A 458,959-nucleotide genomic window follows, 5' to 3' on the forward strand; every position below is an offset into this window, starting at 1 on the left:
ATGAGCAACCTACAGAATCCTATTACTTTGAACTCACTTAGCCCTTTGGGGTTTTGGGATGGTGCGCTTGGCGCGCTTGCTCGCGAGCTTTCCCCCCAACAATTTAAAACCTGGATCCAGCCCTTGAGCTTGGTTTCTTTTGATGAAAGTGAGCAATCACTCATATTGGGAGCCCCAAACAGATTTAAGCTTGATTGGATTAAAAAAACTTTCTCTGACCGCCTTCAAGAGTTAGCTGATCAATATTTTGGTCGTCCAATCAACCTCAGTTTTGTGCTTAGTGTTGAAGGATCTGGCGCACAGACGGCGGGGATTACTCCAATCCAGAGGCCGCCCGAGCAGCAAGAGTTAGTTGTAGCTACAGACAGTAACTCGACAGAGGAACAAGCTTTTGAGATTGAAGACCACTCCAAGCTAAACCCCAATCTGACCTTTGATACTTTTGTAACTGGTAAAGCAAACCAGTTAGCTAGGGCTGCATCAATTCAGGTTGCTCATAATCCTGGCACCTCATACAACCCCATGTTTTTATATGGCGGCGTGGGCTTGGGTAAAACCCACCTGATTCATGCAATTGGAAATCATCTTTTAAAAGAAAAACCTAATGCTCGAATTCGGTACATTCACGCTGAACAATACGTTTCTGATGTGGTGCGAGCCTATCAACAAAAAGCATTTGATCGCTTTAAGCGCTACTACCACTCACTTGACCTGCTGTTAATTGACGATATTCAATTTTTTAGCGGTAAATCTAGAACCCAGGAAGAGTTTTTTTACGCCTTTGAGGCACTCTTAAGCAACAGGGCCCAGGTCATTATTACAAGCGATACTTACCCCAAAGAAATGGCTGGAATTGATGACCGCCTTATTTCTCGCTTTGATTCTGGCTTAACCGTAGCCATAGAGCCGCCAGAGCTAGAGATGCGCGTTGCCATTTTGATGAAAAAAGCTTTGAGTGAGGGCATCCCCATGAGTGAGGATGTGGCTTTTTTTGTAGCCAAACACCTTAGGTCTAATGTGCGAGAGTTAGAAGGGGCTTTAAGAAAAATTTTGGCATTTGTTCGCTTCCACGGTAAAGAAGTCACGATTGAGGTAGCCCGCGTGGCCCTAAAGGATCTCTTGTCCATACAAAACAGACAAATTTCAGTCGACAATATACAAAAGGCCGTGGCTGATTTTTATAGCATCAAGGTTGCTGATATGTACTCCAAAAAGCGCCCTGCAAACATTGCCCGCCCACGACAAATTGCCATGTTTATGGCAAAAGAGTTAACTCAGAAAAGCCTTCCGGAGATAGGTGAATTGTTTGGGGGGCGGGACCATACAACGGTTTTACATGCTGTGCGGAAGATTGGTGAAGAACGCTCGCATGATGGGCAACTTAATCACGAAATCCACGTTATTGAGCAAACCCTAAAATCTTAGTTTTTTACCTGTGGATAAGGTTGTGGATAGCTCAATGAATAAGTTTGGGGATTGCGTGTGGATAAATTGTGGAAAGATAGCGCTTCATGCAAAAATAGGGTGTTAATAAAAAGTTATCCAAGATTTATGCACGGTTTATACAAAAGTTTTCCACAGGTTTTTTTAGTTTCAATGGGTTGTTTTATATATAGTTTTTGACTTATCCACCGAAATAACAAGCCTTATTACTACTACTAATAAGATATATACAAGGATTTAAAAGCAATGCAACTCGTAAACACTTCAAGGGATAGTTTATTAAAACCACTTCAGGTTGTTAGTGGCATTGTTGAACGTCGACACACCCTGCCGATATTGGCAAACCTGCTTTTTAAGAAACAAGGCGACAAAGTCTCTTTTATATCAACGGATATAGAAATCCAAATCACCACGAATGCAAACTTTGGTGTAGGTGCTGAGGACGTTACTACGACTGTCGCGGCTAGGAAATTACTTGATATTTTGCGCGCTCTCCCAGACGGGCCAGTTGCTTTAAACCTTAAAGACAATAAGATGGTTGTACAAAGCGGTAAAAGCCGCTTTTCCTTACAAACCCTTTCTGCAACAGAGTTTCCCGTGATGCAAAGTGTTGGTGAAGTAACGGCTAGCTGGAAAATGACTCAAAAGAGTTTTCGCCAACTGGTTAGTCAAGTTCACTTCGCTATGGCGCAGCAGGATATTCGGTATTACCTTAATGGAATGCTATTGGTTGTTGAGGGTAAGCAAGTGATTGCTGTGGCAACCGATGGTCATCGTTTGGCCTATTCTCAAGTTGAATTAGCTGAGGCTCCAGTGGGTTCTGGACAAAGGCATGAAATCATCATTCCTCGTAAAACTATTCTTGAGTGTCAGCATCTACTAGAAGATTCTGAAGAGATGTTGGAGATGAGTCTCACATCTAACCAAGTGAAATTTACTTTTGGTGATATCGAGTTAATTTCAAAATTAGTTGAGGGTAAGTTCCCTGATTTTCAGCGAGTGATTCCTAAGGGCCATAAAAACTCGTTAGTTGTTGGGCGCGACGTTCTGCAATCTGCACTTCAACGTGCTGCAATTTTAACAACTGATAAATTTAAGGGTGTACGCTTTTCGTTGTCACCAAATCGAATCACCGTCCAATCAACTAATGCTGAGCAAGAAGAAGCTCAAGAAGAAATTGAAACTGAATACAGTGGTGATGTTGTTGAGATTGGCTTCAATGTAAGTTATTTATTAGATGTTTTATCAAACTTGAAAAATGAAAAGATGCAAATTAGTTTAGGTGATGCCAACAGTAGTGCGGTGATTACCTTGCCTGGTTCTGAAGACTTCAAGTATGTTGTGATGCCAATGCGTATTTAATTTAGAAAAAAATGACTGAAGAAAAAAAAGTAGTAGAGCAGTACGGTGCATCATCAATTCAAATCTTAGAGGGTCTTGAAGCTGTTCGTAAGCGTCCAGGAATGTACATCGGAGACACTTCTGATGGAACAGGTTTACATCATTTAGTCTTTGAGGTTCTAGATAATTCGATTGATGAAGCGCTTGCAGGTTATTGTTCTGAAATTACTGTTGTTATTCAAACCGACAATTCTATCTCTATAGTTGATAACGGACGCGGTGTTCCAACTGGAATTAAATACGATGACAAGCATGAGCCAAAAAGGAGTGCGGCCGAGATTGTAATGACGGAGTTGCATGCTGGTGGTAAGTTTGATCAAAATAGTTATAAGGTTTCTGGTGGTTTACATGGTGTTGGTGTTAGTTGTGTAAACGCGCTATCTAAATGGCTGAAACTCACCATTCGCCGCGATGGCAAAGCGCATTACATGGAGTTCGCGCGCGGTGTGATTCAGAATCGCAATGTTCAAGAGGAAAATGGCGTTGCTATATCGCCAATCACAATTACCGGCGACACAACCCTGTCTGGTACAGAGGTTCACTTTTTAGCGGATGAAACTATTTTCGGAAACGTCGAGTTTCATTATGAAATATTGGTTAAACGCATTCGTGAACTTTCGTTTTTAAATAACGGTGTTCACATTAAATTAATTGACCAACGTTCTGGTCAAGAAGAAGATTTTACTTTCTCTGGTGGCGTAAAAGGTTTTGTTGAGTACATCAATCAAACAAAAAATGTTTTACATCCCAACATTTTCTACGCCGAAGGTATTCGTCCTTCAGACTTAGGTGGCAACATTACCGCTGAAGTGTCAATGCAGTGGAATGATAGTTTCAGTGAGCAGGTTTTATGTTTCACCAACAACATTCCCCAGCGCGACGGTGGTACCCACTTAACAGGCTTGCGCGCGGCTATGACGCGCGTGATCAACAAATATATCGACGAGCATGAAGTTGCCAAAAAAGCTAAGGTAGAAATTTCTGGCGACGATATGCGCGAAGGCCTTGCCTGCGTGTTGTCTGTAAAAGTTCCAGAACCAAAGTTTTCAAGTCAAACAAAAGATAAGTTGGTTTCAAGTGAGGTACGTGGCCCAGTTGAAGAGATTGTTGCTGAAGCTTTGAGCGCTTATTTGCAGGAACGCCCGGCTGACGCCAAAATTTTGTGCGGAAAAATAGTAGATGCCGCGCGTGCCCGTGAAGCAGCCCGTAAGGCTCGCGATATGACGCGTCGCAAGGGTGTTTTAGATGGCTTAGGACTCCCAGGAAAATTAGCGGACTGCCAAGAAAAGGACCCCACTAAATCTGAGTTGTTTATTGTCGAGGGAGATTCCGCGGGCGGTTCTGCAAAGCAGGGTCGAGATCGTCGTTTCCAGGCAATTCTTCCGCTTAAGGGAAAAATTCTTAATGTGGAGAAGGCGCGCTTTGATAAGATGTTGGCAAGCCAAGAGGTGGTTACTCTCATCACCGTACTTGGAACCGGCATCGGCGCAGAAGAATATAAAGCAGACAAACTTCGTTACCACCGCATCATTATTATGACCGACGCGGATGTGGATGGAAGTCATATACGCACACTTTTACTCACCTTCTTCTATAGACAAATGCCCGAGTTAATTGAGCGTGGCCACATCTATATTGCTCAACCACCTTTATATAAAGTGAAGTTCGGCAAAAACGAGCAATACATTAAAGATGATGCCGAACTCAATCAATTACTCCTAAAGATTGCTCTTGAATCAGCATCACTTCAAACCCCCACAGGTGAAATCATTGAGGGCGCTGCATTAGGTGAGCTGGCTAAACACTACCAAGTGATTCAGTCTATTGTTGACCGCTTATCGCGCACTATTGATGAAGATGCTTTGCGCGCTATTGCTTCCGGCACTCAATTGAACCTGGATACAGAAAAGTCAGCCCAAGAATCTGCTGATCGTTTGCGTGTTGCGCTTGCTGAGTCATTAAATCCATTGGCGCTTCCACCCGAAATCATTGTCCAAAAAGAAGAGCGCACAGATCGCTACAAGCTGCTGTTATCTCGACGTATCCATGGCAACTTAAGGTTGTCGGCAATCAATTCTGATTTTGTTCATGGCGATGACTATCAAAGCCTATCCAATGCGGCGGCGGTTTTATCTGGCAAAGTGTTGCCCGGCTCGAAAGTGCGCCGCGGGGATCTAGAAAAAAATCAAAAGGAGCAGGCAATCCAAAACTTTAGAGCTGCCTTTGCATGGTTGCTTTCTGAGGCTGAGCGCGTTCTCAGTCGTCAACGCTATAAGGGTCTTGGTGAAATGAATCCTTCTCAGTTGTGGGAAACCACAATGGATGCCGGAGCACGCACCTTGCTTCAAGTCAAAATTGAAGATGCAATCGCTGCTGACCAGGTTTTTACCACCCTAATGGGTGATGAGGTGGAGCCACGCCGCGCCTTTATTGAGAAAAATGCCTTAATTGCGCGCAACCTGGATGTTTGATTTTAATGAGCAAAAAGAAATTAACCCCTCCAAAAATTGACCGTTCCCGAATTGTTGTTAAGTCCTCGCCGATTCATGGAAAGGGTGTTTTTGTTGCAAAGCCAATTAAAAAGGGTGATGCCATTATTGAATACAAAGGGGAGCGAATTAGTTGGAAGCTGGCAGAGAAGCGCCATCCACATGACCCCAAGGATCCGAACCACACTTTTTATTTTTCACTAGAAGATGGTCGTTGTATTGATGCGAAGTATGGTGGAAATGCTGCCCGCTGGATCAACCACTCTTGCAAGCCAATTTGTGAAACCCAAGAAGATAGCTTTGATGGTGAGCCTCGTGTATTTATCTATGCCAAAAGGGATCTTAAGGTGGGCGAGGAGCTTTTCTACGATTACTCCCTTGGGGTTGAGGGCCGCATTACCAAACAAATGAAAAAGGATTATGAGTGCCGTTGTGGCGCTAAAAAATGTCGAGGCACCATGCTGTCTCTTGATAAGAAGTAAGTTCTTTTCTCGACATGTTGTTTATTACTATTCAGGATTTAGAGGCTGCCATTAATTATTGGCGCAGCCAATCACCCGCAGTGGGGGAGGAGCTTCATTTATGCCCAGAAGCTGCCGCCCTTGCAAAACCATATGCCTTGATGATTGTTCAGGGCGCCCAAAGGATTCCTATCGAAGTTTTGGATGAGACGGCAAGGTTAGCAATCCAAAATTTTCTAAGTAACACCCGAGCGAATTAATCATTACACCCTCTACGTTTTTAGGGTTATTGCTGTATTGGTAAATCTTCTCTTAGGGTATTCTCAAACTCTTGCCTATAGATGGGTATAAGGATTTAGGTTTGCAAGAAACAATATTAAAAACAATTGGGCTTGGAAAGACGTTTAAAGGTTTTTCTGCGGTAAGTGATGTCAATTTAGATGTTGCTCGGGGAACTATTCACGCCCTTATTGGCCCCAATGGCGCCGGCAAAACAACCTGCTTTAACCTTCTCACAAAATTTTTGGAGCCCTCCAGTGGCCAGATTTTGTTTAATGGTCTCGACATCACGAAAGAGCGACCAGCTCAAATAGCACGCCGTGGCATTGTCCGCTCATTTCAGATTTCAGCTGTTTTTCCACACCTAACTGTTTTGGAGAATGTTCGTGTTGCACTGCAGCGAGGATTAGGCACCGAATTTCATTTTTGGAAGTCTGGAAGTTCGCTGAGCGTGCTTAATGAGCGCGCCGAACAGCTTTTGTGTGAGGTGGGTTTGGCGGACTTTGCTCACGAGGAAACCCTAAATTTGGCCTATGGTCGTAAAAGGGCTTTGGAAATTGCGACCACCATGGCAATGGAGCCTGAATTAATGTTGTTGGATGAGCCGACACAGGGTATGGGACACGAGGACGTAGAGCGCGTTACTGAGTTAATTGATCGGGTTGCCAAAGGCCGCACCATTTTGATGGTTGAGCACAATATGAAGGTGGTTTCCTCTATAGCAGATCGTATTACTGTGTTGCAGCGAGGTTCGGTGCTGGCTGAAGGCTCTTACCAAGAGGTTTCCAACAACCCTTTAGTGGTTGAGGCCTACATGGGAACCCATGGGGGTGATGGCGCATGAGCACGATGGCGCTGGAGGTTAAAAACCTTGAGTCTTGGTATGGTGAGTCCCATATTCTTCATGGTGTGAATTTTGCTGTTCGTGATGGTGAGGTGGTCACGCTTCTGGGCCGTAATGGCGCTGGTCGTAGCACCATCTTGAAAACCATTTTGGGTTTGACTAGCAAAAGAACAGGCTCGGTAGAAATTTATGGCAAGCAAACCATTGCGATGCCAACCTACAAAATTGCTCGTCTGGGTGTCGGTTTTTGTCCGGAAGAGCGCGGTATTTTTGCCAGCTTAAGTGCCGAGGAAAATTTGCTGCTCTTACCAGAGATTGCGTCTGGTGGCATGGGTTTGGACGAGATTTATGAAATGTTCCCCAATTTGTACGAGCGGCGCAATAGCCCTGGCACAAGACTGTCGGGTGGCGAGCAGCAAATGCTCGCAATGGCACGCATTCTGAGAACGGGCGCAAAACTATTATTGTTGGATGAAATCACCGAAGGCTTGGCGCCGGTGATTGTTCAAAAATTGGGTGAGGTAGTCACCAGCTTACGCAATAAAGGCTTCACTATTGTGTTGGTGGAGCAAAATTTCCGCTTTGCTGCCCCCTTGGCTGATCGGCATTATGTGGTGGAGCATGGCAACGTAGTTGAGGTTGTCAATCAAAATGAGCTTACGGAAAAAGCAAGTTTATTAAATGAGTATCTTGGTGTTTAGTAGTTATTTATAGGAGATATAAATGAAGTTAAAGCAAATTACGGCGTGTCTAGTGGCGGCAACCTTTTTTGGTTCAAACCCAGCATTCGCGCAAACATCTAAAGTGAGTGGCGATGTAATTAAGATTGGTGTGTTGACCGATCTCTCTTCAATCTATTCTGATTTGGCCGGTCCTGGCGCGGTGATTGCTGCAAAAATGGCGATCGCTGATTTTTCAAAGGATGGCACAGTCATTGGTAAGAAGATTGAATTACTTAGTGCTGACCATCAAAACAAAGCAGATATTGCTGCAAACAAAGCACGTGAGTGGTATGACAAAGATGGCGTGGACGTGATTGTTGAGTTGGTGTCTACCAACGTTGCCCTAGCGGTAATGGAAGTGGCGGAACAAAAGAACAAGATCACCTTGGTATCTGGCGCAGCTTCTTTGCCAATTACCAATGAAAAATGTACTGCTAATAACGTGCATTGGACCTATGACACTTACGCACTTTCAAACGGAACTGCCAAGGCTGTTGTAAAGCAGGGTAAAAAGAATTGGTATTTCCTTTCTGCTGACTATGCTTTCGGTGCTGCTTTGGAGAGAGACTCAACTAACGTTGTTGTTGCTAACGGCGGTAAGGTCTTGGGAACCAGTAAGCATCCATTCCCTAATAGCGACTTCTCTTCATACCTCTTAAAAGCTCAAGCCAGCGGCGCTGATGTAGTTGCTTTGGCAAATGCGGGTCAAGACACAATTAACTCTGTTAAGCAGGCCTCAGAGTTTGGCATCAATAAAAAGCAAACAGTTGTTCCTTTGTTAATGTTCATCTCCGACGTTCACTCTTTAGGTTTGAATGCCGCTCAAGGTATGTATTTAACCGAAGGCTTCTACTGGGATAAAGATGACAAGACACGTGCGTTTGCTAAGCGTTTTATTTTGCAACACAAGCGCATGCCGACTAGCGTTCAAGCCGGCGTCTACTCTTCAGTCCTTGCTTATTTAGCCGCAGTTCAAAAAGCGGGCACTGACGATACTCAAGCAGTAATGAAGGCTTTGAGATCTACCAATATTGATGATGGTTTGTTCAAAGGAAAAATCCGCGCTGATGGTAAGTTCGAGCATGATATGTACTTGCTAGAAGTCAAGAAGCCATCTGAATCCACTAGCCCTTGGGACTATTACAACGTTAAGGCTGTGATTCCAGCTGCCGAAGCAACACAACCACTTTCATTGTCACGATGCAAGTTGGTTACTAACAAGTAATTGGTTTTTTAACTAGCATGTTTGAACTTCTTGGAATCACCCCACAAGGGCTGGCTGCTCAGCTCTTAGTGGGGCTTATTAATGGCTCCTTCTATGCCATTTTGAGTTTGGGCCTAGCCATTATTTTTGGCTTACTCAACATCATCAATTTTTCGCATGGTGCTCAGTACACCATGGGGGCTTTTATTGCTTGGATTGGCTTGACTCAGGTTGGCCAATGGTTTGGATTTCCTGACTTCTCAATTAATTATTGGTTTGCATTAATTTTGGTGCCTTTGGTAATGGCAGGCTTTGGTTTAATTCTTGAGCGCACAATGCTCAAGCGCCTATATCACCTTGATCACCTTTATGGCCTGCTATTAACTTTTGGATTTGCTTTGATTATTGAGGGCATGTTCCGCCATTGGTATGGAATTTCTGGCGAGAGTTATCCGGCCCCCGAACTATTACAAGGCGTTATTCCATTAGAGTCGATTGGCATTATTTTGCCCAAATATCGTTTGTGGGTAGTAGTTGCCTCTTTAGTGGTTTGTTTCTCCACTTGGTATGTAATTGAGAGAACGAAGTTAGGCTCTTATCTCCGAGCTGGAACTGAAAACCCAAAACTACTTCAGGCGTTCGGCATCAACGTCCCTTTGATGATTTCTTTGGCTTATGCCTATGGCGTTGGTTTGGCTGGTTTTGCCGGTGTTTTGGCCGCACCTATTTTTCAAGTCAACCCACTGATGGGTTCGAATCTAATCATTGTGGTTTTTGCAGTTGTTGTGATTGGTGGCATGGGCTCCATCATGGGCTCTATCTTGACCGGCCTTGCTTTAGGTTTGATTGAGGGTTTAACCAAAGTGTTTTATCCAGAAGCATCTGGTGTGGTTATTTTTGTGATCATGGCAATTGTGTTGCTCATTCGTCCTGCTGGACTTTTCGGCCGGGAGAAATAAGTGAGCTCAAAAATAAAATTGCTTTATGGCATTTTGGTTTTAATTGCCCTGCTGTTGCCTTTTCAGGACTTTATCTATTTAGTGTTTGCAATGAAGGTGTTGTGCTTCGCCCTTTTTGCCTGCGCCTTTAATTTGTTACTGGGCTTTACTGGACTTCTTTCTTTTGGGCACGCGGCATTTTTTGGAACCTCCGCCTATATCACTGCCTATCTTTGCAAAGAGGCTGGCTTGTCTCCTGAGTTCGGAATTGTCTTGGGTGTCTTGGGCTCTGGCTTTTTAGGATTTTTGATTGGCTCTTTGGCAATTCGTCGGCAAGGCATTTATTTTGCGATGGTGACATTGGCGCTTTCCCAAATGGTTTACTTTTTGGCGGTACAACTTCCATTCACTGGCGGCGAGGACGGCATTCAAGGGGTACCACGCGGCATGTTGTTTGGTTTGATTGATTTAAAAGATGACGTCAGCATGTATTACTTTGTGCTGGCTATTTTCTTGCTTGGATTTGCGCTGATCGTTCGCACCGTGCACTCCCCTTTTGGCCAGGTTTTAAAAGCCATTCGCGAAAATGAACCTCGTGCAGTTTCTTTGGGTTATGACGTTGATCGCTTCAAACTGATCTCTTTTGTAATTTCCGCTGCACTCGCAGGTCTTGCAGGTTCTTTGAAAACTTTAGTCTTTCAGTTGGCAACATTGACTGACGTACATTGGCATATGTCAGGCGAAGTTGTTTTAATGACCCTGTTGGGTGGCATGGGAACCATTCTTGGTCCAGTGGTCGGCGCTGGCATTGTGGTCGGCTTGCAAAATTATTTAGCCAATATTGGATCTTGGAGCACCATTGCAACTGGATTTATTTTTGTTGTTTGTGTTTTGGCTTTTCGTCGAGGCGTTGTTGGTGAAATTACTCACTTTTTTAAGAACAAGAATTAAATTCTTTTCTATTAATTAGGTTTTAGTACGGCGCTTTGGCGCCGTACTCATTTAAGATCCCCCGCTTTCTGCTTAAAGTAAGACGCCAGCAAGAGTGTTTAGTGTTTTGTTTCAGCCTGTAAAAATATTCAATTAAATCAATCGCTTACAAAATACTGATTATGTGCTTAATACCTTAGGCATAGATTTGTTTCACGTGAAACCAACAAAATGCTATGATCATCGCCCTATCTGAGGCAAATTATGCGTTATTCAAAGAACTTCGATGTCATTGTGGTTGGCGGCGGTCATGCCGGTACAGAGGCTGCCCTTGCGTCTGCACGCATGGGATGCGACACCCTACTTGTAACGCATAGTATTGAGAGTTTGGGCGCCATGAGCTGCAACCCATCAATCGGTGGAATTGGTAAAGGTCATTTAGTCAAAGAGATTGATGCAATGGGTGGTGCTATGGCAGCAGCTACCGATGAGGCTGGCATTCAGTTTCGGATATTAAACTCAAGTAAAGGCCCTGCCGTTCGTGCAACTCGTGCACAGGGTGACCGGGTCTTATATAAAGCGGCGATTCGTCGCCGTCTTGAGAACCAAGAAAACCTGACCCTTTTCCAAGCCGCTGTAGATGATTTACTGGTCCAGGGTGATGAGGTTCAAGGTGTAGTTACGCAAATGGGGTTGAAGTTTATGGCCAAGAAGGTGGTGCTAACTGCCGGCACATTCTTGGACGGGAAAATCCACGTAGGCTTAAATAACTATGCTGGTGGACGGGCCGGCGATCCGGCGGCGACATCCTTGTCTTCCAGGCTGAAAGAATTGAAGCTCCCTCAGGGCCGCTTAAAAACCGGTACCCCACCGAGGATTGATGGACGCACTATTGATTTCTCGGTAATGTTGGAGCAGCCCGGAGATTTGGATCCAGTCCCCGTTTTCTCCTACTTGGGTCGACCTGAGCAGCACCCCAAGCAGGTCCCCTGCTGGATTTCTCATACAAATGAACAAACGCACGACATTATTCGGGGTGGTTTAGATCGTTCCCCGATGTATACCGGTGTTATTGAGGGGGTTGGACCACGCTATTGCCCCTCTATTGAGGATAAGATCCATCGTTTTGCTTCCAGAAATAGCCACCAAATCTTTTTAGAGCCTGAGGGTCTAACAACAAATGAGTTTTACCCCAATGGCATTTCTACTAGCTTGCCGTTTGATGTTCAGTGGGATTTGGTGCGCAGTATTCGTGGCCTAGAGTCTGCAGTAATTGTGCGCCCTGGATATGCTATTGAGTACGACTTCTTTGACCCACGCCATTTACGCCACAGCCTAGAGACTAAAGCAATTGCAGGCCTATACTTTGCCGGCCAGATCAATGGCACAACAGGCTATGAGGAGGCTGCTGCCCAAGGCATGCTTGCGGGTATCAACGCCGGTCTAGCGGCGCAGGGTAAAGAGCCTTGGTTGCCCAAGCGCAGCGAGTCTTACATCGGTGTTTTGGTCGATGACCTCATTACCTTGGGTGTCCAAGAGCCGTACCGCATGTTTACTAGCCGAGCGGAATATCGTCTGAGTTTGCGCGAGGATAATGCGGATCTCCGACTTACTACTATTGGTCGTGAACTAGGTTTAGTGGATGATTACCGCTGGAATACGTTTTGCAGGAAACAAGAAGCTGTTTCACGTGAAACATCTCGTTTGCGGGAAATTTGGATTGGCCCAAAACATGGATCAGCAAATGCTGTTTCTGAACTTTTAGGCCAAGATTTGTCGCACGAGTGTAGCTTGGCCGACCTTCTAAGGCGCCCAGGCATTACATATGAGGCAGTTATGGGCTTGGCCGAAGGCCTTTGGTCGCCAGGAACCCTGGATGACGATTTAGGTCTGGCACAGCAAATCAGCGACCAGGTTGAAATTTCTATTAAATATCAGGGTTATATCGAGAGACAGGCTGTGGAGATTGCTCGGCAAGAGCATAACGAGACTTTTCCGCTGCCTGAGGCTTTGGATTACACCCAAGTGCTTGGCTTATCCAAAGAGGTGCAGCAAAAACTCAATCTGCATAAGCCAGGCACCCTGGGTCAGGCCGGTAGAATATCTGGCGTCACACCTGCGGCCCTCTCTTTATTGTTAGTACACCTTAAAAAGGGCTTAGGCCGCATCCAAGAAGAAGCCCATGAGTAATGATTTGGTTTCTTTGGGGATTGAGAGTTTAGGCCTCAATCTCACCTCTACCAACATTGCTGACTTAGAGCTTTTCTTGCAAGAAATGGGTCGCTGGAACCAAGTGCATAACTTGACTGCTATTGAGGGTGATAAGAACTCGGTCCGACTGCATCTTATTGATTCTATTACAGTTTTACCAGTAATGCGCCGATTTCTGGGGTTGCCAAATCCCAAAATTGCTGACCTTGGGTCGGGCGGTGGCTTGCCTGCAATCCCGATTGCCATCTTGCAGTCTGAGTGGCATTTGACCTTGATTGAGGCTATTCGTAAAAAGACTGCATTTTTGCAGCATGTGCGTGGAAAGTTAGGATTAAAGAACATCCAAGTCTTAAGCGAGCGCGTTGAAGCTGTTGCCAAAGCTCAGCCGGGTCAGTTTGATGCGGTCATTTCTAGGGCATTTACCAATCTCGCCCATTTTTTAGAGTTGTCTTTGCCCCTGCTCAATCCAAATGGCCTCGTATTTGCCATGAAGGCTAAGCGAGCGGATCAAGAGTTGCAGGAGGTTTGTATGAATGATTGGCGCTTAATAGCCGATGAGCCCCTAGAGATCCCAAATTTAGCGGTGGAGCGCCGACTTTTGGTCCTATCACCCGTGAGAAAATTACCCCTTTAAAGCATCACATTTTTAAGAAAAATTATGGCCAAAATATTCTGTATTGCAAATCAAAAAGGTGGGGTCGGCAAAACCACTACCGCTGTTAATTTGGCCGCCGGTTTAGCTGGACATAAGCAACGTGTTTTATTGGTGGATTTAGATCCACAAGGCAATGCGACGATGGGTTCAGGAGTTGAAAAAGCAGACCTCAGTAGCACTGTGTATCAAGTATTGATTGGTCTCTCGACGGTGAAGGAATCTGCAGTACGTTGCGAGAGCTCGGGGTACGATGTGTTGCCAGCAAATCGTGATTTGGCCGGCGCAGAAATTGAGTTGGTAGATTTAGATTCGCGCGAACAAAGATTGAAAGATGCGCTTGCTCTTGTTGCGAATGACTATGACTTTATTTTGATTGACTGCCCCCCTGCACTATCTTTGTTAACGCTCAATGGATTGTGTGCAGCGAATGGTGTGATCGTACCAATGCAGTGTGAATACTTTGCATTGGAAGGCTTGTCAGATTTAGTAAACACAATCAAGCAAGTTCATGCAAACTTAAATCCTGATTTGGTGATCATCGGCTTATTGCGTGTGATGTTTGATCCGCGCATGACTTTGCAACAACAGGTTTCCGACCAACTGCTTGAGCACTTTGGCGATAAAGTATTTAAGAGCATTATTCCCCGCAACGTCCGCCTAGCTGAAGCCCCATCCTACGGGCTTCCTGGGGTGGCGTTTGATAGATCATCGCGTGGCGCAAAAGCTTATTTGGAGTTCGGCGCCGAGATGATTGAGCGCATTAAGCAAATGTAAATCCTAGGAACAATAAAAATATCATGGTTGCAATTAAGAAAAAAGGTTTGGGTCGTGGCTTAGAGGCGCTCCTCGGTGATAAAGCACAAAAAGAAACCACGGCTGAAATTAATCGTTTGCCATTAAGTGCATTACAGGCCGGTAAATATCAGCCGCGGCAAAAAATGGAAGCGGGTGCATTACAAGAATTGGCCGAAAGTATTCGTGAGCAGGGTGTGATGCAACCGTTATTAGTGCGTTTGGTTGCGCCTGGTAAATACGAAATTATTGCTGGTGAACGTCGCTTTCGTGCGGCAACTTTGGCTGGCTTAAAAGAGGTGCCTGTATTAGTTTCTGGGGCAAATGATCAAGCTGCTGCTGCAATGGCTTTAGTTGAGAATATGCAGCGTGAAGATCTCAATCCGCTAGAAGAGTCTCAGGGCCTGGCCAGGCTGATTGAAGAGTTTGGTTTTACGCATGAGCAAGCGGCAAAAGCAGTGGGTAAGTCACGAAGCGCCGTGAGCAATTTATTGCGTTTGAATCAATTGGCAAAACCAGTACAAGCCATGCTTTTGGCGGGCGATATTGACATGGGTCACGCCCGCGCTTTATTACCTTTACCAGGCGCAAGCCAAGTTGCTTTGGCGCAAAGAATTGCCGCCCAGGGACTCTCCGTTCGTGAGGCTGAAAGAATGGCTACCGCCCTAGCGCTTGCTGGGGGTCAAATTGGCGACAAAAAAGCCAAAACCAAAGCGGAGGGCGGTACACCAAGCCGTGATCCAGATATGCGTCGCTTAACTCAAGAAATCGCTGATTTAATAGGCTTAAATGCAGAATTTAAGTTTAAGGGCAAAGGTGGTGAGCTCAGAATCCGCTTTAGCCAATTTGATGAGCTGGATTCTTTGTTAAAAAAGCTGGGCGTCGAGGCTTAAAAGTCTTCAAAAATGACCCCAAAACATTTGACCTATTGCAGTGCACACATTAAACTCACGGGGCTAAATTGATTCCTCAAAAAAATCGATTTTCCGAGGCGGATGACTGGGATGAGCCCGAAGAAGAAGCATATCGGGTTTTAAGTAAAGAGGAGATGAGAGCGCTGCAAGCAAGCAATGCTCTTAAAAACCCCCCTCTGTCGCCATGGAAGATTTTGGCTGCGCAAGTAGTGCTTACTGCGTTTAGCATGGTGTTTTGGTCTTTTTTTGGAGACCCGATTGGGATAAACCTTTATACTCAATCGGCATTTTTAGGTGGTTTAACAAGCGTCTTGCCCTCAACCCTGTTTTTAATCAGGCTGGAATTGGCAAAAAAAACGCAAGTGTTAAATCCAGGGAATTATTTGGCAGCATTGGTGTCGGGCGAATTTATCAAAATCGTCGTTACTTTGATGCTGTTTTTAGGGATTGCATATTGGGTCTCGGGCGTATTTTGGGTCCCCTTATTGGTGACTTATGTGCTTGCCCTTAAGTGTGTTTGGCTAGCGTGGTTGTGGCGCTAATAGTAATAAACGAGATTGAACCAAAGGACTAGTTAAGAGATGTCTAGCGAAGTAAACAAAGCCCAAGCGGCAGCCGAGCAAATGACGCCAACAGCGTACATCTCCGAGCATTTACAAAACCTTAACAATATTGGGTCTGCCCAGACCTCGATCATTGACTTCAGTGTTATCAATTTAGATACTGTTTTTTGGGCTTCCTTGATGGGCTTGCTTACAGTATTTATTTTGTTGATCGCGGCGCGCCGTGCAACCCCAGGTGTACCCGGTCGCTTCCAATGTTTTATTGAAATGATTGTGGAGATGGCTGAGACGCAATCTAAAAGCATTGTTCATGGCGATCGCTCTTACATTGCGCCCCTTGCCTTATTTGTATTTTTTTGGATCATCCTCTTAAACACGCTCGATTTGATTCCAGTAGATTGGGTGTTGGGCGTCAATCATTTCATCGAAAGTTTTGGTGTCCATGTTCCGCACCACAAGGTTGTTCCTACAACTGACCTCAATGCGACCATGGGCATGTCAATGTCCGTCTTGCTTTTGGTTTTCTTCTATAGCTTCAAAGTAAAAGGTTTTGGCGGCTTCTTGCATGAGCTCATTTCTGCTCCGTTTGGTGCGAAGTGGTACTTGGCCCCTTTTAACCTCGCTTTGAACATCATTGAATATCTTGCTAAAGGTGTTTCATTAGGAATGCGACTGTTCGGCAACATGTATGCCGGCGAACTAGTTTTCTTATTAATCGCATTGCTAGGCAGCGTGTGGACATTTAATTTAGATTTATCCCTGTTCGGATTGGTGGGCCATGTTATTGCTGGATCAGCTTGGGCCATCTTCCACATTTTAGTTATTTTGTTGCAAGCCTTTATTTTCATGATGTTGACTTTGGTCTACATCGGGCAAGCGCATAGCCACCATTAAGATTTTTATTTTTAACTTATCTCTTTAACTTCAGGAGTCAGCAACATGCAACAATTTCTCGCAAATATTCAAGGTTTCACAGCAATCGCTATCGGCATCATCATCGGCCTCGGCGCGATCGGTGCTTGTTTAGGTATTGCATTGATGGGTGGTAAGTACATCGAAGCATGTGCACGTCAACCAGAATTGATGGAGCCACTCCAAACTAAGATGTTCCTATTAGCTGGTTTGATCGACGCTGCGTTTTTGATCGGCGTTGGTGTTGCAATGTTGTTTGCTTTCGCAAACCCACTGCTCGCAGTTATTAAGTAATTGTTTTGGCGTGGATGACCACCGGGTCATCCAACCGTTCTCAACAATACTGAAAGGAATATCGTGAATCTGAACGCGACCCTATTCGCGCAAATGATCGTTTTCTTCGTCTTATGGTGGGTTGTTGCACGCTTTGTGTGGCCACCGCTAGTTAAGGCGTTAGATGAGCGTTCAAGCAAAATTGCTGACGGCTTAGCTGCTGCCGAGCGCGGTAAAGAAGCACTCGCATTAGCAAGCAATGAAGCAGAGCAAGAACTAAATAAAGCACGCCAAGAAGGTGTACAGCGTGTTGCAGAAGCAGAAAAACGTGCGCAAATGTCCGCTGAAGAAATTCGCGCAAATGCACAAGCTGAAGCAGCTCGCATTATTTCTCAAGCTAAGCAAGATGCAGATCAACAAGTAACTCGTGCTCGTGAAGTATTGCGCGCTGAAGTGGCGGTGTTGGCTGTTAAAGGTGCAGAGCAAATTTTGCGTCGTGAAGTAGACGCAAAAGCCCACAGCACATTGCTTGATCAACTAAAGGCAGAACTTTGATATGGCTGAACTAGCCACGATTGCACGCCCTTATGCTGAAGCACTTTTTCAGAGTGCCAAGCCTGCTGAGTTTGCTACCTGTTTGGAGCAGTTGAATGAATTGGCGCAGCTTGCTGCATTGCCAGAAGTTGCTGCTTTATCAAACAATCCAAAAGTATCTGCAGATGATTTAAGCAAATTGCTTTCTGGCATGGTGAAGACTAAGCTAGATGGCAAGATTTCTAGCTTTTTGAGTTTGTTAAATCAAAACCATCGCTTGTCTGCCATTCCTGAAATTGCTAGTCAATTTGAAGCAATGAAGAATCAGAGCGAAGGTGCAGCAGAAGTAATGATTACTAGCGCGTTCCCATTGGAGGGTTCTGCGTTAAATGATTTGTTGTCAAGTTTAAAGAAGCGCTTTGGGGGCAAAGAATTGCGCCCAACTATCCAAGTAGATCCAGAATTGATTGGCGGAGTTCGCATTCAAGTTGGAGATGAGGTAATGGATAGTTCAGTTAAGGCACGGCTAGCTCAAATGCAAGCAAGTCTTGGCGCATAAGTTATCCCTATTAAGAACATACGAAATAAGACCCAGGAGTAAGTAATGCAACTCAACCCTTCCGAGATCAGCGAACTGATCAAAAGCCGAATTAGCGAAATGGGTGTTGATTCCCAACTTCGCAACGAAGGCACTGTAATTTCAGTGACCGACGGTATTTGCCGCGTACATGGCTTGTCTGGTGTTATGCAGGGCGAGATGTTGGAGTTCCCAAACAATACTATCGGCCTCGCCTTGAACCTTGAGCGTGATTCAGTTGGTGCTGTGGTGCTGGGTGAATACACCCACATTAAAGAAGGCGACCCAGTCAAATGTACTGGTCGTATTTTGGAAGTTCCAGTTGGACCAGAGTTGCTCGGCCGCGTTGTAAACGCACTCGGTCAGCCGATTGATGGCAAAGGCCCAATCAATACTAAGCTAACGGACTTTATCGAAAAAGTTGCACCTGGCGTTATTGCTCGCCAATCCGTTAGCCAGCCAGTTCAAACTGGCTTGAAGGCGATTGATGCAATGGTTCCAATTGGCCGCGGTCAGCGCGAGTTGATCATTGGTGACCGTCAAACAGGTAAGACAGCAGTTGCAGTTGACGCAATCATTAACCAAAAAGGTAAAGGCGTTTATTGCGTTTACGTGGCGATTGGTCAAAAAGCTTCTACGATTGCTAACGTGGTTCGCAAGCTCACGGAGCTAGGCGCAATGGAATACACAGTAGTTGTCGCAGCAAGTGCTTCTGAGTCTGCAGCGATGCAGTATCTGTCAGCGTATGCTGGTTGCACAATGGGCGAATACTTCCGCGACCGTGGCGAAGATGCATTGATCGTTTATGACGATTTAACAAAACAAGCGGTTGCATACCGTCAGATTTCCTTGCTTTTGCGTCGCCCACCAGGCCGCGAAGCTTACCCTGGCGATGTGTTCTATCTCCACTCACGTTTGCTTGAGCGCGCTGCTCGTGTAAACGCTGAATACGTTGAGAAATTTACAAATGGTTCGGTAAAAGGTAAGACAGGCTCTTTGACTGCATTGCCAATTATTGAAACTCAAGCTGGTGACGTTTCTGCATTCGTTCCAACCAACGTGATTTCGATTACTGACGGCCAGATCTTCTTGGAAACGGACTTGTTTAACGCTGGTGTACGTCCTGCGATTAACGCCGGTATTTCTGTGTCACGTGTTGGTGGTGCAGCGCAAACTAAAGTGATTAAGAAATTGTCTGGCGGTATTCGTACCGACTTAGCGCAGTATCGTGAATTAGCAGCATTTGCGCAGTTTGCTTCTGATCTTGATGATGCAACACGTAAGCAACTCGAGCGCGGTAAGCGCGTGACCGAGCTGTGTAAACAGGCGCAGTACAAGCCTTTGCAGGTTTGGGAAATGGCCGCCTCACTTTATGCCATGAATAACGGTTACTTCGATGATCTTGAAGTAAAGCATGTATTGGCATTTGAAAAAGGCTTACAAGATCATTTGAAATCAAAATACGCTGATTTAGTTGGTCGTATTGAAGAGACCAAAGACTTAAGCAAAGATGATGAAGCTGCTTTGCGTGCCGCAATTGAGGATTACAAGCGTTCAGCCTCTTTCTAAGGGGGACCCGCATAAATCATGGCAAGCACAAAAGAGATACGATCTAAGATCAAGAGCGTGCAAAACACGCGCAAGATCACGAAGGCAATGGAAATGGTCGCCGCATCCAAGATGCGTCGTGCCCAAGAGCGCATGCGTAATGCGCGCCCATATGCCGAAAAAATTCGTGAAATCGTTGCCAATCTTTCTAAAGCAAATCCAGAGTTCCGCCCTGCTTATATGGCGACTCGAGAAGTGAAGAAAATTGGCACGATCTTGGTTACAACAGACAAAGGTTTATGTGGCGGTTTAAATACCAACGTATTGCGTCTGATTGCAAACCAAGTGCGCGATATGGAAGGCAGCAGTATTGGTATTGAATACACTGCCATTGGCTCTAAAGGCCTCCAGTTTTTAAATCGCTCAAAAGCAAAATTGATTTCTCAAACAATTCAGATTGGCGATACGCCACATATGGATGTGTTGATTGGCGCAATTACTGCCCAATTAGAGGCGTTTGAGCGTGGCGAAATTGATGCTGTTTATTTGGCATATACCCGTTTTGTTAACGCAATGAAACAAGAGCCTGTTTTAGAAAAACTCTTACCTTTGGAATCGACTGCATTAACTCCAGAAGAGAAGACAGGAAATTCTTGGGATTACATCTATGAGCCTGACGCAGAGTCTGTGTTGAATGGCTTGCTCAAGCGTTATGTAGAGGCAATGATTTATCAAGCTGTTGCTGAAAACATGGCTTCGGAACAGTCTGCACGCATGGTCTCAATGAAGGCTGCTTCAGATAATGCGAAGAATGTAATCGGTGAATTGCAATTGGAATACAACAAAACACGACAAGCTGCTATTACCAAAGAGCTGTCAGAGATTGTTGGTGGAGCGGCTGCGGTTTAAGCAGTTAGCGTTTAGGAATACGAAAGAATTCAGGAATTAAAAGCGGAGAAATGCGATGAGTAACGGAAATATCGTGCAGTGTATCGGTCCAGTGGTGGACATTCAGTTCCCACGTGACAACATGCCAAACATTTATGATGCCTTGACATTGGTTGAGAGCGGAGAAAAATCATTTGCTGAAAAAGGTTTGACCTTTGAAGTTCAGCAACAAATTGGTGATGGCGTTGTACGCGCAATTGCCATGGGTGCTAGCGATGGATTGCGTCGCGGCATGGAAGTGAAATCGACTGGTGCGCCAATTTCTGTTCCTGTTGGTCCAGCCACACTGGGCCGCATTATGGATGTTTTAGGCCGCCCAATTGACGATGCAGGCCCTATTGCTACTCAAGAGCGTCGCGCTATTCACCAGCCAGCACCAAAGTTTGATGAGCTCTCACCTTCCGTTGACTTGTTAGAAACTGGCATTAAGGTTATTGACTTAGTTTGCCCATTTGCTAAGGGCGGTAAGGTTGGCTTGTTCGGTGGTGCAGGTGTTGGTAAGACCGTAAACATGATGGAATTGATTAACAACATCGCTAAGCAACATTCAGGCTTATCTGTGTTTGCTGGCGTTGGTGAGCGTACTCGTGAAGGTAATGACTTTTATCACGAGATGAAAGAATCTAACGTTGTAGATAAAGTGGCAATGGTGTTTGGTCAGATGAACGAGCCTCCTGGCAACCGTTTGCGCGTTGCGTTGACTGGTTTGACAATGGCTGAAGCATTCCGTGATGAAGGCCGTGATATTTTGTTCTTCGTTGACAATATTTACCGTTACACACTCGCCGGTACTGAAGTATCTGCGTTGCTCGGTCGTATGCCATCCGCTGTGGGTTATCAGCCAACATTGGCTGAAGAGATGGGTAAGTTGCAAGAGCGTATTACTTCAACAAAGACTGGTTCCGTTACATCTATTCAGGCCGTTTACGTTCCTGCGGATGACTTGACCGATCCATCACCAGCGACAACCTTCTTACACTTAGACTCCACAGTGGTGTTGTCACGTGATATTGCTGCTTTGGGTATTTACCCAGCGGTTGATCCATTGGATTCAACTAGCCGTCAGCTTGACCCACAAGTAGTTGGTCAAGAGCACTATGACGTAGCCCGTGAAGTTCAGATGACATTGCAGCGTTATAAAGAGTTGCGCGACATTATTGCTATTTTGGGTATGGATGAGTTATCACCAGAAGACAAATTAGCCGTATCTCGTGCCCGTAAGATTCAACGTTTCTTGTCCCAGCCTTTCCACGTTGCAGAAGTATTTACTGGTTCACCAGGCAAATACGTTCCATTGAAAGAAACTATCCGTGGTTTCAAAATGATTTGCAGTGGAGAATTGGATCACTTGCCAGAGCAAGCGTTCTATATGGTGGGTTCAATTGATGAAGCCATCGAGAAAGCTAAGAAGCTTTAATCGAACTCATCTAGGGAAATTATGTCAACCATACGTGTCGATGTAGTAAGTGCAGAGCAATCCATTTTTAGCGGAGAGGCGAAGTTTGTTGCGCTTCCCGGTGAAAATGGTGAGCTTGGTATTTTGCGCGGCCACACTCCTTTGATTACACGCATTCGTCCAGGCTCAGTTCGTATCGAAAAAGCTGATGGTGATGAAGAGTTTGTATTCGTTGCAGGTGGCTATTTAGAAGTGCAGCCGGATCATGTCACAGTACTGGCCGATACCGCCATTCGCGGACATGACCTTGATGAAGCTAAAGCTAACGAAGCAAAGAAGCGCGCTGAAGAGGCTATGCAAAATCGTGGCACGGACTTTGATTTAGCTTTGGCTCAATCAGAATTTGCGATGGCAGCTGCACAGCTGGCAGCGATTGCCCGTTTCCGTCGTAAAAAATAAGATTCGGACATTTCTTTGTTGTTAAATGATCGATTTTTAAAGGCTTGCCTAGGCGAAGCGGTTGATCAAACGCCGCTGTGGCTCATGCGCCAAGCTGGTCGCTATCTGCCAGAGTACAACGCCACGCGCGCAAGAGCTGGAAGCTTTCTTGGTTTAGCTAAAAATCCAGCATATGCAACAGAGGTAACGCTCCAGCCGTTAGATCGCTACCCATTAGATGCAGCGATTTTGTTCTCGGATATTTTGACCATTCCTGATGCAATGGGCCTGGGTCTCAAATTTACAGCAGGTGAGGGACCAAGTTTTGATCATCCCCTGCGTACGGAAGAAGCGGTAAAAAAATTACGAGTTGCAGACATGGATCAGCTCAAATATGTTTTTGATGCTGTATCAGAAATTCGCAAGGCATTGATTCAGGATGGTAAGCAGCGCGTGCCACTCATTGGTTTTTCTGGAAGCCCATGGACACTGGCCTGCTACATGATTGATGGTTCTGGTTCAGACGATTTTCGCCATGCCAAGACTATGATGTTTAGTCGCCCAGATTTGCTTGAGCATATTCTGGAGATTAATGTACAGTCAGTGGCTGCTTACTTAATTGAGCAGGTAAAGGCCGGGGCGCAAGCGCTCATGATTTTTGATACTTGGGGTGGTTTACTTCCTGACGGCTGGTATCAGAGAATGTCTTTGGCTGCCATGCAAAAAGTAATTGCACTATTACCTCGTGAACATGAAGGGCGCAAAATCCCAATCATTATGTTCACAAAAGGCGGTGGTATTTGGTTAAACGATATGGCGCAAATTGGGGCAGATGTCATAGCGATTGACTGGACTATGCGCTTAAGTCGCGCTCGTCAGCAGCTTTTAGATATCAACAAGCCGCTGGCTTTGCAAGGCAACTTAGATCCGCTCATTTTGTTCTCAGAACCGAAGCAAATTGCAGTTGCTGCCGAAAGTCTCTTGAATGACTTAGCGCAGGCTCCTGCATTAAAGCCAGGTCTGCATTCTCTCGATGGCCATATTTTTAATCTAGGGCACGGCATCAACCAATTTACCCCGCCCGAAAATGTGACAGCGCTCTCTGAAACTGTAATCACTAAGTCAAAATCCTTGCGCACAAAGCAATAACAATAAGTAATTGCTAACTTAGTTTGGTATTTTGGTAAAAGTTATGCACAGAAATGTGCAAAATAAAAAATACAGTGAGATTCGTAGGAATTATCAAATTTTACCTTTACAAACCATTCTAAGTCTCTGATTTGTATAGATAATCAATAAAATGCTGATTTTCTATCCAAGATAGCATTCCAATAAAATAACTACAGTTATACAAAGTGACGAATGATATCCACAGACTTATCCACAGGGTGAAATAACAAATTTTAGTAAATGCCCCTCAGCCTATCGTAGTGCAGGTGGTAGTAGATAAGCCTTTAGTTCAGGGCTTTGACTACCTATGGGATATTGAAAAATTAGGCAGATTCCCTGAAATTGGCAATGTAGTTGAAGTACCCTTTGCAAGATCAAAAGAAATTGGGCTGGTAGTAAAAGTAAGCAATCACTCCGATTATGAGATCGGAAAGTTGAAATATGTGGATCGCCTTGCGCCATTTCCAGTTTTCGACCCCGCCCTATTGAGATTAATGAGCTTTACCAGCCATTACTACATCCATGCTTTAGGAGAAACTGCTTTGCCAGTCATCCCGCAAATGTGGAAAAAAGCAGATGCCTGGGAAAAGATAACGGAAAAACTGAAATCAGCTGAAAAGCAAAGTAAAAAGAAGCTAGCTGATGTCACAGAAGGATTGATCACACTAGATCAATTAAATTCCGAACAGAAGATCGCCCTAGATCAATTACTGTCAGATGGTGAAAAAGAAAATCAATTTAGGGCAATTCTGCTACAGGGTCAAACAGGAAGTGGCAAGACAGCAGTTTTTCTGAATTGGCTGGCAAGCACCCTTAAAGAAGATGATGCACAAGTACTGTTACTAGTACCAGAGATTAACTTAACGCCGCAATTGGAAAGAAGAGTGAGAGCCTACTTCCCTGATAAAAAAATGGTAGTGTTGCATAGCGGTATCAGTGAAAAGAAAAGAGGTGTCGCCTGGTATGAGGCGATGACTGGTAAAGCACAAATTATTTTGGGAACTAGGTTGGCGGCATTAACGCCAATTCCAAATTTACGCGTCATAGTGGTAGATGAAGAGCACGACCCATCTTATAAACAACAAGATAGTACCCGCTACTCAGCAAGAGATTTGGCAATTTGGCGAGCCCATGATCAAAAAATACCCATCCTCTTATCTTCTGCAACACCGTCACTAGAAACCTGGTTAGCAGCTCAAGCTGGTCGCTACGAAAATATTCGACTTGATCAGCGTGCACAGGGCGCAAGTCTGCCCAGCGTGCATTTAATTAATACACGTGATCCACAAAATCAATTTAGCCCAGGCGATGTAGGCGCAACCAAACAAAAAAGTCTGATTACAAAAACATTGGCAAACGCCATTACAAAAACGCTTGCAGAAAAAAAACAAAGTTTGATTTTGATTAATAGGCGCGGCTATGCTCCGGTACTCAGTTGCTCAGCATGTAATTGGTTATCAAAATGTACTCAATGCTCTACCTATACCGTCATGCATAAGGCCGGAGCATTAAGCAAAAGATCGGTATTGAATTGTCACCATTGTGGTTTGGTAAAGCCCATTCCACAATTTTGCCCTGATTGCGGAAATGCAGATCTGAAAACGCTTGGGCATGGAACTCAAAAATTAGAAGATGCGATTGAAGAAATGTGGCCACAAGCCAGAGTGCTGCGGGTCGACACGGACTCAAGCAGAAAGAGTAAAGGAGCAGAAGCGCTCTTTACGGAAATACACGATGGCAATGTTGATATTGTCGTTGGCACTCAAATGATTGCCAAAGGTCATGACTATCAAAACATTGGACTAGTTGCCGTATTAGACGCTGATAGTCGACTGTATTCAGCAGACTTTAGGGCTGCCGAAAGATTATTTGCGCAGTTAGTTCAGGTGGCTGGACGTGCGGGTAGGTCGGGCACTCAAGGTGAAGCTGGGGGTGATATTTATATCGAGACACAATACCCAGAGTCACCGGTATTTCAGTATTTGTTAAGACATGATGTCGATGGATTTTTAGCATTTACTGCTAAAGAGCGAGAAGAGGCAAAATTACCACCCTACTCATATCAAGCGCTCATACATGCAGAAGGTAAAAGCTTGGATCAGGCGATTCAGTTCTTGAATGAACTAAAGACGCGTATAAAAATAAAGGGTCTGATTACAAAAGAGCTAAAAGTGTACGACCCAGTACCTAAGCCGGTCATGCGGGTGGCGGGTGCAGAGCGTGCTCAATTATTAATTGAGTCAGGCAATCGTAAACTGCTACAAGAAACACTTGAAATAATTGATCAAGTGTTACGCCAAGATTCCACAGGAAGAATCAGCAAAACATCACGCATTCGATGGCTGGTAGAGCGCGATCCGATTGCTATCTAAGCGCCTGCACACGATTCGTATTGTGTGAGCGACATCAAGTCGTTAAGATTGGCACCCAGCATCTCTGGGGATGTTGGTTTAATTTTAAATAACCAAACTGTATACGGTTGAGTATTTACTACCTCAGGGTTAGCATCCATCTCTTCATTGAGGGCAACAATCTCGCCGCTAATGGGCGCATGAATATCGCTTGCCGCTTTAACTGACTCTATTGCGGCAATGGCTTCGCCCTGCTTCACTTGCTGACCAATTTTTGGCGCTTGGAAAAACATGACATCACCTAAAGCCTCTTGCGCATGATTGCTAATACCCACCCATGCCAGTCCATCATCTTCGATACTGGCCCACTCATGTGTTTCTGCAAACCTAAATGTGTCTTGAGTTTTCATTATGTATCCTGTTGACTATGTCGGTGACGACATGGAGTTTGTTCCGCGTTATGGATTTCTATCGACGTTTAGTGAAGAGCGTCAAAACAATCCCTTTTTTGGGGATTGATCAATGCTACGCTGGTAAAGCTAAATAAAAAATTTAGGTTTTTGCTGAGCCCGTACGATGTGTACGGTTGTATAAACAGCTTGCACAAATCCAGCGCTGCTTGCGATTGCTGGTCGGAATCCAGGTGCCACCTTCCAGCCGCTTTTCGCGACTGCATGAGGAGCAAAACTTAAGGCTCTGTGAGGTTTCTTGGGTAGCAGCTGGAGTCGAGGTAGTCATGGGCAATCCGGGTAATCCAAATCTTGTACAGAAACTCTATTTTACCCGTTTTGTCCCGCTGGGGCTGGGCTTAGAACGACTCTGACTGAATCAGCCGTTTTATTGCCATCAAAATCAAGCCAAGCCTTATTTTCGAAGTCATAGAGCTTGCACTTACGAGCGGTCTCAAAGTACCAGGCCCAAGAGAACTTTTGGATAAAAATACGCTCTGGAAGGATGGTTTCCAGAGTATTTTGAGCCTCCTGGAGGCGATAAAGGGGGACGCTCATATCCACGTGGTGGGCGGTATGCTCCATGATATGGTGCATTAAAGAGCCCCAAATCCAATTAAAGGTCAAATGGACCGTGGTTGATACAAAAGGCTGGGCACGCAACCACTCAGATTTCTTGTCGTACCAAGAGACTGAGGTGTGGGTATGGTGAACATAGACCACAAAACCAATCATTCCGTTCCAGAAGAGGAAGGGAATAGCAAAGCCAGTGATAAGACCAAGCCAAACAGATTGACCAGTCGCAAGGGCGCCAGCGATAAGACAGGCAATCCAGATGATGGCAAAGCCAGTTACCAATAAATTATCTTTTAAGAAAATTGGACGATCGCCAGGCTTGTTTTTGGCATTCGGGAAGTACTCGCGTCTCCACCAGATCTCAGTGAGATAGTAGAAAACAGGGCCCCAACCACTACGGTAAAGACGCTCCAAAGCCTTGCGCCATGCAGGAAGAGCATCAAATTCTGCTTTTGATAATGGAGCCCAGACAAAGTCAAAACCCTTCAGGTTGGTCTGACCGTGGTGCACAACGTTGTGGCCCACATCCCATAAGCTATAAGGGGTTAGAGATGGCAAGAACGCAATGCGACCTAACACTTTGTTTAGTTCGCGGTGCGGAGTGTAGCTTTGATGGCAGGCATCATGACCTAAGATGAAGATACGACCAGTAACAAAACCAGCAACTAAGCCCAAAACGATTTTGATCAGCACGCTTTCAATAAAAATAGTTCCAGCGATACAGCCAAGCCATAAAACAGCATCCATCACTAGCAAAGCAATTGCTTTTGCCGTTTCTCCTTGAGCCATGGGGATCAGCCAGCTGCGAATAATTTTTCGGTGTGGCAACGGAAGATCTGGAGCCAAAGGATTGGCCATAGAAGGTTCGGATAGGGCAGAATTTAGATGATTTGACATGATAAGAATCAATAAGTTAGGGAGAAATGATAGCCTTTTTCACGAATTTGCGCATGATGTAGGTCAAAACCCCCCTGATTTGGTGCGCCCGGCAGGAATCGAACCTGCGACCCTTGGCTTCGGAGGCCAATACTCTATCCACTGAGCTACGGGCGCCAGTAGGAAATTCGCTAACTAGGCTATTGTAAGTGCCTATATCTTTACGGTCTCGTTATAATTGTGAAGTTACTCTAAAACCAGTCAAACTATAAAAGTCCTATGAGCGAAGCGCACGGCAGCATTATTAAAACCCCCAAACAACTGATCATCACGGTATTTGCTACCTTTTTTGTGCCTTTGATCATTATCTTGTTGCTGTTGGTTTATGTTAACAACGGTAAGCGTACTGATGCCGCTGCCTCTGCTGAGCAGCTGATTAAGCCTGTTGCGCAGTTAAATTACCAAGATGCTAGCCCTCCAGCGGCGTCCAAAGAGGCCGCCCCAGCCGCTAAATAGTCTTTCAGCACAACAATAAAGCTGGCATCTGGCCAGCTTTATTACTTTTGGCCATTTTGATCTTTGGCATCTAGTGCCACTTGGTAAGCCTCTTTTTTGCTTAGACCAAGTGTTTTAGCTAGTACGGCGGCGATTTCTTTGCTGCCCAAGTAGGGACTCAAAGCATTTGCCCATAGCAAGAGCGCAGAATGTTCAGGTGTCTGATCTGTATTGGCTTGGCGGCCAGCTACTAAGACAATAAATTCACCTCTTAGGCTTTCGGCACTATCAAGCCACTCTGGAATCTTGATTGCGTCGAGCGTAACTAGTTGCTCAAACTTTTTGGTGAGCTCCCTGCCGATGAGTACCTGGCGCTCTGGCTCCAGTTCTTTACTTAGCGTAATCAGGGTGTCGCGTATTTGATGTGGCGATTCAAAAAAGATGCTCGTTTTTAAATTGTTACGAATATCTTGAATGAGTATGCCCCGCTCTTTAGCTTTGTTAGGCCAGAACCCAAGAAACTGAAAGCGCCCTTCCGATGGCAACATGACTGAGCCACTGGCAGAAATGGCGGTAGATACCGCACTAGCCCCGGGGATAGGAATAACTCGAAAGCCTGCTTTTTGAACGGCGCTTACTAGTCTTGCACCCGGATCAGAAACGCCCGGAGTGCCCGCGTCCGAAATGTAGGCCCAGCGTTCATTTTTAGCGAGGTGCTCAATAATCGATTGCGAGCCAGTAATTTCATTGTGCTCATGCAGAGCGACACATTTCTTATGAATGCCAAAGTGTTGTAGCAGGGGCGCGCTATGTCTGGTGTCTTCACAGGCAATTCCATCTACCGAATTAAGTACATGTAGTGCGCGCAAAGTAATATCACCCAAATTACCGATGGGAGTTGCAACCATATATAGGGCCCCAGCTGGCAGATCCTGTTGTTTTAAAAAGTCAAAGGAGCTTAATTCCATGTAGGCAATCTTTTGCAAAAAAGTATCAATAAACAAGAGAATACGTTGCTTTTGAAATCATAGCTAACGTAAGCAGCTTGCCTGAACTATGGCGCATAATAATGCGATGGATAAAGACACTCTCGAACGTTTGCGCGCTCGCGCATCCCAACATTTTTTAGACAGTATTGCTGTAAAGCAAGAGGCTGAAAAAATACTTCCTGAACAGGTTGCTCGTGGCATAGTCGCCATGACAGACTGTTTGCGTGCTGGCGGAAAAGTAATGGCTTGCGGCAATGGTGGATCTGCTGCTGATGCGCAACACTTTGCCGCTGAGCTAATTGGTCGCTTCGAGAGAGAGCGACAAGAGTTGGCCGCGATTGCGCTGACTACAGACACATCTATTTTGACCGCTGTAGGTAATGACTATAGCTATGACGAAATCTTTTCCAAGCAAGTTCGTGGCCTTGGAAAAAAAAGTGACATCTTGATTGGCATCTCCACCTCAGGCAATTCAAAAAACGTAGTGAGAGCAATTGAGGCTGCAAAAAAGATGGGGATTCTGATTATTGCTTTAACTGGTAACGGCGGCGGAAAAATTGCCAGCTTATTAGGTGCAGATGACATTCATCTATGCGCGCCCTCCACTCGCACTGCTCGCATTCAAGAAACACATTTAGTTTTGCTTCATGCTTTGTGTGATGGCGTAGATCATTTATTGCTCGATTAATAGTTTCATTAATTAGAAGGTACGCATATGCGAAATACTCTCATCATCAAATTATTTGCTGCGATTTTGATTTCCTCATTCTTATCTGGTTGTGGCGTGCTGGCTGTTGGTGGCGTGGTGGCAGGCGCAAGTGTGATGGCGGATCGCCGTTCGCCAGCTGTACAAGCAATCGATAAAGGCATTGAGTTGGAGGCTAGCAATGCTTTAGCTAAGCGCTATGGCGATGATGCGCATATCAACGTGACATCATTCAATCAAAAGGTATTGTTGACTGGTGAAATAAAAAATGCCGACATTAAGAGTCAGGCTGGCGCCTTTGTAAAGGCAATGAAAAATGCTCGCTCTGTCTTTAATGAATTGGTCATTGGACCAAACAGCAGCTTTACTGCTCGCGCTAATGATTCCTACCTTGAATCTAAAATTAAAACCCAAATGATTTTTACAGACAAGCTGCCATCTAATTCGATGGCGATTATTGCTGAAGGTAGCAGTGTTTATTTGATGGGCATTCTGACGCAAAATGAGGCAGCAATTGCTAAAAAAGTCACCAGCAATATTGACGGTGTTAAAGATGTGTACGTCTACTTCGATATCATTTCTGAAGCGGAAAAAACGCGTCTAGAGAAACAAGGTAAGGCAGACGAAGCGCAACCAAACTCAATGCCAAAACAGTAAAGCTGTTTGATGAAAGACGAGCAAAGAATTTATCTATGCAACATCTGAAATGTTTTTTACTTGCCAGCATCTTCTTGCTATGTTCGCTGAGTGTGAAGGCATCTAGTGATGATGCAAAGGCAGCATTACTTGCGAAACAAAATGCTTGCCTGGGATGCCATGCACTTGATAAAAAAATTGTGGGCCCAAGCTTTCAAGCCGTTGCAAAAAAATATGCGAACGATCCTAGCCCAATGGCTTTTTTAAAAAACAAAATTATTAAAGGTGGCTCTGGATCTTGGGGCGTTGTACCCATGCCAGCAAATGCAAAGCTAAGCGATGCTGATGTATCTTTATTGGCTGCCTGGATTTTGCGCGGTGCGCCTAGCGCAAATTAAGTTGGACGAACGACTGGCTTTTCAAGAAACCAGGACCACGCATCATTTGAACGTTTAAAGTTTTCTTTAAGTGCGTAGTCAAAATCAGCCCACTGCTCATTGGCAGCTTCTTCAACAATCGTGCTTGAATTTGCAGGCGGTAACTTCAAGTAAGCATCTGCATCGCCATAGGCGTACTCAACGAGCATTCCTGCCTTTTGTGCCAGATGCATCATCGCCCGGTTATTTGCCAAGCAATGGACAAATAAGGTTTCGATGCGAGTATTGCGTGAGTGCACCGAAGCCCGTGCTAATAAGGCTGTACCTATGCCCTGCCCTCTGCCGCTAGGCAGCACTGATACGCCAAACTCTGCAGCTAATGGCTGACCTTTAGTTTTCGGTAAATACGCTAAATGAGCCATACCAATCAGCTTTAGTTGGGTATCAAAGCTGCCAAAGATGGTATCCCTATTGAAATCAAGGTTCTCTACATAGCGATGAATAACCTCATCAGGCGTTTGAGTACCAAAGCGAAGACGACGGTCCTCTTCATTCAGCAGCAAAAGATGTTGAAGAATTTGCTCTCTATGGCCAGCATGTAATTCTCGAACGGGTACTGCTAAGCCAGCTGTATAGGGCTTGCTGGGTAAGTGACTATTCGCTAATTTATTGTGCATAGCAACATACTATCAGAAACTAGATCAAATTTCAGGGTTTTCCCTAATATTAGAAATGCAAACAAAAAAAGACGATAAATAGGGCAAAAAAATTGAGTGCTTTCCCAAAATTTACTGTCATATTCATAAAAACCCGCATATTTTTTAAAAAATTGAAAAATATTTTTCGATCTCCATCCCCTTGTTTTAAATAGGTTTATTTGAAAAGTAGGAAAAAACATCGCTTTTTTCCAGAAAAAGACTACGAAAGGTGTTGACGGACCCTTAAAAGGGGTATAAAGTCTCATCTCTCTGCTGCAATGTTTTATGAAATACAAAAACGCGCAGCCCTCTTTAAAAATTAGTCAACCGATAATTGTGGGTACTAAGTGAAAGCATCAAGTCCTTCGGGACAGATGTAAATAAATAGTACTCATAGACAGTAAAAAGATTTGGTTTTATTACCAAGTCAATTTCTTTTGAATGAGTGCGACGATCCGCAAGGATCACAGGAATTAAACTGAAGAGTTTGATCCTGGCTCAGATTGAACGCTGGCGGCATGCCTTACACATGCAAGTCGAACGGCAGCACGGGTACTTGTACCTGGTGGCGAGTGGCGAACGGGTGAGTAATACATCGGAACGTACCTTATCGTGGGGGATAACGCAGCGAAAGCTGTGCTAATACCGCATACGCCCTGAGGGGGAAAGCGGGGGATCGTAAGACCTCGCGCGATTAGAGCGGCCGATGCCTGATTAGCTTGTTGGTGGGGTAAAAGCCCACCAAGGCGACGATCAGTAGCTGGTCTGAGAGGACGATCAGCCACACTGGGACTGAGACACGGCCCAGACTCCTACGGGAGGCAGCAGTGGGGAATTTTGGACAATGGGGGAAACCCTGATCCAGCAATGCCGCGTGAGTGAAGAAGGCCTTCGGGTTGTAAAGCTCTTTTGTCAGGGAAGAAACACCGGCTCTAACACAGTCCGGGAATGACGGTACCTGAAGAATAAGCACCGGCTAACTACGTGCCAGCAGCCGCGGTAATACGTAGGGTGCAAGCGTTAATCGGAATTACTGGGCGTAAAGCGTGCGCAGGCGGTTATACAAGACAGGCGTGAAATCCCCGGGCTTAACCTGGGAATGGCGCCTGTGACTGTATAGCTAGAGTGTGTCAGAGGGGGGTAGAATTCCACGTGTAGCAGTGAAATGCGTAGATATGTGGAGGAATACCAATGGCGAAGGCAGCCCCCTGGGATAACACTGACGCTCATGCACGAAAGCGTGGGGAGCAAACAGGATTAGATACCCTGGTAGTCCACGCCCTAAACGATGCTGACTAGTTGTTCGGGATTTACATCCTGAGTAACGTAGCTAACGCGTGAAGTCAGCCGCCTGGGGAGTACGGTCGCAAGATTAAAACTCAAAGGAATTGACGGGGACCCGCACAAGCGGTGGATGATGTGGATTAATTCGATGCAACGCGAAAAACCTTACCTACCCTTGACATGTCACTAACGAAGTAGAGATACATTAGGTGCCCGTAAGGGAAAGTGAACACAGGTGCTGCATGGCTGTCGTCAGCTCGTGTCGTGAGATGTTGGGTTAAGTCCCGCAACGAGCGCAACCCTTGTCTTTAGTTGCTACGCAAGAGCACTCTAAAGAGACTGCCGGTGACAAACCGGAGGAAGGTGGGGATGACGTCAAGTCCTCATGGCCCTTATGGGTAGGGCTTCACACGTCATACAATGGTGCATACAGAGGGTTGCCAACCCGCGAGGGGGAGCTAATCTCAGAAAATGCATCGTAGTCCGGATCGTAGTCTGCAACTCGACTACGTGAAGCTGGAATCGCTAGTAATCGCGGATCAGAATGTCGCGGTGAATACGTTCCCGGGTCTTGTACACACCGCCCGTCATACCATGGGAGTGGGTTTTGCCAGAAGCCGTTAGCCTAACCGCAAGGAGGGCGACTGCCACGGCAGGGTTCATGACTGGGGTAAAGTCGTAACAAGGTAGCCGTATCGGAAGGTGCGGCTGGATCACCTCCTTTCTAGAGAAAGATGCTGGAGCTCTAGTGCCCACACTTATCGGTTGACAATAAAAGCCACGGGTCTGTAGCTCAGCTGGTTAGAGCACTGTGTTGATAACGCAGGGGTCGTAGGTTCAAGTCCTACCAGACCCACCACCAGCCAGAAACAAGACTTAGTGGGACGTTGGGGGATTAGCTCAGCTGGGAGAGCACCTGCTTTGCAAGCAGGGGGTCGTCGGTTCGATCCCGTCATCCTCCACCATCATCTAAATGTCAAAACTAAGCGAAGACTTAATCGTTTAGTTTTGCCATTTATGGCTGTTCTTTAAAAATTTGAGTAAGCAAAGTGTCAAATGTTTCTTTGAGAGGACATTTGACAATGTAATAAGGGTAAAGATTGAATCATCAATCAGTAATACAAACGAGTTTTACCAAGTTCTTTAACAAGTACTTACAGTTTGGATTACGGCAAACATGTCAGAAGTAGAAATAAACCTGTAACAGGTACTAGCAATGGTGCTCGTTATAGGATCAAGTGAATAAGTGCACATGATGGATGCCTTGGCGATTACAGGCGACGAAAGACGTTATAACCTGCGATAAGCCCCGGGGAGCTGGTAAATAAGCTTTGATCCGGGGATTTCTGAATGGGGAAACCCACCACTTTTGTGGTATCCATACCTGAATACATAGGGTATGAGAAGCGAACCTTGTGAACTGAAACATCTAAGTAGCAAGAGGAAAAGACATCAACCGAGATTCCCAGAGTAGTGGCGAGCGAAATGGGAACAGCCTTCTAGTGATATCTCAGTAATTAACAGAACGGAATGGAAAGTCCGACAATAAAGGGTGATAGTCCCGTATGTGAAAATTATTGGGTGGTACTAGGCTAGAGACAAGTAGGGCGGGACACGTGAAATCCTGTCTGAATATGGGGGGACCATCCTCCAAGGCTAAATACTCGTAATCGACCGATAGTGAACAAGTACCGTGAGGGAAAGGCGAAAAGAACCCCGGGAGGGGAGTGAAATAGATCCTGAAATTGTGTGCATACAAACAGTAGGAGCCTCGTAAGGGGTGACTGCGTACCTTTTGTATAATGGGTCAGCGACTTACATTCAGTAGCAAGCTTAACCGAATAGGGAAGGCGTAGCGAAAGCGAGTCCGAATAGGGCGCTAGTTGCTGGGTGTAGACCCGAAACCAGTTGATCTATCCATGGCCAGGTTGAAGGTGCGGTAACACGTACTGGAGGACCGAACCCACTAACGTTGAAAAGTTAGGGGATGAGCTGTGGATAGGGGTGAAAGGCTAAACAAAACTGGAAATAGCTGGTTCTCTCCGAAAACTATTTAGGTAGTGCCTCGTGTATCACTGTAGGGGGTAGAGCACTGTCATGGTAGTGGGGTCCATTGCGGATTACTGCGCCATAGCAAACTCCGAATACCTACAAGTGCAATCACGGGAGACAGACATCGGGTGCTAACGTCCGGTGTCAAGAGGGAAACAACCCAGACCGCCAGCTAAGGTCCCTAATATATGCTAAGTGGGAAACGAAGTGGGAAGGCTAAAACAGTCAGGAGGTTGGCTTAGAAGCAGCCATCCTTTAAAGAAAGCGTAATAGCTCACTGATCGAGTCGTCCTGCGCGGAAGATGTAACGGGGCTAAGCATATAACCGAAGCTGCGGATCACAGCAATGTGATGGTAGGAGAGCGTTCTGTAAGCCTGTGAAGGTGTCTTGTAAAGGATGCTGGAGGTATCAGAAGTGCGAATGCTGACATGAGTAGCGATAAAGGGGGTGAAAAGCCCCCTCGCCGTAAGCCCAAGGTTTCCTGTTCAACGTTCATCGGAACAGGGTGAGTCGGCCCCTAAGGCGAGGCAGAGATGCGTAGCTGATGGGAACAAGGTTAATATTCCTTGACCATTGTTAGATGCGATGGGGGGACGGATCGCGGAAAGTTGTCCGGGTGTTGGAAGTCCCGGTTCTTGCGTTGGAGATGGCTATTAGGTAAATCCGGTAGCGTAATTCAAGGGCGTGAGACGAGCGAATTTATTCGCGAAGCAATTGGAAGTGGTTCCAAGAAAAGCCTCTAAGCTTCAGTCTAACAAGACCGTACCGCAAACCGACACAGGTGGGCGAGATGAGTATTCTAAGGCGCTTGAGAGAACTCAGGAGAAGGAACTCGGCAAATTTGCACCGTAACTTCGGGATAAGGTGCGCCCTGGTAGTTTGACCCTGTACAAGGGGAGGACGAAAGGGTTGCAATAAAAAGGTGGCTGCGACTGTTTAATAAAAACACAGCACTCTGCAAACACGAAAGTGGACGTATAGGGTGTGACGCCTGCCCGGTGCTGGAAGATTAAATGATGGGGTGCAAGCTCTTGATTGAAGTCCCAGTAAACGGCGGCCGTAACTATAACGGTCCTAAGGTAGCGAAATTCCTTGTCGGGTAAGTTCCGACCTGCACGAATGGCGTAACGATGGCCACACTGTCTCCTCCTGAGACTCAGCGAAGTTGAAATGTTTGTGATGATGCAATCTACCCGTGGCTAGACGGAAAGACCCCATGAACCTTTACTGTAGCTTTGCATTGGACTTTGAACCGGTCTGTGTAGGATAGGTGGGAGGCGTTGAAAGCGGGATGCTAGTTCCGCTGGAGCCAACCTTGAAATACCACCCTGGTTTGTTTGAGGTTCTAACCTTGGCCCATTATCTGGGTCGGGAACAGTGCATGGTAGGCAGTTTGACTGGGGCGGTCTCCTCCCAAAGTGTAACGGAGGAGTACGAAGGTACGCTTGGTACGGTCGGACATCGTACCTAAAGTGCAATGGCAAAAGCGTGCTTAACTGCGAGACCGACAAGTCGAGCAGGTGCGAAAGCAGGTCATAGTGATCCGGTGGTTCTGTATGGAAGGGCCATCGCTCAACGGATAAAAGGTACTCTGGGGATAACAGGCTGATACCGCCCAAGAGTTCATATCGACGGCGGTGTTTGGCACCTCGATGTCGGCTCATCTCATCCTGGGGCTGTAGCCGGTCCCAAGGGTATGGCTGTTCGCCATTTAAAGAGGTACGTGAGCTGGGTTTAAAACGTCGTGAGACAGTTTGGTCCCTATCTGCCATGGGCGTTGGAGATTTGACGGGGGCTGCTCCTAGTACGAGAGGACCGGAGTGGACGTACCGCTGGTGTACCTGTTGTTTCGCCAGAAGCATCGCAGGGTAGCTATGTACGGAAGAGATAACCGCTGAAAGCATCTAAGCGGGAAACTTGCCTGAAGATGAGATCTCCCGTAGGTTTAACCTACATAAAGGGTCGTTGAAGACCACAACGTTGATAGGTCAGGTGTGGAAGCGCAGTAATGCGTTAAGCTAACTGATACTAATTGCCCGTTAGGCTTGATCCTATAACCAGCACTATTGTGTTGGATGTTTGCCAGATTTAATCTGCATCCTTAATTACATGCTTACTCAAATAAGAGTTGTTGATTTATCAACAACTCGACCCTCTACGCCCGGTGACCATAGCAAGTTGGAACCACTCCTTCCCATCCCGAACAGGACAGTGAAACGACTTTACGCCGATGATAGTGCGGATTACCCGTGTGAAAGTAGGTAACTGCCGGGCACCAATGCGACGCCCAGACCCTCTTAGGTCTGGGCGTTTTTACTTGTGCGAAGCGTATTGAGGTTTAAGAGATTGACAATAACTCCATTAGGAGTCAGAATATTGGGTTCGCGGAGGGGTGTCCGAGCGGCTAAAGGAGGCAGACTGTAAATCTGTTGGCTATGCCTACGTAGGTTCGAATCCTACCCCCTCCACCAGAGATGTGCGGGATTAGTTTAATGGTAAAACAGCAGATTTCCAATCTTCGGTCAAGAGTTCGATTCTCTTATCCCGCTCCAGTTTTAATAGTATTTGTATTTGCCCATGTGGCTCAGTGGTAGAGCACTCCCTTGGTAAGGGAGAGGTCGGCAGTTCGATCCTGCCCATGGGCACCATGGCTTATGTAGTAAATAAATTTAATTTCGTGTGTTGGTTTAAGAGTTAACTAAAGGCAGACAAAAAAATGGCAAAAGAAAAGTTTGAGCGGACAAAACCGCACGTAAACGTTGGCACTATTGGTCACGTTGACCACGGTAAAACCACATTGACAGCAGCAATTGCAACCGTGCTTTCAAAAGCATTCGGTGGCGAAGCAAAAGCATACGATCAGATCGATGCTGCTCCAGAAGAAAAAGCACGTGGTATTACGATTAATACAGCGCACGTGGAGTACGAGACTGCAAATCGTCACTATGCACACGTCGATTGCCCAGGACATGCTGACTACGTTAAGAACATGATTACTGGTGCCGCTCAGATGGACGGCGCTATTTTGGTTTGCTCTGCAGCTGACGGCCCAATGCCACAAACTCGTGAGCACATCCTCTTGGCACGCCAAGTTGGCGTTCCCTACATCATCGTATTTTTGAATAAGTGCGATATGGTGGATGATGCTGAGTTGTTAGAGTTAGTTGAGATGGAAGTTCGTGAGCTTTTGTCTAAGTATGACTTCCCAGGCGATGACACACCAATCGTGCAAGGTTCTGCTAAGTTAGCTTTAGAAGGCGACGAAGGCCCATTAGGTAAAGAAGCCATCATGAAGTTGGCTGATGCATTAGATACTTATATCCCAACTCCAGAGCGCGCTGTTGACGGTGCGTTCTTGATGCCAGTAGAGGACGTGTTCTCTATCTCCGGTCGCGGTACTGTTGTTACAGGCCGTATCGAGCGCGGTATCGTTAAGGTTGGTGAAGAGATTGAAATCATTGGTATCAAGCCAACCCTCAAGACAACTTGTACTGGTGTTGAAATGTTCCGCAAATTACTCGACCAAGGTCAAGCAGGCGATAACGTTGGTATCTTGTTACGCGGTACAAAACGTGAAGAAGTTGAGCGCGGCCAAGTATTGGCTAAGCCAGGTTCAATCACCCCACATACTCACTTTACAGCCGAGGTTTATATCTTGGGTAAAGACGAAGGTGGCCGTCATACACCATTCTTTAACAACTATCGTCCACAGTTTTACTTCCGTACTACGGACGTAACTGGTTCAATCGAGTTGCCAAAAGACAAAGAAATGGTCATGCCTGGTGATAACGTCACGATTACCGTCAAGCTCATCGCGCCAATCGCGATGGAAGAAGGTTTACGTTTTGCGATCCGTGAAGGTGGCCGTACTGTTGGCGCCGGTGTGGTTGCGAAGATTTTGGCTTAATAGTTTTAATAAAGGGGTGTAGCTCAATTGGCAGAGCGTTGGTCTCCAAAACCAAAGGTTGGGGGTTCGATGCCCTCCGCCCCTGCCACGATTTGAACTGAAAGTAATATGTCTCAACATACAGCAGGTAATACCGAAGAAAAAAGCAGCTGGGTCTCTGGACTCGCTGCTTTAATCGTCGTTGCAGCGTTAGTTCTTTACTACACGTTGGCGGACCAATCCTTATTGATCCGATTGGCTGTTTTGTTTGGCGGCATAGCAGCTGCAGTTTTAATTGTGGCCATGTCAGCAGATGGGCGTCGTTTTATCGCTTACGCTAAAGATTCTTGGTATGAAGTAAAAAAGGTTGTTTGGCCGACTCGCAAAGAGACGACCCAAATGACTCTAGTCGTATTTGGCTTTGTCGTGATCATGTCCTTATTTTTGTGGCTTGCAGACAAATTAATTGAATGGCTAGTTTTTTCAGTCTTTTTGGGCTGGAAGTGAGTAAATAATGATTGATGCTGAATTAGTCTCAAACCCACAAGCTACTGGCAATATGCGCTGGTATGTTATTCATGCTTATTCTGGCATGGAAAAAAGCGTTAAAAGAGGCCTGGAAGAGCGTATTGCTCGCTCTGGTATGCCAGAAAAATTTGGCCGTATTTTGGTTCCATCCGAAGAGGTTGTAGAAATCAAGTCGGGAGCAAAATCTGTATCTGAACGTCGTTTCTTCCCAGGATATGTCCTGATTGAGATGGAAATGACCGATGAGAGCTGGCATTTGGTGAAAAATACGCCAAAAGTGACTGGTTTCGTAGGTGGGGTACGTAACCGACCAAGTCCTATTTCTACAGCAGAAGTAGCCAAGATCATGGATCAAATGCAGGCCGGTGTAGATAAGCCGAAGCCTAAAACGCTATTTGAAGTTGGTGAGATTGTGCGCGTTAAAGAAGGCCCATTTGTTGACTTCAACGGAAATATTGAAGAAGTAAACTATGAAAAGTCAAGATTACGCGTTTCTGTTACAATTTTTGGCCGCGGTACCCCAGTTGAGCTGGAGTTCGGCCAGGTAGAAAAGATGTAAAAAAATACCCAATTTAAGGGTATTTGTATCAAAAAGTAGTGGTGTTAAGTGGTTAGTAATAACCGAGGAGCGGATCTAGAAAGCCAAAAACTAGTGAAGCGTTTACTCAACAGCGGTCTTACCTAATGAGGTTAGGCGCGCTTTTAGGAGCAATCAATGGCAAAGAAGATCATTGGCTTTATCAAGCTGCAGATCCCTGCAGGTAAAGCAAATCCATCACCTCCCGTAGGTCCAGCATTGGGTCAACGAGGCCTCAATATTATGGAATTCTGTAAGGCGTTTAATGCTCAAACTCAGAGCATGGAACCTGGCCTTCCAATTCCAGTCGTGATTACAGCATTTGCTGATAAGAGCTTCACTTTCATTATGAAGACTCCGCCAGCAACCATCATGATTAAGAAGGCTGCAAAGATCGAAAAAGGATCACCACGTCCGCATACGGATAAGGTAGGAAAAATTACACGTGCTCAAGCAGAAGAAATTGCTAAAGCAAAAATGCCAGATTTGACAGCTGCTGATATGGATGCTGCTGTAAGAACAATCGCTGGTAGCGCCCGTTCAATGGGCATCACAGTGGAAGGTCTCTAATCATGACTAAGTTATCTAAGCGTTTAAAAGCAATCGAATCTAAAGTTGATCGCAATAAGTTTTATGCATTAGAAGATGCATTGAACCTCGTTAAAGAGTGTGCAACTGCTAAGTTTGATGAGTCTATCGATGTTGCAGTTCAGTTGGGAATCGATGCTAAGAAATCGGACCAAGTTGTGCGTGGCGCGGTTGTGCTACCAGCCGGTACTGGCAAGCATGTTCGTGTAGCGGTGTTTGCACAAGGCGAAAAAGCTGAACAAGCTAAAGCTGCTGGTGCTGAGATCGTTGGCATGGAAGAGCTGGCTGATCAAATTAAAGGCGGCAAAATCGATTTCGATATTTTGATCGCATCCCCAGACACAATGAAGATTGTTGGTACTTTAGGTCAAGTATTGGGCCCACGTGGTTTGATGCCAAATCCAAAAGTAGGAACTGTTACCCCTGACGTTGCTACTGCAGTGAAGAATGCAAAAGCTGGTCAAGTGCAATTCCGTGTAGACAAAGCCGGTATCGTGCACGCCAGCATTGGACGTCGTTCGTTCGAGCCAGCTGCATTGAAATCCAACTTGCTCGCATTGCTTGAGGCTTTGAACAAAGCTAAGCCACCTGCATCTAAGGGCATTTATTTAAAGAAGGTTGCCGTAAGCAGCACCATGGGTGCAGGCGTACGTGTAGACCAAGCATCGATACAAGCGGCGCAGTAATCCGTTTGTAACAAAAGAACTTTGGGTCGACTCCCGCTCTTTGAGTGAGAGTCGAACATCAAAGACCGTTGGTGAATTATTGGCTTGCCTAGAAATAATTCTTAATCGTTACGAAAGTAATAGCCAGCGCAGATGGCGACCCTGAAAAGATTTCACAAGATTTTCTTGTGACAAATGATCAGACGCTGGTGTGTAACCCCAACTGGAAACAGTTGGTTTTTTAGGAGTTAAACCGTGCCTTTGAATGTACAAGACAAAAAAGCGATTGTTGCTGATGTCGGCGCTCAATTGGCTGGAGCTCAAACAGTCGTGCTTGCTGAATACCGTGGTATTCCAGTTGAGCAGTTAACAAAGCTGCGTGCTAGCGCACGTGACCAAGGTGTATATCTTCGCGTTTTGAAGAACACATTGGCACGCCGTGCTGCACAAGGTACACAGTTTGAGCCTCTTGCTGATTCGATGGTTGGCCCCTTGATCTATGGCATCTCTGCTGATCCGATTGCTTCGGCAAAAGTATTGCAGAACTTTGCTAAGACTCAAGACAAGCTAGTCATTACTGCTGGCTTATATAACGGCAAGTTGTTGGACGTTGCGGGCGTTAAATCCCTTGCGTCTATTCCAAGCCGCGAAGAGTTGTTATCTCAGTTGTTGGGCGTCATGTTGGCCCCAGTTTCTGCAATGGCTCGCGTATTGGGCGCAGTAGCAGCACAAAAAGCAGAAGGAGCACCTGCTCCAGTTGCAGCACCTGTTATTGAAGCAGAAGCCCCAGCAGTAGTTGCTGAAGCCGCTGCTCCAGAAGCAAGTGCAGAGCCTGCAGCCGCAGCCCCAGAAGCTGGAACAGAAACAAAAGAAACCCCTGCCGCTGAATAAGCGACAGATTAACTATTTAAGTATTAGGAGCTAAAAATGGCGATTACTAAAGAAGAAATCATTGATGCAGTAGGTAGCATGTCCGTAATGGATTTGAACGACTTAGTTAAAGCGTTCGAAGAAAAGTTTGGTGTTTCAGCTGCAGCAATGGCTGTTGCTGGTCCTGCTGGCGCTGCCGGTGGCGCTGCTGCTGAAGAGCAAACAGAATTTACTGTGAACTTGCTCGAAGCTGGTGCAAATAAAGTTTCAGTAATTAAGGCTGTTCGCGAAATCACTGGTCTTGGCTTGAAAGAAGCTAAAGACTTAGTTGATGGCGCACCAAAGCCAATCAAAGAAGCTGTTGATAAGAAGACGGCTGAAGAAGCTAAGAAGAAGCTTGAAGAAGCTGGCGCTAAAGCAGAACTCAAGTAATACAAGCAAAGTTAGTGCCCCTCAAAAAGGGGTGCTAGCCCTGTTGGGTTTGACCATTAGTGGTCAAACCCGATTTCATTTCTGATTGAAATCGGGTTTGCCTTCTGATACGACTGCAGAATGCAAGTTTGGTCGGACACTGAATCTTTCGATTTAGTGTTGTCCGCCAGTGATTGGTAGTGGCCAATCGCCAAATCTTTGTACAGTCGCTGAATTCGGAGATGAAATGAACTACAGCTTCACCGAACGCAAGCGAGTCCGTAAAAGCTTTGCTAAGCGAGTAAATAATCACCAGGTTCCATACCTGATCGCAACGCAGCTGGAATCCTACGCTAAATTTTTACAGGCTGAAAAGCCAGCAATGTCCCGTTTAACAGAGGGACTTCAAGCTGCCTTTACATCAGCATTCCCAATTGTGTCCAACAATGGCTACGCACGTATGGAATACGTGTCATACCAGTTGTCACAACCACCGTTTGACGTTAAAGAATGTCAGCAGCGTGGTTACACATATCACTCAGCCTTACGTGCAAAAGTTCGCTTGATTATTTATGATCGCGAAGCACCTACTAAGGTTAAAGAGGTAAAAGAGAGTGAAGTCTACATGGGTGAAATTCCGCTCATGACAGATAATGGCTCTTTCGTGATCAACGGTACTGAGCGCGTGATTGTTTCTCAGTTACACCGTTCCCCAGGCGTGTTCTTCGAACACGATAAGGGCAAGACACATAGCTCAGGTAAGTTGCTGTTCTCAGCACGCATCATTCCTTACCGTGGTTCATGGCTCGATTTCGAGTTTGATCCAAAAGATATTCTGTACTTCCGCGTTGACCGTCGTCGTAAGATGCCTGTCACCATTTTGCTAAAAGCAATTGGTTTAAACAACGAGCAGATCCTTGCGAACTTCTTTAACTTTGATCATTTTGCATTGAGCGCAAACGGCGCCTCAATGGAATTTGTACCAGAGCGTTTGCGTGGCCAAATGGCTAACTTTGACGTGCTTGATAAGAATGGAGTAATAGTCATTCAAAAAGACAAGCGCATTAATGCAAAACATATTCGTGAACTCGAAGCTGCTAAGACTAAAAACATCGTTGTTCCAGATGACTACTTAGTTGGTCGCGTAGTTGCGCGCAATATCATTGACCCAGACTCTGGTGAAATCTTGGCTTACGCTAATGATGAAATCACTGAAGAGTTGTTGGCTACATTGCGCGATGCAGGCATCAAGCAATTAGAAACCATCTATACCAATGATTTAGATTCTGGTGCGTACATTTCACAGACATTGCGTACTGATGAAACTGCAGATCAAATGGCTGCTCGTATTGCCATCTATCGCATGATGCGTCCTGGCGAGCCTCCAACAGAAGATGCGGTTGAAGCTTTGTTCCAGCGCTTGTTCTATAACGAAGATAGCTACGATTTATCCCGCGTTGGTCGTATGAAAGTTAACAGCCGTCTTGGTCGTTCTGAGATGGAAGGCAAAATGGTTTTGTCGGATGAAGATATCCTCGATACCATCAAGTCTTTGGTTGACTTACGAAACGGCAAAGGCGAAGTTGACGATATTGATCACTTAGGTAATCGTCGTGTACGTTGCGTTGGTGAGTTGGCAGAGAATCAATTCCGTGCAGGTTTGTCACGTGTTGAGCGTGCGGTTAAAGAACGTCTCGGTCAAGCCGAAACAGAAAACCTCATGCCGCATGATTTGATTAACAGCAAGCCAATTTCTTCAGCCATTCGTGAGTTCTTCGGTTCTTCACAGTTGTCCCAGTTTATGGACCAAACAAACCCATTGTCAGAGATCACGCATAAGCGCCGTATTTCTGCATTGGGACCTGGTGGTTTGACACGCGAGCGCGCGGGCTTCGAAGTGCGCGACGTACATCCAACTCACTACGGACGTGTTTGCCCAATTGAAACTCCAGAAGGACCAAACATTGGTCTGATCAACTCACTCGCGTTGTTTGCGCGTTTGAATGAGCATGGTTTCTTGGAAACGCCATATCGTAAAGTTGCCAATAGCAAAGTAAGCGATGAAGTTGTTTACCTCTCTGCGATTGAAGAAGCGAAATATGTCATTGCCCAGGCAAATGCAACGATCGACAAGAGTGGCAAGTTAGCCGATGAATTGGTTTCAGCGCGTCAAGCTGGTGAGACCATGATGGTTAGCCCAGAGCGCATCGATTTCATCGACGTTGCTCCTAGTCAGATCGTTTCTGCTGCTGCTTCATTGGTTCCATTCTTGGAGCATGATGATGCGAACCGTGCGTTGATGGGTGCGAATATGCAACGTCAAGCAGTTCCTTGCTTGCGTCCAGATAAGCCATTGGTCGGTACCGGCTTAGAGCGTATTGTTGCGGTTGACTCAGGTACAGTTATTTTGGCTTCACGTGGCGGTATCGTTGACTATGTTGACGCAAACCGTGTCGTGATTCGTGTAAACGATGACGAGACAGCGGCTGGTGAAGTTGGTGTGGATATTTATAACCTCATCAAGTACACCCGTTCAAACCAAAACACGAACATCAACCAACGTCCAATCGTTCAGGCTGGTGATCGTGTAGCCCGTGGTGACGTAGTTGCTGATGGCGCATCTACTGATTTGGGTGAATTGGCTTTGGGTCAAAACATGACTGTGGCATTTATGCCATGGAACGGTTACAACTTCGAAGATTCAATCTTGATCTCTGAGAAAGTCGTTGCTGATGACCGTTACACCTCTATTCATATTGAAGAGTTGTCGGTTGTTGCTCGTGATACCAAGTTGGGTTCAGAAGAAATTACACGCGATATCTCCAACTTGGCTGAGTCACAACTCTCCCGCTTGGACGAGAGCGGTATTGTTTACATCGGTGCTGAAGTTGAAGCTGGCGACGTATTGGTTGGTAAGGTCACTCCAAAGGGCGAGACTACTCTCACTCCGGAAGAGAAGTTACTGCGTGCGATCTTCGGTGAAAAAGCATCTGACGTTAAAGATACTTCTTTGCGCGTTCCATCTGGAATGATCGGTACGGTTATTGATGTTCAAGTCTTCACCCGTGAAGGTATTGAGCGCGATGCACGTGCACAGGCCATCATTCAAGAAGAATTACAACGCTATCGTTTGGACTTAAATGACCAGCTGCGTATTGTTGAAGGCGATGCCTTCATGCGTTTAGAAAAGCTGTTGATTGGCAAAGTTGCTAACGGAGGCCCTAAGAAATTAGCTAAAGGCACTAAGATCGACAAGGAATACCTTGCTGACTTAGATAAATACCATTGGTTTGATGTTCGTCCAGCGGATGATGAAGTTGCCTCACAAGTTGAAGCAATCAAATCTTCCATCGAAGCGAAGCGTAAGCAGTTTGATGAGGCCTTCGAAGAGAAGCGCACTAAGCTTACCCAGGGCGATGATTTGCAGCCTGGCGTAACGAAGATGGTTAAGGTGTACTTGGCTGTTAAGCGTCGCTTACAGCCTGGTGACAAGATGGCTGGTCGTCACGGTAACAAAGGTGTGGTTTCTAAAATCGCTCCAGCAGAAGATATGCCATTTATGGCTGACGGACGCCCTGTTGACATCGTCTTGAACCCATTAGGTGTTCCTTCCCGTATGAACGTAGGTCAGATCTTGGAAACCCACTTAGGTTGGGCAGCTCAAGGTATTGGTAAGCGTATTGATGAGATGGTTCGTCAACAGGCTAAACAAGCTGAACTCCGTAAGTTCATGAAGCAGCTTTACAACGAAACCGGTCGTATCGAAGATATCGATAACTTCACTGATGAGCAGATCAATGTTTTGGCTGAGAATTTACGCCAAGGCTTGCCATTCGCTACTCCAGTGTTTGACGGTGCAACTGAAGCAGAGATCGGACGCATGCTCGAGTTGGCTTATCCAGAAGAAGTTGCTACTTCTTTGAAGATGACGCCTTCACGTCAGCAAATGATTTTGTGCGACGGCCGTACTGGCGATCAGTTTGAGCGTCCTGTAACTGTTGGTGTAATGCACGTCTTGAAACTCCACCATTTGGTCGATGACAAGATGCATGCACGTTCAACTGGACCTTACTCGTTAGTAACGCAACAGCCACTGGGCGGTAAAGCTCAGTTTGGTGGTCAGCGCTTTGGTGAGATGGAAGTTTGGGCCCTCGAAGCATACGGTGCTTCATATGTCTTGCAGGAAATGCTGACAGTGAAGTCCGATGACGTCGCAGGCCGTACCAAGGTTTACGAAAACATCGTCAAGGGCGAGCACACAATTGATGCTGGCATGCCCGAATCCTTCAACGTGTTGGTAAAAGAAATCCGCTCGTTGGGTATTGACATTGACATGGAGCGCAACTGATATGAAAGCATTGCTCGATTTATTTAAGCAAACGCAGGGTGATGAGCAGTTTGATGTCATCAAGATTGGTCTTGCATCCCCTGAGAAAATTCGCTCATGGTCTTTTGGTGAAGTACGCAAACCAGAAACCATCAACTACCGGACTTTTAAGCCCGAGCGTGATGGTTTGTTCTGCGCTAAGATTTTTGGACCAACCAAAGACTACGAGTGCTTATGCGGTAAGTACAAGCGTTTAAAGTTCCGTGGCGTTATCTGCGAGAAATGTGGCGTTGAAGTTACGCTCGCTAAGGTACGTCGTGAGCGCATGGGCCACATTGAGTTGGCAGCCCCTGTAGCGCACATTTGGTTCTTGAAGTCCTTGCCATCCCGTTTGGGTATGGTTCTCGATATGACGTTGCGTGATATCGAACGCGTTCTTTACTTCGAAGCATATGTAGTTGTTGATCCTGGCATGACACCTGAAGGCGCGATGAAACGCGGTCAGATCATGTCTGAGGACGAGTACATTACCAAGACTGAAGAGTATGGTGACGGTGCGTTTACCGCCATCATGGGCGCTGAAGGCATTCGTGATCTCTTGCGTTCGATTGATATCGATCGTGAAGTTGAGACCATTCGTGCTGACTTGAAAGCTACTGGTAGCGATGCCAAGATCAAGAAATACGCTAAGCGCTTAAAAGTGCTCGAGGCGTTCCAGACTTCAGGTATCAAGCCTGACTGGATGATCATGGAAGTATTGCCAGTATTGCCACCTGAGTTGCGTCCATTGGTGCCTTTGGATGGTGGTCGCTTTGCTACTTCTGACTTGAACGACCTCTATCGTCGCGTGATTAACCGTAACAATCGTCTCAAGCGTTTGTTAGAGTTGCGCGCACCAGAGATCATCGTTCGCAACGAAAAACGCATGTTGCAAGAAGCGGTTGACTCATTACTCGATAACGGTCGTCGCGGTAAAGCTATGACTGGCGCTAATAAGCGTCCTCTCAAGTCCTTGGCTGAGATGATTAAAGGTAAGAGCGGTCGTTTCCGTCAAAACTTGTTAGGTAAACGTGTTGACTACTCAGGTCGTTCAGTCATCGTGGTTGGCCCTACATTGAAATTGCATCAGTGCGGCTTACCAAAATTAATGGCCTTGGAATTGTTCAAGCCATTTATTTTTAACAAGCTTGAGACTTTAGGAATTGCAACCACGATTAAGGCTGCGAAGAAAGAAGTTGAAAGTCAGACTCCAATCGTTTGGGACATTCTCGAAGAAGTGATTCGTGAGCATCCAATCATGTTGAACCGTGCGCCTACATTGCATCGTCTTGGTATTCAGGCTTTCGAGCCAATGCTAATTGAAGGTAAGGCGATCCAATTGCACCCATTAGTCTGCGCAGCGTTTAACGCCGACTTTGACGGTGACCAAATGGCGGTTCACGTTCCTTTGTCGCTCGAAGCGCAAATGGAAGCACGTACATTGATGTTGGCTTCGAACAACGTATTGTTCCCAGCTAACGGCGAGCCATCGATCGTTCCTTCCCAGGACGTGGTGTTGGGTCTGTACTACGCTACACGTGACAAGATCAACGGTAAAGGCGAAGGCATGGTCTTCGCAAACATTGCTGAAGTGGTTCGTGCTTATGATGCTGGTCAGGTTGAATTAGCCTCCCGCGTTGCTGTGCGTATTACTGAGTTTGAGATTGTGGACAAGAAGGCAGAGGGCGATGCCCGTTTTGCTGAAAAGACCAAGATCTATCAAACCTCGGTTGGCCGTGCAATCTTGTCAGAAATCTTGCCTAAAGGTATGTCTTTCGAGGAAATCAATAAGCCTCTGAAGAAAAAAGAAATCTCACGCTTGATCAACACTTCATTCCGTAAGTGCGGTCTTCGTGAAACAGTGATTTTTGCTGACCGCCTCTTGCAGTCTGGTTTCCGCTTAGCTACTAACGCCGGTATCTCGGTTGCGATCGACGATATGCTGATTCCAAGCTCTAAAGAGCGCATCATCACTGAAGCTTCTACCAAGGTTAAGGAGTATGACAAGCAGTTCATGTCTGGTCTCGTAACCAATCAAGAGCGTTATAACAACGTGGTTGATATTTGGGGTGCTGCTGGTGACCAAGTTGGTAAGGCGATGATGGATGAGTTGTCACACGTTGACGTGCTCGACCGTAATGGTAAAACTGTGCGTCAAGAATCCTTTAACTCCATCTACATGATGGCGGATTCCGGTGCGCGTGGATCTGCAGCGCAGATTCGTCAGTTGGCTGGTATGCGTGGTTTGATGGCCAAGCCGGATGGCTCGATTATTGAAACCCCAATTACTGCGAACTTCCGCGAAGGTTTGAACGTGTTGCAGTACTTCATATCAACACACGGTGCCCGTAAAGGTCTGGCTGATACGGCATTGAAGACAGCGAACTCAGGTTACTTGACACGTCGTTTGTGCGACGTAACTCAAGACCTCGTGGTAATCGAAGATGATTGCGGTGCAACTTCCGGCGTAACAATGAAGGCGCTTGTTGAGGGCGGCGAAATTATCGAAGCATTGCGCGATCGTATTTTGGGTCGTGTATGTATCGGTGACATCGTTCATCCGGACACACAAGAAGTTATCGTTTCCAATGACACATTGCTCGATGAAGATCACGTAGACCAAATCGTTGCCTTAGGCATTGATGAAGTTAAAGTTCGTACAGTGTTGTCATGCTTAACTCGCTTTGGCTTATGTGCTAAGTGCTATGGCCGTGATCTAGGTCGCGGTGGTTTGGTGAACGTTGGTGAGGCAGTTGGCGTTATTGCTGCTCAGTCCATCGGTGAACCAGGCACACAGTTGACTATGCGTACATTCCACATTGGTGGCGCAGCGTCACGTGCATTGGTTGCAAGCAATATTGAAGCCAAGTCTAATGGCGCCTTGAAGTTCTCCGGCACGATGCGTGTTGTGAAGAATGCGAAGGGCGAGCAGATCGTGATTTCACGTTCAGGCGAAGCCGTGATCGTTGATGAGAATGGTCGTGAGCGCGAGCGTCATAAGGTGCCTTACGGTGCAACTCTCTTGTTTAAAGAAGATGCTGCAATTAAGGCTGGTGCAAGCTTAGCCACATGGGATCCGTTAACACGTCCAATTATTTCTGAGTACGCTGGTATTGCTCGCTTTGACAACGTTGAAGAAGGCGTTACCGTAGCTAAGCAGGTTGACGAAGTTACTGGCCTCTCCACTTTGGTGGTGATTGACGGTAAGCGTCGTAGTGCTGCTAGCAAAGGCGTTCGTCCAATGATCAACTTAGTTGATGACAAGGGCGGCGAAGTGATGATTGCGGGTACAGATCACCCAGTAAACATTGGTTTGCAAGTTGGCGCTTTGATCACGGTTAAAGATGGTCAGAAAGTCGAAGTTGGTGAAGTATTGGCGCGTATTCCGATCGAATCACAGAAGACTCGTGATATCACCGGTGGTTTGCCACGCGTTGCTGAATTGTTCGAAGCTCGTTCACCAAAAGATGCAGCTGTCTTGGCGAAAGTCACTGGAACTGTTTCCTTCGGTAAAGAAACCAAAGGTAAGCAACGTTTAGTGATTACCGATATGGATGGTGAAGCTAACGAATTCTTGATTCCTAAAGAGAAGCAAGTTCTCGTTCATGACGGTCAAGTTGTGAACAAGGGCGAGATGATTGTGGAAGGCCCTGCCGATCCACACGATATCTTGACTCTCAGAGGTATTGAAGAGTTGGCGATCTACATCGTGGATGAAGTGCAAGACGTTTACCGTTTGCAAGGCGTAAAGATTAATGACAAGCACATTGAAGTGATTGTGCGTCAAATGTTGCGTCGTGTGCAAATTACTGATGGCGGCGATACTGCCTACATCACTGGTGAGCAAGTTGAGCGCTCTAAGTTGTATGACGCAAACGATGCCGTGATTGCACAAGGTAAGCGCCCAGCTCAGTTCGAGAATGTGTTGCTTGGTATTACTAAGGCATCCTTGTCGACAGACAGCTTCATTTCAGCGGCTTCTTTCCAAGAAACCACCCGTGTATTGACCGAAGCTGCAATTATGGGCAAGACCGATACACTCCGTGGCCTCAAGGAAAACGTCATTATTGGTCGCCTGATCCCTGCTGGTACTGGCTTGTCTTACCGCCGTGCACGCAAGGTCAGAGAGCAATTCGAGCGTGATCGCGCTCAAATGATTGCCGCCGAAGAGGAAGCAATGGCTGATATGCCTGTAGAAATAGAGGCTGAAGTGATTGCTCCTGCTGGAGAGGCTGATCCAAGCTAATTTGGTATTCCTGGCCAGAAATGGCCAGTTCTTTCCCTCGAGGTTGACGGAATGGGCTGGCCAGGCTAGAATGCTGAGTTCTACTGATTCAGAAGAGGGTCGTTTTGACCTAGAATTTATCTAAGTCATTGATTTTCTTGAAGAAAGCAACAAAGAAGTACTAACCGAGCTATTTTATGCCAACAATTAATCAATTATTACGTAAGCCAAGAACACGGCTGACCGTTAAAAGTAAGAGCCCTGCGCTGCAAAACAGCCCGCAGCGCCGTGGTGTATGTACACGTGTGTACACAACCACTCCTAAAAAGCCTAACTCTGCGCTACGTAAAGTAGCTAAAGTTCGCTTAACCAATGGTTTTGAAGTCATTTCATACATTGGTGGTGAAGGCCATAACCTCCAGGAACACTCAGTAGTGTTGATCCGCGGTGGTCGTGTAAAGGATTTGCCAGGTGTTCGTTACCACATCGTTCGTGGCTCGCTTGACTTGCAAGGTGTTAAAGACCGTAAGCAATCACGTTCCAAGTACGGTGCTAAGCGCGCTAAGAAAGCTGCTTAATAGCAACTTGAAGTATTTGCAGTAAGTCTTCGTTTGTCAGACTTTAAAGACAAGTAAGTGGCCGTTCCGTCTAGAGATTTCTCCAGATAGTAGGACGGCCGGAGTGGGTGATCCATGTAGGCCACCCCTAACTGAACTGAAGGAGTTGTTATGCCACGTCGTCGTGAAGTTCCCAAACGGGAAATCTTGCCTGATCCAAAATTCGGCAATGTAGAAGTAGCAAAATTCATGAACGTCCTCATGTTGGACGGCAAGAAATCGGTTGCAGAGCGTATCGTTTACGGTGCCTTTGATCACATCGAGAAAAAAGCAAATAAAGAGCCACTCGAAATTTTCTCAACAGCTATGGGCAACGTTAAGCCAATGGTTGAGGTGAAGAGCCGTCGTGTTGGTGGCGCTAACTACCAGGTTCCTGTTGAAGTTCGCCCATCACGCCGTTCAGCTTTGGCAATGCGCTGGGTGCGCGAAGCCGCTAAAAAGCGCGGTGAAAAATCCATGGCTCAACGTTTGGCCAACGAATTATTAGAAGCTGCAGAAGGTCGCGGCGGAGCAATGAAGAAGCGTGAAGAAGTTCACCGTATGGCAGAAGCTAATAAAGCTTTCTCACATTTCCGCTTCTAATCGCACAGTAAAGAAAAGGTACCAACAGTGGCACGTAAAACCCCTATCGAAAGATACCGCAACATCGGTATTTCTGCGCATATTGACGCAGGTAAGACAACAACAACAGAACGCGTTTTGTTCTACACCGGTGTTAATCACAAAATTGGTGAAGTACATGATGGCGCTGCAACCATGGACTGGATGGAGCAAGAGCAAGAGCGTGGTATCACGATTACTTCTGCTGCTACTACAACGTTCTGGAAGGGCATGGCTGGTAATTTCCCAGAGCACCGCATCAATATTATTGATACCCCAGGACACGTAGACTTCACGATTGAAGTTGAGCGCTCAATGCGCGTTTTGGATGGCGCTTGCATGGTTTATTGTGCGGTAGGTGGTGTACAGCCACAATCTGAAACTGTTTGGCGTCAAGCTAACAAGTATCAGGTTCCACGTTTAGCGTTCGTAAACAAGATGGACCGTACTGGTGCAAATTTCTTTAAGGTCTATGACCAGATGAAATTGCGCTTGAAGGCCAACCCTATCTTGATCCAGATTCCGATTGGCGCTGAAGAAAACTTCAAAGGCGTTGTGGACTTGGTCAAAATGAAGGCCATCTATTGGGATGAGGAATCACAAGGTACTAAATTTACCTACGAAGAAATTCCTGCTGAGTTGCAAGCCTCCGCCGAAGAGTGGCGTGAGAAATTGCTGGAAGCCGCTGCTGAAAGCTCAGAAGAGTTGATGGAAAAGTATCTCGGTGGTGAAGCATTAACCGAAGACGAAATCAAAAAAGCATTGCGTCAACGCACTATTGCAAATGAAATCATTCCAATGATGTGTGGAACCGCTTTCAAAAATAAGGGTGTTCAGGCGATGTTGGATGCAGTGGTTGAATTACTGCCATCACCATTAGACGTTCCACCAGTTCCTTGTGAATTGGAAGACGGCACACCTACGACACGTAGAGCTGCTGATGATGAGAAATTCTCAGCATTGGCATTTAAGATCATGACTGACCCATTTGTTGGCCAGCTCATCTTCTTCCGTGTGTACTCAGGCGTAATGAAATCTGGCGATACGATCTACAACCCAATTAAGGGTAAGAAAGAGCGTGTTGGTCGTTTGTTGCAGATGCACGCAAACGAACGTGAAGAAATTAAAGAAGTGTTTGCGGGCGATATCGCTGCTGCAGTTGGTCTGAAGGACGCAACTACTGGCGAAACATTGTGTGATCCAGATGGTATCGTGATCTTGGAGCGTATGGTATTCCCAGAGCCAGTGATCTCTCAAGCTGTTGAGCCAAAGACAAAGCCTGACCAAGAAAAAATGGGTCTTGCCTTGAATCGTTTGGCACAAGAAGATCCATCATTCCGCGTGAAGACTGATGAAGAATCAGGCCAAACAATTATTTCCGGAATGGGCGAGCTCCATTTAGAAATTTTGGTTGACCGTATGCGCCGTGAGTTCGGTGTTGAGGCAACTGTTGGTAAGCCACAAGTTGCTTATCGTGAAACGATTCGCAAGGTTTGCGAAGAAGTTGAAGGTAAATTTGTTAAGCAGTCTGGTGGTCGTGGTCAATACGGACACGTTGTGCTCAAGCTTGAGCCACAAGAGCCAGGCAAAGGTTTCCAATTCGTTGACGCTATTAAAGGCGGTGTAGTTCCTCGTGAATACATCCCTGCAGTAGAAAAAGGAATTATCGAAACATTGAATTCCGGTATTTTGGCTGGCTATCCAGTGGTAGATATCAAAGCAACATTATTCTTCGGTTCATACCATGACGTTGACTCCAACGAAAACGCATTTAAGATGGCGGGCTCGATGGCATTCAAAGACGGTATGCGCAAAGCATCACCAGTGTTGCTTGAACCAATGATGGCTGTTGAAGTTGAAACACCAGAAGATTTCATGGGTAACGTAATGGGTGACCTCTCATCACGTCGCGGTATTTTGCAAGGTATGGATGACATTCCAGGGGGCGGCAAGATCGTTCGCGCTGAAGTGCCATTGGCAGAGATGTTTGGTTACTCAACTGGCTTGCGCTCGTTGACCCAAGGTCGCGCTACCTACACCATGGAATTTAAGCATTATTCCGAAGCACCTAAGAACGTTGCTGAAGCAGTGATGGCTGCTAAAGCGAAGTAATTTATCCACATTATTTTGAATATTGACTAGCTAAGAAGGCAGACAAAAAAATGGCAAAAGAAAAGTTTGAGCGGACAAAACCGCACGTAAACGTTGGCACTATTGGTCACGTTGACCACGGTAAAACCACATTGACAGCAGCAATTGCAACCGTGCTTTCAAAAGCATTCGGTGGCGAAGCAAAAGCATACGATCAGATCGATGCTGCTCCAGAAGAAAAAGCACGTGGTATTACGATTAATACAGCGCACGTGGAGTACGAGACTGCAAATCGTCACTATGCACACGTCGATTGCCCAGGACATGCTGACTACGTTAAGAACATGATTACTGGTGCCGCTCAGATGGACGGCGCTATTTTGGTTTGCTCTGCAGCTGACGGCCCAATGCCACAAACTCGTGAGCACATCCTCTTGGCACGCCAAGTTGGCGTTCCCTACATCATCGTATTTTTGAATAAGTGCGATATGGTGGATGATGCTGAGTTGTTAGAGTTAGTTGAGATGGAAGTTCGTGAGCTTTTGTCTAAGTATGACTTCCCAGGCGATGACACACCAATCGTGCAAGGTTCTGCTAAGTTAGCTTTAGAAGGCGACGAAGGCCCATTAGGTAAAGAAGCCATCATGAAGTTGGCTGATGCATTAGATACTTATATCCCAACTCCAGAGCGCGCTGTTGACGGTGCGTTCTTGATGCCAGTAGAGGACGTGTTCTCTATCTCCGGTCGCGGTACTGTTGTTACAGGCCGTATCGAGCGCGGTATCGTTAAGGTTGGTGAAGAGATTGAAATCATTGGTATCAAGCCAACCCTCAAGACAACTTGTACTGGTGTTGAAATGTTCCGCAAATTACTCGACCAAGGTCAAGCAGGCGATAACGTTGGTATCTTGTTACGCGGTACAAAACGTGAAGAAGTTGAGCGCGGCCAAGTATTGGCTAAGCCAGGTTCAATCACCCCACATACTCACTTTACAGCCGAGGTTTATATCTTGGGTAAAGACGAAGGTGGCCGTCATACACCATTCTTTAACAACTATCGTCCACAGTTTTACTTCCGTACTACGGACGTAACTGGTTCAATCGAGTTGCCAAAAGACAAAGAAATGGTCATGCCTGGTGATAACGTCACGATTACCGTCAAGCTCATCGCGCCAATCGCGATGGAAGAAGGTTTACGTTTTGCGATCCGTGAAGGTGGCCGTACTGTTGGCGCCGGTGTGGTTGCGAAGATTTTGGCTTAATAGTTTTAATTAGTAAAAATATTTAGCGGTTTGCTAACCGGTGACGTCCGTGCTGCGGATGTCACCGAGCTCTTTAGAAATATAACGTGGCAGCACCACACCGCTCTTTGGAATTAATATGCAAAACCAAAAAATTCGTATTCGTCTTAAAGCATTTGATTACCGCTTGATCGACCAGTCAGCAGCTGAAATCGTTGATACAGCTAAGCGTACTGGTGCAGTTGTTAAGGGTCCAGTACCTTTGCCAACACGTATCGAGCGCTTTGACATTCTGCGTTCACCGCACGTAAATAAGACTTCGCGTGACCAGTTAGAGATTCGTACTCATCTGCGTTTGATGGATATTGTTGATCCTACAGAGAAAACGGTAGACGCTTTGATGAAATTAGACCTTCCAGCAGGTGTGGATGTTGAAATTAAGTTGCAGTAATTTAGTATTTCCAGTTTTTTGGCTTGCCAAGACTGGACTTTCGGGATAGAATCAAAAGCTTCGCTCATTTATTTGAGCGAAGATTTAAGTTTTATTAGCATTAAAAACGTTGTAAGTTATTGATTTAGAAGTACTTTTACTTGTAAATCACTTAAATTAATTTTGCCGACCAATCGAAGTCGGCGTGGAGCATGAATATGAGCTTAGGCTTAATCGGTCGCAAGATCGGCATGACCCGTCTATTTACGGACGAAGGGGAAGCAATTCCTGTCACCGTAATTGACGTGAGCGACAACAGAATCGCTCAAATCAAGACCCAGGCAACTGATGGCTATGATGCTATCCAGTTAGCACATGGCACACGTAGAGCTACTCGCGTTACCAAAGCAATGGCTGGTCACTTCGCCAAAGCGGGTGTGATGGCTGGTAACGGTCTCAACGAATTTCATTTAGATGCAGCAAAAATCGCAGAAATGACACCAGGACAAGTAATTCCTGCTGATACTGCATTTGCTGCTGGCCAAAAAGTGGACGTACAAGGCGTAACAATTGGTAAAGGCTATGCCGGTACCATCAAGCGCCATCACTTCGCTTCAGGTCGCGCGTCCCACGGTAACTCACGTTCACATAACGTGCCAGGTTCTATCGGTATGGCGCAAGATCCAGGTCGTGTTTTCCCAGGTAAGCGCATGACAGGCCACCTTGGTGACGAAACACGCACTGTACAAAATTTAGTCATCGCACGCATTGATGCAGAACGCAATCTCATCATGGTTAAAGGCGCTATTCCAGGTGCCCCAGGCGGTAAAGTGATTGTTACTCCAGCGGTGAAGACACCGTTGAAGAAGAAATAAGGAGAGCGAATATGGAACTTAAGCTTCTCCAAGATAACGGAACTTTAGGCGCTGGCATTCAAGCCTCACCAGAAGTATTCGAACGCGAATATAACGAAGCATTGGTACACCAAGTTGTTGTGGCTTACCAAGCAAATGCACGTAGCGGTAACCGTGCACAAAAAGACCGTGAGCAAGTTAAGCACACAACCAAAAAACCTTGGCGTCAAAAAGGTACTGGTCGTGCACGTGCTGGTATGAGCTCTTCCCCGCTGTGGCGTGGAGGTGGTCGTATATTCCCGAATTCACCTGAAGAAAATTTCAGCCAAAAAGTAAACAAGAAAATGTACCGCGCTGGTATGAGATCGATTTTGTCTCAGTTAGCTCGCGAAGGTCGTTTGAACGTCGTTGACCAATTTACTCTTGATGCTCCAAAGACCAAAGTTTTAGCTGACAAAGTTAAAGCAATGGGTTTGGATTCAGTCTTGATCATCGTTGATCAGGTTAGCGAGAATTTGTACTTGGCATCACGCAACTTGCATAAGGTTGCTGTATGTGAGCCACAGCACGCTGATCCATTAGCTTTAGTTCAATACAAAAAAGTATTGGTAAGCAAAGCAGCGATCGCAAAAATTGAGGAGTTGCTGAAATGAGCCAAGTCCGTAAAAACGATCACAGCTTGATGAAGGTTCTACTTGGACCAGTTATCTCTGAAAAAGCCACTATGGTTGCAGAGAAAAACGAACAAGTGGTATTTCAAGTTACACGCGACGCTAATAAGAGCGATGTGAAACAAGCGGTTGAGTTGCTCTTTAAAGTGCAAGTTGACTCAGTTCAAATCGTGAATCAAAAAGGTAAGCCAAAGCGCTATGGCCGTTTTGAAGGTCGTCGTGACCACACTAAGAAGGCCTACGTTAGCTTGAAGCCGGGTCAAGAAATTAACTTTGAAGCGGAGGCGAATTAATCATGCCTTTGATGAAGACAAAACCGACCTCACCAGGTCGTCGCTCAATGGTCAAGGTGGTCAATCCTGACCTGCATAAAGGTAAACCTTTTGCAGCGTTAGTAGAGCCACAGTTCCAAAAAGCAGGTCGTAATAATAATGGTCACATCACTACCCGTCACAAGGGTGGTGGTCATAAGCATCACTATCGTGTTGTTGATTTCAAACGCAACGACAAAGATGGTATTCCAGCAAAAGTTGAACGCTTGGAATACGATCCAAACCGCAGTGCAAATATTGCATTGATCGTGTTTGCTGATGGTGAGCGTCGTTATATTCTTGCTGCAAAAGGTATGACAGTTGGTCAGGCATTGATGAGTGGTTCAGAAGCCCCAATCAAGTCTGGTAACAACTTGCCAATTCGCAACATTCCAGTTGGTAGCACGATTCACTGTGTAGAAATGTTGCCAGGTAAAGGTGCTCAAATCGCACGTTCCGCTGGTGGCTCTGCAGTCTTATTGGCTCGTGAAGGTGTATACGCTCAGGTGCGCTTGCGCTCTGGTGAAGTACGTCGCATTTTGATCGATTGCCGTGCCACTATTGGTGAAGTTGGTAATGAAGAGCACAGCTTGCGCGTTATCGGTAAAGCTGGTGCTAATCGCTGGCGTGGTATTCGCCCAACCGTTCGCGGTGTGGCAATGAACCCAGTAGATCACCCACACGGTGGTGGTGAAGGTAGAACTGGCGAAGGCCGTGTACCTGTCTCCCCATGGGGCACACCAACCAAAGGTTATCGTACACGTCGCAATAAGCGTACAACTTCGATGATCGTTCAACGTCGTCAAAAACGTTAAGCGATAAGGATAAATAGATATGACACGTTCAGCTAAAAAAGGCCCATTTTGCGAAGCCAGCTTAGTAAATAAAGTTGAAGTCGCACAAGCCAACAAAGACAAAAAGCCGATCAAGACTTGGTCACGCCGTTCAACAATCCTCCCAGACTTTATTGGTCTGACGATTGCTGTACATAACGGTCGTCAGCACGTTCCGGTATATGTATCAGAAAACATGGTGGGTCATAAGTTAGGCGAATTTGCCTTGACCCGTACTTTCAAAGGTCACGCTGCTGACAAGAAAGTAACGAAGAAGTAAGGGGATGATGATGGAAGTTAAAGCTATTCACAAAGGCGCCCGCATTTCTGCGCAAAAGACACGTTTGGTTGCTGACCAGATCCGTGGTTTGCCAATTGCACGCGCATTGAACATTTTGAATTTCAGCCCCAAGAAAGCTGCCTTCATTGTGAAGAAAGTTGTTGAGTCCGCAATGGCCAACGCTGAACACAATAAGGGTGCTGATATTGATGAGCTCAAGGTTTCAACAATTATTGTTGATAAGGGTACTTCCTTGAAGCGCTTCACAGCACGCGCTAAGGGTCGTGGTAATCAAATCGAAAAACAAACATGTCACATCACCGTGACCTTGAGTAACTAAGGGAAGATATGGGACAAAAGATAAACCCAACCGGATTCCGACTCTCGGTAACGAAGAACTGGACATCAAAGTGGTATGCAAACAATACTGACTTTGCAAAGATGCTTAAAGAGGACGTAGATGTCCGCATCTATTTGAAAAAGAAATTAAAGAATGCATCTGTTAGTAAGGTAATCATCGAGCGTCCTGCGAAGAACGCACGTATTACTATTTATAGCTCACGTCCAGGTGTTGTAATCGGTAAAAAAGGCGAAGATATTGAAGTTCTCCGCCGCGAACTTCAGAAGCGTATGGGCGTTCCAGTCCATGTGAATATCGAAGAAATTCGTAAGCCTGAAGTGGATGCTCAACTGATTGCTGACTCTATTACTCAGCAGCTTGAGAAGCGCATCATGTTCCGTCGTGCAATGAAGCGTGCAATGCAAAATGCAATGCGCCTTGGTGCACAAGGAATCAAGATCATGTCCTCTGGTCGTTTGAACGGTGCTGAAATTGCACGTCGCGAATGGTACCGTGAAGGCCGCGTTCCACTTCATACATTGAAGGCCGATATTGACTACGCTACATCAGAAGCGGAAACAACATACGGCATCATCGGTGTAAAAGTTTGGGTATACAAAGGCGATACATTAGGTCGCGGTGCTGATGCTCCAGCTGTAACAGCAGAGCCAGCGGCTGACGATAAAAAACCACGTCGCGCACCAGCTAAAACAACCACACGTAAACCAGCAGCTGACAGCAAGCCATTGGTTGCTGCCAAGCCAACTGTAAAGCGTGTACCGAAAGCCGTTGAAGCCGCAAGTGCTGAAGCGCAGAAGTCAGGAGAGTAAGCATGCTACAACCAAAGCGTCGTAAGTATCGCAAAGAACAAAAGGGACGTAACACTGGCGTGGCAACACGCGGTAGTTCAGTAGCCTTTGGAGACTTTGGATTGAAAGCTATTGGCCGTGGTCGTTTGACTGCACGTCAGATTGAATCTGCACGTCGCGCAATGACACGTCATATTAAGCGTGGTGGTCGTATCTGGATCCGTATTTTCCCAGACAAGCCAATTTCACAAAAGCCAGCTGAAGTACGTATGGGTAACGGTAAAGGTAATCCAGAGTACTACGTAGCAGAAATTCAACCAGGCAAGATTTTGTACGAGATGGATGGCGTGGATGAAGGTTTGGCGCGCGAGGCTTTCAAGCTTGCTGCTGCTAAGTTGCCATTGCAAACCACTTTCGTGATTCGCCACTTAGGTTGATCGGGACAGAGATTATGAAAAAGACAGAATTAGCATCTAAAGATCTGGTTGCCTTGAACGCAGAATTAACAGAGCTCTTGAAGACAAGCTTCAAGCTCCGTATGCAAAAAGGTACTCAGCAACTCACAAATACCAGCCAATTGGGTAAGACTAAGCGTGAAATTGCTCGCGTGAAGACTTTTATTACCCAAAAAACTGCACAGAAATAAGGAAAAAGGGATATGACAGAATTATCTAAACCCTTGCGCCGCACCCTAGTGGGTCGCGTTGTTAGCGATAAAATGCAAAAAACTGTGACTGTGCTAGTTGAGCGCCAAGTAAAACATGCGCTTTATGGCAAATATGTTGGACAGTCCAAAAAATACCACGCTCATGACGAAGCTGGTCAATACAAGATGGGTGATACCGTTGAAATTGCTGAATCTAGGCCGATTTCACGTACTAAGTCTTGGGTTGTAACCCGTTTAGTTCAGGAATCAAAGGGTATTTAAAGAAATATTGGGGATTTTGGCGAAAAACGTTGCCATATCCCTGTTTTACGTAGTATGATAATCAGCTTCTCTGGTTTTATTGAGAGAAGCAGTGTTTTTTCATTAATTCCGGGTTTTAACTTTCGTTAAAGCCCATAGACGGAACCAAGACTGTTTGCCTTTGGCTAACAAGTTGGGGATTAAAAAATGATTCAGACCGAAAGTAGATTACAGGTCGCCGATAACACAGGCGCCAGTGAAGTTTTGTGCATCAAGGTATTGGGCGGCTCCAAGCGTCGTTACGCCAGTATCGGTGATGTCATTAAAGTGACTGTAAAGTCCGCTGCTCCACGTGGCCGTGTAAAAAAAGGTGATATTTATAACGCCGTAGTAGTGAGAACTGCTAAAGGTGTACGCCGTCCAGATGGTTCATTGATTAAGTTCGATGGCAACGCTGCGGTATTGCTCAACGCTAAGTTAGAGCCAATTGGCACACGTATCTTTGGACCAGTAACGCGTGAGTTGCGTACTGAGAAGTTCATGAAGATCGTTTCTCTCGCCCCCGAAGTTATTTAAGAGGCTGATATGAAAAAGATTCGTAAAGGTGATTCAGTAGTTCTGTTGACTGGCCGCGATAAGGGCAAGAAAGGAACTGTTACTGCCGTTCTCGAGAACAAGTTAGTGATCGAAGGCGTCAATATGTACAAAAAGAGCGTTAAGCCAAATCCAGCGGCCGGTGTTACTGGCGGCATGATTGACAAGACGATGCCTGTTCACATTTCTAATGTGGCTTTGGTTGACGGTAACGGCAAACCATCACGTGTTGGTATCAAACTCGTGGATGGTAAAAAGCAGCGTTTCCTCAAAACCACTGGCGCAACTTTAAGCGCATAAGGGGCACGGAGAAATTATGAGCACACGTTTTCAAGAACACTATCAAGCTAAAGTAGTTGCTGATTTAATTGCCAAATTTGGTTACAAGTCAGTAATGGAAGTTCCACGTATCACCAAGGTAACCCTAAATATGGGCTTGGGCGATGCTGTGAACGACAAGAAAATTATCGAAAATGCAGTTGGTGATTTGACTAAAGTAGCAGGTCAAAAGCCAGTTGTAACAAAAGCGAAAAAAGCGATTGCTGGATTCAAAATTCGCCAAGGCTACCCAATCGGTGCCATGGTGACATTGCGTGGTGCACGCATGTACGAATTTTTGGATCGTTTCGTAACTGTTGCTTTGCCACGCGTACGTGACTTCCGCGGAATTTCCGGTAAGGCATTTGACGGTCGTGGTAACTACAACATCGGCGTTAAAGAGCAAATCATTTTCCCAGAAATCGAATACGACAAGATTGATGCCCTCCGTGGTCTCAATATCAGTATTACGACGACCGCTAAGACTGACGAAGAAGCAAAAGCTTTGTTAGCAGCGTTCAAATTCCCTTTCCGCAATTAAGAGGCTAACGTGGCAAAACTATCCCTAATTGAGCGCGAGAATAAGCGCACAAAAACTGTAGAGAAGTACGCTGTAAAGCGTGCTGAACTCAAGGCAATCATTGCTGATCAATCACGCAGCGATGAAGAGCGCTATGAGGCTCGCTTGAAGCTACAGGCACTTCCACGTAACGCAAGCCCGATTCGTCAAAGAAATCGTTGTTCATTAACCGGTCGTCCGCGCGGTGTATTCAGCAAGTTTGGTTTAGCGCGTAGCAAAATTCGTGAAATCGCCTTTCGTGGCGAAATCCCCGGTTTAACCAAGGCCAGCTGGTAAGCGGCGAAAGAATTAGGAGAACTCATGAGTATCAGCGATCCAATCGCCGACATGTTGACAAGGATCCGCAATGCGCAAGCAGTGCAGAAACCCGTAGTCTTGATGCCGTCGTCAAAAGTTAAAGTAGCTATTGCAAAAGTCTTGCAGGAGGAAGGTTATATCGATAGTTTTGAAATCAAAGGTGAAGCAGCTAAGCCAGTGCTACACATTGAACTCAAGTACTACGCAGGCCGCCCTGTTATTGAGCGTATTGACCGTGTTTCTACACCAAGTCTACGTATCTACAAAGGACGCCACGACATTCCTGAAGTAATGAATGGCTTAGGCATTGCAATTATTTCAACCCCACAAGGCGTAATGACAGACCGCAAAGCACGTGCAAACGGCGTTGGTGGCGAAGTTATTTGCTACGTCGCGTAAGGAGAGAAATATGTCCCGCGTTGGTAAATCACCTATTTCAGTTCCTAAGGGCGCTGAAATCAGCATCAATGGTGCAAACATTACTGTTAAAGGCCCATTGGGTACCTTGACACATAACTTGCATCCTTCTGTTGGTTTAAAGCAAGAAGATGGCGTATTGACAGTTGTTTTAAATAACGACACACCAGAAGCTGGTGCACAGTCAGGTACAGCCCGTGCTTTGGTAAACAACATGGTTGTTGGCGTAACTGCTGGCTTTGAGCGCAAGCTCAGCTTAGTAGGCGTTGGTTACCGTGCTGCTGCCCAGGGCGATTCATTAAAGTTGCAGCTCGGTTTCTCACACGACATTATTTACAACCTGCCAAAGGGCGTAAAAGCTGAGACTCCAACTCAAACTGAAATCATTATCAAAGGTTCCAACAAGCAGCAAGTTGGCCAGGTTGCCGCTGAAGTTCGCGCATATCGTTCACCAGAGCCATACAAAGGTAAAGGCGTTCGCTACGTGGATGAGGTTGTACGCCTGAAAGAAACTAAGAAGAAGTAAGCGAGATTAAAAAATGAATAAAGACGAATCCAGACAAAGACGCGCTAGGCAGACTCGTATTCGCATTGCCGAAGCATTGGCAAATCGCTTAACAGTTATCCGTAGCAATACACATATTTCTGCGCAGGTTTATAGCCCGTGCGGAACCAAAGTTGTAGCAGCTGCTTCAACAATGGAAAAAGATTTACGCCAAGCGATCAAAAACGGCGGTAACGCCGAAGCGGCTAAACAAATCGGCAAATTAGTTGCTGAGCGTGCTGTTAAGGCAGGCATTGTTGATGTTGCTTTTGATCGTTCCGGTCATCGTTACCACGGCCGTATTAAGGCCTTAGCTGAAGCTGCGCGTGAAGCCGGCCTGAAGTTCTAAAAAGGTTTAGGAAAAGATATGGCAAAAATGCAAACCAAGATGCAAAACGAAGAGCGTGATGATGGTCTTCGCGAGAAGATGATTGCTGTTAATCGCGTAACTAAAGTAGTTAAGGGCGGTCGTATTCTCGGCTTCGCTGCACTTACTGTAGTTGGCGATGGCGATGGTCGTATCGGCATGGGCAAAGGCAAATCAAAAGAAGTTCCAGTTGCTGTTCAAAAGGCAATGGACGAAGCACGTCGCAAGATGATCAAAGTTTCCTTACGTAAAGGTACTTTGCAACACACTGTGATTGGTAAGCATGGCGCATCACGCGTGATGATTTCTCCAGCTAAAGACGGTACTGGCGTTATCGCCGGTGGCCCAATGCGCGCAATTTTCGATGTAATGGGTGTAACTAACGTTGTTGCTAAGTCACTTGGCTCAACAAACCCTTACAACATGGTTCGTGCAACGATTGATGGCTTGAGCAAGATGAGCACTCCTTCTGAAATTGCTGCTAAGCGCGGTAAATCAGTTGAAGAGATTCTCGGCTAAGACCAAAAGATTAGGAAGCTATAAATGACAACAACTAACTCTAAAGTCAAACTGCAATTAGTACGCAGCTTGATCGGCACACGCGAAAGCCACCGTGCAACCGTTCGCGGCTTAGGCCTGCGTCGCATCAATTCTGTTTCAGAATTGGAAGACACACCAGCTGTTCGCGGAATGATTAATAAAGTTTCTTATCTAGTTAAAGTCGTTGGCTAATAACTAGCAAGTAAATAGGCGAAGAATATGCAACTCAATACACTCAAACCCGCACCGGGCTCCAATAAAAATCGTCGTCGCGTAGGTCGCGGTATCGGTTCTGGTCTTGGAAAAACAGCCGGTCGTGGTCACAAAGGTCAGAAGTCACGTTCAGGCGGATTCCACAAAGTTGGATTCGAGGGCGGTCAGATGCCAATGTATCGTCGTTTACCTAAACGTGGTTTCGTGTCATTGACACGTCGTCACGTTGGTCAGATCACTCTGAGCGACTTAGCAAAAATTAACTTGCCAGAAGTAGACTTGTTAGTTTTGCGAGCTCATGGTTTTGCTGGTGAGCAGATTAATTCTGTAAAAGTTATCAAAACTGGTGAACTGTCTATTGCGGTAACCCTCAAGGGTATTACAGCAACTGCAGGTGCAAAAGCTGCTATTGAAGCAGCTGGCGGCAAACTGGTTGACTTGGTTTAATTAGTTTTTAGTAAACGATGGCACTCGCACCTACTAACGCAGCAAATATTGCTCAATCAGGAAGCAAGTTTGGCGAATTACGCCAACGCTTGATATTCCTGGTTTTGGCATTGCTCGTGTTCCGTCTGGGTGCGCATATTCCCGTGCCAGGTATTGATCCAGACCAATTAGCACAACTGTTTGCAGGTCAAAAAGATGGCATCTTGGGTATGTTTAACCTGTTCTCAGGTGGTGCTCTATCCCGGTTTACAGTTTTTGCTCTAGGAATCATGCCGTACATCTCTGCGTCAATCATTATGCAGTTGATGACGATTGTTGTGCCTACATTGGAGTCTTTGAAAAAAGAAGGCCAAGCAGGACAGCGCAAGATTACTCAATACACACGTTACGGCACTGTGCTCTTGGCAACATTCCAGGCCCTAGGTATCTCAGTTGCTTTGCAGGCTCAACCAGGTTTAGTTATTAATCCAGGTTTAATGTTTGAACTCAACACGGTAGTCACTTTGGTTACTGGCACGATGTTCTTGATGTGGCTTGGTGAGCAGATTACTGAGCGTGGTCTTGGTAATGGTATTTCCATCATTATTTTCGGCGGTATTGTTTCTGGATTGCCTTCAGCAATTGGTAGCTTGCTAGAACTCGTACGTACCGGCTCTATGAATATTTTGTCTGCATTGCTGATCGTGGTGATTTGCGTTGCAGTGACTTATTTTGTTGTGTTTGTAGAGCGTGGTCAGCGCCGTATTTTGGTGAACTATGCAAAGCGTCAAGTGGGCAACAAAATATACGGCGGACAGTCTTCATACTTTCCATTGAAGTTAAACATGGCTGGTGTCATCCCTCCAATTTTTGCTTCATCTATCATTTTGTTCCCTGCAACTATTGCTGGCTGGTTTACATCCGGCGAGCCAACAAATATGTTCAGCAGAGTTATTAAAGATTTGGCGGCAACATTAGCTCCAGGTCAGCCTGTCTACACAATTTTGTATGCTGCAGCGATTATCTTCTTCTGCTTTTTCTATACAGCTTTGGTTTTCAATAGCCGCGATACTGCAGATAACTTGAAGAAGAGCGGTGCCTTTGTACCAGGTATTCGTCCTGGTGATCAAACTGGTCGTTACATCGACAAGATCTTGGTTCGTTTGACATTGGCTGGTGCGATTTATATGGTTTTGGTTTGCTTGTTACCAGAATTTCTAGTCTTGAAGTACAACGTGCCATTCTATTTCGGCGGTACTTCATTGTTGATTATTGTCGTTGTTGCAATGGATTTTATGGCTCAAGTTCAGTCATTCGCAATGCAGCAACAGTATGGTTCTTTAATGAAAAAAGCTAACTTTAAGATGGGCGCTTAACTGAATGTCTAAAGACGATGTAATTCAGATGGCGGGAGAAATTATTGAGAATTTGCCGAACGCAATGTTTCGCGTGAAGCTAGAGAACGGACATGTGGTTTTAGGGCACATTTCTGGAAAGATGAGGATGCATTACATCCGCATCTTGCCAGGAGATAAGGTAACAGTGGAGATGACTCCTTACGACCTTACACGAGCCAGAATCATTTTCCGAGCGAAGTAAAGATTAAGTAGTACATATTTTTTTAGAGGTGAGTTATGAAAGTTTTAGCATCCGTTAAGTGTATTTGCAGAAATTGCAAGATCATTAAGCGCAAACGCGTTGTTCGCGTGATCTGTTCTTCAGACGCACGTCATAAGCAGCGTCAAGGCTGATCTGGTTAATTAAGAGGAAATCTCATGGCACGTATCGCTGGGGTAAATATCCCAAATCATCAACATACTGTTATCGGTTTAACAGCAATTTTTGGCATTGGCACAACGCGTGCACGCAAAATTTGTGAAACCACAGGTGTTGCTATCGACAAAAAAGTTAAAGATCTTACTGACGGTGACTTGGAAAAGTTACGCGACGAGGTAGGTAAGTTCATCACTGAAGGTGACCTTCGTCGTGAAGTAACGATGAGCATCAAGCGTTTGATGGACTTAGGCTGCTATCGCGGCGTTCGTCATCGTAAGGGCTTGCCTGTACGTGGTCAACGTACTAAGACTAACGCGCGTACCCGTAAGGGCCCACGTAAGTCTGGCGTGCAACTCAAGAAATAATCAAGAAAGTTTATTGACATGGCAAAACAACAATCCGCTTCTGCAGCTTCACAGCGCGCACGTAAGAAGGTTAAAAAGAACGTTGCTGACGGTATTGCACACGTTCACGCTTCTTTTAACAACACCATCATTACGATCACTGATCGTCAAGGTAATGCGCTTTCATGGGCAACATCTGGTGGTCAGGGCTTCAAAGGTTCACGTAAATCAACCCCTTTTGCTGCTCAGGTAGCGGCAGAAGTAGCAGGTAAAGCTGCTGTTGAGTGTGGTATTAAGAATTTAGAAGTTCAGATCAAGGGTCCAGGCCCAGGTCGTGAATCAGCAGTTCGTGCATTGAATTCTTTGGGAATCAAGATCACCGAGATTCAAGACGTAACTCCAGTTCCACACAATGGTTGCCGTCCTCCTAAGCGTCGTCGTATCTAAGCTAGGAAGTTGGCAATACAAGTTTTAGTAGTTTTTTATTAAAGCCCACTGTTCATCTGAATTAAAGGGTGAACTCACCGTTAGTCGTAAGACTGCGGCAAAGAAAGGAAAGCATCGTGGCACGTTACTTAGGGCCTAAGGCCAAATTAGCTCGTCGGGAAGGTACCGACTTATTTTTAAAGAGCGCACGTCGCGCCCTGTCAGACAAGTGCAAGTTAGATACTAAGCCTGGTCAACATGGCCGTACATCTGGCTCAAGAACTTCTGATTACGGTAATCAATTGCGTGAAAAGCAAAAGGTTAAGCGTATGTACGGAATTCTAGAGCGTCAATTCCGTCGTTATTTCGCAGAAGCTGAGCGTCGTAAGGGTAATACTGGCTCAACATTACTTCAGTTGTTGGAATCACGCCTTGATAACGTTGTTTATCGTATGGGCTTTGGTTCTACTCGTGCTGAAGCGCGTCAATTGGTTTCCCATTGCGCAATTTTGCTCAATGGTAGCCCAGTAAATATTCCATCTATTCAGGTCAAACCTGGTGATGTAGTTGCTATTCGTGAAAAAGCGAAGAAGCAAGCACGTATTACAGAATCACTCAATTTGGTTCAGCAGATGGCGGCAGTTGGCTGGGTATCAGTCGACGCAGCGAAGCTGGAGGGAACATTTAAGCAGGTGCCTGACCGTGAAGACATTAGCGGCGAAATTAATGAAAGTTTGATCGTCGAATTGTATTCACGCTAATTAGGCACTCTCAAGGAAAAAATATGCAAACAAATTTGCTCAAGCCAAAAATTATTTCTGTTGAAGCGCTTACTGCCAACCAAGCTAAGGTTGTTATGGAGCCATTCGAGCGTGGTTATGGCCACACACTCGGTAATGCATTACGTCGTGTTTTGTTGTCCTCAATGGTTGGTTATGCACCAACTGAAGTAGCAATCGCTGGTGTTGTTCATGAATACTCCACATTAGATGGCGTTCAAGAGGATGTAGTTAACCTTTTGTTGAACCTCAAAGGTATCGTATTTAAGTTGCAGTCACGTGATGAAGTGACCATCAATTTGCGTAAAGAAGGCCCAGGCGTCGTTACAGCAAAAGATATCGACTTGCCACACGATGTAGAAATCATTAATCCTGATCACGTTATCGCTCACTTGTCAGCTGGTGGCAAGTTGGATATGCAGATCAAGGTTGAAAAAGGCCGTGGCTATGTACCAGGCAATATGCGTCAATACCATGACGAAACTACCAAGATTATTGGTCGTATCGTATTGGATGCCTCATTTAGCCCAGTAAGCCGTGTTAGCTATGCAGTTGAATCTGCTCGTGTTGAACAACGTACTGACCTCGATCGTCTCGTAATGACAATCGAAACAAACGGTGTATTGTCTCCTGAAGAAGCAATTCGTCAAGCCGCTACCATTTTGGTTGATCAGTTAGTTGTATTCGCAGCCCTCGAAAGCAGTGAAGTTTCTGGTGATCTTGCACCAAGCCGCTCTTCAATGGTTGATCCAATGTTGATGCGTCCGGTTGATGATCTCGAACTCACAGTGCGCTCTGCAAACTGCTTGAAGGCTGAGAACATTTACTACATCGGTGACTTGATTCAACGTACAGAAAATGAATTGTTGAAGACGCCTAATTTAGGTCGTAAGTCTTTGAACGAAATCAAAGATGTATTGGCGGCTCGTGGCTTAAGTCTTGGCATGAAACTCGAAAGCTGGCCTCCAGCTAACCTCGAGAAATAATTAGAAAGGAAGCATCATGCGTCACGGAAACGGCTTACGCAAACTAAACAGAACATCATCACATCGCTTGGCGATGCTGCGCAACATGTCCAATTCTCTTTTGGAGCACGAAGTGATTAAAACCACTTTGCCAAAAGCTAAAGAATTGCGCATGGTTGTTGAGCCTTTGATTACCTTGGGTAAAAAAGATAACTTAGCAAACCGTCGCTTAGCATTCAATCGCACGCGCGATCGCGATATCGTGACCAAACTCTTCACAGAGCTCGGCCCACGTTACGCAACTCGTCCAGGTGGTTACCTTCGTATTTTGAAGTTTGGCTTCCGCCATGGTGATAATGCACCTATGGCTTTGGTTGAGTTGGTGGATCGTCCGGAAGTTGAAGAAACAGCAGTAGCTGAAGAGGCTTAAGCCCTAAAGCAAGATTAAAAGCCAGGCTTCGGTCTGGCTTTTTTCATTTATACGGTTATAAATATGTCATGACCCCTGATAAATCTACTGAGTTATTAATTGTTGCCACCACTTTTGCATCACTAGAGGATGCAAAGAAAATGGCGCTTCAACTGATTGAGGGTCGATTAGCTGCCTGCGTACAAATTCAAGAGGGTATGCATTCAATCTATCGATGGGAAGGCAAGGTATGCGAAGGAAACGAAGTTCTGCTTTCAGCAAAGACAGTTGCAGATAAATGGATAGATATTTCTAATTTCATAAAAGGTCATCACCCCTATGATTTGCCTGAGGTGATTGCATATGCTCCTGAAAATTACGACGCGCATTATGGCAAATGGGTAGAGTCCGAGGTAAAGTAGTTCAATGAGATTCCTTAGTAAATTTACTCCTCTAGCAGCTGTATTACTTATGGTGATCAGCAATGCATTTGCTGCGCCAGAATTTCTTCCTCCTGAGAAAGCATTTCAGGCTGAAGCAACGTGGGCGGTCAATACGAATGATGTTGAGTTAGAAATTTTTCCAGCTAAGGGTTATTACATCTATCAAGAGTCTCTGCATTTTAAGATGGGCTCTGAGCCCAATAAATTAGAGTTTGTAAAGGTTTCGCTCCCTGCTGGGATTGAAAAGTTTGATGAGACTTTTCAAAAGAAAATGCAGGTTTACAAGCAGGCATTTCTATTAACTCTAGATAAAAAGGCTGAAATTGGTAAGCCACTCTATCTTGAGATGGAGTTACAGGGCTGTGCTGAGGCGGGAATCTGTTATCCACCTATGACCCTGAAGTTTTTACTTGCGGGGCCAGGTGTAAAGGCCGGCCCCATACCGGAAATATTGGATGAGTTAGGAGCAAGCAAAACCACCAAAAAAGAATTTAGCTTGATGGATGTTTGGCGTGAGCGTGATGACGTCAATGCCATTAGCCGCTTCTTAGACACTACGCCAACGGGATATCTTTTCATAGCCTTCTTCATTCTGGGCTTGGCTTTGGCATTTACTCCCTGTGTTCTCCCGATGCTGCCTATCCTATCGAGCATCGTGTTTGGAACGCAAGGTAAGCAGTCCATTAGTAAGGGTCGTGCAAGCCTCTTGGCGGCGGCCTATGTACTTGGAATGGCTTGTGTCTATGCACTAGCGGGGGTCTTGATGGCTGCCCTTGGCGGGAGCGTTCAAAGAGCTCTACAAAGCCCCATAGCGCTGATTGGGTTTGCATTGCTGCTACTGGCCCTGTCAGGAAGTCTATTCGGTCTATACGAGCTCAGGATGCCCCACTCATGGCAGCAAAAGGTGGATCAATTGGCAGGACGTCATCAAGGTGGCAGCTTTGCGGGTGCTTTTTCCTTGGGTGGAATTTCCACATTAGTTGCTAGTCCTTGTATTACAGCTCCCTTAGCTGGGGTGCTCACTTTTATTGCTCAAACAGGCTCAATGAGCCTGGGTGCAGGGCTCCTTTTTGTGATGGCTTTAGGCATGGGATTGCCACTCCTGTTTATTGCCATTGAGGCTCGCATCTTAATTCCATCCACTGGTATTTGGATGGTCTGGCTACAAAGAACATTAGGCGTTTTATTGGTAGCAACTGCAGCCTGGATTGCATCTCCCTTGTTACAAAATGGCAGTGATGAGGTAGGCAAGACAACGGCTAATGGACAGCGCCAGCATCAGATTGGAAAAGCTAGTTTCGCTGTGATTGATTCCAGTGCGCAGTTGGATCAATTCTTAGCCCAAGCAAAAGAACAAAAGAAACTAGTGCTCTTAGATTTTTATGCAGACTGGTGCATCTCTTGCAAGGAGATGGAGATAAATACATTTGCTAATCCCGAAGTAAATCAAGAGTTGCAGAAATTTATTTTGATACAAGCAGATGTGACAAAAAACAATGCTGATCATCAGGCTTTATTGAAACGCTTTGGATTATTTGGTCCGCCTGGAATTTTGATCTTTGACATCAATGCAGAAGAGTTAAAAGATCAACGCGTGATTGGCTATATGCCACCACAACGTTTTATTGAACGCTTGAAAAGAGCCTTGGGAAATTAAGAGGCTGAGAAGTTAAATGGGTACAACCCATTTAACTTTTTAAACTACTAATTACTTAGATGCTTTTAAAAGACGTGCAGCTTCAAGAGCAAAGTAGGTCAAGATACCATCAGCACCAGCACGCTTAAATGCAAGCAATGATTCCATCATCACAGCATCATGATCAAGCCAGCCATTTTGTGCGGCAGCTTTGAGCATGGCGTACTCACCACTCACTTGATAGGCATAAGTTGGGTAATGAAATTCATCACGCACTCTACGAACGATATCTAGGTAGGGCATGCCAGGTTTAACCATCACCATATCAGCACCTTCGTTAATATCAAGAGCAACCTCCCGCAAAGCCTCGTCAGTATTAGCGCAATCCATTTGGTAGGTTTTTTTATCAGCTTTGCCTAGATTTTTTGCTGAACCTACTGCATCACGAAACGGGCCATAAAAAGCGGATGCATATTTAGCTGAATAAGCCATGATGCGGGTATGAATCAGATTTTCTTGCTCTAGGGCTTCGCGAATTTTTCCAATACGACCATCCATCATGTCCGATGGCGCAACAATATCAACACCAGCCTCTGCCTGAGTAACAGCTTGCTGCACCAAGATAGCTGTTGTCTCATCATTCAGGATGCGACCTTGATCATCTAAAACACCATCTTGACCATGGCTTGTGTAAGGGTCAAGGGCTACATCGGTCATGATGCCTAAATTAGGGAAGCGTTTCTTGAGCTCGCGCACTGCATTTGGAACTAAGCCGTTCGGATTAAACGCTTCTTTACCGTCAGGTGTTTTGAGAGTTGCATCAATCACTGGAAAGAGTGCTAGGACGGGAATACCTAGGGAGACACACTCTTGCGCAATGTTAAAAAGTAAATCGAGTGAAACGCGATTAACCCCAGGCATGGAACTAACGGCTTGAGATTGATTGGTGCCCTCAAGTAAAAATACTGGGTAGATTAGATCGCTTGTACTGAGTTGATTTTCTTGTATCAGGCGACGCGACCAATCATCGCGCCGCATACGACGAGGACGATGAGCCGGAAAGCTCAATATAGAGTTAGCTTGTGATTTCATCTTCTTGAGTCTCCGCTGCAAATAACCATTTAATAACAATATTGTCGGCCTCTTCAAGACCAATGCGCTTGGTGCTGGAGAATAATTGTGCCGTAAGTTTCTTGGAATCACCATGGCCATCAGGTAGCGCTGGATCGTATTGTTGTAACTGTTTGCGTACGGCTTCTAAGGCATGCTTACATTCACTCTTATTGAGCTTGTCGCACTTGCTGAGCAAAATATGGATGGGTTTGCCGGTTGGGACAAACCACTGAATCATTTGCTCGTCCAGTTCGGTAATGCCGCGTCTGGAGTCCACAATCAGCACCATGCCGACCAGTTGCTCCCGTTCCTGCAAATAATCGCTGAGAAGGGCATTCCAGTGGTACTTGGTCTCATGATTGACGGCGGCATAGCCATATCCAGGTAAATCCACCAAATAGGCTAAGAGATCATCTTTTGCAAAAAGGCCAAAATAGTTAATGTGCTGGGTGCGCCCAGGCGTTTTACTAGCAAAAGCAAGACGTTTTTGGTTGCAAAGCACATTAATTGCGCTGGATTTACCCGCATTTGAGCGCCCAGCAAAGGCCACCTCTCGGAGTGGAGTGGCAGGCAGGCAATGGGTGTCATTGACTGTGGTTGCAAATCGGGCTTGAAAGAGTTTAGACATGTCCAGAAGCTATTGTAAAATCACGCAAAATCAATAAATATCTCATAATGTTGGGTGAAAGTTGTAGAAGTAAGGGCCCAAACATTTTTAAGAATTTTTGCCAAGGTAAACATAATGCGTCAAACCCCTCAAATCTCCAAATTAACTAGCTTACGTGCTGGCTTTGCAGTTCTATCTATTTTTGCTCTAAGCGGCCTTGCGGCACAAGCTTATGCCGCTGATCCAGCACCCATGGCCCCAGCTGCAGAGGCAAAGGCTGCTGCTCCAGCTAAGCCAAAAGTTGATGTCGCTGCTGGTGAGACACTCTATAACTCTGGAGATGCCACTCGCGGTGTTGTAGCCTGTATTACATGCCATGGCCCTAAGGGCCAGAGTGCTGTAGCAACTTGGCCCAAGTTATCTGCTCAGCATGCTGCATACACAGCAAAACAGTTGAAGAATTTCAAGGAAGGCACTAGAGCGAATGCCATCATGATGGGCATGTCTATGCCTTTAACTGAGCAAGATATGATCAATATTGGTACTTTCCTATCTCAGCAGGCTCCATCCCAAGGCGTGGCTCAAACCAAAGAAGCTCTTGATTTGGGTAAGAGTATTTATGGTGGCGGTATTGCATCGAAGGGCGTTCCAGCCTGCGCTGGTTGCCACAGCCCTAATGGTGCAGGCATTCCTGCGCAATACCCACGTCAAGGTGGACAGTGGGCCGAGTATTCCTACAATCAGTTAGTGGGTTTCCGTGAAGGCACTCGTAAAAATAGTACTCAGATGACAACGATTGCTACGAAGCTTTCTGATCAAGAGATGAAGGCAGTTTCTGATTACATGGCAGGCTTGCATTAATCGTTACCTAAGTACAAAACAAAAACCCCGCTGATGTAGCGGGGTTTTTTATTACCTGGAATTTACCAAGCGAAGTTAATTTAATCTGGCAAGGTGGTTTCACTAGTAAAGAGATCAGCAATATTTTCACGAGCACGAATGACGTATGCATTCTTGCCATCAACCATGATCTCTGCAGGTTTTGGCCTGGTGTTGTAATTGGAAGCCATCACAAAGCCATAAGCACCAGCAGACAGAATAGCTAGCAGATCACCTTCTTCAACCGCAAGTTGACGATCTCTTCCAAGCCAGTCACCAGATTCACATACGGGTCCGACGACGTCATAAGTAGAGCTTGCAACTTGCTTAGTTTGAACTGGAACGATTCCGTGATAAGCCTCGTAGAGCGCTGGGCGCATCAACTCTGTCATTGCTGCATCCACAATACAAAAGTTTTTCTCAGCACCAGGCTTGAGATACTCAACTTGAGTCAAGAGCACGCCAGCATTACCCACTAAGGATCTACCAGGCTCTAAGACAATATCGAGATGCCCAAAGCCACGTTGAGCAACGCGATTGAGTAAGGTGTTGGTGAACTCAGTAATATCAGGCGGGTTGTCATCGCCATAAGAAATACCAAGGCCTCCACCTAAATCCAGATGGTGGATCTCAATACCCTCTTTTTTCAATTGAGTAACTAACTCGAGCACTTTATCAAGCGCATCAAGATAGGGTGCAGTGTTGGTAATTTGTGAACCAATATGACAATCAATACCAACTACATCAATCTGTGACAGCAATGCGGCTTCACGATATGTCTTTAAAACCTCGTGATAAGCGATACCAAATTTATTACCCTTTAATCCAGTAGAAATATAAGGATGCGTTTGTGCATCGACATCGGGATTCACGCGCAAGGAAATTGGGGCGCGGCAATTGAGCTCAGTAGCAACCCGATTAATTTGGTGGAGCTCTGCAATTGACTCTACATTGATACACTTAACGCTAGCTTTTAATGCTTGCGCAATTTCGTGAGCAGATTTACCAACACCGGCAAACACTAAACTTTTTGGATCTGCGCCAATAGCAAGAGCGCGCGCTAACTCACCGCCGCTGACTAAGTCAAAGCCAGAGCCTAATTTTTTAAAGCAATCAATCACTGCTAAGTTGCTATTCGCCTTCATCGCATAGTGAACGCGAGCTCGTCTTTTGCCAGAGGAATCTACGCAAGCTTTGTCATAGGCCTGATAAGCTTCGGTCAATGCTTTTTTACTATAGACATACAGGGGTGTGCCAAATTCCTTTGCCAAATCTAGCAACGGAATTTCCTCTGCATACCAAGTACCATTTCGTTCTGTAAATCCAGCTAAGTCGGGGAGTGGGATCGCTTTACTTGTCATTGCTTGGCCGATGTGGAGTTAGGAGCTGTAGGGCTTTGGGGTGGATAGAGCTTGCCTTTAGGCTCTGGCTCAGCAGGAGGACTAGGTGCTGGCGGCACATTTGGCAAATATAAGGGACCTCTAACCCCACATCCAACAAGGGATATTAGAAGGCCAATACCAAGAGTTCTTTTAAGAATCGCTATCATGAATGTCTCTAAAACGAATGATTGAATATAGCATGCAGGACTCTAATATGAAGCCAGGCAATTTAACTGTAGAAACGATTGACGATAAGCAATTTTATCAATTGGGTAGTAATTTATTGGAGTCGATAGAGGTAGCCCTAGAAGCCGCAGACGATGCACTAGACCTCGATCTGGATGTGGAGCGCCAAGGTGGAAACGTCATCAACATTCGGTTTAGAGATCGCAGTGTGATTGTGGTCAACACCCAGCCCCCTCTACACGAGATTTGGGTAGCGGCTAAATCGGGCGGCTATCACTATCGTTGGGCGGGTACCTTATCTTCTCCGATGTGGTTGGATACTAAAACTGGACGCGAATTGCTGGGCGACCTATCCGAATTTGCCAGTGCTCAAGCTGGTCAGATGATCACTATTGGCCTACTTCAGAAATAAGTAAGCTAGAAACTTAAACTGCCCCGGTCGCTGTTAAGGTCTCTATAACCTGAGCATCGGGAACGCTCTTAATTTGGGCTTTGCCAATCTTCTCTAAAACGACGTAGCGGATTTGTCCGCCCTCAGTCTTTTTATCTACTTGCATTAATTCCATATAACGTTGTGCGCCAAACTTGGGCGGTGTTATCGGCAGATTCATGGATTGAATGATTTGAGTGAGGCGGTTAACTTCATCTTGAGTGATGAAGTTTAGGCGTCTTGAGAGGTCTGCACCCATGACCATGCCGCAGCCAACAGCTTCACCATGCAACCACTCGCCATAGCCCATGCCCGCTTCGATCGCATGACCAAAGGTATGCCCGAAATTCAATGTGGCTCGAATGCCACCTTCTCTTTCATCGGCTGACACTACAGCTGATTTAATTTCGCAAGAGCGTAAGACCGCATGCGCCATTGCGGCGGTGTCGCAAGCTAGTAAAGCTTTTGCATTTACTTCAATCCAACTTAAGAACTCAGCATCTGCAATCGCACCATGTTTAATCACTTCAGCTAGACCTGCAGAGAGTTCGCGAGCAGGCAATGTCTTCAAGGTATTGAGGTCAGCAATAACCGCTACTGGCTGATGAAATGCTCCGATCATATTTTTTCCGAGCGGATGGTTGATACCGGTCTTGCCACCAACAGAAGAGTCCACTTGAGACAATAAGGTTGTTGGGACTTGAATGAAGCGAATACCGCGCATAAAGCTAGCAGCAGCAAAGCCGGTCATATCTCCAATAACGCCACCACCTAAAGCCACCAACATCGTTTGACGATCGGCCCCATATTTGAGGAGGTCATCAAAAATCAACTGAAGATTTTTCCAGTCCTTATAAGACTCTCCGTCAGGCAAGACAATCGTCCTGACTGGTTTACCTAGTTTCTCTAAAGTCTTGGTGAGGCGCTCTGCATATAAAGGGGCAACAGTCGTATTGCTAACAATATAAATTGATGTTGCTTTTTCACAGGCACTAAATAATTCTGCTTGATCTATTAAATCTGTACCAATATGAATGGGGTAGCTACGATCACCTAGATCAACTTCTAATGTTTTCATGGATAAGTTTATGCGGAAAGTTCGAGTTGCATTATGAGGGTGTTGACTAGCTGATTGACGCTGGGCTTTCCAGTCTCAATAATATAGTCAGCGATTTCGCGATATAAAGGGTCACGAACAGCGTATAGGTTTTCTAAAATCTTTTTTGCATCACCATTTTTCAGGAGTGGCCGACCTTCACCACCTTTAGTGCGATGCCATAACTCTATGGGATTGGCGTGGAGATAAATTACCAATCCTCTTTCACTAAGAAATTGTCGATTCTCAGGCAGAAGCACGGCACCGCCACCGGTTGCCAAAATGACATCATGTTCGGCTGTGATGTCATTAATGGCCTGAGCCTCACGCTTGCGAAATCCATCTTCACCTTCCATTTCGAAGATGACAGGAATCTTGACTCCACAACGATCTTCAATCACATGGTCAGCATCTAAAAAGCGACGCCCTAATTTCTTGGCTAGCAATTTACCGACGGTCGACTTCCCAGCGCCCATGAGGCCAATGAGAAAGATATTGTTGGATGAAGAGTTCACCCTATGATTTTATTAGTGTTTGTCCAGCACGGTGGGGGTTAAGAAGACTAATAGTTCAGTTTTATCTGCCAATTTGGATTTATGGCGAAATAAATGCCCTATCAATGGAATATCGCCTAGGAGTGGAACTTTGATCTCGTCATCACGTTCGGTAGTTTGAAAGATGCCCCCAATGATGGCGGTACCTCCATTTTCAACGGTGACCTCAGAACTGAGATTTTTAGTATCAATCGCATAACCCTGTTCAGTTTTCATGCCAATGGTGTCTTTATTGATCCCTACTAACATGGAGATCTTTCCATCGGGATGAATTTTGGGTAAGACCTCTAGGCGTAAATTGGCTTTACGAAATTGCAATTTACTCCCGCTTTGAGAGCTCACTTGATACGGCAGTTCAGTTCCCTGCTCAATTGTGGCTTTAACCTGATCTCCGGTCATGATGCGGGGGTTCGAGAGAATTTTGCCCTGGCCATCAGACTCGAGTGCTGAGAGCTCCATTTGCAAGAGTTGGGCCGCATTCTTAGATACCAGGGTGGCAGCCAAGGTGGCTGGGTTGAATCCAGCCAAGCCAGTACCTGAGAGATCAAGGTTTGCGCTTGCGTTTTGGTCCGAGCGGTTACCAATGCCATTGGCTTGATATCCCAACTTCACGCCGAGTTCACGGGCAAAGCGCTGATCAGCTTCGACGATGCGAGCTTCTATCAGGATCTGGCGGGGGCTATTAATATGATCACCCCCAAAAGGTAGGGCAGCATCCTCCCGACGAAATTTCTGAAAACTTTGAATTTCTGCATGAGGGCCAATCCAGTAAATATCGCCATTTCTGACCAGGCGCAAGCCTCTGCTAGCCAATATGGAATGGAGGGCAGTTTGCCAGGGAGTGTCCTTGAGATCGATCGAAATTTTGCCCTGAATAGATTCGCTAAGGAGAAAATTGGTATTTCCCATTTGGGCTAAGACCTGCAAAAGTTCAGTTATTTCAATCTGGCTAAATTGAAGGCTAATACGACTCTCTGTAAGGCTGCTTTTAGGGCTGGTTGCTGGGAGATTTCCTTGGGCTGAATTGAGTAAAAAAACCAGCATCAAGGGGAGTAAGGTAGCGTGGAATTTCTGTAAGGTCTTCAATAGAGTCAATCTGAGTTCGTAGATTTAAAGGTGATGGATTTACCTTTGGGATGGGTCAAGATGGCCAACTCTTTTTCAGCTTGGGTCAGGCGCCATTCCCCTAAAGCCAGATCGCCCTTACCCACCATCCTCGTAGACTGGCCGATATGAAAAAAAGCCTGCTCCAAAGCCCCTATACGACTGATACCTAAATACCTCCAGCGACGAAGCTCTGCTTCATACGGGATGGATGTAGGCTTGCTTTGAGCCAGCTGTATTGGTGGTTTTGTCTCAATTGAGTGAATACTCACTTCTATTTTATCTACTACCTCATATAGATCCTCTAGCTCAGAATGCCATTCGTTTTGGGAGGATTCTATTTCTTCTTTAAGGGCTAATAATTGCTCTTGAAGTGTATTTATTTCATTTTCAGCCAGAGACTGATTGGATTCAAAGAAAAAAAAGAGGCCAGCTCCGCAGATTAATAAGGTGCAAGAAAAGATCAAAACCGGGCTGAAATTAAGCCCTTTCACCTCGAATGATTTGGTCAAAACAGAGGGCTTTGAAGTCTTGGTTTGGGGCGATGGATCCATCCTGGGTGGGGAGGAGGTTTTACGAATTCCATGTGGATCTGGAATAGCGGGGTCATCTCCCAGCTCACTCAAAATGTCATCAAAAGACTGGGAGGAGATGTGGCGTGGTGGCATGCCATATTGTTCTTCTCAGAGATGGGAAAGGCGATCAGGGAAGGCAGAATTGAGCGTCAGAAAAATATTAAATAGGCATTTAAATGAGAGGTTTTAGGCCTAGAGGGTGAATTACGTAAGCACCCTATAATTTGAACTATGGCTCTACCCCCAAAAGACAAGCCGCCATTAAACGGGCGGTTTAACCGACAACCTGATAAACGTCCCGGTCAGCCAAGAGGAGGGGCATTCTCGCCCAATAAATCTGGAAGTAATCCGCTCATCAAAGCGCTTCTGATTATTAGTATGGTTTTTGCGGTGGTGGTTACCTTGTTGCTGGGATATGCTTTCTTAGTAGCAAAGCCGAATCTGCCAAAGATTTCAGCCTTGATTGATTACAACCCCAAAACACCATTGCGTATCTATACGGCTGATAAAGTTCTCATAGGTGAGTTTGGGGAGGAGCGCCGTAAGGTAATTCCTTTAAATGAAATCCCGATGAGTATGCGTAATGCAGTTTTAGCAATTGAGGATGATCGCTTTTACTCTCATGGTGGAGTGGATTACGTGGGTATCCTGAGGGCTACGCTTACGAATTTACGCGGCAACCTTTCCCAAGGTGCCTCAACTATCACAATGCAAGTGGCACGGAACTTTTTCCTCAGCAATGAGAAAACTTTCAGCCGTAAGATTTATGAGGTTCTCTTAGCTTGGGAAATTGAGTCTCAATTAAGTAAAGACAAGATTCTTGAGATTTATATGAATCAGATCTTTTTGGGGCAAAGAGCTTATGGATTTTCTAGTGCAGCCCAAATCTACTTTGGTAAAGATCTAAAAGACATTACGATCGCTGAGTCAGCGATGTTGGCCGGGTTACCAAAAGCACCATCGGCATATAACCCTGTAAGCAATTTTCGGCGCGCCAAAATTCGACAGGAATACATTTTGCAGCGCATGCGTGATTTGTCGTACATCACTCCCGAGCAATATCAAATTGCAATTGCTGAAGAGTTACATATCCGTGGTCTCGGTAATGAATTTAGTACTCGCGCAGATTTTCCTGCTGAGATGGTTCGTCAGCTCTTAATTACACAATATGGCGAGGCAATCTATTCGCAGGGAATAGATGTATACACCACAATCTTGAAGGCAGACCAAGACGCCGCATATAAAGCAGTACGTCGCGGTATTTTTGAGTACGACTTACGTCACGCATATCGTGGTCCCGAGGGATTCATTGATTTGCCAGAAGATACAGTGAAGCGTCAACGTGCAATTGACGAAGCTTTGTTGGCTTATCCGCAATTGGATGATTTGCAGTCAGGCGTGGTGCTCGATATTAAGCCAAAAGAAATGCAGGTCATGATTGCTACTGGAGATACGATCACCATAAAGGGTGAGAGTATGAAGCTGGCCGCCGCTGCTTTAACAGATAGCACTCAACCTAAAAAACGTTTGCGTCCTGGTGCGATCGTTAGGCTACTTTCGGACGGTGGCGTATGGAAGTTGGCGCAGTTACCTCAAGTTGAAGCTGCTTTTGTTTCAATGAATACCGAGACGGGCGCGATCCTCTCTTTGGTGGGCGGCTTTGATTTCCGTCGAAATAAGTTTAATCACGTCACCCAAGCTCAACGCCAACCGGGTTCTTCTTTCAAGCCATTTATTTATGCCGCTGCGATTGAGAAAGGTTTTTCTCCAAGCACAATGGTGAATGATGCCCCGCTATCGATTGGCGGTCTGGAAACAGGGAGTCAAGCTTGGGAACCCAAGAACTACGATGGCAAGTATGAGGGTTTAATGCGCTTACGCACTGCCTTAGCAAAATCAAAAAACTTGGTTTCAGTGAGATTAATTCGCTCTATTGGACCATCTTATGCTCAAGACTATATTCAACGTTTTGGGTTTGAGGCGGAGAAGCACCCGCCTTATTTGACAATGGCTTTGGGCGCAGGTTCTGTTACACCTTTACAAATGGCATCAGCTTATAGCGTTTTTGCTAATGGGGGATATCGTGTAGATCCCTATTTAATTAATAAGATGACTGACTCAAAAGGCACAATACTCTTCGAGGCCAAGCCTACTCATGCGCGTGAAGATGCCCCCCGTGTGTTGGATGCGCGAACTTCTTTTGTGATGGATAGTATGTTGCAAGAAGTTACGAAAACCGGCACTGCAGCCAGTGCAAGAGCGAAATTAGGTCGGAATGATATTGCCGGTAAAACAGGCACTACCAATGAGTCACACGATGCTTGGTTTGCGGGATATAACCCGAAGGTAGTTGCAATTGCTTGGATTGGCTTTGATAAACCCGCAAGTTTGGGTGATCGTGAAACTGGCGGAGGGCTTGCTTTACCAATGTGGATCTATTATATGAGTACTGCCTTGAGGGATGAGCCACAACAATCACGCGAAGTGCCTGCGGGCCTTACTCAAGTGGATGGTGATTGGTTTATTCCTGAGTTTTCTAATAACGGCGGTGTACGCGAACTGCAGTAGTTCGCTTAAGCAATGGCAAGGCAAGCGCGTACCATCATTCCTGGTCAAGCAATGCATGTGATGGTTCGTGGCAATAATCGAGAAACAATTTTTTTTGGTGATGCAGACCGCCGCATCTACTTAGATTGGTTACGAGAGGCCGCCAAACAATTTGGTAGCGCGGTACATGCATTTGCTTTAATGCCAAATCATGTACATCTTTTAATGACCCCCCAGAATGACGATTCGCTTGCAAAAACAATGCAATCCCTTGGTAGGCGTTACGCACAGTATTTCAATCAACAGCAGCAACGTTCGGGAACGATTTGGGAGGGACGCTACCGCTCCTCCTTAATAGATCCAGATTATTTTTTACGCTGCCAACGCTTCATTGAACTCAATCCCGTGAGGTCTGGTTTTGAGTTGAGCCCACAGGCCTCTACTTGGACTAGTTTTGCTTCCCACATTGGCGGTAATGCAGAGCCTTGGTTGGTTGATCATCAGCACTTTTGGAGGCTGGGCAACACTCCATTTGAGAGGCAAATGACTTGGGCAGCATTTGTGAAAGAGGGGGCGCCTCACTGGGAAGATCGCCAAATTAATGAGGCTTTGGTGAGATCTAAGCCGTGGATAAGCGATGTTTATGCAAAAAAGCTGTTTAAAGATAATCCTGAACAGGTATTAATCAGGCGTCGTGGGCGACCTAAAAAATTAATATTAGCTAATTCAATAGCTTAGAGCTTCTTTAAGACGTTTAGTAGCAAGCGTTGCAGTGACCATCTTATGACTCTGTCCCTTTTATAAAGATTCTTTTTAGCTCATCCCTAATTTAAATGGGACAGAGTTATTTTATTTCTATTGCTTCAATATGGGTATTCCCCTATATTAGATCCTCCAAAAGTAATCGAGCCCAAAGGGTGAGCGGAAATACTATGACTACATATACAAATACAGACCTTCGTCCAATCACGCAGGGTCTCTACGATCCACAAAATGAGCATGACGCTTGTGGCGTAGGATTCGTCGCCCACATCAAGGGTAAGAAGTCACATGAGATTGTTGCTCAGGGATTGCAAATTCTTGAGAACTTGGATCATCGAGGTGCTGTGGGCGCTGATCCGCTGATGGGCGACGGCGCTGGAATTTTGATCCAAGTACCGGATACCTTGTATCGCGAGGAAATGGCAAAGCAGGGTATCGAGTTACCTCCATTTGGTGAATATGGCGTTGGCATGATTTTCCTGCCTAAAGAGCAAGCATCGCGTTTAGCTTGTGAACAAGAGTTAGAGCGCACAGTTCGCCTTGAAGGCCAAGTTGTTTTGGGTTGGAGGGATGTTCCGGTTGATGTCAAACTGCCAATGTCACCAACAGTACAAATGACCGAACCATTTATTCGTCAGATATTCATTGGTCGCGGACGCGACATCATGACGACCGATGCACTTGAGCGTAAGTTGTATGTGATTCGTAAAACTGCAAGCCATGCAATTCAAGATTTACATCTAAAGCACGGCAAAGAATATTTCGTAGCGTCGATGTCAGCTCGCACCATTGTTTATAAGGGTTTGCTATTGGCGAACCAGGTAGGAGCGTACTACAAAGACTTACAAGATTCACGTACAGTTTCTGCGTTGGCATTAGTGCATCAGCGTTTCTCCACGAACACTTTCCCGGCCTGGGAGTTGGCTCACCCATATCGCATGATTGCGCACAACGGTGAGATCAACACTGTTAAAGGGAATGTCAACTGGGTAAATGCACGAGAGGGGGCAATCAGCTCACCAGTACTTGGCGATGACCTAAAAAAATTATGGCCACTCATCTATCCAGGTCAATCTGATACAGCCTGTTTTGATAACTGTTTAGAGTTATTAGTGATGTCAGGTTATCCATTAGCACAAGCAATGATGATGATGATCCCGGAAGCATGGGAACAGCACACATTGATGGATGAAAACCGTCGCGCATTCTATGAGTACCACGCCGCAATGATGGAGCCATGGGATGGCCCAGCAGCGATGGCTTTTACGGATGGCCGTCAGATTGGCGCTACCTTAGACCGTAATGGTTTACGCCCAGCCCGTTATTACGTAACAGATGATGACCTAGTCATCATGGGCTCTGAGGCTGGTGTACTGCCAATTCCAGAGAATAAGATCGTTCAAAAGTGGCGCTTGCAACCAGGCAAGATGTTCATGATTGATATGGAGCAGGGCCGCATTATTGATGATGTGGAATTGAAGGATGCAGTCTCTAAAGCAAAGCCATATAAGAGCTGGATCGATGCAGTACGGGTGAAGCTCGATGAAGTTGATGCTAGCAAGGCAGATTTAGTAGATGAAAAAAATACGATTCGTCCCGCTGCAAAATTATTAGATCGTCAACAAGCTTTCGGTTATACCCAAGAGGACATTAAGTACCTCATGGCACCAATGGCAATGAATGGTGAAGAGGCAATTGGATCGATGGGTAACGATAGCCCACTAGCCGTACTCTCAAATAAGAACAAGCCACTCTATAACTATTTCAAGCAATTGTTTGCGCAGGTAACCAATCCGCCGATTGACTCTATCCGTGAAAACATGGTGATGTCTTTAGTGTCTTTCATTGGACCTAAGCCGAATTTGTTGGATACCAACAATATCAATCCGCCAATGCGTTTGGAAGTGAATCAGCCGATTTTAGACTTCAACGATATGACCAAGATTCGTCATATTGGTCACTACACCAATGGTAAGTTCCGCTCGTATGAGTTGGACATTTGCTATCCAGCATCCTGGGGCAAGGATGGTATTGAGGCTCGCTTGGCATCCTTGTGTGCGGAAGCTGCTGATGCCGTACGCTCTGGTTACAACATCTTGATCGTGAGCGATCGTCAGGTTGACGAGCAGCATGTGGCCATTCCGGCATTGTTAGCAACTTCAGCAATTCATCAGCACTTAGTTGAAAAAGGGTTGCGTACTAGCGTCGGACTTGTTGTTGAAACCGGTAGCGCGCGTGAGACACATCATTTCGCACTCTTGGCTGGTTATGGTGCTGAAGCAGTTCATCCGTACTTGGCAATGGAAACTTTGGCTGAGATGGCTAAAGGTTTATCGGGCGATTTGTCAGCAGAAAAAGCAGTCAAGAATTTTGTAAAAGCGGTTGGTAAGGGCTTGCAAAAAGTAATGTCCAAAATGGGTATCTCTACTTACATGTCCTATACCGGCTCACAGATTTTTGAGGCAATTGGTTTGAACCGAGATGTAATTGATCATTACTTCAAGGGCACTCCATCCAATGTAGGTGGTATCGGTGTATTTGAAGTGGCTGAAGAAGCTTTACGCATGCATCAGTCTGCGTTTGGTAATGATCCTGTTCTGACCAACATGCTCGAAGCTGGTGGTGAGTATGCTTTCCGTATTCGTGGCGAAGACCATATGTGGACTCCAGATACGATTGCGAAGTTGCAGCACTCTACCCGTGCTGGTATCGATAAGGGCTATCAAACTTATAAAGAGTATGCCAATCTGATTAATGACCAAACCAAACGTCAGATGACCTTGCGCGGTTTGTTTGAGTTCAAGATTGATCCAGTTAAAGCAATTCCATTGGATGAAGTCGAGCCTGCAAAAGAAATCGTTAAGCGTTTTGCAACGGGCGCGATGTCCTTAGGTTCTATTTCTACTGAAGCGCATGCTACTTTAGCCATTGCCATGAACCGGATTGGCGGTAAGTCTAATACTGGTGAGGGCGGTGAAGATCCAAATCGCTATGTGAATGAACTTAAAGGCATTCCAATTAAGAAAGGTGAAACCTTAGCAAGCATTTTGGGTGACGATGTTGTTGAAGCAAACATTCCTCTGCTAGATGGTGATTCATTGCGTTCCAGAATTAAGCAGGTTGCTTCCGGTCGTTTCGGAGTTACCACTGAATATCTGCGCTCTGCTGATCAGATTCAGATCAAGATGGCTCAAGGTGCTAAGCCTGGTGAAGGCGGCCAATTGCCGGGCGGCAAGGTTTCTGACTACATCGGTAAGTTGCGCTTCTCCGTGCCAGGAGTTGGCTTAATCTCGCCTCCTCCACACCATGATATTTACTCTATTGAAGATATCGCTCAGTTGATTCACGATCTGAAGAATGTGAACCCTGCTGCTGATGTCTCTGTGAAGTTGGTTTCTGAGGTAGGTGTTGGTACGATTGCTGCAGGTGTTGCTAAAGCGAAAGCGGATCACGTAGTGATCGCTGGACATGATGGCGGTACTGGCGCATCACCACTTTCTTCTATTAAGCACGCTGGTTCCCCATGGGAGTTAGGTTTAGCTGAAACTCAACAAACATTAGTGCTCAATGGTTTGCGTAGCCGTATTCGTGTGCAAGCTGATGGTCAAATGAAAACTGGTCGAGATGTGGTGATCGGCGCATTATTGGGTGCGGATGAATTTGGTTTTGCAACAGCGCCATTAGTTGTTGAAGGTTGCATCATGATGCGTAAGTGTCATTTGAATACTTGCCCAGTTGGTGTTGCTACACAAGACCCTGAATTGCGTAAAAAGTTCTCTGGTAAGCCAGAGCACGTCGTGAATTTCTTCTTCTTTATTGCTGAAGAAGTGCGCGAGATCATGGCTCAACTCGGCATTCGTAAGTTTGATGATTTGATTGGGCGCGTTGATCTCTTAGATACACGTAAAGGTATTGAGAACTGGAAAGTTCATGGCTTGGATTTCAGTAAGATTTTTGCTGAGCCAGCGGTGGCTAAAGACGTGCCGCGTTATCAGATCCTGACTCAAGACCATGGTTTGGATAGCGCGTTGGATAACATTCTGATTGAAAAGAGTCAGCCTGCATTGCAAGGTGGTGAGAAAGTCTCCTTCATTGTTCCTGTGAAGAACGTCAACCGTACTGTTGGCGCAATGCTCTCTGGAGAAATCGCTCAGCGTTATGGTCATGCCGGTTTGCCGGATGACACTATTCATATCCAATTGAACGGAACTGCTGGTCAAAGTTTCGCCGCCTTCTTGGCGCGCGGCATTACCTTGGATTTAGTTGGCGATGGTAATGACTACGTTGGTAAGGGTTTATCAGGCGGACGGGTCATTGTGCGTGCGCCACATGAGTTCCGTGGTGATACAGCCAAGAACATCATTGTTGGTAATACCGTTCTCTATGGTGCAATCGGTGGCGAAGCATTCTTTAACGGTGTAGCTGGTGAACGTTTCGCAGTGCGTAACTCTGGTGCCACAACGGTAGTTGAAGGTACTGGCGATCACGGTTGTGAATACATGACTGGTGGCACTGTGGTGGTGCTAGGCGCAACTGGCCGTAACTTTGCAGCAGGTATGAGCGGTGGTATTGCTTATGTTTACGACGAAGACGGTCTCTTTGAAAAGCGCTGCAATACCAGCATGGCGACCTTGGAAAAAGTATTGCCTTCCGCTGAGCAGATTGCCCAAATGCCTCAGTCACAGTGGCATGCCCCTGTTGACGTGAAGGATGGTGGCGAGCGTATGACTGATGAGCAAATTCTGAAGGGCTTGATCGAGCGTCATTTCCGTCACACTGGTTCTGAGCGCGCTAAAGCACTCTTGGCCGATTGGGAAAATGCGCGCAGTCTTTTTGTGAAGGTGCTACCTACTGAGTACAAACGTGCCCTAGGTGAGTTGTGGGAAAAAGCGCAAAACAAAACCGTTGCAGCTTAATCAACAAAGAAGACATTAAGAAAAGATACTAAGGAATCGATATGGGTAAGGTCACTGGATTTATGGAGTTTGAGCGCGTAGATGAAACCTACGAAGCTCCCGTTAAACGCCTCCATCATTACAAGGAGTTTGTTGCGGTGCTGACAGATGATGAAGCTAAAGTGCAAGGCGCACGTTGCATGGATTGCGGCATTCCATTTTGCAATAACGGCTGTCCAGTCAATAACATCATTCCTGACTTCAATGATTTAGTGTTTCACGATGACTGGAAGAATGCATTAGATGTTTTGCAGTCCACCAATAACTTCCCTGAGTTCACTGGCCGCATCTGTCCCGCACCTTGTGAGGCCGCCTGTACCTTAGGAATTAATAGTGATGCAGTTGGTATTAAGTCAATTGAACACGCCATTATTGATAAGGGTTGGGAAAATGGTTGGGTTAAGCCGCAGCTGCCTAAAACCAAAACAGGTAAAAAAGTTGCCGTTGTTGGCGGTGGACCAGCTGGTATGGCGACTGCACAGCAATTAGCGCGTGTGGGTCATGATGTCACTGTATTTGAAAAGAATGATCGTGTTGGTGGGTTACTGCGCTACGGCATTCCTGATTTCAAAATGGAAAAATGGTTGATCGATCGTCGTGTTGAACAAATGCAAGCTGAAGGTGTGAAGTTTGAGACTGGTGTATTTGTAGGCAAAGAAGCAATTGGTGCTGAAGTAAAAAATTACTCCACAAAAACAGTTTCACCTGATCAGTTGATGAAAGATTTTGATGCGGTAGTCATTAGTGGTGGATCAGAGCAGCCGCGTGACTTACCAGTCCCTGGCCGTGAGTTGAAGGGTGTTCACTATGCTTTGGATTTCTTGATTCCCCAGAACAAAGAAAACGCTGGCGATTTCAAAAACGAGATTTCTGCAGCTGGTAAGCATGTCATCGTCATTGGCGGTGGCGATACTGGATCTGATTGCGTGGGAACATCCAATCGTCATGGTGCTGCCAAGATTACACAGTTTGAATTATTGCCACAGCCACCAGAAACTGAAAACAAGCCTTTGGTATGGCCATATTGGCCAACTAAATTGCGTACATCTTCTTCGCATGAAGAAGGTTGTGAGCGCGATTGGTCCGTTGCAACTAAGCGTTTTGAAGGCAAAGATGGCAAACTAGAAAAGTTGATTTGCGTGCGTTTGGAGTGGAAAGACGGCAAGATGACAGAAATGCCAAACTCTGAATTTGAAATTAAGGCAGATTTGGTGTTCTTGGCAATGGGCTTTGTGTCCCCGGCAGCGCAAGTGCTCAATGCCTTCGGTGTTGAAAAAGATGCCCGTGGGAATGCAAAAGCCACTGTTGATGGCCAAAATGCTTACCAAACCAACGTTCCTAAGGTATTTGCTGCTGGCGATATGCGCCGTGGACAGTCTTTGGTGGTTTGGGCGATTCGTGAAGGCCGACAAGCTGCCCATGCAGTAGACGAGTTTTTAATGGGGTCATCCGTTCTGCCGCGATAATATCGAGGATATGAACAGTGGCCACGCCAACTCGGTGGAAGTGAAGCAAAAAACCTCTAGTGGTGGCCAGGGCGAAGTTGTAGTTCAAATTAAGGACGTCAACTTTTCCTATGCCCCTGGCGAGCGGCAAATTCTATCGGGACTCAATATGGAGTTCCGTCGCGGCCAAGTGGTTGCGGTGATGGGTGGCTCTGGTTGCGGCAAGACTACTATTCTCAGGCTCATTGGCGGTCAGTTCACCGCGCAGTCTGGTCAAGTTTTATTCGAAGGCCGAGATATTGGAAAAATGAACGGCACTGAATTGATGGCAGCCCGTCGTCGGATGGGAATGCTCTTTCAGTTTGGCGCACTCTTTACGGACCTCAGTGTTTTTGAAAACGTCGCCTTTCCTTTACGTGAGCACACGAATTTAAGTGAAGCGCTATTGCGCTCTTTAGTGCTCATGAAACTCAATGCAGTTGGCCTGCGTGGCGCACGTGATTTAATGCCGGCGCAAATTTCTGGTGGTATGGCGCGCCGTGTTGCTTTGGCTAGAGCAATTGCACTGGACCCTCCTTTGATCATGTATGACGAGCCCTTCGCTGGTTTAGATCCAATTTCATTGGGGATTACGGCGCGCTTGATTCGGGATTTGAATCAAGCTCTAGGTGCAACCAGTCTTTTGGTTACGCACGATGTAGAAGAAACATTTGAAATTGCTGATTACGTGTATTTCATTGCCAATGGTCGCATTGGTGCTGAGGGAACGCCAGAAGAGTTAAGTCGATCAACAGATCCTTTTGTGCGTCAATTTTTAGATGCCTCCCCGGATGGCCCAGTACCATTCCACTATCCAGGGCAAAGCCTTGAGGAAGATTTTGGGGTGAGTCTCAAGTGAGCATGCTTTATAAAATTATCGATCTCTTGGGTGACCTTGGATTCTTTATTCGTCGCAACTTAACGAGCCTTGGCCTTGCTACACGTATGTTTGTAGCGGTCATTTGGCGCTCTGGTTTTTTATTAAAAAGACCTCGCTTAGTTTCTGATCAGATTCTGTTTGTCGGCAATCACTCATTTGTGATCATTGCAGTATCTGGTTTGTTTGTTGGTTTTGTTTTGGGTTTACAGGGTTATTACACTTTGAATCGTTATGGTTCGGAGCAGGCTTTGGGTTTGTTGGTGGCTTTATCGCTCACCCGGGAATTGGGCCCTGTGATAACCGCTCTCTTATTTGCTGGTCGTGCTGGTACATCACTTACCGCAGAGATTGGCTTAATGAAAGCCGGTGAACAGCTTAGTGCCATGGAAATGATGGCGGTGGACCCATTAAGCCGCGTGATTGCACCGCGCTTGTGGGCAGGCATTGTTGCTATGCCGATTTTGGCGACGATCTTTACGGCGGTTGGTGTGATGGGTGGCTACTTTGTCGGCGTGCCCCTGATTGGGGTTGACTCTGGCGCCTTCTGGGCGCAGATGCAGGGTGGGGTGGATCTCTTCTCCGACATTGGCAATGGCCTAATTAAAAGCCTGGTATTTGGTGTTGCGGTGACTTTTATTGCTCTGTATCAGGGCTATGAGGCGAAGCCTACGCCAGAGGGGGTATCACAGGCAACCACTAGAACTGTGGTGATCTCTTCCTTATCGGTTTTAGCATTAGATTTCTTGCTCACCGCAATGATGTTCTCGAATTAGAAAGAATAAACTGGGACTCTTATGAGAAAAAGTGCAATTGATGTTTGGGTCGGAATCTTTGTAGCCATTGGTTTGTTGGCAGCTCTGTTTCTGGCATTGAAGGTTGGCAATATGAATGCAGTTTCTTTTGCGCCAACTTACAAAATTTCTGCCCGTTTTGACAACATTGGCGGACTCAAGCCACGCGCACCAGTCAAAAGTGCGGGTGTAGTTGTTGGGCGTATTGCGAATATTTCTTTTGATGATAAAACATACCAAGCCACTGTCACTATGACTATTGAGGACACGTATAAGTTCCCGAAAGATTCGTCTGCTAAGATTTTGACTTCAGGCTTATTGGGTGAGCAATACATTGGTCTTGAGGCCGGCGGCTCTGATGACATGTTGGCTGCTGGAGATAAGATTACTCAGACTCAGTCTGCGGTAGTGCTAGAGAACCTAATTAGTCAGTTCTTGTATAACAAGGCTGCTGATAGTGGCCAAGACAAGGGCGCAGCAAAATAATGTCCTTGCTGGCAAATATCAAGCGCATAGTGTTACTGGGTTTGGTTGGGACCATGGTAGGTTGTGCATCCATTCCGGCTGGGGTTGCACCCTCTCCGCATGATCCATGGGAGCCATTTAACCGCTCCGTTTTTGAGTTCAATGAAGGCTTAGACGCCTATCTACTCAAGCCAGTAGTGGCTGGTTACCGTTTTGTCTTGCCAGAATTTGTGCGTGACGGTATCTATAACTTCTTTAGTAATTACAGCGATATTTACACCGCATTGCAGAATCTTTTGCAGGGTAAGCCCGACTATGCCTTTAGTGATCTGATGAGGGTTGTAGTCAACACCACCTTTGGTTTAGGTGGCTTAATTGATATGGCAACTCCAGGGGGTCTACCAAAGCATAAGGAAGATTGGGGTCAGACTTTTGGTGTTTGGGGTATTCCTTCTGGCCCTTATGTGGTTCTACCGTTCTTTGGCCCAAGCAATGTGCGAGATACCTTTGGTACTGCAGCTGATTTAGAGTCTGATTACCTATTTAGATTGCTGCCAGATGTTGCTTTGCGAAATAGCTTGACTGGCTTACGTGTGGTTAACGCACGTAATACCTATTACGAAGCAGGTGACTTATTGGATGGGGCTGCAATCGATAAATACAGCTTTGTACGGGATGCTTACATTCAGAGGCGGCAATACCAAATTAATGAGGGTCGTGAAGACGAGGAGGTATTAATGCCTCCATATCAGAACCCCTACGAATAAAGGCGCCTGAGCCTGCCTTGATTTCCTGATGGGGCTAAAATGAGCTTCAATGACTAGCACCGATCGAGGACACATGAAAAGTTACACTACTATTCAACAATACTGTGCAGTATTGATATCAAGCTTTTTTTTAGCTGTTAGTGGCGCGAGCGCCCAAGCAGTGGATCAGTCCACGCCAGATGCTTTGATTAAGACCGTTGTTTCTGATGTGATGGCTTCCGTAAAGTCTGATCCGGAAATTCAAAAAGGGAATATCCCGCGTATTGTCGATTTAGTGGAAAAGAAAATTGTGCCCTATACCGATATGCGTCGCACTACTGAAATGGCGATGGGTCCAAACTGGAAAAAAGCGACTCCAGAACAACAGGCTCAATTAGTTTCTGAATTTAAGAATTTACTGATTCGTACATACTCTGGTGCTCTAAGCCAACTGCGTGATCAAACAATTCAATTTAAGCCTTTGCGTGCAGCTCCCGACGACAAGGAAGTGGTTGTAAAAACTGTAGTCATTGGTCGCGGTGATCCGGTACCGCTTGATTACCGCCTTGAAAAAACAGCTAATGGCTGGAGGGTTTACGACATGAACATCATGGGCGTCTGGCTAGTTGAGGCTTATCGCAATCAGTTTGCCAATCAAATTAGCCAGAATGGTGTTGAAGGTTTGGTGAAGTTCTTGCAGGATCGCAATAAACAGCTTGCTGCTGCAAAGCCAGCAAACTAAAGACCGCACAAGATCAATCAACGATAAATATTAGATGCCATTTTTATTGCCCAGTTCAGTGACGCAAGACAATGTTTTGCAGTTAGAAAAAGATGGCCTCCTAAATCTTGCGACATTAAGAGTAATAGATTGCCGCAATCTCAAGGATTTTGACTCTACCGTGCTAACGGTCTTATTGGCATGGCAGAAGAAATTACAAGCTGATGGACAGCAGATTACTGTACAAAATGCCCCTGAAAAATTAATCGTGTTAGCCGGCGTATATGGTGTTGCCCAGTTGCTAGGTTTGTCATAGCATGCACGCCGCAATATCAATTAAAAACGTATCTAAAAATTATGGCGCACTTCAAGCGCTAGATGATATTTCTTTATCCATCGAGCCAGGTGAGTTCTTTGGCCTACTTGGCCCCAATGGTGCGGGCAAGACAACACTCATATCCATATTGGCGGGTTTAGTTACTGCTGATGGCGGTCACGCTGCAATCATGGGTGCGGATGTTCAAAGTCAATTCCGTGATGCTCGCCGGATGCTGGGCGTCGTGCCGCAGGAGTTGGTGTTTGACCCATTCTTTACGGTTAGAGAAACATTGCAATTTCAGTCAGGTTATTTTGGGATTCGTCACAACGATGCTTGGATTGACGAGATCATGGCCAATTTGGATCTCACCAATAAAGCGGATAGCAATATGCGTTCCTTATCTGGTGGTATGAAGCGCCGAGTATTAGTAGCTCAGGCCTTAGTTCATAGACCACCAGTCATTATTTTAGATGAGCCTACTGCTGGAGTTGATGTGGAGTTGCGCCAATCGCTTTGGCAATTTATTAGTCGCCTCAACCAAGATGGTCACACCATCGTTTTAACCACCCATTACCTTGAAGAGGCTGAGGCATTGTGTCAGCGTATTGCCATGCTTAAGCAAGGAAAGATTGTTGCTTTGGATACAACCGCAAATTTATTGAGCCAATACGGCTCAGTGAAAAAAGATGGTGAAGGTAAAACAGATCTCGAAGATGTGTTTGTCAACATCATGTCGGGAGGTGCTCGATGAAACCTATTTTAAATAAACTACCAATCTCCTATGGAAGTGGTTTTCCAACGCTCTTGCGAAAAGAAATCAAACGTTTTTATAAGGTAGCTTTCCAGACGGTCGCTGCGCCAGTGCTTACTGCTGTTCTATATTTAATGATCTTTGGACATGTGCTCGAAGGCAAAGAGGTATACGGTCGCTTAAATTACACGGCTTTTCTGATTCCTGGTCTAGTTATGATGAGCGTGTTGCAGAACGCATTTGCTAATACTTCTTCATCCCTTATTCAGTCCAAGGTAACTGGCAACCTAGTCTTTGTATTACTAGCCCCCTTTAGTCACTTAGAGTTTTATGCTGCTTATGTCTTGGCTGCAGTATTTCGTGGAATTGTTGTGGGCGCTGGCGTGTTGCTGATTACCGCATGGTTTGCTATGCCATCTTTTGAATATCCCCTGTGGATCATGGTATTCGCTTTGTTGGGCGCTGCAATTTTAGGAAGCATGGGTTTAATTGCTGGCATCTGGGCAGATAAATACGATCAATTAGCTGCTTTTCAGAATTTCATCATCATGCCAGCAACAATGCTGTCAGGCGTGTTTTACTCCATTCATTCTTTACCGGCTGCATGGCAAGTGGTATCGCACTTTAATCCATTCTTTTACATGATCGATGGTTTCCGTTACGGCTTCTTTGGAGTGTCAGATATATCGCCTTGGAATAGTTTGGCGATTGTTGTCTGCTTCTTTGTCGCGGTGTCAGCGATTGCTTTGCGATTATTGCAAAAAGGTTACAAGCTTAGGAACTAAGTGCGTAAAACTTGCTTCAAAATTAGTATTTAAGAATATTTAGAAATTAGAAATCAGGAGATTGTGATGTTGCCAACCCCAGAACAAATTGAAGGCTATATTCAGCAAGGCCTCTCGTGTACTCATATTAAAGTTGAGGGTGATGGCCAACATTTTTTTGCGACGATTGTGAGTCCGGAGTTTGAAGGCAAGCGTTTGATTCAGCGTCATCAATTGGTATATGGCGCTATGGGTGACCGTATGAAGGCGGAGGTGCACGCTTTATCAATTAAGGCATTTACTCCTGAAGAATTCACACAAAATACCCCAACTTAAAATACGGCATTAGCTTTTTACTGGAATAGATTCATGGATAAATTACGAATGGTCGGCGGCACCCCCCTGAAGGGTGAAGTGCTGATTGCTGGCGCCAAGAATGCAGCTCTACCAATTTTGTGCGCTTGCTTACTCACTGATCAGCCTATCACTTTGCGTAATGTTCCTGACTTACAAGATGTGCGGACTATGCTCAAGCTCCTCCAGGAAATTGGTGTGACTGTTACTTTTCCAGATGAGAATGATCGCAATTGCGTAGTGCTTAACGCGGCCAATATTAAGAGCTCTGAAGCAACTTATGAGATGGTTAAAACCATGCGTGCTTCTATTTTGGTTTTGGGCCCATTACTTGCCAGAATGCACACCGCTAAGGTTTCTCTGCCAGGTGGTTGCGCTATTGGGGCGCGTCCAGTTGATCAGCACATCAAGGGCTTAAAAGCCATGGGTGCCACTATCAAGATTAAGAGTGGCTATATTCAGGCAGAAACTAAATCTGCTGCGGGTCGTCTCCAAGGCGCTTCTATCTTGACCGACATGATTACCGTAACCGGCACAGAAAATTTACTGATGGCTGCTACTTTGGCATCAGGTACAACCATTTTGGAGAATGCTGCACGTGAGCCAGAAGTCGGTGACTTAGCTGAGCTACTCGTCAAAATGGGCGCGAAGATTACGGGTATCGGTAGCGATCGCTTGGTGATTGAGGGGGTTGAAAATCTCCACAGTGCAGAACATGCTGTGATTGCAGACCGAATTGAAGCCGGCACATTCTTATGCGCAGTTGCTGCCGCTGGTGGTGAGGTGCTGGTGAAGCACTGTCGTCCAGACACATTAGATGCTGTGATCGTCAAGCTCAAAGAAGCTGGCTTAGAAATGGAAGTCGGCCCTGACTGGATTAAGGCCTCGATGAAAGGTCGCCCTAAGGCTGTTAGTTTCCGCACTTCAGAATATCCAGCCTTTCCGACAGACATGCAGGCGCAGCTTATGGCAGTCAATGCGATTGCACAGGGCAATGCCACCATTACTGAAACCATCTTTGAAAACCGCTTCATGCACGTTCAAGAGATGAACCGACTTGGTGCTGATATCGCAATTGAAGGAAATACGGCAATTGCCCAAGGCGTGGAGAAGCTGTCTGGTGCTATCGTGATGGCTACCGATTTACGTGCTTCTGCCAGTCTAGTGATTGCCGGCTTAGCGGCCCAAGGAGAAACCCAGGTAGACCGGATTTATCACTTAGATCGGGGATATGACCGTATGGAACAAAAGTTGACCCTCTTGGGGGCCAACATTCAGCGGATCAAGTAAGCCTGATGGATAATTAGTCCATGAAGTTAACCCTAGCCCTCTCGAAGGGACGCATCTTCGAAGAAACCGCTGAGATCTTATCTAAGATCGGTATTCGTCCGCTTGAGGATCCAGAAAAATCACGCAAACTCATTATTGAGACCTCTAATCCTGACGTGCGCCTGATTATTGTGCGTGCTTCAGATGTGCCGACCTACGTTCAGTTTGGCGGAGCTGATTTTGGAGTTGCTGGCCTAGACGTCTTAATGGAAAACGGCACCGATGGCTTATATGTTCCTTTTGATTTAAACATCGCAAAATGCCGCATGTCAGTTGCTGTCAAAGAAGGCTTTGATTACGCTACTGCGGTAAAGCAGGGTTCTCGTTTAAAAGTCGCAACAAAGTACGTTAATTGCGCACGCGAACACTTTGCTAACAAAGGTGTGCACATCGATACGATTCATTTGTATGGCTCGATGGAGCTTGCTCCATTGGTTGGGCTGGCAGATGCGATTGTGGATTTAGTATCCACTGGCAATACCTTGCGCGCTAATGGCTTGGTTGAGGTTGAGCCCATAGCTGATATCAGCGCACGCTTAGTGGTTAATCAAGCCTCTTATAAGCGTAAGCGTACACAGCTCCAGCCATTTTTTGAGTTGCTGAAGTAAAGAAAAAATTCATATGTCACCAGACGTCAAAGTAAAACGCCTTAATAGTAAAGATGCAGGGTTCAAAGAAACTCTGCTCTCTAGCCTTTCTTTACCGATGACGGATGATGAGGCAATTGATTCTGCGGTGGCGAACATTCTGGCGAAAGTTAAAAGTGAGGGTGATGCTGCGGTATTAGATTTCACAAAGCAGTTTGATCGCTTAAATGTTGTTAGCGTTACTGAGTTGGAGATTTCTCAAGAAGAATTAAAAAAAGCCTACGAAGGTTTATCAGCCGAGCAGAAAAATGCTCTCGACGTTGCTGCGCAAAGAGTGCGCGCTTATCACGAGAAGCAAAAGATTGAAGCGGGCTGTCACTCTTGGGAATATGAAGAGGCGGACGGTACGCGCTTAGGTCAAAAAGTCACTGCCTTAGATCGTGTCGGAATTTATGTGCCTGGTGGTAAGGCTGCCTATCCATCTTCCGTTCTGATGAATGCAATTCCCGCAAAAGTTGCTGGCGTCAAAGAGGTCATCATGGTGGTGCCTACTCCAGATGGTGCTCGCAATTCTTTAGTTTTGGCTGCAGCTTATTTATCCGGCGTTGATCGCGTTTTTACGATCGGTGGCGCACAAGCTGTTGGTGCCTTAGCGTATGGCACGCAGACTATTCCTGCGGTCGACAAAATTGTTGGTCCTGGTAATGCTTATGTAGCAGCCGCTAAGCGCCGAGTATTTGGTACTGTCGGTATCGACATGATTGCTGGCCCGTCAGAAATTTTAGTGCTCTGCGACGGCTCTAGTAACCCTGATTGGATTGCGATGGATTTGTTTTCGCAAGCTGAGCACGATGAGTTGGCGCAATCTATTTTGCTTTGTCCAGATGAGAAATTTATTGAGCAAGTGCAAGTAAGCATTAACAAGTTATTGCCGGAGATGTCTAGAAAGAAAGTGATTGAAACATCACTTACGAATCGCGCCTTATTGATTCAGGTAAAAGATATGGGTGAGGCCTGTGAGATTGCCAATGCCATTGCCGCTGAGCATTTAGAGATTTGCGCTACTGAGCCGCGCAAGTGGGCTGAGTTAATTCGTCATGCTGGCGCTATCTTTATGGGCAACTACACCAGCGAATCTTTGGGTGATTATTGCGCAGGCCCGAATCACGTTTTACCAACAGCACGCACAGCGCGTTTCTCGTCCCCATTAGGTGTGTATGACTTCATCAAGCGCTCAAGTATGATTGAGGTTAGTGAAGCAGGAGCTCAAACGCTAGGGGCTGTAGCTAGTACTCTCGCGCACGGTGAGGGCTTAACAGCTCATGCACGTGCTGCTGAGATGCGACTTAAAAAGTAAACTTAGGCGATAGCCAGAATTTCTTTCAAGGCAGTAATCAATTCATTCGTTTGCTCATCAGTACCGATGGTGATGCGCAGAAATTCTTCAATGCGTGGCGACTTGAAGTGACGCACAATAATTCCACGATCGCGTAATGACTGATACAACTTTGCGCCAGCATGTTTCGGATGGCGCGTAAAAATAAAGTTCGCTGTCGATGGCAAAGTATCAAAACCTAGTGAGGCCAACTCATTCACTAATCGCTCACGAGTTTGAATTACTTTTTTACTCGTCGATTCCAAATGCGCTTGATCTTGTATTGCAGCAATTGCTCCCGCTTGAGCCAAGCGGCCTAGTGGGTAAGAGTTAAAGCTATTTTTTACACGCTCAAGACCTTCAATGAGAGCTGGATGCCCCACTGCAAACCCAACGCGAAGTCCAGCTAGGGCGCGAGACTTAGATAAAGTGTGTACGACTAAGAGGTTGTCTGGGCAAGCACTTCCGCGTAGAAGTGGAATGCAAGACTCAGTGCCGTAATCCACATAGGCCTCATCGATCACCACTACGGAGTCTGTATTTCTCCTGAGCAGGGCTTCGATATCTGAACGCGGGATAGCTCGACCAGTTGGGGCATTGGGATTGGGAAAAATAATTCCGCCATTGGGGGTTTTGAGGTCTTGGGTTTGGATCTCAAAATTAGAATCTAGGGGCACTGTTTGATAGTCAATGCCAAATAACTTGCAATAGACTGGGTAGAAGCTATAGGTGATATCTGGAAACTGAACGGGTTTGGATTGCTTGAGAAGGCCTAAAAATACGTGGGCCAATACCTCGTCGGAACCATTTCCTAAAAACACCTGTTTTGGGTCTAGACCGTGCAAATCAGCAATAGCTTTTTTAAGGGCTGCTCCTTCCGGGTCCGGATAGAGCCTCAAATCATCTGTGTTTTGCTGATTTATAGCGGCTAGGGCCAGCGGGGATGGGCCATAAGGGCTCTCATTCGTATTGAGCTTTACCAGTCGCTTCATTTGCGGCTGCTCCCCCGGGGTGTAGGGGGTCAGGGTCTGAACAACGGGGCTCCAAAAGCGGCTCATGAGGGACTCTAGTTAAAAATCAGCAAAAGTGAACAAACGCTAGCAATCAAAATCAGCATTTATATCTGTATTAGGAATGATATTATGAGGCTTCAATCAACACTTCGCCTCGCGGCGCACTGAAGCATGCGGCAAGCCGACGTTACCCGAAACACTTCGGAAACCAAAATTCAAATTGCTATCAATTTAGATGGCACAGGTAAAGCCGAGCTAGCCTCTGGCGTACCCTTCCTAGACCACATGTTGGATCAAATTGCCCGTCACGGCATGATTGACCTCAAAGTAGTGGCAAATGGCGATACCCATATCGATGATCACCATACCGTTGAGGATGTGGGCATTACCTTGGGCCAAGCCTTTGCTAAGGCAGTTGGCGATAAGGCCGGTATTACCCGCTACGGCCACTCCTACGTTCCTTTGGATGAAACCCTTTCTCGCGTAGTCATCGACTTTTCTGGTCGTCCAGGGTTAGAGTTCAATGTGCCATTTACCCGCGCACGCGTAGGTGACTTTGACGTAGATCTCAGCATCGAGTTCTTCCGTGGTTTTGTAAACCACGCCGGAGTGACTCTGCATATCGATAACTTACGTGGCATTAATGCCCATCACCAAATTGAAACTGTGTTCAAGGCCTTTGGGCGTGCATTGCGTATGGCTTTAGAGATTGATCCACGCGCATCCGGTGTTGTTCCTTCCACCAAAGGCAGTCTCTAATCTAGAAAATTTCTAGCGTTGAGTAGAAGACTGTCAAAAAACCACAGATCATAGGCTAACAAGTGGCGCAAACCATTGCGATCGTTGACTACGGAATGGGCAACCTACGTTCCGTCTACCAGGCCTTTCATCATGTGGCGCCAGATGCCAATGTTCTGATTGCACACACCCCCGAAGAAATCCTCAGCGCAGAGCGGGTAGTCCTTCCAGGTCAGGGTGCTATGCCTGATTGCATGAAACATCTAGAAGAGTCGGGTTTATTGGAAGCCTTGCTTGATGCCGCAAAAAATAAGCCTTTATTAGGTGTTTGCGTGGGTGAGCAGATGCTGTTTGATCACAGCGCTGAAGTAAGAGCAAACCCCAGTTCAGCTTGGACTCCTTGCTTGGGATTGATTCCGGGCGAAGTGCGGCGTTTTGAGTTGACTGGAAAATTACAGCCAGATGGCTCCGCTTATAAGGTACCCCATATGGGCTGGAATCAGGTTCGTCAGGATCGCCAGCACCCGCTTTGGAGTGGCATTCCGGATTTGACCAGTTTTTATTTTGTGCATAGTTACTATGTTGTGCCGCAGCGTAAGGAAGATACTGCCGGCTCAACCGAATATGGCGATTGGTTTACTTCTGCTGTTGCAAAGGATAATATTTTTGCAACACAATTTCATCCAGAAAAAAGTGCAGAATACGGATTAAAGCTCTACAAAAATTTTGTTTCTTGGCAACCTTAATACTTATCTAATCTACCGCTATGCTGCTCATTCCTGCGATTGACTTAAAAGATGGCCACTGTGTTCGACTTGAACAAGGTGACATGGATAAAGCCACTGTTTTTTCTGAAGATCCAGGCGCAATGGCTGCGCATTGGATTAGTAAGGGAGCGCGTCGTTTACATCTGGTGGATTTGAATGGTGCGTTTGCTGGAAAACTCAAAAATGAATCTGCCATTAAATCTATTCTGAAAGCAGTGGGTGATGAGATTCCGATTCAACTGGGTGGCGGCATCCGCGATCTTGAAACGATTGAACGTTTATTGGATGACGGTATTAGTACAGTGATTATTGGTACTGCAGCGGTCAAGAGTCCTGGCTTTGTGCAAGATGCTTGTACCGCATTCCCTGGCCACATCATGGTGGGACTTGATGCACGTGATGGCAAAGTGGCAACCGATGGTTGGAGCAAGATCACAGGTCATGAAGTGATTGACCTTGCGAAGAAATTTGAAGATTACGGCGTTGAAGCGATCATCTATACCGACATTGGTCGTGATGGCATGATGAAGGGCATCAATATGGATGCCACGATTAAATTGGCCCAAGCTATCCGGATTCCGGTCATTGCTAGCGGTGGCTTATCAAATAACCAAGATATTGAAGCCTTGTGTGAAGCTGAAGTTGAAGGCGTGATGGGCGTGATTGCTGGGCGCTCAATTTATGCTGGTGATTTAGATTTAACTGCAGCGCAAAAATATGCTGATGAGTTAACGCTCAAGTTTGCTAAGAAAATTATCTAAAGTGCCGACCAGTGCTAACTAAAAGAATTATTCCCTGTCTTGATGTCACGGCAGGGCGCGTTGTGAAAGGTGTGAACTTCGTGGGTCTGCGCGATGCAGGTGATCCGGTAGAGATTGCTAAGCGTTACAACACTCAAGGCGCTGATGAGCTTACCTTCTTAGACATTACTGCTACCTCTGATGGCCGTGATCTCATACTGCACATCATTGAAGATGTTGCCTCCCAAGTATTTATTCCTTTGACCGTTGGTGGAGGTGTCCGTGCAGTAGCAGATGTAAGACGCTTGCTCAATGCGGGTGCTGATAAGGTCAGCATGAATTCTTCTGCAGTAGCCAATCCAGATTTGGTTTCTGATGCTGCGGCGTATTACGGTTCACAGTGCATCGTGGTTGCCATTGATGCTAAAAAAACTGAAGCGGGTAACTGGGAAGTTTTTACCCATGGCGGTAGAACCGCTACGGGAATGGATGTAGTTGCATGGGCTTCAGAAGTCGCTAAACGTGGTGCTGGAGAAATTCTGCTCACCAGCATGAACCGTGACGGCAGTAAAGATGGCTTTGATCTGGAGTTAACTGCAGCAGTGAGTGATGCGGTAAGTGTTCCGGTAATTGCCTCTGGTGGTGTGGGAAATTTACAGCACTTAGTCGATGGTATTACCAAAGGCCATGCCGATGCTGTTCTTGCAGCCAGTATTTTCCATTACGGTGAATATACTGTCGGCCAGGCAAAAGAATATATGGCCAGCCAAGGGATTCCTGTCCGCATTTAATGCGCAGACAGATCAACCGAGAAAACCAGACGAAGATGACCATGCAAAATACTTTCACTCCAATTGAGTCTTTAGAGGCTGGAGCATGGCTTGATTCCGTAACTTGGAATGAGCAAGGCCTGGTCCCAGTAATCGCTCAGGAAGTGGGTAGTAAAGATATCTTGATGATGGCCTGGATGAATCGAGATGCGCTATTGGCAACACTGCGCTTGGGCGAGGCAGTGTATTGGACCCGCTCAAGGCAAAAGCTATGGCACAAGGGTGAAGAATCTGGCCACACTCAAAAGGTAAAAGAAATCCGTCTCGATTGCGATGGCGACACCATTTTGCTCATGGTTGAGCAAAAAGACGGTATTGCTTGCCATACTGGCGAGCACAGCTGTTTTTTTCTGCGGTGGGATTCTGGTAAGTCTGCCTGGGTGGATGAGTCTACAGGTCATAAATAAGACTCCCAGCGTCTCTCTAGCAATAAAAGACATAAAATCACTTTATGACTAGTCCAGCACAAAACCCTTCTAATTTAGATTCCGCTTTGGCTCATTTGGCCGATGTGGTGGATCAGCGACGCGATGCGTTCAAGGCTGGCGAGGCAGATCCTAAGACTTCTTATACCGCTTTGCTCTTTTCGAAGGGCGATGATGGGATTTTGAAGAAAATTGGTGAAGAGGCGACTGAGGCAGTGATGGCAGCCAAGGATGCGCGTAACTCCAATCTAGCCCCTGAACAGCAAAAGCTCTTGGTTGGGGAGATGGCTGACCTTTGGTTTCATTGCTTAATTGCACTTTCCCAGTTTGGCTTACGCCCAGAGGATGTTGTGGCTGAGCTTAATCGTCGCTTGGGCACTTCAGGCATTGAAGAAAAAGCCGCCAGAAAAGCGGCTAATAAGGAGTAATTGATGGCGCATGACCCTAATTGCCTGTTTTGTAAGATTTCTCAAGGATTAATCCCATCTCAGAAGGTCTATGAAGATGAGGAAATCTATGCTTTTAAAGATATCAATCCAGCCGCACCCATCCATTTTTTAATGATTCCCAAAAAACATATACCCATGTTGGAGTCTGCAGAACTGGCAGATGCGCCATTGCTAGGTAGAATGATGGAATTAGCACCGCGTCTCGCCAAGGATCAGGGTTGCCGTCCCGGAAAAGATGGTGGCTTTAGAGTAGTGGTGAACAATGGTGCGGATGGTGGGCAAGAGGTTTATCACTTGCATTTACATGTGATGGGCGGTCCGCGCCCCTGGAAAAAATAGTCCGAGGAGATTAAAAATGGGTTCATTCAGCATTTGGCATTGGTTGATTGTTTTGGTAATCGTGATGTTGGTATTTGGTACCAAAAAATTGCGTAATATCGGCACAGACTTAGGTGGCGCTGTTAAAGGTTTCAAAGACGGCATGAAAACACCTGAGGGAACTGAAGAGTCGCAAGATAAAACCAAGGAACAAATTCAGACCGCAGCCGCATCACCAGAGAAAACTGTGGATGTTCAGGCAAAAGACGTCAATAAATAATTGTTGATAGAAATAATGCGCAGCAGTAATGATTGATCTCGGAGTTTCAAAGCTTGCACTCATTGCAGTAGTTGCATTGATAGTGGTTGGCCCAGAACGTCTTCCTAAGATTGCCCGTATGGCGGGTAATTTGTTTGGACGTGCTCAACGCTATATGGCGGATGTCAAATCTGAAGTTAGCCGACAGATGGATGTCGAGGAGTTCAAGAAACTCCGTGAAGAAAGCGTCTCTGCCTTTAAAGATGTTGAGAACTCACTTCAATCTACCGTTCAAGAGGCGGGCGCCAATCTAAGCGATCAGGCCGACATCTTTGAAAATAATTTCACCAGAGCGCCTCTTGATGAAAAAGAGGTGCTTAGCAAGTCAATCCGTCAAGGGCGCAAGAGTTGGGGTGTAAGACGCGCAGCAAGACCAGTTTGGTTTAAGCATTCCACTGGGATGCGCACTCGCGTTCAATCTGGCGCAGCTCGTATGAAGCGTTTTCACCATAGCGCTAATAAGTCAGCAATAAAAGAATAAAAACTACAAGAATATAAATATCCGCGCATGACTGACAAAAATCCAACAGAAGATTCCGGCTTACAAGAATCCTTCTTGTCTCATTTATTTGAGTTACGTGATCGCATTATTAAGTCTGCGCTAGCAATCATTGCGGTGTTCGTCTGCTTGGTGTATTGGGCGCCGGATATTTTTCATTTATTTTCACAGCCGCTATTGGACTCCTTGCCCTCAGGCGGAAAAATGATTGTGACGGATGTCACAGGATCATTCTTTGTGCCGATGAAGGTCACGATGTTGGTTGCTTTCTTGATTGCTTTGCCGGTAGTGATGTATCAACTGTGGGCATTTATTGCTCCTGGCTTATATCAACATGAGCGCAAGCTTATTGTGCCTTTAGTTGTGAGTAGCTACAGCCTCTTTATATTTGGCATGGCATTTGCCTACTTCTTGGTATTTCCAACAGTGTTTGAATTCATGGCTAGTTATAACGCACCACTTGGCGCTGAAATGTCGACTGATATTGATAAGTACCTCAGTTTTGCTATGAATACCTTCCTAGCCTTTGGACTTACTTTTGAAGTACCCGTTGTGGTTGTAGTTTTAGTGCGCATGGGCATGGTTCCCCTAGAAAAGCTCAGAGAGATTCGTCCTTATGTGATCGTTGGTGCATTTGTGATCTCTGCCGTGGTTACGCCACCCGATGTTCTATCACAATTGCTATTAGCAATTCCTATGACTCTGCTTTATGAGTTAGGACTGTTGATTGCGCGTTTTTACGTTCCAAAGCCGTCAGACGATGATGCTGACGCAAGTACAAAGCCAGATACTCAAGCCACGACTTGATCTTGTCCGAAGGTACTGGTAAGCCATTCCGTTACCCGATCAAATCGATAGCGTCTTTGTCTTAAATTCCCCTCCAAGTCTGTATTACTGCTCGCAAAAACTTTTCCTGCTGCAAGCAATGAGCGGCGCTGCTGAGTGGTATCAATCTGAATTAATCTAGGCAGTATCTTTGGTAACTCATGGCGAATATCGACAACGACACAATGCTCATGTTGGAGTTGACCAACTTCACATAGCAATAACTCTGCCTTGCTCAAGTTAAATTGATTAGCCACAATGAGTCGGTGACATAGCAAGATCCACTCCTCATCCAATTGATGCTCTGCATGGTGGTTCAAGGCTTTTTCTGCATGCAATGCTAAGTGATGCCAATCATTATTCTCGGGACTAGAAACATTCTCCAGAACTTTGCTTAGTAATTCTTTTGCTTCAGGTACACCTTGCTGGTGAGCTTGCCAAATCCAATAGGAAGCCTGAAGTCCGCGAACCTTCTCTTCCACTTTTTCACGTTTGCGCCAGAGGTTCGCACCTCTTCTGAATTGAGCCACAGGATGACCCAAATCAGCTGCGCGATCAAAACACCGATCACTTTCATTGGCGTTATATCCAGAGAACTGGGGACGACGATAGATTTCACCCAAAGCAAACCAAGCATCTCGATCACCATCTTTTGCTGCAAGCCCTAACCAGTAAGCCGCTTTCTTGAGAGATGCATTTGATTTTCCACTCGAACCATCCAAATCTCTTACATCAGAGTCGACCTCATTCAATTGCGCAAGACGTAAGCCCAAGGTGAGCTTTGCAATCGTCAGGCCTAGTTCTGCTGCCTGAACTAATACACCCTCATTCTTTTCTGAGAGCCAAGCGCTCCACAGATAGGAAAGTGCTTCATCTTTAGGTTGGAGCTTTATTAGAAGTTCTTTAGCCGAATTGGTGAAGGGGGTTTCTGATTCTACTAAGTGGAGTAGAAATTCTTTTGCGGTTCTTTGTAGAGAAGGTAGGTGGAGATCACCTTCCTGTTTTAAGAGCCATTCAGCAAGCTCTCCTTGAAGCGCTTTTTTACTAGGATCAAGCAGTAGTTCAGCGAGTTGCCACTGCGCTGCATAACTGACATCGATATTCGTATTAGCTAGCTTCCAGAATGATTCCCAGCCAAAGTAAAAGGCGGGTGAATTAAAGGTGAGCCCCAGTGGAACTAAGGAAATTTGCTTCAAAATTCCCAGCATTTCCGGGGAGAGCGTATCTAGCTTAAGAGTTTCAGAAGCGCCAGTGCTGGAATCGTTAACTGCTTGATTTTTAATGGATAAATAGGATTTTTCTAGCCAAATCAATGCATTAGCCGGCTGAATTGGAGTCTTGAATGCCCCTGTTAAATAAGCAGAAGCTAAGTTTTGTTGTGCGGATACGTCACCTAATCGAGCAGATTGAAGGATTTTTAAGAATTCACGACTTGCCATATGACAATTTTGGCATCTAAGGCTCTTAAAAGACAGAAAACAAAGCCCTTGTTGCCCTGATACAACGAAGAAAGCCAAAAAACTGCCTTTCCACAAGCAAAAACAGCCTCTAAATGCCCTGAACCCCTGTCTAGCAATGCAAAACAAGCAAAATTCATGAGTCCCGAATTTTTTTGGGCATTACTTTCAATTTATGGAGATTTAAAGAATGAAAAAATCGCTACTAGCAGTTGCAGCAATTGGCGCATTTGCGTCAGCAGCTCAAGCACAGTCATCAGTAACCGTATACGGAATCATGGACGTAGGTTTCCAAGGTGTTACAACTCGTGTTGGCTCAGCAAAAACAAACAAGACATCTTTTTCTGGTGAAGGTGCTGAAACAACATCACGTTTAGGTTTCAAAGGCACTGAAGATATGGGTGGAGGTACATCCGCTTTCTTCACAGCAGAATTTGCTTTGGCTCCAACTAATAGCGCCCTATCTGGCGATGCAAATACTGGCTTGGCAAATCGTCAAACATTCGTCGGTTTGAAAAAGAATGGTGTTGGCTCTGCAGCTATTGGTACTCAGTACACACCAGTTCATTTAGCTGTTGGCCGTACAGACCCAGGCCAGACAAACAACATGTTGGGTAACGTAATTTACGCAACTAATTCTTCACAAGGTAACGGTCAAACAACCCAGGCCTACACAGTTCGCTACAACAATGCTCTTACATTGCAAACTGAGAGAATGGCTGGCTTTCAACTTTACGGTATTTACAACAACAACAATTCAAATGCCAATAATCCTGCCACAACACAGACTGTAACTAATAACGAAGCTCTCGGCCTTGGCATTAACTATGTATGGCAAAAGTTGAATGTTGATTTGGCTATGAATTCTTCAAAGCAAACTACAATCACAGGCACAACACAAACAGCCGCATCTATTGCTCCACTGTCTGCAACTATTGGCACAATTGCTAACGTCTTGGGTACATCTATTGGTATTTTGAGCAACTATGCTGGTGCTACTTATGACTTCGGTATTTTGAAGGCATATGCTCAGTACATTAATACTAAGTACACCTCTAACTTGGACTCGAATTCTTATATCAGCCGTTCTGCACAGCAGATTGGCGTACGTTCATTCGTGACACCAACAATCGAGGCGTGGGCATCTGTCGGTAACGGTAGATACCAGGGTCCAAATGCTGTAACAATTTCTGCTGCAACTACAACTTCAGCTGACTTTACTGGTTATCAGTTAGGTACGAACTACCTGTTGAGCAAGCGTACAAACCTCTACGCGATTTTTGGCTCTACACAAAGTTCAACCAACGGCTCAATCGCTGCTGAAGGTGGTTCAAGCTATGGCGTTGGTGTGCGTCATACTTTCTAAATTAATTCTTGCGTAGCAGTCTAGCAAAGTTAGTTTAGTATTTTATTAACCCACTGTTGAAAAACAGTGGGTTTTTTTATAACTTTTGCGATGACCATATATCTACAGCTATTAATGGCTTATGAAAACTATACCGGTAATAATCCCCTATTTTTGTGCAGAAGAAGAGTTGCAAAAATGCCTATCTGCGCTTGAGGATCAATCTTATAAACCGATTGATATTTTTGTAAGAGATAACAGCATCGATAATATTTTATTTATTGCTGCAATAAACGAAGGGCTACAAAAGTACAGTTCAAATAAAGATATTGATTACATACTCATTTTGAATCAAGACGCTTATGTACAAAAAGAAACTATCAGATTCTTAGTCAAGAGTATGGAGGCGGATGAAAATTGTGGGATCGCATGTCCAATACAAATATCGAGTAAGGACAACTCCATATATTGGGGAGGGGGTTTTGAAGCATTTCCATTTGGAAGGCATCAAGGCGGGTCTTTGAGTGAGTACAGCAAGGACTTTGATACTTATTGGGCAAATGGAGCTTGTATGCTTTTAAGGGTGAAAATGATAAGAGAGATTGGTTTTTTTGATAAAAATATGAAGTTTATTTGTTCAGATTCTGATTACTCTTATACGGCTAGGTCACGAGGATGGAAGGTAAAGGTTGCTCACCAAGCACATGTTTATCATTCAGCTGGTGCATGTGGTTCGGTTGAAAATAGTTTTATTAATACAATTAAAAATCAAGATGCAATATATTTTGCAAAAAAATGGTTAAATGGCGATCTTTACAAGAGCCTTTCGTATGATGGTGAAAAACTAACACGTATGAAGATTCAGACCTTGATTCAAAACTTGGAGTCAGCAGCTCGAAATAACGTGTAGATCACACATCAACCATCTCGAAGATTTAGTTGATTTTTTTGACCATATCGTAAGTGTCACAAGAGTTATTTTTTAGGTTCTAAGAGTTATCTTCAACATGCCTTTATCAACAGCTTTGACCATATCGTAGATTGTGAGGAGAGCGACTTGGACTGCGGTGAGAAGCCCAGCAAAAACAAAGAACTAAGAGTAATCAATAAACAATAAGAGCTAAATTCTGTAAGTTGATTAATGGTTAGTGGGACTAAATTGGGCTACGAAAAAGGATGGTACAAGAGTCGTGTAAGATGAATCTACCAGCTATTAGCTAAGCGCAAATCGATATTTATTGTGGCTCAGTAGGACTCATTTCATTCACACACTAGATAAAAGAGGGGTAGCCTTTCGCGACTTTCTAGAAACCGACTTCTGCCACACCCCCATAGCCCATTTTTGAAAAGGGCCCCACCCAGATAGCCCCTCCACCTTATTTTGCTCAAATAATTCTAATTTTTTCTGTTCATTACCTCGTCTTAAAAATAAGTGCTGAAGCTGTAAAATACACAAAATGAATCCTCAACTTCAAATAATGCTTCAGCAAGCTTTTGAATATATGCAACAGGCAAAATTTAGCCAAGCCAAGCCAATCCTTGCTTATGTCCTAAAGATGCAACCAAAGAATTTTGACGTCTTGCACGCACTAGGATTTATTTCTGGAACTGAAAATAATCATCAAGAAGCAGTTTATTACTCATTAAAAGCGTTAAAAATTAAGCCTGACGATTTAGAAGTGAATATTAATTGCGCAAGAGCATTGCAAGAGATTGGAAAGCATCTAGATTCAGTAAGGAGTCACCAAAAAGCAATTTTTTTATCCCCGAATAACCATGAGATTTGGCTTGGTTGTGGGAAGTCACTTCAAAGCCTTAAGCGTTATGACGAGGCTATTGCTCACTACGATAAAGCGCTAAGCCTGAAACCTGATTTTGCCGCAGCTTGGTCTAACAAAGGAAATATTTTCTATGAACTCAAGCGTTATGACGAGGCTATCGCTCATTACGATAAAGCCTTAAATTTAAATCCTGATTTTGCTGCAGCTTGGTTTAACAAGGGAAATACTTTGCATGAACTCAAGCGTTATGACGGGGCTATTGCTTACTATGATAAGGCTCTCAGCATCAAGCCCGATATTGATTGGATATTTGGTAGCTTACTACACTCTAAGATGAATATATGTAGTTGGTCAGGTTTGGCAGAATCTTTGGAGAATATTTCCAAAAAATTAGTGGTGAATGAGAAAGTTGTTAATCCTTTTTCGTTGCTAGCGTTAAATGATGATGCTCTGCTTCATAAAAAATCTGCTGAAATTTATATTCAATCAAGATATCCATCTAACCCTGTTTTAGAACCTATTCTTAAGCGTCCACAGAATCAAAAAATCCGAGTGGGTTACTTCTCGACTGATTTTAAAAACCATCCCGTTGCCTTTCTTATTGCCGAGCTTTTTGAGTTGCATGATAAAAGTCAATTTGAATTAGTCGGCTTTTCATTTGGCCCAATAACAAAAGACCAGATGCGCCAACGCCTAGAAAAGTCATTTGACCAGTTTGTTGAGGTTGGTAATAAGTCGGATATTGAAATCGCCCAATTAAGTAGATGCTTAAATATTGACATTGCAGTTGATTTAACAGGCTTTACCCAAGACGCAAGAACGGGAATATTTTCTCATCGTGCCGCACCCATTCAAGTCAATTATCTTGGCTACCCTGGAACTATGGGTGCTGATTACATGGATTACATCATTGCCGATAGAACTCTTATTCCACTGGAGTCTCAGTCATGCTATTCAGAGAAGGTAGTCTATTTACCCAATAGCTATCAGGTCAATGATAGAAAGCGTCTAATTTCAGATAGGCAATTTACAAGGCAAGATCTAGACCTTCCAGAAAAAGGATTTGTATTTTGTTGTTTTAATAACAATTACAAGATATTGCCCGCAACCTTTGCAAGTTGGATGAGAATATTGAAAGCGGTAGAAGGTAGTATCTTATGGCTATTTCAAGATAATTCTTGGGCGGTAGAGAATCTCAAAAAAGAAGCTGAAAAACAAGGTATTGCAGCCGATAGGCTAGTCTTTGCTGAACGTTTGCCTTTACCTGAACATTTGGCTCGCCATCGTCAGGCTGATTTATTTCTTGATACCTTCCCCTATAACGCACATACCACCACTAGCGATGCTTTATGGGCTGGATTACCAGTTTTAACTTTAATAGGCAGGTCTTTTGCTAGTCGTGTAGCAGCGAGCCTTTTAAAAGCGATTGGTTTGCCAGAACTAATTACCAGCACTCAAGAAGAGTATGAAGCATTAGCGATTGAGCTAGCCATAAACCCCAATAAACTTAAAGATATTAAATTGAAGTTAGCCAAGAACCGTTTGACTACTCCATTGTTTGATACACCGCTCTTTACTAAAAATCTTGAAGTCGCTTACAGCGAAATGTATGAGCGTTATCAAGATGATTTGCAGCCAGATCATATAACTATTATTTAGGTAGTGTTTTTAATATCTTAAGAGCCAATTGATCTGGGTCTGAAAGGTCTAACTGCCTATACCCCGAAAGGCGTCGGCATTGAGTCTTGCTAGTGCCCATTACTTCTTTTACATAGTATTAGCACGTTTTCTGTCCCCTCAGTGGAACAGAATTGGGCCCCAGCTTATTTCATATTCTTAATTTTGCTTTACAGGTTAATCTTTGCTAACCCGCTCTCCATTCCCCACTCTCGGCACCACTCTTCTCAAGTACATGGACATTACCCATAAGCATGCCTCTATCAACGGGTTTGTCCATCCGCATGCTGGATAAAACGGGGCACCCCTTTGTGATTTTCAAGAAACCGATTCCTTCTACACCCCCATAGCTCGTTTTTGAAAAGGGTCTCATCCAGCCAACTCTTTCACCTTATTTTGCTCAAATGAACAAGTATTTTTTAAAGAAATGTTGATTTTTGGCTCTATCTTAGGAATAAGTAGGGAACCTATAAAATGGCCTTATGAATCCCAAACTTCAAGCAGCTCTTCAGAAAGCCATCCAAGCCTTTCAGAGCCAAAATTTTGATGGCGCTGATTTAATCCTCAAGGAAGTTCTTCAAAGCGATATCAATAGTGCCGATGCTGTTTTTGAGTTGGGCATTGCTTATGCAAAAGCCAATAGATTTATGGAGGCATCAGCTGTCTTTTGCTGCTTGCAGCCCTATAAAAAAAATGATGTAAGAATTCCTTATAACTTGGGCCTTATTCATTCGTTACTGGGCAGGCATCAACTTGCATTAGCAGCTTATGATTTAGCTCTCAAAATTCAGTCTGATGATGCCGAGATACTTATTAATAAAGGCTCAACTTGTAACGATATTAAGGATTATGTTTTGGCGCTAGAGGTCCTAGAAAAGGCAACCCAAATAAATCCTGATATCGCTGAAGGTTGGTCTAATAAAGGCATTGCATTCAATAATCTAAATTTGTATCAGGAGTCTATCAACGCCTATAACAAGGCCATTAAGCTAAAACCAAGCTATTACGAGGCATGGTCAAATAAAAGTGCACCACTGAACAAATTAAAACGCTTCGAAGAGGCCTCTGAAGCATGCGATAAAGCATTAAGTATCAAGCCTGACTATGCGGAAGCTTACTATAACAAAGGCAATGTATTAAATGAGCTAAAACGGTATGACGAGGCCATTGCTCACTACGATAAGGCTCTCAGCCTTAAGCCTGACTATCATGAGGCGTGGTCCAACAAAGGTAATGTATTAAATGAGCTAAAACAGTATGAAGAGGCTATTGCTTACTATGATAAGGCTCTCAGCATCAAGCCTGATATTAATTGGGTGTATGGAGATTTACTACACTCTAAGATGAATATATGTAGTTGGTCAGGTTTGGCAGAATCTTTGGAGAATATTTCCAAAAAATTAGTGGTGAATGAGAAAGTTGTTAATCCTTTTTCGTTGCTAGCGTTAAATGATGATGCTCTGCTTCATAAAAAATCTGCTGAAATTTATATTCAATCAAGATATCCATCTAACCCTGTTTTAGAACCTATTCTTAAGCGTCCACAGAATCAAAAAATCCGAGTGGGTTACTTCTCGACTGATTTTAAAAACCATCCCGTTGCCTTTCTTATTGCCGAGCTTTTTGAGTTGCATGATAAAAGTCAATTTGAATTAGTCGGCTTTTCATTTGGCCCAATAACAAAAGACCAGATGCGCCAACGCCTAGAAAAGTCATTTGACCAGTTTGTTGAGGTTGGTAATAAGTCGGATATTGAAATCGCCCAATTAAGTAGATGCTTAAATATTGACATTGCAGTTGATTTAACAGGCTTTACCCAAGACGCAAGAACGGGAATATTTTCTCATCGTGCCGCACCCATTCAAGTCAATTATCTTGGCTACCCTGGAACTATGGGTGCTGATTACATGGATTACATCATTGCCGATAGAACTCTTATTCCACTGGAGTCTCAGTCATGCTATTCAGAGAAGGTAGTCTATTTACCCAATAGCTATCAGGTCAATGATAGAAAGCGTCTAATTTCAGATAGGCAATTTACAAGGCAAGATCTAGACCTTCCAGAAAAAGGATTTGTATTTTGTTGTTTTAATAACAATTACAAGATATTGCCCGCAACCTTTGCAAGTTGGATGAGAATATTGAAAGCGGTAGAAGGTAGTATCTTATGGCTATTTCAAGATAATTCTTGGGCGGTAGAGAATCTCAAAAAAGAAGCTGAAAAACAAGGTATTGCAGCCGATAGGCTAGTCTTTGCTGAACGTTTGCCTTTACCTGAACATTTGGCTCGCCATCGTCAGGCTGATTTATTTCTTGATACCTTCCCCTATAACGCACATACCACCACTAGCGATGCTTTATGGGCTGGATTACCAGTTTTAACTTTAATAGGCAGGTCTTTTGCTAGTCGTGTAGCAGCGAGCCTTTTAAAAGCGATTGGTTTGCCAGAACTAATTACCAGCACTCAAGAAGAGTATGAAGCATTAGCGATTGAGCTAGCCATAAACCCCAATAAACTTAAAGATATTAAATTGAAGTTAGCCAAGAACCGTTTGACTACTCCATTGTTTGATACACCGCTCTTTACTAAAAATCTTGAAGTCGCTTACAGCGAAATGTATGAGCGTTATCAAGATGATTTGCAGCCAGATCATATAACTATTATTTAGGTAGTGTTTTTAATATCTTAAGAGCCAATTGATCTGGGTCTGAAAGGTCTAACTGCCTATACCCCGAAAGGCGTCGGCATTGAGTCTTGCTAGTGCCCATTACTTCTTTTACATAGTATTAGCACGTTTTCTGTCCCCTCAGTGGAACAGAATTGGGCCCCAGCTTATTTCATATTCTTAATTTTGCTTTACAGGTTAATCTTTGCTAACCCGCTCTCCATTCCCCACTCTCGGCACCACTCTTCTCAAGTACATGGACATTACCCATAAGCATGCCTCTATCAACAGCCTTTGCCATATCTTGGATTGTAGGTAAGTTAAGTTTTACTACGGTACGAAGCTCGGTATAAAAAGCTAAGTAAAGCCAAAACTTCGAGAATCAAGCACCTAAACAATAAAAAGCAGGCTCAAGTTTAGGTGCAGGAATTACTTAGCTTAATGGTTGCATAAGTACAAATACGTTTACATATTCTCTAATTGGGGGGGGTATTAAAAAGTAATTAGGGTATAAGACTCGATCCCTGCGATAGCCCTGAGAACTTTTTGGAGCTAGTTCAATCTCGATCCATTCGCCTTGGCACAGTTACTTATATTCTCCACTGGTTATTTTTAACTATTGTTACGCTAACCCTTGCTAAAAATAAGTGCTGTGGCTATAAAATATCTGTTATGAATCATCAACTTCAAATATTGCTTCAACAAGCTATTCAAGCCTTTCAGAGCGGTAATTTTGATAGTGCCGACTTTATCCTTAAAAGAGTTTTACAGGTCGATTCAAAAAATCTTCCAGCGTTACATATTCTTGGTTTAATTAGAGCTTCACAATCAAAGTATAAGGAAGCAGCTAATTATTTAGCTTTAGCAGCCCGACTGAATCCGAATGATGCTTCTATACATTACAACTTAGCAAAAGCTCTTGCCGACTCAGGAAATGATAAAGATGCACTTACCCATCATAAAAAGGCAGTTGCTCTAGCCCCCAATAATCCAGAAGCTTGGCTTAGCTACGGAAAAACAGCATCTAATTTAGGTCGCCATCATGATGCTTTGCTTTCCTATGAGAATGCTCTCAGTCTTAAACCTGATTATGTGGAAGCTTTATTAAATAAAAGTACATCTTTAAAGGAGCTTAAGAGGTATGAAGAAGCTATAGCTTTGGCAGAGCAGGCTTTAGTAGTAGATCCTCATTTGGCAGAGGCTTGGGCTAATAAAGGCGTTGCCTTAAATCAGCTTAAACGTTATGACGAAGCTATTACCCAATACGATCAGGCACTATCTCTTAAGCCTGACTATGTTGAGGCATGGTTGAGTAAAGGTAACGTGCTAAATCAGCTTAAACGTTATGACGAAGCTATTACCCAATACGATCAGGCACTATCTCTTAAGCCTGACTATGTTGAGGCATGGACTAATAAAGGTATTGCCTTGAAGGAGTCTAAACGATTTGAAGAAGCAATCACTCACTTTGATAAAGCATTAACTCTTAAGCCTAGCTATGCAGAAGCCTCTTGGAATAAAAGCCTTTCTTTACTGTTACAAGGAGATTTTGAAAATGGTCTTCCGCTTTATGAGAGCAGATGGGCATTGCATAAAACTAGCGAAGTTTCCAGCAAGCGTTTCTTCGATAAGCCAACCTGGCTTGGAGAAGAGTCGCTCGATGGCAAAAAAATCCTACTGCATTTTGAGCAAGGACTCGGAGATTTCATTCAGTTTTGCAGATATGTCAAACTAGTTGCAGATTTAGGCGCCAAAGTTATTTTGGAAGTGCCAAGGTCACTTGCTAGTTTAATGAAGAATTTAGAGGATATTTCAGAATTAGTCATTGAGGGCCAAGAGCTGCCATTCTTTGATTACCAATGTCCTCTATTGAGTCTTCCGCTGGCATTTAAAACTAAGCTAAATACAATTCCGAGTCCTAAGGAATATATTACTCTCAATAACCACCACGATAAAACCATTGAATGGAAAATAAAATTAGGTTCAAAGTTAAGGCCACGAGTTGGCCTAGTTTGGAGTGGGAATCCTCATCATAACAATGACCATAATCGCAGTTTATTGTTACGAGATCTTCTTCCGTTCCTACCAAATAAATTTGAATACATAACACTGCAAAAAGAAGTTCGTGAAGTTGATAAATTAACGCTTGATATAAATCCGCATGTTCTGAGTTTTTCTAATGATTTAAATGATTTTCTGGATACTGCAGCATTAATTGACCAGTTAGATTTAGTGATTAGCGTTGATACAAGCGTGGCGCATTTAAGTGGTGCATTGGGAAAAAAAACATTATTGCTGTTACCTTATGTGCCAGATTGGCGATGGTTATTAGACAGGGAGGATAGTCCATGGTACCCGTCAATTAAGCTATATAGACAGCCGGCGATTGGCGACTGGAACAGCGTCTTTGATAAGGTCAAATTCGATTTGAGCTGTACTTGAGATTTTCAGTCTGTATATCAATGATGGGCTATGCATGATTTTATTATTTTCTTAGAAATTATTTGAGGGTTAACGAAGGGTTTGATTAGTTATAAATCGATCCACTATTTCATCTAGACATCAAGTAGAAATAAAAATCCTAAATTAGAATTAAACCTATGTATTTTTCTTACTTGAACTTATGTCCAATATGGCTTAGATGTATTTTTGATAGTTTTAATAAATCACCACGTTAATATGGTGGAGGTTTCTATTTGTAATTGTTGAATTGACTTAATTCATACTCAAGAAGAGGTTGTCTAGTCATATATAAAGCAATAACCAACATTAATTCATTGTAAAGTAGCGATATTAATTTTTACAGCTAGCAAAGATTTTTTGATACTTAGCTTATATCTAATGCGCTACAGTATCAAAAATTGAAGTGTAAAAATTGCTAAGATGAGCTATAAATAATCAGGTATTGAAATTGATAAGTTCACGGCGAACGCTTTCAATGACTGACGTCCAGTCATCATGTGATGGCTGGCTAAATACTTTTGCAGTTGGGTACCAAGATTCTCTTTGCCCATCCGACCATCTCCAATCAACAGAGAACTGGGTTAAAACCCAGACTGGTTTACCCATTGCCCCAGCCATATGAGCAACAGAGGTATCTACGGAAATTACTAAATCAAGATTTTCTATTAATGCAGCGGTGTCAGAGAAATCATTTAATTGATCATCATGGTTGAAAATTTTTGGGCCCAACCAAGAATCCGTTTCTAATTTTTCCAGCTCAGCAACAGCTTCCCCTCCCTTTTGTAAGCTATGGAACTCAAAGTTGACATCTTTAAGTACCGTAAACATTTTCAGGGGGATACTTTTCCGCACTGCATAATCCCAGAGTCCAGGCGTATCTGCTCTGTGCCCACTAGACCAAACTAATCCAATTCTGAATTTTTCCTTGGCGCCTAATTTATTTCTCCAGTGCTGAACTTTTTCGGTTGGCGGCAAAATATACCCAATACCTTTTGGTATTGTATTGATGGTTGTTTTTAATGCCAAAGGTAGACTGAGTAAGGGAATGTGAAAATCAAATTCTGGGGGCTGATCACCCTGTCTAATTAGCTGGTCTACGCCTTCCAGGTTGATGAAAGATGTCAATAAAGGCTCTTGAACTTCAAAAAAAACTTTTGCACCCAAGTTGGCAATCAATTTAATGTATCTACAGAATTGAATCGTATCTCCTAGTCCTTGCTCGGACCAAATTAAGATAGTTTTTCCTTTTAGTGACTCTTGTCCAAGCCATAGGGGTTTTAAATAATGTCGATTTGAATTTTTTTGAAATTCTGTTTTCCATCTCCACTCATAAAAAGTCCAGCCATTCTCATAGTCGCCAAGATGAAGAAGTGTAAGGGACTTGTTCCAATTTGCCGGAATATCATCTGGCTCAATAGCGATTGCTTTGTTATAACTTAGCAATGCTTCATCGAATCTTTTTAATTCATGGAGGGTAAATGCTTTATTCGCCCATGCCTGTGCAAAACTTGGATTTAGGCTCAATGCTTTGTCGTAGTGGGGTAGGGCTTCCTTAAATCTTTTTAACTCATGAAGAGTGGTTCCTATGTTGAACCAACTTTCAGCTAATTCGGGTTGTAATCCTAGAGCCCTTTCGAAACAATCGAGAGCTTGTGCATGGGATTTTAAGTTTGATAAGCTTTTACCGAAATTCAGCCAAGCAGATGGGTTGTTAGGAGTTAAGTCGACTGCTTTTTTATGGTGGGTAATGGACTGCTTATGGCACCCACCATCAGCAAGAGATTTGGCTAGGTTGTATTGAATAGATGCGTCATTGGGATTAATTCGGGCGGCTTTACCTAGCAACTCAGCCGCTTCCTGATATTTTTGTGCTGATGCTCTGATAAGTCCCAAAATACTCAAGGCTGCCAGGTTTTTTGAGTCAACCCTCAATATCCCCTTAAGAATTGAGTCGGCAACACGATGATCGCCTCTTTGAAAGGCCTGCAAAGCTTGTTGAAGCATTAATTGAAGCTGGGGGTTCATATTGTTATTTTTTGAGGCTATCCCGAATTTCTCTCAATAGCAGAATATCCTCTGGTGCTGGAGGGGTTGGTGGCGCATCTATTATTCGTATTTTGTTGACGACTTTCACCATCTGGAAAATGACAAATGCTAGAAGGATAAAGTTAATGGAAATTGTGATGAAGTTTCCATAGGCAAAAATGGGTACCCCAGCCTTTTTGAGGGCATCAAAGGTTCTTGGAACACCCTCAGGGATTCTGCCTAGCACCAAGAACAGGTTGGTAAAGTCAATATGACCCCCCAAAAGGGTGGAAATCACCGGCATCACAATGTCATTGACCAGGGAATCCACAATTTTCCCAAATGCCCCGCCAATGATAACGCCCACTGCTAAATCAACGACATTTCCCTTAACTGCAAAGTCCCGAAATTCCTTTAAAACAGCCATAAATACCTCTCATTTCAAGTGGATTGAGATTAACTCAAAATTAACCCTATAACTTTGATGAATGCCCGATTTTTACTTTAAAATCTCACCTTTAAGTATTTTTACCTATAAATGCTCTTTTCGAGGAATTTTGTAAATGAGTGACAAGCCCAGTATGGATAAGGATCGTCGTAAATGGTTGATCGCTACTTCAGCGGTTGGAGGCGCTGGTGCGGCCGCAGCCCTTTACCCGTTTGTTGATAGTTTTCAGCCTTCTGAGCGTGCTAAAGCCGCTGGAGCTGCCGTCGAAATCGATATTGCTGGTATGCAGCCAGATGAGATGCGCATGGTGGAGTGGCGTGGTAAGCCTGTATGGGTGGTGCGTCGCACCCCTGAGCAGGTTGCCGAGCTTTCCAAGATTGATGCAGAGCTTGCAGATCCTGATTCTTTAAGGGATCCAGCTCAATTTACCCCTCCTTATGCTCAGAATCAATGGCGCTCAATTAAGCCTGAATACATGGTAGTAGTTGGTATTTGCACCCATTTAGGATGCTCGCCTACACCTAAGTTTGAGGCAGGCGCTCAGCCTTCTTTGCCAAATACATGGCAGGGTGGTTTCCTCTGCCCATGTCATGGCTCAACCTTTGATATGGCGGGCCGTGTATTTAAGAACAAACCAGCCCCAGACAATATGGAAGTGCCGCCGCATATGTATTTGAGCGACACCAAAATTCTAGTCGGTGAAGATAAGAAGGCCTAAGGAGAAATAAATGGCATTTCACGAAAAAGAAGTCCCAGCAAACGCATCCGTCGCAGTGAAGATGATGGCTTGGGTTGATTCACGGCTACCTGTCACTGAAGCCTTCAAGCGTCATATGAGCGAGTATTACGCTCCTAAAAACCTGAACTTCTTCTACATTTTTGGTGCGCTAGCGATTGTAGTTTTAGCGATTCAGATCATTACAGGTATTTTCTTGACCATGAACTACAAACCAGATGCTGCTAAGGCGTTTGAGTCAGTTGAATACATCATGCGCGAAGTTCCATTCGGCTGGTTGATTCGGTACATGCACTCGACTGGCGCCTCGATGTTCTTCGTAGTGGTTTACATGCACATGTTCCGTGGTTTGATCTACGGCTCATATCGCAAGCCACGTGAGTTAATTTGGATTTTCGGTTGCGCTATTTTCTTAGCTTTAATGGGTGAGGCGTTCTTCGGTTACCTGCTCCCATGGGGTCAAATGTCCTATTGGGGCGCTCAAGTAATTGTGAACTTATTTTCCGCAATTCCATTGATTGGTCCAGATCTATCTCTTTGGTTACGTGGCGACTACGTAGTTGGTGATGCAACGCTCAACCGCTTCTTTGCATTCCACGTGATTGCTATTCCTTTGGTATTAATTGGATTAGTTGCGGCACACATTCTTGCATTACATGAAGTGGGCTCAAACAATCCAGATGGAATTGAGATTAAGAACACGGTTGATGAAAAAGGTATCCCTTTAGACGGAATTCCCTTCCATCCTTTTTACAGTGTCCATGACATCATGTATCTGGGCGGTTTCTTGATCATCTTTGCTTCGATTGTTTTCTTTGCACCTGAGATGGGTGGTTACTTCTTGGAAGCGAATAACTTCATTCCAGCAAACCCATTTGTTACGCCAACACATATTGCTCCGGTTTGGTATTTCACTCCGTTCTATTCCATGTTGCGCGCCACTACTACGAATTTCTTACTGCCTTTGTGGATTTTCTTGGCAGTAATTTTGGGTATGTTTGCTCTCCGGTCCAAAGACATCAAGGTAAAAGGCGCATGTGTAGCTATCGCATTGGTATTAGCCGCCGGTTTCTATGCGTTTGATGCGAAGTTCTGGGGTGTTGTAATTATGGGTGGATCTGTTGTGATTCTCTTCTTCTTGCCATGGTTAGATCACTCTCCAGTGAAGTCAATTCGCTATCGCCCCCAATTCCATAAGTATATTTTTGGAACCTTCATCTTGACTTTCGTAGTTTTGGGTTACTTGGGTATCGAGCCGCCATCACCTCTGTACGAAAAGATTTCTCAGATTTGTACTATTTATTATCTGGGCTTTTTCTTGGCAATGCCGTTCTGGAGCACGCTTGGTACATTCAAGCCAGTTCCAACGCGCGTTACTTTTAAGCCTCATTAATTCAGATACTCGAGAAATTAGGAACTAGTATGAAACGAATTTTGCACACTGTGATGGGCGTCTGTCAGGCAACTGCATTGATTGCTGCCCTTGGTTTTGGTTTAACTGCAAATGCAAGCGAGGGTGGTTTCCCGTTGGAGACTGCACCAAATCGCGTTAGTAATAATGCATCTTTGCAAAATGGCGCTAAGATATTTGTTAACTATTGCTTGAACTGCCACTCTGCTACAAGCGTGCGTTACAACCGTATGCGTGATATTGGCCTGACAGATCAGCAAATCAAAGACAACTTGATTTTGACCGACGCTAAAGTTGGCGACTTAATGACCATTTCAATGTCACCCAAAGATGGCAAAGCTTTCTTTGGTAAAACCCCTCCTGATTTATCTGTTGAGGCCCGTGCACGCGGTACTGACTGGCTCTATACCTACTTCCGCACTTTCTACAAAGATGACACTACCCAAACTGGGTGGAATAACTTGGTGTATCCGAACGTTGGTATGCCGCATGTCCTCTGGCAGTTGCAGGGTGAGCGTGCTGCAAAGTTTGAAGAGCGCCCAGATCCACATGACGCAAGCCGTGTAGAGAAAAAATTTGTTGGATTTGAGCAGTTGACTCCGGGAACTATGAAGCCACAAGAGTATGACGACAATATTGCTGACTTAGTTGCTTTCATGTCATGGATGGCTGAGCCAGTACAACTTGAGCGTAAGCGTTTAGGTGTGATTGTGTTGATCTTCTTGGCAATCTTCACTCTGGTAGCTTCACGTTTGAATAAGGCGTACTGGAAAGACATTCACTAAGCTTCAGTTTTTGAGATTTAAAGTCGCAGTTGTTTGTGCGTTTGTTGTATTGAAGTAGATATTTAAGGAAATAAATTTATGATGGTGTTGTACTCGGGCACAAATTGCCCATTCTCGCAACGCTGCCGTCTGGTGCTTTTTGAAAAAGGCATGGACTTTGAAATTCGTGATGTGGACTTGTTTAACAAGCCAGAAGACATCTCGGTGATGAACCCTTATGGCCAAGTTCCAATATTGGTCGAACGCGACTTGATTTTGTATGAGTCAAACATCATCAATGAGTATATTGATGAGCGTTTTCCTCATCCGCAATTGATGCCGCCCGATCCTGTTGCACGCGCACGCGCACGTCTCTTCCTCTTCAATTTTGAAAAAGAGTTGTTTGTACATGTTGCAGCTTTAGAGAATGAAAAAGGCAAAGCAGCTGAGAAATCTCATGAAAAAGCTCGCTTAGCAATTCGTGATCGCTTAACTCAGCTTGCACCTATTTTTGTGAAGAATAAGTACATGTTGGGCGAAGAGTTTTCTATGTTGGATGTAGCAATCGCTCCTTTATTGTGGCGTTTGGAGCATTACGGTATTGACCTCTCGCGTAATGCAGCTCCTCTCTTGAAGTACGCTGAGCGTATTTTCAGCAGACCTGCTTATATTGAGGCATTGACTCCTTCAGAAAAGGTAATGCGTCGCTAAGCGGCTCATTTCTCAGGCTGGCAGAATAAGCATGTCTGATATCCCAAGCAATAAACCCTACTTAATCCGTGCTCTACATCAGTGGTGCACGGATTTTGGTTTTACGCCCTTCATGGCTGTCTTTGTAGACTCTAGTGTTGAAGTGCCCATGGAGTTTGTGAAGAAAGATGAAATTGTTTTAAATCTCTCCTTGGAGGCCTGTCATCAACTGAATTTGGATAATGATTGGATCAGTTTTCAGGCAAGATTTGGCGGGGTTCCAAGGAAAATTATGGTTCCTGTAAGCCATGTTTTAGCGATCTATGCACGAGAAAATGGCCAAGGAATGTCCTTTCCATTTGATGCCAGTCAGGCCGGCAAGCTCAAAGATACAAGTCCTGAGAATGCTGAAAAGCCAAAAGCTAGCAGACCTTCCTTGACGATTGTGAAATAGGTTAAAATATTATCCGTTGCCCCTTTAGCTCATCTGGTAGAGCAACTGATTTGTAATCAGTAGGTGGTCTGTTCGAGTCGGACAAGGGGCACCAAAATTCCAAACCTAAGTTCTCACGAGCTTAGGTTTTTTCAATTTTAGAAACCGTATTTAATTGCGATGAAGTCTGCTTAATTGAGTAAGTTCGTTCTTCTAGTTTCTGGTAAGTAAAGCATTGCCACTATAGCCCCGCCAGCTAAGAAAACCGTCGGATACCAGAGTCCCGCAAGATTACTTTCCCAGTATTGATTCAACCAAGTCACAATTAAAGGTAGAAGCCCGCCTATCCACCCAGCCGCTAAGTTGTGCGGAAGGGTGGCTGCGCTATTTCTAGTTTTGGCTGGGAATAGCTCTGCAAGTAGGGCTGTTTGTGGACCCACTACAAGGGCAAGGATTGCAGATAAGCCAATCAAGACTCCTGCTATCAACGAGATAGATCCGCCACTACTTTGTAGAAAATAAAACGCCGGCAATATTAGTGTGGCTCCTAAGGTGAGGCCGCTTACAACGACAGGCTTTCTACCGATCTTGTCAGATAGCCATCCTGCAAGTACTGTGAAAGGCAATAGCGCAACTATTGCATAGACGCTGAGCTGATCTACCAACTGAGGGGCGAGCCTTACAGTAGTCTTCAGGAAGATCGAGGTGTAAACCTGTACGCAGAAAAAAAGCACTGCTCCACCAGCAGAGATGCAGAAAAAAAGTAGAAACATTCGCTTTCTGGTTTCAGGGTCTTTGAGATTGTCTCGCAATGGACTCTTTGATTGAGATTCAGTTTTACTAAGCTGTAAATAGACTGGCGTTTCCTCTAAAGCCATTCGTGCTCTAAATGCAATTAAAAGCAGAATCAGCGAAACCCAGAATGGCACACGCCACCCCCAGGATAAAAATTCTTCTTGAGTAAGATAGGTTTGTAGCAAGGCAATTTGAATCGTGGATACCAAGATGCCAAGGGGTCCCATGAGTTGCAAGAAGCTAGTCTTAAAGCCTCGATTAGAGTCACCTGCATGCTCTGTGAGGTAGACGGCGCTGCCCCCAATTTCTCCTCCTGCCGAGAGGCCTTGAAGTAGTCTAAGACTCACCAACAGAATAGGTGCCCAGATTCCAACCTGAGCATAGGTCGGCAAAAAACCAACGCAGACTGTAGCAATCCCCATGAGGGAAATGGTGATCATAAAGACGGGACGCCGGCCAATACGATCGCCAATGCTTCCAAAAATAGCTGCTCCTATGGGTCTCACCACCATACCTACACCGAAAGTCGCAAGGCTAGCTAATAGGGCTGTACTGGGATCGCTTGAGGGAAAAAAGAGGGGGCCAAAAACTACAGCCAGAGTGGCAAAGGTGAGAAAGTCATACCACTCTAGAAAGGTTCCAAAGCAAGCAGCAATAGCTACTTTTCTATAAGAAGGTGGTGAGGTCTGTATTTCTGATGCGTGCGTAGCAGTCAATTTTTATTCAGAGTCAGTTGACGATTCAATTAAGGGGGCAGATAAATTTTTACTAGGCTTAACACCGAGCTCACGCACCTTTTCTGCAGTACGAATCAGATTGCCTTTACCGGATTTGAGTTTACTAAAGGCATCATGGTAACTCGTTTGGGCTTGATCTAAACGTTGACCCAGTTTTTCAAGATCATCAACAAAGCCAACAAACTTGTCATAGAGCGTGCCACATTGTTTTGCAATTTCTAGAGCGTTGCGGTTTTGGTGATCCTGACGCCAAAGATGTGCAACAGTTCTCAGCGTAGCCATCAAAGTACTTGGACATACGAGAACAATATTCTTGGCAAGTGCCTCTTGGTACAAATTAGGCGCTGTCTTCAAGGCTAACAGGAATGCAGGTTCAATGGGCACAAACATCAACACAAAGTCTACTGAGCCAATTCCATACAAAGAGCTGTAATTCTTGCTTGAGAGCCCTTGAATGTGTTGTCGAAGAGACTGAATATGTGCCACCAATTCTTGCTCTGAGATAGTTGGATCGGTTGCCTCGGCATGGCGTGAATACGCGGTAATAGAAACCTTACTATCAACTACTAAGCTTCTACCCTCTGGCAGTTTAACCACTACGTCAGGCTGGAGACGTGAGCCATCAGTCTGAGTATGGCTATCTTGAACTAGATACTCTTCGCCTTTTCGCAGGCCTGAAGATTCGAGAATGGACTCTAAAACCAACTCACCCCAATTACCTTGTACTTTCGAGTCGCCCTTCAGCGCCTGAGTCAGCGAACGTGTCTCATCAGACATGCGTAAATTGAGATTAGCTAGACGCTCAATCTCACTCTTGAGTGCAAAGCGCTCACGTGCTTCGTTACCGTAAGAAGTATTTACCTGCTCTTTAAATTCCGAAAGCTTAGTTTGTAGCGGCTTCAGAAGAGCATCTAAACTAGCAACGTTTTGTTCAGTAAAGCGCTTGGACTTATCCTCCAAAATTTCATTAGCAAGATTTTTGAATTGGCTAGTAAGCGCCTCTTTAGCCTCATTGAGGGATTCAATTCTTCCTAAACCTTGTTTACGCTCTGAGTCTAGTGCTGCCTCAAGTCGAATGGCATTCTGTAATGCCTGATCACGCTCAGCTCTTAAGCTGGCGGAAAGCGCAGCATCATTTTGAATTTGCTGCTCAACTCTAGTGAGGGTTGAGCGTAAATTGAGCGCATAGACCAAAAGGCCTGCACATAAACTGAATGGCAGGCCAAATAGTAAAAGAGAGCTTAAGTCAAAAGTCACAAGTGTGAGTTATGCAGATTTTGTGCAATTAACCTTGTACAAGCTTTTTCAACTCACCGCTTTGGAACATTTCAGTCATGATGTCTGAACCACCAATGAATTCACCATTGATATAGAGCTGAGGAATAGTTGGCCAGTTAGCAAATTCCTTAATACCCTGACGAATGGCTTCATCTTCCAAAACGTTAACGGTATGAAGAGTCTCCACACCACTTGCGCGCAAAATATTGATCGCATTTCCAGAAAAGCCGCATTGCGGAAACTGGGCGTTGCCCTTCATAAACAATACAACGGGGTGGCTGGTAACGATTTCTTGAATTTTTGCTTGGGTATCCATATTTTTTTTCCTGAATTTATGCCATTTAAAGATGATGATTTACTGCTAATAATGAGGTAATTTTAAGGCTATCTGAAGAAAAGGGTTAATTCCCTGTATCGGTTTTAGAGCCTTTTTCGTCCAGAAGCTACTCGGCAGTGGCCTGCCAAATCGAGGTGAACCTGGACGTCTATTAGACCCGCCCCTTTCATTAGCTCCATCACCGCTTTGGATTGATCAAAGCCATGCTCAACGGCAATCAAGCCACCAGATTTAAGGTATTCACCAGTCCCGGCAATAATGCTTTCTAAGCAGCTCAGCCCGTTAGCGTAATCGGTTAGAGCGGATACAGGCTCAAAACGGAGATCCCCTTGAGTGAGGTGGGGGTCTTGATGGGCGATGTAGGGCGGATTACTCACAATCAGATCAAATTGGCTTGGTTCGGTCAACGCCGCATACCAACTGCCTTGTAAAAACTGGACTTGATCTAGTAGGTTTAAGGAATGTGCATTTTGCTTTGCAATGGCTAGAGCCTCGGTTGTTTGATCTGTCGCAATTAGTAATGCCAGTGGTGCAGCGCTTGCGATAGAGAGTGCAATAGCACCAGAGCCAGTGCCCAGATCTAGTACCCTTGTGCATTTGTTGAGTTTAGCAATCTCAGTAAGGGCAATCTCTACGAGGAGCTCAGTTTCTGGGCGAGGAATAAGTACTCCAGGGCCAACCTCTAACTCAATATTATGAAAGCCCTTCTTGCCTAAGATATACGCAATAGGTTCTCCTAGAACTCTTCTGGAAACTAATGTTTCCCATTCTAGAAAAGCTTGCTCATTCAAACTCATACCATCACGAGATAGCAGGGCAGAGCGTGGGAGTTGGTAGTGCTTCTCTATGATGTGGGCAAGTAATATCCGCACCTCATTTGCTGGCAATGCACAGTTGCTAATTAATTCGCGTAAGGGCGGGCTGGCGCTCATCCTGGGGTGGAATTAATTATCACCAAGTGCTGCAAGAAGCTCCGCCTGATGTTCAGACGCAAGGGCATTGCATAGATCGTCTATATCACCATCCATCATGGCATCAATTTTATACAGCGTGAGATTGATGCGGTGATCGGTAATACGACCCTGTGGAAAGTTGTAAGTCCGAATGCGATCACTACGATCACCAGTGCCAACTAAAGACTTTCTGGTCTGTGCTTCTAGCTGATGTTTTTCACGTTCACGAGCATCCATGATGCGAGAGACAAGAACCTTCATTGCTTGTTCACGATTGCGGTGCTGACTGCGATCATCTTGGCACTCAACCACAGTGCCAGTTGGTAAATGAGTAATACGGACAGCGGAGTCCGTTTTATTAATATGCTGACCACCAGCCCCTGAAGCTCTAAAAGTATCAATGCGTAATTCAGCGGGATTAATTTTGACCGCTTCTAATTCATCAGCCTCGGGCATCACAGCTACTGTACAAGCTGAAGTATGAATACGTCCCTGAGTTTCTGTTTGGGGAACACGTTGCACGCGATGGCCACCAGACTCAAATTTGAGGCGTGAATAAACAGACTGACCTACTAGGCGTAAAACAACTTCTTTATAGCCACCAAGATCAGATTCGGCAGCATTGACCACTTCTACTCTCCAGCCCTGACGTTCTGCAAAGCGCGTATACATTCGGAGTAGATCGCTGGCAAAAAGTGCGCTTTCATCACCGCCTGTACCTGCCCGAATCTCTAAGAAGACATTGCGTTCGTCGTTGACATCTTTGGGTAGGAGTAGTTTTTGAAGCACACCCTCAAGCTCTTCCATGGCGGCTTGAGCTTGTTTTTGCTCTTCATCAGCAAAGTCCTTCATATCAGGATCCTTGCGCATCTCTTCTGCAGCTTGAGCATCAGCCTCGGCTTGTTTATATAAGCCAAATTGCTCCACTACCGTCGCAATATCAGAATGCTCACGTGTGAGCTTCCGATAGTTATCCATATCCTTGGTGGACTCTTCGGTAGTTAATAAGGAATTGAGTTCGGCTAAGCGCGTATCTAGGTGGTCTAGCTTAGCCCGCATGCTGGGCTTCATCTAATGGTCTTCTGGCTTGGAGTGTGAGGCGAATAATTTGGGAAGTAACTTAATCAGTGCTTCACGCTCAGCGCCATTGGAGTGTTGCAAAGCATGTAATGAGCCATGTAAGAACTTATTTGTTAAGCCTTGAGCCATTGCATTGAGAACTTCTTGGGGATCCTCGCCACGCATCAATCGTTTCATCGCGCGATCGAGTTCAAGTTGCCTGAGGTGCTCGCCTTGTTGCTGAATATCCTGAATGAGTGGCACAGTCTTACGACCTTGCATCCAGTGCATGAAATTACCCACACGATCTTCAATAATGGCTTCAGCCTGACTCACCGCTGCTTGGCGTAAAGAAGCTCCCGTCTGAATCATCACGCCTAGATCATCTACCGTATAAAGGTAGATGTCATTTAAGCGGCTAATCTCTGGCTCAAAGTCACGTGGAACCGCTAGATCAATCATGACCATCGGTTTACGACGACGCTGCTTAAGAGCACTCTCCACCATTCCTAATCCGATAATCGGTAGTGATGATGCTGTACTTGAAATGATGATGTCAAATTCATGTAATCGACTTGGCAGATCTGAGAGCTTAAATGATTCTGCCTCAACATTTTGAATAGAAATTGAGTCTGCTAATTCTTGTCCGCGTTCAATCGTGCGATTGGCAATGGCTACTGCCTTAGGCTTGCGTGCCACGAAATGGGTAGCGCACAAAGTGATCATGTCACCAGCGCCGATAAACAGAACACGTTGATCAGCAATACTTTCAAAAATACGTTCGGCTAATCGAACGGATGCTGCTGCCATTGAAATCGAGTGGGCGCCAATCTCTGTCGAGCCACGAACTTCTTTTGCGACTGCAAAGGTTTTCTGAAAGAGTTGATTGAGATATGTACCAAGGACGCCTGCATCATTTGCAGTACGCACAGCATCTTTCATCTGACCCAAGATTTGGGTTTCACCAATCACCATGGAGTCCAACCCACAAGCAACTCTAAAGGCATGACGAACTGCATCAGATTGCGGTAGCGAATAAATATGTGGCTCCAAACTGCTAGGAGCAAGTTGTTGGGTTTTGGCTAACCAGTCAAACGTCGCTTCATGTAAGAGGCTGGCTGCATCTGCATCATTAGCGGCGCAGTAGAGTTCAGTTCTATTACAGGTAGACAGGATTGTGGCCTCAGGCAGGCCGGCCTGATTCGCACCAACAAGATGTTGGCGAAGATCGTGCAACGCTTCTTGAAGAAATTCAGGGTCAAAGGCGACCTTTTCCCGAATGGCGACCGGCGCTGTGTGATGATTGATGCCGAGTGTCAACAACTTCATAATGGTGATTATAGATTTGATGGCGGCAACAATGGGGGTGGCAATGGGGTTTTTAGCTTTTCTGGTAATTGGTGGTCTAACTGGCGTATTTGCCTTGGTTTTTTACCCAGGAAAACGTCAATCTAAGCTAAGGGCTAAGAAATTTCTTATGGCAGTCTTGGTTGGCGGTGTTTCTGCCCTAGCTAGCTCCTATATAGGGCAATTTACAGGTGTATTTCAGTCAGGTCAGATGTTGGAATGGCTCAGTGCCATTGCAGCCTCTTGCCTTGCAGGCTGCCTCTATGCAGTCTACGCAGCAACACAGAATTAGTTAAATAGGTCACCATGAGGGACGGTCCAGCAAATGGGGCTTGCTCCGTGCTCTAGCAGCCATTTATTGGCTTTGGTGAAGTGCCCGCAACTCTCTTTTCCGCCAGGCTGAATAAAAGGCCGATCTGTTTTATAGACCCCTAGCCCAGAAGGGTGTGAGGATTGCAGAATCAATTGATCTGGTGCTATTTCAATAAGGGGTAACTTGGATTGGGCGTGACCACCCCACAGCATCCAAACCAGATGCGGCTTTTGCTGCGCTAAGGCGCTTATCAGTCGATCAATCAGGGATTTCCAGCCCAGATTGGCGTGACTGCCTGCTTCACCCAATTTGACACTGAGAGCGGTATTGAGAAGTAAAACGCCTTGCTCAGCCCAAGAATGAAGATCCCCGTTGTTAAGGGCGTCAAAACTTTCCAGTGCTAGCGCCTTGCTGATATTACGTAAGGAGCTCGGAAATTGGCGAGAATTCGTCGGAATATTACTCGGAATAGAAAAAGCCAAGCCCTGGGCTAGCCCAGGAGAGTGATACGGATCTTGCCCCAAGATGACGACCTTAACCTGATTCAGCGGAGTCAGAGAGAGTGCTTTGAAGAAATTCTGAGGCTCTGGACAAATCTTTTCGAACTCTTTATTGAGCTCAGTCCTGAGATTGGTCTGTAGTTGTTGCCACTCAGGGGATTCAAAATAGTCTCCGAGTAGAGTGCGCCAATCTTCCGGAATATCAGCTGCAGAAAATGAATGCATCACTCAGCTGGTGTGAGTATGTACTGGGCTGGAATTTGATCATCCTTAAGAACAGTCATGCGCTCGTGCTCTAAATCATCTCGATAAAAACAAATCTGAATGATTTGCCCTGTGATCAAGCTAGATAAAATTTTATCCCAGCGAGCAGCAGTAACACGCTCACCATTGATGCTAGCTAGAAGATCTCCGGTAGCTAGACCAGCCAATTGCGCGGCACCACCGTCGAGTACGTGGGTTACCTTTAGCCAGCCGCCTACTTCGGTATGACGCAGCCCAAGTTGCAATTTAATTTGCTCAAGCTTGGAATGGGTTTTTTGTTTCACTGAAATAGTTTGGGAATCAATCCATTTCTGAATTGGAATATCTTCAGCGCCAAAAATGTAGCGGGATTGAAATTCATTCCAAGTTTTAGAGAATCCCTTCCCTAGTAATTTGAGAATCAAGTCGTCCATGCCGTCTTCAGCAATGCCATCCAACGTAACTCCATGGGTTTGCCAAATGAGGCGCATCAAATCATCTAAGGATTGGCCGTTGCTTGTAAATGCACGAATCTTGAGATCTAAACCTAAGGCGAGTAATGCGCCCTTGCCGTAATAACTTACTACTGCATTCGGCGTGTTCTCATCGGCCTGGTAATACTTAGTCCAAGCATCAAAAGAGCTGTCCGCTAGGCTTTGCTTCAATCTACCAGGCCCGCGCAAAATACCATTCCAATTATTAGCCACTAGCTTGAGGTAGGTTTTGAGGTCAATACGTGTGCTACGGAATAATTGCAAGTCATCGTAGTAACTCGTAAAGCCTTCAAATAACCAAAGTAAACGAGTATGGTTTCTGCGATCAAGTTGATAGGGTTGAAATGCTTTTGGCTGAATGCGTTTAACTAACCAAGCATGGAAGTATTCATGACTACAGAGGCCTAGAAACTCACGATAGGATGCCTCATCAAGCGGGGAATTTATTTGGGGAATCTGATCACGACGGCATAGCAGGGCGGTGCTATTGCGATGTTCAAGTCCGCCATATCCAGAGAGAACCGCATTCACCAAAAATAAATAATTCTGGAAAGGTGCTTTCTTAGTCTTTGGCTCAAAGAGATTAATTGTGCTGGTACAGATAGCCTGCAGATCTTTTGCCAAGCGCTCAAGATCAATTTCATGGATGCAACCTTGAATGGCCATGGCATGTGACACGCCATTCGATTGCCAATGTGCAATCTGAAACTCACCCATCGCAATCGGATGATCTAAGAGATCATCATAATTTTTGGCGAGATAAAAGCCGTAACCTTGATCATCTACTTTGGCTTGTTGTAATCCCGTTTGAACAGTCCAGGAGTTCGCGCAAGTATCTTGAGGAGAAACTAAGACTACAGTGCAGGGTAAAGACTCCTGCCCCTTGACTGCTAAACATAAACTGCTTGGGTTGATAAAAGCACGCTCAGTATCTAGATAGGCGGCTCGTACTGAAGAATCAAATGCATATACCGTTGTGAGGATTTCTACTGCACCAGCTACCTTGGGTAAGCACCATTGATCGTTATCAATTCGCTCTAAGACTAGCGCTTCATTTGGCTTATTTAGTGCAAACGCTTCGATCGTTTCAATTTGTTTGCTGAAATCACGTATTAAATAGCTTCCCGGAATCCAAGCGGGTATTTGCAAAATCTGTCCGTTGGGCGAGGGATTTTGAATGTGTAGCTTCACATGAAAGCGGTGACCATGTAAATCCGCCGACCAAATGGTGTACTGGATTGCTGGTAAATCAGAGATATTTAATTTGTTCATTAGGATTACCTCTCACTTCAGACTGCTAAATTTCTTTTCAATATCGGTGATTTGAACTGCACCTGGAAAGCGACTGCCATCAGTAAAGAAAATAGTAGGCGTACCTGTAATGCCATAGGTTTTGGCAAAGGCCATATTTTTATCTAAAGGTGTGCTGCAGTCGCCCTTACCGGTAGGTGTAATGCCATTGATCATCCAATCAACATAGGCTTTTTGGGGATCTGCAGAGCACCAAATTTGTTTCGACTTTTGCGCGGAGTCAGCTGAGAGAATCGGAATAAGGTAGGTATAGACCGTAACGTTATCTAATTGCTGCAAGGATTTATCTAAACGCTTGCAGTAGCCACAATTCGGGTCGGAAAAAACAGCTAACTGTCGACTGCCATTACCTCGCACTACTTTTAAAGCATTTGATGAATTGAGTTCAGACCATTTAATGCGATTGAGGTCTGCCTGTTTTTGCTCCGTAATATTTTTCCCAGTAGCGATCTCAATGATTTCGCCTTGGATTAAATATTTACTATTCGCATCGGTATAAAAAATTTCATTTCCAACTAATACTTCATATATGCCGGAAATGGGTGATTGAGAGACACTTTTGATTTTGGTGTTTTGGCCAATCTTCTTTTGGAGTTCAGATCGAACTTGCTGTTCCGATTGCGCGTTGACTATTCCTACTAAAAATATTAGAGAGCAAGCTAAAGAGAGAGTAGAAAGTAATTTATTCAAAATCAGCATCTCCAAGCGCGCGCTCAATGAGGCGCCGTTTAATGAAGTGACTGCGATTGACCATACCCAGCCCCCAATTACGTAATTGCCTTTCAGTACTACTACTTGCTGAAAAAAGTTTTTTAAGTTTATCTGTTACCCAAAGTAATGCGCTGGTGTCGCCTTGACGTTGTCTTTCATAGCGACGCAGTAGCACTATGTCATTGAGTAGTCGAAAAGATTCTCGTTTACTCAGCACGTGAAGTAGTGATGCAACATCTCTGAGGCCTAAATTTAAGCCTTGTCCTGCTAATGGATGAATGACATGAGCCGCATCTCCAATCAGCACAACCTTGGGATTTTCAGCTGGGCCAATGAAGCGACTCGCCTGAATTCTTCTAAGAGGAAAAGTGGCTGGTATCGAATTGAGCTTGAGCTCCCCAAGTTGAGCAGCTATTGCTCCATTAGCAATCGAGGAAAACTTTTCAGCCCAGCCTGAAAAATCTAGTTTTAAAAGATCCGCAGCATTTTCTGGCGAGGTTGACCATACCATCGATACTTGTTTATTTGGTAGCGGTAACATTGCCACAATATCGCCGCCTGGTAAAAACCATTGATAAGCAGTTTCTAAATGGGCACTACTGCAAATCCAATTGGCTACCACGGCATTTTGCGAGTAGCTTTCCTCTTTTGCAGAAATCCCCAACTCCGAGCGGATGGGTGAATTAGCACCATCAGCAGCAATCAGGAGTTGGGCTCTCAAGCTTGAACCATCTTTTAGGTGGAGTAGAACCCCATCAGCAATGGTTTTAATTTTTTCGACTGCGCCATTCATACGCTCTAATTTATTTTGGAAGCGTGAGGCTTGATCCAAGGTGTGTTCGATCAGATTCGATTCGCCAATCCAGGCTAACTGGGGAATGCCTGCTTCAAAAGCGGATAGATGCAGCTGATCCTGGTTTTCACCGCGATCGCCAAAAATACGCATATCTCGAACAGCTTGCATACGACTGTGATCAACGGCATCCCAAACTTGTAGATGGGTTAATAGTTTTTGGGTGCCGGGAGAAAAAGCATAGATACGTTGTCCCCATTGACTGCCCTCGGGGGCAGCAACCACTTGACCTAAATCGGGGGCAATCTGAACCGTTTGCAGTCCAAGTTGCGCTAGACCTAAAGCACAAGCCTTGCCCACTATGCCTCCGCCGACTACGGCAATATCTACAGTCCGTATCTGAGAGGTATTTTTAGGTAATTTAATCGAGGTATTTGGGTGAACTTCTGACATATCTCGATGATATCGAAACTAGCCCTTTACAATACAGCCATGTCTTTGAAATGTGGCATCGTCGGCCTGCCTAACGTCGGCAAATCTACCCTCTTTAACGCGCTTACCAAGGCTGGAATCGCGGCAGAAAACTATCCTTTCTGCACGATCGAGCCTAATGTAGGAGTGGTCGAGGTTCCTGACCCCCGTCTTGCCGCTTTGGCTGAGATTGTAAAGCCCGAGCGCATCCTGCCTGCAGCTGTCGAGTTTGTCGATATTGCGGGATTAGTGGCTGGTGCCTCCAAAGGCGAAGGTCTAGGGAATCAATTTTTAGCCAATATTCGTGAAACTGACGCCATTACCCATGTGGTGCGCTGTTTTGAGGATGCAAATGTGATCCACGTAGCCGGAAAGATTGATCCAATCTCCGATATTGCCGTGATTGACACCGAATTGGCTCTGTCAGATTTAACTACAGTTGAAAAAACGCTACAGCGCTCAAGTAAGGCGGCAAAGTCAGGTAATGACAAAGAGGCTACAGCCTTAGTGGCTGTGCTGACCAAAGTGCAGGCTCACTTAGATCAAGCTCAGCCGGTACGCAGCATGAAGCTGACTGAAGAAGAAAACTTGCTCTTAAAGCCACTCTGCTTAATCACAGCAAAGCCGGCAATGTATATCGCTAACGTTAAAGAAGACGGTTTTGAAAATAATCCTCATTTAGAGGCGGTTATTCAGCATGCAGCCAAAGAGGGCGCCCCAGTAGTGGCGGTATGCGCTGCAATCGAGGCTGAGATTGCTGATTTGGATGATGCTGATAAAGCGGAGTTTCTTGCCGACCTAGGTATGGAGGAGTCTGGATTGGATCGCGTAATTCGTGCGGGTTATAAGCTATTAGGGCTACAGACCTACTTTACCGCTGGTGTTAAAGAGGTTCGCGCCTGGACCATTCATCAAGGTGATACTGCCCCCCAGGCTGCTGGGGTGATTCATACGGACTTTGAACGTGGCTTTATTCGTGCGCAAACTATTGCATATGAAGACTTTGTGCAATTCAAGGGCGAATCTGGTGCCAAAGAGGCTGGCAAGATGCGTGCCGAAGGTAAAGAGTATGTTGTTAAAGATGGTGATGTATTAAATTTCCTCTTTAACGTTTAAAGCATCATCCTTAAAGAAAAAGCCCTTAGTAATAAGGGCTTTTTTGCTTTCTTGCGGGAAGTTATTAACCCGCTTTGACAGCCTTTTCTAGACACTTGGAAATTTCTTCATAGCGTTTGATGGCGATCTTGCTAGGAATCACTTCTTTTTTACGCCCATCTTCATTTGCAGCCATTTTGATATAACCCCTGGCGCTGAGGTTCTTCAGTCGTCCGTGGAGGGTCGCTTGGGAGCCCAGATCAGAAAGGGAAATCAGGTCGCCAACTAAGATTGACTGCTTGGCATGAAAGCTCAGAATAATTTTGTCCAACAGACTTTCTTCAATGGAATCGAGTTTTTTCCCAGTATTGATGCGGTCAAGAACATCAATTAGATTTAAAAAACGAATATAGCAAGAGGATTTATCGGTGGACATAAGTGATTGAGGTTTGTGGGCTATTAGCTATAGGGTTAACGACAGGAATATAAACCTGCAAAAATTTAATTACTAGCATGACATACTATTAAATAAATAGATATGTCGGCAATCATGAAAAAAATACTCCTAGAGTGGAATTTAGGCTTTTTAATTAGTGCGGTAACGTACACAATTTTGTTTTATCTCAATGCATGGTTGACGACTTATTTGGCATACGGCTTGGGAGTGAATTGGATTTATCTTCCTGCTGGCCTGCGTTTATTTTTGACTCTCGTCTTTGGCTTATCAGGTGCTCTTGGTATTGCAGTCACCTCATTCTTAATTTCCTACCTAGGTGATTTTCCGCCAGAGCTGATCACTTGTATTGGCGTGGGATTAATATCTGGATTTGCTCCTTACTTAGCAAGAATTTTTGTGGTGAGTAATGTAAATATCTCGCCCGATCTGGGTAATTTGAGCTTACCAAAATTAGCCTTCTGTATTTTGATCTATGCCGTACTAAGTGCAGGCTTGCATCAATGGTGGTTTCTAGTCAGGGGTCTTGATGAGACCGGAAGCTTCAATCACTTCCTTGTCATGCTGTTGGGTGATCTGTTGGGAACAGTTCTACTGATTGGCCTTATTAAAGCTGGACTTGATTTACTTAAGTCTTCTAAGATGGCTTAATTAAATAGCTCACTTAAAGCCACACCCGGGTCATTAGCGCGCATAAAGGCCTCGCCTACCAAGAATGCATTGATCTGATGATCGCGCATCAATTGCACATCCGCACGATTCATGATTCCAGATTCGGTAACCAGAGTTTTTCCAGAAGGAACCATTGATAGCAAGGAGAGGGTTGTTTGAAGGGTAACTTCAAAAGTCTTCAGGTTACGATTATTGATTCCTAGCAATGGCGTTTTTAATTCAAGGCCTTGCTCTAGCTCGGGAGCGTTATGAACTTCAACGAGGACATCGAGACCGAGTTCATGAGCACAAGCTTCTAGCTCCTTCATTTGATTGAGATCTAAGCAGGCCACAATGAGCAAAACAGCATCAGCACCGATTGCCCTTGCTTCATAGACTTGATACGGGTTGATCGTAAAGTCTTTGCGTAAAACTGGAATATTGCATGCAGCTCTTGCAGCCTGAAGGTAAGCATTAGTCCCCTGAAAATACTCCTTATCCGTGAGCACAGATAAACAGGCTGCCCCATTTTTTTCATAAGATTGAGCAATCTCCGCCGGCTGAAAATCCTCTCGCAAGATTCCTTTGCTAGGGCTGGCTTTCTTAATCTCGGTAATGACGCCAGCTTTACCTGCTGTGATTTTGCGCTCAATAGATTGAATAAAGCCTCGCGGCTTTAACAGTACATTACGATTATTTTCTTCGGCCTGATCGCGCTGATTAGCTAAAGAAATTTTTTTCAAATCGGCAGCGATCTCTATTTTCTTGGTAGCAACAATTTTGTCGAGGATATCGCTCATGAAGATCTTAATTAGTTTTGGGTTGCAGCTACAAATTGGTCTAGCTTTTGACGAGCAGCACCAGATGCAATCGCTGCTTGCGCCATCTGAATGCCGCTAGCAATGCTTGGCACTACGTCAGCTACATAAAGTACTGCACCAGCATTGAGGCTAACAATATCACTTGCTGGGCCGGATTTTTTATTGAGCACATCTAAAACAATCGCCTTAGATTCTTCGGCATCGGCCACCTTAAAGCTACTGGTAGGTGCCGTACTTAAACCAAAGTCTTTTGGATGAATCTCATATTCACGAACTTCACCATCTTTTAATTCACCAACGAGAGTGGGGCCCTCGAGAGAGATCTCATCCAAGCCATCACGGCCATAAACCACTAATGCATGATCCATTCCCATTGCTTGCAATACCCGAGCTTGAATGCCGACTAAGTCTGCATGGAACACGCCCATTAGGATGCGCTTAGCATCTGCTGGGTTTGTAAGAGGCCCTAGGATATTAAAAATTGTACGCACACCCAAATCTTTGCGAATTGGCACAACATTCTTCATTGCAGGGTGATGGTTTGGAGCAAACATAAAGCCCGCACCCACCTCAGAAATACACTTCGCGACTTGCTCTGGTGAAAGCGACAGCTTCACGCCTAAGGACTCCAAAATATCTGCGCTACCGGATTTGCTACTCACGCTGCGATTGCCATGCTTAGCAATTTTTGCACCAGCCGCTGCGGCGACAAACATGGCAGCTGTAGAAATATTGAAAGTGTGAGCGCCGTCTCCACCTGTACCCACTACATCAACTAAATTTTTTCTATCCTCAACATGTACTGGCGTCGCAAATTCACGCATGACTTGGGCAGCTGCTGCAATTTCACCAACAGTCTCCTTTTTGGTGCGCAGGGCAACGAGTAGGCCAGCAACTAAAGTTGGTGGCATCTCACCACTCATAATCAGGCGCATCATGGCAGTCATCTCATCATGAGAGAGTTCACGATGTTCAATGCAACGCTGTAGTGCTTGCTGTGGAGTAATGGACATGGAAATCGACCTAGTGCCTGTAAGTTATTTGGCTTGTAAGAAGTTCTTCAGCAACGCATGACCATGCTCAGAAAGAATCGATTCTGGATGGAACTGCACACCTTCTACCGCGAGTTCTTTATGACGTACACCCATAATTTCACCATCAGAAGAAGTGGCTGTTACCTCAAGAACGGCTGGCAATGAACTCTTTTCAATAGCAAGTGAGTGATAACGCGTTACTTTGAATGGATTGGGTAAATCTTTGAAAACGCCAACACCTGTATGGTGAATATCATCCGTTTTGCCATGCATGACTTTCTGGGCCCGAACAATTTGTCCGCCAAAAGCCTCGCCAATTGCTTGATGTCCAAGGCAGACGCCGAGAATAGGAATTTGTCCAGCATAGCGTTGAATTGCGGCTACAGAAATTCCTGCCTCCGCTGGACTGCAGGGCCCTGGTGAAATGCAAATACGTGCAGGATTGATCTTGGCAATCTCTTCAACGGAAATTTCATCATTGCGGAAGACCTTCACCTCCTCGCCAAGTTCTGCAAAATACTGAACGAGGTTGTAGGTAAATGAATCGTAGTTATCAATCATGAGGAGCATCGAGTCCTCCTTGCACTAAATCCGCTGCCATTAAAACTGCTCGAGCTTTCACTTCGGTTTCTTTCCATTCGGCAGTAGGGTCAGAGTCTGCCACCACACCAGCACCCGCTTGAGAATGCAGTACACCTTCACGAATCACGCCGGTACGAATGGCAATCGCTACATCCATATCTCCAGAGAAGGAGAGGTAGCCAACAGCACCACCATAAACTCCGCGTTTCACAATTTCCATCTCATCAATAATTTCCATCGCCCGAATTTTAGGGGCGCCCGATAAAGTGCCGGCAGGGAAAGTTGCACGCAGAACATCCATATTGCTCATATTGTCTAATAGCTCGCCTTCAACAGAGCTCACAATGTGCTGTACGTGAGAATATTTTTCAATCGACATAGAGTCTGTCACTTTGACGGTCCCAGTCTTTGCGATACGACCTACATCATTGCGTGCTAAGTCAATTAACATCACATGCTCTGCGATCTCTTTTGGATCGGCAAGTAATTCTGTAGCAAGGCGCTCATCTTCTTCGGGTGTCGCACCACGAGGGCGTGTGCCAGCTAATGGACGAATCGTCACAATCTTCTGGCTCTCACGTTGCTCTTGTCGCACCAAGATCTCTGGTGATGAACCGACTACTTGCAGATCACCAAAGTCATAGAAGTACATATAAGGTGATGGATTTAAAGAGCGCAATGCACGGTATAGACTGAGTGGTGAATCTGTAAATGGTTTACTAATGCGCTGGCCAATCACTACCTGCATGCAATCGCCAGCCAAAATATATTCTTTGGTTTTGAGGACGGCATTTTCAAAATCTGCTGCTTTGAACTTGCGGATTAATTCTGTTTTAGTGCTTGGTAATGAGGCTGGCATGCTCACAGGTTTGCTTAAGCAAGCAAGCAATTCTTTTAATCGAGCTTGGCCCTTATCAAAGCTATCTGTCACGCTGGGGTCTGCGTAAACAATTAAATAAATGCGACCTGCAACATTATCAATAACCGCCAACTCTTCAGTGAGCATCAACTGAATATCAGGCACACCCAATTCATCTGGCAGATGGTGTTTTGCTAAACGCGACTCAATATAGCGAACTGTGTCATACCCAAAGTAGCCTGCAAGACCGCCACAGAAGCGTGGGAGTCCGGGCTGAACTGCAACTTTAAAGCGCTTAAAATACGCGTCTACAAAATCCAACGGGTTGTCATGATTACTTTCAACTACCTTGTCGTTGAAGAGTACTTCGGTGAGTGGTGCATCAGGCGTACCCACTGTTCTCAAAACAGTTTTTGCAGGTAAGCCAATAAATGAGAAGCGACCAAAGCGCTCACCACCCAGAACAGATTCAAGTAGATAGGTATTCTTTTGACCAAAGGCTTGAGTGAGCTTGACGTATAGCGAGAGTGGCGTCTCTAAGTCAGCTAAAACTTCTTTCACCAATGGAATGCGATTGAAACCCTGTTTTGCGAGGGCAAGAAATTCATCGTGCTGCATTACGCTTTCCCTGACTTCGCTAGTTCTGTGCGCATCGCTTTTATAACGTCTGCATAATTATCTTTGCCAAAGATTGCAGAGCCTGCAACAAAAGTATCTGCTCCAGCTTTGGCTACTTCTGCAATGTTGTCGACCTTAATGCCGCCATCCACTTCAAGACGAATATGGCGACCAGTTTCTTGTTGATGGCGATCTAGACGCGCACGTACTTGAGCGATCTTATCTAGCGTACTCGGAATAAATGACTGACCACCAAACCCTGGATTAACCGACATCAATAAAACTAGATCAAGTAACTCAAGTGTGTGATCTAAGTGATGTAGCGGCGTCGCAGGATTTAAAACCAAGCCAGCCTGACAACCTTGGTCGCGAATCAAATTAATTGTGCGGTTCACATGAGGACTGGCCTCTGGATGAAAGCTAATCAGGTTTGCACCTGCTTTTGCAAAATCTGGAATGATGCGATCTACTGGTTCCACCATGAGGTGCACATCAATCATCGCTGGCTTGCCATCTTTTGTTGCGTGTGGACGAATTGCCTCGCAAACCAAGGGGCCAATAGTCAGGTTGGGGACGTAGTGGTTGTCCATCACATCAAAGTGAATCCAGTCTGCACCCGCCAAGAGAACATCCTGAACTTCCTTGCCGAGGCAAGCAAAGTCAGCCGACAAAATGGAGGGGGCAATGACAAACTGGCTATTTGAGGGTGATTTCTGACTGTCCATCCCTAGATTCTAGCTTGCAGTTGGACTCAGGATGGAGCAGAATTCGAGCATGAATCCTCATGAAATCAGCATTACGGTCAAAACCCAGTATTTGGCCGACCAGTCTGACCCAGATAATCGTCAGTTTGCCTTTGCCTACACGGTCGCTATTAAAAACACCGGTACGGCCAGCATCCAGCTAATCGCCCGCCATTGGTTTATTACCGATGGGGAAAATGATGTCCAGGAAGTGCGTGGCTTGGGAGTGGTAGGCCAACAACCGCTGCTGCGCGCGGGGGAGCAGTTTGAGTACACCAGTTGGGCCACCTTACCAACGCCAGCGGGAACAATGCGTGGAGAGTATTTCTGTGTCACTGAAGAAGCTCAGTTTTTCCAGGCCCCAATCCCTGAATTTGCTTTAGTGATGCCCAGAACCTTGCACTAGGGTCTCAAAAGCTCTATTTTTTTCCCTTACCGGTCCACAGGACGATAAAAAGCAGCAGGGCTAAGGCTAAGCCACCCTCCAAGGCAAACAAGATCATGGGGTATTCATCGAGTAAATTGGCAATCATGATTTCCATATCCAAATTGATAAGTCGCAAAAATACTTCGCGAGTCTTTGTCTGCAGTGTATTCGCTGTCAGCATTGCCAGCTTATTGGCTGCTTGCTCTACGCCTTCTACCCGAGGATCTGCTTATCGATCTAGTGGTGCTGCGCCAACTAGCTACAGCTCCTCTATCGCTAGCTTCCGATCCGTCTCGTGGCAGGACTTGCCCGGCTGGCAAGAGGATGATTTAACCCAGGCTTGGCCAGCTTGGCTCAAGAGTTGTGATGCTTTGCGTAAACGCAATAGCGAAATTAATTGGCGCCAGGTGTGCCCCCAAGCTTCAACGATTTCAGGTCGTGATGGACGTGCGATACGCCAATATTTTGAGGGAAACTTTCAGGTGTACGAAGTGCGTAACAGCGCTACAGGTAACGAATCTGGGCTAATCACCGGTTATTACGAGCCTGTCATGAATGGCTCCCAGACTCGCACAGCTATCTATTCCGTTCCCTTATACAGCCTGCCAAATGCCTGGAAAGGCTCAAAACCAAGCCCTGCGCCAGCACGTGCTGAGCTCATGAGCTCCGGTGTGCTTCGAGGCTCAGAAATCGCGTGGGTGCAAGATCCTGTAGCTGCCGCTTTTATGCAAATTCAAGGATCTGGAAAAATTCGTTTGGAAGATGGGCGCGTATTACGACTCGGTTATGCCGGCACCAATGATCAGCCATTCAAGTCTTTTGCCCAGTGGTTGCTTGATCGCAAAGAGATTACGCGCGGTGAGGCAACGATGCAGGGTATTTCTGCATGGGCCAAGCGCAACCCAGGTCGAGTAGAGGAGATGCTTAATGCCAATCCTCGATTTGTGTTCTTTAAAGAGTTGCCAAGTAACGTCAGTGCCGATCTGGGGCCTAATGGCGCATTGGGCGTGCCTTTAACTGCTGAGCGTAGCATTGCTATTGATTTGAAAGCCATGCCTTTAGGCGCCCCAGTATTTTTAAGCACCACTAAGCCGCTAAGTAGTCAAACCTTGCAAAAGTTAGTAATGGCTCAAGATACAGGTAAAGCCATTGTGGGCGGGGTGCGGGCGGATTACTATTGGGGATCAGGCGATTCCGCAGGTGAGTTGGCGGGACGCATGAAGCAAGATGGCAAGATGTGGTTATTGTTGCCTCGCTGAACAAGTTATTTTTGAAAGAGATCGATGACCTACAACACCATATTGACTGAAGTGGATGGCAAAGTTGCCGTCATTACCCTCAATCGTCCTCAAGTATTAAACGCCCTAAATGATGAGTTAATGAATGAATTAGGTGAGGCGCTGTTGGGTTTTGATACTGATGACAATATTGGCTGCGTCATTATTACCGGCAGTGAAAAGGCATTTGCAGCTGGTGCAGATATTGCAACAATGGCTAAATATGGTTTTGCTGACGTCTATCGCGGTGACTTTATCTCGCGCAACTGGGAAGAGATAAAAAAAGTACGCAAGCCAGTGATTGCTGCAGTATCTGGATACGCTCTTGGCGGCGGATGTGAGTTAGCGATGATGTGCGACACCATCATGGCAGCAGACAGCGCTAAGTTTGCGCAACCGGAAGTAAAGCTAGGAATCATTCCTGGGGCTGGTGGTACGCAGCGTTTACCGCGCGCAGTCTCAAAAGCAAAAGCAATGGATTTAGCTTTAACAGGTCGCATGATGGATGCAGCTGAGGCTGAGCGCTCTGGACTTGTTTCTCGTATTTTCCCGCAAGCAGATTTACTAAAAGAAGTGAAAGCAATTGCTAAGACAATTGCGGATATGCCGCTGCTAACTGCAATGATGGTGAAAGAAGCAATTAATGCGGCTTATGAAACTACGCTCTCAGAAGGTATTCATTTTGAGCGTCGTTTATTCCATTCGTGCTTTGCGACTCATGATCAAAAAGAAGGCATGGCAGCTTTTATGGAAAAGCGCCCAGCTCAATTTACGAACTCGTAAAAGCATTAGCAATCAGAGTGAATTATTTTTCCAAGTAGCGTTGAGCTAGCTTGACCCAATAGCTGACTCCTACTGGGATCAGCGCGTCATTAAAGTCATAAGAAGGATTGTGAAGATGGCATGGGCCCATGCCATGACCTACCGAGCGGTGATCGCCATCACCATTGCCTAGAAATACATAACAACCAGGTTTCTCCAGGAGCATGAATGCGAAGTCTTCTGCGCCCATTGTTGGATCGATAGAGGTATTGACGTTTTGCGCTCCAACCAGTTCACTCATGACCTCGCTTGCAAAACTTACTTCCTTGTCATGATTGATGAGTGGAGGATAGTTGCGAGCAAAGCTGACTTCAGCTTGACAGTCAAATGCGCTAGATACGTTATGAGAGATTTCTCGTAAGCGTTTTTCAATCAAATCCAAAACTTCTAAGGTGAATGTGCGAACGGTTCCGCCAATAAAGGCGCTATCTGGAATCACGTTGCTTGTCTCGCCCGCATGAAACTGTGTGACCGATAAGACTGCTGCATCCACAGGGCGTTTATTACGAGTAATGATGCTTTGCAGGGCTTGGACAACTTGAGCCCCCGCAAGTACAGGGTCAGCACTATTGTGTGGCAAGGCGGCATGTCCACCTTTACCTCGAATAGTGATTTCAAAAGTATTGCTTGATGCCATCATTGGGCCAGACGTCACGCCAAAATGCCCTTCGGCAAGTCCTGGCCAGTTGTGCAGACCAAAGACAGCATCGCAAGGAAATTGCTTAAAGAGTCCATCGTTAATCATTTCTTGCGCGCCAGCACCACCTTCTTCGGCAGGCTGAAAAATGAAAATTACTGAACCGGTAAAGTCTCGATGATTAGATAAGTATTGAGCAGCACCTAGTAGCATGGCAATGTGACCATCATGACCACAGGCATGCATCTTGCCGGGATTCTTTGAAGTATGTTCAAAGTTATTGTGTTCTTGTAATGGCAGTGCATCCATGTCGGCACGCAATCCAATCATCTTGCCTGAACCTAAGTCCCCATCCAGTTTTCCGACAACTCCAGTTTTCCCAAGGCCGCGATAAACCGTGATTCCCCAGCTCGAAAGCGCTTCAGCCACAAGATCGGAAGTACGATTTTCTTCAAAACGCAATTCTGGATGCGCATGGATGTTGCGGCGAATCTCTTGAATAGCTGATGCGGAGTCTATGATTTCTGGAAGTAATCGCATAGCTTTATCTTATCTGAATTTATTCAGGCAGTTTTATGTGTCCTGCAGCAAATCGTAAGGCCTCAATGGAATAGGGGGCATTCTCTGATTTCTGAAGATGCGGAGGCAGGGTGGGAATAATGCCTAAAAATGGCGCAAATATTCGTTCCTCTAAGGTTTGAATATTCTCATCTAAAAGAGGCATTTCCTCTGAAAGTGTATTGGCTACCCAGCCCGCAATTGTCAACTGGCGCGACACAATTGCTTCGCAAGTGAGTAGGGCATGATTGATGCAACCTAAGCGCATGCCTACTACCAGAATGACTGGTAAATCCATCGCCTGCGCTACATCCCCCAAATCTTCCTGCTCGTTTAGCGGGACCAAAAACCCGCCTGCGCCTTCAACTACTACCGAATCAAATGCTGAGGCCAATGCATTGAATTCATCTAAGATTCGGGTGGCATCTAAATGCACCTTATTTTGCTTGGCAACGAGATGGGGGGCTGCTGCCACATCTAAAACAAATGGACAAAGACTTTGCTCGTGAGCATTTAATCCTGAAGCAATCCGCAATGTCTCCAAGTCTTCATTGAGTTTTTGGCCGCTAGCATCAACATAAGTCCCTGCAACCACCGGTTTGAAGCCTATGGTGCGAATACCATCTTCCCTCAATTTCAGAATGAGTGCGCCGCTAACCAAAGTTTTGCCAACTTCAGTATCAGTACCAGTGACAAAAAAACTGCTAGATGTTCTTGGTGTCATAAGTTACTTTTTACTTCTTGCTCAATTACCTGCAATGTCTTGATCAGCTCTCGTAAATCATCAACGCTATGATTTGCAGAAAAAGTGATACGTAGACGCGAGCTACCGACGGGTACGGTAGGTGGTCGAATTGCTGGAATCCAATAACCTGCCTCATCTAAGAGCTTGGCGGCTGCCAATGCACTGGCATTGCTTCCTAAGATCACAGGCTGAATTGGGGTTGATGAGGGTGTTTTTTCCCAGCGCTGGAAAGTCATTTCATTGCGCCAAATTTGAATCAATTGATTTAATTGTTTACGACGTGCAATACCTTCCTTGCCCTCGATGAGTTCCAAGCTAGTAAGTAGGGTGTGTGCAATCGCAGGCGGCGTAGCGGTACTATAAATATAGGGACGCCCTTTTTGGATCAGCCATTCAATAAAAGGCGCAGCTGCACAAATAAATGCGCCGCTGACACCAGCTGCTTTGCCAAGCGTGCCAACATAAATAATCCTTTCTGAATGCACGGCCGATTGCTCCAGAATGCCATGGCCCTGTTCGCCAAGCACTCCAAAGCCATGCGCATCATCTACCATCAGCAGCGCATCATATTGTTCAGCAATCCGAAGTAGATTTTTTACGGGCGCAATATCCCCATCCATACTGAAGACCCCATCGACCACAATCAATTTAAGTGGGTGCGCATCTTGCTGTAATACTTCTTCTAGAAAATCGAGATTTTGGTGATCAAACAAAGTCACTTTAGCTTTAGTTTGTGAACTTGCTAGACGTACACCATCAATCAAAGAGGCATGATTGAGTTTGGCTGAATAAATACTGACTTCACCTTGATTAGCAAGTTTACTTAGACCGGTAATCGCATTGATGTTGGCAAGATAGCCAGTACTAAAAAATAGTGCTCTTGGATTGGGAATATATTTACTCTCACAAGCCGCTAATTTTTTTTCAAGTAGATCATGCGCAATGCTGTGACCACTGATTAAGTGTGACGCACCGCTACCAACCCCATATCGTTTTGCACCTTCGGCAAGCGCAGCAACTAATTCAGGATGATTTGCTAGGCCCAAGTAGTCGTTACTACAAAACGCCTTGAGTTCTCGTTGGTCAACTTGAGCCTTGGTATCACAGGGTGACGCGGTGGTACGCAATTTGCGTCTAAGTAATTGCGCATCTAGGTCGTCAATCTGGTGCTCTGCCATAGCTCGAGCTTTAAAGTTTGTACTCATACCAGCACCTGATTGAGCGCGCGCTGTACAGAGATACCCATTCGCATCATTTCTTCTGAAGAGAGAATATACGGCGGCATGACGTAAATCGTATTACCAATGGGTCTGATGAGAATACCTTCTGCCATTCCTGCAGAAAAGATCTCTCGTGTAAAAGTAGTTTTACGCTGGAGTGATTCAGGTTTGACATCAAATGCCAGGATCATGCCTTGCTGACGCCAATGTTCAATGCGAGGATCTACTTTTGCCCAAGCAAATGCACTAGCGAGATCTTTGTTGCGTTCAATGTTTTTTTCAAGAACAGATTCAGTTTCGAAAATGTCTAAGCAGGCGAGTGCAGCAGCGCATGCTAATGGGTTACCTGTATAGGAATGCGAGTGCAAGAAACCTTGTTGCAGTTGATCGCCATAGAAGGCCTGATAAATTTTGTCAGTTGTCATAGAGAGTGACAACGGCAGATATCCACCGCTGATGCCCTTAGAGAGCGTCAAGAAGTCCGGCCAAATTCCCGCATGTTCACAAGCAAAGAACTTTCCTGATCGACCACAGCCTACTGCGATCTCATCGGCGATGAGATGAATGTTGTAACGGTCACAGAGTGATCTTACAAGGCGTAAATATCCAGGAGAGTACATTGCCATTTGTCCGGCGCATTGAACAAGCGGCTCAACAATGATTGCGGCGATATGATGATGCTCTGCCTTTAGTAACTCTTCTAATTTTTCTGCTGCTCGCATGGCGACATCGTCAGCACTTTCACCAAGCTGCGCTTTTCGTGAATCAGGTGAAGGTACGGTAAAGACATCTTGCAATAGCGATCCATACGCTTCTCGAAATATCGCAACATCAGTGACTGCTAATGCACCTAAAGTTTCACCGTGATAACCATTTTCTAGGCAGACAAATTTTTTCTTTTGGGGATGATTACTCAGTCGCCAGAAGTGGTGGCTCATCTTTAAAGCAATCTCTACTGCAGACGCACCATCGGATGCAAAAAATACGTGACCTAAGTGGCCTTGAGTTAAAGCAGATAGTTTTTCGGATAGCTCCACTACAGGGGGATGGGTAAAGCCAGCGAGCATGACATGCTCAATTTTTTCAAGTTGACTTGTAATGGCCTGATTGATGCGCGGATTGGAGTGGCCAAATAGATTGGTCCACCAGGAGCTAATGCAATCGAGGAGGGCATTGCCCTGGTCATCAAAGAGCCAAGCACCCCTACCTTTAGTAATGGCAATTAATGGTAATGACTCGTGATGCTTCATCTGAGTGCAGGGATGCCAAACAGCATCTAGGCTGCGATCAACCAGAGAGGTTTGATTTGGATCAGAAATAAGCTTCATGTTTGGTATTTGACCACTAGTTTTTCCTAATTTAGGCTTCTATCTGTTATGTTTATGCCTTGAATTGATCTATTTTCTGGAATTCGACCATGCAGGCCACGCAAACTATTGAAAAACCCCTCACCCAAGTCAAATCTCAAAAGGATTTACATAAAGAGGTTGACGCTTTGGGTGCTTGGTCGGTAGCCCAGGTTGAGGCTCTATTTGCTCTGCCATTTAGTGACTTGATGTTCAAGGCACAAGAGACCCATCGTGCCAACTTCCCTGATGGTGATGTGGAATTGGCTACGCTTTTGTCAATCAAGACCGGCGGTTGCCCAGAGGATTGTGGATATTGTCCTCAGGCGGCTCGTTATGACACTGATGTCAAGGCGAACAAGTTGATGGATTTAGATGAGGTGCTTGAGGCTGCCAAAGCTGCCAAAGCTGCCGGATCAAACCGTTTTTGCATGGGTGCTGCTTGGCGGGAGCCCAAAGATCGTGATATTGAAAAAGTCACGGCCATGATCAAGGGCGTGAAGGCTTTGGGCCTTGAAACCTGCGCGACTCTGGGGATGCTGGAGCCCAATCAGGCTCAAGCCCTCCAAGAGGCAGGCTTAGACTTCTACAACCACAACCTGGATACCAGCGAGGACTTCTATCGCTCAGTTATCTCTACTCGGGGCTATCAAGACCGTTTGGACACGATCTCTAATGTGCGTGCCGTAGGCATGTCAGTGTGTTGTGGCGGTATTGTGGGCATGGGTGAGTCTCGTGAACAACGTGCAGCCTTCTTGGCGCGTTTGGCTAATTTAAGTCCGTATCCAGAGTCAGTACCAATTAACCATTTGGTTCCTGTGGCTGGAACCCCTTTGGCAGATCAGAAACCCTTGGATCCGCTCGAATTTGTGAGAACCATTGCTGTAGCTCGTATCACTATGCCGCGTGCGCGTGTGCGCCTCTCGGCTGGACGTCAGGAGTTGGGTAGGGCAGTTCAGGCTATGTGCTTTCAGGCTGGGGCCAATTCGATTTTTTATGGTGAGCAACTACTCACTACCGGTAATCCTGAGGCAGAACAAGACCGCGAGCTATTGGCTGAACTAGGTTTGAAGACTAAGCAAAGTAGCAAAACAGAGGTTTTAGTTTAGTTTCTCAGGCTTATGGCGCTAATTGATCGCTTCATTACTGAGTTTGATACAGCCCTACGTTCGGTAGTCGGGGGCGCTCATGCTCATCGCCCAATGCCGGGTTCAAATACTCCATCTAGTGGATTATTGGATGCCAAAGAGAGAGAACATGCAGCTGGGTTAATGCGCGTGAATCATGTGGGCGAGGTCTGCGCTCAAGCTCTTTATCAGGCTCAAAAATTAGTAGCTCGCAACCCTGAAATTCGGCAGATGTTAGATGACTCTGGCCAAGAAGAGATGGATCATTTAGCTTGGTGTGAAACACGCCTCCAAGAGTTGGGCTCACACACTAGTTATCTCAACCCAATTTGGTATGCAGGATCCTTTGCAATCGGCTTGGTTGCTGGCTTAGCGGGCGATAAGTGGAGTCTTGGATTTGTTGCTGAAACAGAAAAACAGGTAGAGAATCACCTCGAGAGTCATCTCGAAACATTGCCATTAGAAGATGAACGTTCTCGTGCAATTGTTGACCAAATGCGCATCGATGAAATTGAGCATGGACAGGCCGCCATTTTGGCTGGTGGAGCGGTCTTGCCGAAGCCCATTCAGAGTCTGATGCAGGTCATGTCTAAAGTGATGACAAGCACCGCTTATAAAATTTAGCCGTTACTAATTTTTCGAATATTTTTATTTAATATACTGTGTATTAATACAGTATATTTACCTATTATTAGGCTAAATAGCTAAGACCTATTCTTAAGTATATTTTCCAAGCCATTGTTTCAAGTAGCATTTTTATAAGCACCATTTTATTAACATATGACGCTAAGTGTTTGTAATCACTAGGAAATTTCCTAAAAAATAAGCCAAAAAGACTTGACCCTCTTATTACGATCCTCTAAAGTGGGAGGAAGTGTGAAAAAGTGGGGTAAATGGTGTTTCAAGGTGCGTCAGCTCTCAATTTAGATGCAAAAGGCCGCATGTCTGTGCCGGCAAAGCATCGTGACGCCTTGTTAGTTCAAGGTGAGGGCCGAATTACGCTCACAAAACACCCCGACGGATGCCTGCTGCTATTCCCTCGACCTGAGTGGGAAACCTTCCGCTCACGTGTTGCGCAATTGCCAATGGATGCCCATTGGTGGCGCCGCATCTTTCTTGGCAACGCTGCAGAAGTCGATTTGGACGGCGCCGGAAGAATTTTGGTGAGCCCAGAGTTGCGATCAGCCGCTGGCATTGAAAAAGAAGTGATGCTGCTCGGCATGGGTAGTCATCTAGAGTTGTGGGACGCCGCTACTTACGCTGCAAAAGAACAGGCTGCCATCGCACAAGGTATGCCTGAAGCCCTGAAGCAATTTAATTTTTGATGACAGGGCGCCATGAACATAACTCATCGCCCAGTATTACTGGCCGAGGCGGTGACAGCGCTGGTCAGTGGACCGCTGATCACTTCCCCCGCAGCTTCAAAAAATCTACTTTTGATCGATGGAACCTTTGGGCGCGGTGGTCATACTCAAGCATTGCTAGCGCAACTACCTGCGAATGCGCGAATGATTTCTTTCGACAAGGATTTGGATGCGATCGCAGTAGCAGAAAAAATCAACGACTCCCGTTTACGCATCGTTCACGACAGTTTTGCGCAGATGGATCAGTACGCAGATCCAGAATCCGTCGATGGAATTCTGTTAGATCTCGGTATCAGCTCTCCACAAGTGGACGAAGCACATCGTGGGTTCTCTTTTCGCAAGGATGGTCCGCTCGATATGCGCATGAACACAGACCAAGGCCTAACAGCAGCGGAGTGGTTGGAGCAAGCATCACAAGAGGACATCACTTACGTGATTAAGACTTACGGTGAGGAACGTTTTGCATTTCAGATTGCTAAAGCCATTGTGGCAAAGCGAGAAGAAGGCTTATCTCCAAAAACAACCTTGCAATTAGCAGGCCTGGTAGCCGGCGTGGTTCGTACAAGAGAAGTTGGTCAAGATCCTGCGACTCGTACTTTCCAAGCACTCCGTATTTTTATTAATCGTGAGTTAGAAGATTTAGAGCTCGGATTAAAAGCAGCGCTCAATTTATTAAAGCCAGGTGCACGCTTAGCAGTGATTAGCTTTCACTCTCTCGAAGATCGGATTGTGAAACAGTTTTTGCAGTCGCATGCCAAAGTTGAAGTACCACGTGGACTACCTGTCCGCGATAGAGATTTACCTCAAAGTGCTTTAGAAATTATTGGGCGCGTCAAGCCAAGTGATGAAGAGGTTCGAGAAAATCCCCGTGCTCGTTCCGCCATCATGCGTGTTGCTGAAAAACGTACAGGGGTATTAGCTTGAATCGCGCTACGCTCACCTTATTGGTATTGCTATTAGTTTGTGCACTATCTTTGGTAGCAGCTCAACAGCGAGCACGTAAATTATTTATTTCCTTAGATCGCGCACAAATCGAGGAGCGCAAACTCAATCAAGACTGGCTACGCTTGGAGTATGAGCAGCGCAATCTATCAAAGTCTGCAAGAATTCGCGATGTTGCTCGCAATCAGTTGCACATGGCTCCCATATCTCCAGAGCGTACTTTGTACTTAAAGGAGGCTAGATGAGGACTGTAGGTTTTTCAACTACGCCCAATCTAGTATTGCGTCTGCCGATGTGGCGGTCACGCCTAATGCTATTCATGTTGTTCTTCGTGTTCATGCTGCTGTTAATCCGCGCTTTTTGGATTCAGGGTCCGGGAAATGCTTTTTATGAAGCCAAAGGTGTACGTGGTACACAGCGTGAATTGGAATTACCTGCTTCACGTGGAAAGATATTAGATCGCAATGGCCAAGTGATTGCTACGAGCTTAGAGGCAAAGTCGGTGATCGCTTATAACGATACTGTCCCCGATGATTTAGCCGCAGATAAGGTTCAGAAGTTAGCCAAACTATTGCAGCTAAGTGAATCTGAATTACGTAAAAAGTTAAAAGAGGATCGTAAGCAGATTTTTTTGAAACGCCAAGTAGATCCAGCTGTAGCGCAACAGATTAAGCAATTGGAAATTCCGGGCATTGGCTTAAATAACGAATATCGTCGCTTTTACCCAGAAGGTGAAGCGATGGCGCACGTTGTTGGCTTTACAAACGTGGAAGATCGTGGCCAAGAAGGCATGGAACTTTCAAGAGAAAAAGAATTGGCTGGGCACCCAGGCGCTCGTCGAGTAGTTGTAGATCGCCTCGGTCGCGTAGTTGAAGATGTTGCCATTTTGCAGTTACCGCAAAACGGTAAGGATTTGCAACTTTCTATTGACAGCAAGATTCAGTTTCTGGCCTATAACGCTGTTAAAAATGCGGTTGAGCAGCACCGTGCAAGTGCTGGTGGCGCAGTCGTCTTGGATACGCAGACTGGCGAAATCTTGGCTTTAGCAAATTACCCGAGCTATAACCCAAACGATCGTAAGAAGTTAACGGGTGAGCAGTTACGTAATCGCGTTTTGACCGACACCTTTGAGCCTGGCTCAACAATAAAACCGTTAACCGTGGCAATTGCTTTGGAGAAGGGTGCCATCACACCAAATACCAATATGGTGATTGGTGCTAAGTACTTGGTGGGTCCAAAACCGATTACAGATACCCACCCTTACAGCAACTTAACTATTTCTCAAATTATTCAGAAATCTAGCAATATTGGTACGGCCAAAATTGCGATGAATAATTTATCTGCGGAAGAGATGTGGAATTTTTATACATCGGTTGGTTTGGGTCAGGCACCGAAGATTGGCTTCCCAGGTGCCGTAGCTGGTACGGTCCATCCCTATAAGAAATGGATGCCAACAGATCAGGCGCGAATTTCGTTTGGCTATGGCATTTCAGGCTCACTCTTTCAGGTTGCTCGCGCGTACACAATCTTTGCGCGTGATGGCGAGTTAGTACCCCTTACGATCGAGCGAAGTCCAGATTTTAAGCCTGGTACACAGGTAATTTCTGCTAAGACAGCCATTGAGATGCGTAGCATGATGGAGTCAGTAACTGAGCCTGGTGGGACTGCCATTAAAGCGCAAGCTGAAGGTTATCGAGTTGGTGGAAAAACAGGTACAGCGCATAAATTAGTAGGTAAGGGCTATGGCAATAAATACCGCGCTTACTTTGCAGGTCTAGCACCAATCAGCGCCCCTCGCATTGTGGTTGCCGTCATGATTGATGAGCCGACTGCTGGTAGTCATTATGGTGGTGATGTTGCTGCGCCAGTTTTTTCCACTATTGTGAGTGAGACCCTGCGTACGTTAAATGTATTGCCAGATAGCAATATGAAGCAGATGACACTGCAGGATATAAATCCTACAGAAATTCAGATTGCTACAGTGAAAACAAATGCAGCGGTTTTAAAAAGATGATGGCAATGGTCTATATTGAACCCCATCTTTTAATTTCACATCTACGTGATCTCACTTCAGCGAATGCAAAAGTGACTGCGGATAGCCGTCAAATTGATCCTGGCGATATCTTCTTTGCATACGCTGTTGGTCATGGTAATGCCCTGCGAGATGGTCGTGATTACATTGCAGCTGCCCTAGCAAATGGTGCAGCGGCAGTAGTGTTCGATCCTGCCGATGGTATTGCGAATGAATACTTAAATAACCCAGGATGTTTTGCTGTCGAGAATTTAGCAGTCTTAGCTGGAGAACTCTGCGCGGAGTGGTATGACTACCCAAGCAAAAATCTCAATGTCATCGGTGTCACAGGTACCAATGGAAAAACCAGTATTACTCAGTGGCTGGCACAGGCTATGGATGAACCTAATCATCGCACTGCAGTATTGGGTACATTGGGTACTGGGTTTCCGGGTGCACTCATTCAGACTGGTTACACCACGCCAGATGCGCCGCAATTACAGACCCAACTAAAAGAATTGCTTGATAAAGGAGCTCAGAATCTTGCTATAGAGATTTCTTCTCATGCATTAGATCAAGATCGTGTTGCTGGATTGGATGTTCGTAGTGCTGTATTTACCAATTTGACTCAAGATCATTTGGATTATCACGACACTATGGGGGAGTACGCTGAAGCAAAAGCAAAGCTATTTACATTGCCCCAACTTAAAAATGCTGTCATCAATTTTGATGATGTATTCGGGCGAGAATTGGCGATGAAGCTACTTGCTGGCGATGGTCCTCAAGTATGGGGCTATGCCTTAAGCAGTAATGCATTTAATGGATTTGAAAAATTTGGTGATCGTCTGAAGCGTAGCTATACGGAAAACACTTTATTTACAAATGCTGATTATAAATCTCAATTTAATTGCGATGCTATAGGCTCAAGCGCCATTCAGCTTGCGGTTTTGGGTGAATTCAATCTCAGCAATTGCCTTGCTGTTTGGACCGTTCTGCTAGCTCAAGGTATGAGTCTAGGGGATGTTTCTAAACGCATGAATAAGCTAAGTGCTGTTCCAGGACGTATGGAAGTGATTTGCCTGAATAAAGCGCAGAGAACTGAAGGCCCATTGATTGTGGTGGACTATGCACATACACCAGATGCCCTCACTAAAGCATTGACCGCATTGCGCCCAATTGCAAATCAACGCAATGGAAAAGTATGGTGTGTCTTTGGTTGCGGGGGTGATCGAGACTTAGGTAAGCGCCCCCAAATGGGTCGTGCAGCTCAAGAGTTTGCTGATCATATTGTGATTACAAGCGATAACCCTCGATCCGAAGATCCAGTATCCATTATTGCCATGATTCAATCTGGTATGTCAGGTGATTTAGGAAATGTTCAAGCGCTACCTGATAGGGCGGCTGCCATTATGGCTGCGGTACGAAATGCTGATGTCAAAGATATTGTCTTGGTTGCTGGTAAAGGCCATGAGTCAACTCAAGAAATCAATGGTAAGAAATTTGATTTTTCCGATCAAGAGCACATTCGATTAGCAGCAGGGGGTAGCGTATGAGTACGCCTATGACCACTCTTGCTCAAGTTCATGCCATGTTGCCAGGCAGCCAGCTGATTCACACTGATACAGAATCTGCACGAGAGATTGCTATTTCTCGTGTTGGCAGTGATAGTCGTCAGATTCAGTCTGGCGAATTATTTATTGCTTTAGCGGGCGAACGTTTTGATGCACACGATTTTTTGGGTGATGTCGCTAAAGCCGGTGCAAGTGCAGCACTCGTTAGTCAAAAGGAAAAGTGCCCTATAAGCTTAGCTGCAGTATGTGTCCAAGATGTTAAGCAAGGTTTAGGTGAGCTGGCGAAGGCATGGCGTACACAATTTTCTATCCCCGTAGCTTTGGTAACTGGCTCAAATGGTAAGACCACCGTAAAAGAGATGATTGCTTCCATCTTTAAGGCTGCTGTCGGTGAAGAACGCACACTGGTTACTAAAGGTAACTTCAATAATGATATTGGCCTGCCCTTAACCTTATTGCGCATGCGACTAACTGACCGCTTAGCGGTAATTGAGCTGGGTATGAATCATCCTGGTGAAACGGCAGAGTTAGCAGTCATTGCCCAAGCTAATATTGCTCTGATTAATAATGCTCAGCGAGAGCATCAAGAATTCATGGCGACTGTGGAGGCGGTTGCAAAAGAACATGGAAGCGCCTTAAGTTCGCTCCCTACAGACGGTGTCGCAGTATTTCCTGCGGATTCTCCATTTTCTGATGTTTGGTATCAAGCTGCTGCAGGTCGCAAGGTAATTGACTTTGCTTTGTCTGCTAACTCTGAATTATATAAGGCTTCTGTTTTAGGTAAGTTAACCGCTAACGGAAAAATTGAGATTGCAACAGAACTCGGCAAGATTGAGGTCCAGCTCAACACCTTAGGAAATCACAATGTGCGTAATGCATTAGCAGCTAGCGCAGTTGCCTTGGGTGCTGGTTTAAGTTTGGAGCAAATTCAAGCAGGTCTGGAATCTTTTGTCCCAGTAAATGGACGTATGCAATCCAAGCCTTTAAATGCAGATCGTACTTTGATTGATGATAGCTATAACGCTAACCCCGATTCTGTGAGAGCTGCTATCGATGCGCTTAAACAGTCTGGAAATACTTCTTGGTTGGTGTTGGGTGATATGGGTGAAGTTGGCGATCAAGGCCCTGGCTTCCATGAGGAGGTTGGCGCCTATGCTGCAGAGCAGGGCGTTAGCAAGTTATTTGCATTCGGAGAGCAGTGCAAATTTGCGGTGCAGAAATTTAATGAGTCACAGAAGTTTTCGCCTAGTAGTAGCGCTACTCATTTCGCTACATTAGATCAGTTGATTGAAGAGCTTAATTTGGCACTAGTAGACCACGAGTCAAGCAAGCAGCAGCATTTAGATATTTTGGTTAAGGGATCTCGTTTTATGCGTATGGAGCGTGTAGTGCATGCCCTATTAGAGGAGGCTAAAACATGCTCTTAATGTTGGCGCAATGGTTGCAAGATGATTTTGGATTTTTCCGAGTCTTTAGTTACATCACGTTTAGAGCAGTGATGGCAACATTGACTGCTTTGCTGATCGGTTTAGCAGCCGGTCCGTGGGTTATTCGGAAGTTAACCGCATTGAAGATGGGCCAAGCAGTCCGTACAGACGGCCCACAAACCCACTTAGTGAAATCAGGCACACCTACGATGGGTGGTGTATTAATTCTGTTGGGTATTTTTATCTCCTGCATGCTGTGGGCTGATCTGAGTAATCGTTTTATTTGGATTGTGATGATTGTCACTTTTGGGTTTGGCTTGGTTGGTTGGGTTGATGATTACCGCAAAGTAGCGCGGAAAGATCCTAAAGGAATGGCCTCGAGAGAAAAATTCTTTTGGCAAACTTTGATTGGCTTATTTGCTGCTATTTATTTAGCTTTCTCTGTGTCCGAAGTAAATAACCTCAAAGTTTTGCAGCTGTTCTTTGATTGGCTTAAGAGTGGCTTCGCTTTGGACTTGCCAGCTAAATCAAATTTACTTATTCCTTTCATGAAAGAGGTAAGTTACCCACTGGGTGTTATGGGTTTCATCATTCTGAGTTACTTGGTCATTGTGGGAAGTAGTAACGCCGTTAATCTAACGGATGGACTAGATGGTCTAGTGATTATGCCAGTCATATTAGTAGGCGCTGCTTTAGGCGCATTTGCTTATGTGATGGGTAATGCGATTTACGCAAAGTATTTATTGTTTCCTTATATTCCTGGCGCAGGTGAGCTCATGATTTTCTGTGGGGCTATGGGCGGTGCGGGATTAGCATTCCTTTGGTACAACACACATCCTGCTCAAGTATTTATGGGTGACGTTGGTGCACTTGCACTAGGTGGTGCGCTCGGCACTATTGCTGTGATTGTCCGTCAGGAAATCGTGCTCTTTGTTATGGGTGGGATATTCGTGGCAGAAACACTGTCAGTGATGCTGCAAGTTTTCTGGTTCAAATTTACTAAGAAGCGTTTTGGTGAAGGTCGTCGTATTTTTAGGATGGCCCCACTGCATCACCATTTCGAATTGGGTGGCTGGCGCGAAACGCAAGTTGTAGTTCGTTTCTGGATCATCACCATTTTATTAGTTCTCATTGGCCTCTCCAGCCTGAAATTAAGGTAAGCCAAAGAATATGCATAACTTAGACCAAGCCTTCGCTAACCCAGATCTCATCGCAGATGAGGGGTATCAAGCACCCCAACATTTCTTGATCTTAGGATTGGGTGAATCTGGCTATGCTATGGCCAAATGGTGTTTGCGGAATGCTGCAAAGGTCAGTCTGGCCGATACACGGGATCGTGAAAATCTGAATGAGCGACAAAAGGCCTGGTTAGCAGATCTTGAATTTGCTGGACTCCAAGATGCTAATTTTGGTCCTTTGGACGACTTCAATCTAAAAAATATTGAAGTTATTGGAATGAGCCCTGGTTTATCACCACTTCAAGAGCCAGCAGCTTCTTTCTTGGCTAAAGCAGAGGAATTGAGTATTGATATCTGGGGGGAATTAGAATTCTTTGCCAGAGCCATTGCTGCATTAGATCGCATGGCCCAGGTTAAACACTCACAATACAAACCTGCTGTATTGGCCATCACTGGAACAAATGGAAAGACAACCACAACGGCCTTGACAGGGCAGTTGTGCGAACGCGCTGGCAAGAAAGTTGCTGTAGCTGGCAATATCAGCCCAGCAGCGTTGGATAAGTTGATGTCTTGTTTGGATGAGTCCGATCAAGTTGCCGATATGCCTGAGATATGGGTACTTGAGTTATCTAGCTTCCAACTGGTTTACACGCGTACCTTTAATGCAACAGCAGCGACTGTATTAAACATTACGCAAGATCACCTGGATTGGCATGGAGATATGCAGGCTTATGTTGAGGCAAAAGCTAATATCTTTGGTCGAGACACTGTCTGCATCTTGAATCGCGATGATGCGCTGGTCACGAATCTACTTACTGACGAGCAGAAATCCAATAAATCAGTGATTACTTTTGGTGCTGGCCGTCCTGATGAGCAGGGTACTTTTGGCATAGAACATGATCTGCGTGCTGGTGGAATTGATTGGTTAGTCTGGGCTGAAGTGGATGAAGATCTTGAGCCACAACCGAAGCGTCGCCGTAAAGCAGTTGTCGTAGAGGATGAACCATTAAGGCTCAAGCGATTAATACCTGCAGATGCTTTACGGATTCGCGGTCGCCACAATGCTTTAAATGCCTTAGCTGCATTAGCCTTGGCACGATCAGCTGGTTTACCGATGAATCTACTTTTACACGGTTTACGGGATTACCATGGCGAGCCTCATCGTGTTCAAAGTGTTTCGATTGTGTCGAATGTTGAATATGTGGACGATAGTAAGGGCACTAATGTAGGAGCAACGGTAGCTGCTCTAAATGGTTTAAGTGCCAATGAGCCTGGTAAGCGGATCTGGTTAATTGCTGGTGGTGAAGGTAAGGGCCAAGACTTTAGCCCCCTACGCGATCCTACATTACGTTTTGTAAAAGGTGTTTTCCTCATTGGCAAAGACGCCCCAATCATTGCTGAAGCTTTGGGCGATTCAGTGCCGTGTGTCATGAGCGAGACTCTGCAAAACGCAGTAGCACAAGCAGCAAAACAAGCTCAGTCAGGCGATATCGTATTGCTATCGCCGGCTTGTGCCAGCTTTGATCAGTTCAGTGATTATGTTGCACGTGCTGAGGCATTTGTTTCTGAAGTTCAGGAACTAGGAATGCAATTTGAAGGAGCCGATGCATGAGTTTGAAGGAAAAACTTTTTCCTGAGAATCGCTTGGGTCTTGGTCGCTTCTGGAATTTTTCTAGAGGCGGAATAGACAATTTCCGCAGTGGCTTGAGGGATGCAGTTTCTGGTGTCGAGCAAACTCGCTCACGCATGATGGACTATGACCAGCTGTTGGTTTGGGCGGTGCTCTCTTTAGCCCTCATCGGTCTAGTCATGGTGTACTCAGCCTCCATTACTTTGGCAGATGGCCCTAAGTACGCAAATTACAGTAGTAATTTTTTCTTAATTCGTCATTGCATTTCATTAGCAATCGCAATTAGTGTTGCCATTTGGGTATTTAAGATCCCAACTCACGTATGGGATCGCTATTCTCCAATCATTTTTGGATTCACCGTCTTGCTATTGATTGCCGTGCTTATTCCTGGTATTGGAAAAGGCGTGAATGGTGCCAAACGTTGGATTCCATTGGGTCTCATGAACTTCCAGCCATCTGAATTAATGAAGTTTGCTGCAGTGATATTTGCTGCAAGCTATACAGTTCAACGCCAAGAATATCTCCACTCATTTGTTAAGGGCATGCTACCAATGGGTATTGCTGTCGCCTTAGTTGGCGGCTTACTGATGGCTGAGCCAGATATGGGTGCACTCGTAGTGATATCGCTCATTGCATTTGGAATTTTATTTTTAGGTGGCATCAACGCCAAATTATTTGGTGGACTATTGGCTGTCGGAATTTTAAGTGCCGTGACAATCATTGCCTTCTCACCTTTCCGTCAAAAGCGAATCATGGCTTTTATTGATCCTTGGCAAGTCGACAATGCAGCAAATAAAGGCTATCAATTAACCCACTCTCTGATGGCATTTGGTCGTGGAGAATGGTTTGGCCTTGGTCTAGGTGGTAGCGTTGAAAAATTACACTACCTGCCTGAGGCGCATACCGATTTCATCATGGCGGTGATTGGTGAAGAGCTCGGATTTGTCGGTGTAGTGGTGATGATCTTCTTGTTCTACTGGATCGTGCGTCGCGCATTCCTGATTGGCCGCACTGCTTTGCAATTAGATCGCAGTTTTGCGGGTCTTGCTGCTAAAGGTGTTGCGATATGGATTGGTTGGCAAGCATTTATCAATATGGGTGTGAACTTAGGTTTGCTTCCTACAAAAGGCTTAACACTTCCACTAGTAAGTTATGGCGGCTCAGGAATACTAATGAATGCTGTTGCCATTGCAATGCTACTTCGGATTGATTACGAAAACCGAATCTTAATGCGGGGTGGCAAGCTATGACCAAGCCATCGATACTGATTATGGCCGGTGGCACTGGAGGGCATATTTTCCCGGGGTTAGCTGTTGCTGAATATCTGCGAATTTGTGGCTGGAATGTATCTTGGCTTGGCAATCAAAGCGGGATGGAGTTTCGCTTAGTAAAAGCTTGTGACTTCCCATTTGAGGCGGTTAACTTTGGTGGCTTGCGCGGTAAGGGTATCAAAGCAACATTGATGTTGCCATTCAATCTTGCAAGAGCTTGTATGCAGAGTTGGAAGATCATGCGCCGCATTAAACCAAATGTAGTTTTAGGTATGGGTGGTTACATCACTTTTCCTGGTGGCTTGATGACAAAATTCTTGAAGAAGCCATTGGTTTTACATGAAGCTAATTCTGTGGCGGGAAGTGCTAACCGTGCTTTAGCCAAAATTGCTATGCGTACCTTGACTGGATTTCCAGATACGATGACTCATGCTGAGTGGGTAGGTAATCCAATCCGTGAAGAATTTGAAACTGTGGCCGCCCCAGCAAAACGCTATGAAGAGCGCACGGGCCCTCTCTCAATTCTGGTGGTAGGCGGAAGTTTGGGTGCTGCTGCCTTAAATGAAGTCATCCCAGCGGCTTTGGCATTGATGGATAAAAATGCGCGACCTCATGTAATTCATCAGGCGGGTGATAAGCATCTCGCTGATCTACAACAGCGCTATACAAATTTAGGTGTTGCTGCTGATATTCGCCCTTTTATTGACGATATGCCCAGTGCCTATGCCCAAGCAGATCTAGTGATCTGCCGCTCTGGTGCAATGACCGTTTCAGAGATCGCAGCTTGTGGCGTTGCATCTTGTTTAATTCCATTTCCATATGCGATTGATGATCATCAGACTGCAAATGCACGATTTTTATCTGATGCAGATGCGGCAATTTTATTGTCACAACAAGATCTCAACCCACAGGATCTGGCATCCATGATTCAAAACTTGAGTCGCCAAGATTTACAAGTGATGGCTAAGCGTGCGCATGCTTTAGCAAAGCCTCATGCAACCCAGCGTGTGGCCGAAGTATGTGCAGACTGTGCAGGAGTGGGTATATGAAACATATCGTTCAGCAAATCCATTTTGTTGGTATTGGCGGCGTAGGCATGAGTGGTATTGCCGAAGTTTTACTGAACCTCGGATATCAGGTATCGGGATCCGATTTGGCTGAAGGTGCTGTAACAAAGCGCCTACAGGATTTGGGTGCAGTTATTCATATTGGACATGACTCTAAAAATATTGGTACTGCAGAGGCAGTAGTGATTTCTACTGCAGTTGCGGGAAATAACCCCGAAGTGCTAGCTGCTCGTGCAGCTAAAGTTCCTGTTATTCAGCGGGCTGTCATGCTCGGTGAGCTTATGCGTTTAAAGCAGGGTATTGCGATTGCAGGTACTCATGGCAAAACAACGACAACTAGTTTAGTTGCCTCAGTCTTGGCTGAGGGTGGTTTAGACCCCACTTTCGTTATTGGGGGCAAGCTAAATTCTGCAGGTGCTAATGCACGCTTAGGTCAGGGTGAATTCATTGTCGTTGAGGCAGACGAGTCTGATGCCTCTTTCTTGCAATTATTTCCAGCGATGGAGGTAGTTACCAATATCGATGCTGATCATATGGATACCTATCAGCATGATATGGCCAGATTGAAGCAGGCTTTTGTGCAGTTTATTCAGCGTATGCCTTTTTACGGTGTTGCTGTTCTGTGCATTGATGATTCCAACGTTCGAGATATTATTCCGTTTGTATCTCAGCCAGTATTGCGATATGGCTTATCTGATGATGCGGATATTCGTGCAAGTAATGTGCGGGCTGAAGGTACTCATATGCACTTTACGGTTGATCGTAAAACTGTACGTCGTCATGGCAATAAGCCAGGTCGTCTTGAGGTGCAATTAAATTTGCCCGGCTTACACAATGTTCAAAATGCCTTAGCAGCAATTGGTATTGCAACGGAATTAGGTGTTAGCGATGAGGCTATCGTGAAGGCTTTATCTGAATTTAGTGGCGTTGGTCGCCGCTTCCAAAGGTATGGCGAAATTCCTTTGGCATCTGGTGGAAGCTTCACATTAATAGATGATTACGGGCACCACCCTGTTGAAATGGCAGCTACTTTATCTGCAGCCCGTGGGGCTTACCCTGACCGTCGCTTGGTATTGGCATTTCAACCACATCGTTTTACAAGAACTCGTGATTGCTTCGGTGAATTTGTGCAGGTTCTCAAAAACTTTGATGCACTAGTGTTAACCGAGGTATATCCAGCTGGTGAGGCAAAGATTCGGGGTGCGGATGGACAAAGTCTTATGAAAGCTGCTCTCACTACTGATAAGACAATTGCTTCCTCCTTAGATAGTGCAGCCGTGGCTTTTGCGTCAAGTGTTGCAGAAATGCCAGAAAAACTTAGCACTTTATTGCGTGATGGTGATGTCTTAATCACGATGGGCGCTGGCTCGATCTCTGGATTGCCTCATGTACTGGCGGAGACGAAACATGTCTAATCAAAACATGCATATGCATTCCTGGGGCGAGCGCGTGAAGAGTGACCTCGCTCATTTGGATGTCAAATCATTAGGTCGAGTAGGCGTCTTGCTGGGTGGTCGCTCTGGTGAGCGAGAGATATCCTTAATGTCGGGTAATGGTGTATTGGAAGCCCTGCTCTCTAAGGGTGTTGATGCATATCCGTTTGATCCAGGTATACGCTGTCCAACCGAAATAGCAAATGAAAAATTCGATCGCGTATTTATCTCCTTACATGGACGTTATGGTGAGGATGGCACTATCCAGGGATTACTCGAGCTATTAGGCTTGCCTTACACCGGTAGTGGTGTGCTGGCTTCTGCATTGGCAATCGACAAAATTGCGACCAAGCTTGTTTGGCTTAGTAGCGGTCTCTCCACCCCTGAATTTCAAGAGCTTAAAGCTGACAGCGACTGGAATGCGGTAGTAAAGCATTTGGGCTTGCCATTAATTGTGAAGCCCGCACATGAAGGTTCGTCACTTGGTTTAACTAAAGTGAAATTCGCTGAAGAATTACCCGCTGCCTATAAGTTAGCCGCCGGGATGGATAAAAAGGTGATTGCAGAAACTTGTATTGTTGGTGACGAGTTGACTTGTCCGCTGGTTGGATTTGGTGCAAATGCTGAAGCCTTGCCTGTAATAAAAATCATTCCACCAGAAGCAAACTACGATTTTCATAATAAGTATTTTTCCGATGAGACTAAATATCTATGTCCAACTGGGCTTACGGCAGAGGTAAATAAAGAAGTTCAAGAATTAGCTTTAGCTGCCTATCGTGCCCTTGGTTGCAAGACGTGGGGTCGCGCTGATGTGATGCTCGATCAAAAAACTGGCAAACCTTATCTCTTGGAGATGAATACATCCCCGGGAATGACTTCACACTCTTTGGTTCCGATGGCAGCAAAAGCAGCCGGTGTTGAGTATTCCGAATTAGTTCTTTGGGTCATTAGTCAAACTTTGCATAGCAAAGGGGCTACGCAAGCATGAGTCGGATTAGCTTCTTCTTGAATGGTTGTGGTGAAGTGATTACTTCGCTGGCTTCCCCGATTTGGAATTATCCAGATCGGATGCAAAAGCTGAGCCGTTTCTTAATGCGCTGTTTCGCGGTCATGGTTTGCGTTGGAATTTTAGTATGGGTGAGTCAGCGCCCCGTCTTTGCTTTACGTCAAGTTGTCATTGAGCCAGTAGCTGGACAAACGCTCAAGCATATTAATAAACCGGTAGTCAAGCAGCAGGTTTTGGAAACAGTCCAAGGAAATTTTTTCAGCGTGAGGTTGGAGGATGTGAAGCGTGGGTTCGAGTCCATGCCTTGGGTGCGTCACGCTAACGTTCGCAGAGTTTGGCCCAACGGATTGATTGTGAGCATTGAAGAACAAAAGCCATTTGGCACATGGGGCGGTGCCGAAAGTCACATTTTAATGAATACCCATGGCGAACTCTTTGCTGGACGTGTATCTGATGTAGGGGATGGCATTTCTTTGATTGATTTCTCGGGACCAGAAGATGCTAGCAAAGAGGTGATGCGCTTATATGAAAGAGCGAATGCTTGGTTTAAGCCTTGGAGTACGGAAGTGAAAAGCTTAACTCTCTCTGATCGTTACGCTTGGAATGTGAAGTTGTCCAATGGCATGAAGGTGGAGTTTGGTCGGGATGAAGAAAATTCAGACAAAACATTAACTGAAGATCGTGTGGCACGCCTTTTTAAGTATTGGCCGCAGGTTCAAGAGAAATGGGCTAATCGAGTAGATGCAATCGATCTGCGCTATGCAAATGGTTTTGCAGTTCATCTTGCTTCAGCAAGTTTGAAAAAAAATGAAGTAGATGGGAAAAAAAGCGAGCAGAAGCAATGAGGAATGAGAATGAGTAAAGACAACCGCGATTTATTGGTCGGACTAGATATTGGAACATCCAAGGTGGTTGCCTTGGTTGCTGAGCTAGCGGCTGATGGCCAATTTAACGTTGTTGGCGTTGGTCAAACTGCGTCTAAAGGTTTGAAGAAGGGTGTAGTTGTCAATATTGAAGCTACTGTTCAGTCTATTCAGAAAGCGCTTGAAGAGGCTGAAGTTATGGCCGATCGCCAGATCGTGCAGGTCTTCACCGGCATTGCTGGAAATCACATTGTGAGTTTTAACTCCAGCGGTATGGTGGCAATACGTGATAAAGAAGTTAGCGCTGGCGATGTTGAGCGTGTTTTAGAGACTGCTAAAGCAATCAACATTCCAACGGATCAGCAAATTCTCCACATTCTTGTTCAGGAATTCATTATTGATGGACAGGAAGATGTGCGTGAGCCTATTGGTATGAGCGGCTTGCGCCTCGAAGTGAAAGTACACATTGTTACTGGTGCTGTTAGTGCCGCACAAAATATTGTGAAGTGTGTACGTCGTTGTGGCTTAGAAGTAAATGATCTTATCTTGCAGCCGCTCGCATCTAGTTTGGCCGTATTAACTGAAGATGAAAAAGAGTTGGGCGTTGTCTTAGTAGACATTGGCGGCGGTACAACTGATATTGCGATTTACTGCCAAGGCTCTATTCGACATACTGCGGTAATTCCAATTGCGGGCGATCAAATAACTAATGACATTGCCATGGCATTACGTACCCCAACTATTGATGCAGAAGATCTCAAGATTCAATATGGTATTGCTCGCCAAGATATGGCAGATCCAGCCACCATGATTGATGTCCCAGGTGTTGGTGATCGAGAACCACGACCGATGTCAAAACAAGCTTTAGCTGCCGTGATCGAACCACGTGTTGAGGAGTTGTTCACTTTGGTACGGGGTGTAGTTCGTGATTCTGGTTACGAAGATATGGTGTCTTCAGGAATCGTCCTGACTGGTGGGACCACTTTAATGCCGGGGATGGTTGAGCTTGCTGAGCAAGTCTTCTTACGTCCAGCGCGTATTGGTACCCCCGAGTACCGTGGCCATCTACATGAGGTTTTACGAAGCCCTCGCTTTGCTACCAGTATCGGTTTATTGATGGAAGGCCAGGCGCAGTTGTTGCGTGGTCGTCGAGTATCGCAATCAGGCGCGTTGCAAAGTGTGATCTCGCGCATGAAGGAATGGTTCGCAGGAAATTTTTAAGTTTTTCGTCGTCGTCAATGTAGTACTTATTACCTAGGAGGGTATATGGAATTTGAAATGTTAGATCAAGAAACAGCTGGAAAAACCATTATTAAAGTGGTTGGAGTTGGTGGAGCAGGTGGTAATGCAGTTCAGCACATGATTCGTCGCGGTGTTAATGGCGTAGAGTTTATTTGCATGAACACCGATGCTGGCGCTTTACAGCGTTCTGAGGCATCTGTGAATTTGCAACTAGGCTCTAGCGGACTCGGTGCTGGCGCAAAACCTGAAATCGGTGCAGCTTCCGCTGAAGAAGCGCGAGCCCGGATTGCAGATACATTACAAGGTGCACATATGGTGTTCATCACTGCTGGTATGGGTGGTGGCACAGGTACTGGTGCAGCGCCAATTGTTGCTCAAGTTGCTAAAGAAATGGGTATTTTGACTGTTGGCGTTATCAGCAAGCCATTTGATTTTGAGGGTGTTAAGCGTCTAAAGGTTGCAGAGAATGGCGCTACCGAACTCGAAGCTTATGTTGATTCATTGATCGTCGTTCTCAATGAAAAGCTCTTTGAAGTCATGGGTGAAGATGCAGAGTTTGATAAGGCATTTGCCTGTGCAGATGATGTATTACATAACGCGGTCTCAGGTATTGCAGAAATCATTAATGTGCAAGGTTTGATCAACGTCGACTTTGAGGACGTGAAAACAGTGATGGGCGAACAAGGCAAGGCGATGATGGGAACTGCAACAGTATCCGGCATGGATCGCGCACGCTTAGCTGCTGAAGCTGCAGTTGCTTCACCACTTCTCGAGGGTGTCGATTTATCTGGTGCACGTGGTGTATTGGTTAATATCACTGCTAGCCGTTCATTAAAATTGTCCGAAACTCGCGAAGTAATGGCGGCAATTCGTGGCTATGCTGCAGATGATGCTACTGTGATTTTCGGCACTGTTTATGACGAGAGCTTAGGTGATGCACTGCGTGTCACTGTTGTTGCTACTGGTTTGAACAACCCACAATCACGTCAACATCATCAACCAGAGGTAGTTTGGAGACAGGCTACTGGTACACATGATGCGATGCCAACAATGGCTGACTTAAATAGTTTTGCTCCAGCAAGCGCTTCAGCAGCAATCAGTAGAGTTAATTTAGATTCAGCTCCGATTACTAGTGCCGGTTTGGCAATGACGGGTACAGGTAGTGCACCCTCGATAGCTTCTCAACCCGCATCTAGTAGTGTTGATTACAGTCAATATGATTTGCCACGTGTATTCCGTAGTTCACGGGAAGCTACACCAGCCCCTACTCTAGGTGCTGATAGCTCGCCACAGGCTAAAGCCATGTTGGACAAAGGGGCTGATTATTATGAAATCCCAGCTTTTTTACGTAAGCAAGCAGATTAAATCACTGCTCAATACAATAGGTTCTGCAGAATGCCAGCGCGGCGCCCCTCCGGACGACGAATCCCGCGCTAGCGTTGGCATACTCATGACAACTATTTAATTGGAGAATTTATGATTGCAGTCGGACAAAAGTTACCAAACGCCACACTTTATGAGTTTTTAGATGAAGCGAGTGAAGGTTGCGCCATTGGGCCAAACGCCTTTGAAGTTGAAAAACTCACTGCCGGTAAAAAGATAGTGATCTTTGCATTACCTGGTGCATTCACGCCAACTTGTTCAGCAAAGCATGTTCCTAGCTATGTTGAGCACTTTGATGCAATCAAAGCAAAGGGTGTTGATGAAATTTGGTGTATTTCTGTAAATGACCCATTTGTGATGGGTGCCTGGGGCCGAGATCAAAAGGTTGGCAAAAAGATTCGCATGTTTGGTGATGGTAGTGCTGAATTTACTAAGAAACTTGGCCTAGAGTTGGATTTAGTTGCTCGCGGTTTAGGTATTCGTTCAGATCGCTACGCTATGATTGTTGAAGATGGTGTTGTGACAACCTTGGATCGTGAAGCGCCTGGCAAATTTGAAGTAAGTGATGCCGCTTCTATTTTGAAAAAGCTTTAATAAATCATTCCTGAATTTAGATAAATCATGATGAAGCAACGCACAATCGCTACCCCGATTAAAACCGTGGGAATTGGTTTGCACTCTGGGCGTAAGGTGACTTTGTCTATTAAGCCTGCACCAGTAAATTCAGGAATTGTATTTGTACGTGTAGATACCCCAGAGCAATCGGTTATACCGGCCACTGCTCTGGCGGTTTGCGATACCCGCCTGGCCTCTGTGATACAAAAGGATGGCGTGCGTGTCTCCACTGTGGAGCATTTACTTTCAGCCTGTGCGGGCTTGGGACTTGATAATTTATTCATCGAGCTCGATGGTGAAGAAGTACCCATCATGGATGGCAGCGCAGCCTCATTTTTATTCTTAATGGAGTCAGCTGGTATAGCTGAACAAGAAGCTTCTAGGCAGTTTGTGGTGATTAAAAAACCTATAGAAGTGAAGGAAGGTGACAAGCTTGCACGCCTAGAACCTTTCTTCGGGTTTAAGTTAGATTTCACTATTGATTTTAAACATCCGGCAGTTGATAAGACTGGCCAACGTTTTGTGGTGGACTTTGCTGAGCATGCTTATCGTAGTGAAATTGGCCGTGCCCGAACCTTTGGTTTTGCTCACGAGGTTGAGGCCTTGCGAGAGATGGGTTTAGCGCGAGGTGGAAGTTTGGATAACGCGATTGTGCTCGATGAGCATCGTATTCTCAATAACGAAGAGTTACGTTATGAAGATGAGTTCGTGCGTCATAAAATCTTAGATGCCATTGGCGACCTGTATTTAGTTGGGCATCCAATTGTGGGCTCCTATGTTGCTGAAAAATCAGGGCATGCCTTAAACAACGCTCTCTTGCGTAAGCTTTTAGAAGATCCTAGCTCTTACGAAATTGTCAGTTTCCCCGAAAATAAGGCTCCGGCAGCCTATTCCAAAGAGAGTCAACCCCTCTTTTTCTAGGTTTATTTAGGCTTGCTCTGAAGTAGGCGTTTAACAGCCTGATGTAGATCCGAATCAGGCGCCAATTTATCCAATAATGATTCCCAAGAGGCTCTTGCAACGGCATTAAAACCGGTCGGCTTTTGGCTAACTTGACGTCCCTCTCGTGGCTTGATTTCCCAGGCAGAGGGCGCCGGCTTTAGGCGTACCTTAATGCTGGTGCAGACAACTCCTTTTTTAGCTAACTCATTGATTAAACTAGGTAAAACTTGCTGAAGACGGGTTGCAATACTCGCCCCGTTCACCAGTAAAAAGAGTTCGTTTTGAGCTCCAGAACGCCAACCAGCCTCAATTTTGGGAGCTAAATTTTCTAAATCTAGCTCGAATAGAGCGACTTTTAGAGCAATTTTGAGTTTAGCCAGATCTTCGGTCTTGACCAGAATGCTACCCAAGCCCTCTGACTCGCGTAAATACTCCAACCACTCATGGGCGGCTTTTGTGCGAACAGGTTTGGGAGCAAAGTTCATATAAAAAGAGGATGCGGGTGATAAACTCAAGGTCTTAATTTACTTCAATATCCCATGGTAATCGGTCTTCTTAAAACCCTGGTCGGCAGTCGTAACGACCGCCTCTTAAAACAGTATCGCAAAGTAGTTGCCAAAGTTAGCGCTTTCGAGCCTAGCATGCAAGCTTTGGATGATGCCGCACTGCAAGCAAAAACTGCTGAGTTCAAGTCACGTTTAGCTGCGGGTGAGTCATTGGATGATATTGCTCCAGAAGCTTTTGCTGTAGTTCGTGAAGCAAGTACACGAGTGATGAAGATGCGCCATTTTGATGCGCAGATGATGGGTGGCCTTGCACTGCATCAAGGCAAGATTGCTGAAATGGGAACCGGCGAAGGCAAGACCTTAACCGCTACGCTCCCTGTCTATTTAAATGCCCTCACAGGTAATGGTGTTCACGTTATTACAGTAAATGATTACTTGGCTCAGCGCGATGCCGAGTGGATGTCAACGCTCTACAACTTCCTAGGCATGAAGGTTGGTGTGAATCTATCGCAAATGGATCACACCACTAAGCAAGAGGCTTATGCAGCTGACATTACCTACGGAACTAATAACGAATTTGGTTTTGATTACCTTCGTGACAATATGGTGCAAGACTTGGGTCAGCGTGTTCAGCGTGGCCTAGCCTATGCGATTGTTGACGAGGTAGACTCCATTTTGATTGATGAGGCACGTACCCCATTAATTATTTCTGGTCAGGCCGAAGATCATACTGATTTGTACATCAAGATCAATGCACTGCCCGCCTATTTAGAGCGTCAAATTGGCGAAGAGAAAGCGGATGGCACTGGTGTTGAAAAACCAGGCGACTACTGGGTTGATGAAAAGTCTAATCAAGTCTATTTAACAGAGCGCGGTCATGACAAGGCTGAGACAGTCTTAGTTGAGATTGGCGCCTTGAATGATGGCGACTCCTTGTACGCCCCACAAAATATTACTTTGATGCACCACGTTTACGCAGCACTGCGTGCGCATACACTCTACAACCGCGATCAGCAATATGTTGTTCAAAATAATGAGGTCATCATTGTTGATGAGTTCACGGGACGCTTAATGCAGGGCCGTCGTTGGTCTGATGGTTTGCATCAAGCTGTAGAGGCAAAAGAAGGTGTGCAGATTCAGAATGAGAATCAGACGCTAGCCACCATCACTTTCCAGAACTACTTCCGTATGTACGGCAAGTTGGCTGGTATGACAGGTACTGCTGATACTGAAGCTTATGAGTTCAAGGAAATCTATAGTCTTGAGACTGTAGTCATTCCTCCAAATCGTATTAGCCAAAGAAAAGATCGCCAAGATCAGATCTATAAGACATCGCGCGAGCGTTACGACGCAGTGATCAAGGATATTGAGGATTGTTACAAGCGTGGTCAGCCTGTCTTGGTAGGCACAACTTCGATTGAGAACTCAGAGCTGATTGCAGGCTTGTTAGATCAACGCAAATTGCCGCATCAGGTCTTGAATGCGAAACAGCATGCTCGCGAAGCCGAGATCATTGCTCAGGCTGGTAGACCAAAGATGATTACCATTGCTACTAATATGGCAGGTCGTGGAACAGACATTGTTTTGGGTGGTAACGTGGGTAAGCAGTCCTCTTTAATTGAGGCGGACACAGCTCTTTCAGATGCAGAAAAAGCGGGCAAGATTAAGATTTTGCAGGACGAATGGCAAAGCTTGCATGATCAAGTATTAGTTGCAGGTGGTTTGCACATTATTGGCACGGAGCGCCATGAGAGTCGTCGTATTGATAATCAGCTGCGTGGTCGCGCTGGTCGTCAGGGTGATCCAGGCTCCTCCCGCTTCTACCTTTCTTTAGATGATTCGCTTTTGCGTATTTTCGCTGGAGATCGTCTACGTGCAGTCATGGATCGCCTTAAGATGCCAGATGGTGAGCCAATTGAAGCGGGCATGGTCACTCGTTCCATTGAGTCAGCTCAGCGTAAAGTGGAAGGCCGTAACTTTGATATTCGTAAGCAATTGTTGGAGTACGACGACGTTGCCAATGATCAGCGTAAAGAAACTTATCGCCTCAGAAATGAAGTATTAGAAAGTAGTGATGTTGGAGATCTGATTGCTAACTTGCGCGAAGATGTATTGCGCGGCATTTGCGCTCTATACATTCCTTTGGAGTCTATGGAAGAGCAGTGGGACTTGCTTGGCTTGGAAAAGGTATTGGCCAGCGACTGGGGCTTAACAGTTGATCTGAAAAATTGGGTTGAAAATGCTGCGTCTATGGACGATGAGCAAATTGTTGATCGTGTACTGGCGGCCGCAACAGAAACTTATGATGCAAAAGTAGAACTTTCTGGACGTACATCTTTCGCTGGCTTTGAGCGCTCGGTTTTGCTTTATAGCTTAGATACCCATTGGCGTGAACATTTAGCAGCCTTAGACCATTTGCGCCAAGGCATCCATTTACGTGGCTATGCTCAAAAAGATCCAAAACAAGAATACCGCCGTGAAGCATTTGAGCTGTATGGTGAGTTGCTCAATGTCATCAAGAATGATGTTGTGAAAAGCATTATGACGGTGCAGATTCGTAGTGCCAGTGAGTTAGATGAAGCCTCCGAGTCAATCAATGAGGATTTAGCCAAACTCTCAGATGTGCAATATCAGCATGCTGATACAGACCTTGAGGTGGCTGGATCAACTGGCGATCGTGGCGCAGCCATCGAAATTGCTCCAGCGCCATTACGTGCTGGTCCTAAGGTAGGCCGCAATGATCCTTGTACCTGCGGAAGTGGTAAGAAATATAAGAACTGCTGCGGCGCGTTAAGTTAAGCCAAATAGAATCTAAAAGAGCTGTTAGACCCGGCAGTTCTGCAAGGCCTCATCTACAATTGTCAGACCATGACAGTTAACCTACCACTCCCCCAAAAAGACCAACTAAAGCCTGTCAAAGGTTTTCAGATGGGCATCGCTGAAGCTGGAATCAAAAAAGCCAATCGCAAAGATTTATTGGTGATGACCTTAGTCCCTGGCTCACAAGTTGCCGGTGTTTTTACTTTAAATCGTTTCTGCGCTGCGCCGGTTCAGGTTTGCCGAGAGCATTTGGCTTTAGATGGTTCTAAAGGCGAGATTCGCGCTTTGGTGGTCAATACTGGTAATGCCAATGCAGGTACTGGTGAGCGAGGCATGCAAGATGCTTTAGCAACTTGTACTGAGTTAGCTAAAGAGCTCAAGATTAATTCAGAGCAAATTCTTCCGTTTTCAACGGGTGTGATTCTTGAACCGCTGCCAATTGATCGGTTGATTGCTGGATTGCCTAAGGCAGTCGCCAATCTAGGCGAAGACCATTGGCTTGATGCGGCAGAAGCTATCATGACAACGGATACGCAGCCTAAGGCGACATCAGTAATAGTGCAGACTCCAGCTGGGCCTGTGACTATTACCGGTATCTGTAAGGGCGCAGGAATGATTCACCCTAATATGGCAACTATGTTGGGATTCATCGCAACTGATGCTGGTTTTGCGCAGGGCCTACTTGCTGCCTTGACTCAAGAGGTTGCTGATCAATCATTTAACGTCATTACGATTGATGGTGATACTTCGACAAATGACTCATTCATCATCATGGCAACTGGTCAATCAGCCGTGCAGATTAAATCAGTGGATGATATTAGTTATGGCGTAGTTCGGACTGCGTTAATTGATCTCGCACGTAAGCTTGCTCAAATGATTGTGCGAGATGGTGAGGGCGCTACAAAATTCATTACGATTGATGTGCAAGGCGGCAAGACTGAAAAGGAGTGTCGTTTGGTAGCAGAGGCAATCGCCCACTCGCCTTTAGTAAAGACAGCCTTCTTTGCGAGTGACCCTAACTTAGGCCGTATTCTTGCTGCGATTGGCTACGCTGGCATTACTGATCTTGATGTGAGCCAAGTACAAATGTGGCTTGGAGATGTGTGGGTTGCCAAGAATGGTGGCCGCAATCCTGCTTACCAAGAGGCTGATGGCCAGAGAGTAATGCAGGCGCCAGAAATTACTATCAAGATTGATCTAGGTCGCGGATTAGCCCAGCAGACAATGTGGACTTGTGATCTATCGCATGACTACGTTTCCATTAATGCTGACTACCGCTCATAGGAATTCGTTATATGAATGAAAAATTAGAGCAACTCTTAAGTCATTTAGAAACGTTTCTGCCTAAAGTATTGACCGAAGAGCAGTGGAAATCTTCAACTGCTTTTAGATGGCGTCGTCGCGATAGTATCTTTGGAAGCATTGGATTTTTGCAGCCAGTAAAGCATGTTGCTGATATCTCCTTTGAAGATCTAAAAAATATCGATCGTCAACGTGATGCAATTCGTGATAACACGAAAAATTTTATTCAGAAGAAGCCAGCTAATAATATTTTGTTAACGGGCGCACGTGGGACAGGAAAGTCGTCGCTCATCAAAGCCAGCTTGCATGAGTTTGCTAGCCAAGGCTTGCGCTTAGTTGAAGTTGAAAAAGAGCATCTAGCTGATTTGGCTGACATCACAGATTTATTGGCTGATCGGCCAGAGCGGTTCATTATTTTTTGTGATGACCTTTCATTTGAGGATGGTGAATCTGGTTATAAGGCGATGAAGTCGGCTTTGGATGGCTCTGTATCCGCTCAGGTAGACAATATTTTGATTTATGCCACTTCTAACCGACGCCATCTCTTGCCTGAATATATGAGGGACAACGAGGGTTATGTTCATGGTGATGATGGAGAAATTCACCCTGGTGAAGTCGTAGAGGAAAAAATTTCTCTATCAGAGCGTTTTGGTTTATGGCTTTCTTTCTATCCACCAAAACAAGATGAGTATCTAGAAATTGTTGCCCATTGGTTACGCCATTTTGGTTTAAGTGATGCTCAGATTGAGGACGCTAGAGCCGAGGCATTGGTCTGGGCTTTAGAGCGTGGTTCGAGGTCTGGTCGTGTGGCTTGGCAGTTTGCGAAGCACTGGGCTGGTTCACATGCCGCTTAATTACTGATGATGCATGAGTGATACTAATCGACCCGTGACGGAAGTTGCCGCTGGAATTCTGTTGGATGCGGAAGGTCGCTTTCTTATGGGTCAGCGTCCAGAGGGTAAGCCTTATGCTGGCTACTGGGAAGTGCCTGGTGGAAAAATTGAAGCCGGTGAATCTGTATTCGCAGCTTTAAAACGTGAATTACAAGAAGAGCTTGGAATAGATATTGAGTCTAGTGAAGAGTTGATTATCTTGGAGCATGACTACCCACATGCTTATGTACGCTTGCATGTCAGCATCATTCGAAAATGGACTGGTGTACCCACAGGTTGTGAAGGTCAGGCACTTTCTTGGCAGATGCTTGGAGATGCGCTTCCGACAGTAGAGCCCTTATTACCAGCTGCCTGGCCCATGCTAGAAAAGCTTAAACAGCTAAAAATTTAGAGCTGGCAGAGGGTTAGTCTGAAAGGCACATCCTCATTTGTAGTCTGCGGCTTTTTATCTTGATCGATCTTCAAAAAGCGAATTGAAAGCAGATATTTATTGGCACTGATTTCTGAGAAGAGGGTGTCATCTTCAACAGCAATGCGCATTAATTGATATACCTTGCCTGACGGTGCCTGCTGGTAAGCACCATGATGTGCCACAACATCTTTAGCTTCACCAGATTGACGAAGTAGCCTTAAGAAAATTTGGCAAGCTTCATGCCAGGGTAAAAGCGGCGCAACATATTTTTCTAAAATCTCTCTACGTTGAGTTGAAGAAGTATTTTTCCAGGCATGGTAGCTAGGCAAATCAATTGGACTTGTTCCACCAGGAATATTTAGCCGAGTCCGAATAGCGTTAAGCCACTCACTTTCGGTAATTGCAGCATTAGGCTTACCGACAGACTGATTAATATTTTGCGCAGCTTTGTCGATTTCAGACAGCGTCTGCGTAAGCGCTTCTTGGTCTACCTTTTGGGAGGACTTTAAGCCATTTAAGGCATATCTTTGGCGCTCAAATTCTTTTAGTAACAGGGATTTAATATCACCTCTAGAACCAATATCACCCAAGTCAAACAACATCGCAATCGCATTGTGGTGTAGCTCGGGGTCATCTGATCGAAGGAAGTGGTTAAAGCGGGCGAACAAATACTCCAGCCGAAGCATGCTTCGAACTAGTTCATTGAAAGGATATTCGTAGACAATCACAAGCCTATATTCTATGACGAACTGAAAGGTTCTTCTAAAATTTTGAGTAATTGTTGATGCAGTTTTAAAACCGCTGGTTTGAGCTCATCTAAGCTACCTTGATTTTCAATTACAGCATTAGCTGTAGTTAAACGAGCATTTCGGCTAGTTTGCGCATTGAGAATCTTTTCCACCTCTGAGCGTGTCATATTGTTGCGGTGCATCACTCGTTTGATTTGGGTTTCTTCTGGGCAATCCACCACCACAAGATAGTCAATGAGCTTGGTCCAAAATCCAGATTCAATTAGTAGGGGAACCACAAAGACAAGGTAAGGTACTCCAGACTTGGCTAGTTCAAGGGCTTGCTTGACAGTTTCCTCTTGAATCAAGGGGTGGGTGATGCGCTCTAAAGCCTGACGGGCGCTAGGATCCTCGAAGACTACAGTTCGCATTTTGGGTCGATTAAGAGCGCCGTGAGGATCAATGAAGTCAGCACCAAAGGCCTCGGTAATCAGTGGAATGGCTTCTCCGCCCGGGGCAGTGATTTGATGTGAGATCTTATCTGTATCAATAATGCCAGCCCCATACCCGCCCAGCAGAGCACTAACTGCAGTTTTTCCAGATCCAATCCCACCAGTTAAGCCAATAAGAGGAATTTTCCCCTTCAAGGCTTTTAGATCAGTTTGGGCAGAATCAAAGTTTGAATGAGTTGAGGCCATAACAACTCAATGATGCCAGCAATAGCTAAAAAGGGGCCAAAAGGAAATGCTTCCCGTAAATGATGCCTACGCAATTTGAGCCAAATGATGCCACCCAGCATCCCTGTAACGGAAGCTATCAGGAGGATGCTAGGCAAGGTACTCCAGCCTAACCAGGCACCTAGTGCGGCCAAGAGTTTGGCATCTCCCATACCAATACCATCTCGGTTTTTCAGAAGACGATAGCCGGTATTCAGTATCCATAGCAAACCATAGCCTAGAAATGCTCCAATAAATGCCGAGCTTGGGGTTGTAAAACGCAAGTCTGAGAATGCGTTAAAAGCAATACCTAAAGTGATCAAAGGGATGGTGATTGCATTCGGTAGACGCAGAGTGCGCCAATCGATATGAGCCAAATACAGTAAAGCCAGTATCAGCAGAGATTGAATTATCCAGATGCTTACTGTCGGATCCACTAAACGATTTGTCCTAAATTAAAGATGGGTAGATATAGGATTATGACTAGGCTCCCAATAATGGCACCAACAAAAAGAATTAATGCCGGTTCTAAACTTTGACTGAGTGTATTGAGTCGGCTACTTAGCTGAGAGCCTAAAGTGGTGGCGCGCTTATTTAACATTTCAGCCAATGCACCGCTTTCAGTGCCAACATGAAGGAGTAGCAAAGTTTCTACGTCAAGAAGTCGTGATTTAGGGTCTGCTCGTTTAAGCGATTCTCCTAATGGCCAGCCACGAGTAAGGTGTTTAAATATCTCCGCACTAAAGTCATGACTCACCCAGTGATTGGAAGATTGTGCAGTAACTCTCAGAGCGTCTGGGAGTGGCAAACCTGTTTCCAATAAATGACCTAAGGTACGACACCAATGACTCAGGATTGCTAGCCTAAATAGATTACCAAAAAATGGAATGCGCAATAAGAGTGCATCACAATATTTTTGGAGTGAGCTTAATTTGAGCCAGAGATAGAGAAAGCCTGTGGCCGCTAAGAGAATGCTCAGCAATATTCCTATAAGGTAATTTTGGATGCCTGTAGAAATAAAGATGAGGATTCTGGTTGGCGCTGGTAGTTCAGCCTGAAAATGCCCAAAGACTTCTTTAAATACGGGCACAACCCAGATCATCATGACCAAGACAAGCAAAAAAGATGTCGCTAAAGTAATAATGGGATACGTTAGTGACTGTTGGATTTTTCTTCGTAACTCAATCTGGGCATCCAGTTGTTGTGAAATTGTGCGTAGTGCCAAGCTCAGATCACCCGTTCTCTCGCTTACTCTAATAAGGTTAGAAAACTCTGGGGAGAATTTTCCATCTTGTGCACTTAGACAAAAAGAAAAACTATTACCCTTTTGAAGTAGTTCACGAACATCCTCTAACCAAGCCTGCCAGGGTTTTGGTGCAGACTGAATTAGTAGCTGGATAGCATTGAGTAAGGGAAGGCCAGCTTGAAGAAGGACGAGCATCTGTTGCGCAAAATGTAGCTGCTCAGACTTGCTGAGCTTTCTCTTAAAAAGCATTTAGGCTAATGCCAAGTGCCAAGCTCGGCATCTAGCGATATCTGATCTATTAATCCAGAATTAAGCAAATGTAATCCTGCAGAGTAGATATCTAACGCTTGAGCTGATTCAAATAACTGTTTGCTTCCCAAAACCTCATGGACGCCAATGCGCCCGAAATAGCCTGACCCCTTGCAAAGCTTGCAGTTCTCTTTACTCAGAATAGGATTGCATTGATTACAGCGTTTACGAATTAACCTTTGAGAGCTGACGCAACGAAGACAAGATTCAATAGATCTTTGATCTACCCCGAGGCTTTTGAGTCGGCTTAAAGCACCAATGGCATTACGTGTATGAAGGGTGCTTAAAACCAAATGTCCTGTTTGTGCTGCTTGAATGGCTAGCTGCGCAGTTGCAGAGTCCCGTATTTCACCAATCATGATGACATCCGGATCTTGTCGCAAGAGTGCGCGAATAATGGTTGGAAAATCTAACCCTGATTTTGGGTGATAAGCCACTTGATTTATCCCAGGCAGCCGGATTTCAATTGGATCTTCGACTGAACAAATATTGCGTTGTACTTGATTCAATGAGCTCAAGCAGCTGTATAAGGTTCGCGTCTTACCGCTCCCGGTAGGTCCCGTTACCAGAATTAATCCATTGGTCTGATTAATAGCCTCTTGAACCATTTCCAGTTGCTCTGGTAGTAGGCCAATTTGATTTAGCGCCAGCTCTTCTAGGCGGCTAGGCAAAATACGTACTACCGCTTTTTCACCATGCAATGTGGGAAGAATGGATACTCGGCAATCAATGTTAGGGTGACTAAAGTCGTAGCCAATCACAAGGCGACCATCTTGAGGTAAACGTTTTTCTGCAATATCAAGACGCGCCAATACTTTGATGCGCGTAATTAGACGCTCATGAAAATCAATGGGGTATTGGTTTTGTAAGGTGAGAAGGCCATCAATTCTCGTGCGTATTATTGTTTCTTGAGATCTCGCCTCAATATGAATATCCGTAGCCCGATGATTTAATGCATCAACAGCAATATCATGCCAGGTCCGAATAATGTGAGAGTCATGCAGTAATTCACTCAATCTTGATTCGGTTGAGAAAGGGGTTTATATAGCTTCACTGTTTTCACGCCATGCTCATCAAACTGTACGATTTCCATCACTACGCCAGTAATTCGAATGCTGACATCGTAATCAGGGATCGCTTCGAGCTTTTCTAGGATCAGGCCATTTAAGGTGCGCGGCCCATCGAGCGGGAGATCCAATTTCAGAAGGCGATTTAAATCTCGTAATGAGGCGGTACCGCTAGCAAGGTAAGTGCCATCAGCTAGCCAACGAGGATCGTTAGAAAGATTGGAGAATGAGGTGGTGAACTCGCCGATAAGCTCTTCCACGATGTCTTCAAAAGTCACTAGACCAAGGACTTCGCCATATTCATTTACTACTAAGCTTAAGCGCTGTTGGTTGTCCTGAAAAAATTGCATTTGCTGAAGAACGGGCGTCCCGCTAGGAATGAAGTAGGGCTCATTGAGTAGAGACCTGAAGTCTTCATGAAGAAGCTCTGCATTGCCTAGCAATGAAAGTGCTTTTTTCACAGACAGAATTCCAACAATGCGCTCAGAGTCGCCATCACATACTGGAAGTTTATTGTGATAACAGGTTTCTAATTGTTCGATTACCTCGTCAATAGGCCGAGAGAGATCTAGCACTTCGATCTTGGAACGCGGCGTCATCACATCATCAACCAAAATATTTTCAAGATTGAAAAGATTTAACAAGATATTGCGATGATGTGTAGAAACAAAGCGATTAGATTCCAAAACTAAGCTACGCAATTCTTCTTTGCTCATAACCCCGTTATCCGTCGACGCTTGTAACCCGGAGACCTTCATCAACCCCGATACGAAGCTATTAATAAACCAGAGTAGTGGCTTAAGTACATAGGTAAGAGGAAGAATGAACCAGCCAACATTGCTTGCAATTTTTTCTGGAAAGGCTGCGCCGATCACTTTCGGGGTGATCTCGCTAAAAATAATGATGAGTAGTGCAACAACCAATGTAGCAATCGATAACACTAGGCCGCTATCGCCAAAAATATGTAAAGCAATGCCGGTAACTAAGATTGGTAGGATGGTATTGATGAGGTTATTGGATATCAGCAATACTGAAAGTAGTGAATCCATCCGCTTTAATAGTCGTTCGGCAAGTGCAGCTCCAGCGTTACCGCCATGAGCCATAGCCCGAAGACGATGACGATTGGATGAAAGCATGCTGGTTTCGGCCATAGAAAAGAAGCCGGATAGTGCGAGTAAAAATAGGACTAATGCGACTTGGCTAATAAAAGGCCATTCATCAAAAAAAGTGTCCATCAGCTATACCTGCAAAGAATAAGGAACAATCAATATAGCAAAGTGCCATTTCACTAGCTATAGCTTTATCGGAATCCTATATGAATTTATCCCTCAATCTGTGTCAGAATCTTCCGCATGCCCACTCTTAAATCAGCTGAGTATTGCGTGATATCCGCCCCCTTTGGACGTCTAGGCGTGCAAACAGAGCTGGTAGACGGGAGTTTGATGATCTCAAAAATCGATTATCTGTCGCCAGATGTTGCCTTGATTCCTCCAGGAAATACGTTAGCAAAAACTTTCTCAAAACAGTGCGCTCAATACTTCAATGACGCTTCATCAGCATTTGATGTCCCACTCAAGCCCGCTGGAACAGCCCACCAGCAAAAAGTCTGGAATGCCACCCTAGGTATTGAGGCGGGAAAGACAATCACCTATGGTGAGATTGCAAAAAAGATTAAAAGCGGACCTCGTGCCGTTGGGACTGCATGCGGAGCCAATCCTTACCCACTGGTGACCCCGTGCCATAGGGTGGTTTCTGCACAAGGTCTTGGGGGTTTTATGAAGGAAGATAGCCCAGGTTTTTATCGCCAGATCAAAATTTGGCTCTTAAAGCATGAGGGAGCTCTCTAACAAGTATTTGCCGAGAGTTTTCTGAGTTGCTTAGATGCTGCAGAAAAGAATGATTTCATCAAGAATGTATTTCCGGCTGCAATCTTCGTGAAGGCATAGAAAATCCAAACGGTATTTCTAGAAAGTTTCACCTCAGATTGATTGCTAAATTCTTTTCTATCGGCAATTTTTTCAAGCGTCATGACCGCAAGACCAAAGGCTAGAAAGCAGAAGCGTCTCATACCTATCTCATTCTCTGGGAGCAAAATAATGTAGCTCATGGAGTCTTGAAGTTTTTTGTGAGCAATCTTTAGAAGCTCTGCTTGGCTCATCTGCGCTGGCTTCCAGGAGACTCCACGTGCATGGTCCTCCGGTGAGTCTTTCAGAATGTTAGTCATTTGTAAGGCTTGACCAAAAGCGATGGCTAACTGCTCATGGCCTTGAATGCGTTTTGCAAACTCAGGGGAATAATGGCTAAAGATGTCTGTGAGCAACTCTCCCACTACGCCGGCTACTACATAACAATACTTTTCAAATTCTGCGAGATCTTTTAGTCCCTCTTGCGTTTGTCGATTATGAAAATGGGACATACCATCAGACATAATCGAAACGCAGCGATTAATGGCGGCTTGATCCCTATCTGGGAAAGTATGCAGAATGCGAAGAACAGTAGGGGTATGCGCGATTAAATCAAGCTCATCAACATTGGAATAGCCCCTTAAGGCATCTAGGCAGGGGCTTACAAATGACGTTACTGGAATAGTTCCTAGCGTTGCCTCCAAAAATAGCTTAGATAAGTGCTGCTTTTCTGCTGGATTGAGTTCAGCCGCATCCTCGATGGTGTCGACAATACGGCACAGTAAGTAGGTGTTGCCAACTACCACTTCAATTGCTGGCGGCAATAGAGGGATTGTGAGCGCAAAAGTACGCGATACGGAACCTAAAATCGCTTTTTGATAGGCTAAATCGCTATTGAGGTTCTCTGTAAGGTGGATGGCTGAATTCACCCCTGAATTATGTCAGACCAGCATGCCCAAATTTAGCTCTAGTTGCTTAAATGACATAAGTAACAAAGCCATATAATTTGTGCAAATTCCAGAAGGAGAAATTAGGCGATGTTGATTTGGTTTGTCATCATCTATTGGGTGGTTTCTGTAGGCATTGGCCTATGGGCTGCGCTACGAGTCAAAAACACTGCTGACTTCGCTGCGGCTGGTCATAGTCTTCCTTTGCCTATTGTTACTGCAACCGTATTTGCTACTTGGTTTGGCTCAGAGGCGGTTTTAGGCATTCCTGCAACCTTCCTAAAGGAGGGTTTAGGAGGAATCGTATCTGACCCCTTTGGCTCATCTTTATGCCTCATATTGGTTGGCCTGTTTTTTGCTCGCCACCTCTATAACCGTCGAATGCTCACTATTGGTGATTTCTTTAGGGAAAAATACGGTCGTACAGTTGAGGTGCTGGTTACCCTTTGTATTGTGGTTTCTTATTTAGGCTGGGTTTCAGCTCAAATTAAAGCCCTCGGCTTGGTCTTTAATGTAGTTTCCGACGGCAGTATCACGCAAACGGCTGGCATGTTGATTGGTGCTGGGAGTGTGCTGATTTATACATTGTTTGGTGGCATGTGGTCGGTAGCCATAACCGATTTCATTCAAATGATCATTATTGTGGTGGGCATGCTCTACATTGGTGGGGAGATGACAACCCAAGCGGGCGGTATGGGTATAGTTTTTGATCATGCACTTGCAGCAGGTCAATTTTCTAATTTTTGGCCTGATATGAACCTTGCCTCCATTCTGGGTTTTACTGCGGCTTTGTGCACCATGATGTTGGGTTCCATTCCCCAGCAAGATGTCTTTCAGCGGATTACCTCCTCTAAGAACGTCAACATTGCAGTTCAGGCAGCATTATTGGGTGGAGTCTTGTATTTCGTATTTGCCTTTGTGCCGCTATACCTAGCTTATTCAGCAACCATCATTAGCCCTACTTTGGTAAAGCAGTACATAGACACTGACCCGCAAATGATTTTGCCTAAGCTGATCTTGAATCACGCTCCATTGATTGCGCAGGTAATGTTTTTCGGTGCCTTACTATCGGCAATTAAGAGTTGTGCTAGTGCCACTTTGTTAGCGCCCTCTGTCACTTTCGCTGAAAATATTGTGCGAGGGTTTTTTAAGCATTTATCTGATCAAGACTTACTGAAGATTATGCGAATCACCGTTCTATGCTTCACGGTAGCAGTAACCTTTTTTGCGATTAATTCAGAGCTATCTATTTTTAAGATGGTTGAAAATGCCTACAAGGTCACGCTAGTAGCAGCTTTTGTGCCACTGGCATTTGGCGTGTATTGGTCAAGAGCAAATTCTTTAGGCGGCTTATTGGCTGTTTTAGGGGGGTTAGTGACATGGATTGGCTGTGAAATGATGGCTCCGACAGCAATCCTACCCCCTCAATTGGCAGGCCTTTTGGTCAGCATTATCGGCATGCTATTGGGTGGACTAATTGCAAGTCCGAGGCCAATATCAAGCTCAGGAGCGTTGGATAAGTAGAGCCTCAATATTTTATTGCACCCCTAAATGTTCTCCTCTAATATGAGATTAATTCAAAATTTCTTATCTTTATGGAGTTCCTATGAAAATCTGTGTGATCGGTGGAGGGGGTGCGATTGGCGGCTATCTTGCTGTCATGTTGGCACGAGCCGGTAATGACGTTACTGTAGTTGCGCGTGGCGCCACCTTGGCGGCGATCAAAGAGCGTGGCCTTGCATTAATTATGGATGACCAACCTGAGCCTTTGGTGGCGCAGGTAAAAGCAGTTGAAAAAATTCGGGATACCGAAACACCAGACGTAGTGATTTTGGCGGTAAAAGCCCACCAGGTTGAGCCAGTCATTGAAGATCTTGCTGCAATCATGGGCCCGGAAACAATCTTAATTCCGATGCAAAACGGAATTCCTTGGTGGTACTTTCAGAAGTTGGGTGGCAACTATCAGGATCACTCTGTTGAAACGGTTGATGCGGGCGGTGTTGCCAAAAATGCAATCAATCCCAACAACATCATTGGTTGCGTAGTGTATCCAGCAACCTTTACACAAGCTCCAGGTGTGATTCGTCACGTTGAAGGCAATCGCTTTCCTTTAGGTGAGTTGGATGGTAAGCAGACCGAGCGTATTCAGAAGGTATCTGAAATGATGTCGGCAGCTGGATTTAAGTCACCTATCTTGGAGGATATTCGCTCTGAGATTTGGTTGAAATTGTGGGGCAACATGACTTTCAATCCCATCAGCTCTCTGACTCATGGAACATTGGAAGGCATTTGCCAATATCCACTGACTAAAGAGTTGGCTCGCAATATGATGGCTGAAGCACAAACCATTGCCGAGAAGTTGGGTGTCACTTTCCGTGTGGACATTGAGCGTCGTATTGCTGGTGCAGAAAAGGTTGGCAAACACAAGACCTCTATGTTGCAGGACTTGGAAGCAGGTCGTAGCTTGGAGATTGATGCTTTGTTAGGCTCTGTAATTGAGCTCGGTCAGATTACCAAAATACCAACACCATGCCTTAATACAGTCTTTGCTTTAACAAAGTACCTTGATGAAAATGTCCAAGCCTCCAAAGGTAGCTTGGCATTGCCATCTGTCTCTGGTTACTAAAATCTATAGAAGTATTTAGATTTACTCTCTAAATTAGCAGGATATTAAAAACCCCTCACCACGAAACATGGTGAGGGTTTTTGTTTTGAGACTTTAGTTTTAGATCAACAGTTTTGATGAGCTATTCAAAGCGATTATCTAAGCGTCCAACACCATCAATTATGATGCTGACATTGCTACCAGGCTTCATTGAGCCAACACCAACAGAGGTACCACAGGCGATGATGTCACCAGCCTGAAGTGGGACGTCTTGAGAAATTAGGCTGACCAATTTTGCAGGTGCAAAAATCATATCTGCAATGGGGTAGTTTTGACGCTCTTGATCATTCAAAATGGTTTTGATTGTTAATTTACTTGGATCTACATCAGTAGTGATGTATGGGCCGAAGACGCCAAAGGTATTAAAACTCTTTGAGCGTGTCCACTGTGCGTAACCGGGATCGCGATTCAAAATCTCGATTGCAGTGACATCGTTAATGCAGGTGTAGCCAAAAATAGCATGAGCAGCTTGAGCCTCATCGACTTCATGACAGGCTTTGCCGATGACAATACCAAGCTCCCCTTCATAAACCACTTTTCCAGAGTAAGACTTGGGAGTGCGAATGACTTGATTTGCTGCCAAGAAAGAATTATTGCCTTTTAGAAAATACAATGGCTCTACTGGAACGGCATGCTCAAGCTTGGTAACTAGCGCATGAAAGTTATCTACCATAGCAACCATCTTAGATGGGATGCAAGGGATATCGATAATGACATCAGATAGTTTTAATGTCTCACCAGTAGCTTGCGGATGATTAAATAGATCGCCGGTGTACACGGCAATTTGATCACCTTGTACTTGTCCTAAGCCGGTCTTGCCTTGGTGTTGAAATCTGAGCCATTGAGCCATAATGAATCCTCCTGATGGTTAATATTTATAAGCAATATCTTACAGGGATGGATTGATGGTTAAGCATTCTGAATTACTATTTGCGCCTGAATTAGATCAACCAGTTCGCTATATTGAACGTACCCGTAATTACTATCTTGGTTTGGGGTATGAAACACCGTATGTTTGGGCGCATTACAGTAATGTGCCTTTTACTCCGTTGCAAAAACCGCTTAGTCAATCAACCCTCGGTTTAGTGACTACTGCCGTACCCTTTGATGCCAGTAAGGGCCTACAAGGACCTGGTGCACCTTATAACGCTGCCGCTAAGTTTTATGACCCCTATGTATGCTCGATTGATGAGAATGTAGACTTGCGTATTGCCCATGTCGGTGTTGATAGGCTCAATGCCAATATGCAGGACAGTAATTGTTGGTTTCCAATTGGTGCGGCTAAACGGGCTGTTGCAAAGGGGCGCATTCAATCCCTATCCCAGCATTTTTATGGCTTGCCAACCAATCGCAGCCAGCGCCATACTCTGGAAATTGATGCGCCCTCCATTTTGAGCAAGATGCGCGCAGATCACGTTGACCTTGCTGTATTAATTCCAAATTGCCCGATTTGTCACCAAAGTCAAAGCTTATTGGCGCGTTATTTGGAGGAGGCCGGTATCCCCACAGTCATCATGGGCGCGGCGAAAGATATTGTGGAATATTGCGGTGTGCCACGCTTGCTCTTTAGCGACTTTCCGCTGGGCAATGCTGCAGCGCTTCCTGATAATGAGCAATCGCAAGGCTCGAATTTTGAATTAGCTCTGCGTTTGCTGGAAAGTGCTCCAAGCGCACGTACAACGGTGCAGTCACCCTTGGTCTGGAATTCTGATGCTTCTTGGAAATTAGACTATTCCAATCTAGAGCGTCTAAGTGCCGAGGAAATTACACGTTTGCGTGATGAAGCTGAAAAGGCGCGTATTACAGCGCGCGATATCAGAATGAAAAGTGTTGGCGCTTAGGTCTGCCTAGACAACGAGTATGTACTCAGGGCATGTAGCGCTGTTGTCGCTTCATTTTGAGGAAATTCTTTAAGGCATTCGAGTGCTAGATCAACTTCGCGCTTTGCGGCAGCTTGGGTGTAATCCAGAGCTCCAGAATTTTGAACTGCACTCAGAATCTGTTGGAAAACATCATCCGGCAAATCTTGATTTTGTTCAATTGCTGCACGAACCAGTAAGCGCTCTTCGGTGCTACCGTTTTCAAGGAGATAGATGAGAGGCAAAGTAGGTTTGCCTTCCCTTAAATCGTCACCAGCATTTTTTCCCATTTGAGATGCGTCTGCGGTGTAATCCAGCAAGTCATCCATTAGCTGGAAGGCAGTACCAATATGGCGACCAAAAGCAGCCGACTGCCCCCTGTGTTTGTCATCAGCACCGGACAAAATCGCCCCAAGCTCTGTGGATGCCTCAAATAATTTCGCGGTTTTATAGCGGATGACTCGTAGGTAGCTTTCTTCATCTACCTCAGGGTCGTTCATATTGAGAAGTTGCAAAACCTCTCCTTCAGCTATCGTATTAGTGGCATTGGAGAGGATTTCCATGACTCGCAGGTCATTGGGCCCCACCATCATCTGAAAGGCTCTCGAATACAGAAAATCGCCCACCAGCACGCTCGCGGCATTACCAAAAGCAGCATTAGCAGTTTCTCGACCCCTTCTCAGGGTGGATTCATCGACAACATCATCATGCAGTAGGGTGGCTGTGTGGATAAATTCCACTACCGCGGCTAGTTCTAAGGCATGCGGACTTACTGCGCCATTGGCTAAAGCCTTGCTGACCAAGAGTAAGAGAGCAGGTCTAACCCGTTTTCCACCCGCCTGGATGATGTAGGAGGAGATTTGATCAATTAAGGCAACTTTTGAGGCCAAACGTAGGCGAATAACTTCGTCTAAGGCCTTGAAATCTAAGGCAATTGGGGCCAAAATTTGGCTTAATTCGTTGGTTTTGACAGTGCTCGTCATGCAAGATATAATAATCGGCTTAGCTCATCCAGGGTGGATTAGCTTAAATGTAGATATTAATTGAGGTTTCACACCATGTACGCGGTCATAAAAACCGGTGGCAAACAGTATAAAGTTGCTGCAGGCGAAAAATTGAAAATAGAACAGATACCAGCGGAAATCGGCAGCGAAATCACTCTTGACCAAGTCTTAGCCGTAGGCGAAGGCGCTTCACTCAAATTGGGTGATCCATTGGTTAATGGTGCAGCTGTGATGGCCACTGTCGTCTCCCAGGGACGTCACGATAAAGTGACAATCTTTAAGATGCGCCGTCGCAAGCATTATCAAAAGCACCAAGGCCATCGTCAGAATTACACAGAAATTCTGATTAACACGATTAAAGCCTAATTTAGGCTAACGGCTCAATAGCAGGAGAAAAGATATGGCACAGAAAAAAGGCGGCGGCTCGACACGAAATGGCCGCGACTCAGAATCGAAACGCTTAGGCGTTAAAGTTTTTGGCGGCGAGCAAATTAACGCTGGCAGCATCATCATTCGTCAACGCGGTACACGAGTTCATCCGGGTATGAACGTTGGTATTGGTAAAGATCACACTTTGTTTGCACTAGTTGACGGACAAGTGGAATTTGGCGTTAAGGGTGCTTTGAAGAAGGCCCAGGTTTCAGTTCTCCCGCGTTCATAAGACGCCTGACTGAGACACGTTTGATTCAGATTTATTCCGAATTTAACTCTTAGGAACAGGCCTCGCTAAGCGAGGCCTTTTTTATTCATGAAATTTATAGATGAAGCCCGTATTGAAGTCATAGCTGGCCAAGGTGGCGCCGGGAGCGCCTCTATGCGCCGCGAAAAGTTTATTGAATTCGGTGGTCCTGATGGTGGTGACGGTGGCAAAGGCGGAAGCGTTTGGGCTACTGCGGATCGGAACATCAACACCTTAATTGACTATCGCTATGCTAAAACGCACACCGCAAAAAATGGTGAGCCTGGTCGTGGCGCTGATTGCTACGGTCGCGCGGGCGACGACATTGAATTGCGTATGCCAGTTGGTACGATTATTTCTGATTATGAAACTGGTGAGCCGATTGCTGACTTAACTACTCATGGTGAGCGTCTTTGTTTGGCGCAGGGCGGTGTTGGTGGCTGGGGAAATATTCACTTTAAGAGTAGTACGAACCGTGCACCTCGGCAGAAAACAAATGGCAAAGAGGGCGAGCGCCGTAAGCTCAAGCTGGAATTAAAGGTATTGGCTGACGTAGGTTTGCTAGGTATGCCTAATGCTGGTAAATCGACTTTGATTACTGCTGTATCTAATGCGCGTCCAAAGATTGCAGATTATCCATTTACAACCTTGCACCCAAATTTAGGGGTGGTACGTGTAGGCGCTGAGCGGAGTTTTGTGATTGCTGACATTCCGGGATTAATTGAAGGTGCTGCTGAAGGTGCGGGCTTGGGCCATCGTTTCTTAAGGCACTTACAACGTACTGGTGTGCTGTTACATTTAGTGGATATTGCACCATTTGATGACAATATTGATCCAGTAGCAGATGCAGTTGCTATTGTGAATGAATTGCGTAAGTACGATGAAGCTCTGGTTGAAAAACCACGTTGGTTGGTATTAAACAAAGTCGATATGATTCCGGAGGAAGATCGCAAGAAGGTGGTTGCGGACTTTATTAAACGGTTTAAGTGGAAAGGTCCGGTATTTGAGATCTCTGCTTTGACAGGCTTAGGTTGCGATAAGTTGTGCTACTCATTGCAGGATTATTTAGACTCTATTCGTAAGGATAGGGATGATGAAGATGAGCGTGCTGCTGATCCGCGTTATCAAGAGCAAGCTCAGCCAGAAGATAAAACTTCAGATTAAGCAGTAGTCATTTGAGATCCGTATTGGTTATGAACACTCAGAAAGCTAAAAGAATCGTCGTGAAAGTAGGTTCAAGCCTGGTCACCAATAATGGTGAGGGCTTAGATCATGCTGCAATTGCTATGTGGGCTGACCAAATGGCCACCTTACTAGCTGATGGTCATGAAGTGTTGATGGTCAGTTCTGGTGCGATTGCTGAAGGAATGCAGCGTCTTGGTTGGACTAAGCGCCCAACAGAAATTCATCAGCTACAAGCGGCTGCTGCGGTTGGTCAAATGGGTTTAGTTCAGGTTTACGAAAGTTGTTTTGCACGTTTTAATTTACGTAGCGCGCAGGTCTTGTTAACTAATGCTGATTTGGCTGATGCTGAGCGTAATGCCAATGCCAAGGCAACTTTAGATACCTTGCTCAAGCTCGGTGTTGTTCCTATCATCAATGAAAACGATACTGTAGTTACTGATGAAATTAAATTTGGCGATAACGATAGCTTAGCTGCTTTAGTAACGAATTTAATCCATGCAGATTTATTGGTAATCCTAACTGATCAGGGTGGCTTATATACTGCCGATCCTCGTCAAGATGCTTCCGCGACTCTTTTGAGTGATGCGATTGCAGGAGACCCTGCTTTAGAAAAAATGGCTGGTGGTGCTGCAAGCGAGTTAAGTAAGGGTGGCATGCTGACCAAAGTATTGGCCGCGAAAGTCGCCACTCTAACAGGCGCAGATACTATCATTGCTTCTGGGCACGAGTCCCAGGTTCTCACCCGCTTGATGCGTGGTGAAAAAATCGGTACCCATCTTGTCTCTAGCGAAAGAAATTAATATCCCTCAATGACGCCAAAGGAATTTGAAGGTTTTGTTCCCCCCGTGAATGTTTTGACATTTAGCGAGTTCAAAATATTTCTGATGTTTTTCTCTTGGGACGCAAGGTTACAAAAAGCGCCTTGAGCTAAAGCGGCTTGGTAGCGATTGGGCATGTGATCCTGAATGCCTCGCCAGCTAGAGAGTGGATTTTCTTTCCAAACTCCACTTTCAAAAGTGCCATATAGGCGCCATTGGAACGAATCACAGCGAATACCTTCATACTGAACTTGGCTATTGCCATTGGGGCTAGTCAGAATCACGATGTATCTAGTGATGCCATCATTACCAATCAAAATTGAGTTGGTATCGACTGCAAACTTAAAAATGGTCTGCTGTGATACGTAAAAAGGTTGAGTGGTCTTATTGTTCGGGGGGTTCAGTGGCATTGCTGTGGCACCCTCTTTAAAAACCATCGGTGCAAATGGATCAACACCACTTTCTAATGGATCTCCTGCACATCCTGCTATGGCTAAACTGATGGCTAAGCTAAGAATTGAAAGTCGAAGATTGCAAATAGAGAGTTTCATCATGGCTTATCGGTAGGTTTTATTTCTGTTGGCTCATCTTCCTCACTCCCATACAGGGATTGAAATAAGTCGAGTGGGGATCCCCAGGCAAGCTGTTGCATCCGCATGCCACGGGATAAATAGCGCGCAAGCTCAGAAAGGGCTAGTTGATAAACTTCGCGCTTGAAATCAATGACTGAATCGAGTTGAATCCAAAAAGGAACCCAGCGCCAAGCATCAAACTCAGGATGCTCCGAAGCACGAAGGTGAATATCGCTATCTGAGCCCACTAAACGCAGTAAAAACCAGATTTGCTTTTGGCCGCGATAGCTAGCACGATGATTTTTTGAGGTTTGCTGGCGGCGTAAGAATTCCTCCGGGACGTCATAACGAAGCCAGTCCCTGGTCCGTCCAATAATTTGGACATGTTCTGGCAGCAAGCCAACTTCCTCATGCAATTCGCGGTACATGGCCTGCTCTGGGCTCTCTCCATGTTGAATCCCACCCTGCGGGAACTGCCACGAATGCTGCCCAACGCGTTTTCCCCAGAAAACCTCGTTATGGCTGTTGAGGATGACTATGCCGACATTGGGTCTATACCCTTCACGGTCAAGCATGAGATCGTGCCTCAAATCCTTTAAAATCAATGATTTGATTATATCCATACATGAAAGCTTCTCAATCATTTCTCGCCACGCTAAAAGAAGCCCCTTCAGACGCTGAGGTGGTATCGCACAAACTCATGGTGCGCGCTGGTTTAATACGTAAGCTCAGCGCAGGTATTTATAACTACCTACCCTTGGGTTTGAAGTCCATTCGCAAGGTTGAAAATATTATTCGCGAAGAAATGAATCGCGCTGGTGCCATTGAGTTACTCATGCCAATGATTCAGCCTGCAGAGTTGTGGCAAGAGACTGGTCGTTGGGAAAAGATGGGGCCAGAATTGCTCCGTATCAAAGATCGTCATGATCGCGATTTTTTAATTCAGCCAACCTCTGAAGAAGTGGTGACCGATTTAGCGCGTAACGAAATTAAGAGTTACAAACAACTCCCAGTGAATTTTTATCAAATTCAGACTAAATTCCGCGATGAGCGCCGTCCACGTTTTGGAATTATGCGTGGACGCGAGTTTAGTATGAAAGATGCCTATTCTTTTGACCGTGATGCTGAGGGCCTGAAGAAGTCCTATCAAATCATGTTTGATGCTTACACTCGTATTTTCAAACGCATGGGTTTGAAGTTCCGTGCAGTCACAGCTGATAACGGTGCTATTGGTGGTTCTGGCAGTCAAGAATTTCATGTGATTGCCGATACTGGTGAAGACGCCATTGTGTATTGCCCCAATTCGGACTACGCCGCTAATCTTGAGGCTGCTGAGTCGGTCTCATTGATTGGTGTGCGTGCTGCTGCAGCTAATACTTTGACTAAAGTTGCGACACCAAATCAAACAAACTGTGCAGAGGTTGCCCAGTATTTAAACTTGCCACTAGAGCAGACTGTGAAGTCCTTATTGTTTGCTGCTGATCAAGAAGAAGGTTCGGCAAAATTATTTATGGTGTTAGTGCGCGGTGACCATGAACTTAATGAAATCAAGGTAAGCAAGATTCCTGGTATGGCTGAATCCCGCTTTGCCAGTGAAGCTGAGATCAAGCAAGCTTGTAATGCGCCAGCGGGTTATTTGGGGCCGGTTGGAGTTACTGCTGATGTAACTGTAGTCGCAGATCGCACCGTTGCTAATATGTCTGACTTTGTATGCGGCGCTAATGATGCTGGTCATCACTTAACCGGTGTGAACTGGGGCCGTGATTTACCAGAACCTTTGGTGATGGATTTGCGTAATGCTGTAGCGGGAGATCCTTCCCCTGATGGTAAAGGCGTGGTTGATATTTGCCGCGGCATTGAAGTGGGTCATGTATTCCAATTGGGTACGCGTTACTCTGAAGCGATGGGCTGCACTTACTTAGATCAGCAAGGTAAAGCACAGCCAATGGTGATGGGTTGTTATGGCATTGGTGTAACTCGCTTACTAGGTGCTGCAATCGAGCAGGGTAATGATGAGCGTGGAATCGTTTGGCCGATTTCGATGGCACCATTTGAAGTGGTGATTTGCCCGATGGGTTACGATAAATCAGAGGCAGTGAAAGCTACTGCTGATCAATTACATGATGAATTAATTGCTTCTGGGGTAGATGTAGTGCTCGATGATCGCGGCGAGAGACCGGGCGCGATGTTTGCTGATTGGGAGTTAATTGGCGTGCCGTTCCGCGTAGTGATTGGCGATCGCGGTTTGGCAGATGCTCAAGTGGAATTCAAAGGTCGTACAGATGCCGAATCAGAGAATATTCCACTAGCAGAAATTAAAGCAAAAGTGATTGCTGCAGTTGATGCAGCTAAAAAACTCGTTTTTTAAACCAAACAGTTTTTAACCATTATTTTTTAAAGAGTCCGCCAATGCCCTTGGCCGCTCCTTTAGCTGCCATGGAGGCCATGGTGCGGGCCATCTTGCCGCCCTTGAACTGCTTCATCATGGTTTGCATTTGCTCAAACTGTGCCAACAGGCGATTCACTTCTTGAACCTCAACGCCTGCACCAGCTGCAATGCGACGCTTGCGAGTCGCTTTTAGCAATTCAGGTTTTGCGCGCTCTTTAGGTGTCATGCTATCGATAATGCCGCGCATGCGCTTTGTCTGTTTGTCAGCAGCACTCATATTTGTTTTGGAGGCTGCTTGTGCCATATGACTTGGTAGCTTATCCATCAAGCTGGCCATACCACCCATCTGTTGCATCTGTGCAAGTTGATCTCTGAAGTCGCCTAGATCAAATCCACCTTTAGAAATCTTACTTGCTAACTTTTCTGCTTTTGCAACATCGACGTTCTGCTGAGCTTGCTCAACTAGCGCAAGAATATCGCCCATGCCCAAAATACGAGTTGCCATTCTCTCGGCATCAAATGCTTCGAGACCATCCATTTTTTCGGCAACACCAATGAACTTGAGCGGCACACCGGTAACCTGGCGCACAGAAAGCGCTGCACCACCTCGTGAATCGCCATCTAACTTGGTGAGGATTACACCAGTGAGCGGGAGTGCTTCATGGAAAGCTTTGGCTGTATTAACGGCATCTTGACCCAGCATGGCATCAACCACAAACAGGGTTTCAATTGGATTGAGATTGGCATGCAAGGTTTTGATTTCTTGCATAAGCGCTTCATCAATACCGAGACGACCAGCTGTATCTACTAGCAGCACATCAAAATAATGGCGGCGTGCCCAATCTAGAGCGGCTGCAGCAATTTCACTCGGCTTTTGATTGATATTGCTTGGGAAAAATTCAGCACCAACTTGTTTACTGACAGTTTCTAGCTGTTCAATAGCCGCAGGACGATAGACGTCACAAGAGACGGTCAGCACTTTCTTTTTCTTCTTTTCTTGCAGAAACTTGGCTAATTTACCAACTGATGTGGTTTTTCCTGCGCCCTGCAAGCCAGCCATGAGGATTACCGCTGGTGGTTGGGTTGCTAGATTCAGTTCACCGCTTTGGGTAGCGTCACCTCGCATGACCTGAGCCAGTTCGCGCTGAACAACGCCAACCAGCGCTTGTCCTGGACTGAGGCTTCCAACCACTTCCTCGCCAAGGGCTTTAAATTTAATTTGCTCGAGTAAGGATTTAACGACTGGAAGCGCAACGTCCGCCTCCAGCAAGGCCAGGCGGATCTCCCGGAGCATTTCTGCAGTGTTCTCTTCGGTCAGGCGAGCTTGGCCCCGCATTGTTTTAACAACACGAGATAGGCGATCGGTGAGATTCTCAAGCATTTATCGATTAGACTTTCTAGATGGATATTTTAGGTTACTCAAGCTTGAATTGGCTCCCTTCTGCGCTTTATTTGCTTCTTTTGGTCTTTTTGGGTTCACGGCCCAAGGGAAAAATTGAATCCCCGGCTTTTATAGGCCTAGTTCAGGCATTGATTCTATTGATTTTGCTGGTGCATGGAATTGAGCTTCACGACTCGGTTTTTACGCCTGAAGGATTTGTATTTGGTTTTGCTCAGGATCTTTCTCTGATAGCTTGGGTGGGTCTCGCGTTTTACTGGTTTCAGTCATGGTTCCTGCCGATTTCCAGTTTACGTTGGCTTGTCTTATGTTTTGCTCTGATTTGCTCTGTACTGCCAGTGATGTTTTCCGGCACCTTGATTTCGCCAAAGGCGGTATCCGATCCTTGGTTTAAGGGGCATTTTATTGTTGCCACTATTTCAGTTGGATTGTTGAGTTTGGCAGCGTTGCATGCCATGTTGATGAGTATTCAAGATCGAGCATTACACCGTCAGCTAGCCGTCACACCTAATAGCCGCATCTCCCATTGGTTGGAAGATTTGCCACCACTAATGGCAATGGAAAGTCTTCTCTTTAACTTGCTCTACGTGGGTGTTGCGCTACTGAGCTTGACAGTCTTTTCTGGACTCCTCTTTTCCCAAACATTATTTGGTAAACCACTTGTTTTTGATCACAAGACCATCTTTGCTTTGATTTCCTGGCTCTTATTTTCTGGTCTTCTCATAGCCCGTTGGCGTGTTGGTTTGCGTGGGCGCGTAGCTGTTCGTTGGGTCTTGAGTGCTTATACCGCCTTGCTTCTGGCCTATGTTGGCAGTCGATTTGTTTTGGAAGTGATTCTTCAGAGAGCATGACGTTTTGATTAAGTGGCTTCTTTTATTTGCTGGTGTAGGCGTTTTGTACCTTTGGATAAAAGGCAAAAAACAAGCAAAGCTCAATACGGATGAGGCTGCCAAGATAAAGGCAGAGCAAAACAAAGTTGTTGAGCCGGAGGTGATTGTCCAGTGCCACCATTGCTCTATTCACCTTCCAAAATCTGAAGCAGTCATGCAAGAGATGCGCTTCTATTGCTCTCAAGAGCATCTCGATAGCTTGGATGCCCAAGGTTGGCTTGGTTCGGCCGCTTGGCGTATCTCACCTAACCAAGATATGCGACCAGAGGGTCTTGTACCGGATTTGGCGGTGATTCATCACATCAGCCTTCCGCCCGGAGAATTCGTCAATCGCAATTCCACCCAATTTATCGTAGATTTTTTTCAAAACAAATTGGATTCTTCCTTGCACCCCTATTTTGAAGAAATTGCTAATCAAAAGGTATCTAGCCATTTTTTGATTTCTCGTCGTGGCGAGATCTTTCAGTTTGTATCTACTCAAAGCAAAGCCTGGCATGCAGGCGTCTCATCTTTTTTGGGGCGAGATAAGTGCAATGATTTTTCGATTGGTATTGAGTTGGAGGGAGATGGCGACCATCCCTTTGAGGATATTCAGTATTCTGCGCTGGCTAAATTAAGCGCCCAAATGCATTCTGTTTACCCCAATCTTCAATTTGCTGGGCATAGTGATATTGCCCCGGGTAGAAAAGTCGATCCAGGTATGCAATTTGATTGGAAAAAGTTTCAGGGTAAAAACAACATCCCTGCCGAAAAATTACCCTTTGGTTTAGATCCACGTTAGGACTCTAAATTAGTATGTGAGCACACGCTCACTTTTCTGCCCTTTAGCTAAAAGGGCTACAAAAACTGCACCAAAATGAACCCTAGTTAATTGAAAATATAGGGAAAAATACTTATAAATATTCGTCAGAAATGACTTACTAATTTCTCAATATTTCCCTATACTTAGTGTCAAATGCACTTCGAAACACTAGATGTAGTGTTTGAATACAGCAATACCCTATTGTTTTTTAAAGAATTTTGTCCAAATAACTATATATAAGCAGGAAAAATATGACATACGCCAACCCCCAAGCAGTGGGACAGACTACCGGCACAAATAACCCAGGGATCAGCTCCTCCGAATCGATGAATCAAACTCCATCTGCTGGCTTTGTAGCTGGCGGAGTAGGTGGCGGCCAAGCTACTCAATTATCTGATTACAAGATTATTCGCCGAAATGGTTCAGTGGTGGCATTTGAGCCATCCAAAATCGCCATTGCAGTTACAAAAGCATTTTTGGCGGTTAATGGCGGTCAGGGCGCGGCTTCTGCTCGCGTACGTGAGCAGGTTGAGCAGCTAACCCATGCAGTAGTTCGCGCCTTATTGCGTAGTCGTCCAAATGGCGGGACCTTCCACATTGAGGATATTCAAGATCAAGTGGAATTGGCATTGATGCGCAGTGGTGAGCATAACGTTGCTCGTGCATATGTTCTTTATCGTGAAAAGCGCAATCAAGAGCGTGCTGCACAGCAGACCACTGCACAAGAAACTCAAGCGTCAACCCAGTCTACTGAGCCAGGTTTGAAGGTGTCAGATAACGGTGTTGAGAAGTTATTGGATATGGCGGCCTTGCGCACCATTATCGAAGCTGCCTGTGAGGGTCTTGGCAACAATATTGATGCCAGCCCAATCATTACTGAAACCATCAAGAATTTATACGATGGCGTACCAATGGCTCAAGTGTATGACTCTGCAATTTTGGCATCACGCACTTTGATTGAAAAAGATCCTGCATACAGTCAGGTGACTGCACGCATATTGATGCACGTGATTCGTAAGGAAATCCTTGGTCACGAAGTATTGCAAGGCGATATGCAAGCTGAGTACGGCAGCTATTTTGCCAAGTATATTAATGAAGGTATTTCTGCTGAGCTCTTAGACCCACGTATGCGTGAGTTTGATTTACCAAGATTGGCAGCTGCCTTGAATGCAAGTCGTGATTTGCAGTTCAACTATCTTGGTTTGCAAACTTTGTATGACCGTTATTTCTTGCACATTGAAGATCGCCGTATTGAAATGCCGCAGGCATTTTTCATGCGCGTTGCAATGGGCTTGTCTTTGAATGAGTTGGATCGCGAGCGTCGTGCAATCGAGTTCTATGAAATCCTTTCTACCTTTGATTTCATGTCTAGCACGCCAACCTTATTTAACTCAGCGACAACACGTCCTCAGTTATCTAGCTGCTATCTAACAACAGTGGATGACGATCTTGATGGCATTTATGAAGCATTGAAAGAGAACGCACTCTTGTCAAAGTTTGCTGGCGGTTTAGGTAATGACTGGACAAACGTACGCGCTTTAGGAAGTCATATCAAGGGCACTAACGGTAAGTCACAAGGTGTTGTGCCGTTCTTAAAAGTGGTGAACGATACAGCGGTTGCAGTAAACCAGGGTGGTAAGCGCAAGGGTGCAGTTTGCGCCTACTTAGAGACATGGCACTTAGATATTGAAGAGTTCCTTGAGTTGCGTAAGAATACTGGTGATGATCGTCGTCGTACGCATGACATGAATACCTCAAACTGGATTCCTGATCTGTTCATGAAGCGTGTGATGGAGGGTGGTGAGTGGACACTATTCTCACCTTCAAATACGCCTGACTTGCATGACAAATTCGGCAAGGCCTTTGAAGAAGCTTATGTTGCTTACGAGAAAAAAGCAGACGCTGGTGAATTGAAGCCATTCCGTCGCATTCCTGCGCAGCAATTGTGGCGCAAGATGTTGGGTATGTTGTTTGAAACTGGCCACCCATGGATCACATTCAAAGATCCTTGCAATATTCGTAGCCCGCAACAGCATATCGGCGTAGTTCACTCCTCTAACTTGTGTACTGAAATCACTTTGAACACAAATGAGAGTGAGATTGCGGTTTGTAACCTAGGGTCTGTGAACTTGACAGCCCACATGACAACAGATGCATCCGGCAAGATGATTTTGGATCACGAGAAACTCCAAAAAACGGTCCGTACTGCAATGCGGATGTTGGATAACGTGATTGACATCAACTATTACGCTGTTGCTAAAGCTCGTAACTCCAACTTGAAACATCGCCCTGTCGGTATGGGCATCATGGGCTTCCAGGATTGCCTGCACATGCAACGTATTCCTTACGCTAGTGATGAGGCAGTGAAGTTTGCTGATTCTTCAATGGAAGCGGTTTGCTACTACGCCTATCAAGCCTCAAATGAGTTGGCTGAAGAGCGTGGCGTTTACAGCACCTATAAGGGTTCATTGTGGGACCGTGGCATTCTTCCACAAGACTCAGTGGCATTGTTGGCGGCAGAGCGTGGTGGGTACCTTGAGGTAGATGGTTCCTCCACTATGAATTGGGATGGCTTGCGTGCCCGCATTAAGGAGCACGGTATGCGCAACTCAAACTGCGTTGCGATCGCACCGACTGCAACAATTTCCAATATCATTGGTGTATCAGCATGTATCGAGCCGACATTCCAGAATTTGTTTGTGAAATCTAACCTCTCAGGTGAGTTCACCGTAGTAAACGAGTACTTGGTTCGTGATTTGAAAGATCGCGGTCTCTGGGATGAAGTCATGATTGCGGATTTGAAGTATTTTGACGGTACCTTATCCAAGATTGACCGTGTTCCACAAGATTTGCGTGACTTATATGCCACCGCATTCGAAGTAGAGCCAAGTTGGTTGGTTGAAGCTGCCTCACGTCGTCAGAAGTGGATCGATCAGGCGCAGTCACTCAATATTTACATGGGTGGCGCATCTGGCAAGAAATTGGATGACACGTACAAGCTGGCATGGTTGCGTGGTTTAAAGACTACCTACTACCTCCGCACAATGGCTGCAACGCACGTTGAGAAGTCTACGGTTGCAAGTGGCCAGTTAAATGCGGTATCTAGTGGCGGTGGTGTGAATGGTACAGATGCAGCATCAGCCCAAGAGTTGGACGGCCCTGCTTGCACAATGCGTCCAGGCGATGCTGGATTTGAAGAATGTGAAGCATGTCAGTAAGCCATTTGCTAACTGATTTAGAAAAATAAGAATTAGGAGAAAGTTATGTTGAATTGGGAAGAAGAAGTAGCTCCTGCGATAGCCAAGGTTGGTTTGGTACCGCAGCCTGTATTTGCGGAGCCACAACGTCCACAAGCAGACCAGGTTGCGATTGTTGCCCCCCAGAATGTTGAGTCTGCACCTGTGCAAGCCACTTCATTGACTGGCGGCGCAGCTTTGCGCGTCAATGCTGCTGATAAGCGCGTGATTAATGCCAAGACTGATGTGAATCAGCTAGTTCCATTTAAATATAAGTGGGCTTGGGAGAAATATCTGGCTGGTTGTGCAAACCATTGGATGCCACAAGAGATCAATATGAACCGCGATATCGCGCTTTGGAAGGATCCCAATGGCTTAACTGAGGATGAGCGTCGCATCATCAAGCGTAATCTTGGATTCTTCACAACAGCAGATTCTTTAGCGGCAAACAATATTGTTTTAGGTACCTATCGCCACATTACTGCTCCAGAATGCCGTCAATATCTGTTGCGTCAGGCTTTTGAGGAGGCAATTCATACTCACGCCTATCAATATATTGTGGAATCTTTAGGCTTAGACCAGAGCGAAATCTTTAATGCGTACAACGAAATCGAGTCTATTCGCGCTAAGGATCAGTTCTTAATTCCGTTTATTGATGTGTTGACAGATCCTAATTTCAAAACCGGGACATTAGAAACTGATCAAATGTTGCTCAAATCATTGATCGTTTTTGCTTGCGTAATGGAAGGATTATTCTTTTATGTTGGTTTTACGCAAATACTTGCAATGGGTCGCCAAAACAAAATGACGGGTGCTGCTGAGCAGTATCAATACATCCTTCGTGATGAGTCTATGCACTGTAATTTTGGTATTGATTTAATTAATCAAATCAAGCTGGAGAACCCGCAGTTATGGACTTCCGCGTTCAAAGACGAGATCAAATCTATCTTCGAAAAAGCAGTGGAATTAGAGTACCGTTATGCAGAGGATACGATGCCTCGTGGAGTGCTCGGATTGAACGCGCCGATGTTCAAAGGTTACCTAAGATACATCTGTAATCGCAGATGTTTGCAAATAGGACTTGACGCGATGTTCCCAAATGAAGAGAATCCATTCCCATGGATGTCAGAAATGATTGATCTGAAAAAAGAGAGAAACTTTTTTGAGACACGCGTTATTGAGTATCAAACTGGCGGTGCGCTAAGTTGGGAATAAGTTTTAATTAAAAGCGCATGGCCGGCTAAATAGGAGATTAGACGGTTGGATAGTTTTAAAAGTCAGCAAAACCAGACTCAAATCCGAAAACCCTTGTTCTAGGGTGCCTGGTCTACTCTCTCTATTTTTTCTAGCAAATTTAAGAAGCCGTTACCTTTTGGGGTCACGGCTTTTTTTCCAAGATTCATTAGCGTGCAGCACTTAGCATCAAGCCGCGCGCCGATGAATGGCTCGCTCGTCGGCTCCAATCGGTTGCAAAACCAGGCGGAAATGAATGGTCGGGTCTTCTTAATCGGTAGTTTGTACTAATCCTCACGTGAAGGAGCATTACTATGGCAATCGCCAAGAAGAAAGTTGCTGCAAAGAAACCAGCTGCAAAGAAAAAAGTTGCTGCTAAGAAGCCTGCTGCTAAAAAAGTTGCTGCTAAGAAGCCTGCTGCTAAGAAGAAGCCTGCCGCTAAAAAGCGTCCTCCTGCTAAAAAAGCTGCTGCTAAGAAGCCTGCTGCTAAAAAGCGTCCTGCTGCTAAGAAGAAGCCTGCTGCTAAAAAAGTTGCTGCTAAGAAGCCTGCCGCTAAAAAGCGTCCTGCTGCTAAGAAGCGCGTAGCTGCAAAAAAAAAGTAAGTAAGCCTGCTGCGAAGAAAGCGGGCAAAGCTGTAAAAAAGCCCGTGGCTAAAAAAGCTGCCGCTTCAACAACGTTGAATCCTGCCGCTGCTTGGCCCTTCCCAACTGGCACACGTCCATAAGCTTTGCTTACAGGCGGGTGAAGTTCAAAGGGATCTCTCACGAGATCCCTTTTTTATTGCTACCTAAGTGAATTATTGGCTTTAGAGGGCAAATCCAAATGCGGATTTGAATTGAGCGGCGATGTCATCTTTGCTCATTTGGTGATTTTGTGGTCCCTGATGGGTGATTTTGATCGAACCCATCAAGCTGGCTAATCGCCCGGTAGTTTCCCAATCCATGCCGTTTTCTAATCCAAACAGTAAGCCACCCCGAAATGCGTCGCCGCAACCAGTTGGATCAACTAATTTTGCTGCTGGTACCGGCGGAATCGCAATACATTTACCGTCAAAGTAGATATCCGCACCTTCAGCGCCCTTAGTCACGATTAATGCTTTTACTCTTTCAGCAACTTTTGCCAGGCTTAAACCAGTTCTTTGGGAGAGCATTTCGCCTTCATAGTCATTTACTGCGAGGTAGCTCGCTATATCTACAAGCTCTAGCAGCTCTGGACCATTAAACATCGGTAAAACCTGGCCTGGATCAAATACAAAAGGAATTCCTGCTTCAGCTAACTGATGACAGTGCTCCCACATTCCTTGACGACCGTCAGGGGCGACGATTCCAAATTTAGCGGCGGCTTTAGCATTTTTACTGCGCTCCGCAATCACCGAGGAAACTTGATTGAGATGTGATTCGCCCATTGCGCCCGGATGAAAAGCGGTAATCTGATTATTGGCTTGATCAGTGGTGATCATCGCTTGAGCGGTAAATGCCTGATCAATTTGGCGAATATGCGTTGCATCAATCTTGAGTTGTTTGAGGCGATCAAGATATGGGGCCGCATCACCACCAACGGTTGCCATGATGATGGGATCGCCACCCAGAAGACTGAGGTTATAGGCAATATTGCCTGCGCAACCACCAAATTCACGTCGCATTGTAGGAACCAGGAAGGCAACATTCAAAATATGAATCTGCTCTGGCAGGATTTGATCAGCAAATTTGCCTTCAAAGTTCATGATGGTGTCGTAAGCGATGGAACCGCAGATCAAGCTAGCCATAAATAATTACTTTCTAATAAGAATCAATTGAAATAGGTGTGAAGTGGAGTTTGAAGTCTACTTTTCAGTGTAAAAAATTCTGACGCGATACCCAGCGGCGTTTTGTGGGAGTGAAATCGGTAATGCAGATGAAAAGATTTCACCGGCAGGGGCGCCTTGACGTAAAAAATCAGGATGTGAGTCTTGCCAAGCAGTCGGTAACCATTCTTGCGGAGTGAGTTGAATCTTTTTGATTTCAGACTCCTCTGCATCGGTGAGAGAAATTTCTAAATTCGGAAATAAAACGGCGATGGCAAGACGATTTTGTATTCCAACTTGCAATACAGATTGATTTGAGGGGTTTTTAAGGCTCTCTCGCGCGTTTTCAGGCAAAAGAGTAACCGAGGTTATTTTCCAAGCAGCAAAATCGCTTACAGGGCGATTTACACACCCCAGTGCACGACACAATTGTTCATCTAACTTCTGCAAAAGAGAAAATGCACTGCTTGCAATTGCAGGAGAGCTGCCATCAACGCGTGTTGCTAATGTTGGTAAAAGGAAATTTCTGGAAAGGTGCTCGCCACAAACAATGAGTAGGAGGAAAAAAAGACTAAGAAAAATGAATTTAAAACTTTTTTTTTGAGCTGGTGCTGAAGTAACTCTATATTTATCGACTGAACTTGCCAAAGCACCTTGTGTAGGAAATTCGCCGTGTAAACAGACCCAGCCTTCACTTTCTTTCCAAACGGAAAGTTTTAACCATTGGCTATAGGTTGCAATCACTTCTTCTGCTTGGCGCGCCAGCACGCCAGAGAGAACAATTTTTCCACCTGGACGCATTTTGTTTACCAGCGCCGGCGCTAAAACTTGTAGAGGATTGGCCAAAATATTGGCCATGACGATGTCGTATTTAATTTCTGCCGCAAGTTCAGGTGCATTTTCATTGGGCAGAACAAAACGAATGGTCGTCTTGTTGATTTCTGCATTGCTACGGGCCGCAACCATCGCTTGTGGATCAATATCAGTTCCAACTACGGGTTTACATCCCAATTTTGCAGCGGCAATGGCCAAAATTCCAGACCCACAGCCGTAATCCAGCAAGCTTTGATTCGCAAGTTGTGTGTTTTGTTCAAGCCAAAGCAAACAAAGGTGTGTGGTTGGATGGCTGCCGGTGCCAAATGCTAAACCTGGATCTACCGCCAAACAAATTGCATTGGGGTCGGTAGGCGCCTCATGCCAAGAAGGCACCACCCAAATACGCTCACCAATCTGAATAGGAGTAAATTGACTTTGGGTTAAGCGAACCCAATCTTGTTCTTCAACAATCTTTTCTTGTGGGGCTGGGAGATTGAATCCTGCTTCCTGAAGGGATGTGAGAAGCTCGGGAATGAAGTTTTCTCTATCAGAATCATCAATCTCTGGATTAAAAAGTGCAGTTACAGAAGATCGATCCCAAGCTTGAACTTCTGGCGAGAGTCCTGGCTCGCCATAGAGTGGATTTTCATCGTAACCACCTGCGGCATCATCTTCAACGGTAACGGAGAGCGCTCCCACTTCCAGTAAAGCATCACCTAAGGGTTCCGCAATCTCTGCTGGGACCGTGAAAACAAGTTCACGATAGGACATGCTTACTCCAAATGGACATCAACTAACCTGTAGCTTAAGGCTTACCGCGACTAGCGGCTTGCTCTTCAAGGCGATGCTCGAGATAGTGAATGCTGGTGCCGCCTTCGATAAAGTTCGGGTCAAGCATGAGTTCACGATGCAGTGGCACATTCGTTGTAATGCCGTCGATCACCATCTCGGAAAGGGCAATCTGCATACGGCGTATCGCTTGCTCGCGAGTATTGCCATAAGCAATTAACTTGCCAATCATGGAGTCGTAATTAGACGGCACTACATAACCGCTATAGGCATGCGAGTCGACGCGAATTCCGGGACCGCCTGGCATATGGAATGAACCAATTTTTCCTGGGCTTGGTGTGAACTTGAATGGGTCCTCTGCATTCAGACGGCATTCGATGGCATGACCACGGAAAACAATGTCTTTTTGGCGGTAGCCCAGTTTTAAGCCAGCAGCGATGCGAATTTGTTCTTGAACAATATCAACACCTGTAATCATTTCGGTGACTGGATGCTCTACTTGAACGCGGGTATTCATCTCAATGAAGAAGAATTCACCATCTTCGTACAAGAATTCAAAAGTACCAGCACCTCGGTAACCAATTTTTCTACAGGCTTCAGCGCAACGCTCACCAATTTTGGCAATAGCGCGACGATCAATGCCAGGTGCCGGAGCTTCTTCAATCACTTTTTGGTGGCGACGTTGCATTGAGCAATCACGCTCACCCAACCAAATGGCATTGCCATGGGTATCAGCCAAAATCTGAATTTCTACGTGGCGAGGCTTTTCTAAAAACTTCTCCATATAAACTTCGGGATTACCAAAGGCACGACCAGCTTCTTCTTTAGTCATGTTGACCGCATTGAGAAGGGCTGCTTCGGTATGCACGACACGCATTCCACGACCGCCACCACCACCGGCAGCTTTGATGATGACTGGGTAGCCAACGCGTTTTGCAGTGGCAATAATTTCTTTTGGATCGCTTGGCAAGGCACCCTCTGATCCAGGAACGCAAGGGACGCCAGCTTTGATCATGGCACGCTTGGCTGAAACTTTGTCACCCATGAGGCGAATTGAGGTTGCAGTAGGGCCAATGAATGCAAAACCGGACTTCTCAACACGTTCTGCAAAGTCGGCATTCTCAGAAAGAAAACCATAGCCAGGGTGAATTGCTTCAGCATCCGTCACTTCCGCCGCTGAAATGATGGCAGGCATATTGAGATAGCTGAGCGGTGATGGGGCAGGCCCAATGCAGACCGCTTCGTCAGCAAGCTTCACATATTTAGCTTCTTTATCTGCGGTAGAGTAGACCACCACAGTTTTAATTCCCAACTCGCGACATGCGCGTTGGATACGGAGAGCAATTTCTCCGCGATTGGCAATCAGAATCTTATCGAACATGTCGGCTCTGAGTTAAGTAACGGTGGATTGGAATAGATCTAAGAGAGATCTATTAAGCGATGATGAATAGCGGTTGATCAAATTCAACGCCTTGACCGTTTTCACACAGAATTTGTTTAATGACGCCGGCTTGCTCGGATTCGATCTCATTGAGGAGCTTCATCGCTTCAATAATGCACAGCGTTTGACCCACTTTGACGGTGTCACCCACTTTGACGAAATCTGGAGACTCAGGGTTAGGTGCGCGATAGAAGGTGCCGACCATTGGTGAGCGAGCAATAAAGCCAGATTCAGCGGGCGCTTCTTCAGTAGCTGGTGCTGCAACTGGGGTAGTCGCAGGAGCGGCTTGCATCACTTGGGCAGGCGCTGGATTGGCGTAAACCACTTGACCTGTGTGAGCTTGAGAGCCGGCATTCACAATGCGAACACGATCTTCGCCTTCATTGACTTCTAATTCAGAAATTCCTGATTCAGAAACAAGGTCGATTAGGGTTTTTAGTTTTCTTAGGTCCATGGATAGGCTTCCTCTCTGGTAATTCTTAATTAATCTTTATTTTGTAAACGGGCGATGGCCGCTTGCAGTGCTAATTCATAACCAATTGCGCCCAAACCGCAAATAACGCCAGTAGCAATATCAGACAGGTAAGAGTGTTTGCGGAACTCTTCACGCTGGTGAATGTTGGACAGGTGTATCTCTGTAAACGGTATGGCAACCCCGGCCAGTGCATCGCGCAAGGCAACACTGGTGTGGGTAAAGGCGCCTGGATTAATGATGATGAAATCCACCCCATCTTGTTTGGCCTTTTGAACTCGGTCAATCAACTCCCCTTCATGATTGCTTTGGAAGGTGGATAAATCGACGGAGTATGACTTGGCAATCGCACCAAGCTTTATATGAATATCTTCAAGGGTGGTTTTACCGTAAACCTCTGGCTCACGGGTTCCCAACAAATTGAGGTTAGGGCCTTGGATAACGAGAATTGAAGTGTTTTTCGACATAGATCGATATTTTTAGAGGCAGTTAGGTTTAATTGCGGAGATAAAACTTTTCTCTGAAAACTGCTTATTCAATGAAGAATTCTCTTCATCTTGAAGACAAAGTATACCTCCGGAGCGCTGTCCCAAGCCTAAAAATGATGCAATAAACTGGCTATTTTTTATGATTTAAAGCGTAAATATTGCAAGTTTCAGCTCAGAAACTACTAATTTTGAACTTGATAATGACTGCAAAGATCATTTAAAAGCTCTTATAAAGCCGATTTAATGACACTTCTTAGTTCTTCTTCGCTTATCTTTCCTAATTTTCTGCTAGTAGCCTTGCCTTGAGCATTAATGATGACGGTGTAAGGAAGTGCCCCTTGGGCATTCCCCATCTGTTTCGAGATATTGCTGCCCTCAAGTCCGCCGATCACGATTGGGTAAGAAACTGGGGTTTTTTCTAGGAATTCGCGAATGTTAGAGGGTGAATCAATGCCAATGCCGACAAATAAGACATTTTGACTCTTGAACTCTGCTTGTAATTTGTCCAAAGTTGGCATTTCTTCGACGCAGGGAGGGCACCAGGATGCCCAAAAGTTCACGACGAGGACTTTTCCACGCCATTCTTTGGTTTCAACTGATTTTCCATCGGGTGTTTGCCATGAGTTGGCAAAAAAGGCTTTGATAGCGGGGTCGTCAGCTAGCTCTGTTTTGAAGATCCATTTCGAGGTCGCCATTCCCGCAGCAAGGGCTACGAGGTTAAATCCAATGATGCCAATCCACTGTCTTCGGTTCATTGCTACTCCTTAGCTAAAATTGCCCAATGCATATTCATATCTTGGGCATTTGCGGTACTTTCATGGGCGGCATTGCCGCAATCGCTCGGCAGGCCGGACATCGTGTTACTGGTTGTGATGCCAACGTATATCCACCGATGAGCACGCAGCTTGAAGCGCAGGGCATTGAGCTCATCGAGGGATTCTCGCCCGACCAATTATTACAGTTTGAGACGATGCCGGATTTATTTGTAATCGGCAATGTTGTTTCTCGTGGCAATCCACTGATGGAGGCCATTCTGAATCAAGGGCTTCCTTACACCTCTGGCCCTCAGTGGCTAGGTGAGCAAGTTCTTTTTGAGAGGCATGTTTTGGCTGTTGCCGGTACGCACGGCAAAACCACTACCTCCGCCATGCTGGCCTGGATCTTAGAATTCAATAATTACAAGCCGGGTTATTTGATTGGTGGGGTGCCATTGAATTTCACTGTATCTGCCCGCTTAGGCGAGGGTAAATACTTCGTGATCGAAGCTGATGAATACGACACGGCATTTTTTGATAAGCGCAGTAAGTTTGTTCACTATCGCCCACGCACCGCTTTGTTAAATAATCTCGAGTTCGATCACGCCGATATTTTTGCTGATCTTGCTGCAATCGAAACGCAGTTTCATCATTTAGTACGTACCGTTCCAGGGGGTGGTCTCGTTGTGGTTAATGGTGAAGAGCCTGCTCTTGAGAGAGTCATTGCAAGAGGTGTTTGGGCGCCTGTCGAAAAGTTTGGGCAAGATAGACACAATGCCTGGTCATTAATTTCTCAGGCAGAAGATGGCTTTACTGTTTTGCAAGATGGTAGAGAGGTCGCCACAGTGACTTGGGCATCAGACTCGGGAGTCATGGGCCGTCACAATCAACTCAATGCATTGGCAGCCATTGCGTCAGCAAATCATGTTGGCATTGCACCAGCCGATGCCGCACGCGCTTTGGCTGAGTTTAAAAATGTGAAGCGCCGTTTAGAAACGATTGGTGTCGCAAATGGAGTAACCCTATACGATGACTTTGCACATCACCCAACCGCAATTATTACCACGGTAGATGGCTTACGCCGCCGCGTAGGGCAATCACGAATTTTGGCAGTATTAGAACCTCGTTCTAACACGATGAAACTTGGGGTGATGAAAGCTCAACTACCCAATAGCCTAGAAGCTGCCGACAAGATTTTTGCTTACGGCGCAAGCGCTGGTAAGGATTCTTTAGGTTGGGATTTAGATGAAGTCTTGGCCCCATTAAATGCAAAGAGTCGCAATCGAGCTGCAGCCTTTGATGATCTATCTACTTTGGTTAAGGCTGTTGCAAATGAAGCGAAGCCTGGCGACCATATTTTGGTGATGAGTAATGGCGGCTTTGGCGGAGTGCACCAAAAAATATTGACTGCAATACAAGAGAAAGCAAAGTGATAGGCATGAGACTAAAAGATAAGGTAGCCATCATTACTGGTGCTGCAAAAGGCATTGGCTTTGCAACTGCCAAACGTTTTGCGCAAGAAGGTGCAAAGGTCATGATTGCCGATGTGAATCCCGAGGCGGTTAAAGCTGCTGCAGATCTTATTTCTGGCTCAGAAGCGTACGTTATGAACGTAACTGATCGTGCAAGCATTGAAGCAGCTGTTGATCAAATCATGCAACGCCATAAACGCATTGACATTTTGATTAATAACGCTGGCATCACTCAAGACGCACGTTTAGTCAAAATGACGGAGGCTCAATTTGATTCGGTGATTGATGTCAACCTCAAGGGTGTCTTTAATTGCACGCAGTTGGTAGTGCCGCATATGTTGGAGGCTGGCAAAGGCGCTGTCGTCAATGCTTCTAGTGTTGTGGGTATTTATGGAAACTTTGGACAGACTAATTATTCAGCAACTAAGTTTGGGGTGATTGGCTTTACTAAAACCTGGGCGCGTGAATTGGGTCCAAAAGGTATTCGGGTAAATGCAGTGTGCCCAGGCTTTATTGCTACTGAGATGGTCAAAGCCATGCCAGAAAATATTCTGAAAGATATTGAAAGGCGCAGTTGGCTCGGTCGCTTAGGGACTCCTGAAGAAATGGCAAACGTCTATTTATTCTTAGCAAGCGATGAGGCTAGCTATGTGAATGGTGTTGCTCTTGAAGCCAGTGGCGGGATCTCTCTCTAAGCATGCATCTTTTATATGAAGAGGGTGGCGACATCAAGGTCGCCACAGTCCAGTCTGCTTCGGGTGCTGGAGATGCAGAATCATGGCAAGCAACTAGTTTGTCTGGGAAAAAGATTAAGTTAAAAGCCAAAGAGGTTTGGTTGCGCTTTGAGAAGCCAGAGCCACAGGCATTGATGGATGAGGCAAATGCCCTATCAAAAGAGATTGATCTGCAGTTCTTATGGGATTGCGCACCTGACGAAGAGTTTGGCTTATTAGATGTTGCTCATGAGTACTTTGGCGCTCAAGCCACCGTACCGCAACAGACTGCATTGGCCATCGCCTTACAAAGTGCGCCAGTATTTTTCCGTCGCAAAGGGCGTGGACGTTTTCAAAGGGCGCCACTAGAACAACTGCAGGCTGGTTTGGCTGCGCTTGAGCGCAAGCAAAAAGAATTAGAGCAGCAGACTGCATGGCAGCAAGAACTAGTGGCTGGCGTGTTTCCAGAGACGCTTCAATCCCAGGCAACTCAACTTCTGTTTTCTCCGGATAAAAATACCTCTGCTTACAAAGCATTGATTGCAGCGTGTACTGAGTCAGGAGAATCAGCTGCACAGCTCATGATTCGCTGTGGTGCGATTGACTCACCTTTGCAATATCACCAAGGGATGTTCTTAAAAGCGCATTTTCCTCAGGGCGCTGCACACGACCTGAGTTTGGTGGTTGATCAAGCTGCTCTAGATGCCGCTATTTCAGAATTGCCTCTAGCTGAAGTGACTGCATTCTCGATTGATGACTCAGGTACTACTGAAATTGATGATGCTTTATCAGTTACTAGGCTCGAGGGTGGTGGATATCGTATTGGTATTCATATTGCGGCGCCTGGCTTGGTGATTGTCAAGGATGATGCTTTAGATAAAGTCGCACGTAATCGGATGTCTACCGTGTATTTCCCTGGCGACAAGATTACGATGTTGCCCGACAAGGTGATTGCACAGTTCTCATTAGATGAGGGCGCCGCTCGCCCAGCTTTATCGATTTATGTGGACATTGATCCAGCTGGAGTCGTAGATAAAGAGACTCTGCAGTTGCGTGCTGAGATGGTTCCGATGGGGGCAAATCTGCGCCTAGAGAATTTAGAGCATCTGGTAACGGAAGAAAGTTTGGCTGATGAATCAGCTGGCTATGCTTATCGTGAAGAGCTGAGTGTTTTATGGGCCGCGGCAAAGTTATTGCACGCAGGGCGCCAGGAACAGCGTGTAGCTAATGGATTGCGTGCTGAGCAATTAGGGGTCTTGGATCCTAATGCCTTAGCAAGAGACTTTCATTTTCAAATTCAAGAAGTGGATGGCGCACAGAGGGTGGAGATTAGTCCTCGTCAACGTGGCTCCATCCTCGATACTATCGTTGCTGAGTGGATGATTTATTGCAACAGTGCTTCAGGACGCTTATTGGCGGATCATGGGATACCTGGTCTGTTTCGGACTCAAAAGGGTTGGGGTCCTTTACGTACGCGTATGCAGACAACTCCCGGTCCACATGAAGGATTGGGTTTGGAGTATTACGCCTGGTGCACATCACCTTTGCGCCGTTACTCAGATTTGGTAAATCAGTGGCAGTTAATCGCAATAGCAAAACATGGCATTACTGCCAAGATGGTGGCGCCGTTTCCTCCGCGTGATGCTGCATTAATGGGTATCGCCGCCGACTTTGAAGCTTGCTATTCAGCCTATGGTGAATACCAAGATCGCCTTGAGAAATATTGGTGCTTGCGCTGGCTTTCTCAAGATGAGACTCCTAAGCAAGTCTTTGTGAGACATCTTAAGGAAGGTATGTCGCGAGTAGAGCCTGTCCCATTGCATCTTCCAGTTCCTGAGTTGGTGACCCATCCGCGCATGACCCGAGCTGAAGTAAGTGTGGCTGACGTAGACCTATTGCAGCTCACTGCCGGGGTTCGAGTTCTTCATATAGAAATCCCAGAAGTTCCTGAGAGTGATGCAAGTCTTACCTAGGCTGTCGCAGCTAGTAGGACGCTTCAATACTGGTTGGCGCCGCCACCCATTTCGCTATGCGCTAGGCCTTTCGATGTTGGCTCACCTCATCTTGCTATCTTTCCGCTGGGGTATGGGGGAAATAGAAAATCGTCGTCTAAACACACCGCTCAGTGTTGTCTTGGTAAATGCGAGTAATCAAGTGGCGCCCAAGCAGGCCAATAAATTAGCCCAAGCAGATTTGCAGGGAGGCGGCAATACCTCCAGTCAAGATGCTAATGCGCTCCATCAGGCAAGACTCGGTGCAGATGCCCGTCTCGAGGTTTTAGAAAAACAGCAAAAGCAAATGTTGGCTAAGCTTGAAGCGGATCGAGCGCTTTCGGGCGGTCGCAAAAGTGGAGATGAGAAACAAGCGACATCCCAACTAAATTCCTTGGAAGCTGAGTTGGCTAAACGTTTACAGGCCAATGGCCGCGAGCCTCGTCGTAAGGTTTTGACTGGGGCAAGTACTAAAGCAGTTGTCTTTGCCCAGTATTACGATGCCATGCGTCAAAAGATTGAATCTTATGGAAGTGCTTTTTTTCCACGGGCTAATGGTCGCCCCTTGTACGGAAGTTTAGTGATTGTGGTGAGCGTAGATGCTCAGGGGCGAATTGCCAATAATGCTCAAGGTAAAGATGGTCTTAGTATTGGGCGAAGTTCTGGCAATCCCGAGTTGGATCGCCAGGCCTTAGCAATTGTGCGTGCTTCCGCCCCCTTTGGAGTTTTCCCCGCAGAAATGCGTAATCAGCTTGATATCCTAGATTGGGTTTCCACTTTTGATTTCACACGAGATGGATCTGATCGCTTAGATTTGCGCCCTTAATTCAGAAGACATCACTCAATTTCGCTTATCCTGTAGTTACTATGAGTCAAGTCACCTCCGCCCAATTGCATACTGATCCCAGCAAATATCATGGTGTAGATGTTTATGCGGTTGCCGGTAATCCGATCTCACACAGTAAATCACCTGCTATTCACAAGCGATTTGCTGAGCAGTCAAATCAGAAAATGTATTACGGGCGTTTACAGCCCGAGCTTGGAGAATTCAAAACCGCTGCGCAAGCTTTCTTTTCTGCTGGTGGTAAGGGTATGAATGTCACCGTCCCATTTAAGTTGGATGCTCAGGCTCTCGCAGATGTATTAACGCCTCGTGCTCAGCTCGCCGGGGCTGTAAATACTTTGCGTATTGAGGATGGAAAAATATTTGGTGACAACACGGATGGCGCTGGCTTAGTCAGAGATTTATTGGCTCAGGGTATTCAGATTGAAGGCTCTCGAATTTTATTGTTAGGTGCTGGCGGCGCATCTCGCGGAGTGCTGGGCCCTTTATTGGAGCAATCGCCCAAAGAGTTGGTTATCGCCAATCGATCCAATGCCAAGACTGAGGATTTGGTTCAATTATTTAGTGATTTGGCTCGCTCTCTACAAGTGATATTGACGGCAGTAACTTTGAACGAACTGGAAGATGTGAGTAAGACGGCATCTACCTTTGATCTCATTATTAATGCTACTGCTGCCGGACTATCTAATGAGTCTCCTATTAGCGATACCGCCGCAAGCAATATCTTTACTCCACAGTCTTTTGCCTACGATATGGTCTACGGCAAAGTCACTACCTTGATGCAGCAAGCATTACATCGCGGTGCACGGGTCAGTGATGGCTTGGGTATGTTGGTTGAGCAAGCTGCCGATGCCTTCTTAATTTGGCGTGGTGTTCAGTTTTCTGATGCAATTGATTCTCGCGCTGTATTGGCAGAACTTCGCACTTCTTAATTTATAGCTAAGCTGTAATGCGTTGGCTTTATTACCTTCTGAAATGTTTGCTGGGTGGTTTTATTGCCATGCAAATGTACTTTGTCATTCAGATTGGATTATGGGTAGCGCTTGATCCTAGCAGTACTGCATTTCAGAGAGCTGAACGTTGGCGCCTTTGTAGTCTATCTTGGTCTTGCCCGGTTAAGTCATCTTGGGTTCCGTATGACAAGATCTCGGCCAATCTCAAGCGTGCTGTTTTAGTGAGTGAAGACGATATCTTCTTTCAGCATATGGGTGTGCGGGTTGAGGATATGAAAAAGGCATGGACCAAAAATTCACAACTCAACCAACAGGGTAGTGGTAAATCTAAAACAGCTTTGCGTGGCGGCTCTACGATCACACAGCAACTAGCAAAGAATCTTTTTCTTTCTTCCGAGCAGAATTATTTTCGCAAAGCTCAGGAGCTCATCATTACGGGTTTATTGGAGGTGATGCTTCCTAAGCAACGTCTTTATGAAATCTATCTGAACTCGGTTGAATGGGGCGAAGGCATCTTTGGTATTGGCGCTGCTTCTCAGCATTACTATGGCATTAAGCCAGCATCGCTTAATCGTGAACAGGCCGCAGCTTTAGCCTCTGCATTGCCAGCACCGAAGTGTTTCGATAAATCACAATACTGTCGTAAGGCCAATATTCACTTCCCCACGCGGCAAGAATTTATCTTGGAAAATATGGATAGGGTTGCTTTAGCACCCAATCCGAAACCTAAAGCGCGCTAGCGTTACTTAGTGCTTGCAGTTCTTAGCGCATCTCTCGTTGCGATGGCTACTTTTCTGGCCGCCTCAGCAAAATCATTTCCTGAGCTTGCATACAAAATTGCTCTGGAGGAGTTGATTATCATGCCTGTACCTGGCTGATTGGGTATGGAGCCAGCTTTAACGGTGGCATCGATATCGCCACCTTGAGCGCCAATACCTGGAATGAGTAAAGGCATCTCGCCAACAATGGCTCGCACTTGAGCAATTTCTTTGGGAAAGGTAGCGCCAACTACTAGGCTAATTTGTCCAGAGGCATTCCAGTTCTGTGCGGCAAGCTTGGCCACATGCAGATAAAGCGGCTCTCCATTGGAGGCTACATTCAAGAACTGAAGGTCGGAGCCCCCTGGATTTGAGGTTCGACATAAAACAATCACGCCCTTACCAGCGTGCTTCAGATAAGGTTCGATCGTGTCAAAGCCCATGTAAGGGTTCACGGTGACGGCATCTGCACCATAGCGCTCAAAGGCCTCTAAGGCGTAGTGGTCTGCGGTGCTGCCGATATCACCACGCTTCGAGTCCAATATGACAGGGATATGCGGATATTGATCTTTAAGATAGCGAGTGAGCTTTTCAAGTTGAGCCTCGGCTCTTTGGGAGGCAAAGTAAGCGAACTGGGGCTTAAAGGAGCAGGCAGTATCCGCAGTGGCATCAGCGATCTCGCGGCAGAACTCAAAAATCCCCTCAGGCTTGTCCTGAAATACAGCGGGTAAACGCTTGGGATCTGGATCAAAGCCCACACACAACATACTGCCTTGAGAAGCCCATGCAGACTGGAGTTGTTGGATAAAGGTATTTGAGCTGGAGTTCATTAGGATTAAGCTTATTTTAGTCAAACTGTCATGGTCTATAGGATAAACTAGCGACCATTCCTTAGGAGTTCACCATGATCAACTTGTTCGTCCTGCAAAATGGCCGCCTCTCTCAAGAGCAAGTGGAAGATCGCAATGAATTGTTGCAATACTCCAACCCTATCTGGATCGACGTTGTTGACCCCGAAGAGGAAGAGCTCCTGTGGATCAAAGAGGCTTTTGGCGTTCTCTTGCCTGAATTAGATGATTTAGGCGACTTAGAAGCTTCTGCGAGGTATTTTGAGGCGGATGATGGTCACCTCCACATTCGTACTGACTTCTTATTGGACGAAGAAGAAACCTCTCGTAACGTACGAGTTGCTTTCGTGATGACCAAGCAAGTTTTGTTCTCGATTCATGACGAAGATTTACCGGTATTCCGCTTGGTGCGTTTGCGTGCCCGTTTGCGCCCAGGTTCAGTTAGTAATGCGAAAGATGTTTTGCTCGACCTGTACTCTACTGATGCCGAGTATTCTGCCGATGCCTTGGAAGAGGTTTATGAAAATCTCGAGCAAGCAGGCAAGCGTGTTCTGCAAGATGACATTACCGATCATGATGCAGAGGAAGTGCTCGAAACGATTGCCAAGGAAGAGGATACCAACGGACGTATTCGTCGCAATGTGATGGATACTCGTCGCGCATTGTCTTTTTTGATGCGCAGCAAATTATTGTCTGATGAGCAGCAAGAAGAAGCGCGTCAGATTTTGCGAGATATTGATTCATTAGAAAACCATACCGCGTTCTTATTCGATAAGATCAACTTCTTGATGGATGCGACAGTCGGTTTTATTAATTTGAACCAAAGTAAGATCATCAAGATCTTCTCGGTGGTATCGGTTGCCTTAATGCCACCAACTTTATTAGCTAGCGTGTGGGGAATGAACTTCCGCTATATGCCCGAACTAGAACAGACTTGGGGTTATCCAGTTGCCATTATTTCAATGGTGATTTCAGCGATGATTCCATTGGGCTACTTCCGCCACAAGGGTTGGCTTAGCTCACGTTAATGCACTAGGCATTTTTTGGTTTAAGTAATTCCAAAAATTGAGAGAGTGCAAAATCACGCGCTTGCTCTCGCACTACTTGGCGATCACCGTTGAAGTGCTTGGTCAGCGTGACTGTATTAATAACATCATGCCCAACATTTTCTTTGATCGCCAAGCCAAAGCAGATGGTGCCAACCGGCTTTTCTGCTGAACCACCCGTTGGACCAGCGATACCGGTAATGGAGATAGCAGCGTTGACATTGGCATGACGTAGCGCCCCCTCGGCCATGGCTTTGGCGACTTGTTCGCTGACTGCGCCAAAAGAGTCAATGGTTTCCATTGAAACGTCTAAGCATTCTGATTTTGCGGCATTGCTGTAGGTGACATAGCCTCGTTCAAGCCAATCACTCGAGCCTACTAAGTCCGTTAGTGTGGCGCAGACAAGGCCGCCAGTGCAGGACTCTGCTAAGGCAATTTTCCAGCCTCGGTTCACTAGAGTCAGGGCAATAGCTCTCGCCAGCTCATGTTGGGGATCGTTATTGTTTTTCATGAGAGATAGCCCAATCCAATTTGCACAAGCGCTATTGTGAGAAGTGTAAAAAATGCAGCAGCAAGATCATCTGCAATGATTCCGAAGCCGCGCCATAGTATTAAGCCAACACTTGATGGAGAAGAGTTGTCACTAATCTCTACATGTTTAAAGTGTCGATCAATCATTCCGATCGGACCGGGTTTTACGGCATCAAAGAATCGGAATAGTGCAAATGCCAAGATCTGCATCCATAAGTTTGCTGGCATGATGAAAATCAATATGAGCCAGAAGGCCACCACCTCATCCCAAACAATTCCACCAAAATCTTTTTTCCCCAACTCTTCACTGACTTGTCCGCAGATCCAGCACCCTAAAAGAATCCCTACGCCAATAATCCACCACCATGCTTCAGTTGATAGAAAGAGTTCGCCCAACAAGAAAGCAGCCCAAGCCCACAGTGTTCCTGCAGTGCCAGGTGCAAATGGCGCCAAACCACTGCCTAGTCCAAACGCCAGAGCGCGGCTGGGTTTGCTAAATACCCAGCTCAAGCTGGGGGTGGGTACGGTCGAAGTTGGCGTATTAGTTTGATTATTCATGCGAAGTGATCAAAAGATTTGAGCAGTTGATTTACTTCTTCAGGACTTAATCTAGCCCCATTGATATCAATGAGCTGGATTTCTGGTGAGTGGTGTTGCATTTCCTTGATGCTGCCAATTTGAGTGAGCGGAAGATTTAAGTCCCCACTGATTTTGGTGATGGTATTTCTTAAGCTACTTGTGGCAGTAAAGCACAGCTCGTAATCATCACCGCCACTTGCGGCATATTGATTTTGAATATTGGGCGATTGTTTGCGTAGTGTGGTGGATTTAGGGATCCGCTCTAAATGGATTTCTGCATCTTTACCTGATTGCTGGAGGATATGCCTCAGATCACCCAATAGACCATCGGAGGAATCTACAGCAGAATTGGCCACGCCTCTTAAGGCGATGCCTAAATTAATTCTAGGGGTCGGTTGATGCATGCGCGCCTCAATTACTTCCAAATCTCCCTTTTCTAATTCAATTTCATGACGCAGTGCAGCAAGAGTAAGTCTGGCATCACCAACGGCTCCCGAAACCCAGATGTCATCGCCTACTAATGCGCCTGACCTACGAATGGCTTTATCTTTTGGAATACTGCCAAAAGCAGTGATGCAAATATTGAGTGGGCCGGCAGTAGTGTCTCCGCCAATGAGTGGGCAGGCAAATTGATTAGCGATGGCAAATAAACCTTTGCTAAACGCTTCTAACCAGGCTGAATTCGCCTCAGGCAGCGCCAGTGCTAGTGTGAAGCCCATTGGCCTAGCACCCATAGCGGCTAAGTCTGAGAGGTTGACTGCTAGGGCTTTCCAGCCCAGCCACTCTGGATTGGCGTCTGCAAAAAAGTGTCTACCACTGACCAACATGTCACTGGTAATGGCAATTTCCTCGGCAGGGTCAGTTTTTAGTAGGGCGCAATCATCTCCAATCCCCAGTTTTACTGAGCCGGGATTGCTGACAAGCATCAGTTCCGACTGCGTTTTAAAGAAACGCTGAATGAGGTCAAATTCGCCAAGTGAGGATATTTGAGATTGCATGCCCCATTTTATGGCTCTTGGGAGTCTTTCATCTGAGAGGAATAGAATTGGAAGCTTGAATACCTCTGATTGATGAGTGAACTGATGAGCAAACCAAGCAATAACAGTAAAGAACAGCAAATAGCAGATTTAAGAGCGGCCGCTCTTCACTATCATGAGTTTCCAACTCCGGGGAAGATTGAAATCGCCCCAACGAAGCAATTAACCAATCAGCGTGACTTAGCCTTGGCCTATACGCCTGGCGTTGCTGCGCCTTGCGAGGAAATTGTTAAAGATCCTGCTAATGCCTTCAAATACACAGCCCGAGGTAATTTAGTTGGTGTGATCACCAACGGCACGGCAGTATTGGGTCTGGGAAACATTGGGCCGCTAGCGAGTAAGCCAGTGATGGAAGGTAAAGCAGTTCTCTTTAAGAAATTTGCTGGCATTGATGTTTTTGATATTGAAGTGAATGAAAACGATCCAGATAAATTAGTTGAAATCATTGCGGCGCTTGAACCTACTTTTGGTGGTATCAATTTAGAAGACATTAAAGCGCCAGACTGTTTTATTGTTGAGCGCAAGTTACAAGCGCGCATGAAGATTCCGGTTTTTCATGATGATCAACATGGAACTGCGATTGTGGTTGCTGCTGCGATTCTGAATGGCTTAAAAGTGGTTAATAAGGATGTTGCTAATGTGAAATTAGTAACATCTGGTGCTGGCGCTGCTGCATTGGCTTGTTTGGATTTATTAGTTGACCTGGGTATCCCACGTAAGAATATTTGGGTTACTGACTTAGCAGGCGTTGCATACAAAGGTCGTCAAGAATTAATGGATCCTGAAAAGGAGCCCTTCTGTCAGGAGACTGATTTACGTACCTTAGATCAAGTGATTGAAGGCGCTGATATTTTTTTAGGGCTCTCAGCTGGCGGTGTTCTTAAGCAATCCATGGTGAAGAAGATGGCTGATAAGCCATTGATCTATGCCTTAGCAAATCCAACGCCTGAGATTCTGCCTGAGGAAGTAAAGGAAGTTCGTCCTGACGCAGTGATGGCAACGGGTCGAACCGATTATCCAAATCAAGTGAATAACGTCCTGTGCTTTCCATTTATCTTCCGTGGCGCATTAGACGTCGGTGCTACCACCATCACACGTGGCATGGAAGTCGCAGCAGTCAAGGCTGTGGCGGAGTTAGCACGAGCTGAGCAGAGCGAAATAGTGACCTCGGTATACGGTATTGAGAACCTATCTTTTGGCCCGGAGTATTTAATTCCAAAACCGTTTGATCCACGTTTAATTACCGTCATCGCACCCGCTGTTGCTAAAGCGGCAATGGAGGATGGCGTAGCCCTGCGTCCAATTAAAGACTTCGATGCTTACCGCAATCAGTTGCAACAATTTGTGTACCACTCCGGTACTTTGATGAAGCCATTATTTAGTATTGCCAAAGGAGTGCCTGCCGCTCAAAAACGTATTGTGTTTGCTGAAGGTGAAGATGAGCGCGTATTGCGTGCAGTACAAATCATTATTGATGAGCATTTAGCAACACCAATTCTGATCGGTCGTCCTGCGGTAATCGAGCATCGTATTGATAAGTTCGGATTACGTATCAAAGCGGGTGAAGACTTTGAGATTGTGAATCCAGAGAATGATCCACGCTTCCGTGATTTCTGGCAAACCTATTTGGCCTTGACTGAACGTAAAGGTGTTACCGAATCTTTTGCTAAGTTAGAAATGCGTCGCCGCAATAGTTTGATTGGATCGATCATGATTAGCAAAGGTATGGCTGATGGCATGATCTGTGGAACCGTTGGTAACTTAGCAACTCATCTGAAATACATCGATGAGGTGGTGGGTCAAGAGCCGGGCGCCAATGTTTATGGCGCTATGTCTGGATTGATTTTGCCGGGTCGCCAAGTCTTCTTGGTAGATACCCACGTGAATATTGATCCAACGGCAGAAGAATTAGCCGAACTCACACTAATGGCTGCAAACGAAATGCGTAAATTAGGGATAGTGCCCAAGGTGGCACTCTTGTCTCACTCCAACTTCGGTTCTAGTAGCGCTCCATCTGCAGTCAAAATGCGTGATGTATTAGCTTTAATTCAAAAAGCTGACCCTAGTCTTGAAGTGGACGGCGAAATGCATGGTGATAGCGCTTTGGATGAAACCATTCGCGCTGGTGCGGTCACTTCATCACCATTAAAAGGCGATGCTAATTTGTTGGTTCTGCCAAATATTGATGCTGCCAACATTTCTTATAACTTATTGAAGACTGCTGCTGGTAACGGTATTGCAATCGGACCATTGCTTTTAGGGGTTGCTAAGCCAATTCATATTTTGACGCCAGCAGCTACAGTGCGTCGTATCGTCAATGTGACCACCTTGGCGGTAGTTGAAGCAGCAAGCAATGCTAGAGGGGCGGCCTAAGACCTAGGGATGGGCTTATATTTATGTTAGTTAGTGTTAACTAACATAAATTATTACTATATAAATCAATGGTTTATATAAAATGCACTGTAATTGGGCTTGATTTGATGGCGTGTTAAGGGTAATCTAGCATCCATCATGAATAATCGCTCTGAAAACGGCACTACAGTAGGCTTTGACGAACACAGCCGGGCTGAAAGTTGGGATAGTAACGATCGACTCGAAACCGAGTCATCCGCAGCCAATATCTATGCTGAGGGCGGTTTATCTCGTTTACAAACCTATGCAGCAAATCAAGTTTCGGGGAAAAAAGTGACAGCTTCTTGGCGTGCCGCTTTGGCCGTTCGCGATGCCGGACCACCGGCAATGTTGCGCAGTGTGCGCCCTAATATCGTGCAATCTATTCGTGCTTTCCGCACTCCTGATCTTCAGGAGGCAGCAACTGAGCTTGGCCAGCATTTCATTTACGCTAATTGTGCAAATGCGATGACTAAAGGTGAAGTATTGGAGGCGATTGCGATTGCTTACACATTCACCAAGCAACAGGCGAAGAATTTTGATCCTTTATTGGATGCTTTGACTACTACTGTTGACAAGTCTGGCCCTCAACCCGGCTTCGTAGTGGTACTTGAAGGATTGCCTTGTACTCAGAAGTTTGATAAAGAGGCCCGTGAGACTCTGCTTGATGTGTTCCGTGATGCCGTGGACTTCTGGTCTGAGCGCCGAACACCATACCGCGTGTTCTACTCTTTTGCCTAATCACACGTTTTAACGAACAAAGCAGTAAGGCAGTAAATCAGCAAAAATCGCCTTTATTTGAGGCGATTTTGCATTTCTGGATCCCAAATGCTGTGAACAGCGGTAATTGCCACAATCCCAGCAGTTTCAGTTCTCAATATTCGATCACCCAGAGAGACGATTTGATAACCCGCTGCCTGAGCTTGTGCTTCCTCTTCTGGGGTGTGTCCACCTTCGGGCCCTATCATGAGAATAATGTCCTGTGGAGGGCTATCGATCAATGCTGAATATAAGCTTTTATCAGTATCTGGGCTTAAAAGTAGTTTAAGTTTAGCTTTTTGTGGCTTCTGTAGGTAACTTGCAAAACTTTGTACCGGCTCTACAGCGGCTAAGACTGTGCGATCACATTGTTCGCAAGCAGCTTGAACAATACCTTGCCAGTGCAAAAGGCGCTTTTGGGCGCGCTCAAAGTCACTAGAACGGGTTAATTTGGTAACTGAGCGCTCACACTGTAATGGGGCAATGACCTGAGCCCCAGTCTCAATCGCCTTTTCAACCACCCAGTCCATCTTGTCGCCTCCAGCCAGGCCTTGCGCCAAAGTAATTGCATAGGGGCTCTCACGATGAGTATCTTGGCGAATATCGCTCAACTCGGCTTCCCCTGATTTATTGCCCAGCGAGAGCAGTTTGGCTTGGGCAACTTGACCATTTCCATCAAAGATAGGGAAGAATTCACCGACTTGGATGCGGCGGACGCGCAGGTGATGTGCGAGCTCAGGGGTGAGGGTATTTGGCTTTTGGTTTTCCCATGGGCCGGGAAGATAAAATTGAGGCATTACTGAAATATAGCTAATTAATTTTCTCGAGACCCAATTTACGATGTCAAACCTTCAAATTCGTATGGCTAATGCCATCCGCGCTTTATCCATGGATGCAGTACAACAAGCCAATTCGGGGCATCCTGGAATGCCAATGGGTATGGCTGATATTGCAGTCGGTCTTTGGAATGAGCATTTGCAACACAATCCAACCGATCCCCATTGGATGAATCGTGATCGCTTTGTTTTATCTAACGGCCATGGCTCGATGTTGTTGTATTCCTTATTGCATCTCACGGGCTATGACTTGCCAATTGGCGAATTGAAAAACTTCCGTCAGTTACATAGTAAAACTGCTGGACATCCTGAGTATGGAATTACTCCCGGAGTAGAAACCACTACCGGTCCGTTAGGTCAGGGTATTTCAAATGCGGTTGGTATGGCTTTGGCAGAAAAATTATTAGCAGGGGAATTTAATCGCCCCGGTTACGATATTGTTGATCACTACACCTATGTGTTTTTAGGTGATGGTTGCTTAATGGAGGGTATCAGTCATGAAGTATGTTCATTGGCTGGCACACTCAAGCTCAATAAACTGATCGCACTATGGGATGACAATGGTATCTCGATTGATGGCAAAGTAGTTTCTTGGTTTAACGAAGATACGCCAAAGCGTTTTGAGGCTTACGGCTGGAATGTCCTTCGTGCTGTGGATGGTCATGATGCAGAGGCTGTATCTAGCGCAATCGCTCAAGCGAAGAAGAGTGACAAACCGACATTGATTTGTTGCAAGACTGCGATTGGTCAAGGCTCTCCCAATATGGCAGGTAGCGATAAGGTGCATGGCTCCCCATTGGGCGCAGTTGAAATTGCAGCAACCCGTGTTGCATTGAACTGGCCATATGCGCCGTTTGAAATTCCAAACGATATATACGAAGCTTGGGATTTCAAGAAGCGTGGCCAAGCTGCTGAGCATGAATGGAATAAAGAATTTCAGGCATACAAAAACAAATATCCAGAATTGGCTTCTGAATTGCAGCGTCGCATGCAAGGCGATTTATCCCAAGATTTCTCTAAAACTTTAGATGCTTATTTAAAAACCTGTGAAGTTAAAGCAGAAACGATTGCTACTCGTAAGGCTAGTCAAAATGCCATCGAGGCTTTGGCGCCAGCGTTACCCGAGTTCATGGGTGGCTCTGCTGACTTAACAGGATCTAACTTAACGAACTGGTCTTCATGTAAACCTGTACGTGGTGAACAGTGGGGTAATCACATTAATTACGGTGTGCGCGAATTTGGTATGAGCGCCATCATGAACGGTATCGCTTTACATGGTGGATACATTCCATTTGGCGGCACCTTCTTAACCTTCTCTGATTACAGCCGTAACGCATTGCGTATGGCTGCATTGATGAAGTTGCGAAGCATCTTTGTCTTTACTCATGACTCTATTGGCTTGGGTGAAGATGGTCCAACCCACCAGTCTGTTGAGCATGTGGCGAGCTTGCGTCTTATTCCGAATTTAATGGTGTGGCGTCCATGTGACACTACTGAGAGTGCGGTTGCATGGGGTGCTGCGATTGAGCGTAAGCATGGCCCAAGCGCTTTGATCTTCAGTCGTCAGAACTGCCCATTTGTTTCACGCAATAGTCAGCAAGTAAAAGATATTGCCCGCGGTGGATATGTTTTGCGTGATCCCAAGAAATTAAAGATCAAGGCAGTAATCATTGCTACTGGTTCAGAAATCGCCTTGGCATTGCAAACAGCGGAGCGTCTAGAGGGTGAGGGTTTTGGTATACGCGTGGTATCGATTCCATCAACGACAGTATTTGATCAACAAGACGCTGCTTACAAGGTAAAAGTTTTGCCGGCGGATATTCCGCGTATTGCTGTTGAAGCGGGCATCAGTGATTTCTGGTGGAAGTATGGTTGTGCAGCAGTACATGGTGTTGATACCTTCGGAGAATCTGCGCCAGCACCTGTACTCTATGAATACTTTGGCTTAACGGTCGATCAGATTGCTAAAACAGTGAAGCAATGTATTGCAAAGAAATAGACAGCATAAGAAACAAAGTATTTATCTAAGAATTCAAAATGAGCAAGGGAAATGGAATGACAATTCGTGTCGCAATTAACGGTTATGGTCGTATTGGTCGTATGGTCTTACGTGCTTTGTATGAAGATCAAGTCAATGGCAAGCCTAGGCGCGATATCAAAATCGTCGCAATTAACGCAATGGGTGATATCGACATCAATGCGCACCTGACGCAATATGATTCTGCACACGGCCGTTTTCCTGCTGAAGTCAAAGTAGACGGTGATTGCATGGTGGTCAATGGCGATCGCATCAAGATGTTCTCTACTCGTAATCCTTTAGAAACTCCCTGGGGTGAGTTGGGTGTGGATTTAGTGCTTGAGTGTTCAGGCAAATTCACTTCCAAAGAAAAAGCCATGGCGCATATTTCTCAAGGTGCAAAGAAGGTATTGATCTCTGCCCCAGGTGAAAAAGATGTGGATGCCACTATTGTTTATGGTGTGAACCAACAAGTTCTGAAGCCGAGCGATGTTGTAGTTTCTAATGCGAGCTGTACAACCAACTGTTTAGCTCCATTGGTTAAGCCATTGCTAGAAAAAATTGGGATCGAGTCTGGTTTGATGACTACGATTCATGCATTTACAAATGACCAAGTTCTGACTGATGTGTATCACAAGGATATGCGCCGTGCTCGTTCTGCTGTGAGCAGCATGATTCCAACTAAGACGGGTGCTGCTAAAGCGGTTGGCTTGGTTTTACCGGCATTAGCAGGGCGCTTTGACGGTTTTGCAATGCGGGTGCCCGTCATTAACGTTTCTGTTGTGGATTTAACCTTTGCTGCCAGCCGGGCTACTAGCGTGGATGAGGTGAACTCCATCCTAAAAACAGCCAGTGAGGGTGAGTTGAAGGGTATTTTGGGTTTCAATACCCTGCCTTTGGTATCGATCGACTTTAATCACGATCCACGCCCTAGTATTTACGATGCTTCCCAAACTCGCGTATCCGCCGATGGGAAGCTGGTCAAAGTCTTAGCTTGGTATGACAACGAGTGGGGCTACTCAGTCCAGATGCTCAATGCTGCCCAAGCATTGATGGCTGTAAAGTAAATCGTTAGGTAAGATTTAAGGTTAAAAGTTCTTAAAATCCTGCTTTGAATGCAAAAAAGACCTCAATTGAGGTCTTTTTTCGTTATTTGCCTCTATCTTCCTGAATTAGGATTTTGGTTTATTGCGACAATTCTTCTTTTGGCAGTGTCCATACATCGCTAAAGAGTGCTCCTGAAGCTTAAAACCGAGGTTTTTGGCAATATCTCGCTGCCTTTTTTCAATAGCCTCATCCACAAACTCCTCAACGTGACCGCAATCGAGGCACACTAAGTGGTCATGGTGTTGACCCTCATTCAGCTCATAAATAGCCCTACTATCCCCTTTGCTGGACTCAAAATGACTGCGAAGCAAGATGCCTGCTTGCTCAAACTGGGTTAGCACTCTATAAACCGTGGCCAGACCAATTTCTTTGTCATTCTTAGCTAGAGCCATAAAGACATCTTCAGCGCTAAAGTGAGTGCCACTATTTTGATGAAAAAAGTCCAAGATTTTCATGCGTGGACCGGTTGCCTTCAGGCCAATGTCGCGCAAATTTGCTGGAGTCGGATTTTGGTTCATATTCATGGGTTTGGGAGCTAAAATCAATGTCTTAATGATACGGCCTGCCATGCAAAATTGCCTTCAACTTTTTACCCGTCTACTGAACTCTATTTTTGAGATGTTTGACCTCGCTCGGACGAGCTTAGTTATTGCTGCTATTAGTTCGGTAATGATTGCTACTGGTTGTACCAGCGCTGTCGATGACACCCAGCGCGCTTGGATGAATAAAGTCTTTAGACCTTATGTTCCAGATGTAGTGCAGGGCAACTTTATTTCTAGCGAGCAATACGCTAAGTTACAAGTTGGTCAAAGTCGTGAGCAAGTGCGTCAAATTCTGGGAACGCCTTTACTGGCCAGTTATTTCCATGCTAATCGCTGGGACTATGTTTTTGAATTTAAGCGCGCTGGTCAACAAATGAGTAAAGAGCGTCGTGTGACAGTATTTTTCGAAGGCGATAAGCTGGTGAAGTTTCAGGGTGATGCATTACCAACCGATATCGAGTTGGTTGCTGAGATTGATGGCTACGCAAAAACGAAGCGCTCATTCTGGGATGTTATGACTGGATCAAATAAGCCACCAGTGACTCCACCTTTGCAGCAGCCTGAGTTGCTGGTTCCCAGCCCAACGAATAATTTGCCCGCCGGGGCTATAGTGCCTGCAGCTCCTGCCAGTAGTTCATTTTGGGACTTCTTTAGTTTTTCAAAAAAGTCGCCAGATGCGCAGCCCGTACCTCAACAGTTAGGCCCTGGAACTCTCAACGTTCCACAGGCTAGTGAAGCAAAGTAAAGATAAAGTTGTGTTGATGTCGAGTGAAGTTTTTCGACAACCTTGAATAAGAAACGAAGATACAAATGATGAAAATCGCAATTGCTGGTGCAACCGGCCGCATGGGAAAAATGTTGATTGAGGCAGTACTCAATTGCGCGGACGCTGACCTTGTTGGTGCTCTGGAGCATGACTCTTGCCCTTTGCTTGGTGAAGATGCTGGCGCATTCTTGGGTAAAAAAACTGGCGTAGCCATTACATCGGACATTGCAAAGGCATTGACTGGTGCTGAGTTCTTAATTGATTTCACTCGGCCAGAAGGCACGATGGCTCACTTAGCTGTGGCGCAAAAGACTGGCAGCAAAATGATTATCGGTACCACTGGCCTTAGTCCAGAACAGATTGATAGCCTGAAAAAGGCTTCTGCAAATTTAGCCATCGTTTTTGCGCCCAACATGAGTGTTGGCGTGAATGCCACATTCAAATTATTAGAGATAGCTGCAAAGATGTTGAATGAAGGTTACGACATTGAAATCGTTGAAGCCCATCACCGTCATAAAGTAGATGCCCCATCTGGTACTGCCCTTCGAATGGGCGAGGTGATTGCGGATGCGCTTGGTGAGAAATTGGACGATGTTGCGGTTTACGCACGCGAAGGTCATACCGGTGAGCGCAAAACTGGCTCGATTGGTTTTGCCACTATCCGTGGTGGAGATATTGTGGGTGATCACACTGTCTTATTTGCAGGCGAGGGTGAGCGGATTGAGATTAGCCATAAGTCTTCTAGCCGTCAGTCTTATGCACAAGGTTCTTTGCGCGCTGCACGCTTCTTACAAGCTCAGGATTCCGGTCTTTATGACATGCAAGATGTTCTTGGCCTACGTAAGTGAATGTTCAGTAAATCAGAATAGATGAAAAGAGTTGTATTGAATGAGTAAGGATTACGATCACCGCAGTATTGAAGCAGCGGCAAGCGCTGATTGGGAAAGTGCGCAGGCTTATAAGGTAGCCGAGAACGCAGTAGATGCTTCCGGTAAGCCAAGACCAAAATACTACGCCTGTTCTATGTTGCCTTATCCATCCGGTAAGTTGCATATGGGTCACGTTCGCAACTACACCATCAATGATGTCATGGCGAGACAGTTGCGCATGCAGGGCTATAACGTTCTCATGCCGATGGGCTGGGATGCGTTTGGCATGCCCGCTGAAAATGCAGCGATTCAGAATAAAGTACCGCCAGCGAAATGGACCTACGACAACATCGCTTATATGAAAAAGCAAATGGCGGCGATGGGTCTAGCAATTGATTGGTCACGCGAAGTGGCTACTTGCAACCCGGATTACTATCGCTGGAATCAATGGCTCTTTTTAAAGATGCTAGAAAAGGGCATTGCTTATCGTAAGACTCAAGTGGTTAACTGGGATCCAATCGATCAAACCGTATTGGCAAATGAGCAGGTGATTGATGGGCGCGGCTGGCGCTCTGGTACTCTAGTTGAAAAGCGTGAGATCCCAGGCTATTACTTCAATATCACCGCCTATGCAGAGCAATTACTTTCTGGTCTAGATAATTTAGGTTGGCCTGAGCGCGTCAAGACCATGCAGCAGAATTGGATTGGTAAGAGTCGTGGTGTGCGGTTTGCGTTTAAGCACGAGATTGCAGATGCGCATGGTAACTTTGTTCAAGATGGTCAGTTGTATGTATTTACGACACGTGCTGACACCATCATGGGCGTTACTTTCTGTGCTGTTGCCGCTGAACATCCATTGGCAACATTGGCAGCTGCCAATAATCCAGAGTTAGCTGTATTTATTGAGAAATGTAAAACAGGTAGCGTGATTGAAGCTGATCTAGCCACTCAAGAAAAAGAAGGTATGTTCACCGGCTTGTATGTGACGCATCCACTGACTAATGAACCTGTGCCAGTTTGGGTTGGTAATTATGTCTTGATGTCATATGGCGATGGCGCTGTTATGGGTGTGCCCGGACACGATGAGCGTGACTTTGCATTTGCCCTCAAATATGACTTACCGATTAAGCAAGTGATTGCTTTGCGTACTCCGTCAGATATGTTCAACACCAGCCACTGGCAAGATTGGTATGCCCAGAAGGATGATGTCGTTTGCCTTAATAGCGGTAAGTACGATGGACTATCCTATGATGAGGCGGTTGATGCTGTAGCTCAAGATTTAGAGCAAATGGGTGTTGGTGAAATCAAAACCACTTACCGTTTGCGCGATTGGGGTATCTCTCGTCAGCGTTATTGGGGAACACCGATTCCGATTATTCATTGTGGTGATGAGAGTAATCCTGGTTGCGGCGCAGTTCCAGTGCCTGAGGCGGATTTACCAGTGGTATTGCCTGAAGATTGCGTGCCTGATGGTAGCGGTAACCCGCTCAATAAGCGTGCCGACTTCCTGAATGTGAAATGTCCAAAATGCGGCAAGCCTGCGCGTCGTGAGACTGACACGATGGATACCTTCGTAGATTCTTCTTGGTACTTCATGCGTTATACCGGCCCAGATGCGAAGACCATGGTTGATAGCCGCAATGAATACTGGATGCCAATGGATCAGTATATTGGCGGCATTGAGCATGCGATTTTGCATTTACTCTATGCGCGCTTTTGGACCAAGGTCATGCGTGATCTCAATCTCATTACTTTTGATGAGCCCTTCCAGAATTTGCTAACGCAAGGCATGGTGCTCAATGAGACTTATTACTCTGAAGAAGCATCTGGTAAAAAAACTTGGTTGAATCCTTTAGATGTAGAGCTCGAGCTAGATGACAAAGGCCGCCCTCACAGCGCCAAGCTGAAAGGCGATACTTCTGGCACGCCAGTCATTATTGGTGGTGTTGAGAAAATGTCTAAGAGTAAAAACAATGGCGTTGATCCTCAAGCTTTGATCGATCAATACGGCGCGGATACTGCACGCCTCTTTGTGATGTTTGCTGCTCCTCCTGAGCAGCAGCTTGAGTGGTCTAGTGCTGGTGTAGAAGGTGCCTCACGTTTCTTGCGTCGTGTCTGGATGTATTCCAGTAGTCAGGCGGATGCAATCCGTGCTGCCGATCCAGTATTACCAAGCGATTTAAATGATGCTGAAAAAGAATTGCGTCGTGAGGTGCATACCATTCTGAAGCAGGCTAACTTCGACTATCAGCGCCGCCAATACAACACGGTAGTTTCTGCGGCGATGAAAATGCTCAATGTCTTAGAGCCCGTGAAATTAGGCGATAACACTGCGGTGCGACCTGCTGTGTTGCGTGAGTGCTTGAGTATTTTGATTCGAGTGCTTTACCCAGTGGTACCTCACTTGACGCATGCTCTTTGGAATGAGATTGGATGCGATCAATCATTTGGTACTCTTTTAGATGCACCATGGCCTCTAGTTGATGAAGCGGCGCTGATTCAAACTGAGTTGACCATCATGTTGCAAATTAATGGCAAGTTGCGTGGCGATATACGTGTTCCTGCGGATGCGACTAAAGAGCAAATTGAAGCTTTGGCATTGCAAAGCGAGCCTGCTGTAAAAGCATTAAACGGCGCAGCACCTAAAAAGGTGATTGTGGTTCCTGGCCGCTTGATTAACATTGTTGCTTAGATCGCTAACGCTTTATTTTGAATAGAAACTAAATACATGCCCGTAAATCACCTTCGACGTACCATGCTTGGGCTTCTAGCCTTGGCTCCAGTCAGTGGTTTGCTTGCTTGCGGCTATCGTTTGCGTGGCATGGTCGATTTGCCATTCAAAGTCATCGCGATTACTGGAAGCCCATCACCACCTCTAAGAACGGATCTACAGACGGCGATTTTGACGGGCACAGATGCTAAGGTGGCGATTAATCCTAAAGATGCTGATCTCATTTTAGAAATTACCAGCGATCTCAATGGTCGTGAAATCTTGGCCTATAACTCGAATGGTCAAGTCTCTGCCTATCGCTTAAATATTCGGGTCGGATTTAGGGCGTATGACAACACTGGGGCAGATGTTGTGCCTGAAGCTGAAATCTACATGACTCGTGATATGGACTTCTCGGTGTCTACCGTTTTGGCGACCGACGTCCAAATGCAGCAATTTTTATCTTTGATGCGCAGAGATCTTGCGGTACAAATTCTGCGTCGTGTTTCTGCATCTGCCCGAGCACCACAGGCTCGAAGATTTTAAAGAATGACGATCAAATCGCATGGTTAAGAGCGATGCCCTACAGCTTCATTTGAAGTCGCTCAATTCTGCGGCTTCATTAAAGCCTCTCTACATATTTAGCGGTGATGAGCCTCTCCTGATGATGGAGGCAATGGACCAGTTACGTACCACTGCTAAAAAAATGGGCTATACCGATCGTGAAGTCTTATTGCAAGAGCGCGGATTTGATTGGAGCGCCTTGCTAAGTGCTGGCCAAACGATGTCTTTATTTGGAGATAAGCGCTGGGTTGAGTTGCGCATACCAACAGGTAAGCCGGGTCGTGATGGTGCTGATGCGCTTAAGCAGTTCTCCGTCCAAATCGAGTCTCAGTCGGTAGGCTCTGAAGGCCCGGATACGATCTTTTGCATCATCTTGCCTAAATTGGATGGCAAGACCAAAACCTCTGCTTGGTTTAGTGCTTTGGATGAAGCTGGCATGGCGATTCAATTGGATTCCTTGGATCGGTCGCAATTACCGCAGTGGATTGCGGGGCGCCTAAAAAAGCAAGGTCAAGAAGTTCAGTCTAGTCCAGATGGGCAGCGTGCTTTAGCCTTCATTGCTGAGCAGGTAGAGGGAAACCTCATTGCCGCTCATCAAGAAATTCAGAAGCTGGGTTTGTTGCATCCTGCCGGCATCCTTGCTGAGGAACAAATTCGGTCGGCCATTTTGAAGGTAGCTCGTTATAACGTCTTTGAATTAACTGAAGCGATGTTAGCTGGTGATCTTCCTCGTCTTAATCGCATGTTAGATGGTCTTAAGGGTGAGGGTGAGCCCCTAGTCCTGATTCTGTGGAGCGTAACTGAAGAGCTTCGGATACTATCGAAATTGAAGGCAGCAAGCGATGCTGGAGAGTCTGTACAGAACTTAATGCGCGCTAACCGGATCTGGGGCAATAAAGAGCGTTTATATCCTATGGCCCTAAAGCGAGTTCAGCCTTTGAGGTTGCGCAGGGCAATGCAGGTGGCTGCAGGTTTAGATCGTCAGGCTAAAGGATTGCAGGCGGCAGAATTACCGGCAGATCCTTGGGATGGCTTGCGTTTGGTGGGTAATTTATTGCGCTAGATAAAACAATATTAATTTTGACATAGTAAATATATGAGTAATTCAACAAATACCATTCAGCAAATGATGCAAGATATTGGCCGACGTGCTCGTCAGGCGTCACGCGCAATGGCGCGGGCATCCAGCGAGCAGAAAAATAAGGCCTTATTGCATATCGCCAAGTTGGTTCGTGAGCGGTCTGAGGAAATTGTCCGAGTGAATGCACTCGATGTTGCTCGAGCAAAAACCAATGGTCAAGATGCAGCGTTTATTGATCGCCTTACGATGACACTAAAGACCATTGAATCTATGGCATTAGGTTTGGAGCAAATTGTTTCTTTGGAAGATCCGATTGGCAAAACAACGCCATTGCAAAAGCAGGCTTCTGGTATTGAGCTCGGTCAGATGCGCGTGCCACTTGGTGTGATTGGCATCATTTATGAATCTCGTCCAAATGTCACGATTGATGCGGCTGCACTATGCCTGAAGTCTGGCAATGCAGTGATTTTGCGTGGTGGCTCAGAGGCAATTGATTCAAATACCTTGTTGGCGCAATTGATTCAAGAAGGTTTAGATGCTGCCAATTTACCCATGGATGCAGTGCAGGTTGTGACCATCACAGATCGCGCTGCCGTTGGCGAAATGATCACCATGACCCAATATATTGATGTAATCGTTCCACGCGGTGGCAAGAGTTTGATTGCCCGTTTGATGGCAGAAGCGCGCGTGCCAATGATTAAGCATTTGGATGGTATCTGTCACACCTATATTGATGCCGATGCGGATGTTGCAATGGCAATCAAGGTTTGCGATAACGCCAAGACTCAGCGCTATGCGCCCTGTAACGCAATGGAAACGCTCTTAGTAAATAAAGCGATCGCTTCACAAGTGTTGCCAGCACTTTGCAAAATCTATCAAGATAAGGGTGTGGAGTTGCGTGTTGATGATCAAACCCGAAGAACTCTTGAGGCGGCAGGTTTTAAAGACTTAGTCAATGCCACTGAAGAAGATTGGCAAACAGAATATTTGGCACCCATTTTGTCGATTAAAACTGTTGCGGATATCGACGAAGCAATGGGTCACATCGAACAATACGGTAGTAAACATACTGATGCCATCATTACTAAGAATCAAGCGCAAGCCAATCGCTTTTTGCGTGAAGTAGATAGTGCCAGCGTGATGGTCAATGCCAGCACCCGTTTTGCCGATGGTTTTGAGTATGGTCTTGGCGCAGAGATTGGCATCTCGAATGACAAGCTACATGCTCGTGGCCCGGTGGGCTTAGATGGCCTCACTTCTCTCAAATATATCGTCATGGGTCATGGCGAGATTCGTACTTAATCCAGCTTCATTACAGAACGGAAATTAATCATGATGGGAAATGCATATTTATGGACCAAGACTTTTCATATTGTCTTGATTGCATCTTGGTTCGCAGGCTTGTTTTATCTCCCGCGTATCTTTGTGAATTTGGCTGATGAAAAAAATCCTGAGGTCTATGCGCGCATTCTAGGAATGGCGAATCGATTATTTAGATTTATGACTATATTGGCAGTACCTGCCGTATTGCTAGGCCTAGCTTTGTGGTTGCACTTCAGAATAGGTGCTGGCGAGGTATGGATGCATGCCAAGATGTTCTTTGTACTTCTAGTAATCGGCTATCACCATGCTTGTTGGGGTTTGCTCAAAAAGTTCCGTAATGGTGTCAATACCCATTCAGGGGTTTGGTATCGTTGGTTTAACGAAGCGCCAGTCCTTCTTCTTCTGATCGTGACCGCTTTGGTAGTCATTAAGCCTTAATTTTTTATTTCATCCCTTTTAGATTGCTAGCCTCATGAGATTTTTTGTTGTTTGTCCAGGCGGACTGGAAGTGCCTCTTGCACAAGAGCTAGCAAGTATTGCGCAGCGCCCTGACTGTAAGGCCTTGGGTGCCTGGGTGATTGATCCTACGCCTACTAGTCCTACGGGTGGAGTAGGTTTGGCAGCGCCAATATCTGCTGCTATGGCATTGAACTTACATTCACGGATTGCAAGTCGAGTATTGCTACAGATGGCGGAATCGCCATACCGCCAGGAAGAAGATTTGTATAAGTTGGCTAGTGGTTTAGCTTGGGAGGAATGGTTTTCTTCTAAACAAACTTTACGCGTTGATGTGACGGCTCATCGTTCACCCTTGAAGAGCTTGAATTTTGCGACCCTAAAGATTAAGGATGCAATTGTTGATCGCCTCCGTGATGTCACTGGCGATCGTCCCAGTATCGATACCGCATTCCCGGATGTGCGTGTACAGGCGCATCTCACTGCAACTCATGCCACGATCTATTTGGACACTTCAGGTGAGGCCTTATTCAAACGTGGCTGGAGGGATGAAAAGGGTGATGCACCTTTAAAAGAAAATCTTGCGGCCGGTATCTTATCGATTACCGGCTGGAAGCCTTCGCAAACTTTATTTGATCCAATGTGCGGTAGTGGCACCTTTTTGATTGAGGCTGCACAAATAGCTTTAGCTATTCCGCCAGGTGCTATTCGGGCGGGGATGTACGGTGATGACGCGAAGCCGAGTCGATTAGCCTATCGCCCTCTAGTGACATCAGCTCATGGGTTTGGGTTTCAGCGACTCAAGCCATTTAATGAGACTGCCGAGCAAAAGCGTTGGGCAACTTTGAAAGACGCTGTACATTCTGAGATGTTGGAGAGGCGTAAACAGTTCCCAGATTCAGAGTCTTTGGGTATTAGCGGTGGTGATATTAACGAGCGCTTGGTAGCGATGTTTAAAAGCAACTGGCAACGGGCTCAGTTGCCTGGATTGCCAGTAACGCGTCAAATTGATGCTTTAGCAAGTAGGCCGCCAGTAAATAATCAAAATGGTGTGATGCTATTGAACCCGCCTTATGGTGAGCGCTTAGTGATTAAGGGTGGACGAGGCCAAGATCGCGCTGGAGTTGGCGAAATGGAGCGAGACACATACGAACAAGCTGAAGAGCCAGAAGATCGATATGCCTTTAATCTAGAGACAGGACGTCAAAGTGCTAAACGCTCTAGCCGCGAGTCTCTCAAAAAGCTACAAGCTCAAGAAGAGCAGGACCCTAAGCTTGTGGAATTTTTGAGGCAGTTTGGCCAGCATCTCAAGGATACTTTTGGTGGCTGGAATGTCTTTGTATTAACAGCAGATATGGCCCTTCCCGGGCAGTTGCGTATTAAGGAATCTAAGCGCACCCCTTTATTTAATGGCCCCCTGGAATGCAGATTATTTAAGTTCGAGATGCACCAAAGGCGTGACACTACATCCGATTTAAAATAAAAAGATAAATAAGGAAGACGGTAATGGAATTCAAAACATATATGTGCTTAATTTGTGGCTGGGTTTATGACGAAGCTGCAGGTTTACCTGAAGAGGGTATTGCGCCAGGCACGCTTTGGAAAGATGTACCCATGAACTGGACCTGTCCTGAGTGTGGCGCACGTAAAGAAGACTTTGAAATGATGGCGATCTAATAGATCAATTTAATTAGACAATATTTAAATTCATTAGCTAAATCGGGAAAAGTATCTTGGGAAAAAATGACATCTTATTTGAGCGCGCACAAAAAACAATTCCTGGGGGTGTGAATTCTCCAGTACGCGCTTTTCGTCAAGTAGGCGGTACACCGCGTTTTGTTGCTAAAGCAAAAGGCCCTTACTTCTGGGATGCTGAAGGTACGCGCTATATTGATTTAATTATGTCCTGGGGCCCTATGATTGCAGGCCATGCTAATCCAGAAGTAGTTGAGGCAGTAAAGCAGGCTGCAGAAACTAGCTTTAGCTACGGCGCCCCTACCGAAGGTGAAATTGAATTAGCAGAACGCATCTGTCAGTTGGTCCCCAGCATAGAGCAAGTACGGATGGTATCGAGTGGAACCGAAGCCACTATGAGTGCTCTGCGTCTTGCACGTGGTCATACAGGGCGTGATCTCATTATTAAATTTGAAGGTTGTTATCACGGCCATGCTGATAGTCTTTTGGTAAAGGCAGGTTCTGGCCTTTTGACATTTGCAGATTCAACTCAAAATGCACCCTCTTCTGGTGGCGTTCCACAAGATTTGGTTAAACACACCTTAGTACTGCCATATAACGATGTGCAAGCCTTGAAGGAAGTGTTTGTAAAGCAGGGTGATCAGGTTGCCGCGGTGATTATTGAGCCGTTTGCTGGCAATATGAATCTCATTAAACCCTCAAAGGAATTTCTATCGACATTACGCCAGTTGACCAGTGAGTATGGCAGCGTATTAATTTACGACGAAGTCATGACGGGCTTTAGGGTTGCTTTAGGTGGCGCGCAATCTCTACAAGGCATTACTCCCGATCTGACTTGTCTTGGTAAGGTCATGGGCGGAGGTATGCCGATGGCTGCTTTTGGCGGTAAAAAAGAAATTATGTCTAAGTTAGCGCCGCTGGGTAATGTTTATCAGGCAGGCACCTTGTCCGGCAACCCAGTAGCTGTAGCGGCGGGATTAAAGACGCTGGAGATTATTTCTCGAGAAGGTTTCTTCGATTGTCTTACGGGGCAAACTGAAAAGCTCATGTCTGGGTTCAAGATTGCGGCAGATGAAGCAGGCGTACCTTTTGCGGTAGATAGTGTTGGTGGGATGTTCGGCTTTTACTTTGCCAATGAGGTCCCAACCTCTTTTGAGGCGGTCACTAAAACTGATATTGAAGCGTTTAAGAAATTTTTCCACTTGATGTTAGATCAAGGAGTGTATTTAGCGCCCTCTGCTTATGAGGCTGGATTTACTTCTATTACTCATGACAATGCAGTTTTGGAAGAAATTATCACTGCAGCGAAAACTTCATTTAAGAAGCTATAAGAAACCATAAGAGGCGGAGTCAGAATTACATTCTGAGTGGATGGTCGTAGCCATCTGCTTGGATAATTTTTAGATCCTTGCTTGGTTTACCTGATTCTGGAACTTCCATGGCAGTCAGTTTTCCACCCCAGACGCAGCCTGTATCGAGGCCAATGACATTTTCATGTTGGAGTAGTCCTAGAGTTGACCAGTGCCCGAAGTAAATCAGGGCGTCTTGCGTTTTTCGTTTAGGAGTTTTAAACCAAGGGACATAGCCTTTGGGGCCATCTTCAATACCTTCTTTACTCTCGAATTCCATTGTACCGGCAGGAGTACAAAAACGAATGCGGGTCAGTGCATTGGTGATGACGCGTAAACGCTCATAACCTTTAAGAGAGTTACTCCACTTATTTGGTGTGTTGCCATACATATTCGCTAAGAAATCTTTATAGGATTTTTTACGTAGCGCTTTTTCTACTTCCTGTGCACACTCAATTGTTTGCTGCAGGTCCCATTGTGGTAGAACTCCTGCATGAACAGTGAGTACTTTTCCGTTACTCAGAGCCATTGGCCTATAGCGTAGCCAATTCATTAATTCTGCTCTATCGGGTGCATTTAGAATCGGTTGTACGGTATCAAGCCCTTTAGTTTTTCGGATGCCAGCATCTACCGCAAGCAAATGGAGATCGTGATTTCCGAGAATGCACTCAATGCGTTTCTCTTCTTGTAATTTCTTGAGGTAACGTAGGGTGCCTAATGAGTCAGGGCCCCGATTCACCAGGTCACCTAAAAAAATCATCTTGGACTGTGCGGGGAGCTTTTTGACGAGTGCCTTCAAAGAGGGCGTACAGCCCTGAATATCACCTACAGCATAGATCTTGTTCATACCCTATCTTAAAGCGGAAAGTGTCAGAGTTTTCAATAACTTAATCGGTCGTAGATTCTGGGCTGACTTTTTTGACAACGCTATAACGCACCAAGGTCTTTTTGCGTGCTTCATCATGATTAACAACTGGCAGGGGATAGTCGCGACCCAGAAGAATGCCAGCAGCCTCTAGTTCAATATGGCCGGATTCCCAAGGCGCATGAATTGACTTCTTGGAGAGCTTGTCTAGTTGAGGTAAGTACCGACGAATAAACTTTCCTTCAGGATCGAACTTTTGGGACTGGGTAATCGGATTGAAGATGCGGAAGTAGGGCTGCGCATCACATCCCGATGAAGAGGCCCACTGCCATCCACCATTGTTGGAAGACAGTTCAAAGTCATTGAGGTGTTTTGCAAAATACATCTCTCCCCAGCGCCAATCAATACCTAAATCTTTAGTAAGAAAGCTGGCAACTACCATGCGCAGGCGATTGTGCATATATCCACTTTGGTTGAGTTGGCACATGGCAGCATCTACCAATGGGTAGCCCGTCTTGCCATCACACCAAGCTTTAAATAACTTCTTAGCAGTGGCACCGCTTTCCCATTCGATATTGTCATAGTCAGGTTTGAAAGCGGCACCCTCAGCAAGGCGCGGGTGATTGGCCAGAATCATGAAATAAAAATCACGCCAAATCAGTTCGCTTAACCAGATCGTTGCACCCATACTGCCAACGAGCATGCGGCGGTGGGCTTCGCGTACTAAGCCGCGAATGGATAGCATGCCAAAGCGCAGGTGTGTAGAGAGATAGCTCACCCCTTTAATGGCAGGGAAATCTCGGCCGATTTGGTATTGATCGATGCGATGGAGGAAGTCCTCCAAGAAACTCTGGCCACCTTCTGATCCCGGAGGCAAGTAAGCCTCAATACCTGTCGGGCTAAAGCCCATAGATTCTAGAGATGGGAGGGACGCCTCTAATGATTTGGGGATAGCAGCTAACTGACCTTTTTTAGGATCACAGTCATAAGCGGCAATATCTTTTTCTTGTAGCGTCTTTAGCCAGTTGTTCTTGTAGGGCGTAAAGATTGAAAACACCGTATTCGAGTTAGTCAGAATTTCTTTCTTCTCAAAAATCACTTGATCTTTGAAAGTCTTTAATTCAATGCCAAGCTTGTCTAGTGTTTTGGCTATAGAGTTATCACGGGTAATTGCTAAGGGCTCATAGTCATGATTGATATAAACGGTATTAACACCTAGAGTCTCAGCAATCTTCGGAATGCATATAGTGGATTTGCCAAACTGAAAAATCAATCCGCCACCTTGCTTGCGTAATTGCTCGTCGATTTGCTTCAAACCTTGCCAAATAAAGTCTACGCGGCGATCATGTTTGAGGCCACTTGTATCAAGATCTCCGGACTTGAGAGGATCCAAAATATCAGTATCGAAAATAAACGTTAGCCAAACTTGGGCATTATTTTTTAGGGCGTGATGAAGCGCGGCATTGTCATGCAGGCGTAAATCACGGCGTAGCCAAACGAGAGCTTTTTTCATAGCCCCTATATTAGGGCCAATTAGACCGACTCGCTTGGCTTGCGAGTAATATTCTGCCTATTAAACAGATTGATAGCTAATGGATACATTATTTTTCGTTTTTTCAAAACTAGTGCAGTTTTGCATTGAGCCTCTCAACTGGGTCATTGGTTTTGTAGCGATCAGCTTGTTATTTCTGAGCCTGAGAAAACCCCATTTGTGCAAACGATTCTTACTGTTCGCTTTGGCAGACTTATTACTGGTTGGATGGCTCCCTACTTCTGAGGTCTTTTTGAGGGCTCTTGAAGATGGCGTGCCTAAAGTTCAACTTGCACAGACGTCAGAAGCAGACTTTGGTGGAATTATTATTTTGGGGGGCGCGATTGAGGGCGGTGAAATCGCTCTGGATCGGGGTGAGATCTCTATTGGATCCGCTGCTGAGCGTGTTACCAAAGCCTTTGAACTCATTCGCAAATATTCTGATCTGCCATTCATTTTTAGCGGCTTCTCTGGCCGCCTATCGCCCGTAGGAATGTCCGAGGCGGATGCTTTTAAGCAATTGGTTTATGAGCAGGGTTTGCAAGATAAAAAAGCCCATTATGAAAACCAGTCCCGCAATACCTATGAAAATGCCGTATTGATGAAGCCTATGATCTTGGATTTAGGGGCTAAAATCGCCAAAGAGGCTGATGCACCACCAAAACCTTGGCTGCTGATTACTTCAGCATCACACATGTACCGGTCAGTAAAGATTTTCCAAAAACAGGGGATTGCGGTAATTCCTGTTCCAGTGGATTACCAAACGGGGCTCAGATTGCATTGGGGCTCTTTTGATCTGACGGAGGGTGCCCGACAGTGGAATAACCTCCTGCATGAGACGGTTGGTCTTCTGGCCTACTGGATCACTGGAAAGATCTAACTAAGGCAGAGAATTCGGTAAAATAAACTCACATGAACACGGCTAAAAAAGCCCCTGTGGGTCAAGCTGCAACACCCACCCAAACTTCCCAAGCTTCCGCTGCTGGGTCCTCAATTGCTTATTCTGCTGATCATTTAGCAAACCAATTTCTGATTGCTATGCCTGGGATGGCCGATCCCAATTTTGCAGGTTCAGTTATCTATCTTTTTGAGCATACTGAACGGGGTGCAATGGGCTTGATGATTAATCGCCCGACCGAACTCGATATGGGTGCCTTATTTGAGAAAATTGAGGTCAAGCTAGAGACTGAGCCAGTATCTGAACAGTCGGTCTATTTTGGTGGCCCAGTGCAAATCGAGCGGGGTTTTGTCTTGCACGAGCCCACTACAGAGGTAGCTTATAGCTCTTCCTTAGCTATTCCAGGAGGCTTGACCATGACGACATCTAAGGATGTACTTGAGGCCGTTGCAGCTGGTTCTGGGCCCAGTAAGTTCTTAATGACCTTAGGTTATGCGGGCTGGAGTGCTGGTCAGCTTGAAGAGGAGATTACCCTCAATGGCTGGATCAACGTTCCCTTATCCCAACAGCAAATGATTGAGATTATTTTTAATACTCCCTCTATCAAGCGCTATGAGCGGACGATGGGTCTTTTGGGGTTTGATCCATCCCATCTATCTGGTGAGGCAGGGCATGCCTGAGAGTATTCATAAGGGCGCAGAGTTGACCGTAATGGCTTTTGACTTTGGGACGAGACGAATTGGTATTGCTGTTGGAAATACTCTGACCAAAGCTGGCCAGCCATTAAAGATTATTGAGGAGCCATCTGAGGATGTGAGATTTAAGGCTATTCAGACCCTCATCAAAGAGTGGCAACCAAATCGGTTGGTGGTGGGGCTGCCTTGTCACCCTGACGGTGCCGAACATGAAATGAGTGCAAAGGCCCGCCGCTTTGGTAATCAGCTACAGGGACGCTTTCATTTACCAGTGGAGTGGGTGGACGAGCGCTATACCTCAGCTGTTTTAGAGGGAAATCCGGACATGCAAGACAATTTGGATGCGCAGTCTGCAGCCTTAATTTTGGACCAGTATTTTCTTGAAAAGAATTGGATTAGTTGAGATGAATGCAGAGCAGTCGTATCGGAAACTATTGGAGGCAATCAAGCATCGTAAAGATGCAAATGAGGTCTTTGAGTTGGCTGGTCTTGCGATGGGTGGCGCCTGGATTGCGGAGCGTTTGGCTACCGATCTCAATTTGACCCACTACGGCGTGATTAATGTGGCTTTTCATCGGGATGATTATGCGGAGAAAGGAATGGCTGCGCTTAGTACTGCCAGTACTATGTCCACTAATCTTCCCTTTGAGGTGAATGGCGCAAACATTATCTTGCTCGATGATGTTTTATTGACTGGCCGTACCGTTCGAGCAGCCCTTAATGAGTTATTTGACTTTGGTCGGCCGGCACAAGTGCAGTTGATGGTATTGGCCGATCGTAAGAATCGTGAGTTACCAATCTCTGCTGATTTTGTGGGGGAGCAAGTAAGTATTCCAGACAATCAAATATTGGTTTTAGAAAAAGATGATGCTGGCAAGTTCAGCTTCCAATTAGAGGCGCGTATAGCATGAGCATAGATACCACGTTAGTTAATGACTCATTGAGCAGTCTTGTAAACCAATTTAATAGTATTGGTGAATTAACTCATCTTCTCACCCTAGAGGGTTTACCTAAAGAGCAGATTCTGCATATTTTGGATACTGCTCAGCAGTTTGTGAGTATTACTGATCCTGCTAGAGAGGTAAAAAAAGTACCTCTATTGCGAGGTAAAAGCGTATTCAATCTCTTTTTTGAGAACTCCACCCGTACGCGTACCACTTTTGAGATCGCTGCCAAACGTTTATCGGCCGATGTAATTAATCTGGATATCTCCACTTCTTCTACGGCTAAAGGTGAGAGTCTTCTAGATACGATTGATAATTTGGTGGCTATGCAAGCGGATATTTTTGTTGTACGCCACAGCGTCTCTCGGGCGCCGATTGAGATTGCTCAGCATGTTCCACCACATGTGCACGTTGTCAACGCGGGTGATGGTAGCCATCAGCATCCTACGCAAGGCTTGCTTGATATGTATACGATGCGCCATTTTAAGAAAGACTTTAGCGGGCTAAAAGTTGCTATCGTTGGCGATATCGTGCATAGCCGTGTTGCTAAATCCAATATCTGCGCATTGAGAACTTTGGGTTGTACTGATATCAGAGCTATTGGCCCTGAGAGCCTGCTGCCAAGTGACTTGGACATGCTTGGAGTTAAGGTCTTCCATAGCATGGAAGAGGGCCTTAAAGGCGTTGATGTAGTGATGACTCTACGTATTCAGAAAGAGCGCATGGAAACTGGTCAGGTGCCTGAGGGCGATGCCTTCTTTAAGAAATATGGCTTAACTCCCACACGCCTTGCCTTGGCTAAACCAGATGCCATTGTGATGCACCCAGGCCCAATGAATCGTGGCGTAGAGATAGATTCATCAGTTGCAGATGGTCCTCAATCCGTCATCTTGAATCAAGTGACCTTTGGTATTGCGGTGCGGATGGCAGTGATGTCGATTGTTGCGGGGAATTAGAGGCAATTTATGGCCTCAATTGCAGCTCTATGAAGATATGCCGTCTTGAATTTCTTTAAATTTAGCAAGAATAGTCTTCGCCATTTCATCATAAGAAAAGCGGCCTTCAATGAATTTTCTTCCTGATGCTGAAACATTCTCAATTTTTTGCTTGTCCTTAAGCAGCGTATAGAGTGATTGCTTGAATTCATCAATATTATTAAAAAGAATTAAATTCTGATTATTAATCAATTCTGGGTGGAGTTCATCGTAATTATCGGAACAAAGAACTGATCCCGAAGCCAAAATTTCATAAGGCCTCATGTTGATTCCGCTTTGAGTCTCTAGTATATTTTCTGGTTTTGCAATAATGCTCAGAACCACTTTGGATGAGTTGTAGAGCTTATTTAACTTTTCCCCGTAGCACTCAATACCTTTAATTGCCTTAAGTAGAGATGGCTTAGATAAAGCAGGTGCTACCCACCTTGAGCCATAGAGATTAACTTTATTGGTTACCTCTAATGCCGCTAGAATAAATTTCTCCCGGTGTACGCTATGTTTTCCAACGAAGGAGATGTCAATTGATTTTTTAGTACCGGGAATATAGCGGAATTCATTATGGTCGACTGCGTGTGGCAAATAACTTGTATTTTCAAATCCTAGCCCATTCAAGATGCTTATCGCAATCTTGCTGTAAGAAAAATACCAACCAAGATTCGCGGCAAATAAGGTCAGCCTCTTGGGGTCTTGAACGGGATCCACAAGCCAGGCAACCTTAGGGGCTTTAATTTGAGAGAGTGTTGATTCTGAATAATGAATGCCGTGTATAAAAAATACGAAATCAGGATTATTTTCTTTGTAAAACTTCACTAGCTCTGTATTGAGATAGTTCCAATGCGTTAATGAATGTCTTGAAAAAAGAAATTTCCCCTTTTTAAGAATCCGAAGGTTGTGGGCCCACTTGTTAATCGCGTGGAATACGTATTTATCGACCCAATGGTGATGTTCATTTGCCAGGAAGGTAATTGTTTCTACCTCAGCATTTTCAAACCCCTTTTCCAGTCCTGGAACGATAGCTGGCTTAGATTGATAAACAATAAGGATGCGGGTCATGAGGTGTGAGGCCTTGGTGGCGATGGTTTTGTAAGTTTACAATGCCATTGAATACTTCTTTTGTTGCTAAGAGAAACTTTTAATCACTGCCAAAGGCTATATGAGGCTCGTAAAGTATTTTAAAACCCTGAAAATGATGTTTCGGTCTCTTAGTCATATTGTGGATATGGAAGAGGTTGAAGATCTAGAGCCTTTCTACTCTAAATTCCGAGCCAACTCGTCTAGCAATGCAAATTCGAAGACTTTGGATCTGGGGTGCGGGGGTATTCCTAGGAATCCATTTAAGGCAGATCTTCTTTATGGGATTGATATCCGAGATAACGCTAATCCCAACATTGCTAGATCTGATCTTGCGCAAGAGGGAATTCCCCATGGAGATGCCTCCATGGACTACATTACCGCATTTGATTTTATCGAGCACGTTCCTCGGGTTGTTTATTTGCCGCAAATTCGCTACTCTTTTATAGAGTTAATGAATGAGGTTTATCGCGTTCTTACTCCTGGCGGACTCTTTCTGACTCAAACCCCTGTATACCCCTTTTCCGCATGCTTCACAGATCCAACTCATATCAATCCAATAACGAGTGAAACGTTCTCCCAATATTTTGATGATCAACGTCAGTGGGGCAGGATGTATGGATTCAATGGTGCCTTCAAGATAGAGAGTCAAGTTCGCCATTCGACCCATTTAATCAGTGTGCTGAGAAAAGTTTGAGCTTGGTGAGGGACGCTGCAATCGAATCTAGGGTAGGGGCCAATAAAGTATTGGTGCTCTACCATTACTTTGAAAAAGACCAGTCATATGTTGATAACTTTGCCCACTTTTTGAGATATGGGTATGACTCAAGCTTAAATTATTTGGTTATTGTTGCCGGCAAATACTCAATTGAACTACCATTTTTAGATAATATTGAGTACCTATTTACTGAAAATAAAAATTTTGACTATGGCGGGTATTGTGTAGCGATAAAAAATCTAACCCTATGGCAGCGGTACGATTTTTATTTCTTTATTAACTCATCTGTGCGCGGCCCTTTTCTTTTGGGCTACTGTAATCAAAAATGGACTGACCTATTTATTGAGAAGTTTTCGGATGATGTGGGAATCGTCGGATCTGTTATCAGTATCACTCCCCATGAGCATTCGATTGCAAAGATGTACTATCAAAAGTACGGAATGCTTGAACGAAATGATCAGTTCTTAGGCCATGTTCAAACTACCTGTTATGTATTGAGTCGTCATGTTCTCAACCAGCTTATTGAGAGCGGTTTTTATGAGGGGGTTGACGATCTTAGCAAGGATGAAACGGTGCGAGACTATGAAATTCGGCTCTCTCAACTCATTTTAGATATGGGTTTGAATTTTCAATGCATGCTTCCTGAATACAACCAAGTAGATTATCGAGAAGCCTTGGTAGATATAAATCCCAGCTCAAGAGAAGGGGATAGTGGGTTTCAGGGCTCTTATTTTGGGAGAAGTGCCCACCCTTATGAGACCACCTTTATTAAGACAAGTAGAAATACTTTTTCTGATGAAGAGTTGCAGCGTTTTGCATTTTCCATGTCGACTCAATTTAAAGTCAATGACTGTTTAGTGCGGCAAGGTCTAATAAGGACCTATATTCAAAAAATTCAATCTTGCGCATTGAGGGTGGGTGAAAATACAAAGCTGAATCAGCACAATTTACTTAAATATTTTTTTAGGAAATTTAAGTAAATTTTGAATTACTTGCAAAAGTAATCGGCGATTTGTTGTTTAAATATTCTCGGCTCATCTTGCAGCCATTTTCTATATGTGCCGAAATCTGCATAGTGTTTCGGAAAATATTCCATCACATCATTAGCGAGTTCACCGAAGGCTTCCACAAAGTTTGGGGCGCTACTATCAAATTTGTATTGCGATGGTATCGGTAGGTCAACTGTATTTCCGGCTGAACCCAATTTTCCTGTAATCAAGCAGCATCCATGCATCGCCGCCTCGCGTGGCATACGGTCCCTACCAGGATGGTGTCCAAAATCAATATATAACTTTGCGCTGTAGAGTTTTTCTGAGAGCTGGTCTCGGTTTAAACCCTTGAGGGGCAGAAATTGCCATTGAGGGTAGCGCGCAATTAGTTGTTGTGTAACTTTCCAACCCTTGGTTGGGTTGTACAAAATAATATTTTGCTTGTGATCAATCTTGTCTAGATATTTATCTGTGAGAAAGTCTTCATTGATGGAGTCAATTAATGGAATTGGATCAATGCCACAAGATTTGAGATATTGGGTGGAGTGCTCAGTTTGCGAAAAGTGCAAGAGACTCTTGAGGTTCTTCGCTCCGCCCCAGGGCCTCCGCCCTTGCAGGACTCGCTTAAAGTAACGTACGCGATCATGAAGGGGCCAAATATGTCGACGCTCCAGGAAGTTTTCTAAGGATAACCACCAAAGAGCTGCTTTCGCATGCTTGACCTTAAGCGCAAGCATTGGATCCACTTCAGGGAAAATGATTAGATTGCTTGGCGCATCCTCATAGGGTGCTGATTGAGTTTGGTAGCGCTCATAAGGTGCGGGCGACTTTGCTGTCTCTGAGAAAGGAAGGTAGCACATATAGGCCGGTAGACCTAGACTGTTCATATGTGCCGTCAGTTGGTGAAGTGCTTCGGGGCCGCCGGTAACTGCGCCAGCGGGGCAAACTACGAGTATCTTTTTATAGTTATGCATCTAAAAGTGTTTGATTCTCAGTAAGTGATATTTAAGACTGTGCTGAATCTAATTGCTTATAGAAGCGCCAAGTATCCTCGCACATCCTCTCAATTCCATGTTTTGCTTCCCAGCCTAGGACTGTTTTGGCTAGGTCTGAATTTGCATAATACTCCGCCAAGTCTCCAGATCTTCGCTCTACTAAATCGTATGGAATTTTCTTGCCACTGACTTTTTCAAAGGTGGCAATCATTTCTAAAACACTATAGGGTTTTCCAGTTCCTAAATTGATTGTGAGGGCTCCAGGATGATCCTTTAGATACCGCAATGCAAGTAAATGGCCTTGGGCTAGATCATCAACGTGGATATAGTCTCTGAGGCCGGTGCCATCTGGTGTTGGGTAATCATTCCCAAATACTTTCAATTTTGGGAGGATGCCTAAAGCAATCTGGCCAATATAGGGCATTAGGTTATTAGGTTTCCCAACAGGGTTCTCGCCAATTAAGCCTGATAGATGGGCTCCTACGGGGTTAAAGTAGCGTAAGCAGGCAACTTTAAGGCTAGGGTTGGCTTTAGCGCTATCCCTGAGTATTTCCTCAACCATGAGTTTTGTGCGGCCATAGACATTAATAGGGGCAGTGGGCATATCCTCTTGGTATTGAGTGGCCCCTGGCTCTCCATATACGGTTGCAGACGAAGAAAATACAAAGGTCTCAACTTTGGCCCTAATCATCTCTTCTAGGATCGTGATACTGCCAGTCACATTATTGTCGTAATACTTAAGGGGTTCGCTTTGGGACTCGCCCACCGCCTTTAATCCTGCAAAATGAATCACCCCAGTAATGGGGTGATTTGCAAAGATATCCCTTAGTAAAGTGCGATCTCGAATTTCACCTGAGTAAAAAGCAGGAGCTTGGGCGCTAATCTTTTCAATACTTTTAAGGGTGATTGCTTTGCTATTGCAAAGGTTGTCCAATATCACGACTCTGTGGCCACTCTCTTGTAGGGCTACTACAGTGTGCGAACCTATGTATCCGGCGCCACCAGTGACCAAAATTGTCTTCATATTTCTCTTAATATTAAAAGTAAAGGGACGCTAGGTTCCTAATGGTATTCTCTCTATGGAATGCACCTGGGGAGTCGAAAATACATTAATTAGGCATTATTTCCATAAATAATAATCCCCTGTAACTAATGATTGCAGTAAATTCCTAGAATACCTATGAAACAGAATATAAATCACACGCATACAAAGCTCGACTGGTTTGTAATTTTGTGTGTTTTTATGTTCCCAGTGACATTTTTGACTGTTCGTCATGGCGTGCATGTCTCATTATTTGCTCTGCTCCTGATTACTGCTTATCAGTTCTGGCATGCTGGTATAAAAAATATCCAGCTTGAATACCCAAGAGATTTTTTCATCCTTTTCCTTTTTTCGGGTTTGCTGTTTTCGGTTTTAATTTCTCAAATATTTCGCGGGGCTATTCATCCTGCAGCATTTGATGGGCCATCCCGCATCTTGTTTGCGGGGGTAGCCTTTTTATTGCTTAAGAATCTAAATATTCCTTACATAAAAATATTGGGTGTGGCGATCCCGATTGCACTTATAGGTATTTTTACTGTAGTTATTTTGAGCCCCCTCGATCCATATTGGATGGGTAGATATTCTATCTATTTTGTCGATCCTAATACTTTGGGATCTCAAACCTTTATTCTTGGCCTCCTGTCGATCCTAATGATTGGCTGGAGCGGGAAAAAATCTATCGTATTAATTGCCTTGCAAGTGCTTGGTGGGTTGCTTGGCTTGTATGTTTCTATTGGCTCTGGATCGCGCGGGGGCTGGCTCACTGCACCATTTATCCTTTTGCTTATTTTATTGTTAAGGCTTGGTGATATTTCTCATGCCAGTCAATCTCATAAGCAGAAAATGTGGCTACAGACGATTGCAGTTTGTATTTCCATTTCCTTTGTATTTTTAATGGGATTTTATTTTTCAGAAAAGCTATCCACTCGAATTATTAGTGGTTATTTTGAAATCCTCCATTGGTTTACTGGGGCTAATTTAGATACATCTGCTGGTACTAGGCTAAGTATGTGGAAGTTTGGCTTTCAGTTTGCTAATGAGAGTTTGCTCTTTGGTTACGGCGAAGAAAAGAATATGATGCAGGTTTTGAAAGATAGTCCGCTCAATATCGCTGCTAATGAAACTGCCATCAACACCATGGCATTAACTGGCCCACACAGCGATATTCTGAGCAAGCTCTTATCTGCAGGCCTCTTTGGATTAGGCGCTTATTTAAGTCTCTTGTTCGTGCCATTTTCTATCTTTTGGAAGCAGCGCAATGCACAGAATTTCAACATAAAGCAAGCTGCCAGAATCGGCCTTTTTTATATCACTGGCATATTGATTGCCGGACTATCAAATGAGCAGTTGTCCCTCAAGTACTTGTGTACTTTTTATGGGCTGATGATTGCTGTGCTATTAGCGCAGGTATTACATAAGCCTTCAGCAGGCCGCATAGATTAATGTGGCTTTGATCTATGGCTGATACAAAAGTCATTCTATTTTCTGACTCGTCTATCAATATTGGGGGTCAAGAGTTGCAAGCGTTACAGCAAATGCGCTCACTCAATGCATTAGGCTTTCAAACAATCTTGCTATGCAAGCCTATGAGTGCAATATCTGCTCGTGCCAAGAGTGAAGGCTTGGATGTAATTGAGATTCGCTTTCGGAATGCCTTTCATATACCGAGTTTGCTCCAGCTGTTGCGCTTAGCCAAGGAGAAAAATCCTGTAGCAATGTTTTGTCATGGCAGTCATGACGCATTAATTTCTGCGCTAGTGGGCATAGTGCAAGTACTTTTTGGTCGTAAGCGTATTCCTGTTTTTAGAGTAAAAACTTTTCAGCATGGTTACCCGCTATCGTTTGCCTATAACCATATTTTCTCTGGGACGGTAATTCCTAGCGAGTATCTGCGCTCACGGTTTTTGGCAAATCCCGCTATCAACGCTCAGAAGCTGAAAGTTATTTATCCAGGAATTGATTTTTCAGCGCTGGATTGCTCGGCAGATCAACTGCCAGACCATATCTTGAATTGGCTAGATGCTCATCCGGGACCGGTGATATCGCATGGAGCAATTCTAAGGGGTGAAAAAGGACACAGCACGATTTTAAAGGCTCTCATTGAGGTTAAAAAGGTGATCCCAGATGTGCGTTATTTAATCGCAGGAGAGGGCCAAGATAAGCCATTGCTTGAGGCTGAGATTGCAGCACTTGGTCTTGGTGAGAATGTATTTTTAACGGGGATATTAAAAAAGATAGCGCCATTGCTCAGAAAAAGCGATCTAGCTGTTTTACCTTCTTTAGTTGAGCCTCTTGGGATGTTTCAGATTGAAGCACAATATTTAGAAGTGCCAACTATTGTAAGTAAGGTTGGCGGCATTCCAGAAACGGTGCTTGATCAAGAGACTGGTCTTATGATTGAACCCGGTAATGTTGAGCAGTGGGCTAAGGCCATCATCTGGATGCTATTGAATAATGACCATGCAAATCAGATGGCAAAAGCAGGAAAAAAAATGGTTGTAGAGAAATTCTCTCTTAATAGTAATATAAAAAGCCTTGTTAGCTTGTTTGAAAAAGCTTAATTAAATCCAATCAAAGGCATTATTTTTTCTGAGTCCATGTATGGACATGCCATGCTCTTTAACTTCATTTCGGCTCGCTTTATCTTGGTGCTTTTTTGCTTGAATCTTCCCTAGCTTTCTTTGAATCCAGCTTTGATTTAGTAGTTTGTAGTTGTAGCGATTAGCTAAACCATCTTTTTCTGCGAGCCCTCTTTCTTGCTTCATAGCAGTTTGGGTAATTGAGCCGAAGTGGTGTAACCACGAGGCACCAGTAATCGCAGTTTGAATATTCGACTTCTTGAGTTCATTAAAGAACAAGGTATCTTCATAGCCTAGTAGTTTAGGGATTGGCTGAAAATAACCCACATCCATCCAGACTGAATTATGAATAGCAAGGCACACCGCATGCTTGCTGCTAAAACGATGTACATCTTTCATTTCTGCTTTAGCTTTTAGATTGAATGCTTCAAAGTCGTAATCTAGAGGCCCTTCAATGAGTGCTGGGCTAATGACTTTGAGGTTTTGGGATTCTGCAGCGTGAATGAGGTTCTCAATCCATAGTGGTGATACGAGAACATCATTATTCATGATGATGCTCCATTCACTTTGTAGTGCGAGCGCTCCTTGATTCCAAGCTGTCCCACATCCCAAATTAGTGGAGTTGAAGATTCTTCCGCCCAAGGGCAGTGTCGAAAGATAGTCGCGCGTCCCGTCAGTCGAGTAGTTGTCCACCACTACGAGCCGATCTAATGGGGTGCCATGCTTCACCATACTATCAATGCACATTTTTGTATATTCAACAGAGTTGTAGCAGGCAAATGTCAGGCTATATTTATTAGGATTCACGATTTGACGGTGGTAATGTTTTGTTAAAATAATCTTTTAAGCTGAAGTTTAGGGTTGCAGGGGGGTTTAATTTGAATTAAAAAATACCTTCAGCTATCCTTATCGTATTACATTTCGCACTTCATTTATTGGTAAATCATGATTTTAATAACGGGCGGTGCAGGTTTTATTGGTAGTAACTTTGCCCTAGATTGGCTTGCGGATCCAAAGGCTGAAGGGTTGATTAATCTCGATAAACTGACCTATGCCGGCAACCTAGTCAATTTAGCGACCCTGAAGGATGATTCCCGCCATATTTTTGTTCATGGGGATATTGGCGATAAAGAGTTGGTTGCCAGCTTGTTAAAAAAGCATCAGCCCCGTGCCATTGTCAATTTTGCTGCTGAGAGTCATGTGGATCGATCTATTCACGGTCCTGCAGAGTTTGTGCAAACCAATATTTTGGGTACCTTCAACTTACTGGAGTGCGCAAGATCATATTGGAGTAGCTTGGATGAGTCTGCTAAGAAAGCATTTCGCTTTCACCATGTCTCTACTGATGAAGTCTATGGGTCTTTATCCTCTACTGATCCTGCTTTTACCGAAAAGAATGCTTACGAGCCCAATAGTCCTTATTCTGCATCTAAGGCAGCATCAGATCATTTAGTGCGTGCTTGGTTTCACACATACGGTTTCCCGGTAGTCACTACCAATTGCTCTAATAACTATGGTCCTTACCACTTTCCAGAGAAGTTGATTCCACTCGTTATTCTCAATGCCCTCAATAGCAAGCCTTTGCCAATTTATGGTGATGGTCAGCAGATTCGTGATTGGCTTTATGTGGGCGACCATTGTTCTGCGATTCGCGAAGTATTGGCTAAAGGTAAATTGGGTGAGACTTACAACATTGGGGGCTGGAATGAAAAAGCCAATATCGATGTCGTAAAAACAATCTGTACGATTTTGGATGAACTAAAGCCACGTACCGATAACAAGTCCTATGCTGAGCAAATTACTTTTGTTACAGATCGCCCTGGTCATGATCGCCGCTATGCGATTGATGCTAGCAAGGTAGAGCGCGATTTAGGCTGGCGGCCTACAGAGACATTTGATACGGGGATTCGTAAGACGGTACAGTGGTATTTAGATCATCCAGTCTGGGTAGAAGGTGTCGTTAGTGGTAGCTATCGTGACTGGTTGCAAAAACAGTACAGCTGAATCGTACAAGTCTCCAATGAATATACTCATATTTGGTAAAGATGGACAGTTAGGTAAAGCGTTCCAAGCTTTATTCGATTCGCTACTACCTACTTTGGCGGAGAAGTCTAATATTCAATATGTTGGGCGCGCTGAATGTAATTTATCTGATGCTACTAAATTAGATTTGCTCTTAAATCAATTTCATCCTCAATTAATTATTAATGCCTCAGCGTATACCGCTGTTGATAAGGCAGAGATTGAGCCGGAGTTAGCATTTGCGGTGAATGCAACAGCTCCTGAGTTGATGGCTCAATATGCGGCGCAGCATGGAGCTACTTTTTTACATTACTCCACAGATTATGTTTTTGATGGTGAAAAGTATGGCATTTATCTAGAGGATGACATGCGTAATCCTCTCGGTGTTTATGGCAAGAGCAAGGCAGCTGGAGAAGAAGCCATTGCTCAAGTATTTGCAAGCAGTTCCTCAGGAGGTGCTGGTCAATATGCGATTTTTAGAACAAGCTGGGTGTATGGGAACGGCGGTAATTTCATTCGTACGATTTTGCGTTTGGCAAAAGACCGAGACGAGTTGAAGGTGATTGCAGATCAATACGGTGTTCCCACCAGCGCTCAGTGGCTTGCGCAAGTAAGTTTGGGTTTAGTAATAGATGCAAAAGGGCGCTTGAGTGCATTCCCGCCCGGTATCTATCACGTCGTCCCAGTCGGTGAGACGAGTTGGTATGGTTTAGCCCGCTGGGCTGTACAAGCTGCTCTAGATGCTGGGATACCGTTGAGAACCTCTTCCCGTACTATTAAGCCAATTCCTGCGGTGGAGTACCCTTTGCCAGCCCCCCGGCCCATGAATTCACGGATGTCGACAGATAAGCTCCGAAAGGTCTTAGAGGGTCAGGGCGATATGTCAAAATTAGAACTATTAAATCAGCCCTGGGATGGAGCCGTTCGTTCTTATGTCCACCATTTGGCTAAAGATGGATCTATCTAAAGAGAGCGCTATGGCAGTAAATCAGATGAATCGCAAAGGCATTATTTTGGCAGGAGGTTCTGGCACTCGTTTGTATCCAGTAACTCAAGCTGTCTCTAAACAGTTAATGCCTGTATATGACAAGCCAATGGTGTATTACCCATTAACCACGTTGATGCTTGCAGGTATCCGAGATATTCTATTAATCTCTACACCTCACGATACTCCGCGATTTGCAGAGTTACTTGGCGATGGCTCGCAATGGGGTTTAAATATTGAGTATTGCGTGCAACCTTCCCCTGATGGTTTGGCACAAGCATTTACCTTAGGTAAAAGCTTTGTTGGGAATAGCCCAAGTGCTTTAGTGCTTGGCGATAATATTTTTTATGGTCATGAGCTGGTTGATCAGCTTGATAGCGCTAATGCACGTAATGATGGCGCCACTGTATTTGCCTATCACGTCACAGATCCAGAGCGTTATGGTGTGGTGGAGTTTGACAAAGATTACAAGGCTCTCTCTATTGAAGAGAAGCCACTCAAGCCGAGAAGTAGTTACGCAGTAACTGGACTCTATTTTTACGATAATCAAGTGTGCGACATAGCTGCATCTATTAAGTCTAGCGCTCGGGGTGAGTTAGAGATTACGGATGTTAATCGTGCCTATCTTGAAAAAAATGAATTGAGCGTAGAAATCATGGGCCGTGGTTTTGCATGGCTAGATACCGGAACGCATGATTCATTATTGGACGCTGCTGGTTTTATTGCCACACTACAAAAGCGCCAAGGCCTCATGGTGGCATGTCCTGAAGAGATTGCTTATCGTCAAGGTTGGATTAGCGTCGAAGATGTTCTTAAAGTTGCCGCTCAATTGAGCAAGAATAGCTACGGTCAATACCTTAGTAAGATTGTGAATGAGCTCAATACCTCCGTTCAACCCATTGCTTTATCTCACAAGAAGATGATTGGATGAGCGCAACTTCAAAGCTACTGGTTACGCCGACAACCATTCATGATGTGCTGATTATTGAGCCTAAAGTATTCGGTGATGAACGTGGTTGGTTCACTGAATCTTTTAATGCCCAAGACTTCTCCGCGGCCACAGGTTTGAACGTCGATTTTGTACAAGACAATCATTCCTTCTCTCGACAATGGACTCTGCGTGGTTTGCACTATCAACTACAGCAGACTCAAGGTAAATTGGTGCGAGTTGTAGCTGGTAGTGTGTTTGATGTTGCTGTTGATATCCGAAAAGATTCGCCAAGCTACGGTAAGTGGGTAGGCATTGAGTTAAGCGCTCAAAACCACAAGCAAATGTGGATTCCATCTGGCTTAGCACACGGTTTTTTGGTGTCATCTGAGACTGCTGAGTTTCAATACAAAACTACTGATTACTATCACCCCCAAAGTGAAGCCTGCTTGGCATGGAATGATCCTAGTGTTGGCATTCAGTGGCCGATACCCCAGGAAGTAGCGCCCAATATGAATGCCAAAGACTCGGCCGGCTTATCGTGGGATGCTGCCCCCAAGTTCTAATTGAATTTAGGTGCATTTTCAAAAGATAAGATAATGCTCGTATGAGCACCACTCCTAAAATCCTTTTGGTAAAACTCTCATCCCTAGGGGATGTACTGCATAATTTGCCGATTGTCTGGGATCTGCGCGCGCGTCTACCTGATGCCCAAATTGATTGGGTTGTGGAAGAGGGATATGTTCATCTCCTAGAGCCCTTATTATCGCGTGATAGTTTTAGAGGAATAGATCGTATTATTCCTTGTGGACTTCGTCGCTGGAAGAAGAATCTTTTCAAATTGTCTTCTTGGAAAGAATTTTTCTCTTTTAGAGAAACACTTCAATCTACTTCCTACGATGTATTAATTGAAACCCAGGGCTTACTAAAGTCTGCCATCGTGTGCGCCTTGGCTAAGAAGACTTCAGGATCAGTAGTTGCTGGCCTTGCTAATGCTACTGAGTTTTCAGGCTACGAGCCTCTTGCAAGAGCGTTTTATAGCCAGTCAGTTCAAGTACCAACACTCTGTCATGCGGTGGACCGCTCACGTTGGGTCACATGCTCTGCCTTGGATTGGTCTTTGATGGAGCGAGGCAATTTGCCTCAGTTTTATCCCTCAGAATTTATTGCAGGCCTTCCAATAAGCTCTGTTGCTGGGTTGAGTAAGCCATATATTTTGTTTTTTCATTCAACTGCCAGAGAGGCAAAGCGCTGGGCTAATGAGTATTGGGTTGAACTGGGCAAAGAGTTTTCTTCAAGAGGCTATCAAGTGGTTTTCCCTTGGGGAAGCACTTCAGAGAAAACTGTCAGTGAATTGCTTGCCGCGCAGATAGCTAACGCATTTGTACCATCTGCGTTCTCTATTGAGGATGCATTCTCTGTAATTGCAGGTGCTGCGTTAACGGTAGGCGTGGATACTGGCTTGACCCATTTGGCGGCAGTGCTCGATAAACCTACAGTAGAAATCTACTGCGACTCACCGCGTTGGAAAACTGAAGGCTACTGGTCTGATCGAATTGCGAATGTGGGCGACATTCAAAATCCACCAAATATTCAAGAGGTTCTGGGTGCCTCCCTGAAGCTTCTACAGCAAGCTTGAATTATTAATTACTTTAGTTATTAGCGCAGCAAGGTGTTGATAGAAATCAGATCTTCATCTGAGAGTGCTGCCGCATGAGCTTTCAACTTAATGGCATTGAGAATCGTGTTGTAGCGCGCTTGTTGCAGTTGTGAGCGGGTGGTAATGAGCGTATCCAATGCAATGAGTACATCAATGTTAATCAGTGTACCCACTTGGAAACCTAGCTTGCTCGATTCCAGCGCAGAGCTAGATGAGCGCTCTGCTGCTTCATAAGCTTTGACGCTAGCTAAGCCCCCGTAAAAGCCAGTAAATGCCGCTCTCGTATTTTGTGCTGCAGTGCGCCGAGCATTATCGTAATTCGCTTTAGCGGCATCTAGTAATGCTGCATTTTGACGAATGACAGAGCTATTAAATCCACCTGAAACTAAGGGGATGGTCATCTGCAAGGCAACAGTATTGTTATAAATATTTGTATTTGATGGAGTGTAACTATTGGCACTACCATTTGCCGTGTTATAGCCCGCCGTTCCAACAAAACTCACTGAAGGATAGTTTAGTGCTTGGGAACCTCGGTAAGTACTTTCTGCAAGGCTGACGGATAGTTGGCCAGCCAGTACATTAAAGTTTGCTGATTCTGCTTGGTGTATCCAGTCATCTAGAGTTTGCCCTTTTGGCAATTGTGGATTGACGCTTTCCGCAATCGGAATGCCATTATTGTCTTTGGTTTTGGAGCGAGGGTCTTTGAGAACTCCATCAATCTTGGCTTCTTTTGTCAGCGGCTTTAAAGCTCCAACAGGTCGGCCAACTAATTGCTCTAAAACGCCTCGCTTCACTACAAGATCAGCTTGGGCTCCAATTTCCTGAGAGTTTGCAAGATCAAATGCTGCCTGCGCAGTATTGACATCAACAATGGTAGCAAGACCGGCATCAAACTTGGCTTGTGCGATCTCTAGTTGTTGTTTAATTAAACTCTTTTTGTTGCGATAGAGTTCGACATTATCCTGGCTGGTGAGTGCATCAAAATAAGCTTGTGAAACACGAATGATTAAATCTTGTTGCGCCAAGTAAAAGCGCATATCCGCAATCTTGGTATTCAAATCACCTTGCTTGGAAGCTTCAAATGCTGCAACGTTAAAAACAGGCTGGGTTAGTGTGACGGTATAACCCTTTTGATCAAAAACACGAGAGTTCCCTGTATAACTAGTTAGGGCTGAGCTATTGGTAGCATGTTGGTAGTACCTTGTTCCAATGGGGGTTGCGCTTGCCTGGGGTAATAATAAGGAAAGACCTTGCCAATAAAGCTCCCTGCTCGCCTGGTAGTTAAAGCGAGCAGCATTTAATACTGGGTCACTAAAGGCCGCCTCTTGGTACAAGCGTATTAAGTCTGTTGCTTGGCTGGAACTTACTCCATTACCACTGACAGTAGAGGGTGCGGCATCGGAGGGAATAGCTTGCTTTGGGATCACCACCATCTGAGGGGGCATATCTAGGCCTACCAGCGACTGGGCACTAACAGGTGTTATTAGCGAAGACTTAGCGCCGATAGCACTCTGCGCAAAACAGTTAGATGACATCGCGCCGAGTCCGAGCGCCTGACTTAGGATAAGACCAAAAGTAGTTAGCTGAGAGGGGCGAAAGGGTGTCGGGATCATCTAATTCGAATACTTTTCAATATGCCATGCAGTTTAAGGCTTATTCGCACAAATTAGCTATTTGAGCCTTATTTTGCAAAATCTTCAGTGCATCTTCATCTATCTATAAAATTAGGCTTATGGATCTAATTTTGCTAAGTAAAGCAGTAATACTGGGGGTAGTCGAGGGCTTAACTGAGTTTTTGCCAATCTCCAGTACGGGCCACCTTATTCTGGTTGGTGACTTGCTTGATTTCAATGACGAGCGAGGGAAGGCCTTCGAGGTCATTATTCAGTTCGGTGCGATTTTGGCCGTTTGTTGGGAGTTCCGAGAAAAGCTTTGGAAGGTGGCTTCGACTATTCAGACCAGCACAATATCACGACGTTTTGTGTTGAACCTATTGATTGCTTCAGTTCCGGCGATGGGTTTGGCATTCATATTTGGTAAGCACATTAAAGCAGTGCTATTTTCCCCCATTCCAGTTGCTAGCGCTTTTATAGTAGGCGCTCTAGTGATTTTTTGGGCCGAGAAACGTCAGCAAACAGTTGTTTTGAGCAAAAATCACATTCAGTCGGTAGATGACCTCACTCCCTTGGATGCATTGAAGGTAGGGCTGGCTCAGTGCGCTGCTTTGATTCCGGGGACATCTCGCTCAGGGGCAACTATTATTGGCGGCATGCTTTTTGGCTTGCCACGTGCAGTAGCCACGGAATTTTCTTTCTTCTTGGCGATACCTGTCATTGGTGGTGCAACAGCCTATGAATTACTGAAGCTCTGGAAAAATCCTGTGACTTTATCGGATGAATTTACTTGGGCGATTGTGGTTGGTTTTATTTCCGCTTTTGTGTCAGCTTTCATTTGTGTTCGCTGGCTGATTCATTACGTTGCTGGGCACAACTTCATTCCCTTTGCGTGGTATCGCATTATCTTTGGGTTGTTAGTTTTGATAAGCGCCTATAGCGGTTTAGTTGCCTGGTCTCACTAGACCATAAAATGACTTTGAATATTAATAGAGGTAGATTGGAATAAGTATGGATGTATCGATTGATGCAATTACGAATAACATTCAGTTGGCACTAGCCCCAGTATTTTTGTTAACGGCAGTAGCCACTTTGATTAATGCAATTTCCGCACGCTTGGCTCGCTCAGTTGACCGTATGCGCGCTATTCAGCATCGAATACAGGAGGGCGGCATTCAGGATCAAGCAATACTGACTCATATGATGAAGGAGGCGAATGAGGCAAAGGTTCGCGGTCGTCTTTGTACAGCTGCGATCTTCTTTGACGTCCTGAGTGGGGTATTTATCTCCTTAACCGTTCTGGAGTTATTTTTCTTTCAGGCTGGTGCAGTGCGTTCATTGCAAGCTACTTACGTCATTTGGACCTTTGTACTTGGATTAATATCTTTTATGACATCACTTTCTATCGTGCTGGGCGAAGTGGTTTATGCCTATCGTTCGGCTGGCTGGAATACACCTTTTTCAAAATAAAATTATGCCAAACTACAATCGAAATCAAAAAATCCTCATCACCGGCGGGGCCGGCTTCTTAGGCTCCCATCTCACCGAGAAGCTTCTGAAAGAGGGCAATGAGGTGTTGGTGGTTGATAACTTTTTTACCGGTACTAAGCAAAACTTAGCGCACTTATTGCCAAACCCTCATTTAGAGGTGATGCGCCATGATGTGACATTTCCACTCTACGTAGAAACTAATCAGATCTATAACTTGGCATGTCCAGCCTCACCAGTGCACTATCAGTATGATCCCGTGCAGACAACTAAGACTAGCGTGCATGGCGCAATTAATATGCTTGGATTAGCTAAAAGAATTAGAGCACGTATTTTGCAAGCATCTACCAGTGAAGTTTATGGTGACCCTGAAGTACATCCCCAAACAGAGGAATATTGGGGCAAGGTCAATCCGATTGGCATTCGCTCTTGCTATGACGAAGGCAAGCGCTGCGCGGAAACTTTATTCTTTGATTATCACCGCCAGCATCAGTTAGACATCAAAGTAGTACGCATTTTTAATACTTACGGTCCTCGCATGCATCCCAATGATGGTCGTGTAGTGAGCAACTTCATTGTTCAGGCCATACAGGGTAAAGACATCACCATCTACGGGGATGGTCAGCAAACTAGAAGCTTTTGCTATGTAGATGATCTGATTGATGTCATGGTCAAAATGATGAACTCCGAGGAGGGTTTTACGGGGCCAGTCAATATTGGCAACCCTGGTGAATTCACCATGCTTCAGCTAGCCGAAACTATTTTGAGGCTCTCAGGTAGTAAATCTAAAATCATTCATCAACCATTACCTTCCGATGATCCGAAGCAGCGCCAACCCAATATTGAATTAGCCAAAGTAAAGCTTGGCTGGCAGCCTAAGGTCAATCTAGAGGATGGCCTTCAAGAGACGATTGCTTACTTTAAGAAGGTGGTTTCATAAGTTGTCTCTAGAAAAATCAGAGAAGCATTTTGATCGTATCCGCTCCTTTGTTTTAAGGGCGGGAAGGACAACTGCTGGTCAGCAACGTGCTATTGATGAGATCGGACCCCAGTTTTTGATTCCTTTTCAGGAAGCTATTTTAGATTTACCGAAAGCATTTAATGGCTCATCGCACCCCAAGATATTAGAAATTGGCTTTGGCATGGGCGAGACTACTGCCAGGATTGCTGCTATGCGTTCTGAAGATGATTTCTTGGCAATTGAAGTGCATCCTCCTGGGGTAGGTGCATTGCTGAAATTAATTGGCGAAAACAATCTCACTAATTTACGTTTGATTCGTCATGATGCTGTTGAGGTTTTAGAGCAGATGCTTGGGCTAAATTCCTTAGATGGTATTCATATCTATTTTGCAGATCCATGGCATAAGAAGCGTCATCATAAACGTCGCTTGATTCAAGCAGAGTTCGTAAAATTATTAATTTCTCGTTTAAAGCCCGGAGCTTATTTACATCTCGCGACCGATTGGCAAAACTATGCAGAGCAAATGTTGTTGGTCTTAAATGCTGAGTCTACTTTAGTGAATACCTCTCATGAGCAAATTAGTATTGAAACTTTTTCAGCATCTGATGTTGCCGGTAAGATTGAGTCTGCTAAAGAGTCCTTTAAAGAATTCAGGCCCACTATCGAACAACTTGATGCCAAGCATCTTGGATACGTCGAGAGACCTGCATATAGACCAACTACCAAGTTCGAGACCCGCGGTATTAAGCTAGGACATGGCGTGTGGGACTTGGTCTACAAGAAAAAATAAAGCCACAATGAAGTGGCTTTATTTTTTTCTGATATTAGCTTAGAGACCAAGGCATATATATTTGAGCTCTAGGTATTCATCCATACCGTAGGCACTCCCTTCACGGCCTAAACCTGACTGTTTAATTCCGCCAAATGGCCCCACCTCATTGGAGATGATTCCGGAGTTGACACCCACAATGCCGTATTCAAGCGCTTCAGCAGCTTTCCAGATGCGACCAATATCACGACTATAAAAATAGGATGCCAAGCCAAACTGGCTATTGTTAGCCAGCCTAATCGCCTCCTCATCACTTTCAAATGGGATGATTGGAGCTACAGGCCCAAAGGTCTCTTCATGGGTAATGAGCATGTCATTAGTCACGTTAGACAAAATGGTTGGCTCATAAAAAGTGCCGCCCAAAGGCGATGGCTTGCCACCAACAATGAGTTTTGCACCCTTGCTAATGGCATCGGCTACATGCCTCTCCACCTTATCTAAAGCCGCTTGCTCAATCAACGGTCCTTGAGTATTGCCAGGCACCATACCATTGCCCACTTTGATGACTTCAATGGCTTTGGCAAACTTTTCAACAAACTCATCCTGCACTTTTTTGTGAACATAGAAGCGGTTTGCGCAAACGCAGGTTTGACCAGAGTTTCGATACTTAGATGCCATCGCACCTGAAACAGCCGCATCAATATCAGCGTCCTCAAAAACAATAAAGGGGGCATGACCTCCGAGCTCTAGACCCAACTTCTTTACTGTAGGAGCGCATTGCGCCATTAATATTCGCCCAACTTCAGTTGAGCCGGTGAATGATAGATGGCGGACGATAGGCGATGCACAGAGTGTTTTACCAATTACAATAGATTGTTTGGCATCTGCAGTAAGAATATTAATGACACCCGCTGGAACGCCAGCTCGTTGAGCAAGCTCTGCCAAGGCTAAGGCGCTAAGTGGTGTTAGTTCAGCTGGCTTAATTACAATAGTACAGCCTGATGCCATTGCTGGTGCAATCTTGCGCGTAATCATAGCAATGGGGAAATTCCAAGGCGTGATAGCAACACATACCCCAATTGGCTGTTTCATGACCATCATGCGCTTATCGCCCCAAGTAGTACTTGGAATAGATCCAGCAACCCGTTTCGCTTCTTCGGCAAACCACTCTACAAAAGAGGCGGCATAAGCTACTTCACCAGTTGCTTCAGTGAGTGGCTTTCCTTGCTCTAGGGTCATGATGGTCGCTAGGTCTTGGGTATTCTGAGTAATCAGATCAAACCATTTGCGCATCACGTGAGCGCGCTCTTTTCCAGTTTTGCTCTTCCAGCTTTGAAGGGCATGCTCTGCGGATTCAATTGCTTGCTCAGCATCCCTGGGCTCAAGATTGCTAACATCTGCAATCAGATCTCCAGTAGCGGGATTGTGAACCGCAAAAGTGTTTTCAGAATTTGTTTTAAACCAGGCGCCATTAATGAAAGCCTCTTCTTTAAATAGGCTTGGATCTTTCAGTAATTTTCGGATATCTGTTTTCTGCATGATGGCGTCTCTTTGGTAAAAAGATATTTTTATTTTATCCCTTAGTGTAGTTTGGATTACCACTCAAAGCTATGGACAAAATAAACCCCCTGGACCTCTTGAAGGCGCAGGGGGTGAGATCTGATTGAGTCTTGCTTCTAACTCGCATTTACCTCAGTGCTACGTAACTGTTGAGCTAGGAGATCTAGTACGCCATTGACGTATTTATGGCCATCAGTACCGCCAAATGTTTTAGCTAATTCCACAGCTTCATTAATAGCCACTTTGTAGGGAACAGCCAAATCAATAGCAAGCTCATAGGTGCCAATTAGAAGGGCGGCATGCTCTACAGGAGAGAGCTCGTTAATAGGGCGATCGAGTGCTGGGGTAATGAGACCCTCTAGCTCATCGGTGCGCTCTAGTACTCCAACAAAAATACCCTGAAACAAATCATGCTGGCAGCGGCGAAATCCAGGATCTTCAGCCAATTGCTTAGCGATTGCTGCAGCATTCGGAAGGCTTCCTGCGCGGCGCATGACTAGGCTTTGATAAACGCCTTGTAAAGCATATTCACGAGCACGACGACGTGGTGTGAGTGAGCGCTTAGGTGCGCTTGGTGTGCTCGGCGTACCAGGTGACGCCTGTGAGCTGGGGACGTTTTTATTCATCTTAGGAATTGCTCTTCTGAAGGATTGATTTCAAAATCAATATCGGGAGTAAGGGCTAAAGCCAGATTAGCCATTTCAACAACCGCTCTTGCGCAGTCTGCGCCTTTTACTTGAACACGTATCTGAGCTTGCTCATCCGTCTCGCAGGTGAGAACACCGTTAGCGATTGGTAACCCAGATTCAAGGCATACACGGGTAATGCCAGCACCAGATTCATTGGACACGAGTTCAAAGTGATAAGTCTCACCACGGATGATGGCGCCTAATGCAACCAAACCATCAAACTCGCCTGTTTCAGCAAGCTTCTGTAGAGCAAAAGGAATTTCCAGTGCGCCTGGCACGGTGACTAATTTGATGTCAGATTGGGATACACCAAGTTTGATTAACTCTTCAATACACGCAGTCGTTAAGGCAAGGCAATGCTCTTCATTGAAGCGCGCTTGCACAATACCGACGCGCAGGTCTTGCCCGTTGAGGTCAGTAGCGAGTACGCCTACAGCAGATTCATCATTAGATGTATTCATCATATTTCCTGAAATTACTTATTTTTTTGATTCAAATGGGGTGTAACCGGTAACTTCAAGCTTATATCCGGAAAGACTAGGTACTGGGTTGGGGTTAGCGAGCAAACGCATTTTGCCAACGCCAATATCTTTGAGGATTTGCGCGCCAATGCCATAACTACGGAAATCAGTTTTGCGAGCTAATGGTTTTTCTGCTGCTTCAGCATGAGTGCCATTCAATTTATGAAACTGGGCTAGCCAATCTGCATCATTAGGGGCTGCAACGCCCGAAGCGTTGAGTAGGACTGCCACGCCAGAGGATGCCGCAGCTAACTTCTGCAAAGCTTGAGCTAGGGGCCAGGAGTGGGTGCTGACATTTGAGTCCAAGAAATCCAATACTGTGACGGGCTCATGAACGCGGACTAGTGTTTCTTCACCTTCCGATGGCTTGCCATGCACCAGTGCCAAGTGGATACAAGAGCTTGGCGTATCTCGATAAATGATTCCGTGAAACTTACCCCAGGGAGTGTTGAATTCACGTTCACCCTCGCGCACCACAATACTCTCGTGTTGGCTGCGATATTGAATTAGATCTGCAATACTGCCAATCTTTAATCGATGTTCTTCTGCAAACTTGAGCAAATCTGGCAAGCGCGCCATACTGCCATCGTCTTTCATGATCTCGCAAATGACGGCGGTGGCGGAGCAACCAGCCATGGCAGCTAAATCACATCCAGCCTCCGTATGACCAGAGCGGATCAGTACGCCACCAGGTTGAGCCATTAAGGGAAAAATATGGCCTGGCTGAACTAGATCATTCGGTTTTGCGTTTGCAGCAACGGCGGTCTTAATGGTGTGAGCACGATCTGCTGCTGAGATGCCAGTAGTCACGCCACTAGCCGCCTCAATCGAAACAGTGAAATTCGTCCCCATCGAGGTACCGTTGTCCCGCACCATTAATGGCAGGTTAATTTGTTGGCAGCGCTCACGTGTCAGAGTAAGACAAATCAAGCCACGACCATGCTTAGCCATGAAATTGACTGCTTCAGGAGTGACATGGTCAGCAGCGAGCACTAAATCGCCTTCGTTTTCACGATCTTCTTCATCGACCAGAATGACCATCTTGCCGGCTTTGAGCTCGGCAACGATTTCTTCTGTTGAAGCGAGGTTATTTTGCATAGCCTTCCATTTTAAGCTGAGGAGGGGGTTTTGGGCTTTGGGCTGGGATCCTAGGACCAATATTGGAGAAATATCCAGTTTTTTCTGACAGTGAGCACCCATGAAAGGACTATTTTTGCCTCTCTAGTCTCGAGAAAATAGTCTATGCCTTCTCTTATTTAAAAATCCCCATCCTCTCTGAAATCTAATGCCAAAGCCAATGGATTCATCTTATTAGAGGTTCTGGTGGCAATGAGCCTAGTAGCAAGCAGCTGGATCGGTTTGAGCAATATCTACCAGGGGATGATTTTGCGCTTAGGTCAACTGCAAGAGAAAAAGGCGGAGCTTAGAAAAGAGATGGATAGACATGAGCTGACCATATTGGCCGCCGCACAATTAAAAAACTTAAACCCAAATTCACGAAAGTTAGCAGATGAATCTATTGGAGTGTCTCGTCGGTCTCGCCCTTTCCCTGACCTTAGTCGCACCACTCATAAAAAGTAGTGGCGAGTTCATCGCCAAGCAAATTCAGTATGAAAAATCACAGTCTTTGACTGTAGAAGCAGATCGCGCATTGGAATTGATTGGGCGCGCTATTCGGATGGCGGGTTATCAAAATACTCATGTATCCACTGCATCTGCAAGAAAAAATACTGCTTCGATTGATTACCTTCAGGTTCAGAAAAATAACGGATATCGAGGATCCGATTCGCTGATGGTGAAACAGGAGATTTCTCAAGGGGTGGACTTTGATTGCATTGGCAATACTTTGTCAAAAGAACGTACTAAAAATAATTTAGCTCAGCAAGGATTTTTAGTGGATCGACAAGCATCTGCGCCCAAAGGTGTAAAGGTCAACGGTGGCTCATTGATCTGCCAATCACTAGATCGACAAGGCCGAATTCAAAATACGACCTTGATGAATGGCATTCACCATCTTTCCTTTGAATCGCTCCCAGCAAATGCTAGTAAGGCCTTTAGAGTAAGGCTGGAGATGACTGATGGTGTATCCATTCACCAGAAGTTTGAACGAATATTTACCACTCGCAATCTACTGTGATTATTGCTTGGGTTCTATCGCTACTGACGCTACTCTCTATGCTGGTAATGCAGTTGGAGCGCTTAGCTGCGCTTGAGGTGATAAGCGTCAATACTTATGCAGAATCTCAAAAAGAATTTATTGCGGCAGAAAAAGCACTCAATGAATGTGAACAACATCTTTCTAATATCACCGCCCTAGAAAATCCTGCTTGCCATCTGCAGTCTGCTGGAAAAAATCTTTGGTTGATATCTAGCAAGTCAAAGCCCAGGTTAGAGGCCCTCATATTCCTTGATGACAAAACCCATATTGCTACACGAGTCAATTGGCGCCAGAACTTTGAATAAGCAAGATCAGGGTTATAGCTTGTTAGAGTTGATGACAGTTGTATTAATCATCGCCATAATTGCGATATCGACATTACCTCTATTGCATGAACAAATGGCCGCTCGAGAAATCGACATCATTGCCAGACGCTTTATTGCGCATGCTCAATTTGCAAGAGCTCAAGCATTGCTATTGGGCGCGCCTGTCCGCATTACTCCATTACATGGGCTACTTTGGGAGGAGGGTTGGGTGGTTAAAAATGTTTGTGATGAGCGCCAGCCACAGTTAAGTTGCACTGAGCGGCACTGGATTTCACAAGGTGATCTTGTGCAGGTGTATTTCAAAGGAGGGGGTAAGCAGTTTACCGACCCTAATACATCCAAGAGAGGCATTTTGTTTACTGCTGCCGGTGCTGCTAAAACAGCCCAAGGGGGATTTGTGGCTAACCGGTTGATATTGGGTCATGACCGAGATTCTGGGCTCGAGCGACAGCTCATACTGGGCAGCGGTGGACGCTGGCGAATTTGTGATCCGCGCAAGGACTCCAAAGCTTGCAAGTAGGATGGGTAAATTTGCTGCTTGTGCCCACAATCGGTTTTAATAGACCCATGTACACCGAAGTTGACCGCCAATTTATGAGCCAGGCATTAGCCCAGGCTCAAAATGCCCTTTATCTATCGAATCCCAACCCACGGGTCGGATGCATCATTGTGAAAGACGGGGCAGTGATTGGGCGTGGACATACTCAAAGAGTGGGTGGACCCCACGCGGAAGTTCAGGCGCTGGCTGATGTCAAGGTGAATGGTTTTGATGCTGTTGGATCAACGATCTATGTCACCTTAGAGCCCTGTAATCACACTGGTAGAACGCCGCCTTGTGTCGATGCCTTAATTGCAGCTAAGCCAGCCTTAGTGATTGTGGCGATGTCTGATCCTAATCCTTTGGTTAGCGGCAAAGGACTCGAGCGACTAAAGGCTGCTGGCATTGATGTGCGTTGTGGTTTATTGGAATCTGAGGCTCAAGCATTGAACCAGGGATTCATCTCCAGGATGATTCGAGGTTTGCCTTGGGTTCGCATAAAGATTGCCGCCAGCTTAGACGGCAAGACAGCTTTACCAAATGGCCAAAGTCAATGGATTACAGACTCCTTAGCTAGGGCAGATGGCCATCATTGGCGTGCTCAAGCTTGTGCCATATTGACTGGTGTAGGTACCGTTAAAGAGGATGACCCAAGTCTCAACGTTAGAGATGTCAAGACTGACCGCCAGCCTTGGAGAATCATTGTGGACTCCAGGCTCGAGACACCGCTGAACGCAAAGGTATTGAGTAGCTCCGACGGATCAGGCGTCATCTTAGTTTGCGCTTCATTGGATTCTCAGGAGAGCCAAGATAAGGCAAAAGCGTTCAAGGCTCTCGGTGTTGAAGTGATTGCTATGGCTAACGTTAATGGCAAGGTAGATTTACCAAAACTCTTTTCGTATTTAGCAAAAGAGCGCCACATGAATGAAATCCATGTCGAGGCTGGATTTAAATTAAATGGATCCTTGCTGAGAGAAGATTGTGTTGATGAGCTCTTGCTCTATTACGCTCCCTTCTTTATGGGTGATGGAATTGGTATGGCGAACATCACTCCGCTGACTGACTTAGACCAACGTCAAGATTGGCAAATCATCGATCAAACTCTATTTGGACCTGATCTTCGTTTACGTCTAAGCAAGAAACTGCAAATAAGAAGTAACAAGAAATAACAAGAAAAAACTTTCTCAAAAAATTACAAAACTCTATCTAAGATCTCACTATGTTTACTGGAATTATTACTGCGGTTGGTCAAATCAAAAGCGCTCAAGCCAAAGGCGATGGCCTACACTTGGTAGTTGAAGTACCTTTTGGGTATCTTGATGATGTAGCTTTGGGTGACAGTATTGCGATTCAGGGTGCCTGTATGACGGCTACTGAATTGACTGATACTACCTTTGCCTTAGACATCTCACGCGAGTCTTTGAATAAGACGATTGGTCTAGATAAAGTAGGACCGGTGAACCTAGAAAAAGCCCTACGACTCAATGATCGCTTAGGTGGTCATTTGGTGAGCGGTCATGTGGATGGGGTTGGCAAGGTTGCGCACTTTGCAACGGTTGTTGATGATGCTTATGGTTCTTGGCTGCTGCAAGTTGAAGCCCCCAAGGCTTTAGCCCCATTCTTGGCATACAAGGGATCGATTGTTGTTAATGGCGTTTCCTTAACAGTTAACAAAACACAAGACAGTAACGATGCTTGCATAGTGGATATTAATATCATTCCTCATACGCTTGAGAACACTACTTTGGGTAAGCTAAAGCAGGGTGATACGGTGAATCTAGAGGTAGATTTAATTGCGCGTTATGTGGCACGCATGATGGAAACACAAGCTAAGTAAGCTAAGTAGCTTGCAGAGCTTTACTTCTTTTGATATCGAGTAGGATCGCTTAAATTGGCTTGCTTAAACCCTATCTGTCGTAGACGGCAAGATTCACATTCTCCACAAGCTTCACCCAAATCATTTGCTTGGTAGCAAGAAACGGTTTGCGAGTAGTCGACGCCTAAAGTAGTGCCCAGTTGAATGATTTCTGCTTTGCTCATGCTAATGATCGGTGCATAAACCCGAAAGCGATTCTCATTATTGATTGCTTCCACACCAGCCTTAGTGGCTAAGTTCGCCATAGTCTCAAATGAAGCAACATATTCTGGGCGACAGTCTGGATAGCCTGAGTAATCAACGGCATTGGCGCCATAAAAAATATCCAATCCGCCTAATGATTCAGCCCAGCCTAAAGCAAGTGATAGCAAGATCGTATTGCGAGCAGGAACATAAGTAACGGGGATTTCTAGCTCTTTGCCTGGGGTAATCGGAATGTCGATGGATGAGTCAGTCAAGGCTGAACCACCAAAGCGCGTGAGATCTAAATTCACCACCTCATGACGCACAACACCCATTTTCTTAGCAATATGTTTTGCTGCTGCTAATTCAGAGGAGTGTCGTTGGCCGTAGCTAACTGACAAAACGTAGGGCGCATAACCAAGGTCTTTTGCCAGAGCCAGAATGGTGCTGGAGTCTAAGCCGCCTGAAAACAAGATAACAGCTGGCGCATTAGGTTTGCGTGGAGCAATATTCTGAAACGCAGCTGACAACTTAGACATGGTACGAATATATTTTTATTGATTGCTTACTTTGTGGCAGCAAGAAGTTTTTGTGCATCTTTAGCTGCTTCAGTATCAGGATGCTTGCTGATAATCTCAGTAAAAGTTTTCTTGGCAGCTGCCTTATTACCACTTTCTAGTTGCGCATTACCTAGTGTCAGCATGGCTGATGGAATGCGGGGATGTGTTGGGTAGCGCTTAATAAGGCTTTGTAGCTGAGCAATTGCACCGGTGTAGTCCTTATTTGCGTATTTGCTATTACCACTCCAAAAGAGTGCCAGCGGTACGTATGGGCTCTTAGGGTAGCGATTCGCAAAGGCTGAGAAGCCCTCATCTGCCTTCTTGAGACTGCCTGCCTGGAATGCTTTTAGAGCATCATCGTAGATTTTTTTCTCACCAGGTTGAACGGTGCCACTAATACCTTCAATAGTCTCAGTGCGGGGCTCAAAATTACCAAGGCGTGTATCCAGATCTTGGTAGTAAGTCTTCTGACTTGTGTTGATATCGTCACCTTGCTTTTCAAGGCTTTCAATTTTGCCTCGCAGCTCCGCATTATCAGTTTTGAGTTTTTCAATCTGATTTTGTAAATCCATCTGGGCAGTTGCAAAGGATTTACGTAAATCTAAGATAGCTTTGCGTGCGTCATCATCGGCAAAGAGGGCCCATGCATTGCTGGAAGCACTTAAGCAAAGAGCGGCGGCACTTAAACAAAACGCTCGTGAGAGCGTTTGTTTAAAAGAGTATGAGAGCTTAGTCATTAGTTTGTGATGTAAACAATGTCCGCGCGACGATTTTCTGCCCAAGCTGCTTCGTTATCACCTTCAGCTTTTGGTTTTTCTTTACCAAAGCTCACTGCTTCCATTTGATTCTCAGAAACGCCCATCAAATTGAGTGACTTACGCACAGCATCTGAACGACGTTGACCTAATGCCAAGTTGTACTCTGCAGTACCACGTTCATCAGTATTACCTTGAATGATGATCTTCTGCTGAGGATTGGCTTTCAAGAAGCTGGCATGAGTAGAGAGTTGTTTTTGGTATTTAGTTTGAACGGTGTACTCATTTAAATCAAAGTACACGCTACGCTGAAAGAGGGGGCTGCTTGGATCATTCCATGGCTGTGAGCCAAAGTTACCGCTACCACCACCGCCATTAGCGCCATCAACATCATCCAATTTGACGCTGGAGCAAGCTGCCAAAAATAAAGCTGTTACACCAACGAGAGTGAGGGTTGCGGCACGACGTGCAATAGAGATGTTCATGATCTGTCCTTTTCCTACAAACTGAGTAACTAAATAAGCTAATAGCCAATATTATGCCCCTAAGAGCTCAATATTTGCTATTTCGCCAGAAAGATCTGGCTGCCGAACTATGGCCTAGTGAGACTTAGTCCATAAATGGTCCCCAAGATGGCTGACGTACGTCAGATCCTGGGATGCTTAATATCTGCTTAGAATTTCCATCAACTGAGACTGCAGCCAAAACTCGCTTACCACTCACCTTCGTGGAATATAGAACGTAACGACCGTTTGCCGCAAAAGATGGGGACTCATCGCTAGTTCCATCAGTGAGCGCTTGGGTATCGCCTGTTGCCAGATTGAGAATGTATAGGCGGAAGGCGCCACCAATATTGGCGATGTAAGCAAGATACTTGCCATCTGGTGAAATGCGTGGAGAAGTTACAAAACCCTGTTTGAAGGTAATACGTTTGGCACCTTCAACCTGTTCGCCTTCAGCGCTCATGCGATAAATCTGGGGATTGCCGCCACGATCACTCGTGAAGTAGATGTAACGACCATCAGCTGAATATTGGGGTTCGGTGTCAATCGTAGAGCCGCGAGTAAGGCGGAGTAAGCCTGTTCCGTCAGCGTTGATGCTGTAGATCTGGGTATTGCCATCTTTTGAAAGGGAGATCGCTAGCTTCTTGCCATCTGGTGACCAAGCTGGAGCGCTGTTATTGCCCTTTTGATTGGAGAGTGGGATGCGGCGACCAGTCGCGAGCTCGTGAACATAAATGACCGGCTTGCGATCTTCAAAGGAAACGTAAGCTACTTTCTTGCCATCAGGAGACCACGATGGAGAGATGATTGGCTCTCCGCTGTTCATGGCATTGCGAATATTTTGACCATCCGCATCGGAGATGACTAAACGATAGCGTTTACCTTCTTTAATGACATAGGAGAGGCGTGTCGAGAAGATGCCACGCTCACCCAATAATTTGAAGATGATGTCATCAGCAATCTTGTGAGCTGCTGCGCGTAAATTGTCTGCGCTGGAATTGATATTCAAGCCACCAAGGCTTTCGGATTTACGAATATCAAAAAGCTTATAGCGGATCTCAAACTGACCCGTGCCAGTCTGCACCACGGAACCCACAGCTAGGGCATCTGCACCGCGAGCTGCCCAAGATTTGTAGCTCGGTGTGCCTTCGTCACTTTCGCTAGCATTGCCGTTCTCGGTATTTTTAAAATAACCGCTACGTGCTAAGTCTTGGCGAATGATGTCCGTCACACTGGTTGGGAGCTTGCTCTCGTCCTTAAAGCGCATCACGGCGATGGGATAAAGAGACTGCCCTACGCCGGTGATTTGAATATTCATTTGCGCTTGAGCTGAAGGGCTCATGCCAGTCATGTACAACATCACTACGAATACTGATGCTGTCAATGAAAAATATTTTTTAGCTTCTTGCAACATGCTTTAGTCCTTGGGTTTAAAGGTCAGCTTTACTTCTCTTTGAGGAATTTTGCCATTGTCATCTTTCGGCAGACTTTCTGCGCGAGTGAGTGCGAGGAGAACGGCCCGATCCCATCCTGCATTACCGCTGGAGCTCACGAGATCTGTACTTAAGATTGCACCATCTGGTGCCAGGTTAACCTTAACAACTGCCGCAGGGTTGCCGCTGATAGATTCTGGATTAAACACAATGAGCGGTTTGACTTTCTTGACAACTTTATCTGTCCAGCCGGGAGGTGCATTGCCGCCACCGCCAACACCACTACCGCTGGTTCCGCCACTACCACCTTCAGCGCCAGCCGCTGCGCGTAAGCGTGCCAGCTGATCTGCGCGTACTTTTTCAGCGGCAGCGTTGGCTTTAGTTTCAGCTGGTGATTTGGCCTCCACTTTTTGAGGAGGATCAGCTTTTTTGGGTTTCCCCTTTTCCTTTGGAGGTGGAGGTGTTTGTACTGGTTTGGGGACTTCTTTTTTTGGAACCTCTTTTACTTTCTCCTTAGGTGATGGAGGCGGTTCTATAGCCTTAGGAACTTCTTTTGCTATTTCTTTTTTGGGAGGCACTTGTTCAACAGGTTTTTTCTTGATAGCGATGTCGGCCGCCTCCTCTTTCATCTCTGTTTTGACTTCAGGAACGACTGGCGTTTCAACTTGTTGACTTGCATCCCAAAGTTCAACTTCAACCCCTGAAGGAGTTGAGTTATTCCAGCTAATGCCAATCACCAAGAAAGCAAGTAAGCCTAAGTGCGCAGCCAGTGAAAAACTAAAAGCACGTGTAGTGCTTTCGTTTTTAGTAGGGCGCCCTCGTTTAAATTTTGATGGGCTGGAATGAAATGTTTGTGCGCTATTCATTTATGCAATACAAAGAGGCTTATTGGCTCTTTACGGCAAGGCCAACACGCTTCACACCATTCTCTTTAAGCTTGGACATCACTTCCATCACGACTTCATATTTAATGGATTTGTCTGCAGCAAGAACAACAGGCTGTTCAGCAGATTTTTCTGCTTGTGCTCTTGCAAATGCACCAAGTTCAAATTTATTTAAAGTTTGAACTGGATCACCGTCTTTGCGTACGATGACATTCTCATTGGCATCAATCGTCAAAAAGACAGGGGGCAAGGTTTGCATTTTTGCACCGCCAACTGTTGGCAAATCCACAACACCGGGATTTACCATGGGCGCGGTCACCATAAAGATGACCAGCAATACCAACATCACATCAATGTAGGGAACCACATTGATGTCGGCCATTGCCCGACGCTTAGAAGATTTTCTGAGTGAGCCAGCCATGCTTATCTGCCTGAAGCTTGACGTTGCAAAATGTTGGTGAACTCTTCAATAAAGGTTTCAAAACGAATCGCTAGGCGATCCACATCGGTTGCAGCGCGGTTATAGGCAACTACCGCAGGGATAGCAGCAAAGAGACCGATGGCAGTAGCTACAAGCGCTTCAGCAATACCAGGAGCGACTGCTGCCAGAGTGGCGTTTTGTACGTTAGCCAGACCGCGGAAGGCGTGCATGATGCCCCAAACGGTGCCAAAGAGGCCGATATAAGGTGAGACTGAGCCTACGGAGGCTAAGAAGGGTAGGTTTGCTTCTAGCATGTCCATTTCGCGCTGGTAGGTGGCTTTCATGGCGCGGCGGGCGGCGTCGATTTCACGAACTTTCATGAACTCCTGCATGCCTGCTTCAAAGATGTGCTCTAGAACTGCATCACCACGGGTATTGCGCTGAGCGGCCTCTAATAGGGTATTCAGATCGCCACCCGACCAAAAGTCCCGCTCAAAGCGCTCGGTATCGCGTCTTACCCCTCTCAGAATGGCGGTTTTCTTAAAAATGATGGTCCAAGAGGCTACAGACATGCCAAGTAATAACAACATTACTAACTGGACTAATAGGCTGGCATTCAGGACGAGAGAGAGAAATGAGAGATCTTGAGTAGGTGTCATGGTGGATTTTGTATGATGTAGGTTGATTTTACTAAGTTAATTCACTCAGCAATACAACTTCATCAGGATTATGACCATGTTTGACCGCCAAAACACCTTAGCTAAAACTGACCCTGAATTGTGGGCATCAATTCAGAATGAGAATAAGCGTCAGGAAGACCATATCGAATTGATTGCTTCTGAGAACTATGCCTCACCAGCAGTGATGCAGGCGCAAGGCTCTCAGCTTACCAATAAGTATGCTGAAGGCTACCCAGGCAAGCGTTATTACGGCGGTTGTGAGTTTGTCGACGTAGCTGAGCAGTTGGCGATTGATCGAGTGAAGGCTTTGTATGGTGCTGAAGCGGCGAACGTTCAGCCCCATTGCGGCGCCTCTGCAAACCAAGCGGTATTTTTGGCTTTCCTGAAACCTGGTGATACCTTCATGGGGATGAGTTTGGCTGAAGGCGGTCACCTGACCCATGGTATGGCGTTGAATATGAGTGGTAAGTGGTTTAACCCGATTTCTTATGGTCTCGATAAAAACGAAGCGATCGATTACGAGCAAATGGAGCGTTTAGCTCGTGAGCACAAACCTAAATTGATTATTGCTGGTGCATCTGCTTATTCTCTCGTGATCGATTGGGAGCGAATTGGTAAGTTGGCTAAAGAAGTCGGCGCCATTTTTATGGTGGACATGGCCCATTACTCGGGTTTGATTGCTGCTGGTGTGTATCCAAATCCAGTGCCGCATGCTGACATCGTTACCTCCACAACACACAAGAGTTTGCGTGGCCCTCGCGGCGGCATCATCTTGATGAAAGCTGAGCACGAGAAAGCAATTAACTCTGCAGTATTTCCAGGTCTACAGGGTGGTCCATTGATGCATGTGATCGCAGCTAAGGCAACAGCGTTTAAAGAAGCGCAAGAGCCTAGCTTTATTGAGTATCAAAAACAAGTGATTGCAAATGCAAAAGCATTGGCTGAGACTTTGATTTCACGTGGTCTGCGGATTGTTTCTGGTGGCACAGATTCTCATGTGATGTTGGTGGACTTACGTGCCAAGAAGATGACTGGTAAAGAAGCTGAGCGTGTATTGGGCGAAGCGCACATTACTTGCAATAAGAATGGCATTCCGAATGATCCAGAAAAACCAATGGTGACTAGTGGTATTCGTTTAGGCTCACCAGCCATGACCACGCGCGGCTTTAAAGAGGCTGAAGCGCGCCAAGTGGGTAATTTCATTGCAGATGTTTTGGATAATCCAAATGATGCTGACAATATCGCTAAGGTTCGTGCGCAAGTTGCTGAGTTGACTAAGCGTTTCCCTGTTTACGGCTAATACAAATAACTAGTCTAACTAAAACATAAAGAAGAACCACATTGCGCTGCCCTTTCTGCCATAACGACGATACTCAGGTACTAGATACCCGGGTATCGGACGAAGGCGATACCATTCGCCGTCGTCGCCGTTGTGCAAAGTGCGATAAACGATTTACGACTTACGAGCGTGTAGAGCTAGTGCTGCCAGCAATCGTCAAGAAGAACGGCAGTCGTGTTGAATACAGTCACGAGAAGTTGGTCAGCTCAGTCAAGCTGGCATTACGTAAGCGCCCAGTCTCTTCTGACTCAGTTGATGAATCGATTGCTCGTATTGAAGAAAAGCTTCTCAGCTTAGGTGAAAAAGAAATCCCAAGTGAACGCGTAGGTGAGTTGGTGATGCGTGAACTCAAGCGCCTGGATAAAGTGGCTTACATTCGCTTTGCATCTGTCTACAGAAGTTTTGCTGATATTGAATCTTTTGAGAGTGCGCTGAAAGAACTTAAATAAGAGTTGCATTAAAAAATAGAGAATTCATCAAATAAAAAAGGACTGCATTGCAGCCCTTTTTGCTTCTACAGAAGGAAATTATTTCAATTCTGCAAAAATAGAAGCAGTAATGTCATCAACATTACCCGTGCCGCTAACCTTGCGATAGGCCGGAGCCTTTACTTTGTCAGATGTATTGCTTTGCGTTGCCCAAGTAGAGTAGTACTCCACTAGCGGACGGGTCTGATCGTTATACACCTGCAAGCGCTTGCGAACAGTTTCTTCTTTATCATCATCACGCTGAATCAAAGCTTCACCAGTCACGTCGTCTTTGCCTTCTACTTTTGGTGGGTTGAAGGTCACGTGATAGGTTCTACCTGATGCTGGATGAACGCGACGACCACTCATGCGATCAATGATGGCTTCAAATGGCACATCGATTTCTAAAACGTAATCAATTGGTACGCCAGCATCTTTCATGGCTTGTGCTTGGGGAATCGTTCTTGGGAAACCGTCAAACAAGTAACCTTTGCTGCAATCGGGTTGAGTTAAGCGATCTTTTACTAAGCCAATGATGATGTCATCGGAAACAAGGCCGCCGGCATCCATAATTTTTTTAGCAGCAATGCCAAGTTCAGTTCCAGCTTTTACGGCAGCGCGCAACATGTCGCCTGTCGAGATTTGTGGAATGGCAAATTTTTCGCAAATGAACTGAGCTTGTGTTCCTTTGCCAGCACCTGGTGCACCGAGCAGAATTAAGCGCATTGTTTTCCCCTTAGAAGTCCTCATTGTCCCGTATTTTTTCGGGATCCTTTGTTATCAATTCTTAGGATTATCCCCGAGAACCCCTGAGTGACCCGATTCTGGGCTAGCTGGCCAAGATGCGGCGTACCCGCTCGAGGTCTTCAGCTGTATCAACCCCTGCTGGTGGGGCTTCACTGGCTGTATGGACGGCAATACGATAGCCATTCCAGAGGGCGCGAAGTTGTTCTAGAGCCTCTGTTTGCTCTGGTGGCGCAGGATCAAGGCGGGTATAAGCCTCTAAAAAGTCGGCACGGTAGGCATAGATACCCAAATGACGTAAATGGGTGATGGCTTGCTTCGAGTCAGGATCCCGCACAAACGGAATAGTGGCTCTAGAGAAGTAGAGTGCCTCATTGGCACGGTTAAGGACTACTTTAACTACATTAGGGTTGGTAATTTCTGCGGTATCAACAATGGGTACTGCCACAGTTGAAATCGCACACGCGGTATTATCAGCTAAAGTTTGCGCAACCTGATTGATCAGCTCTGGAGGAATCAGTGGTTCATCGCCCTGAACATTGACCACTAAAGTATCTGCTGGAAGTTTTAACAGTTGCGCCACTTCTGCAATGCGGTCTGTGCCTGTTGGATGATCGGCACTAGTTAACAAACACTCAATACGATATTGATCACACACTGCCTGAATTTCTGGTGAATCAGTCGCAACCACCACACTTTGGGCATTGGATTGCTGCGCACGTTCTGCTACCCGAATCACCATGGGCTTACCACCAATGTCAGCGAGTGGTTTACGAGGTAGGCGAGTGGATCCCAGTCTTGCAGGAATAACTACTAAAAACTCTGGGGCGTTAATACTCATTCGTTTGATAATGGTTAATCAATGCTTAATTAATTTCATCAGCAGAAAGGCTGCGAGCTTCATCAATTAGCATGACAGGTATGTCATTACGAATCGGGTAGGCCAGGCGATCCGCTTTGCAGATGAGCTCATGTTTTTCTGCATCTAAATGCAAAGTACTTTTGCACAAAGGGCAGACCAAAATCTCTAATAAGCGCTTGTCCATATTTGATCTTTGCTATCTTTTATAAAGTGTATTGATTTGGATCGGGTCTCTGCAGAATAGACTGCAACCATTCTGCTAATGTATTTGGAATCTCTAAACTCATCGGAACCACCCAAATGCGTTCATCCTGTATTGAGGTACATTTTACGGCATCCTTTTCGGTTATGAGGATGCACTCAGCATGGATGGCAGAGAAAAATTCTGGGGTGAAGGTAGCGTGATCAGCCAAACCAATACACTTGCCTGCAACACCATGCTTCAGTAAGTCATCAAAAAAACGCTGTGGATTACCAATTGCGGCAACAGCAGTGATTTTGTTTGGAAGGTACTTATCGGCAATAGTCGCTAGTGACTGGGTGTTATTTGGATTATTCAGTTGATAGGGTGTACCCAGCAGACTACTCAGCGTAAAAGCGCGTCGCCCCAAATAATATTCATCGATGTGATTTGAAGGCGCTATAGCTCTAGTCTTTAGAGTGGCGTCTCGCTCGCGTGATGCAGGCTCACGTAAGGGGCCAGCAGGCAGCAAGAAGCCATTACCTTCGCCGCGTTGATCACGCACTACAAATTCAATATCACGACCGCCTTCGCGAGCAGGCCAGCGTAGTAGGCTTCTATGCTGTAAGCCATCATCGCTAATGATGACGTTCACTGAGGGGTCATGTTTTAGCAAAGACTGAATGCTGAGGGTTCGTTTGGGGTGGACCCAAATCGGAAACTGGTTATCTGTGCGCTGAGCAATTAAGACGGGTTCATCGCCGACTTCAGAGGGATGGGAGTCGCTTTTTACTTGGCGGGGTGTGCTCGATGCAGTTGCACCATAACCTCTACTAATAATCCCAGGCTTCCAACCCATGCGTGCGAGTCGCTCTGCTAATGCAATCACGATGGGCGTTTTACCTGTACCACCAACTCGGATATTGCCAACAATAATGATAGGTACCGCTTGTGGTTTGCGTCTACCTAAATTCAACTCATTCAGTAGATCTAAGGCTTGGTTTACCCAACCATACACTTTGGATAAGGGCCAAAGCACAAGACTGATTGGCCCACGCCTTTCCCAAAACCGAGGAGCCTTATTGAAGAAAGAAGATTTTTTTTTGGATGACATTAAAGGCGACTAGTTAAGCGCAATGTTTTGGTATGTTGAATTACTTCTTGGTAGTTTGACTGCTAAATACAATATTTGCTAGGTTGGCATCACGCGCTGCCTCTAAAGCGCTCATAACGGCTTGATGGGGGGCTTTAGCATCGGCATCGATATTGACTTGGACGGCATTGTCTTCGTTGAGCACATGGAGGCTATTGCTCAATTGGCTCCGGTCAGTCACCTTGCCATTAATGGCAAAGCGCCCATCACGACTGACTGCAATATGAATTTGTTTCACCTCCGACTGACTTGCTGCGCCATTGGCAGTAGGTAGGGTGATCGCTAGCTCTTGGTAGCGGGTAAACGTAGTGGAGATCATTAAAAAGATCAGCACAACCAACAGCACATCAATAAAGGGAATGAGATTAATCTCGGGCTCAACCGGAGCTGTCCTTACCCCTAGTGAAAATTGACCGCGATGCTGAAGCTTACTTTCTAACCAACTCATTTTGTATCCGCAGAATGTGGATAGAGTTTCTTAAATAGTTGACGTGTAAATTCTTCGCACTCATGCTGGCGTTGATTTGCCATCGCTCGCAGACCCCGCCATGCAGCTAGAGCGGGAATCGCAATCAACAATCCAAAAGCGGTGTTGTACAGAGCAATGGAGATGCCGTGCGCTAATTGTTGAGGACTGCCAACGCCCTGACTGCCAAATATTTCAATCATGCCGACAACGGTTCCAAAGAGTCCCAAGAGGGGGGCAATGGTCGCAATAGTGGCCAAGACTCCAAGATAGCGCTCTAGCCTTAACCAAGTGGACTGAGCACTGGCTTGTAATTCTTCTAAGGCGGATTCTGCAGAGCTGCCTGAGGCTTTTTCTCGAAGGGTGCAGGCAAACAGACTGCCTACAGGTGAAAGTTGACTAATGGCAGTAATTTCAGGCTCTGAGACTGTTTTTTGTTGGGAAATGGCATTGGCGAGGCCAAAAACTATTTCTAAACTGTCTTTAGGGAATATATGAATTTGCCGCAAATACCAGGCACGTTCAATGACAATAGCCAGTCCGATAATAGAGATGAGGAGGAGGGGCCAGATAGGCCAGCCCGCAGACAGTAAGATTGAGTACATAAGCTCAGTACTTTAGCTGAATTAAAAACCGGTTTTCATAAAGCTAGCCTGTGGATAACTCTGTGCAAAACTTTTCAGTAAGAGTGCTGTAAGTCCTTGATTAATGGTCAAAGTAGGCAATATTAGGGGAAACATCCTAAAATTAGTCTGATTAATTATTGATATAAATCAATGGCTTGCATTTATTTTGTTGGATTTATGAGACGTTTTGGGTCAGTAATTACTTACTTTTTAGTATTCAACCTAGGGCGTATTGGCTTCTGTGGATATTTATTGGTCGCTCAGCCTGCTAGCTGTGTAGAAAAAGAGAAAAAATGTCGGAAATATCAAAGGAAATTCTGAGTGTTGGCGATCTAAACCGCGCCATTGCAGGCTCTTTAGAGGAGCGCTTTGATACTGTCTGGGTGGGCGGGGAGATTTCCAATTTCAAGGCTTATGACAGTGGGCACTGGTATTTCTCGCTGAAAGACGAAGAAGGGCAGATTCGCTGCGTGATGTTCCGCGGTCGGAATGGCCAAGTCGGATTTATGCCTCAATCTGGGGATTTAGTCGAAGTCGCTGCCAATCTCGGGTTTTATGTTCCGCGGGGGGACATTCAGCTGACGGTGCAAAGCATGCGACGTGCAGGCATGGGCGGTCTTTACGAAGCCTTTTTGAAGCTCAAGGCCAAACTTGCCAAAGAGGGCTTATTTGATCTTGAGAATAAGCGCCCCATTCCAACTCATCCGAGATCGATCGGCATTATTACTTCACCCCAAGCAGCAGCCTTAAATGACGTGTTGAGTACATTGGCCAGAAGAGCGCCGCATATACCGATTGTGATTTACCCGACATTGGTGCAGGGACCAGATGCGCCCGCTGGAATTATTTCTGCGCTGAAGGCCGCTGAAAAAGAAAATGCAGTCGATGTGATTTTGTTGGTGCGTGGTGGTGGCAGTATTGAAGATCTCTGGGCATTTAATGATGAGCAGTTGGCATACGCGATTTCGCAATCACCTATTCCGATTGTGAGCGGTGTTGGGCATGAAACCGATGTCACGATAGCCGACTTTGTTGCTGACTTGCGAGCGCCAACTCCTACGGGCGCGGCAGAATTGGCGGCGCCACGACGCGATCAAATGTTGCAAGAGTTAGATGCCATCATGCAAGCTTTGCTGCAAAGAGTAAGTCAGCGAGTAGAGCGCGAAGCACAAACCTTAGATCAATTGGCTTTGCGTCTCAGTCATGCCTTGCCCAACCCTGATCGCATGCGTGAGCAAATCAGTGGCTGGCAAAAACGACTCAATCAAGCATGGTTAGTCAGAGTTGAAAATTGGAAGCGTGATCAAAGCCATTTCCAGTCTCAACTTGAAATGCTGAACCCGCAAAGAACTCTAGAGCGTGGCTATGCCGTCATACTGAGTAAAGAGGAGCAGGCAATGCATGCAGTGCGTAATCCCAACGAGCTCAATACAGAAAATGCGTTTCAGGTACGCTTGGCTGAAGGCCAGGTAGAGGTTGAGTTTACTAAGGTTGAGTTACTGAGGTAAAGCTACAGAATATTTGGCTCAATCTCGAGTTTTACATTAAATTTCTTCAAGACTTCCTCTTGAATACTTTTTGCCAGATTGAGGATATCGGTCGATGTCCCGCCACCATGATTCACTAGCACTAGCGCTTGCTTTTCATAAACGCCGACAGTGCCAATACGTTTGCCTTTAAAGCCGCATTGATCAATCAGCCATCCAGCTGCTAACTTGCGTTTGCCATTGTCATCTGGATAAGAAATCAGATTCGGAAATTGCTGGATCAGTTGCTCACATTGTTCATTGCTGACAATCGGGTTTTGGAAAAAACTTCCAGCATTGCCGATGACCTTGGGGTCTGGTAATTTCTTGGATCGGATAGTGCAGACGGCATCAAAAATTTGCTTTGCACTTGGGCTGGAGTTTGATTCAGAAAATTGCTTTGCTAGATCGGCATAATGTAATCGCGCGTGCCAAACCTTAGGAATTTTAAAAACAACCTTTGTCACGATAAAGCGATTGGGATTTTTCTTGAAGTAGCTATCGCGATAGGCAAACTGGCAGGCCTCTTGCGGGAGAGTGACAAAGGCATGGGCCGCAGAATCAAATACCTCGATGCTGTCGATATATTCGCCGATTTCAACACCGTACGCCCCAATGTTTTGAATGGGCGCGGCGCCAACAGTGCCTGGTATCAGTGCGAGGTTCTCAAATCCCGGGAGATTGTGCTCTAGCGTCCAGGAAACCAATTCGTGCCAATTGACCCCAGCTCCCACGGAGAGCCATGAGTATGTGTCATCCGATTTAACAAGATCTTGGCCGAGAATATTAATGAGTATGGTTGCTCCAGGCAAAGACTCCGGAAGAATCACATTACTTCCACCGCCTAATACACGCCAGGCAAGTTTTTTATCCCCCAGTTCTTTCATGAGGGCTGGTAACTGATCCGCGGATGTGATCTCGTACGCGAATTCCGCCATGGAATCTAGACCAAAGCTATTCCGGTGCTTGAGCCCCAGATTGGGGGTCAATTTTGCTGGATTGGGCGCATTTTTCGCGGAGTTCATGCCACAATCTTATTCGTGTTCGAGTTTCTGTTCTTAATTTATGGAAAAACTTGAAAAGTAACAATGCAATGATTGAATTTGCAAAATTAATTACCCAGATTATTTAAGGAGTTTGAGATGCCCTCATTTGACGTAGTGTGTGAGCCTGACATGATTGAGTTGAAAAACGCAATTGAGCAATCCAATAAAGAAATTACCAATCGTTTTGACTTTAAAGGCTCTGATAGCCGAGTGGAGCAAAAGGATGAGACTCTCATCTTGTTTGGTGATGATGACTTTAAATTGGGACAAGTTCGCGATGTTCTTTACGGTAAGATGGCTAAACGCAATGTGGATGTGCGCTACCTCAAGGACGACAAAAAAGAGACGATTGGTAGTGATAAGCGCAAGCAAACCATGAAAATCCAAAAGGGGATTACTTCTGAGTTAGCCAAAAAAGTAGTCCGCATTATTAAAGACAGCAAAATCAAAGTGCAGGCGAGTATTCAGGGTGATGCAGTGCGTGTAACGGGTACTAAGCGCGATGATTTACAAGAGACTATGGCTATGCTCAAGAAAGAGGTCAGCGAGGCTCCATTAGGCTTTAATAACTTCCGTGACTAATGTAGTTGTGCCAGTCATCCACCAAGTAAGCCAAGAGGCCATTGAGCGCTTCTGTGATGCTTGTTGGCTTGAGGATGGGTTGGCGAAAAATAGCTTGTCTGCTTATCGGCGAGATCTATTGCTCTTAGCGCAGTGGCTTCAAAAAGACTCGGGCACGGATTTGTATGCAGTAACTGAGAAAGATCTCACCGCCTACATTGCGCATCGACGTGCCGACAAAGCTACCACTGCAAATCGAAGGCTCACAGTATTCAAGCGTTTTTATCGTCATGCTTTGCGCATGAACTTGGTTAAAAGTGATCCTTGCATTGGTTTGCGGGCAGCCAAGCAAGCATTGCGTTTTCCTAAGACACTCAGTGAGGATCAGGTAACTTCCTTGCTTAACGCCCCCGATGTTGAGACTGCTTTGGGGTTGCGTGATCGCACCATGCTTGAGTTGATGTACGCCAGTGGTCTGCGCGTTTCTGAGATTGTTTCATTGAAGACTGTTGCCTTGGGTTTAAATGAAGGTGTCATTCGGGTTGTTAATGGCAAGGGTGGCAAAGAGCGTTTCGTACCTTTTGGTGGTGAGGCGGGGCTGTGGTTACGTCGCTATCTAGCTGATGCCAGAAAACTATTGCTTGAGGGCAAAACTACTGATGCGGTATTTGTGGGTCGTCATACCGGCACAGGCTTAACTCGCCAAGCTTTTTGGGCGCTCATTAAGCGCTATGCCACGATTGCCAATATCCCTGTAGCCTTATCTCCACACACCTTGCGCCATGCTTTTGCTACCCATTTGCTTAATCACGGGGCTGATTTAAGGGTGGTACAGCTACTTTTGGGGCATGCTGACATATCTACTACCCAGATCTATACCCATGTAGCCAGAGAGCGCCTCAAATCGATTCATCAGCAACATCATCCTCGGGGTGCTTGAGTAGATTAGTTCAGCTGTTTTGGCGATCAGCTCAAGCGCTCTAAAAATAACTTTACGATAAGTGTTTAAGATATCAGTATGAATTTCACATTAGACCTTTTACTTATTCCGATTGCCTATTTGATTGGGTCAATTTCGTTTGCGGTGGTGGTGAGTAAATGCATGCGTTTACCAGATCCCCACTCCTATGGTTCTGGCAATCCAGGTGCCACCAATGTTCTAAGAACTGGTAATAAGCTTGCCGCTGTTTTGACTTTGATTGGAGATGCGCTAAAAGGTTTTTTTGCTGTGATGCTTGCCAGAATCCTACTGGGTGATGAGTCATTAACCTCCACCTCAAATTCTTGGTTGTTATGCGGTGTAGTGCTGGCAGTTTTCTTGGGGCATTTGTTCCCGGTATTTCATAGTTTTAAGGGTGGCAAGGGTGTTGCTACTGCTTGTGGCATCCTATTTGGTATTAATTGGATCCTTGGCTTGGCTACACTGAGCACTTGGATTATTGTGGCGACATTCATGCGCTACTCATCTTTAGCGGCTTTGGCTGCAGCAATATTTGGCCCCATCTATTTTGTATTTTTGTTTGGTTTCCAGCCGATGGGTATTGCTCTCTTAGTAGTTTGCTTGCTGCTGATTTGGCGTCACCGCAGCAATATCAAAAACCTGATGAATGGCACTGAGTCACGCATTGGCTCAAAGAAAAAGGCGCAATCATGACTATTGCTTATTGGTGTGTTCTATTTATGGGTTTGCTTCCCATCGTTGCCGCCGGCATTGCTAAAAAAGGATTTGAGGGTTATGACAATGGCGCACCTCGCCAATGGTTAGCAAAACAAACCGGATATCGGGCGCGCGCGAATGCGGCCCAAGCAAACCTCTTTGAGTCTCTCCCACTATTTTTTGCCGCAGTCATCATTGCGGTCATAGCGGACGCGCCACAACATAGAGTGGATCTTTTGGCGCTGGGTTTCATTATTGCCAGAATCGCTTACTTAGCTTGCTATCTTGCTGATTGGTCTACAACTAGATCTATCGTTTGGCTTGCTGGCTTAGCTTGCGTAGTAGCGATCTTCTTTCAGATTTAAGCGCAGCAAAATATTTTAGAAATCACTACAGAAATTACGAGATAAACATTAATGGCAATTAAAAAGACAAGCACTAAAAACACAACCATAAATTCTACTAACACCAAGCCCGCAAGCAAGGCAGCAACAAAAGTAGTCAAGAAGGTGGCGCAGAGTGCGACTACTAAGACTCCAGCAAAGCAAGTAGCTGCCAAGATGGGGGATGCAGGCACACCACTATCTGTGGTGATCCGTCGTCGTATCGAAGCTCAGAGGGCACGCTTTCATGCGAATGACAATATATCTGCATTTATTAAGCCAGGTGAGTTAGAGGGCTTGGTAGATGAGGTTGCTGAAAAAATGCAGGCCGTACTAGAGAGTTTGGTGATTGATACCGAGAGTGATCACAATACTAAAAACACCAGCCAACGTGTTGCGAAGATGTTTGTTAAGGAAGTATTTAATGGTCGCTATGTTGAGCAACCAACACTCACGAAATTTCCTAATGTCAGCAGACTAAATGAGTTGATGATCATTGGCCCCATCACGGTTCGTAGTGCTTGCTCACACCATCTATGTCCAATCATGGGTCGTATCTGGATTGGTGTCTTGCCAAGCAAAGAATCTGCATTGATTGGTTTATCGAAATACTCACGTCTGACTGAATGGGTGATGTGTCGTCCACAAATTCAGGAAGAGGCTGTCGTGGAATTGGCGGATATGCTCGAGAGGAAAATCAAGCCGATTGGTGTTGCCATCGTGATGGATGCAGATCACTTCTGCATGCAATGGCGCGGCGTTAAGGATCGTGATTCGAAGATGGTCAACAGCGTGATGCGCGGAGCATTCTTAAAAGACTCTAATTTGCGTAGAGAGTTTTTATCCCTTTTAGAAAAGAGATAGGGATTAATGTGGGTCCAAAGCCCCACTGCTAAATGAGAAGACGTTCCATGCCCCAATCTAAGTTATTACTTTTGAGTACTTGCCTGGCAATCACTTTTTTGTTTGGCTGTGGATCAATGACCTATCCAGATGTGAATGTCGATCCTGCAAAGAACAATAAAGCTACCTTTCAACAAGATGCGATTGTTTGCGCGCGTTCTTACCCCTCCTCTGACTCTGGGGCGCATTTCAAAGAGAGAATTAGTTGCATGAATCTCAAGGGTTGGCGTTGATGTGCTGGTGAGAACAATTCTCAATAAGATAGTCAATGAAATCATGCACTTACACTACCTATAGTTGAGTAATTTGATCTGCTCTATGATCCATTCACAAACAATCTTTGATCTACCTCAACCTCTGGAGTCCATATGAAAAATAGTCGTCGCCAATTCATGATTTTGTCTGCCGCTGGTGCCTGCACTTTAGCCTTGAACGGTAAAGTTCAAGCTCAAGCAATGGTTGCTGAATCGGATCCACAGGCTGCTGCATTGGGTTACAAGGCAGATGCGTCCAAGGTTGATAAGGCAAAGTATGCCAAATATGCTACTGGTCAACAGTGCGATAACTGCGCTTTGTACCAAGGTAAGGCTGGTTCTGCTTCTGGTGGTTGCTCTTTGTTTGGTGCTAAGCAAGTTGCTGGCAAAGGCTGGTGCTCTGCTTATGCTAAGAAGGCTTAATACTCCTTAGTTGTAATAGTTTTAAAAGGCCGCTTTCTAAAGCGGCCTTTTTTAATGCTGCTGCCTCTCAAAAATGGGGTTAAATAGTTGACGAAGTTTTTGAGTCCCATATGCAGATAGGTGATTGCTATCTGAAAAGTAACTTCCTTGTTTATCTGCGAAGTTGCAATGCTCTTCATCACATAGTACCTCGTGGGGCAAAATCAGCCTGCCTTGTAGTTGGCGTGATAAAGAGCTTATCAGGGACTTGAATTGACTATCAAATGAGGCTCTCGTGACGGAAGAGTTTTCAATAGTATTTCCGAACTTAATATTTCTGCTTGCCACGGATGCAAAATCAAAATTGGGAATAGCGATTGGACCAACTAAGTATATGTTTTTCCCTGTCTTTGCTAAATTATCTATTAGCATCATGATTGATTTTTCTCTGTAGCTGAGCTTGGGGTCTGAAATTGATGCCCCTGATTTATCAACCAAATCATTTGAATACCAGGTCATCGCAATGATTACAGTTTTTAGATTCCTATCTTTTTCTATCGCTTGAAAATTTATTTCAGCCATCTTTAGGCATTCTGTAGAGATATTGAGATCGATTGTTGGAAGACAGCCATTGAGTGGAATAATTAGCCCGGCCTGATGATGCGCGTTGAGAGACTCAATAATTGCTGGCGCATACATCTGAGCATGTGAGTTGCCAAGAAGTGCTAATGAGGGAGACGCTGTTATATCGCCAATTAAGCAGCTACGCGATGCGCCATAAAGTCGATAGTTGCCTGGAGGGCAGCGGTAGTTTGAGTCAATTGCATTTGCAAATGAATTTGCAAGATCGGCATCTCTACCAGGCAGACCTTTTAATGCGAGCATAGTTGACGCATATATAGCTAATACGCAGTAGATAGAGAGAATTGCAAGCAATGTAGTTCTGGTAGGGATTGAACTCCTAAATGGATTTTCAATATATTTCCAGCTCAAATATGCAATGAGGATGGTTGCCAGCAACGCGCTCATCAAGATATGTAAAGGTACGCTATCTACATAGATGTACTTCAGAAAAACTAAAATGGGCCAATGCCATAGGTAGAGCGAGAAAGAGGATAGCCCTACCAGCCCCACTGGTTTTGTAATTAGATAACGAAGCAGTAGTGAATTGCTATTTAATTTGTTCCAAAGAATAAGTCCTGCACCAAGAGTCAATAGAGTTGCGCTCGGAATTTGAGATGGCGGCGTTACGAAATTAATAGTAATAAGCGCTAGTCCCGCTATGAACAAAAAATTCAGGCGCGTAGAATTTTCTGGCCGGATGATTGGGAGGAGTGCAAAACAACCGCCAATTGCAAATTGCCAAATGCGGGTTGGAAGTAAGAAGAATGCTGGGTTTGAGCCGCCAATATGCGTGAGATAAATATTGATGCCATATGAAGATGTGGCTATTACTAGTAATGCCACTATTTTTAGTGATTGGGGTCTGATAAATCTAATGATAATGATTAATATTGCTGGGAAGAATAGATAAAATTGTTCTTCAACCCCAAGGGACCACATGTGAAGCAAAGGCTTTAACTCATCGCTGGTTGAGAAATATCCACCCGTTCTCCAAAAATATATATTGGCAATAAAGCTTAGTGTTGCAATCTGACTCTTTGCATACCTCTCTAGGTCTGGGGCAAGCAATATCAAGGTAGCGGCAATTGAGCTGGCAACAAGCATGGCCAGCATCGCTGGCAAAATTCTTTTAACCCTCTTTAGATAGAACGAGGAAAATCGGAATTCATTTTTTGCCGCTTGTCTGCTAATTAAAAGGGTGATGAGATATCCAGAAATGACAAAAAATAAGTCAACACCAAGATATCCAGTTGGCAGGGTACCGGGGAAGAAGTGAAATGCGATTACCGCCGATACCGCTAGCGCTCTAAGCCCGTCAATTTCTTTTCGGTGATGTAAGTCCAGTTGATTAGTGGCTTGGCTAGTCATCAGTTGATTTTAAGGTAGACCAAACCACTTTATTGGCCATCCATCTGCACGCGCTTATGATTGAACTGAAAGCTCTAATGTTTCCCCCTTAATTTCTTATATTTTGAGTGTTAGCAATTAATTAAATTAGTGATGCGACCATCCCGTAAGCAACTCATAAAAAATCTTGCCTTTTACCTTGGCGGCGATCAGCCTTTTGTCCCATGGTTGGAGCGAATGCGCTCTGTATTTGGGGCATTTTTAGGACTTTTGTTAGTGATTACTACCGCTCAGTTCCTTGGTGAGCTTGGCGGTACTGATGAATGGTTGATGGCGTCCCTGGGTGCAAGTGCATTGCTAGTGTTTGCCTTGCCTCAGAGTCCAATGGCTCAGCCATGGGCTGTAATTGCTGGCAATACCCTGTCTGCATTGGTTGGGATCTCGATATTCCGCTTTGTAAATGACCCTCTGTTAGCAATGCCTTTGGCGGCCAGCCTATCCATCCTGGGTATGTTTGCATTGCGTTGCTTGCACCCTCCCGCCGCCGCGGTAGCCTTAATTGTTGTTTTGAGCCAGATAACCCATTACCAATATGCTTTTTTCCCAGTGATGGTGGATTCCATTCTATTAATCTTGGCGGGGGCTACTTATAGCAATTTAACAGGAAAGCCTTACCCAAATAAGCCAAATTAAGCCTAATCATGGAAATAAAGCCTATAAAATCAGGGCTTAATTACAAAAAACATAAAGGCTTAAATTAGGCGCCCATGACGACTTCCCAGTCATCAACCTCGACTTCAGTCGTACCTATCATATTGTGTGGTGGCTCGGGTACTCGCCTCTGGCCTTTATCCAGGTCGGGTTTTCCAAAGCAGTTTTTAGTATTGTCTGGCGATGATTCGGGTAAGAGCTTATTTCAGCAGGCAATTGAAAGAATTAATGCAATCGACTCTACTAATGATTTTGAGCTGGGCCCCACTCTGATTGTTACAAATGAAGAGCATCGTTTTTTAGCTCTTGATCAACTGCGAGAGCTAAAGGGGATTCAGACAAATTTATTGCTTGAGCCTGTGGGGCGCAACACGGCGCCAGCACTTACATTGGCAGCCTTTCAGGCGCAATACTTTGCGGCAAATGCCAGCCCTCAGAAGGGTGATCCAATTTTGGTTATTACACCTGCCGATCAGACTATTCGTAATCAATCAAGCTTTATTAAGTCTTTACAGAGTTGCATTGCAACCGTTGAGGCTGACCAATCTAAAAAAACAATTGCCATTTTAGGTATCACGCCATGTGCCCCCGAAACAGGTTATGGATACATCAAACGTCAGGGCGATGCTGGTATTCATGGTGAGTTTGATGTAGAGAGATTTGTTGAGAAGCCCGATACAAGTAAAGCTGAAGCTTATTTAAAAGAAGGTGACTATCTTTGGAATAGCGGTATGTTCGTATTGCGTGCAAGTACTTGGCTTGCCGCATTGAAAGAGTTTCGACCTGATATTTATATCGCTACTGAGAGCGCTTGGAGTGCTAGGGCGATTGATCGGGCTGGTGATGTTGCTTTTATTAGGCCGGGCGTAGAAGCTTTTAAGACAGTTCCAAGTGAGTCAATTGATTATGCGGTAATTGAGCGGTGTGCAAGTTCGCAGGAATCTAGCCCATTTTCCATCAAGATGATTGAGCTTGATGCGGGCTGGAATGACCTAGGTGCTTGGGATGCCGTATGGCAAGTTGGCAATCAGGATGAGAATGCTAATGTCATTACCGGTGATGTCATTGTGGATGATGTAAAAAATTCTTTGATTTATTCCAGCAGTAGGTTGGTTAGCGCTGTTGGAGTTGATGATCTGATTATTGTGGAGACTGCAGATGCGGTTCTTGTCGCCAATAGAAGAAGTAGTCAGACTGTAAAGTCAGTGGTTGAACTTCTTCAGTCTCAGCAGCGAGAAGAAAAAAATTTACACAGAAAAGTTGCAAGACCTTGGGGTTGGTATGACAGTATTGATCAGGGTGATCGCTTCAAAGTAAAGCGAATCCAGGTAAAGCCTGGAGCAAGCCTCTCTCTGCAGATGCATGAGCATCGAGCTGAACATTGGGTGGTTGTAAGGGGCATAGCTGAAATTACCAATGGCGATCAGGTGATGACATTGACTGAAAATCAAAGCACTTACATTCCCCAAGGGCAAACCCATCGCCTAGCTAACCCAGGTAATGAGCCCTTAGAAATCATTGAGGTGCAATCGGGCGCTTATTTAGGTGAAGATGATATTGTGAGGCTTGAAGATGCCTATGGACGGGGCTGATTTTAGTTAAGGTAAATTGGTTTTTAAGAACAAATATAAAGATATGACTAATAAGCAAAAAGTAGCGTTGATTACTGGTATTACTGGGCAGGATGGCTCTTACTTGGCGGAGTTCCTATTAGAAAAAGGCTACATCGTTCATGGCATTAAGCGCCGTGCATCCTCTTTTAATACTGAGCGTGTTGACCATCTGTACCAAGATCCACATATTAATCATCGTCATTTTGTGCTTCATTATGGTGACTTAAGTGATTCAAGCAACTTAACTCGCATCATTCAGCAAACACAGCCGGATGAAATTTATAACTTGGGTGCCCAAAGTCATGTGGCTGTATCTTTCGAGTCTCCAGAATATACAGCCGATGTGGATGCTATTGGTCCCTTGCGAATCTTGGAGGCGATTCGCATACTTGGCTTAGAGAAAAAAACTCGTTTTTATCAAGCCTCTACTTCTGAGCTCTATGGATTAGTTCAAGAGATTCCGCAAAAAGAAACAACCCCTTTTTATCCTAGAAGCCCTTATGCAGTTGCTAAGCTTTATGCCTACTGGATTACCGTTAACTATCGCGAAGCTTATGGCATGTATGCCTGTAATGGAATACTCTTCAACCATGAGTCAAAACGTCGTGGAGAAACATTTGTAACCCGCAAGGTAACTCGTGGTTTAGCGAATATTGCACAAGGTTTAGAGCAATGTCTTTATATGGGTAATATTGATGCCTTGCGAGATTGGGGTCATGCAGAAGATTATGTTCGCATGCAATGGTTGATGCTGCAGCAAGATGAGCCAGATGACTTTGTAATTGCTACTGGCGTGCAATTTACTGTTCGTGAATTTATTATTCGCAGCGCTAAACAGCTGGGCATTACGATTAAGTTCGAAGGCTCTGCAGAGCAAGAACGTGGCCTAGTGGTTGCTATTGATGGTAACAGTGCTCCCGCACTCAAGGTTGGCGATGTTATCGTGCAAATTGATCCACGTTACTACCGCCCGACTGAGGTGGAGACCTTGTTAGGTGATCCAACTAAGGCCAAACAGAAGTTAGGCTGGACCCCAGAGATCACGCTTGATCAAATGATCGTGGAGATGGTGGCAAATGATCTGGATCAGGCAAAACAACATGCCCTTCTTAAAAATCACGGATATGTAGTTTCTGTTGGCAAAGAAAATTAATCCATGCTTCAAATCCTCGAGTATTTCGAACTGTTGGCGAACGCTCTCAATATAAGGGGGAAGGTGTGCAGCAATTAGAGGTGAGGCAGTGAATTCGACGAAGATCTGGGCGCCAACGACCAGCCTACAGCACAAAGCATGCTTCCCAATTTCGAGGATGATCACAAATCCTAAATAGCAGGAGATATCTCGGCAAACTAATTGCCCGTATATATAAAATGGTTGATAAAAATATTATTTCCTCGCTGAAACATCAAGGGGGTAGGATGTTGACAATACAGAAGACTTTTGGAGAAGACGATGCACTGGTTTCTAGTTCATACCAAGCCTGGACAAGAAAAGTGCGCCCAGGAAAACCTCCATCGGCAAGGCTATGAGTGTTACCTCCCGACCCTTCCATCAGAAAAGATCCGCCAAGGGTTGCTGACGATTGCAGACGAACCCCTGTTTCCACGTTACCTGTTCATTCGCTTGGGCTTCGGTCATTCGGCCAAGAGTTGGGGGCCAATCCGTTCGACAAAGGGAGTTAGCCGTCTTATCATCTTCGGGATCCAGCCTGCGCGGGTAGATGATCGGCTGATCGAGCTGCTACGATCAAAGGAGGTATTGCTTCAGATGGAGCCGGAGCGATTGTTCAAAGCCGGTGAGCGGGTCTACCTAATGGAGGCGCCATTTGCCGGCATCGAAGGCATCTACCAAATGGCCGATGGCGAAAGTCGGGTCATGGTGTTGATTGAGATTCTGAGAATGCCAGTTGCGGTGCGAGTCGCACCGGCCAGTTTGCGCAAGGTGAATTAGCAAAACTACCTCGCAATAGCCTATTTAGCAAAAAACCTTTTTTAAAGTTATAAATATGTGGCAGAATAGTGTTCGTCAGTCGAACTTATGACGGTACTCTTTGCTTCACTTTATTGCATCAGAGCTTCTGCTAAAACCCTAACCGCGCTTGCTGATCGTCGAACAGCACGGCGGTAGCGTACCTAAATTACCTTGAGCCTAGTATCCCCACTTCAGAAATTGGCTGGTTTCCAGGAGGAAATCCAGTTCGAAGTCCTGCGCCGTTTGCATAAGACGCCCCAGACCAGTCAGCGCATGCTAGCCAAGGATCTGGGCGTGGGGCTGGGTACGATCAACTTCTGCTTCCAGGCGCTGATTGAAAAGGGCTTAGTCAAGATGCATAACTTCAATCAAAGTAAGAATAAGTTGCGCTATGCCTATTGGCTCACCCCGGCAGGAGTGCTTGAAAAGTCAAAGCTTACGAGCGAGTTTTTGAGGCGTAAAGTGGCAGATTATGAAGCCCTTCAGGTCGAAATCGAAGTCTTGAAGGCTGAGATGAGTCCTATGAATGATTGCTTGTGCCTTGAAGACTGTGTGAGCCCCCTAGAAAATGACTGCCCCCCCTAAAATCTTCGTTGCAGGCCACCGAGGCATGGTTGGTTCGGCCATTGTTCGCCAGTTGCTGGCACACAGTCACCCGGTTGAGCTGATTGTTACTCGCACACATGCTGAACTAGACCTCACTGACCAGGCAGCCGTTTACGCTTTCTTTAAGGAAGAGGCGCCTGACCATGTTTACTTAGCTGCAGCTAAGGTTGGCGGCATCCACGCCAATAGCATCTATCCTGCTGAATTCATTTATCAAAACCTGATGATGCAGGCGAACGTCATTGATGCTGCCTTCCGCCATGGCGTGCAAAAACTCTTATTCCTCGGCTCCAGCTGTATCTATCCCAGGTTAGCTCCCCAGCCAATGAAGGAGGGCGCGCTGCTTACCGGCACTCTGGAGTCTACAAACGAGCCTTACGCCATTGCCAAGATTGCAGGCATCAAGCTCTGCGAAAGCTACAACCGCCAGTATGGCGAAAGCCACGGAGTTGACTATCGCAGCGTTATGCCCACCAATCTCTATGGTCCTGGCGATAACTATCATCCCCAGAACTCCCACGTCATTCCAGCCCTGATTCGCCGCTTGCACGAGGCCAAGGTTAGCAATAAATCAAGCGTCGCTATCTGGGGTACCGGCACGCCGATGCGCGAATTCCTGTATGTGGACGACATGGCTGCAGCTAGCGTGCACGTTATGAACCTGCCACAGGTCACATACCAGCAGTACACCCAACCTATGCTCAGCCATATTAATGTGGGTTGTGGGTACGACCTCACTATTAAGGAGCTGGCCGAAAACATTGCCCAAGTCGTTAACTATACGGGCGATATTGTTTTCGACCTCAGCAAGCCTGACGGTGCACCTCGCAAACTTGTTGACAGCACACGCCTTAATGCACTTGGCTGGAATGCTAAGGAGTCTTTGGAGGGCGGTCTCAAAAAGGCCTACGAGGATTTTTTAAAGAGCAAGGCTAAATGGCCTTGAAAGAACTCAAGGTCGCAGAACGCGACGAATTAATTAACGTGCATGGTCATAAGCCGATGGATCGCCATGAGTAAGTCAGAGCTGTCTCTCCCTCTAATGCAATTGCTTAGCCAGCTTTGGGTTCATATCAGCCTGCGGCGACGAACGCAATTATTGTTGTTGCTACTCTTGATGCTGATCGTGTCCATTCTCGAAGTCTTTAGTATTGGTACCGTCTTGCCGTTTCTGGGAGTACTTACTTCTCCTGACTATATATACGATCATCCATTGGCTCAAGGCTTTATCACTATGCTTGGGATTCGTGAGGCAACAGATCTTTTGTTGCCAATGGCGGCTGTATTCATCATTGCTGCCGTGGCTGCAGGCGCCAGCCGGTTGTTCTTGTTGTGGGCAACGATGCGACTGTCTTATGCCATTGGAATCGATCTTGGTATTAGTATTTATCGAAAAACGCTTTATCAGTCATATAGTACCCACGTGGCGCGCAATAGTAGTGTGGTGATTCACGGTATTTCGGTCAAGGCGCCGAGCGTTACGTCTGAAGTCATTCAGCCGGTATTAATCATTCTCAGTTCAACATTCATGCTGAGCGTAATCATGTCGGGACTTTTTTATTTTGATCCAGCTGTCGCGCTCTTCGCTCTTACCGGTTTTGGTTGTATCTATGCGCTTGTGATAAGGGTGACGCGTAGACGATTATTGCGAGATAGCCAGGTGATTGCGTCAGAAGGCACAAAAGTCATTCGTGTCCTGCAAGAGGGAATGGGTGCCATACGCGATATTCTGATTGACGGATCGCAAGATGCCTATTGCCGTGCATATCAGGAGGCTAATCGTGCGCTTTGTCACGCGCAGGCGCGCCTCCGTTTTTTTGGGCAAAGCCCTCGCTTTGTTCTGGAGGCACTAGGGATGGTATTGATGGCTGTGCTCGCATACAACTTAGCTGTTCAGGAAAATGGTCTTATAACCGCATTGCCGATTCTGGGTGTGCTTGCTATGAGCGCCCAGCGCTTAATGCCAGTTGTGCAACAGGCTTATGGAGCATGGGCATCGATTCAAGGTAGCAAGGCCTCCTTGGAGGACACTTTAGCTCTACTCAATCAGCGGATGCCGGATAACGCAGACAAGCCGGCCTCTCCACTACCTTTTGAACACTCCATTGTTTTGCGCGATGTATGCTTTCGGTACGATACGAGCGCTAATTGGGTGCTGAATGGCATTAATCTGACGATTCAGAAGGGGCAGCGTGTTGGTTTTATTGGGACGACAGGAAGCGGAAAAAGCACCTTACTTGATATTGTTATGGCGCTGCTTGAGCCAAATAGTGGCACCCTTGAAGTGGATGGCATTCCGGTGACAGCTGCCAATCAGCGAGCTTGGCAAGTGCATCTGGCACATGTTCCACAATCAATCTTTCTCTCAGATGGTACTGTCGAGTCCAACATTGCTTTAGGCGTTCCACTGAGTGACATTGATGCACTGACTGTGCGCCATGCAGCTAAGCAGGCACGCATGGCTGAGGTAATTGAGTCCATGCCGATGCAGTATCAGACTGCAGTTGGGGAGCGCGGGGTTCGCCTTTCAGGCGGGCAACGACAGCGCATTGGCATTGCGAGGGCGCTGTATAAAAAAGCAGATGTTATTGTGCTCGATGAAGCAACCAGTGCACTAGACAACGAAACCGAGGCCGCGGTGATGGAGGAAATCGAGGGGCTGGACAAGCACCTCACAGTCTTTATTATTGCGCATAGACTAACCACCCTTAAAAACTGCTCTCTGATTGTCTGTTTGATCGACGGCCGTATTGAAAAGACAGGTACTTATGAAGATCTCGTACAGTCTTAAGAAGTGATTATGAGTTTGTCCCTTGCGTTCAAGTGTGAGGCTTTGTCCCGAGGTTTAATCACCACTAACCTATCCGAGTATTTGAAAGAATGAATATATTAATTACTGGTGCCGATGGTTTTATCGGCTCACACTTGACTGAAGCCCTAGTTCGTGCAGGCCATGCTGTTCGTGCTTTCACGCTCTACAACTCCTTTAATTCATGGGGTTGGCTTGATCACTGTGCCTCAGACGTCAAGGGGCATTTCGAAGTGTTCTCCGGTGATATTCGTGACCCATATGGCGTCAAGGCAGCGGTGGCGGGTTGCGATGTTGTCTTGCATCTAGCGGCACTGATTGCTATTCCGTACTCGTATCATTCGCCTGATACCTATATCGATACGAACATCAAGGGTACATTGAATGTATTGCAGGCAGCGCGCGAGCTGGGGGTAAAGCGTTTGATTCATACCTCGACCAGCGAAGTGTATGGTACAGCGCGTTTCGTGCCGATTACGGAGGAGCATCCTCTCCAAGGCCAGTCACCTTATTCGGCAAGTAAGACTGGCGCAGATCAGCTAGCCTATTCCTTTTACGCTTCATTCGGCTTGCCGGTAGTGATCGCGCGTCCTTTCAATACGTATGGCCCACGGCAATCCGCTCGCGCCGTTATTCCAACCATCATTACGCAGATCGCAAGCGGAAAGCGCCAGATTGAGCTTGGCGCCGTGTCTCCTACACGCGATTTCAACTATGTTCAGGATACGGTCAGCGGTTTTATTGCAGCTATGAATTCAGAGCAAGGTTTGGGCGAGGTGGTTAACTTTGGAAGCAATTTCGAAATCTCGATTGGTGACACTGCAGCATTGATCGCTGAAGCCATGAATATTAAGATTGATATCGTGACTGACGAAAATCGTCTGCGTCCGGGTACTTCGGAAGTCGAGCGCCTTTGGGCAGACAATACCAAGGCTCGTCAACTCTTCGGTTGGAGCCCTGCTTATGCGGGGCGTGAAGGTTTCAAGGAGGGGCTTGCTGAAACGGCCGAATGGTTTTGTCGTCCTGAAAACCTCCGGAAATACAAGGCCGATATTTACAATATATGAGTCTAGACAATTCTTCTCGCATTTCTGACGACCTGCCACAGCAGGTTGTCGCTGCACTGCGCGCTGTATGCGGTGAGAGTAGCGTTGCCTTGCATGCACCCCGCTTTAAGGGGAACGAGTGGAAATATCTCCGCGACTCTTTGGATTCGACCTTCGTATCTTCAGTCGGGGCTTATGTCGATCGATTTGAAGCTGACCTGGCTAAATACACCGGCGCCAAGCATGCCGTTGCTGTCGTTAATGGGACTGCAGCATTGCATGTGGCGTTGCTGCTTGCCGGTGTGCAACCGGGTGATGAGGTTCTGGTGCCGGCGCTGACATTTGTGGCAACTGCAAATGCAGTACGTTATTGCGACGCTACACCACACTTTGTTGACAGTAATGAGGCAACCCTAGGGATTGATCCAGATTCCCTGCGTGACTGGTTGGGACGGATGACGGAGCAGCGCGAAGGTTTTTGCATCAACCGTGAAACCGGAAAAATTATTCGCGTTCTCTTGCCAATGCATACCTTTGGGCATCCGTGTGCTATGGATGCTTTACAAGCGGTAGCGAGTGATTTTGGATTGATCGTAGTCGAGGACGCCGCAGAGTCATTGGGAAGCTGGTATGGTGAACGTCATACTGGCACGATCGGTCGAATCGGGACTCTTAGCTTTAACGGCAACAAGATCATTACCACCGGCGGAGGCGGAGCTATCCTGACGAACGATACTGCTCTTGCACGCCGGGCCAAGCACTTGACAACAACGGCAAAATTGCAGCACCGTTGGGAGTATGAGCATGACGAAGTCGGATTTAACTACCGCATGCCCAATCTCAATGCCGCACTTGGCTGTGCACAATTGGAGCTCATGCCGGAATTTTTGGCCTCCAAACGCCGTCTTTATCAGCGCTATCGGGAAGTATTTTCTGGTATCGCGGGTTTAAGGTTGGTGGGAGAGCCCGCGCATACTCAAAGTAATTTCTGGTTGCAAGCGCTCTTACTTGATCAAGTAGGGGCGGGTCAGCGCGATTCGATTTTAACTGCGACTAACGATGTCGGTTACATGACTCGACCGGCATGGCGCCTTTTGCATCAGATGATGCCTTATCGGAATTGTCCGCGGGCATCATTGGCTGTTGCCGAATCATTAGTGCAGCGTTTAATCAACATTCCCAGCAGTGCGGATATCGCATGAAGGCCTTATTGCTCATCGGTGGCGGAGGGCATTGTCGGTCCTGTATAGATGTCATCGAGTCCAGTCAGCATTATGTTGTTGGGGGTGTTGTGGAGCAGGAGGCTCAAGCAGGTGGGACCGTGCTTTCCTACCCGATACTGGGTAATGACGATGACTTGCCACAATTGCTAAAAAAATACCCTGCTGCATTGATAACAGTGGGGCAAATCAAAAGTGCGGAGAGTCGAATTCGTTTATTCGAGCGCTTAAAATTTTTGGGGGCAGAGTTGCCTAGTGTGATTTCTTCTCATGCTAATGTTTCGCGACATGCACTGGTAGCGGCCGGCTCGGTGGTCATGCATGGCACGATTCTAAATGCATCTGCATGGGTGGGCGAAAACTGTATTATCAATAGCCAGGCATTGATTGAGCATGACTGCGTGGTCGAGGCGCATTGCCATATTTCGACTGGAGCAAAACTCAATGGAAATGTGTATATAGAAACTGGCTGCCTTATCGGTAGCGGAGCCATAATACGAGAGGGGGTTCGCATTGGTGCCAACAGTCTTATCCAGGCTGGTTCAGTTGTCTTGTCAGATGTATTGGCTGGTACGGTTTATCGGGGGCAGGCATGAGTAACGGTAAGACATTGATCATCGCGGAAGCGGGCGTGAATCACAATGGCGACATCGAACTTGCGAAGCGTCTGATCGATGTGGCGGCTGATGCAGGTGCCGACATCGTCAAGTTCCAAACCTTTTGCGCGGATCGCCTGGCGACAAAAAGTGCTACCAAAGCTGATTACCAGGTTGCCTCTACGGGTGCTAAAGAGTCGCAATATGAAATGTTGCGCCGTCTTGAGCTCAGTTCGGCTGCACACGAAATACTGATGGAGCATTGTGCCAAGCGAAATATCGAGTTCTTTTCAACTGGCTTTGATATTGTTAGTGTTGATATGCTGGTTTCGCTTGGTATTCATCGTCTTAAAGTGCCATCTGGTGAGTTGACCAATCTTCCATATCTGCGTCACGTTGGGAGCTTGGGTTACCCTTTAATTCTCTCCACCGGCATGGCAACGTTGGGCGAGATAGAGGCGGCAATTGAGATCCTATTGAAGGCAGGCGTACTCCGGCAGGATATTGTTGTACTTCACTGTAATACTGAATATCCGACGCCTATGTCCGATGTCAATCTACGTGCTATGCAAAGCATTCAGGTCGCATTCGGCGTCAAAGTTGGTTATTCGGACCACACCACGGGGATTGAGGTGTCGATTGCTGCTGTAAGCATGGGTGCCTGCATTATCGAGAAGCACTTTACGCTCGATCGAGCCTTGCCCGGTCCCGATCACCGCGCTAGTCTCGAGCCGGATGAGCTCAAATCTATGGTTCAGGCAATCCGTAATATTGAGCTTGCATTGGGTGATGGCATTAAGCGTCCGAGCGTCAGCGAGATGCACAATAAATCAATTGCTCGCAAGTCCATCGTTGCGGCGCGAGATATCCTTGCCGGCGAAGCTTTTAGCGCAGATAACCTTGCGGCAAAACGTCCTGGAACAGGCTTATCCCCGATGTGCTGGGACGAGGTGATAGGGCGTATAGCGCCACGTGATTTTGCGATTGACGAGTTGATCATATTGTGAAAAAAATCTGCGTCGTTACAGGCACACGTGCTGATTATGGTTTGCTCCGGTTTGTCATGGAAGGCATCCGCAATGCAAGCGATTTTCAGTTGCAGATTATTGTCACCGGCATGCACTTGAGTCCTGATTTCGGTATGACTGCAGGCGAGATAGAGATCGATGGTTTTTATATCGATCAGCGGGTGGAAATGCTGATGAGCTCTGATACCCCTGTGGGTGTAAGTAAATCGATGGGTTTAGGGATGATCGGGTTTGCCGATGCCTATGCGCACTTGAAGCCCGATATGGTGGTCTTGCTTGGCGATCGCTTTGAGATTTTTGCAGCTGCATCGGCTGCTCTGGTGGCGCATATTCCTATAGCACATCTCCATGGTGGAGAAACTACGGAAGGGGCTTTTGATGAGGCCATCCGCCATTCGATCACCAAAATGTCGCACCTTCACTTTGTAGCTGCGGATGTTTATCGGAAGCGTGTCATCCAGCTTGGCGAGGACCCTCAACGTGTATTTACGGTTGGGGGGCTTGGCGTTGATAGTTTGAGTAAGGTCAAGCTTCTTGAGAGGGGCACCATCGAATCCGAGCTTGGTTTCAAGTTCGGGCGTCGCAACCTGCTGCTCACCTTTCATCCGGTGACGCTGGAGCCGGGGAGTGCCGGCAAGCAGATGCAGGAACTGTTGTTGGCGCTCGATAATCTTAAAGATACTCATGTCATTTTCACTATGCCCAACGCCGATCCAGACAGTCGAGTCTTATTCGAAATGGTAGCGGCCTATGTAAGGGATAGGTCGCATACCCGGGTCTACACTTCGCTGGGACAGCTCCGTTATCTGTCGGTTTTGGCGCAGGTTGATGCAGTCGTAGGCAACTCATCCAGCGGGCTGACTGAGGCACCAAGCTTTAAAAAAGGCACTGTCAATATCGGCGATCGTCAGCGAGGTCGCTTGCGCGCTGCGAGCGTGATTGACTGCGAGCCAACTTATGCATCTATTAGTCAAGCTTTAGAACACTTGTATTCGACCAGTTTCCAAGCATCTTTACCTAGTATCGTAAGTCCATACGGTACTGCGGGTGCGAGCGACAAGATTGTGCAAACTCTCAGAACCTATCCGATCAGCGGAACTCTCAAGAAAGTTTTCCACGATCTTCCGGAAGTTCTTCTAGGGAAGGTCTAATGGTGACTCTTGATGAAATATGGCGCAAGGCCATCCTACCAATAGATTCGACATTAAAGGATGCCATTCGCTGTCTAAACGACTCCTCGATGAAAATTGCCCTTGTTGTGAATGCGCAAGGCATTCTTGAGGGCACGATCTCCGATGGCGATATTCGCCGCGGCCTGCTTAAGGGGTTAGATCTTGGGAGTGCGATTGAGCGCATCATATACCGCAATGCGCTTGTAGTTCCTCCGTCATTCGGACGTGACATGGTGATACAGTTGATGCGCTCTAACCAGTTGCAGCAGATTCCGATAGTTGATGAGCAGCAACGTGTGGTGGGCCTGCATGTCTGGAGCCAGATCACTACGCCGCCTCCACGCGACAATCTCATGATTATTATGGCGGGCGGCAAGGGAACGCGGCTTATGCCGCATACCGAGAACTGCCCAAAGCCGATGGTGCTGGTTGCCGGAAAGCCGATGCTTCAGCACATCATCGAGCGCAGCCAACAGGAGGGCTTCAATCACTTTATGCTGGCTATCAACTATCTTGGCCACATGATTGAAGGGTATTTTGGTGACGGGTCCCAGTTTGGCGTCAAGATTGACTACCTGCGTGAGCAGACCTCTCTTGGTACGGTGGGCGCATTAACTTTGTTTGCGCAGAGGCCTGAAACCCCCTTTGTTGTCACAAATGGTGACGTTATCACCGATATTCGCTATGGCGAGCTACTTGATTTTCATGTTCGTTATGATGCCACTGCAACTATGGCGGTCCGCGTCCATGAATGGCAGCATCCATTTGGTGTTGTCCAAATCAATGGTGTGGATATTGTCGGCTTCGAAGAGAAGCCGATTGCCCGAACTCATATCAATGCTGGGGTTTATGCATTGTCTCCGAATGCTCTAGAGTTTTTAGTTAACGGCGAGCATTGCGACATGCCGACGCTGTTTGAGCGAATCCAGGCAAAATCCTTGCGGACAGTTGCCTATCCCATGCATGAACCTTGGTTGGATGTCGGTAAGCCAGAGGATTTGAAGCTGGCCAGAGATCAGGGCGAAAAGTTGCAACGTGAGCAGGTTTGATACCTTGATTGATCGAATTCTGATCGTTGGTCTTGGTAGTATTGGCAAGCGCCATCTCGGGCTGGCCCGCGACCTATTTCCGGAAGCCGATATCCGCATCCTCAGGCATGAGAAGCATGATGATGTTCCTCCACATGCAAATGGCTGTTTCTCTATGCTTGATGAGGCGCTGGCCTTCTCGCCGCAATTAGCTGTAATTGCTACCCCTGCACCCTTACATGTGGCAGTAGCAGAGGCACTAGCAATCGCTGGCTGCCATCTGCTTATCGAAAAACCTCTCGCAGATACCTGGCGTGCGGCCGTTCCGCTAGTCAAGCAGGCTAAAACGTGTAAGCAGATTTTTTTGCTGGGTTATAACTTACGTTATTTGCCATCCATGCAGCGATTCCGACAGACGTACAACGATGGCATTATTGGCCGGGCTCTATCAGTGCGTTGCGAAATAGGACAGTATCTGCCGAGCTGGCGACCAACCAGCGACTATCGTAAATGTGTTTCTGCACGACACGAATTGGGTGGCGGTGTGTTGCTCGAGCTGAGTCATGAACTTGATTACCTATGCTGGCTCTTCGGTGAAGCGGACTGGGTCAGGGCAACCCTCGCGAGGCAGAGCGATCTGGATATTGATGTCGAAGATACTGCCCATCTTATCCTGGGCTTTGGAGAGCGGAGCCACCCAATGATTGCCGCCCTCACTCTTGATTTTATCCGGCATGATACAACCCGCCAATGCACCATCATTGGTGAAACAGGCAGTCTGCGTTGGAATGCGATTAGCGGTAGTCTTGAGCATTACCCTGCTGGAGCATGTACTTGGCAGCCAGTTTTTATGCAGGCGCCGGAGAGTAATCAAAGCTATCAGGCTGAGTGGCAGCATATGGTTGCGTGCATCGCGGGAAAGGAACAGCCTTTGGTGACCGTGGATGACGGATTTCATATTTTAAAAATTATAGAGGCCGCACACCATTCATCTAGTGCTGCGGGAGCTCAAGTTTTAGTGAGCGATATTCAGGAATGATTCAAGCATGAGTACAGTAGGCTTCATCTTTGCACGCGGGGGCTCCAAGGGCGTACCAGGTAAGAACATCCGATCCTTGGGCGGCAAACCACTGATTGCATGGTCGATAGAGCAGGCATTGGCAGTAGGTCGTATAGAGCGCGTCCTAGTTTCTACAGACTCTCTCGAGATTGCTGATGTTGCTCGCGCATATGGCGCTGAGGTGCCGTTCATGCGGCCTCCCCACCTCGCTCGAGATGACAGTCCCGAGTGGCTGGCTTGGCGTCATGCACTTGAGTATTTGCGCAATCAGGAGGGGGTCTTACCCAAGACCATGGTTTCGATTCCGACCACTGCACCTTTGCGATTGCCAATCGACCTTGAAAACTGCCTGGATGAATATGAGAAAGGTATCGCCGATGCTGTTGTTACCGTCACTGATGCACATCGCAGCCCATATTTTAATATGGTTACCCGGCAAGCAGATAATCGCATCAACCTTGTAATGCCTCCTGCAGTGAGTATCAGCCGCCGTCAGGATACGCCTATTGTTTATGATATGACAACCGTGGCCTATGTGTTGAATGCCCATTTCGTCCTCCAGCATGCTGGCCTGTTTGAGGGGCGAGTACATGCCGTGCATGTTCCGGTCGAGCGTGCCCTTGATATTGATACGATGCTTGATTTTAGGATGGCCGACATGCTGATTGCAGAGCGTACAGCGGGTAATGCAAGTGGCGCCCGAAAAGGAGAAGTTATATGAGCAAGACAGGGGTGCAGGCGTCGTTTGATCTTTCGGGGAAAGTTGCCATCATTACTGGCGGCGCCGGAATTCTTGGGCAGCATTTTTGCCGAGGCATCGCAAGCGCAGGCGCAAACGTTGCGGTTGTCGATGTTGAGTTGGAAAAGGCTCTTACACTGGCCAACGATATTCAACACAATCTTGGGGTTCGGGCGATTGGTCTGTATTGTGATGTTACAAGCCCAACCTCGGTTAGCGAGATGGTCGACGCCGTTTGCCAAGAGTTTGGGCAAATCAACCTTTTGCATAACAATGCCGCCAGCAAGTCCGATAATTTGGATGCATTCTTTGCCCCCTTCGAAAACTATAGCCTAGATGAGTGGAGGAAAATCATGGCTGTCAATATTGATGGCATGTTCCTGGTTGCCCAGGCGGTAGGGCGGAAAATGATTGAGCAGAGAACGGGTGGCAGTATTGTGCAGACCTCATCGATTTATGGCGTGATGGCTCCTGACCAGCGGATTTACGAGGGGTCTTTCTACCTTGACCGGCAGATCAACACACCGGCTGTTTATAGCGCTTCTAAGGCTGCCGTGATAGGCTTGAGCCAATACTTGGCAACTTACTGGGCCACTCAGGGCATACGGGTTAACACCCTGACTCCCGGGGGCGCCGAGAGCGGTCAGAACGAAGAGTTCAAGAGTCGTTACGCTGCTCGCATCCCGATGGGTAGGATGGCTGCGCCCTCTGAAATGGTAGGCGCTTTACTCTTCCTACTTTCGGATGCATCAAGCTATGTCACAGGCCAAAACATTTTGGTTGATGGTGGCTTGAGTGCCTGGTGATATTGTGTATTTTTATATAAACTAAAATGGAATTTAACAAGAGCTATACCCAGTATTGGGAATCTGCTATTCAGAAGTCAGTCGATGGTACTGTAATCGCTGGGCTGAATGAAGCAGATCACTTTCTTTCTCCATTGGGCTTAAGTTACAGTGATCGTATTTTGGATTTGGGCTGCAGCACGGGAAGAATGTCTGGCGTGCTGACTCGCTACTCGAAAGCGGTTTACGGCGCCGAGCCCGATAGTTACGCGGTTAGCAAAGCCTTGGCGCAACCTTACCAAGAGGTTCGTCAAGGGACCGCGGAGGCAACGGGGTATCCGGACGGATTCTTCGATTTTGTATTCTGTTGGGCTGTTTTCGATGTTGTAGATCATGTTGATGGACTATCCGAGATCAACCGTATTCTCAAAGAAGGCTGCCACTTTCTGATCACATGCAAGGCGGATAGCTATGACCTGGAGGACGTATTGGCGTTCAAGGCCGAGAAAAATGCCTTTCTCAAAGGCTTTCCGAACAAGTTCACTAATCTTGCGCAGCTCTGCCGACAAATCGGAATATTCGGGTTCGAGCTGACCGATTTGGTTACCTTCCCGCACCGAGGGGACATGGGACTGCTGAATTACAAGCGACAACCTATTGGAGAGTGCCCGCACGAAGCGGTAATTGAAGGTTACGAATATTTGATGGTTGCAAAAAAGATATCGACACCTGGTGGCCTGCAAAAGGATTTCAGTGCACCCTTGGATGGGCGGTTCTCTGCGACCGCAAAGACGCTAGCGATGCGTGCAGGCCATGCCTCCGTCAAGGAGTATTTTGAATCAATTGGGATTGATTGAGTGTGACTGACAAAAAAATACTTTATGTCGTTCATTGCATTGATACTGAGGGTCCGCTCAACGAGTCGCTTAGCGCAACATTTGAACGACTACAATCGATTTTCAACATTGAGCTTGAGCCCACTCTGGAAAATCTCCAACGCATTCAGAATCTTCAGATCGATCTTGACGGTCAAGAGGAGGCAGTCGCCAAATGCTTTTCGCCAGAACTGCTGAAATACAACCGCAGTTGGGGTGATATTGATGTCATGCTGTCCGAGCTCCTGTCGGCGAAATTTCGTCTGCAGCAGCCGGATGACTTTGGAGGCGGCTGGGTTTACTCCTGGCACTGCATGGATCATGTTGGACTGTCGGATAACCCGCGCCGCAAGGATTTCGGGTACGGCAATATTTTCAGCTACTACAAGGAAAAACTACGTGGTTTAGGAAGTGTTGGCGATGAAATTAACTGGCACTTCCATCCGCTATCGCTGGTACGTAACCCCTTGCATGCTGCAACTAGTTACGTCAACAGTTTTGATGTATTGACTCAGATTCTTTGCCGCCGAGTGCTCGACGAGGGATGGTTCCCGGTAGTAAACCGCCCAGGGTTTCATGCTGAGCGCCCAGATTCACATGCCTTCCTCGAGCAGTGGTTACCGTTTGATTATGCCAACCAGTCAGGGGCCGGCATCGTCAACCAACCCGATCTCTCTTTTGGTCGTTTTGGCGACTGGGAGCGCGCATCTAGGAGTTGGCGCGGTTATCAACCGCATCATGACGACTACCAGCAGGTAGGATTTTGTCGGCGTCGTATTTTTCGCTGTCTGAATGTGGGTACTCGATTCCGTGCGCTTACAGAGCATCATGTACGCGAGGCATTTTCTGAGGCAGATGCAAGTGGGGCTGCGATATTGGCATTTGCCGATCATGACTACAGGGATATGCGTCCGGATGTTGACGTTGTGAGGGCGCTCTTGAAATCAGTAAGGTCAGACTATCAAGAGGTGCAGATAAAATATACAGGCGCTGAAGCAGCGGCAGTTGCCCTGCTTGGCTTCGAACAAAAGCCCCGGCTTGAGTTGACGATAAGACTCGAGTTCAGCCGCCTTATTGTGGAGGTATCGAGGGGTGAAGTGTTCGGGCCGCAGCCCTTTCTCGCCATCAAGACCAGAGAGGGTCTCTATTTTCACGACAACCTAGATGTCATAACACCACGCCAAAAGTGGGCATACACCCTCGATGATCAGACGATCCCGCTTGAGGAAGTCCTCAAGCTTGGCGTGGGTTCTGCGGGCGCACACGGGGGCTACTCAGTCGCCGTTCAGTCTATGCTATGACGTTGTGCCGACTTTCCCAATGAGAACAAATCTTATTGTTTCAAACTGCACTGAGCTCTGGATAAGTGGTGTTGAAAAGTATGAATTTTTGACCGAAAACTGCCGCGACTATGCGATTGCCAGTGGGGTGCGCCCTGAACAATGCCTTAGTGTGTCATGTCCCATGCTGGAAACGCGGAGCTCGATTGACTTTATCGAAAGTTACCTCACAAAACTTTTACCTGTCATTGCCGACAGATTGGCTCAGCACCATGGACATAGCGATACTTTCTGGAGACGTACGATTTTTTTCTATCTGCGCGACTTGATTGGCAGTGCGTACACAGTCTTTCAGCAATTAGAGGCGGTATTTGATCCAGCCGCACATGATGTGCATATTGCATTACTGCCTGACAAGCCGCCTTTGTACGGTGTGAGCGCTACGCTCGAAGATGGTTTGTACTGGGGGATCACAGACGAGGGGCGTGAATATTATGCCGGTGAGTATTTTCGGCTTTTTTATTCTGGCATGTTTGTCGAGTTGCCATTGCGTAGAAAAAAGTTTTCTCCCGCGCAATCTGAAAAACCCTCGAGATCAATTACTGGTGTGGTTAGAAACGCTGCCAAAGTAATCTTGAAAAGGGGCAGCCGCCGTTTACGCGTGATGGTGACTAATGCTCAGTACGAGAAAACACTGGCAAAAAAAGTTTTTTTGCGCAGCTTTGGCAAGGTTTCATTTCATCACGCGGTTCCATCCCTCAAAAGCCTTTTTGAAGAGATAAATACTATCGACCCTGCTTTACGCTGTGCTATTGCGCAGCCGCTGACGTCGAGTCAAAACCGATTCGAGCAATATCTCGGACGCTGTCTTGAGACTTCACTTCCCTGGTCACTTGCAGAAGGCTTCGGGCGATCTTGCTCATTCTATCGGGATTTCTGGTCTAGCTTCCCCCGCTTGCAATATGTGATCTCGGAAAACTTATATCAGCAAGATGCTTTACCGCGTGCAGTGGGTGAATTACATGGCGTGGAGCTGATTACCCTGCCACACTATTTTCCGCTCGAGATTTATGCTACAGCCAGGCTTAATCGTTTGCAGATTGAGGACCGTTTCATTGCTCGTGGGTCAGCACAAATATCCCCCGCAGTAATAGGTAGCGGAACAGTTTTTCCATACTACCTGGTAAATAAGTTTGAACAAAAGGACATTGATACGTTGTATATCACGACAGATTTTTATGCCTATTTCCAGCCCTTGCAGCAGTCGGCTGATGGCTGTGGTTACGATGTCTTTAATCACTTCAAGCAGTTTGTCAGCGTATTTCTAGGTGCCTTACCCAATGCGGCAATTGAGAAAATATCACTGAAGAAACGCCCGCCATCACTGCTAACATCTCTGCAAATGGACTATCCCGCTGTAATGAGTGTGCTTGATCCATCTCAGCCAGCAAAAGCTTATATTGGCAAGGCAAAGCTGGTAATTGTTGAGGGGATGTCTACATCACTTTTTGAATCGCTGGCCTCGAATATTCCAACGATTGCATTCTGGCCGGCTGATCTTTACCGGCTAGGAGAGGAATTTGAAGGGTATTTTTCCGCACTTGAGGAGGTGGGTATGGTTGTGCATGATCCACTTGAGTTGGCGCAGCAAGTGGAGCGGGCGCAGCAAGACCCCGATGCATGGTGGTTCAAACCAGCTATGCAAGCGGCCAGAGCCAGCTTTATGAGTCAGAATCTGCATGACAGTTTAAATGTTGAAAAAGTGCTACTGAGTATGGCTAGGGGCAGGCAGACTAAGTCAGTGCTGGCTGGACTCCGTAGCTAGAAGGCACGCAGACATATACTATAGGCAACAAATCATCAAATTAATCTACATCACTAATGGACGGCAGCATGCTATCTAATTCATCCATTCTACTTACCGGTGGGACCGGTTCATTCGGCCACACTTTTGTTCCCATGACCTTGGCTAAGTACAACCCCAAGCGACTAGTAATCTATTCTCGTGACGAAATGAAACAATGGGAAATGGCGAAGCTGTTTAAGGACGATCGCCGGGTGCGCTTCTTTATTGGTGATATTCGCGATCGCGAGCGTCTATACAGAGCGCTGGACGGAATTGATCAAGTTGTGCATGCGGCAGCCACAAAGATTGTGCCGACAGCCGAATACAACCCATTCGAATGTGTAAAGACCAATATCATCGGTGCGATGAATCTGATTGACGCCTGCATAGACAAGGGTATTAAGCGAGTTGTTGCCTTATCTACTGACAAAGCAAGCAGTCCGGTCAATTTGTATGGCGCTACCAAGCTTGCCTCCGACAAGATGTTCGTCGCTGGGAACTCATATGCAGGCGGACATGACACTCGTTTTTCCGTTGTCCGCTACGGTAACGTCATGGGCTCCCGCGGTTCTGTGATTCCCTTCTTCCAGAGCATCAAGGATGCCGGGGTACTGCCGATTACTGATGCGCGCATGACCCGATTCATGATTACCCTTGAGCAAGGGGTCGAACTCGTATGGCATGCATTTGAAGACATGCAAGGTGGCGAAATTTACGTTAAGAAGATTCCCTCTATGAACATCACCGACATTGCCAAGGCAGTTGCTCCGACCGCACGGCAGGAATTCATCGGTATTCGTCCTGGCGAGAAGTTGCACGAGCAGATGATTGGGGTTGAGGACGCCTTGCATACATATGAGTATTCGGAGCACTTTAAGATCTTACCTGCCATTCATGGGTGGAGCAGTGACCCTTACCGAATCAAGGATGGTATTAAGGTCAAGGGCGACTTCATGTATGCCAGTGACAACAACCAGGACTGGATGACGATTCCTCAGCTCGAAGCCTGGATTGCCGCTAATGTCAGTAAAATAGGGTTACCTTGATGGAGCACATTCCTTACGGGCGACAGTCTATCAGTGCTGCTGACATAAATGCGGTATGTGATGTACTCAAGTCTGACTTTCTGACTCAGGGTCCAGTCGTTCCTCGTTTCGAGCAGGCGGTGGCTGATTATTGTGGTGTTGCTCATGGCGTAGCCGTCAACAGTTCAACCAGCGCCCTCCATCTGGCATGCCTCGCACTGGAGGTTGGCCCCGGTGACATTGTATGGACAACGCCAATTACGTTTGTGGCCAGCTCGAATTGTGCTCTGTACTGTGGGGCTGAAGTCGACTTTGTCGATATTGATCCGCAAACCTATAACCTTAGCGTTGAGCGATTGACTGAAAAGCTTGTTGCTGCCGAGCAGCAAGGAAAGTTGCCAAAAGTGGTAATCCCCGTTCACTTATGCGGGCAGCCCTGCGATATGGCTGCAATCCATGCGCTGAGTCAGCAGTATGGTTTTCATATTATTGAAGATGCATCCCACGCGATCGGCTCTCGATATCAGGGTAAGCCCGTGGGTAGCTGCCAATTCAGTGATATCACTGTATTCAGCTTTCATCCGGTGAAAATCATTACAACTGGCGAGGGTGGTATGTCAGTCACTAACAGTGCAGTTTATGCGGAGAAAATGCGCCGCTTGCGTAGTCACGGCATCACTCGAGAGGTCGGAGAAATGACCGAGCCGCCTCATGGCCCGTGGTACTACCAGCAGATCGAACTTGGTTTTAATTACCGTATGACCGAAATACAGGCGGCGCTTGGCTTAAGTCAAATGCATCTACTGGATACGTTCGTGAGCGAGAGGCAAATAATTGCCAGCCGCTACGACGAGGCATTAGCTACTTTTCCTATAATCAAGCGGCCTTGGCAACATGCAGACAGCTTTTCTGCTCGTCATTTGTATGTTGTACGAGTACCTGCTGCCCAGCATAATTTAGTGTTTGCGCGAATGCGCGAGCGGCATATTGGCGTGAATCTGCACTACATTCCGGTATATCTGCAGCCTTATTACAAGGACCTCGGTTTTTCCTCTGGATACTGTCCTATCGCTGAGTCTTACTATGCTGAGGCGATATCGCTACCAATTTTCCCGACCCTTTTAGAATCGCAGCAAGTGACCGTTCTCAGCGCCCTGATGGAGGGGGTGGCAGCGTGAGACTTGCCGTTATCCCGGCGCGTGGCGGTAGCAAGCGTATACCCAAAAAGAACATCAAAACCTTCATGGGTAAGCCAATCATCGCTTGGTCGATTGAGGCCGCACTACAGAGCCGGTGTTTTGATCATGTCATTGTCTCAACTGATGATTCCATGATTGCAGAAGTCGCGCAGCGCTTTGGAGCATCTGTTCCCTTCATTCGACCTGACGAACTTTCTGATGATCACACGGCGACGATTCCTGTTGTTCGCCATGCGATAGAGTGGTTCATAGCAGAAGGAGTAGAGCCTGCCGAAGTGTGCTGCATCTACGCCACCGCTCCTTTTGTTCGGGCTGCCGATCTGCGTGAGGGTCTCGATTTGCTGATGGCTACGCCCGATTGCAATTATGTATTTTCTGTTACCAGCTACCCGTTCCCCATACAGAGAGCCATACGCATTACTAACAAAGAGAGGGTTGAAATGTTCAATGCTGAGTATTCTGATACTCGCTCTCAGGATCTGGAGGAGGCATGGCATGACGCTGGCCAATTTTATTGGGGACGGGCACGGGCGTGGCTAGCCGGAGAACCTGTATTTTCCTCTAAGTCTGTTCCGTTGCGACTGCCCCGTAAACGCGTGCAGGATATTGACACGCCCGAAGATTGGGCGAGTGCAGAGTGGCTGTTTAAGTCAATGCATGAACTTCCCTGAATGCCGTGTCATTGAGGATTGCTTTTCGCGTTGACGCATCACACCAAATTGGCACTGGCCATGTCATGCGCTGCCTGACACTTGCCGGTGTTTTGAGTGCAGAAGGTGTACAGTGCCTCTTTATTTGCCGTGAGCATACTGGTCATCTAATCGACTTAATCTGTCGAGAGGGGTATGAGGTTTTACGACTTCCGCAATCAAGTTTGCCACTGCAAACAGCGGAGGAGCAGTGGCTTGGCACGGATTGGCGAAGTGATGCAGAGCAGACATTGGAGGCACTCAGAGACGCCCCCCCCGATTGGTTGGTAGTGGATCACTATGCGCTTGAAGCGCGTTGGGAGAGTATCCTGCGTGAAAACTGCGGGCGCTTAATGGTGATTGATGATCTGGCTGACAGGCCGCATGATTGTGACCTACTTCTTGATCAAAATCTTGTCGCCGACCTTTACAAACGTTATGAAAGCCTTCTGCCTAAGCAAAGCGCAAGTTTGCTCGGCCCTTGTTACGCGTTGCTACAGCCTGTTTACGCAGCCTTGCATGAGGAAGCTCGACCACGCTCAGGTCAGCCGCAACGTTTATTTATATTCTTTGGCGGTGTTGATAAGGACAATCTCACTCAGACTGCTCTCTCGGCGCTTCTTAAGCTTGACCTCTCCAATCTCCATGTGGATGTTGTAGTCGCCGACAGCAATCCACATCGTGAAGCCCTCGAAATGCTGGTAAGTGATGTGCCGAATATTCGCTTGCACGGATCTCAACCGACTTTAGCGCCAATGCTACTTGCTGCCGATTTGGCAATTGGTGCAGGGGGATCGACGAACTGGGAGCGATTGTGTCTGGGCTTGCCTACCTTAGTCATTACTTTGGCAAACAACCAGCGCCTGATAGTAGATGAGCTGAATAAACGGGGCCTTGTACGTTGGATCGGAGATAAGGACAGTATCCAGGTGGATGCACTGGTTGCGCAAATTTCTATATTCTTGCAGCAGCCTCTGGACGCATGGTCGGCAAGCTGCCTCAAGGTCGTGGATGGGTTGGGTGTCGGCAGGGTTTGTGCTGCGTTACTAGCCAATAAAAATACAGTGCTGATTGCCAGGAGCGCCTGTCAGGATGATGAGGTGCAACTGCTAGAGTGGGCGAACGATCCGCTGACACGTCGCAACTCGTTTTCCAGTGGGCAAATTTTGCCAGAGAGTCATCATCTCTGGTTTACCCAACGCCTGGCTAAGGCCGACTGCCAGCTTTATCTGATCGAAACTGTGGGTGGCTTAGCTGCGGGGCAGGTGCGTTTTGAACGCGCACATAGCGCCTGGGAGGTACACTTCACATTAAACCCCGTATTACGTGGTAGGGGTCTGGGAAGCTCGTTGCTCAAGACCGCGTTGGATGCTTTTGTTAAGGTAAAGCCGGGAGTTGTTGTCTTTGGCGCGGTCAAGTCAGAGAACCGTGCATCGTGCCGTATTTTTGAAGCATTGAACTTTAGTCTTGTGTCTGTCGTAGACGCAGATGTTGCAATTTATAAATCAAACCAATTCTGAGGTAGCTATGAAAATCGCCAACCGACTCATTGGACGGGATCATCCTCCGTTCGTCATCGCCGAAATGTCAGGCAACCATAATCAGTCGCTTGAAAGGGCGTTGGAGATTGTCGATGCTGCCGCTGAGGCGGGGGCACATGCATTGAAACTGCAGACCTATACCGCAGATACCATTACCCTCGATGTAGGCGAGGGCGAGTTCTATATTCAGGACAAAACCAGTTTGTGGGCAGGGAACAGTCTGCATCAGCTATATCAACAAGCCTATACGCCGTGGGAATGGCATGCGCCGATCTTTGAGCGTTCTCAGGAGCGCGGAATGATTTGCTTCAGCTCCCCCTTTGATGAGAGTGCGGTTGATTTTTTGGAGACGCTGAATGTCCCTGCATACAAGATTGCATCATTCGAGTTAGTTCACTTACCCTTGATTCGTAAGGCAGCAGCCACAGGTAAGCCACTCATTATGTCCACAGGCATGGCTACTATTGCAGAAATTGATGATGCAGTACGCACTGCCCGCACTGCAGGGTGTACCGATTTGACCTTGCTTAAATGCACCAGCACCTATCCAGCCACACCTGAAAACAGCAATTTGCGAATGATTCCTAACATGCGCGAGATTTTCGGATGCGAGATTGGACTATCGGATCACACGATGGGGTTGGGCGTTGCGGTTGCAGCGGTTGCGCTAGGCGCCTCGGTAATCGAAAAGCACTTCACGCTGAGCCGTGCGGATGGAGGTGTCGACAGCGCTTTTTCCATGGAGCCTGTGGAGCTAGAATTACTCATCGAGGAAACGGAAAGAGCATGGCTTGCGATGGGGCAGGTCGCATATGGTCCACGAGATGCCGAATTAAAGTCGCTTGCATTCCGGCGCTCTTTATATATTGCGAAGGATATTAAGGCAGGCGATAAACTGACGGCAGAGAATCTTCGCTGTGTGCGCCCTGGACATGGTTTGCCTCCAAAGTTTTATGATTTCTTTATTGGCCGAAGGGTGAATCAGGATGCCAAGAAGGGTGCACCGCTGACTTGGCAAATGGTTGGCTGAGTGCGTCGCATAACACTAAGTATCTGATCTGATAGGCTTAAGTTGTGATCGAGAAATTAATCAGACGGTTTTCCCGATACCCAAATGTACCCGGCGTCAGTCCACGGTCTCTTGACCTTTTGGCGTGCGTTCGCCGAAGCTGTAAACCTGCATCCATTCTGGCACTGCAGTCAGTATGTGACCGCTTTTATTTCCTGCTATTTGGCGCGATACGTGTTCGTCTTGGTGAGCGAGTGTCACTGCGCGCTGATTTGGTGATAACGCAATCAGTTAACGGCGCAATCGGTACAGACCTACTGGCTGAGCTTAAAAGATCTGCCCCAGTCGCTTGGCTGCGTTCTGCCCAATGGATTCGAGCTTATGGTCGATGGATAGATCGCATCGCTTATCGGTCGGCAAGCTGGAGCCATCCTGTGGCTGATATAAAGGCATGGTTTTTGTCAAAGCGTCTTTGGCAGGCATTACAACTACAGAGCGGTGAGTTTTCACTGCAACTAAATGACGTTGAAATTGCCGACCTTCTGATTGATTCATATCTTCGTTTCAAGCCGTCGCCGACCTTTGTAGTCCGCGACCCGTTTGTGCGGCGTCTAATCTGGCAGGCATTACGCGATGAGCGTCAGGCGCGTACTTATTTCGAGCGTGAGCGTCCGGCATGGTATTTGTCTTCACACACGACTTATCTGGAGCACGGCATTCCAGTTCGGGTTGCATTGGCACAAGGTGTAGAGGTATGGTCATTTGGTAATCTCAACGGACTTGGAAAGAAACTTAGCCGCGAGGATTGCTTCCATACACCAAACTTTTCAGCATATAGAAGTGACTTTAATACCTTAGATAGACAGGATGAGCGTCTTGCGCAAGCGCAGGTAAAGCTAGAGCGGCGTTTGTCAGGGAGTATTGATTCTGCGACAAGCTATATGCGCCAATCGGCGTACGCAAACACAAACATGGAGGTCAGCCTCCCCCCGAATCTGAAAGGCGCAGTTGTCGTCTTTCTTCACGATTTCTATGACAGCCCGCATGTTTACCCAGACCTTGTATTTCATGATTTTTGGGAGTGGATTTGCCTCACAGTCACAACGCTGCATGCGTCTGGAATTACATTTTTTCTTAAACCACATCCGAATCAGATTGCCCTAAGTGACGAAGCTTTAACTCGCTTGCAAGCGCAACACCCCTCCGTGAACTTGCTGCCCGCAGGGATCAGTAACGTTCAGCTGGCAAAAGCGGGGATTGCGTGTGGGGTGACTGTATATGGAACAGTCGCTCATGAAATGGCCTACTTGGGTATTCCGACAATCGGTTGCGCACGTCACCCGCATCACTCATTTGATTTTTGTAGGACGGCGAAATCTCGCGCCGAATATGTGGCTATGTTGCGTAGCCCCGAGATTTTGCCATTGCCTGTTGAAGCAATGCAGAGGCAGGCACTCATATTTTATTACATGCATAATATCCATGGATCCGAGTCAGAGCGGGCTTTGGCTGACTCGTTCATCACCCTTTGGAGGGAATGCAATTTCGGAAATGACTCAGAAGAGTTGATAAAAGCACGCGTGCAAGCGTTTACTGCGCTACCCGGCTTTGATGACTTCATTTCTTGCTTAGCCAGTAAGGCAGAGGTAAGGAGCTACTAATGTATGCCCGGTCTACTAAGCGGAAATCTACAAGCATATGAGAAAGTTTATTTTTCTGGTCGCACATGGCTCTTTGTTCGCTCTTGGAGTTATGAGGTTCCTCATTTGTGGCGTTAATGGTAAACGTGCTCATCAGTCATTGATTTATCTCTTTTGTGCCTCTGGCGGCCATTTCAATGCTTGGTGCAGTCGCATCATCAGCATTTGGCATAAGCCGCTCGAACAACCTACGAAGAGTGGAATTATTGGCGATATGGGCGGCATTGGAGTCGAAGCGGCTTTGCAGCAATTGCAGGAAAAAGGCTATATCGTTTTTGAAAATGCCTTAGACCCACATGTTTGCAAGCGACTTATGGATTTTGCCCTGACGACACCAGCCGATATTCGTGCAATGGATGGCGAGGAAAAGCGTGCGGTTCCTCGCACCGCCTTTTATAGTCCCGACAAACCTGAAGCGGTTCGCTATGACTACAAGAGCGGAGATTTGCTGGGTAATCCGGACGTACAGGACATTATGGCCGACCAGTCAATTCTGGCCTTAGCCGAGGCTTATCTTGATGCTCGCCCCAAGCTAGACGTTGTGTCAATGTGGTGGCATACACGCTTTCATTCAAAGGGGGATTCTGAGGCTGCACAGTTCTACCACTTTGATATGGACAGAGTGAAGTGGTTGAAAGTTTTTATTTATCTCACTGATGTTGGACCAGGCGATGGGCCGCATGCTTTCATCACAGGTTCGCATCGGCCGGGTGCAATTCCTCAGTATTTTCTCGACAGGGGTTATGTGCGCTTGATGGATGATGAGGTGTTTGCTCATTACGGGAAAAACAGTGAAGTCAAGTTTTCGGCGCCGCGGGGTACTGTTATTATTGAAGATACGCGTGGTTTTCATAAGGGAAGCCCAGTTTCAGGCAACCCCCGGTTACTGTTGCAAATGCAGTTGAGCAACTCCCTATTTGGGGTAAGTTATCCCAAAGTGTTTTTGCCCAGCCAAAAGACGCCAGCATTAGCCTCGCAGTTGAAACGATTTGCGGACGTGTATAAAGTCTATTTGTAACGCCAGATAGGATGCGCTTAAGTAAGGCACCTTGGCACACACAGCGGGAAGATTGAAGCAATGAGCAAGTCGAGAAGACTAACCGGGCTTTGTTACGAAGTTCTGAAGATAGACCTAATACGTAACTATTTTTGCTGGATACGTTTCCAGTTTAAGAAGGGTGATATTAGGATTTTTGAGGCGATCGGCAGTGAGGTCGGCAAGGAAACCATTGAGCACAATATGGGTGCCCTCAGTAATCGCGCAGCCTATGGCATGGGCAATCGCATGGCCCTACTGCTTTATCCGCTGGCAGCATTAGTTCGTGATATCGAACGGCCCAAGGTATTGATCGTCGGCCCCCGCACTGAGGATGACATTTTCTGGGCCAGGTCACTGGGTATGCTGGATGCACGCGGCCTCGATCTGTTCTCGTACAGTTCAATGATTGATATCGGCGATATGCACGCGACACGCTACGCAACTGCCGAATTTGATGCAGTCATCCTGGGCTGGGTAGTCAGCTACAGCAGTGTTCCCGGTGGACTGTTGCAGGAGTGCCAGCGGATTGTTAAGCCTGGTGGCTATCTTGGATTCGGCATCGAGTCGAACCCGGAGCTGCGAGCGACGGGGGAGGTCAAACCACCGCGCGCAAATTCACTGAATTCGGCAAGTGATATTGCCGCACTGACTACGGCCAATATTGTCTTCATTCACGACCCTCAGCTTGAAATTCCGACTGACAACGCGGTGATCCTCAAGTTATCTGATTGAGTTGTATGGAGGAGGATATGAGCTACTTTACAACCATCGATTTACCAACCTTTTTTGATTTACGGGGCGGGTTGACGGTACTAGACGACGCACTGCCTTTTGAAATCAAGCGCATTTACTGGATTTATGGTGCAGATGGGCATTTGCGTGGTGGACATCGGCATGTCAAGACGCGACAAGCTCTAATTGCAGTTGCTGGTATGGTTTCTATGTACATAAATGATGGACGTTGTAGTGGGATCGTGGAGCTCAACGACCCCAGCAAATGCCTTCTGGTCGAGCCAAAAGACTGGCACACCATGACTTTCGGCCCAGGTTCGGTTCTGCTCGTCCTTTCTTCCGAGCCTTATGATAGAGCTGACTACATAGACGAGAAGTATGACTAAGCCTATTATCGAATTCGAAAGCCTCGCCCGCACTAACCAGACCTTGATGTCGGACCTTGAGGCGGCAAGTTCTAAGGTCATTCGCTCAGGCTGGTATGTGCTTGGATGCGAAGTCGCTGCCTTCGAGACCGAGTTTGCAGCTTACGTTGGCAGCAGACACTGTATCGGTGTAGCTAATGGCCTGGATGCACTCATGCTGTCTATTGAAGCATTAGATCTACCCAAGCCCAGCGATATTCTAGTCGCTTCCAATACCTATATCGCGACGATACTGGCAATCGTGAGGGCCGGCCATCGCCCTGTATTGGTTGAGCCGGTTCTGGAAACTTTCAACCTAGATCCTACCCTTCTTGAACAGGCAATGACTTCGGAAACCCGCGCGATTTGTGTCACGCACTTGTTCGGAAAACCTTGCAGAATGGATGCTATTACTGCGTTCGCACATAAATATGACCTGCGCCTTATTGAAGACTGCGCTCAATCACATGGCGCGACCCTCGCGGGTACTATGACCGGAACGTTTGGTGATGCTGGTTGTTTCAGCTTCTATCCGACCAAGAATCTTGGGGCGCTGGGTGATGCCGGCGCAGTGGTGACTAATGACGATGCTCTGGCTGATCGCCTCCGCCATCTGCGCAACTATGGCTCCAAGCTGAAATATGTCAATGAGTATCCTGGCGTCAATTCACGTCTTGATGAGTTACAGGCAGCCATGTTACGTATCAAGTTACGTCACCTTAATGATCTGACTAGTCATAAGCGTATGCTGGCGGACATTTATTTCAAGGGTTTGCCGAACTGGATTCCTCTGCCAGTTAGACGGGCCGACGAGTTTGATGTTTTTCACATCTTTGCGATTCGTTGCCCGCAGCGAGATGCCTTGCGTCAATATATGTTCGAACACGGCATCAAGACGGAAATCCACTATCCGATTCCTCCGCATAAACAACAGGCCATGGCCGGAGCGCTATCCGGCAGTTACCCGATCGCCGAGGCTTTGCATGCGACTGAGCTCAGCCTGCCGATTTCAATGGGGCACACGGCTGGAGAGATCAATGCCGTATGTGAAGTGCTATCTGCACATGAGGTGCGCCAATTCTTTGAGGCGGAAAGGCTGTGAGGGTTCTACTTCTTGATACCTATTACCCGGCATTCCTGCGCCAGATTTATTCAGCCAATGTTGATTTGGCCAAGGCAGGATATGCGGTGCAACGCGACTTTCTGCTGGATCAATGCTTCGGCACTTCCGACTTTTATTCGCGGCACTTGAATGAGCTGGGCTGTGAAGCGCAAAACTTGATTGCGAACTGCGTCCCGTTGCAAAATCGATGGGCCCAGGAGGCGGGTATTTCAGTATTTAGGCCATTCCTGGAAATATCCCCTCGCCTCTATAGACTGCCACATATGGGGCGCTTGCTTGCTCGATTGCCCGGTTTGCAGCACCTTGTTTCAGAGCAAATCAGGCAATTCAAGCCGGATGTCCTGTACTGCCAGGATATTAATTTCTTGGTGCCGGAAACTTTGCAGGCGTTGAAAAAATCAGTACCACTGATTGTTGGACAAATTGCCTCTCCGCTACCTGCAGCACCTTTTTGTCGTGGTTACGACTTAATCCTAACTTCCTTTCCGCACTTTGTCCCTGGTCTTCGTGCCCTGGGTGTGGCGGCCGAGTTTTTCCGCATTGGCTTCGACCCTAGCATCCTCGAGCGTCTCGGCTCTGTCGAAAAAGACATTCCCGCAAGCTTTGTCGGGGGGATCGGCCGACATCATGGCAAGGCTGTTCCAACCCTTGAATATTTGGCTCGCAAGACACCAATTGAGTTCTTTGGCTATGGTGTTGAGAATCTTGACCCGCAGTCTCCAATTCGCCTCAGGCATCACGGCGAGGTTTGGGGGTTAGATATGTACCGGGCCTTGGCGCGCAGCCGGATCACAATGAACCGTCATATCAGCGCTGCGGAAAACAATGCAAATAATATGCGGTTGTACGAGGCGACAGGTGTTGGTACCTTGCTACTGACTGATAGGAAAGACAATCTAGGCGAACTTTTCGAGATCGGCAAGGAGGTACTTGCATACGAAAGCCCGGAAGAGGCTGCTTCTATTATTTCCCACTATTTAAATCATCCAGCCGAAGCAGCCGTGATTGCACGAGCAGGCCAGGCACGTACCTTGTCTGAGCATAGCTATGCAGCACGCATGGTTGAGTTGTTCCCAATACTAAAAGCCCATCTGGGGCAGAAAGGCCATTAAATGGGCATTGAGCAGAAATCACAGGAAGCTGTTAGCCAGTACTACGACCAAGACTACTTCAGCTGGCAGAAAAATATTGGTGCCTTTGGTGGCTGGGCGAATTCAAGCAAGTTCTTCGAGACCATCAAAAAGAGTGATGTCGTCGTGGATTTTGGTTGTGGTGGCGGGTTTTTGCTGAATAATCTAGAGTGTGCCGTTAAGATTGGTATTGAGCCCAATACTTCGGCGGTAGAAACTATCCGGACTCATGGTGTGCGGCATTTCCTGAGTGTGGCAGAGGCGCTTGCCGTTCTAGGGGAGGGTTCAGTCGATGTCATCATCTCAAACCATGCGCTTGAGCACACACTTAATCCACTACAAGAGCTAAAGGATCTACGGCTTTTACTGAAGGTTGGTGGCACCATTCACTTCTTTGTGCCATGTGACTCGGTCACTTATCGCTACAACCCGAGGGATATTAACTACCACTTGTTTAGCTGGAGCCCTCAAAACTTTGGCAATTTGTTTACTGAAGCTGGATTTGAGGTGCAGTATGCAAAGGCATACATTCACAAATGGCCGCCGCTGTACCATATTTTTGCTCGATTGGGCCGCCCCGTTTTCAATTTTGTTTGTCGCCTTTACGCGCGGGTTGAGCGTTCATGGTTTCAGGTCGAGGTCAAAGCCACAAAGGTGGCCGCCTAAGCTCCTCAGTATGCATCCATCCTCTTATCGCCTGGGTTTTAACTTGACCTTGCCAAATCGCGTTTGCGCGTGTAAGTCTGCTCGCCTAGTTAGGTAGAAAGATATTCTTTGATGCGGCCAAAATACTTCTGCACGCTTTTTGATAGCGGATATATGCTAAAGGGTCTAACTATGATTCGCAGCTTGGCGCATTTCTGCCCGAGTGCGAAAATCTATGTGCTCTGTATGGATGCTCAGACCAAAAATATACTTGAGCGCTTGGATTTACCTTTCGTTAATTGTATTAGATTAGCAGAAGTTGAAAACGAGGATTTACTAAGAGTTAAGGCGGAGCGTGGAGTGGCCGAGTATTGTTGGACACTCTCTTCGTGCTTCACCTGGTATGTGATGCAGAACTATCCTGAAATTGAATTTCTTACCTATGTCGATGCAGATATGCTGTTCTATTCTGATGTACAGCCTTTATTTGACGAAATCGGCAATGCATCTATCGCCATCATCGAACATCGATTTACGCCACGCCTTCAGCATCGCGAAGTCAATGGCCGCTTCTGTGTTGAATGGGTAAGCTTTCGACGAGATGAGCAGGGCCTTGCTTGTCTGTTGTGCTGGCGCGAGCAATGCATTGAATGGTGCTACTACCGCCTTGAAGATGGAAAGATGGGGGATCAGAAGTATCTTGATGAGTGGCCAGATCGGTACTCTAGGTGTCACATTTTGCAGCATCCAGGTGCAGGAATTGCCCCATGGAATTACGAACAGTATGAATTTTTTTCCAGTCCGGACGGAACAATTTTAGTTCAAGGCGCTGCGCTAATTTTCTATCACTTTCATCAGTTTCAATTATTGGGTAATGGCAAATATGACCGTTTATCGGCTTTTTACACTTCGCATTGCGCAGAACCTGCAGCAGTTTATGAGGTCTATGAAAGAGCTTTGGATAATTGTCTTGCGGCAGTCAGGAGTGTTGAGCCAGGGTTTAAGGCTGGTTTCAAAACTGTAGGAAGTGTAAAAAGTAGGCGGCTCATACAGCGCTATGTGCCGATGTGGGCGAAGGAACTTGCTCGAAAATTCCTTCGCTATTGAAATCATGCAAGAGTCCCATTTGAAGATTTCTGTTGTGACTGTTTGCTATAACAGTGCTAAGACTCTAGCTAAGGCGCTGCAATCAGTTCGCGATCAAAACTGGCCCCATGTTGAGCATATTGTTATCGATGGCGGCTCTAAAGATACGACTTCAGAGATCCTTAATCGATTTTGTTCAAGCCTAGCGTATGTAGTTAGTGAACCAGACAATGGTATTTACGACGCGATGAATAAAGGCATTCAAAGGGCAACTGGCGATATTGTCTGCTTTTTGAACTCCGACGATCATTATGCTGACAAAACTATTTTGTCTCGTGTTGCAGCGCGTATGAAAAAGGGTGAGCTTGATGCTGTGTTCGGCGACGTCACCTTTTTTAATGAAGGCGATCCTGACCGAACCATTCGCCACTATCGCTCAGCTTCATTTCACCTCAGTAGTTTGGCTTGGGGTTTGATGCCAGCACATCCCGCGCTATTTATGAGGCGAGAGATTTATTCACGACTAGGTGGATTCAAACCAGAGTACCGTATTGCTGGTGATTTTGAGTTCATTGCACGAGCATTTGCAGCTTCCCACCTTCGCTACGAGTACCTTCCTGAAGTTCTGGTAAAAATGCAGACGGGGGGGGTCAGTACCGCCTCAGGTTTTAAAGGTAGAATCCTTCACAACCAGGAGTTGCTTAGAGCCTGTCGAGAGAATGGGATTGAAACGAACATTTTCAAGATCCTCTCAAGATATCCTAAGAAGCTCTTAGAGTTAATCTAGCTTTCAGACTTGCTCTATGTATCGCATGATCTCAAGCAGAGTCTTCCTTATCATAATAAATCCTGAGTTCTATTTATTCTCATAGAGTAGTCGCTGAATCGAGAAGTCTTTGCTTTCGGTAACCCAAGTTTTACAACGAATTTTTTGTTAATCCGGTTGACTTAGCTGAGGTTCAAGATCTTTAAAAAATCATTGCTCAGATGAGAATTTTAATGTGGAGTATGTAGTGGGATATGATAAACAGGGCCCCTTCAGTTGGGTTTTGACGATGCTTAAGTGTCAAATAGAGTGAATTTTGTGACTAGCGCACCCGCAGTTCGGCATCGTGCACTATATACATAAAGTGGAATATGAGCGACTACGCAGTCTGTTGTAGGTTACAGTTCAGGGCATGTCTTCGATAATTTGGCTACAAACTTCATTACGATTTTGGTCAATTGTGTTAGTGGTACTAATCGCGTTGTGAATAAAAGGTGTTTATGCGCTCGAAACTCCATTAGGGGCACCACAAATCTAAAACCGATTAGACCTACTAAGATTTGAGGATAGTGCACTAAGACCTCTTTAGGTCTCTATCGCCTATTAATCAAATACTCTGGCACTTTGTAATGTACTACTGACCAATAGAGCCAAGCATAGCTAATTGAAAAGAGCATTACAAATCCCTTTAGCGCGAGGTGATAGCGCCAGAAAAGCACAGCAGGAATAACGCCCAGAAGACAGAGTAGCCAAAGATAAGGTGAAGTCATTGAATTTCTGTAGATCTGGAGTTGTTGATCCTGATCGCCATTATCCCAGCGTACTATTCTGCGATATACGAGTTGATGTAGATGTAGGGCATCCGGCATCCCAGGGTGAACGCGCTTCAAAATTACCCGTCGATAAATTGTGAAAAGTGTTTCAAAGATAGGGTAGATGCAAAGCAATAGCGGAAACCATTTGGATACTTCGGGATGCCTTGCCGTTAAAAGGACTGAGAGTTCTGCAATCCAAAAACCTACTAGATAAGCGCCGCCATCGCCTAAGAAAATTAGGCCGCGTGGATAGTTCCAAACCAGAAAGCCCAGTAAGGCGCCAATCATTGCTAGTGCTGCAATCATGATTTGAGTATCGCCAACCTGAAAGGCGACATAGGTTAGTCCGCTAAGGATGATGATGGCAACCATGCTTGATAAGCCGTTATAGCCATCAATAATGTTGAATGCATTTGCTACTCCAGCCACAGCAAAGCAGGTAATTCCAATAGCTAGTGCTGGGTAGGCAAGCATTAAGTTATCAATGCCCAATATCTGAACCGAGGTCAGCCAGCCACCTAAAAGATGGCCAGCAATTGCTGCAGCTATAAAGCTGGCAATGAGACGAATCTTGACACCTACTTTTTTAGTGACATCTTCCAGGAATCCAAATAGGAAGGCTGGAAGTGATGATGCTACTAAGAGCAATCCAAAATTTCCGACAGATTCGTTTTCAAATAGTCGCACTATTAGCGAAACAACGAGGCCCAGCAGAATTCCAAGTCCACCAATACGAGGGACTGAGTGCGTATGAAATTTTTGTATTCCGCTGATATCGGAGTCAGCACTAAATTTTGAATGTAAATGGCTACTACGAATCACCCAAAGAGTGATTAATAAGGATGTTAGAAAGGAGACGGCTAAAACACTCATACTTCCTTAGTTATAGAAATTACACATTTTGTATGTCAATTTTAGTCTATTGAGATAAGCCCTTACGGCACCAAACTCAAAAACAAGAACTCAAAGAAGATAATCAAGTGCACTACGCCCTGCAAGAGTGTTGTTCTGCCAATTGCAAGCGTTAGAGCGCCAATAAAGAAGCTTAGGTACATCAAAGTCATATTCAGGCTGCTGATGCCTAAGCTCAGGGGTAAGTTGAAGAAAATCGCTATTGCAGCAACTGTAGGGATTGTGAGTCCAATACTGGCTAGAGCTGATCCAAGTGCTAGGTTCAGACTACTTTGCAATCGGTTAGCTCGGGCTGCTCTGACTGCTGCATATCCCTCTGGGAGTAGCACGAGCATAGCAATGGCGATACCAACGACAGTCTTGGGTGCTCCTGCTGCTTTAACTCCAGCTTCGATTGAGGGGTTAAGTGCCTCAGCTAGACCTACAACCACGATTAGTGAAATGAGTAACAGAAATGCGCTAATAGTTGTTTTGAGGTTGCTGGGCTTGTCAGCATGTGTATTGCTGTTTGCTTTTTGTTCTTCAGTCTTTGGCAGGTAGTAGTCGCGATGACTGATGGTCTGGAAAAATAAGAAGGCGACGTAAAGAGCGAAACAGGCAATGCCCGCAAAAGCAAGCTGACTCTTGGTAAAGTCTGGTCCTGGAGTACTGGTCGTGACCATAGGCATCACCAAAATAAAGGTAGCCATCGCTGTCAGTACGCCTAATGCAGAGTTGGTGCCCTCATTGCGAAAAGACATCTCATGATGCTTAAAACCTCCCATAAAGATGCATAGTCCAATCACACCATTAATCACAATCATGACGGTTGCAAAGACGGCATCGCGAGCAATAAATTCAGCGCCCTCGTGACCGGCAAGCATCATTGCAATAATGAGAGATACTTCAATAATAGTGACGCTAATCGATAGCACTAATGTTCCATAAGGCTCCCCCGTTTTATGGGCGATGACTTCAGCATGGTGAACTGCGGATAGCACTGCCCCAATTAGAGTGACACCCATCAGGATGATGAACCAGGTTTGGCCAAGAAGATGTGTCATATTAATTAATGGGTGCAGAGTATATGTTGGTGAAGTGCTTAAATTCAGGGTAAGCTTGGATGAACAAGGGTGATAGTTTAAAAGGTTTACATGAATATGAAGGCAATCGTCTTATTTGGCCATGGTGCCCGTGATGCTCGTTGGCGCGAGCCTTTTGACCGTTTAGCTTCACTCTGGAAGAGTCGTTACCCCAATGCCCCGGTGGAAGTAGCCTTTTTGGAGCTCATGCAGCCAAGCTTAGAAGGGGCGATTGCCACTCAAGTATTGGCGGGTGCTAAGGAAGTAGTAGTTGTGCCGGTGTTTTTTGGGCAAGGCGGTCATTTGCGCAACGACTTCCCAGTGTTGCTTGCATCTTGTCAGGAAAAATTCCCTAGCGTGACTTTAAGCGCTACGCCTGCCGTCGGTGAAGATGACGCTGTCTTGCAAGCCATCATTGATTTTGCTGCTAGAGCTATTTAAGCTCTCGTCTTGGTTGTGATTGATATTGCTTGTTTGTTGTTTCTCTCTTAAGGCTTCGCCAATCATAATGAGTGCAGGCGAGGCACTATCAAACCAATCATTCGCTTTGCCGTTAGCTAATTCACCGAGGGTACTTGACCAGTGACGTTCATTCTTGGTGCTCACGGCTTCAAGGATATGAGCTGGTGTTTCACTTGTATGCAAAGAGTTTCCGTTAATTAATTGTTTGGCAATATTGCTAGCATCTTTGCGACCCATGTAATACACCACAGTGTCTGCACTTGGGTTTTGCAAGGGTTGACTCTTGTTCTCCTCCGCTTCACTTGTTAGACTTTCTGTAAGCTCATTGGATTGCGCCAAAGTCACAAAAGCAACGCTTCTACTTATGCCACGTAAAGTGAGTGATTGCTGGATGGCTGCTGCACCTGCTAGGGCAGCAGTAATTCCTGGAACCACCTGAACTTCAATGTGATGCTGTTTGAGTGCTTGAATTTCTTCATCGGCGCGACCAAACATCATGGGGTCACCACCTTTAAGCCTGACAATGATTTGGTGTTTCTGTGCAGCATCGATTAAGCGCTTATTAATGAAGTGCTGGGCTGAAGACAGCTTGCCACAACGTTTTCCTACAGGCACTTTAATGGCTTGAGGGCATAACTCCAGCATGGCTGGATCAACTAATGCGTCATGAAAAACAATATCGGCCTGCTTTAGGAGTTTTGCACCGCGAACGGTTATTAGGTCAGCCGCACCAGGACCTGCGCCAACTAAATAGACTTTGCCGAGAGTGGAGTTTTTCATGATGCTGAAATAGTGGCGCGTTGATCACGCCAACTGTTTTGTGTGACTACCGAGAAGAGCTCAAATTGCTTCAGGGCAACATCGAGGTTTTGATCTGCACGAAGCTCAAAAGCATCAAAGCCCACCCGAGCGCCTTGTAGCAATTGATCAATTAAGACATCGCCAATTGCACGAACTTCACCTTGCCAGTCAAACCGATCTCTCAGGAGCGCTGCAGTGCTAAAACTTCTGCCATCTCTAAAAATAGGAAAATGAGCACCAACTACTGGCCATAGTGATTTGCCAGCTTCAATGGTGTCAGCATGTTTCAGAATGTCATCATCTGCCGCAAACCAAACACCAATCTCACCTTGATTTGCGCGATGGATGATGTCAGGATTTTTATAGTGCGTGATCCACCAATGAAATGGCACCAGTACCTTATGCATTCCATGCTCTAGATCCGGAATGCCACCTTCGTCATGTTCACCATCCCATACCTGCCATTCATTGGAGATAAGAGAGGGCTTGCTATCTTTTGGAAAAGAAATAATTTGTTTATTCATATATTTATTTTTTGATGGCTAGGCTATCGCACCTTTGCTTGATTCTTTAGAGTGTTTACCATTGTTCCTATAGGCGGCCTCTTTAAAGGGTGCCACTCCTAGGCGACGATAAGTATCGATAAAAGGTTCATCTGCTGTACGCTGCTCGACATAGGTATTGATCAGGCTAGTCATCACATCCGGAATCTCATTGGCATAGAAAGAGGGCCCAATGACCTTTCCGATTGAGGCATCGTTTCCTTGGTCGCCACCTAGGGTGATCTGGTACCACTCCTCACCATCTTTATCGACACCAAGAACGCCAATATTGCCAACGTGATGATGGCCACAGGAGTTAATGCAACCAGAGATATTTAAAGTGATATCACCTAAGTCGTGCAGATAATCCAAATCATCAAAACGCTCTTGAATGGCTTTGGCAATTGGTAGTGATTTGGCATTGGCCAGTGAGCAGAAATCTCCACCAGGGCAAGCAATGATGTCAGTTAGTAGGCCAATATTAGGCAAGACTAAGTTGTAGTTTTTAGCAGCACGCCATAAGTTGAGAAGCTCTATCTGCTCAACATCAGCCAATACCAGATTCTGTTCATGAGTAACGCGCAGTTCACCAAAGCTGTATTGGTCTGCTAAGTCGGCGATAGCATTCATTTGGGCGCTGGTGGCATCGCCAGGAGCTGCAGTGCCATGAGGTTTTAGTGAGAGTATGACCGAAGCATATCCAGGCACTTGGTGCGGCCTTACGTTGCGCTCTAGCCAGCGAGTAAACCCAATTTTCTCACTGGGATTGAGTTTGGAGTGGGCATGGGATTGCAATTGCTCATCGCCCAATGCTGTCAGATTTTTGTAGTTTGGCTTAGTGAAGTGTTTAGCAACGCGTTCCCACTCAGCTTGAGTGAAATTATCTTTACTCTGCTTGATATCGTTATGAAGTTGATTCCATTCACCTTCAACCTGGCGAGCAAATTCTTCCGGACCTAAGGCTTTTACCAAAATCTTGATGCGGGCTTTATAGAGATTATCTCTCCTACCAAAGCGGTTATACACACGCAATAGGGCGGTCAAATAGCTTGGCAGAACTTGCCATGGTAAGCCTTGCTTAATTAATGATCCCAGTATGGGTGTGCGACCCATGCCGCCGCCAGCATAAATATCTGCAGTCAAATCTCCATTATTGATGGCAGGATTTTTCTTGAGCTCAATACCCACATCATGGCAAAGCAATACGGTACGATCTTCTTTAGCGCCATTAATGGCGAATTTAAATTTACGCGGTAAGTGCGCAAACTCAGGATGCAAAGTTGACCATTGACGCAGTAACTCACAGATAGGTCGTGGGTCGATGTATTCATCTGCAGCTACTCCAGCAAAAGCATCGCTTGTAATGTTACGAATACAGTTGCCAGAAGTCTGGATGGCATGCATCTCGACTTTAGCTAGTTCAGCCAAAATGTCAGGAGTCTTTTCTAATTCAACCCAATTAAATTGAATGTTCTGACGGGTTGTGAAGTGCCCATAGCCGCGATCGTACTTATCCGCAATAAAAGCAAGGGTGCGTAACTGTTGTGAGCTTAAGAGGCCATAAGGGATGGCAACGCGCAGCATATAGGCGTGGCGTTGGTGGTACAGGCCATTCTGAAGTCGAAGGGGTCGAAACTCTTCTTCGGCTAAGGTGCCGTTTAGGCGACGCTCAACCTGGTCACGAAATTGGGTAACCCGTTGATCCACAAGGGTTTGGTCAATATGGTCATATTTGTACATAGACCCGTATTGTGTAGGGCTATATCCATAACTACAAATACTTAAATATTGAATCTATATATCAATTTATGTATATAGATTTGACATTTATTTTAGCCGTGTTTCTAAATAAAAGTAACAAAAGTTCCATGTAACAGTTTCTGTTTGGTAGAATATAATGGCATATGATCTATTCGTTTTCATGCAAAGAAACTCAGGCACTTTTTCATAGCAAAACTTCACGAAAATTTAAGAACTTTGAAAGAATTGCCAGGCGTAAGTTACTACAGCTTCACGCAGCAACTAATTTATTAGACTTGCGTGTGCCGCCCGGTAATTTGCTTGAAGCTTTGCATGGGGATAGAGCGGGTCAACATAGTATTGGGATCAATGGCCAGTGGCGGATCTGTTTTATTTGGCAGGTTGATGGTGTGCATGAAGTGGAGATTGTGGACCACCACTAAGGCAAGATAAAAATGAAGACAATGACAAAATTACTTGATGAGATTCACCCAGGAGAAATCCTTTTAGAGGACTTTATGAGGCCAATGGAGATTACTGCGCGCAAATTATCGGCAGACATTGATGTTTCTCCAAGTCGTATCAGCGATATTGTTCATGGAAATCGACCCATCACTGCTGATACTGCAATACGTCTAGGTCTATTTTTTGGGATGGATCCCAAGTTCTGGTTAAACCTGCAGATGGAATATGACATGCGAGTTGCAAAACGCATATTGCAAAAAGAAATTGAGCCGCGTATACGAGTTTTCCAAATGGCGGCCTAGAAGTTTCAAACGCATCCATCAATCTGACTAAAAGTTTTTATCAACCCATTGGGGGTTTTGATGAAAGCCTACCAACCTCTCCTAGCGAGTGGTTTTTCTTATCTTTTAAAATTTCAATGCGAAATCATTTCTTTCAACGCATGAAGGCTAAATTTCGCCCCATCATGAATTGAGCTAATTCTTTTTCATTTGCTCGCATTACATGGGTCAAACCACCAATTCTATTAAGGAGATTGACATGACATAACTATCTACAAGGAGTTTGTTATGTCACGTACATTAAGAAGAAAAAACCAACAGCATGATTATGAGTGGGTCTTAATTGACTGGGAATCTTGCATTCCAGGTATCCGATCCCCGCGACACGATCCACTTTCTGTACTAGGTCTAAAAGTGATCGCACGCTACCATTCTGACAGTCAGGTAACGATGAGTAGTACAGCACCACGCTGGTATCGAAAGTCATATGACCATCGACTACGCACTCGTAATAACAGGCAAATGAGGAGGTGGCTTGAGGATGCGGAATTTGATCCAGTTTTTGAGGCATCGCATCGGCATGATGCTAATTACAGTTGGTGGTGATGCTTTAAAAAATGTTTCTTATATTTTACAAAATATACAATTTGTATATAATAAGAAACATTATGAATAATTCAGTTCTAAGCCAGCAACTTGATTTGGGCGCAAAGATTGCGGCCCAAAGGAAGGCATTGGGTGTCCGCGCTCAATCTGCCGCTAGATCAGCGGGGATTTCACGGGTGACTTTGCATCGAATTGAAAAGGGCGAGACCTCAGTGAGCTTGGGGGCATATTTGCAGGTATGCCATGCGCTTGGGCTTAACCTGGGGATCTTGACTACAGATGGGGAGTGGGCTGCTCGTGATCAGCGTTCAATAAATCCATTGACGTCTGAGGGCCCACATATTCGGGTTGGCGATTACTCTCAGCTAACAGCTTTAGCGTGGCAGCTAGACGTCAACACACTCATTACTGATGAGCAGGCCAGGGGAATCTATGAGCGCAATAAACGCTTTCTGGATATGCAGCAAATTGATAGTCATGAACGAGCTCTGATGCAGAGATTGATTGCTGAAAAGGGAATGGAGAATTTACTTGTTTAAGCGCGAGCATCACCAAAAAATTTACGAGGTTCTGCAAAGACTTGATGCTCAGGTCTTAAAAGACCATTCTTGTTATTTTGGTGGTGGGACTGCAATTGCCTTAATGAATGATGAGTATCGAGAATCGGTAGATATTGATTTTTTAGTTTCAGATCTCATAGCTTATCGAGCTCTGCGTCAATCACTAACTGGACCTGAAGGAATTTCGGCCATCACTAAAAGTGGTCGAGAGTTAGTTTTAGCTCGTGACATTCGCACGGACCAATACGGTATTCGAGCCATGCTGCGTGTGGGGGGCATCAATATTAAGTTTGAAATTATTTCGGAGGGGCGCATTGCTTTTGACGTCCCTAAAGACAAGGACTGCGTGGGAGATATTGCCACTCTATCAAGAGTTGATTTGGTGGCTAGTAAGCTTTTAGCGAATACAGATCGATGGAATGACGATAGCGTCTTTAGCCGAGATGTTATTGATTTAGCGATGATGAAGGTAAATAAAAGTGAACTGCATCAGGCTGCTGAAAAAGCAAAGGCAGCTTATGGCAACAGTGTTCTCATTAGCCTTGAAAAGGGAATTGATCGGCTTTTTACAAAAGAGGGCTTGCTAGATAGCTGCATTACAGCAATGAAGATTTCGGCCCCTAGGGCCGTGCTTTGGCAAAATCTAGAGAAGTTAAAAGCGATTGCACCTGACAATGCAGCTAACGAAGGTCAAACATTATCAATTCAAGCTGTATCAGACAAAGAACTTAATTCATTCTTGGAGAACGGTTTGCCTGAGATAAATCCTATATTAGATTATCTCAAGGATAAGTAAGGCTGGGTCTTAAAACTGAACTTCCCTGTAATGTCGATACAGGTTAGCAATTGATGCAAAGCCTAGAACCACGATCAGAACAGCAAAAAGGTAGTCTAAGGTGAGGTAAGTAAAGATGCCTGATTGAATGGCCACTGCCGCCGCAATAAAGGCTGCAATAGCTCCGAAGACTACTAGTTTGAAGTTGGGAATAAAAGCGCCAAGCGTAATTGCCACGAAAAGCAAAATCAGATCTGAAACCAATTGATCTGCAGTTTGAAAAATCTGATTAGTGAGTTCAGGGTTGGTCATCTTTCCTAAGACTGCCAACATCAATATGCTGGCAAGTACTGCAAAGTTCAGTTTCGCTTTATTGAAAAGCGTTTTAAATTGATCATTCACGGCAGGTAGTCTTTGTTGGTGAGATATTTAGGGATTGGCGCTACCGCTAAATACCAAGCTGATGCCGATCCACAAGAGGATAAAGGCAACCAAAATAGTGAAGCCAATTTTTTTAAGGAAGTACTCAAGAGTATCCATATAGGCTTCATCATTACGGCCAAAGTATTGATCAAAGCGTTTCCATACTAGGCGACCCACTACCAGCGGAAGTAGCATGGCAACAATGCCGAGAATAATAGTAAGCGTGTTATCCATGGGGTTGGTATTCTTTCTTGCTAATGTCTATTGAGTGCCGTTGAAGGCTGGATAGTCGTATAGCATACAGGGATTGTCCGAGAGAATCGCTTTTCTAAGGCTTGGATCTGCTACCCAAGAGCCAAATAGATCGCAGAGATCGGCATCATGCGGCATTTGCTTTTTGACCATCACATGAGGCCAATCACTGCCCCAGATCAATCTCTTGCTATTGGCCTTAATCACTGCATCATTAAATGCTCGCATATCTGCATAGGGAAAGTCCCCATCACAAATGCGATAAGGTCCAGTCATCTTGACCCAAGCTTTATTGTTTTTCAGAAGCTCTAGCAGGCCCTGGAAACCTTTGTCATCGATGCCATGTTTTGCGTGGGAGTAGCCAAAGTGACCAAATACTAAGTCCACTGGAAAGTTTGCAAATGTTTTAGCGAGATCAGGATATTCATTAACATGAGCGAGCAATTCTAAATGCCAACCAAAGGGTTGGATGCGCCTAGCGATTGCAGATAATTCGTCGATTGGTAAGCCCTTCGATTTATCAGCAACATCGACAACATTGCAACGAATGCCTCTCACGCCAGCTTGATGAAGTCTCTCAAGTTCAGCATCAGTGATATCGCTATCGATGACTGCAACCCCACGAAACTTGTTGGGGTTTGTAGAGAGCGCTGCGAGCATGGCTCGATTATTGCTACCGTATACGCTGGGCTGAACTAAGACCGCACGATCAATGCCCAGCATATTTAATAGGGATTCGTATTGCGTCAGCGTGGCATCAGGTGGAGTGTAGATGCGCTCCTGTGCATAAGGAAACTCCAAGGCTGGCCCACATACATGGGCATGACAATCTACCGCCCCAGGCGGAAATTGAATCTTAGGTGATCGAATTTCTGGATCTGGGGCTTGGCAGAGTGGAGCTGCTGGAGTTGAGTTCAATTTGATACAGGTAGATTACTGTGGTTCGATGTTGGCATCTTTAGCAATCTTTTGATACTTCGCCATCTCATCGCGCACAAACTTAGCAAATTCTTGTGGGCTCATTGGTGTTGCTTTAATGCCTTTAGCCTCATAAGCAGCCTTTACTTCAGGAGTTTGCATTGCTAGATTGATATCTTGATTAATCTTTTTCACAATCGCTGCTGGAACGCCGGCAGGTGCCCATACCCCAAACCAAAGACCAATTTCAAAGTTGGAGTAACCCAACTCAGCAATGCTGGGGATATCTGGTACTGCTGCATTACGTGCTTTGCTAGTAACACCAAGCGCTCTTACTTTGCCGCCCTTGAGTTGCCCGATAGCAGTATCCAGTGGTGCCATATAGAAAGCAGTGCGCCCAGCCATCGTGTCTGAAATGGCTTCTGGAGATCCTTTGTAAGGAACGTGAATGAGTTTGATACCCATCATCTGATTAAAGTACTCAGCAGCGAGGTGAGTTGAGCTGCCAACACCTGCAGATGCGAATGTGATTTCTCCCGGTTTGGATTTAGCGGCAATCACCAAGTCACGAATCGATTGATAAGGACCCTCGGCTGAGGTAATTAAGACGTAAGGAGTTTGTCCAAGGATATCGACATCAACCAAACTCTTCAGTGGATCGTAAGGCAGTTTTTTATAGATTGCAGGATTAGCCGCATAGGAGGCAGATTGCACCAGGAGGGTATAGCCGTCAGGTTCTGCACTAACAACTGCACCGGTACCGATTAAGCCGCCAGCACCAGGACGATTTTCAATAATGACGGATTGTTTCCAGGTTTCAGAGAGGCTTTTGGCAACAATGCGACCAGCAATATCGGCGCCAGACCCAGCGGTCAAGGGCACAATCATTTTGACCGTGCGATTGGGGTAGTTTTGCGCGTTGGCAGTCGTTGATATGAGGTTCAGGCTCAAACCTAGACCAATGAACAAGCTCACCATCAAGTTGCGCTTTGGCGAGCGAGGGGATTGCAATGTCTTTTGCATCATGTCTCCTTAGTATTTTTATTGTTTCATTGGATAATCTACCATGCTCCTTTCAAGATCTCCATGATTAAGACGGGATATTTAAAAATTGCTAGATCAGCCAGAAAGTACATGCAAATGAGCCAAAAACTAGAAAAACAGATCATTAAGGTCAATGGAATCGATATTGCCTACCGTTTTGATGGTCCTAGCGATGGTCATGTGGTGATGGTGGCTAATAGCTTAATGTCTGACTGTAGTATGTGGGATTGGAATGTGCCTGCATTAAGCGATCGCTATCGAGTGCTGCGCTTTGATAAGCGCGGGCACGGCGATTCAGAAACAACTCCTGCCCCCTACAGCATCCCCCAATTGACTGATGACGCGGTTGCCTTATTGGATGCACTGAAAATTGATAAAGTGCATTTCATTGGACTGTCGATGGGGGGCATGATTGGCCAACAATTAGGTGCCCGCTATCCAGAGCGTGTCTACTCTCTATCTTTGTGTGACACCGCCAGTGAAATGCCGCCACGCAGTTTGTGGGAAGAGCGCTTTGAGATTGCTCGAAAAGAAGGAACTGCTGGTTTGGTAGATGGCACTATTAAGCGCTGGTTTACTGCCCCATTTATTGCGCGTGCCCCTCAAGATATTGCCAAGGTGCGCGAGATGATTTTAGGTACCGGAGTTGAGGGCTATCTGGGGTGCGCAAGCGCGGTCAGGGATATGGCGCAAACAACGATGTTGCTCAAAATCAAAGCGCCAACACTCATCTTGACTGGTCGCCAGGATCCTGCCTGCACGGTGGATCAAGCAATCGTGCTGAACCGCATGATTGATGGATCCAAGTTTGTCATCTTGGAAGATGCGGCCCACCTATCCAACATCGAGCAGCCAGAGGCATTTAATCGCACTGTCCGTGAATTTATTGATACAGTCGATAACACTTTATAGGAATGGAATTCAACATTAAAGCGCTATGTCAATGAAAAAAACAGACCTCTATAAAAACCTTGCTCTGACTACTGCTCAGCGCATGAAAAATGCTGCAAAGACACCAAAGCCGGGTACAGCAGAAGGTATTGCAAAAACCAAGAAAGAGCTTGCTAGTAGCAATCCTATGCTGGCCTCTTTAATGGGCAAGACTAAATCCAAATAGCGCTTAACAATTCTTGAAGCAAGCCTCTCCACTATTTCTCATAGACCTGCTGAAGGTCTTTGCTGCTCTAGTCATCATCCTGCATCATCTTTCTAGCTATGGCCACATCGCAGAAGATGCGCGAGCATTCTTGCCAAGTGTGATGAACTTCTTATATGAGTATGGTCGCTTTGCCGTACAAATCTTTTTGGTCATGGCAGGTTATCTCGCAACCCAGTCTCTCACACGCTTTGCGAATGCGAAATTCAGCAGCCAAAATTTACTGCGAGTCATTATTAATCGATATTTGCGTTTGTTTGCACCTTATATCGCTGCTTTGATCTTCACCATTCTTTGCGCCTGGATTACACGCTTCTGGGTGAATGATGAGTTCGTTGGCCAACAAGAAACGATGGGTCAGTTCCTGGCGCACTTATTTTTCTTGCAAGGTATCTTAGGCTTAGATTCGATCTCTGCTGGCGTTTGGTATGTAGCGATTGATTGGCAACTGTATTCAGTGTTAGCGGTATTGCTAATTTCTTTTTCCTCATATCAGGCTTTGATATGGTTCCTTAGCATTATTGCGACTTGTTCTTTGCTGTACTTCAATCGCTCTAATCAGTACGAGGCCTACTTTATCTACTTTATTGGCTCATACAGCCTTGGTGTATTGGCTTATCTTGCTAAGAACTTTGCAAACAAGAAGATCCAGGGGCTAGCCAAGTTTGTACTCATCACTATTGGAGTAATTATTGCGATTTCCACATTACATCAATTGTGGTTGCGAAATTTCTTGGCTTGGTTTGTAGCCATTGCATTATTGATATGGGGTAATTCTATTTACCCTAGTTCATCTGTGACTCATGGATTGAAAGCATCGGTACTACGAGCGATTGCATGGGCGAGCCCACGCTCTTACTGTGCATTCTTAATTCACTTTGCGTTTATCTTGCTAGCCAATACGATCTACATTGCTTCTGGAATGCACGCCCACGAGAGTGGTCTGATTGCCATCGGTTTAATGTTTGGGGTGATGGTGTGCAGCCTCATTGCTGCCAGCTACATGTATCGCTGGGTGGAAATTCCCTCGGCAAAGCTGAAGATCTAAAACAACAACTTAGATCCCCATATCCTTGAGGACACGAAAGATTTCTCGATAAGCCTTAGGAGGTTTATTACTTTCTTTTTCTTTGCGCGCATTACGAATGAGAGTGCGCATATTCTGAATATCCATATCGGGATATTGCTCAATCATTTTGGTGAAAGTTTCATCATTCGCGATTAATCGATCGCGATAAGACTCTAGATGATGTAGCTTTGCAGTCTCTGCCTTGCTAACACCTTGGATGGCATCTAAACGTCTCTGAATGGCATCCAATTCTTCTTCATCCAAAAAGCGCATTAGCTTGCCAAGGTACTGCTTGTGGCGACGAATCGCCTCAAAACTCTTGATCTTATTGGTTTCTGCAATAGATGCCTTAATAGCCTCATCCATTGGTATGGTCTTCAAGGCATCACTGCTAAGTGCTGCTAGAACTTCAGCCAGCTTTTGGCGCTCGGTCATCAGCCGCTTTAGCTCAGATTTGCTGGGGCCCTCATCAAGATCTTCTTTCTTGGGGGTGCGGTTCTTTTCATTGACATGCATATCTATATTTTAGACGTGTATTAGACTTTAACTACCCTTTATTGATTTTCTGTTTTAGTAGTTTCAGGTCAGTGCTGGAAAATAACTGGCTTCTTCCAATGATTGATGTAGGCTTTAATCTGCCAGACTGTACATACCTTCGTAAAGTAGGAAGTGAAATCTCTAAAAATTCTGCAGCCTCTTCTGCTGAAAAAGGAGCGTTCCTGAGGTGTCCAAATACTTGCTCATGAGTATAGTCAGCCTCTTGGAAGGCATTTATTGCGATTAAAGAGAAAAATTTAATACGTTCTTTTGAGGGCATTTTTCGCACGTGAGCAAAAAGATCCTCTGCAGTCATATATTGAGTCATATATAGGCCTTGCTTTCTTTGTTGAAATGGCTTGAAGTTGTCATTTGAAGCGAATAGATTTTTTTAATTGAGTATAAAAATTCTCATGAGGCCCGATTTTGCAAAATTCAATCCAGGTTATTTCAGTTACACCAGCAAAATGATCAAATTGATATGCCATTAAATATTCTTGTGCATTAAAGCGAAATTTGTAAACAAACACCCCCTGAAGATCTCCCAGCTTTTGCTGACCTATCCTAGGGTTATCGCAAACTTGAGCGACCTTGATTTCAATTACTAACTGCAAAGGTATGGATGCCTTTTTTACAAACTGGGCAAAAGCTTTTTTAAAGGTAGTTCTCATGATCTAATATTAGATCAATAATGAGTCTATATCAAATCAACAAAATTGACAAGAAATACCTGATTTTTTGTATTGGTAAATAATAGGATCAAACAAAATTTATCCGCTGCTACGACTATGACTCAAACAAATACCTACGACTACATCATCATCGGCGCCGGTAGTGCCGGCTGTATGTTGGCCAAGCGCCTGACTGAGAATCCCGCTAAACGGGTGCTTTTGATTGAGGCTGGCAAGAACGACAACTACATCTGGATACATGTACCAGTAGGCTACTTATATTGCATCGATAACCCTAGGGCTGATTGGCGCTTTAAGACTGCTGCGGAAAAAGGTTTAAATGGTCGTTCACTGCTCTATCCACGTGGCAGAGTTTTGGGCGGATGCTCATCTATCAACGGCATGATTTATATGCGTGGTCAGGTTGGCGACTACGACTCTTGGGTGACCGCAACAGGTGATGATTCGTGGTCTTGGGAAAACGCATTGCGTCGCTACAAATCATTTGAGGATTACCACGGCGCTGCTAATCAGTGGCACAGCAAAGGTGGTGAGTGGACGGTTTCTAAACAGCGCTTGCGTTGGCCCATCATGGATGTCTTTAGAGAGGCTGCAGTACAAGCTGGCATCCCCGCATCAGATGACTTTAACCAAGGCGATAACTTTGGGGTGGGTTACTTTGATGTGAGTCAGCGTAAAGGTTGGAGGCTTAATACCTCTAAAGCATTTTTGCGTGATGCTGCTAAGCGATCTAATCTCACCGTAATTACTGAGGCGATGGTCAATAAATTATTGATTGATCCAAGTTCTAAAAATTGCTATGGCGTGCAATATATTAAAGATGGCAAAACAGTGGACATGCGTTGCAGTAATCACAATTCCGATTCTCAAGGCGAGGTGATTTTGAGTGCAGGTGCTATTGGTAGTGTGCAGGTTCTAGAGCGCTCGGGTATTGGCTCAGCTGCGCATCTCAATAAGCTTGGTATCCCCGTCATTGCAGATTTGCCGGGCGTAGGTGAAAACTTGCAAGACCATTTGCAATTGCGCATGATCTATAAGGTCAATGGCATTAAGACTCTCAACACCAAAGCAAACTCTTTGCTCGGTAAGTTGTTAATTGGCATGGAGTATGTGTTTAAGCGCTCTGGCCCGATGTCGATGGCTCCCTCGCAGCTCGGCGCATTTGCATATAGCTCACCAGATCAGCCCTCTGCCAATTTGGAGTATCACGTGCAACCACTATCACTAGAAAAGTTCGGCGAAGATTTGCATTCCTTTAATGCAATTACTGCTAGCGTTTGTAATTTACGTCCAACATCTCGCGGTAGTGTGCATATCAGCTCGATTGATCCAGAAGCGCCTCCAGTGATTGCACCAAATTATTTATCGACTGACGAAGATCGTCAGGTGGCTGCAGACTCATTACGCCTCACGCGCAAGATTGTAGAAAGTCCCGCACTCAAACCATACGCACCAGATGAGTACAAGCCAGGCAAGCAATATCAAAGCGATGAAGAACTCATTAAAGCTGCCGGAGATATTGGCACGACGATTTTCCATCCAGCAGGCACCTGCAAGATGGGGCGCGATGATGATCCGATGGCAGTGCTGGATTCTCAATTACGAGTTCGGGACATTCATCATTTGAGGGTGGTGGATGCTTCTGCAATGCCAACGATTACTTCTGGCAATACTGCGGCGCCTACGATGATGATTGCGCAACGCGCTGCTGAATTGCTCACCAGTGAGTAGATTGGAAAGTTCTCAAGCTAGCGGCTTACATCAGCAGTTGCCAGCGAGCCATTTGCTACTAGCTTTGGCAATAGTGGCGGTATGGGGTACGAACTTTGTCGTTATTAAAAACAGTTTGGCATCACTGCCACCTTTTTATTTCGCGACCTTGCGATATCTTTTTGTTCTTTTGCCCTTAGTCTTCTTTCTGCCTAGGCCAAAAGTAGCCTGGGGTAATCTCTGTATTTATGGACTGGCTACTGGAGTTGGGCAATTTGGTGTGATGTACTACGCTGTGAATAGTCAGATTTCTCCGGGGCTAGCTTCGCTGGTGGTTCAGACTCAAGTATTTTTTACTATTGGCTTTGCCATGCTCTTTGCCAAAGAGGGTCTCAAGCGTTATCAAGCAGTCGCAGTTGGCATCGCTTTGCTCGGTCTTGGAATTATTGCGCTGCACACAGACTCCACGACCACCTTCTTAGGTTTAGCCTTAGTGGTTTTTGCGGGCCTCTCCTGGGGAATAGCCAATACGGTGAGTCGCCAAGCTGGCTCGATCAATATGTTGTCCTATGTGGTGTGGGCCAGCGCGTTTTCTATTCCACCATTGGCGCTAATTGCACTGATCCTTGAGGGTGGTGTAGCCCATTTATGGGATGTAACTCTATCTGCCCCCCTAGGTGCTTGGATTGGTGTCCTATGGCAGTCGTGGGCTAATACCTTGTTTGGCTATGCCGCTTGGGGGTGGTTACTATCAAAACACCCCGCTGCACTGGTAGCCCCAGCCCCCTTATTGGTGCCCATCTTTGGAATGGGGGCATCTGCCTACTTTTTAGGCGAGGCCCTACCGCCCTGGAAAGTGGAGGCAGCCAGCTTGGTGATTGCTGGTCTGATCATCAATCTCTTCTGGCCTAGCCTACAGGCTCAAGTTCGTAAGATTTTTTAAAACGACTTTTATCGCTAGGGGCTAATGTAAAACCCTAATACAGAGCCCTTTTTTTGCCCCGACATTGACTGTAAGATGGATATTGGCTTTAAGTTGTACTTATAAAAGAATTTATTTAATTAGCATTTTTAGTCATGGAGACTTTATGAATATTCGTCGTCACATTTTTGCGGTAGCTGCTACTGCAATGTTAGCAACCGGCGCTTACGCTGCCGATATCAAAGTGGGTGTTATTGGCCCGTTCACTGGCGGCTCAGCTTCAATGGGCGTGAGCATGCGTGATGGCGTGCGTTTAGCTGCGAAAGAAATTAACGCTGCTGGCGGCATTGACGGCAACAAGATTGTTTTGGTTGAGCGCGATGACGAAGCTAAAAATGAGCGTGGCGTACAAATCGCTCAAGAATTGATCAATAACGAAAAAGTGGCTGCTACTTTGGGTTACATCAATACTGGTGTGGCCTTGGCATCTCAGCGCTTCTTCCAAGAAGCAAAGATCCCAGTCATCAACAACGTTGCTACTGGTACTTTGGTTACTAAGCAATTTCCAAATGCTGCTGAGAACTATGTATTCCGTACCTCTGCTGCTGACAACATCCAGGCTCCAATGATCGCTAAAGAAGCGATTGAGAAGCGTGGCTTGAAGAAAGTAGCGATTTTGGCTGACTCCACTAACTATGGTCAGTTAGGTCGTGAAGACTTAGAAAAAGCGCTCAAGACTTATGGCGTTACTCCAGTTGCTGTAGAAAAGTTCAACCTCGGTGACGTGGATATGACTTCACAGTTGCTCAAGGCAAAAAATGCTGGTGCAGAAGTGATTTTGACTTACGCAATTGGACCTGAGTTGGCACAAATTGCTAACGGTATGGCGAAATTGGGTTGGAAGAAGCCAATGATTGGTTCATGGACATTGTCTATGGCTAGCTTCATTGATACAGCTGGTAAGAACGGTAACGGCGCAACCATGCCAGAGACTTTCATTCAGAATCCTGCAACAACACCAAAGCGTAAGGCTTTCGTTGATGCATACCTGAAGGATTTCAAACCAAAGAACGGCATCATCGCTTCCCCAGTGTCAGCAGCTCAAGGTTACGACTCTGTATACCTCTTGGCAGCTGCTATCAAGCAAGCTAAGGGTACAGAGGGACCAAAGATCTTGGCAGCCCTTGAGAATCTGAATGCACCGCTTGAAGGCGTTGTGATGACTTACAACAAGCCTTTTAGCAAAACAGACCACGAAGCTATTAAAGCTAAAGACGTGGTTATGGGCATTGTTGAGAACGGTAAGGTTGAGTTCTTGAATGCTGAGGATGCAGTAGCTAAGAAGAAGTAATCCTTCCTAAAGCAGGTGCGGGAATTTAATTTTTCCGCACTGCAGCAATTTAAGAGGTTTAAATAAGCAAAACGCCGCCCACAAAGCGGCGTTTTGCTTACAATGTCGAATCGTTCACAAAACAGTTTTAGAATTTTTTAGGTCTACATCATGGAAATGTTTGCACAAATCCTCTCCAGCGGTATAGCGGTAGGCATGATCTACGCGGTCATTGCTTTCGGCTTTCAGCTGACTTTTGCCACATCTGGCACATTGAATTTCGGTCAAGGTGAGGCCTTGATGTTGGGCGCCTTAGTTGGTCTGACCTGCGTCGACATGTTCGGAATGAATTACTGGCTCATGATTCCAATAGTCTGTCTTTTCGGAATGGTGCAAGGTGGCTTTGTTGAGCTGATTGGTGTGCGTCCTGCGATTAAGATCAAGTCTGAGTTCGGCTGGATTATGTCCACTATCGCGCTTGGCATTATTTTCAAAAACGTTGCTGAAAACATTTGGGGTCGTGATGCATTGCCATTCCCATCCCCGCTGCCGATGGAGCCAATGGAATTCCTTGGGGCAAACATTTTGCCGATGGAAATCTTGGTTGTAGTTGGCGCCTTAGTCATGATGTTGTTGGTAGAGTTCTTTAACCGTAAAACCATTTACGGTAAAGCGGTTGTTGCAACAGCAAACGATCGCGATGCTGCCGGCTTGATGGGTATTAATACCAGCCTGGTAATTACCTTCTCATATGCGCTGTCATCCTTAACTGCTGCGTTTGCAGGTGTTTTGATTGCACCATTGACATTAACTGGCGCTGCTATGGGTGGCGCTCTGGGTTTAAAAGCATTTGCAGTGGCCATTATTGGCGGCCTCTCCAGTGGTATGGGAATCATTGTGGGTGGTTTGATTCTCGGAATTGTTGAGACAGCCACAGGCTTTTATATTTCTACTGGCTACAAAGATGTGCCGGGCTTGATCTTGCTCTTATTAGTGCTTGCATTAAAGCCATCTGGTCTCTTTGGTAAAACTGCAATCAAGAAAGTTTAATAATGAAATCGAAGTCTCTATTACCTCTATTAATTGCAATTGTTGGCTTATTCAGCCTGCCTTTATTTATCAGTAATCCGTATTACATTCACTTGATAGAAACAATTCTGATCTACACGATTCTGTTGTATGGCTTAGACATTGTGGTGGGTTACGTTGGTCAAGTCTCCTTGGGTCATGCTGCATTGTTCGGAATTGGCTCATACACCGCAGGTGTATTGTTCTTCCATTTCGGTACTCCGATCTGGGTGACCTTGCCAGCAGCAATCGTGGTGACATCGATCTTTGGTGGAATCCTAGCTCTTCCTGCCCTGAAGGTCATTGGACCTTACTTGGCGATGGTGACCTTGGCATTTGGAACCATTACCCAGATCTTAATTAACGAAATGACATGGCTCACAGAAGGTCCATTAGGAATCAAAATTCCTAAGCCAGATCTGATGGGTGCTCCGATGTCAAAGGCACAGTTTTTCTGGTTGGTCTGTATCGTTCTGATTATTGCCTTGGTGGTAGTCGACCGTTTTGTTAAATCGCAGATGGGTCGTGCTTTTGAGGCATTACGTGATAGTCCTGTAGCTTGTGACTGTATGGGTGTTTCCGTTTACCGCTACAAAGTAATTGCGTTTGTGATTAGTGCTGGCTTCGCTGGTTTGGCTGGTTGCTTGTATGCCTATTCGGAGCAATACATCTCTCCTAATACCTACAACAATGAATTAGCTGTTCTTTTCTTGTTGGCAGTCATTATGGGTGGTCGTAAGTCTCGTTTGGGCGCATTACTAGGCGCGGCAATTATTGTTCTGTTACCTAAACTCCTCGACGATATTAATTTATTCCGTATTGTTGCTAGTACGATTGCGGTTGTAGTTGCAGTCGGTGCGGCTATGGCGCTCTCTAAGAAAGTCACAACACCAAGACGCGTAATGGTGCCATTGGCAGGAGTGGTTGGTCTGGCAGCATTCTCATTCTGGTTAGACAGAATCTCCGATTGGCGCTTGAGTATTTTCGGCTTCATGATTTTGTTGGTGGTGTATTACCTGCAAAACGGTATCGTTGGTTTTGCGAAGAGCTTCTACCAATCTATCGCCGGCAAAACAGTCACTACTCGTGGTGAAAAAGCAGATGAAATTGATGATTCAATCAGCTTCATTAGTGCGGTTAACAATCAAAATGCCGGTACTGAGCTTCTTAAAGTTGACTCTGTACTGATGCAGTTTGGTGGTTTGAAGGCCTTAAACAACGTTGACCTCAGTATTAAGCGCGGCACTATTCATGGTTTGATTGGACCTAATGGTTCCGGTAAGAGCACCATGATGAACGTTCTTACTGGCATCTATCAGCCTACAGCTGGTAACGTGCTCTATGCTGGCCAGAGCGTAGTTGGTCGCACTTCCTCAGATATTGCTTTGTCTGGTATTGCACGTACATTCCAAAACGTACAGCTCTTTGGTGAGATGACTGCCATCCAAAATATTTTGGTTGGACTGCATCACACCTTTAAGTCCAATATGTTAGAGATTGCGCTGCACTTGCCACGCTACAAAAAGGAATCACAAGAGGCGCATGCTCGTGCAATGGCCTTGCTAAAGTTTGTTGGCTTGGAGGATTTTGCGAATGAAGAGGCGCGTAACTTGCCATACGGTAAACAGCGCTCTTTAGAAATCGCCCGTGCCTTGGCTTTAGATCCAGAGTTGCTCTTGTTAGATGAGCCGGCAGCTGGTTTGACAGCCCCAGACATTAAAGAACTCATGCGCATTATTCGCAAGATCCGCGATAGCGGTATTACCTTCATCCTGATTGAGCATCACATGGATGTGGTGATGTCAGTGTGCGATACCGTTTCTGTATTGGACTTCGGTCAGAAGATTGCAGAAGGTAAACCAGCTGAAGTTCAGGCAGACGAGAAGGTGATTCATGCCTACTTGGGTACTTAATCACTAGAACTATATTGAATCGGTAAATACCATGTTATCTATTAAGAATCTTGAAGCAGGCTACGGCAAAGTAAAAGTTCTGCACGGCATCAATATTGATGTTCCTAAGGGACAAGTCATTACTTTGATTGGGTCAAACGGCGCTGGTAAAACAACTACGATGCGCGCAATTACCGGCATGATTAAGCCAACTAGCGGTGAAGTTACCTTAGGTGGCGAAAAAATTGATGGTTACGACTCTCATAAAATCGCACGTCTTGGTTTGGCGCATAGTCCAGAAGGTCGTCGTGTATTTACGACGATGTCTGTGAATGACAATCTCCTGTTAGGCGCATTTCCGCGTTTTACAGGTAGCCGTCCAAAAGGCGACATTAAGAACGATCTCGAGAGATCTCTAGAAATGTTCCCGCGCTTAAAAGAGCGTCGCAATCAATTGGCTGGAACATTGTCAGGTGGTGAGCAACAGATGTTAGCAATGGCTCGTGCCGTGATGCTCAATCCAGAGATCATTCTCTTGGATGAGCCTTCAATGGGCTTGGCACCAATTTTGGTTGAGGAAGTTTTCAGAATTATTTCTAATCTCAAATCACAGGGTGTAACGATGTTATTGGTTGAGCAGTTTGCTGCCGCAGCCTTGAACGTTGCTGACTATGGCTATGTGCTTGAGAACGGTAAGATTGCAACGCATGGTCCGGCGGAAAAGTTGAAGGATGATCCTGCTGTGAAGGCTGCTTACTTAGGTGGTGCTAGCAGTCACTAACATTCAGTGGTACCGTGTTTTCAAAGGCCCTCGAATGAGGGCCTTTTCTATTGGAGGGTAAATCAGCTCTGTAACTTTCTGGTTTTAAATCAGTAAGGCGGCCTCACAGATTCAAACTGAGTACGCCTTTAATCAATAAGCTCACTGCAATCACTAAAGTGAAGATTGAAAAAATGAGCTGGGTATATGAACCACTTAATTTTTTACCCAGTAGCTGTCCAATCAATAGTCCACCCAAAGCCGCGAGCGCAAAAGGTGCGGCAACTAAGATATTTAAGCTACCACTAGCTGCCGAGAATATTGCTCCGCCACCAGTGATGATGGCGAGCACTCCCAGCGAGGTAGCAACGATTGATTTGATAGGTAGATCGGTATAGCGCGTCAGTGCAGGTACGATGATGAAGCCACCCCCAACACCAAGTAGGCCAGATAGAAAGCCTGCAACACTACCGGCGAGCATGAGGGCACGAGCACAAGGTAGTGTCCATTGGAGTTTCCCAATAGCAGGGTTGATGAGGCAAGGTGGGGGCTTTCTATTTTCCTCAGGGATGCCCTTAATCTGATTGCGTGCCTGGCTCAACAAACGAATAGCAACATATAACAATATGCAGCTAAACAGGATCTGCAAAGGCGCATTTGGAATCTGAGGCGCAAGCCAAAGTCCCAGTGGAGAGAGCGCTAAACCAAAGATCGCTATAAAGCCTGCTGCTTTATAGCGCAAGATCTTATTTTTGAGTCCCAGAATGGCGCCAATAGTAGAAGCTAGGGCTACGGCACATAGAGCGATTGGAGCTGCCTCTGCAATGGGTAGGCCTAGGAAGAAAACTAATAGCGGTACAGATAAAATCCCACCCCCCGCTCCAGTGAGACCCATGAGGATACCTACAAGTATTCCTAGTGCTGGGCTGATGAGGGTTGAGTAATCCATTGCAATTTATTTTATATTAATATAGTATATAAATATATATATTATTTATGCATCCGAAAGAATCATTTGACTACAAAGCCCACCCCCTTGATTAAAGACTTTTTTGACCCAGAAACATGGACTTATACCTATGTGGTCTATGAGCGTGAGGGGGCTCCTTGCGCCATTATTGATTCTGTCTTGAACTATGACCCTAAATCAGGGAGAACTAGTACCAAGTCTGCTGACGAGGTGATTGCATTTGTAAAGGCACACCAACTCCAAGTGGATTGGATCTTAGAGACTCATGCTCATGCAGATCATTTAACGGCTGCCCCATACTTGCAAAGCCACCTTGGCGGTAAGTTGGTGATTGGGGATCACATTACCAATGTGCAGGAAGTATTTAAAGGCGTCTTTAACCTAGATGATACCTTTAAGGCAGATGGAGCTCAATTTGACCACTTGTTGAAAGAGGGTGAGTCACTCGCATTCGGCAACCTTTCCTTAAAAGCACTCTTTGTGCCAGGGCATACGCCAGCTTGTATGGCTTATGAAATCGGTGACGCTATCTTTGTGGGCGATACCCTATTTATGCCAGATGTTGGCACAGCCCGTTGTGATTTTCCTGGCGGTGATGCTCAGACGCTCTATCGATCTATTCAAAAGATTTTGTCTTATCCTGGTCAAACCAAGTTGTATATGTGTCATGACTACCCACCCAACAATCGGCCTGCGACTGGAGTGAGTACGGTTGCTGATGAGAAAGCAAATAATATTCATGTGCATGATGGTGTGACTGAAGCGCAATTTGTTCAAATGCGGACTACACGAGACAACACATTAGAGATGCCAACACTAATTTTGCCTTCCATTCAGGTCAATATACGAGCTGGACATTTTCCTGAGGCTGAAAGCAATGGAGTTTCATATTTAAAAATTCCATTAAATGCACTCTGAACGAAGAATGACAATGAATATGCCTATCTCTAAAGCAGGGTTAAAGAAGATGCAGTCAGCTGCAGATGATGCCTGCAAGCTCATGAAGGTCTTATCCAACCGAGATCGCATGATGCTCTTATGTGAAATCGGGCAAGCAGAAAAATGTGTTGGTGAGTTAGAGGCTGCATTAGATTTACATCAGCCAACTCTTTCGCAGCAACTTACCGTGTTGCGCAAGGAAAAGCTAGTTAAAACACGAAGAGAGGGTAAGCAAATTTATTACACCCTATCTAGTGAGGTTGCTGTCGCAGTAATGAGTTTGCTCTATAAGCATTACTGTAAGAAGTAATCAATTATTTTTAAAGGCAATGACTCAATACGCCTTTTTAGAATAAATACCGTGTAGTAAAAAGATGGCCAAGAACGCAATACCAATCATCCAGTGTGTCGCAATGACCCCATCCCGAATTTCTGCAGGGCCGTAGTACAACAAGGCGCCCGATACTAATAAGATGGTTAAAAAAGCCAATTGACTCAAGCCACTCCATAGCTTCCTCTTGGATTTGAGACCTGCTTTTAGATGAAAGGGTAAGGCTGAGCCTAGAGCTATCGAAGCTAATATGGCGGCAATGCCGTGCCATGCCAATACTGAGTGAGCTCCGAAAATAGCCCTTTGAATTTGGAATTCATGGCCCAGTAAATACGCTGTCCCAGTGAGGGAGCAAATCAACATAGCAATTTGAACAAAGTATTTCTGCCATGCGGGCATTTTTCCAAGACGATTTGTATTTTTCACAGGTATTGAGTATTGGAGATGCGGATTGCTTGAGCAAAAAAATAACTCAAGCAAGGATGGCGAGAATTTCCGGAAATACTCACTACCTTGGTTAAGGCATCTGCGTAGACACATCTACTGGCGATTACTGAGTAAGACCCTGAAAACTCAATATGCTCTTGACTGATGGGGTGCACCATAAAACTTTTTGAACTGATATTGCGGTTTGCAAAGTAGAGACTGCTCGTAGCAATCGCACCTTCTGTCATGCTGCCGATCTGGAGGAGTTCATGTGGCTTTGATGGGTTACGGATGTGAATATCTTGGGAATGATCCCCGAATACACGGATATCCCCACCCGCGTTGACTGATCCAGTTTGGATGCCGTTAGCGATTAATGTTTCAACCGCTTTATCTACTGCGTACCCTTTGGCAATACCGCCAAGATCTAGACAAAGCGGTAGTGATGATCGAACCGTGGATGGTTCAATAAATTGGAGATCTTCAATGCCCCCAAATGAGTAATCATTGAGATTGAAATGCCTAGGAAGTAGATCTGCTTCCATCAGATGATGACCAACCCCACAATTAAATACTCCTTGGGATTGAAGGTAAACCTCCTTTGCTACCCCCAAAACTTCAGCCGTCCAGGGATGAATCCGAATAGTCTCTATATAGGATTTAGCGTTGATCTGGGAAAGCTCGCTATCAGGATTATGAAAATCCATCAGAGATTGCACTTGTTCAACGGCTAAAAAAGCCTCATCTAGTGCTTTTAAAGGGGGTAATGGATCTTCAACCCTGATTTCTACGAAGGTGCCTAAGAGCGGTTTGCAGCGAATCATTTTGCTTTTAGGCTTAAGGTCTGATTTTTTAAAGCGATGTCATATAAGACTGCAACCCTCTTGACGCCATCTGTAAGGTGTTTGCAAGAGAGGGTGGCGCCACCAATATTCTGAATATCTTGATTGAGCTTGATAGGGTCTGCAGCCGTCTTTCCGATGAACTGTTTTCGCCAGTTGGCTTCTACAACTTCGTAGCCATAAGATTCAACATATTCCAGAATCTCAATTCCAGTGACTGCACCCGATGGATTGAGTGCAACTGCGTAAGTAATCATTTCATGTTTACCGACAACCTCATCTACGATGAACCAACTCCCATCAGCCGCCCTCCAAATTCGATCTCCTTGAAAGGGGTGCCGAATACTGGAGTCTGAGCGCATTTTGTCTTGTAGTTCATCGGTGATGATGATGGGATTTTTAATAAGCGGTTTATTAGGTATCAGTATCTTCTGGGCTTGTTCAACGGACACATAAATCTTGGCCTGGGTAATAATTGGTGTAGCTGCTATAGCTAGACCAATCATGAATAGAGGGTTGGGTTTCCAGTTCATATTCATTTCTTTAGTTCAAAGGAAATCCAACTTTGACGATAAATTCGTTTACTGAATGGCTATCCCAAACGCGAGCATTGGAGCATTCAGCTTCGCCGCCACCCATGCAAGTGCCGCCTTTGAGTTGATAACGCCAAGCGCCAGTAACCCACCAGTCTTTAGCGGCGTAGTGCATATTGGGCCCAACAAAAGTTGCACGTTGGACTTGATTGCGTAAATTTAATTCTGAATAGTCATTGTGGAAACGTGCCTCAACACCGGCGGACCATTTAGGTGCAAATCGATAGCTAGCGCCCACAAGGAAGTCGAGCATTGATTCTGGTACGTTGCCATTCTCGATAAACTTCAAGCGTTCATTGGCTACAACTACGTTACCTGCCAAGACCAATCGATCATCAATGAAATTCGATTGCAAGAGTAAGCGGGCCTCAATTTCATCTTTGTTTCTGCCCCAGGTCGGCTCTAAATACAGGCCCACACCCACTGGTGATGTCACTGGATTGCTTAGTCGATAAATGGCTTCTAAGGAGCCACCTTCAATACCGCTTTTCCTATAAGGAGTAGCGGGGTCGTGACTGGATGGCACGCCATAACCACCGGTGCAACTTGAGCTATCGCCACAGGCTTCTGGGTTGGTGTAATTCTGGTTTGCGCTGGTGTAGTAGGAATTGATATAGCCAGCAATTTGTAAATCATTGGTAAGGCCATACTCCAACTCAGTTCTAGCTGTCCACGCATCGTAGGTGCCGGCTGCTTGTTGTTTATTCAGTTGTAAGCGCTGCTCAAATTCAAGCTTTCCTTTGGGCTGGAGATCGAGGGTGTAAATCCAACCAAATACACCTTCACCCGCATTTGCGAATGAGAAGTGCAGGGCTGTAGCTAATAGGATGCTAAAGGCAACGAGTCTTTTGATAGTCATTTTCATGGTCTAGTGGTCTGGTCAATAAAAGTAAATGAGAATGATTCTCAATATACAGTAAATGAGAATAATTCTCAATTGAGAGAATGACCCTGAGAGCTTTGGTGTTGAGTTTTTGTCTAGGAGCACTCACGAGCTTGTAGTATTTGGGTCTATGGATTCTGAAGCCCTGGTGAAGCTGGTCACAATGAAGATGCCCTTCGGCAAACATGCTGGCCGAGCACTTGCAGATCTGCCTGGTAATTATTTGGCGTGGTTTGCGCGCGATGGATTTCCTAAGGGAGAGCTTGGGCAGTTGCTGGAGTTAATGCACACCCTGGATCACAATGGCTTGCGTGGATTACTAGGCCCCATCCAACGGGCTCATGGAATTGCTCCTCGCAATCGAGAGCAATAAAGATTTATTTAGAGCGCACTATTGCTATGACGCGATTACGTTCATAGATCACATTGGGTGAGTCTGGCGGACTACTTTGGGAGAGGGTAGCCTGCAATAAGCTTTGTACCTGAATTTCTTGCGCTAGCTTTTGAGCTAAATCGAGATTGCGGTCGTATTGAATCTGGACGCTGGCAACCTTCCCCGCTTTGATATTAGAAATTAGCGCTGCAAGCTTCTCAGCCGAATACTGATCAAAAAAGACGGGATACCATCCACCCACCGTGGGTTTAGATTCCGAACTACTTTTTTCAGCTGGTTTACTAGACTTGCTTTCGTTGCCCTCTAGCGCTAGGTGAAAGTCGATGCCAGTCCTCTGAATCAGTTCACCATAAGAAATTGGGGCACTCATTTGCGCATCATCTGTGTTCTCAACCCAGTATGCCCAAGCTAGCTTTTTGGTGGGATCATAGACCAGCTTATAGAGATGACTCGGAATGGTGACCTTGCTTTTACCAATACTGCCGGCATTACCCACTGAGCCGGTAAAGACATAAACATCACCCGGAGCGCGCTTGATATACATCCTCGTCGGCTCTTCCACTCGTTTGGCCCAAATGCCCTGATTGTTTTGCCTAGCTTGCGGCATCATATTAGCCAGGGAGAATGACTGCGCCATGCCCCGTTCACTTGTCATATCGCCAGCTGGTACGTTGTGACCCCGGTCATATCCGCTACCGCGATAGTCTGCCAGTAGGGCGCGCTCATGCGCTGGGAGTCTGGCTTCTTCGTAGAACTGATTGGTACGGCGTGGGTGTGGCGCTTGGAGTTTCTCGCCATTTAACTTCTCAACGGTATAAATAGGCTTTTTATCTGAAGGCGAGTAATAGATCGCAAAATCATCAAAACAGAGGTCCCGACCCACTTGGGCAGTGCTTGGTATTTGTTGGGCTGGGAATAGATTTTGGCATTGATCGAAGAGGGCCAATGCACTCAGTGGTAGCCAAAGCGAGCTAAATAAGAGGAGTTTGGCCAGTAATTTCATTGCATGTCAGTGTAATGAGTGTCTTCCCAAGGGGTTCAAAGTTTTGCGATCAAGCTAGCTGCAAAGCTAGTATTGATGAGCGCTTGAAAGTCTTTTGTCTGATGTTTTATGCGTTCGCAAATCATGAAAACAGGCTGAGGCACAAATTGAGCTCATCAGCAGAAAAACACTACCGGTAGAATATTTAGACCATCAAAATACTAGATGTACGGGTCAGACATCTCTTTTAAAGAGTAAAAATAGAAAAAAAGTCGGAATTTAAGCACTTTTTTATTATATGAAATAAGCCCCTACTAACTTCTTTAAGCCATTGAATTTAAATGGATAAATATCAAATCTAGAGGGATTAATGGAGATCACCCGCATTTCAAGACCTATAAGTTATGGAAATGGCATTCGTTATTCTTGACTTGATATAAGAACCTTTTTAGAGTGACTCATATTTTTAACTTATTGCATTGCAACATAAATCAGATGATTGATTTTTGGGGTGCTGCAAGACTACGAATGATTAAATGTTTTTCTGCCAATACGAGTGACAAGCAATTAGCGCAGCCAGCGACGGCTCACGCTAAGGATTTGTTGGCTCACGCACTAACCCCTGTCTATCGGGTCATGAATGGTCTATTGATTGCGACTGTTTTCATAATTGTCGGACTCTGGCTCTCGGGTAACGGAACTCAAGCCGGCGCATTCGATTTAGCTCGAATCCTGGTTCCAGACGAAGCCCGTCACATAGTGTGGCCAAATGGTTTTGGCGTGCTGTATCAGTATCAAGAAGCAGCTCCCAAGGCATCCGCAGATGATGAGATTGCCAATGTGCTTTACGGAAACACACCGCTTATCCCTGGTAGTGGCTTGATGAGCGCTAAGCAGCAAACAGTTGCTCTATTAATGCCCTCGGTGGCGCATAACCAGGTAAGGCCGATCTCCCATTTGGCTGATCGCATTCCCACTTCAAAAATTGATCCTGAGGCACTGGATTCAAAGTTGATGGTGTCTGTTCAGAATCAACGCGCAGTAGCTGATTTCTTTGAGAAGAAGTACAAATTAGATCGTGCCAAGATTGAGGAATATGTATCTAATACTGTGTTGATTGCAAAAGAAGTCAAAATCGATCCAGTTTTATTGCTTGCCGTGATTTCAGTAGAGTCCAACTTTAATCCCCTGATTAAAAGCCATGCTGGTGCCGAAGGCTTGATGCAGGTGATGACTACGATTCATAAAGATAAGTACGCCTTGTATGGCGGTGCTACCGATGCGGTAAAGCCGGAAGTCAATATTCGGGTGGGCGCTTACATCCTCAAGTATTTGATTGCTACTAGCGGTTCATTGCGTAATGGCTTGAAATACTATGTTGGTGCTGCAAATGCAGAGAATGATGGTGGCTATGCCGATAAGGTGCTGGCCGAGAGAAATCGTTTAATTAGTTTGTGTCAGCCAACAACACCGAATAAATTCACTTTGAACGGCAAAGATTTGCGCTCATAAGACCTGTAGTTTTTCCCAGGGGAAAAATAAAGGCCACTCAGTTTATTGAACCGAGTGGCCTTATTACTTGCAGGTAGTGGACGGAATTAATTTACGCCATGAAGCTCCACATCAAATACCAGTGTTGCATTTGGGGGAATGACACCACCCGCACCACGTGGGCCGTAACCCATCTCAGATGGAATGATTAAAGTGCGCTTACCACCAATTTTCATGCCTTGTACGCCTTCATCCCAGCCTTTAATGACATGGCCAGCGCCCAAGGGAAAACTAAATAACTGGCCACGGTCTAAGGAGCTATCAAACTTCTGACCTTTATGGTCAGGCGCCTGTTCATCAAACAACCAGCCGGTGTAATGCACGTCTACATGATTGCCGGCAATCGCTTCTTTACCATCGCCCTCAACGGTGTCTACTTTTTGGAGTTCGCTCATGTTTATCTTCCTCTTTGGCTGAAATTGAGGGGCTAGTATATTCTGAGCGTAATCTTTTTGTTCGAGCAAACTAACATGACAAATTTCTGGCCTCATTCTGCGTACAAAACCCTGACGGTGGGGTCTGACAAGCAATTGCTGGTAACTGATGATTTTCTGCGTACCTACTTATTACGCCCTGAGTTAAATCTCGTTCCTGAGTCATGCGCTGTTGAGCGCGCCTTGCATCAGCGCTTAAGCGAGAACCCTCGGGCAGCCATCGCCGATGAAGAAATTGCTGGCATGGCAGATCCTGATATTCAGGTGAACTACCAAGTGTGGCTGAGGTATCGAGCCAAGCTATTGGCTGCTAGCTCTTTAGAAAACTTTTATATGAGCTTGTTTAAGGGCGATGGCGTAGATGTACCACCTCTATTTATATCTCAACTAGCGCAAATATTTATTCGACATATTTTGGGTGAGGATTGCCATCCCTTGGATGCACGTATGGGTGAGCTCTTCTTTCGGACTCAAAAGATCACTGTGTTGGAAGACGGCGTGGTGATGGGCGCGGATGATGAGGTCGTGACTCGAAATGCGCAGGCAGGGGAGACTGGCAACATCATGGATCTACTCAAGAGCAAGTCGATGTCTATGCGCTCCATCGACTTAGATGTCTTGCATGAAGAAAATGCCGAGCTCTATTGGGATAAGAGTGAAGATTATGACTTTGCCGTGCAGTTGAATTTTGGTCAGCCGCCTATCAATCATTTTTGCCGCGTCCTCGAGAAATGGGTGCAACATTTTTTAGGCGCCCAGGTGCGCATTACTCCGATGCAGCAAATCTCCGATCCAAAATGGTCTTGGCATGTTGGGCTAGATGCTGCTGCGACGGATATCCTAAATAAGCTTTATAACAAAGAGCCGGTTGACACCGACGAGCTTGAGAAAGTGATTTGCTTATTCCGTTTGGACTTTATTGATGAGGCTGCAGTGACGCAATCTCAGGCTGGAAAGCCGGTGTACATGGGTATTGCGATGAATGATGAGCAGCAGCTCAAACTCAAACCGCAAAATCTACTCTTCAATCTGCCTTTAGCAAAAGCTTCTTAAGCGGTAGGAGAAGCGCTAGCCTTCTTACGATTGGCGCTAAGCCAAAGCAAAGCGCCGGCAGTGACGGCAACGGGAAGCAGTGATCCTAGATTGAGAATGTTCCAGCCCTGCGAGGTGATGAGTGCTCCAGAGCCGAAGGAGGTAAAAGCCATGGTGCCAAACACAAAGAAGTTAATGGCTGCCTGAGCTTTGTCACGCTCCTCAGGTCGGTATGCAGTCATCGCTAATGATGTGGATCCGGTAAATAAAAAGTTCCAGCCAACACCCAGTAAAAATAAGGCAATTAAAAATTGGTGGAAGTCGACACCGGTGAGTGCGATTGCAATGCACAGGAGATTAAGGGCGACTCCAACACCCATGATTTTGAGTGTGCCAAAGCGCTGAATGAGTGAGCCGGTAAAAAACCCAGGTGCGAACATACCAATCACATGCCACTCTAAAACTATCGCTGTGTCCGAAAACGGGAGTCCACAAATTTGCATGGCAAGTGGGGTAGCTGCCATGAGGAGATTCATGACGCCATAGCCCAAAGAGGCTCCAATCACGGCAACCATAAAGACCGGTTGCTGCAAAATAGTTTTGAGGCTTCTACCGGCAGAAAGCGAGTGCTGAGTCTTGAACTCATCCGGAAAGTGAATGAATTGCATCACGAAGATGCCAATCAAGCCAGCTATCGAGAGGGTGAGGTAAGCTCCTAAAAAAGCAGTGTCAAAGAAATCCTTGGTCCAAGATGCGAGGTTGGGTCCAGTCACTGCACCCAGAATTCCGCCAGCCAGTACCCAAGAGACTGCTTTATCTCTCTGGCTGACTGCGGTCAGCTCGGCAGCCGCAAATCGATAAAGTTGCCCATTAGCACTGTAATAGCCGGCAATAAAGGTGCCGAGCACTAGAAGCCAGAAGTTTTTGGAAACAGCAGCGTAGGCGCACAGAAGGGCTGAAAATACCGCTACCAGGAGACCTAGCTGAAAAGAGATCTTGCGACCAAAGTAATTTTGGGTTTTAGCGACGATGGAGGTTGAGAAAGCGCCCCCCACAACGTAGCCCATGACAGGTAAGGTAGCCATCCAGGCAACTGGACTCAGACTGAGTCCCACTAGGCCATTAATAGCGATAAAGGTCACATTGTTGGTTAAAAACAAGCCCTGGCAGAGAATCAACAGTACAAGGTTTTTATTGAGCAGGGGGTGCTTGTTCATCATGCAGTCCAGTTTACGATGTAAGTCGATATGGGCTCACCTCGGTGGATTCCCTTAAATTGATACACTTGGACCCATTTGCAGGCTAAATCCCCTGAAATTGCTGGGGTCGATGATTTAAAATAGATTTCTCGGTCCAGTGCGTGAAATGACACCCAAGACAGCCAAAAGCGCCTGAAGTGTTGCGTACGGAATGCGAGAGTGGTTCGGTATAAGGCCGACCCCTAATATTTACCCATATCGAGGAAACATCAATGGCTTCAGAGAAATCAAAGATCATTTACACGCTGACAGATGAAGCGCCTTTACTGGCGACCTGTGCATTCTTGCCAATCATTCGTACTTTTACGGCTCCAGCTGGAGTTCAGGTTATAGAAAGCGATATTTCTGTTGCGGCACGTATTTTGTCAGAGTTCTCTGATTGCTTAACGGCTGAGCAAAAAGTTCCCGATAATTTGGGTGAGCTGGGTCGCATGACTTTATTGCCTGATACCAACATCATTAAGTTACCTAATATCAGTGCGTCAGTTCCACAGCTGCTTGCCGCTATTAAAGAATTGCAAGCCAAGGGTTATAAACTCCCTGATTTTCCAGATGATCCTAAAAATGATGCTGAAAAAGCAATTCGTACGCGTTATTCCAAATGTTTAGGTAGTGCAGTAAACCCTGTATTGCGCGAAGGTAATTCTGATCGCCGCGCACCAAATGCCGTTAAGCGCTATGCCCGTAAGAACCCGCACTCAATGGGTGAGTGGAGCCAAGCCTCCCGTACACACGTATCGCATATGCATGGTGGCGACTTCTATGCAGGTGAGAAGTCAATGACGATGACTAAAGCATGTGATGTGAAGATGGATCTGGTAACGAAGAGTGGTAAGACGATTGTTCTCAAGCCAAAAGTCTCGTTGCTCGCTGGTGAAATTATTGACAGCATGTATATGAGTAAAAAAGCACTCTGCGAGTTCTATGAAAAAGAAATTGAAGATGCTTACAAGACTGGCATGATGTTGTCCTTGCACGTGAAGGCCACCATGATGAAGGTGTCACACCCTATCGTATTTGGTCATGCTGTAAAGATTTTTTACAAAGATGCATTTAAAAAGCATGGCAAGTTGTTTGAAGAATTGGGTGTAAACCCAAACAACGGTATGAGTAGTTTGTACGAAAAAATCAAGACTTTGCCAGAATCCAAGCGCGAAGAAATTATCCAGGACTTGCATGCATGCCATGAGCATCGTCCAGCACTGGCGATGGTAGATTCTGCTAAAGGGATTACCAATCTCCATTCACCAAGTGATGTGATCGTTGATGCATCCATGCCGGCCATGATTCGTGTGGGTGGCAAGATGTGGGGCGCTGACGGTCGCTTGCATGACACTAAAGCGGTCATTCCTGAGAGTACTTTCGCACGCATCTATCAAGAGATCATTAACTTCTGCAAGACGCACGGCAACTTCGATCCCAAAACAATGGGTACAGTACCTAATGTGGGCTTGATGGCTCAGCAGGCGGAAGAATATGGATCACATGACAAGACCTTTGAAATTACTGAGGCTGGTGTAGCTCGCATTGTTGCTGACGATGGCACAGTCTTGCTGGAGCAGAATGTCGAAGAGGGTGATATCTGGCGAATGTGCCAGGTAAAAGATGCGCCGATTCGTGACTGGGTGAAGTTAGCAGTCAACCGTGCACGCTTGTCACATACTCCAGCTGTATTCTGGTTAGATGAGTACCGTCCACATGAAGCTGAGTTGATCAAGAAGGTGCAAACCTATTTGAAGGAGCACGACTTAACCGGTGTAGACATCCAGATCATGTCTCAGACTCGTGCAATGCGCTACACCTTAGAGCGCATCATTCGCGGTAAGGATACGATTTCTGTGACCGGTAATATTTTGCGCGATTACCTTACTGACTTATTCCCAATTATGGAACTCGGCACTAGCGCCAAGATGTTATCTATCGTGCCTTTAATGGCTGGTGGCGGTCTCTTTGAAACTGGTGCAGGCGGTTCTGCTCCCAAGCATGTTCAACAGCTGGTCGAAGAAAACCATTTGCGCTGGGATTCCTTGGGTGAGTTTTTGGCCTTGGCAGTTTCTTTGGAAGATATTGGTGATAAAACTAATAATTCAAAAGTGAAAATTCTGGCCCGCACTTTAGATGAGGCAACTGGCACATTATTGGATAACAATAAGTCACCATCACCACGTACTGGTGAGCTAGATAATCGTGGCAGCCAATTCTATTTGGCGATGTACTGGGCTCAAGCTTTAGCTGCTCAAGCCGAAGACAAAGAATTGCAAGCCCACTTTGCTCCGCTTGCAAAAGCCTTGACTGAAAACGAGCAAAAGATTGTTGCCGAGTTCAAAGCGGTACAAGGAAAACCGGCGGATATTGGTGGTTACTATATGCCTGATCACGACAAGTTCGTGGCTGTGATGTGTCCAAGTACTACCTTGAATGGCATCTTAAAAATGGCATCAGCCGCTTAAAATAAGCTTGCTTCACAAAAAGGGTAAACCGTTTGGTTTGCCCTTTTTTCTTGTGCGCCCTTTAGCTGAATGCAGTAGCTCAGCAATAAATTGATAGGCGTAGGAGAATAAGGTCTACTGTCACTATTAGATTAAATCCATTGAGGAGACTTTGATATGTCCACAAATGAGCAAAAGCGGCTTTCCCAGGAAATTACTCCTAAAGCAGTCTTCGAGGGGCGCCGTGACCTAATCAAGCATGCTGCGGCCGGGGCTTTTGGTCTAGCGCTCGCACCTTGGTTCTCACGTGAGGCTCTTGCTAGTAATGCGCAAAAGTTAATTGCTACGCCAAACCCAAACTTTGTTTTGAAAGAGGAATCAACCAGTTATCAATATGTCACTGGCTATAACAACTTCTATGAGTTTGGAACGGATAAATCAGATCCCGCTGCTAATGCCCATAGTTTGCAAACTCGGCCATGGACTGTATCGATTGAAGGTTTGGTTAAAAAACCAATGACTTTAGATATAGACGCCTTGCTAAATCTCGCTCCGATGGAAGAGCGTATTTATCGTATGCGCTGCGTTGAGGGATGGTCGATGGTTATTCCTTGGGATGGTTACTCTCTATCGAAATTACTGAATCAGGTGCAGCCTCTAGGCTCTGCAAAGTATGTTGAATTTATTACCTTAGCTGATCGCAAGCAAATGCCGGGCCTGAAGAGCCAGATTATCGATTGGCCTTATCGAGAAGGTCTACGTTTGGATGAGGCTATGAATCCCCTGACACTGCTCACTTTTGGTCTTTACGGCGAGACCTTACCAAAGCAGAATGGCGCCCCAGTCCGAATCGTGGTGCCCTGGAAATATGGCTTTAAGAGCGCCAAGTCGATTGTGAAAATTCGTTTAACAGAGGAAATGCCTAAGACTAGCTGGAGCCAGTTTGACGCACGCGAGTATGGGTTTTATTCCAATGTAAATCCTTTAGTAGATCACCCCCGCTGGAGTCAGGCGACTGAGCGTCGTATCGGCGACTCTAAAGGTGGCTTTGCCCCCAAAATCAAAACCCAAATGTTCAATGGTTATGGCGATCAAGTGGCGAGTATGTATGCTGGGATGGATTTGAAGAAATTCTATTAATGCAACACGATAAGTAAAGCTGGATGAAGCTACTGATCTTCCTATTAGCCTTATTGCCATTAGATCGTTTGATTTGGTTGGGGTTTACTGATGGTTTGGGCGCGAATCCGATTGAGTTCATTACGCGCTCAACAGGAACATGGGCGCTAGTTTTCTTATGCCTGACACTGGCGATGACGCCATTGCGTTTGTTAACGAATTCAACGACGTGGATTCGGTATCGCAGAATGTTAGGTCTGTTTAGTTTCTTTTACGCATCACTCCATTTTGTCATTTGGCTTTGGCTAGATCAGGATTTTGATCTAATAGAGATGTTCAAAGATGTAGTGAAGCGGCCCTTTATTACAATGGGCTTTATTAGCCTAGTTTTACTATTTCCACTAGCGCTAACCTCTACCCATTGGGCCCAAAGAAAACTGGGTCGTCGCTGGGCGCACTTACATCGACTCATCTATCTCATTGCCTGCACTGCAACTCTCCACTATTGGTGGCATAAGGCAGGTAAGAATGATCTAGATACCGTCATAATTTATGCGGTAGTTTTGCTATTGCTGTTATGTTGTAGGATTCCTTATATTCGTAAGCTCTTGGGCAAGCGATCTATCATTTAAGAATGTTTTGCTGATGACCCTATTTCCATATTCTCGCGCTTCATTGATTGCTATATTGAGTTCACTATTGATTTGCCTTGGATCGTCCCAAGTCCTGGCGCAGCAGGGTGATCAGGGTGTCAAGACCATCGCTACTTTAGATGTTCCTCGTTACCTAGGTACATGGCATGAGATTGCAAAATTCCCAAACTGGTTTCAAAAAAAGTGTGTCTCCAATACCAAAGCGGTTTATAGCGCTAAGCCCGATGGCAATCTTCGGGTCCTCAATAGCTGTAAAACTGCTGCTGGTGAGATTTCAGAGGCAGAGGGTTTGGCTCGCCAAATTGGTGGTAAGGATTCACCCAAATTAGAGGTGCGTTTCGTACCCGAGTGGCTCTCTTTTTTACCCTTAGTGTGGGGTGACTACTGGGTTATTGATTTAGATCCGCAATATCAATTAGCGGCTGTGAGTGACCCTAGAAGAGAATACCTTTGGGTGCTATCAAGAACCCCTCAGGTCGACCCAAAAGTCTATGCTGATTTATTACAGCGCCTAAAGCAACAACAATTTGATATTCAAAAGCTTGAAATCACTTCGCAGAAAAATGACGGTACTTGAAAAGCGTATCGGCAATTACTTGCTCCCACCCGGAATTGAAATTTTCGAGCGCGGGTGGTTATCAGCAAACAATGTATTGCTTTTCAGTGAGGAAGATGTATCGCTAGTTGATAGTGGTTACTGCGCACACCAGCAGCTGACTGTGGATCTAGTCACTCATGCGCTTCAGCAACATCACTTGGAAACGCTAAATAAAGTAGTGAACACTCATCTGCACTCAGATCACTGTGGTGGTAACGCAGTCTTATCAGAGGCATTTGATTGTGAGATATGGATACCAGAAGCAGAGGCAATCGCCGTACGAGACTGGAATGAGGATTTACTGAGCTTTCAGAAATTGGGGCAAGAATGTCCAAGCTTCACGCATCATGCCCTGCTTGTGCCTGGCGAAGAAATTATCTTGGGACCTTATCGCTGGCAAATTCTGGCAGCCCCTGGCCATGACAACCATTCAATCATGTTGTACCAAGAGCAGCATCAAATCTTGATCTCGGCTGATGCGCTATGGGAGGAGGGCTTTGGAGTCATCTTTCCTGAGCTCTGGGGTGAGGGTGGTTTTGAGGAGGTAGCGCAGACCTTAGAGTTGATTGAGAGCCTCTCTGTTGCCTTGGTTATTCCTGGGCATGGCAAACCTTTTACGGATGTCAGGAAGTCCATTGAGATTGCAAAATCGCGCCTCGATTACCTCTCAAGTGATGCTGACCGCAATGCACGTCATGGTGCTAAGGTCCTCCTGAAGTACAAGCTGTTGGAATGGCGTAGTCAGAAGTTGGCAGAGGTCAATCAGTGGATTGCAGGTACGCCTGTATTGGAAAGTATTCGCAAGCAGCTCAATATGAGCAGTGAAGATTTTCAAGTTTGGTTGGCAGAGGCTTTAGTGAAATCGAAAGCAGCTGCTGTCCAGAAAGATCATTTGGTAAATCTAGGTTAAGTGCCACTCAGAAATTAAACGACAGCTTTCCATAAAAAGACCAGTCGTAAACAGAATAGCTTTGCACGATCTGTTTGCTGGCACCCACCGCGAATAAAAAACTTTTATTAAGGCGATGGGTCACCATGGCATCGAGTGGGACAAACCAGCCACCCCCTCCACCGGTATTCAAGATGATTCCATTCTCATCCCACAATCGAATTTGAGTGTTGGGGGAGATAATAAATCCAAGCGTTGGAAAAATATTGAGATTACGCACTAGGGGCGGTTGATTGGGATTGCTAGCAAGCGAATTACCCTTGGTATCAAATCCATACATATATCTGAGTAAAGGTGAAAAGTCTGAGAGTCGTGAGTCGCTACCTTTGTTTGGTACATATACTGTACCGATCTGAGGGCCGGCAGCCCATTGCCCGTTATTACCAAACGGAAAGACAACCCTAGCGCCTAATGTACCTTCCCAATTCTTCAGAATACTGGGGTGATTTCCCCAGACCGTGAGCATGGTATTACCGGCGTTATAAGTGCCAGATGACTGCTCGGCAAGAGTGGGCCCGTAAGTCGAAACATAGGAGGTATCGAGTCGCATGGTGCCTCGCCACTGGTCAAACTGCAGTGGCTGGTAGTAGCGAAGCTTCAAAGTGTCGCTTTGGGTTTGTTCTCCAAAGGTATTGTGATACCCCCAAAATTCCAAAATCCGCTGACTCGAATACTGATCGGATGCTTTCTCTAGGTTTAAAAAGCCTCCCGAAAACTTGCTTTCATCGGCAACAGCATTTCCTATTAAGCCTAAGGAAACTAGGCAGTGGGTAAAAATACGTAACAATCTCATATACGCAGTAATATAAATGACTCAGTCAATTACATGAAATAAGTTGAAGAATATGGAACATACCGTTTTAGTCACCGGCGCTACTGCTGGCTTTGGAGAGGCAACTGCGAGACGATTCTTAGCGCATGGCCATCAAGTAATTGCGCTAGGCAGAAGAGTTGAGCGCCTAGAGGCTCTAAAGGCATCTCTTCCAGCAGAGCAGCAGAAAAAATTACTCACTTTAGCTGTTGATGTTTGCGATAGCGCAAAGGTGGATGGACTCGCAGCCACACTACCAGCCGAATTTGCTAAGGTGACAGTGCTAGTGAATAACGCTGGATTGGCTTTAGGTCTTGAGCCAGCACATCAAGCTTTTCTTGCGGATTGGGATCGAATGATTGATACCAATATCAAGGGGCTAGTACATATGACGCGCGCTTTTTTACCGGGAATGGTGGAGCGCAAGTGTGGACATGTGATTAATCTAGGCTCAGTGGCGGCAAGTTACCCCTATCCAGGAGGCAATGTTTACGGAGGTACTAAAGCCTTTGTTCAGCAATTTAGCTTAAATCTCAGGGCAGATTTAATTGGCACACCAGTACGCGTTACTTGCGTTGAGCCAGGGATGTGCTCTGGAACTGAGTTTTCGAATGTGCGCTTTAAGGGTGATGATAGTAAGGCCGATAAGGTCTACACCGGAGTGAAAGCATTAAGTGCGGATGATGTAGCAGAGGCTATTTATTGGTCTGCTAACTTACCAAGCCATATGAATATTAATTTATTAGAACTCATGCCAGTGCAACAGGCCTTCAATCCTTTCCATATTCACCGTGGTGAACTTTAAGGAAACTTAGACTGTCGGTTTCCATTTGTAAAACTTGGGATAGACGCGCATGACTACTGGTCCATCAAAATCCCAAGATTTACAAGTTCCCAAATAGAGTGGTGGTTTGTTGTCATCCGGGTCAAATAATGCACCTGGAATAGACTGAAATGCAGCGGTGGCAACATTGCTGAGAAGTTCGCGTAAATGAGTACACCCCTTAATGCCTCCAAGATGTTCATTGATCGTTTTGCGCCAACCCTTGCCAATGCGCACTCCAATCAGCGCATCCATTGGGGGTATTACTTGCGGGCATTCTGGGTGGGGATGGCTATCCATGGCTACTTCAATTGCTTGAATCACTAATTCAGTATTGACGCTAATACGAACCCACATATCGTGGAAAGCTTGGCCTGGTTCCCAGGTTTTTCCGCCAGTAGTAAATGGCTGAAATTTAAAATCTCGCAAATGCGCTTCAATATCCCATAGACCATCTTCTCGAGCGAAGCCCTGAAAAGTAATTTCACGAGTATGAAGGGGATTTCTGGGTGCAGGGGTTGAGAGCATGGTGGTAGTAAGTAAGAAGCTCGGAGACGATATGTATCCATCATAACGGCTTGATTCCACGATCACTGTGAGAGTGGCTTTGTAGTATTCTCGGCAAGATATGGCCAAACCAATTTCTCTCGAAAAAATACTATTTAGCCAAGGCTTTGGTACCAGGCGCTATTGCAGCGATTTAGTCTATGCCGACCTAGTCAAGGTTAATGGTGTTCCGGCAGATGATCCAGAGGAGCGCATTGCTACCGAAGGGTTAATGCTTAACGTAGAGGGCAAAGATTGGGAGTTTCATGAAAAAGCTTATATCGCGTTTAATAAGCCGCCAAACTATGAGTGCTCTCATAAAACTACGCATCATCCCAGCGTCTACAGTTTATTGCCCAAACCTTTTGTAGAAAGAGGCTTGCAATGTGTCGGGCGCTTAGACTTTGATACTACTGGCTTAATTTTGATATCAGATGATGGCCAGTTTATTCACAAGATGACTACACCCAAGAAAAACATTGGCAAGGTTTACGAGATCACGACTCCTGAGCCCATCACCCAAAAGCAGATTGATCATTTATTAACGGGAGTTGTTTTGGATGATGATCCAAAGCCCTGTTTTGCTACAGCATGCAAGCAGCTTGGAGAGAATGTGTTAGGAATGACGATTGTTGAGGGTCGTTATCATCAAGTAAAAAGAATGATGGCTGCGGTAGGTAATCATGTTGCCAAGTTACACCGTACCGAAATCGGACAATACATCATGCCAGTAGATTTGGCTGAGGGTGAGTGGCGTTGGCTTTACCCGGATGATTTACAGAAACTATCTCAGAGTGTAGGAGCTCCCAATGTCTAAACCCAATCTACTTGCTCAAGATTTCGATTTTGCAAAAGTGTTACCTGAGTGGCGGGTAAATCTGGATACTCAAGAGCTAGAGCGGGTGTTTGTATTTAAGGACTTTAAGAGCGCTTTTGAATTCATGACGCTGTGTGCAGATTTCGCTGAGCAGTTAGATCATCACCCAGACTGGTCAAACGCTTGGAATAAAGTATCGGTGCGATTGAGCACCCATTCCATGAAGGCCTTAACCGAGCTAGACATCACCATGGCATGCGCCATGGATCAGTTCGCCTTTAAAGTCTCAGCTTAGTTCCTTTTACTGCACTTCCTCATCATCTTCATCCTCTGAGGTGATGCTCATGAGGATAGTTGCTAAGAGACCATAAACTACTTCTGTGGCGATCATGCCATCTTCATCAAGCTCATCAATCAGATCATTTAAGCAATCTTCAGTGGGTTCATTTAAGAGTGTCATGGCGCATTCGCACCCGTAATCAAAATCTTCGTCGTTTTGGGTTTGAGTGTCGTTCGTCATAGGAATCCTTTAAGTGATGCTGCAGAATAGCAAATAAAGACTCGCAAGCCCAGCCCTATTATTTTAGTAGCGCTAGAACTTCTTTGAAGACGGGATTTTGCGCTGTCTTTAGCCACTCAAATCCGAGCATCTCCGCCGTAATAAGTCGTGCTCCAGCAATGTTTAGTCGATCAAGTGCAATTTGCTTATCGAGTGCCCGGCGTGAGCCAACTCCGTCTACCACTACGGAAACATCGTAGCCCTCATCAATGAGATTAAGCGCAGTTTGCATTAAGCAAACGTGGGTTTCGCATCCCATCAGAATGCACTGTTGGCGATTATCAGGAATGGCGGCAGTCAGGCCGTCAGCGCAGGCATTGAAGTGCTCTTTCTCAATGGTTTTATTGCAAAAAGACTGAATAGAATCGAGATTACTTCCTAAACTATTCGGACTTTGCTCTGTACCAATAATCGGAATCTCGAGTAATTGGGCAATTTGAGCAGTGCGAATACATTGCTTGAGCACTGCTTCACCTTGATCGATCGCAGGCATCAAACGCCCCTGTAAATCGATCAAGATGAGGATTGAATTTTCTGAGTGGATTTGGTTGGATTGGTTCACAGTGGCAGGCTCACAGTTTTAAAGTCAGGGTCATCATCCTGTCTGTGAGTCTGAAAGCCCAGATCAGAGACAAGATGAAGCATTCTAGAATTTTTACTCAAAACATATCCAATCATTTCTTGTAGTCCATTCTTTTTGGCGTGTTCAATGAGATCAAGCATTAAATGTGTACCAACACCATGTGTAGTGTAGTTATCACTCACGCTCAGGGAGAATTCACAAGCATTTTGATTGGGCGGCGTCACATAGCGTGCAATCCCAATAATCTCCTCAGTACCAGTGAGGCTGGTGATTACCGCAAGTAATGCCATTTCTTTTTTATAGTCTAAGTGCAAGATGTCATCAAGAAAGTCATCTGGAAGTTTGGAGATTGCGTGGGCAAATCGAAGGTAGCGACTATCGGGCGAAAGGTGATTGAATAACTCAATAATTCGCTCACGATCATCTGCTTGAATAGAGCGAATCTGGTAATGATTCTTATCACCAAGCATATGGACCTTGATTACAAAGGAGGTGGATGTATTCATAAGGGGGCGATATGGACTAATTATTCTAGGATACCTTTTTTATGTATCCACTTGAACTCTTTTGGGCCTAAAATAAAACCATAGCGTCCGAGCCCTCAGTAGCCTATTGGCTAATGTTTGACTCAGTACAAACAGGAAAGAGTGATGCGTATTTCAGCCCAGTTCAGAATAATATATATCTCAAGTGTTGCTTTTGGTTTTGTTTCTCCCAGCGTTATCAATGCGCAAACATTCTTCCCTTACACCCCAACGCAAATCCAGGAATTCAATAGCCAGCCTATTGCACCCATAGAGACTCCTGCTGGCCCGGTTTATCAAGAGCGCCCACCTATCAGTCAGCGTCCGAATGTGCCTTTTGATGCTCGTTATATCAAAAATCCGGATGGTGAGGAGCAAGCTGAAGCGCAGGGTGCCCAATCCGCTACGCCATTTGAACCAATCCCTGCAACCTTAACTTTTTAATGATCACAAACTGTTAACATTGCTTCTACTTTTTAGAGGAGAGTTATCTATGAAATCCCTATCCATTCCTTATCTCGTAAGTCTTGTAATGGCCTTAGGGCTTTCAACAGCGGCATATTCTCAGAATGCATTACCCGTGAATGCTGCCGCTTCCGTTAATGGTGTGATCATCAGCAATGATGTTGTTGAGCAAGGTATTCAAGCGGCATTAGCACAGGGTCAAAAAGATTCTCCAGAGCTTCGTAATGCAGTTTTAGGAAAAATAATTGAAATCTCACTCCTTTCTCAGCAGGCTGAGAAAGATGGGTTAGCTAACTCTGATAGAGCTAATAGTCAACTGGCTTTAATTCGCCAAAATTATTTGGCAGACTTAGAGTTATCTACTTATATGTCCAAAAATCCCGTAAGCGATGCTGATGTCCAAGCTGAATATAACCGTGAGATTGCCACTCTAGGATCGCAGGGCATGATTGTGGAATATAAGGTGAGTGATATTGCTGTTGCCACTGAGGCTGACGCACAAGCTGCACTGGCCAGAATCAAAAAAGGTGAGTCCTTCGATAAAGTGGCTAAGAGCGTTTCGCTCGCGCCAAATAAGGTTCAAGGTGGAGCAGTGGGTTGGGTGCAGGCCGGACAAACTCTGCCACAGATTGCTGCTGTTCTCATGGCTTTATCTAAGGGCCAGGTTTCCCCTGCGCCGATTCAGATGTCACAGGGGTGGTACTTAATAAAGCTGGAAGATAAAAAATCTAGCAAGCCCCCAACCTATGAGCAAGCTAAAGAAGTTATTCGTAATGGCTTGATGCAGAAGAAACAGTTTGAATTCCTCTCGCAGTTGCGTCAGGGTGCGAATATCGTCGTACGCTAAACCAGGGTAAGTTGACTTGCTTCACCAAAAAGGGCGCCTAAGGGTGCTCTTTTGCATTTTTGTCCGCCTCTAGTGGTATTTCTCTATCTCAATGCTGTTCATTCGAGAGTAGATTGAATTAATCATCAATTGAACTAGGGAGACGTGTATGAGTAAAAATCCATTTGATTTAGGCGGAATGGCAAATCAGACCAAAGGTATGAAGGCTGCTCAGGCGGTTGGCCAGGTAGCGCTAACTAGTGCTCAGGAGATTGCTCAATTAAATCAGCGTGCTGCACAAGAGCTCTCCTCTCGAATGCAAGCCAAAGTAGCAGAGCTGATGAAAACGCAGGATCCTAAGGCAGCATTTGATTATGTCCATGCAGAGGTATTGCAGGACGCTGCTAAAGAGGTGGCCGAGTATCAGTCCCAGCTCTTTCAAGCCTTGGCAAGCGGAAATAAAGAGTTGTCAAAAATTGCTGAGGCAATGATCAAAGAGTCTCAACATGACTTAATTCATTTTGTGAATGAGGCAACACAAAACTCTCCTGCTGGTGCTGAGCCATACACCTCAATATTTAAAGCCTCCTTTAATAGCACCCTTGAGAATTTTGAATTAATTCGAGCGGCTATGACAGATTCATTTTCAAGCCTTGAGAAGAATATGACGAGCATGAATCAGTCTTCAGCCGGGCAGAAAACTGGCTCTGCACTAAAACCTAAAAAGTAATAGCGCTACTTGTATTAATAGGTTTTCGATGTAAACCTTTGATGGTTGGGGCTGCCATTAGGCCAATATCCATTGAAAATGGCGCTATGAGTTTCTAACTGGCATCTCCGTTCATATTACCCATTTTCGAAACATGCCTATACATTGGTAAATCATGCTTAATTCAATATATTTGTCATAAGTATGATCTAATCAAGACTCACATATGGGGAGTAGCCTGCTCAGCTTTCTGAGTCTCTTATGCCGACAGTCCGACCTTTGGGTCCGGTATAAGAGTGAGTCAATATCAAGGCAAGACCATTTTAATTTTTATAAATGGTTATCCCGTGAATTTTCAGCGTACAAATTTGATTTTCCTGTTCAAAAATCATGCCCAGATCCCTAATCTGGGGAATTTCTCATATTTTTACGTCCACTAGGCTGGATAATGAGATATCGCACCTATTCTTTAAAGTTGTCGTAATGAATCGCCTAAGTTCTGCGCTGATCTTTGTGGTTTGCATCCTATTTATAGGAGGAGTGAGTGCACAAGGTCAAAAACCACTTTCACTCAATGAGCTGATTGGAATGGCCCTAGAGTCCAGTCCTCAGGTACTAGGCGCAAGAGATCAATCTAAGGCGATTAAGGGACAACTCTCTTCGGCTCGCGCGATTCCAAATCCTGAGTTTGAAATGAACACTGGACAACAAAGGTCAGCAACTGGTCCGTTGACTACGGGTAATGTGTCATCGTGGTCAGTGACTCAGCCTTTGGATATGCCATATACCCGCTATCCCAGGGTAAATGCTGCTGAAGCAAATGTCCGTGCTGCGGAGGCCACTCGTATTGCTTTTGAAATCGAAATGATTTCTAGGGTGCAACAACGCTTTTATGAATTGATGCGTCGCGATGCAGAATTAAAAGCTGCCCAAGAAGATTTAGGTTTGACGAAGCAAATTCGTGATCGCATGCAAATTCGTTATGACGTCGGTGATACCGCACGATTTGAATTGATTCGCGCGCAAACTGAATTTTTGAATGCGCAAATTAATACTGAATCAAGTAAGTTGAGGGTTGAGCAGGCCAAGGGCCAGCTTAGGCAGGTAGTGGGACATAGCTTGCCGCCGGACTATGAGGTACTTTCGCAACCCTTAAAGATGGAGCCATTACCTCCCTTACCGATACTACTCAATGAGCTTAATGCGCAAAGCCCTGAGTTGCAGAAGGCAAAGGCGGAGGTCGAGGCAACTGAGTCAAAGCTGAGTTTTGAGCAGAACTCTCGCTTACCCCGACTCTCCATTAAAGCCCAGCAATATAACGACCCTAACTTTACTGATCGCCTTTATGGCTTAGTGGTAAGTATTCCTATTTGGGATTTTAAGGGTGGTCAGATAGCGGAGGCAGAGGCTAATGCTTCCAAAGCTAGGAACCAATTAAATGCCCAAAGTCAAAGTCTGGAGCAGCAGTTAGAGACTGCTTATAAGCTTTACCAAATGACAAGTTATCAGGTAAAAATATTGGATCAAGAGGTTGTTCAGTTGGCTTCGAGTGCAAGACGGATTGCTGAAGTTTCTTACCGTTATGGTGAGCGCGGCATGCTCGAGTATTTGGATGCGCAAAGAACATTTAGAGTGGCTCGTAATGATTTGATCAAGGCTCGCTTTGATTTAGCTTCAGTTGTTACGGAGATTCAGCGTTTAAGAGCAACCCCAGAGTGGATTGCAAAAATTGAGAGTGGAAAGCAATGAAGCAAAAGTTCACAGTAATGACAGATCAGTTAAAGGCTTGGTATACCCAATACTTGGCGATTGCAAAAGTCTATGTACAAGAATGGATCGCTGTTGTTATCAAAACCCAAAACGATCTATATGTACTGACTCATGAGTGGTTTACCGCCCATTTGCCTCGGGTGGCTCAGCAATATGATAAGAGTCCTCAGTGGACTCAAAAAAGCCTTTTTTATCTTCCGTGGTTTTGTTTGTTTTTGATCATCCTCAATTACTTCAACGTATTTGATCGCAGTCCAAGTATCAAATCTGTTCAAGATCCTAATGTGGTGATCGTGAATACCGACTTACGCAATATGATTACCGACGGACGTATCTATACCGGCACCTTTGTTGAGGAGCTGCGTGCATCTGGCCGTGTTGATTTCAATGAACTATTTCTGTCGCGTATTGGGGCAAATGTCACGGGTCGCGTGTCCGATATTTTGGCGATACCGGGACAGCGTGTTAAGCAGGGTGATATTTTGGCAAAAATTACTTCAACTGAATTGACCCAATCTCAGCTGTCTTACTTGAAGGCAAAGAGTGCTAGTCAGCTGGCTGATCAAGCCGCTAATCGTGCCAGAATTTTATACAAAGAGGATGTAATTGCCTTAGCAGAGCTACAAAGACGCGAGGCTGAAGCGAGTAGTGCAAGGGCAGAGTTTCGAGCCACGAACGACCAATTACGCGTTCAGGGAATGGATCAACCTAGCATTGATCGTTTGGCTAAATCAGGTGTGATTGAATCAATCAATAATGTCATCGCAACCATCCCTGGTGAAATTGTTGAGCGCAAAATTAATAAGGGGCAGGTAGTTCAACCTGCTGATGCTTTATTTACAGTTGCTGACTTAAGTACTCTTTGGGCTGTTGCGGAGATTCCAGAGAGTAATGCCTACCTTATTCATAAGGGTCAGAAAGTAACCTTAGTTATTCCGGCCTTAAGAAATGCATCAATTGAGGGTGTTGTTGCTCACGTCGATTCGATCGTCAACCCGCAAACACGCACAGTTGTCGTCAGAATGGAAGTGCCCAATAAAGATAGCCTTATCAAGCCAGGCATGTTGGCAACCATGATGATTGAGAGCCAGCCTACTGAGCGATTACTAGTTCCCTCTAGCGCGGTGATTCGTGAAGATAATCATGATCACGTATTTATTCGTGAGGATGAAGATACCTATCGGATGGTCACGGTTAAATTAGGTCCAGAGGGCAAGGGCTATCGCCCAGTCATTTCCGGCCTGAAGGATGGTCAGGAAATCGCCGTTAATGGTGCCTTTCACTTAAATACGGAACGCAAGAGACAGTTGAGTGGTGGTTAGTCACGATGATTGAAAAAATTGTTCGCCTCTCACTACAACAGCGTTTATTAGTTGTCATCATTGCACTGGTATTGTTTGTTGCAGGTTTACTGGCAACAAAACGATTATCGGTCGATGCATTCCCTGATGTTACTAACGTTCAAATTCAGATTGCAGCGGAGGCTCCAGGCCGATCCCCAGAAGAGGTTGAGCGTTTTGTCACAGTGCCTATTGAGTTGAGTATGACGGGCTTGCCCGGTTTAACTGAGATGCGCTCACTCAATCGCAATGGTATTTCAGTCATTACTTTGGTCTTTTCAGAAAAGACAGATCTTTACTTTGCCAGACAGCTGGTTACGGAGCGCTTGATTGAAGTGGCCTCTGCTATGCCAGTGGGTATTACTCCCGTTATGGCGCCGCCGTCGACTGGTTTGGGGGAAATTTATCAATACACACTCGACCATCCATCGGATGGCGATAGGCAGCTGACGGTTGAAGAGCTTGAGGAGCGTCGCACGATTCAGGATTGGATTGTTCGTCCGATGTTGCGATCTATCGCAGGTGTTGCAGAGATTAATACGCAAGGCGGTTATGCACGCGAGTACCAGGTCTTAGTCAATCCTGAAAGATTGCGTCACTATCAAGTAGGTCTTCGAGATATCTATGAAGCACTTGCCAGAAACAATGCTAATTCCGGTGGTGGGCAGTTACCTACTTATGCAGAGCGCTATCTCATACGTGGAGTGGGACTCATTACTAAACCCGAAGATATTGGAAAAATTATTCTCAAGGAAGTAAAGGGCATTCCGGTCTATGTGAAGAACGTAGCTGAAGTTACTATTGGTAGCGAAATTCGGCAGGGAGCTGCCATTAAGAATGGCTATACCGAGAGTGTTGCTGGGATCATTCAAATGATCCGTGGTGGTAACGCGCGCGAAGTGGTTAATCGTATTAAGCTCAAAGTAGCCGAGATTAATGAGGGCAAGTTATTACCTGACGGACTACAAATCGTGCCGTTTTACGATCGCACGGATCTTGTCAATGCGGCGATGTTTAATGTCGCCAAAGTATTGATTGAAGGCGTCATTCTCGTAGTCATTCTGCTATTTTTATTCTTAGGTGATGTTCGTTCATCTCTCATTGTGGTGGCGACTTTAATTTTGACGCCGCTATTAACTTTTTTGGTCATGAATCGGTATGGCATCTCTGCTAACTTAATGTCCCTTGGTGGTCTCGCGATTGCGATTGGCATTATGGTAGATGGATCTGTAGTGGTTGTAGAAAACACCTTTGCCAAGCTAGGTGAAAGACTCAAAATGGGCGAGTCGAAGATTCGTATTATTTTGGAGGCTGCTACTGAGGTTGGTACTCCAGTGCTGTTTGGTGTTGGCATCATTATTTTGGTTTTCATGCCGCTTCTTTCTTTGGAGGGCATGGAAGGAAAAATGTTTGCGCCAATGGCCATTACGATTGCAATCGCATTAACCATCTCACTCATTCTTTCATTCACCTTATCGCCAGTTTTATGCTCTTACATCCTCAAAGGTGGAAGTGAAGATGACACAAAGGTTGTGGCTCGTTTGCGGGCTCCCTATGAGCGCTGGTTACATTGGTGCCTTGCCAATCCAAAGTTGGTTGTCAAAAGATCATTAATAGGATTAGTTGCCAGCATCATTGGCTTTGCCCTTCTCGGAAAAGCTTTTATTCCTGTGATGCAAGAGGGCTCTATTACGCCAGTCATCGTACGTGCTCCGAATATTTCTTTGGATGAGTCTATTAAGCTGGAGTTTGAGGCAATCAGACGCATCATGACGATCCCAGATGTGAAGATGGCAGTATCTCGCCTAGGAAAGGGTGAGTCGCCCGCAGACCCTGGACAGCCTAATGAATCTGATCCGATCGTGACGCTTAAGCCTATAGGTGATCGCAAGTTTAGTCAGGAAGAAATCGCTCAGCAGATCCGTGACAAGCTAAAGACTCTGCCGGGTATCGAGCTCTCTATTTCCCAGCCTATCGCAGCACGTGTTGATGAGATGGTCTCCGGAGTTCGCTCACAGGTAGCCATCAAAATTTTTGGAGATGATCTAGTTACGCTGCAAAAGATTGGCGGTCAAATTAGTCAGATTTTGACCAAAATGAAAGGTAGTAATGACTTGCGTATAGAGCAGGCTTCTGGACAAAATTACTTAAACATCACTATTAATCGTGATGCAATTGCCCGCTACGGTATTAATGTTTCTGATGTAAATGATGTGATTGAAACTGCTATTGGTGGTAAGCAAGCTAGCATTGTGTATGAAGGCGAGAGAAGATTTCCCTTGCTGCTACGTTATCCAGCTCCTTACCGAGATAACGTAGATGCAATCAGCAATATTATTTTGCATTCTCCAGATGGTGCTCAGGTGCTCATGCGCGATCTAGCGGATATCTCTATTGTCGACGGTCCGGCACAAATTTCTCGAGAGTCTGGCAAGCGACGCTTAGTGGTAGGTGTGAATGTTGATGGGCGAGATCTGGGAGGTTTTGTTAAAGAGGCGCAAGAGCTGATTGCTAAACAAGTTGAGCTTCCGCAGGGCTATTCACTGCAGTGGGGCGGTCAGTTTGAGAATATGCAACGGGCAATGGCGCGTTTGATGATTATTATCCCGCTAACCATCTTGGCGATCTATTTCCTGCTCTTCATGCTTTTCAAGTCCTTGCGCTTAGCTGGACTGATTATTTTGGTTTTACCATTCGCTTCGATCGGTGGTGTATTTGGTTTATTTATTTCCGGAGAGTATCTATCTGTGCCAGCTGCAGTTGGGTTTATTAACCTTTGGGGTATTGCCGTATTAAATGGGGTGGTGCTGATTTCATTTATTAAGCAATTACGTGAAGATGGTTACTCTATGGAAGATGCGCTATTGCATGGTTGCGGCCACCGCTTTAGGCCAGTCATGATGACCGCTTCAGTTGCTATGCTGGCCTTGGTACCGATGCTCTTCTCTGGCGGCCCAGGCTCTGAGGTAACGCGTCCGTTGGCTGCAGTGGTGATTTCAGGACTAATTACCTCAACAGCATTAACATTGCTAGTACTCCCTGTTTTATATAGATGGTTTGAAGATAAAGAGGTGGAAGCATGATGGAAGTGAAGGCGGTCATTCGCCCAAATAAATTAGCTGCGCTTAGAACGGCATTATTGGAAACCCCAGGTTTTCCAGGCATGACTGTGACTAAGGTCGAAGGCTGTAGTGCTCCCAATCGAACCGCTAAATTCAATATCAAAGACGAGCTCACTGATTATTCGGCAAAAGTGAAAATCGAAATTGTCTGCAATGATGAGATTGCCCCAGTCTTTATGGATCGCATCGTCACTATTTGTCAAACAGGTCAAGTTGGAGATGGTGTGGTTTGGTGTACCGAGGTGCCGAAGGCTTTCTTCATCTCTAAGACATCGAGCTAGTCATACTCCTCAATTTTTCGGTATGATGTTTTGGGTAAGTTATTCAATTATTACCCATCATCTTGGAGACTAGTTTGAAAAATATCATCGATCGTATTGATCACATTGTTCTGACTGTGACTGATATTGAGCTCACAACTCAGTGGTATGAAAAAGCATTGGGTTTTGAGCGCGAGTTTTTTACTGGCCCCGAAGGACAGCCGCGTTATTCATTACGCTTCGGGCAGTTAAAAATCAATCTTCAGGATAAAAATACTGAGACGCCTACCAAGGCTAAGGTGCCCACGATTGGTTCGGGAGACTTTTGTTTGATTTCAGCAATTCCCTTGAATGACTTTATTGCACATCTTCAGAAGCATGCTGTTGCTATCGATGTTGGGCCTGTGCCAAGGCGCGGAGCGCTTGGGCCCATTCGTTCGGTCTACTTGCGCGACCCAGATAATAATCTCGTAGAGGTTGCTGAATACGTCTAGTGATGATCTGGATCTGATACGCCCAACTGGCGCGCAAGATCCAGAAAGTCTTTTGCATGGTAATTCGTGAACTGTTCGACATGCAGATCATTACGTGAATGATTTTTACCAAACTCTAGTGGGCGCTCAATAAATGCGGTTTGTAATCCACAGGCATGGGCGGCCTCTAAATCATCCTTATGCGCTGCGACCAACATGACTTCTTCAGGAGTCAGATTGAAGATGTCAGCTACACCCAAATAGGTTTCGGGGTCTGGTTTGTAATGACGGAAAACTTCAGCTGAAAGAATTAAGTCCCAAGGCAAACCTGCATTCTTTGCCATATCAGCTAATAAGCCCATATTCCCATTTGAGAGAGTAACAATCGTGAACTGACTTTTAAGTTTGTGTAGACCCTCAACAGCCTCTGGCCAGGGATTAAGTCGATGCCAAACAAGATTGAGATGTTGTATTTGGTTTTCAGATAAAGAGTGGACTTTGAATGCCTTAAGAACATCAATGAGGATCATGTGATGGAGATCATCAATTTTGGTCCAAGGTAGTTCGCCAGAGCGTACCCGGGCCATAGCTGGCCTATAACCTTGGCGCCAAGCTGTAGCAAAGGCATCGGGATCAACCGGAAGCCCTAGTCGAGTGACTTCTGCGGCTATGGAGCCATGCCAGTCAACAACTGTGCCAAATACATCAAATGCCAGTACCTTAGGTGCTTTATTCATGAGGGAGATTCTTGCTTGCTATGGGGCTTTTGTCAAACAAGCGGCCCACACGGAAATTGCTGGGAGTTGATAAAATGACCAATACCCTCAAAGGGGTCATTGCATCTAATAAGGATTGAATATGGGTGGTATTTCTCAGTGGGAGCAGCTCAACGTTGAGCTCACAGCAGCTCTTGGAAGCTCCGTTCATTTTGATACGGCTCATCAGGCAGTTTACGCATCAGAAGCTTCTAACTACCGTCAAATTCCGATTGGGGTTGTGACCCCAAAAAATACCGAAGAATTTGTGAAAGGTATCGAGATTTGTCATCGCAACAAGGCTCCGGTACTTATGCGTGGTGCCGGCACCTCCATGAATGGTCAGACTGTTAATAATGCAGTGGTTTTTGATATCTCGAAGTACTGCAACCATATTCTTGCTCTAGACCCAGTGGCTGGTAATGCTGTTGTTGAGCCTGGAGTGATTTGTGATTCACTGCGTGATGCTGCTGAATTGCATGGTTTAACTTTTGCACCAGATCCTTCTACTCATAGCCGTTGTACCTTAGGTGGCATGGTCGCTAATAACTCTTGTGGCGCCCATTCGGTGATGGCCGGTAAGACGCTGGAAAATACTGAAGCTTTAGAAATTCTCACTTACGATGGCGAGCGTTTTTGGGTTGGCCCAACATCCGATCAGGAGTTGCAAGAAATTATTGCTGCTGGTGGGCGTAAAGGTCAGATCTATCAAGACTTGCTGACTTTACGTGATCGCTATGCTGATCTCATTCGTGCGCGCTTCCCGAATATTAAGCGTCGCGTCTCTGGTTACAACTTAGATCAACTCTTGCCAGAAAATGGATTTAATGTTGCGAAGGCTTTGGTCGGAACCGAGGGGACCTGTGCATTAACACTCGCTGCTAAGGTGAGATTGGTGAAAAGCCCTGCTAAACGTGTTGTGTTGGTATTGGGATTTGAGGATATTTATGTAGCAGGTGATGCTGTACCCGAGTATCAATCTTTTAACCCGATTGCAATCGAAGGCTTGGATTACAAAATCATCCGCGGTTTGCAAGAGCGGAATTTAGCAAAAGCAGAGATCGACTTATTACCAGCGGGAAATGCTTGGGTAGTTGTGGAGTTCGGTGACGATACCATTGAGGGTGCAATTGCTCAGGCTGAAAAAGCGCAGGAGTATTTCAAAGCAAGAACTAAAGGCCCTAGGCCATCGACTTGGTTAGAGTCCGATCCATTAGTACAAAAGCGCATTTGGTCGATTCGTGAAAATGGCGCATCTGCCACCCATTTATCCATTGATCCAAATTCTCCTGACCCAGTAGTGGGGTGGGAGGATGCTGCGGTTGATCCGGCTCGCTTAGGTGAGTACTTACGAGCTTTCCAGAAATTAGTGGACTCATATGAGTATGAAACTTCGCTCTATGGACACTTTGGTGATGGGTGTATTCATGCACGTATTACCTTTAACTTTCGATCTGCAGAAGGTGTTGCCAAATTTAGATCCTTTATTCGTGATGCGGCAACCTTAGTAGTTGCATTTGGTGGTTCGCTTACAGGCGAGCATGGTGATGGTCAGGCCAGAGCAGAATTCCTCCCCATTATGTTTGGCGAAGAGTTGATGGGCGCGATGCATGAGTTCAAGCGCATTTGGGATCCTCAAAACAAACTCAATCCTGGCAAAGTAGTTCACCCTTACCGCGTTGATGAGAATCTGCGCATGGGACCGGAATACAAAATCGTCAATATCAAGACGCGCCTGAATTTCTTGAGCCAAGAGGGCAATGGCTTTCAGAGGGCGGTTGAGCGTTGCGTTGGTATGGGTAAGTGTCGTAGTGAAAAAGTAGGCACGATGTGCCCAAGTTATCGCGCTACAAAAGAAGAGCGTTTCTCTACTCGTGGACGCTCACGACTCTTTTGGGAAATGATCCAAGGTGAAGTAATTCAAGATGGCTGGGAAAGTAAGGAACTTAAAGAAGCTTTAGATACTTGCCTCTCATGTAAAGGTTGCAAGAGTGACTGTCCAGCTCACGTTGATATGGCTTCCTATAAGGCTGAGTTCTTATCCCATTATCACGAGACTAATAGCAGGCCTCGTCAAGCCCTCACCATGGGCCGCATTGGCGATTGGGCGCCACTGGCCAGCAAGTTTTCTTGGCTGCTAAATGGCGTTATGCAAACGCCCGTCATCTCTAGTCTTGCTAAATGGGTTGGTGGCGTGGCGCAAGAGCGTAGCCTGCCTAAGTTTGCAAGCCAGTCCTTTAGAAAGCAATTTAAGCCATCAAAGAATGCCAATATTGGTCAGAAGAAGGTCATCCTATGGGTAGATACATTCTGCGAGCATTTTCATCCAGAGGTTGCCAATGCAGCAGTCGAAGTGCTTGCTCATGCAGGCTTTGAGGCGACCTTGCCAAAAACGCCTTTATGCTGCGGCCGCCCTTTATATGACTTCGGTTATCTGGACCTTGCTAAGCAGAAACTAGAGAAAATTCTAGATGTAATCGGAAGTGAGATTAATGAAAATCCCAATTCGCCTATCGCAGTGGTAGGTCTTGAGCCAGGCTGTATGTCAGTATTCAAGGATGAATTGCTGAAGTTTTTCCCGAATGATCCAAGAGCAACTCTTTTAGCATCGAATAGCTTTTTGTTAGGGGATTTCTTGCATGAGCAAGGCTATACTCCGCCACCGTTAGACTGCAATGTATTGGTCCACTCGCACTGCCATCAGAAATCACTATTTGGCACTAAGGGTGATGTAGCCTTATTAGCTGCTTTGGGTGCTAAAGCAAACTTCATTGACAGTGGTTGCTGTGGCATGGCCGGTTCATTTGGATTTAATCCAGAGCATGTTGGAATATCCAAAGCGGTTGGTGAACTAGTGTTGCTACCAGCGATTCGAGCCGCCGAGCAAGAAACCATCATTCTGACTAATGGGTTTAGTTGTAGAGAGCAGATTGAGCAAGAGACAGGTCGCAAGGTCAAGCATTTGGCTGAGTTGCTGCAGATGGCACATCAATCTAAAATATAGTTAGTGGATACTCACTTTCAACTCGTATATTCAAAAAATCACTGAGATCAGCATTTAAATTCCCTAAAGATAGTCTAGATACAGATAGAATAGTCGTCCGGCGGGAATATCGAAGTATGCAGCTTATTGCGTAATTGCATGATAGTTAAAGGAATAAAGAATGGTCTTCAAAAAAACACAGTCCATTAAGTTTTTACAGCCCACAATGGAGTCCTTTGAAACAATAGTTGGGCCAGCTACCGAGGTTCATGGACGAATTGTTGCGAATGAAAGCTTACGCATTGATGGTCGCGTAGTTGGGAATATAGAATCACGCCAAGGAAAAAACGTGAGCATTGCTCTCGGACGCACTGGCATGGTGCAAGGCGACATTAATGCTTTTAGGGTGCTAGTTGCGGGTCGAGTGGAGGGTAATATTTATGCCACCGAGCGCGTGGAGTTGCATGAGGGGGCTGAAGTGCGTGGAGATATTACTTACGGCCAACTCGGAATCGAGCATGGTGCTAAGTTAAACGGTTTGATGATTTCCAAAAGTAGTGAAGAACCAGAGGGTGCAACGGATTCAACCGCAATTTTCCAGGCAAATTGGAATAAAATTAAAAGTCAATGATTGCTTAATACCTGCTCTTGGGGCTCAAAAGATCCCTGCAAGAGGGGATCTTTTATCTATAAGCTGTATTAATCGATATCGCTAATCTCATCTTTCGGATGGATATCAGCTTCAGTTAGAGGTTGTCTGACTGAAGGTATGGGGGCATCAATCAGGCGTAACTCACCACTAAGCTTCGCTCCTTTTTCTACGCTCATTTCTGCATATTGTGTAAGACCAGTAATTTTTGCACTGGATCGAACGTTCAAATGATTGGTGACATTGAGGCCTTGGGTAACTTCACCGCGAACCTCGACAACTTCCGCATTGATTCTGCCGTTAACAATTCCTGAGGTGTCAACCAAAACTTCTTTAGTGTTCAACTCACCCTCTACAAGGCCTGCAACAACTGCCATTTCTGGTACCTCAAAGGTGCCCCTAACAATGACCCCTTCGCCTACAAAAAGTGATCCTCTAGGATTGTTATCAGCCATCATATTTCCTGAATAAGTGAGTATCTACTAATAATATAACAATACCAACAAATTGGGAAAAGCCTCAGAGGAGCATTTCGCTGAGTGAATTTTTAAAATACAGCCTAATCTTTGGCGCTTGTAGGTATGGATAGTTCTGCAAACTGATCCTTTAGGTTCTTAAGAGTAAGGATTTTGCTCTCGATTATGGGGAGTTGCGTTTGAAATGTCTGGATTTTCTGCTGATAAATGAGTTCTAAGTCATCCATCTCCTTGCGAGAAATGACCCCCCCCATTTGTTTTGCCATTTCGGGATTAAAGCGAATTGCCACCCTAAAGCCAAAAAAATGGATACTCATGCCAATTAGAATAAATACGCTAAAGGATAAAAGCGCAATCTTAATAACGGTTTTACGGGTAATTTTTATCTGCTTCATGGATGAAGTAGACCCAGAAATCCAAATTAACTGCATTTTTTGCCCTCAAATTATCTTGGAGCGATTCTAGCATTAAGAGGCATTTACATTATTCGTTCTAATAGGCTTTTTTAATGATAATTTGATACTATGCTCTTTAATGTAGTTTTGCTTTCCAGGGAATATGAGATGTCTTGGATTTTCAAGATAATTTGTGCGTTGCAATAATTTAATGGCGTTACAACAATGCGGCCTCACAAGCACGATGCACAACTAGAAATTATTGGCTCAGTATTAAAAGATGCTAGAGAGAAAAAAAATCTAGCCAGGGCAGAGTTTGCCAACTTATGTTGTTTGTCCACCAAAATGATTTTGGAGTTGGAAGAGGGTGGCATGAGCTCTTTCTACACATTTGAATTAAAGATCGCCACCGCTAAGCGAGTTGGTCGAGTGTTGGAGCTAGATGAAGCATCTTATTTGATAGATCCCAGAGCCACAGAATCTGCTGACGACACTTTAGATGCGCCAATTGAAGAACAAGAAATTTCTGCCCCTAAAAAAATTGAGGTAGGCGGAACTGATTCAGGCCCAAAGAATCCCCCGCTAAAAAACGAGACCATATCTCTCTTAGAGCTCGCAAATCCTCAGGTTCTTAATCTGGAGGAATCACTGAATCATGTTGATAGAAAACAGGGGTTTAAGTTCAGCACTGCTGGGGCTAGTGTTGTAACCATCAGAGTGATGGTAATCCTGTTTGGTTTTTCAGTGCTGACGGGAGCTATTTATGGATTAAATGAACGATTCAACATCATCAATTTAGCTATTGAACTAGTGAACCCCCCGCAGAAGACCATACTAGCTATTGATGCTCAGGATGTAAAAGCAGATGAAGATTTAACTCTAAAGTCTGATAGTTCTGATACTTCGGTTAAATCGCCAGAAACTCAGCCAGCTCAAGCGCTTCTGAGCACTCCTAGTGAACAATGCCCATATAAACAGGAAGCGCAATTACCTAGCTATCAATCTCCCAATCCCTCTAAAAAGGGAGATACTGTAAATATTAAGTCTCTTATTAACCAAGCCATTTGTGTTGTGGATAATTCTGGGAAACAAACTGTTGTTAATTTAGAGTCAAATGCTTCTTATGCATTTCGAGGCACCTCCCCATTTGTGGTGATTACTCAGGACTTAGATAGCGTTGAAATGTATTTCCAGGGTTGGAGAGTTCGCTCACCAAGTGCAGGCGCAAAGCAGATTAAATTATTGGAAGTTTCGCTATAAAGTTTGATAAGCTAAAAGAAGCAAAAATTGAGGCGTACAAATGTTTGAATTTTCTAAAAAAAGTAATCCCAATACAGATGCTCAACTGACGTATTTAACTACAGTTGGAGCCGGTTCTATTATGAAGGGCGACTTTATTCATAGTGGAAACATGCTTTTGTTAGGGCATTTAATTGGCGATATTTCCCAGACTGGGGAAGAGGGCTCTGGTAATGGCCATACCGCCGTAATCGGATCCACCGGATTCTTATTGGGGAACATTTACAGCCCACATGCGATCATTATTGGAAGAATTGAGGGTTCGGTATTTGCAAAAGGACGCGTTGAAATTTATCCCGGAGCTGTAGTGATTGGAGATGTTACTTATGCGCAGATTAATGTGCATCCAGACGCCAAGGTCAACGGTAATCTCAGGTGTTTATTGCCGGATGCCGCTGAGCAAAAAAATCTCTCTTTAAACAATGAAGAAATGCCGAGCAATGTTGTTCTATTGGCTAAAGCAGAGTGATATTAAATTTCAATGTAGCCGTTGGATCAATCATCTGCAGCCAACAAGTGCTCTCATAACCTTAAAGTGTTGATACAAGAGGGTACCCATTCCAATGAAAATCCCCTACATCCTTTTGGCCAGCTTCGTTTTATTAGTAGCTTTGGCAGGACTTTTTTATAACTACTACACTCGGGATTTGCCTGAATGTAAGGATGAATATATTCAGATATTGTTAAACCAAAAGATTCGAAATCACGAGGATTTGATTCAAGACTCACGCACATTGGCTTTTAATGATATTGCAGAATTGTCACATCACAATGGGGTGCGCATATGCTCTACTAATCTTCTCACCAGCCAAGGTATCTATTCGATAGGCTACCAGGTAGTCAACCCAGAGATGGGGCAGGAAACAATCTGGCAGCGCTTAATGGGCTCTACTGATTATTCAGTCAAGATTGAATATGTTAGGAAAACAGAACGAGACTAGTTATTTGGGGTAAGTGACGTTCTTTTGGAAATCTTCAGTTTTCCAGCTTTTACTTAAATCTCCCGTTGGTCCATAGACAACAAATGTGTATAAGACTCCGATGATTAATCCGGCAATCAAGCCTATTTTAAGGATTGAGTAATCACGTTTCTCTGGAACTATTCTGCTAGTAGGGGGCGGTTTATGTGAGGTGAAATATTCTGGAAATGCTGTTTCTAAAGTAGCGCGTGCTTTTTTAATATGCTGGTAAACATGCTCTTCACTCTGGCCCTGTTCTAAACCAAGCGCAGCACTTTCATAAGATTTACTCGCAGACTCTAAAAGTTTTGCAATATGCGCATAGCTTTTTTGGCGATTCGTTGTATCAGGCGTCATGACGAGGTTTGATTTCTTTCATCCGAGTAGCTTATTACAAATATTTATAGAAAAAATCTGCTCACTATGTACAAAGTTATTCCTGCAGCAAATACATAGGCTATAGACTTAAGTAAGGTTTTTTCTATAGTATTTTCAATAGTTTTTTCAATGCCATCTTTTAGATTTTTATTGTGAGCTATTTCCTCGGAAATAATATTTTTAATATTCCAAAGATCTTTTCGGATAACATTTAAGCTCTCATCCAATTTTTGATCTTTTTGCTGTAAAACAGCACTAATGATCGAAAGATGTTTATTCACTTCCTTTAGCTCATTCACAACAGATTCATCTGGATTACTCATATTTACCCAACGCTAAAGATAATTTATTTACAGCATTTTTCGACGGCATCTGATGGAATAGGACCTGGGGCAGATTAGGACATTGAACTAATAAATATAGTTTCATAGTAGGTGATTATTGGAAAAAAGTCGAATTTGCTTGGGGTTTGAAGAGCTTCATTGAGATTTTTCAGCTTTCTTTTAGGGGTCTCAAAAGATTTGCTTTATAGTGTTACGCTAATAATAGCAAATTCAATTTGCAGGATGATCAACTAGAAATCGCCTGGACCATGCCCAAAGAACCAATATCCATCGCTGCAAAAATAAGGAAGTTGGTGATGAATATCACCAAGTGGATTCTTTATGCATTGATCATCCTCGTTTCGGCCTACGCCTCTTTTAAAGTTTGGGAATATAAGGGTGAATATGAGAAAGAAAAAACAGCAAAAATCCTTGCCAAAGAGCAAGAAATAGAATTTGATGACTTGAGAAAAAACTTAGTAACCTATGCTCCTTTATTGGTTGGTAATCCTTCCTCAGTATTGACAACGCGTGCGAATGGAAAATTCATTCTTGCCTATATGCTTGGGGCAGAGTTTGAAGCATTTCAAAATGCATTTGAGGAAAGTGTGCCCATCGCCTATGTAGGTAACCAATTACTAGGTGCTGGGTGTAAAAAGTCAGATTGTGAGGAATCTAGCGCCGCTTTTGTAATTGAGCCTGCCAATGGCAAAATATATCTAGCCCTTAGAAAAAATGGGGAGTTAACTTTTTATGGACTAGAGGATAGCAAAACTATCCCACTAGCTTTTGAGAAGTGGCAAGGCTTCAAGAAAGCAGGGGTGCAATGATGAAATTTGTCATAAGCTTTTTATTCTTGTCATTGTGGGTGACGATCGCCCCTGCTAAATCTTCGCAAGAACCCCAATCCCTCAAGTCCAATCTACAAAAACCTGAACCAAAGGCGACAAACGATAAAGACATTATTTTGAGTAAAAATACTCAAAGTACCCTGTATTTGTTATCAGGCTGGGGAAAGGCGGAAGGACCTTATGTTTGGTTTACCGTTTCTGCACATTTTAATGAAAATCAAGTTGCCCCAAATAGTCAAAATTTCAATCTATTTAGCGCAAGCGGCGCCATTGATTGCAAGGAAAACAGTACGTTTTATTACCTCATTTCTTACATGTACTTTGATCCTAAAACAAAAAAGCTCAGCGAAATTTACTCTGAAAAAAATAAATCCAATGTCATGAAAATTGAGCCCACTACAACTGAGTCGGACATTAAGAAGATTGTTTGCAACTAAGCTAGACATTCGTTTATCTAGGGTGAGTATTCAGATCCCCCACCTTCTACCGTAACGCTTAGCAATTAACTATAGGGGATTAAAATGGAGGGGGACTATAAAAAGGTGGTTGTTGACAATGCCCTTACGCAAAAAGAAGGCTTTAATGAGAATACTTTGAATGTAAGCAGAGGCTATGCTACTGATTCAATTCAGGCAGCTGAGTATTTTTCAAACTTAGTAACCAGCTTGCAGCAGTTTGTACAGGCAGCAAATCAAAATGATTTATTGAAATATTTTCATGAAGGTAGCAATACAACAGCTGTTCAGCGGCGCATACTGGATCTGATGATTTATGGCGAGGAGTTTGGAGTAGAAACTAGGTATGACCATTTAACTGGCTTATTGGACCGCACTAGTTTTTTAGAAAAACTCAAATTTACTTTATCAAAGACTCTTCATGAAGATCATTTAACAGCCATAATATTTCTTGACCTTGATGACTTCAAAGCAATCAATGATCAGTATGGTCATAGCACTGGAGATGAGGTGATATCAATTATCGGCAGAAGAATCTCTGCGTCTATTCGAGCACAGGATTTAGCCTGTCGGTGGGGTGGCGATGAGTTCGTTTTGGTGTTACAAGCCATCACAAGCAAAGATTTAGTCAGTCAATTAGCCAATCGATTGCTAGCAGCAATCTCGCAAGCTCTTCAGCTTGAATCTCATGAGTCATTGCAATTAATGCTTAGCGCAAGTGCTGGCATTGCAATCTTGGATGGTATGAATCTCAATTCAATCGACTTGATTGAGAGGGCTGATAAAGCAATGTACCTAGCTAAAAAGGCTGGAAAGAACTGCGTCGAGTTTTACTCTTAGTGATTTATTTTTTTCGAAGATGCACTGCTGGAATGCGCATCCCTTCTCGATATTTAGCTACCGTTCGCCTAGCAATTTCATAGCCTTGATCGCCCAGTAACTTAGCAATTCTGCTGTCAGAAATGGGTTTTACTGCAGGCTCTTCTTGAATAATTCGCTTAATCAGTTCTTGGATTGCTGTCGAGGATATTGCCACACCTTTATCAGAATTTAATTGACTACTGAAAAAATATTTAAATTCAAAAATACCTAGCGGACAGGATAGATATTTTTGTGTCGTCACTCTAGAAATTGTTGATTCATGCATTTCCAATGTTTCTGCTATTTCACGAAGAACAAGTGGCTTCATTCCAATGGCACCCATGGAAAAAAATTTTTGTTGATGTTTGACTATTTCATTTGCAACCCTGAGAATCGTATCCTCTCTTTGAGCAATATTTTTGATAAGCCAACTTGCCTCTAGAATTTTTTGTTTTAAGACCCCATCAGCCTTCCCTTGACCACTCTCTTTGAGTATTTTGGCGTACTCGCCATTGAGTGAGATTCGTGGCCTAGCATTTGGGTTTGATTCGACAATCCATAATTTGTTGATGGATTTGACCACAACATCAGGCAGAATCCATTGATCATTTTCGCGGTCGAAGTAAGCGCCGGGATTATGTTGCAAGCTGCGTATAAGCTCTACTGCTTTGAGGACTTCTGCTTCAGTTTTGCTGCTCGCTTGTTTGATCTTAAGCCAATCTTTTGAGCCAACCTTGTTTAAATGGGTATTGACAATGTATTTGGCGAGTTCCCATGTTGATTGATTCGGGGTAGGCTTTTCCAAAATACGATCAATTTGCAGGGAGAGACATTCCGCTAAATTGCGTCCACCAATTCCGGGCGGATCAAGTGATTGCAGTTTTTTTAGTGCAGACTCTATTAGATAAAGCGTGCTTGATTCTGGACTATCAAGCTCATTTTTGATCTCAGCATGAATTGACTCGAGATCATCAATTAGGTAACCTCTGTCGTCCAGACAGCCTGCAAGATAGGTAATGATCAACCGCTCTTGCGGGTCGACATGAAGGAGATGAATTTGCTCCTCGACATACTCTAAAAGGGTTTGTTGATGAGCTATGCGCTCAAAGCGCTCTGCCCAGTCGTCGTCGTCGTCCTGCGATGCTCTATTGCTTGAGGTCCATGAGTTTTGTGTCTGTTCAACCCGTTCAGAAGATTGTGAGACATTAAACTCAATTTCTGGATTAGGCTCAAACTCCAGTAAGGGGTTATCTTCGGCGGCCTTTGCTAATTCCTGCTCTAGTTCATTATTGGATAACTGTAATAACCGGATTGTTTGTTGCAGTTGAGGTGTTAGGGTGACCTGCTGACTAACTCTAGTATTAAGCGAAATAGCCATTTTTATATTTTCTTGTGGTTCGCTAGTGAAAATTCTATCGTTGCTGACCTAACTCAACGTTGTAAAAGAGGGTTTTTGGAGGCTTTCGGCTCATATAATTTGTCTAAATGTGATCTGTTTCTCGGTTGCAAGAGTAGAATGCAATCAACTACGGTCATTCTAACCATTTATAATAAAAAATCCATATAAATTAAAGGGTTAAGAAATTTTCTGGGTATTTTCAGAAAACTTAGTCTGAATTAAACTAAGCAAACTAAGTAAACTGACCGTAATAAAGATATCAATAGACTTAATAGAGCGTTTCATATTATGGAAAATCCTGTCATTACAGAGCACCGTATACGTGGTGATCGCTTTTACGCCATAGAAAAAAACAGCAAAATTGCTTTTTACACGACTAATATTGCTGCAGCACGCTATTGGGTCAAAAATGTGATCGACAAAGAGGCCCTTGCCGTTGAGGAACCATTAGAGGTTAAGCCTGAGGGGCAATGATAGGCTTGATTTTGATGTTTATTTAGGGTTAATTCGGAATACTTCAGCAATTGCCCTAAAAGTGGCAAAACCATCTTAAGTGATTCAATTTAGGCCATAAAATCGTATAATCATCCATTAATTTGGATTATTAGCATGGTTTATTCCCCCCACCTTTTTTTAACCTTTATTTTACTTTTAGGCTCTGCTAGGTCGAGCAATGCAATGGCTCAGGCTGAAAGTGATATGGTGACTGTGGTGGATAAAAAAGGCTATTCCATTGCTTACTATAAAAGCTCTATTAAGGCATTGCCTCCAGAGTCAAAAAAGGTGTGGATTATTACCAATCGCCAAAAAATAGATGAGCCCACGAAACAACGCATTGGATCGGTGCGCAGCAATATTTTATTCAATTGTAAATATATGACTTACTCCACCTTGGCTACCATTCAATACTCCGAACCAAATGCACAGGGTAAGAAGGTTTTACAAACAGAGACTGGCTTCAACTTGGCGGATGATCCAGTGCCCGAGGAAAGCGCTCTGGCAATCATACAAAAACAAGTCTGCAATCCTTAACTTAATTCCAATCTATATGCCTATCATTACCTATCTCCCCGAATTAATTGAAAAAATAGATCCTCAATTCCACATAGAGCACTCGGCTATTGCTAAAACCATGCTTCGAGAGATTAGTAAAACCCCATTGGCAGGGGTGCATGCGATTGATGGATCTGGCTCAGAGTTTGCGGTAACTGTCCTTGATATTTATAAAGGATTACTCGTGATGAAGCCGGAGACCGAGCCTCCTAGGGGGCTCAGCAGCATTATTGGCACTAGTCAGATTGTTGTAGCCTGCAATGAAAACTCAAAGATGCAGTTTCTGTCTAGTGACTTTAGGATGCATGAAGATGGTAGTTTGATAACCTGCGCACTGCCGCAAGATCTTATTGTGATCCAGCGTCGTAAAGAGTTTAGGACATTGGGGCCTAGTGATGAGCAGTTTAATTTCGTTTTGTCACTGGGGGCTGGTCAAGAATTGCTGGCAAGAGTGAGTGATATTTCTGATCATGGTATTTTGCTAGATATTCGTTTGGGCGCAACAGAGGTTGAAGTGGGGCGCTATTGGCATTCAGGATACTTTGAGCGCCAAAAGTCTCGCTCAGGCGGTATCGATTTAATCATCCGCAATGTGCGACCTGGTAAGGCGCTTGATCGAATTCGAGCGGGTTGCGAGTTGTACAACCCTAGCAAGAATGCACTCAAAGATTTTGAGTCCACTAGAAATGCCATTGAAAATGCCCGTGTACAAGGACGCTTAAATCGTTGGTATGCGTCGGCTAGTTGGTGTGAATAATCATAGTGTTTGCACCCTAATTTTATGAAGCTAAAGGCATGAGCTTGTTTACTAATCTTACAAGTGGAAAATTGATCATGATCCTCAGCGTGATCATGCTTATTCCACTGATGTATTTTTTTATTCGTGATTTTTACAGCAAAGTGGTTGATGAGGTAAAAAATACCGGCCATTCTGTTCCAGTTGAACCTATCATGGTGACAAGCTTAAATAAGACAAACCAGCTTGAAGAAGTAATCAATCAAAAGATTGCTAATATGAAGTTAGATTTAATGGCTGAGCGCTTGCGCATTACTTCCACAGCTGATGTCTTAAAAAACCTTGCATTTGAGCGACATCTCCCAGAAACTCTCTATCAGATTTATTTTGAGACCAGAGCTTTTCCTCGAAAAAACGTAGAAGCTCAACAAACAGATTTGGAATGGCATGCCAAAGCAGGTATTACAGAGCTTAAGGTAGAGCCGATGCCATTAGATGATGGCACTGTTATTCAATTCACTTTGCAGAATTACCCCTATACGCTTAGCGCTATCAATCATCGCTTTGCGAGAACCTATTTTGTTGAGTTGACTCTACGAGATGTTGATGGCACTCGCTTATTCGTAGTGCGCATTAAGGCCAATGAATTAACTGGCAGAGAGATTTTGGAAACTGCCATAATTGAAATGAAATCCGGTGAGTGGATAGATGATCTTGCTAGTTGCCGCCTATTAATGGATAAGCGCAAGACTGAGGTTCAGTTAATGGCTGAGCATCGTGAAGTAGAGATGTTAAAAAAGCGTTTTATTTTAAATAACGCTAGCGATAAGCTTGTTGCAAGTAAAGTTAATACTAAGCCGGGCAACGGTAAATAATCATCGTGACTGAAAAAATGACTTTCTACTCACAAAAAAATATCTATTTTTGGTTTTTAACCTTTTCTGGATTCCTGTTTGCGGTCTCTTTATTGGTGCTACTTGGGGCTGCAAACGATTTATCAGAATCTTCTTCTGAGCTAAAGCAGCTTAAAGTCGCGATGCCAGTAATAGAGGATTTTGTTGCAACTCAAAAAATTGATGTTCGCCTCAATAAAAATCAGCGCCGCTTAAAGCCTAGCGATATTCCAAAATTAGTCGATGGTGCAATTATTCCAGTAAATACAGATGAGGCGGTGAATCGTGCTTTTCAATTTTTTTCTGAATTTGAAAATAAACGTTCTGCATCAATGCTTGCACTTGAATTGCCTGCTGTAGAGTCAATTGAGCTTGGCTCACCTGCTGAGGCAGCAGGTATAAAACCGGGAGATTTAATCTTATCTGTTAATGCAACAAAGATTGAATCTGCTTTAGGTTTTTATCTTGCATTGAACGAAAAAACTTCCGCAGATGTAAATGTTAAATTAATGAGAAATAAAAAAGATAGTTTGACAGTTGTAATGCGTATGGCAGATAGGTCGACAATCACGGGAAGTAATTGTGGGATTAAATTTACCCTTCCTGGCGATGTTATCTACCTGACAGAAGTTGAGACCAAGCGACTTGCAGAGCTATATCGTCGGGATGTATTGTCAACGATCCCGGTAGATTGGCGGGCCGAAGTATCTAATGATCTAATGCAAATTGCTAGACGCCTCAATGCTATTGCAAAAAACGTGATTGATCCAGCCGGTGTAAACCCAGTCAGAATACAAACCAAAGATGTAGTTATTTGGCATGGTAAAAAGGTTACAGAAAACATTGATATTTACTTTTCCCAGAGACGTAAGATTGAAGCTAAAAATGTCTCTTATATGACGGGGATCGGAGATGCATTTGTTGGTTTTGTTTGTAGTGTGCTCATCTTCGCTGTAGCACTTGCCATATTTTGGTATCAACGTCGTGAATCAGGAAAAAAGTCATGACAACATTACAAGTGCAAGATTACTGGCTAGGAATGCGGATTAATGGTGGTCGTTATGCAATTTCAACAAAATTAATACAGGCTGTTTTTTTACATCCTGAGTCCGAGCAGATGATAAAAGATCTGCGTATTAATGGTGTCGTAGTCTATAAGGGCGAACCCATTTGTTTGCGTAATCATTTTCAATTACTGCGCTTTGATCAGTGTGGAGATAGTTTTGTAGATTGGCAGCAGGTCCTAAAGCAGTCTAGTGCACCTTGGATCATTGTGCTGAGAAATGGCCCTCAAGAAGGTTTGGGTTTTAGGGTCAATAATATTGTTGGCCCTTTTTACGCTGAGACGATACCTGATTCTTCATTCTTTTATCACAACGGCGCTGATTATCATTTGGTAGGGGTCTCTTAAGGCCGATATGCAGATCAGTCACTTAATCGCTAGTCGAGATCATTTACATGAATAAGAAAAATAATAGCCATATCTTTTCCCAGCGCCCAATTCTTTTTTGGCAATGGGTATCGTACATCTCGTTTGCTTTTGTGCTGGCTGCTAGTATCGGCGCTTTTTTCTCTGCGCGTTCTTGGGTATCTGAGGGCAAGTATTTGCAATCGATTGATGGTGAGCAAGTAGAAGTTTTGCGTTTGATTCCTTTTTTAAGAGAGTTGCAGCAACAAACAAATGGTCCTATCGCCCTTGAACCCGCTTTTTTTGCGAACTTAAAAAAAGCCGAGGTCTTCTTAAAATCAGCGACTGCAGACTTGAAGAACCAATCTGAGTTGAGTCCTAATTCAGCATCCACAGTATCGAGCAAGGGGGTTAGTGAACCCAGTGCATTGAAGTCTTTAAGTGGAGTAGTGGCAGATCCAGCCATCAAAAAACCCAGTGCATCTAAAGAAGCGGAATCGTCTACTCCTTTGTTACCTCTATCTGACAATCCGATCGTCGCTCTCTTTCAAAGGATGGACTCTAAACTAATGTCAGTCGTTTTCGGTAAGCCAGAGAAATATGCCGTGAAGTCTGATAAAAAAAATGACGAGGAGGGATCTGAGCAGACAGAGTCAGCTGAAAAGCTCAAGAAAAATCCAAAACCTTCCACTCCGCTTGAGGTGCTACTAAGCGCTAAAGATACTGAGCAGTCAATTGGAGTAATACTTGCACAAGAAAAGGGCTTAAATGATTTGGCTGTCTTAGCAAGGTCAGGTGAGGTATTAATTGGCTCTAAAGGACCGCTAGAGTTAGATAAATTACCCTCTGAATCTGCTGTAAAAAAATATGCAGAAAGTATAGGTAATTTTGTCAAAGCACATAATGCTTGGCAAAAAAATATCACTGACTCTACGACAACATCAGATCTTCAAAAAGCACTTGCTGCAGTTCTAGAGCAAAAGGTGATTCTGGAAATTGATATCGGTAAAAAAACAGCTGGTAAGTCAAACCTTAAATCTACAGATGTAGCGCCGAAGGTACCGCAAAGTCCTTTGTATTCCAAGTTACCGCAAGAAAGTGCAGCAGTACTGAATACTTATGTTTTGAATATGCGGGTAATTAAGGACTTCGCTAACGACTATGGGTCTTTGCGTCTTGCAGCGCAAAAAAAATCCCAATCGATTCAATATTTTGACTTTAAGGGTGCCGGTGGATTTCTGGGATTAATTTTAGTTTCAGCCATTGCTGCTTTTGGAATTATGTTGGGTGCCTATATGGTGCTTGTGAATACCGCTCGTAATGCGCAAGATTTGCAGCGGGCATCTAAACAAACTAAGGCTGCCGGTCAATTATTAAGATCAATTGACTTAGGTTTTGCGAGTGCGCCAAACAATAAAACATCCAAAGCTAATTCGCAAAGCAGCGATTCTGATCAGTCGACAGATCAGCTCAATGTGAAGACGGTGATGAATGTCATTTCTGAATTAAGTGATGATCTAAAAAATAAGATTAATAAAATTGATACGCACTTTAAAGTACTTGCGCAACTCAATATCAAATTACGACATTCGATTGACACACTGCATGAGAAGAGTGGCCAGATTCGTACAAATGCATCCGATAAAAATAGTAATTCACCGTATAGCCAAGAGATGGGTGTCAGTAGAGGTGGGCCTTTAGATCAACTGCAAGACGCCTTTTCTGCATTAAAGCAACAGGGCGTTCGTCTTTACTTGGCAATATTGGATAACCATTCTAGTAAACAGCTTGCTGTCGAAACAGAACAGCTAAATTTATTGGTCGAGAGAGTGGAGGCTACTGTATCGAAAATGCGTTCAACGCTAGCCACTGCATTAGAGCAAGCAACACCCCTAGAAGTACAAGCGCCGCAGATCTCTTTGGAAGCCATCGAGCTCTTGGGTATGGATGCTAAACAGGTAATGCGTGATCTACAGTTATGGCAAGGTGAGTTTGATGGGTTGAATAAAGCTTTTACTGAATTAAAACGAGAAGCAAGGGTCTAATGCAATTGATTTTTTATAAGGCGTAATGCAAATATGGCCGAAGAAAAACCCCTGTTTTTAATTGATATTGATCGCGCTATTGAGGGTCTGCAGTCTGCTGCTCCTAAAAAGGGCTCAGGGGATCCAGTGTCGATTGAGCCATTAATCATGCATAGTGTTGATTTAGCGAATGCCCTAGATGGCGCTGGATTAGATGCTTTAAGTGAGATGGCTAATGAATTAGCGCACTGCTTTAAGAATAACCATACACAAGCCTTTTTGGTGCTGGATGATCTAGTTAGTATTGTCAGGTCAGAAGTCGCGTTTACACATCCATCGGTGGCGAGTGAAGTCGCTTGTACTCTAGAGCAATTAAATCAAGCAAAAGCGTTATTCGCTAGCAAGTTGTCACAAATCAAAAACGGTCTACCAGTTGCTAAAAATCCTGATAATGAGCTATCGCCCCTTGGCAGGCCTTCTGAGATGATTCAGGAGGCGATGGAGACTGTCATTAGTGAGGTGGATGAACGGCCCTTCAGCAGAGCGCCAATTTCTGAGTTGCCTGCTACTCCAATAGTGCCCGAGGTATTCCCAGAACCTTCTCTCGCAGAACTGAGCGCCTTATTCGCGCCGCGCCTACAAGACGATTCTCCGGTAGTTTTTACCCCTCCTGAGCCCAAGGCATTTTCTTTTCCTGAAGGTGTGACTCGCCCTCTAGATCGTGAAAATTCGTTAGATTATTCAGGAAGTCAGCGTTATTTAGATAAGCACTTTTCCTTGGATCGCGCCCACAACCTCAATCGTATGCAAATAGCGCGAAGTTTGGTCACTAAGACTGACAACTGGAATGCTGTAGAGCTTGATTTCTTGCTTGGTCGTGAACAGGATGAGTTGACAAAGGCTGGTCAACAATCGCTACGTCATGTATTTGAAAATTTGACAGATGAGCTCTTAATTGATGAGGTGTATGCTGATCCTGAGATTGTTCAGCAACTGGTTACGATCATTAGTATCTTGCCACCTTGCCCAAGTATTTTTGCAGTTCAGCAAGATTTAATGATTTTTATTGATTTGGACCATATAGCCTTGTCGGATGAACATCTCTTGGCGGCAGGTAAAATGATGGCCGAAATTGGAGGCTCACTCGAAACTCATCACGAAGGAGTGCGTTTATCGTGCCCGTCTAGTCTATTAAGAATGCCAATGGTCTTTTTTGGCCGACATGGGCAAAACTATGCTGTTTCTGCAATTCAATATTTAGGGGAAGAGGCTATCAATAAACCGGTTGATAGCAAGGTAGATGCATTAGGTGAGATTTTGCATCCTAGTAGGATGATTAATTTGCTGGTGGGCAATCAGCATTACTCTATTTATGCCCATGAATTTTTAGGGGTTCAGAATATGAATATCCATCTTAATATCCCTAAATTAGTAGAGCGCCCTTATTGGCTGGCTGGTGTAGCCTTGGATGGCATGAATAATGTGTACCCTTGGGTAGCCTTGGATCGGTTTACCAAATAATGCCGCTTTTTAATCGTTTTTTGATAGGGCTGATATTTAGTACGCTGTCTTTTGGAGTTTATGCCGCTTTACCTCCGGATATTGAACAGGCTATCAAGCGATTCATTCAAAAAAGCCCCACTGTCAATGGTTTGCGGGTAGAGACAGAGTGGCTCGAACCAAATTTAATTATTCCAGCCTGCTTGGGCGGTAGTGTTGAGATTTTGACTCCCACAGGTTCGCGCTTGTGGGGAAGGTCGATGATCCAATTACGTTGCACTAAAGCTGCATGGTTAATTAATGTACCGGTCAATATCCATGCCTATGGAGATTATGTTGTAGCCAGTCGCTACCTACCTTTTGGTCAAAAGCTTGAAATTGGCGATATTCGGCTGATAGAGGGTGATTTAACCGTTCTACCAGATGATGTGTTGCGCAACCCCAGGGGGGCTTATGAGCGGATTTTAGGCAAATCTTTGCAAATGGGTATGCCAATTGGGCTAAACGATTTAAAAGAATCTGCCGTAATAAAAGTAGGAGATCCTGTTAGGATTCAATTAACAGGTAAAGATTTTCAGGTTTCTGGAGAAGGTATTGCCCAAACCCCTGGCATGATTGGGGATATGGTTAGAGTGCGATTATCTGATGGACAGGTTTTACAAGGTAAAGTATTAAGGCCAGGAATCATTAGCGTGAATATGGAATAAATCGTTAAAATGCTATAATATTGTCTATCAACGTTGTGTTTTTAGACAGTGCTGGGGAGAATAAGATGAAAATTAATGAGAATGCACCACTAGTTCCGCCAAATGTTGGAACAGCTAAAGCTGTGCCAGGATCAAACTCTGCCGCCAGTACTAACAATCTAACATTAAATCAAACTCCGGCACCAGCAGTAAGTCGCCCCGCAGTTAATTTGGATATTGGGCTGACAGCTAAGCTGGCTGAGGCACAAAGTAGCACCAGCGCTGCTAATCAGGTTAGCGATGATCTGCTAATTAAAAAACTTCGCGACAAGGTTGCTAGCGGTCAATTTGAGATTGATTACACCCAAATCTCTCAGGCAATGTTAAAAGACGTAGTCGCAGCAATTGGGCAAAAACCAAATCGCCCCCAAAGCTAAGTTCTCCCCTTAGATCTGCTCAATTCTATTGATTTCGCTGTATTTTGCTCTCATTCTGAGCTCGAATTACTATAAACAGAAAAATCCAATTTTAAGATGGTAAAAGTTCAGCCATCAATGTCCTTTGATGACCTATTGTCGTTCTTAAAGGGCGTTGCAAGTGCTATTGAGGATTTGCGTGCTGCTTTGGAGGCGAATGATATGGATCGTCTGCCAGCATCACTGGAAAATACCAATGCCGCTTTGGATGCTATACAGAGTTATCCAGGCGGTACTGAGAAGCTCAAGCAAGATATTCACCAATTTGAGCCGGAAAAAACGACGCAATTATTAGTGCTACTCGATGAAGCCTCAGTCAATCACCAAATCAATGGGGATTTGATTCGTTTGGCCATGCAACGCAGCTCTGCTATGCAATCTTTTATTGCTCAGCAAGCACCAAGCGCAACTTACGGAAGTGATGGGGGAGTACCAGGATCGGTAGGCGGAGTGCTGTCCCGCAAAGTCTAGCGCAAAAAGCTTTTAAGAACTAAGACTTTAGTTTTGCCCGAATGCGGATCATACCTTGCGTATGAATCTGGCTAATGCGCCCAGGGGTAATATTCATAACCAGGGCAATTTCTCGATAAGATAGATCTTCTTGATAGTGTAGGGCCATCACTAACTTTTCATTATCAGGTAAACCTGACAAAATTTGGGCTATTCGTTCTGCAAATTGACTCATTGCTACAGAGCGCATCGGGTCAGATTCATCGGTATCCGAAGGCATGAGATCATCCGATAAATCATCCAACGGCATTAAATGCACCATATTAGTGATGATGGCATGGTATGACTCAATACTCAAATCAGCGCCTTGGGCAATTTCTTTTTCAGATGGGTGGCGCCCTAAGGTCTGCTCTAAACGGCGCGTTACTTTTTCGATTCCAACAAGTTCATCGCGCTGATTGCGCGGCAAAATATCATTTTTGCGGCAGGAGTCATAAATAGCGCCCCGTATACGGGTTTTAGCATAGGCTTCAAATGCTAAATTGGGTTGGGGTTCATAGCGCTTAAGAGCATCCAATAAACCCGTTAACCCTTCCTGAATGAGATCATCTACCTCAACATTAGGCGGTAAGCGAGAACAAATTTGATGTGCAATCCGCTTTACCAGGGGTAAATGAGTGCGAATGGCTTCGTCAATATCAAGAGACGCAAAATAACTAGAGGGCTTCAATGACAGATCGCTTAAAGGCGGGGTTAAAGGTGCATAACTGAGTGCTTAACTAGTTATTTTCGCAGAAATTGCCTTAAAAGAGCCCAATGGCAAAACAAATTCTTCTTGAGGGCCTTCGCTTGGCGCATTCCAACTTTGATCATCCGGATCTAATGTAACCCGCCGAGCCGTCACCGCAGCAATCCAGCCAATAAATTCAATCTCCTCATGCAGAGCAGATCTGGCGGCATTTTGTAGTCGTTCGAAAGCAGCGGTACCTGCAGATTCATCTTCTCCGCCAACGATGATGACTGCTAGTGGTTCATCTACTTGAAAAATAGCCATTTGGCGTAACATCACCAAGGCTTTGGTAAGCGATGCTTGATCTCCTGCGGTGACTAAAATCCGCTGAATATTGCTGCCATAGAACGCCACAATTTGTGCTTGCGGATCAATCGTGGGAAAGATGACATAGTCAATTCCCATCTGTTCTTGGATCAGTCGCACATCAAGCTGAGGATATTTTGCAAAGCGATGCTCAACTTCAGATCGTAGTTTGGTACTAGTGGCATACCAAAGATATTCATCAATCTGACGAATACTGCGCGCTAAGGGCACGGCATTATTAAAGACTTGACCCAAATCATAGCGTGTCGGATATAAAAATCCAGACATAGTTTTACGTTGCGCGAGTGGAATTTCATCGACTAATAAAACATGGTTATTGTGTTGCTTCAGACTTTGGGCGGTGCCATGCCCCAAGTGAATTGTGCTATCAGCATCTAGAGTACTTGCAATACAAATAACGCGGCATAGCTCTGCGCCAAAGATATTGCGTAGCCCTTCAGCCTGATCGTTACCGCTCACTACCGTACTCATGAATTCACTTTACGAATCCAGTCACCCAGGTGATCTGACAAAATAGCAGGAACTTGTTCGTCGGTAATGGAAAACGTCTCAGAAAAAGCGCGCATTGCCATCGCGCGATGACTTAGGTAGTTAATATCGGGAAGACTTAGGTCTTCTGGTACCCGCTGACCATTTGAAACAAACAAAATCGACAAATCATGACGAATGACACTATCAATGACTGGCGCTAGGTGGGCTGCTTCATCAATTTTGGTAATGATGACAGAGTCTAATTTATTGTTGTGGCTATTTTGCATTGCTTGGTTATGCAAATTAATCACTTCTTCTTGGGTGCGTAAATCCGTAGTAGAGCTCATTACCAAAATCCGTTTTGCACGATCCGACCCATTTTGGAGAAGTTGGCATTGCTCAACCATCAGAGTATCCCGCTGACTCACGCCAGCAGTATCTAATAAAATAATTTTACGATTAGAAAACTCTTTAATTTTGCTTGCTAGATCATCACTATCGCGCAGCGCTGTGACAGAAAGACCTAAAATTTTTGCATAAGTCTTGAGTTGTTCTTGGGCCCCAATTCGGTAGGTATCGGTGGTGAGGAGGGCAACTTGATTACGACCATAGCGCAGAACACAGCGCGCTGCAATCTTGGCAACTGTAGTGGTTTTACCGACACCGGTCGGACCAATAAAGGCAAAGACACCGCCGCGATCAAAGAGATCAAACGCCCGAGAAGTTTTGATTAAGCACTTGACTTGTTCACGAGCGTTTTTAATAAGTTGTTGGGTATTGAAATCATCTGGTAAATTGCGGGCTATTTGAGCGCACAATTTAGGAGAAAAGCCACTATTAAGTAGGTGCTTCACAATCTCCGTTACGTGGGAACTTTCTTGTTGTATGTTGCCCCATAAGTTGCCAGCCACATGCGATTGCAGCAAATACTTAACCTCGCTAATTTCAGCAAGCAATTGCTCTACTTTTGGATTACTAGCCGCCGAGGTCGCTGGCAAAGCGCTAATTGCGCTTGCAGTATCGCTACCAATACTTGCCAACATTGAGGGCGCGGCGTTGGTAGCACTGTCAGCGGGGATTTCATTGGCAATCGGCGCTGGATTGAGTGCCGCTTTAGCATCTGCTTTTGCTTCTGCAAAGGCAGCCGCATCTTGTTTCTTTTTAGCACTGAGGGCGGCGCTAGCGCTAGCACTAAAGAAGGCATCGTTGTTCGATGGATTGATGACATTTGCGTCTCCGCGACGGATACGTTCAGCGCCATTAAAAGAGGCGGGCGTAAAAGTTTCAGAGCCTGGAGCTCTGACTGATCGCTCAGAGCGATCAGAACGTTCGGTTCTAGCAGGATTAAGGCGCAAAGAGCCTGAAGGTAAGTTAGCGCTAAATGGATTACGAGGACTTGGCGGTGCAATGGCACGATCAAAGCTAGAGCCAAAGTTGCTAACTGAGTTACTGCCCAAGTTGCTGCGTCCAATTGGTCTATCTGAAGAGTAATTTGGTGAGTAGCCCACTGGTTTTTTTTACACTCTTATTGCTAGCTATTGTGGGGTCTGAAAGTGAAGCAAGATCTTCGGAGCTAATGGCAACAATCTCCACACCTTGGTCAATATCAGTGGTTGAGATCACCATGGCATCCGGCCCCATTCGCTTGCGAATCAGCTTTAAGGCTTCTGCCGAATTAGAGGCTGTAAATTTTTGGGGGCCCATGACGTTGCTCCAAATAGGGTTTCAATAATTATATTAGGGGTTTTTGCCCGTTTGGGCGCAAAGTACTTTGTAAAACTCGAGATTAGATGTGGGCGGTAATTCACTTAAGGCTAAAACAATGGCTTGTGGGCAGACCCGTCTTGCAATCCGAGATAGCGTCATGCGGGTCCGAGTGCCACTGACAATGACCGGTGGAAGATTTTGACTCTCTAATTCTTGAACCCCGCTAATCACTTCTTCACCAAACATCCTGGCTAGAGAGGGTTCTATGAGACCATCTGGTGCAATAGCCCCTTGACCAATGGATTGCTCAATTAAGCGTTCAAATTCAGGTTGGATGCCTAGCACTTGGAAAGAGCTACCTTCACCCAACGAGTCTTGCACAATGGTTCGTCTTAATGCATAGCGAATATGAGATAGAACTTCTAGCGGATCATTCAGTTTGGCGGCATGCTCGCTAGCAACCTCTAAAATCGTGCGCATATCTTTAATCGGAATACTCTCGTCAAGTAAGAGCTGCAAAAGACGCTGCAACTGGGCAAGACTCACGACTTTAGGGATGACATCCTCTACTAGCTTGGGGTAGCTCATCTTAAAATGATCAATGAGATCTTGGGTCTCTTGACGTCCTAAGAGTTCAGCGGCATGTTGATGAATTAAATGATCTAAATGGGTGGTGATCACGACAGCTGGCTCCACTACGGTATATCCTTTGGCAATTGCCTCGTCGCGTAACTTACGATCAATCCAAACAGCAGGCATGCCAAAGGTGGGATCTTTTACCTCAATTCCTGGTAAGGTTTCACTACCACTTTGCTGAATTGCTAGCAGGCGATCAGGTAAACATTGACCGCGACCTACTTCGGCACCATAAAGCAAAATTCGATAGGTTTCAGCATTGAGTTGCAGGTTATCGCGAATATGCACTGAGGGAATTAAAAAGCCGACCTGTGACACAAACTTGCGCCTAATCGCCCGAATCCGCTTAATTAAATCACTTTCATCGCCTTTATCTACCAGCGGAATGAGTCGATAGGCTAGCTCTAAAGATAGCGGCTCGACAATTGGCACATCTTTCCATTCCAATTCTTGATTAACAGCGGCTGGCTGTGAAGCAGCCAGTTCAGCCGCTTTGGCTTGGCGATTGATCTTTTGATGGGCCAAGTAAGCCAAACCCCCAAAGAGCGCGGCAAAGCCCAGAAAAATAAAGTGCGGCATACCAGGCAGAACTCCTAGGATTCCCAATACTCCGGCCACCACTCCTAGAGCGCTACTGTTGGCTTCAAATTGCTTGGAGACTTGACCTGAAAAATCATCTTCGGTAGCAACGCGAGTCACCAAAATACCAGCTGCAGTAGAAATAATGAGTGCAGGGATTTGCGCAACCAAGCCATCACCAATGGTTAGGGCGGCAAAAGTGGCTAAGGCTTTGCCAAAGTCCATATTGTGTTGTAACACCCCAATCAATAGGCCGCCAATGAGGTTAATAACCAAAATCATGATGCCCGCCATGGCATCGCCTCGTACAAACTTAGAAGCACCATCCATGGAGCCAAAAAAGTCTGCTTCTTGGGCCACATCAGCGCGCCGTGATTTAGCCTCTTCTTGTTGAATCAGGCCGGCATTCAAATCCGCATCAATTGCCATTTGTTTGCCGGGCATGGAATCTAAGGCAAAACGGGCAGAAACTTCGGCTACTCGTCCTGAGCCCTTGGTGATAACTACAAAGTTAATAATGGTGATCACGATAAAGATCACAATACCAACGGCAAAATTACCCCCAATTAAGAATACGCCAAAAGCTTCGATCACTTTTCCGGCAGCATCAGTGCCTTTGTAGCCCTCCATCAGCACAATTCTGGTAGAGGCTACATTGAGGGACAGGCGCAGTAAGGTGGTTAGAAGGAGTACCGTTGGAAAGGCAACAAAGTCTTTAAAGCTCTTAATATTGATCGCCGTAAAGAGGACGATGATCGACAGGGCAATGTTAAAAGTAAAAAGTACGTCTAAGAGAATTGCTGGCAAAGGCACCAGCATCATAATTAAGACAAGTAATACCAAGACAGGTATGGCGCCTTGCGCGGATGGCTGTAGCCTAGTGATGTCAAAACCTAAGATCTTCATATCTTAATGAGTGCGGGTAAACAAGAGGATGTGAAGAAAGCCTTCAAAAATTGCCTTGAAAGTAACAAAACCACTACATATGGTAGAAAAGGAAATATTTGCCACTAAATATACCCCATCTGCTCTAAAAATAGGGGTAAAAAAGTCCCAAAAGTGTGAAAAAAGGCAAAAATTTCCTCATAACCTCCTGGTCATGATCTTGGTTAGAGCAAGCTTGCCCCTCAGTCGTAAAAGTGAAAAAAAGACATGAATTGCTTTTCTTATTTGTTGAGGCCTGGTCTTACTTGCTTTTAGCTTTGAATTTTTTGCCTGCCAAGCACGATTCGAACGTGCGATCTACGCCCTATGCCGTGAGATGAATCGTGCTTGAGCCAGCCTGCAGAGGTGCTGTGGCAGTGATTTCAGCTGTTGTTTTAATCTTTGTTACTGAAACCGGGATATTGGCATTGCTATCAGGGTCACTGACAGGGGTTTTGGAGGCAATTAATGATTTGGGGACTAACAGAGGCGGTTGTGGAATTGAGTCATTGATAGCGCTGGACATGGAGAACCTTTCTTAGGACCAGTCAAGGAAAACAGTGTTTTCCTTCACGACTACCTCAAGATAGCTTAGGTCAGTATAGGCTTGAATTTTGGGATCTTTCAGTTATTTAAAATGCCAAGTAACATCATAGACAGGAAATGCTCGTGATTTTGCTCCTAGCGAACTTCTCCTGGGGCTATAAAGGTTGCAGCTATATATCTGTAGGGTCGCTCTCCTTGCTACAGCTAATGAACGCAATTACTACAGCGAGCGATAGAGTTTGCGCATATTTTGAATTTTCCAGAATTGCTGCTCTGCAGCATCATATACTTTGGTGAAATCGCCCTTAATCGCCTTTTCAAAAATAATCAGACATCGGTGGGCGTGTTCATGCTTTTGAAGTGTGGCCAGAGTCAAGAAATAGAAGGCTTTGTCATAGTCTTGGGGGATGGCAGTACCTTTTTCATACAAAGTGCCCAGGTTATAGGCGGCCACTCTGCTACCTGCATTAGCTCCTACGGTGAGCAATTCGACGCCCCGAGGGATGTCTTTGGGAACCCCTTGGTCTAAGCCTGTTCCAAATACGTAAATATTGCCTAGATTGCAATAGGCATCCAAAACCTCATCTTTGATGGCTTTTTCATAGTATTGCACCGCTGTTTTCACATTACGGGCGATTTCACCCATACCTAATTCATACATCAGACCCACGTTGAAGTTGGCATAGCCATTACTCTCTCTGCTGTATGAATTGAGCCATTCAAATAGCTTATTGACCTGTTCAGGGTTTAATTGCCCATCAAAGCACATTCTGGTCAGAGCAAAAGCAGCCTCCTCATCAGCCTCATTAACGGCTATATCAAAGAAGACCTCAAAAGCAGCCTCAAAGCGACCGCGTTCTAGGTTAGAAATGCCAGCTTGTAAGCGGGGATTATCAAATTCCATACTCATGGGAAACGCTTTCTTAAATGGTCCTAAACATGCTTCTCAACCAATTTTAGGGTCAATTCCAAGGTTAATACAAGAAAGGGGTTCTGACTTAAGCAAAACCCAGGATTAAATCGCATCGTAGGGCTAGATTGATTAATTCATAGCATTACTAATCTCCGCCTAAGGCACTACTTTAGACAAAAGCAAAGCAATTCACGTTGCAAGATGTGAGCAGATACAAACGTGTAATTAAAAATTAGTTTAATAAAAACAATGACTTATATTTTTCAGCAGTAAAGCAAAAAGGTAGAGTAAAGAATATCTAAACACTTTCCTAGGCATCACCGTAAAAGAATAGGTATGAGGAGCTATTTGATGTTGGTCCTCTCTAACTTGAAATTAACTCTAAATAACGGAGAAAAACATGGCAACGGTAATTAACACCAATATGGCTTCTATTTACGCTCAAAATAATTTGAGCGTTGCACAAGGCAAACTGGCTACTTCAGTACAGCGCCTTTCATCTGGCTTGCGTATTAACAGCGCAAAAGACGACTCTGCTGGCCTGGCAATTAGCATGGGTATGCAGTCCCAGATTTATGGTATCGAACAAGCTAACCGCAACTTAAGTGACGTTATTGGTATGGCGCAAGTAACTGAGACAGCGCTAGCAACGATTCAAGATATGTTGTTGCGTATGAAATCATTGGGTACGCAAGCAGGAAATGAGGCATTAAGCAGCGATCAGGCAGCCCAAATCACTACTGAGGCGACTGCTATCGTGGCACAAATTAGCCTAACTAGATTGGAAGCTGTCTATAACGGTATTGCATTGGTTCAAGACGGAACCACTTCAACTTATGCCGTCCAGTCTGGTGTTGAAACAGACACGACCATCGATTTCGTTACAGCAGATGCAGCTTTACTTTCGACCGCAACCAGCTTTGGAAGCATTGACGCTGATTTACTGTCCATTTCTTCAGAGCGCGCCAAGATGGGTGCCATGATCTCGCGCGCAACATACTCCGCTCAAAACTTGCAAGCACAAAGTGCTAATTTAACTGCAGCGCGTTCGGCTATTGTGGACACTGATTTTGCATCAGAAACTGCAGCATTAACCAAGGGTCAAATCATGCAACAAGCAGCCACTGCAATGTTAGCCCAGGCTAATCAGATGCCAAACGTGATCTTGTCTCTGTTGAAGTAATTTACTATGATAGTCAGGAGCCAGGGTAAAAGCTGGCTCCTATTAACTTTTTAAGGAGTAAAAGATGAGCGAGATAACAGCAAGAAGCATAGCTTCATCTGCGGCTAGTTCATCCCAGCTAAATTCATCGAACGGTACTACTTCTGGTGCGGTTGGTAAAGCAAACACTGATGCGGCGGTTGTTGCAGCGGCAGCCAGTGCAGAATTTAAGCCTTCCAACGTTAACCAGGTGACACAGCCATCACGCGAAACGGTAGCTAAAGCAGCTGAGCAAATGCAAAAGTTTGTCAGTACTATGGGACGAAATTTGAATTTCTCAATTGATGGAGAGACGGGCCACCACATTGTGAGAGTGACCAATCCCGCAACTGGTGAGTTGGTCAGACAATTGCCATCAGAAGAGATGCTTAGAATAGCGCATAGCTTGACCCAAATTTCAGCCCTTGTGAATCAAAAAGCATGACCATAAGATTCTCAAAAATACGGCACGAATCTTGCAACATCAAGAGAATTAAATCATCAATTTTCTAAGCTGACATTAAAGGCAACATTAAAATGGCTACATCTGGTATCAGCTCCGGCACGGCAGCAATTGACGTAGCTGGCATGGTCGAAGGTTTAATGGGCATAGAAAACAGGCCTTTAATTACCCTGCAGTCAAAAATTACCAGTCAAAATTTAATGATTAGTGATTTGGGCCAGCTTAAAAGCAAGGTGGCAGCATTTCAAACAGCACTCCAGGCTGTTGAAAATCCAGACTCTTATTCTTCTGCAGTTGCCAGTAGCTCAAATGAATCGGCAGTGACGGTTTCTAGTTCAACCGGTGCCTTAATTGGTAACCACCAGATCACTGTTACTCAGCTAGCTAAACCTGCTCAGTACATTTTTGCAGATTCAGATTTTACGACTAGCGATGCTTTGGTGGGGTTCCTCGATAGCAGCACATTTGATCTAACAGTTGCTGGTCAACTCAATAGCTTATCTGTAGATAGTACAACTACTATTGAGGATTTGAGTACCTTTATCAACGGACTAGGATTAAGTGTTGCCGCTAGTATTACTCAGACGACATCTGGACAATATGCTTTAATCATTCAAGGCACCCAATCTGGTGAAGACAACGATGTCACTTTTGGTGTGAATGGTTCATTAGACTCGCATCCAATCTCATCAGCTGCAGCACTTGCCAGTCCGTCCGTAACGGCCTATGGCAATCAAGCTCAAGATGCGGAGTTTACTTTAGATGGATTAATGGAATTTACAAGAACGACGAATAATGTTGATGATGTACTATCCGGTACAACATTTAATTTAGTTAGTACTGGTATAGCTAACATCACTTTGGTAACCGGCCCTGATAACGGGCGGGAAGTTATCCAGGCATTTATCACTGCGTTTAATGACCTTACTGCGACGTCCAAAAAACTAACGCAAAAGGGCAACAGCTCTACTGCAGCTGGTTCCTTGGCCGGATCGCCAGGAGCCTTATTTTTTATTAATCAAATTAAGTCTATGCTTTCCGAGGGCATTACTTATGAAAGTGGTGGCGTTTCTACCGCCTTAGATTTATATGAGCTAGGAATCGACATCAATTCAGACGGTACGCTTGAATTTAATGCGGTAAATTATGGAAGTACTGACGGTATTGCAACTATCTTAGCCTCTGGAATTAATATCGGCTCAACGAGTTTTTCTGATACTGACAATCTTGATGCTTTTTTGACTTCTCAGATTCAAGCCGGCGGTGACTTAAGTGAATCCATTAGAAACGAGCAAGATACTCTGTACCAAATGAGTGAAAAAGAGGTGGCATTGCAAATGCGCCTCGATTCTAAGGAAAAAAGCTATATCAGTCAGTACTCTAGCTTAAATGCGCTATTATTTAAGCTGAACAACACTAGTAGCGCTTTAACTAGCGCATTAGCAGGTTTAGTCGACGGTCAGAATAATAACTAGTTAACTGATAGATTTCGAAAAGAATAATCATGAATAGAGCAGCCTTAATATACGCAGATGGAAACAACTTAACCTCGGTTATGGCGGCTGATGCTCGAGAGCTTATTGTGTTGATTCATGAGCGCATATTTGATCATTTAACGACCGCAAAAAAGGCGCTAGAAAACGATCAGATGCCCGCAGATAGTTTTGCTAAGGCAAGCGACTTGATCATTAAAGGCTTACTTGGCTGTTTAGATTATAAAAAAGGTAAAGAAATTGCTGAAAATCTGAGCGTGATTTATCTTTGGTCAATACAGGAGCTGCTTTCTGCTCGCGCTGAGCGTTCGGCTGATAAGGTTCAGGATGTGATAAACACATTAACTCCACTCTATGAGGCATGGGTAGAGATCTCTGACAGAGTTTAGTAGTCAATCAGCGGTGTTTGCAGTAAAAAACACCTCAGCAAGATTTAGGGAAATTTTTAGGCTGGAGAAGTAATATGCCGATACCAATACCCTCAAGCCTAGTCATCAACCCCATGGTGGATGTTCGTAAAAATGACTTAGTTACTCCACTTGCTGCCCCATCTACTGTAGAAAGCCTCAATGCAATAGATCCGCGTCTAGCGCTCAATATACCTATGCCAGTAGTTGATTCTGCAGCAGGAAATGCAGTTCGGACTGCTTTGCAAAATGGTAATGTAAAAGAATTAAAAACAATGCTGGAGTCTGGCGAGCCTAGTGTTCAGCAGGCAGTTTTATTAGAAATTTCGAACCTTGCTTTGGGCAAATCTAATCTGTCAGCAAAGCTTACACAGGCTAATTTAAACAATCTAGTATCTGAGAATTTAAGCAAAATGGACAGTCTAGGAAGCGCCGCCTTAGGGCAATTGCTTTCTGAAATCTTGATTGCTGATACCCCAGAGATATCCCCCGGTAGACAAAATCAAGCCAACTTAAATCAGCCTAAAAGCGTAGTGGTGAATTGGCCAGCAATAGATCTCAGTAAGCCAAGTAATCAAGATCCAAAAGTGGCCATGGGGGCTCTGTACCTAAGTTTGCAAGCTTCTGGTATTTTTGCGGCCGATCAGTTAAAGCGTGTGCTATTTCCTGCGGGCAGTGCCGATGAAAAAATGGATTCTTTTCTGACGGCAGGTGACCAGCACAAAGCCAGTGAACTCATGGCGCAACTATCAAATGATTCGTCAATCATTCGCGATTCGATGCGTTTATTATTACGTGGCGACTTATTATGGCAAGGCCAATTAATGCCCAATGTTCAGGGTCGTCTATATCGCGAAGATGCCTGGCAATCAGATCCTCATCAGCCAAATCAATTGGAAAAGGGTAGTCGTATAACCCTAGAAGTGGGCTTACCTAACTTAGGCCCATTAAAGATTATTGGCACACAATTTGGCGAAAGTCTGCAGTTAATCGTTCAGGTAGATCCCACAGCACAAGCAAGCATGTCGAGAGCGTTTGCTACATTAGAAGAGCAATTACACACGCAAATTGATCCCAAGACGCGGGTTAGTTTGGGTCAAATAGAGGCGCCTGTGTAATGCAAGAGAAGGAAGAGAATAAAATCCTCAAGGCAGTGGCGCTGAAGTATGAAATGAATAGTGCCGCGCCTCGGATTACGGGGCAGGGGGAGGGTTTTATTGCTGAAGCTATTTTGGCAAAAGCAAAAGAATTGGGTATCCCGACTAAAGTAGAACCTGAGTTAGTTGAGTTTTTAATGCAGCTCAAGCTTAATGAACTTGTTCCCCCTAAGCTTTATGCCGCTGTGGCAGAAGTACTCGCTTGGGCTTATGAATTAGATGGTAAAACGCTCGAAAGACCTGCTCAGGAATAAGCGCTCAGTTATCAATTTACTCTTTTATTGCCAGTGGGCTTTAAAGCAAAAATTAGTTTAAGTAAATGCTAAATCTTAAACCTGAAGATTGGTCACTTCTTTGTAGGCTTCAACCAGTTTATTTCTCACTGCAATCATTCCCTGTAGTGAAAGATTGGCTTTTTGTAGAGAAACAATCACATCCTCTAATGAAGTATCTGATGCCCCAGTAGAAAAGGATTGAGCTTTAGCTTGAGCGCTGTTTGAAGCGGTACTGACATTCTCAATCGCGTTTTTCAATATCGCCGAGAAATCAACTCCGTTGGTAGCTTGAGAATCCGTAGAAACAGGTTTACCACTGGCTGCAGCAGCAAGCGCTTGCATCCGGGTAATCATGGCATCTACGTTTGGAGTACTCATTGTCATATTATCTAACAAAATCAATCATTAATAAAGCCAGCCTCTTTATAAGATTTCAGCTTGTAACGCAATGCACGAGCCGAAATCCCTAAAATTTCTACTGCCTTGGTTCTGTTGCCATCGACTTTAGCCAAAACTTTCAGAATGTGTTCTCGCTCTACTGAATCAATGTCTTGCCCAATTTCATCTATAACTGATGCAATATTTATGCCACTTTCTGGGGCATAAACAATACTTTTCTCAGCAAGAGGTAAGTCGGGAATAGCATTTTTTGCTATTCCTGGCGGATTCATGCGTATACCCTCTAGCTCTAAGTCCTCCGCCAAAATTTGGTCTCCATCGGCTAGTAATACGGCTCTTTGGATAATATTCTCTAGTTCCCGAACGTTACCAGGCCAAGAATACGTTTTCAGCAGTTTTTTTGCCCCTTCACTCAATATGAGCTGATCTCGGCCAATATTCATGCGGTAACGGGATAAAAAGAAATCGGCAAGGGGCAAGATATCGAGTGGCCGCTTACAAAGCTCGGCAACGTGGATTGGGAATACGGCCAATCGAAAGTAGAGATCCTCCCGAAATTGACCGCTCTTAACCTGCTCTTGAAGGTTGCGATTGGTTGCTGCTATGACTCTGACATCGGCTTGGATGAGTTCAGTAGAGCCAATTCGTTCCACCATTTTGTCTTGTAACACCCTCAATAGTTTGGCTTGCAAAGAGGCAGGCATTTCACCAATCTCATCTAAAAAAAGCGTACCTTTATGGGCTTGCTCAAATTTGCCCGTTTGGGCTTTGGTGGCGCCAGTAAAGGAACCCTTTTCATGTCCGAAAAGAATTGATTCCAGTAGGGTATCTGGAATCGCAGCGCAGTTAATCGCTATGTAGGGGCCATTCACTCTTTTGGAATGCAGGTGTATGTGACGAGCCACCAATTCCTTGCCTACTCCAGATTGGCCGGTGACCAAGACGCTCGTGTCCGTTCCCGCTACTCTCTCGCAGCGAGCAAATGTGGCAATCGTTTCGGGATCGGCAGCAATTAATTGATGCGCGGGGCTGCGAATCTCGGAGCCTACTAGTTGTGAGCCTTGAGTAGGAGTGACCACTTCAGATGTTTTGATGGATTCAGGTTGATTGCGGGCAATGATTTCAATGAGCTGCTGCGGCACAAAGGGCTTTATTAAAAAATCCCTTGCACCAGCCCGCAGAGCTTCAACAGCTAGTTTGGCATCTGCAAAGGCAGTCATGATGACTACCGCAAGATCAGGACATTCTTTTTGTGCGATCTTCAGTAAATCTAAACCAGTCATTCCTGGTAATTTGTAATCGGTTACTAAAACAGTTTTAAGATCTGCACGTAGTAAAGGAATGACTGTTTCAGCTCGCTGATGTGTCACAAAATCGATCTTATTCATACGTAAAGTGACCGCAATGGCCTCTCTGAGATCCTCATCATCTTCAATCAAAATCACGGGAAATGGTTGTGGGTCGCTAGCACGCATAGATATTTTCTAGGTTAAGGAATCAAGGAGGGTTGGGCATAAGGAAGCCTGATCTTAAAGACAGCGCCGTGTTTAGAGCTTTCCGCACTAATACTGCCTCGGTGCGTTTCAATAGTATTTTTTGCAATAGAGAGGCCAAGCCCAGTACCATTGGCGCTAGTGGTTGCAAAGGGTTCAAATAAGGAATTGAGAATTTCCTTTGGGATACCTGGGCCTTGATCAGAAATCGTAATCGTGAGCATTTGCTGATCGTTGGCAGCCATCAAACTAACAATTTGATTTGTTTTGGAAACAGCAAGCGCATTTTCCAAAATTGCAACAATGGCATTGGAGATTGCTTTGGGCTCAACCAGTAGATTTCCATGATTAATGTTGGTCATGGTGACCGACAAACTGACTTGCTTAGCCTTAAAGAGAAACTGAATGCTAGCTTGAGCATCCTCAATGATTTGGGTAGCGTTTACTAATACTGCTCTATTCGGTTTATTTGAAATAAAGCGCAACATGTCTTGGGATAGCTTCTCAAGATCTAACAATTGTTTACGTAAGCGATCAGCAAACTCTTTAGCTGTATTGGCATTAATCTCTCCATCACAAAGGTGTGATGCATAAAGCAGTGCGGTTGCTAGTGGTGTACGAAATTGATGGGCTATACCAGCTGCCATGCGCCCCATGGCCGCTAAACGATTTTCTCGTTGCGTTTCTTCATGTCGCAAAATATTGGCAGTGATATCTTGAATTTGAATAAAACTGCGCGAGCCTTCGTTGATTCGAATAACTTGCACCGTTTTTTGTATGCGTTGATGAATATCCTTTTCTGCAATGACGTATTCCCCTGGGGTGATGGAGCCCAGCCAATCTGCTGGAATTTCAAAAGTTACCCCTGGTTTTAAATCAGGAAGAAAAATGAGCACAGCTGGGTTGTGTAATAAAACCACTTCGTTTTCCAGCAAAATCACCCCTGCTGGAATGGCATTGAGCAGAATCGCCAAGCGTTGATTTGACTTTTGTAGTTCGCTGCTGAGTTGGTTGATCTTGTCCTGCAGGGCGGTCTGTTGAACCTCGAGTTTCTGGGATTCCGCGTAGAAAATCGCAAAAGCCTCTTCCAGATGTTTGGTGGCATCTAGGGTGTCCTGCTCGGGAGATAATTTGCTGGTATCTGGGTTCAATGAATGATGTTTTAAGGGATTTGATGATTAGGCAATATTTGCCGTTTCTTATAAAATAGGACTCAAGGATATCAACATTTAGGCAAAATAGGCAAAAATGTCCCATATATAGTGTTATGATCTTTTCAGAATCAGCCCTGACATGACGGAATCTATCAAAATTGAGTGAAGAAACGCAACCCGGAATACAGGAAAGTGAGCGAGATGCGGCAGTAGTCAATATTGGCTCGCAGGTTGCCACTGCCCCGATAGCTCCAGCCAGCTCTTTTAGCGGGGGTGGTGGGTCACTCCCCCAAAGTTTAGTAGGCCTACAAAATCGCATCAAAGCGCTCAATGCCCAGCAACGCCTGATTCTGTCAGCAGCAGTATTTTTGGTAATAGCCGTACTGGTATTTGTTTCTGTCTCTGGAAAAAGTAAAGACGACTATCGCATCTTGTTTTCCAGCATTAATGAGCGAGATGGGGCTGCAATCGTGGCAGCCTTACAACAAATGAACGTGCCTTACAAGTTCACCGAAGGCGGGGCAGCCATATTGGTGCCTGAATCCGCGGTTTATGAAACCCGATTGCGTTTGGCGGGTCAAGGCTTACCCAAGGCTGGTAATGTGGGTTTTGAGCTGCTCGAAAATCAAAAAATGGGAACGAGCCAGTTTGTAGAGCAAGTCAATTACCAGCGTGGTTTAGAAGGTGAATTAGCCCGTAGCATTAGCTCTTTAGCGCAAGTCAAGTCCGCAAGGGTCATGTTAGCGATTCCTAAGCAGACGGCTTTTATGCGCGAACAGGAAAAGCCTACTGCCTCTGTCATTGTGACGATGCACCCTGGACGCTTTTTAGATCCTCAGCAAGTTGCAGCCATTACCAATTTAGTGGGTTCTTCCGTCCCAAATCTTGGCCCCGCAAATGTAACAATTGTTGATTCAGAAGGTAGTTTGCTTGCACCTAATGCACAGCGTCTGGCAGGCTTGGATAGCACGCAACTCAAGTATGTTGCTGAACTTGAGGGTGCGCTGTCAAAGCGGGTGCAATCGATCTTAGAACCTGTCACTGGTAAGGAAAATGTCCGAGCGCAAGTCACGGTGGACATGGATTTTGGCGAGCTAGAGAGAACTGAAGAAACTTTTGGTCGTAATTCGCCACCCAATCAATCTTCGATTCGCAGTCAGCAAACCAATGAAGCTGCCACTCCCAGCTCGACTACTTCTGGTGTTCCTGGCGCTCTAACCAATCAAGCACCTGGCGCAGCGCAAGCGCCGATTAATACTCAAGCTGCTGGTGGTGCAGCGGGACCGCAAAACCTCAATGCACCCCCCACTAGTTCAGGTTCTAGCGCCAGCAATATTAAAAAAGATGCAACGATCAATTACGAGCTTGACCGCGCTATTCAGAGGATTAAGTCTGAGAAAGGTCAAGTCAGGAGGGTTTCAGCTGGTGTAGTAGTGAACTATAAACAGCCTGCTGGCGAAGATAAGGATGGGAAGCCCCGAAAACCGATTCCATATAACGCTAAAGAACTTGAGCAAATCAATAATTTAGTGAGGGATGCCGTCGGGTTTTCAGAGCGTCGTGGCGATAGCGTCAGCGTAGCTAACATTCCATTTAAGGTGGAGTTGAGTGATGAACCCCCGTTTTATAAGCAGCCTGGAATCATTGAGCTAAGCAAAGAATTCTTTAAGTTCGCCATTATTTTGGGCTCGCTTGGCTTGATGTTTTTTGGAGTTGTGCGCCCCTTACTCTTCCCTCCGAAAAAGGACGAAGTTATGGAAGAGCAGCGTATTGAGGAAGAGTTTGACGAGAAGATTAAAGCTGAAATGGCGCAGATGGATCCTCGGGCGCGTGAAAAGCGCCGTATGGAAGTGGAGCTCTTGCGCGAGCGCCAACGCCTTGCTGAAGAAGAAGAGCGAGCTAGAGCTGAAGAGGATCGCAAACGGACTGAAGAAGAGCGTAAACGGATCGACGAAGAGAAGAAGCAAGAGTACGAAGAGCTGCTTCAATACGCTAAGGATTTTGTGGAAAATAATCCCAGAGCCGTTTCTGCAATTTTCAAAGAGTGGTTGTCTGAAGATGCGGCTAAGCAAAATGCTGGCAATGCTGAAGCTGCGCCGGCCGTATAACATGAGGAGAATCTGTTTTGGCTGATGAAGCTCCCGTAGAAAAATCGCTATCGATAGCAGAGGCTCTGAAAGAGGGAGTCAAAGCTGCGCCTGTTGGCGGTACGATTTCTTTCGATGATTTGGACGGTGCTTCTCGTGCTGCAGTAATACTTTTGGCTGTTGGTGCTGAATCTGCAGCTAATGTGATGCGCGGTATGACTCCATTTGAGGTGCAACGCCTCTCAGGAAAGATGGCCGTCGTGCGTTCTTTAAGTAGAGATTTAGTATTAGAAGTGCTGCGGCAATTTAAGGACGTCAGCTCCAACAACACCCAAGTTGCATTTGACACTGATGATTTTATGCAGAACATGCTTACCAAAGCCATGGGCGCAGAAGGAGCTTCAGATCTATTAGGGCGCCTTGAGTCTACGCTGGACATGTCTGGTATCGAAACCCTGAAGCGCATGGAGTCAGATGTTCTGTATGAGCTTATCAAAAATGAACATCCGCAAATTATTGCAACCGTGATGGTGTTCCTGGATCCTACGCAAGCAGCCGGCCTGCTGAAGCTATTCCAAGATGAACTGCGTAACGAACTCATCTTGCGTATTGCTCTTTTAGAGAAAGTACAGCCAGCCGCTCTTAAAGAATTGAACGAGGTAATGTCTCGCTCTTCTGGCCCAGATTCGGATTTCCGTCGCAGTACTGTTGGCGGCGTAGTACCTACTGCCGAGATTTTGAATATGCTTTCGGGTGGATTGGATAAAGTCGCTTTAGAAAATATTCGAAACTACAACAGTGACTTGGCAGATGCTATTCAAGAAAAAATGTTTGTCTTCGAAGACTTTTTGGAGCTGGAAGATCGTTCATTACAGACTTTATTGACAGAGGTTCCGCAAGAGACACTCATCATTGCGTTAAAAGGTGCAAGTCCAAAATTGCGTGAAAAAATCTTTAAGAATATGGCAAAACGCTCTGCTGATACAGTGCGTGAGGATCTCGAAACAAGGCCACCTGTGAAGGTGATCGAAGTCGAGTTAAGTCAGAAAGATGTGATTGCGATAGCGCGTGCCTTGAGTGAAGAGGGTCGAGTCAATATGGAGAGAGGTAAGTCCGCTGATGCCTTCCTCTGATGAGGACTCCTTGCTAACGCGATGGGAGCCACCTTCTTTTGATCCTCCTGCACCTCCTAAGCCACCTAAGGTGGCTCCGATTTACTACCCTACGGTTGAAGAAGTTGAAGCCATACGCGAGGCAGCTTACAAAGAGGCTTATGAGCTTGGCTCCAATCAAGGCTTTGTAGAAGGCCGTGAAGCGGGTTATGACGAGGGTAAGGCAAGTGGTCATGAAGAGGGATATAAAGTAGGGTACCAAGACGCAGAAGAAGAGATACTGCGTTTGCAAAATGCCTTGGGTCATCTTTTAGAGGCAGTAAGTGGTATGCCCGAGGCTATTGCAGAACCGCTAACACAATTTAGCTTTGAAATCGCCTCACGTTTAAGCGCAAACAGTTCTATGGAGCGCGCTCCTTTTGTCATGGCGGTGCAAGAAGCGCTGATGCGTTTACCTCGACCTGGTGAGAATCTTTATCTACGCTTACGCGCTGAAGAGGTGGAAACTTGGAGAAGAATTGTTGAAGATCCAGGCTTGCCATTTAATTGCACTATCTTAGTAGATGCAGATGTTCGCCCTGGGCATGCTTACGTAGAGGTGAGTGGTGCTCGTATTGATGTGGGGGTTGAAGCGCGTATCGCATTAGTCAAGGCCGCCTTGGGTTTAGATGGTGTAGCAATGCAAGACGAAAAAGGAATTACTCCAAAAACTTCTGCCGCACTCTTAGATAATCAGTTTGATAGTGAGTCGCACACTGCAGATGAGAAGTATCCTGAAAAAGATATACAGAGCGATTCTGAAATGAATCCTGATGATCAGGCGAATCTAAAATGAGTGTTTTGCAAGCTCATGAGTTGGTAGATCAGATAGAGTTGCGGCGCCAACATCTCATGCAAACGCCTTACTCGATTCGAGAAGGGAAGTTAAAGCGCGTCTCTGGAATTGTTTTAGAGGTTGAAGGCTTGCCAATGAGCATTGGGTCTGGCGCAACCATCCTATCCGAGTTGGGCGGCAAGACTTATGATGCCGAGTGTATTGGCTTTAATGGTGCCATCACTTATTTGATGCCGATTGATGCTATGGAAAATATTTCGCCAGGTGCATTAGTGTATCCAGCAAATACGCCCTTTAATTCTGGTGCAGGTTATATCTCTAGTAGCGTAGGTGAACCCTTGACGATTGGCGAGAGTTTGCTTGGCAGAGTAGTCGATGGTTTGGGCCGACCAATCGATGGGAAGGGTTACGGTGAAAAACAATTTTCACCCATCATTCAAAGAATGTTAAATCCCTTGGACAGAACGCCTATCCACGAACCATTGGATGTTGGTATTCAGGCAGTCAATGGTTTGTTAACAGTAGGCCGTGGTCAACGCGTTGGAATATTTGCGGGTTCTGGTGTCGGTAAAAGTGTTTTATTAGGAATGCTCGCGCGCAATTGTGTTGCTGATGTCATTGTGATTGGTCTAGTTGGCGAGCGTGGCCGTGAAGTGCGGGAGTTTTGTGAAGATACTCTAGGACCAGAATCCTTTAAGCGTGCTGTGGTTGTTGCTGCACCTGCAGATGCTTCCCCTTTAGCGCGCTCAAAAGGAGCGTCATACGCAACCGATGTGGCGATTTGGTTTCGAGATCAAGGCAAACATGTAGTTTTGATTGTGGATTCACTCACCCGTTATGCCATGGCTTTGCGAGAAATTGGCCTTAGCTTGGGAGAGGCACCGGTTGCACGTGGCTATCCGCCTAGTGTATTCGCCCGCATGCCTGAGTTAGTTGAGCGAGTCGGCAATGGCGCCAACCCCGATGGCTCGATCACTGCTTTTTATACTGTGTTGCTCGAGGGTGATGATACTAATGATCCTGTTGCTGATACAGCACGCGGTATTTTAGATGGACACTTCTTCCTTTCTAGAGAGTTAGCCGATAGCGGACACTACCCAGCTATTGATGTGGAGAAATCAATTTCTCGTGTAATGCCAAAAGTAGTCTCTAAAGAGCACCTACTTTCTGCTAGAAGAATGAAGCAGCTATACAGCCGATACATGCGGGGTAGAGATCTAGTTTCAATGGGCGCTTATATTGCAGGTAGCGATCCAGAATTAGACGCTGCTTTGCAAGCTTGGCCCAAAATCCAGGCTTTTTTACAGCAAGACGCGGATATAACTGTCCCTTTAGATCAAACTGAAAGTTTGTTAGCTCAAATTAGTCCGCCTAACCCGTAAATCTGATGAACGCCATAGAGCTCCTCCATCGCTTGGCCAAAATACGGGAAGATCAAGCTATGGCGCGAGCAAAACGTGTTGCCAGTCAGGTAAACCAGCAAAAAGCCTTTAAAGATCAAGTACTTCAATATGCTAAAGATTATGAAGCTCAAATGCTTGCCAGCGGTAAGGGCGGAGCGTCGGTTGCATTTATTCAGGACGCTAATGCCTTTAGAGAAAAGTTACTGCATAGCGCAATTGAGATGGATGGACAGATTCAGGGCTTGACTAGAGCTTCTGAGGAGACCCTAAAAACAGCTACTATGGCCAGAATGCGTACTCGAGGGCTATCAAAGTTGGTCGACAAAATGCACCGAGAGGCCAAGATAAAGCTGGCTAAAGCAGAGTTAAGCCAGTTCGAAGATAACTTCTCAGCAAGGCTGAGTTATAAAACTGGCACGAAAGATGCATAGTTGGTAGTGTTCCATTTGGAGAAAGCATGCCAACAGTCAGTCAAATACAGATGCAAGCAGCAGTTAGCCCCTTCAGTGAGGCTATTGCTCAACCGGGTAGTCTTGCCGGCGGCTCTGCCATGCCTGTTGGTTTTGATACTTTCTTGTCTTCCTTGAACCAAAAGATGCTGGCACGCTTAGATGCGAGAACAGATTCAGCCAAATTCAGCAGTCCTAAAACTGGTTTGGGTACCTTAGGTATGCAAAATTTGCCAGGATTTATAAAGCAAGATAAAGATTCTGCAAAAATTACCGATCCCATGCAGTTACTGGCGGCTCAGTTGGCAGCCCAAGGACTGATTGGTCCAGTTGTAAATCAACCCACTGTAAGTAACCCATTGCTTAATAGTGGCCTGGGAGTGAATGCTGTAGATTCAAGCAAAACAATGGCTGGGTTGAATTTGCCTAGCGCTTTAGGTCTAAAAGGTCAAAATATTGACTCCCAGCAAAACCAGTTAATTACGCAGTCACTTGCAAGAGCAATGAAGGAAGCGGGACAAGGCAACAACTTAGGCGCTCAAAATCCGCAAGTAGCTCAGTTAATGCAAATGCTGCAGCAAGCCCAACCTACCAACACTGCCCAAGCCAGTGCCCTAGAGCAATTAAAGGGCTTAGTGGCGCAAGCTGGCCAAACTAGCCAAACCGCTAGCCCAGCTCCTAAAATCACGCTGACCCCAGAGCTCGCTAGTGCGATCCGGGATCTCGCGCAGCAAGCCCAACCTACCAACACTGCCCAAGCCAGTGCCCTAGAGCAATTAAAGGGCTTAGTGGCGCAAGCTGGCCAAACTAGCCAAACCGCTAGCCCAGCTCCTAAAATCACGCTGACCCCAGAGCTCGCTAGTGCGATCCGGGATCTCGCGCAGCAAGCCCAACCTACCAACACTGCCCAAGCCAGTGCCCTAGAGCAATTAAAGGGCTTAGTGGCGCAAGCTGGCCAAACTAGCCAAACCGCTAGCCCAGCTCCTAAAATCACGCTGACCCCAGAGCTCGCTAGTGCGATCCGGGATCTCGCGCAGCAAGCCCAACCTACCAACACTGCCCAAGCCAGTGCCCTAGAGCAATTAAAGGGCTTAGTGGCGCAAGCTGGCCAAACTAGCCAAACCGCTAGCCCAGCTCCTAAAATCACGCTGACCCCAGAGCTCGCTAGTGCGATCCGGGATCTCGCGCAGCAAGCCCAACCTACCAACACTGCCCAAGCCAGTGCCCTAGAGCAATTAAAGGGCTTAGTGGCGCAAGCTGGCCAAACTAGCCAAACATCCCCTCAAGTATCTTCTTCAGACCCTAAGCCTGCTTTAGTTGTCACTACTTCGACCGTAGGAGTAGCTGAAAAACTTTCTACGCCGCCTCTAGATAGTCACAGTATTAGCAAGGATCAAAATTCTGCGATTATTAGTTCGCAAAATATGAAGAATTCTGATAATTCCTTGATTCCTTTGTATGCAGGTCAAGCGTCCAAAGAAAATAAAGGCCTTGAGGTCGCGCCCCGTATTACCCCAGCATCTGATTTTCATGTCAAAGAACTTGAAAAAATAGATGAGTTAGCTAGTCAAGATCTTAATAGCCTAAGCGCCCAATATAGTGGTCTTGCACGCTTAGATAGTCAGACTTCAGAAGCCCTTCAAAAGTTTCAAATCAAGCAAACAGAGGCTTCTTTTGTGAGTGGCCCCTTACTTAGTGAAATTATGAGTGCTGCAAAGTCTGGTGGCGGTCGCATAATGTTTGAATTAACACCGCCGGAGCAAGGTACGATCCGGATTGATTTGCAAATTAATCAAAATGGCCATGCACACTTAATTGTTGAGGGTGCCAGTGATGCAACAAAATCTCGCCTCGATCAGGGCGGCCAAAACTTAAAGCAAGAGTTTGCTCAAATGGGCCTCAATCTTTCCCTTGATCTTAGGCAGGGTAATCAGTCTCAACAGGCGTCAGGTCAATCCTTTAATAATGCCCGTCAGGACTATTATGCTAGCCAGCAGACTACGAATCCCAACCCTAAAAACCTTGCAACAATAGATTTTATAGGTTCGGGTCATAATACGAGTGCTAGCGGAACAGTGCATCTGTTTGCTTAATATGATGAAAAATAAAGGGAATTAGCATGGCTGATGAAGAACGCGTAGAGCCTACCTTAGATGTCAATGGCGGGCTACCACCCCCACCAGTCGTAGAGCAGATAGAGATAGAAGAAGAAAAGCCTAAAAGCAAAAAAATGCTGTTTTTGATCATAGGCTTGGTAGTAGTGCTGGCTGGAGCGGTTGGTGGCTATTTCTATATGCAACATAACGCTGAGCTTAAAAGACAGCAAGAAGCTGAAGATAAACGCCCTGAAAATATTTTGAAGAAGCAATTGATGGAGCGCAAAGATAATGCTGCCCCAATTTATATTGCGCTAGACGAAATGATCGTAAACCTGCCTGGTAGAGGAGGCGAGCATTATTTGCAGACTAAGATGGTTCTCAGAACAAATGATGGGTCCACCGAAGATAAAATCAAGAAGTTTATGCCTGTCATAAGGGATAAAGTTATTACGGTTTTATCCTCACGCCAAATGCAAGAGTTGGCAACTGTCGAGGGTAAAACGATGATGGCTCGCGAGGTCGCATTGGTAATTAATTCAATTATTGCGCCGCAGCTAACTGCCATTTATATACTCCAGCAACAACCATCAACAGCTGATATTCAGAATTTAGAGAGAATAGGTGCTGTACCAAAAGAAACTTCTTCAGGTCAAAAGATTACTGGCGAGGCTGCTAGGGCTGCGGCAGAATTTTGGAATGTTACTGAGATGGATCTTCCAGTTCAGGCCGTACTATTCAATACCTTTGTAATGCAGTAAAATGAGGGCTAGACAGACCACTTAGGAAGATATGGCGACAGGAGCAATCAATGTCGAGATGAACATTGCAGCTGAAGATCAGCAGTCCATGTTCGACAAATCGAAGATTATTGCTCGTCGGCGCATGCCGACATTGGAGCTGATTCACGAGCGTTTTTGCCGGGCGGTTCGTTTATCCTTATTTAATATGATTCGAGCACCCATTGAGGTGCAAATGCATATGCCGAGCGTCAAAAGCTACGAGCAATTTGTATCTGAATTTCCTGAGCGGACAAATATTAATATTGTTGGTATCCGTCCTTTGCGCGGGGTGGGGTGCTGGATTGTTGACCCTGGAGTTGTCTATATCGCGATTGACAATATGTTTGGTGGCGAAGGTCGATTAGCGCCCAGACTGAGCTTACGCGAATACACCCCTACTGAGTTGCGCATCATTCGTCGTTTAGTCGATGCACTTCTAAATGACTACGAGAAGGCTTGGAAAGCGGTATATGAAATCAAGTTTGATTTCATGCGCCAAGAGACTAATTTTGGATTTGCGAAGATTACTTCCCCAGGGGAGATGGTGCTTCATTCCAAATTTACCATTGAGATTAACGGCAGACCTGGTGATGTCGACCTTTGTATTCCATTTTGGGTGATGGAACCTATTAAAGCCATCCTCTATAACAATATGCAAGGCTTTGCAAGTGAACCGGATGAGCATTGGACTAATTTATTAAATGATCAAGTTCACGAAGCGCCAGTGACTGCCGTCGCTGTATTGGCTCGTAAGCAGATGCTATTACGTGAGATTACATCTCTATCAGTGGGAGATATTATTCCTATTGAAATTAATGATCCAGTGACCGTTTATGTGGATGGCCTGCCTGTTATTAAAGGGCAATACGGCGTAAAAGAAGGCCGCTATTCTGTCAAAGTGAGTACGATCCAACATCCTGCAGAATTCCTAAAAAGCCCCTTAGAAAAGGCGCGCTTGGGTCCGAGTATGATGCGAAGTGCGGAAAAAGGGGAGTTGTACGAGCAGCCGGGAGAGCATCCTCAGGCTTTTGCGCCGATGCCGACTACTGAGTCCAATAAAAGGGACGCCTCAAGCGATACAATAGGTCAGCTTGCGGATGAGCTGGACCCCAAATAAACCCAAGTATCAAGCAGGCATAGAAGAGATTAAAGAGGATCAAGATGGCTGAAAACGATAATGATTTAGCGAAAACGCTCACAAGCGCTGATGTATCTGGTTCCCTTCGTAAGGCTACATTTAACAACTTAGAAGATGGCGCAAAAACCGGTGCAGATTTTAATGATATCGATTTAGTGATGGATGTACCGGTTCAGGTCACAGTCGAACTTGGACGTGCAAAAATGCAGATTCGCAATCTCTTAAATCTCACTTACGGCTCTGTGATCGAGTTAGATATTCTGGCTGGAGAGCCACTAGAAGTTGTGGTGAATGGTTGCTTAGTAGCACAAGGTGAAGTGGTTATCGTGAATGATCGTTATGGTATCCGCTTAACCGATATTGTGACTCCCGCAGAGCGTCTGCGTAAAATTAATCGTTGATTTAAATGGGTACCTCGGTTGGAGGCATGTTGCTTTTCTCATTCATCTGGCTGGCACTTGCTGCCGCACTAATTTGGGTAGTTGCCTATTTAGTCAAACGTGACTCTGCAGTGCGAGCAAATAATCCTCATGTAATGATCTTGGCTCAACAAGCTTTAGGCCCTAGAGAGCGTGTAATTATTGTGAATGTACTTAATCGTATCTTGGTGATTGGGCATACTCCGACCCAAATTAATCTATTGATTGAATTAGATCCTGAAGATGTGGCTCACATGAAGCCACAACCCAGTAGCGTCGACTTTGCCAATCAGTTACGTGCTTTGGTCAAAAGGAAAATCGGTTGAAAAATAAGATTACCTTTTATATCACCGGGGTAATAGGAGCACTTGGATTTTTCCCATTCATAGCGTGGAGTCAAACTTTACCGCTAGTGACTACAAAGCAGGCCAGTGGTGGTACAACTTATTCAGTGCCTGTTGAAACGGTTTTAGCTCTCACAGCATTGAGCTTTTTGCCTGCAGCTTTAATTTTAATGACTAGTTTTACAAGGATTTTGATTGTGTTTTCTTTGTTACGTCAGGCACTAGGTTTAACCACTATGCCACCTAACATTGTATTAATAGGGCTTTCATTGTTTCTCACTTTATTTATTATGAATCCAGTATTTGATTCAATGTATAAAAATGCTTATCAACCATATTCCGTAGGTAAGTTGGCTTTTCCCCAGGCGGTAGAAATTGGATCAAAGCCCTTAAAAGAATTTATGTTGAAACAAACGCGTAAGGACGATTTGAATTTATTCGTCAAATTGTACGGAAAAGAAATTGAAGCACGTGAAGAAGTTCCGTTCACGGTTTTGATCCCAGCATTTGCGATTTCAGAGATTAAGACAGGTTTTTTAATTGGCTTCATTATCTTCCTACCATTTTTGGTCATTGATTTTGCAGTTGCCAGCATCTTAACCTCTCTAGGTATGGTGATGGTTTCGCCGATGATGTTTTCCTTGCCACTGAAGTTGATTGTATTTACCTTGGCAGATGGTTGGGTCTTACTCTCGACCTCATTAGTCCAAAGTTATATTAATTAATTGCCATGGAGAGTGGGGTCGTTCTCGATTTGGTTTATCAGGCCTTGAGGATGGTCGCAGTTTTGGCGGGGCCTATACTCATGGCATTATTGGTTGTGGGACTAATCATTGGTATTTTGCAAGCAGCCACCTCGGTTAACGAGTCCACGGTTGCATTCATTCCAAAACTAATAGTATTTGCTGCCGTTGTTATGATCGCTGGGCCCGTCACTCTATCGTTGTTTACAGACTATATGAGAGAGCTCTTTGCGCGCATACCAGGCTTGGTAAGTTAATTGATGTTGACTATCAGCGGCCTTCAAATTGAGCAATATATGGCAATCTTTATGTTCGCCTCGTTAAGAGTTTTTGGACTTCTTTTGACTGCACCCATGTTCGCCTTAAGAACAATTCCGTTACAGTTTCGTCTATTCGTCGCTTTGGCATTTGGTATTTATCTTCTGCCGCTACTGGGAACTGAAAAAATTCCATACCCCGGGAGTATTACTTTTTTTGCTTCGGCGATTGAGTTGGCTATTGGCGCTTTCATTGGATTTGCGGTTCGTATAGCATTTATGGTGGTCGATATTGCAGCAGAAGTACTCTCTTTTTTAGCTGGCTTTAGTTTTGCATCTACTAACTTTTTCGATCCTTCTTTAGCATCTGGTTTGGTATCACAGTTTTTGGGCTTAGTGGTTTTGGCTCTTGCATTTACGTTTAATATTCATTTAGTGTTAATCGATTTGGTCTTAAGTAGCTTTAAAACAGTACCATTAGGAATTTGGCCTCAAGCATGGACTTCTAAAGGATTGATAGATTTATTTTCCGCATCATTTCGTTTAGGATTAATACTATCAATGCCTGTACTACTGGTTTATATGATGTTCAATTTAATTCAAGCATTTCTAGGAAGAACTAGCCCACAAATGAATTTATTTTCTGTAGGGTTTGCGGTCAGCATACCTTTGGCCTTTTTGGTTATTTTTTTGATCTTGCCAGATCTGCAGTTTATTTTAGAGCGCTCTCTTGAAAATCCTTTACAACTTATCCGTCAAGGTTTGGAGACACCCAATGCGAAATAAGTTCAACATAAAATCTCTGATTCAATTTGCAGGTAGTACTTTATTCATAATTGCTAGCTGTTCTGTAGGCTGTCAGACCCTAGATTCATCTGATAAGCCCACCTCAATAACGATTTCAGTTGAGGAAGGGCTTACTCCAAAAGAGCAAATATTGTTAGGACAAAACTCATTAAATCAAGCGACTGATGGCCCCGATGAATGTGACAAGAAATTCCCTTTTTCAACTGCGACGAATAAAAATGATCCATATGCTGATACTGGCCCTGAAACATGCAAGAAGCTAAAAATACGTGGTCAACGCATGCAATGTGAAATTGACTCACTTGTATTGGAGAAGCCTGAATCGAATACAACGGGAGCTAAAATAGAGTTGGCCAGTTGGGCTCGTTGCAATGGGAAGATAGCCGATTTATTAATTGAAGGCTACTATTTGCCAGCGAGTGAAATTGAAAGAAGGTTGCAAATTTGCAGCTCTAATTATTATGCCGATCCTGGTAAGATGCCCAAAGCAGGTTGGTATCAACGGTTTCTCAAATGGTATACCAGTAATGATTTAACCCCGCCACCAACTGATGCAGCCCTTGAGGTTGCATTAAAACAGTCAACACCTCTCGATAGCCGGCAAGATACTGCTGGCTTGATGAAGTGTGAGTGGATGTTTGGTAATAGTCGTACACCTCAGATAGATCCACTACCAAGTTCCAGTAATGTAGTGCCGACCACTCCAGCTAAAAGACCTGTTAAGAAGTAAGAATTAGCACCCGCTGACAGTTTCTACTGGCCAATCTGTTGATAAGGCGCTTAAATTAGTGCTTCTAAGGTATATATTCGAGTCATCTGAAAATATATTTGTAAATCTTTCTTAAACGAAATTACAAATATTGCCGTAAGCAAGATCATGATGAATAGAATCCTCAGTCCTTTTGCTATGGTCATAGCCCTAGCTCTTAGCCTTGTGCTGACGCAGCCGGTAATGGGCTCCGATCCTGCGCCAACCCCCAATACAGTAAATAAAGTTGAGAAGATAGCTGATAAAGCCAAGGTTACTGTATCCCCATCCCCTTCCAGTGACGAAGAGATGAGCAAGGCATTGACTAGTAAAATTAACAAAGGGTCTGGTGACATCATTATCCGAACTAGTGATCTGGCTGTTAACAACACTGCCATGATCTCTGCAGAGGTGAAGCCAAAGTCCGTAGCTAAGCCATCTACCAAACCCGTCGAAAAAGAAGTGCATACTCATCATTGGACCTATTTTGATGGACCAGGTGGTCCAGATAATTGGGGTAATTTAAGTAAAGATAATTTAGCTTGCCTTAAGGGAAAGAACCAATCTCCTATCAACATCAATATTGATAGGGCTGTCAAAGCAGAATTAAACCCAATAGAGTTTATTTACAGGGCATCGCCTCTGACTATTATCGATAACGGCCATACCATCATGGTGAATTACGGCGAAGGCAGTAATTTGATGGTAGATGGTAGGCAATATCGACTGGTTCAGTTTCACTTCCACAAACCTGGCGAAGAGGCAATTAATGGTGAGCGTAGTGATATGGTGGCGCATTTAGTGCATCAGCATCATGATGGCAGTCTAGCAGTAGTGGCGGTTTTATTGAGTACTGTGAAACCAGTAGCGCTCAGAAAATACTGGTGGGGCGAGGATGCTGCAAAAGAGAATGCTCTCATTAGCACTCTTTGGAACAACGTTCCATTGGTCAAAGGCAAAGCCGAAACTCCTGGCGTCATGATTGATATCAATCAAATATTGCCAACGGATAGAAGCTACTTCACTTACATGGGATCTTTAACAACGCCGCCGTGTACTGAAAACGTTCTCTGGCTTGTTCTCAAAAATCCAATTTACATTAGCGAGGCTCAAGTAAAGAATTTTGATCGCATTTATCCGATGAATGCACGACCTCTGCAACCTAAGGGTGACAGATTGGTTAAAGAAACTAAGTAGCTATAGTTTGATGCTAGGCGATTAATAAAATAATGAATCAAATCAAAAAGATTTCGAATCAATCTGGTGGGAATATTAGTATTTCTCAGAAGATTGCTTCCGAATTAAATAGTCAATCCCATATATTTGATTTGGTAGATATGGCTATTGCATTTCATCAACATGGAATGCTTGAGGAGGCTAGTTTAATATATGAAAAAATTCTAATTAAAGATCCGGGGCATATCGATGCTATGAATTTGCTTGGCCTGATCGCTTTGCAAAAAAAAGAATATCCGCATGCAATAGAGCTCATTAATAAGGCAATTTCAGCATCGCCTCATAATAATGTCCCTGAATTTCATGCAAACCTTGGATGTGCACTACACCAAGAAGGCTTATTAGATGAATCAATCGCAAGTTTTGATTTGGCAATATCCTTAAATCCATCTATTGTGCTTTATTACAGAAAGCGGGGTCTTGTCCAACTAGAAAAGAAGTATTTTGATAGCGCCATTAATAGCTTTGATCAGGCAATTAAGCTCAACTCACAAGATTCAATGAATTTTTATTATCGCGGTCTTGCTCAATTAGAAAAGAAATATTTTAATGATGCCATTATCAGCTTTGATCAGGCAATTAAACTAAAAGATGATTTTTCTGAGGCTTTTAATAATCGCGGTATTGCCCAATTAGGGGATAAGTATTTTGATGCCGCTATTCAAAGCTTTGATTGTGCAATTCGGCTGAGGCCTGATTATTCTGAGGCTCTATGGAATAAGGGGCTAGTATTATTAAAATTAGGGAGATTTGAAGAGGGTTGGATGTTGTATGAGGCTAGATTAAAAAAGTCCCCAGCATTTCCTTTGGTGAGACAAGAACTTCAATATAGCTATATTGAAGTGGATCAATTAGCAAATAAGTCTGTCTTACTATTCAGTGAGCAGGGGATAGGTGACACTATTCAGTTTTACCGTTATGTGAAAAAAATTGCCAATCTGAATGCTAGAGTAACTGTAGCAGTTCAAAAATCTTTAGTTGACTTGTTATCAGAATCAAATCCATTGTGGAGCATAGTTAGTATTGAGGGGGCATTACCAGAGTCTGACTATAGAAGTTCGCTACTAAGCCTCCCTTTTGTTTTGCAAGAAAAATGTATTGATATTCACGCTGATAATCCTTATATTTTTAGTAGTCCGCTTAAAGTATCGGAGTGGAAGAATAGGCTTGGTACAAAGCAAAAACCCCGTATTGGATTGGTATGGAGTGGCAACACCTTATTTAAAGAGAATGCTAATAGAAGTATCCCCTTACTTCAGTTAATTCCATTTTTACCTAGCGATTTGCAGTATGTGAGTCTGCAGAAGGAATTAAGTGATTTTGACTTAAAGGTATTAGAAAGAAATGCGTTTATTTCAAATTATGCTAGCTACCTAATTGATTTTAATGAAACCGCGGCCTTAATTGACTGCTTAGACCTAGTCATTACCGTGGATACTAGTATTGCCCATCTTGCTGGGGCTATGGGCAAGAAAGCATGGCTATTGCTTAGTGACAATGCTGATTGGCGTTGGTTTATAGATACTGAGTCTTCACCGTGGTATCCAACAATAAAAATCTTTAGACAGGACCAATTGGGAGATTGGTCAAGCGTGCTAAAAAGAGTCGAACTTGAGCTGGGAGCTCAATTTAGATAACACTCCTACTTTTAGCTTTTCGCAGATATCCACCATCTTTTTTGGTAATTATTGCCAAGACTAGCCCTTAATAGGCAATTTTTGCCTATTAAGGGCTCTAGCTTATGTTTCTTGGAATTATTCCGGCCCTTGCTAGAAAAGGGTGGACATGTATCCCTATTTTCCGAAAACTGGCACGCTCCTTGCATATCTACTCATGAGGAATTTCCCCTCGGTTTAGATCATTCCCTAATAGGGAGGAGATGAAATGAATGCAGTGCCGCAATACGACTCATTAATGTTTGGTGAAACTGCGCTGAAACTGCGTACTTTTCGCCAGCAAATCTTGAGTAATAACTTAGCAAACTCAGATACTCCCGGCTTTAAGGCCAGGGATATTCGTTTTGCTGACGTATTGAAGGCGCAGTTGGAAGGCAAGTTGCCTTCAACAGGTGTCTCCATGGCGACAACTCATGCTGGACATATTGATGGCAGCAATAATAAAGATGACCCTCGTCTGCTCTTTAGAGTACCAAACCAGCCGTCTAAAGATGACAACACAGTAGATAGTGACGTGGAGTTAAGTGAATTTACGAAAAACTCTGTATTTACCGAGGCTGCACTCCTTTTCTTGGGTGGCACACTGAATAGTCGCTTGACCGCAATTAAAGGACAGCCCTCATGAGTCTATTGGCTGCTTATGATATTGGGTCTTCCGGTCTAGCGGCGCAAGCTATGCGTTTGAATGTGACCGCATCCAATATTGCTAATGCAGAGAGTGTTTCTGGCCCTGATGGTCGTCCATATCGCGCACGTCAGGTTGAATTTAGTGCATTGATGAAACCAGGCTCTCCAGGATCAGGGGTTGCTGTGAAAAGCATTGTAGAGAGCGATGCCCCACTCCGAATGGAGTATCGACCAGGACATCCAAAGGCCAATGCGGCTGGATATGTGGAAATGCCTAATGTAAACCCAGTTGAAGAGATGGTGAATATGATTTCAGCATCACGATCGTATCAAATGAATATTGAAGCGATGAATGTTTCACGCCAATTGATGCTGAAGACTTTAGATTTAGGCCGCTAAATTTTTGAATAGATGAAGAACTGAGGAATATATGACAACAACAGGTCCAATGAGCAACATTCCGGTGTACGATCCAGCCGTAGCTAAGAGTGCGGGTACTAATTCCTCTATTGGAACAACAGCGCAAGATGAAACCCAGAATTTTTTGAAGTTACTAATAGCGCAAATTCAAAATCAAGATCCAATGGCTCCAATGGATGCATCAACCATGACGGCACAAATGTCTCAGCTCAATATGGTGACGAGCATGAGCAACATGAACACCTCAATGACTGCCATGCTCAATCAAATGCAGAGTGTTGACTTTATGAATCAAGCCTCTCTCATAGGGCATAGTCCAGCAGTGGCAGGAAACACAATCTCATTTGATGGAACAAGCCCAGTGATCTTGGGTGCAAATGCTGCAAATCCGATGAGTTCAGCAGTGGCAACAATTAAAGATGCTAGTGGCAATGTAATCAATAGCGCAAGTCTAGGTGCTGTAGTTGCTGGAATGAAAAATTTTGCATGGGATGGTACTGATGCTGACGGCAATACAGTCGCCGCAGGTACATACAGCATTAGTATTAGCGGAACAAATACAGCTGGTGGAACTGAGTCTCTAACAGCTTATGTGGCATCCCCGGTAGCTGCAGTAACTAAGGGGGCTAAAGGTGAAACGCTACTCACCTTGCAAGATGGAAGACAGATCAATGCATCAACAATCCAGCAATGGGTCAATTAAATTAATAAAGAAATTACGATAAGGAGTCGAAAATGGGATATGGAATCGGATTAGCAGGCTTGACAACAACATCACAAGCGATTGACGTTGTTAGTAATAACATCGCCAATGCGCAAACGGTTGGATATAAAAATGGTCAGTTTGTCTTTGCTGATATGTACTTTAAAGCAAATGATGCACAGGCAAAAGATCGAGTTGGTATGGGCTCGCAACAGCAGGCCATTAGAAGAGATCAATCTTACGGATCGGTGACATCCACACAAAATCCATTGGATCTAGCAATTACTGGTCCTGGTATGTTCATGCTGGCTAATCCAGACGATGTTGTCGGAACCGTTCCAACCGAAACTCTTAGTAAGTTTGAATACACCCGCAATGGACAATTTGGAACGGATAGTGAAAACCGAATGGTCAATCCAAGTGGCTTAATAGTAGTGGGTTACCCATCAGATGAAGCTGGTAATATTATTGCTGGTGCAAAATCAACGATGACATTAGATCAAACCCCATTGCCATCGCAACCTACTCAAAATTCAGAAGTGGCTCTGAACTTAGATACCAGAAATGGTGCATTGGACTATGCCTTTAGTCCAACAAATAGCAGCACCTATAGCCAAGCAACATCACAAACCCTTTACGACCAAAATGGTACAGGGCATATCTTAGCCTTATACTATAAGCAAGTGTCATCTCAGTCTTTAACATTAACGCTTGACGATGATGGCGGTTATTCCTACTTACCAACGCAGGAAATCAATGGTGGCAACGCGCCAGCTAACGAGCAGTTGCCAATAATTGCGAGCACCTATAAAGGTGAAGATAAAAAGTACGTTACTACAGCAAACGCACGTGCACTTGTCGGCTCGGAAAATGAAGAAACTGTAACAATTACCGGGGCTGTTAAAACCTTGACAGGGGGTACTTTAAATGCATTAGATTCAACTTATGATTTACTGTTGAGTGATGGTACTCATGTTCCGATAACACAAACTAGCGCTACAGGCGTCACTACATTTACATACAGCGCAACAGTCGAACGCTTTGAAGTGTATGCAACCATTGATGGCAACAAAGTCGGCCATGATCCAGATACGGATGGGGACGTGGACTTTACACAGCAAAGCGACGGTTCAGAATATACCCAGCAAATGTCCATCGGTACTATGGCCTTTTTAGGGGGTAAAAATATCGATACCCTGCAATTGGGGTCAGATGGAACGCCTGAAAATGATGCTTCAACTAGTCTTTATATAAATGCCTTAAGTTCATCCGACGCTAATGGTTACGGACGTACAGATGATTATGGAATTATGCAATTTACGATTACTAGTGATGATATGTCAGCGCTCACTGCTCCTTCTCAAACATATGCTAACAGTCAGGATGGTCATTCTGTATCTAATTTATCCAGTTATGCAATTGATAGTGATGGCAAGTTAATTGCAACCTATGACAACGGTGAAACTCTTGTTAAGGGACAGTTAATACTGGCACAATTTTATAATCTTGATGGCTTAATGCCAAATGGTAGCAATACATTTACAGCAACAGACGCATCTGGCGAACCCATTTTGAGTGCTCCAGGAAGTGGCTTATTGGGTCAGGTTCGTTCTAAAGCGTTGGAAGCCTCAAATGTGGACCTAACATCTCAACTAGTTCAGTTGATGGTCTTGCAAAGACAGTATTCAGCAACTTCGCAAGCATTGAAACTACAGGCTTCCACACTGATTGATGATGCAATTAATATGGGTCGATAAGCAGCACGTCCTAAATTATGATTAATCGATACGCCTACACTTCCATGACGGGGGCAACAGCTTCAACTAATCAGTTGGCTGTTACCTCCAATAATCTGGCAAATAGCTTAACGCCCGGTTTTAGGGAAGTGATAAGCGCATTTCGTGCTGTGCCTCTCAAAGGCGATGGTGAACCATTTACAGGAAACGGCGCAGATACCAGGGTATTTTCTGTTGAAACTACCCCCGGGAGTAACTTTACAGGCGGGCCATTGCAAACAACCTCAAATCCTCTAGACGCAGCTATTAAAGGCGATGGATTTTTTGCAGTGCGTAGGCCTGACGGGAAAGAGGCATATACCCGCGCTGGTAAGTTCATGGTGAATGATCAAGGAATTTTGAGTATCGGCAAGGATATACCAGTGGTCGGTGATGGAGGTAGCATCACAATTCCATCGGGCTCAATAATGCAAATAGCTGAGGATGGCGCAATTTATACCCAGGTTCCTGGAACACAATTTCTCAATCAAGTCGGCAAGTTAAAGCTAGTTAACCCCAATACCAATAATTTAGTGCGCGCGGAAGATGGCTTATTTGATCTACCAGGAGAGCAAGCAGCCTCTGACTCGCGTGTCAAAGTAGTACAGGGGGCTTTTGAGCAAAGTAATGTTAATCCAACCATGGCGATGGTGCAGATGATTGGTCAAAGCCGATTATTTGATTTAAATACCCGCTCGATCACGATGGCCGATCAAAATGCAAGATCCGCTACCACGCTGTTATCCCTATCACGTAGCTAATATAAGAAGATAAAAAATGATACGCTCATTATGGATAGCTAAGACGGGCATGGATGCCCAGCAGATGAATCTAGATACGATTGCTAATAATCTTTCTAACTCATCTACAACTGCATATAAGCGGGTCCAGCCGTTATTTCAGGATTTGCTCTACACCACTGTTCGCGCTGCTGGCTCAGCAGCAAATGCGCAAAATCTTTTGCCAACAGGTCTGCAGGTAGGATCTGGATCAGCGATTACCTCTACTGAGCGTAATAATTTACAAGGTACATTATTTAGAACAGGTAATCAATATGACCTTGCTATTAACGGTAATGGCTTTTTTCAAATTGCACTTGCTGATGGAACTACTGCCTATACCCGCAATGGCCAGTTTAGTACAAGTGCAACGGGACAAATTGTCACATCATCCGGAAATGTAGTTTCACCTGGATTGACTATTCCGATTACCGCAACGAGCGTTACTATAAGCCTTTCAGGTGTGGTACAAGCTACGAATCAAAACGGAACTATTACGCAAGTTGGTCAATTATCCATGGCTAACTTCATTAATCCTGCGGGCTTAGTTGCACTTGGTGGCGGAAACTATATTGCATCGCCAGCATCCGGTAATGCAACGAATGGTTTACCAGGATTAAATGGATTTGGTACGATGAATCAGTACTATATTGAGCAGTCCAATGTGAATGTGGCTGAAGAGCTTGTGAATTTAATAGCAGCGCAGAGAGCATATGAGATAAACACCAGAGCTGTATCTGCCTCTGATCAAATTTTGCAGCGCGTCTCTAATTTAGGTCAATGATGATGAAACTTGGTAGATCATTACGATACGTCTTTGTGAGTGCCACGAGCGCCATCTTATTAGGCGCTTGTGCTAGTGCAGATCGCCCGTCTTTATTATCAACACCCACGACTGCAAGGCCCCGCCCTATTCAGGAAACATCTGCAAACATGGGAAGCTTATATCCAGCTAATTCAGGTGGACCCTATATTAATGCAGTGAGTCATCGACCACTTTTTGAGGATCGTCGCGCTCGAAACGTAGGAGACACTCTCACAGTGGTGTTGAATGAAACTACTAGCGCAGCGAAAAATTCTGGTATGACGGCAGCTAGAAAAGCAAATGGCACATCCACCTTTGGTAATAACAGTCCGACATTCAATGGCACTATGTTTAGTCTTGCAAACGCAGCAAACTTTAGCGGTACCGGAGATATCAAGAGTGAGGGCGCAGGTACCAGTGCCGCTAGTAATACCTTTGCTGGTACGATCACTGTAACTGTTGTAGAGATTCTTTCTAATGGTAACTTAGTTGTTGCTGGCGAAAAACAAGTTGCCGTTAGTAATGAAGAGGAAATTATTCGTTTTGGCGGTATCGTGAACCCCAATACTCTTGTGTTTAATCAAGTCTCTTCACAGCAAGTAGCTGATGCTCGAATTGAGTATCGCGGACGCGGTGCGACAGATGACACCCAGGGTACCGGATGGTTTACGCGTTTAATGCTGAAGCTCGCACCTTTCTAATGAAGATGAATAACATAACTTCTCGATGGACTAAAGGCTTACTAATATTAGTCAGCTTAGCTTTCTTTAGCGGCAACTGCCTAGCTGATCGCATCAAAGACTTTACTGATATCGCTGGGCAAAGATCAAACCAGTTAGTGGGCTACGGTTTAGTAGTTGGCTTGGATGGAACAGGCGACCAAACAACGCAGACGCCATTTACTCTCCAAAGTGTTCTGCAGATGATCGGAGTACTAGGCGTTACTTTGCCGTCAACTGGAAACCAAACACAGCTTCGTAATACGGCAGCGGTAATGGTTACTGCAGATTTTCCAGCGCTTTCTAGGCCTGGACAGCAGTTAGATGTAACAGTGTCTTCTTTGGGTAATGCCACTAGCTTAAAAGGCGGCACCTTAGTGATGACACCGCTCAAAGCTGCTGATGGTCAGGTTTATGCACAGGCTCAGGGTAACGTTGTCATCGGAGGCTCACGGGCTGCATCAGGTGGGGCCTCAACCTCGGTTAACCATTTATCTGCCGGTCGAATCCCTTCAGGCGGTATTGTAGAGAGGGCTGTGCCAGCTCTGCTAGTTGATGAATTTGTGCAACTCGATTTACGTCAAGCTGATTTTTCTTTAATGCAAAGAACGGCTGAGACGATTGGTCGTCGCTTTGGGATTGGCACTGCATTACCGATTGATGCCAGATCACTTAATGTACGTGTGCCAACAGAGCCATTAAAAAGAACAGCATTTATGGCAGCGTTACAAGATTTAGATGTGCTGATGGGTAGTCAACCTGCGCGGGTGATATTAAATTCGCGTACCGGATCTGTTGTTATGAATCAAGCGGTCCGATTATCACCTTCAGCAGTTGCCCATGGAAATTTAACCGTCAAAATACAGCAGTCTCCAACGGTTAGTCAGCCATTGCCTTTCAGCCGTGGCCAGACAACAACCGCTACGGAAGATACTGCCACCATTAGTGATAGTGGGAAAGAAAATAGTTTGATTTCAGTTCCAGGTGGCGCATCCTTAGACCAAGTGGTTAAAGCACTCAATATGATGGGGGCAACCCCGCAGGATCTAATTTCAATTTTACAGTCACTGAGAGCCGCTGGTGCGCTGCGGGCAGAATTAGAGGTGATTTAATGGATGTTAATCAATTAACACCTTCAATTAATCATGATGTAGCTAGACTTTTACAAGGTACAGCTACAAAAACTACATCAACTAACTTATCCGATGAGGCTAAATTAAAGCAGGCTGCACAGGGTTTTGAGCGCACTTTAATTAGGCAGATGCTTAGTTCTGCACGCAATACCAGCTTAAATGGAATGGATGGGCAAAGTAGCGCGTCTAAATCGTATTTAGAGATGATGGATGACCATGTGGCCGATATGCTCTCAAAAGGGCCAGGTGTCGGATTTGGAAATAAGATGGCTGAACAGTTAATTGCGCAGGCTAATGCAGGAAAGCTAAGCGGAAATGAAAAAGTAGCCGTAAAACCATTAGATACTCCTCGCTCAGCTCCAGTTACAGCGCAAACATTGCAGTCTTTACAAAGACCAAATGGCTTTGGGGGTGCTCCTTAATAAGGAAATTATATGGGCGTCTATTCAATCACCGATTCAGCAATGGCTGCGCTTAATATAGCGCAAGCAGGGGTCTTAATTACCTCGCAAAACGTTGCTGGAGCATCAGTAGATGGCTTTACTCGCCGATCTGCAACAGCAACTATTAATGCAATGGCACCCAATAACTTGATGCTAAATGGCACAAGCTTTGCGGTTGGTGGTTTTACACGCCAGTACTCAGCGTTAGTCAATGGTCAACTATTAAATCAAGAGGCAAAGTCTAGCTACAGCGATACATTAGTGCAATACACCCAATCGATTGATACCTTAGTGTCTGGTGCTTCTACTGGATTAAATTCAGCCATTAGTAACTTTTTTAATGCGATGGGTACTTACGCAGCAGATCCAACAAGTAAATCACAGGCAGCGGCTATTACCGCAGCAGCAAATGATGTTGCACAGCGTATGACCGGGATGACAAGCTTGGTTTCGCAAATAGAAGATGATGCTAAAAAAGGATTATCTGATACAGCAGAACAAGTCAATACACTCTTGCCAGCACTAGCACAAATCAATCAAAAAATTATTGAGAGTACTAGTGCAGGAAATTCAACACCATCTGCTGATTTATTAGATGAGCGTGATCGATTAAGTTCGCAATTGCAAAAATTAGTAGGTGGTCAAACACTCATTAATGGAGATGGTACGGTTACGCAATTAGTAGATGGAATGGCCTTAGTAGAGGGAGCCATGGCCAATAAATTGCTAATCAATAGCAGTGGTACGTATTCTTTGAAAAGTGGTACTAATAATTCAACCATATTAAATATTCAGGACTTGGACGGTGGGCAAGCAGGTGCATTGCTGGAGTTGGCCAATAGTTTTGTACCAAAAATTAATCAGCGATTAGACTCGTTGGCTATTGGATTGGTCAAGGTTGCAAATACAGCAACTGCTAGTGCTAGCTCGGGTGTTGGACTTTTTGGATTTGAAGTGGGATCAGCCACTATCTTTGATCTTGATGATGATAGTACTGCTTATGCTGATGATGTACCAGATATTGCCCTAGACTCATGGATGACTACTCTTTACTCTGATTTAGGTGATTCTGGTAATTCGATGACTTCAGCAGGGTTGGTTGCCAGTAATTTTGTATCCATTGCGCCTCAAGACCCATCGACATACTTTGATGATGATGGAGAGCCTATTATCACTTCGGATCTGGCCAATACAACCTCAAACAGAATATCTATTTTTGCAAATGCTACTTCTAGTTTAGTAAGTGATGTGGGTGTTCAGGTTGCCTCATGGAGAAGTAGTCAAAAAGCCGATCAAGCCGTTTTAAAAACTTTAACTGATGAACGAGATTCGATTTCAGGTGTTAATTTGGATGAAGAGGCAGCAAACTTATTAAAGTATCAACAGCTCTATTCGGCATCTACAAAAGTGCTTCAAGTAGACAACCAAATGTTTACTGCTCTTTTATCAATTATGAATTAGGATAAATAATGTCTATTCGAATAAGCTCAAACCAAGTTATCAATGCCGGCGTTGATTCTATGAATACCGCTCTGAATGACGCGACTGCGTGGCAACAAAAAATCAGTTCTGGCAAGAATTACACCAAGGCTTCAGATAACGTTTACGCTATCTCAAGAGGGGTTGAGTTAGATTTTGATATATCTCGCCTTCAGATGTTCAAATCTAATCAGGCAATCGCAACAAACAATCATAATGATGCGCAATCCCAAATGGATAGCATCCTAAACCAACTTACTCAGCTTAAAACGACATTCATACAGTCTCAAAACGCCTCTTTAAATCAGTCTAACTTTGCCGCTTTGGCTATTCAAGCTGAGCAAATAAGAGATGCTATTCAGAGTCAAATGACTGCAACAGATTCAACGGGCCATGCAATATTTCCCGATGCGGTGAATAGTGTTCAAATCGAGCCGGGGGTTACTGTGGCTTCTGGCGTTGCTTTTAGTGACGCTTTTGGCGCCAATAGCGAATTGGCAGATTCAGAAAATTCCGATATTTATCTAAATATAGACGCTCTTGTCACCTATTTGAAGCAAAAATCTTTGGGCAATTCGCCCACCAATGGAGCAACGGTATCCAGTGATCTAAACGCCTCGTATACGCAGCTAATGCAGGCGCAACAGACTAGTGGAGGTATTTCCAAACAGGTGGATAATGCTCAGGCAACGGTAGTTGCTGTCAGAACTGAACTGATTGCTGCATCCTCAGCGCTTTTAGATACTGATATGGCTGAAGCAACAGCAGCTTTTACTAGGTCCCAGACCTTATTAAACGCTGCTCAAGCAATGTTTGCTAGACTACAGCAAAGTAACTTATTTTCAAAACTTTAAATTGAGTAAATAGAAGTATGAATATTCCATTAGGCTGGATTATTGCGATGGGTTGTGCCCTAGGGGGCTATGCTCTGCATGGCGGTCATCTAGCGGTTTTATGGCAACCTACCGAGGTTTTGACCATTGTTGGAGCTGCACTTGGTACGATGATTGCCTCAAATACCATCATCAATCTGAAGAAAACTTTAGGAGCTCTGGGCGGGGCTTTTAAAGGTGCTGGCGACCAAAAGAAAAAACACTTAGATTTACTCTGCCTCATGTTTGAGATTTTGCAGAAAGTGAAACGTGATGGTTTGATGTCTTTAGAGGGTGATATTGAGGAGCCAGAGTCGAGCCCACTCTTTGAGGCATACCCAGACATTTTGAAGGATCACCATTTAGTCGATTTCATTACTGACTACTTGCGGATGATGCTTGGTGGTTCATTAGATCTAGTTCAAATTGAAAGCTTGATGGAGCAAGAGTTAGATGTCCATCATCAAGAGAGCCATATACCTGTGGCATCGGTCACAATGGTGGGTGATGGTCTACCTGCATTTGGTATTGTGGCGGCGGTGATGGGTGTGGTTCACACCATGGGCTCCATTGGCTTACCCCCAGCAGAGTTGGGTAAACTCATTGGTGCAGCGCTTGTAGGTACCTTCTTAGGTATTTTGTTGGCCTACGCTTTTGTGCAACCAGTTGCCAAAGTTCTCGAACAGCAAGCCGAGTCCGAAACCAGGGCCTACATGGCGATTAAAGCTATTTTGCTTGCGAGCCTGAATAATTTTCCCCCTGCAGCAGCGGTTGAATTTGGACGCAAAGTACTCTTTACTTATCAACGTCCAACATTTACTGAGCTGGATGAAGGTACCAAAGCTGCTAAAGGAAAGTAAGCACGATGGCTAAATCCGACGCGCCAATTATTGTCGTTAAGCGCGTTAAAAAAGGCGGTCATGGTCATCATGGTGGTGCCTGGAAAATTGCTTACGCCGATTTCGTGACGGCGATGATGGCCTTCTTCTTGTTGATGTGGGTTTTAGGATCCACTACAGCAGGTGACTTGGCTGGTATCTCCTCCTATTTTCAAAATCCGATGCGCGTTTCTATGAGTGGTGGTCAAGGGTCGGGCGAGACTACTCGGATTATCAAGGGTGGTGGTGACAATATTTCTAAGGTAGCTGGGGTTGAGGCCAAGGCTGATGCCGATACTGAGCAACGCCGTATTAGTGACTCATCGGTAACTGATGTTGAAAATGCCCGTAAAGACAGAACTAAAAATGAGGCAGTCAAATCAGAAATTGAAAAAAGTGTTGAATCTGATGCTGAGCTAAAGAATATCAAAGGACAACTCTTTATGGACATCACCTCCGAGGGTCTACGGATTCAGGTGGTAGATGAAAAAGGTAAACCCTTGTTTAATAGTGGTGGCGTAGTACCTAGTGTTGCTGCAAGACGTTTATTGCGTGTGATTGGAAAGTCTTTAAATGATAATCCAGGCAAGATTCGTATTGAGGGCCATACAGATGCTGCAAAATTCTCTAATGGTGAAGCAGGTTACACCAACTGGGAGCTTTCTAGTGAGCGTGCTAATGTAGCTCGCCGAGAAATGATTGCTGGAGGCTTGGCGCCTTCAAATGTTGCCCAAGTCATTGGTTTCGCAGATACCATTCCCTTAAATCCAGCTGATTTAAGTGACCCCTTAAATCGCCGCATCTCAATCACGCTTCTAAATAGAAAGCCTAAGAAAGAAGAGAAGCCAGTACAAAGACCGATTGAGAGGCAGAAGGAGGAATTGCCAAAAGGAGCACAAGAAATCCCGGCTAATTTGAGAGCGCCTGCCCAATTTTTATCTAAGGATCCGCCAATAGCACCTGCAATGGATACTTCAAAGGTAGATAAACCAGCTACAGGCAAGCCTGCGAGGTAAGGTTTTGGTATCGCTCTTTAGAATCCTTCTTGCCTTCATGATCATGGTGCCCTTGGTGAGCATAGCTTCAGACCTTAAAGCTCAAGATAAGAATATTCAAAAAAAGAGCAGTACAGAAGCTAAGACTTCTTCAGAGCCTTTTGTGGGGCCTGCGAGTGAAGCAAAAAAACTCTATAAACGCTATAAACGTAGTTTTGATAAAACTATCGTTGCGATTGCTTGTGTGAAAAATCCCAAATGTATTGAGCCAGAGGATGAGGTGCTGCGTTATAGCAAGGAGGCTTTGGGGATCTTAGAAAAACTCGATACCCTAGCAGGGGATGGGGATGTGCAGGCAAACTATTATCGTGGATTAATTGCCTTTGAGCGTATGAAGTACTACGATCGTCAAGCTGAGATCGTGACCCATCCTGATTTCATCTTAACGAATACCGTTTTTCGTCGTTATGCTAAAAAACAATATTTATTAGCGGAAAAGCACTTTATTGTGCCGGCTAAAATTCAGAATCCCAGTGCATGCGAATATTTAGGCAATCTTTATCTATCGTCCATTGTTGGTAACCCGCAACAAGAAAAGGCAGCCGGTTATTTTTATAATGCTGCTAACGCCTATATTGAGCAGGGCAACCAAATTGCCGGTGCAAGGATGTATAACGCAATGAAGGATAATCTGAATCCTGCAGATCCCAGAATTATTCAGGTGTATGCAAAGTTGCATAATAAGGAACCGATTGCGACATGGCGAAAGCTACCCGGAGATTTAGTGCAAAGTGCACCTAAGAAGGCTGAGCAACATTGATAAGCCATTGATTGGAAAGTAACAGATATGAATGAAAAGCTTGAATCCTTAATACAGTTGGCTAAAAAGCTCCTGCTTTGGCTCATTCTGCCATTAGTTATTCTGATCTCTGGCTTTTTCTTAGGTGAGCAGTTTGAGGTTGGACGCTTGTCGGCGATCGCAAGTTGTGAGGGTAGCATGAACAATAGTGCATGCATTCGCTCAAAAGGTTATTTAGTCGCTGCCCCTTACTACCCTGATCTGGGACGCCGTTATTTTGGTGGCTTTGCCAGAATGATTGGTGGGGATTTAGGTGCAAGTTACTATATTGAGCCTGCCTTGCCAGTGAACTTGCCTAAGGCCAGCGATACTCCTCCGGATGAGGATGTCGAAGAGCCGGAAGAGAAGAAGCCTGCGCCTCCGAATAAAAAGTAAGTAATAGCTAACTATCGTACTCAACCGAGCTAGCCATGCCCAGACTGAATTGGTTAAAAGGCTTGCGTATTTCATTGCTGCTGGCTTTTGGGGGCCTTTTATTGGCTTGTTCGGATTACCAGCAGGCAAGGTCAGCTTATGCCGCCGGTGATTACACCAAGGCCTATCAATTATTTCAAGGTCTCGCAGAATCTGGGGATACCAAGGCCCAGTATGATTTGTCTTTGATGTATATCCAAGGAATTGGCACAAAACAAAATATTGAGCAAGGCTTAGTTTGGTTAAATCGTGCGGCCGAAAAGGGCAATATTGAAGCCATGCTTGAATTGGGTGTCTTGTATCAAAAAATCGATACTTTGGACAATGCTCCGCAATTAGCCCTCTATTGGTTTGAAAAAGCCGCCATGGCTGGGAGCGCAGTGGGGCAATACAACTTAGCCCATCTCTATATGGATGGCGGCCAAATTGCGGTAGATTTACCAAAAGCTTATATTTGGATGTCCTTATCAGATTCCACCGGTAATCCAGTGGCTGGTGCAGAGGTGGTAAAGCTCAAGGCATCATTGAACTCTCAAGAGCTCAATGATGCCCAAGAAAAAATCTCTACACTCAAAAAAACCTTGCCTTAACAAATCTAGACCCTAACTCCAACGCTGCATTGACCCCTAGTAATTCAGGAATAATGGGCTCTTAGGGTGTAAGCTTGAGCCATATTATGAATGATGGGTGGGAATAAAAAGTGGCAGAAGGAGGAGATAACTCCCAAGAAAAGGAACTAGAACCGACTGAGCGGCGCATTGCCCGTGCTCGAGAGCAGGGTCAATTACCCCAATCCCGTGATTTGACCACTTTTATTGTGATGATTATTTTCACCATCTTTCTGGTGTGGATAGGCCCTTTGTTAGTCAAGCAGTTGGTATTGATGACCCAAGCAATCTTCCAGTTTTCAGAGCCTGCAAAGTTGATTGATCATGTGCAAGAGTGGTTTGGAGGATCGCTTCTAATGGTTCTCTTGCTACTAGCTGTGCTCCTCATTCCGTTATGGATTATTGGCGTCTTAGGCCCACTATCTTTAGTAAACTTTCGCGCTTATTTTGCGCCCCAATTTAAGTTGGAAAAGCTCGATTTCATTGCAGGTATAGGGCGGATGTTCACCCTGAAAACCTTAAGTGAGTTGTTAAAAAACTTTATTAAAACTACCCTCATGTTGGGGGTGGGTTTTACCTATTTAGTGGGTTTATTTACTTACATTCGTTCGATCGTTAATTTAGGCTTTGATGCAGCACTAGTGCAAACATCATCTTTTATCTTGGATGGTTTTATGCTGCTGCTTTTACCTTTGTTATTGATTGCGGTTGGGGACTCTTGGTTGCAATTGTTTGACTTTCGCAAGCAAATTCGGATGAGTCCTGAAGAAATGAAGCAAGAGGGTAAAGAGACTGAAGGTTCTCCTGAAATTAAGCAGCGCTTACGTCAAATGCAAAGGCAAATTTCTTCATCTAGGATGATGGCGGCTATTGAGCGAGCGGACGTCATACTTGCCAACCCAGAGCACTATTCTGTAGCACTGCGCTATGATATGGAAAAGATGTCGGCTCCAATCGTAGTTGCAAAAGGGGTAGACCAGATGGCTTTACGCATTCAAGAGGTAGCAAAAGACTTTAATGTACCTATTGCCCAAATCCCCCCTTTGGCACGCTATTTATATAGTCAGCTAGAGATTGGAGAATCTATTCCGTTACCACTGTTTGAGGCAATAGCCCAAATTTTGGCGTGGGCCTATGACACCAAGGAATCAGGCGCACCGGGCGAAATTCCTCAAGTCGACTTCATTGCTACCCAGCTTAAGCCAGGTAAACCCCTGCTTTAACTAAATTAGGCCAAACATATCCAGCCTAACCTAAGTCAAAATAACTCAGTTCATGACGCTTTTGGCAAAGGTTGTACCGACATCTTCAGGAAAAAAATAAACCAGCATCAATTCATTACGGTTATTGAGGCTTCTTCCAATCTGAAAGGCCACTTGTCCGCCTCCAAAAACATAGCTTTTAGTCTTTCGAACCCCTGAGGCAAAAGCACTTTGTTGGCCCTCAGAGGGACTGTAATCTAAGCCGTATTTGATAGTGAAGCGCTCAATAATGGCATCTGCCACATCTTGCTTGTAGTAGCCCAACTCTTTTTTCATGAGCACCATACGACCAACCTCATTGTAGATTAGCCATAAATCTTCGTCTTTTTCACCATTTTTGACCTTGCAGCTATAGGTTAAGTCATATTGGGTGCACTTAAATTTCTCAATCGCCTCCTGTCCACTGGTATTGAATGGAATGCCAGCATATTCTTCCATCGGTAGTTTTACGATTGCCGTATCGGGTAGCCAAACATCTGCCTTAGGCGAGGGATCATTGTTACCGCAGGCTAGAAGGCTGAGGGTCATTAAGGCCAAAATAGCCCTATTGAAATTGCGAAGAATGGACATAGATTTATAGTTTAAATTGTTAATAATCTAATATAGTCCAATTTAGTGGATATTTAAATAACGCAGAGTCCGATAGCTGAAAAACATATCTACAAAGTAAAAAAAAGGGGGTAGTTTGGATAAGAGTGGGATGAAGCTGCGTCAAGTTAAAATTGAGAAGGCATTTGGAGATGCATTAGGTCTTTACCGTGCTGGAAATTTTGAAGAAGCCAGGGTAATTTATGAGCAAATATTGCAGCAAAGCCCCAATGATTGTGACGCACTGCATTTGCTTGGGATAGCAAATTTCTCCCTTAAAAAATATCAAGAAGCGCGTATTTTAATTACAAAGGCAATATCAATAGCTCCAAATCAAGCCTCATTTCATTCTAACCTTGGTAATGTCTTAAAAGAGCTAGATCGAAATTCTGAGGCGCTTGAAAATTATGATGAAGCCATTAGACTTGATCCCAATTTTTCTCAAGCATATTCGAACCGCGGTACCGTATTAAGAAAGCTGAAGCGATACCCTGAGGCGATAACAAGCTTTACTAATTCAATTAATCTAGATCCACACGATTTCAAGACCTTTAATAATTTAGGCAACACTCTGCGTGATTTGGGGAAATTTAATGAAGCGCTGGCAATGTATGACTATGCAATTGGTTTGAGTCCCAATTCACCAGAGGTATATATGGATCGCGGGAATGTGCTCGCTGATCTGAATTTGATTTCTAAGGCAGTAGCTAGTTATGAGCGTTCCATTTATTTGAGGCCTGATTATCCTGGGGTTCATTTGTGTAAAGCACTAGCCTTACTTGCCAATGGCCAGTTTGAAGAAGGTTTTGAGTTATACGAATGGCGTTGGCGTACTTCTCAATTCGGTGGTCTTGCAAGGTCCTCTCCCGGAGATCTCTGGTTAGGCTCCCAATCATTGTCTGGAAAAACAATCTTATTGCAAGCGGAGCAGGGCATCGGCGATGTTATTCAATTTTGCCGTTATGTGCAGGGCGTTTCAGATCTAGGCGCCCACGTGATTCTAGAAGCCCCTAAAAAGTTAGTGAATTTACTCAAAAGTCTAAGTGGAAACTATGAAGTCATAAGCTTAGACGATGCTCTGCCACGCTTTGATTACCGCTGTCCCATCATGTCACTACCACGTGCTTTAAAAACAACCTTGCACAATATTCCGATGTCACAGGGCTATCTGAAGGCAGATCAAAAAAGAGTGTCTCAATTGCAAGAAGAGCTTAGACTAAAAAATCCCCATTCTAAGAAATTATGTGGCATCAGTTGGCTTAGTAAGGCTGATAAAACCGGACTTTTTAGAAGTATTCACTTAAAAGACTTTATCAGTATGTTGGATAACGATAATCTCTTATACGTTAATCTTCAGTATGGTGAAGTTGACGAAGAGATTGCCCAAGTTGAAAAAGACCTAGGGGTCACGGTTATCAATTTGAAATCAGTCAATATGTATGATGACATTGATGGCTTAGCTGCCATCATTGAGGCATGCGATCTGATTATTTCAATTGACAATACGACAGTGCATTTAGCAGGCGCTTTGGGTAAAGATACTCGCGTCTTGTTACCTTATGCTCCAGAATGGCGCTGGATGTTAGGTAGAAAAGATAGTCCCTGGTATCAATCGTTAAGACTTTATAGGCAGCAAGCTGTGTTTGACTGGAGCGGAGCATTTGCTAAGCTTAAAGAGGATCTATAGATGGAGATTAGTCAGGCTATCGATACGGCTTTAGAGTTGCAGCGTGTAGGCAGGCTTGAAGAGTCAAAAGAGATCTATATAAAAATATTACAAAAAGAGCCCAACAACTTTGAGGCGTTACATTTTTTGGGTGTAATTGCCTATCAATGCAAAGACTATCAGTTGTCAATAGATTTAATATCAAAGTCGATTGATCTGATGCCTAAGAATTCTGTAGCGCTCAGTAATCTTGGTAATGCACTCAAAGAACTTGATCGTTTCGATGAGGCTATTTTTAAATTTGATCAGGCTATCAATTTAAATCCCTTGTCCATTTCAGCGATTTTCAATCGGGGGCTTGCTTTGATAAGGGCAAAGAAATTAGACCAAGCATTACAAAGCTTTAATACCGTAATCAAAATTGATCCTAGTTTTATCGAGGCTTTTTATAGTAGAGCACTTGTATTGAGAGATTTAGGAAATTTGGCTGAGGCCATCCAGAGTCTTGATACTGCCATAAGCTTCAAGCCTGATCATGCCCAAGCCTATTTTGAGCGTGGGGCAATATTGACAAGCTTGAAACAGTTTGATTTGGCGATGGAAAATTACGATAAAGCTATTAATTTAAAAGAAAATTATTTTGAAGCTATTCATAATCGTGGTTTTCTTTTTATGGAAATGGGGGAGTTAGAATTAGCCATCAAAAATTTTGATATGGCGATTAGCTTACAGAGCACTAATCCAGAGGCCCATAAGAACAAAGCACTAGCCTTACTTGCCAATGGCCAGTTTGAAGAAGGTTTTGAGTTATACGAATGGCGTTGGCGTACTTCTCAATTCGGTGGTCTTGCAAGGTCCTCTCCCGGAGATCTCTGGTTAGGCTCCCNNNTATCAATCGTTAAGACTTTATAGGCAGCAAGCTGTGTTTGACTGGAGCGGAGCATTTGCTAAGCTTAAAGAGGATCTATAGATGGAGATTAGTCAGGCTATCGATACGGCTTTAGAGTTGCAGCGTGCAACTATCCTCTAAATTCATATGTCTAAAAAAATAATTTAAATTTAATGTCAAAAAATAAAGCATATTCAGTATGAAAATAAATATCGCGCACCTAGGAGCGAGTGAATGGTTTAACTATAAATCTGAAGTTATCTATGGGTTATTCCACACCTTTAATCTCTTGGGATACGAAACAACTATCTCACATAATCAGATGGACCCAAAGTGCCTAAATATTTTAATTGGAGCTGATTGGATAGCCAAACCGGAACATGTCAATTTCATAAAAAAAAATCAAATTGATTATTTTATTTATGAAATAGAAGCAATTTATCAAAATACCATCAATGGAAGAAGCGACTTTGATTTTGTCTCCTATTTGGGGTTAATTGATAATGCTAGGCAAATTATTACTCCTTATCAATTTTGTATCAATTCGTATCGAGAAATTGGATTTGCTGACAAAATTAGTTATGCTAAATGGGGATTTTACGAGGAATTGATTGATCAAAATATTAAACGAAATATTTCTCGTTCATACTTGGGAGTTTTTTTTGGGTTGTTAAAAGGTAACCGCTTGGATACAATGTCAAAACTTAAAGAAAAGTTTCCTGGCAAATTTATAAGTTTGGGATATGAAAGTCCCCACCTTTCGAGGGCTTACTATCTCTCTAAGACTAATTATTCTTTATCGCTATCTTATGGTGATAAGGAGTATTTTATCAATCCATTTCGATTGCAGTATTTAGTTTCTAATGGTGTAGCCGTAATATCCGACAGCAAAAAAGATGATGACGGCTATTTAATAATGACTACTAAAGTTGATACTGATTCAATTCTTTTGGAAGTTCAGAAAAGCCCCATGCCAATTAAGCAACTTGAAGAAATTGCGCGATCAACAGCGCTACTTTCGGAATTAAAAGCAATTTTTCCAAAAAAATAATATTTACCGCAGATCTCAATTTATATTTTTTTACTTAAGAAATCTCTCATGACTAAAGGTACTAGATTCATTATTGTTGCGCCACCTTACAATGAGCTATCTGCAGGCGTAAAAGTCTTGCACTTTCTTTGTCATTCGTTAAATCAAGCAGGCGTAAATTCATCTATGCTCTTTTTAGATTTGCGAGATAGATCATACAATTCATTCATGAGTACGACTGATAAAACAGCATTTCATGAATCGTACAATACCCCAGTTATTACAAGTTTAGAAGAAATAGACTTTGCAAGTGACATTGTTGTGTATCCAGATATTATTCGAGGAAATCCATTAAATTCCAAAAAAGTTGTCAGGTATATGCTGAATAAAAATGGGCTTATTACTGGAAATCCAATAATCTATGACTCAAATGATTTCATCGTAAGTTATCAAAAAATATTTGAACCAAATGCGCACTTTAATCTCTTTCTAACGGATGATGATCTCACATTGATACCCAGTAGAGATTCAATTCAAAAGCTCAATAAAAATATTTCATTAACCTATGTGGGTAAAGGTGGTAAATATGGAGATACTGTGCGAATCGGCGGAACAATTAGCTTGGATTGGAAAAAATCGCATGAGGAATATATCTTGTTACTTGAAAATGCAAAGTATCTATTTACTTGGGATCAAATGACGGGAGTTGTATTTGACGCGATTATTCATGGTTGTATACCGGTAATAGTTTCAAAAAATCCATGGACTTTTGATGAAATTAATGCTCAGGAACTATCAATGCCTTACCTGACTTTAGAGGAATTTGATAATAAAGAAAAGTATTTTGACGATTATGTTCTTTTTCTAAATTTTCGAGATAAGATAATTGAAGACTCTCGCTTACTTCAAAGTACCTCTAGAATACGAGTTGAGGAATTCATAAGTAAAAGTATTACTTTTTTTGATAAAAAAATCATTCTTGGGATTAAGACTAATTAAGCTCATCTGTCGGAATGCGATGCTTGTAAATGTTTAATGGGGCATCTTGAAATTTATAGTTTAAATATCATTGCATTTATTTTAATTGCATGGGTAAAAGTTTTTAATGGCGCATATTGCAACCTGCAGGAAAAATACTTTTAATGTTATCTAGATGGCTTTGAAGACTTCGGGTTAAGTCTTAAGAAACGCATAACATTAGGACGACCTTTCGAGCAAATTAAATATCGATTGTCGTCTGTAAAGTCATTTAACTCGGTAAACTTTGTTAGATCGCGAGCGATCGGGTTAACTTTATCTATGTAAAAATATTTACTTGCAGCTAAGAGTAATTTAAAGTACTTTTCTTCAAAATTATCAACCCAGTTATGAATCTCAATTAAAATATAAGCTTGTTGAAATTTCTCTAAAAAGTCTTCGCTCAGCAGGTCAAACTCACCACCTTCAATATCCACTAAAACTACCGAATCATTAATTTGGTCTTGGGAAAAGTTATTAAATAAAGTTTCATCTGCTTCGCCATAGACTGTAATTTGACTAGCAACTCTATTTACTTCAGCGTTCAATTTTATAGTGTTTTGCCCCTTTTCGCTAATTTCAAAGCAAAATGATTTCTTATAAAACCCAGCCATAACCAGGCCTATTCCGTAATAACCATCAGCTGCGCCTATATCAATAAAATTAGATTTTTCAGTTAACGGTTCAGTGCATAAAGTCATTAAGAGCTCTTGTTCATACAAACCTAGCAGCATAGAGGCTTTGTCTGGGGCTCCCCACCATGCTTCCTCCGAGAGCCTCAGCCCTTTTAGGGGGCCATATCCAACTATTCCCCTCATCATTTCAAAGACTTCCTTAGATACTCGAAGTCTTCTTTCATAGATAGTCTCTCTTCTCCAAATCTCTCTCTGATCCATAGGAGTATTTTGTGACCTTCGGAGTGCACCAGAGAAAAATTTCTGTTCCTGGCTTAAAAAGTTGAGTAAATTAGGCGAAATATTACTCCGAGACTTTAAAAATGTATCAAACATGGGCTACTCCAATCCTACTATGGTGTGGGTTGCAATTTTAATATTTATTGCACTTTAGATACTGATTTTGCTATAAATCTTTCATCGATAAATTCGTTAAGATTAACTTACTATTTCAAGTGTCTCAAGCTTGGCAAATTTATATAAATTTCTTGTGAGATCTTGCATCGTACGGGTATCAGAGTGCTCTATAAAAAATATTCCCGCACGATCAATTGGGGCAGCGCGCAAAAGTTCTCCTGTCTTTTTAAGGGGTACATAACTTATATTTTGGTTTGAAATCTGCATAGCCGCTGATAAAAATATAACATCTCGATTAATGCTTAAGGTATGACGAGAATAGTATTTTGGAGTAATGCTAACAATATCTCCATATGGCAAATTAATGAATGGACTCACGTAGAGGTCCGCATAGTCAATGCCGGTTGATTTATGGATTAACAGGCTATACAAATCCCCGGGGCATCTGCGACAACTTTCAATTAAATAAATTGCTATTCCATCAAATATAAATTGCGTATGCAGTAGACCATTAACCAAATTTAAGTCTTTCGCAAAGCGCTTAAGCCAACTCCGCATTTTGTTCTTAACTTGAAGGGGCAATTTGATGCTCAAATGTGAGCTATTAACTTGATAGGGATAAACGGTGCAGTACTCATTAACAAAAAAATCAGTTTTGATTTTCCCCGCCTCTAAAAAGGCTGAATGACTGTATAACTGCCCTGTTAAAAATTCTTCCAGCAAAGACTGATCTTGTGGAAGCAAATTTTGAGCGCTATCTAAAAAGTTTCTTAATTGGGAGTAATTTTCAAAACGTAAAATTCCTCTACCGCTATATGAATTAATGGGCTTAAGCAGGGCAGGAAAATTTAAATTCTTAAAATTTTTAGACTCTGTCTCGTATGCGGGGATAGGATAGTTCTGATCCTTGCCAAGCTTTCGATATTCATCCTTATTATTAATCACCCTAACAGCAAGCTCATTGTCATATCCTGGTAATCCTAAGTTCCTTGCAACCCAAGCACACGATTTGTAGGAAATATCCGTACAGCCTGGTATCAAATAATTGAAATTATTATCCTTAACAATTTTTTGTAATTTTTTAGTGTTAGCGTAATCAAAAGTATATGATTTATCTGCCAAAGAATGGCATGGATCTTCAGGCCGAGATCCACATACTGCGACATAAAAACCTTTAGCTTGCAAAGCATTCAAGAGAGGTATTGCACTGAAACTAGCATCGCAAAGTAGAACTGATTTCTGATATGTTTTTTTATCCATTTTTTCAATACCAACTTAATAATTTTTCTAAATTGAAATTAACTTTCCTAATTCTGCAGATTTATATATTGCTTCAATAATTTTTAAATTTTGTAGTCCATCAAAAGCGGTGACTCTAGGTTCTTCCAATCCTTCAATGACTTTAATAAAGTGATTTAATTGCTCCCAAATGGGGTCACATTGCCTATAGACTATTTGTTCCTGTTTGAATGGTTTCCACCAAGACCTCTCCTCATCGTTGCTGAAATATTTCAGGCGCATAGACGGGATAGCTAGGGAGCCATTTGTTCCGCTTACGGTATAGCAATCTTCGTCTTCATATCTTGGGTAAGCAGGATTCTCTCCTGCCGTTTGTTCCCAACTTCTAGCCGATGAAGCAGTATCTGAGAGTAAAAATACTCCTAGAGCACCGCTTTCAAAGCAAAAATTGACAGCTACAGTATCTTCAACAGGGTAACTTCTGATTTTATTTGAGGCCATAGCTTGAACCGAAGAGATTTCACCGCAAAGAGCTCTCAAATTTCCAATTTCATGGATTAAATTAATCAGTATTGGGCCTCCGCCCGGCTGAGATCTCCAAGGGCCATCAAGGAAGTACTGATCTGGTTTATAAAACAATGCACTACCCATTACTGACACAATTGATCCTAGTCGGCCGTCTTGAATAATTTTTTGTGCTGTCTTGATAATAGAGCTGTAAGTTCGGTGGTGTCCAACCAATAGTTTGGCTTTATGCGTATCTACAAGATTCATGAGCATCAAACCTTCCTCGTAGGTATGAGCAATTGGTTTTTCTACCAATACGGGTATATTATTCAAAATACATTTAGCTGCCTGCTGAACATGGAATATGTTGGGGGACGAAATAATCACCCCATCTATATTTGCTGCTTTGAATACAGCGTCAAGGTCACTATATACATCGACATTTAATTCTCTGGCAATGTCTAAATTCTCATCTGTTTTTGGCGCAACAATTGCTGCGAGCTCACAACGAGGATGTGCAAGAATAAGATCTATATGTTTCTTTCCTATCAAACCCGGCCCAACAACAACTAGCTTTATCTTATCCATTGTTCCAAACCCCCAAGCTTACAATTATTTAAAGCAAATAGAATTTTTCCCTTAATTCTAATAGTGGGAAAATAGACTAATCTTACAATTCGATCCCACACAGAGTTTTGGACTTATTATGATTTACCCCTTTCCCTCTAGAATAAGTTAGCATTTCATAATGTAGAAAGAAGGTTTTTGATAGGCTAGTGCTTATTAACTTGAGAAGCAAGAAATTTCGCTACTATTTCAGAGAAATGTATTCTGTTGATGATAGGAAAATACTTGTATTCTTGAAGCAGTTTAAAAAACTCTGTCTAAATTAAAACCAATGAAAAAAACCTTTGTTACCCAACCCTCCTTACCGCCAATTGAAAAATTTATTCCATACTTAGAGAAAATTTGGGACAGTAAAGTATTGACAAATGGCGGACCATTTCATCAAAAATTAGAGACCGAATTAATAAAATTCTTAAATATTGAAAACATTTCATTATTTACTAATGGCACCATTGCGCTTATTACTGCATTACAAGCATTGAGAATAACGGGGGAAGTTATTACAACCCCCTATTCATTTGTAGCAACTTCGCATGCTTTGCTTTGGAACGGGATAAAACCAATTTTTGTTGATGTAGATCCCAATACATTTAATATTGATCCTGGCAAAATAGAGTCGGCAATTACCCCCCAAACAACCGCTATTCTTGCAGTTCATTGTTACGGTAATCCATGCGATACAGAGCGTATCCAGAAAATTGCTGACAACTACAACTTGAAAGTTATTTATGATGCGGCGCATGCCTTCGGTGTTGATTGTGATTGTGGTAGCGTTTTAAACCATGGGGACTTAACTATTATGAGTTTTCATGCCACAAAAGTATTTAATACCTTTGAGGGCGGAGCTATCATATCTCAAGATTTAAAAACAAAAATACGTATTGATCATTTAAAAAATTTCGGATTCGTCGACGAAACAACTGTTGTTGCCCCAGGCATCAATGGAAAAATGAATGAATTTTGTTCTGCTCTTGGTTTACTTCAGTTAGAATATTTTGATGAATTAATTGCCAAAAGAAAAATAATTGATAGTTTATATAGGGAAAATTTATCTAATATAAAAGGAATTAGGATCCTAGAAAGAAAAGAAAAGAAAAGTAACTTTGCATATTTCCCAATTTTAATTACTGAAGAAAATGCTCTATCAAGAGATGAAGTATTTGATAAACTTGTCTCGAACAATATAGTTCCAAGAAAATACTTTTACCCTCTTATCTCTGAATTTCCGATGTATAGAGGTTTGGCGTCATCAAGTCTAGAAAATCTATCGCATGCTAAGAGAATTTCTGAACAAATTATTTGTTTGCCTATCTACCCAGATCTTGAGTTGGAAACTGTGAGTAGAATCTGTGATCTTCTCAGACTATAGGTCGGCTATTTTTTATGAATCGAATTTTTATACATGTTTTTTAGTTATTGCAAGGTGCGTGGATCACTAATACGTACTTTGACAATCAATTGACGTTGTCATGGCGATTCTGCCCTGTACAATTGATTTTATTTACTGACTCACCGAGACTTAAATCTTATATCGCTCGATTTTAAAATTTATTTTCCATTTACTGTGAAATTGCTAGCCTTACACACTGCTGCAAAGCTTTATGCCGCAGCATCCTTCTGGGCATCTTTTGCCAAATGGCATTTGCGCCCCGCACTTCCATAAGGTATTCCCTAACTGTCGTGGGAATTGTCCGATCTCGTCTATAAATAGAGCACTCAATCCATTCTGGGACACCATCAATTAAGGTATCGGCTTGATGAAAGAGTAAGCCACTAAATTGGGGATGTTGATTTAGTAATTTGGAGCATCCCTCAATCGTAATGAATACTTGCCAATGACCATCCTCATATTGGGTTAAGCCTATCTCTTCACTCAGTGGATCTAAATGCAAGCTTTGTATGGATCTCAGTAGAGCCAATATGCTTTTGGCTGGCACTTCAATTTGTAGATCAATCCAAGCTTGCAGCTCTTTCTCATCAATATCCAATTGATTTGCAGCTTTGGCCAATTCTTTTTCAATCAAGCTATGAAAGAGTGCAATTGACTGGGTAATGGGCACTCCACTGTTTATATTTTGATCCAATTTGCCAGCATGAATGTTAATGACTCTAGTAATACTCACAGGCTTAGAGGGCTCTATCGGGTTTGCAATGAGATCTTCTGCAATATCAGCCAGGGAGATAGTTTGATGGCTACTTCTAACTGCAGAGACATTTTCTTGTTTTTCTAGAATGCTTTTTAAAGCCTCTGTGCGTGTATTAATTTTATTGAGTTTGGTAGATTTATTGCTCTTATCGAGTGCATTTTTCATGACCGATCTCCTTTTATAATATTAATCTGGTAATTAAACTTAGTTACTTGGTTCAGTTACTTGGTTCAGTTAGTAGGTTTATTTAGTTTGCTCTGTTGCTTAGCTCAGTGGCTTGACTACTAGGCGCCTACTGTTTTGTACGGGGATTTTGTAGTTGATCGCTAGAGTCGGGTGATCAAGCTCTAATTGTTTGCTATCTAATCTAAAAGAAAGTTTTGGCGCTCTCCAGGTGGCTATGATCTTGCCTTGATAAGTGAGCGTTTCAGCCTCTTGCATTTGGTTCATGAAGTGTTGTTTAATCAAAGAGATCTCTTCTTCCCGAACATCGATCTCGCTATTGAGATGATGCAGACGTTTAGCTAAATCGATGGTCTCTAGTCTTGCCTCTACGCTCTTAGCGCCATTACCCTTACTAAAGCGCGTGTGGCAATCGGCTTCATTTTGTAATGGTGGTGGAATATCTTTTAAAACATATTCATTCCAAAAGTGCAGCGCTTTTTGCACAATAAGTTCTTCTAGCTCTAGATCTCTAGCAATTGCATAAATTCGAAAGTCATTATTACCAAAGAGAACCGCAAGATCGGCTTGACCAATGCTAGTGATAGCTTGATACCAAGCGACTTGACATAGGTAAGTCATAGGCACTTCATCTGATCCGATTTCGCCCCAGTCACCACTTGTAAATGGATTGGCAGTTTTGCACTCTAAAATCTTGGTTGGCGCACAATTGAGACCATCACCCAGAACTAGCCTATCTAAATGTGCGCAGAACATGGGGTGTATTGGATGGATAAATGCAGATTGATCATGCAAAAGCTCAAAACCAGTAGAACGGGCATATTCCGATGCCACAAACTCTTCGGCAAAGGATCCAAAGCGCAGGGGCAGGGAATCTTTTTGTTTGATTTCTTTACCAGTTTTTTCCATCCAAACCTCTAATGGGCTACGAAACTTGGATAAACCCAAAATAGCCCCGATATCCGAGCCACCTATGTATTTCGTACGATCTACGCTAAAATCTTGATTAATAAGCATTTATTTAAGGTCCTTAAGTATTATTAGTAGAATATTATAAACTATTAATAGTTCATAATGACTCATTATAAGGTCATTTTAAATTGATTACAAGCGCTCAAATTCGTGCGGCTAGAGGCATGCTGGAGTGGACTAGAACGGATTTAGCTCAAAAATCTGGGGTTGGTTTTTCTTCCATGCAAAGACTTGAGTCAGCCAATGGTATCCCTGGCGCTCAATTTAAAACTCTTGAGGCAATAAAAGAGGCCTTTGAAAAAGCTGGCATTGAATTTATCGGCACCCCCGAAAATGGCGCTGGGGTGCGCTGGAAAGCAACCTAATCTAACGCCTTGTAAGATGGCGCTAGCTAAACCCAAAAATATTCGCTTGGAGCTACGCAGCGATATTGCCGCCGTCAATTTCCCTTATGGCAAAAGACGTGGGATAGAAGATCTGCTGGTTAGGACAGTTCGCTACTGCCGAGCCATTCGCAATCACCGCCAAAAACGCCCCTCTCAATCAAAATCTCCCAAGCAAGTCTTAGGCGTGTTAGTGATGAAGTCCCGACTTCGGGGTCGCCAAGACGATTCCCTATTACGAGCCTATGTATTTTCTGCCTTATTTCGTGCTTGGATGATCGGTTTTGGTGAGTACCCTAAGATCAATAACAAAGGAGGATCGGCTACTCAATTTGTGATCTTCGCTGACTTTATCTTGCATCGTCTTCATATTGGCAAAGTCGAGGATCACCTAGAAGAGTTTCGCTCCTATCGTAAAAAACTCTTCATCAGCTCTGGGTTTGAGGTGGTGCGGGGTAAGGTGATTTAAGTGACTCCATTAACGTCATTAAAGTAAAGTAATTGAAGCGATTTAACGGGGGGTAAAGCCCCTACATTGCACTCCAGGATAAGGGCTGGATGGATTACTCATGGTGAGTAATCCATTTCCAATCATTGATGGAGTTTGTTATGAGTAAATTAGCTACAAAAAAAGCCGGACCCAAATCCTTGGCTGGCAAAAAGATTGCTTCAAAAAATGCCCAAAAGGGGTCTATCTTTAGTAGGGGGTATCTGGCATCAGAAAATCCTAAAGAGCGCCAAGCTGCGTTTGAAAGGCTGTGCGAGCAGTGGCATGCCTTTGATCCTAGTCGTCAGATTTTACTAAGGAGTGTTGAAGAGGCGGTCTTAGGCTCTGAGCGGATGATGATTGCGATTCGTCAAAAAATAGAAGGGCGGATGCAGTCTTTAGATATCACCCGAGACTTTGTGAACCAAGCGGGTTTAAATCCAGTGTATTCAATGTCATTGCCTACTTGGTATTTTAAGGAAGATGATAGTGGTGAAAAAGTGTTTGCGCAAAAAGTGTATCGTGCCTGGCTTGAAGCACACGCTTTAAAAACCCATTACAGCGATCAATTGAGTGCCCAAATTGCGCAGCAGTTTCCAGCGCTCTATAGCTATGTGATGGAACATCAAAAGCAAGGTACGGTATTTTCTACTGTGCTAGGTCAGCGCTATCGCCAAACCACGCCGTTACTCAATCTTAGCGAGTTGATCAAAGAAATTGATGAAAAATACCGCTTTCATCTAATTTGGGCGCAAGATGCTGAGCGTTTTGAAATCATCATTGCCGGCATTCGGGCATCACAAGTGTTAGACGTCATGGATCTAGACAAAACCAATCGCTATGCCACCAGCTTTCAAAATCGTATTCTGAAAGGTATCCATGGATTGGCCATCATTGATCAATATGAGGCAAAGGCGGTTCAGGTTTTACAGTCGCCACAATTTGATACAGTCGATGAGGGTGAATCTGCCCAAGATCAGCTAGAAGCGTAAGTAAGCAGTGCAAAGGAGAAAACTGCCATTTTGCAAAACGAAATGGCAGTTTTCCCAATAAAATCAAATTCTTAGTAAAAATTGACCCCACCATTTGTTTAATATTAAACATGCATTTACCGACTCCCCTCACCACCACCACTTAGTCATGCTCGCTAAAATTAAGACAGCACTATTTAAAGTGATTCCTGTTGCAGGGTTAAAACAAGTCATTTTAAAAGAAGGTTTGCTGTTTGAGGGCCAAACCATGTCTGGCTCAACGAAGGTGACTCAAGACCTTGGCGGGATTCGTACCCTGCGCTTTGGAAAACAGGGAACTCGTCAAAGCGTGGTCAAAATGGGCGACCTGGATCACTTGGGTTTGCCCTATGCAAAATCAGCTATGATTGGCCTGGCTTTTACCGAGCAGCTCGATCGCATTTTGGTGTTAGGAGTTGGCGCTGGCAACATCCCGATGTTTTTACGTAAACATTACTCAGATGCGCAAATTGATGTGATCGATATCGATCCACAAATTATTGGCTTAGCTAAGCAGTATTTTAATTTTTTTGAAGATGACTTGCTCCATGCGTATGCACAAGACGGCCGAGCATTTATTGAACATGTCCAAAAGCCGTATGATCTGATCTTTTTAGATGCCTATACGGCAGCAGGGATCCCCAAGCATTTAGCAACGAAAGATTTTTTGCTCTCACTCAAAAAAGCGCTCAAGCCCTCTGGCGCTATTGTAGCCAATATATGGAGCACTCCCAAAGTCAATCCGCTCTATAGATCCATGCTGCGCACCTATCAAGAGGCCTTTCATGAGGTGTATACCTTAAGAGTCCCTACGGCCGGTAACAAGATTGTGATTGCGCTGCCACAACTAAGGGGGCTACCCTTGAACAGTATTGTGCAGCGCGCTGAGCAGATCAGCGCGCAAAAGCGCTTACCGTTTGATTTAAGCCAAGTGTTACTACCTGGATTGATTAAGTTAATCGATCTACAGGAAAACCCGGTACTGCTTGATGATGATCTATAAAAATGGAGTTTTGAGCAGTCGTGGCGCCGTTTTGGCCAAGGTTTGCAGGGATAACTTGCATGAGCACTTCATTTTTCAGTATTGTCTATAGACCCCATAATGATTATGGTTTCTTAACAAAAATCCTTGCGATGCCGTAAACACATATTGGGCCCAAAATAGGCTAGAAGAGCATACAGCTTAAAGAAACTCTGTTTTTGTGCAGTGCGACTTTATTTAGTAATAACTTTTTGCTACATTTCTTATATCGATAAATATATTTACTTGATCATGAGCATCCTATCGGTACATTTTCCTGAAACCACTGCGATTCGCCTAAAAGCTTTGGCAGGCTTAACTGCTGCCGATCTTTGCCTGATTTATGACAAGTGGATCACTTTTTTTGTGTTGATTGCTATTGCTATCGCTTTGGAGTTCCTCTATCGCAGATTGCATGAAGTCCTGTTGCACAATCACGAGATCGAAAAAACGACACAAAAAATTGCTGAGCGCAGAGCGCATGCCTTGGCCATGAAAGAAGCGGGCGTTAATCGCTAACTTGTTTCTGGTAATGTATTTATATTGGCAATAGTCAGCCTTATTAAGAAATGCCTGACAATGTTTTGCAATGCCCATGACTATTTAAATGTATTTCTCATCCACAGCAGATTTACGCAGAGTGATTTTTTGAGTTTGGTGTAATTCGTAAGCTACTTTCAACACCTCTAACTGAACTGCTTCGATTTCTGACACTCTGAGCTTTTCACTGTTTTGTAAATCTTCCCCGATACTTCTTGCCCTAGCCTTGGTCATGGCAGCCAGTATTTTGATGCCCAGGGGCTTGCTAACATTTTTTAAACAAATGACCAGGGGCTTATCGGAAATCTTCAGTAGAAGAGTTTGCATATCTAGGTCAGATAAAAACAGTAAGTCTTCAAAACTAAAGAGTCGATCCAAAATAGCTTGAGCGATTTGCGCATCATGAGTCTTAACACGTTTTACTCCAAGATCCACTTGCCCTTGATGAAGGTGAGCCAAAATGTCTGCGGCATTCTTGATGGTCATGAGTGCTACTTGCGCTTTAGGAAAAGGATTTGGGAGATTGGACGTTTTGAGTAAAACGGTTTACAGAGGAGAACTTGTGGATCCCCAA

480 protein-coding genes, 8 tRNA genes, 3 rRNA genes and 4 pseudogenes are annotated in these 458,959 nt (G+C 45.1%); 355 read left to right on the plus strand and 140 right to left on the minus strand.

The annotated features are described in order from the left end of the window. The 25 genes from dnaA (at window position 1) to priA (ending at window position 26,014) form a co-directional block, all read left to right on the plus strand. The gene (dnaA, locus tag C2759_RS00005; RefSeq protein WP_215355325.1) at window positions 1-1,425 is read left to right on the plus strand and encodes a chromosomal replication initiator protein DnaA; all 1,425 of its coding nucleotides are present in this window, start codon (window positions 1-3) and stop codon (window positions 1,423-1,425) included. A gap of 264 nt (window positions 1,426-1,689) precedes the next feature. Further along, window positions 1,690-2,805, plus strand: a complete 1,116-nt coding sequence (dnaN, locus tag C2759_RS00010; protein WP_215355327.1) for a DNA polymerase III subunit beta — start codon at window positions 1,690-1,692, stop codon at window positions 2,803-2,805. Window positions 2,806-2,816: 11 nt separating this feature from the next. Then, window positions 2,817-5,315, plus strand: a complete 2,499-nt coding sequence (gyrB, locus tag C2759_RS00015) for a DNA topoisomerase (ATP-hydrolyzing) subunit B (protein WP_215355329.1) — start codon at window positions 2,817-2,819, stop codon at window positions 5,313-5,315. Window positions 5,316-5,320: 5 nt separating this feature from the next. After that, window positions 5,321-5,815 carry an SET domain-containing protein gene (locus C2759_RS00020; RefSeq protein WP_215355331.1) on the plus strand — a complete coding sequence of 165 codons (495 nt, stop codon included), beginning with the start codon at window positions 5,321-5,323 and terminating at the stop codon, window positions 5,813-5,815. Between the two features lie 14 nt (window positions 5,816-5,829). Beyond that, window positions 5,830-6,054, plus strand: a complete 225-nt coding sequence (locus C2759_RS00025; protein WP_215355333.1) for a DUF3717 domain-containing protein — start codon at window positions 5,830-5,832, stop codon at window positions 6,052-6,054. A gap of 101 nt (window positions 6,055-6,155) precedes the next feature. Beyond that, complete coding sequence (locus C2759_RS00030; protein ID WP_215355335.1) at window positions 6,156-6,917, plus strand: ABC transporter ATP-binding protein; 762 nt, start codon at window positions 6,156-6,158, stop codon at window positions 6,915-6,917. Then, a complete protein-coding gene (locus C2759_RS00035; protein ID WP_215355337.1) occupies window positions 6,914-7,618 on the plus strand; it encodes an ABC transporter ATP-binding protein in 705 nt (234 codons plus the stop codon). Before C2759_RS00030 ends, C2759_RS00035 begins: the two co-directional genes overlap by 4 nt. A 22-nt stretch (window positions 7,619-7,640) precedes the next feature. Next, window positions 7,641-8,864, plus strand: a complete 1,224-nt coding sequence (locus C2759_RS00040; protein WP_215355339.1) for an ABC transporter substrate-binding protein — start codon at window positions 7,641-7,643, stop codon at window positions 8,862-8,864. Window positions 8,865-8,881: 17 nt separating this feature from the next. Further along, complete coding sequence (locus C2759_RS00045) at window positions 8,882-9,802, plus strand: branched-chain amino acid ABC transporter permease (protein WP_215355340.1); 921 nt, start codon at window positions 8,882-8,884, stop codon at window positions 9,800-9,802. Next, on the plus strand, window positions 9,803-10,732 hold the full coding sequence (locus tag C2759_RS00050; protein WP_215355343.1) for a branched-chain amino acid ABC transporter permease: 930 nt from the start codon (window positions 9,803-9,805) through the stop codon (window positions 10,730-10,732). It begins immediately after the preceding gene. 243 nt (window positions 10,733-10,975) lie between these two features. Next, a complete protein-coding gene (gene mnmG, locus C2759_RS00055; protein ID WP_215355345.1) occupies window positions 10,976-12,901 on the plus strand; it encodes a tRNA uridine-5-carboxymethylaminomethyl(34) synthesis enzyme MnmG in 1,926 nt (641 codons plus the stop codon). After that, window positions 12,894-13,556 (plus strand): 16S rRNA (guanine(527)-N(7))-methyltransferase RsmG, encoded by a 663-nt coding sequence (gene rsmG / locus C2759_RS00060; RefSeq protein ID WP_215355347.1) that lies wholly within the window; start codon window positions 12,894-12,896, stop codon window positions 13,554-13,556. Before mnmG ends, rsmG begins: the two co-directional genes overlap by 8 nt. Before the next feature lie 24 nt (window positions 13,557-13,580). After that, window positions 13,581-14,351, plus strand: a complete 771-nt coding sequence (locus tag C2759_RS00065) for a ParA family protein (RefSeq protein ID WP_215355349.1) — start codon at window positions 13,581-13,583, stop codon at window positions 14,349-14,351. Between the two features lie 20 nt (window positions 14,352-14,371). After that, window positions 14,372-15,262 carry a ParB/RepB/Spo0J family partition protein gene (locus C2759_RS00070; RefSeq protein ID WP_371816925.1) on the plus strand — a complete coding sequence of 297 codons (891 nt, stop codon included), beginning with the start codon at window positions 14,372-14,374 and terminating at the stop codon, window positions 15,260-15,262. A gap of 68 nt (window positions 15,263-15,330) precedes the next feature. Continuing rightward, complete coding sequence (locus C2759_RS00075; RefSeq protein ID WP_215355352.1) at window positions 15,331-15,825, plus strand: ATP synthase subunit I; 495 nt, start codon at window positions 15,331-15,333, stop codon at window positions 15,823-15,825. Window positions 15,826-15,864: 39 nt separating this feature from the next. Continuing rightward, complete coding sequence (atpB, locus tag C2759_RS00080) at window positions 15,865-16,740, plus strand: F0F1 ATP synthase subunit A (protein ID WP_215355354.1); 876 nt, start codon at window positions 15,865-15,867, stop codon at window positions 16,738-16,740. 45 nt (window positions 16,741-16,785) lie between these two features. Beyond that, window positions 16,786-17,052 (plus strand): F0F1 ATP synthase subunit C, encoded by a 267-nt coding sequence (gene atpE, locus C2759_RS00085; RefSeq protein ID WP_012357116.1) that lies wholly within the window; start codon window positions 16,786-16,788, stop codon window positions 17,050-17,052. A gap of 63 nt (window positions 17,053-17,115) precedes the next feature. After that, the gene (locus C2759_RS00090) at window positions 17,116-17,586 is read left to right on the plus strand and encodes a F0F1 ATP synthase subunit B (protein ID WP_215355356.1); all 471 of its coding nucleotides are present in this window, start codon (window positions 17,116-17,118) and stop codon (window positions 17,584-17,586) included. Window position 17,587: 1 nt separating this feature from the next. Further along, on the plus strand, window positions 17,588-18,124 hold the full coding sequence (locus tag C2759_RS00095; RefSeq protein ID WP_215355358.1) for a F0F1 ATP synthase subunit delta: 537 nt from the start codon (window positions 17,588-17,590) through the stop codon (window positions 18,122-18,124). 45 nt (window positions 18,125-18,169) lie between these two features. Continuing rightward, window positions 18,170-19,711: a F0F1 ATP synthase subunit alpha gene (gene atpA, locus C2759_RS00100; RefSeq protein WP_173959364.1), complete on the plus strand. Its 1,542-nt coding sequence runs from the start codon at window positions 18,170-18,172 to the stop codon at window positions 19,709-19,711. A gap of 18 nt (window positions 19,712-19,729) precedes the next feature. Then, window positions 19,730-20,599, plus strand: a complete 870-nt coding sequence (gene atpG / locus C2759_RS00105; protein WP_215355360.1) for a F0F1 ATP synthase subunit gamma — start codon at window positions 19,730-19,732, stop codon at window positions 20,597-20,599. Between the two features lie 55 nt (window positions 20,600-20,654). Then, on the plus strand, window positions 20,655-22,055 hold the full coding sequence (atpD, locus tag C2759_RS00110; RefSeq protein ID WP_215355361.1) for a F0F1 ATP synthase subunit beta: 1,401 nt from the start codon (window positions 20,655-20,657) through the stop codon (window positions 22,053-22,055). A gap of 21 nt (window positions 22,056-22,076) precedes the next feature. Then, entirely contained in the window at window positions 22,077-22,493 is a 417-nt protein-coding gene (locus C2759_RS00115; RefSeq protein ID WP_015420208.1) for a F0F1 ATP synthase subunit epsilon, read from the plus strand. Window positions 22,494-22,502: 9 nt separating this feature from the next. Next, entirely contained in the window at window positions 22,503-23,621 is a 1,119-nt protein-coding gene (hemE, locus tag C2759_RS00120; protein WP_215356578.1) for a uroporphyrinogen decarboxylase, read from the plus strand. A gap of 281 nt (window positions 23,622-23,902) precedes the next feature. Beyond that, window positions 23,903-26,014 (plus strand): primosomal protein N', encoded by a 2,112-nt coding sequence (priA, locus tag C2759_RS00125; RefSeq protein WP_251366970.1) that lies wholly within the window; start codon window positions 23,903-23,905, stop codon window positions 26,012-26,014. Here the strand turns inward: priA and gcvH are convergent. The 4 genes from gcvH to C2759_RS00145 all read right to left on the minus strand — a co-directional run bounded on the left by gcvH (window position 26,011) and on the right by C2759_RS00145 (window position 28,071). Continuing rightward, the gene (gene gcvH, locus C2759_RS00130) at window positions 26,011-26,406 is read right to left on the minus strand and encodes a glycine cleavage system protein GcvH (RefSeq protein WP_371816926.1); all 396 of its coding nucleotides are present in this window, start codon (window positions 26,404-26,406) and stop codon (window positions 26,011-26,013) included. The two genes, priA and gcvH, sit on opposite strands and share 4 nt — an antisense overlap. Window positions 26,407-26,545: 139 nt before the next feature. Beyond that, the gene (locus C2759_RS00135) at window positions 26,546-26,731 is read right to left on the minus strand and encodes a hypothetical protein (RefSeq protein ID WP_041396810.1); all 186 of its coding nucleotides are present in this window, start codon (window positions 26,729-26,731) and stop codon (window positions 26,546-26,548) included. Between the two features lie 41 nt (window positions 26,732-26,772). Next, a complete protein-coding gene (locus C2759_RS00140) occupies window positions 26,773-27,807 on the minus strand; it encodes a fatty acid desaturase (RefSeq protein ID WP_215356580.1) in 1,035 nt (344 codons plus the stop codon). Window positions 27,808-27,995: 188 nt separating this feature from the next. Further along, a tRNA-Arg gene (locus tag C2759_RS00145) sits at window positions 27,996-28,071 on the minus strand. A 102-nt stretch (window positions 28,072-28,173) separates the two neighbouring features. Here C2759_RS00145 and C2759_RS00150 point away from each other — a divergent pair. Then, entirely contained in the window at window positions 28,174-28,410 is a 237-nt protein-coding gene (locus tag C2759_RS00150; protein WP_251366971.1) for a hypothetical protein, read from the plus strand. A gap of 41 nt (window positions 28,411-28,451) precedes the next feature. Here the strand turns inward: C2759_RS00150 and rsmI are convergent, their stop codons facing one another. Further along, entirely contained in the window at window positions 28,452-29,357 is a 906-nt protein-coding gene (rsmI, locus tag C2759_RS00155; RefSeq protein WP_215355365.1) for a 16S rRNA (cytidine(1402)-2'-O)-methyltransferase, read from the minus strand. An 88-nt stretch (window positions 29,358-29,445) separates the two neighbouring features. On the opposite strand from rsmI, the gene C2759_RS00160 reads away from it, so the two are divergent. The 3 genes from C2759_RS00160 to C2759_RS00170 are packed head-to-tail and all read left to right on the plus strand — an operon-like array spanning window position 29,446 to window position 31,118. Beyond that, window positions 29,446-30,066, plus strand: a complete 621-nt coding sequence (locus C2759_RS00160) for a phosphoheptose isomerase (RefSeq protein ID WP_251366972.1) — start codon at window positions 29,446-29,448, stop codon at window positions 30,064-30,066. A gap of 27 nt (window positions 30,067-30,093) precedes the next feature. Continuing rightward, window positions 30,094-30,741 carry a BON domain-containing protein gene (locus C2759_RS00165; RefSeq protein ID WP_215355367.1) on the plus strand — a complete coding sequence of 216 codons (648 nt, stop codon included), beginning with the start codon at window positions 30,094-30,096 and terminating at the stop codon, window positions 30,739-30,741. Window positions 30,742-30,776: 35 nt separating this feature from the next. Continuing rightward, window positions 30,777-31,118: a c-type cytochrome gene (locus C2759_RS00170; RefSeq protein ID WP_251366973.1), complete on the plus strand. Its 342-nt coding sequence runs from the start codon at window positions 30,777-30,779 to the stop codon at window positions 31,116-31,118. Here the strand turns inward: C2759_RS00170 and C2759_RS00175 are convergent. Further along, complete coding sequence (locus C2759_RS00175; RefSeq protein WP_215355369.1) at window positions 31,115-31,774, minus strand: GNAT family N-acetyltransferase; 660 nt, start codon at window positions 31,772-31,774, stop codon at window positions 31,115-31,117. The two genes, C2759_RS00170 and C2759_RS00175, sit on opposite strands and share 4 nt — an antisense overlap. A 496-nt stretch (window positions 31,775-32,270) precedes the next feature. On the opposite strand from C2759_RS00175, the gene C2759_RS00180 reads away from it, so the two are divergent. The 53 genes and pseudogenes from C2759_RS00180 to dsbD all read left to right on the plus strand — a co-directional run bounded on the left by C2759_RS00180 (window position 32,271) and on the right by dsbD (window position 72,327). After that, window positions 32,271-33,803 (plus strand): 16S ribosomal RNA (locus C2759_RS00180). Between the two features lie 58 nt (window positions 33,804-33,861). Continuing rightward, window positions 33,862-33,938: transfer RNA gene (locus C2759_RS00185), tRNA-Ile, on the plus strand. Between the two features lie 30 nt (window positions 33,939-33,968). After that, a tRNA-Ala gene (locus C2759_RS00190) sits at window positions 33,969-34,044 on the plus strand. 267 nt (window positions 34,045-34,311) lie between these two features. Continuing rightward, window positions 34,312-37,185, plus strand: a 23S ribosomal RNA gene (locus C2759_RS00195). A 107-nt stretch (window positions 37,186-37,292) separates the two neighbouring features. Continuing rightward, a 5S ribosomal RNA gene (gene rrf / locus C2759_RS00200) occupies window positions 37,293-37,406 on the plus strand. Together the 16S, 23S and 5S rRNA genes with 5 tRNA genes alongside form the textbook arrangement of a ribosomal RNA operon. Window positions 37,407-37,518: 112 nt before the next feature. Then, a tRNA-Tyr gene (locus C2759_RS00205) sits at window positions 37,519-37,603 on the plus strand. A gap of 7 nt (window positions 37,604-37,610) precedes the next feature. After that, window positions 37,611-37,684: transfer RNA gene (locus C2759_RS00210), tRNA-Gly, on the plus strand. Window positions 37,685-37,705: 21 nt separating this feature from the next. Then, window positions 37,706-37,780: transfer RNA gene (locus C2759_RS00215), tRNA-Thr, on the plus strand. A gap of 68 nt (window positions 37,781-37,848) precedes the next feature. Then, a complete protein-coding gene (gene tuf, locus C2759_RS00220) occupies window positions 37,849-39,039 on the plus strand; it encodes an elongation factor Tu (RefSeq protein WP_215355371.1) in 1,191 nt (396 codons plus the stop codon). Between the two features lie 12 nt (window positions 39,040-39,051). Further along, window positions 39,052-39,127, plus strand: a tRNA-Trp gene (locus C2759_RS00225). Window positions 39,128-39,147: 20 nt separating this feature from the next. Beyond that, window positions 39,148-39,525: a preprotein translocase subunit SecE gene (secE, locus tag C2759_RS00230; protein ID WP_215355373.1), complete on the plus strand. Its 378-nt coding sequence runs from the start codon at window positions 39,148-39,150 to the stop codon at window positions 39,523-39,525. Window positions 39,526-39,532: 7 nt separating this feature from the next. Beyond that, entirely contained in the window at window positions 39,533-40,105 is a 573-nt protein-coding gene (gene nusG / locus C2759_RS00235) for a transcription termination/antitermination protein NusG (RefSeq protein WP_046329370.1), read from the plus strand. A gap of 156 nt (window positions 40,106-40,261) precedes the next feature. Further along, the gene (rplK, locus tag C2759_RS00240; protein ID WP_011901890.1) at window positions 40,262-40,693 is read left to right on the plus strand and encodes a 50S ribosomal protein L11; all 432 of its coding nucleotides are present in this window, start codon (window positions 40,262-40,264) and stop codon (window positions 40,691-40,693) included. A gap of 2 nt (window positions 40,694-40,695) precedes the next feature. Further along, window positions 40,696-41,397: a 50S ribosomal protein L1 gene (rplA, locus tag C2759_RS00245; RefSeq protein WP_173959377.1), complete on the plus strand. Its 702-nt coding sequence runs from the start codon at window positions 40,696-40,698 to the stop codon at window positions 41,395-41,397. Window positions 41,398-41,631: 234 nt separating this feature from the next. After that, window positions 41,632-42,171, plus strand: a pseudogene (rplJ, locus tag C2759_RS00250) (50S ribosomal protein L10); the annotation flags it as partial. Between the two features lie 132 nt (window positions 42,172-42,303). After that, window positions 42,304-42,678: a 50S ribosomal protein L7/L12 gene (gene rplL / locus C2759_RS00255; protein WP_011901893.1), complete on the plus strand. Its 375-nt coding sequence runs from the start codon at window positions 42,304-42,306 to the stop codon at window positions 42,676-42,678. Window positions 42,679-42,904: 226 nt separating this feature from the next. Further along, on the plus strand, window positions 42,905-47,005 hold the full coding sequence (gene rpoB, locus C2759_RS00260) for a DNA-directed RNA polymerase subunit beta (RefSeq protein ID WP_215355377.1): 4,101 nt from the start codon (window positions 42,905-42,907) through the stop codon (window positions 47,003-47,005). 1 nt (window position 47,006) lies between these two features. Continuing rightward, window positions 47,007-51,269 carry a DNA-directed RNA polymerase subunit beta' gene (rpoC, locus tag C2759_RS00265; protein ID WP_215355378.1) on the plus strand — a complete coding sequence of 1,421 codons (4,263 nt, stop codon included), beginning with the start codon at window positions 47,007-47,009 and terminating at the stop codon, window positions 51,267-51,269. A gap of 176 nt (window positions 51,270-51,445) precedes the next feature. Continuing rightward, window positions 51,446-51,826 (plus strand): 30S ribosomal protein S12, encoded by a 381-nt coding sequence (gene rpsL, locus C2759_RS00270; protein ID WP_041484791.1) that lies wholly within the window; start codon window positions 51,446-51,448, stop codon window positions 51,824-51,826. Between the two features lie 150 nt (window positions 51,827-51,976). Then, window positions 51,977-52,447, plus strand: a complete 471-nt coding sequence (rpsG, locus tag C2759_RS00275; RefSeq protein ID WP_011901897.1) for a 30S ribosomal protein S7 — start codon at window positions 51,977-51,979, stop codon at window positions 52,445-52,447. Between the two features lie 27 nt (window positions 52,448-52,474). Next, window positions 52,475-54,577, plus strand: coding sequence for an elongation factor G (fusA, locus tag C2759_RS00280; RefSeq protein ID WP_215355380.1), 2,103 nt, complete (start codon window positions 52,475-52,477; stop codon window positions 54,575-54,577). 50 nt (window positions 54,578-54,627) lie between these two features. Further along, window positions 54,628-55,818, plus strand: coding sequence for an elongation factor Tu (tuf, locus tag C2759_RS00285; RefSeq protein ID WP_215355371.1), 1,191 nt, complete (start codon window positions 54,628-54,630; stop codon window positions 55,816-55,818). 118 nt (window positions 55,819-55,936) lie between these two features. Beyond that, window positions 55,937-56,248 (plus strand): 30S ribosomal protein S10, encoded by a 312-nt coding sequence (rpsJ, locus tag C2759_RS00290; protein WP_011901899.1) that lies wholly within the window; start codon window positions 55,937-55,939, stop codon window positions 56,246-56,248. Window positions 56,249-56,445: 197 nt separating this feature from the next. Next, window positions 56,446-57,102, plus strand: a complete 657-nt coding sequence (gene rplC / locus C2759_RS00295) for a 50S ribosomal protein L3 (RefSeq protein WP_046329376.1) — start codon at window positions 56,446-56,448, stop codon at window positions 57,100-57,102. Between the two features lie 11 nt (window positions 57,103-57,113). Further along, a complete protein-coding gene (gene rplD / locus C2759_RS00300) occupies window positions 57,114-57,734 on the plus strand; it encodes a 50S ribosomal protein L4 (RefSeq protein ID WP_046329377.1) in 621 nt (206 codons plus the stop codon). Beyond that, entirely contained in the window at window positions 57,731-58,045 is a 315-nt protein-coding gene (rplW, locus tag C2759_RS00305) for a 50S ribosomal protein L23 (RefSeq protein WP_076024545.1), read from the plus strand. The genes rplD and rplW overlap by 4 nt, the downstream gene beginning before the upstream one ends. Before the next feature lie 2 nt (window positions 58,046-58,047). Continuing rightward, a complete protein-coding gene (gene rplB / locus C2759_RS00310; RefSeq protein ID WP_015420235.1) occupies window positions 58,048-58,878 on the plus strand; it encodes a 50S ribosomal protein L2 in 831 nt (276 codons plus the stop codon). Between the two features lie 19 nt (window positions 58,879-58,897). Then, window positions 58,898-59,176, plus strand: coding sequence for a 30S ribosomal protein S19 (gene rpsS, locus C2759_RS00315; RefSeq protein WP_046329379.1), 279 nt, complete (start codon window positions 58,898-58,900; stop codon window positions 59,174-59,176). 7 nt (window positions 59,177-59,183) lie between these two features. After that, window positions 59,184-59,516, plus strand: a complete 333-nt coding sequence (rplV, locus tag C2759_RS00320; protein ID WP_205621309.1) for a 50S ribosomal protein L22 — start codon at window positions 59,184-59,186, stop codon at window positions 59,514-59,516. 8 nt (window positions 59,517-59,524) lie between these two features. Further along, window positions 59,525-60,346 carry a 30S ribosomal protein S3 gene (rpsC, locus tag C2759_RS00325; protein WP_046329380.1) on the plus strand — a complete coding sequence of 274 codons (822 nt, stop codon included), beginning with the start codon at window positions 59,525-59,527 and terminating at the stop codon, window positions 60,344-60,346. 2 nt (window positions 60,347-60,348) lie between these two features. Beyond that, window positions 60,349-60,762, plus strand: coding sequence for a 50S ribosomal protein L16 (gene rplP, locus C2759_RS00330; RefSeq protein WP_015420238.1), 414 nt, complete (start codon window positions 60,349-60,351; stop codon window positions 60,760-60,762). A gap of 14 nt (window positions 60,763-60,776) precedes the next feature. Then, window positions 60,777-60,971, plus strand: a complete 195-nt coding sequence (gene rpmC, locus C2759_RS00335) for a 50S ribosomal protein L29 (protein ID WP_015420239.1) — start codon at window positions 60,777-60,779, stop codon at window positions 60,969-60,971. Window positions 60,972-60,983: 12 nt separating this feature from the next. Continuing rightward, window positions 60,984-61,253, plus strand: a complete 270-nt coding sequence (gene rpsQ / locus C2759_RS00340; protein ID WP_046329381.1) for a 30S ribosomal protein S17 — start codon at window positions 60,984-60,986, stop codon at window positions 61,251-61,253. Window positions 61,254-61,439: 186 nt separating this feature from the next. Next, entirely contained in the window at window positions 61,440-61,808 is a 369-nt protein-coding gene (gene rplN, locus C2759_RS00345) for a 50S ribosomal protein L14 (protein WP_015420241.1), read from the plus strand. Between the two features lie 9 nt (window positions 61,809-61,817). Then, complete coding sequence (gene rplX, locus C2759_RS00350; RefSeq protein ID WP_215355382.1) at window positions 61,818-62,126, plus strand: 50S ribosomal protein L24; 309 nt, start codon at window positions 61,818-61,820, stop codon at window positions 62,124-62,126. 16 nt (window positions 62,127-62,142) lie between these two features. Continuing rightward, window positions 62,143-62,685, plus strand: coding sequence for a 50S ribosomal protein L5 (gene rplE, locus C2759_RS00355; RefSeq protein ID WP_046329383.1), 543 nt, complete (start codon window positions 62,143-62,145; stop codon window positions 62,683-62,685). A gap of 9 nt (window positions 62,686-62,694) precedes the next feature. After that, window positions 62,695-63,000 carry a 30S ribosomal protein S14 gene (gene rpsN / locus C2759_RS00360; RefSeq protein ID WP_046329384.1) on the plus strand — a complete coding sequence of 102 codons (306 nt, stop codon included), beginning with the start codon at window positions 62,695-62,697 and terminating at the stop codon, window positions 62,998-63,000. A gap of 24 nt (window positions 63,001-63,024) precedes the next feature. Then, window positions 63,025-63,420, plus strand: a complete 396-nt coding sequence (rpsH, locus tag C2759_RS00365; protein ID WP_215355384.1) for a 30S ribosomal protein S8 — start codon at window positions 63,025-63,027, stop codon at window positions 63,418-63,420. Between the two features lie 10 nt (window positions 63,421-63,430). Further along, window positions 63,431-63,964, plus strand: a complete 534-nt coding sequence (gene rplF / locus C2759_RS00370) for a 50S ribosomal protein L6 (protein ID WP_215355386.1) — start codon at window positions 63,431-63,433, stop codon at window positions 63,962-63,964. A gap of 13 nt (window positions 63,965-63,977) precedes the next feature. Next, window positions 63,978-64,331, plus strand: coding sequence for a 50S ribosomal protein L18 (gene rplR, locus C2759_RS00375; RefSeq protein ID WP_046329386.1), 354 nt, complete (start codon window positions 63,978-63,980; stop codon window positions 64,329-64,331). An 18-nt stretch (window positions 64,332-64,349) separates the two neighbouring features. Further along, window positions 64,350-64,868 carry a 30S ribosomal protein S5 gene (rpsE, locus tag C2759_RS00380; RefSeq protein WP_015420248.1) on the plus strand — a complete coding sequence of 173 codons (519 nt, stop codon included), beginning with the start codon at window positions 64,350-64,352 and terminating at the stop codon, window positions 64,866-64,868. Window positions 64,869-64,892: 24 nt separating this feature from the next. Beyond that, window positions 64,893-65,081: a 50S ribosomal protein L30 gene (rpmD, locus tag C2759_RS00385; protein WP_046329387.1), complete on the plus strand. Its 189-nt coding sequence runs from the start codon at window positions 64,893-64,895 to the stop codon at window positions 65,079-65,081. Window positions 65,082-65,108: 27 nt separating this feature from the next. Further along, window positions 65,109-65,549, plus strand: a complete 441-nt coding sequence (gene rplO / locus C2759_RS00390) for a 50S ribosomal protein L15 (RefSeq protein ID WP_215355388.1) — start codon at window positions 65,109-65,111, stop codon at window positions 65,547-65,549. A gap of 17 nt (window positions 65,550-65,566) precedes the next feature. Beyond that, the gene (secY, locus tag C2759_RS00395; protein ID WP_215355390.1) at window positions 65,567-66,904 is read left to right on the plus strand and encodes a preprotein translocase subunit SecY; all 1,338 of its coding nucleotides are present in this window, start codon (window positions 65,567-65,569) and stop codon (window positions 66,902-66,904) included. 4 nt (window positions 66,905-66,908) lie between these two features. Next, on the plus strand, window positions 66,909-67,127 hold the full coding sequence (gene infA / locus C2759_RS00400; RefSeq protein ID WP_015420252.1) for a translation initiation factor IF-1: 219 nt from the start codon (window positions 66,909-66,911) through the stop codon (window positions 67,125-67,127). A gap of 35 nt (window positions 67,128-67,162) precedes the next feature. Beyond that, window positions 67,163-67,279 carry a 50S ribosomal protein L36 gene (rpmJ, locus tag C2759_RS00405; RefSeq protein WP_012357167.1) on the plus strand — a complete coding sequence of 39 codons (117 nt, stop codon included), beginning with the start codon at window positions 67,163-67,165 and terminating at the stop codon, window positions 67,277-67,279. A 24-nt stretch (window positions 67,280-67,303) separates the two neighbouring features. Next, window positions 67,304-67,669 (plus strand): 30S ribosomal protein S13, encoded by a 366-nt coding sequence (rpsM, locus tag C2759_RS00410; RefSeq protein WP_015420253.1) that lies wholly within the window; start codon window positions 67,304-67,306, stop codon window positions 67,667-67,669. Window positions 67,670-67,687: 18 nt separating this feature from the next. After that, complete coding sequence (gene rpsK / locus C2759_RS00415; RefSeq protein WP_011901923.1) at window positions 67,688-68,095, plus strand: 30S ribosomal protein S11; 408 nt, start codon at window positions 67,688-67,690, stop codon at window positions 68,093-68,095. Window positions 68,096-68,211: 116 nt separating this feature from the next. Beyond that, window positions 68,212-68,835 (plus strand): 30S ribosomal protein S4, encoded by a 624-nt coding sequence (rpsD, locus tag C2759_RS00420; protein WP_215308699.1) that lies wholly within the window; start codon window positions 68,212-68,214, stop codon window positions 68,833-68,835. 23 nt (window positions 68,836-68,858) lie between these two features. After that, window positions 68,859-69,839, plus strand: a complete 981-nt coding sequence (rpoA, locus tag C2759_RS00425; protein ID WP_046329391.1) for a DNA-directed RNA polymerase subunit alpha — start codon at window positions 68,859-68,861, stop codon at window positions 69,837-69,839. Window positions 69,840-69,855: 16 nt separating this feature from the next. Beyond that, window positions 69,856-70,248 (plus strand): 50S ribosomal protein L17, encoded by a 393-nt coding sequence (gene rplQ / locus C2759_RS00430; RefSeq protein WP_015420256.1) that lies wholly within the window; start codon window positions 69,856-69,858, stop codon window positions 70,246-70,248. Window positions 70,249-70,316: 68 nt separating this feature from the next. Next, the gene (gene cutA / locus C2759_RS00435) at window positions 70,317-70,649 is read left to right on the plus strand and encodes a divalent-cation tolerance protein CutA (protein WP_215355392.1); all 333 of its coding nucleotides are present in this window, start codon (window positions 70,317-70,319) and stop codon (window positions 70,647-70,649) included. Window positions 70,650-70,698: 49 nt separating this feature from the next. Continuing rightward, window positions 70,699-72,327, plus strand: coding sequence for a protein-disulfide reductase DsbD (gene dsbD, locus C2759_RS00440; protein WP_251366974.1), 1,629 nt, complete (start codon window positions 70,699-70,701; stop codon window positions 72,325-72,327). A 51-nt stretch (window positions 72,328-72,378) separates the two neighbouring features. Here dsbD and hemB read toward each other — a convergent pair whose 3' ends face one another. Both hemB and yihA read right to left on the minus strand, forming a co-directional pair. After that, window positions 72,379-73,398: a porphobilinogen synthase gene (gene hemB, locus C2759_RS00445; protein ID WP_215355396.1), complete on the minus strand. Its 1,020-nt coding sequence runs from the start codon at window positions 73,396-73,398 to the stop codon at window positions 72,379-72,381. Continuing rightward, window positions 73,382-74,047, minus strand: a complete 666-nt coding sequence (yihA, locus tag C2759_RS00450) for a ribosome biogenesis GTP-binding protein YihA/YsxC (protein WP_215355398.1) — start codon at window positions 74,045-74,047, stop codon at window positions 73,382-73,384. Before yihA ends, hemB begins: the two co-directional genes overlap by 17 nt. A 114-nt stretch (window positions 74,048-74,161) precedes the next feature. On the opposite strand from yihA, the gene C2759_RS00455 reads away from it, so the two are divergent. Further along, window positions 74,162-74,887, plus strand: a complete 726-nt coding sequence (locus C2759_RS00455; protein ID WP_215355400.1) for a cytochrome c — start codon at window positions 74,162-74,164, stop codon at window positions 74,885-74,887. An 80-nt stretch (window positions 74,888-74,967) separates the two neighbouring features. On the opposite strand, the gene lysA is transcribed toward C2759_RS00455, so the two are convergent. Both lysA and C2759_RS10550 read right to left on the minus strand, forming a co-directional pair. Beyond that, window positions 74,968-76,266: a diaminopimelate decarboxylase gene (gene lysA, locus C2759_RS00460; RefSeq protein ID WP_215355402.1), complete on the minus strand. Its 1,299-nt coding sequence runs from the start codon at window positions 76,264-76,266 to the stop codon at window positions 74,968-74,970. Next, on the minus strand, window positions 76,263-76,454 hold the full coding sequence (locus C2759_RS10550; RefSeq protein ID WP_046329397.1) for a lipoprotein: 192 nt from the start codon (window positions 76,452-76,454) through the stop codon (window positions 76,263-76,265). The genes lysA and C2759_RS10550 overlap by 4 nt, the downstream gene beginning before the upstream one ends. A gap of 47 nt (window positions 76,455-76,501) precedes the next feature. Between C2759_RS10550 and cyaY the strand changes: the two genes are divergently transcribed. Next, window positions 76,502-76,885 (plus strand): iron donor protein CyaY, encoded by a 384-nt coding sequence (gene cyaY / locus C2759_RS00465; RefSeq protein ID WP_215355404.1) that lies wholly within the window; start codon window positions 76,502-76,504, stop codon window positions 76,883-76,885. Window positions 76,886-76,898: 13 nt separating this feature from the next. On the opposite strand, the gene aroB is transcribed toward cyaY, so the two are convergent. The 4 genes from aroB to C2759_RS00485 all read right to left on the minus strand — a co-directional run bounded on the left by aroB (window position 76,899) and on the right by C2759_RS00485 (window position 80,325). Next, entirely contained in the window at window positions 76,899-77,981 is a 1,083-nt protein-coding gene (gene aroB / locus C2759_RS00470; RefSeq protein ID WP_215355406.1) for a 3-dehydroquinate synthase, read from the minus strand. A gap of 8 nt (window positions 77,982-77,989) precedes the next feature. Beyond that, window positions 77,990-78,514 (minus strand): shikimate kinase, encoded by a 525-nt coding sequence (locus C2759_RS00475; protein WP_305849433.1) that lies wholly within the window; start codon window positions 78,512-78,514, stop codon window positions 77,990-77,992. Between the two features lie 12 nt (window positions 78,515-78,526). Continuing rightward, window positions 78,527-79,462 (minus strand): secretin and TonB N-terminal domain-containing protein, encoded by a 936-nt coding sequence (locus C2759_RS00480; RefSeq protein WP_251366975.1) that lies wholly within the window; start codon window positions 79,460-79,462, stop codon window positions 78,527-78,529. A 182-nt stretch (window positions 79,463-79,644) separates the two neighbouring features. Continuing rightward, the gene (locus tag C2759_RS00485; RefSeq protein WP_215355408.1) at window positions 79,645-80,325 is read right to left on the minus strand and encodes a type VI secretion system transmembrane protein TssO; all 681 of its coding nucleotides are present in this window, start codon (window positions 80,323-80,325) and stop codon (window positions 79,645-79,647) included. Window positions 80,326-80,463: 138 nt separating this feature from the next. Here C2759_RS00485 and C2759_RS00490 point away from each other — a divergent pair, with 138 nt between their 5' ends. The 16 genes from C2759_RS00490 (at window position 80,464) to hisD (ending at window position 99,044) form a co-directional block, all read left to right on the plus strand. Beyond that, window positions 80,464-82,800, plus strand: coding sequence for a penicillin-binding protein 1A (locus C2759_RS00490; protein WP_215355410.1), 2,337 nt, complete (start codon window positions 80,464-80,466; stop codon window positions 82,798-82,800). Window positions 82,801-82,812: 12 nt separating this feature from the next. Beyond that, window positions 82,813-83,517, plus strand: coding sequence for a transposase (locus C2759_RS00495; RefSeq protein ID WP_215355412.1), 705 nt, complete (start codon window positions 82,813-82,815; stop codon window positions 83,515-83,517). 194 nt (window positions 83,518-83,711) lie between these two features. Further along, complete coding sequence (locus C2759_RS00500) at window positions 83,712-88,457, plus strand: glutamate synthase-related protein (RefSeq protein WP_215355414.1); 4,746 nt, start codon at window positions 83,712-83,714, stop codon at window positions 88,455-88,457. A gap of 41 nt (window positions 88,458-88,498) precedes the next feature. After that, window positions 88,499-89,962 carry a glutamate synthase subunit beta gene (locus C2759_RS00505; RefSeq protein ID WP_215355416.1) on the plus strand — a complete coding sequence of 488 codons (1,464 nt, stop codon included), beginning with the start codon at window positions 88,499-88,501 and terminating at the stop codon, window positions 89,960-89,962. A 10-nt stretch (window positions 89,963-89,972) separates the two neighbouring features. Further along, window positions 89,973-90,839, plus strand: coding sequence for an ABC transporter ATP-binding protein (locus C2759_RS00510; RefSeq protein WP_216860366.1), 867 nt, complete (start codon window positions 89,973-89,975; stop codon window positions 90,837-90,839). Between the two features lie 2 nt (window positions 90,840-90,841). Beyond that, window positions 90,842-91,633 carry a lipid asymmetry maintenance ABC transporter permease subunit MlaE gene (gene mlaE / locus C2759_RS00515; RefSeq protein ID WP_215356585.1) on the plus strand — a complete coding sequence of 264 codons (792 nt, stop codon included), beginning with the start codon at window positions 90,842-90,844 and terminating at the stop codon, window positions 91,631-91,633. A gap of 21 nt (window positions 91,634-91,654) precedes the next feature. Next, on the plus strand, window positions 91,655-92,137 hold the full coding sequence (gene mlaD, locus C2759_RS00520) for an outer membrane lipid asymmetry maintenance protein MlaD (protein WP_062307109.1): 483 nt from the start codon (window positions 91,655-91,657) through the stop codon (window positions 92,135-92,137). After that, a complete protein-coding gene (locus C2759_RS00525) occupies window positions 92,137-92,883 on the plus strand; it encodes a VacJ family lipoprotein (RefSeq protein ID WP_046329406.1) in 747 nt (248 codons plus the stop codon). The genes mlaD and C2759_RS00525 overlap by 1 nt, the downstream gene beginning before the upstream one ends. Before the next feature lie 73 nt (window positions 92,884-92,956). Beyond that, window positions 92,957-93,604 carry a phospholipid-binding protein MlaC gene (locus C2759_RS00530; RefSeq protein ID WP_215355417.1) on the plus strand — a complete coding sequence of 216 codons (648 nt, stop codon included), beginning with the start codon at window positions 92,957-92,959 and terminating at the stop codon, window positions 93,602-93,604. A 34-nt stretch (window positions 93,605-93,638) separates the two neighbouring features. Beyond that, the gene (locus C2759_RS00535) at window positions 93,639-93,899 is read left to right on the plus strand and encodes a lipid asymmetry maintenance protein MlaB (protein WP_215355419.1); all 261 of its coding nucleotides are present in this window, start codon (window positions 93,639-93,641) and stop codon (window positions 93,897-93,899) included. Window position 93,900: 1 nt separating this feature from the next. Beyond that, window positions 93,901-94,653, plus strand: coding sequence for an ABC transporter ATP-binding protein (locus C2759_RS00540; RefSeq protein ID WP_215355421.1), 753 nt, complete (start codon window positions 93,901-93,903; stop codon window positions 94,651-94,653). Then, window positions 94,650-95,438, plus strand: coding sequence for an ABC transporter permease (locus C2759_RS00545; protein ID WP_215355423.1), 789 nt, complete (start codon window positions 94,650-94,652; stop codon window positions 95,436-95,438). The genes C2759_RS00540 and C2759_RS00545 overlap by 4 nt, the downstream gene beginning before the upstream one ends. A gap of 66 nt (window positions 95,439-95,504) precedes the next feature. Continuing rightward, a complete protein-coding gene (locus tag C2759_RS00550; protein WP_215355424.1) occupies window positions 95,505-95,753 on the plus strand; it encodes a BolA family protein in 249 nt (82 codons plus the stop codon). A 33-nt stretch (window positions 95,754-95,786) separates the two neighbouring features. Beyond that, complete coding sequence (gene murA, locus C2759_RS00555) at window positions 95,787-97,061, plus strand: UDP-N-acetylglucosamine 1-carboxyvinyltransferase (RefSeq protein WP_215355426.1); 1,275 nt, start codon at window positions 95,787-95,789, stop codon at window positions 97,059-97,061. Window positions 97,062-97,081: 20 nt separating this feature from the next. Continuing rightward, on the plus strand, window positions 97,082-97,708 hold the full coding sequence (gene hisG, locus C2759_RS00560; protein ID WP_046329413.1) for an ATP phosphoribosyltransferase: 627 nt from the start codon (window positions 97,082-97,084) through the stop codon (window positions 97,706-97,708). Window positions 97,709-97,721: 13 nt separating this feature from the next. Beyond that, on the plus strand, window positions 97,722-99,044 hold the full coding sequence (gene hisD, locus C2759_RS00565) for a histidinol dehydrogenase (RefSeq protein WP_215355428.1): 1,323 nt from the start codon (window positions 97,722-97,724) through the stop codon (window positions 99,042-99,044). 2 nt (window positions 99,045-99,046) lie between these two features. Here hisD and hisC read toward each other — a convergent pair whose 3' ends face one another. After that, complete coding sequence (gene hisC, locus C2759_RS00570; protein ID WP_215355430.1) at window positions 99,047-100,120, minus strand: histidinol-phosphate transaminase; 1,074 nt, start codon at window positions 100,118-100,120, stop codon at window positions 99,047-99,049. Window positions 100,121-100,246: 126 nt separating this feature from the next. Between hisC and hisB the strand changes: the two genes are divergently transcribed. From hisB to tatC, 10 genes are all read left to right on the plus strand, one after another. Next, window positions 100,247-100,834, plus strand: coding sequence for an imidazoleglycerol-phosphate dehydratase HisB (gene hisB / locus C2759_RS00575; RefSeq protein ID WP_046329416.1), 588 nt, complete (start codon window positions 100,247-100,249; stop codon window positions 100,832-100,834). A gap of 62 nt (window positions 100,835-100,896) precedes the next feature. After that, window positions 100,897-101,559, plus strand: a complete 663-nt coding sequence (gene hisH / locus C2759_RS00580; protein ID WP_215355432.1) for an imidazole glycerol phosphate synthase subunit HisH — start codon at window positions 100,897-100,899, stop codon at window positions 101,557-101,559. A gap of 20 nt (window positions 101,560-101,579) precedes the next feature. Then, the gene (gene hisA, locus C2759_RS00585) at window positions 101,580-102,341 is read left to right on the plus strand and encodes a 1-(5-phosphoribosyl)-5-[(5-phosphoribosylamino)methylideneamino]imidazole-4-carboxamide isomerase (RefSeq protein WP_215355434.1); all 762 of its coding nucleotides are present in this window, start codon (window positions 101,580-101,582) and stop codon (window positions 102,339-102,341) included. An 11-nt stretch (window positions 102,342-102,352) separates the two neighbouring features. Beyond that, entirely contained in the window at window positions 102,353-103,111 is a 759-nt protein-coding gene (gene hisF, locus C2759_RS00590; RefSeq protein ID WP_215355436.1) for an imidazole glycerol phosphate synthase subunit HisF, read from the plus strand. A gap of 41 nt (window positions 103,112-103,152) precedes the next feature. Beyond that, the gene (gene hisI, locus C2759_RS00595; RefSeq protein WP_215355438.1) at window positions 103,153-103,557 is read left to right on the plus strand and encodes a phosphoribosyl-AMP cyclohydrolase; all 405 of its coding nucleotides are present in this window, start codon (window positions 103,153-103,155) and stop codon (window positions 103,555-103,557) included. Window positions 103,558-103,601: 44 nt separating this feature from the next. Then, window positions 103,602-104,003, plus strand: a complete 402-nt coding sequence (locus tag C2759_RS00600) for a phosphoribosyl-ATP diphosphatase (RefSeq protein WP_215355440.1) — start codon at window positions 103,602-103,604, stop codon at window positions 104,001-104,003. Window positions 104,004-104,006: 3 nt separating this feature from the next. After that, on the plus strand, window positions 104,007-104,363 hold the full coding sequence (locus C2759_RS00605; protein WP_215355442.1) for a histidine triad nucleotide-binding protein: 357 nt from the start codon (window positions 104,007-104,009) through the stop codon (window positions 104,361-104,363). Between the two features lie 16 nt (window positions 104,364-104,379). Continuing rightward, window positions 104,380-104,622 carry a Sec-independent protein translocase subunit TatA gene (tatA, locus tag C2759_RS00610; protein ID WP_215355444.1) on the plus strand — a complete coding sequence of 81 codons (243 nt, stop codon included), beginning with the start codon at window positions 104,380-104,382 and terminating at the stop codon, window positions 104,620-104,622. A gap of 28 nt (window positions 104,623-104,650) precedes the next feature. Beyond that, window positions 104,651-105,142 carry a Sec-independent protein translocase protein TatB gene (gene tatB / locus C2759_RS00615; protein WP_215355445.1) on the plus strand — a complete coding sequence of 164 codons (492 nt, stop codon included), beginning with the start codon at window positions 104,651-104,653 and terminating at the stop codon, window positions 105,140-105,142. Window positions 105,143-105,169: 27 nt separating this feature from the next. Beyond that, the gene (gene tatC, locus C2759_RS00620) at window positions 105,170-105,967 is read left to right on the plus strand and encodes a twin-arginine translocase subunit TatC (RefSeq protein WP_215355447.1); all 798 of its coding nucleotides are present in this window, start codon (window positions 105,170-105,172) and stop codon (window positions 105,965-105,967) included. Here the strand turns inward: tatC and C2759_RS00625 are convergent. Continuing rightward, window positions 105,952-107,424, minus strand: a complete 1,473-nt coding sequence (locus tag C2759_RS00625) for a tetratricopeptide repeat protein (protein ID WP_215355449.1) — start codon at window positions 107,422-107,424, stop codon at window positions 105,952-105,954. The two genes, tatC and C2759_RS00625, sit on opposite strands and share 16 nt — an antisense overlap. A 208-nt stretch (window positions 107,425-107,632) precedes the next feature. Here C2759_RS00625 and C2759_RS00630 point away from each other — a divergent pair, with 208 nt between their 5' ends. Both C2759_RS00630 and C2759_RS00635 read left to right on the plus strand, forming a co-directional pair. Next, window positions 107,633-108,808: a porin gene (locus C2759_RS00630; protein ID WP_215355450.1), complete on the plus strand. Its 1,176-nt coding sequence runs from the start codon at window positions 107,633-107,635 to the stop codon at window positions 108,806-108,808. 121 nt (window positions 108,809-108,929) lie between these two features. After that, window positions 108,930-109,697: a glycosyltransferase gene (locus C2759_RS00635; protein WP_215355452.1), complete on the plus strand. Its 768-nt coding sequence runs from the start codon at window positions 108,930-108,932 to the stop codon at window positions 109,695-109,697. 72 nt (window positions 109,698-109,769) lie between these two features. On the opposite strand, the pseudogene C2759_RS00640 reads toward C2759_RS00635, so the two are convergent. After that, window positions 109,770-109,859 (minus strand): annotated as a pseudogene (locus tag C2759_RS00640) (cyclic pyranopterin monophosphate synthase MoaC); the annotation flags it as partial. 385 nt (window positions 109,860-110,244) lie between these two features. Between C2759_RS00640 and C2759_RS00645 the strand changes: the two are divergent. From C2759_RS00645 to C2759_RS00660, 3 genes are all read left to right on the plus strand, one after another. Beyond that, on the plus strand, window positions 110,245-112,227 hold the full coding sequence (locus tag C2759_RS00645; RefSeq protein ID WP_215355454.1) for a tetratricopeptide repeat protein: 1,983 nt from the start codon (window positions 110,245-110,247) through the stop codon (window positions 112,225-112,227). Window positions 112,228-112,727: 500 nt separating this feature from the next. Next, window positions 112,728-114,914, plus strand: a complete 2,187-nt coding sequence (locus tag C2759_RS00650; protein ID WP_215355455.1) for a glycosyltransferase family 41 protein — start codon at window positions 112,728-112,730, stop codon at window positions 114,912-114,914. Between the two features lie 669 nt (window positions 114,915-115,583). Further along, the gene (locus C2759_RS00660; protein ID WP_215355459.1) at window positions 115,584-117,353 is read left to right on the plus strand and encodes a tetratricopeptide repeat protein; all 1,770 of its coding nucleotides are present in this window, start codon (window positions 115,584-115,586) and stop codon (window positions 117,351-117,353) included. 456 nt (window positions 117,354-117,809) lie between these two features. Here the strand turns inward: C2759_RS00660 and C2759_RS00665 are convergent, their stop codons facing one another. Both C2759_RS00665 and mscL read right to left on the minus strand, forming a co-directional pair. Next, window positions 117,810-119,399, minus strand: coding sequence for a tetratricopeptide repeat protein (locus C2759_RS00665; protein ID WP_215355461.1), 1,590 nt, complete (start codon window positions 119,397-119,399; stop codon window positions 117,810-117,812). A 4-nt stretch (window positions 119,400-119,403) separates the two neighbouring features. Then, a complete protein-coding gene (gene mscL, locus C2759_RS00670) occupies window positions 119,404-119,826 on the minus strand; it encodes a large conductance mechanosensitive channel protein MscL (protein ID WP_215355463.1) in 423 nt (140 codons plus the stop codon). A 136-nt stretch (window positions 119,827-119,962) separates the two neighbouring features. On the opposite strand from mscL, the gene petA reads away from it, so the two are divergent. The 6 genes from petA to C2759_RS00700 all read left to right on the plus strand — a co-directional run bounded on the left by petA (window position 119,963) and on the right by C2759_RS00700 (window position 123,996). Further along, on the plus strand, window positions 119,963-120,565 hold the full coding sequence (gene petA / locus C2759_RS00675) for a ubiquinol-cytochrome c reductase iron-sulfur subunit (protein ID WP_215355465.1): 603 nt from the start codon (window positions 119,963-119,965) through the stop codon (window positions 120,563-120,565). 10 nt (window positions 120,566-120,575) lie between these two features. Then, complete coding sequence (locus C2759_RS00680) at window positions 120,576-121,976, plus strand: cytochrome bc complex cytochrome b subunit (protein ID WP_215355467.1); 1,401 nt, start codon at window positions 120,576-120,578, stop codon at window positions 121,974-121,976. A gap of 29 nt (window positions 121,977-122,005) precedes the next feature. Continuing rightward, window positions 122,006-122,779, plus strand: a complete 774-nt coding sequence (locus C2759_RS00685; RefSeq protein ID WP_215355469.1) for a cytochrome c1 — start codon at window positions 122,006-122,008, stop codon at window positions 122,777-122,779. A 78-nt stretch (window positions 122,780-122,857) separates the two neighbouring features. Continuing rightward, window positions 122,858-123,469 (plus strand): glutathione S-transferase N-terminal domain-containing protein, encoded by a 612-nt coding sequence (locus C2759_RS00690; RefSeq protein ID WP_015420301.1) that lies wholly within the window; start codon window positions 122,858-122,860, stop codon window positions 123,467-123,469. 31 nt (window positions 123,470-123,500) lie between these two features. Further along, window positions 123,501-123,902: a ClpXP protease specificity-enhancing factor gene (locus tag C2759_RS00695; RefSeq protein ID WP_215355471.1), complete on the plus strand. Its 402-nt coding sequence runs from the start codon at window positions 123,501-123,503 to the stop codon at window positions 123,900-123,902. 18 nt (window positions 123,903-123,920) lie between these two features. After that, window positions 123,921-123,996: transfer RNA gene (locus C2759_RS00700), tRNA-Thr, on the plus strand. A gap of 76 nt (window positions 123,997-124,072) precedes the next feature. Here the strand turns inward: C2759_RS00700 and C2759_RS00705 are convergent. From C2759_RS00705 to hemA, 6 genes are all read right to left on the minus strand, one after another. After that, window positions 124,073-125,392: an MFS transporter gene (locus tag C2759_RS00705; protein WP_215355472.1), complete on the minus strand. Its 1,320-nt coding sequence runs from the start codon at window positions 125,390-125,392 to the stop codon at window positions 124,073-124,075. A 3-nt stretch (window positions 125,393-125,395) separates the two neighbouring features. After that, on the minus strand, window positions 125,396-126,670 hold the full coding sequence (rmuC, locus tag C2759_RS00710) for a DNA recombination protein RmuC (protein ID WP_215355474.1): 1,275 nt from the start codon (window positions 126,668-126,670) through the stop codon (window positions 125,396-125,398). Window positions 126,671-126,698: 28 nt separating this feature from the next. Beyond that, a complete protein-coding gene (grxD, locus tag C2759_RS00715; protein ID WP_215355476.1) occupies window positions 126,699-127,007 on the minus strand; it encodes a Grx4 family monothiol glutaredoxin in 309 nt (102 codons plus the stop codon). A 104-nt stretch (window positions 127,008-127,111) separates the two neighbouring features. After that, complete coding sequence (gene prmC, locus C2759_RS00720; protein ID WP_215355478.1) at window positions 127,112-127,960, minus strand: peptide chain release factor N(5)-glutamine methyltransferase; 849 nt, start codon at window positions 127,958-127,960, stop codon at window positions 127,112-127,114. A gap of 12 nt (window positions 127,961-127,972) precedes the next feature. Next, the gene (gene prfA, locus C2759_RS00725) at window positions 127,973-129,052 is read right to left on the minus strand and encodes a peptide chain release factor 1 (RefSeq protein WP_215355480.1); all 1,080 of its coding nucleotides are present in this window, start codon (window positions 129,050-129,052) and stop codon (window positions 127,973-127,975) included. Beyond that, a complete protein-coding gene (gene hemA, locus C2759_RS00730; protein WP_215355482.1) occupies window positions 129,053-130,369 on the minus strand; it encodes a glutamyl-tRNA reductase in 1,317 nt (438 codons plus the stop codon). 1 nt (window position 130,370) lies between these two features. Here hemA and C2759_RS00735 point away from each other — a divergent pair, with 1 nt between their 5' ends. Continuing rightward, window positions 130,371-130,679, plus strand: coding sequence for a hypothetical protein (locus tag C2759_RS00735; protein WP_251366976.1), 309 nt, complete (start codon window positions 130,371-130,373; stop codon window positions 130,677-130,679). Here C2759_RS00735 and C2759_RS00740 read toward each other — a convergent pair. The 4 genes from C2759_RS00740 to C2759_RS00755 are packed head-to-tail and all read right to left on the minus strand — an operon-like array spanning window position 130,676 to window position 135,205. Beyond that, complete coding sequence (locus C2759_RS00740; protein ID WP_215355484.1) at window positions 130,676-131,425, minus strand: uracil-DNA glycosylase; 750 nt, start codon at window positions 131,423-131,425, stop codon at window positions 130,676-130,678. The two genes, C2759_RS00735 and C2759_RS00740, sit on opposite strands and share 4 nt — an antisense overlap. Then, the gene (locus C2759_RS00745; protein WP_251366977.1) at window positions 131,425-133,209 is read right to left on the minus strand and encodes a M61 family metallopeptidase; all 1,785 of its coding nucleotides are present in this window, start codon (window positions 133,207-133,209) and stop codon (window positions 131,425-131,427) included. Before C2759_RS00745 ends, C2759_RS00740 begins: the two co-directional genes overlap by 1 nt. A 12-nt stretch (window positions 133,210-133,221) precedes the next feature. Beyond that, window positions 133,222-133,938, minus strand: a complete 717-nt coding sequence (locus C2759_RS00750) for a DsbC family protein (RefSeq protein WP_251366978.1) — start codon at window positions 133,936-133,938, stop codon at window positions 133,222-133,224. Further along, window positions 133,931-135,205, minus strand: coding sequence for an FAD-dependent monooxygenase (locus C2759_RS00755; protein WP_215355488.1), 1,275 nt, complete (start codon window positions 135,203-135,205; stop codon window positions 133,931-133,933). Before C2759_RS00755 ends, C2759_RS00750 begins: the two co-directional genes overlap by 8 nt. A 39-nt stretch (window positions 135,206-135,244) precedes the next feature. Here C2759_RS00755 and ychF point away from each other — a divergent pair, with 39 nt between their 5' ends. After that, entirely contained in the window at window positions 135,245-136,339 is a 1,095-nt protein-coding gene (gene ychF, locus C2759_RS00760) for a redox-regulated ATPase YchF (protein WP_046329441.1), read from the plus strand. A 64-nt stretch (window positions 136,340-136,403) separates the two neighbouring features. Here ychF and C2759_RS00765 read toward each other — a convergent pair whose 3' ends face one another. Beyond that, window positions 136,404-136,754, minus strand: a complete 351-nt coding sequence (locus C2759_RS00765) for a hypothetical protein (RefSeq protein WP_215355490.1) — start codon at window positions 136,752-136,754, stop codon at window positions 136,404-136,406. Between the two features lie 114 nt (window positions 136,755-136,868). On the opposite strand from C2759_RS00765, the gene C2759_RS00770 reads away from it, so the two are divergent. Continuing rightward, window positions 136,869-137,423, plus strand: a complete 555-nt coding sequence (locus tag C2759_RS00770; RefSeq protein WP_215355491.1) for a hypothetical protein — start codon at window positions 136,869-136,871, stop codon at window positions 137,421-137,423. Here the strand turns inward: C2759_RS00770 and trpC are convergent. From trpC to rpe, 5 genes are read right to left on the minus strand one after another with little or no spacing between them, the layout of a single operon-like run. Beyond that, window positions 137,420-138,223 carry an indole-3-glycerol phosphate synthase TrpC gene (gene trpC, locus C2759_RS00775; protein ID WP_215355493.1) on the minus strand — a complete coding sequence of 268 codons (804 nt, stop codon included), beginning with the start codon at window positions 138,221-138,223 and terminating at the stop codon, window positions 137,420-137,422. The genes C2759_RS00770 and trpC overlap by 4 nt on opposite strands. 11 nt (window positions 138,224-138,234) lie before the next feature. Next, entirely contained in the window at window positions 138,235-139,257 is a 1,023-nt protein-coding gene (trpD, locus tag C2759_RS00780; RefSeq protein ID WP_215355494.1) for an anthranilate phosphoribosyltransferase, read from the minus strand. A gap of 24 nt (window positions 139,258-139,281) precedes the next feature. Beyond that, window positions 139,282-139,848: an aminodeoxychorismate/anthranilate synthase component II gene (locus C2759_RS00785; protein ID WP_215355496.1), complete on the minus strand. Its 567-nt coding sequence runs from the start codon at window positions 139,846-139,848 to the stop codon at window positions 139,282-139,284. Beyond that, window positions 139,832-141,337 (minus strand): anthranilate synthase component I, encoded by a 1,506-nt coding sequence (trpE, locus tag C2759_RS00790; protein ID WP_215355498.1) that lies wholly within the window; start codon window positions 141,335-141,337, stop codon window positions 139,832-139,834. The genes C2759_RS00785 and trpE overlap by 17 nt, the downstream gene beginning before the upstream one ends. Further along, window positions 141,337-142,062, minus strand: a complete 726-nt coding sequence (gene rpe, locus C2759_RS00795; RefSeq protein ID WP_215355500.1) for a ribulose-phosphate 3-epimerase — start codon at window positions 142,060-142,062, stop codon at window positions 141,337-141,339. Before rpe ends, trpE begins: the two co-directional genes overlap by 1 nt. Before the next feature lie 49 nt (window positions 142,063-142,111). On the opposite strand from rpe, the gene apaG reads away from it, so the two are divergent. Next, window positions 142,112-142,486 carry a Co2+/Mg2+ efflux protein ApaG gene (apaG, locus tag C2759_RS00800; RefSeq protein ID WP_215331843.1) on the plus strand — a complete coding sequence of 125 codons (375 nt, stop codon included), beginning with the start codon at window positions 142,112-142,114 and terminating at the stop codon, window positions 142,484-142,486. 13 nt (window positions 142,487-142,499) lie between these two features. Here apaG and C2759_RS00805 read toward each other — a convergent pair whose 3' ends face one another. Further along, window positions 142,500-142,688 carry a hypothetical protein gene (locus C2759_RS00805; RefSeq protein ID WP_215356773.1) on the minus strand — a complete coding sequence of 63 codons (189 nt, stop codon included), beginning with the start codon at window positions 142,686-142,688 and terminating at the stop codon, window positions 142,500-142,502. Window positions 142,689-142,698: 10 nt separating this feature from the next. Here C2759_RS00805 and C2759_RS00810 point away from each other — a divergent pair, with 10 nt between their 5' ends. Both C2759_RS00810 and C2759_RS00815 read left to right on the plus strand, forming a co-directional pair. Further along, window positions 142,699-143,766: a murein transglycosylase A gene (locus tag C2759_RS00810; protein WP_371816910.1), complete on the plus strand. Its 1,068-nt coding sequence runs from the start codon at window positions 142,699-142,701 to the stop codon at window positions 143,764-143,766. A gap of 24 nt (window positions 143,767-143,790) precedes the next feature. Continuing rightward, complete coding sequence (locus C2759_RS00815; protein ID WP_215355504.1) at window positions 143,791-144,567, plus strand: enoyl-CoA hydratase; 777 nt, start codon at window positions 143,791-143,793, stop codon at window positions 144,565-144,567. A gap of 22 nt (window positions 144,568-144,589) precedes the next feature. Here C2759_RS00815 and C2759_RS00820 read toward each other — a convergent pair whose 3' ends face one another. The 4 genes from C2759_RS00820 to bioA are packed head-to-tail and all read right to left on the minus strand — an operon-like array spanning window position 144,590 to window position 149,094. Beyond that, window positions 144,590-145,783, minus strand: coding sequence for a M20 aminoacylase family protein (locus C2759_RS00820; protein WP_215355506.1), 1,194 nt, complete (start codon window positions 145,781-145,783; stop codon window positions 144,590-144,592). Between the two features lie 19 nt (window positions 145,784-145,802). After that, a complete protein-coding gene (gene bioD / locus C2759_RS00825) occupies window positions 145,803-146,525 on the minus strand; it encodes a dethiobiotin synthase (protein WP_215355508.1) in 723 nt (240 codons plus the stop codon). Further along, entirely contained in the window at window positions 146,522-147,751 is a 1,230-nt protein-coding gene (locus C2759_RS00830) for an 8-amino-7-oxononanoate synthase (RefSeq protein ID WP_215355510.1), read from the minus strand. Before C2759_RS00830 ends, bioD begins: the two co-directional genes overlap by 4 nt. Further along, window positions 147,748-149,094, minus strand: coding sequence for an adenosylmethionine--8-amino-7-oxononanoate transaminase (gene bioA, locus C2759_RS00835; RefSeq protein ID WP_215355512.1), 1,347 nt, complete (start codon window positions 149,092-149,094; stop codon window positions 147,748-147,750). The genes C2759_RS00830 and bioA overlap by 4 nt, the downstream gene beginning before the upstream one ends. A gap of 89 nt (window positions 149,095-149,183) precedes the next feature. Here bioA and bioB point away from each other — a divergent pair, with 89 nt between their 5' ends. From bioB to lpxC, 19 genes are all read left to right on the plus strand, one after another. Beyond that, the gene (bioB, locus tag C2759_RS00840) at window positions 149,184-150,221 is read left to right on the plus strand and encodes a biotin synthase BioB (RefSeq protein WP_215355514.1); all 1,038 of its coding nucleotides are present in this window, start codon (window positions 149,184-149,186) and stop codon (window positions 150,219-150,221) included. Window positions 150,222-150,233: 12 nt separating this feature from the next. After that, entirely contained in the window at window positions 150,234-150,863 is a 630-nt protein-coding gene (gene coq7, locus C2759_RS00845) for a 2-polyprenyl-3-methyl-6-methoxy-1,4-benzoquinone monooxygenase (protein WP_215355516.1), read from the plus strand. 272 nt (window positions 150,864-151,135) lie between these two features. Further along, the gene (mraZ, locus tag C2759_RS00850; protein ID WP_046331039.1) at window positions 151,136-151,564 is read left to right on the plus strand and encodes a division/cell wall cluster transcriptional repressor MraZ; all 429 of its coding nucleotides are present in this window, start codon (window positions 151,136-151,138) and stop codon (window positions 151,562-151,564) included. 12 nt (window positions 151,565-151,576) lie between these two features. Further along, on the plus strand, window positions 151,577-152,527 hold the full coding sequence (gene rsmH / locus C2759_RS00855) for a 16S rRNA (cytosine(1402)-N(4))-methyltransferase RsmH (protein WP_215355518.1): 951 nt from the start codon (window positions 151,577-151,579) through the stop codon (window positions 152,525-152,527). Further along, window positions 152,524-152,790 carry a cell division protein FtsL gene (gene ftsL / locus C2759_RS00860; protein ID WP_046329456.1) on the plus strand — a complete coding sequence of 89 codons (267 nt, stop codon included), beginning with the start codon at window positions 152,524-152,526 and terminating at the stop codon, window positions 152,788-152,790. Before rsmH ends, ftsL begins: the two co-directional genes overlap by 4 nt. Further along, entirely contained in the window at window positions 152,787-154,559 is a 1,773-nt protein-coding gene (locus tag C2759_RS00865) for a penicillin-binding protein 2 (RefSeq protein ID WP_251366979.1), read from the plus strand. The genes ftsL and C2759_RS00865 overlap by 4 nt, the downstream gene beginning before the upstream one ends. Next, on the plus strand, window positions 154,556-156,109 hold the full coding sequence (locus tag C2759_RS00870) for a UDP-N-acetylmuramoyl-L-alanyl-D-glutamate--2,6-diaminopimelate ligase (RefSeq protein ID WP_215355520.1): 1,554 nt from the start codon (window positions 154,556-154,558) through the stop codon (window positions 156,107-156,109). Before C2759_RS00865 ends, C2759_RS00870 begins: the two co-directional genes overlap by 4 nt. After that, window positions 156,106-157,554 (plus strand): UDP-N-acetylmuramoyl-tripeptide--D-alanyl-D-alanine ligase, encoded by a 1,449-nt coding sequence (gene murF, locus C2759_RS00875; RefSeq protein WP_251366981.1) that lies wholly within the window; start codon window positions 156,106-156,108, stop codon window positions 157,552-157,554. The genes C2759_RS00870 and murF overlap by 4 nt, the downstream gene beginning before the upstream one ends. Next, window positions 157,545-158,714 (plus strand): phospho-N-acetylmuramoyl-pentapeptide-transferase, encoded by a 1,170-nt coding sequence (gene mraY, locus C2759_RS00880; protein WP_215355522.1) that lies wholly within the window; start codon window positions 157,545-157,547, stop codon window positions 158,712-158,714. The genes murF and mraY overlap by 10 nt, the downstream gene beginning before the upstream one ends. Before the next feature lie 10 nt (window positions 158,715-158,724). After that, entirely contained in the window at window positions 158,725-160,344 is a 1,620-nt protein-coding gene (murD, locus tag C2759_RS00885) for a UDP-N-acetylmuramoyl-L-alanine--D-glutamate ligase (protein WP_215355524.1), read from the plus strand. Next, a complete protein-coding gene (gene ftsW / locus C2759_RS00890) occupies window positions 160,341-161,612 on the plus strand; it encodes a putative lipid II flippase FtsW (RefSeq protein WP_046329460.1) in 1,272 nt (423 codons plus the stop codon). The genes murD and ftsW overlap by 4 nt, the downstream gene beginning before the upstream one ends. Beyond that, window positions 161,609-162,682 (plus strand): undecaprenyldiphospho-muramoylpentapeptide beta-N-acetylglucosaminyltransferase, encoded by a 1,074-nt coding sequence (gene murG, locus C2759_RS00895; RefSeq protein WP_215355526.1) that lies wholly within the window; start codon window positions 161,609-161,611, stop codon window positions 162,680-162,682. The genes ftsW and murG overlap by 4 nt, the downstream gene beginning before the upstream one ends. Further along, the gene (gene murC, locus C2759_RS00900; RefSeq protein WP_215355528.1) at window positions 162,679-164,115 is read left to right on the plus strand and encodes a UDP-N-acetylmuramate--L-alanine ligase; all 1,437 of its coding nucleotides are present in this window, start codon (window positions 162,679-162,681) and stop codon (window positions 164,113-164,115) included. Before murG ends, murC begins: the two co-directional genes overlap by 4 nt. Window positions 164,116-164,128: 13 nt before the next feature. Beyond that, entirely contained in the window at window positions 164,129-165,121 is a 993-nt protein-coding gene (locus C2759_RS00905) for a D-alanine--D-alanine ligase (protein WP_215356589.1), read from the plus strand. After that, window positions 165,118-165,984: a cell division protein FtsQ/DivIB gene (locus C2759_RS00910; RefSeq protein ID WP_251366982.1), complete on the plus strand. Its 867-nt coding sequence runs from the start codon at window positions 165,118-165,120 to the stop codon at window positions 165,982-165,984. Before C2759_RS00905 ends, C2759_RS00910 begins: the two co-directional genes overlap by 4 nt. Window positions 165,985-165,993: 9 nt before the next feature. Then, window positions 165,994-167,223 carry a cell division protein FtsA gene (ftsA, locus tag C2759_RS00915; RefSeq protein ID WP_215355530.1) on the plus strand — a complete coding sequence of 410 codons (1,230 nt, stop codon included), beginning with the start codon at window positions 165,994-165,996 and terminating at the stop codon, window positions 167,221-167,223. A gap of 45 nt (window positions 167,224-167,268) precedes the next feature. Then, entirely contained in the window at window positions 167,269-168,609 is a 1,341-nt protein-coding gene (gene ftsZ, locus C2759_RS00920) for a cell division protein FtsZ (RefSeq protein ID WP_215355532.1), read from the plus strand. A 111-nt stretch (window positions 168,610-168,720) separates the two neighbouring features. After that, a complete protein-coding gene (locus tag C2759_RS00925; protein ID WP_215355534.1) occupies window positions 168,721-169,221 on the plus strand; it encodes a peroxiredoxin in 501 nt (166 codons plus the stop codon). Window positions 169,222-169,248: 27 nt separating this feature from the next. After that, window positions 169,249-170,163: a UDP-3-O-acyl-N-acetylglucosamine deacetylase gene (gene lpxC, locus C2759_RS00930; RefSeq protein ID WP_215355536.1), complete on the plus strand. Its 915-nt coding sequence runs from the start codon at window positions 169,249-169,251 to the stop codon at window positions 170,161-170,163. Between the two features lie 2 nt (window positions 170,164-170,165). On the opposite strand, the gene C2759_RS00935 is transcribed toward lpxC, so the two are convergent. Continuing rightward, window positions 170,166-170,699 carry a hypothetical protein gene (locus C2759_RS00935; RefSeq protein WP_251366983.1) on the minus strand — a complete coding sequence of 178 codons (534 nt, stop codon included), beginning with the start codon at window positions 170,697-170,699 and terminating at the stop codon, window positions 170,166-170,168. A 24-nt stretch (window positions 170,700-170,723) separates the two neighbouring features. On the opposite strand from C2759_RS00935, the gene secA reads away from it, so the two are divergent. The 4 genes from secA to C2759_RS00955 all read left to right on the plus strand — a co-directional run bounded on the left by secA (window position 170,724) and on the right by C2759_RS00955 (window position 176,096). Then, window positions 170,724-173,489 (plus strand): preprotein translocase subunit SecA, encoded by a 2,766-nt coding sequence (secA, locus tag C2759_RS00940; protein ID WP_215355538.1) that lies wholly within the window; start codon window positions 170,724-170,726, stop codon window positions 173,487-173,489. A 69-nt stretch (window positions 173,490-173,558) separates the two neighbouring features. Next, a complete protein-coding gene (gene argJ, locus C2759_RS00945) occupies window positions 173,559-174,794 on the plus strand; it encodes a bifunctional glutamate N-acetyltransferase/amino-acid acetyltransferase ArgJ (RefSeq protein WP_215355540.1) in 1,236 nt (411 codons plus the stop codon). 11 nt (window positions 174,795-174,805) lie between these two features. Continuing rightward, complete coding sequence (locus C2759_RS00950; RefSeq protein WP_215355542.1) at window positions 174,806-175,666, plus strand: ATP-binding protein; 861 nt, start codon at window positions 174,806-174,808, stop codon at window positions 175,664-175,666. Window positions 175,667-175,679: 13 nt separating this feature from the next. After that, window positions 175,680-176,096: an NUDIX domain-containing protein gene (locus tag C2759_RS00955; protein ID WP_215355544.1), complete on the plus strand. Its 417-nt coding sequence runs from the start codon at window positions 175,680-175,682 to the stop codon at window positions 176,094-176,096. Here the strand turns inward: C2759_RS00955 and zapD are convergent. From zapD to C2759_RS00985, 6 genes are read right to left on the minus strand one after another with little or no spacing between them, the layout of a single operon-like run. Beyond that, window positions 176,093-176,845, minus strand: a complete 753-nt coding sequence (gene zapD, locus C2759_RS00960) for a cell division protein ZapD (protein WP_215355546.1) — start codon at window positions 176,843-176,845, stop codon at window positions 176,093-176,095. The genes C2759_RS00955 and zapD overlap by 4 nt on opposite strands. A gap of 11 nt (window positions 176,846-176,856) precedes the next feature. Further along, window positions 176,857-177,543 (minus strand): dephospho-CoA kinase, encoded by a 687-nt coding sequence (gene coaE / locus C2759_RS00965; protein WP_371816911.1) that lies wholly within the window; start codon window positions 177,541-177,543, stop codon window positions 176,857-176,859. Beyond that, a complete protein-coding gene (locus C2759_RS00970) occupies window positions 177,498-177,998 on the minus strand; it encodes an A24 family peptidase (RefSeq protein WP_215355548.1) in 501 nt (166 codons plus the stop codon). Before C2759_RS00970 ends, coaE begins: the two co-directional genes overlap by 46 nt. Continuing rightward, window positions 177,998-179,056, minus strand: coding sequence for a type II secretion system F family protein (locus tag C2759_RS00975; protein WP_215355550.1), 1,059 nt, complete (start codon window positions 179,054-179,056; stop codon window positions 177,998-178,000). Before C2759_RS00975 ends, C2759_RS00970 begins: the two co-directional genes overlap by 1 nt. 5 nt (window positions 179,057-179,061) lie before the next feature. Next, window positions 179,062-180,132, minus strand: a complete 1,071-nt coding sequence (locus tag C2759_RS00980) for a GspE/PulE family protein (RefSeq protein WP_215355552.1) — start codon at window positions 180,130-180,132, stop codon at window positions 179,062-179,064. Continuing rightward, window positions 180,129-181,418, minus strand: coding sequence for an HlyC/CorC family transporter (locus C2759_RS00985; protein WP_215355554.1), 1,290 nt, complete (start codon window positions 181,416-181,418; stop codon window positions 180,129-180,131). Before C2759_RS00985 ends, C2759_RS00980 begins: the two co-directional genes overlap by 4 nt. Window positions 181,419-181,535: 117 nt before the next feature. Between C2759_RS00985 and C2759_RS00990 the strand changes: the two genes are divergently transcribed. After that, a complete protein-coding gene (locus C2759_RS00990; RefSeq protein WP_215355556.1) occupies window positions 181,536-182,030 on the plus strand; it encodes a methylated-DNA--[protein]-cysteine S-methyltransferase in 495 nt (164 codons plus the stop codon). On the opposite strand, the gene C2759_RS00995 is transcribed toward C2759_RS00990, so the two are convergent. Then, window positions 182,027-183,016: a phytoene/squalene synthase family protein gene (locus C2759_RS00995; RefSeq protein WP_215355558.1), complete on the minus strand. Its 990-nt coding sequence runs from the start codon at window positions 183,014-183,016 to the stop codon at window positions 182,027-182,029. The genes C2759_RS00990 and C2759_RS00995 overlap by 4 nt on opposite strands. Before the next feature lie 108 nt (window positions 183,017-183,124). Between C2759_RS00995 and C2759_RS01000 the strand changes: the two genes are divergently transcribed. Together C2759_RS01000 and C2759_RS01005 are read left to right on the plus strand one after the other, a co-directional pair. Further along, window positions 183,125-184,558 (plus strand): sodium:solute symporter family protein, encoded by a 1,434-nt coding sequence (locus tag C2759_RS01000; RefSeq protein WP_215355560.1) that lies wholly within the window; start codon window positions 183,125-183,127, stop codon window positions 184,556-184,558. Between the two features lie 82 nt (window positions 184,559-184,640). Further along, window positions 184,641-185,660 carry a 2-dehydropantoate 2-reductase gene (locus C2759_RS01005; RefSeq protein ID WP_215355562.1) on the plus strand — a complete coding sequence of 340 codons (1,020 nt, stop codon included), beginning with the start codon at window positions 184,641-184,643 and terminating at the stop codon, window positions 185,658-185,660. A gap of 121 nt (window positions 185,661-185,781) precedes the next feature. Here the strand turns inward: C2759_RS01005 and C2759_RS01010 are convergent, their stop codons facing one another. Continuing rightward, window positions 185,782-186,549, minus strand: coding sequence for a fumarylacetoacetate hydrolase family protein (locus tag C2759_RS01010; RefSeq protein ID WP_215355564.1), 768 nt, complete (start codon window positions 186,547-186,549; stop codon window positions 185,782-185,784). A 55-nt stretch (window positions 186,550-186,604) separates the two neighbouring features. On the opposite strand from C2759_RS01010, the gene C2759_RS01015 reads away from it, so the two are divergent. Beyond that, a complete protein-coding gene (locus tag C2759_RS01015; RefSeq protein ID WP_215355566.1) occupies window positions 186,605-187,540 on the plus strand; it encodes a glycine/sarcosine/betaine reductase selenoprotein B family protein in 936 nt (311 codons plus the stop codon). On the opposite strand, the gene C2759_RS01020 is transcribed toward C2759_RS01015, so the two are convergent. Next, complete coding sequence (locus tag C2759_RS01020) at window positions 187,537-188,541, minus strand: polyprenyl synthetase family protein (protein WP_215355567.1); 1,005 nt, start codon at window positions 188,539-188,541, stop codon at window positions 187,537-187,539. The genes C2759_RS01015 and C2759_RS01020 overlap by 4 nt on opposite strands. Window positions 188,542-188,616: 75 nt before the next feature. On the opposite strand from C2759_RS01020, the gene rplU reads away from it, so the two are divergent. From rplU to proB, 4 genes and pseudogenes are all read left to right on the plus strand, one after another. After that, window positions 188,617-188,928, plus strand: a complete 312-nt coding sequence (gene rplU / locus C2759_RS01025; RefSeq protein ID WP_041484800.1) for a 50S ribosomal protein L21 — start codon at window positions 188,617-188,619, stop codon at window positions 188,926-188,928. A gap of 34 nt (window positions 188,929-188,962) precedes the next feature. Then, window positions 188,963-189,223, plus strand: a complete 261-nt coding sequence (gene rpmA / locus C2759_RS01030; RefSeq protein ID WP_015420374.1) for a 50S ribosomal protein L27 — start codon at window positions 188,963-188,965, stop codon at window positions 189,221-189,223. An 87-nt stretch (window positions 189,224-189,310) separates the two neighbouring features. Further along, a complete protein-coding gene (gene obgE / locus C2759_RS01035; RefSeq protein WP_215355569.1) occupies window positions 189,311-190,405 on the plus strand; it encodes a GTPase ObgE in 1,095 nt (364 codons plus the stop codon). Between the two features lie 11 nt (window positions 190,406-190,416). Beyond that, window positions 190,417-191,211, plus strand: a pseudogene (proB, locus tag C2759_RS01040) (glutamate 5-kinase); the annotation flags it as partial. An 11-nt stretch (window positions 191,212-191,222) separates the two neighbouring features. On the opposite strand, the gene C2759_RS01045 reads toward proB, so the two are convergent. Then, window positions 191,223-191,798, minus strand: coding sequence for a CNP1-like family protein (locus C2759_RS01045; RefSeq protein WP_251366985.1), 576 nt, complete (start codon window positions 191,796-191,798; stop codon window positions 191,223-191,225). After that, window positions 191,795-192,391, minus strand: coding sequence for an RNA pyrophosphohydrolase (locus tag C2759_RS01050; RefSeq protein WP_215355572.1), 597 nt, complete (start codon window positions 192,389-192,391; stop codon window positions 191,795-191,797). The genes C2759_RS01045 and C2759_RS01050 overlap by 4 nt, the downstream gene beginning before the upstream one ends. Window positions 192,392-192,441: 50 nt before the next feature. On the opposite strand from C2759_RS01050, the gene C2759_RS01055 reads away from it, so the two are divergent. Then, on the plus strand, window positions 192,442-194,184 hold the full coding sequence (locus tag C2759_RS01055) for a proline--tRNA ligase (protein WP_215355574.1): 1,743 nt from the start codon (window positions 192,442-192,444) through the stop codon (window positions 194,182-194,184). Window positions 194,185-194,203: 19 nt separating this feature from the next. Here C2759_RS01055 and ffh read toward each other — a convergent pair whose 3' ends face one another. Continuing rightward, window positions 194,204-195,586 carry a signal recognition particle protein gene (ffh, locus tag C2759_RS01060; RefSeq protein ID WP_215355576.1) on the minus strand — a complete coding sequence of 461 codons (1,383 nt, stop codon included), beginning with the start codon at window positions 195,584-195,586 and terminating at the stop codon, window positions 194,204-194,206. Between the two features lie 20 nt (window positions 195,587-195,606). Here ffh and C2759_RS01065 point away from each other — a divergent pair, with 20 nt between their 5' ends. From C2759_RS01065 to C2759_RS01085, 5 genes are all read left to right on the plus strand, one after another. After that, window positions 195,607-196,455 (plus strand): inner membrane protein YpjD, encoded by an 849-nt coding sequence (locus C2759_RS01065; RefSeq protein WP_215355578.1) that lies wholly within the window; start codon window positions 195,607-195,609, stop codon window positions 196,453-196,455. 4 nt (window positions 196,456-196,459) lie between these two features. Beyond that, on the plus strand, window positions 196,460-197,275 hold the full coding sequence (gene ampD / locus C2759_RS01070; RefSeq protein ID WP_256441201.1) for a 1,6-anhydro-N-acetylmuramyl-L-alanine amidase AmpD: 816 nt from the start codon (window positions 196,460-196,462) through the stop codon (window positions 197,273-197,275). 347 nt (window positions 197,276-197,622) lie between these two features. After that, window positions 197,623-200,514: a ribonucleoside-diphosphate reductase subunit alpha gene (locus C2759_RS01075; protein ID WP_371816916.1), complete on the plus strand. Its 2,892-nt coding sequence runs from the start codon at window positions 197,623-197,625 to the stop codon at window positions 200,512-200,514. Window positions 200,515-200,559: 45 nt separating this feature from the next. Then, complete coding sequence (locus tag C2759_RS01080; protein WP_215355582.1) at window positions 200,560-201,747, plus strand: ribonucleotide-diphosphate reductase subunit beta; 1,188 nt, start codon at window positions 200,560-200,562, stop codon at window positions 201,745-201,747. A 332-nt stretch (window positions 201,748-202,079) separates the two neighbouring features. Beyond that, complete coding sequence (locus C2759_RS01085) at window positions 202,080-202,367, plus strand: hypothetical protein (protein WP_305849434.1); 288 nt, start codon at window positions 202,080-202,082, stop codon at window positions 202,365-202,367. 203 nt (window positions 202,368-202,570) lie between these two features. Here the strand turns inward: C2759_RS01085 and C2759_RS01090 are convergent, their stop codons facing one another. The 7 genes and pseudogenes from C2759_RS01090 to C2759_RS01115 all read right to left on the minus strand — a co-directional run bounded on the left by C2759_RS01090 (window position 202,571) and on the right by C2759_RS01115 (window position 208,309). Beyond that, entirely contained in the window at window positions 202,571-203,530 is a 960-nt protein-coding gene (locus tag C2759_RS01090; protein WP_215355584.1) for a carbohydrate kinase family protein, read from the minus strand. Window positions 203,531-203,587: 57 nt separating this feature from the next. Beyond that, the gene (locus tag C2759_RS10555) at window positions 203,588-204,196 is read right to left on the minus strand and encodes a DUF3426 domain-containing protein (protein ID WP_251367040.1); all 609 of its coding nucleotides are present in this window, start codon (window positions 204,194-204,196) and stop codon (window positions 203,588-203,590) included. 21 nt (window positions 204,197-204,217) lie between these two features. After that, window positions 204,218-205,135 (minus strand): annotated as a pseudogene (gene prmA / locus C2759_RS10560) (50S ribosomal protein L11 methyltransferase); the annotation flags it as partial. Between the two features lie 34 nt (window positions 205,136-205,169). Continuing rightward, window positions 205,170-206,534, minus strand: coding sequence for an acetyl-CoA carboxylase biotin carboxylase subunit (gene accC, locus C2759_RS01100; RefSeq protein WP_215355587.1), 1,365 nt, complete (start codon window positions 206,532-206,534; stop codon window positions 205,170-205,172). A 52-nt stretch (window positions 206,535-206,586) separates the two neighbouring features. Beyond that, on the minus strand, window positions 206,587-207,048 hold the full coding sequence (gene accB, locus C2759_RS01105; protein WP_215355589.1) for an acetyl-CoA carboxylase biotin carboxyl carrier protein: 462 nt from the start codon (window positions 207,046-207,048) through the stop codon (window positions 206,587-206,589). Between the two features lie 29 nt (window positions 207,049-207,077). After that, the gene (aroQ, locus tag C2759_RS01110; RefSeq protein ID WP_215355591.1) at window positions 207,078-207,533 is read right to left on the minus strand and encodes a type II 3-dehydroquinate dehydratase; all 456 of its coding nucleotides are present in this window, start codon (window positions 207,531-207,533) and stop codon (window positions 207,078-207,080) included. Between the two features lie 248 nt (window positions 207,534-207,781). Then, on the minus strand, window positions 207,782-208,309 hold the full coding sequence (locus C2759_RS01115) for a TlpA disulfide reductase family protein (RefSeq protein WP_215355593.1): 528 nt from the start codon (window positions 208,307-208,309) through the stop codon (window positions 207,782-207,784). A gap of 26 nt (window positions 208,310-208,335) precedes the next feature. Here C2759_RS01115 and mpl point away from each other — a divergent pair, with 26 nt between their 5' ends. From mpl to mtgA, 6 genes are read left to right on the plus strand one after another with little or no spacing between them, the layout of a single operon-like run. After that, window positions 208,336-209,742 (plus strand): UDP-N-acetylmuramate:L-alanyl-gamma-D-glutamyl-meso-diaminopimelate ligase, encoded by a 1,407-nt coding sequence (gene mpl / locus C2759_RS01120; RefSeq protein WP_215355595.1) that lies wholly within the window; start codon window positions 208,336-208,338, stop codon window positions 209,740-209,742. Between the two features lie 5 nt (window positions 209,743-209,747). After that, complete coding sequence (gene fabG, locus C2759_RS01125) at window positions 209,748-210,476, plus strand: 3-oxoacyl-ACP reductase FabG (RefSeq protein ID WP_215355597.1); 729 nt, start codon at window positions 209,748-209,750, stop codon at window positions 210,474-210,476. Between the two features lie 2 nt (window positions 210,477-210,478). Then, entirely contained in the window at window positions 210,479-212,467 is a 1,989-nt protein-coding gene (locus C2759_RS01130; protein WP_215355599.1) for a ribonuclease catalytic domain-containing protein, read from the plus strand. After that, the gene (locus C2759_RS01135) at window positions 212,451-213,311 is read left to right on the plus strand and encodes an energy transducer TonB (RefSeq protein ID WP_215355601.1); all 861 of its coding nucleotides are present in this window, start codon (window positions 212,451-212,453) and stop codon (window positions 213,309-213,311) included. The genes C2759_RS01130 and C2759_RS01135 overlap by 17 nt, the downstream gene beginning before the upstream one ends. Before the next feature lie 41 nt (window positions 213,312-213,352). Then, entirely contained in the window at window positions 213,353-214,261 is a 909-nt protein-coding gene (gene aroE, locus C2759_RS01140; RefSeq protein WP_215355602.1) for a shikimate dehydrogenase, read from the plus strand. Between the two features lie 17 nt (window positions 214,262-214,278). Beyond that, window positions 214,279-215,022 (plus strand): monofunctional biosynthetic peptidoglycan transglycosylase, encoded by a 744-nt coding sequence (gene mtgA, locus C2759_RS01145; RefSeq protein WP_215355604.1) that lies wholly within the window; start codon window positions 214,279-214,281, stop codon window positions 215,020-215,022. Between the two features lie 2 nt (window positions 215,023-215,024). Here the strand turns inward: mtgA and pyrF are convergent, their stop codons facing one another. Continuing rightward, window positions 215,025-215,870, minus strand: a complete 846-nt coding sequence (gene pyrF / locus C2759_RS01150; protein WP_215355606.1) for an orotidine-5'-phosphate decarboxylase — start codon at window positions 215,868-215,870, stop codon at window positions 215,025-215,027. Between the two features lie 74 nt (window positions 215,871-215,944). On the opposite strand from pyrF, the gene corA reads away from it, so the two are divergent. Next, on the plus strand, window positions 215,945-216,916 hold the full coding sequence (gene corA / locus C2759_RS01155) for a magnesium/cobalt transporter CorA (protein ID WP_046329509.1): 972 nt from the start codon (window positions 215,945-215,947) through the stop codon (window positions 216,914-216,916). 4 nt (window positions 216,917-216,920) lie between these two features. Here corA and C2759_RS01160 read toward each other — a convergent pair whose 3' ends face one another. From C2759_RS01160 to thiL, 3 genes are read right to left on the minus strand one after another with little or no spacing between them, the layout of a single operon-like run. Beyond that, window positions 216,921-217,445 carry a CinA family protein gene (locus C2759_RS01160; RefSeq protein ID WP_215355607.1) on the minus strand — a complete coding sequence of 175 codons (525 nt, stop codon included), beginning with the start codon at window positions 217,443-217,445 and terminating at the stop codon, window positions 216,921-216,923. Continuing rightward, entirely contained in the window at window positions 217,442-218,023 is a 582-nt protein-coding gene (locus tag C2759_RS01165) for a phosphatidylglycerophosphatase A (protein WP_215355609.1), read from the minus strand. Before C2759_RS01165 ends, C2759_RS01160 begins: the two co-directional genes overlap by 4 nt. Then, window positions 218,020-219,042: a thiamine-phosphate kinase gene (gene thiL, locus C2759_RS01170; RefSeq protein ID WP_215355611.1), complete on the minus strand. Its 1,023-nt coding sequence runs from the start codon at window positions 219,040-219,042 to the stop codon at window positions 218,020-218,022. Before thiL ends, C2759_RS01165 begins: the two co-directional genes overlap by 4 nt. A gap of 84 nt (window positions 219,043-219,126) precedes the next feature. Between thiL and C2759_RS01175 the strand changes: the two genes are divergently transcribed. Both C2759_RS01175 and C2759_RS01180 read left to right on the plus strand, forming a co-directional pair. Then, window positions 219,127-221,454: an NADP-dependent malic enzyme gene (locus tag C2759_RS01175; protein ID WP_215355613.1), complete on the plus strand. Its 2,328-nt coding sequence runs from the start codon at window positions 219,127-219,129 to the stop codon at window positions 221,452-221,454. A gap of 138 nt (window positions 221,455-221,592) precedes the next feature. After that, complete coding sequence (locus C2759_RS01180) at window positions 221,593-222,213, plus strand: barstar family protein (protein ID WP_015420405.1); 621 nt, start codon at window positions 221,593-221,595, stop codon at window positions 222,211-222,213. Between the two features lie 53 nt (window positions 222,214-222,266). Here C2759_RS01180 and C2759_RS01185 read toward each other — a convergent pair whose 3' ends face one another. Further along, on the minus strand, window positions 222,267-223,028 hold the full coding sequence (locus tag C2759_RS01185) for a 16S rRNA (uracil(1498)-N(3))-methyltransferase (RefSeq protein ID WP_215355615.1): 762 nt from the start codon (window positions 223,026-223,028) through the stop codon (window positions 222,267-222,269). Window positions 223,029-223,071: 43 nt separating this feature from the next. Here C2759_RS01185 and tkt point away from each other — a divergent pair, with 43 nt between their 5' ends. After that, window positions 223,072-225,066, plus strand: a complete 1,995-nt coding sequence (gene tkt, locus C2759_RS01190; RefSeq protein WP_251366986.1) for a transketolase — start codon at window positions 223,072-223,074, stop codon at window positions 225,064-225,066. Window positions 225,067-225,122: 56 nt separating this feature from the next. After that, complete coding sequence (gap, locus tag C2759_RS01195) at window positions 225,123-226,151, plus strand: type I glyceraldehyde-3-phosphate dehydrogenase (RefSeq protein ID WP_215355617.1); 1,029 nt, start codon at window positions 225,123-225,125, stop codon at window positions 226,149-226,151. A gap of 105 nt (window positions 226,152-226,256) precedes the next feature. On the opposite strand, the gene fur is transcribed toward gap, so the two are convergent. Continuing rightward, window positions 226,257-226,715, minus strand: coding sequence for a ferric iron uptake transcriptional regulator (fur, locus tag C2759_RS01200; RefSeq protein WP_082091945.1), 459 nt, complete (start codon window positions 226,713-226,715; stop codon window positions 226,257-226,259). Window positions 226,716-226,758: 43 nt separating this feature from the next. Here fur and C2759_RS01205 point away from each other — a divergent pair, with 43 nt between their 5' ends. The 10 genes from C2759_RS01205 to hemL all read left to right on the plus strand — a co-directional run bounded on the left by C2759_RS01205 (window position 226,759) and on the right by hemL (window position 237,528). Continuing rightward, window positions 226,759-227,478: an outer membrane protein assembly factor BamE gene (locus C2759_RS01205; RefSeq protein ID WP_215355619.1), complete on the plus strand. Its 720-nt coding sequence runs from the start codon at window positions 226,759-226,761 to the stop codon at window positions 227,476-227,478. 68 nt (window positions 227,479-227,546) lie between these two features. Next, window positions 227,547-228,347 carry a 4-hydroxy-tetrahydrodipicolinate reductase gene (dapB, locus tag C2759_RS01210; RefSeq protein WP_215356596.1) on the plus strand — a complete coding sequence of 267 codons (801 nt, stop codon included), beginning with the start codon at window positions 227,547-227,549 and terminating at the stop codon, window positions 228,345-228,347. Window positions 228,348-228,387: 40 nt separating this feature from the next. Next, complete coding sequence (gene leuS, locus C2759_RS01215) at window positions 228,388-231,060, plus strand: leucine--tRNA ligase (protein WP_215355621.1); 2,673 nt, start codon at window positions 228,388-228,390, stop codon at window positions 231,058-231,060. 36 nt (window positions 231,061-231,096) lie between these two features. Further along, a complete protein-coding gene (gene lptE / locus C2759_RS01220) occupies window positions 231,097-231,624 on the plus strand; it encodes an LPS assembly lipoprotein LptE (protein WP_215355623.1) in 528 nt (175 codons plus the stop codon). 19 nt (window positions 231,625-231,643) lie between these two features. After that, the gene (holA, locus tag C2759_RS01225; protein WP_215355625.1) at window positions 231,644-232,705 is read left to right on the plus strand and encodes a DNA polymerase III subunit delta; all 1,062 of its coding nucleotides are present in this window, start codon (window positions 231,644-231,646) and stop codon (window positions 232,703-232,705) included. Window positions 232,706-232,738: 33 nt separating this feature from the next. Continuing rightward, window positions 232,739-234,025: a glutamate-5-semialdehyde dehydrogenase gene (locus tag C2759_RS01230; protein ID WP_251366987.1), complete on the plus strand. Its 1,287-nt coding sequence runs from the start codon at window positions 232,739-232,741 to the stop codon at window positions 234,023-234,025. Between the two features lie 33 nt (window positions 234,026-234,058). Next, window positions 234,059-234,484 (plus strand): CopD family protein, encoded by a 426-nt coding sequence (locus C2759_RS01235; protein ID WP_046331053.1) that lies wholly within the window; start codon window positions 234,059-234,061, stop codon window positions 234,482-234,484. 34 nt (window positions 234,485-234,518) lie between these two features. Continuing rightward, the gene (locus tag C2759_RS01240) at window positions 234,519-235,985 is read left to right on the plus strand and encodes a class I SAM-dependent RNA methyltransferase (RefSeq protein WP_215355627.1); all 1,467 of its coding nucleotides are present in this window, start codon (window positions 234,519-234,521) and stop codon (window positions 235,983-235,985) included. 23 nt (window positions 235,986-236,008) lie between these two features. After that, a complete protein-coding gene (locus tag C2759_RS01245; RefSeq protein ID WP_011902084.1) occupies window positions 236,009-236,179 on the plus strand; it encodes a rubredoxin in 171 nt (56 codons plus the stop codon). 56 nt (window positions 236,180-236,235) lie between these two features. After that, window positions 236,236-237,528 (plus strand): glutamate-1-semialdehyde 2,1-aminomutase, encoded by a 1,293-nt coding sequence (hemL, locus tag C2759_RS01250; protein WP_215355629.1) that lies wholly within the window; start codon window positions 236,236-236,238, stop codon window positions 237,526-237,528. A gap of 25 nt (window positions 237,529-237,553) precedes the next feature. Here the strand turns inward: hemL and C2759_RS01255 are convergent, their stop codons facing one another. Beyond that, on the minus strand, window positions 237,554-238,393 hold the full coding sequence (locus C2759_RS01255) for a symmetrical bis(5'-nucleosyl)-tetraphosphatase (RefSeq protein WP_215355631.1): 840 nt from the start codon (window positions 238,391-238,393) through the stop codon (window positions 237,554-237,556). Between the two features lie 40 nt (window positions 238,394-238,433). Then, window positions 238,434-239,924, minus strand: coding sequence for a deoxyribodipyrimidine photo-lyase (locus tag C2759_RS01260; RefSeq protein WP_215355632.1), 1,491 nt, complete (start codon window positions 239,922-239,924; stop codon window positions 238,434-238,436). Window positions 239,925-240,003: 79 nt separating this feature from the next. On the opposite strand from C2759_RS01260, the gene C2759_RS01265 reads away from it, so the two are divergent. The 5 genes from C2759_RS01265 (at window position 240,004) to C2759_RS01285 (ending at window position 243,435) form a co-directional block, all read left to right on the plus strand. Beyond that, the gene (locus C2759_RS01265) at window positions 240,004-240,822 is read left to right on the plus strand and encodes a YdcF family protein (RefSeq protein WP_215355634.1); all 819 of its coding nucleotides are present in this window, start codon (window positions 240,004-240,006) and stop codon (window positions 240,820-240,822) included. Window positions 240,823-240,935: 113 nt separating this feature from the next. Further along, window positions 240,936-241,520 (plus strand): YqgE/AlgH family protein, encoded by a 585-nt coding sequence (locus tag C2759_RS01270; protein WP_215356598.1) that lies wholly within the window; start codon window positions 240,936-240,938, stop codon window positions 241,518-241,520. Continuing rightward, window positions 241,513-241,938, plus strand: a complete 426-nt coding sequence (ruvX, locus tag C2759_RS01275) for a Holliday junction resolvase RuvX (protein WP_215355636.1) — start codon at window positions 241,513-241,515, stop codon at window positions 241,936-241,938. The genes C2759_RS01270 and ruvX overlap by 8 nt, the downstream gene beginning before the upstream one ends. Window position 241,939: 1 nt before the next feature. Next, window positions 241,940-242,446 (plus strand): bifunctional pyr operon transcriptional regulator/uracil phosphoribosyltransferase PyrR, encoded by a 507-nt coding sequence (pyrR, locus tag C2759_RS01280; protein ID WP_215356599.1) that lies wholly within the window; start codon window positions 241,940-241,942, stop codon window positions 242,444-242,446. After that, window positions 242,443-243,435: an aspartate carbamoyltransferase catalytic subunit gene (locus C2759_RS01285; protein ID WP_251366988.1), complete on the plus strand. Its 993-nt coding sequence runs from the start codon at window positions 242,443-242,445 to the stop codon at window positions 243,433-243,435. The genes pyrR and C2759_RS01285 overlap by 4 nt, the downstream gene beginning before the upstream one ends. Before the next feature lie 27 nt (window positions 243,436-243,462). On the opposite strand, the gene C2759_RS01290 is transcribed toward C2759_RS01285, so the two are convergent. After that, window positions 243,463-244,527, minus strand: a complete 1,065-nt coding sequence (locus C2759_RS01290) for a glycosyltransferase (RefSeq protein WP_215355638.1) — start codon at window positions 244,525-244,527, stop codon at window positions 243,463-243,465. A 133-nt stretch (window positions 244,528-244,660) separates the two neighbouring features. On the opposite strand from C2759_RS01290, the gene C2759_RS01295 reads away from it, so the two are divergent. Together C2759_RS01295 and C2759_RS01300 are read left to right on the plus strand one after the other, a co-directional pair. Then, the gene (locus C2759_RS01295) at window positions 244,661-245,242 is read left to right on the plus strand and encodes a methyltransferase domain-containing protein (RefSeq protein ID WP_215355640.1); all 582 of its coding nucleotides are present in this window, start codon (window positions 244,661-244,663) and stop codon (window positions 245,240-245,242) included. A 143-nt stretch (window positions 245,243-245,385) separates the two neighbouring features. Continuing rightward, window positions 245,386-246,243, plus strand: coding sequence for a hypothetical protein (locus C2759_RS01300; RefSeq protein ID WP_215355642.1), 858 nt, complete (start codon window positions 245,386-245,388; stop codon window positions 246,241-246,243). An 8-nt stretch (window positions 246,244-246,251) separates the two neighbouring features. Here C2759_RS01300 and C2759_RS01305 read toward each other — a convergent pair whose 3' ends face one another. Beyond that, complete coding sequence (locus C2759_RS01305) at window positions 246,252-247,226, minus strand: hypothetical protein (RefSeq protein ID WP_215355644.1); 975 nt, start codon at window positions 247,224-247,226, stop codon at window positions 246,252-246,254. A gap of 31 nt (window positions 247,227-247,257) precedes the next feature. Further along, window positions 247,258-248,271 carry a UDP-glucose 4-epimerase GalE gene (gene galE, locus C2759_RS01310; RefSeq protein WP_215355646.1) on the minus strand — a complete coding sequence of 338 codons (1,014 nt, stop codon included), beginning with the start codon at window positions 248,269-248,271 and terminating at the stop codon, window positions 247,258-247,260. A 156-nt stretch (window positions 248,272-248,427) separates the two neighbouring features. Here galE and C2759_RS01315 point away from each other — a divergent pair, with 156 nt between their 5' ends. Continuing rightward, the gene (locus C2759_RS01315; RefSeq protein WP_215355648.1) at window positions 248,428-249,732 is read left to right on the plus strand and encodes an O-antigen ligase; all 1,305 of its coding nucleotides are present in this window, start codon (window positions 248,428-248,430) and stop codon (window positions 249,730-249,732) included. A 14-nt stretch (window positions 249,733-249,746) separates the two neighbouring features. After that, entirely contained in the window at window positions 249,747-250,850 is a 1,104-nt protein-coding gene (locus C2759_RS01320) for a glycosyltransferase family 4 protein (protein ID WP_215355649.1), read from the plus strand. On the opposite strand, the gene C2759_RS01325 is transcribed toward C2759_RS01320, so the two are convergent. Further along, complete coding sequence (locus C2759_RS01325; protein ID WP_215355651.1) at window positions 250,851-251,675, minus strand: glycosyltransferase family 2 protein; 825 nt, start codon at window positions 251,673-251,675, stop codon at window positions 250,851-250,853. A 138-nt stretch (window positions 251,676-251,813) separates the two neighbouring features. Between C2759_RS01325 and rfbB the strand changes: the two genes are divergently transcribed. Genes rfbB through waaC form a run of 5 tightly spaced genes read left to right on the plus strand, consistent with a single transcriptional unit; the run spans window position 251,814 to window position 256,442 of the window. After that, the gene (gene rfbB / locus C2759_RS01330; protein WP_215355653.1) at window positions 251,814-252,872 is read left to right on the plus strand and encodes a dTDP-glucose 4,6-dehydratase; all 1,059 of its coding nucleotides are present in this window, start codon (window positions 251,814-251,816) and stop codon (window positions 252,870-252,872) included. A gap of 16 nt (window positions 252,873-252,888) precedes the next feature. Beyond that, window positions 252,889-253,857, plus strand: coding sequence for a dTDP-4-dehydrorhamnose reductase (gene rfbD / locus C2759_RS01335; protein ID WP_215355655.1), 969 nt, complete (start codon window positions 252,889-252,891; stop codon window positions 253,855-253,857). A gap of 25 nt (window positions 253,858-253,882) precedes the next feature. Continuing rightward, window positions 253,883-254,806, plus strand: coding sequence for a glucose-1-phosphate thymidylyltransferase RfbA (gene rfbA, locus C2759_RS01340; protein WP_215356601.1), 924 nt, complete (start codon window positions 253,883-253,885; stop codon window positions 254,804-254,806). Then, complete coding sequence (gene rfbC / locus C2759_RS01345) at window positions 254,803-255,369, plus strand: dTDP-4-dehydrorhamnose 3,5-epimerase (RefSeq protein WP_215355657.1); 567 nt, start codon at window positions 254,803-254,805, stop codon at window positions 255,367-255,369. Before rfbA ends, rfbC begins: the two co-directional genes overlap by 4 nt. A 41-nt stretch (window positions 255,370-255,410) precedes the next feature. Next, complete coding sequence (gene waaC / locus C2759_RS01350) at window positions 255,411-256,442, plus strand: lipopolysaccharide heptosyltransferase I (protein WP_215355659.1); 1,032 nt, start codon at window positions 255,411-255,413, stop codon at window positions 256,440-256,442. Window positions 256,443-256,462: 20 nt separating this feature from the next. On the opposite strand, the gene C2759_RS01355 is transcribed toward waaC, so the two are convergent. Next, window positions 256,463-257,998, minus strand: a complete 1,536-nt coding sequence (locus tag C2759_RS01355; protein ID WP_251366989.1) for a TolC family protein — start codon at window positions 257,996-257,998, stop codon at window positions 256,463-256,465. 197 nt (window positions 257,999-258,195) lie between these two features. Here C2759_RS01355 and C2759_RS01360 point away from each other — a divergent pair, with 197 nt between their 5' ends. From C2759_RS01360 to trmB, 4 genes are read left to right on the plus strand one after another with little or no spacing between them, the layout of a single operon-like run. Next, entirely contained in the window at window positions 258,196-259,041 is an 846-nt protein-coding gene (locus C2759_RS01360; RefSeq protein ID WP_215355663.1) for an undecaprenyl-diphosphate phosphatase, read from the plus strand. A gap of 46 nt (window positions 259,042-259,087) precedes the next feature. Beyond that, window positions 259,088-259,546, plus strand: a complete 459-nt coding sequence (locus C2759_RS01365) for a DUF2721 domain-containing protein (RefSeq protein ID WP_215355664.1) — start codon at window positions 259,088-259,090, stop codon at window positions 259,544-259,546. Window positions 259,547-259,550: 4 nt separating this feature from the next. Further along, a complete protein-coding gene (locus tag C2759_RS01370) occupies window positions 259,551-260,504 on the plus strand; it encodes a UDP-glucuronic acid decarboxylase family protein (RefSeq protein WP_215355666.1) in 954 nt (317 codons plus the stop codon). A 1-nt stretch (window position 260,505) separates the two neighbouring features. Further along, window positions 260,506-261,315, plus strand: a complete 810-nt coding sequence (gene trmB, locus C2759_RS01375; protein WP_251366990.1) for a tRNA (guanosine(46)-N7)-methyltransferase TrmB — start codon at window positions 260,506-260,508, stop codon at window positions 261,313-261,315. Between the two features lie 39 nt (window positions 261,316-261,354). Here the strand turns inward: trmB and C2759_RS01380 are convergent, their stop codons facing one another. From C2759_RS01380 to ribBA, 4 genes are all read right to left on the minus strand, one after another. Next, the gene (locus C2759_RS01380; RefSeq protein WP_215355670.1) at window positions 261,355-262,833 is read right to left on the minus strand and encodes an NAD-dependent succinate-semialdehyde dehydrogenase; all 1,479 of its coding nucleotides are present in this window, start codon (window positions 262,831-262,833) and stop codon (window positions 261,355-261,357) included. Between the two features lie 137 nt (window positions 262,834-262,970). After that, entirely contained in the window at window positions 262,971-263,480 is a 510-nt protein-coding gene (nusB, locus tag C2759_RS01385) for a transcription antitermination factor NusB (protein ID WP_215355672.1), read from the minus strand. Further along, window positions 263,477-264,007 (minus strand): 6,7-dimethyl-8-ribityllumazine synthase, encoded by a 531-nt coding sequence (gene ribH, locus C2759_RS01390; protein ID WP_215355674.1) that lies wholly within the window; start codon window positions 264,005-264,007, stop codon window positions 263,477-263,479. The genes nusB and ribH overlap by 4 nt, the downstream gene beginning before the upstream one ends. A gap of 15 nt (window positions 264,008-264,022) precedes the next feature. Beyond that, window positions 264,023-265,162 carry a bifunctional 3,4-dihydroxy-2-butanone-4-phosphate synthase/GTP cyclohydrolase II gene (gene ribBA / locus C2759_RS01395; protein ID WP_215355676.1) on the minus strand — a complete coding sequence of 380 codons (1,140 nt, stop codon included), beginning with the start codon at window positions 265,160-265,162 and terminating at the stop codon, window positions 264,023-264,025. A gap of 412 nt (window positions 265,163-265,574) precedes the next feature. Here ribBA and C2759_RS01400 point away from each other — a divergent pair, with 412 nt between their 5' ends. From C2759_RS01400 to C2759_RS01420, 5 genes are read left to right on the plus strand one after another with little or no spacing between them, the layout of a single operon-like run. Next, complete coding sequence (locus tag C2759_RS01400) at window positions 265,575-266,201, plus strand: hypothetical protein (RefSeq protein WP_215355678.1); 627 nt, start codon at window positions 265,575-265,577, stop codon at window positions 266,199-266,201. Then, window positions 266,198-266,527 (plus strand): hypothetical protein, encoded by a 330-nt coding sequence (locus C2759_RS01405; protein ID WP_215355680.1) that lies wholly within the window; start codon window positions 266,198-266,200, stop codon window positions 266,525-266,527. The genes C2759_RS01400 and C2759_RS01405 overlap by 4 nt, the downstream gene beginning before the upstream one ends. Further along, window positions 266,520-267,068, plus strand: a complete 549-nt coding sequence (locus tag C2759_RS01410; protein WP_251366991.1) for a GspH/FimT family protein — start codon at window positions 266,520-266,522, stop codon at window positions 267,066-267,068. Before C2759_RS01405 ends, C2759_RS01410 begins: the two co-directional genes overlap by 8 nt. Before the next feature lie 47 nt (window positions 267,069-267,115). Beyond that, window positions 267,116-268,255: a bifunctional diaminohydroxyphosphoribosylaminopyrimidine deaminase/5-amino-6-(5-phosphoribosylamino)uracil reductase RibD gene (gene ribD / locus C2759_RS01415; protein WP_215355684.1), complete on the plus strand. Its 1,140-nt coding sequence runs from the start codon at window positions 267,116-267,118 to the stop codon at window positions 268,253-268,255. A gap of 50 nt (window positions 268,256-268,305) precedes the next feature. Then, window positions 268,306-268,923, plus strand: a complete 618-nt coding sequence (locus tag C2759_RS01420; RefSeq protein ID WP_215355686.1) for a riboflavin synthase — start codon at window positions 268,306-268,308, stop codon at window positions 268,921-268,923. Between the two features lie 20 nt (window positions 268,924-268,943). Here the strand turns inward: C2759_RS01420 and queC are convergent, their stop codons facing one another. The 7 genes from queC to tolQ all read right to left on the minus strand — a co-directional run bounded on the left by queC (window position 268,944) and on the right by tolQ (window position 274,360). Beyond that, entirely contained in the window at window positions 268,944-269,684 is a 741-nt protein-coding gene (gene queC / locus C2759_RS01425) for a 7-cyano-7-deazaguanine synthase QueC (protein WP_215355687.1), read from the minus strand. A gap of 26 nt (window positions 269,685-269,710) precedes the next feature. Then, window positions 269,711-270,442, minus strand: a complete 732-nt coding sequence (ybgF, locus tag C2759_RS01430) for a tol-pal system protein YbgF (RefSeq protein ID WP_215355689.1) — start codon at window positions 270,440-270,442, stop codon at window positions 269,711-269,713. Then, the gene (pal, locus tag C2759_RS01435; protein WP_215355691.1) at window positions 270,442-270,945 is read right to left on the minus strand and encodes a peptidoglycan-associated lipoprotein Pal; all 504 of its coding nucleotides are present in this window, start codon (window positions 270,943-270,945) and stop codon (window positions 270,442-270,444) included. Before pal ends, ybgF begins: the two co-directional genes overlap by 1 nt. Window positions 270,946-271,069: 124 nt before the next feature. Next, window positions 271,070-272,323, minus strand: a complete 1,254-nt coding sequence (gene tolB / locus C2759_RS01440) for a Tol-Pal system beta propeller repeat protein TolB (RefSeq protein WP_215356602.1) — start codon at window positions 272,321-272,323, stop codon at window positions 271,070-271,072. A 57-nt stretch (window positions 272,324-272,380) separates the two neighbouring features. Beyond that, the gene (locus C2759_RS01445; protein ID WP_215355692.1) at window positions 272,381-273,262 is read right to left on the minus strand and encodes an energy transducer TonB; all 882 of its coding nucleotides are present in this window, start codon (window positions 273,260-273,262) and stop codon (window positions 272,381-272,383) included. A 19-nt stretch (window positions 273,263-273,281) separates the two neighbouring features. Then, on the minus strand, window positions 273,282-273,701 hold the full coding sequence (gene tolR / locus C2759_RS01450; protein ID WP_215355694.1) for a protein TolR: 420 nt from the start codon (window positions 273,699-273,701) through the stop codon (window positions 273,282-273,284). A 2-nt stretch (window positions 273,702-273,703) separates the two neighbouring features. Next, the gene (gene tolQ / locus C2759_RS01455) at window positions 273,704-274,360 is read right to left on the minus strand and encodes a protein TolQ (RefSeq protein ID WP_215355696.1); all 657 of its coding nucleotides are present in this window, start codon (window positions 274,358-274,360) and stop codon (window positions 273,704-273,706) included. A gap of 76 nt (window positions 274,361-274,436) precedes the next feature. On the opposite strand from tolQ, the gene glyA reads away from it, so the two are divergent. Next, window positions 274,437-275,681, plus strand: a complete 1,245-nt coding sequence (glyA, locus tag C2759_RS01460) for a serine hydroxymethyltransferase (RefSeq protein ID WP_215309024.1) — start codon at window positions 274,437-274,439, stop codon at window positions 275,679-275,681. 41 nt (window positions 275,682-275,722) lie between these two features. Continuing rightward, on the plus strand, window positions 275,723-276,169 hold the full coding sequence (gene nrdR / locus C2759_RS01465) for a transcriptional regulator NrdR (RefSeq protein WP_046329561.1): 447 nt from the start codon (window positions 275,723-275,725) through the stop codon (window positions 276,167-276,169). Window positions 276,170-276,247: 78 nt separating this feature from the next. Here nrdR and adk read toward each other — a convergent pair whose 3' ends face one another. From adk to C2759_RS01495, 6 genes are all read right to left on the minus strand, one after another. Continuing rightward, window positions 276,248-276,913 (minus strand): adenylate kinase, encoded by a 666-nt coding sequence (adk, locus tag C2759_RS01470; protein ID WP_215355698.1) that lies wholly within the window; start codon window positions 276,911-276,913, stop codon window positions 276,248-276,250. 103 nt (window positions 276,914-277,016) lie between these two features. Next, window positions 277,017-277,766: a 3-deoxy-manno-octulosonate cytidylyltransferase gene (gene kdsB / locus C2759_RS01475; protein ID WP_371816917.1), complete on the minus strand. Its 750-nt coding sequence runs from the start codon at window positions 277,764-277,766 to the stop codon at window positions 277,017-277,019. Between the two features lie 31 nt (window positions 277,767-277,797). Further along, window positions 277,798-277,977, minus strand: coding sequence for a Trm112 family protein (locus C2759_RS01480; RefSeq protein ID WP_046329565.1), 180 nt, complete (start codon window positions 277,975-277,977; stop codon window positions 277,798-277,800). Between the two features lie 19 nt (window positions 277,978-277,996). Beyond that, window positions 277,997-279,088 carry a tetraacyldisaccharide 4'-kinase gene (gene lpxK / locus C2759_RS01485; RefSeq protein ID WP_215355701.1) on the minus strand — a complete coding sequence of 364 codons (1,092 nt, stop codon included), beginning with the start codon at window positions 279,086-279,088 and terminating at the stop codon, window positions 277,997-277,999. Window positions 279,089-279,128: 40 nt separating this feature from the next. Beyond that, window positions 279,129-279,575 carry a biopolymer transporter ExbD gene (locus tag C2759_RS01490; protein WP_215355703.1) on the minus strand — a complete coding sequence of 149 codons (447 nt, stop codon included), beginning with the start codon at window positions 279,573-279,575 and terminating at the stop codon, window positions 279,129-279,131. Beyond that, window positions 279,572-280,198 carry a MotA/TolQ/ExbB proton channel family protein gene (locus C2759_RS01495; RefSeq protein WP_215355704.1) on the minus strand — a complete coding sequence of 209 codons (627 nt, stop codon included), beginning with the start codon at window positions 280,196-280,198 and terminating at the stop codon, window positions 279,572-279,574. Before C2759_RS01495 ends, C2759_RS01490 begins: the two co-directional genes overlap by 4 nt. A gap of 314 nt (window positions 280,199-280,512) precedes the next feature. Between C2759_RS01495 and xseA the strand changes: the two genes are divergently transcribed. After that, window positions 280,513-281,727 (plus strand): exodeoxyribonuclease VII large subunit, encoded by a 1,215-nt coding sequence (gene xseA, locus C2759_RS01500; RefSeq protein ID WP_215355706.1) that lies wholly within the window; start codon window positions 280,513-280,515, stop codon window positions 281,725-281,727. A 2-nt stretch (window positions 281,728-281,729) separates the two neighbouring features. On the opposite strand, the gene murB is transcribed toward xseA, so the two are convergent. Beyond that, window positions 281,730-282,770, minus strand: coding sequence for a UDP-N-acetylmuramate dehydrogenase (gene murB / locus C2759_RS01505; protein WP_215355708.1), 1,041 nt, complete (start codon window positions 282,768-282,770; stop codon window positions 281,730-281,732). Between the two features lie 117 nt (window positions 282,771-282,887). Between murB and C2759_RS01510 the strand changes: the two genes are divergently transcribed. The 7 genes from C2759_RS01510 (at window position 282,888) to C2759_RS01540 (ending at window position 286,972) form a co-directional block, all read left to right on the plus strand. Further along, entirely contained in the window at window positions 282,888-283,373 is a 486-nt protein-coding gene (locus C2759_RS01510) for a YajQ family cyclic di-GMP-binding protein (protein ID WP_046329570.1), read from the plus strand. Continuing rightward, window positions 283,366-284,292, plus strand: a complete 927-nt coding sequence (gene xerD / locus C2759_RS01515; protein WP_215355710.1) for a site-specific tyrosine recombinase XerD — start codon at window positions 283,366-283,368, stop codon at window positions 284,290-284,292. The genes C2759_RS01510 and xerD overlap by 8 nt, the downstream gene beginning before the upstream one ends. A 78-nt stretch (window positions 284,293-284,370) precedes the next feature. Next, window positions 284,371-285,006 (plus strand): glycerol-3-phosphate 1-O-acyltransferase PlsY, encoded by a 636-nt coding sequence (gene plsY, locus C2759_RS01520; RefSeq protein WP_215355712.1) that lies wholly within the window; start codon window positions 284,371-284,373, stop codon window positions 285,004-285,006. Next, the gene (locus tag C2759_RS01525; RefSeq protein WP_215355714.1) at window positions 285,003-285,374 is read left to right on the plus strand and encodes an MAPEG family protein; all 372 of its coding nucleotides are present in this window, start codon (window positions 285,003-285,005) and stop codon (window positions 285,372-285,374) included. The genes plsY and C2759_RS01525 overlap by 4 nt, the downstream gene beginning before the upstream one ends. A 195-nt stretch (window positions 285,375-285,569) precedes the next feature. Then, window positions 285,570-286,256 carry a GTP cyclohydrolase I gene (gene folE / locus C2759_RS01530; RefSeq protein WP_251367041.1) on the plus strand — a complete coding sequence of 229 codons (687 nt, stop codon included), beginning with the start codon at window positions 285,570-285,572 and terminating at the stop codon, window positions 286,254-286,256. A 47-nt stretch (window positions 286,257-286,303) separates the two neighbouring features. Further along, window positions 286,304-286,528 carry a hypothetical protein gene (locus C2759_RS01535; protein ID WP_215355719.1) on the plus strand — a complete coding sequence of 75 codons (225 nt, stop codon included), beginning with the start codon at window positions 286,304-286,306 and terminating at the stop codon, window positions 286,526-286,528. Between the two features lie 135 nt (window positions 286,529-286,663). After that, entirely contained in the window at window positions 286,664-286,972 is a 309-nt protein-coding gene (locus tag C2759_RS01540) for a high-potential iron-sulfur protein (RefSeq protein ID WP_215355720.1), read from the plus strand. 51 nt (window positions 286,973-287,023) lie between these two features. Here C2759_RS01540 and C2759_RS01545 read toward each other — a convergent pair whose 3' ends face one another. Beyond that, a complete protein-coding gene (locus tag C2759_RS01545) occupies window positions 287,024-288,943 on the minus strand; it encodes an acyltransferase family protein (RefSeq protein ID WP_215355722.1) in 1,920 nt (639 codons plus the stop codon). Between the two features lie 132 nt (window positions 288,944-289,075). Between C2759_RS01545 and C2759_RS01550 the strand changes: the two genes are divergently transcribed. The 33 genes from C2759_RS01550 (at window position 289,076) to C2759_RS01710 (ending at window position 323,417) form a co-directional block, all read left to right on the plus strand. Continuing rightward, on the plus strand, window positions 289,076-289,615 hold the full coding sequence (locus tag C2759_RS01550) for an HPP family protein (RefSeq protein WP_215355724.1): 540 nt from the start codon (window positions 289,076-289,078) through the stop codon (window positions 289,613-289,615). Between the two features lie 74 nt (window positions 289,616-289,689). Then, entirely contained in the window at window positions 289,690-291,225 is a 1,536-nt protein-coding gene (locus tag C2759_RS01555; RefSeq protein ID WP_215355726.1) for a mannose-1-phosphate guanylyltransferase/mannose-6-phosphate isomerase, read from the plus strand. A gap of 43 nt (window positions 291,226-291,268) precedes the next feature. Next, complete coding sequence (gene gmd, locus C2759_RS01560; protein WP_215355727.1) at window positions 291,269-292,399, plus strand: GDP-mannose 4,6-dehydratase; 1,131 nt, start codon at window positions 291,269-291,271, stop codon at window positions 292,397-292,399. Between the two features lie 300 nt (window positions 292,400-292,699). Next, window positions 292,700-293,197, plus strand: coding sequence for a transcription/translation regulatory transformer protein RfaH (gene rfaH, locus C2759_RS01565; protein WP_215355729.1), 498 nt, complete (start codon window positions 292,700-292,702; stop codon window positions 293,195-293,197). Window positions 293,198-293,389: 192 nt separating this feature from the next. Continuing rightward, window positions 293,390-293,803: a MarR family EPS-associated transcriptional regulator gene (locus C2759_RS01570; protein ID WP_251366992.1), complete on the plus strand. Its 414-nt coding sequence runs from the start codon at window positions 293,390-293,392 to the stop codon at window positions 293,801-293,803. Next, on the plus strand, window positions 293,787-294,770 hold the full coding sequence (locus C2759_RS01575) for a GDP-L-fucose synthase (RefSeq protein ID WP_215355731.1): 984 nt from the start codon (window positions 293,787-293,789) through the stop codon (window positions 294,768-294,770). The genes C2759_RS01570 and C2759_RS01575 overlap by 17 nt, the downstream gene beginning before the upstream one ends. 66 nt (window positions 294,771-294,836) lie before the next feature. Next, the gene (locus C2759_RS01580; RefSeq protein WP_215355733.1) at window positions 294,837-296,615 is read left to right on the plus strand and encodes an ABC transporter ATP-binding protein; all 1,779 of its coding nucleotides are present in this window, start codon (window positions 294,837-294,839) and stop codon (window positions 296,613-296,615) included. Window positions 296,616-296,704: 89 nt separating this feature from the next. Further along, the gene (locus C2759_RS01585) at window positions 296,705-297,700 is read left to right on the plus strand and encodes an NAD-dependent 4,6-dehydratase LegB (protein ID WP_215355735.1); all 996 of its coding nucleotides are present in this window, start codon (window positions 296,705-296,707) and stop codon (window positions 297,698-297,700) included. Then, window positions 297,697-298,881, plus strand: coding sequence for a LegC family aminotransferase (locus tag C2759_RS01590; protein WP_215355737.1), 1,185 nt, complete (start codon window positions 297,697-297,699; stop codon window positions 298,879-298,881). The genes C2759_RS01585 and C2759_RS01590 overlap by 4 nt, the downstream gene beginning before the upstream one ends. After that, the gene (locus tag C2759_RS01595; RefSeq protein ID WP_215355739.1) at window positions 298,878-299,495 is read left to right on the plus strand and encodes an acetyltransferase; all 618 of its coding nucleotides are present in this window, start codon (window positions 298,878-298,880) and stop codon (window positions 299,493-299,495) included. The genes C2759_RS01590 and C2759_RS01595 overlap by 4 nt, the downstream gene beginning before the upstream one ends. Next, a complete protein-coding gene (gene neuB, locus C2759_RS01600) occupies window positions 299,492-300,502 on the plus strand; it encodes an N-acetylneuraminate synthase (RefSeq protein WP_215355741.1) in 1,011 nt (336 codons plus the stop codon). The genes C2759_RS01595 and neuB overlap by 4 nt, the downstream gene beginning before the upstream one ends. Further along, the gene (neuC, locus tag C2759_RS01605) at window positions 300,499-301,674 is read left to right on the plus strand and encodes a UDP-N-acetylglucosamine 2-epimerase (protein ID WP_256441202.1); all 1,176 of its coding nucleotides are present in this window, start codon (window positions 300,499-300,501) and stop codon (window positions 301,672-301,674) included. The genes neuB and neuC overlap by 4 nt, the downstream gene beginning before the upstream one ends. Continuing rightward, a complete protein-coding gene (locus C2759_RS01610; RefSeq protein WP_215355743.1) occupies window positions 301,674-302,744 on the plus strand; it encodes a nucleotidyltransferase family protein in 1,071 nt (356 codons plus the stop codon). The genes neuC and C2759_RS01610 overlap by 1 nt, the downstream gene beginning before the upstream one ends. Next, window positions 302,731-303,762 (plus strand): Gfo/Idh/MocA family protein, encoded by a 1,032-nt coding sequence (locus C2759_RS01615; protein WP_215355745.1) that lies wholly within the window; start codon window positions 302,731-302,733, stop codon window positions 303,760-303,762. The genes C2759_RS01610 and C2759_RS01615 overlap by 14 nt, the downstream gene beginning before the upstream one ends. Before the next feature lie 7 nt (window positions 303,763-303,769). Then, a complete protein-coding gene (locus C2759_RS01620) occupies window positions 303,770-304,504 on the plus strand; it encodes a cytidylyltransferase domain-containing protein (RefSeq protein WP_215355747.1) in 735 nt (244 codons plus the stop codon). Beyond that, window positions 304,501-305,328: an SDR family oxidoreductase gene (locus tag C2759_RS01625; protein WP_215355749.1), complete on the plus strand. Its 828-nt coding sequence runs from the start codon at window positions 304,501-304,503 to the stop codon at window positions 305,326-305,328. Before C2759_RS01620 ends, C2759_RS01625 begins: the two co-directional genes overlap by 4 nt. Before the next feature lie 26 nt (window positions 305,329-305,354). Continuing rightward, window positions 305,355-306,164, plus strand: a complete 810-nt coding sequence (locus tag C2759_RS01630) for a class I SAM-dependent methyltransferase (protein ID WP_215355751.1) — start codon at window positions 305,355-305,357, stop codon at window positions 306,162-306,164. 2 nt (window positions 306,165-306,166) lie between these two features. After that, complete coding sequence (locus tag C2759_RS01635) at window positions 306,167-307,483, plus strand: hypothetical protein (protein WP_215355753.1); 1,317 nt, start codon at window positions 306,167-306,169, stop codon at window positions 307,481-307,483. A gap of 19 nt (window positions 307,484-307,502) precedes the next feature. Continuing rightward, the gene (locus C2759_RS01640; protein ID WP_215355754.1) at window positions 307,503-309,287 is read left to right on the plus strand and encodes a hypothetical protein; all 1,785 of its coding nucleotides are present in this window, start codon (window positions 307,503-307,505) and stop codon (window positions 309,285-309,287) included. A gap of 68 nt (window positions 309,288-309,355) precedes the next feature. Beyond that, window positions 309,356-310,354, plus strand: a complete 999-nt coding sequence (gene pseB, locus C2759_RS01645) for a UDP-N-acetylglucosamine 4,6-dehydratase (inverting) (protein WP_215355757.1) — start codon at window positions 309,356-309,358, stop codon at window positions 310,352-310,354. Next, a complete protein-coding gene (gene pseC, locus C2759_RS01650; RefSeq protein ID WP_215355759.1) occupies window positions 310,354-311,511 on the plus strand; it encodes a UDP-4-amino-4,6-dideoxy-N-acetyl-beta-L-altrosamine transaminase in 1,158 nt (385 codons plus the stop codon). The genes pseB and pseC overlap by 1 nt, the downstream gene beginning before the upstream one ends. After that, window positions 311,508-312,203, plus strand: coding sequence for a pseudaminic acid cytidylyltransferase (gene pseF / locus C2759_RS01655; RefSeq protein WP_215355760.1), 696 nt, complete (start codon window positions 311,508-311,510; stop codon window positions 312,201-312,203). The genes pseC and pseF overlap by 4 nt, the downstream gene beginning before the upstream one ends. 11 nt (window positions 312,204-312,214) lie before the next feature. Continuing rightward, a complete protein-coding gene (gene pseG, locus C2759_RS01660; protein WP_215355762.1) occupies window positions 312,215-313,741 on the plus strand; it encodes a UDP-2,4-diacetamido-2,4,6-trideoxy-beta-L-altropyranose hydrolase in 1,527 nt (508 codons plus the stop codon). Window positions 313,742-313,748: 7 nt separating this feature from the next. After that, complete coding sequence (gene pseI, locus C2759_RS01665; RefSeq protein WP_215355764.1) at window positions 313,749-314,792, plus strand: pseudaminic acid synthase; 1,044 nt, start codon at window positions 313,749-313,751, stop codon at window positions 314,790-314,792. Window positions 314,793-314,911: 119 nt separating this feature from the next. Next, the gene (locus tag C2759_RS01670; protein WP_215355766.1) at window positions 314,912-316,432 is read left to right on the plus strand and encodes a hypothetical protein; all 1,521 of its coding nucleotides are present in this window, start codon (window positions 314,912-314,914) and stop codon (window positions 316,430-316,432) included. Window positions 316,433-316,523: 91 nt separating this feature from the next. Then, the gene (locus C2759_RS01675; protein ID WP_215355768.1) at window positions 316,524-317,489 is read left to right on the plus strand and encodes a phytanoyl-CoA dioxygenase family protein; all 966 of its coding nucleotides are present in this window, start codon (window positions 316,524-316,526) and stop codon (window positions 317,487-317,489) included. Window positions 317,490-317,549: 60 nt separating this feature from the next. Then, window positions 317,550-318,242 carry a methyltransferase domain-containing protein gene (locus C2759_RS01680; protein ID WP_215355770.1) on the plus strand — a complete coding sequence of 231 codons (693 nt, stop codon included), beginning with the start codon at window positions 317,550-317,552 and terminating at the stop codon, window positions 318,240-318,242. Between the two features lie 17 nt (window positions 318,243-318,259). Next, a complete protein-coding gene (locus tag C2759_RS01685; RefSeq protein WP_215355771.1) occupies window positions 318,260-318,628 on the plus strand; it encodes an FdtA/QdtA family cupin domain-containing protein in 369 nt (122 codons plus the stop codon). Continuing rightward, window positions 318,621-319,748, plus strand: coding sequence for a DegT/DnrJ/EryC1/StrS aminotransferase family protein (locus C2759_RS01690; RefSeq protein ID WP_251366994.1), 1,128 nt, complete (start codon window positions 318,621-318,623; stop codon window positions 319,746-319,748). The genes C2759_RS01685 and C2759_RS01690 overlap by 8 nt, the downstream gene beginning before the upstream one ends. Next, window positions 319,745-320,881, plus strand: coding sequence for a glycosyltransferase (locus tag C2759_RS01695; protein WP_215355773.1), 1,137 nt, complete (start codon window positions 319,745-319,747; stop codon window positions 320,879-320,881). The genes C2759_RS01690 and C2759_RS01695 overlap by 4 nt, the downstream gene beginning before the upstream one ends. Further along, window positions 320,882-321,565: a class I SAM-dependent methyltransferase gene (locus C2759_RS01700; RefSeq protein WP_215355775.1), complete on the plus strand. Its 684-nt coding sequence runs from the start codon at window positions 320,882-320,884 to the stop codon at window positions 321,563-321,565. A 171-nt stretch (window positions 321,566-321,736) separates the two neighbouring features. Continuing rightward, the gene (locus C2759_RS01705; RefSeq protein WP_215355777.1) at window positions 321,737-322,651 is read left to right on the plus strand and encodes a hypothetical protein; all 915 of its coding nucleotides are present in this window, start codon (window positions 321,737-321,739) and stop codon (window positions 322,649-322,651) included. Next, window positions 322,626-323,417 carry a glycosyltransferase family 2 protein gene (locus C2759_RS01710; RefSeq protein ID WP_251366995.1) on the plus strand — a complete coding sequence of 264 codons (792 nt, stop codon included), beginning with the start codon at window positions 322,626-322,628 and terminating at the stop codon, window positions 323,415-323,417. The genes C2759_RS01705 and C2759_RS01710 overlap by 26 nt, the downstream gene beginning before the upstream one ends. Before the next feature lie 572 nt (window positions 323,418-323,989). Here C2759_RS01710 and C2759_RS01715 read toward each other — a convergent pair. Further along, window positions 323,990-325,084, minus strand: coding sequence for a glycosyltransferase (locus C2759_RS01715; RefSeq protein ID WP_215355778.1), 1,095 nt, complete (start codon window positions 325,082-325,084; stop codon window positions 323,990-323,992). 62 nt (window positions 325,085-325,146) lie between these two features. Beyond that, window positions 325,147-326,166: a calcium:proton antiporter gene (locus C2759_RS01720; RefSeq protein ID WP_215355780.1), complete on the minus strand. Its 1,020-nt coding sequence runs from the start codon at window positions 326,164-326,166 to the stop codon at window positions 325,147-325,149. Window positions 326,167-326,256: 90 nt separating this feature from the next. On the opposite strand from C2759_RS01720, the gene C2759_RS01725 reads away from it, so the two are divergent. Then, window positions 326,257-326,625 carry a sirohydrochlorin chelatase gene (locus C2759_RS01725; RefSeq protein WP_215355782.1) on the plus strand — a complete coding sequence of 123 codons (369 nt, stop codon included), beginning with the start codon at window positions 326,257-326,259 and terminating at the stop codon, window positions 326,623-326,625. Here C2759_RS01725 and cobA read toward each other — a convergent pair. From cobA to C2759_RS01740, 3 genes are read right to left on the minus strand one after another with little or no spacing between them, the layout of a single operon-like run. Continuing rightward, the gene (gene cobA / locus C2759_RS01730) at window positions 326,548-327,426 is read right to left on the minus strand and encodes a uroporphyrinogen-III C-methyltransferase (protein ID WP_215355783.1); all 879 of its coding nucleotides are present in this window, start codon (window positions 327,424-327,426) and stop codon (window positions 326,548-326,550) included. The genes C2759_RS01725 and cobA overlap by 78 nt on opposite strands. After that, window positions 327,423-327,971, minus strand: coding sequence for a DUF934 domain-containing protein (locus C2759_RS01735; RefSeq protein WP_215355785.1), 549 nt, complete (start codon window positions 327,969-327,971; stop codon window positions 327,423-327,425). The genes cobA and C2759_RS01735 overlap by 4 nt, the downstream gene beginning before the upstream one ends. A gap of 18 nt (window positions 327,972-327,989) precedes the next feature. After that, a complete protein-coding gene (locus tag C2759_RS01740; protein WP_215355787.1) occupies window positions 327,990-329,729 on the minus strand; it encodes a nitrite/sulfite reductase in 1,740 nt (579 codons plus the stop codon). Window positions 329,730-329,893: 164 nt separating this feature from the next. Here C2759_RS01740 and C2759_RS01745 point away from each other — a divergent pair, with 164 nt between their 5' ends. The 5 genes from C2759_RS01745 to C2759_RS01765 all read left to right on the plus strand — a co-directional run bounded on the left by C2759_RS01745 (window position 329,894) and on the right by C2759_RS01765 (window position 332,437). Beyond that, window positions 329,894-330,172, plus strand: a complete 279-nt coding sequence (locus C2759_RS01745) for a type II toxin-antitoxin system RelE/ParE family toxin (RefSeq protein ID WP_215355789.1) — start codon at window positions 329,894-329,896, stop codon at window positions 330,170-330,172. A 21-nt stretch (window positions 330,173-330,193) separates the two neighbouring features. Then, the gene (locus tag C2759_RS01750) at window positions 330,194-330,496 is read left to right on the plus strand and encodes a HigA family addiction module antitoxin (protein WP_215355790.1); all 303 of its coding nucleotides are present in this window, start codon (window positions 330,194-330,196) and stop codon (window positions 330,494-330,496) included. A gap of 267 nt (window positions 330,497-330,763) precedes the next feature. Next, a complete protein-coding gene (locus C2759_RS01755; protein ID WP_215355792.1) occupies window positions 330,764-331,081 on the plus strand; it encodes a hypothetical protein in 318 nt (105 codons plus the stop codon). A 62-nt stretch (window positions 331,082-331,143) separates the two neighbouring features. Continuing rightward, entirely contained in the window at window positions 331,144-331,620 is a 477-nt protein-coding gene (locus C2759_RS01760) for a helix-turn-helix domain-containing protein (protein ID WP_215355793.1), read from the plus strand. Continuing rightward, window positions 331,613-332,437, plus strand: coding sequence for a nucleotidyl transferase AbiEii/AbiGii toxin family protein (locus C2759_RS01765; RefSeq protein WP_215355795.1), 825 nt, complete (start codon window positions 331,613-331,615; stop codon window positions 332,435-332,437). Before C2759_RS01760 ends, C2759_RS01765 begins: the two co-directional genes overlap by 8 nt. Before the next feature lie 9 nt (window positions 332,438-332,446). Here the strand turns inward: C2759_RS01765 and C2759_RS01770 are convergent, their stop codons facing one another. The 4 genes from C2759_RS01770 to C2759_RS01785 are packed head-to-tail and all read right to left on the minus strand — an operon-like array spanning window position 332,447 to window position 335,035. Further along, window positions 332,447-332,818 carry a hypothetical protein gene (locus tag C2759_RS01770; protein WP_215355797.1) on the minus strand — a complete coding sequence of 124 codons (372 nt, stop codon included), beginning with the start codon at window positions 332,816-332,818 and terminating at the stop codon, window positions 332,447-332,449. 27 nt (window positions 332,819-332,845) lie between these two features. Then, on the minus strand, window positions 332,846-333,073 hold the full coding sequence (locus C2759_RS01775) for a hypothetical protein (RefSeq protein WP_215355799.1): 228 nt from the start codon (window positions 333,071-333,073) through the stop codon (window positions 332,846-332,848). A gap of 27 nt (window positions 333,074-333,100) precedes the next feature. Then, window positions 333,101-334,009: an amidohydrolase gene (locus C2759_RS01780; protein WP_215355801.1), complete on the minus strand. Its 909-nt coding sequence runs from the start codon at window positions 334,007-334,009 to the stop codon at window positions 333,101-333,103. Window positions 334,010-334,024: 15 nt separating this feature from the next. Next, window positions 334,025-335,035 (minus strand): tripartite tricarboxylate transporter substrate binding protein, encoded by a 1,011-nt coding sequence (locus C2759_RS01785; RefSeq protein WP_215355803.1) that lies wholly within the window; start codon window positions 335,033-335,035, stop codon window positions 334,025-334,027. A 114-nt stretch (window positions 335,036-335,149) separates the two neighbouring features. Between C2759_RS01785 and pcaD the strand changes: the two genes are divergently transcribed. Genes pcaD through C2759_RS01800 form a run of 3 tightly spaced genes read left to right on the plus strand, consistent with a single transcriptional unit; the run spans window position 335,150 to window position 337,257 of the window. Further along, window positions 335,150-335,965, plus strand: a complete 816-nt coding sequence (gene pcaD, locus C2759_RS01790) for a 3-oxoadipate enol-lactonase (RefSeq protein WP_215355805.1) — start codon at window positions 335,150-335,152, stop codon at window positions 335,963-335,965. A 31-nt stretch (window positions 335,966-335,996) separates the two neighbouring features. Further along, a complete protein-coding gene (locus tag C2759_RS01795; RefSeq protein WP_156156250.1) occupies window positions 335,997-336,170 on the plus strand; it encodes a hypothetical protein in 174 nt (57 codons plus the stop codon). Window positions 336,171-336,183: 13 nt separating this feature from the next. After that, a complete protein-coding gene (locus tag C2759_RS01800; protein WP_215355806.1) occupies window positions 336,184-337,257 on the plus strand; it encodes an acyltransferase in 1,074 nt (357 codons plus the stop codon). Window positions 337,258-337,266: 9 nt separating this feature from the next. On the opposite strand, the gene yjgA is transcribed toward C2759_RS01800, so the two are convergent. Genes yjgA through C2759_RS01815 form a run of 3 tightly spaced genes read right to left on the minus strand, consistent with a single transcriptional unit; the run spans window position 337,267 to window position 338,486 of the window. Next, window positions 337,267-337,794, minus strand: a complete 528-nt coding sequence (gene yjgA, locus C2759_RS01805) for a ribosome biogenesis factor YjgA (protein ID WP_215355808.1) — start codon at window positions 337,792-337,794, stop codon at window positions 337,267-337,269. A 31-nt stretch (window positions 337,795-337,825) separates the two neighbouring features. Next, window positions 337,826-338,143, minus strand: coding sequence for a helix-turn-helix domain-containing protein (locus C2759_RS01810; protein ID WP_215355810.1), 318 nt, complete (start codon window positions 338,141-338,143; stop codon window positions 337,826-337,828). Window positions 338,144-338,183: 40 nt separating this feature from the next. Next, window positions 338,184-338,486, minus strand: a complete 303-nt coding sequence (locus C2759_RS01815; RefSeq protein ID WP_215355812.1) for a type II toxin-antitoxin system RelE/ParE family toxin — start codon at window positions 338,484-338,486, stop codon at window positions 338,184-338,186. Between the two features lie 117 nt (window positions 338,487-338,603). Here C2759_RS01815 and C2759_RS01820 point away from each other — a divergent pair, with 117 nt between their 5' ends. The 6 genes from C2759_RS01820 (at window position 338,604) to C2759_RS01845 (ending at window position 346,210) form a co-directional block, all read left to right on the plus strand. After that, window positions 338,604-340,238, plus strand: coding sequence for a GMC family oxidoreductase (locus C2759_RS01820; RefSeq protein WP_215355814.1), 1,635 nt, complete (start codon window positions 338,604-338,606; stop codon window positions 340,236-340,238). A gap of 37 nt (window positions 340,239-340,275) precedes the next feature. Then, window positions 340,276-341,160 (plus strand): EamA family transporter, encoded by an 885-nt coding sequence (locus tag C2759_RS01825; RefSeq protein WP_215356607.1) that lies wholly within the window; start codon window positions 340,276-340,278, stop codon window positions 341,158-341,160. A 145-nt stretch (window positions 341,161-341,305) separates the two neighbouring features. Continuing rightward, entirely contained in the window at window positions 341,306-342,490 is a 1,185-nt protein-coding gene (locus C2759_RS01830; protein ID WP_215355816.1) for an ABC transporter substrate-binding protein, read from the plus strand. 150 nt (window positions 342,491-342,640) lie between these two features. Then, a complete protein-coding gene (locus C2759_RS01835; protein ID WP_215355818.1) occupies window positions 342,641-343,519 on the plus strand; it encodes a branched-chain amino acid ABC transporter permease in 879 nt (292 codons plus the stop codon). A gap of 2 nt (window positions 343,520-343,521) precedes the next feature. Further along, entirely contained in the window at window positions 343,522-345,450 is a 1,929-nt protein-coding gene (locus tag C2759_RS01840; RefSeq protein WP_215355820.1) for an ATP-binding cassette domain-containing protein, read from the plus strand. A gap of 31 nt (window positions 345,451-345,481) precedes the next feature. Further along, window positions 345,482-346,210 carry an ABC transporter ATP-binding protein gene (locus C2759_RS01845; protein ID WP_215355821.1) on the plus strand — a complete coding sequence of 243 codons (729 nt, stop codon included), beginning with the start codon at window positions 345,482-345,484 and terminating at the stop codon, window positions 346,208-346,210. A 103-nt stretch (window positions 346,211-346,313) separates the two neighbouring features. On the opposite strand, the gene C2759_RS01850 is transcribed toward C2759_RS01845, so the two are convergent. Further along, on the minus strand, window positions 346,314-347,138 hold the full coding sequence (locus tag C2759_RS01850) for a sulfite exporter TauE/SafE family protein (RefSeq protein ID WP_215355823.1): 825 nt from the start codon (window positions 347,136-347,138) through the stop codon (window positions 346,314-346,316). A 66-nt stretch (window positions 347,139-347,204) separates the two neighbouring features. Between C2759_RS01850 and C2759_RS01855 the strand changes: the two genes are divergently transcribed. Both C2759_RS01855 and C2759_RS01860 read left to right on the plus strand, forming a co-directional pair. After that, window positions 347,205-348,077, plus strand: a complete 873-nt coding sequence (locus tag C2759_RS01855) for an MBL fold metallo-hydrolase (RefSeq protein WP_215355825.1) — start codon at window positions 347,205-347,207, stop codon at window positions 348,075-348,077. A 13-nt stretch (window positions 348,078-348,090) separates the two neighbouring features. Further along, window positions 348,091-348,408 carry a metalloregulator ArsR/SmtB family transcription factor gene (locus tag C2759_RS01860; RefSeq protein WP_215355826.1) on the plus strand — a complete coding sequence of 106 codons (318 nt, stop codon included), beginning with the start codon at window positions 348,091-348,093 and terminating at the stop codon, window positions 348,406-348,408. A gap of 24 nt (window positions 348,409-348,432) precedes the next feature. On the opposite strand, the gene C2759_RS01865 is transcribed toward C2759_RS01860, so the two are convergent. Genes C2759_RS01865 through C2759_RS01880 form a run of 4 tightly spaced genes read right to left on the minus strand, consistent with a single transcriptional unit; the run spans window position 348,433 to window position 351,149 of the window. Continuing rightward, complete coding sequence (locus C2759_RS01865; RefSeq protein WP_215355828.1) at window positions 348,433-348,855, minus strand: hypothetical protein; 423 nt, start codon at window positions 348,853-348,855, stop codon at window positions 348,433-348,435. Further along, window positions 348,852-349,679, minus strand: a complete 828-nt coding sequence (locus C2759_RS01870; protein ID WP_215355830.1) for an FAD:protein FMN transferase — start codon at window positions 349,677-349,679, stop codon at window positions 348,852-348,854. The genes C2759_RS01865 and C2759_RS01870 overlap by 4 nt, the downstream gene beginning before the upstream one ends. After that, window positions 349,676-350,230 carry an FMN-binding protein gene (locus tag C2759_RS01875; protein ID WP_215355832.1) on the minus strand — a complete coding sequence of 185 codons (555 nt, stop codon included), beginning with the start codon at window positions 350,228-350,230 and terminating at the stop codon, window positions 349,676-349,678. The genes C2759_RS01870 and C2759_RS01875 overlap by 4 nt, the downstream gene beginning before the upstream one ends. A 10-nt stretch (window positions 350,231-350,240) precedes the next feature. Beyond that, entirely contained in the window at window positions 350,241-351,149 is a 909-nt protein-coding gene (locus tag C2759_RS01880) for a DUF6662 family protein (RefSeq protein WP_251366996.1), read from the minus strand. A 154-nt stretch (window positions 351,150-351,303) separates the two neighbouring features. Between C2759_RS01880 and C2759_RS01885 the strand changes: the two genes are divergently transcribed. Next, window positions 351,304-351,546: a DUF3820 family protein gene (locus tag C2759_RS01885; protein ID WP_215355836.1), complete on the plus strand. Its 243-nt coding sequence runs from the start codon at window positions 351,304-351,306 to the stop codon at window positions 351,544-351,546. A 4-nt stretch (window positions 351,547-351,550) separates the two neighbouring features. Here the strand turns inward: C2759_RS01885 and C2759_RS01890 are convergent, their stop codons facing one another. Further along, complete coding sequence (locus C2759_RS01890; protein ID WP_215355838.1) at window positions 351,551-352,570, minus strand: DNA/RNA non-specific endonuclease; 1,020 nt, start codon at window positions 352,568-352,570, stop codon at window positions 351,551-351,553. A gap of 474 nt (window positions 352,571-353,044) precedes the next feature. Here C2759_RS01890 and C2759_RS01895 point away from each other — a divergent pair, with 474 nt between their 5' ends. Then, window positions 353,045-354,061, plus strand: a complete 1,017-nt coding sequence (locus C2759_RS01895; protein WP_251366997.1) for a transglycosylase SLT domain-containing protein — start codon at window positions 353,045-353,047, stop codon at window positions 354,059-354,061. A gap of 86 nt (window positions 354,062-354,147) precedes the next feature. Here the strand turns inward: C2759_RS01895 and C2759_RS01900 are convergent, their stop codons facing one another. Continuing rightward, window positions 354,148-354,495 (minus strand): FKBP-type peptidyl-prolyl cis-trans isomerase, encoded by a 348-nt coding sequence (locus C2759_RS01900; protein WP_215355840.1) that lies wholly within the window; start codon window positions 354,493-354,495, stop codon window positions 354,148-354,150. A 75-nt stretch (window positions 354,496-354,570) separates the two neighbouring features. Here C2759_RS01900 and C2759_RS01905 point away from each other — a divergent pair, with 75 nt between their 5' ends. Then, the gene (locus C2759_RS01905; protein ID WP_215355842.1) at window positions 354,571-355,587 is read left to right on the plus strand and encodes a DUF6352 family protein; all 1,017 of its coding nucleotides are present in this window, start codon (window positions 354,571-354,573) and stop codon (window positions 355,585-355,587) included. Here C2759_RS01905 and C2759_RS01910 read toward each other — a convergent pair. After that, window positions 355,584-356,786 carry an MFS transporter gene (locus C2759_RS01910; RefSeq protein ID WP_251366998.1) on the minus strand — a complete coding sequence of 401 codons (1,203 nt, stop codon included), beginning with the start codon at window positions 356,784-356,786 and terminating at the stop codon, window positions 355,584-355,586. The two genes, C2759_RS01905 and C2759_RS01910, sit on opposite strands and share 4 nt — an antisense overlap. 251 nt (window positions 356,787-357,037) lie before the next feature. Between C2759_RS01910 and C2759_RS01915 the strand changes: the two genes are divergently transcribed. The 5 genes from C2759_RS01915 (at window position 357,038) to C2759_RS01935 (ending at window position 362,534) form a co-directional block, all read left to right on the plus strand. Next, a complete protein-coding gene (locus C2759_RS01915) occupies window positions 357,038-359,275 on the plus strand; it encodes an NADP-dependent isocitrate dehydrogenase (RefSeq protein WP_215355843.1) in 2,238 nt (745 codons plus the stop codon). A gap of 156 nt (window positions 359,276-359,431) precedes the next feature. Next, a complete protein-coding gene (msrP, locus tag C2759_RS01920; RefSeq protein ID WP_215355845.1) occupies window positions 359,432-360,394 on the plus strand; it encodes a protein-methionine-sulfoxide reductase catalytic subunit MsrP in 963 nt (320 codons plus the stop codon). 23 nt (window positions 360,395-360,417) lie between these two features. Continuing rightward, window positions 360,418-361,005 (plus strand): protein-methionine-sulfoxide reductase heme-binding subunit MsrQ, encoded by a 588-nt coding sequence (msrQ, locus tag C2759_RS01925; protein ID WP_215355847.1) that lies wholly within the window; start codon window positions 360,418-360,420, stop codon window positions 361,003-361,005. Between the two features lie 13 nt (window positions 361,006-361,018). Further along, the gene (locus tag C2759_RS01930) at window positions 361,019-361,603 is read left to right on the plus strand and encodes a lipocalin family protein (protein WP_215355849.1); all 585 of its coding nucleotides are present in this window, start codon (window positions 361,019-361,021) and stop codon (window positions 361,601-361,603) included. Next, window positions 361,590-362,534 carry an MBL fold metallo-hydrolase gene (locus C2759_RS01935; RefSeq protein ID WP_215355851.1) on the plus strand — a complete coding sequence of 315 codons (945 nt, stop codon included), beginning with the start codon at window positions 361,590-361,592 and terminating at the stop codon, window positions 362,532-362,534. Before C2759_RS01930 ends, C2759_RS01935 begins: the two co-directional genes overlap by 14 nt. Window positions 362,535-362,541: 7 nt before the next feature. Here C2759_RS01935 and C2759_RS01940 read toward each other — a convergent pair whose 3' ends face one another. Next, on the minus strand, window positions 362,542-363,366 hold the full coding sequence (locus C2759_RS01940) for a hypothetical protein (RefSeq protein WP_251366999.1): 825 nt from the start codon (window positions 363,364-363,366) through the stop codon (window positions 362,542-362,544). A 52-nt stretch (window positions 363,367-363,418) separates the two neighbouring features. Here C2759_RS01940 and C2759_RS01945 point away from each other — a divergent pair, with 52 nt between their 5' ends. Then, window positions 363,419-364,189 (plus strand): SDR family oxidoreductase, encoded by a 771-nt coding sequence (locus C2759_RS01945; RefSeq protein WP_215355853.1) that lies wholly within the window; start codon window positions 363,419-363,421, stop codon window positions 364,187-364,189. A gap of 6 nt (window positions 364,190-364,195) precedes the next feature. Here the strand turns inward: C2759_RS01945 and C2759_RS01950 are convergent, their stop codons facing one another. Next, on the minus strand, window positions 364,196-364,735 hold the full coding sequence (locus tag C2759_RS01950; RefSeq protein WP_215355854.1) for a DUF2889 domain-containing protein: 540 nt from the start codon (window positions 364,733-364,735) through the stop codon (window positions 364,196-364,198). Window positions 364,736-364,835: 100 nt separating this feature from the next. On the opposite strand from C2759_RS01950, the gene C2759_RS01955 reads away from it, so the two are divergent. Together C2759_RS01955 and C2759_RS01960 are read left to right on the plus strand one after the other, a co-directional pair. Further along, window positions 364,836-365,570, plus strand: coding sequence for a pseudouridine synthase (locus tag C2759_RS01955; protein ID WP_215355856.1), 735 nt, complete (start codon window positions 364,836-364,838; stop codon window positions 365,568-365,570). Then, window positions 365,563-365,865: a 4a-hydroxytetrahydrobiopterin dehydratase gene (locus tag C2759_RS01960; protein ID WP_215355858.1), complete on the plus strand. Its 303-nt coding sequence runs from the start codon at window positions 365,563-365,565 to the stop codon at window positions 365,863-365,865. The genes C2759_RS01955 and C2759_RS01960 overlap by 8 nt, the downstream gene beginning before the upstream one ends. Window positions 365,866-365,871: 6 nt before the next feature. Here C2759_RS01960 and C2759_RS01965 read toward each other — a convergent pair whose 3' ends face one another. The 3 genes from C2759_RS01965 to C2759_RS01975 are packed head-to-tail and all read right to left on the minus strand — an operon-like array spanning window position 365,872 to window position 367,218. Then, a complete protein-coding gene (locus tag C2759_RS01965) occupies window positions 365,872-366,090 on the minus strand; it encodes a hypothetical protein (protein ID WP_046329638.1) in 219 nt (72 codons plus the stop codon). Between the two features lie 58 nt (window positions 366,091-366,148). After that, window positions 366,149-366,691, minus strand: coding sequence for an isochorismatase family protein (locus tag C2759_RS01970; RefSeq protein ID WP_251367000.1), 543 nt, complete (start codon window positions 366,689-366,691; stop codon window positions 366,149-366,151). Next, a complete protein-coding gene (locus tag C2759_RS01975; protein ID WP_215355860.1) occupies window positions 366,688-367,218 on the minus strand; it encodes a GNAT family N-acetyltransferase in 531 nt (176 codons plus the stop codon). Before C2759_RS01975 ends, C2759_RS01970 begins: the two co-directional genes overlap by 4 nt. Before the next feature lie 144 nt (window positions 367,219-367,362). On the opposite strand from C2759_RS01975, the gene C2759_RS01980 reads away from it, so the two are divergent. The 8 genes from C2759_RS01980 (at window position 367,363) to C2759_RS02015 (ending at window position 376,222) form a co-directional block, all read left to right on the plus strand. Further along, window positions 367,363-367,680 carry a hypothetical protein gene (locus tag C2759_RS01980; protein ID WP_215355862.1) on the plus strand — a complete coding sequence of 106 codons (318 nt, stop codon included), beginning with the start codon at window positions 367,363-367,365 and terminating at the stop codon, window positions 367,678-367,680. 49 nt (window positions 367,681-367,729) lie between these two features. Then, window positions 367,730-368,548, plus strand: coding sequence for a peptidylprolyl isomerase (locus C2759_RS01985; protein ID WP_251367001.1), 819 nt, complete (start codon window positions 367,730-367,732; stop codon window positions 368,546-368,548). Between the two features lie 148 nt (window positions 368,549-368,696). Beyond that, window positions 368,697-369,257, plus strand: a complete 561-nt coding sequence (locus tag C2759_RS01990; RefSeq protein ID WP_215355864.1) for a phasin family protein — start codon at window positions 368,697-368,699, stop codon at window positions 369,255-369,257. A gap of 462 nt (window positions 369,258-369,719) precedes the next feature. After that, entirely contained in the window at window positions 369,720-370,985 is a 1,266-nt protein-coding gene (locus C2759_RS01995) for a TolC family protein (RefSeq protein WP_215355866.1), read from the plus strand. Then, on the plus strand, window positions 370,982-372,328 hold the full coding sequence (locus C2759_RS02000) for an efflux RND transporter periplasmic adaptor subunit (protein WP_215355868.1): 1,347 nt from the start codon (window positions 370,982-370,984) through the stop codon (window positions 372,326-372,328). The genes C2759_RS01995 and C2759_RS02000 overlap by 4 nt, the downstream gene beginning before the upstream one ends. A 5-nt stretch (window positions 372,329-372,333) precedes the next feature. Further along, complete coding sequence (locus C2759_RS02005) at window positions 372,334-375,429, plus strand: efflux RND transporter permease subunit (protein ID WP_215355870.1); 3,096 nt, start codon at window positions 372,334-372,336, stop codon at window positions 375,427-375,429. Next, entirely contained in the window at window positions 375,426-375,749 is a 324-nt protein-coding gene (locus tag C2759_RS02010) for a P-II family nitrogen regulator (RefSeq protein WP_215355872.1), read from the plus strand. Before C2759_RS02005 ends, C2759_RS02010 begins: the two co-directional genes overlap by 4 nt. 74 nt (window positions 375,750-375,823) lie before the next feature. Beyond that, window positions 375,824-376,222: a VOC family protein gene (locus C2759_RS02015; protein ID WP_215355874.1), complete on the plus strand. Its 399-nt coding sequence runs from the start codon at window positions 375,824-375,826 to the stop codon at window positions 376,220-376,222. On the opposite strand, the gene C2759_RS02020 is transcribed toward C2759_RS02015, so the two are convergent. Beyond that, window positions 376,219-376,938 carry a haloacid dehalogenase type II gene (locus tag C2759_RS02020; protein ID WP_215355875.1) on the minus strand — a complete coding sequence of 240 codons (720 nt, stop codon included), beginning with the start codon at window positions 376,936-376,938 and terminating at the stop codon, window positions 376,219-376,221. The two genes, C2759_RS02015 and C2759_RS02020, sit on opposite strands and share 4 nt — an antisense overlap. 121 nt (window positions 376,939-377,059) lie before the next feature. Between C2759_RS02020 and C2759_RS02025 the strand changes: the two genes are divergently transcribed. Together C2759_RS02025 and C2759_RS02030 are read left to right on the plus strand one after the other, a co-directional pair. Further along, the gene (locus C2759_RS02025; protein WP_215355877.1) at window positions 377,060-379,960 is read left to right on the plus strand and encodes an FAD-binding and (Fe-S)-binding domain-containing protein; all 2,901 of its coding nucleotides are present in this window, start codon (window positions 377,060-377,062) and stop codon (window positions 379,958-379,960) included. A gap of 160 nt (window positions 379,961-380,120) precedes the next feature. Next, window positions 380,121-380,570: a polymer-forming cytoskeletal protein gene (locus C2759_RS02030; RefSeq protein WP_215309246.1), complete on the plus strand. Its 450-nt coding sequence runs from the start codon at window positions 380,121-380,123 to the stop codon at window positions 380,568-380,570. A gap of 68 nt (window positions 380,571-380,638) precedes the next feature. On the opposite strand, the gene C2759_RS02035 is transcribed toward C2759_RS02030, so the two are convergent. Together C2759_RS02035 and C2759_RS02040 are read right to left on the minus strand one after the other, a co-directional pair. After that, window positions 380,639-381,046 (minus strand): polymer-forming cytoskeletal protein, encoded by a 408-nt coding sequence (locus C2759_RS02035; protein ID WP_215355879.1) that lies wholly within the window; start codon window positions 381,044-381,046, stop codon window positions 380,639-380,641. A 101-nt stretch (window positions 381,047-381,147) separates the two neighbouring features. Beyond that, entirely contained in the window at window positions 381,148-381,495 is a 348-nt protein-coding gene (locus C2759_RS02040; protein ID WP_215355881.1) for a hypothetical protein, read from the minus strand. Window positions 381,496-381,684: 189 nt separating this feature from the next. On the opposite strand from C2759_RS02040, the gene C2759_RS02045 reads away from it, so the two are divergent. The 3 genes from C2759_RS02045 to C2759_RS02055 all read left to right on the plus strand — a co-directional run bounded on the left by C2759_RS02045 (window position 381,685) and on the right by C2759_RS02055 (window position 383,699). Further along, window positions 381,685-382,719 carry a RodZ family helix-turn-helix domain-containing protein gene (locus C2759_RS02045; protein ID WP_215355883.1) on the plus strand — a complete coding sequence of 345 codons (1,035 nt, stop codon included), beginning with the start codon at window positions 381,685-381,687 and terminating at the stop codon, window positions 382,717-382,719. 40 nt (window positions 382,720-382,759) lie between these two features. Beyond that, a complete protein-coding gene (locus tag C2759_RS02050) occupies window positions 382,760-383,227 on the plus strand; it encodes a polymer-forming cytoskeletal protein (protein WP_215355885.1) in 468 nt (155 codons plus the stop codon). Window positions 383,228-383,321: 94 nt separating this feature from the next. Next, entirely contained in the window at window positions 383,322-383,699 is a 378-nt protein-coding gene (locus tag C2759_RS02055; protein ID WP_215355887.1) for a hypothetical protein, read from the plus strand. Here the strand turns inward: C2759_RS02055 and C2759_RS02060 are convergent, their stop codons facing one another. Together C2759_RS02060 and C2759_RS02065 are read right to left on the minus strand one after the other, a co-directional pair. Continuing rightward, on the minus strand, window positions 383,700-384,074 hold the full coding sequence (locus tag C2759_RS02060; RefSeq protein ID WP_215355889.1) for a hypothetical protein: 375 nt from the start codon (window positions 384,072-384,074) through the stop codon (window positions 383,700-383,702). It abuts the gene before it with no gap. 44 nt (window positions 384,075-384,118) lie between these two features. Further along, on the minus strand, window positions 384,119-384,418 hold the full coding sequence (locus tag C2759_RS02065; protein WP_215355891.1) for a hypothetical protein: 300 nt from the start codon (window positions 384,416-384,418) through the stop codon (window positions 384,119-384,121). 236 nt (window positions 384,419-384,654) lie between these two features. Here C2759_RS02065 and C2759_RS02070 point away from each other — a divergent pair, with 236 nt between their 5' ends. The 3 genes from C2759_RS02070 (at window position 384,655) to C2759_RS02080 (ending at window position 386,564) form a co-directional block, all read left to right on the plus strand. Continuing rightward, window positions 384,655-385,248 (plus strand): hypothetical protein, encoded by a 594-nt coding sequence (locus tag C2759_RS02070; protein WP_215355893.1) that lies wholly within the window; start codon window positions 384,655-384,657, stop codon window positions 385,246-385,248. Beyond that, complete coding sequence (locus tag C2759_RS02075) at window positions 385,245-385,706, plus strand: surface-adhesin E family protein (protein ID WP_215355895.1); 462 nt, start codon at window positions 385,245-385,247, stop codon at window positions 385,704-385,706. Before C2759_RS02070 ends, C2759_RS02075 begins: the two co-directional genes overlap by 4 nt. An 84-nt stretch (window positions 385,707-385,790) precedes the next feature. Beyond that, window positions 385,791-386,564, plus strand: coding sequence for a GGDEF domain-containing protein (locus C2759_RS02080; RefSeq protein WP_215355897.1), 774 nt, complete (start codon window positions 385,791-385,793; stop codon window positions 386,562-386,564). Window positions 386,565-386,568: 4 nt separating this feature from the next. Here C2759_RS02080 and rpoN read toward each other — a convergent pair whose 3' ends face one another. After that, on the minus strand, window positions 386,569-387,963 hold the full coding sequence (rpoN, locus tag C2759_RS02085) for an RNA polymerase factor sigma-54 (protein WP_215355899.1): 1,395 nt from the start codon (window positions 387,961-387,963) through the stop codon (window positions 386,569-386,571). 309 nt (window positions 387,964-388,272) lie between these two features. Here rpoN and C2759_RS02090 point away from each other — a divergent pair, with 309 nt between their 5' ends. From C2759_RS02090 to C2759_RS02140, 11 genes are all read left to right on the plus strand, one after another. Then, window positions 388,273-388,458: a hypothetical protein gene (locus C2759_RS02090; RefSeq protein WP_215355901.1), complete on the plus strand. Its 186-nt coding sequence runs from the start codon at window positions 388,273-388,275 to the stop codon at window positions 388,456-388,458. Window positions 388,459-388,662: 204 nt separating this feature from the next. Further along, on the plus strand, window positions 388,663-389,016 hold the full coding sequence (locus C2759_RS02095) for a surface-adhesin E family protein (protein WP_215355902.1): 354 nt from the start codon (window positions 388,663-388,665) through the stop codon (window positions 389,014-389,016). A gap of 16 nt (window positions 389,017-389,032) precedes the next feature. Then, on the plus strand, window positions 389,033-389,794 hold the full coding sequence (locus tag C2759_RS02100) for a hypothetical protein (RefSeq protein WP_215355904.1): 762 nt from the start codon (window positions 389,033-389,035) through the stop codon (window positions 389,792-389,794). Between the two features lie 77 nt (window positions 389,795-389,871). Further along, window positions 389,872-390,648 carry a hypothetical protein gene (locus C2759_RS02105; protein ID WP_215355906.1) on the plus strand — a complete coding sequence of 259 codons (777 nt, stop codon included), beginning with the start codon at window positions 389,872-389,874 and terminating at the stop codon, window positions 390,646-390,648. A gap of 5 nt (window positions 390,649-390,653) precedes the next feature. Continuing rightward, complete coding sequence (locus C2759_RS02110) at window positions 390,654-391,673, plus strand: PDZ domain-containing protein (RefSeq protein ID WP_215355908.1); 1,020 nt, start codon at window positions 390,654-390,656, stop codon at window positions 391,671-391,673. Further along, a complete protein-coding gene (locus C2759_RS02115; protein ID WP_215355910.1) occupies window positions 391,670-392,077 on the plus strand; it encodes a hypothetical protein in 408 nt (135 codons plus the stop codon). The genes C2759_RS02110 and C2759_RS02115 overlap by 4 nt, the downstream gene beginning before the upstream one ends. Before the next feature lie 47 nt (window positions 392,078-392,124). After that, the gene (locus tag C2759_RS02120) at window positions 392,125-394,119 is read left to right on the plus strand and encodes a hypothetical protein (protein WP_215355912.1); all 1,995 of its coding nucleotides are present in this window, start codon (window positions 392,125-392,127) and stop codon (window positions 394,117-394,119) included. Between the two features lie 33 nt (window positions 394,120-394,152). After that, the gene (locus C2759_RS02125; RefSeq protein WP_215355914.1) at window positions 394,153-395,619 is read left to right on the plus strand and encodes a hypothetical protein; all 1,467 of its coding nucleotides are present in this window, start codon (window positions 394,153-394,155) and stop codon (window positions 395,617-395,619) included. Next, entirely contained in the window at window positions 395,619-396,305 is a 687-nt protein-coding gene (gene flgA / locus C2759_RS02130) for a flagellar basal body P-ring formation chaperone FlgA (RefSeq protein WP_215355916.1), read from the plus strand. Before C2759_RS02125 ends, flgA begins: the two co-directional genes overlap by 1 nt. 65 nt (window positions 396,306-396,370) lie before the next feature. After that, a complete protein-coding gene (locus C2759_RS02135; protein ID WP_215355917.1) occupies window positions 396,371-396,721 on the plus strand; it encodes a flagellar biosynthesis anti-sigma factor FlgM in 351 nt (116 codons plus the stop codon). Between the two features lie 117 nt (window positions 396,722-396,838). Then, window positions 396,839-397,231: a hypothetical protein gene (locus C2759_RS02140; RefSeq protein ID WP_215355919.1), complete on the plus strand. Its 393-nt coding sequence runs from the start codon at window positions 396,839-396,841 to the stop codon at window positions 397,229-397,231. Window positions 397,232-397,250: 19 nt separating this feature from the next. Here the strand turns inward: C2759_RS02140 and C2759_RS02145 are convergent, their stop codons facing one another. The 7 genes from C2759_RS02145 to C2759_RS02175 form a co-directional block, all read right to left on the minus strand. Then, the gene (locus C2759_RS02145; protein WP_215355921.1) at window positions 397,251-397,940 is read right to left on the minus strand and encodes a FliA/WhiG family RNA polymerase sigma factor; all 690 of its coding nucleotides are present in this window, start codon (window positions 397,938-397,940) and stop codon (window positions 397,251-397,253) included. A 45-nt stretch (window positions 397,941-397,985) separates the two neighbouring features. Beyond that, entirely contained in the window at window positions 397,986-398,798 is an 813-nt protein-coding gene (locus tag C2759_RS02150) for a hypothetical protein (protein WP_215355923.1), read from the minus strand. Then, entirely contained in the window at window positions 398,795-400,306 is a 1,512-nt protein-coding gene (gene flhF, locus C2759_RS02155) for a flagellar biosynthesis protein FlhF (RefSeq protein ID WP_215355925.1), read from the minus strand. The genes C2759_RS02150 and flhF overlap by 4 nt, the downstream gene beginning before the upstream one ends. After that, window positions 400,275-400,502 (minus strand): hypothetical protein, encoded by a 228-nt coding sequence (locus C2759_RS02160; RefSeq protein WP_215355927.1) that lies wholly within the window; start codon window positions 400,500-400,502, stop codon window positions 400,275-400,277. The genes flhF and C2759_RS02160 overlap by 32 nt, the downstream gene beginning before the upstream one ends. Before the next feature lie 33 nt (window positions 400,503-400,535). Continuing rightward, complete coding sequence (flhA, locus tag C2759_RS02165) at window positions 400,536-402,626, minus strand: flagellar biosynthesis protein FlhA (RefSeq protein WP_215355929.1); 2,091 nt, start codon at window positions 402,624-402,626, stop codon at window positions 400,536-400,538. 343 nt (window positions 402,627-402,969) lie between these two features. Continuing rightward, complete coding sequence (locus C2759_RS02170) at window positions 402,970-403,170, minus strand: hypothetical protein (RefSeq protein ID WP_215355931.1); 201 nt, start codon at window positions 403,168-403,170, stop codon at window positions 402,970-402,972. A 240-nt stretch (window positions 403,171-403,410) separates the two neighbouring features. Next, entirely contained in the window at window positions 403,411-404,100 is a 690-nt protein-coding gene (locus C2759_RS02175; RefSeq protein ID WP_215355933.1) for a tetratricopeptide repeat protein, read from the minus strand. Between the two features lie 403 nt (window positions 404,101-404,503). Between C2759_RS02175 and C2759_RS02180 the strand changes: the two genes are divergently transcribed. The 6 genes from C2759_RS02180 to C2759_RS02205 all read left to right on the plus strand — a co-directional run bounded on the left by C2759_RS02180 (window position 404,504) and on the right by C2759_RS02205 (window position 409,078). Further along, entirely contained in the window at window positions 404,504-405,286 is a 783-nt protein-coding gene (locus C2759_RS02180; RefSeq protein WP_215355935.1) for a flagellin, read from the plus strand. A gap of 64 nt (window positions 405,287-405,350) precedes the next feature. Further along, window positions 405,351-405,749, plus strand: a complete 399-nt coding sequence (locus tag C2759_RS02185; protein ID WP_215355936.1) for a flagellar protein FlaG — start codon at window positions 405,351-405,353, stop codon at window positions 405,747-405,749. A 92-nt stretch (window positions 405,750-405,841) separates the two neighbouring features. Beyond that, on the plus strand, window positions 405,842-407,242 hold the full coding sequence (fliD, locus tag C2759_RS02190) for a flagellar filament capping protein FliD (RefSeq protein WP_215355938.1): 1,401 nt from the start codon (window positions 405,842-405,844) through the stop codon (window positions 407,240-407,242). Window positions 407,243-407,271: 29 nt separating this feature from the next. After that, a complete protein-coding gene (gene fliS / locus C2759_RS02195; RefSeq protein ID WP_215355940.1) occupies window positions 407,272-407,649 on the plus strand; it encodes a flagellar export chaperone FliS in 378 nt (125 codons plus the stop codon). A gap of 74 nt (window positions 407,650-407,723) precedes the next feature. Then, on the plus strand, window positions 407,724-408,785 hold the full coding sequence (locus C2759_RS02200) for a hypothetical protein (protein ID WP_215355942.1): 1,062 nt from the start codon (window positions 407,724-407,726) through the stop codon (window positions 408,783-408,785). Further along, window positions 408,785-409,078: an EscU/YscU/HrcU family type III secretion system export apparatus switch protein gene (locus C2759_RS02205; RefSeq protein WP_215355944.1), complete on the plus strand. Its 294-nt coding sequence runs from the start codon at window positions 408,785-408,787 to the stop codon at window positions 409,076-409,078. The genes C2759_RS02200 and C2759_RS02205 overlap by 1 nt, the downstream gene beginning before the upstream one ends. Window positions 409,079-409,153: 75 nt before the next feature. Here the strand turns inward: C2759_RS02205 and fliE are convergent, their stop codons facing one another. Genes fliE through C2759_RS02220 form a run of 3 tightly spaced genes read right to left on the minus strand, consistent with a single transcriptional unit; the run spans window position 409,154 to window position 412,142 of the window. Continuing rightward, a complete protein-coding gene (gene fliE / locus C2759_RS02210; RefSeq protein WP_215355945.1) occupies window positions 409,154-409,477 on the minus strand; it encodes a flagellar hook-basal body complex protein FliE in 324 nt (107 codons plus the stop codon). A 20-nt stretch (window positions 409,478-409,497) separates the two neighbouring features. Further along, a complete protein-coding gene (locus tag C2759_RS02215; RefSeq protein WP_215355947.1) occupies window positions 409,498-410,973 on the minus strand; it encodes a sigma-54 dependent transcriptional regulator in 1,476 nt (491 codons plus the stop codon). Between the two features lie 14 nt (window positions 410,974-410,987). Further along, window positions 410,988-412,142 carry a PAS domain-containing sensor histidine kinase gene (locus C2759_RS02220; protein ID WP_215355949.1) on the minus strand — a complete coding sequence of 385 codons (1,155 nt, stop codon included), beginning with the start codon at window positions 412,140-412,142 and terminating at the stop codon, window positions 410,988-410,990. A 161-nt stretch (window positions 412,143-412,303) separates the two neighbouring features. On the opposite strand from C2759_RS02220, the gene fliF reads away from it, so the two are divergent. From fliF to C2759_RS02385, 33 genes are all read left to right on the plus strand, one after another. After that, complete coding sequence (gene fliF, locus C2759_RS02225) at window positions 412,304-414,253, plus strand: flagellar basal-body MS-ring/collar protein FliF (RefSeq protein WP_215355951.1); 1,950 nt, start codon at window positions 412,304-412,306, stop codon at window positions 414,251-414,253. Window positions 414,254-414,270: 17 nt separating this feature from the next. Continuing rightward, complete coding sequence (fliG, locus tag C2759_RS02230) at window positions 414,271-415,365, plus strand: flagellar motor switch protein FliG (RefSeq protein ID WP_052728712.1); 1,095 nt, start codon at window positions 414,271-414,273, stop codon at window positions 415,363-415,365. Beyond that, the gene (locus tag C2759_RS02235; RefSeq protein ID WP_215355953.1) at window positions 415,352-416,179 is read left to right on the plus strand and encodes a FliH/SctL family protein; all 828 of its coding nucleotides are present in this window, start codon (window positions 415,352-415,354) and stop codon (window positions 416,177-416,179) included. The genes fliG and C2759_RS02235 overlap by 14 nt, the downstream gene beginning before the upstream one ends. Further along, entirely contained in the window at window positions 416,176-417,561 is a 1,386-nt protein-coding gene (locus tag C2759_RS02240) for a FliI/YscN family ATPase (protein WP_215355954.1), read from the plus strand. Before C2759_RS02235 ends, C2759_RS02240 begins: the two co-directional genes overlap by 4 nt. A gap of 5 nt (window positions 417,562-417,566) precedes the next feature. Next, on the plus strand, window positions 417,567-418,013 hold the full coding sequence (locus tag C2759_RS02245) for a flagellar export protein FliJ (protein ID WP_215355956.1): 447 nt from the start codon (window positions 417,567-417,569) through the stop codon (window positions 418,011-418,013). Window positions 418,014-418,039: 26 nt separating this feature from the next. After that, window positions 418,040-420,124, plus strand: coding sequence for a flagellar hook-length control protein FliK (locus tag C2759_RS02250; RefSeq protein ID WP_215355958.1), 2,085 nt, complete (start codon window positions 418,040-418,042; stop codon window positions 420,122-420,124). A 26-nt stretch (window positions 420,125-420,150) separates the two neighbouring features. After that, window positions 420,151-420,888: a flagellar basal body-associated protein FliL gene (fliL, locus tag C2759_RS02255; protein ID WP_215355960.1), complete on the plus strand. Its 738-nt coding sequence runs from the start codon at window positions 420,151-420,153 to the stop codon at window positions 420,886-420,888. Window positions 420,889-420,919: 31 nt separating this feature from the next. Then, window positions 420,920-422,026, plus strand: a complete 1,107-nt coding sequence (gene fliM / locus C2759_RS02260; protein WP_215355962.1) for a flagellar motor switch protein FliM — start codon at window positions 420,920-420,922, stop codon at window positions 422,024-422,026. A 44-nt stretch (window positions 422,027-422,070) separates the two neighbouring features. Beyond that, window positions 422,071-422,448 carry a flagellar motor switch protein FliN gene (fliN, locus tag C2759_RS02265; protein WP_215355964.1) on the plus strand — a complete coding sequence of 126 codons (378 nt, stop codon included), beginning with the start codon at window positions 422,071-422,073 and terminating at the stop codon, window positions 422,446-422,448. Window positions 422,449-422,474: 26 nt separating this feature from the next. After that, window positions 422,475-422,792, plus strand: coding sequence for a flagellar biosynthetic protein FliO (fliO, locus tag C2759_RS02270; protein ID WP_215355965.1), 318 nt, complete (start codon window positions 422,475-422,477; stop codon window positions 422,790-422,792). Then, complete coding sequence (gene fliP / locus C2759_RS02275) at window positions 422,789-423,535, plus strand: flagellar type III secretion system pore protein FliP (RefSeq protein ID WP_251367002.1); 747 nt, start codon at window positions 422,789-422,791, stop codon at window positions 423,533-423,535. The genes fliO and fliP overlap by 4 nt, the downstream gene beginning before the upstream one ends. 5 nt (window positions 423,536-423,540) lie before the next feature. Next, window positions 423,541-423,810, plus strand: a complete 270-nt coding sequence (locus C2759_RS02280; protein ID WP_215355967.1) for a flagellar biosynthetic protein FliQ — start codon at window positions 423,541-423,543, stop codon at window positions 423,808-423,810. 51 nt (window positions 423,811-423,861) lie between these two features. Beyond that, on the plus strand, window positions 423,862-424,596 hold the full coding sequence (locus C2759_RS02285) for a flagellar biosynthetic protein FliR (RefSeq protein ID WP_256441209.1): 735 nt from the start codon (window positions 423,862-423,864) through the stop codon (window positions 424,594-424,596). Further along, entirely contained in the window at window positions 424,586-425,347 is a 762-nt protein-coding gene (locus C2759_RS02290; RefSeq protein ID WP_215355971.1) for a hypothetical protein, read from the plus strand. The genes C2759_RS02285 and C2759_RS02290 overlap by 11 nt, the downstream gene beginning before the upstream one ends. A 147-nt stretch (window positions 425,348-425,494) precedes the next feature. Then, window positions 425,495-426,562 carry a carbonic anhydrase gene (locus C2759_RS02295; RefSeq protein WP_215355972.1) on the plus strand — a complete coding sequence of 356 codons (1,068 nt, stop codon included), beginning with the start codon at window positions 425,495-425,497 and terminating at the stop codon, window positions 426,560-426,562. A gap of 32 nt (window positions 426,563-426,594) precedes the next feature. Beyond that, window positions 426,595-428,238 (plus strand): tetratricopeptide repeat protein, encoded by a 1,644-nt coding sequence (locus tag C2759_RS02300; protein ID WP_215355974.1) that lies wholly within the window; start codon window positions 426,595-426,597, stop codon window positions 428,236-428,238. Window positions 428,239-428,485: 247 nt separating this feature from the next. Continuing rightward, window positions 428,486-428,902 carry a flagellar basal body rod protein FlgB gene (gene flgB, locus C2759_RS02305; RefSeq protein ID WP_215355976.1) on the plus strand — a complete coding sequence of 139 codons (417 nt, stop codon included), beginning with the start codon at window positions 428,486-428,488 and terminating at the stop codon, window positions 428,900-428,902. Further along, window positions 428,899-429,303, plus strand: coding sequence for a flagellar basal body rod protein FlgC (flgC, locus tag C2759_RS02310; protein WP_215355978.1), 405 nt, complete (start codon window positions 428,899-428,901; stop codon window positions 429,301-429,303). The genes flgB and flgC overlap by 4 nt, the downstream gene beginning before the upstream one ends. Window positions 429,304-429,334: 31 nt before the next feature. Next, window positions 429,335-430,027: a flagellar hook assembly protein FlgD gene (locus C2759_RS02315; protein WP_215355980.1), complete on the plus strand. Its 693-nt coding sequence runs from the start codon at window positions 429,335-429,337 to the stop codon at window positions 430,025-430,027. Between the two features lie 32 nt (window positions 430,028-430,059). Then, window positions 430,060-431,784, plus strand: a complete 1,725-nt coding sequence (locus C2759_RS02320; protein ID WP_215355981.1) for a flagellar hook protein FlgE — start codon at window positions 430,060-430,062, stop codon at window positions 431,782-431,784. Window positions 431,785-431,801: 17 nt separating this feature from the next. Further along, window positions 431,802-432,563, plus strand: a complete 762-nt coding sequence (locus C2759_RS02325) for a flagellar basal body rod protein FlgF (RefSeq protein WP_215355983.1) — start codon at window positions 431,802-431,804, stop codon at window positions 432,561-432,563. 16 nt (window positions 432,564-432,579) lie between these two features. Continuing rightward, the gene (flgG, locus tag C2759_RS02330) at window positions 432,580-433,365 is read left to right on the plus strand and encodes a flagellar basal-body rod protein FlgG (protein WP_215355985.1); all 786 of its coding nucleotides are present in this window, start codon (window positions 432,580-432,582) and stop codon (window positions 433,363-433,365) included. Then, a complete protein-coding gene (locus tag C2759_RS02335; RefSeq protein WP_215355987.1) occupies window positions 433,362-434,087 on the plus strand; it encodes a flagellar basal body L-ring protein FlgH in 726 nt (241 codons plus the stop codon). The genes flgG and C2759_RS02335 overlap by 4 nt, the downstream gene beginning before the upstream one ends. 5 nt (window positions 434,088-434,092) lie before the next feature. After that, window positions 434,093-435,217, plus strand: coding sequence for a flagellar basal body P-ring protein FlgI (locus tag C2759_RS02340; RefSeq protein ID WP_215355989.1), 1,125 nt, complete (start codon window positions 434,093-434,095; stop codon window positions 435,215-435,217). Further along, a complete protein-coding gene (locus tag C2759_RS02345; RefSeq protein ID WP_215355991.1) occupies window positions 435,217-435,660 on the plus strand; it encodes a hypothetical protein in 444 nt (147 codons plus the stop codon). The genes C2759_RS02340 and C2759_RS02345 overlap by 1 nt, the downstream gene beginning before the upstream one ends. A 12-nt stretch (window positions 435,661-435,672) precedes the next feature. Next, complete coding sequence (flgK, locus tag C2759_RS02350) at window positions 435,673-437,142, plus strand: flagellar hook-associated protein FlgK (RefSeq protein WP_215355993.1); 1,470 nt, start codon at window positions 435,673-435,675, stop codon at window positions 437,140-437,142. A gap of 8 nt (window positions 437,143-437,150) precedes the next feature. After that, window positions 437,151-438,014, plus strand: a complete 864-nt coding sequence (locus C2759_RS02355) for a flagellin (RefSeq protein WP_215355995.1) — start codon at window positions 437,151-437,153, stop codon at window positions 438,012-438,014. 17 nt (window positions 438,015-438,031) lie between these two features. Beyond that, window positions 438,032-438,892, plus strand: a complete 861-nt coding sequence (gene motA, locus C2759_RS02360) for a flagellar motor stator protein MotA (RefSeq protein ID WP_046329702.1) — start codon at window positions 438,032-438,034, stop codon at window positions 438,890-438,892. A 5-nt stretch (window positions 438,893-438,897) separates the two neighbouring features. Further along, complete coding sequence (motB, locus tag C2759_RS02365; protein WP_215355997.1) at window positions 438,898-439,926, plus strand: flagellar motor protein MotB; 1,029 nt, start codon at window positions 438,898-438,900, stop codon at window positions 439,924-439,926. A 55-nt stretch (window positions 439,927-439,981) separates the two neighbouring features. Continuing rightward, window positions 439,982-440,725 (plus strand): hypothetical protein, encoded by a 744-nt coding sequence (locus tag C2759_RS02370; RefSeq protein ID WP_215355998.1) that lies wholly within the window; start codon window positions 439,982-439,984, stop codon window positions 440,723-440,725. Between the two features lie 27 nt (window positions 440,726-440,752). Beyond that, entirely contained in the window at window positions 440,753-441,139 is a 387-nt protein-coding gene (locus C2759_RS02375) for a hypothetical protein (protein WP_215356000.1), read from the plus strand. A 35-nt stretch (window positions 441,140-441,174) separates the two neighbouring features. Beyond that, window positions 441,175-441,768, plus strand: coding sequence for a tetratricopeptide repeat protein (locus tag C2759_RS02380; protein ID WP_215356002.1), 594 nt, complete (start codon window positions 441,175-441,177; stop codon window positions 441,766-441,768). 110 nt (window positions 441,769-441,878) lie between these two features. Beyond that, window positions 441,879-443,009, plus strand: a complete 1,131-nt coding sequence (locus C2759_RS02385) for a flagellar biosynthesis protein FlhB (protein WP_215356003.1) — start codon at window positions 441,879-441,881, stop codon at window positions 443,007-443,009. Window positions 443,010-443,054: 45 nt separating this feature from the next. On the opposite strand, the gene C2759_RS02390 is transcribed toward C2759_RS02385, so the two are convergent. Then, window positions 443,055-443,618: a hypothetical protein gene (locus C2759_RS02390; protein WP_215356004.1), complete on the minus strand. Its 564-nt coding sequence runs from the start codon at window positions 443,616-443,618 to the stop codon at window positions 443,055-443,057. A gap of 130 nt (window positions 443,619-443,748) precedes the next feature. Here C2759_RS02390 and C2759_RS02395 point away from each other — a divergent pair, with 130 nt between their 5' ends. The 4 genes from C2759_RS02395 to C2759_RS02410 all read left to right on the plus strand — a co-directional run bounded on the left by C2759_RS02395 (window position 443,749) and on the right by C2759_RS02410 (window position 448,220). Continuing rightward, a complete protein-coding gene (locus C2759_RS02395) occupies window positions 443,749-445,323 on the plus strand; it encodes a tetratricopeptide repeat protein (protein WP_215356006.1) in 1,575 nt (524 codons plus the stop codon). Next, complete coding sequence (locus tag C2759_RS02400; protein ID WP_215356008.1) at window positions 445,324-446,214, plus strand: tetratricopeptide repeat protein; 891 nt, start codon at window positions 445,324-445,326, stop codon at window positions 446,212-446,214. Window positions 446,215-446,390: 176 nt separating this feature from the next. Beyond that, complete coding sequence (locus C2759_RS02405; protein ID WP_215356010.1) at window positions 446,391-447,242, plus strand: hypothetical protein; 852 nt, start codon at window positions 446,391-446,393, stop codon at window positions 447,240-447,242. Window positions 447,243-447,290: 48 nt separating this feature from the next. Next, window positions 447,291-448,220 carry a hypothetical protein gene (locus C2759_RS02410; RefSeq protein WP_215356012.1) on the plus strand — a complete coding sequence of 310 codons (930 nt, stop codon included), beginning with the start codon at window positions 447,291-447,293 and terminating at the stop codon, window positions 448,218-448,220. A gap of 146 nt (window positions 448,221-448,366) precedes the next feature. Here C2759_RS02410 and C2759_RS02415 read toward each other — a convergent pair whose 3' ends face one another. The 3 genes from C2759_RS02415 to C2759_RS02425 form a co-directional block, all read right to left on the minus strand. After that, on the minus strand, window positions 448,367-449,248 hold the full coding sequence (locus C2759_RS02415) for an FkbM family methyltransferase (protein WP_215356014.1): 882 nt from the start codon (window positions 449,246-449,248) through the stop codon (window positions 448,367-448,369). 102 nt (window positions 449,249-449,350) lie between these two features. Further along, window positions 449,351-450,529, minus strand: a complete 1,179-nt coding sequence (locus tag C2759_RS02420; protein WP_215356016.1) for an acetyl-CoA carboxylase biotin carboxylase subunit family protein — start codon at window positions 450,527-450,529, stop codon at window positions 449,351-449,353. A gap of 27 nt (window positions 450,530-450,556) precedes the next feature. Then, a complete protein-coding gene (locus tag C2759_RS02425) occupies window positions 450,557-451,603 on the minus strand; it encodes a Gfo/Idh/MocA family protein (RefSeq protein WP_215356018.1) in 1,047 nt (348 codons plus the stop codon). Window positions 451,604-451,913: 310 nt separating this feature from the next. Here C2759_RS02425 and C2759_RS02430 point away from each other — a divergent pair, with 310 nt between their 5' ends. Then, window positions 451,914-453,011 (plus strand): DegT/DnrJ/EryC1/StrS aminotransferase family protein, encoded by a 1,098-nt coding sequence (locus C2759_RS02430; protein WP_215356020.1) that lies wholly within the window; start codon window positions 451,914-451,916, stop codon window positions 453,009-453,011. Window positions 453,012-453,201: 190 nt separating this feature from the next. On the opposite strand, the gene C2759_RS02435 is transcribed toward C2759_RS02430, so the two are convergent. Next, window positions 453,202-453,954 (minus strand): recombinase RecT, encoded by a 753-nt coding sequence (locus C2759_RS02435; protein ID WP_215356022.1) that lies wholly within the window; start codon window positions 453,952-453,954, stop codon window positions 453,202-453,204. 99 nt (window positions 453,955-454,053) lie between these two features. Further along, window positions 454,054-454,989, minus strand: coding sequence for a YqaJ viral recombinase family protein (locus tag C2759_RS02440; protein ID WP_215356024.1), 936 nt, complete (start codon window positions 454,987-454,989; stop codon window positions 454,054-454,056). A gap of 83 nt (window positions 454,990-455,072) precedes the next feature. Between C2759_RS02440 and C2759_RS02445 the strand changes: the two genes are divergently transcribed. From C2759_RS02445 to C2759_RS02465, 5 genes are all read left to right on the plus strand, one after another. Continuing rightward, window positions 455,073-455,309: a helix-turn-helix domain-containing protein gene (locus C2759_RS02445; RefSeq protein WP_215356026.1), complete on the plus strand. Its 237-nt coding sequence runs from the start codon at window positions 455,073-455,075 to the stop codon at window positions 455,307-455,309. Between the two features lie 16 nt (window positions 455,310-455,325). After that, complete coding sequence (locus C2759_RS02450; protein WP_215356028.1) at window positions 455,326-455,796, plus strand: hypothetical protein; 471 nt, start codon at window positions 455,326-455,328, stop codon at window positions 455,794-455,796. 140 nt (window positions 455,797-455,936) lie between these two features. Continuing rightward, entirely contained in the window at window positions 455,937-456,806 is an 870-nt protein-coding gene (locus C2759_RS02455) for a hypothetical protein (RefSeq protein ID WP_215356030.1), read from the plus strand. Between the two features lie 94 nt (window positions 456,807-456,900). Continuing rightward, on the plus strand, window positions 456,901-457,827 hold the full coding sequence (locus C2759_RS02460) for a spermidine synthase (RefSeq protein ID WP_215356032.1): 927 nt from the start codon (window positions 456,901-456,903) through the stop codon (window positions 457,825-457,827). Window positions 457,828-458,097: 270 nt separating this feature from the next. Then, window positions 458,098-458,364 carry a hypothetical protein gene (locus tag C2759_RS02465; protein ID WP_215356034.1) on the plus strand — a complete coding sequence of 89 codons (267 nt, stop codon included), beginning with the start codon at window positions 458,098-458,100 and terminating at the stop codon, window positions 458,362-458,364. 84 nt (window positions 458,365-458,448) lie between these two features. Here the strand turns inward: C2759_RS02465 and C2759_RS02470 are convergent, their stop codons facing one another. Further along, complete coding sequence (locus tag C2759_RS02470) at window positions 458,449-458,871, minus strand: FliG C-terminal domain-containing protein (protein WP_215356035.1); 423 nt, start codon at window positions 458,869-458,871, stop codon at window positions 458,449-458,451. Between the last annotated feature and the right edge of the window lie 88 nt (window positions 458,872-458,959).

Origin of the sequence: Polynucleobacter sp. MG-Unter2-18, from assembly GCF_018687675.1 — a bacterium.
Lineage (GTDB): Bacteria > Pseudomonadota > Gammaproteobacteria > Burkholderiales > Burkholderiaceae > Polynucleobacter.

Bases quoted from the DNA above. Each gene is read 5' to 3' on its own strand.
- dnaA (WP_215355325.1), top strand. From the start codon at position 1: ATGAGCAACCTACAGAATCCTATTACTTTGAACTCACTTAGCCCTTTG.
- dnaN (WP_215355327.1), top strand. From the start codon at position 1,690: ATGCAACTCGTAAACACTTCAAGGGATAGTTTATTAAAACCACTTCAG.
- gyrB (WP_215355329.1), top strand. From the start codon at position 2,817: ATGACTGAAGAAAAAAAAGTAGTAGAGCAGTACGGTGCATCATCAATT.
- C2759_RS00020 (WP_215355331.1), top strand. From the start codon at position 5,321: ATGAGCAAAAAGAAATTAACCCCTCCAAAAATTGACCGTTCCCGAATT.
- C2759_RS00025 (WP_215355333.1), top strand. From the start codon at position 5,830: ATGTTGTTTATTACTATTCAGGATTTAGAGGCTGCCATTAATTATTGG.
- C2759_RS00035 (WP_215355337.1), top strand. From the start codon at position 6,914: ATGAGCACGATGGCGCTGGAGGTTAAAAACCTTGAGTCTTGGTATGGT.
- C2759_RS00040 (WP_215355339.1), top strand. From the start codon at position 7,641: ATGAAGTTAAAGCAAATTACGGCGTGTCTAGTGGCGGCAACCTTTTTT.
- C2759_RS00045 (WP_215355340.1), top strand. From the start codon at position 8,882: ATGTTTGAACTTCTTGGAATCACCCCACAAGGGCTGGCTGCTCAGCTC.
- mnmG (WP_215355345.1), top strand. From the start codon at position 10,976: ATGCGTTATTCAAAGAACTTCGATGTCATTGTGGTTGGCGGCGGTCAT.
- rsmG (WP_215355347.1), top strand. From the start codon at position 12,894: ATGAGTAATGATTTGGTTTCTTTGGGGATTGAGAGTTTAGGCCTCAAT.
- C2759_RS00065 (WP_215355349.1), top strand. From the start codon at position 13,581: ATGGCCAAAATATTCTGTATTGCAAATCAAAAAGGTGGGGTCGGCAAA.
- atpB (WP_215355354.1), top strand. From the start codon at position 15,865: ATGTCTAGCGAAGTAAACAAAGCCCAAGCGGCAGCCGAGCAAATGACG.
- atpE (WP_012357116.1), top strand. From the start codon at position 16,786: ATGCAACAATTTCTCGCAAATATTCAAGGTTTCACAGCAATCGCTATC.
- C2759_RS00095 (WP_215355358.1), top strand. From the start codon at position 17,588: ATGGCTGAACTAGCCACGATTGCACGCCCTTATGCTGAAGCACTTTTT.
- atpA (WP_173959364.1), top strand. From the start codon at position 18,170: ATGCAACTCAACCCTTCCGAGATCAGCGAACTGATCAAAAGCCGAATT.
- atpG (WP_215355360.1), top strand. From the start codon at position 19,730: ATGGCAAGCACAAAAGAGATACGATCTAAGATCAAGAGCGTGCAAAAC.
- atpD (WP_215355361.1), top strand. From the start codon at position 20,655: ATGAGTAACGGAAATATCGTGCAGTGTATCGGTCCAGTGGTGGACATT.
- C2759_RS00115 (WP_015420208.1), top strand. From the start codon at position 22,077: ATGTCAACCATACGTGTCGATGTAGTAAGTGCAGAGCAATCCATTTTT.
- C2759_RS00135 (WP_041396810.1), bottom strand. From the start codon at position 26,731: ATGACTACCTCGACTCCAGCTGCTACCCAAGAAACCTCACAGAGCCTT.
- C2759_RS00140 (WP_215356580.1), bottom strand. From the start codon at position 27,807: ATGGCTCAAGGAGAAACGGCAAAAGCAATTGCTTTGCTAGTGATGGAT.
- C2759_RS00150 (WP_251366971.1), top strand. From the start codon at position 28,174: ATGAGCGAAGCGCACGGCAGCATTATTAAAACCCCCAAACAACTGATC.
- rsmI (WP_215355365.1), bottom strand. From the start codon at position 29,357: ATGGAATTAAGCTCCTTTGACTTTTTAAAACAACAGGATCTGCCAGCT.
- C2759_RS00160 (WP_251366972.1), top strand. From the start codon at position 29,446: ATGGCGCATAATAATGCGATGGATAAAGACACTCTCGAACGTTTGCGC.
- C2759_RS00165 (WP_215355367.1), top strand. From the start codon at position 30,094: ATGCGAAATACTCTCATCATCAAATTATTTGCTGCGATTTTGATTTCC.
- C2759_RS00170 (WP_251366973.1), top strand. From the start codon at position 30,777: ATGCAACATCTGAAATGTTTTTTACTTGCCAGCATCTTCTTGCTATGT.
- C2759_RS00175 (WP_215355369.1), bottom strand. From the start codon at position 31,774: ATGCACAATAAATTAGCGAATAGTCACTTACCCAGCAAGCCCTATACA.
- tuf (WP_215355371.1), top strand. From the start codon at position 37,849: ATGGCAAAAGAAAAGTTTGAGCGGACAAAACCGCACGTAAACGTTGGC.
- secE (WP_215355373.1), top strand. From the start codon at position 39,148: ATGTCTCAACATACAGCAGGTAATACCGAAGAAAAAAGCAGCTGGGTC.
- nusG (WP_046329370.1), top strand. From the start codon at position 39,533: ATGATTGATGCTGAATTAGTCTCAAACCCACAAGCTACTGGCAATATG.
- rplK (WP_011901890.1), top strand. From the start codon at position 40,262: ATGGCAAAGAAGATCATTGGCTTTATCAAGCTGCAGATCCCTGCAGGT.
- rplA (WP_173959377.1), top strand. From the start codon at position 40,696: ATGACTAAGTTATCTAAGCGTTTAAAAGCAATCGAATCTAAAGTTGAT.
- rplL (WP_011901893.1), top strand. From the start codon at position 42,304: ATGGCGATTACTAAAGAAGAAATCATTGATGCAGTAGGTAGCATGTCC.
- rpoB (WP_215355377.1), top strand. From the start codon at position 42,905: ATGAACTACAGCTTCACCGAACGCAAGCGAGTCCGTAAAAGCTTTGCT.
- rpoC (WP_215355378.1), top strand. From the start codon at position 47,007: ATGAAAGCATTGCTCGATTTATTTAAGCAAACGCAGGGTGATGAGCAG.
- rpsL (WP_041484791.1), top strand. From the start codon at position 51,446: ATGCCAACAATTAATCAATTATTACGTAAGCCAAGAACACGGCTGACC.
- rpsG (WP_011901897.1), top strand. From the start codon at position 51,977: ATGCCACGTCGTCGTGAAGTTCCCAAACGGGAAATCTTGCCTGATCCA.
- tuf (WP_215355371.1), top strand. From the start codon at position 54,628: ATGGCAAAAGAAAAGTTTGAGCGGACAAAACCGCACGTAAACGTTGGC.
- rpsJ (WP_011901899.1), top strand. From the start codon at position 55,937: ATGCAAAACCAAAAAATTCGTATTCGTCTTAAAGCATTTGATTACCGC.
- rplC (WP_046329376.1), top strand. From the start codon at position 56,446: ATGAGCTTAGGCTTAATCGGTCGCAAGATCGGCATGACCCGTCTATTT.
- rplD (WP_046329377.1), top strand. From the start codon at position 57,114: ATGGAACTTAAGCTTCTCCAAGATAACGGAACTTTAGGCGCTGGCATT.
- rplW (WP_076024545.1), top strand. From the start codon at position 57,731: ATGAGCCAAGTCCGTAAAAACGATCACAGCTTGATGAAGGTTCTACTT.
- rplB (WP_015420235.1), top strand. From the start codon at position 58,048: ATGCCTTTGATGAAGACAAAACCGACCTCACCAGGTCGTCGCTCAATG.
- rpsS (WP_046329379.1), top strand. From the start codon at position 58,898: ATGACACGTTCAGCTAAAAAAGGCCCATTTTGCGAAGCCAGCTTAGTA.
- rplV (WP_205621309.1), top strand. From the start codon at position 59,184: ATGATGGAAGTTAAAGCTATTCACAAAGGCGCCCGCATTTCTGCGCAA.
- rpsC (WP_046329380.1), top strand. From the start codon at position 59,525: ATGGGACAAAAGATAAACCCAACCGGATTCCGACTCTCGGTAACGAAG.
- rplP (WP_015420238.1), top strand. From the start codon at position 60,349: ATGCTACAACCAAAGCGTCGTAAGTATCGCAAAGAACAAAAGGGACGT.
- rpmC (WP_015420239.1), top strand. From the start codon at position 60,777: ATGAAAAAGACAGAATTAGCATCTAAAGATCTGGTTGCCTTGAACGCA.
- rpsQ (WP_046329381.1), top strand. From the start codon at position 60,984: ATGACAGAATTATCTAAACCCTTGCGCCGCACCCTAGTGGGTCGCGTT.
- rplN (WP_015420241.1), top strand. From the start codon at position 61,440: ATGATTCAGACCGAAAGTAGATTACAGGTCGCCGATAACACAGGCGCC.
- rplX (WP_215355382.1), top strand. From the start codon at position 61,818: ATGAAAAAGATTCGTAAAGGTGATTCAGTAGTTCTGTTGACTGGCCGC.
- rplE (WP_046329383.1), top strand. From the start codon at position 62,143: ATGAGCACACGTTTTCAAGAACACTATCAAGCTAAAGTAGTTGCTGAT.
- rpsH (WP_215355384.1), top strand. From the start codon at position 63,025: ATGAGTATCAGCGATCCAATCGCCGACATGTTGACAAGGATCCGCAAT.
- rplF (WP_215355386.1), top strand. From the start codon at position 63,431: ATGTCCCGCGTTGGTAAATCACCTATTTCAGTTCCTAAGGGCGCTGAA.
- rplR (WP_046329386.1), top strand. From the start codon at position 63,978: ATGAATAAAGACGAATCCAGACAAAGACGCGCTAGGCAGACTCGTATT.
- rpsE (WP_015420248.1), top strand. From the start codon at position 64,350: ATGGCAAAAATGCAAACCAAGATGCAAAACGAAGAGCGTGATGATGGT.
- rpmD (WP_046329387.1), top strand. From the start codon at position 64,893: ATGACAACAACTAACTCTAAAGTCAAACTGCAATTAGTACGCAGCTTG.
- rplO (WP_215355388.1), top strand. From the start codon at position 65,109: ATGCAACTCAATACACTCAAACCCGCACCGGGCTCCAATAAAAATCGT.
- secY (WP_215355390.1), top strand. From the start codon at position 65,567: ATGGCACTCGCACCTACTAACGCAGCAAATATTGCTCAATCAGGAAGC.
- infA (WP_015420252.1), top strand. From the start codon at position 66,909: ATGTCTAAAGACGATGTAATTCAGATGGCGGGAGAAATTATTGAGAAT.
- rpmJ (WP_012357167.1), top strand. From the start codon at position 67,163: ATGAAAGTTTTAGCATCCGTTAAGTGTATTTGCAGAAATTGCAAGATC.
- rpsM (WP_015420253.1), top strand. From the start codon at position 67,304: ATGGCACGTATCGCTGGGGTAAATATCCCAAATCATCAACATACTGTT.
- rpsK (WP_011901923.1), top strand. From the start codon at position 67,688: ATGGCAAAACAACAATCCGCTTCTGCAGCTTCACAGCGCGCACGTAAG.
- rpoA (WP_046329391.1), top strand. From the start codon at position 68,859: ATGCAAACAAATTTGCTCAAGCCAAAAATTATTTCTGTTGAAGCGCTT.
- rplQ (WP_015420256.1), top strand. From the start codon at position 69,856: ATGCGTCACGGAAACGGCTTACGCAAACTAAACAGAACATCATCACAT.
- cutA (WP_215355392.1), top strand. From the start codon at position 70,317: ATGACCCCTGATAAATCTACTGAGTTATTAATTGTTGCCACCACTTTT.
- dsbD (WP_251366974.1), top strand. From the start codon at position 70,699: ATGGTGATCAGCAATGCATTTGCTGCGCCAGAATTTCTTCCTCCTGAG.
- hemB (WP_215355396.1), bottom strand. From the start codon at position 73,398: ATGAAATCACAAGCTAACTCTATATTGAGCTTTCCGGCTCATCGTCCT.
- yihA (WP_215355398.1), bottom strand. From the start codon at position 74,047: ATGTCTAAACTCTTTCAAGCCCGATTTGCAACCACAGTCAATGACACC.
- C2759_RS00455 (WP_215355400.1), top strand. From the start codon at position 74,162: ATGCGTCAAACCCCTCAAATCTCCAAATTAACTAGCTTACGTGCTGGC.
- lysA (WP_215355402.1), bottom strand. From the start codon at position 76,266: ATGACAAGTAAAGCGATCCCACTCCCCGACTTAGCTGGATTTACAGAA.
- C2759_RS10550 (WP_046329397.1), bottom strand. From the start codon at position 76,454: ATGATAGCGATTCTTAAAAGAACTCTTGGTATTGGCCTTCTAATATCC.
- cyaY (WP_215355404.1), top strand. From the start codon at position 76,502: ATGAAGCCAGGCAATTTAACTGTAGAAACGATTGACGATAAGCAATTT.
- aroB (WP_215355406.1), bottom strand. From the start codon at position 77,981: ATGAAAACATTAGAAGTTGATCTAGGTGATCGTAGCTACCCCATTCAT.
- C2759_RS00480 (WP_251366975.1), bottom strand. From the start codon at position 79,462: ATGGGAAATACCAATTTTCTCCTTAGCGAATCTATTCAGGGCAAAATT.
- C2759_RS00485 (WP_215355408.1), bottom strand. From the start codon at position 80,325: ATGCCACCACGCCACATCTCCTCCCAGTCTTTTGATGACATTTTGAGT.
- C2759_RS00490 (WP_215355410.1), top strand. From the start codon at position 80,464: ATGGCTCTACCCCCAAAAGACAAGCCGCCATTAAACGGGCGGTTTAAC.
- C2759_RS00495 (WP_215355412.1), top strand. From the start codon at position 82,813: ATGGCAAGGCAAGCGCGTACCATCATTCCTGGTCAAGCAATGCATGTG.
- C2759_RS00500 (WP_215355414.1), top strand. From the start codon at position 83,712: ATGACTACATATACAAATACAGACCTTCGTCCAATCACGCAGGGTCTC.
- C2759_RS00505 (WP_215355416.1), top strand. From the start codon at position 88,499: ATGGGTAAGGTCACTGGATTTATGGAGTTTGAGCGCGTAGATGAAACC.
- C2759_RS00510 (WP_216860366.1), top strand. From the start codon at position 89,973: ATGAACAGTGGCCACGCCAACTCGGTGGAAGTGAAGCAAAAAACCTCT.
- mlaE (WP_215356585.1), top strand. From the start codon at position 90,842: ATGCTTTATAAAATTATCGATCTCTTGGGTGACCTTGGATTCTTTATT.
- mlaD (WP_062307109.1), top strand. From the start codon at position 91,655: ATGAGAAAAAGTGCAATTGATGTTTGGGTCGGAATCTTTGTAGCCATT.
- C2759_RS00525 (WP_046329406.1), top strand. From the start codon at position 92,137: ATGTCCTTGCTGGCAAATATCAAGCGCATAGTGTTACTGGGTTTGGTT.
- C2759_RS00530 (WP_215355417.1), top strand. From the start codon at position 92,957: ATGAAAAGTTACACTACTATTCAACAATACTGTGCAGTATTGATATCA.
- C2759_RS00535 (WP_215355419.1), top strand. From the start codon at position 93,639: ATGCCATTTTTATTGCCCAGTTCAGTGACGCAAGACAATGTTTTGCAG.
- C2759_RS00540 (WP_215355421.1), top strand. From the start codon at position 93,901: ATGCACGCCGCAATATCAATTAAAAACGTATCTAAAAATTATGGCGCA.
- C2759_RS00545 (WP_215355423.1), top strand. From the start codon at position 94,650: ATGAAACCTATTTTAAATAAACTACCAATCTCCTATGGAAGTGGTTTT.
- C2759_RS00550 (WP_215355424.1), top strand. From the start codon at position 95,505: ATGTTGCCAACCCCAGAACAAATTGAAGGCTATATTCAGCAAGGCCTC.
- murA (WP_215355426.1), top strand. From the start codon at position 95,787: ATGGATAAATTACGAATGGTCGGCGGCACCCCCCTGAAGGGTGAAGTG.
- hisG (WP_046329413.1), top strand. From the start codon at position 97,082: ATGAAGTTAACCCTAGCCCTCTCGAAGGGACGCATCTTCGAAGAAACC.
- hisD (WP_215355428.1), top strand. From the start codon at position 97,722: ATGTCACCAGACGTCAAAGTAAAACGCCTTAATAGTAAAGATGCAGGG.
- hisC (WP_215355430.1), bottom strand. From the start codon at position 100,120: ATGAGCCGCTTTTGGAGCCCCGTTGTTCAGACCCTGACCCCCTACACC.
- hisB (WP_046329416.1), top strand. From the start codon at position 100,247: ATGCGGCAAGCCGACGTTACCCGAAACACTTCGGAAACCAAAATTCAA.
- hisA (WP_215355434.1), top strand. From the start codon at position 101,580: ATGCTGCTCATTCCTGCGATTGACTTAAAAGATGGCCACTGTGTTCGA.
- hisI (WP_215355438.1), top strand. From the start codon at position 103,153: ATGCAAAATACTTTCACTCCAATTGAGTCTTTAGAGGCTGGAGCATGG.
- C2759_RS00600 (WP_215355440.1), top strand. From the start codon at position 103,602: ATGACTAGTCCAGCACAAAACCCTTCTAATTTAGATTCCGCTTTGGCT.
- C2759_RS00605 (WP_215355442.1), top strand. From the start codon at position 104,007: ATGGCGCATGACCCTAATTGCCTGTTTTGTAAGATTTCTCAAGGATTA.
- tatA (WP_215355444.1), top strand. From the start codon at position 104,380: ATGGGTTCATTCAGCATTTGGCATTGGTTGATTGTTTTGGTAATCGTG.
- tatB (WP_215355445.1), top strand. From the start codon at position 104,651: ATGATTGATCTCGGAGTTTCAAAGCTTGCACTCATTGCAGTAGTTGCA.
- tatC (WP_215355447.1), top strand. From the start codon at position 105,170: ATGACTGACAAAAATCCAACAGAAGATTCCGGCTTACAAGAATCCTTC.
- C2759_RS00625 (WP_215355449.1), bottom strand. From the start codon at position 107,424: ATGGCAAGTCGTGAATTCTTAAAAATCCTTCAATCTGCTCGATTAGGT.
- C2759_RS00630 (WP_215355450.1), top strand. From the start codon at position 107,633: ATGAAAAAATCGCTACTAGCAGTTGCAGCAATTGGCGCATTTGCGTCA.
- C2759_RS00635 (WP_215355452.1), top strand. From the start codon at position 108,930: ATGAAAACTATACCGGTAATAATCCCCTATTTTTGTGCAGAAGAAGAG.
- C2759_RS00645 (WP_215355454.1), top strand. From the start codon at position 110,245: ATGAATCCTCAACTTCAAATAATGCTTCAGCAAGCTTTTGAATATATG.
- C2759_RS00650 (WP_215355455.1), top strand. From the start codon at position 112,728: ATGAATCCCAAACTTCAAGCAGCTCTTCAGAAAGCCATCCAAGCCTTT.
- C2759_RS00660 (WP_215355459.1), top strand. From the start codon at position 115,584: ATGAATCATCAACTTCAAATATTGCTTCAACAAGCTATTCAAGCCTTT.
- C2759_RS00665 (WP_215355461.1), bottom strand. From the start codon at position 119,399: ATGAACCCCCAGCTTCAATTAATGCTTCAACAAGCTTTGCAGGCCTTT.
- mscL (WP_215355463.1), bottom strand. From the start codon at position 119,826: ATGGCTGTTTTAAAGGAATTTCGGGACTTTGCAGTTAAGGGAAATGTC.
- petA (WP_215355465.1), top strand. From the start codon at position 119,963: ATGAGTGACAAGCCCAGTATGGATAAGGATCGTCGTAAATGGTTGATC.
- C2759_RS00680 (WP_215355467.1), top strand. From the start codon at position 120,576: ATGGCATTTCACGAAAAAGAAGTCCCAGCAAACGCATCCGTCGCAGTG.
- C2759_RS00685 (WP_215355469.1), top strand. From the start codon at position 122,006: ATGAAACGAATTTTGCACACTGTGATGGGCGTCTGTCAGGCAACTGCA.
- C2759_RS00690 (WP_015420301.1), top strand. From the start codon at position 122,858: ATGATGGTGTTGTACTCGGGCACAAATTGCCCATTCTCGCAACGCTGC.
- C2759_RS00695 (WP_215355471.1), top strand. From the start codon at position 123,501: ATGTCTGATATCCCAAGCAATAAACCCTACTTAATCCGTGCTCTACAT.
- grxD (WP_215355476.1), bottom strand. From the start codon at position 127,007: ATGGATACCCAAGCAAAAATTCAAGAAATCGTTACCAGCCACCCCGTT.
- prmC (WP_215355478.1), bottom strand. From the start codon at position 127,960: ATGAGCGCCAGCCCGCCCTTACGCGAATTAATTAGCAACTGTGCATTG.
- prfA (WP_215355480.1), bottom strand. From the start codon at position 129,052: ATGAAGCCCAGCATGCGGGCTAAGCTAGACCACCTAGATACGCGCTTA.
- hemA (WP_215355482.1), bottom strand. From the start codon at position 130,369: ATGAAGTTGTTGACACTCGGCATCAATCATCACACAGCGCCGGTCGCC.
- C2759_RS00735 (WP_251366976.1), top strand. From the start codon at position 130,371: ATGGTGATTATAGATTTGATGGCGGCAACAATGGGGGTGGCAATGGGG.
- C2759_RS00740 (WP_215355484.1), bottom strand. From the start codon at position 131,425: ATGCATTCATTTTCTGCAGCTGATATTCCGGAAGATTGGCGCACTCTA.
- C2759_RS00745 (WP_251366977.1), bottom strand. From the start codon at position 133,209: ATGAACAAATTAAATATCTCTGATTTACCAGCAATCCAGTACACCATT.
- C2759_RS00755 (WP_215355488.1), bottom strand. From the start codon at position 135,205: ATGTCAGAAGTTCACCCAAATACCTCGATTAAATTACCTAAAAATACC.
- ychF (WP_046329441.1), top strand. From the start codon at position 135,245: ATGTCTTTGAAATGTGGCATCGTCGGCCTGCCTAACGTCGGCAAATCT.
- C2759_RS00765 (WP_215355490.1), bottom strand. From the start codon at position 136,754: ATGTCCACCGATAAATCCTCTTGCTATATTCGTTTTTTAAATCTAATT.
- C2759_RS00770 (WP_215355491.1), top strand. From the start codon at position 136,869: ATGAAAAAAATACTCCTAGAGTGGAATTTAGGCTTTTTAATTAGTGCG.
- trpC (WP_215355493.1), bottom strand. From the start codon at position 138,223: ATGAGCGATATCCTCGACAAAATTGTTGCTACCAAGAAAATAGAGATC.
- trpD (WP_215355494.1), bottom strand. From the start codon at position 139,257: ATGTCCATTACTCCACAGCAAGCACTACAGCGTTGCATTGAACATCGT.
- C2759_RS00785 (WP_215355496.1), bottom strand. From the start codon at position 139,848: ATGCTCCTCATGATTGATAACTACGATTCATTTACCTACAACCTCGTT.
- trpE (WP_215355498.1), bottom strand. From the start codon at position 141,337: ATGCAGCACGATGAATTTCTTGCCCTCGCAAAACAGGGTTTCAATCGC.
- rpe (WP_215355500.1), bottom strand. From the start codon at position 142,062: ATGGACAGTCAGAAATCACCCTCAAATAGCCAGTTTGTCATTGCCCCC.
- apaG (WP_215331843.1), top strand. From the start codon at position 142,112: ATGAATCCTCATGAAATCAGCATTACGGTCAAAACCCAGTATTTGGCC.
- C2759_RS00805 (WP_215356773.1), bottom strand. From the start codon at position 142,688: ATGCTGACAGCGAATACACTGCAGACAAAGACTCGCGAAGTATTTTTG.
- C2759_RS00815 (WP_215355504.1), top strand. From the start codon at position 143,791: ATGACCTACAACACCATATTGACTGAAGTGGATGGCAAAGTTGCCGTC.
- C2759_RS00820 (WP_215355506.1), bottom strand. From the start codon at position 145,783: ATGCGATTACTTCCAGAAATCATAGACTCCGCATCAGCTATTCAAGAG.
- bioD (WP_215355508.1), bottom strand. From the start codon at position 146,525: ATGACACCAAGAACATCTAGCAGTTTTTTTGTCACTGGTACTGATACT.
- C2759_RS00830 (WP_215355510.1), bottom strand. From the start codon at position 147,751: ATGAGTACAAACTTTAAAGCTCGAGCTATGGCAGAGCACCAGATTGAC.
- bioA (WP_215355512.1), bottom strand. From the start codon at position 149,094: ATGAAGCTTATTTCTGATCCAAATCAAACCTCTCTGGTTGATCGCAGC.
- bioB (WP_215355514.1), top strand. From the start codon at position 149,184: ATGCAGGCCACGCAAACTATTGAAAAACCCCTCACCCAAGTCAAATCT.
- coq7 (WP_215355516.1), top strand. From the start codon at position 150,234: ATGGCGCTAATTGATCGCTTCATTACTGAGTTTGATACAGCCCTACGT.
- rsmH (WP_215355518.1), top strand. From the start codon at position 151,577: ATGAACATAACTCATCGCCCAGTATTACTGGCCGAGGCGGTGACAGCG.
- C2759_RS00865 (WP_251366979.1), top strand. From the start codon at position 152,787: ATGAGGACTGTAGGTTTTTCAACTACGCCCAATCTAGTATTGCGTCTG.
- C2759_RS00870 (WP_215355520.1), top strand. From the start codon at position 154,556: ATGATGGCAATGGTCTATATTGAACCCCATCTTTTAATTTCACATCTA.
- murF (WP_251366981.1), top strand. From the start codon at position 156,106: ATGAGTACGCCTATGACCACTCTTGCTCAAGTTCATGCCATGTTGCCA.
- mraY (WP_215355522.1), top strand. From the start codon at position 157,545: ATGCTCTTAATGTTGGCGCAATGGTTGCAAGATGATTTTGGATTTTTC.
- murD (WP_215355524.1), top strand. From the start codon at position 158,725: ATGCATAACTTAGACCAAGCCTTCGCTAACCCAGATCTCATCGCAGAT.
- ftsW (WP_046329460.1), top strand. From the start codon at position 160,341: ATGAGTTTGAAGGAAAAACTTTTTCCTGAGAATCGCTTGGGTCTTGGT.
- murG (WP_215355526.1), top strand. From the start codon at position 161,609: ATGACCAAGCCATCGATACTGATTATGGCCGGTGGCACTGGAGGGCAT.
- murC (WP_215355528.1), top strand. From the start codon at position 162,679: ATGAAACATATCGTTCAGCAAATCCATTTTGTTGGTATTGGCGGCGTA.
- C2759_RS00905 (WP_215356589.1), top strand. From the start codon at position 164,129: ATGCATTCCTGGGGCGAGCGCGTGAAGAGTGACCTCGCTCATTTGGAT.
- C2759_RS00910 (WP_251366982.1), top strand. From the start codon at position 165,118: ATGAGTCGGATTAGCTTCTTCTTGAATGGTTGTGGTGAAGTGATTACT.
- ftsA (WP_215355530.1), top strand. From the start codon at position 165,994: ATGAGTAAAGACAACCGCGATTTATTGGTCGGACTAGATATTGGAACA.
- ftsZ (WP_215355532.1), top strand. From the start codon at position 167,269: ATGGAATTTGAAATGTTAGATCAAGAAACAGCTGGAAAAACCATTATT.
- C2759_RS00925 (WP_215355534.1), top strand. From the start codon at position 168,721: ATGATTGCAGTCGGACAAAAGTTACCAAACGCCACACTTTATGAGTTT.
- lpxC (WP_215355536.1), top strand. From the start codon at position 169,249: ATGATGAAGCAACGCACAATCGCTACCCCGATTAAAACCGTGGGAATT.
- secA (WP_215355538.1), top strand. From the start codon at position 170,724: ATGGTAATCGGTCTTCTTAAAACCCTGGTCGGCAGTCGTAACGACCGC.
- argJ (WP_215355540.1), top strand. From the start codon at position 173,559: ATGACAGTTAACCTACCACTCCCCCAAAAAGACCAACTAAAGCCTGTC.
- C2759_RS00950 (WP_215355542.1), top strand. From the start codon at position 174,806: ATGAATGAAAAATTAGAGCAACTCTTAAGTCATTTAGAAACGTTTCTG.
- C2759_RS00955 (WP_215355544.1), top strand. From the start codon at position 175,680: ATGAGTGATACTAATCGACCCGTGACGGAAGTTGCCGCTGGAATTCTG.
- coaE (WP_371816911.1), bottom strand. From the start codon at position 177,543: ATGGCCTCAACTCATTCAAACTTTGATTCTGCCCAAACTGATCTAAAA.
- C2759_RS00975 (WP_215355550.1), bottom strand. From the start codon at position 179,056: ATGCTTTTTAAGAGAAAGCTCAGCAAGTCTGAGCAGCTACATTTTGCG.
- C2759_RS00985 (WP_215355554.1), bottom strand. From the start codon at position 181,418: ATGGACACTTTTTTTGATGAATGGCCTTTTATTAGCCAAGTCGCATTA.
- C2759_RS00990 (WP_215355556.1), top strand. From the start codon at position 181,536: ATGCCCACTCTTAAATCAGCTGAGTATTGCGTGATATCCGCCCCCTTT.
- C2759_RS01000 (WP_215355560.1), top strand. From the start codon at position 183,125: ATGTTGATTTGGTTTGTCATCATCTATTGGGTGGTTTCTGTAGGCATT.
- C2759_RS01005 (WP_215355562.1), top strand. From the start codon at position 184,641: ATGAAAATCTGTGTGATCGGTGGAGGGGGTGCGATTGGCGGCTATCTT.
- C2759_RS01010 (WP_215355564.1), bottom strand. From the start codon at position 186,549: ATGGCTCAATGGCTCAGATTTCAACACCAAGGCAAGACCGGCTTAGGA.
- C2759_RS01015 (WP_215355566.1), top strand. From the start codon at position 186,605: ATGGTTAAGCATTCTGAATTACTATTTGCGCCTGAATTAGATCAACCA.
- C2759_RS01020 (WP_215355567.1), bottom strand. From the start codon at position 188,541: ATGACGAGCACTGTCAAAACCAACGAATTAAGCCAAATTTTGGCCCCA.
- rplU (WP_041484800.1), top strand. From the start codon at position 188,617: ATGTACGCGGTCATAAAAACCGGTGGCAAACAGTATAAAGTTGCTGCA.
- rpmA (WP_015420374.1), top strand. From the start codon at position 188,963: ATGGCACAGAAAAAAGGCGGCGGCTCGACACGAAATGGCCGCGACTCA.
- obgE (WP_215355569.1), top strand. From the start codon at position 189,311: ATGAAATTTATAGATGAAGCCCGTATTGAAGTCATAGCTGGCCAAGGT.
- C2759_RS01045 (WP_251366985.1), bottom strand. From the start codon at position 191,798: ATGATGAAACTCTCTATTTGCAATCTTCGACTTTCAATTCTTAGCTTA.
- C2759_RS01050 (WP_215355572.1), bottom strand. From the start codon at position 192,391: ATGCTTGACCGTGAAGGGTATAGACCCAATGTCGGCATAGTCATCCTC.
- C2759_RS01055 (WP_215355574.1), top strand. From the start codon at position 192,442: ATGAAAGCTTCTCAATCATTTCTCGCCACGCTAAAAGAAGCCCCTTCA.
- ffh (WP_215355576.1), bottom strand. From the start codon at position 195,586: ATGCTTGAGAATCTCACCGATCGCCTATCTCGTGTTGTTAAAACAATG.
- C2759_RS01065 (WP_215355578.1), top strand. From the start codon at position 195,607: ATGGATATTTTAGGTTACTCAAGCTTGAATTGGCTCCCTTCTGCGCTT.
- C2759_RS01075 (WP_371816916.1), top strand. From the start codon at position 197,623: ATGAATCAAACTCCATCTGCTGGCTTTGTAGCTGGCGGAGTAGGTGGC.
- C2759_RS01080 (WP_215355582.1), top strand. From the start codon at position 200,560: ATGTTGAATTGGGAAGAAGAAGTAGCTCCTGCGATAGCCAAGGTTGGT.
- C2759_RS01085 (WP_305849434.1), top strand. From the start codon at position 202,080: ATGGCAATCGCCAAGAAGAAAGTTGCTGCAAAGAAACCAGCTGCAAAG.
- C2759_RS01090 (WP_215355584.1), bottom strand. From the start codon at position 203,530: ATGGCTAGCTTGATCTGCGGTTCCATCGCTTACGACACCATCATGAAC.
- accC (WP_215355587.1), bottom strand. From the start codon at position 206,534: ATGTTCGATAAGATTCTGATTGCCAATCGCGGAGAAATTGCTCTCCGT.
- accB (WP_215355589.1), bottom strand. From the start codon at position 207,048: ATGGACCTAAGAAAACTAAAAACCCTAATCGACCTTGTTTCTGAATCA.
- aroQ (WP_215355591.1), bottom strand. From the start codon at position 207,533: ATGTCGAAAAACACTTCAATTCTCGTTATCCAAGGCCCTAACCTCAAT.
- C2759_RS01115 (WP_215355593.1), bottom strand. From the start codon at position 208,309: ATGAACCGAAGACAGTGGATTGGCATCATTGGATTTAACCTCGTAGCC.
- mpl (WP_215355595.1), top strand. From the start codon at position 208,336: ATGCATATTCATATCTTGGGCATTTGCGGTACTTTCATGGGCGGCATT.
- fabG (WP_215355597.1), top strand. From the start codon at position 209,748: ATGAGACTAAAAGATAAGGTAGCCATCATTACTGGTGCTGCAAAAGGC.
- C2759_RS01130 (WP_215355599.1), top strand. From the start codon at position 210,479: ATGCATCTTTTATATGAAGAGGGTGGCGACATCAAGGTCGCCACAGTC.
- C2759_RS01135 (WP_215355601.1), top strand. From the start codon at position 212,451: ATGCAAGTCTTACCTAGGCTGTCGCAGCTAGTAGGACGCTTCAATACT.
- aroE (WP_215355602.1), top strand. From the start codon at position 213,353: ATGAGTCAAGTCACCTCCGCCCAATTGCATACTGATCCCAGCAAATAT.
- mtgA (WP_215355604.1), top strand. From the start codon at position 214,279: ATGCGTTGGCTTTATTACCTTCTGAAATGTTTGCTGGGTGGTTTTATT.
- pyrF (WP_215355606.1), bottom strand. From the start codon at position 215,870: ATGAACTCCAGCTCAAATACCTTTATCCAACAACTCCAGTCTGCATGG.
- corA (WP_046329509.1), top strand. From the start codon at position 215,945: ATGATCAACTTGTTCGTCCTGCAAAATGGCCGCCTCTCTCAAGAGCAA.
- C2759_RS01160 (WP_215355607.1), bottom strand. From the start codon at position 217,445: ATGAAAAACAATAACGATCCCCAACATGAGCTGGCGAGAGCTATTGCC.
- C2759_RS01165 (WP_215355609.1), bottom strand. From the start codon at position 218,023: ATGAATAATCAAACTAATACGCCAACTTCGACCGTACCCACCCCCAGC.
- thiL (WP_215355611.1), bottom strand. From the start codon at position 219,042: ATGCAATCTCAAATATCCTCACTTGGCGAATTTGACCTCATTCAGCGT.
- C2759_RS01175 (WP_215355613.1), top strand. From the start codon at position 219,127: ATGAGCAAACCAAGCAATAACAGTAAAGAACAGCAAATAGCAGATTTA.
- C2759_RS01180 (WP_015420405.1), top strand. From the start codon at position 221,593: ATGAATAATCGCTCTGAAAACGGCACTACAGTAGGCTTTGACGAACAC.
- C2759_RS01185 (WP_215355615.1), bottom strand. From the start codon at position 223,028: ATGCCTCAATTTTATCTTCCCGGCCCATGGGAAAACCAAAAGCCAAAT.
- tkt (WP_251366986.1), top strand. From the start codon at position 223,072: ATGTCAAACCTTCAAATTCGTATGGCTAATGCCATCCGCGCTTTATCC.
- gap (WP_215355617.1), top strand. From the start codon at position 225,123: ATGACAATTCGTGTCGCAATTAACGGTTATGGTCGTATTGGTCGTATG.
- fur (WP_082091945.1), bottom strand. From the start codon at position 226,715: ATGAATATGAACCAAAATCCGACTCCAGCAAATTTGCGCGACATTGGC.
- C2759_RS01205 (WP_215355619.1), top strand. From the start codon at position 226,759: ATGCAAAATTGCCTTCAACTTTTTACCCGTCTACTGAACTCTATTTTT.
- dapB (WP_215356596.1), top strand. From the start codon at position 227,547: ATGAAAATCGCAATTGCTGGTGCAACCGGCCGCATGGGAAAAATGTTG.
- leuS (WP_215355621.1), top strand. From the start codon at position 228,388: ATGAGTAAGGATTACGATCACCGCAGTATTGAAGCAGCGGCAAGCGCT.
- lptE (WP_215355623.1), top strand. From the start codon at position 231,097: ATGCCCGTAAATCACCTTCGACGTACCATGCTTGGGCTTCTAGCCTTG.
- holA (WP_215355625.1), top strand. From the start codon at position 231,644: ATGGTTAAGAGCGATGCCCTACAGCTTCATTTGAAGTCGCTCAATTCT.
- C2759_RS01230 (WP_251366987.1), top strand. From the start codon at position 232,739: ATGAGTAATTCAACAAATACCATTCAGCAAATGATGCAAGATATTGGC.
- C2759_RS01235 (WP_046331053.1), top strand. From the start codon at position 234,059: ATGGGAAATGCATATTTATGGACCAAGACTTTTCATATTGTCTTGATT.
- C2759_RS01240 (WP_215355627.1), top strand. From the start codon at position 234,519: ATGAGATTTTTTGTTGTTTGTCCAGGCGGACTGGAAGTGCCTCTTGCA.
- C2759_RS01245 (WP_011902084.1), top strand. From the start codon at position 236,009: ATGGAATTCAAAACATATATGTGCTTAATTTGTGGCTGGGTTTATGAC.
- C2759_RS01255 (WP_215355631.1), bottom strand. From the start codon at position 238,393: ATGAACAAGATCTATGCTGTAGGTGATATTCAGGGCTGTACGCCCTCT.
- C2759_RS01260 (WP_215355632.1), bottom strand. From the start codon at position 239,924: ATGAAAAAAGCTCTCGTTTGGCTACGCCGTGATTTACGCCTGCATGAC.
- C2759_RS01265 (WP_215355634.1), top strand. From the start codon at position 240,004: ATGGATACATTATTTTTCGTTTTTTCAAAACTAGTGCAGTTTTGCATT.
- ruvX (WP_215355636.1), top strand. From the start codon at position 241,513: ATGCCTGAGAGTATTCATAAGGGCGCAGAGTTGACCGTAATGGCTTTT.
- pyrR (WP_215356599.1), top strand. From the start codon at position 241,940: ATGAATGCAGAGCAGTCGTATCGGAAACTATTGGAGGCAATCAAGCAT.
- C2759_RS01285 (WP_251366988.1), top strand. From the start codon at position 242,443: ATGAGCATAGATACCACGTTAGTTAATGACTCATTGAGCAGTCTTGTA.
- C2759_RS01290 (WP_215355638.1), bottom strand. From the start codon at position 244,527: ATGACCCGCATCCTTATTGTTTATCAATCTAAGCCAGCTATCGTTCCA.
- C2759_RS01295 (WP_215355640.1), top strand. From the start codon at position 244,661: ATGATGTTTCGGTCTCTTAGTCATATTGTGGATATGGAAGAGGTTGAA.
- C2759_RS01305 (WP_215355644.1), bottom strand. From the start codon at position 247,226: ATGCATAACTATAAAAAGATACTCGTAGTTTGCCCCGCTGGCGCAGTT.
- galE (WP_215355646.1), bottom strand. From the start codon at position 248,271: ATGAAGACAATTTTGGTCACTGGTGGCGCCGGATACATAGGTTCGCAC.
- C2759_RS01315 (WP_215355648.1), top strand. From the start codon at position 248,428: ATGAAACAGAATATAAATCACACGCATACAAAGCTCGACTGGTTTGTA.
- C2759_RS01320 (WP_215355649.1), top strand. From the start codon at position 249,747: ATGGCTGATACAAAAGTCATTCTATTTTCTGACTCGTCTATCAATATT.
- rfbB (WP_215355653.1), top strand. From the start codon at position 251,814: ATGATTTTAATAACGGGCGGTGCAGGTTTTATTGGTAGTAACTTTGCC.
- rfbD (WP_215355655.1), top strand. From the start codon at position 252,889: ATGAATATACTCATATTTGGTAAAGATGGACAGTTAGGTAAAGCGTTC.
- rfbA (WP_215356601.1), top strand. From the start codon at position 253,883: ATGAATCGCAAAGGCATTATTTTGGCAGGAGGTTCTGGCACTCGTTTG.
- rfbC (WP_215355657.1), top strand. From the start codon at position 254,803: ATGAGCGCAACTTCAAAGCTACTGGTTACGCCGACAACCATTCATGAT.
- waaC (WP_215355659.1), top strand. From the start codon at position 255,411: ATGAGCACCACTCCTAAAATCCTTTTGGTAAAACTCTCATCCCTAGGG.
- C2759_RS01355 (WP_251366989.1), bottom strand. From the start codon at position 257,998: ATGTCATCTAACTGTTTTGCGCAGAGTGCTATCGGCGCTAAGTCTTCG.
- C2759_RS01360 (WP_215355663.1), top strand. From the start codon at position 258,196: ATGGATCTAATTTTGCTAAGTAAAGCAGTAATACTGGGGGTAGTCGAG.
- C2759_RS01365 (WP_215355664.1), top strand. From the start codon at position 259,088: ATGGATGTATCGATTGATGCAATTACGAATAACATTCAGTTGGCACTA.
- C2759_RS01370 (WP_215355666.1), top strand. From the start codon at position 259,551: ATGCCAAACTACAATCGAAATCAAAAAATCCTCATCACCGGCGGGGCC.
- C2759_RS01380 (WP_215355670.1), bottom strand. From the start codon at position 262,833: ATGCAGAAAACAGATATCCGAAAATTACTGAAAGATCCAAGCCTATTT.
- nusB (WP_215355672.1), bottom strand. From the start codon at position 263,480: ATGAATAAAAACGTCCCCAGCTCACAGGCGTCACCTGGTACGCCGAGC.
- ribH (WP_215355674.1), bottom strand. From the start codon at position 264,007: ATGATGAATACATCTAATGATGAATCTGCTGTAGGCGTACTCGCTACT.
- ribBA (WP_215355676.1), bottom strand. From the start codon at position 265,162: ATGCAAAATAACCTCGCTTCAACAGAAGAAATCGTTGCCGAGCTCAAA.
- C2759_RS01400 (WP_215355678.1), top strand. From the start codon at position 265,575: ATGAATCTATTGGAGTGTCTCGTCGGTCTCGCCCTTTCCCTGACCTTA.
- ribD (WP_215355684.1), top strand. From the start codon at position 267,116: ATGTACACCGAAGTTGACCGCCAATTTATGAGCCAGGCATTAGCCCAG.
- C2759_RS01420 (WP_215355686.1), top strand. From the start codon at position 268,306: ATGTTTACTGGAATTATTACTGCGGTTGGTCAAATCAAAAGCGCTCAA.
- queC (WP_215355687.1), bottom strand. From the start codon at position 269,684: ATGTCTAAGTTGTCAGCTGCGTTTCAGAATATTGCTCCACGCAAACCT.
- ybgF (WP_215355689.1), bottom strand. From the start codon at position 270,442: ATGACTAAGCTCTCATACTCTTTTAAACAAACGCTCTCACGAGCGTTT.
- pal (WP_215355691.1), bottom strand. From the start codon at position 270,945: ATGAACATCTCTATTGCACGTCGTGCCGCAACCCTCACTCTCGTTGGT.
- tolB (WP_215356602.1), bottom strand. From the start codon at position 272,323: ATGTTGTACATGACTGGCATGAGCCCTTCAGCTCAAGCGCAAATGAAT.
- C2759_RS01445 (WP_215355692.1), bottom strand. From the start codon at position 273,262: ATGAATAGCGCACAAACATTTCATTCCAGCCCATCAAAATTTAAACGA.
- tolR (WP_215355694.1), bottom strand. From the start codon at position 273,701: ATGGCTGGCTCACTCAGAAAATCTTCTAAGCGTCGGGCAATGGCCGAC.
- tolQ (WP_215355696.1), bottom strand. From the start codon at position 274,360: ATGACACCTACTCAAGATCTCTCATTTCTCTCTCTCGTCCTGAATGCC.
- glyA (WP_215309024.1), top strand. From the start codon at position 274,437: ATGTTTGACCGCCAAAACACCTTAGCTAAAACTGACCCTGAATTGTGG.
- adk (WP_215355698.1), bottom strand. From the start codon at position 276,913: ATGCGCTTAATTCTGCTCGGTGCACCAGGTGCTGGCAAAGGAACACAA.
- C2759_RS01480 (WP_046329565.1), bottom strand. From the start codon at position 277,977: ATGGACAAGCGCTTATTAGAGATTTTGGTCTGCCCTTTGTGCAAAAGT.
- lpxK (WP_215355701.1), bottom strand. From the start codon at position 279,088: ATGTCATCCAAAAAAAAATCTTCTTTCTTCAATAAGGCTCCTCGGTTT.
- C2759_RS01490 (WP_215355703.1), bottom strand. From the start codon at position 279,575: ATGAGTTGGTTAGAAAGTAAGCTTCAGCATCGCGGTCAATTTTCACTA.
- C2759_RS01495 (WP_215355704.1), bottom strand. From the start codon at position 280,198: ATGTACTCAATCTTACTGTCTGCGGGCTGGCCTATCTGGCCCCTCCTC.
- xseA (WP_215355706.1), top strand. From the start codon at position 280,513: ATGTCGGAAATATCAAAGGAAATTCTGAGTGTTGGCGATCTAAACCGC.
- murB (WP_215355708.1), bottom strand. From the start codon at position 282,770: ATGAACTCCGCGAAAAATGCGCCCAATCCAGCAAAATTGACCCCCAAT.
- C2759_RS01510 (WP_046329570.1), top strand. From the start codon at position 282,888: ATGCCCTCATTTGACGTAGTGTGTGAGCCTGACATGATTGAGTTGAAA.
- plsY (WP_215355712.1), top strand. From the start codon at position 284,371: ATGAATTTCACATTAGACCTTTTACTTATTCCGATTGCCTATTTGATT.
- C2759_RS01525 (WP_215355714.1), top strand. From the start codon at position 285,003: ATGACTATTGCTTATTGGTGTGTTCTATTTATGGGTTTGCTTCCCATC.
- folE (WP_251367041.1), top strand. From the start codon at position 285,570: ATGGGGGATGCAGGCACACCACTATCTGTGGTGATCCGTCGTCGTATC.
- C2759_RS01535 (WP_215355719.1), top strand. From the start codon at position 286,304: ATGCCCCAATCTAAGTTATTACTTTTGAGTACTTGCCTGGCAATCACT.
- C2759_RS01540 (WP_215355720.1), top strand. From the start codon at position 286,664: ATGAAAAATAGTCGTCGCCAATTCATGATTTTGTCTGCCGCTGGTGCC.
- C2759_RS01545 (WP_215355722.1), bottom strand. From the start codon at position 288,943: ATGACTAGCCAAGCCACTAATCAACTGGACTTACATCACCGAAAAGAA.
- C2759_RS01550 (WP_215355724.1), top strand. From the start codon at position 289,076: ATGCGACCATCCCGTAAGCAACTCATAAAAAATCTTGCCTTTTACCTT.
- C2759_RS01555 (WP_215355726.1), top strand. From the start codon at position 289,690: ATGACGACTTCCCAGTCATCAACCTCGACTTCAGTCGTACCTATCATA.
- gmd (WP_215355727.1), top strand. From the start codon at position 291,269: ATGACTAATAAGCAAAAAGTAGCGTTGATTACTGGTATTACTGGGCAG.
- rfaH (WP_215355729.1), top strand. From the start codon at position 292,700: ATGCACTGGTTTCTAGTTCATACCAAGCCTGGACAAGAAAAGTGCGCC.
- C2759_RS01575 (WP_215355731.1), top strand. From the start codon at position 293,787: ATGACTGCCCCCCCTAAAATCTTCGTTGCAGGCCACCGAGGCATGGTT.
- C2759_RS01580 (WP_215355733.1), top strand. From the start codon at position 294,837: ATGAGTAAGTCAGAGCTGTCTCTCCCTCTAATGCAATTGCTTAGCCAG.
- C2759_RS01585 (WP_215355735.1), top strand. From the start codon at position 296,705: ATGAATATATTAATTACTGGTGCCGATGGTTTTATCGGCTCACACTTG.
- C2759_RS01590 (WP_215355737.1), top strand. From the start codon at position 297,697: ATGAGTCTAGACAATTCTTCTCGCATTTCTGACGACCTGCCACAGCAG.
- C2759_RS01595 (WP_215355739.1), top strand. From the start codon at position 298,878: ATGAAGGCCTTATTGCTCATCGGTGGCGGAGGGCATTGTCGGTCCTGT.
- neuB (WP_215355741.1), top strand. From the start codon at position 299,492: ATGAGTAACGGTAAGACATTGATCATCGCGGAAGCGGGCGTGAATCAC.
- C2759_RS01610 (WP_215355743.1), top strand. From the start codon at position 301,674: ATGGTGACTCTTGATGAAATATGGCGCAAGGCCATCCTACCAATAGAT.
- C2759_RS01620 (WP_215355747.1), top strand. From the start codon at position 303,770: ATGAGTACAGTAGGCTTCATCTTTGCACGCGGGGGCTCCAAGGGCGTA.
- C2759_RS01625 (WP_215355749.1), top strand. From the start codon at position 304,501: ATGAGCAAGACAGGGGTGCAGGCGTCGTTTGATCTTTCGGGGAAAGTT.
- C2759_RS01630 (WP_215355751.1), top strand. From the start codon at position 305,355: ATGGAATTTAACAAGAGCTATACCCAGTATTGGGAATCTGCTATTCAG.
- C2759_RS01640 (WP_215355754.1), top strand. From the start codon at position 307,503: ATGAGAACAAATCTTATTGTTTCAAACTGCACTGAGCTCTGGATAAGT.
- pseB (WP_215355757.1), top strand. From the start codon at position 309,356: ATGCTATCTAATTCATCCATTCTACTTACCGGTGGGACCGGTTCATTC.
- pseC (WP_215355759.1), top strand. From the start codon at position 310,354: ATGGAGCACATTCCTTACGGGCGACAGTCTATCAGTGCTGCTGACATA.
- pseI (WP_215355764.1), top strand. From the start codon at position 313,749: ATGAAAATCGCCAACCGACTCATTGGACGGGATCATCCTCCGTTCGTC.
- C2759_RS01675 (WP_215355768.1), top strand. From the start codon at position 316,524: ATGAGGTTCCTCATTTGTGGCGTTAATGGTAAACGTGCTCATCAGTCA.
- C2759_RS01680 (WP_215355770.1), top strand. From the start codon at position 317,550: ATGAGCAAGTCGAGAAGACTAACCGGGCTTTGTTACGAAGTTCTGAAG.
- C2759_RS01685 (WP_215355771.1), top strand. From the start codon at position 318,260: ATGAGCTACTTTACAACCATCGATTTACCAACCTTTTTTGATTTACGG.
- C2759_RS01690 (WP_251366994.1), top strand. From the start codon at position 318,621: ATGACTAAGCCTATTATCGAATTCGAAAGCCTCGCCCGCACTAACCAG.
- C2759_RS01700 (WP_215355775.1), top strand. From the start codon at position 320,882: ATGGGCATTGAGCAGAAATCACAGGAAGCTGTTAGCCAGTACTACGAC.
- C2759_RS01705 (WP_215355777.1), top strand. From the start codon at position 321,737: ATGATTCGCAGCTTGGCGCATTTCTGCCCGAGTGCGAAAATCTATGTG.
- C2759_RS01715 (WP_215355778.1), bottom strand. From the start codon at position 325,084: ATGAGTGTTTTAGCCGTCTCCTTTCTAACATCCTTATTAATCACTCTT.
- C2759_RS01720 (WP_215355780.1), bottom strand. From the start codon at position 326,166: ATGACACATCTTCTTGGCCAAACCTGGTTCATCATCCTGATGGGTGTC.
- C2759_RS01725 (WP_215355782.1), top strand. From the start codon at position 326,257: ATGAATATGAAGGCAATCGTCTTATTTGGCCATGGTGCCCGTGATGCT.
- cobA (WP_215355783.1), bottom strand. From the start codon at position 327,426: ATGAAAAACTCCACTCTCGGCAAAGTCTATTTAGTTGGCGCAGGTCCT.
- C2759_RS01735 (WP_215355785.1), bottom strand. From the start codon at position 327,971: ATGAATAAACAAATTATTTCTTTTCCAAAAGATAGCAAGCCCTCTCTT.
- C2759_RS01740 (WP_215355787.1), bottom strand. From the start codon at position 329,729: ATGTACAAATATGACCATATTGACCAAACCCTTGTGGATCAACGGGTT.
- C2759_RS01745 (WP_215355789.1), top strand. From the start codon at position 329,894: ATGATCTATTCGTTTTCATGCAAAGAAACTCAGGCACTTTTTCATAGC.
- C2759_RS01750 (WP_215355790.1), top strand. From the start codon at position 330,194: ATGACAAAATTACTTGATGAGATTCACCCAGGAGAAATCCTTTTAGAG.
- C2759_RS01755 (WP_215355792.1), top strand. From the start codon at position 330,764: ATGTCACGTACATTAAGAAGAAAAAACCAACAGCATGATTATGAGTGG.
- C2759_RS01760 (WP_215355793.1), top strand. From the start codon at position 331,144: ATGAATAATTCAGTTCTAAGCCAGCAACTTGATTTGGGCGCAAAGATT.
- C2759_RS01775 (WP_215355799.1), bottom strand. From the start codon at position 333,073: ATGGATAACACGCTTACTATTATTCTCGGCATTGTTGCCATGCTACTT.
- C2759_RS01785 (WP_215355803.1), bottom strand. From the start codon at position 335,035: ATGATGCAAAAGACATTGCAATCCCCTCGCTCGCCAAAGCGCAACTTG.
- pcaD (WP_215355805.1), top strand. From the start codon at position 335,150: ATGAGCCAAAAACTAGAAAAACAGATCATTAAGGTCAATGGAATCGAT.
- C2759_RS01795 (WP_156156250.1), top strand. From the start codon at position 335,997: ATGAAAAAAACAGACCTCTATAAAAACCTTGCTCTGACTACTGCTCAG.
- yjgA (WP_215355808.1), bottom strand. From the start codon at position 337,794: ATGCATGTCAATGAAAAGAACCGCACCCCCAAGAAAGAAGATCTTGAT.
- C2759_RS01810 (WP_215355810.1), bottom strand. From the start codon at position 338,143: ATGACTCAATATATGACTGCAGAGGATCTTTTTGCTCACGTGCGAAAA.
- C2759_RS01815 (WP_215355812.1), bottom strand. From the start codon at position 338,486: ATGAGAACTACCTTTAAAAAAGCTTTTGCCCAGTTTGTAAAAAAGGCA.
- C2759_RS01820 (WP_215355814.1), top strand. From the start codon at position 338,604: ATGACTCAAACAAATACCTACGACTACATCATCATCGGCGCCGGTAGT.
- C2759_RS01830 (WP_215355816.1), top strand. From the start codon at position 341,306: ATGAATATTCGTCGTCACATTTTTGCGGTAGCTGCTACTGCAATGTTA.
- C2759_RS01835 (WP_215355818.1), top strand. From the start codon at position 342,641: ATGGAAATGTTTGCACAAATCCTCTCCAGCGGTATAGCGGTAGGCATG.
- C2759_RS01840 (WP_215355820.1), top strand. From the start codon at position 343,522: ATGAAATCGAAGTCTCTATTACCTCTATTAATTGCAATTGTTGGCTTA.
- C2759_RS01845 (WP_215355821.1), top strand. From the start codon at position 345,482: ATGTTATCTATTAAGAATCTTGAAGCAGGCTACGGCAAAGTAAAAGTT.
- C2759_RS01850 (WP_215355823.1), bottom strand. From the start codon at position 347,138: ATGGATTACTCAACCCTCATCAGCCCAGCACTAGGAATACTTGTAGGT.
- C2759_RS01860 (WP_215355826.1), top strand. From the start codon at position 348,091: ATGAATATGCCTATCTCTAAAGCAGGGTTAAAGAAGATGCAGTCAGCT.
- C2759_RS01870 (WP_215355830.1), bottom strand. From the start codon at position 349,679: ATGATTCGCTGCAAACCGCTCTTAGGCACCTTCGTAGAAATCAGGGTT.
- C2759_RS01875 (WP_215355832.1), bottom strand. From the start codon at position 350,230: ATGAACTGGAAACCCAACCCTCTATTCATGATTGGTCTAGCTATAGCA.
- C2759_RS01880 (WP_251366996.1), bottom strand. From the start codon at position 351,149: ATGACTATCAAAAGACTCGTTGCCTTTAGCATCCTATTAGCTACAGCC.
- C2759_RS01885 (WP_215355836.1), top strand. From the start codon at position 351,304: ATGGATTCTGAAGCCCTGGTGAAGCTGGTCACAATGAAGATGCCCTTC.
- C2759_RS01890 (WP_215355838.1), bottom strand. From the start codon at position 352,570: ATGAAATTACTGGCCAAACTCCTCTTATTTAGCTCGCTTTGGCTACCA.
- C2759_RS01895 (WP_251366997.1), top strand. From the start codon at position 353,045: ATGATTGATTTTTGGGGTGCTGCAAGACTACGAATGATTAAATGTTTT.
- C2759_RS01900 (WP_215355840.1), bottom strand. From the start codon at position 354,495: ATGAGCGAACTCCAAAAAGTAGACACCGTTGAGGGCGATGGTAAAGAA.
- C2759_RS01905 (WP_215355842.1), top strand. From the start codon at position 354,571: ATGACAAATTTCTGGCCTCATTCTGCGTACAAAACCCTGACGGTGGGG.
- C2759_RS01910 (WP_251366998.1), bottom strand. From the start codon at position 356,786: ATGATGAACAAGCACCCCCTGCTCAATAAAAACCTTGTACTGTTGATT.
- C2759_RS01915 (WP_215355843.1), top strand. From the start codon at position 357,038: ATGGCTTCAGAGAAATCAAAGATCATTTACACGCTGACAGATGAAGCG.
- msrP (WP_215355845.1), top strand. From the start codon at position 359,432: ATGTCCACAAATGAGCAAAAGCGGCTTTCCCAGGAAATTACTCCTAAA.
- msrQ (WP_215355847.1), top strand. From the start codon at position 360,418: ATGAAGCTACTGATCTTCCTATTAGCCTTATTGCCATTAGATCGTTTG.
- C2759_RS01930 (WP_215355849.1), top strand. From the start codon at position 361,019: ATGACCCTATTTCCATATTCTCGCGCTTCATTGATTGCTATATTGAGT.
- C2759_RS01935 (WP_215355851.1), top strand. From the start codon at position 361,590: ATGACGGTACTTGAAAAGCGTATCGGCAATTACTTGCTCCCACCCGGA.
- C2759_RS01940 (WP_251366999.1), bottom strand. From the start codon at position 363,366: ATGAGATTGTTACGTATTTTTACCCACTGCCTAGTTTCCTTAGGCTTA.
- C2759_RS01945 (WP_215355853.1), top strand. From the start codon at position 363,419: ATGGAACATACCGTTTTAGTCACCGGCGCTACTGCTGGCTTTGGAGAG.
- C2759_RS01950 (WP_215355854.1), bottom strand. From the start codon at position 364,735: ATGCTCTCAACCCCTGCACCCAGAAATCCCCTTCATACTCGTGAAATT.
- C2759_RS01955 (WP_215355856.1), top strand. From the start codon at position 364,836: ATGGCCAAACCAATTTCTCTCGAAAAAATACTATTTAGCCAAGGCTTT.
- C2759_RS01960 (WP_215355858.1), top strand. From the start codon at position 365,563: ATGTCTAAACCCAATCTACTTGCTCAAGATTTCGATTTTGCAAAAGTG.
- C2759_RS01965 (WP_046329638.1), bottom strand. From the start codon at position 366,090: ATGACGAACGACACTCAAACCCAAAACGACGAAGATTTTGATTACGGG.
- C2759_RS01975 (WP_215355860.1), bottom strand. From the start codon at position 367,218: ATGAATACATCCACCTCCTTTGTAATCAAGGTCCATATGCTTGGTGAT.
- C2759_RS01980 (WP_215355862.1), top strand. From the start codon at position 367,363: ATGCGTATTTCAGCCCAGTTCAGAATAATATATATCTCAAGTGTTGCT.
- C2759_RS01985 (WP_251367001.1), top strand. From the start codon at position 367,730: ATGAAATCCCTATCCATTCCTTATCTCGTAAGTCTTGTAATGGCCTTA.
- C2759_RS01990 (WP_215355864.1), top strand. From the start codon at position 368,697: ATGAGTAAAAATCCATTTGATTTAGGCGGAATGGCAAATCAGACCAAA.
- C2759_RS01995 (WP_215355866.1), top strand. From the start codon at position 369,720: ATGAATCGCCTAAGTTCTGCGCTGATCTTTGTGGTTTGCATCCTATTT.
- C2759_RS02000 (WP_215355868.1), top strand. From the start codon at position 370,982: ATGAAGCAAAAGTTCACAGTAATGACAGATCAGTTAAAGGCTTGGTAT.
- C2759_RS02005 (WP_215355870.1), top strand. From the start codon at position 372,334: ATGATTGAAAAAATTGTTCGCCTCTCACTACAACAGCGTTTATTAGTT.
- C2759_RS02010 (WP_215355872.1), top strand. From the start codon at position 375,426: ATGATGGAAGTGAAGGCGGTCATTCGCCCAAATAAATTAGCTGCGCTT.
- C2759_RS02020 (WP_215355875.1), bottom strand. From the start codon at position 376,938: ATGAATAAAGCACCTAAGGTACTGGCATTTGATGTATTTGGCACAGTT.
- C2759_RS02025 (WP_215355877.1), top strand. From the start codon at position 377,060: ATGGGTGGTATTTCTCAGTGGGAGCAGCTCAACGTTGAGCTCACAGCA.
- C2759_RS02030 (WP_215309246.1), top strand. From the start codon at position 380,121: ATGGTCTTCAAAAAAACACAGTCCATTAAGTTTTTACAGCCCACAATG.
- C2759_RS02035 (WP_215355879.1), bottom strand. From the start codon at position 381,046: ATGATGGCTGATAACAATCCTAGAGGATCACTTTTTGTAGGCGAAGGG.
- C2759_RS02040 (WP_215355881.1), bottom strand. From the start codon at position 381,495: ATGCAGTTAATTTGGATTTCTGGGTCTACTTCATCCATGAAGCAGATA.
- C2759_RS02045 (WP_215355883.1), top strand. From the start codon at position 381,685: ATGCGGCCTCACAAGCACGATGCACAACTAGAAATTATTGGCTCAGTA.
- C2759_RS02050 (WP_215355885.1), top strand. From the start codon at position 382,760: ATGTTTGAATTTTCTAAAAAAAGTAATCCCAATACAGATGCTCAACTG.
- C2759_RS02055 (WP_215355887.1), top strand. From the start codon at position 383,322: ATGAAAATCCCCTACATCCTTTTGGCCAGCTTCGTTTTATTAGTAGCT.
- C2759_RS02060 (WP_215355889.1), bottom strand. From the start codon at position 384,074: ATGACGCCTGATACAACGAATCGCCAAAAAAGCTATGCGCATATTGCA.
- C2759_RS02065 (WP_215355891.1), bottom strand. From the start codon at position 384,418: ATGAGTAATCCAGATGAATCTGTTGTGAATGAGCTAAAGGAAGTGAAT.
- C2759_RS02075 (WP_215355895.1), top strand. From the start codon at position 385,245: ATGATGAAATTTGTCATAAGCTTTTTATTCTTGTCATTGTGGGTGACG.
- C2759_RS02080 (WP_215355897.1), top strand. From the start codon at position 385,791: ATGGAGGGGGACTATAAAAAGGTGGTTGTTGACAATGCCCTTACGCAA.
- rpoN (WP_215355899.1), bottom strand. From the start codon at position 387,963: ATGGCTATTTCGCTTAATACTAGAGTTAGTCAGCAGGTCACCCTAACA.
- C2759_RS02090 (WP_215355901.1), top strand. From the start codon at position 388,273: ATGGAAAATCCTGTCATTACAGAGCACCGTATACGTGGTGATCGCTTT.
- C2759_RS02095 (WP_215355902.1), top strand. From the start codon at position 388,663: ATGGCTCAGGCTGAAAGTGATATGGTGACTGTGGTGGATAAAAAAGGC.
- C2759_RS02100 (WP_215355904.1), top strand. From the start codon at position 389,033: ATGCCTATCATTACCTATCTCCCCGAATTAATTGAAAAAATAGATCCT.
- C2759_RS02105 (WP_215355906.1), top strand. From the start codon at position 389,872: ATGATCCTCAGCGTGATCATGCTTATTCCACTGATGTATTTTTTTATT.
- C2759_RS02115 (WP_215355910.1), top strand. From the start codon at position 391,670: ATGACAACATTACAAGTGCAAGATTACTGGCTAGGAATGCGGATTAAT.
- C2759_RS02120 (WP_215355912.1), top strand. From the start codon at position 392,125: ATGAATAAGAAAAATAATAGCCATATCTTTTCCCAGCGCCCAATTCTT.
- C2759_RS02125 (WP_215355914.1), top strand. From the start codon at position 394,153: ATGGCCGAAGAAAAACCCCTGTTTTTAATTGATATTGATCGCGCTATT.
- flgA (WP_215355916.1), top strand. From the start codon at position 395,619: ATGCCGCTTTTTAATCGTTTTTTGATAGGGCTGATATTTAGTACGCTG.
- C2759_RS02135 (WP_215355917.1), top strand. From the start codon at position 396,371: ATGAAAATTAATGAGAATGCACCACTAGTTCCGCCAAATGTTGGAACA.
- C2759_RS02140 (WP_215355919.1), top strand. From the start codon at position 396,839: ATGTCCTTTGATGACCTATTGTCGTTCTTAAAGGGCGTTGCAAGTGCT.
- C2759_RS02150 (WP_215355923.1), bottom strand. From the start codon at position 398,798: ATGAGTACGGTAGTGAGCGGTAACGATCAGGCTGAAGGGCTACGCAAT.
- C2759_RS02160 (WP_215355927.1), bottom strand. From the start codon at position 400,502: ATGGGCCCCCAAAAATTTACAGCCTCTAATTCGGCAGAAGCCTTAAAG.
- flhA (WP_215355929.1), bottom strand. From the start codon at position 402,626: ATGAAGATCTTAGGTTTTGACATCACTAGGCTACAGCCATCCGCGCAA.
- C2759_RS02170 (WP_215355931.1), bottom strand. From the start codon at position 403,170: ATGTCCAGCGCTATCAATGACTCAATTCCACAACCGCCTCTGTTAGTC.
- C2759_RS02175 (WP_215355933.1), bottom strand. From the start codon at position 404,100: ATGAGTATGGAATTTGATAATCCCCGCTTACAAGCTGGCATTTCTAAC.
- C2759_RS02180 (WP_215355935.1), top strand. From the start codon at position 404,504: ATGGCAACGGTAATTAACACCAATATGGCTTCTATTTACGCTCAAAAT.
- C2759_RS02185 (WP_215355936.1), top strand. From the start codon at position 405,351: ATGAGCGAGATAACAGCAAGAAGCATAGCTTCATCTGCGGCTAGTTCA.
- fliD (WP_215355938.1), top strand. From the start codon at position 405,842: ATGGCTACATCTGGTATCAGCTCCGGCACGGCAGCAATTGACGTAGCT.
- fliS (WP_215355940.1), top strand. From the start codon at position 407,272: ATGAATAGAGCAGCCTTAATATACGCAGATGGAAACAACTTAACCTCG.
- C2759_RS02200 (WP_215355942.1), top strand. From the start codon at position 407,724: ATGCCGATACCAATACCCTCAAGCCTAGTCATCAACCCCATGGTGGAT.
- C2759_RS02205 (WP_215355944.1), top strand. From the start codon at position 408,785: ATGCAAGAGAAGGAAGAGAATAAAATCCTCAAGGCAGTGGCGCTGAAG.
- fliE (WP_215355945.1), bottom strand. From the start codon at position 409,477: ATGAGTACTCCAAACGTAGATGCCATGATTACCCGGATGCAAGCGCTT.
- C2759_RS02215 (WP_215355947.1), bottom strand. From the start codon at position 410,973: ATGCGTGCTAGCGACCCACAACCATTTCCCGTGATTTTGATTGAAGAT.
- C2759_RS02235 (WP_215355953.1), top strand. From the start codon at position 415,352: ATGCCTTCCTCTGATGAGGACTCCTTGCTAACGCGATGGGAGCCACCT.
- C2759_RS02240 (WP_215355954.1), top strand. From the start codon at position 416,176: ATGAGTGTTTTGCAAGCTCATGAGTTGGTAGATCAGATAGAGTTGCGG.
- C2759_RS02245 (WP_215355956.1), top strand. From the start codon at position 417,567: ATGAACGCCATAGAGCTCCTCCATCGCTTGGCCAAAATACGGGAAGAT.
- C2759_RS02250 (WP_215355958.1), top strand. From the start codon at position 418,040: ATGCCAACAGTCAGTCAAATACAGATGCAAGCAGCAGTTAGCCCCTTC.
- fliL (WP_215355960.1), top strand. From the start codon at position 420,151: ATGGCTGATGAAGAACGCGTAGAGCCTACCTTAGATGTCAATGGCGGG.
- fliM (WP_215355962.1), top strand. From the start codon at position 420,920: ATGGCGACAGGAGCAATCAATGTCGAGATGAACATTGCAGCTGAAGAT.
- fliN (WP_215355964.1), top strand. From the start codon at position 422,071: ATGGCTGAAAACGATAATGATTTAGCGAAAACGCTCACAAGCGCTGAT.
- fliO (WP_215355965.1), top strand. From the start codon at position 422,475: ATGTTGCTTTTCTCATTCATCTGGCTGGCACTTGCTGCCGCACTAATT.
- C2759_RS02280 (WP_215355967.1), top strand. From the start codon at position 423,541: ATGGAGAGTGGGGTCGTTCTCGATTTGGTTTATCAGGCCTTGAGGATG.
- C2759_RS02285 (WP_256441209.1), top strand. From the start codon at position 423,862: ATGTTCGCCTCGTTAAGAGTTTTTGGACTTCTTTTGACTGCACCCATG.
- C2759_RS02290 (WP_215355971.1), top strand. From the start codon at position 424,586: ATGCGAAATAAGTTCAACATAAAATCTCTGATTCAATTTGCAGGTAGT.
- C2759_RS02295 (WP_215355972.1), top strand. From the start codon at position 425,495: ATGATGAATAGAATCCTCAGTCCTTTTGCTATGGTCATAGCCCTAGCT.
- C2759_RS02300 (WP_215355974.1), top strand. From the start codon at position 426,595: ATGAATCAAATCAAAAAGATTTCGAATCAATCTGGTGGGAATATTAGT.
- flgB (WP_215355976.1), top strand. From the start codon at position 428,486: ATGAATGCAGTGCCGCAATACGACTCATTAATGTTTGGTGAAACTGCG.
- flgC (WP_215355978.1), top strand. From the start codon at position 428,899: ATGAGTCTATTGGCTGCTTATGATATTGGGTCTTCCGGTCTAGCGGCG.
- C2759_RS02315 (WP_215355980.1), top strand. From the start codon at position 429,335: ATGACAACAACAGGTCCAATGAGCAACATTCCGGTGTACGATCCAGCC.
- C2759_RS02320 (WP_215355981.1), top strand. From the start codon at position 430,060: ATGGGATATGGAATCGGATTAGCAGGCTTGACAACAACATCACAAGCG.
- C2759_RS02325 (WP_215355983.1), top strand. From the start codon at position 431,802: ATGATTAATCGATACGCCTACACTTCCATGACGGGGGCAACAGCTTCA.
- flgG (WP_215355985.1), top strand. From the start codon at position 432,580: ATGATACGCTCATTATGGATAGCTAAGACGGGCATGGATGCCCAGCAG.
- C2759_RS02335 (WP_215355987.1), top strand. From the start codon at position 433,362: ATGATGATGAAACTTGGTAGATCATTACGATACGTCTTTGTGAGTGCC.
- C2759_RS02340 (WP_215355989.1), top strand. From the start codon at position 434,093: ATGAATAACATAACTTCTCGATGGACTAAAGGCTTACTAATATTAGTC.
- C2759_RS02345 (WP_215355991.1), top strand. From the start codon at position 435,217: ATGGATGTTAATCAATTAACACCTTCAATTAATCATGATGTAGCTAGA.
- flgK (WP_215355993.1), top strand. From the start codon at position 435,673: ATGGGCGTCTATTCAATCACCGATTCAGCAATGGCTGCGCTTAATATA.
- C2759_RS02355 (WP_215355995.1), top strand. From the start codon at position 437,151: ATGTCTATTCGAATAAGCTCAAACCAAGTTATCAATGCCGGCGTTGAT.
- motA (WP_046329702.1), top strand. From the start codon at position 438,032: ATGAATATTCCATTAGGCTGGATTATTGCGATGGGTTGTGCCCTAGGG.
- motB (WP_215355997.1), top strand. From the start codon at position 438,898: ATGGCTAAATCCGACGCGCCAATTATTGTCGTTAAGCGCGTTAAAAAA.
- C2759_RS02375 (WP_215356000.1), top strand. From the start codon at position 440,753: ATGAATGAAAAGCTTGAATCCTTAATACAGTTGGCTAAAAAGCTCCTG.
- C2759_RS02380 (WP_215356002.1), top strand. From the start codon at position 441,175: ATGCCCAGACTGAATTGGTTAAAAGGCTTGCGTATTTCATTGCTGCTG.
- C2759_RS02390 (WP_215356004.1), bottom strand. From the start codon at position 443,618: ATGTCCATTCTTCGCAATTTCAATAGGGCTATTTTGGCCTTAATGACC.
- C2759_RS02395 (WP_215356006.1), top strand. From the start codon at position 443,749: ATGAAGCTGCGTCAAGTTAAAATTGAGAAGGCATTTGGAGATGCATTA.
- C2759_RS02405 (WP_215356010.1), top strand. From the start codon at position 446,391: ATGAAAATAAATATCGCGCACCTAGGAGCGAGTGAATGGTTTAACTAT.
- C2759_RS02410 (WP_215356012.1), top strand. From the start codon at position 447,291: ATGACTAAAGGTACTAGATTCATTATTGTTGCGCCACCTTACAATGAG.
- C2759_RS02415 (WP_215356014.1), bottom strand. From the start codon at position 449,248: ATGTTTGATACATTTTTAAAGTCTCGGAGTAATATTTCGCCTAATTTA.
- C2759_RS02420 (WP_215356016.1), bottom strand. From the start codon at position 450,529: ATGGATAAAAAAACATATCAGAAATCAGTTCTACTTTGCGATGCTAGT.
- C2759_RS02425 (WP_215356018.1), bottom strand. From the start codon at position 451,603: ATGGATAAGATAAAGCTAGTTGTTGTTGGGCCGGGTTTGATAGGAAAG.
- C2759_RS02430 (WP_215356020.1), top strand. From the start codon at position 451,914: ATGAAAAAAACCTTTGTTACCCAACCCTCCTTACCGCCAATTGAAAAA.
- C2759_RS02435 (WP_215356022.1), bottom strand. From the start codon at position 453,954: ATGAAAAATGCACTCGATAAGAGCAATAAATCTACCAAACTCAATAAA.
- C2759_RS02440 (WP_215356024.1), bottom strand. From the start codon at position 454,989: ATGCTTATTAATCAAGATTTTAGCGTAGATCGTACGAAATACATAGGT.
- C2759_RS02450 (WP_215356028.1), top strand. From the start codon at position 455,326: ATGGCGCTAGCTAAACCCAAAAATATTCGCTTGGAGCTACGCAGCGAT.
- C2759_RS02455 (WP_215356030.1), top strand. From the start codon at position 455,937: ATGAGTAAATTAGCTACAAAAAAAGCCGGACCCAAATCCTTGGCTGGC.
- C2759_RS02465 (WP_215356034.1), top strand. From the start codon at position 458,098: ATGAGCATCCTATCGGTACATTTTCCTGAAACCACTGCGATTCGCCTA.
- C2759_RS02470 (WP_215356035.1), bottom strand. From the start codon at position 458,871: ATGACCATCAAGAATGCCGCAGACATTTTGGCTCACCTTCATCAAGGG.